This window comes from Paenibacillus sp. S33, from assembly GCF_053615415.1.
This window is the reverse complement of record NZ_JBSIEZ010000001.1, coordinates 644,527-1,105,899: the sequence shown is the minus strand read 5'-3', so window position 1 is coordinate 1,105,899 and position 461,373 is coordinate 644,527. Positions and strand designations below refer to the sequence as shown.

Genomic DNA, 461,373 nt, shown 5'->3' with positions numbered 1-461,373 from the left:
AGCAGCCGCTGGCGCTACCGATGTAGTTGGACGCTGTGCTGGTGCAGACGGAGCTACTGGTGTAGATGGACGCTGTACTGGTGCAGATGGAGCTGCGGGTATAGCGGCTTTGGCAGAACCTGCGGCTGCGGCCGGGGTCGAGGCGGCTGGAACCGACGGCGCTTGCGCCGGGGCTGGCGTCGTAGCCGACGCAGACGCTGCTGGTGCTGGCACCTGGGCTGGGACGGATGCGGCCGGACTGGCCACGCTCGGTTGCGTCGCTTCCGCTGGAGCGGTCACGGCGGGCGCGGCAGCGGCGGCCTGCGCCACGCTCATAAGTGTGGCCGCAATGCATAGTGCGGATAGCTTCGTATTTATTTTCATACTCATATACACCTCCATAATCATATGTCTGCATAAACTGCACACGTCTCTATTATAAGAATTTCACTTCTCGATTGGGTTGCTAAATTGTTTCTTTTTGCCTTTTTTTGTTCATTCTGCACGAAGTTTGTCCGTATTTGCCGGGGACGGTTGTTCTGACTGTTTCAACTGCTTTGCCTCCATCTCTTCCAAGGATAGCGACAGTTGCTTAACAGATCGGTCCAGCTCCTCCAATCTGCGACTCAAAGTGACGAGGATGTATTTTAACAGAATTAGACTTAATGCAGCAGGAAATCCGACATTAGTTACGAGCTCGATCATGCCTTCAGTCGTTAAAGAACTCACAGATTCCGCCTCCTTTTTCATACATATGTTTCACCAATAAGAACTAATGTTCCCATTTTTATGGAAATCATACTATCTCGTGGGCTGTCATGACAAAAAGAGCTCCAATTAGCTTGGAGCCCTCTCTGTTTTTGTTCATTCTACCTGCTTTCAGACCACTACCGAACGACATATCAAGGAGTATATATATTCGGCTGCTGAGGCTTGGACATCCCTTCTCCCAGATAAAACCCGGTGTGCGGCGGCTGATTATAAGCTACGTTCTGCCAGGCAACACTCAGGCGATACACTGGATCATGCATAAGCGTATAGAATCGATGTTCTGACTCGTATGGTGTTGTGTAGATACGCAGCGCCGAATTATCACTTTTGCGCCAAATGACTTCCTCACGCCAGTCACCGAACAGATCGGCCTGCAAGGACGGCGTTCCTTTGGTTCCGTTATTGGAACTCGTTCCTGTTGCCGTAAGCAAGTTGGAAGTAGTCGAGTTCATATAGTTCCACTTGTCTATTTTTCCAGCGCTTGATGAGGTATGATCCAGCAGTTCACGGAGGAGATCCCCATCCCACCAGATACCAAAATTAATGGAAGACGGTAGCGTGTTGGTAATGAGCTGCCCCTTGGCTGAACGCAAACCAATACCCGGTGCCCACTGCTCGTTCCCTTTGGTCCGCGGGTCAATGTCTGCCGACATGCCTCTTCCAGTATCCTTGCCTGTATTTACGCCCCATAAAATATTTCCATTACGCGGGTCGTACATGGCAGCTCCGTAGGTGGCATTTTTGTCCTCGTTCACCTTGAACACTTCATAACCTGAACGGTCGGGGTCCAGATCGCCAACATGAAGTGCATCTCCATGTCCCATCCCCGTGTTAGCCAGCTTCGCTCCGTTATCGTCTACAACCAGTGAGCCATACACGATCTCATCCTTATCATCTCCATCCACATCCGCCACGCTCAAACTGTGGTTCCCCTGTCCAGCCGTTCCAGCATTGGTGGAGCTGTTGCTGTCAAAGGTCCAGCGTCGGCTCAGGTTCCCGTTCCGCCAATCATATGCGACCAGAACGGTGCGGGTGTAATAACCACGTGCCATCACAATGCTGGGTCTCACGCCATCCAGATAAGCAACCCCGGCGAGAAAACGATCTACACGGTTACCATAATTATCTCCCCAGTTCGATACCGTTCCGCGCGGTGGCACATAGTCGATCGTACTAAGAGCCTTGCCTGTATCACCTGAGAACACAGTTAGAAACTCGGGACCTTTCAAAATATATCCACTCGTGTTTCGATGATCAGCCGAAGCGTCACCAATCTTCACACCTGCACCATCTACCGTGCCGTCTGCTGTTTTACATACGATCTCTGCTTTACCATCTCCATCAAAATCGTAGACGAGAAATTGTGTGTAGTGGGCTCCAGCCCGTATGTTACGTCCCAGGTCGATCCGCCATTTGCGTGTTCCATCCAGCTCGTAGCCATCCAAAAATACATTTCCCGTATAACCGGATTGCGAATTATCCTTGGCATTGGAAGGGTCCCATTTTAACACAATCTCATACTCGCCATCTCCATCGAGATCCCCTACGCTGGCATCATTGGCGTGGTACGTGTAGTTCACATTATCCGGGGTTGTGCCTCCCGCGGGCTGCTGGATCGGAACATCCAGATAGTTGTTGTTCCATACCTTCACCGCAGGGAAAGCGGCCTGCTCTGCTCCATTGACCACGGCACGAACGGTATACGAAGATGAGGTCGTACCTGCCTTGTCCAAAAAGTTGGTTCTCGATGTAATCGGCGCATCGTTTACCTTGCTTGTCCCTCTGTACAAATTAAAGCCGACCGAATCCGCTTCCGTGCCCAGCAAGCGCCAGCTCACCAGTACACCCTCAGGCACCTTAACAGCGACGGCTCCACGGTTTAGCTTTTCCATTTGCCTCGTAGAGGCAGCAGAGACCTGGCTATCCATCGGGATGACCACTCCACTCAACATGACACCGAGACAGAGCAACGCAGTATACCGAAACCTTTTGTTCATCTGAATCATTAGCTCCTTTCATGGTTCGTATTTTTAATAAATTTATTTTATGTGACTGATAAGTTATTGTTGTTTAAATTCTATGGTAGCGCTTACATAAATGTAAAGGGACGAATACGTCCTTTTTGTTCAAAAATCTGGGCTAATGCTTTAAAAATCAGAGGTCCATGAATAATCTTTCTTCATCCGCGATGCTCTGGATATCCTCCGAGCTGATGCTGATATACTGATAGCCCTCTGCCTGTTGTTTTTTCAATGCAAGTTCCTTCATAAAACGTGGGCTGCCCTCTCCGGCATCCTCATCGTAAACAAGCAATAAACCGTCTGTTTTACGGAAAAGGAGTTCATCCCGTGCCTTGAGTTGCCATATTCCCTGATAGGGCTGACGACTAACTACTCCCACATAGTCAACTTCGGCACAAATCTGCTGAAAATATTCCTTTTTGTCCTCTTTCCATTTCTCTTCCATATTTTGATAAGCCATCATAATAGAGCATTTCAGGTGGGGATATTGCTGTTTTAGTGCAGTAACGACTTCACAGGCCCACAAATCCACCCCGTATTGACCGGGGGTAATCACCCATTCCAGCCCTTCTTCAATCAGGGGAATAAGCCTGCCTGCAATCGCCTTTTTAATATATGGAATGCCTTCGTGCTTCTGACTGAAAATATTCAGCTCATGGGCACGATAGCCCGAAACGAGCAAGTTTTTCATCTTCTCAACGTCCTTCTCCGATTATCATAAAGGTTATTGTACCACTTCAGAGCAGCCCACTAAACACTTCGTTTTTTGGAGGAACGAATTGAATATAACGCAAAAGACGAACCTCTTCCAATTGGGCTGGATCAGGTTCGTCTTTTGGAGTTTGGTGCTAGTTCTGAATGGATGGTTTACCCATCGCTATTATCCTTTTCCATTCCATATCACTCCTCAGACGATTTTATGCGGACATCTTTAATTCTAATGTTGCTACTAAATATACCGGCATCACTGCTTAGCTTGAATGACGGGTAACTAGGGTCTGCCTCAAGCCGCATTCTGCTATCGAACTGCTGCTCCTGCTGGCGATCTACCCAAAAAGAATAAGGCTCAGACTGAACTACTTTATCAGTTGCATTCGGCGTAGTGACAACCAAGATGACAAGTACGCCATTGCATCCGCAATCCTCGGTGTCATAAAACAACTTGAACATTCCCGGTCGTCCTGAAAGGGCCATTTCTAGCCTTTCAACGGACAAGGAATCCAATTCTAAATGTATGCTCATGAGATGAATTCTCTCCTTTGTAAATGAGATGTTTGGAACCGTCAGCTCCATAAAGACTAAATTTTAACTATGTGTTCATTATAGTCATGTTTTTGTATGTGTCTATGTGACTGCACTCACTGCTATCAATGAACTCTTACCTAAAAAAGGCAACCCGATTACACCGGGTCACCTCCGTCATCGCTCACCCTATCTAAACTAACATTCTAGCCACAACTCTATCCTTTGTAAAAAGGATTATGACCTGTGCCTTTGCCCGATGGCATCGCCCCAGGCACCCCGTCCGCTTCAAGCAGCGGACGGACAATGAGCTTCACCGGCCATTCCCTGCTCTCGAATACCGCTTGGAACAGCTCGGCCCGGTCAGCTTCGGGAAGCGGCACCACCCGTAGCGCTTCCTTCCACGCCTGCTCGGTAATATCCCATAACTTCGCTTCCGGGATAGGATACACCTCGCTTAGCGCTTCCATAATTGCAGCCAGGTTCACCTGCGTGCCCAGCGACTGCACGTAGAAGATCAGCTTGCGGATCGTCTCATTATACAAGCTGTTCGAGTATCCTGGCCGGATATGATAACCTGGATCCGCAATGCCGTGTTTGTCCAGATACGGCTGATGCAAACGTACGGAATCGTGGTCACGGAATAACAGGCCGTTCACCTGTCCGTCCCGCAGGACCACGCAGCAGTTCTGACCGTGAATTTCAGGTACAACGCCTACCTTGAACAGCCGCATCACCACATCATAGAATAACGCCGTCAGATCGGTGTAGAATTCTATAACCTCTTCACTGGTTAACGCTCTGCCCAGCAGGTCGGATAACATATGGCGACCTTCCAGCGTCACCCCAAGCGCAGCCATGGGAATGACCTGCACACCTTCTTCCAGCAACTTTGGCGGATAGATGCGAATCTGGGCGGCCAGATGGCGAGGATGATCATCGAACAATCCCATGGATTCCGGCATGTATCCCCACCAGTTCCGTTCCTCGCAGAGCCACACTTTACCTGTGAGCGATTCATCACAGGCCACCGCCTGTCGTAACATCTTCTCCCCAGCCAGACCATTCAGCAGCTTCACCACCGGGAGATAGCGGGCGGCCCCGAGAGACAACACACTGACCGGAAGCTTGAGCATCTGTGTGGATTCCTCCATCGGAGCCATCGAGCGCAGGGACGATGTCGCCTGCACCTCTCCCAATTCGATATCCAGTACAATGATGGTGCCGTCCGCGATCTCTCCAGTAAAACGCGGCAAGATGATATGCTCCATCTGCCATGGATGTACTGGCATGGGCATGTATTCTTGCAGATTCAGGCCTTTCCGGGCCAATTCTGCTTCCAGCCTGCTCCGCTGTTCTTCATCCAGTACATCCAGTGTGGACAGCCCTTCCTCACATCCCTGTTGTACGGCATCCCAACGCACAGCCACCCATCGCAGCGGGATCTCCTTCCTGAATTCCGCTGCATACCGGGCCACATCCGCTTCTGTGAATCCCACCTTGGCCTTAGAGGTGGGGTGAAATGGACGATCTCGCAGCGCTGCAACCTGCTCTCCCTTGATAAACCAACCGTAGGCATTGAACGGAACTTGTTCTCCCAGCCCTTGCACTTGCTGGAGTCCCAGTGCCAATTGCTCGGTGGCTTTTTCCACGCCTGCCAAGAATTCCGCAACCCCGGGATGCGCGTATGCTTCATCGGAAAGCGTCATCCGAAGCACAGCCTGTCCTACGACTGCTGGAGATTCAAGAAGCTTCCAGCCTCCATCCGGTGTCTCTCCATAGACAGGTGAACCTTGTACCCATTGATATCCCTGCCTTTTTCCTGCTTCCACCAGAAACAAAATCCCTTTCAGATGCAGCATAAGCTGTCCACTACGCCTACCTGTTCCATTCTCATCCTGCTTATCCTTGCCTGCGACATTGCCGTCGAGTCCGTCAGCTATTCCTCGTCCGCTCTGCGGAGGACCTCCATTACCATCCCCCAGAAACATTCGGCGGAACGGTTCTGGTGAAGTAGAGAGTTCAATGAACGGATGCCCTTCCAGCGGAAGCAATTGCTCGGTCAGAAATGCATTGATCAGATCCTCCATAATCCGGCGCTCAGCGTCTTGCAGACTGGCACGCTTCATCACTGTTGACATGGTTGTCGTCCTCCGTCAAATAATGGAATGCCGGGTGCGGATGACCCAGAAAATCATGATGCGAGATGGTCCAGCAATAGGCTCCCGACTTCTCGAACACAATAATATCGCCTACACGTAGCCGCTCTACTTCCGCATCTGAATGCATACGATCCTTGGGTGTGCACAGTTCTCCGACCACGTGAACTTTGTTGTCCCGTACCTCTGGTCTTGCAAACGAATGCCCCCAACGGTCCGTAGACATAATGTGAAATGGATGGTTGTGTCCCCATGATGCGGGCAGACGATTATGATGTGTACCTCCTCTTAACACGGCAAAATGCTGACCATGCGATGTTTTGATATCCGTAACCTCTGCCGCATAATAACCGTGGTCAGCGACAAGCATGCGACCCGGCTCGAAATACAACTGTATGCCGCGTGAAGCAAGGCGCCCTCTAGCTTCACTTCGCTCAATCAGGGATGTGAACAGGGACCAATCGAACCCGGGGCTACCATCATATGTGACACCAAACCCGCCTCCAGCGTTAATTACTTCAAGATGCAGGTCATATGTCTGCTGCCACATCTCCGCCTTTTGCAAATACAGCTCGATCATCTCGGCATGCAGTCTTGCGTCCACATTGTTCGATAACGAGTGAAAATGAAATCCGCATAAACGCACCGAACCCGCACCTTCCTCACGAATGACCCGGACTGCTTCCTCCACGCTCTCCTCATCCATGCCGAATGGACTCGGACCACCGCCCATTACAATCCGGGTCCGTGGCAATGTGCTACTTCTTAGATTGATCCGCAGCAGAACGCGAACTTCCTCTCCTCTCCTTGTAGCAATGGCGATGACACGCCGCAGTTCCAGCAGGCTCTCCACATGAATAAAACGCACCTGATGCTCGATAGCCTGCTTCAACTCATTCTCTTTTTTCCCCGGACCGCCAAACAGGATTGGAACCTCACTACTTACGCTCCTCACCTTAAGCAACTCGCCAATGGAAGCTACCTCGAACCCGTGAACCCAGGGCAGCAAAGCCTCAATAATTCGAGAATCGGGATTGGCCTTTATGGCATAGAACAGCCGTATGCCTCCAGGCAGCGTGTGCAGCATGTGACGGACCTGCTCCTGAATACCAGCCAGATCGTAAACATAAGCACATACCGGGTCTTCACTATCTTTTTGCAGTTCATGGATCATATTCCATACGCTTGATTTCATATCAGTCCACCCGCATTTCCATAGTCATTCCGTTTCTGTTCGTATGCCCAAAAAGCCGTATTCCGGTCATCGCCCAACACGTATATGTATACCCCTCGTTCCGCCCACAGCGCCATGCCTTCCTTGCTTCTGGCCACCGTTGCATACGGTACCTGGCACTGCTTCGCGGCTTCATGTAATGCACCTAGCGAACGTTGCACGTCTGGATGTTCCGTCTGCCACGGTACGCCAAGTGATTGCGACAGGTCTGCCGCCCCCTCCAATACCCAGCTCACCTGGGGATGAGATAGAATGCTCGCACTTTGCCGGACGCCCTCCACACTTTCGATCATCGGTACAACCATCACCTGTTCATTCGCTTCCTGAATATACCCAGTGAGTGGATACTTGCCGAATACCCCCGGTCGCCCACTGTTCAGGCTCCGCATGCCAAGCGGATGATAATACGCATGACGAACCGCTTCCTCCACCTGCTCCCGCTGTTCCACATGAGGTATGACGATGCCTTGTGCGCCGCAATCCAATACCTTTAGAATCTCTACTCGCTCTACCTTTGAGATGCGTACCAGCGGGGTCATCCCTGCCAGTTCCGCAGCACGAACCAGCTCTTCCACCGATTCCATATTCGTTGCGGCATGTTCCAGGTCGATAATTACAAAATCATACTCCGCATGTCCAATCATCTCGATGATGACCGGATGCGGGATAGAGACAAAAAGGCCGAACACCGGCTGTTTACGTTCAATTTTCTCCTTCAGCTTGTTGGTTCTCATCCGAAAATGTCCTTCGCCAACTTCAGCGGGTTGCTGACCTTACGGAAATGCAACTCCCCGTCCCCATACAGGCGGCGCTTGGTCATCTCTTCAATCAGCGCATCCTCAGCAAAAAGATCAAACCACTCGAACCGCTCCTCATACTCTGGATGCTCCCGCTGGTAGTCCATAATCGTAGCCGCGCACAGTTGCCAGAACGCTTCTTCCGTCAGACCGAACTTCTCCAGCGTCAGCGCAATATCCGTCATGCAGATAAAAAAGAACGCATCATACGTATAGTCCCGGACTTCCGACACATCACTTGCGTAGATAAAGGAATACCGATTGAACTTGTGATGGGTCTCCGGTTCGGGGTGCAGCTTCGGGGCTCTTTCTGGGTTCAGCAACTTCTCGGGTACATAGCGGACACCATCGTGAAGATCCTTGATGATAATCCGTTTCGGCAGATCATTTTCCAGCACCAGAATGATGTTCTGGGCATGCGATTCCAGCGCAATGCCGTGTGCATAGAGCAGATGAATAATGGGCAGCGATACCGTTCGAACGAGGGCTTCACTCCACTTCTGAATGCCATGACGCTCAACTGCACCCTGGATAAACGGTACCCCGTTCGACTGTACTAGCATAAGTGCATTTAAGGGCCAAGCTGTCTCGCCTTCTTGCAGATGAACAGATACATTTTCACGCCAGATCGCCCCGATTGTGCCATACGCTCGTCCATACTGGATTGCAGGCAAGTTCTCGTACCGGAGCGAGAGTCCCATGATTTCTTTCAGAATGGCAAACTGTTCCCGTTGCAGCAACTCATCCTCCCGAATGAGTGCTTCCAGCCAGTCGCTGATCAGCGGTGCGTTCTGGGTTGTGTGTTGTGCGAGAATACGTGTACTGGACGTATTGGTAATACTCAGTGCCAGCTTGAGATAAGGCGCTTCTGGATTCATTCGGTTCGACAGGGAACGAATGGACTGCTGAGCGCGATAAGCTGATGCCGAAGGGCCGAGAAAAACGATATCTTTGTTCATTCGTTGCCGGGCAAACACCGATTCCAGTTGGTGTTCCCATTGCCATGGATGAACAGGAATGAATATATAGCGATTCCCCTCAGTGTCTTCCGACTGAAGCACCCGATCAAATCGGCTGATATCCGCCTCTGTGAGATGTTGCCTCACCAACTGTTCTGACGTGTAGCCTGTGGAGAGAGCCGTTTGCACAAGTCCTTCTTTCACGGCAATCCAGTATACGGTCACATCCGAGTTAAACTCTGGACCGTAAGCAAGATTGTCTTTTAGGGTGAAGCCAAGCCTCGACTTGTAGCTTGGATGGTAGAGATGACCGTCGCTCATATGGCTTTCGAGGGCATCATAGTGTCGGTCTTTATCCGGAATCTTCTCAGGCAGCAAAGCCCGGCACTGACTGTCCTTCGCCATCGTCTCCAGCAATTCCTGAATGAAGGCCGTCACATTCGCACCCTCCAGAAGGTTCAGTACCATTTCCTCCAGAAACAGATCCAGATCGGTGCAGGGCACGCCCTCTCTTCGAATCGAGCCCTTCACCACCTTCACTCGGCCAAATGAAAATTTCTGCTCCGCCTCACAGCTGTATGTCACAGCCTGCCCTGACGTGTTCCGCCCCACAGTGCGCCATTCGTTCCCATCCACCTTACAGTCAAGGACACCCTCGAACCACATGGCTTCCAGCGTCTGCCGCATGATCCGTTCCTGTACATCCGTGTATACTGCCGTCTTGTGACCTTTCTCAGCCCTGTACCCTATGAACCCCACGCCACTTCACTCCCTATTCGGTTCATTATATTGCTCACCGGCACATACGCCGGGGTCTGACTGATCCCCCTGAGACAGCTCACCAGATTTTGTTTCGCCAGAAAACTGTCCGCGGTCAGCAAATGCTGCACATATACGTTTCCAGTTCGGTCTAGTTCCTTCACCAGCACTTCGCGGACCTTTGCCCAGAAATGTCCCTCCGGTATGTTCACATCCCTTGCCATCGCATGAATGAGGGAACCCAAATGATTGATAATAAAGTAATAGGATGTCCTCGCCCAAGCCTTGTCCCGTGGATAAAACAACAATCTGGAGGGATCGGTATCCACCTCATGCATCAGCTCCTCATCGACACTGACTCCTTCCAAGTCACGCACGATAAATGCCTCAGGCATTCCGTCTCTTAGCGTCACGAGAGTATTTTGCAAATGAGCTTCAAAGTGAATGCCTCGCTCTCCGGCCGCTCGTACAATGGGCAGCAAAGACAAGGTCAGATAACGTGCAAACCAGCGCTCGGCTTCAGCACGTACGCCACCCAGCATCGTCATGAGTCGTGATTGCATTCCCGGCAAGGGAGCTTCTACCAGACTCGACAGGACATAAGTACATTCCGGGTCAAACTCAATCGGTCTGTATGCGACAGTAAACAAACTCGTTAATTCTTCCTCCTGAAAATCACAAGTGGCTACACCTGTCTCATAGGCAATCTGCGTATGCTGATCTGCACCGAAGCAATTTTGCTGCCTCACGTACCTGGAGGCGTCCAGCGTCCTTCGCATCTGCTCCGCACTATTGGTGCGAATCATGTTGGTAATCTGTATGTTCAGCGACAGCTTGATATTGCAATTTAGCTCTGGGATATAGACGGTGCGTACCGAGGAGGTCGGGTAGGCCTTCGGTCCACAGCTGCCTATCGGAATGAGTTTCTTGTCCAGAATATACTGCTGGACCTCGGACAAGCTCAACACGTACGTATACTGCCAGGGATGGACAGGCAGCAGTTCATACTCATCCCCATGCTCACCGCACTCCGCTTCCCAAGCTTGTTCCACATGCCCGTGCAGGCTGGCATGCAGATTGATCCTGGTGGGATCATCTACCCATTCCTGCCTATATACGTCCTTCCTCACAGCAACGTAACAGAGTTGGAACGAGGTACGCAGTTCCGGGCTGTACATCCGTACGTCGTGTTCAGTGAAACCTTTGGAGTTTTTGGGAAACGGGTGAAAGGGATGTCCATACACCAGAGACTGTTCGGAAGTACAGTAATCATACATGCCAAGTCCAACAGCCTGCTCGATATACAGCGCAAGATTATTCACGCTGTTATCTACCTTTTCCGCAAAATCACGTACAGCAGCCGCATGGGTCAACCCACCTTGCTTATGCCGACTGTTTCCATACGCCGTGTCTTCACTCAGCTCCCGGGTGATCCAGCGAACCAGGTCCTGATAATGCACCGCTTGCCCGTGAAGCTGTTGTATGCTTCGGTACTCATGCTCACCCATAGCCGAGTAATACGCGAATTGTCCGGTTATCGTCACCCCGCTGGCCTGAAAAGCAACTGCGTACGTCATCGCATCTGGATTAATCCGAATGTCGCCCTCCTTCTCCACCGCAAGCTCCCGGATATAACAATTGAGCAGCAGCTTACAAGAGTGTACATTCGCCTGCTGCTCTGCTTCAGACCTGAGCCTGTTTTCCATCTCGAACAATGTTGCCAACCTTCTTTCGGGTTATAAATAAAACGAGGGACAAGGCCAACAGGATGGCACAGCCGAGAGCCTACTAACCTCTTTCAGTGCCGCCCATCAGGCCATATTCGCTGGTGTTCCGACCCCGGCAAGTCTTTAGCAGACCTATCATCCAGAGACCTGCACTGGTGACCAGCAGCAGAATGCTGGATGGATGCCACCGCTTGCGGCGGGTGGGCACACACATTCGAATGTACCGACCACACCATAGGAGCGAGAACAAAGTAAGCGGGACATTGAGCCATAACAGGCAATGAATTGCCCTTATTCTGCAATCGACTTTTCGAAATGATGTTCCATTTGAAAAAGATATTCCAGGTACAATCGGACGACATCACGTGTGGTCCCCCCAAAGGGAAAGACATGGTGCGTCAGGTCCGGCAATGCGTTGACTTCCAGAATGCCTCCCTGATCTGCTGTCAGCGGCTGGCGGATATCCTCACAACGGATATCAATGCCAGCCACATCAATCTGGAGAGCTTCTGCGGCTTTAATTGCCATTTGTGCATTATCAGGAAAAATCGCTTCCGTACAGTCCACATAAAACTCACTGATGTTTCCGGCGGCCGAATTGCGAAGATCATATAGCTCGATCTCTCTTCCTGCCGCAGGTACCTCCTCCAGCCTGCTTCCCTGTCCAAGCAGAACCTTTCGCAAAGGCTCTGCGTCTTCATCAATCTTGGGAAAGGTCTCGAACTTCCCTATACTGGTCTGCTGGATTCGCTGCTGATTCAACATTCGAATCAACGCCCGGATGGTTGAGGTGCCGTCCCCTTCTACAAAGACAGGCCGATACTCATTTACTGCTGCCACTTCCCCGTTAATGATCAGTACCCTATAATCCAAACCCGTTATGAATTGCTGTAGCATGATGCTGTTACTATGGGTACCCGCCCGGGCAATAGCCGCTTCCAGTTCCTCGTTTGTTCGAACGTCCAGTGTCACACCTGCACTGCCGCTTGCGTCCAGCGGCTTCACTACAACGGAACGATGCAGTTTCAGAAACTGCGCTGCCTTGTCACCCATTGCCTTGATAACGATAAACGGCGGCACAGGCATTCCCCGCTCATGCAGTAGCATATTACATACCTGCTTGTTCTTAGCGAGCAGTCCAGCGATCAAGGGTAGACGATGCGATCTGGTTTTATTAATGACTCTGCGCTTGTCCCCATAGGACAATTCTAGAAAATCTTCACATTCTGCGAGAAGTGGCTCGCAGGTTATTCCCATTTCTCTTGCTTTGCTTATGATGAGTCGGTTTTGCAGATTATGAATTCCTTTCGGAAACAATGAAAATCCTCCCCGACCGAATGAAGGCGTTCGCTCCTGGTTGTGCTTTCATCGGATTGATTTGATGGAAACTATATTGATAATGATTATCAGTTTCAAACAAAATCTATTTTATGGCAATTTCATTCACCTTGTCAATAATAAGCTTTTTAGGAAAAAAAAGATGTTTTTGTAGGGAGAGAATCCCCAAATGAAGGAATGTTCATGGAACAATGGGCACAATGTGGGTTATAACATCAATTGAGACTAATTAAATTATCGAATGAGACAGCTTATAACATCCAAATGAGACAACGCAAATGCCCGTAAAGCGAGTAAAGACGGGAATAAAATGAAAAAAGATATTTTAACAAGATGAGTATCGACTTGTAGTATTACACCGTCGGCAGAATTTTGTTCTTTTTCAATATACTTACGGGCCTATTTTAGGGAATTTACATTTTTATTATACTAATGGCGGCTTTCCTGAAATAAGGAGAGCTTTTTTTATTCAATAAACGGTTAGTTGAAAAAAAGCATTGCAATAAATACTTGACTCTCCCCATTAGAGGAGACATTAAACTCAATTTGTAAGCTAATCAATTAAAAGGAGGAAGTCAAAATGAACTTAGATATTAGAGACATTAGAAAAGAGGATATAGAACCTATTAAAGCAATTATTGCAGATACTTGGAACGCAAAAGATTTTATCGAGGATGAGAGCATCATAAATGCAGCAGTTACAATGATGTTCATAAGTCCAATATTAAACAGAAGTACTTTTGGAAGAGTAGCTACATTAGATGGAGAAGTCATTGGTGTAATTTTTGGTTCAAGAGTTGGTGAAGCAACATCTTATAGATTGCTACAAGAAGATTATACAAGTGAATTGCTACAACTCTTAAATCTAAATGACATAGAACGAAAAGTATTTGTTGAACTCACCTCCATGACTAATGAGGCAAACAGCAAGTTAATTAGAGGAAAAGAAAATGAGTTTCAGGGTTGCTTAGAATTCTTTGCTGTTTCTGAAGAAGCTAGAGGAAAAAAGGTAGGAAAAAAATTATTTAATGAGCTCATCTCTTACTTAAGAGATACAAAAGCAAATAAAATTTATCTGTATACAGACACAATGTGTAACTATGGATTCTATGACCATAATGGGTTTGTCCGTCTTGATGAAAAAGCAACTGTATTTAATCTACCTATCGGTAAACTCGAAAATACAAATTTTATTTATGAATACAAACTTTAAGCTAAAAGTCAGTCCACTTCATTTATGGGGTGGGCTTTAGACTTATTTGAAATTGGGAGAAGTGATTATATTGATTAAAAACATCTGTCACTAAATAAAACATATAAACCTTATTACACGTCAAACTGTTTTTCTTCAAATATTCTTTTACTAATTGAAATGTTTCAATTTCAGTATCTCTCGTACAATTAACAGTTAAATATTCCCCCTTGGGTAATTCAGGTACATTAGAGGTATCTTTAAGTAATCTATAATCATCTGATGTTATTAGACGAAATACATCACTGATTTCCCAATTATCATAGTGACATGAAAAAATTAATCCATACTGAAACGTATGGGCTGCAAATTCGCCTAATTTTTCATCTAATTTATCGAATGACTTTATCTTATTAAGTTCTCCACCTTGTGTAGGTAAACTTAAAAAGTATCTGTCTTCAAATGTCTGAATATTAAATCCATTGTTCATAAGTTCATCTTCAGATGAATGAATAGCTGCCCTTAATAGTTCTATTCGTTTATTAAGTTGTTCTAATTTCTTTATTTCTTTATGAATTTCTTCTTTTTTCTGTTCTAAGTAAAGTTTAAGGTAATTAGTATCGGCTTTAGCAAATAAGGCTTTAATTTCTTTAACACTTACATTACTTTGCTTACAAATTTTTATAATATCCAGATAGATGAATTGATCAATTGTATAATAGCGATAACCGTTATTGGAATTAATGTATGCAGGTATCAACAAGCCAATATTATGATAATAACGTAAGGCTTTTATCGTAACATTTTTTAATCTAGAAACTTCCCCAATTGAAAAGCACCTTTTATTATCCATAAATTCCTCCGATAAGTCTTATGTGCGAAAGTCGTTGTGCTGATGCATCAATTCCTGTCCTCCTAATAAAATCACAAATTGTACTCTTATTCAACTAACAGGGAAGTTAGTAAAATAGGAATTAAACGGTTACTATCAAAAAGAAGTTCAACATTTGCTAATAAACTTACCGAAACGTGAGAGAGGACCACACGTCCATAAAAACATAAATACATTACTAGCTAAATATCTAAAAGACTGTGAAAAACAAAATAGATTGTGTTCTATGGAAGATTTCTTTGTTCAGAGTGGTATTTCTCCTGAAACACTACATGATTCTGGTTTAAATCATTTGATTGCTGCTTCAAGAAAGTCTTTTCAAGAGAAAGATGACGAGGCTCAAATATCTAAGTGTTGGAAAGCTGCTGAGCAATTTGAGTCACAATAGAGAACAAAGAAAAACTCAAAAAAGCAATCGAATATTTGAAAAATCATGATATAGCTATTTCGAAATCTTCCGTTATGAGAATTTCGGGTATTCCAGCTCATAAATTAATGGGAGTAAATGGAATATCCGACTACTATAGTGAGTTATTGGAGAGAAAATAAGAGTCCTAAAAAGTTTTTTTATATTTCAAACTAGGCTGTGTCCTCAAACTGCTCAACGAGGAATAAATAGGTTAAAAAAATTAGATGAATACATGATACGAAATCCAAGATGTTTCCACCTGAAAGAAAACCACAAATAGGACATACCTCCGTGGACAATCGACACATACTAAATGCTATGCTTTGGGCGGCTCAATTGGTGCTCCATGGCGAAATCTACCAGATACCTTAAGCAGCATGTCCTTAGACAATCCGCCCAAATGGCGGATTGGGCATATCCTTACAAGACGGCTCCTATTCATAATTTTGATGAACAAAGCCCCAACACATTTGTGCGGCTACTTTACTTAAACCCAGAAACAGTTGAAAACACCTCCAAAAATAAGATTAAACAAGTAATCATAATGTCTCACTGCATCTTATAGAAAAAATACGTTTATCCTACTAGATGTTATAAATATCTTTGATTAATGTTATAAAAACAGCTATTCTAGGCATGGTTTAGTCTCAATTGATGATATAACCCCCACACAACAAATAAGGCAAGCTCTGAATTTCGTTATGTCATAAGCTTGCCTGTGCTATTCGCTGTATGAGATGCAATGAAGTATAGGCTGGGGATGTGGATGATAATCATCGGTATTAATGCTTTAATTTGGGGCAGGTGGGGCAGTAATCTTCTGGATCATCTGCGGCGAGATAATAGTAACAACAAGTTTTGCGTACACGAATAGGTGTATCTGAGACAGCTGTTGCCCGTTTGGGTGTATTAAACTGCTTGAGCGGGTTACGGGATTCACCAAAGAGATGCGCAGGTGCATCACAAATTAGATAATGGAAGTCCTCTTCGACACGCTGCTTTTCTTCAGGCGTGGCTCCTTCGGCAAACTTGTTCTCATAGAGCCAGTATACGTAAATGGCCGTGTTCTCCCACAGGACTGAACGGGAAATCCGGGTTGCCTTGGACAGCGATTGCCATACCTTGGCCAGATTGCCGGCGAACATCTGTTCAATCACCTGATCTCTCCATACGTCACGCTGATCCGCCTCTGGTGAGGTCGTCTGCCAATCGGTCAGCCGAGCCTTGGGAAGCCATGCCTCTCCCTGATAACTGGATTCAATCGTGCCGTTGGCAATCTCATAATTCAGGCCTTTGTTGAAGCGTGACATGGCATAGAGACCCGAAGCTGTGATCAAGTAAGCATATCGTTTAGCAAAGAGCGATACAGTAGCCGTTTCGGAGTCCGTCTCAAAGATGCCTCTCACCCCTTGCAAATAGTTCAGGCTTTTGAACGGGTCCAGCAAGTCCGTAAATGGCATCGAAAATGTACGATCTGTCGAAGGCTCCCAGGTCAGTCGGTATTCGGCAGCCAAGGCCTGCATCTCTTGATCATCAAGCCAAGTGGCTGTAGCGTGTGGTTTCATTTAACTTCCTTCCCTTCCCGTGCGGAATGCACATGGGTGTGCCAAACAGCGGATCAACCGCAATGTCGCACTCCATCTGGAAGACCGCGCGGACCATGTCCTGCGTAACAATGTCTTCCGGTTTTCCTTCCGCGTAGATGGACTTGTTGTGGACAGCCACAATATGGTGAGCATAGCGACACGCAAGATTCAGATCATGAAGCACCATCACTATGGTGCGCCCCTCCTGTTCATTCAAATCGAACAGCAGATCCAGAATATCAATCTGATGGGTCATATCCAGATAAGTCGTTGGTTCATCCAGCAGCAGGGTTTCTGTTCCCTGTGCGAGTGTCATCGCAATCCAGGCGCGCTGGCGTTGTCCGCCAGATAATGCGTCCACGGGCCGATCAGCCAGAGCAGTCAGATGTGTGGATTCCAGCGCAAGCCTGACCATGCGTTCGTCCTCACAGGACCACTGTTTCAGCCATGTCTGGTGTGGGTACCGCCCTTGCCGAACCAGTTGGTTTACCGTCAGTCCCTCTGGAGCAGAAGGACCTTGTGGCAGAATGGACATGCGTCTTGAAATTTCCTTGGTAGGCAACTTCGCAATCTCCTCGCCATCCAGCAGTACCGAGCCTGAACTGGACTTCAGCAGTCGCGCCATCGTTCGCAGCAAGGTGGACTTCCCGCAACCGTTGCTGCCAATCAGGACAGTAGTTTTCCCCTTGGGAATAGTCAGGTTCAAATTCTCAATAATAGGCTCTGCGCCATAGGCGATCGTAAGGTCCTTGGCTTCCAGAATACTCACAGCATTCTCCTCCTCAAAACTGATTTCGATTCTTGAACAACAGATACAAGAAAAACGGTGCTCCTACCCCGGCGGTAAATACCCCTGCCGGAACATCGAGCGGTAGAAATACCGTACGGGCAATCAGATCAGCAGCAAACACAAGCAGGGCACCGACCAGTCCCGAAACGATGAGCATGCTGCCAAACATGCGCCCTACCAGCTTCCGGGCAATATGCGGCGCAATCAGACCGACAAAACCAATCGTCCCCGCGACAGCTACAGCAGCCCCGGCCAGCAGTACACTGCACAGTAGCAGCGCTGAACGATGACGCTGTACAGTGACCCCCAGCCCGGTGGCCAGATCATCCCCGAATTCCTGTGCGTTCAGACTGCGGGCAAACCAGATCGCCACCGGAAGCACGATTACAATCACCGGGATGATCGTTCTAACATCGGTCCACGATGCGCCATACACACTCCCCGTCAGCCAGATATACGCCTGACCAGCCGTATAGAATGGACTAAGGATCAGCATGAAGGTCGTCCCGGCCCCCGTAATGGCTGACACTCCGATTCCAATCAACACCAGCCGAATCGGGCTAACTCCTTTTTTCCAGGCAAGAAGATAGATGATGATTGCGGTAATCATCGCCCCCATAATGGCAAACAACGGCAACAGCTTGATACTGATGGTTCCACCCAGCAGGGTGACAAAACCTACAGCGGCAACGGCAGCTCCTCCCGTTATCCCGATCACATCCGGTGAAGCGAGCGGATTACGGATAATCCCCTGCAAGAGGGCACCGGACATGCCTAGTGCTGCACCCACAAGCAACGATAACAGCACACGCGGCAGCCTTAGCGTCAACACGACAAAGTCATGATCACCTGCGCCCAGACCGAAAATCGTCTGCAGCACATTCAGCGGAGATATGAAATCATTACCCACACTGGTTCCTGCAATGGATGCAATCAATATCAAAACCATACAGATTCCGATGATGAGCAGCGATTTGCGCTCCATTTGCAAGGATAACGTATCTTTTTTATTGCGAAAAGTAATCATCTTCCTCATATCTTCGTCCCCCCTTTGCGGGCAATATAGACGAAGAAGGGACCACCAATGAGCGCTGTCATAACGCCAAGCGGAACTTCCTGCGGCATGATGATCAGCCGTGCAACCACATCCGCCGCCAATAACAAAATGGCGCCGCCCAGAATACAGTAGGGAACAAGCCAGCGGTAGTCGTTGCCTACAAACGCCCGCATGATATGCGGTACGACTAATCCTACCAGACCAATCGAACCGGCCACCGCAACAGAACCACCGGCCAGCAATACTGTAACGGCTCCCATAAGTACCTTAACCATTAGCACGTTCTGTCCCATGCCCTTGGCGATATCATCACCGGTCAAAAGCAGATTGATCGTCCGGCCCATAAACAGGGATATCACAGCGGCAACCGTCATATATGGCAGTACAGGATACAGCATGTCAAGTGTTCGACCGCTCACTGAACCTGCAAGCCAGAACAACACGTCCTGTAATCCCGTTCCATCCAGCACCAGGATTGCCTGTGTGAACGAAGCAAAAAGTGCAGAGATAGCGGTACCCGCCAGCACAATCTTGATGGGAGTCAGACCATCACGACCGATGGACCCAAGCGCGTACACAATCACTGTTGCGATGGTTGCCCCGGCAAAACCAAACCACATCATCGTACTAAGCGAGGACACCGACAGCACCACGATGGCAATAACGATAAAAAAGATGGCACCCGCATTGATCCCAAACACACTTGGTGAAGCGAGCGGATTACGAGTTAGCGCTTGCATGAGTCCCCCCGCCACCGCCAAACTTGCACCAACAACAGCGGCAATAATTGTGCGTGGTAAACGTTCCGTCAGAAGTACGACGTGCTCCACTGAGCTTTCGTCATAGTGTTGTAGTGCATTCACTGCTATTTGAAATGTTATGTGTGTACGTCCCAGTATCATGCTGGCTACACAGGCGAGTAATAACAAAATGAATAAGCCGGATAGTCCATAAATTTTCGTACTTGCCTTCGTAAAAAGGGGAAACATATTCTCACTCTTTCATCCGTGAAATGCAAAAAGACCTGCCTGCCCATACGCTTCGTATACGAATGTCCTGGTACATGGCAGGTCTTGCTCCCATTAGTTCAGATTGAACTGCTTGTATAAGTCGTCCAGCATCATGTTGGCCGATGTGTATCCGCCCCCCATGTTCCAGGCCACCTCATCAACCTGTACTAGCTTATTATTCTTCACTGCATCGAGATTTTTCCAGAGCGGACTGCTGGTCCAATCCTTATAGTTTTTCTCAATAGCTTCTGTTTCCGTGCCTGAATTGAAGTTGAAGATCATATCTGCGTTCATATCCGGGATGTTCTCTTTCGAAGTCAACTCCACCCCCCAGGTGTCTTCATCATGTCCAGGCGGTCTGGTAAATCCAAGCTCTTTCAATATTTTTCCGGCGTATCCCATATAGAAAATGCGAACCTGATCGGCTCTAAAATTCGTTATAGTCGCTTCAATGGGAAGACGGTCACCCATTTTGCCTTTAAAATCCGCTACCCTTGCATCCCAATCAGCAAGCAACTTGTCCGACTGTTCCTTCATATTCATCGCTTCACCAGCCGTCTTTACCGTCTCTTTCCAGTCAAACAAAGTCTCGGTAACTACTGTTGGAGCAATCTGGGACAGCTGATCATAGATATCCTCATGTCTTGTTTTGGTGGCAATGATTAGATCCGGCTTCAATTTGTTGATCTCTTCCAGGTTCGGCTGTGATTCCTGACCTACTTGCGTCACACCATCCAGATCATCTCTCAAATATTTATATACGGGTTGCTGAACCCAGGATTCCACAACACCCGTTGGCTTAACACCAAGTGCAACAACAACATCATTGGCACCCTGGAACAAGGTTACAATCCTCTTCGGAGTTCCCTTAACTGTCGTTTCACCCATGGCATGTTTGATAACTCTGGTCTGCTCGTCCGCACCACTGCCTGCTGCATTGCTCTCATTACCACTTGCAGACTTACTTGAAGGGTCTGTTGTCCCTGTAGTTCCACCCGAGGCACAACCAGCCAGCACCGATATCAACAGAATAAGTGCTGTATAAATATGTAGCTTTTTGGTCAATCCAAACATGTAGTCCAACTCCCCCTTTTCATTCTAATTGATATTAAAAATCATTATCAATTGTATTGTAATTCAGTTGGGTACATTGTTCAAGCATATTGATACTGCTGCGGAAGAACTCCCCATGCCCCTGGTTTCATGTTGAAAATCTCCTTGTACAGTAAAGGCTTGGATGAATACAAAATGCTCAGTATACAAAAAGGCGTAACCCACGATAGTTGATGGGTTACACCTTTATAAGAATTTATGGCCTGTCTTCAAAAGACAGCGAGCTCAGACAAACACATCGATTAAGGTGTATGCCTGCCTACATATTGATAAGTACCTTTCGGGTATAGTTTCATGATATTTGAGTACATATGCGACCGTATTAAATTCGCTTGGGTTATAAAAATGACCCTCTTGATTAAAATAGGCAACATTCGTCACATCCATGAAATCGTAAAAGGAGCTATTTATGATCAGATACGGTATTACTGGATTAACCGGATATAGTGCTATGCTGGATACGTTCATACGGTTCGCGTTTTTCATGAATTGGTGAACCTCCAGCTCATATCCTTCTAATTTATGAGAGAAGTCACATTCTCGGTTGTAAAACAATTGCAGCACGATGCGACCGTCTCCACCATCGACATATTGTGAAAAAAACAAAAGAAATGCCTCCTTTGGTTCTTGATGAACCTGAAATATAGTCGCTCTGCCAGCAACTCCTACGACCTACTTAAGCTGGACTCTTAAAAAAGTCAAATAATGGGGTCCCCATGCCATACCTGCCAGCAACGTCACCATCAGCACTTTTTTCCATTCTTTATTCGTTTCTTGATTCATCAGACTATCCCCCGTAAACGGTTCATTCTTGTTATTAGTGAAAAGATCTTATCATCCGCCTCTGAACAATTCTGAACAATATTAAATTTTTTTCGCAGTCTGGATTTTGTAGCAAATGAAAAAAGAACGCTCAGCCAGATGGGCTAAGCGCTCTAAAACGTTGATGTACAGGCCGTGTCAGGAAGCCGTAGGATTCCATTGAAAGGTAGCCGCGGACTTGGATGGAAGGGTAGATTTGAAAACCTTATTTCCATGCCGAACCTTAAATGTCTTTGTGTTCTCTCCCGTATTGGCGGCAATCAGGACAAGCGTACCGTCGGGGTTGCGATAGGCGACCGTTTCAATACTCCCACTATAATGTGTAGAATCAATACGTACCGCACCTGGAAGGACGAATTTGCTGGCGTGCCCAATCGCATAGTACTCCACATTTTTCGTAACTGCACCGCTTAACGGGTCGATGGTTACTACACCTCTACAGTTGGCGCAACCCCCATTGGTCGGACCCCCGGACGGGTCAAGTGCGATATTCCAAAAGAGGACATTTTGCGACCAGTTTCGGGGTGCACCAATGATCAGCTTGGACATATCCCAGCTCAAATTATCTCCAAAGCCCGGACTCCACGCTCCTCCACTACATTCTGTCATATATACAGGCTTATCAGGGAATGCATTATGCACATCTGTCATCGCTGTGGGCTCTCCTTTGTAGCAATGAAAGGCCGTTCCGTGCGTATAGTTTCGAGCCTGCTCATCTCCCAACACGGTCTTGGCATATTCGCTCCCTGTATCCCAGTTATGGTCAAAGGCAATAATGTGAGTAGATAAATGGTTTCGATTTAGGGTGGGACCCAGATATTGTTTAATAAAATTCGCCTGTTCTGCTGCTCCCATACTCATGCTGGGATACTTGGGCGTCGTGAATTCTGGCTCATTTTGAATGGAAATCGCCTGAATCGGAATTCCCTCGTTCGCATAAGCCTGTAGATAACGAACAAAATAGTCAGCATACGCCTGATAGACGCGCGGATCGGTATAGTCCAAATACCAGCCGTTATAAATCTGCTCCCCATATTTCATCCAGGGCGGAGCTGTCCATGGGGTTCCCATAATCTTTAAATCCTGGTTTCTTCTCAGGATTTGCTTCAACACATCGATCACATCCCGATCCTTGGCGATGGAGAAATGATTCAGCTCATAGTCCTTGCCTGTTGCCACATCGTCATAGGTATAGCTACCAGGCTGTCCCTGTTCATCTACGGAATAATCTGAGGCTCCAATGGTATGGCGAATATAACTTAGTTGAATGCCACTAGCTGTAAACAAATCATTTAGCAGCTGATCACGCTGATTGGCAGACATGCCATGATTCATCAGGTATGCGGACGAACCGGACACCGCTGCGCCAAATCCCTCCATCGTCTGATAATGAATATCTGGCTTAATCTCAATCGTCAGTGTATCCGCATTCGCTGCATTTTCTTTACTGTTATCCTTATCCCAACGGATCGGGGTTTGTTGGGTTAGGCGATTTGCCGGGTCGGGTGTTGTTAGCCACATGTTGACGTTATTTTCTGCTTTCGGCCCCGGAACATTCCGTATAGCCATATTGGCCAGGACCGCACAGATCAAAATGGCTACTGCAGCTATAAGCAGCCAGATGTCAGTACGTCGTTGCTTTTGGAGTTTTTTCATCTATATCCTCCTCTCCCCATCATTATCCCGTCCCCATCCTCCCTACTATTTCAGCTTTCACTTGGGTTTCCCTTTGCATACCTGTTGGACGTTTACATACCGATAGCAAAAAGAGAGCCGGTGCTTGTGCCCGTGCTCTCTTGAATATAACCATTTTAAAACAAATGTAACGGGATTACTTTTTTGCTTTTTCTGTAGAGGTTGCCGGAATCGTAACACTTCCTGTCAGTCGTAAATCCTGTGAGGAGCTGCCCACATAAATGGGCACTTCACCCGCTGGCATAACCCATGCTTTGGACTTTTCATCCCAATAAGAGAAAGCTTTCGGGTCGAGCTCTATGCGTACCTTCTTCTCTTGACCCGGCTTTAACTCTACCTTGGACCAGCCTGCCAGTTGACGGGATGGAGTCTCTACGTTTGTCGGAAGCTTACCGCTGTACACCTGTACAACCTCAGCTCCGGCTGTTTTGCCAGTGTTCTTCAATTTTAGCGAAACTTCGACGGAACTCGTACGATCGGATTTTTTTCCACTCGCATGCTGTTTTGTTTTCAGATCACTATATCCGAATGTCGTATAGGATAAACCGTGTCCAAAGGAGAACGCTGGTTGAATACCCGATTTCTCATACCCACGATAGCCTACAAAAATACCATCTGAATAGTCACCTATACCGTTCACGCCTGGAAACTTCTCTGGTGAGGACACGGGTGTAGACTGCTCGTTAACCGGGAAAGTTACCGGCAATTTACCAGAAGGATTCACATCCCCGAATAAGACGCGTGCTATAGCATTTCCTTGCTCTTGTCCAGCAAACCATGCTTGTACGATGGAAGGGACTTTGTCCTGCCATGTATCCATTTGCACGGCTCTGCCGCTCATTTGTACGACAATGGTTTTCGGATTTGCAGCCGCAACCGCACGGATCAGCCGATCCTGATTGTTCGGCAGTTCCATATCGGAACGCTCAACATATCCTTCGCTCTCATACGTACGCGTAACAACAATCGCAACATCCGATTTTTTCGCCAATTTCACAGCGTTATCAATCAACTTATCTGACGTATCTGCTGGAGGTTCCCAGCCCAGACGAACCATACCACCGGAATCACGACCATTTGTCGGATAATCAGCGCGGTATTCAATACGTATCTTGTGCTTTTCACCCGCTTTAAGGGAGATGTTTTTCTTCGTAGTGCCCAGCTTTTCACCTTGATTATCCACGAATAGCTTATCGTCGAGATACAGCTTGCTTGATCCCAAACTGGTTAATGACAATGCATAGTCACCATCCTTGGGAGCTGCAATTGCCCCTGTCCAGCGTGCAGATATCAAGCCGTTCAGTGTCGTTGGTGTATTGGGAACTTTAGGGGACTTCGCATTGAAGCCCTGATAATTATAAAATCCAAGGTTCATATTGACTTGGTCATCATTGCGTACAAGAATCGGATTGCCTTCCATCTTGTTATTCTTCCAGTATTCGCCTCGAAGCCCCTGTTCGCCATCTCCATAAGTCGCATATCCAACACTGATATCCTCTTTCTGATCAGATGTAGTCAACAGTGAAGACGGAACAGCAGATGGCCCTGGCATAATGTCTCCTGCAGAGATCGGGTCTGTACCCGGTGCATATTGGACGGTAACTCCTTTGCCGACACGATTGCGGATGCCCTCTAACGGGCTCACGGTATACGTCGGGTTCACCAACGAACTGCCTCCGCCTGCCACAGTGCCGTTATCTGCATCGGGGCCAATCACAGCAATGGACTTGAGTTTATCTTTAGACAACGGTAATGCATTGTTTTTATTTTGAAGCAGTACCATACTTTCCTCAGCCAATTGACGGGCTGTCTTGCCATGGTCACGGGCATCAATTTGATTATTTTGAGCCGGGCGATCGAATAAACCTTTGCTGAACATTTGCACCAGAATGCGTCCAGCCTTATCATCAATCGTTTTTTCACTTACCTTGCCATTCTTAACAGCCGCCAGCAGCTGATCTCCCCATTTACCATATGGTGTCCCCGGTGTTTCCAGGTCCAATCCGCTATTTGCTGATTCGACTGTACTCAGGTTCGCACCGTAATCACTCATCACGAAGCCCTTGAATTGCAGCTCCTTCTTCAAGAGGTCTGTCAAAAGAGTTTTGTTCTCACAAGCAGACTCGCCGTTGACCTTGTTAAAGGAGCACATGGCCCCTCCCAAATCTGCCTTTGCGATGACTTCTTGGAACGGGCGTATGTAAATCTCATGCAACGCACGGTCACTGACTTTGACATTCGTCGTGAAGCGCTCCGTTTCCTGATTATTCATAAGGTAATGTTTCGCAGTCGCCAAAACAGGGTGGCTTTGTATACCTTTGACATAAGCGGTCGCCATTTGCGATTGCAGCAGCGGGTCCTCACCCATAGATTCAAAGTTTCGCGATCCCCATGGAATACGGGCAATATCCATCCCCGGTCCAAGCGCAACATTATGAGTTGTATTAAAAGCCTCGTCTCCGATCAAATCACCATACTGTTTGGCAGCTTGGGTATCCCACGTTGCAGCCAACGCAATTGGAGCAGGCAACGCAGTAGATTGCTTGTCCTGCACATCTGGATTGGCGATGCGCACACCCGCAGGTCCATCTGCCATCGTCAGCGCCGGAATACCCAACCGCTCCATCGAATTATTATAAAATCCATAGTAATTGTTGACCTTACCAGTCACCAAATCTATTTTTTCTTCCAGCGTCATTTCTTGCAGCAGCAACGCTGTCCGTTTCTCAGCCGACAGGGCCGTGTTCATCCAAGGCCGATCTGTCTGGCTTCCTGCCGCTCCTGCAATATTCATAGGTCCGATCACAACAGCCGCGATAACTGTCATCATCACCATACGGAACAACCATGTTGATTTCACTTTCACGTTTGTAACTCCTCCTTGATGTTAGGTCATGAGGTGAATGTCTATTCAACTCTCACAGGCTTGCAAAGGCTCTCGATCCTGCGAGCTCCGACAAGAATCCAGAGCCACGGGATAAGCAAGCAAGTCAGCAAAAGCCGCAATGGCTCAAGTGACACGTTTACCACCCTACCGTACATTTTCGAAAATTTCATTGAAAGTTTTTGGAAGTACAGCACTAGGACCTTCATTCTTCTCCATAAAAAGAGAGCGCTCACAATTCACTTAACTGATAATAAAATTACACTTTTGTAACTTTTTAATGACGGTTTTTTAACTAATTTAAATCACAAAAAATGATTCATATGTCCCACTCTTGATTGACTCATATGGCGTTACCTATCGTGCGACCAAAGTCGCTATTTGGGAATTGGAAATACTTATGTATGAGGATTTTGCAAAATCCTGGTATAAAAAAACGCCCACAAACAAAAAATTCCAGAGAACCTGAAAGGTCCCTGGAATTAATATGATTATTCAAACGGATACCGAAGCCCCCACTGTGAACGAATCTGATCCATCAGTTTCATAATTCCTAATGATTCATCCAAAGAAATAGTAGAACTTTCGAGCAAACCTTCGTTCAAGCAACGCCCGACTTCTTCTGCTTCAAAGGCATAGCCTGTAGAGGATCGGTCATCCTGAAAGTTTTGTGCATCTTCACCGTCCACAACTAAAGTAGCCGATGTGCTGTTCAGGAATGACGGAATGTGGATATAGCCCTTTGTTCCATGGATGTATGCCTCATTCGTCAATCCGAGACGGACTGCCCCGTTAAGCATAGCCGTGCGTCCTTTTCCATAATCCAGCAAGATCGAAAATGTCTCGTCAACGCCTGTCTCCCCGATATGAGCAGTGCTCCATACATGCTCAGGTTCAGGGCCGAAGACCATTGAAGCAAAAGAAACCGGATAAATCCCTGCATCTAATAGAGCACCTCCGCCCAGCTCAGGGTTCAAAAGCCGCCCCTCCGGGTTCCAATCTACCCGAAAACCAAATTCCGCCTTAACCAGCTTTACCTCGCCAATGAGACCCGCATGTATCCACTCTCGCACTTGGCGAATCGGAGGCAAAAAACGTGTCCACATTGCTTCCATCAGGAATAGCTTACGCTCACGTGCAAAGCCGATCATTTCCTCCAACTCTTTGCTATTGACGGTGAAGGGTTTCTCACACAAGACCGCTTTCCCCGCCCGAAGAGCCAGCAGAACATTCTCTTTATGAAAAGGATGAGGAGTCCCTAAGTAAATAGCATCTATCTCGGGATCTTGTGCTAATTCCTCATAGCTCCCGTAAGCCCTTGATATTTGATGCTTAGCTGCAAATTCGGTAGCGCTTTCAATAGTGCGTGATCCAACAGCATACCCTTCTCCATTCGTAACATGCGCCAAATCCGCCACAAATTGATCTGAGATCCAGCCTGTGCCGACAATTCCCCATTTAATCTTTTTGCTCATACTTGTGTCCCTCCCAGCAATTTGGTTAACGTTGACTTACAACATACCCTTTTATTCTAGCAAACGCCTGTCCTAAACAAAAGAAGCATCTGCTAGACGACGGTTTCTTTTGTGGCCTAGCAGCATCTTCATTTATACCCATTATTGAATGACGTATCTGTAAAACTTTTTATCCACTTTCATGACTGGAAAACCAATCGGCAATTCTCGAGGAGCTATACTAACAAAGCCGTTCTTCTCATAAAAACGATGAGCTGCTACGAATTGTGGTGTTGTTCCAAGATAGATTTCTTCAATAGACCTTTCCCTAGCCCATCCTATGGCATGATGCAATAATTGATTCGAAACATTGAATGTTTTACCTCTATAGTTTTGTTTTACAAACATCTTTCTGAGTGCTGTCTTACGGTTCCCAATATCTAACAAAGCTATAGTCCCTACTACGTTTCCTTCACTAAGAGCCACCCAGAAGTTGCCGTTACCACGCTGATAAAAGTTTTCAATATCAAGCAAATCTGGCTGATCTTCTTTGGTTATGGCGATATCATATTCATCTTTTTGAATATGTAAAATTAAATCAACAACTTGTGATTGATACTCGGTTGAGTACTCTTTTAGAAAGATACTTTTAAACATCGTTATGTTCTCCTATGATCATTAATTGTTAAACTGTTAGATTCCTATCAAACCACAGAACCTAAAATATTACCCATATCTCCTTATTCGTGCTCGATAAACGCTCAATATTAAATAACTCAACCTCCGCAACTAAACTAAGTTTCCACCTACACAGTCGAGGATGCGAAATCATTGTTTAGGTGCGAACGTTGAGTTCATTATGAATCTATATATATCAGAATTCTATTCTACGCTTGAAGCTGTGTAAGAATTTGCGGGTCCTTGATCTTCTGATCCTCGGCCAACAACACAACTTTGGATAGAATCTCAGCTGTTCTTGGGTCCTCGTCCAGAAACGGCAGGAAGATGCGTCCACGATGCTGCGAATGCACCGGGATAATATGCAGTGCTCCCTTCGCTTGCTTGTAGACACCCCCGCTTCCCAGATGCACAGCATATTCGCCAAGAGTCCCATCTACACGTGCATAATTCCCATCCAAGCGTACATTGCTAATTTTCAGCAGGCGAAGTGATTCCTGCACAATAACCCTACGCATTTCAATGGTCGTCAGACTGGCCTCTGGATCAACGCCACCTACATGGGCAACACTGACGACCAGATCCACGTCCCGCATAACTTCGGAGAACAGAACAGGAGGAACTTCGTCCAACGGTACGTTCTTATACGTTGTCCGATCAAAGAACTGCACTGTCTCCAGTGTAGGAGCCTCGGTATCCGCTGGTGAGAACCAGTCCGCCATAGCATACAGGTTCGCAATCAGATTCTCAGCATAGTACACCTTCTGAAGTCCGTCCTCATAGCTGACTGTCCATTGGCGACCTTTCAATAGGGATACCGTTTTATTCGGCTGTACCTGGTGTCCTGCATATCGACGGGAAACGGTCGCATTTGCACGTTCATCAGCATTCAGCAAGTACAGCTCACGGAACACCTGCTTAAATGGCTGGCGTATCTGGCGGTCGAATAAGTCCTTCTGGAATTCGCTCCAACGACCACTTTCGAACAAATGAAGGGGATGGGCAATAATCAGCTTGTCCTCTTCTCCTATAGTATGCTGTTCAGCAAAAGGAGCCGTCAATACCAACGTTTCCTCATTAAAATATCCGAGGTGATCATCAGCCTTGAAAACCAGTGTCCGCACCAACGGAGCAAGCACAGGATTACCCAGCAATCCTCTCAATTCCTTCACCATAAAGGTCGTACCAGACTCCATAGAGCGTTCCAATTCTTTGCGAGCTCTGCGGTACTGATCCACTAGATCTCCTTTAAGCTCCTTCAGCGACGTAACATACTCATCCTTCTTGAAACGAGCCGGAATGGATTTCAGCGTCTTGCCTTTGCTGACAATTTCAATATCTGCCGCTCCTTCAGTATCAATGACGAGTTGCACCGTTGTAGCCTCGTCCAAAGCATGTGGCTCAAAATAAGACCGAAGATCATCCAGCTTACGAGCTTCCATATCCCATACGAGACGGGTTACGTCATCATAGCCTGCGTTACGTGCCAAATTCCCGAGCGCAATCCGTGAAACGAGTGCCTCACTGGCCTTACGCTGTGCGCCGAATTTTTTGCTTTGTTCCAGAAACCTCTGGATAAAATCATAACGTTCGCGTATATCTGGTTCAGGCGGCTGAGCAAGTGGAATCAGACTGTAGGTCAGCAAATGGTCTTTGTTTCGCTTGTCCTCCACTGATTTTTCCATTTCACTCCGTTTGAGCTTACCCAGCGTCGCATCTGCAAACAACTGGGATCGACGATGATTGGCTCCAGCCGAAATATACTTGGCACAATCGTACAGCAGGTCAAAACGTTCCTCGCCCAACGTCTCATAGGCCTCATGAAACCAGTGAATATCGAAGGCACCATCATTAAAATCTTGTGGAGCAATCGGCGAGTAATGAGCTACAATCGTTTCCTTCTCGGCCGAAAAACCTTCATTGATATGCGCATGGAAATACCATGCCGCACTGCGCAGCCCTTCCCAACCGAGATAGTCTGCTACAATCTCAATCCACTGCGGTGCATACATAGCCGCCTCCAGCAGACGTTTATCTGTAATTTTAGTGTTCTTCAGCTTTTCCTTGAGCAACGTGGCATCCTCGCCATCACTCGGATAACATGCCTTGAGCAAGTGGCTGAACGATTCCTTTTTGGTAATACGATCACCGTAGCCGTACACATAACCACGCACAAACGTTTCCTTGTCGAGACCCTCCAGAATACGGATGAAATAATCCATACCTTCAAATTGGCTCAAGCCCATAACCTTTGGCGTAGCCTCGGTAGGCAAATCGCCTCGAACCAATTCAATCTCTAGCAGTCGATCAATAACCGTACGACGTATCTCCAAAAATTCTGGTCTGCTAGAAATCCATGTATTGCGGGCATTGGTTAAGGAACTCATATGTCTTCTGCTTTCACTACCAGCCAGCAGCTCCCGATACACTTCACCTACACCAATCAACCCTTTTTCATATGCTTTGAAGTAATCCTCCAGATCCAGCGGAGAATAAAAACGATTTTCCGCTCCTGGCAGTTCTGCGTAGTTCACAAAGGTATGGAAAAAGCGCTTAAAGGACTCATCATCATGGACCTGCCCCTTCTCCAGTGCCACCCACGGTCCAGACAATAGATGGAGCATTCCCATATCCTCTTCAGGTCTGTCCTTAGGCATGCCTTGCATTAGTGAATTTAAAGCAAGGTCAATTACGTCAAATGTTTGGTCACCGGATGTGTCCATAAAATAAGCATTAACTAGTGTGCTTACCTGATCGGAATAGGTCAGCTCTGCCATCCACTTCTGCACCTCGTTAATGCGATCCAAAGGATACATTTGCTCAGCGAAATCTTTACGCCATCCTTCCAGCAGCTTGTGCTTGCTTTGTTCTGAATAGTCCATGTTAAAAGAAAAGTATCGATAATAGCGATCCAGCGTTCGGTCCATAGGCTCTAATCGGTCATAAAAAACAAGCTCCAGCAGTTCACGCGCTTCCATGCCGCTTTCCTGCAAATAACGGTCCCACTCCTCATAGAGAGGATATAAAGACAGTCTGGAATCTACTTCTTCATCGATCTGAACCAGCCGTAGAGGGCGAAGGTTCGTCCCAATAAGCAATGTATCTTTGTAGCCCGAATAATACTCCGCAGTATATTCCACATCACGATGATGATGAACAAGCTCATCCAGTCCACTCAAGAACTGCTTGAGCTTCTCCAATGGACTAACAAAAACATCGGCCAATCGAAAATCACCCAGATCAACTTTCTCTTCCAACCAAGCTTCCTTGACATTCGGATCGTACAGTCCAAAACCGTTAGCCCCTGTATAAGCATCCTCCTGTCCCAGCTTGGACAGCAGTTGCTCCTCTTTGGTTGTAGGTTGCTGAATGATATCCGCCAAAGTCCGCAGGCTTTCATACTGTTCGGCACGATCCGGGTCTGCATATATCTTCGTCAATACTTCCAGTCCACCCAATCGTTGCAGCTCCACCTTAGCACGCAGCAAGCGTTCCAATGAGCCAGCGAGCGGCTCTTCCGATTGTGAGAGCAACACACCAATGACACTTTGGCGCAATGATCCCGTCTTGAGCTTTAATAAGGCTTCCATTTGTTGCATTTCTGGTTCCGACAGCGTCAGCTTACGCGCCTTGGCCACAGCGAACTCACGGATACTCATACTTTTGTCAGACAAACTGGAAAAAATAAAATCACGTTGTACCGCATCCTCAGGTTTTTGCACAAAATGGTTCAACAGTTCGCCACGCAGATTAGGGCTAATCTGTTCCTTTAAGGCTATGATTTCCCCAATCCAGGAAGCATCCATATCATAACCAGCGAGATACAGCATTTTTTGAATAGGTGCATCTGAGCGGTGATACAGATTAACAAAATCCAGCACCTTGGAGGGCTCGGTGGACTCACCCTTTTTCATATGTACAAACAGGTTATGAAGTCGTTCAAAATCCTTACGCCGCTCCTCTTTGCTCTCCAGCAAAGGAGTACGCACCACTTTAACGATCCGATCCGCGACCGTCCCGCCTTCTACCCATTCATAAAAATAATTGCTTGTATAGTTCGTCAGTATCCAATATTGAAGCTCTTGGTCCGTTTCACCCAGATATTCTCTCGCAATTCCGAGGCGCACATCCTTGTTGTCACTGTTAGACAGTACATACAGTGCTACGATCTTCTGGTAAGTTGCTCCTTGTTCCAAGAGTTTTCGAACCTGTCCATACAAATCACGTTCCTCATGTACTGCCGTAGCCCACAAACTCATATAAACTTCATTAGCATTTGAGCTGGTCAGCCATTCCTGGCGCAGTTCACTACGAGTCAATGCTTCATATGCCTGCTCGATCAGTTGGCGAACGACCCGCTGATTGGCGGATTCCAAGCCCATGCCCGTCCATACTGCAAGCGCCCGCACCACCGAACTGTAACGAATGAAGCCTTGGTCGATGATTACCTTCAACAGATATATTAGAGCCACCGGGGTTCCTTCATCCATTTGTTCCACGATACTTTGGCGCAATCCCTCCTGGAGTTTGGCGGCTTCCAAGAGCTCGCCGATCATGCGATAATTCTCCTCCTGATGACTCAGGAGCATGCCTTTAATCATATTGCGCGTAAGTAACGCCGCCTGATTATCTCCATAAATAATAGCTTTTAACGCCTCAAGTACCTGTGAATTACCGTGATCCAGCTCATAAGCAATCCAGTCACCAATCGTTTCCTGAATCCGGTAATCTCTGCCTGGTTCATAATCCTTTTTTGTTAAATAATCCATTACGGAGAACCCCATACAGTCCATTCGGATCAACTGCACCATTTTTTTATAAACCCGGGAAGTATGGGCCGTAATATCCGAAGTGCGAAACGGTTTGCGCGCATACCCTGTGCTGTATGGATATTCAGTCACATGCTCTGTTAGATGCGCGAATACTTCGCCCGCTGTTTGTCCAATTAGAGCATGTAATACCTCTGTCAGTGGCTTAAACAGCGGTTCTCCGCTTTCTGTCGCCCGTTCTTTTAATATTCGCTGACATTCGTTAAATGGCTCCTCGTCCTCCTGTATGTAATGAAGCTTACCCAGTTCCACAACATACTGAGCCAACTCCTGTTGTGGTCCATCCAGTTGCGCCGCGCGCTCCTTCAGTGTGGTAAAATATTCTTGCTCATTGTTCTCTTGATGCATGTTTCATTTCCCCCTCTACCATAGGCCTCCAGCCAGCATTGTGAAGCGTATAAATACAATCTCATTCCCATCCTTAAGTGACAAAGGAGCATCGAGTTCAATAGTTTCCTCGTCACATACAAAAACTCTGTATAAACCATCTTCAAAAGCCTGCATCGCCGTGTTCACGGCATCCTTAATATCCGGGACACCATCATTATATATGGAACCGAATCCTACTTTGCCTATCTCGCCTTGTGCCTGAACTTCTTCTCCCGTAAGGAACGGAATCAGCGCGACACTCTCCTGCTTTTCCCGCAGCTTTTGAACATTCAGAGCAACGGTTGCAGTAATCAAATCTCGCAATGTTTCTGGAGCAGGACTCAGCTCTATTTCCTGTCGTGCGAGTGCAGGCTTGCGCTTTCCCAGACTTTTTACAGTTACAAACAGCTTCATGTCGTTCCCCTTCCTTTTTATTCACGCTTTTGGCCCGTTGTCAGCTGAATTTTTTGACCCATATAAAAACACCGTTAACAAAATCGAAAACGAATGTTTGTTCGTATTTTTATTTTAATATGTTCCTTATCATTACTCCATCGCCCTTTATAACCAATATTCGCAGCGGTGCAACACCCTAAAACCTTAAAAAATAAGACTTTATACCCTGTTTTCGATAATTCCTTTCCATATTAAGGATGAAAAAAAGACCTGCACAAGGGAGACCATCTGCTCTTCACAGACTTCTTTCCATTATACAGGTCGTATTTCATCATAAAACGATGTTTCAACATACTTATTTATTTAAAATGCTGGAACAACGCTGTCTTTGTAATTGTCCTCAAAAAATTTACGTACTTCCGGTCCAGTCATTCGCTTTGCCAGCTTTTGAATAGCATCGGAATCTGCATTATCCTTACGCGCTACCAGATTAATAGCAAAGTGCGTATCGTCTTTTTCGGTAATCAGCGCGTCCTTCTTCGGTGTCAGACCGAGCGGCTTGGCATATGCGGGATACATGGCAGCCATGTCCACATCATCCAGTGACCGCGCCAGCATCAACAAATCCACTTCTTTAAACACAAACTTTTTCTTATTCTCAATAATATCAGCCTGTGTAGCATTATAGCCTACGCCTTCTTTAAGTTTGATCAAACCGTTTTGCTCCATCATTACTAAAGAACGTCCAGTATTGGCCGGGTCATTGGCAATGGCAATAGTCGCACCTTCCGGCAGGTCTTTAACGTTCTTGTATTTTTTGGAGTACGCGCCGTAAATGGCGTTGTAAATAGGTTTTATCGCCACCAAATCAGACTTGTTGCTTTCATTATATTGTTGCATAAAAGGAGCATGCTGAAAGAAGTTAGCATCTACTTCCCGGCTTGCCAATGCGTTGTTCGGTTGGATATTGTCTGAAAGCACGACGATTTCCAGATTGACTCCGTCCTGTTTAAGCAGCGGCTTCACGATATCCAGCACATCTGTCATCGGTGGGATTAGCGTTGCTACTTTCAAGGTCACTTCTTTTTGGGAATTTGCTTCTTTAGACTGTGTTTCTGGAGCAGCCTGCTTTTGACCACCGCATCCGGCAACCAGTAGCATAACGACAGCAAATAGTGTAAGTAATTTCAAGTTCGTTTTCATGTTGTTTTTCCGACTCATTTGATGAGGAACCTCCAAGTAAATTGTGATTAGGAAGATAAAAAATGAGTTACAGTGGGAGCCGCAGCCGCTTCACGTGCAGATTGTTCTTCTGATCGCTGTTGAAATGGAATTCTCTCTGATTTGTAACACAATTTATAGGTTAGAATCCCATTTCAAAGGCGAACACTGACGCTTCTCCAGAACAATTCTGCCCGCTCCGCTTTTGAGGTACTGTAAAGTCATTTTTATTTCCCATAGTGAGTTGTGCAATTGTTAATGAAGAGATTCATTAACCTCTTACCGCTTGTCGATCCGGCGGGATATGGTGCTTCCGGTGAACTGGATCGTTTGTACGAAAATAATCATGACAACGATGGTGAACGCCATCAAGCCTGTTTCAAAACGCTGGTAACCGTAGCGGATGGCAAAATCGCCTACCCCGCCGCCGCCCACAATGCCCATCACCGTGGAGTAGGAGATGAAGCTAATGGTGGACGTGGTCAAACCCAGTACAAGCCCGGAACGAGCCTCCACGTACAGAAATTTAAAAATAAGCTGGAGGGTGGATGCCCCCATAGAAGTAGCGGCTTCAATTACACCCTTGGGCACCTCGAGCAATGATTGCTCCACCAGCCTCGAATAATAGGCGATGGCCACCACTGACAAGGGAACCGTTGCAGCCATCGTGCCCAGCGCCGTCCCTACGACCAGACGTGTAAATGGAATCATAAACACGACGAGCAGCAAAAACGGGAATGAGCGGATAACATTGACCACACTGTTCAATAGGGTGAACAGCAGTCGATTTTCATATTTTTGCCCTTTACCACACAAATACAAAATCGTTCCTACCGGAAGCCCTAACAGTACAGCTGCTGCGATAGAAATCCCCACCATGATAAACGTCTCTCCGATGGCTTTCCATATCTCAGACTGATATTGCGCAATGATGCTCAGCATTTCATTCATCAGCTTCACCTGCTCCCGCTGTTGAACCTACCGCGGTGTCAGCTACACGCTGCGTTGAAAGTAGCTGCCCATCTCGCATTTCTGATACACGGGTACAAATATTGCGTACCACATCCATATCGTGCGTTACGATTACAATGGTAACTCCCAGTTCACGGTTGATCTCCCGTAACACGCCCAAAATATCCGCGGTCGTCTGCGGATCAAGCGCCGAGGTTGGCTCATCACACAGCAGCACCGCAGGTCGATTCGCCAGCGCTCTGGCTATCGCCACACGTTGCTTTTGGCCTCCGCTCAGTTGTGCCGGATACTGTTCTGCTTTATCAGCTAAACCGACGAATTGCAGGCATTCGCGCACACGTTCCGCTCTCTCTTTTTTCGCGACACCTGCCAGTTCTAACGGCATTGCCACATTTCCACTGACCGTCCGATTGTGAACAAGATGATAATGCTGAAAAATCATCCCTATGGATCGCCGCGCTTCTCGGAGACGTTTTTCCGGCATGCGGGTCAGATCTTCCCCGTTTACAACCACGTTTCCCTCATCCGGCCTTTCCAATACATTCATCAACCGGAGCAACGTAGACTTGCCGGCACCGCTGGCACCTATGATACCGTGAATTTCCCCCTCCTCCACTTGAAGGGACACGGATTGAACCGCATGAAATTGGCCGCTTGAGGTGGTATAATGCTTGCTTACCTGATGCAGCGTAATCATGAAACTTGGCCTCCTGATGATCCATTTCTGCGGGAAAATGTAATAAGCCCGCCAGCCCGGGCGGGTCTGTACGAGCCGTCAATTCCCATTGCATTAATATACCACAGAGCAGAAAACGGGCAAAGCATTTTGACAACAATTAACGTACATCCCATACCCCTACATAAGGAAAGCGGATACCGAGTCCCCAAGCCAGCGTAAGCATCACCACAAAATAGAAAATAAATAAAATATCTACAGCCGAATAGCCAATCGCATAATAATACGTGCGCTTGGTTTCATTAGCAAAACCCTTGGCTTCCATAGCAATAGCAATGCGCTGCGCACGCCGGATACTTTGAGCGAGCAGCGGAATCGCATATCTGCGGAGTGTGGCATACATATTCCATTTGGACACATGCTGATGTAAACCTCGAATGCGATGAGCTTGTCTCAATGCCTGGAATTCCTCCACCACCATGGGCATCAACCGCATGGCTGCCAAAAAGCTATACGCATACTTCGGAGGGAGCCTCCATTGCTGCATCAGTGAATAAAAAAGGTCCACCGGACGAGTCGTTAAACCAAACAGCAACCCTACCGCAGCCATACTCAGCGCACGAAAGCCCAGATGCATGCCTCGGTAAAAGCTTTCCTGCGTCACATGGATCAAGCCCCATGACCACCAGGTCGTCACCCCTTTGCCGAACATCATCATGCCCGTTGAAGTTGAAATAAACACCAATATAAAGGGAGATCCGTACAGCAGCAGCCGCTTCCATGGATGGCCTGACCAGGCAAGCAGCAGCAGCATAGTACACGCAACATTAAACATGACATTCGGATCATGGATGACTATAACGACCACAAACAGTATGGAAAACATAACGAGCTTTAAGCCCGGATTCACGCGATGCAGCCATGTTTTATGATGGGGAAAGGACAGATTCATACTGTAGTTCCCCTTTCTGAATCCGCCATATATCGGTACAATATCGACGGACAATTTCCGGGTCATGCGTGACCATCACAATGGCCGTGCCTGCCGCTCTCAGCTGCTCCAACATATCCAGCATGACAAAGGTATTACGCGCATCCTGACCAAAAGTCGGCTCATCTAGCAGCAGCACTTCCGGCTCACGGATCATGGCCGTAGCAATACTCAACCGCCTTTTTTGGCCTAACGAAAGCTGATACGGATGACGCTCGTCCAGCCGCTCCAATCCGAACTGTACGAGCATCCGATCCACCCGCTCCCGGCACTGTTCAGCACTAAACAAGCTCTTCGGTAACGAATACTCTAGTTCCTTTCGTACGGTATGTGCTACGAATTGCAGCTCGGGATTTTGAAATGCGAACCCGATACGCTCTGCCAGTTGTTCTGTACTGCCTGCCTCAATTCCGCGCACGCTATAACGTCCCTGTGTGCGAAGTAAGCGCATCATGGAGAGCAGCAGCGAGCTTTTGCCAGCCCCGTTTTCACCGACCACGCCAATCCAGTCGCCAGGCTTCACCTGCGCATGCTCCACATAAATCACTGAACTTAAACCGCGGAGACCGCTAAAATGTTCCAGCTCCAGCAAATCAATCCCCGCACCGTTCTGTTGTGTCACTGATTCACTCCAACGTGGCGAAGACGATTCATTCCATACTCCCGGGTACCACACGCCGTACTCAGACAATGCCTGCCGATGCACATGAAATACTTCTTCTGCCCTTCCGTCCGCAATGATCTCCCCTTGAGCAGAAAGCACCACAATCCGATCCACATCATGGACGATTTCATTAATTTTATGCTCTACGATCACCAGCGTTTGGTCTACCGAAATGTTGCGAATGGTGTCCCACACCTGTGTAGTGCCTTCCTCGTCCAACAAAGCCGTGGGCTCATCCAGAAAAAGCACTTCTGGCTCCATAGCCAGCACAGACGCAATCGCCAGACGCTGCTTCATTCCCTGTGACATGTTGCCAATGGGCATGTGTATATCATCCGTCGATAGACCAACCTGTATCAGCAGCTCGCGAATACGGGATTGCATCTGTTCCCGGGGAATCTGATTATTTTCCAACACAAAAGCCAGTTCCTCGTCTGCATATGACATACAGAACTGCGTATCAGGATCTTGAAATACAATACCTGAGACACTTGGGATTACAGCAGCATCGCATTTCATGGGCACTTCTATCGTGCGTGGAATCAGACCGCTTAACACTTGGAGCAGTGTTGATTTACCGCATCCACTCGGTCCCAGTAGCAGCAGCTTTTCCCCCTTGTGGACAGACAAAGACATATTGTGAAAAAGCAGCTCTTGCTCACCGGGGAATTTCAACCGTAGACGGGTGATCGAAGCCACCACATCTTCGGTTGCCCGGCTCATCAATCCAGCCCCTTATAATCTTGTTCCGTTGCAGGTCTCAAACTTCGTGTAACTCCGGTTACCTCCAATGCCTTAGCCAGATAGAACGCGAATACCCCGGCAATCACAATACTGCCAATCATCCGAAATCCAATATACAAAACATAGTTCCAGGTCGATAGCTGATCAATATACCCGTAACTGAAGTCTAAAATCAGAGAAGTGACAGCCGCCCCAGCCGCAGCTAGCGAAGCAACCCATAGGTTTGCGTTCCGATACAGAAAAGCCGCAAAAAACAGCTCCGCTCCCAGGCCTTGCAGCAGACCATAGTACAAGGTGGACATGCCCCATTCGCTTCCCAAAAAAGCGCTGACCGTTGCCGCTGCCACCTCTGCCAAAATCGCAACACCCGGCTTGCGAATGATGAGATAAGCAAACGTGCCTGCCATAAACCACATGCCATACATCAGTTGCTCGGCGTGTAGACCAAATGGTTTCATCAAATCATAGGCAGGTCCCCATATTTTGTAGACCAACCCGAACACAACAGATATCACAATCGTGACCAAAATATCAGTCAGCTTCAACCCTTTGGACGCTCTTACAGCAGTATTCATTATTGCGTGCTCCCCTTTTTCCTTATAATTGGCCTCTTGGCCATAAAAAAAGCTTGTCTGGAGCTGAATCTCCAGGCAAGCTTTATGCGCAGTAAAAGGTGAAGCACCATACAAAACATCATTCGTCGATATGCCTTATATAACCAGTAGTCTAAGCTACTACACTGATACCAAGCCAAAGTCAGGGTCAAGGTAAAATGCTAGGACATACATTGAATCTATCGACAACCGCAAAACAAGCGGCATTCCTGTATAGTGTTCTTGGTTTCTCTACGCTGGCATTACCCAGATCAGATTTCACGGTCAGTGGCAAGGGCCACCCTCTCAGCCTGACTTTCTCAAGCTCCCGACAATGCTCTTTTAATTCACTATAATATATACCACATCTATGGCTTTGACAATCCTATAATCCGAAGAAACGTTTGGCTGTCTCCGTCGTCGCGATTTCGATCTCCATCATGCTTCGACCTGTACATTCGGCAACCGTAGCAGCAATATGAGCGAGATACACGGGCTCATTACGCCCTTCTTTGGGCTTCACGGGCAAATTACGTGGGGTCAAAAATGGAGCATCCGTTTCAATCATCAGACGGTCCAAGGGAATATCTCTGACCAGTTCACGCAGATGTTTGCCACGCCGTTCGTCGCAAATCCAGCCGGTGATCCCGATATACAGTCCCATTTCTACATACGTATGCAATTCCTGTTCAGTGCCAGTAAAACAATGCACTACCGCTTTATCGACAAGCCCTTGATACTCCCGAAGCATAGCGACAAAGTCCTCATGTGCATCTCGTTCATGCAGAAATAACGGCATATTCAGCTCACCCGCCAGTTGGATTTGCTCCCCAAACCATCGACGCTGCACATCACGTGGCGAAAAATCACGGTTATAGTCCAATCCGCATTCCCCTATGGATACGACCTGCGGCTGACCCGCCAGCTGACGGAGCTGCTGAATCGTGTCTGCGTTGCAGTCTTTGGCATCATGGGGATGCACGCCAGCTGTCGCATACAGCTTGCCCGGATAACATGCTGCATACTGAGAAGCCTCCCGACTGCTACGGACACTGGTCCCGGTAATAATCAGCGGTGAAATCCCTACAGCCGCGGCTCTCTCTACCACCTGTTCCCGATCTGCATGAAACGAACGGTGCATCAAGTTCACACCAATATCAATTAACGGTGTACCCCTTTCCATCTCAATCCCTCCTTCGCAAACTACAATCTCGGATCAATCGGCTCCGATTCCAGAGATAGCGCGGCAAGGACGCATTCATGAATACGATCTACCGTATCCTTGCGGACAAAACGTTCCACGCCTTCCATACCAAGCGCTCCTTCCATCAGGGCATGACGCTCCTTTTTGTTCGTTCGACGCTGCTTCAGACGCTTTAAATTCTCAGGTGCAAGATAATCCATACCGTAAATGATGTGCAAATACTTGCGGCCTCTCACCTTGATTGCAGGCTGAATCATCTTGTCCCGATTTTTCATCAAAAAGCGTTCCGGTTTGATCACAATCCCCTCATGACCATCCTCTGTCATCTCGTTCCACCAGCGAATGACCTCTTCCTCGCTTGCTTCGTCCGTAATCACGCGATACTCTGTCTCCATAAACAGGGAAGACAGCCCAGCCAGCTCCCGGTTTTGCTCCATATGCCAAATATGAGAATGGTCGAAAAAAGTCTTTCCGCTGTGTGCCAGCGTATGGAACGGTGCGATACGAATTTTATCCAGACCGTCCACATCCCAGCAATATTTTTGAAAAGCCTCTTGAAACGTTACAGCATTCGCGTACTTTTGTTCCATTTCCTCCAACCAGTCTCCAACCTCTCGGCCTGCAACCTCTGCCTGCTTCAGCTTGTCTACCAGCTTACTGCGATCCAGCAGAGCTGCTTCCCCCACATGCGCATACTGTGCAGCAATCAGTTCCCGAGCCTTGAGATTCCACGGTACAATTTCCGCATCCAGCAACACAAAATCCGTCTGGTTCCGATCAAAATATCCAGCCGTCTGTAGATCCACATTCAGCTTTTCCAGCACCTGCTTCCCAAGGCTTTGTTCAAAGAAAGCTCTCCCGCTCCGACTATAGATCGTGCCCAATGTCGGGTAGCCTACATATTGAACAGCGGCCTGTTCGTTTTTGAATAATAGCAAAACAGCCCGGCTACCCATATGTTTTTTCTCGGCCACCATCGTTTGTACTCCTTGCCCACGATAATAAGCCAGCGCCTCACGTGGATGCTCCAGATATCCTGCCTCTGCAGACACCGCTGGAGCAGGACTCATCGTCGGTGGAATATACACCAGCTCCTCCATGGGTACAGTCACATGTGACACGGTATCTATAGCGGATTTAATCCATTCTCCTTGTACGCGCACTTCGCCATACGATTCCGTCAGTACACTGTAACCAGCGATGAGCTTGCGTAAATTCGGCGGGGAAAACCGTTTTCTCTGCCACCGGACAAGTGGGCTATCGGGATCATTCGCATAGTTCTCATGTGCCGGAACGCTGACAAATTCCTTTTCCGGATAACGATAAGCGGTCAGCATACCGCCAAACACCACACCCTGATCAATATTCACCGTCTGATTCACAAGGGTAGGTTGTGGTCTCGGATCATGTCCCCATACTACTATTTCTCCCGATTCATGGTCTACGAACCAATCCTTGCGGATCGGTTTTCCGTTCGCATCCTGCCCCTCCGTATCTCCATAGCGGCAATAATCAGAAATACGTGCCGACTGTTTGCCAATAAAATGATCCTTAATCCCGGCATGAGCCACGACCACGTGTCGCAATCCATTTCTGCCAAAAATAAGATGAGAGGGTGCATGTAGCAGAAAATCCCTCAACTCGCTTCTAAGCTGTTCCGCCGCTACCTTGCCCGCTTTTTGTTCATACTGGGCCAGTTCCTCTGCAAATCGTTCATCCCCATGACTGAGAGTTACCTTTCTTCCATCGAGATAACGGCCGATTTTCCAGCCATGATTACTGTCAATCATATACGCTAGTCCGGCATCCACGTGCTTTTTCCAGAACTGCACCGCTTGTAACGATTCTGGGCCACGGCTCATCACATCCCCGACAGATACCAGTCTTCTGCCATCTGGATGATGGTATAGTCCTTCCGTATCTTCCGTATATCCTAGCTGCTCTATCACTTCCAGCATCTCACGGTAGCACCCATGGATATCACCAATGATATCAATACCTGAGCCAATCTCATGAAACAGTGGCTGCGCACGGCGAACAAAATTCATTTCTTCTACATCCTTAAGGATATAGCAAGCGTTAAAGCCTTCCTCACGGATACCACGCAGGTTCTGCTTTAACAGCTGTGCCTGCTGCTTGACCCGTTGGCGGCCACGCGGATGCTCCCTGCCTAAATCCCGTTCCAGCAGCACAGCTTCGGGTACATCCAGTACCCAGGCCATAACAGGAACATGCGCCTTGGCTGCCAGCTGTACATATTTTTGACGATCCTCAGCATACAAATGGGTGGCATCCACAACCGTCAGCTTATTCAAGCGACAGCGCATAGCCAAAATCGTATCCATCGCCTCAAATGCCTTGGCTGACATCTGCTGATACTCATAGAGCAGTACGTCCGATTCCAGCCTTGGAAGTCCACTCCAGTCTATAAATTCCGTATCTCCGACCAGCTTGCGAAAATGATCCGAGGATACCACTTCTGTCTCCAGTAGAATCCCTTCGCTCACCAGCCTGTCCAATAATGTGGTTTTGCCACTGTTGGAGGCCCCAACCAACACAACCAGTCCAGCATGCGGTAAATGAATCGTACGTTTGGATGAATTGCTCATGCTTCCTTCTGCTCCTTTCTGCGCGTAAATATAGCCATTTGGGTCGGTTGTCCAAAGCCTTCGACCTCTTCTCCGATCCCCTTCAGCGCTACCGAATAAGGAGCTTCCGCAATCCACTGCTCACATCGTTCCTGAAACTCGCTTCTACTCCATTCAAAACGGTGATCGCCATGCCGTAGCTCTTGCTGATTCATACGATACACTTCATTATATTCACGATTGGGAGTCGTCACGATCAGCACGCCCGGCTGATACTCCGTCACAATCGTCTTCATCACCCGGTTTAGACGATGCTCATCTACGTGCTCAATGACCTCACATAGAATCATCACATCTTTGCCCCGCAATTGTTCATCATAATAAAAGAGAGAGCCCATCATTGGTGTAGGGCTGATCGCGTCGGCATGCCTTTCCAGCTTGGCAAAACGCTCCATGGCTCTCACCTGTGCATACGCAGACGGCTCGACAGCCCAAATCTCTTCAATGCCTGTCATTCGGGTCATCCGAGCCGATAGCTTCCCTTCCCCTGAACCAAAATCTACGATTTTCTGTCTTCGAGGCAGCTTGCGAATCACGTCCATAATGGCTTGATATCGCAGTTCATTCAGCCGTACAGTAGGCTGTTGCTTCCCTTCCTCCTGTGGCTGTTCTTGCTGTTGAACCTGTTCGTGCTTATCCTTTTGAGCTTGGACAGTATCCTTTTCAATGTATTTTTTTGTACCTGTTGTTTCAGCAGAATCAGATTGCTCAAATTGCTCAATCAGATTGGTAAAACGCAGCGTGCGTCGAATGATCAGCTCGCGTAGTGGATGCTCTGGCAGCCAGCCTTCTCCGTAACGTCTCAGCTTGTCAAACTCTTCTTCACTAATATAGTAGTGCTTATAATTATCCAACACCGGAATCAACAGCAATAACTGACGAAGCGCATACTGCACCGTCTGATGACCACTTAACGTGACATATCTGACGGTGCTTCGATTTTTTAGCTGAAAAGAATAGTCCGCTTCCCCTCGTTCTATGGCCACTTGATAGCCCAGCGGAGCAAATAGTCCCTCCACCACAGAATCCGGCAAATCCGAAGCAACGGGCCCAAACGATAACTCCAGCGCAAAAGGGTGCGTCACCCATCCTACATAGTCTTCCTTGGGTTTGCCGTTCAGGGCCGTGCCAAGCGAGCCACGAATATAAGTGCAAAATAAGCTGCTGGTTACAAACTCCCGGTCATTAATATATTGTGTAATGTCATAGCTGTCTGGACTGTTTTTGACCAAATCAATCGAATCTGGCGAGGCCTGAATGACGATCTCAGCCTCTTCCTCGGTAAAAACGGTGTACACCATGCGTACACGTGCGCCTTTTTCTGTGCGATCATACGTATTGTAAGGATTCTTAGCAAGCAAATGCGAAATCATCCCTGCATGGGTTCCGGTTGCTTTTAGCGTGATGTGCATACTCCACTTCTCCTTCCCAGCTTATGCTTTCCATACTTCATTCACCGCAGCGCGGAACAAATCATCCAACTGCTGATCCCGTCCACTCTCCACATGCTGAAGCAAGGGCGCCTTTTGTTCAAAATAAGCAATTTGCTGCTGGATAAAATCATTCACCACCGAAAGCTGTGGCTCAATATCCAGTTCCTCGCCCGCTTTTTTACGTTGCAGCAAATGCCCGATCACCTGATAAAGTTCTGTATCTGACGGAATTAATTCCTCTAGCAAGTCTCCAAATTCAATCGGAGGCATGCTGTTGTAACGTTCAATCCAGCCACAGGCCAGCAGGGGGCGCAGCACGTAAAAATACTTTTTAATCTTCACCTGCTCTCCTTGCAAATAATCCCGATAGTTTCCTCGCGCCATATTCAGATAATGGAACATACAGGACTTCGGAGAGAAGGTTAACGGCGATATCGCACGAATCTGGTCAGCCACTGAATACTGCTCCAGATAGGGAATCGGAGATTGCAGCCATTCCAGCAAAGGCGGATTGGATTTGCGAAACAAATGGAGTGCCTTTTTCAAATCCCAGCCGTTCATATCCAGCAAATTGCTGATTGGCCGCTCAATCACATCCCGCTTATCAAAAATAGACAAATACCATTCTATGGGTCTTACATAGATAAATCGTACATCATAGTCACTGTCCTGTGAAGGAAACCCCCATGCCCGACTGCCTGATTCACAGGCGTATATAATACGTATTTGCTCCTCCTGCTCCAACGCGCGCAGCTCACGCAAAATCGTTTCGCGCATTTCTGGTTGAATGAAACCCTGCCCATGCTTCACATCTGTCATGTTGTTCCCTCCCTTATCATTAAAGTATTTCCCGAATCTGTTCTCTAATCGACTCATCCGTTTCATCTATTAATAAGCGGCGAAGACGCATAGCCGTTTCCTCTCCCGTCCAAACATGCTGCATCACCCTTCTGTTATGTATTGCTTCTTATTTCATCGTGCTATCTTATATCCCTATGATGCTTTATTTTGGAAGTCGTGAACATGGTGAAAGTATTACAAAGATGAACAAATTCCCTTTTTCCTGTATCCCTTCCCTGTTAGAATAAAGGGATACTTGCTTTCGGAGAACGGCAACAGAAACGGGGAATGCATCATGGCGAGAGAGAGTTTTGATAAAGAAATTCAATTCCTGCGCATGCTCACACTGACCAGCGGCGCTTATAATCGGCAGCAATTTGCAGACAGACTGGGCATTTCAGTGCATACCTTTGATAAAACAATCCGGCGTCTCAAGGAAATCGTCCAATCCGTACAACAACAGTTGCCTGAGGACCAGGGACATGATTTTAATGGGATGCTGCGCTTTAATTATTACGAATCCGCTGATCCATTACTACTATTCCTGTTTCGGGCCAAATCGCTCAAGGAATCAGAAAGCGTCCGCTTATCTCTTCTGCTGACAGCGCTACAGTCACAGCCTCTGACCACTATGGAATTGCTGGATGCTTGCTGCAACGGGCTGCCTTCCGACAGTTCGCTGCCAGATGAAAAAACGATTCGTTCCGATCTGAAATATCTGGTCGAAGTGGGCGTGGTTCGCAAGGAGCCCGGCGGCAGACCTTACCGCTATGCTGTCCGCAACGATCTGGTGACAGGACTGACGGACGAGGAATTACTGGACTTATATGATTTTGTAGACATTATGGCCAACACCCAGCTTCCCTCTGTTCAGGGATATCTGTTGCGAGATCATCTAAAAAAAGCTATGCGCCGTCAAGCCGGAGATCGGGATATGATTGAACCTTTTTTATATAAATACCACTATTATTCACGCATTCTGGACGAAGCCCATATTCATCCGCTTCTGCATGCCATTCGGCAACGTCGCTGTGTAACTTTTTTATATTTTTCGACATCCAAACGAAGCATGTACGGGTCACAGAACACAAACCCGCTGTTTGAAAAAGAGACGGAGGGCCGTGAACATACCATTCTGCCCCTGCAAGTCATCTATGATCATCAATATGGACGTTGGTATGTTCTTGGTCATGTAGGCGGTAAAGGAATCATGAAGTTTCGTATGGAGGGCATGACTCAATTGGTGGAGGGCAAGCCTGTACCAGAGCAGTTTCATGCCGATCTGCTAGCGGTGTTGGAAGAAAAAATGCGGTACAGCTGGCTTGTTGATACCGGTCGTCCTGTGAAGGTACGGGTACGTTTTTTTAATCCTGAGGGCGCGAAGCGCAACTTTATTCGGGAACGTGTGCTGTCACAGGGACAGTGGGGTACGATTGCAGAGGAAGAAAGTGAATCCTTTATCTATGAAATCACAGTGAATGGAATCACCGAGATTAAGCCGTGGATTCGCAGCTTCGGATCAAGCTGTGAGGTATTGGAGCCCCAGCGGCTGCGTAAGGAATTCAGACAGGAATGGAAGGAGCTGCAAGCCTATTATGAGCCTGTTCGAGAAAATATTTAACTATCAGATCGTCTCTCGGCTGGATGAATCGGGCGCTTTTGCTACCACATCACAGGAAAGAGTCTGGCTCCAATCTATGCTGACAGACTCGGCAGCAATAGAGGCTTTCACCCCGTCTACGCTTGATAAGCTTCGGCAGATGCTCACAGACGACGAGCCGCTGGAGGCCGATGGAAGTTTGCGGGAAAAAGCAGGTATCCCTGCTGTCTCGGTATATCATCCACTCCTGCGTGAATTGCGTCCCATTCTGCGGTCCCGTTCAGGCGTCTGTATGACCTACAAACTGCGCAACGGACGCATGCATGAGCAAATGTCCGGTTTTCCATATAAGCTGGAGTTCTCCATGGTCAAAAAAGAATGGAGCCTGCTGTGGTATAACCGCAGACACCGCGCGCTCATGTCTACCAAGCTGTCTAATATCGTGAACATCACGGAAGATGAGCTTCTACCCGAAGAGGCCGAAAAATTCACCCAACGTATACTCGGTATACTGGAGTCGCGCAAAGAGCAAGGCATCATCGAAATTATTCCCATATACAACGGTGAAATGTCCCGTATTTTATATGCTTTTTCCTGCTTTGAAAAAGAGGTCGAATATGTTCAGGAAACAGATACCTATCGTATTACGCTCACCTTCCAGGCAGACGAATGTGAATACGTGCTATCCAAAATCCGTTTCCTTGGCAAGCGTGTCAAGGTCGTCCAAGGCTCCCGGCTGATCTCACGAATGAAGGAAACAACGTCCAAGGCCCTTGCACGCTACGAAGAGGAATAGCTACTGAGGCAATATGAGATGCATCCATGTAAATAGGCCCTCCCTCCGTCTGTTAATGAGACGAAGGGAGGGCCTTATTAAACAGTTCGTATAAACAAGGTCATACACTTACATCCACATACGCCTGCTGTAACAAACGGGTCCGAAGTACGAGTTTATGGCAAGGCTTGTCCGCGCGCACTGACATACAATTCATACCATTCCTCACGGGTCATCAGCTCGCTCTGGCGTTCCGCATCCTGACATGCCTTGATTCGTTCAGGATTGGCGCTGCCAATGACAGGCTGAATCCGTGCCGGATGTTTCATAAGCCAGCCAAGGACGATCGCTTCACGTGTCGTTCCCTTTTCAGAAGCTAGCTTTTGCACCAGCTCTGCCGTCTTAACGATATGTTCAGGCGCCCCTTCCAAAGAACCTCCGCTAAAACGTCCCTGCGCCAGCGGTCCCCAGGCTTGGAGTTGAATATCCTCGGTTTGGCAATATTCCATCAAACCTTCGCCAAAATGTACATTTGTCCCTGCCTGCTGGTTCACATGTACTGTCTGATCTACAAAATGCAGATGGGCCAGGCTCATTTCCAGCTGATTAGCGATCAGCGGCTCCGTTAGGCTCCGTTCCAGAAACCGAATTTGGCTTACATTCATATTGGAAACGCCAAAATGCCGTACTTTGCCAGATGTCTTAAGCTCGCTGAACGCCTTCGCTACTTCTTCCGGCTCTACCAGCGGATCAGGGCGATGCAGCAGCAGGATGTCCAAATATTCGGTACCCAGACGCTTCAGGATACCATCCACGGACTCCATAATATGAGCATATGAGAAATCAAAGCGGCCCGGGAGCGTACCATCTGGCAGAAAAATGCCGCATTTGGACTGAATTACGATTTGTTCACGCAAGCCCGGCTGTCCCTTTAAAATCCGGCCGAAAATCTCTTCCGCTTTCCCCATACGATAGATATCCGCATGATCGAACATCGTAATCCCAATGGATTGTGCAGCTTCTACAGCTCTTTCCGCTTCAACGACATGCTCCTGCGTAAACGGTGCATGGCTCCATTCTCCACCAAAAGGCATACAACCGAGCGCCAGCCGACTATCGGAGATTCCACGTTTCTGTAAAGGCATAATCTTCATGCTGCTCCTCCTTCAACCCTCAAAATATTCTCTGCTTCATCCACATATGAATAGTTTGTGGAACCGCTATCACACACCTATTTTACCACTTACTTACGGTCGTGTTCCACTTTGGTCTCCATCCACATCTTTTATCCGAATATCCCCATGCTCAGATAACGTTCTCCGGTATCCGGGGCAATGCAAAGTACCCGTTTGCCTGCTCCCAAACGCCGCGCTTCCTGAATCGCCGTCCATATCGTAGCTCCGCTAGAGGGACCAACCAGAATCCCTTCCTGGGCAGCAATCGCCCGTGTCATTGCAATCGCATCCTCATCGGAAACCTGCACGATTTCGTCATACACTTCCGTATTCAGCACGGTGGGAACAAAGCCTGGACTGGTGCCAACCAGCTTATGTGGACCGGGTTTTCCTCCAGATAGCACTGGCGAACCCTTCGGCTCAACTACAACAATCCGCAGATCCGGCAAATGCTGACGTAGCACTTCACCTGTTCCCGTAATGGTACCGCCCGTTCCCGAAGAAGCGACGAACACATCCAGCTTCCCTTCCGTCTGTTCCAAAATTTCCAGTGCCGTCGTCGTGCGGTGGATATCGGGATTGGCCTCATTTTCAAATTGATGCGGGATAAAGCTCCCTTCAATTTCAGCCCCCAGTTCGAGTGCCTTGCGAATCGCTCCTGGCATCCGTTCTTCCGCTGGTGTCAGTACGACCTCAGCCCCGTAGGCTTTCAAAATATTGATCCGTTCCTTCGTCATATTCGAGGGCATCACCAAAATTGCACGGTAACCTCGGGCTGCCGCATTCATCGCAAGACCAATTCCCGTGTTGCCACTCGTCGGCTCAATAATGGTGCCTCCCGGCTTTAGATGTCCTGCCTTTTCAGCCTCGGCAATCAGGTTGCCCGCCGCCCGATCTTTAACACTGCCGCTTGGATTAAAATACTCCAGCTTCACATACACTTCCGCATCCTGCGGCCCTGTGAGCCGTTGGAGTCTTACACAAGGTGTATCTCCTATTAAATCTGTAATACTATGTACCACTTTAGGTGCCATCGTTGTATCCTCCTTAGATCGTTCCTTACAGCGTTATTTACGATCTTAATATCATACTACCAAAATAACATACTTGGCTCCTTCCTACCTGTCGCTTTTGTAAATTACATAAAACTCATCAACTTAGTATGTAAAATTCTTGCAAAATAGGTCGCCAGATATCGCCTGTAATGATATACTCGCATTACTATTTTTCCAGGAGGATACAAGACACTTATGAGTAATCAACAAAATATGACAGCAAATCGCTTTCCCCCCTCCTTGCTATGGTTGACCCTTGGTGCCTTCGCCATCGGCATGACTGAATTCGTCATTATGGGACTACTGCCCAATGTAGCCCATGATCTTCATGTTACGATTCCGCAAGCCGGGCAGTTAATCACCAGTTATGCGCTTGGTGTAGCCATTGGTGCGCCTGTGCTTACTGTATTAACCCATAAGGTTCCGCAAAAAAAGCTGCTATGCCTACTCATGACCATATTCATTTTAGGCAATCTTTTTTCCGTCATTGCTCCCAATTACGAATTTCTGATTGCGGCCCGTATGGCTACTGCATTATCGCACGGAACCTTTTTGGGAGCCGGTTCCCTAATCGCTGCCCGACTGGTTCGTCCTGACAAGCGCGCGGGTGCCATTTCTATGGTGCTGACCGGTTTGACCGTGGCGAACATTATTGGTGTGCCCTTTGGAACCTTTATCGGACAACAACTCGGCTGGCGTGCTTCCTTTGGAGCTATTGTGGTCATCGGCTTGATTTCTCTCTTTGGTATCATTCGTTACATTCCGGTAATTCACCAGGACAAGCCTTCCAGTCTCAAACAAGAAGTCAAAAGCCTGTTTAATCCAAAAGTGCTGCTGATGCTGCTCACAGGTGCAGTCGGTTGTGGTAGTCTGTTCACTGTCTTTACGTACATTACGCCTTTGCTTACGGACATTAGTGGCTTTGCCGAACATAGCATTACCTGGATTCTCGTCCTGTTTGGCCTAGGGGTAACGATTGGCAATATCGTTGGCGGCAAGCTTGCGGATTGGAGACTACTTCCATCTCTGATCGCAAACTATGCTGTACTGGCTATTATTTTGGCCATTCTGACATTTACGCTTCAAAGCAAGGTATTGGCCGTCATTACCGTCTTTATCTGGGGCATTGCTGCGTTCGGCATCATGCCGGGTATTCAGGTTCGCATCATGAATCTGGCCTATGAGGCTCCTTTGCTTGCTTCTACCTCCAGTCATTCCGCATTGAATCTGGGTAACGCAGGCGGCGCTTTTATCGGGGGAGTCGTTATTAATCAAATGGGGCTAGTCGCTATTCCATGGGTTGCATCGCTAATCACTGTCGGCGGTCTGCTACTCATGATAGTTAGCTACATTGTGGATCGTAAGACGGCTCATACTGAAGCAACAGCGGAGATACAGTCATAGAATCGTTCTGTTTGTTGGACAGTGTACAGCTATCAACCGGAGAACAATAAATGGCGGCATATCTCTAAAAACAGCAAGTTGGACGTAAACGATTGGTTCATTTTTCATAGATTGAGAGATATTGTCCACTCTCTTCTTCTAAATTCCTCATAGTATGCATTGCAATACCAATTTATGAGGAAAGAAGTGTGTATGATGAGCCTTTTTTTTACAAACAACACGAGTAACACGATCTATGCTGCCTATGCTTATCCTGATTCCGACTGTCATCCCATGAATTATTCTAAAATGGGCTGGTATCGGCTAGAGCCTGGTGATACGAGAGAAATATGGAGCGGGTCTGTAGGGGGAACCACATTCTATTATTATGCTGAAGATCACTCCAGAAATACATGGCGTGGCACGTACCGCACACGGCTTCCGAGAAATACTAGCCATGATTTTCATTGGTGTTGGAACGATAGCAGAGGATCATCCAGACGAGTGGGGATGCGCCGACTTGCCATTGATTCATCTGTAGACAATTACACTGTTGAGTTTAGCAGAACCAACCAAAGCTTACTGTCAACAAAGACAACTCGTAGAGCGTTACCTTCCAAATCGGAGGACTCCGGCATTAACAGAATTCCGAGAAGACCGACTCGATTTAAAAAAGGAACCCCAGTTCCAGTAAAGTCCAAACGATAAGTCAAAGAATTCGCCAATAAAAGGCGCAACCTGGTTGCAAACACTACAAAGCCATTTTGAAAAAACACAATGAACCGTAACCCGCAAGATGGACATTTTTTTAAAAAAGTGACCCCCTTGCGGGTTATTTTTATTTCACTCTGGACATTCAGACGCTTGTTGCAACCATAGTATTTTGCCTCGCCGTTCAGCTTAACCAATGATCAAAAAAGTCCCGATAGCCCTGCTTCATCACCTGACTTGAAAACTGTTCCATGGCGTATGCCTGATTTTCTGTAGAAACCCGACGCGGTGAGGCGGCAGCCATATTGACCAGCTCGAACCAGTTTTTCTCATTCCCTGAAAAAGAATGCGTAGAGCTGATATGTCCATAGCAAGGATGCTCTGGCTTCACGACGATTTTCCCCATAGCGAGCGCTTCGGTCAGCGGCATTGCGAATGTATCGAATTTAGAGCAGCTCCAATACACCTTCGCCGTGTTCATCAGTGCAAATACCTCATCTTGCGTCAACGCAAATTGAAGTTTAACATTGTCCGGGATATCGTACTTCTTCATACTTTCCTTGTAGCGTTCACCGCCAAATACCATATAGACATCCTTGTCAGGATTATGCCTCGCATACTCCAGCACCAAATCCGGACGTCGGTTCTCCTCATCTCTACCAATCCACATCACCCGGTTCTCTACCACTTGCGAGGGATCAAAATGCTTTTCCACCAGCCGCTCATTAAATCCGATCGGGATGACTGTCACATCGGTTACGCCAAACTTCGAAGCCATCTCCTGCTTGAGAAAGGCAGTCTGTACAATAGCCTTGTCCACGATCTGATAAAAAGGCTTCATCATCTCATAGCCTGTAAGCGCCGGATCAGGAAAACTATGCGGAAAAAGCACGCTGTTTTTAAAAAACATATTCAAATAGGTAAAGCCAGATACCGTATAAATAACGTGCTCAATCTGCTGCTCATGGAGTTGGTCCAGTACGACGTCATAGTTGACCAGGTCGCCCTTTTCGTGCTCATAGCCCGGAAGCCAGTCATGGCTACTCACATGGCGCTCCGGTGAGACAAATACGATGTCCACCCCCAATTCCAACCCAATTTGCTTCAGACGCTCTGCAAAAATACGTGGACCCTGTGCTTCAGCAAATTGTATTTTTCTCATGACTAAACCGACTTTTTTCATGGATATATTCCCTACTTTCTTTGGCTTACTAAACACAGTCTATGTCTTAAGCTACTATCTACATTGTTGGGCTTGTCCCCAATCCATCATTGCTGCACATTGGTTCAAACAGGCTAACGTTTCATCCAACTGGGACTCTAATTGCTCTTTTGACCAATTGTCGGCGTTTCTATGCAGGTTCGTTCCAATCCTTTGCAAATCACTTGTGATTAACAACAGCATCCAGAGCGAAAATACCACCGCAAACATGCCATATTCCAGCATAAATGCCGTTCGATCCACTCTTTTCCCTAACAGCTCCAGCTGCTCCACGTATGTGTCCAGCATACGAATACGCAATTCGGACGTCATGCGTCGGGGAAACAACGGATGGGACATGTCGATCAGGTGATATACATCCCACAGCGGTGTGTTCAGATGAGCATGCTCCCAATCCAGTACCATAAGCCGTTCCCCGCTCAGCGCATAGTTCCCCGGATGAAGATCACCATGAGACAGTACAAGCTGCTGTGAAAAAGATACATGCTCTAGCTGTACATATATACGCAGCATCTGTTGCTTAGATAAACCCAGTGAGCTGCAAAGCTTTAACACATCCGGCTTGCGCGTGTATAGCTCGGAAACCATCTCCTGAATAAGTGGCTTTGGTCCCCGTAACGGCATCCCAGCAAAACGATCCGTCGGCAAAGCATGCCACCATGCAACAAGTCCAACAGCTCGCAATAAAGTTTCGTCTGCGTGTAGATGATGTAACGAACCAAGGTCCTCAAAAACCATCCATTCTCCTCCGCCATCCGCACCTGCATCAGACCAGGCTAGCAATCGAGGATAGATCGGTGATAACGCAGGAAGCACATGCTCATATACCCATCTCTCACGCCCCTCCTGACCATCGTTGGTTAGCGGTTTAAATATATAACTTTCAGAGGAGGAAACGTAAAAACGTTCCACATGCCGGCCATTCGTACCTGTATATAAAACCTCACGATTCCGCACCAGCGTATCATTTAAGGTGCCGTCAACATTCACATATTGATGAAAAGGATTCATAGCCACCCAACTTTTTTGTATAAAATGTAATAGCACGATCATATCATAGTCCTCGTTCCGAACGAAGCCCAGATCATCTTGGGGGAACTCGCTGTACCCAAAAAGGGGCTTGCCCAAGCAGATCACGCGACCTGTTGGCAGCCCCTTATCACATCCATACTCCTATCCTTACTCTATTCTATACCGATTAATATTGAGTATTGCCGGACTCGCTCGTATTACCAGACTTAAAGCCTTTGAACAATTGTTTCACATTGTGATAACGAGTGTTCGTAATTTTAGCTTTGCTGTTAGGACCATCCGATCTCAGGATCGAGTCCTTTACATTGGAAATATCCGAGTTATCCAAAGTCATATTCACTCTGAATGTAGAGCCCCCAAGTTGGCGAACCAGCTTTCCGATATCATCGGCTCTAAAGTTTTTAATGTTAATCGTGCCTTCGGCATTAATTTGGAATACTTTATCGTACGCATGGAACGCTCCACCGCCCGTAATGTTTACCGTGCCTGGTTCTTTAAGCGTCAAGGCATCTTCACCTACATCCTCCCACGTTACGTTGGAAATAGTTCCGTTGCCATATACATGCACACCATCCGCAGCAGGGGCAGCGATGGTCACATTTTTCAGAGTTGCATTATTTTCAAGCTTGAAAATAGGCTTTTGAGCCTCTTTCTGGCTTCCGTCTCCCAAGGTATCGGGATCAGCCACTACAGTCTTGCCTTTACCATCGTATACTTCTCCAGCTTTAACAAGTATGGTCTTATGAACGACTTCTGGTGCTGCATGTGCAGAATAATTGCCGACAAATAAAGCGACCAACATTCCTGATAAAGCGATACTGATTCCCTTTTTCAATACTTTAGCTGTGTTTGTTTTCATTTCAATTCATCCCTCTCGTAGATACTTTTTTATTGTTCCAATTCTTCGTTGACTAGAACGCGTAGACCGTATCACCACCTTCGTACAATGAACCCATTGACCGATACATGTCTATAAAGCATTATTATACTATTTGCATATGTATACTTGGTTTTTGGTTCAAAGTAACTACATTCTATAAATTCAGGTACACACAAATTGTAAATAGAGCGATTACATTTACAATTTGTATAATTCTATTATAATCCTACTTCCAGTAATTTCAATATATTTTTCGGCAAAATACATGCTTTTTTTCAATTAAGTACACAATTTTGCCTTTTTTATACTTGTACAAAGTTGCCTTTCAGCAATTTACGCATTACAAGACTTGAATATCTAGTCTCGTTGACTTACTCTAGATCACTATAATGGTATTCACAAGCTCTTTTCCGTCCTATACCTTATTTTTGATGTGATCTATACTATTGAATGACACGTTGGATGAACGTATAATGTATTTAGTGCTTTGAAGCGTTACATCTCAACATTACTGGTGAGAAAAGAGTGGTTATCGTGCAAAACAATAGTGAGATTCCATTAAAAGAACAAAATATTGTGCTCATCGGCTTTATGGGTGTAGGTAAAACAACAATCGGTTCCCATCTAGCGCGCAAGCTGTATCGCGATTTCGTGGATATTGACCAGGAGATTGAACAAGAGTACAACATGCCAACAACCGAGATTTTCAAAACTTATGGAGAGAAACGTTTCCGTGAGATTGAAAAAGAGCATATTTTGAAGTTGTGCAGCAACACACGCCTTAAAATCATTTCCGTTGGCGGTGGTGCATTTTTACAGGAAGAGGTGAAGCAAGCTTGTTTGGCTTCATCGATTGTTTTCTTCTTGGATTTGAATTGGGATTCCTGGAAAGATCGGCTTAAGATGCTGATTGACACCCGCCCCAATCTACAAAACAAGACTTTAGGGGAAATTGAGGATCTTTTCCGTTCCAGACAGGACATTTACGCGGTGAATCACTCCAAGATCGATACGGATCAGTTGGATGCGGAAGAAGTCGCAGACTATATTATTCAAACGCTGAATCTAGGTTGGGAGTTATATGAACCTACTCGGGGATTGAATTAAGAGTTACACCAAAAAGGAGGGCTCCAGCATGCTTACCGCATGGGGCCCTCCTTTTTGGTTCACTACGAATATATTACTGACTGGCGAGTAATGCTATCCATCTTTTAAGAATGGCTATGCAGTACCGTCAATATCTCTCTCAGTTCAGTGACAGGAATCTGCCCCGGAGCGGAAGCTTTCTTAGCAGCACCAAAGGTCAGAGCCGAACCAAACAGTTCTCCGGTCAGGCGGCTCACGACACCTTTCCCCGCCATCGACATCGTAATAATCGGCCGATCTGCATGCTCTTCTGCCATGGTACGTGTGGCATCCAGCAAAGTGAGAACATCGGCTGTATTGGTCGGCATCACTGCTATCTTAGGCAGATCGCCTCCTAATTCCTGCGCCTTGCGTAACCGGGACACAATCTCCTCCTTCGACGGCGTCTTATGAAAATCATGATTAGATATAATCACATATACGTTATGCTTATGTGCTGCTTCTACCAGCGTCTTCACATCAGCTTCCTCATTAAAAAGCTCTACATCAATAAGTTCAACTTGTCCCGTTTCGGCTACTGTACGGTTCAATTCCACATAACTCGCCGCACTGATTTCCTTTTCTCCGCCTTCCCGAGCGCTACGGAACGTAAATACGAGCGGAATATTTGCTAAAATAGACCGAATTTCATGTAAGGCAGCTTTCACCTTTTTCAAATCCTCCACATGCTCGAAAAAATCGACTCTCCACTCCACGATATCCAGGTCGAGCGTACGCAAATAAGTGGCCTCTTCCTTCAACTGCTCCAACGTTTCTCCCACCATGGGCACACAAATTTTTGGCGCTCCTTCACCGATCAGAACATCTCTCACCTTTACGATTTTAGCCATCTCTATCTCACTCCCAAATTACAGTTTCAAGTCGAACATGTACAATAATTCATAGTATAACGCATTCTGAATAAGCATGCAGATGATTAGGTCCTGTCGTCATTTATTTGGTATCCAGTACGATTTTAGGGGACAATTTGCGACTTGCTGGAAAAACTAAACTGTACCGAAAATTAACAAACACCGCCAGTACGATCCCTAGCACATTCACAATAATAGCTAGCATAAAAACACTCGATATCTGAGAATGTTTCAAAAGAAAGCCTGTAAACACAGGAATGATCGTGTATGACAGCGAGGTTGCTGTATAAACAAACCCAGTAATCTGTCCTTTTCGTTGACTAAAAAATTCACTCATTACAGTTAACGTCAGCTGGAGTACACCCGATATTGAAAACCCAATGACACTCGCACAAATAATGGCCGCCGCCCCTGACTTGAAAAGAAGAAGCGCTCCAAAAGCCAACAAGGAAATACATGGATAAATAAGAATAATGTGAACAGGTTTAACCCATTTTCTTAACACAATTACCAATACAAACACGGAAATCAGCGAACCGACATTGTAATAAACTAATAATCTGAGAGACTCTGATTCGGTCATACCGATAAACTGTTGTCCAAAAGTAGGCAACCATAATTGCACAATATAAAGCAAGGTAGGTCCCGTAAATCCGAGCAAGATAAGACATAGCCCCTCCTGCCAAAACCGCGGCTTACTTCGGTCATTTGTCTCCAATTTTCCCGTTTGCTCAACGCTTGATACAGAAGTATCACCAACTGGCTTCTTGGGTGACTGAACCCGCATGTCTGGGAACTTCATCTTGAACAAGTAAATTGCATTTAAAGCAAATATGAGGGCTGGTAAAAAGAAAGAGAACCCGTAGAAAATGTCGTGATTCATAAAAAAGATAATCATTAACGGCAAAAATGCCGCCCCGACGGATATAAAACCTCTCACTAACACTGTAGCCGAACCAGAGGATTGGGGGAAAGCTTCGATCAGCGCTGGATAAGTACCTGAATCAAGAAAAGAATTCGCTACACCTGCCAGCACTGCCAGTACGATCGCCATCTCAAAGCTGGGACTCAGCGGTATACCGACCAAGAATACAGCCATCAGTAGCCCTGCTGCCACAATAAACGGCTTACGACCATAACGGTCGGAGAGCACGCCGGATATGTACAGCGTAAACAGCCTGCCAAATCCCATCGCAGAAACCAAGAGACTGATGCCCGCCTGATCTGTATGCAAATGCTCTGTTAAAAAAGACATGTGGGACGCTAGCATAATATTAAACATGCCGAACAAAAGATAGTTTACATAAAGGCCTGTCGCCACTGGAAAAGAAGAACGTTTCATCATGAATTCACCTGCTTTTGTAAGTAAGTCTTGTAGTATTAAAAATGTGAATCATTTCACATTACCTGTGTCGATGATGAAGTATAGAACACATTTTAAGATTTATCAAGTTTAAATATTGCGGGAGCTCGACCTAGACGCGCTGATGCGTTTTCAGATAGAACTCCTTGCCGTAACTTAGTGCAAAGTTCCGAAAGTCCACTACTGCCGGGGATAAATATCTATTTTTGATGCTGGCTAGGTAGATAAAACGCTCGTATTCTGGATTTATAATAGGTAATGTTTTGACGTTAAAATAATCTAACGATGAAATGCGAGGCATAACCCCAATTCCGTAATTGACAGACACCAGTCCTGCCATTGCTGTATCCTCTTCAATCTCGCAAATAATCTGTGGCGTAACACCCGCTTTGGCGAACAAATTTTCAATAATGGGCCGGACCCCACTCTTTTTGTTAAAGAAGATCACCGGATAATCGGCTGTATCCTTGAGATCAATTTGGTCTAGAGACGCCAGTGGATGATCAGGCGAAACAATGACAACCAGTTCCTGCTGAGCCAACGGAATAAACTCCACATCCGGTTCATTTTCCATGTGAGAGCAGAACGCCACATCATAATATTCCTGCTTTAGCCCCTGGATAATATCGTTCGTATTCCCTTGGTGAAAAGAAAAGGAGATATCTTTATGGGCATCCAGAGCTGAAAAGGCTTGAATGATCGCTGGAATGAAGTGTGAGCCTAACGTGTAAATGAACGCCAAATCTATATTTCCATGGCTTGGACTCACTAACTCTCGTAAATTATGCTCTCCCTTTTCTAATTCATCCATCGCGTGCTCCACATACTTTAGGAAAAATCGTCCGTATTTGTTTAACCGAATATTTCTCCCCTGCTTCTCGAACAGATGAACTCCCAAATCTTTTTCTAATTCTGAAATCGCATGACTTAAACTGGGTTGAGTAATACATAGCCGCACAGCTGCCTGGGTAAAATGCTCCATCTCCGCAAGTACACGAAAATATTGTAAGTGCTTCAGGTTCATAATTATGTACTCTCCTTCTTTAATTCATATTTTAAATTATAGACCCAAACTATGAAAAACGATAAAAATATGCATTGGATTTATAATAACACTCCTTATATAATAATGACATAGAAAGAATGTGAATAATTTCACTTGTATGTAGGCGTAATGTAATACAGCTGGACGATGCCTACCTAGGCCATTGATCTAAAATTTAAGTTGGGAGTTACACTTATGAAAAATCCTTATATCAGAATGGCAGCAGGGCTTTACATCAACTATTTTCTTCTGGGTATGATCAATGTTATTCTATCGTCGAATATGAGCTTCCTGACCGTTCAATTGAACACGGATAAAGCAGCCATCGGCTATCTGGTGTCCGCGATTGGGATCGGTAAGCTGCTCGCTCTCGGGGTAGCCGGAAAAATGTCAGACAAATACGGAAGAAAACCACTCATTGTTATTGCATCATTTGCTTATTTAATCTTCCTGATCGGCATTCCGCTTGCGCCTAACTATACGTTGGCATTCGTGTTTGCTATTATCGCAGGGCTTTGCAACTCTATGATGGATGCAGGAACGTATCCTGCACTAATTGAAGGTTTCGGAAAAAAAGCCGGGTCTGCAACGGTACTGGTCAAAGCATCCATCTCGATCGGTGCTATTGTGATTCCATTCATGATTGCTTTCTTTATTAATCACGACATGTTCTATGGATATTCCTTCTTTATTCCAGCAGGGATTTATCTGCTGAACGGTATCTTCTTGTCGATGACAGCTTTCCCCAATCACAAAGCAGAGGAACAAAAGGCTTCAAACGAGGCTGCCCAATCCACAGATACTTTCCGCAGCGAGCCTAAGTTTTGGCAAGAAGGTTTATCTCTGATTATTATCGGTTTTACTTCTACTGTATTGTTCATGATCGTGCAGCTATGGCTTCCTACCTTTGGACAAGAGGCCCTGGCCATGGACAAAGCCAGTGCCATTAAACTGCTGAGCTACTATAGTATAGGTTCATTGGTTTCCGTTATCTTGTTAGCTGTGGTACTTGGTAGATTCATTAAACCGATTACTGTCATGATTGTATATCCGCTTATTGCCCTGCTTTCTTTGCTGGCTTTAATTACATGGCACAATCCTGTCGCTACTTTGATCAGTTCATTCCTGATCGGCTTGTCTACCGCAGGCATATTCCAAATTGCCCTCACGGTTATGACGGAATTTTTCCGCAAGAACAAAGGCACTACGACTTCTCTCGTGAACATAGCAGCCAGTCTTTCGTTCATCCTGATGCCTTTGGCTACCGGGGGCATGTCCAAAAGTTTGGGAATTACATCGGTATTCATTCTGGATATTGCGATTGCTGTAATCAGTATTTTGCTGGCCGTGTTTGTTGCTTATCGATATAAAAAAGTATTTCATTAAACCACACAGATTACTTGGAGGCTTATATTATGAAAAATGCTGGACGTATTGACGGAAGAACACAATTAATCGGACTGCTTGCTACACCAATCGGACACTCTTTGTCCCCGGCTATGCATAATTTTGCGTTTGAAAAGCTGGGTCTAAATAACGCGTATATGGCTTTTGAAGTAGGAAATGAACAACTTGAAGAAGTGGTACGGGGGATGCGCGCTCTGAACATACGCGGTTATAACGTGTCCATGCCTAACAAAACAGCTATATTACAGTACCTTGACGAGCTGGACGACAGCGCTAAATTTACAGGTGCCGTCAACACCGTCGTGAACACAGATGGTAAACTGAAAGGCTACAGTACAGATGGATCTGGTTATGTTCGCAACTTGCGTGAACACGGCATTGACCTGAAAGGTAAGAAAATGACACTTGTCGGCTCTGGCGGCGCAGCTACACCGATTGCTATTGAAGCGGCTCAAGCAGGTCTGGCTGAAATTTCAATCTTTGCCCGTAACGATCAGTTCTTTGCTCGTGCAGAAGAGAATGTCCGTATTATTAATGAAGATATGAAACACACCCAAGTCAAGGCGAACATCTATCCATTGGAAAATCAAGAACAGCTACGTGAAGAGATCCGCACAAGTCATATTCTCGCTAACGGTACAGGTGTTGGTATGAAACCGCTGGAAGGCAAAAGTGTGATTGAAGATGTGTCCATGCTTCGTTCCAACCTGATCGTAACCGATGTAGTGTACAGCCCAGCTAAATCCAAGCTGATGGAGCAAGCCGAATCCGTAGGTGCAACCGCCATTAATGGTCTGGGCATGATGCTGTGGCAGGGCGCATTAGCCTTCGAACTGTGGACAGGCCAAGAGATGCCAGTCGCTTATATTAAAGAACAGCTTTTTGCTGATCAGCTGTAGACATAGAGCTGCTAACAAGTGCACTAAGCAATGAATTCCTTCTATTATATACTCATGCATGTACTAAAAAGACTATGCTCGGCGAATGAACACTTCTGCCGGGCATAGTCTTTTGATTAATCCTTATAAGGGTCAAATTCATTGGCCCCAGCCATGCATACCCCAATAGGCTTCAGTTCATGCATAACTTCCACGGTCTCGGAATGAGCATCCAGTACCTCGCGTAGTTTACGGTAGACGAACGGGCTTTCATCTGTACCGGCTCCGCGCAGCTCGACACCATACTTCCGAACGGCCTCCTTCATCTGTACGTCCGTGATTTGTCCACCACTCCGTGTACGGGTTTTCCAATTCATTTTACCGGCTGCCTGGGTACGACTCATAATACGACCTGCGCCATGGACTGTACTATAGTAGGAATCCCGATTTTCTACCGTATCTCTTCCACGCACAATCACCGAAATATCGCCCATGCTTCCTCCAATAAAGCCCATCTGGCCAGGTGCCGAGGGAGTGGCGCCTTTGCGGACCACAATGGTGTCACGCCCATCATGCTGTTCTTTCCATGCGTAATTATGGTGATTATGCACAGTAAAGTCTGCTTCGGTTCCCATAATACCAAGCACTTGTTCTATCACATAGTCACGTCCCGCATACGCATAGCGTCCGGCAAGACGCATCGCACGATAGTACATGTCCCCCAACTCACTGTTCATATCCAGCAGCACAGGCGGTTGATCCATATGCTCTCCCGGCGCCTTTCCGAGAAACTCTCGTCCAGCGGCCAAGTTTAGAAACCCACTTGCTGTCTTGTGTCCAAAGCCCCGGCTGCCGAAATGATTGGCAATCCAGACCTGCCCTGTCGCTTCCTCCACGAATATATCAACAAAATGATTACCACTCCCTACTGTACCCAGCTGTTCTCTCGCCAAGGACTTCAGTTTGTCATGTTCTTGTTTCCCAATCGCCGCATATACTGCCCAATCCGGGTCATCGAACAGCTCATGGTCTACCTGAATCGCATTCACACGACCTACGCCAAACGAAATATGACGTGCAATCTCATCCATCACAACTGAAATACGCGGCATAATATCTGCTGCAAATAGCTTGGTTCTTACCGCCTTATTCCCGCAACCAATATCATACCCGACACCTGAAGGCGAAATTTGTCCGTCATACACCATCACACCGCCAATCGGCTGACTGTAGCCTTTATGATGATCTGCCATCAGCAGCGCCTGAATCACATTGCCGTTTTCGGCACATGTACGGGCTTGAGATAATGCCCCTGGATCAGGTGCTCCCCATACTCGTACTCCATTGATTTCTTGATAAGCCATCGTCGTTTCATCCTCCTGTAAGTCACTCCATGATTACACTTATAAAGTCGTTAATTGCATTATGTACGTTTTACCAGCTTCCGAACAGGGCGTAAGTATTACAAGTACAATAGTAGATATCCCCTAAGAAAATGAAAAAGGATACCCATGCAGCCAACCAGACTGTAGGATATCCTTTTATAATCATTTAGAAACTATGAAATCAATTATACCAATCTTTTTTGATGATTCCGAATTGATCCACAATAAAAGGTTTGGCATCATTTTTGTTTTGATCAATTTCATACGTTACGGCTGTAAGTTTGTTTCCGTCTATGGTGATGCCAACAAAATTCTGTACCTGTCCTCGTGTAGGTCTACGATTGTCACTCGGATCTGGGCCATATACTGCCGCATGATTCTCTTCAGCTAGTTCAAAGAGATTATAGTACTTATCTCCAAGTTTTTCGCTTGGGTTCTTGTAGTAAACTTTGGGGCCAGCGGTTGCTGGGATTACATAGATACTTCCGTCTGGATTCACACTATATTCAATCGTCTTTTCATTTAATGTATCTTTTACTTTTGTTGGCGTTGTTGCTTTACCCTCTTGATTGATTGGTTTCGTACGAGCGTAAATATGATCGTGCCCTTGCACAACAAAGTCGATATCCAGCTCAGCCATTAAAGGTGCAATCTGGTTACGAACTCCGTTACTATCTATGATGTCAGAGTCTGTTGCATGATTAGAGGTGGTATAGGGACCTTTATGAATGTTAACAATGATCCACTTTGCACCTGCCCTTTTGGCTGCCGCAGCATCTTTCTTTAACCATTCAACTTGATCTTCAGAAAAATTGGCATATTTCTCTGAGTCCTCATTGGAGTTCAGTACGATAAAGTGAGCATTGCTGTAATCAAAGGAGTAGTACGCTCCTGTTTTAGTAGCAGAACCAGCTGGTTCATTAATATTAAAGTGATCATAAAAAGCGTAGTTCTCATCCTCGTGATTACCTGCTGAAGGAACAATGGTTGTATTCAAAAGGCTTTTTTGTGAATGTCCCAACAACCAGTCCCACTGCTCTTCTTTGGTACCGGTGTCTACGATATCTCCGTTGTGGACTACAAACTGAGCATTACCTACAGTTTGAAGTGCTTTTTCGAGCGTCTGTGAAGACAATATGGCTTCATCTTCGCTTTTTGCTTGTGTATCAGCTAAATCAATGAAGGTAAATTCACCGCTCTTAGGAGCCGTTTGAAACGTACCTGTTTCGCTCCATATCCCGCGCGCTGCATCACCCACACGATAATAATAAGCTGTGTCCGCTTGAAGACCTGTAGCTACGGCTTTATGGACAAGCTCTTCTGCAGAATTGGTCGATGGAGAGGAAGTGCCTACGAATACGATAGCTTTCGTAAAATCAGCTTCTGAATCCGTTTTCTTTATTACTTGAACAGTGCTGTTCGTGAGAAGTTTTGAAGTATACCAGGTAAATCCTTTGGAGCCTTTAGTGTCTCCATAAAATGTAGCTGTAACTTTACTAATACCATCTGTGATCCCTGGTGATTCAGCATAGACAGGCAAAGCAGACGGACCAGTAATCAAACCTAGCATAAGAGCAATAGACATAGATGTTGCTGACCATTTTTGAAACTTCTTAAACATGTGTACACTCCTCTTTGCGGTTAAATATGTAAAAGTTATAATTATGATCATAACAATCAATTGTTAATACGTTGTTTTTGGAAATATAGTACTTTGTAAAAATGAGGTTATGAGTGACCTAGCCATTGAGGAGCAAGGATAGCAGCTTATAAGAAAATGAAAAAAGGATATCCATGCAGCCAACCAGACTGAAGGATATCCTCTTCAACTATAACGCTCATATTAGACAGCTCTCTATGCCCTGTGTGGATTTGGCTTACTGTGCCACTGAATGCGTACGCTTAAAATCTTCCTTCACCGCAACCAGTAGTGTTTCATTCACCAGTAGCTCCAAGCCTGACAAGGCTAACGCTTTGGCTCCAGTCACTAAGGCTTCCTCACCCTTCTCAGAGCCAGCCGCTTCCCTGAATTCCACCGTATGAGCGATGAGATCATCTGGACCGATTTTAATGTAAGCATGTGCAGTCGGGATAACATGGCTCACATTCCCCGCATCCGTCGAACCCAGTCCGGCACGAGGGCCACGATCCAGCTGTTCTCCCAGCGCTTCCAGTTCACGACCTACTACCTCGTCCAGCGTATCGTTCAGAATGAAATCACGCACTTCATTTTGAAAACGTTCGATTTTCACAGTGGCTCCTGTTGCCAAAGCAGCAGCATCTGCGATATGGCGAACTTTCGTGGAAACCTCCTCTGTGCGCTGCCAAGTACTTGCCCGAATGAAAAAGCGTGCCGACGCATAGTCCGGAATGATATTGGGCGCGTCTCCTCCATGCGTAATGATGCCATGAATACGCACATCGGTCGGCAGTTGCTGACGCAAAGCATTGATACCGCTGAACAACTGTAGCACCGCATCGAGCGCATTGATTCCCTGCTCTGGTGATCCTGCGGCATGAGCCGCTTTGCCGTAAAAATGAAAATCTAGCGGATCAACTGCCAGACTTGGTGAGGTCAGCCGGGTCACACCGGATGGATGAACCATCAGTGCAGCATCAATCCCTTCGAACAGCCCGTGCTTCACGAAGCTGCCTTTTGCACTACCATTAGGACCGCCTTCTTCCGCTGGTGTACCGAACACATACACCTCACCTCCCGTTTCGTCGATCACCTGCGCCAAGGCGATGGCTGCTGCCGTGCTTGCGGTTCCGATAATATTGTGGCCACAAGCATGGCCCAGACCGGGCAATGCATCATATTCAGCCAAGTATCCGATTTTCGGACCTGGCCTAGCAGAAGCCTTACGTGCAACAAATCCGGTTTCGTGTCCCGCTACATTACGAGTTACCTCAAACCCCGCTTGCTCTAAAATACCCGTCAGTGCCTGGGAAGCTTGAAATTCTTGATTGCCGATTTCGGGATTAGCATGAATAAACCGGCTCGTTTCCGTGTAAAGCTGACGAGACTCCTCAATTTTCTCAATAATCCGCTGTCTATGTGTATCGACCGTATTCGTTGTACTCATCGCAATCTCTCCTCGTTTCGAAAATAGATTAGTATGCTTCCAACCCTACTTCTGTTCAACATTCTTATTTCTTTTGTGCTTTAACATCTGCTACCAGCTTATCCAATGTGGCCTGTAGCTCTTCGGCAGACTGGTCTACCACGACGTTAGCTCCTTTGGAATCCTGTTTTACCGCCTCGGCTACATCAGCATCATGGTACAAATCCACGATCGTTTTGTAAGTCGCATTATCCTTATCCTCCGCACGGGCAGCAAACACGTTCACATATGGCTTCGCTTCTTCGCTGCTTGCATCATCCTTGTAGATGGCTCCGTCCAGCTTGAGCCCAGCATCCGTAGCAACACCGCTGTTCACAGCTGAGGCGGCTACATCAGACAAGACGCGCGGCGTCTGCTGGGCAACAACTGGGACAATCTCCAGCTTTTTAGGGTTACCTTCTATTTCATCCGTGGTTGGATACAGGCCCGCATCCTGCTTCAACTTAATCAGCCCTGCAGACTGGAGCAGTTTTAAAGCCCGTCCCTGATTGGAGGGATCATCCGGTATAGCAATTTTTGAGCCGTCAGGAATATCCGATACGTTTTTGAATTTTTCAGAGTATAGTGCCATCGGAGCGATAATCGTTGCACCAATAGGGACGATATTCACATCATTTTCTACATTAAACTGACTGAGAAAGGCCAAATGTTGAAAGGAATTCAAATCTACCTCTTTATTGGCGAGCGCCTTATTGGGTAATGTATAATCCGAGAAACTGATCAGCTCAATTTCAATGTTTTTGGCCTCTGCTTTCTTCTTGAGCACATCCCAATACGTGTCCTCAGATCCTGAAACCCCGATTTTAACATGTACTTTTTCATTTGCATTTGAGCCCGAACCGTTAGCCGAGCAAGCAGATAGAACCGCTACACTAAGAATAGCTAGTAAACCCAAGCGAAATATTTTTTTCATTTTCATTTCCCCTTTAATCGTTATGTATAATACTCTGTTTCCATTAGCGCCGTAGAAATTTACGAGACAAGTAGTTCCCCGCATATTGGGCGACCTGTACAAAAATAATCAGCAAAACAATCGTGACAATCATGACCGAGGTATCGAATCGTTGATAACCATAGGTCATTGCCAGATTCCCAAGGCCTCCTCCGCCCACCGTACCAGCCATGGCAGAGAAATCAATCAAGGCCACGGTAATAAACGTCAACCCAAGAATCAAAGGTCCCAGCGCTTCCCGAATCAACACACCCGTGATGATCTGAAATGGAGTCGCACCCAGTGCCTTGGCAGCTTCTATCATGCCCGGATCTATGGAGACCAGATTATTTTCCACAATTCTCGCTACAGCAAAGGCCGCTACAATAGTCATTGGGAAAATAGCCGCCGAGGTTCCAATCGTGGTTCCCATGATTAAACGCGTAAACGGGCTAATCGCCACTAAAAAAATGATAAACGGAATCGGGCGAATGATATTAATCAGCAAATTCAGAAACATAAACACAAATTTGTTTTCAAACAAGCTCCCTTTACGTGTCACATACAGTACTAAACCAATCATAAGCCCCAGAATACTGGCAAAAATCAGCGTGACAACAACCATCAAAAGCGTTTCCCCTGTAGCCTCCACTACCTTGAGCCAAAATGTATCCCAATTAACTCTCATGATCGACGACCTCCCTGACTTCCACCGTCGTTCGTAGTTCCTCCACGACCTTGTTAACTTCATCGTCTGCACCGATTAACTCGACAATTAAACTTCCGAACAGCGCTCCCTGTAGCTCATTAATACTTCCATATACAATGTTGTAATCCAGATTATGCTTCCGTGTCGCTCTAGAAAGCACCGGTTCACTGGTCGCCCCACCCCGAAAAACAAGTCTGTACAATCGGCCAGCATGATGCTCCCGAATCTTGCTCAGCAGTTTGGGTGAAAGCTGATCATTCAGTACAGAGCGAATAAAATTTTTCGTCGTCTTCGTCTGTGGATTGGCAAATACATCGAACACACTGCCCTGCTCAATCACCCTACCATTCTCCATCACCGCCACACGGTCACAAATACTGCGAATCACATTCATTTCATGGGTAATGAGCAAGATCGTAATCTGGTACTCTTCATTTACTTTTTTCAGCAGCCTCAATATATCTTCTGTCGTTTCCGGGTCGAGGGCCGAGGTCGCTTCATCACAGATGAGAATATCGGGCGAATTCGCCAGTGCTCTGGCAATGCCGACCCGTTGCTTTTGCCCGCCAGATAACTGCTCAGGATAGGAATCCGCTTTGTCCTCCAATCCAACAAATTGCAGCAGCTCCTTAACACGAGCATCTATCTGTGTCTTGGACAGTTTAGCCAGTTTTAGAGGATAAGCCAGATTCCCATATACAGTACGAGAGTTAAACAAATTAAAGGTTTGGAATACCATCCCGATCCGTCTTCTTAAATTCCTTAGTTCCTTAGGACGTATCTGAGTAACATCCTGATCATTAACGACAATTCGTCCCTCTGAGGGGCGTTCCAGTAAATTGACAAGCCGCAGCAGCGTACTTTTACCTGCACCGCTAAAACCAATCACGCCGAAAATTTCTCCTTTTTCAACCGATAACGAAACCTTTTCGAGAGCATTTACCTTACGATTGGGTAAGGTAAATATTTTGCTAACTTGTTCAAACTTTATCAAACTGCTTCCTCCTTACGTCTACAATGTATGTATTCCTCCATCCCATTTTAGTAATCCGGTGGATTTAATCGGATTTATACCCTAAAAAAAACTCCCTAATCTTCGTTTGACCGAAAGTGGGATTATTTAACTGTATATTGCATTGTTAACACCTTAAGACAAGAAGGAGAATCTGTCAATAAAAAATGAATATAGCCTTCTGACTCCTGTCATCACAATTGCTTACACTTTTAGGGCTACAAAGCCAAATAAGGCTAACCGTATATTTGCAAAGTTTGCAAACCGGCAGCCCTTTGTGCATTGCAATCTCGATCATTCCACAGACTAATGTGCAGAAGTATTTTTTAAGTCTGCTTCATAACGAAGGCCGAATTGTTGTCTTGCCTCCTCCATCACTTCAGCGACTGTAAGTGAACACTCCAAGGAGTTAATGGAACTGTTGCGTTCACCACTCTTGATCAAATCAATAAATTCCTGAATTTCATAATACATTGGCTCACGCGTCTGAGCTTTGGTCAGATCCTCAACCGTGCCGTCCCGATAATGAATTTTCACCTCATAGGGCTGGCTGATTTTGTCGATCACCATCGTTCCATTCTCACCCTGAATTTCAGCAGGCAGATAGGAATCTGTAATTTTGGAATACATGACGATAGCATCCATATCAGGATACTTCATCACGATACTGCCCTCGCCATCGACACCAGAGGATAAAAGTACACCAACCGCCCGAACCTCCTCAGGTTTGCCGAACAAAGTCACCATAGGATACAAACAATACACTCCAAGGTCCATCAAGGAACCATTGGAAAAGGCCGGATTAAACGCATTCAATACCTTACCTTGCTTAAAAGCATCAAAGCGTGAGGAGTATTGACAATAGCTTGCAAAATAACGCCGAACCCGGCCTATTTTATACATATGATCCTTTATTATTTTAAAGTTAGGCATCAGTGTGGATTTAACGGCCTCCATCAGCAGAACATCGTTGTTGCGCGCGGCTTCGATCATGCTCTTCACCTCTGCTGCATTAGACGCAAAGGGTTTCTCACACAACACGTGCTTTCCGTGATTCATACATAAGATCGCCTGCTCCGCATGTAAGGAATTGGGGCTGGCAATATATACGGCATCGACCTGATCACTTGCGGCCATTTGCGCCAGGTCTGTAAAAACCTCCGGCTGGCTGTTATATTTGTCAGCAAAAGCTTTACCCTTATCCTCTGTGCGTGAGTATACCGCCGTCAGAGAAAATTCGTCCGTCTCCATCGCAGCTTGAATAAACCTCTCTGTTATCCAGTTGGTTCCAACAATACCAAAACGCATCACAGTATCCCATCCTTCCCGTGAGTCATTACAATTCATATGTACCTATTCTCGCATTCCAGCCTAAACTTGTCCACTATACCGATATTCATATCTCATGCCTCAACATGTTCATTCGACAAAAAAAGACTGTAGCCTATCAGCATAATTTATACTGATTGTACCACAGTCCCTGTCATTTATTTGGGGTTATATCTCTATTTTTTTGATATCACTTTTCCTACTTCTTCCAAAATGGCATCCATGGAAGCTGGGTCGTGTACATCATACTCATCAATGTTCAGACGCAGTACAGGACAGGCATCAAATTCGTTGATCCAATTGGAATATCTGCGATGCATTTGCTCCCAATAGGATCGCTCGGTCTGGATCTCCATCTCGCGACCACGCTCCTCAATCCGACTCAGTATGGAAGGCAAGCTGCCTTCCAAATAGATCAACACATCAGGGTGTGGGAAAAACGGTGTCATCACCATCGCCTCAAACAGGCTAGTATACGTTTCATAATCGGTAGGGTTCATCGTTCCCTGATCGGCATGCATTTTCGCAAAAATGCCTGTGTCCTCATAAATAGAACGATCCTGTACAAAACCTCCACCAGACAAGAAAATATTCTTTTGTTCCTTGAAGCGTTCCGCGAGAAAATAAATTTGCAAATGAAAGCTCCATCTTTCGAAATCGTGGTAAAATTTCTCCAGATAGGGATTATGATCAACCTGCTCCAAAGAGGTTTTAAAACCAAGACGTCCGGCCAAAGCACCAGTCAGCGTAGATTTGCCTACACCCACTGTGCCCGCTACCGTAATCAGGGCACTCGCAGGAATGTTGTAATTATTCACTATATAAGCTCCTTTACATCGGAAACAATTTGTTTAAATTGTGCCTGATTTTCTACAAAATCAATTTCATTCCCGTTCACGGTCAATATACGAGGGGAAGGGGACTGTTCAGCGAGAAACTGCATGCCTTTATCATAATCTATGATCAATTGCTCCAGATAGGCGGGGTCCATCTCCTGTTCAAAAGAGCGTGCACGCTTGCGAATTCTCCCCAGCAAGGTATCCAAATCTGCTCTAATATAAATGATAATGTCCGGCTTAGGCATATCATCTGTGAGCAAATGATAGATTTGACGATATTTTTCGAGCTTCACACCCTTAAGCGTACGTTCGGCAAAAATTAAATTCTTGTAGATATGGTAATCAGAAATAACGGGCTGAGCTTTCTCGATATATTGCAAACCAGTATCCTCCAGCTGCTTGTACCGATTGCAGAGAAAGAACATTTCCAGCTGAAAACTCCACTCATCTATATTTTGATAAAATTTATCGAGAAATGGGTTCTCCTCGACAATCTCTTTGATCATCGGCAAATGTAGCTCGGTTGAAAGCATCGAAGCTAACGTCGTTTTACCTGCTCCGATTGGCCCTTCAACGGCTATAAATGGGGCTTGTTTCATGGGGTTCTGCTCCTCCTTGTACTCCAGTCCATCCTGTGGACAACTATCCTATTGTATCACAAGGTAGTACGCTAAAGGCATACCAAATCTATGGATAAAACAAAAAAAACAGAGCGCTACATTTTGCTTCATAGCGTCCCTGTTTCTCATTTAAACCAACCTTTTTCGTTAAAACGTGTAATTGCCTCAATCCGGTTACTGACACCCAGCTTATCGAGAATGACTGAAATATAATTGCGCACCGTCCCTGTCGTTAAATACAGTTCACCAGCAATCTCTTTTGTGTTCTTTCCGTCAGCGATGAGCGCTAAAACGGTCTTTTCACGCTCTGTTAGCGGGTTGACTTCGGCATAAGCATCATCGACCAGTTCCGGGGCATAGATACGCCGACCTGCCATAATACTTCGAATAGAGGAAGCCAGCTCTTCACTGGGACTGTCCTTGAGCAGATAACCGTGTGTCCCCGCCTTGATCGCTCGTTCAAAATACCCGGGGCGAGCAAACGTAGTTAAAATCAGCACCTTGCAGTTCAAGCCTTTGAGTTCCTCAGCCGCATCCAATCCGCTCTTGATCGGCATTTCGATGTCCATAATGCATATATCGGGCTGATGCAGCTTCACCAGCTCTAAAGCTTCTTCCCCGTTGCTTGCTTTTCCGACTACTTTCATGTCCTCTTCCAAGTCCAGCAGGGAGGCTAGAGCACCCAGCAGCATACGCTGGTCCTCCGCGATGACAATTCGAATCATGGCCCCACCTCCTCATTCGGCTTTTCAGTGATATTGGGCACTTTAATGACCAAGGTCGTTCCCTGATCTGAACGCAGCTCCATACATCCGTTCACGAATTCGAGCCTTTCTTTCATACCTTTCAGGCCGTTTCCACGAAAGGTTCCATTTTCTCTCGTAATACCGACTCCATTATCCTGAATCCGAAGGGTTAATTCCTTACGAGACGGCTCAATGGTGATGGAACAAGCGGTGGCTCCACTGTGCTTAACCACATTTGTCACTGCTTCCTTCATACACATACTAAGGACATTTTCATTCATTAATGATGTATGCTCCAGCTTCGGGTCGCCCTCTAGAGTCAATTCAATGTGAGCAGCCTTTAAAATCTGCCGAATACGTAGCAGTTCATCCTCTAGTCGCATACCGCGCATTTGAGTAACCATTTCCCGCACCTCTTTTAGTGCGCTTCTCGCCGTGAGACGAACATCGTTAATTTCAGCATGAGCCCGCTCCGGGTACTGATCCATCAGTTTGCCCGCCAAATCGCTCTTCAGCCCAATGAGTGACAGCTTCTGACCTAAGGTATCGTGCAGATCACGCGCAATTCTTTGCCGTTCCTCCAGCTTAATCAATTCCGATATTTTCTTATTGGCATCTTCTAATTGGACTTGGAGCCGATCGCTTTTGTTGCGATTAAAATTCGTAATTGGAAGGAGAATCACACCGATCAGATTGAGCAGGATAAAAGGAATCTGTTTAATAAAAACGGGATTCTGAGAAACAAAACCGTAATTGATCAATCCAATCGTAATAACCATTAAAATAATATACAGCGTCGTAAATGCAGCCTTACTTTTAATATTACCGATCAGATAGGCGATAAATATGGAAAAATACATATAGCTAAACAGCAGTGTCATGGTAATCGATATGGCAATTTGTACACTGGTCCAAAAGTATATGAGCCAGCCTTTCGAGACAAAAGCCAATACATAACATGCAAAAAACACCAAAATAATAGCAGTACCCAGAATAATATGACTTGTAGATGAAGAGCTAAAGTAGTAAAAGGGCAGGATATAAAAGACGACCCACACATAAGGGCTAAGTCCAGTATTTCTTTGAAAAATCTGATACCATTTTTGCATCCTGCCACCCTCTTCTACTTCACTTGACTTATATCTCTTATCATATCATACCAAGTTTTGTACAACGTTATTTTCTTTCTGTGCTTACAACAGGTGTAGGGATGGGTTTCGTGACTGCAACACGTTTGCTGAGGAGCGGCTTCACTTGTTTAAAGGTCAAAAAGGTTTTCGTATTTTCATCCCAAAGGCGGAACTTCAAAGATTGCAGACTGCTACTCACTGTGATCGTGGTTGCTTTTTGAAGTAACGGTGTCGCTTCATGCGCTTTTTCCAAATTATAATTTGGCACTTTGGGACTCAAGTGATGAACGTGGTGAAATCCGATATTCCCCGTAATCCATTGCAATACTTTAGGAAGCTTGTAGTAAGAACTGCCTTCTACGGCTGCATTAATATAACTCCACTCTTCATCGTGCTCAAAATACGAATCCTCAAATTGATGTTGTACATAGAACAACCAGATGCCCAACATACCGGATACAAAAAAGATAGGTGCCTGTACGAGAAGGAAGGCCTGCCATCCAATAGCCCAGCACAACAGTGCATACAATGCAACGATGGATATATTCGTCACATGAGTGTTCATTTTTTCCTTGCGTTTGGCTGTCTTGATATTAAAGCGATAGGAAATCAAAAAAGTATAGATCGGACCTAGTCCGAACATAACCCAAGGATTTCGATATATGCGATAGGCCAGCCGTGTCCATGTGGAAGCCTCTGTGTACTCTTCTACCGTGAGCACCCACATGTCACCTGTGCCTCTTTTATCCAGATTACTGCTGGTTGCATGGTGGATCGCATGACTATTTTTCCATTGATGATAAGGACAGAGCGTAATAATACCTGTAATCGTTCCCACAATGTCGTTCAGCTTGCGGCTTTTGAAGAAGGATTGATGACCACAATCATGAAAAATAATAAACGTCCGTACCACAAACCCCGATGCAACAATGGCAATGGGAAGCGTCAGCCAGTACGAAACCGACAGGCTAAGATAAGCAGCATACCACAATAGGATCAGTGGACCCAAAGTATTGATGAGTTGCAGAACGCTGGATTTCGTGTTTATTTTCTCGTAGGGAGCCATATTTTTTTTCAATTGGGCTAATGGGAGTTGTGTCATACTCATTATGATCCTCCTTTAAAATGGCGCCTATACCTTGATCCTGTTAGGCGTACATGTTGATCTAATCTCAGTATAAGGTAAAGCCTCTAGGCGCTGTAGTCATAAACGTCAGCTCGGGTATATGACATTTGTCATATAGACAAGTAACACAACCCGTTTTCCAAATGTTCGCGGGTTTCTTTTCTGAGGATTATTTGTTAAAATATAAGACATAATAACGCTGTATGTGACTGGCGAAGTCAGTGGAATGAACCACGAGGGAGCATACAAAAAAAGCGTACCGTTCGCCTGGGAGAAGTATTTGCAGAGGATTCGTCTGTCTTGACGACCTTGTGCAAATACTTTTTTTCGTTTACAAGACCATGACACCCTGTTGATAAATCATGTGATAAATTCAGAGGAGGCTCGGACTATGGCTATTATCATGAAATCCAAAGAAGCAGCTGAGCAAGTGTATGCAACGATCCGTTCACAGGTAGAAGAAATGAAGCAGCAAGGACACCGTCCCCATCTGGCGACCCTATTGGTAGAAGGTGATCCGGCATCTGCCTACTATGCCCGGACCAAGCAAAAAATAGCGGAGAAGCTGGGTATCTCATTTCATCTCCATACTTTTGATCGTCATGTTAGCGAAACCGAGCTACTGCACCTGATCGGCAGTCTGAACGATGCATCCCATGTACATGGTATTATGCTGGAACTGCCGCTTCCCCAACATCTTTCCGCCTCCGTTATTAAACAATCCATCGCCCCCTACAAGGATATTGATGGGATTACACCTGATAACAAGCTGGCTACCGTAACAGGTGACGCCGGACTATATCCCGCAACACCTCAAGCCTGTATCGAGCTGCTCAAGCATTACGGTCACACATTGGCAGGCAAAAATGTCACTCTCGTGGGCATCGGACAGACAGTGGGACTTCCCCTTTTCCACATGTTGCAAAGAGAAAATGCCACCGTTACCGCCTGTCATGCAGGAACACGTGATATTGCAGAGCATCTGAGCCATGCAGACATTGCCTTCGTCGCAGTCGGATGCCCTGATGTGATTACACAGGATATGGTTCATCCCGGTCTGATTTTGGTAGATGCGGGAATTAATGAGACGCTAGAGGGAAAAATAGTGGGGGATGCCGCTTTAGACGTTGGGGAAAAGGTCCATGCCATTTCTCCGGTTCCCGGCGGTGTTGGCACCTTAACAACTGCGATTTTATACAAAAATCTGCTCAAAGCAATACATCTGCAACACTACTCCAGAGAGGTGGTCTATTCATGAGTGAACTGTCGTGGAATCATTCCATCGGGCATTTTCTAAAAGAGGCTGCAAGTGCAGCGCCTACCCCCGGTGGAGGAAGTGTATCCGCACTGGCTGCGGCACTAGGTGCGGCTATGACCTCCATGACCGCCAACCTTTCACAAGGAGAAAAATATGCGCATATCCATGAACAAATCACGGACGTCATTAACAGCATGGAAAGATTGTCTACACATTGTGAGGAACTAATGGTCGCAGACATCCAATCCTTTGAACAGTACATGACCGCGCTGCGTTTGCCCAAGGAAACGGACGAAGAAAAGCGCTATCGTACCCATTCCTTACAGACAGCGGTGATCGCTGCCATTGAGGTACCCATGCGCCTGCTGGAAGTATGCCGGGACGGATTGTCGCAAGCCTACAACATTGTGGAAATGTCCAATAAAAATGTGATTTCGGATCTTGGCATCGGCGCGATCCTGTTCGAAGCCGCCGCTCAATCTGCCCTGCTTACCGTCGACATTAACCTTGCTTCGCTGAAAGACTTGGATGTCAAATACTCCTATGAGACCAAGACAGCCGCACTCATCCGTGAAATCGGACAAATCAAAGAACAAACCTTGTTGATGGTGCGCAGTCGAATAGCGAATTAGTCTGCTCATAACCGTGTTTAACCTGTTCCAAAACATTTCTTCAAAAAAATAGCTGATTGGATACAAAAAGAAGATACTATTGAAATTACGACAAAATAGTAAATTAAAAACCAGTCCAAACATGATTCATGTTGGACTGGTTTTTAATGCTATATACTGCGTATAACATGCGAATTCCTATCTGTTTTGAGTAATTCATTACAACGCAGAATCTCACATCTATTGTTTAGCTTTATTCTCTTTTTCTCTTTCGACCAGCATATCCACGATCATATCAATTTGCCCGGTAATAGCGATTGGATCATAGCGATAATACGTATCAAAATCGTTAAAGAACACTCTATTGTTCTTCACCGCTGGAAGATTCCCCCACACAGCGGACGACTTTAGTTGTTTGAGCGCGTCACCCTTTTTCTCGGGGTCATACGTAGTCAGGAACATATAATCTGCGTCATACTGTGGCAATACCTCCATCGAAAGCTGCACCGTTTGTTCCTTGGAGTTCACTGTTTTCTTTGGCATATTCAGTTTAAGCGCATTGTATACAGCTTGGCCGCCGCGACCCGCATTGTCGCCAAAGATCCAAAGTGCGTGCTTGTCCGTCAGCTCATACAGACCGAAAGTTGCCTTTTCGTCAATCACACCTTCAAGACGTGCGCGACCTTCAGCGGCCTTTTTATCAAATGCAGCAATAAATTGCTCGGCCTTCTCCTTTTCCCCAGTGATATCACCGAACAGCTTGACCGTATCATAGATATTAGTCGTCGTACCATACGGAATGTACAGGGTAGGTGCGATTTTAGAAAGAGCCTCATAATTCGTATCCTTCATAACCACGATCAGATCGGGCTTGAGTTCCAGCGTCTTTTCCAAATTGGTCGGATCACCCACCTCTTTGGTTCCTTTTTCCTTCAGCAAATCGGTCAGAAAAGGATTTTGAAATGCAGTCGGCTCCACACCCACCACGTTAGCACCCACGGACAGCAATTCCCCGCCGTAAAAATCCGTTACAATGCGCTGTGGCTTAGCAGGAATTTGAATATCCCCTTTAACCGTTTTAAAGCTTCTAGTCTCTCCAGTAGTAGCCGACTCTTGCTTATCTTCGGAAGATGAAGCCGGATTACTTCCATTATTATTTCCGCCGCAAGCGCTGATGAATACAGACAATACAAGTAACATAGCTGTCATCATAAAATACGATTTTCTTTTCAACTGATTAGCCCCCTATATATTGTGGAGATGATCTCCAATACAGATGATAATGATTATCAATATCGTAAGAAATATATCAAGCGTTGTCCTTGCTGTCAACTAAAAAACGAACTTTGCATCATTTCACTTTAAAAAAAACAAAAGACCTGCCAAAAAATGATGGCCAGGTCTTGTTTCGTGGAGCCGTCTCAAAAACCTACACATTGGGGCTAGGCTGCTGAAGGCTGCTTTCTGATGATCGCTGTTTTGTTTTATATTCTTCTCCCCAATCCTTCATCAGGTTAATAATCGGGATCAGCGTTTTTCCAAATTCAGTTAGAGAGTATTCGACCTTAGGAGGAACCTGTTGGTAGACTTCACGGTGAACGACTCCGTCCTCTTCCAGCTCGCGCAATTGGAGTGTCAGCATACGCTGAGTAATTCCCGGACAGATCCGCCGAAAATCACTAAATCGCTTAGTCCCATACATGAGATGATATAGAATAATCCCTTTCCATTTGCCCCCAATCACGTCCAGCGTGAACTCAACTGGACACGCCTGATCATTTCCAGCGGTACATTCCCCAAAGCCGCCTTTCCGATTGCGCATAGGCTTTTCTCCTCCTTGGTATCATTTTATATACTACAGCACATTAATGTGCGTACTTCAAAAACGATCATGTATATTCTAATATTAAGCATGTCACTTGGTAAGCGTCAATTTTAATCACATCCATAAGGAGTGGAATAACGATGGAAACCTTAACTACTACTAAAGATCAAATCTTATCTGCATACGAGTTCAGACATGCAACGAAGGAATTTGATAGTCATAAGAAAATTAGCGATTCCGATTTTGATTTTATTCTTGAAACCGGTCGTTTATCTCCAAGCTCATTTGGCTTTGAACCTTGGAAATTTGTTGTCGTTCAGAGTAAAGCTATGCGTGAGAAGCTGCTGCCTTACTCTTGGGGGGCGCAAAAACAACTGCCAACAGCCAGCCATTTTGTACTCATCCTCTCTAGACTTCCTGAAGATATGGTAGCCTCCTCCGATTATATCAAGAGTATGATGGAGAACGTACAGCAATTACCCGCTGAAGTGATTCAAGGCAGAGAGAAAGTGTATGATGCCTTTCTAAAATCTGATTTTGGGCTGGAGGAAAATAAAAGAGCCTTGTTCGAGTGGGGCTGCCGACAAACCTACATCGCACTGGGTAACATGATGACTGCCGCAGCTCAAATCGGCATTGATTCCTGTCCTATCGAAGGTTTTAATAAACAGGAAATCGAACGCATCCTCTCCGAAGAAGGCATCATGGATGCCGAGCATTTCGGTATTTCCTGTATGGTGGCATTTGGATACCGTCTGAACGAGCCGCGCGGCAAAACCCGGCGATCTGTAGATCAGGTTATTGAATGGGTGTAAAACCTTTACTCTAAAACAAAGAGGCGTCCCACAGCCATTTCCATGGCTATGGGCGCCCCTTTTTCATAAAATCTCAAGTCTTATAAAAAATCTGTCATTCAAAATCCTTACTGGTAGTTTACTTCTTCTGCAAAGTAAATCTCCTTCAAACGATCCTTTACGCGCTGAATTTCATCTGCTGTTAACGGAGCTGTAGGATGCAGCTTGAAGTTCCTTCCAGTGACATAGCTTACATCCGTGTTCTTATCCAGATTATATGCCATCTTCGGAACCGGACTTCGGGTATAGTCAGTAAAGTCAATAATGGACCATGCTGCATCTCCATCCTCCTTGGATAAAATAATCCGCTGTGAGGCGTTTTCAGTCCACAAGTAACGCAGATTGGCTGGTGAATTATTGGAGTCCATAACTGCCTTAAAGCCTGAGCCTCTAAACATGAGCGAAAACTCCGTATGATCATTACTCAATCCAGCTACCGATTCATAAATCTGTTTCAGCCCGTCCACGCCCACAATCTCAACCTCACGGTCAACAGGGAAGTGATTCACAAAGTTCTCCCATATTTGAGACATGTTATGGTTTTTGGCAAGCCAGTTGACATCCAAAATAATGGACATGTAGTTTACTGTATTCAAACGTTGATACGGGTTATCTAAATACTGCTGCGCTATATACAGTTGTGGTGCCGCATCCGTTTCGGTCACATATGGATCGCCCGGATGGAGAGTCCAGCGTGAGGAATCTTTGGTATAACGTGATCCAATCGGATCAATCGTAATCGAGTTCATAAATACGATACCGCTATTATTTGTAAGCCCCTGTGCCGGAACAATCGGATTATCCTTATGGGACCAGTAAGGCATCAAAGGTGAACCCTCACCATACATGTTGTTCACATTATACTGTGTAGCCGACCAACCCATCGCTGAGGTGATCTTAAAATGATCCTTAAGCCATTGGGCCTGCTCAGGATTCACCGTAAAGCCAGTCAATGATTTAGGCAGATACTTCCGATATTGGTCTGTATCCATGCTTTCAAACACCGAAGGTGACCCTAACGAACCAGATTGGTGCAGCTCATTGAGTGCATTATAACGGTACATATACAACCACTCGTTCATCTGTGCTTCCCATTCAGGGAGACCAAACAGATTATTCGGATACCCATCCAAAATCCCGACTTCATCGCCATACTGATCCACATATTCCAAAACCTTTTTAAGCTGCGGACGATTTGATTCCACAAAAATAAATCTATTTTCCATGGCCCACGTCACTTTTACGTTGGGACCAAAGTGATCCATCAGCAATTGACGTGACTGCTCAATTTGCTCTATCGTGGTCGTACTGCCCGCATCTTTTCCCTGCAGCATCATAGAGATAGCAAAATATTGCTTTTTGCGTGCTCCTGGTACTACAGTTAACTCGGCATCGGATATGAAGTGAATTCCCTGAGAGGGTGACTCAACCTCAATCTTGAATGGAATGACAGAGTTCAATGCAGGTATCAGATGCAGATTGGCAATATGTCCATCCTCGTCAAATATCCCTCTGGAATCTTCAATCCGAAGCTTCAAGTCTGACGGCAATAGACCGGACGGTATGACCTCTCCCTTTGCATTTTGAAATACATAGGGCATGCTCCAGGCATTAGGGTCTAGAGTCGCCCCCTGTGAAATGGAGTACGTCGCCAAGTATACGGACCTGATTACACTCGGTTCCTCTACCGGAGGAGTCTTCCCTTTCACGATCAGCTTGGTCTGTGCTTTAAGCACCTGATGGGGTTTAGCAATGATGACTTCCATCTCTACAGGAATGTAATCATCAGCAGCAGGTATATTTTCGGAATGCGCAATTTTCCCATGTTCATCAAATACACCTAATGTATCACTAAATGTGTAAGTAACACTTGTGACGCTAACATCGGGAATGCTTACCAAGTGCCCTCTATTGTAGAGATCAAAGGACAGCTGATACGAAGGATACGTTTCTGGTTGATTTACCAACTCGGGCGCCTTGATTACGACCTCATCCACTAGAAAATCCGAAGAATGGTCCGGTGGTTCTGACGGAGTCACAGGTGGTGTCACTGGCGATATCACTGGTGGTTTGAGCCCAGGATCTGGTCGTACAACTGGCGGTTCCGGGTTCGGCTCAGTAGGTGTTACCGGAGATACCGGTGGATCGGGCCTTGGACTGTGGCTTTTAGGCTCTTCGATTTCCGGATTCGCACGCTGGTGACTAATTTCTGGCGCCAGGTCGACCACGATCTTCTTCGATTCCGGGTTACTGGCTGGCTGATTCGTCGCTGCAGTTCCATTTCCTAATGACTCCAGCAAACGCTTGGCACGTTCTCTTAGACCGTCGCCACCTAGCCATATCCGATACGCTACCAGTGTAGCATCCTGCCGTCTCACAGACTCTTTGGGATGGAAATAATGGTTCGTGTCCCCCTCGATCAGCTCCAAACGTTCCATCAGCCATACGCTCGTTTGTGCATAGTCTGATACATCAGACTGATCCACAAAACTGGATTTATTGGAAGCACGGGTATCTTCAGTGACACCGAAATACCTGGCATACCACACTGCCATATCCTGACGAGTCATATTGTGTTTTGCACCGAATAACTGATCACTAATTCCTTTGGTAATGTTCTCTGCTTGCAAGGTCTGCACATAGGGTAGAGCCCATGGTGACACATCACTAAAAGGAGCAACGCTTTTGTTAACCGAAGTTCGCTTTAACGTTTTAGCGAAAATACTCGCCCACTCCTGACGCGAAATAAAATGTACAGGTCGAAAACTACCATCCTGATAACCCGTAACATACCCTTGAGCAGCCATGGCTTCAATTGCATCGGCTGCATATGAATGTTCAATATCGTTAAAGGCCCTGTTTGCAAAAACAGGCACAGTATGTATACAGAACAACCAAACAGCCAGTATAGCAGTGATGTACTGCCTAATTTGTTTTAACTTTTTTTCATATTTCATATTATTTTGGATTCTTGCACCTCCTTTACAATATAGCATCAGGTTACTTGCACCTGGACTTCTGTGTGAATTTTGAAAATTATTTCTTTTGTTTTCAAACGAATTTCATTTCAATTAACACCAAACTGTATATACTTGAATTATCGGAATAATATCCCTAGGATTGAATAAAGACAGCAAAAAAAGTAGTTTTAGATTACAGTTCCATCCGTAAAATTGTCATTATTTTAAAGGCATATATCCCGATCTTTTAAAATGGTTTTCATTGGGAATTAACATTTACAGCATTTTTTCAATATTTAATTTCCTAATGCAAGCATCACAATAAAAAAGATAACATCATGTATAAAGCACCCTACACAATGTTATCTCTTCTTTTGTTTTTATTGGCTATCTCCATCATCAGTTGATTCTTTGTTCCCAGTACCCTTAAAAACATAATAATAACCTTCTGAAATCCCATCTTGCGGATAAGCTGTAGGATCTTCGCTGGTTACTTGACCTACAAGCTCCCGATTGTTAAACGTGTGAGGACCTTCCTCTATTAACGCTTCAGCAGACATCCCACTGATAAGTCTTACGGTACTGGACCAGAATGTAACTAAATATATATCGTTAGCATTAAATTGAAAGCGTCCTTCACTGGGTGTCCCCTCATAAAACAGCTCAGACAAAGAAGCCGCTTCTGACCCTCTCATAAAAATTTGAATATCACTAGTTCCATTCCATCTATGAGGAATTCCGCCTCTAGGATTTATATACTCTACAACCTCAGGCTCTTGATCGCGAAGAAAATCAGTAACTGTAAATTTGTACACATCATCCGTTATACTCTCGATTACAACTCCAGTTGTTTTGCCCGTTTTATAGCCGCTGAAATCTCCATACACATTTGGGGTTTGGCTTAAAGCTGCAAAAAACCTTTCCTGATCCATATATTCGACTCTTCCAGGTACTGTAGTCAATCTATATGTCTTGACCTCAGTCCCCTTGTACTTATCCCAAGTATATTCTGTAGCTGCATAAGATACTCCACCGTTCCAGCCCACAGATGCCACCATGAGAATACCTATCATCAATAATAATGGCCATTTTTTCAACAACATACCCTCAACCTCTTTCTCCAAATACACTCAAATCATTATTAGCATTATAGCTTTTCAATAATTCTATTAACAGTTAAATATTAGAAAAATATAAATTCAAATATAAACACTTGGACATGAAACGTATGCGCCTTCTCTCTTGTGGCTTGGTCTGCAGTATTGCTCACAGTAGCATCATACTGGCCTGTCTCGTATTCCGGTTGCAGATTCACCTTCACTTTGCTTCTTGAAGTCACCGCATGCGCTCTTTACCTATTAGCGCCTCACTTTAATATTTGCTGTAGTTGTTATGATCTCTTCCTTTTTATCACTCGCATACCCAGACACCTACGAGGACTTATACAAAGTCTCACAATTTTTTCTAGGGTTTATATTTTTATTTTCTGGAATTGCAGAGCTTAAGGCTAACCGAAAGAGTATAGCAATAATCAACTTCTCCATTTTCGTTCTCACTTTTTTTGTATTTGTATTTACACTTGTAGTGCGAACAGGATAACCACACGGTTCTATACCTCAGTAACAACCCTTCCGTAGCCCCTCCCTCGTCATGTAAAAGAAAAGCCGAGCGAACTCAGGATCATCTGAATTGCGCTCGGCAAGTGTTACGTATTTAGCAATCTTTTAGTTTTCCTCTAATTCTTCAATTCTCTGCCGCTTTCCTATACCAAAGACAAAATATCCAACAACGACGATCGCCATGAATGTTGCTCCGACAATCAACGACAAGCGTGTGTCTGGATTAAACCACATTCCAACGATCACAAGCAACAAAAAGACAATGGTGATGTAATTACTGATCGGAAAAAAACGAGACTTAAAGGTGTGATCCTTCATTTCGTCCTTCCACTTTTTCCTGAATTTAAATTGACTGATGGCTAATGCAAACCACGGTACCATGCCTGGAAGAACACTGGCGCTGTAAATATACAGAAACAGTTTGGAATCAGGCATTAAATAGTTAAATAACACCCCTACCAGCAGCAAGGAAATGGTCGTTATTATACTATTTCTAGGGACGCCGCTTGGAGAAACTTTCCCAAAGAACTTAGGAGCTTGTCCGTTCTTAGCCAGTGTATATAACATTCTGCCCGCACTGTAAATACCACTGTTACATCCAGACATCGCAGCTGTAAGTACAACAAAGTTAATGATACCCGCGGCAGCCACAATTCCTACCTTGGCAAAAGTCAGAACAAATGGGCTGCCGATCTCGCCTATTTGGTTCCAAGGATAAATCGTAACAATGACAAAGATTGCACCCACGTAGAAAATCAAAATACGCCAGATGATGTTTTTAATGGCTTTTCGCAGTGTCATCTTCGGATTTTCAGCTTCACCTGCCGTAATACCTACCATCTCTATCCCTTGGTAAGCCGCTGTTACAATGCAGAGTGCAAATAGAAACCCTTTCAAACCACCTGCAAAGAAGCCTCCCTGGCTGTACAGATTGGATAGACCTATCGGTTGTCCACCATTACCGAGTCCAAAGAAGATCATCCCTGTACCCACTACTAGCATGAAGATAATGGCGACAATTTTAATCATCGCAAACCAAAACTCAAATTCCCCATAAAATTTCACAGCCGCCAAATTGGCCAATGCAATAATAATTACACCTGCCAAAGCCGGCAACCATTGCGGGATATCTGGGAACCAGTAGCCCACATATACCCCAATCGCAGTGACTTCTGCCATCCCTACGGTAACCCATAAAAACCAATAGCTCCAGGCGGTCAAGAAACCGGCTAAAGGGCTGATATATTTATGAGCAAATGTAGCGAATGAGCCTGTCACCGGTTCAAGAATCAGCATTTCCCCCATGATCCGCATGACAAAAAACATAATAATCCCAGCTAAGAGATAAGCCAACAGCACTGAGGGACCTGCCCATTTTATCGTACTTGCTGACCCCATAAACAAACCGACGCCAATCGTACCTCCAAGCGCAATCAACTCAACGTGCCGTGGCTTTAGCCCTCTCGTTAATTGTTTCGATTCCAAAAGAACGCTCCCCTTCGTATATGTTCATCATCAAACGCTAATGATCCGGAAAACTGTCCTCAAACATTATTAATTTTTCAGACTGACGTGGTCGTGAGTGAACGACTACAAAGTAGTTCCACGATTCGTAAATATACAAGGAAACCACGTCCTATTTACCGTCCAAACCTTACTGTTTCTAAGACCGAGTCCGTAGCATTAGATGCATTGTATGACAAAAAACGCCTAAATACAACTGCTAATTAGCAGACATTTTTAGGCATGAAATGGAAAGGAAGGCTATTCATATTTTCTGAACAATGGTCAATTTAATGCAATGCATTAGAGTGCTAAACATACATATTTTTTCAATGATAAATATCACGATATTAAGCCTATTTGAAATCTGTATTCAAATACAGTGGAAAACATGAAATCCGAATGAAAGAGCAACATTTCAAACATTGCCTTGTGATATAACTAGGCATGAATTCCAAACAAGGAGATGAAGATCAGAGTTTTGAACCCACTTATTCAATGATGAATGAATATGTATTTATTTGAGATTTTTTATAAAATTTTTTTGATCCTTGGTAAACATATAGCCACGTCGTTCGTAGAACCTGTGAGCCTGTATCCGACTTGGATGAGATAACAGTTTGATCCCGGAAAATCCATGGGACTTCCCCCACTGTTCAAATTTCCTAAACATTTTTTTCTTTCACTTTTAAAATGCCTCCTTTTTTCATCATACGATGCTTGATGTTGAATCATTAATCCTCGCAATCATACCCGTTAAAACACTTCAGCATCTCGATGAACGCTTCAAGTTTAGAATCCTCCCATGTTGAAATTCGTTGATAAAACTCTTTTTCTTTTTCTTTTAAAGCTTCCAAGGCTTTTTCACGACCATTGGCTGTCAGGGATATCAACACTCCCCGACGATCCTCAGGATGAGTTTCACTTTTTACATAATCCAAGTGTTTAAGCTGAGTAACAAGCCGACTAACAGAGCTTCGATCCATAGCGGTGGATTCCGCCAAAAATGTAGCGCTTGCCGGACCGTATGACAGGAGACAACGTACAATCAGAAAAGCTGCAGGTTGTAATGATGGATCGAAAAGTGCCGCAGTTTTTACATTGAGTGCATGCGATGCGCTTATAAGTGCATTAAGTTGTTCACCCAGATTCAGTTCTAATTGCTCTCTTGTAGAATCTGGATGTTGAGTTTTATTATCCATATGTCTCCACCTTATTTGAATGAGTTCGAATATATATTTGACATATATCAATCAAAATACATATACTTGATATATATCAATCATATTTTCAACTTTGGTAAGTGTCAAGCAGAAGATCTACATTATAAAGCATCCACAACCGTAAAGCGTAGACATGAATATGGATGTAATTGGATCGAGAATTTGGAGGATGATCTATATGTCGACATACCCGATTATTGTAATCACTGGTGCTACTAACGGTCTTGGACAATGGGTAGCAATTGAATTAGCCAAACGTGGGGCACATCTAGTCTTAACAGCCAGAAATGAAAAACGTGCTGAAATGACTAAAAATGTTTTAAAAGATCTGGCGCCAAGTACAAAGGTAGACTTTTTTTTCGGGGACCTGTCTCTTATGAAAGATGTCAAACGTATGGGAGATGAAATTAAAGCTAATTATCCAAAGATTGATGTATTAGTGAACAATGCTGGATTACATGGATTTGAACAGCGAATAACCTCAGAGGGTTTGGCAGAAATGATAGCCGTAAACTATCTTGCCCCATGGCTGTTAACGCATACACTACTCAAGTCACTCATGGAATCCACAAATGCTAGGATCGTCAATGTGGCTTCTGAAGCATCACGCAACCATGGTGAATTAAAATTACCGGAGGATTTAACAGATACATCTGCATTTACCGCAAGAGGTTCATCTAAGATATACGGAAAGACCAAGCTTCTTAATATCATGTTTACAGAAGAACTTGGACGTCAACTGGATGGAACTGGAATCGTAGTTAACGCACTTAATCCAGGCTTTAACGTTACCGGCCTTGGCCGTGAGTTAGGATTTTCTTCGATACTTGCAAAAATATTGAACGCTTTGCATATCGGAGACCCACGGAAAGGAGCAGACATCATTATTCGTTTAGCAACAGAATCCCAATATCAAGAAGTGACAGGCGGATATTTTAATGTTGGTACTGGTAAGCCGATTGTGCCGACATATCCTGGTGGGGATATCAAGATGCAACGCCTACTTTGGAGTACTACAACCGAATTATTACGGCAAAAAGGCGTTATGGAATGAAATAGAATCTAATATCGAACAATGCTCCTCCAACTACGAATGGTTCATTTTGTAAACTAAATCTCTCTTTTAACCGATAAATACATATGTTGGTTCTGTACTTAAATATCTCCTCTCATCTTTACATATTCAAGTACAAACGCGTATTTTTCCTAAAAGGGGGCTTTCTATGAACTATCTAGACGAGCATATACTTAGCCTCAAAGCTAAAATGGTGGATCAGAAGACAGCTAATAACGATAATGTGAAATCCATCCCAGCTCAAACTCAGAAATCGGAACAGGACGGTTCCATGTTTGAAGAAACAAAGCTACTTCATGTTGAAAATGATTATCTCACGTTGGAGCCCATTACAATACTACACGGAGAGATTGGTTTCTACATCCCCAAGTCCTTTACTCCTATGCCAATGGAGCAAGCTATAATCAAATATCCTTCAGAGCATCGACCAAAGGTCATTTATACCTCATCTGAGGAGACCATCAATATCACTTTTAATCCTACAGATACCGCTCTGGAAGCGGAAGAACTGCCCGATTTTGTAGAGCAAATGGCGGATATTCTACGGTCTGTACAACCGATTCGCAACTGGTTAGGTACCGAAATGGTCACCAACTGTTCCGGACTTTCAGTTGGACAGATTCGTTTTGTGGCGGCGGGGATCGACGGTAATCTATACAACGAAATGCTGCTCTTTATCCACAATGGACGAGTTGTCATAGGTTCCTTTAGCTGTCTGGAGGCAGATCTCGAAGTCTGGTTACCTGTAGCAGAATACTGGGTTCAATCCCTTTCTGTCCTTCCACCCTCCGCCTATTCTACAAATGAGAAAGGAATGACTACACCATGAGTCTGGGATACGATCAAATTCAAATTCACCCTTATGAACAAATTGATCTAGAAGAGCTCACCTTAACGAAAAAAGTTAACGAGCATACTCGGCTTTATTTTACAGGTGTTATCCCCGAAGACTTGCAAGACAGTTACGTGGAAACGACAGAAAAAAATACCATCATTGAAGTCAGCCAACAAGATGAATCTGGCGCAAGCAAGCCGCTATTTAGTGGGATTGCCCTCTCGGTCGAGGTAAAAGTCGTGCGAGGTGTGTACTATCTGGAGGTGGAGGCTATTTCCCATACGTACCGGATGGACATAAAGCAGCGTACTCGTTCTTTTCAATATACGAAAATGACGATTCCCCAAATGCTGGAGCACATTGGTAAGGACTATGAAGGACTGGATGTGATCGACGGAGCTACTGGAGGAGAAGCCATCGGGCGGCTTGCCATTCAGTATCAGGAGACAGACTGGGCATTTTTAAGACGCATAGCTTCACGTTATCATACGAGTCTGATGCCTGTAGCCCGTTTTGACAGTCCCAAATTTTATTTTGGTATTGAGGACAGCCCTGCACAGGCGATACTGGATCATACCCGTTATACCGTACGTAAGCAATTGCTTCCTTTTCGTTATTTTCAGGAGAATGAACAGACCAAACTCAGTGAACATGATTTTATTTTTTATGAGGTAGAAACGGATGAGGTACTCGACTTGGGCGCTCAGTTGAATTTTCAGGGGCATAACCTGTATGTGATGGAAGCCTACACCGCCATGAGCCAAGGACTGCTGCGGCATCAGTATGTGTTAGGTTCTTACCAGGGATTTCGGCAAAAAAGCTACTACCAGGATAAGCTGGCAGGAGCTTCATTAAGCGGTATTGTGCTGGACGTACGTCAGGATCAATTGCGCATTCATCTGGATTGTGATGAACAACAGGACACTAACCAAGCACACTGGTTCAACTATTCTACCGTGTACAGTGGCGGTGGTCATACCGGTTGGTACGTCATGCCAGAAAAAGGCGATTCAGTTTCCCTCTATTTCCCCGGTAGTCGGGAAGAAGACGGCGTAGCAGGTAGTGCCGTGAGACGGGCAGATCGCAAGAGTACGCATAACCATTTTTCCAATCCGCAAATGAAAATATGGCGTACCCCGCATGGCAAGGAAATTCGGCTAGGACCGGATGAACTGGTCGTTACAGGTAAGGACGGCGCCATTTATATCAAACTGGACGATAAAGAAGGTATTCATATTGCGAGCAGCAAACAGGTGAATATTACGGCGGGAGGCAATCTCAGCCTATCTGCGGGGAAGACAATGAGCCTGTCCGCAGGTAGTCAGCTCCGTATGGATTGTAATGGCAGTCATATCGAATTAAGTGGGTCGGCAGACATGAAAGGCAGCGAAGTGAAGTCAAATTAAGGATGATTTGAAATGGAAAAGCAAACAGATGTGTTAGATCAGCAACAAGCGGCTCTTCATCAAGCTTGGTCTTTCATCCGCAAAGAATGGGCATTGAAATGTAAATCAACACAAACACAAAGATTACAGCATATAGTAGAACATTTTCGCGCCTTTTGTGAGCTGGTTCGGCAAAAACAACTCACCGGTCGTAAAGGTCATATTGGTTACATCACCTACTCTATGCTGCGCACCACATGGCTTGAACAGAAGCCCGTTTATCTTGTTGAAGCTACGGATGCCTTATGGATGCTTGATGCTGAGCCCGTTCAGTTGGAGTACGATGCAAGTTGGATTTTTCTCTATTGGACTCAATTACGTGAACAGCTTGGGGCTGAAACCTTGAAGCAGCAAGTCTTCCTTTCCGAACTTGAATTGGAACAGATCATGCTGAAAGCAGCGGGATATCTTCATACGATGATCGTTAGTCTGGTTCGTCAGGCTATGAAGCAAGCAGTCGACCTACCAGAGTTTAAGGCGTTGGATCGTGAAGAAGCTTTTGAGATTCGCGTCGGAGAGTATATGGATCATAGTGTCTCCGTGTATCGGGAAGATCGGAGACCCATGGATGCAAACATAATAAAGTCTTGGCTGGAGGAAAAAGAAGAATCGGCCTACAGCTACCAAACACTGTCTCAAGTTCAACTATCGGATGGAGATTACAGCTCCTTGGATTTTCGCTATACAGTCTTTCGCCAGATCGGGATGCAACAAAGTCGATTGCATCACTGTATCCTCGTAGGCACGGTATGGCAAGAAGCTCAGCTAGATGGAACCGACTTTTCGCACAGCCTGCTTCACGGAGCCGATTTCAGTGGCTGTTCCCTGCAAGAGGCTGTACTGGACGAAGTTATAAGCAATAGTGAATATGGATCGGATGCTTGGCTGGATTGGGAACCGTTAGGATTGGATGGAGTGAATTTTACAAGAGCTAATTTACAGGGAGCTAGTTTTCAACATGCACAGCTTCAAGGAGCTGCTTTCCAAGATGCCGCGCTGCAAAGAGCTTTATTTAACGGCGCGGATCTAACAGGTGCCTGCTTTGTAGGAGCTGATGTTACTGACGCTTCTTTTATAGGTGCATGTTTAGTAAAAGCTAATTTTACAGGAGCAAAACTACACCGGGCAATCTTTACAGATGAACAACTAAGCCAAGCTATTGGCCTTTCTGTTGTAGAAACGCCACTGGCTACACAGGTAACAGATGCAGTGAGTAAAGGGGAGTGGATGTCATGAGGTATTACCGACTCATGGTGGACGAGCGCGTAAAGCATCGGGTGGAGACTGCGCCCCTAGCTCCCTTGCAGGTGGAAGATATCCTTTCGGGTCATACCATTCAGACAGAGGACACTCCCCTATTTTTAGCAGTACATACAGATCCACGAACCGTATATCCGGATTTTCTGGAGTTCCCTTTGCCGCTGGTTTCAGACTCCATGAAAGCCCTGTTGGAAAAATACATGCCAGAGCTGGAATGGAAGGCCGCTATACTTACCGATTTTCAGAAAGCCAGGCAGGATGTGTACTGGGTACTGCGTCCACCTGTGGTGGATTGTCTTTCCTCACAAACCGAGTGGTATCCCGACCATACCTTGAAGCAACTGGTACTTAAGTACGGGAAAATCGAACCGTCTATATTTCGGATCGCCGGCTTGTTGGAAGCACATGTCTATATCAATCTCGCGGTAGCGGAAAGTCTGCTGCGTCGTCCATTTACAGGTGTTCGTGTGCAAAAAGTGGAGATGGCCACAAAGGAGGAATAATCCGTATGGAAGAAGCAAGTGTGCAGCCTGGAACAGGTGCGAAAAAAAGCTACGTCGTGGCAGGTGCGATTTTAAGCTGTAGTTACGGTACACAGCCTACGCGTTTGAAGCGCCCTTTTAGCCATGGGGTGTATGTTAAAAATAAAGCACAAATGAATATTGGAGATTATGTACCTGGAGTGAACATAAAATCTTTTGGGAATTGCTCCAGTCCGCTGAATCCGGCTGTGCAAGCCAGTGAGATGGTTGATATTTATGGAGTGAAAAAGGCTCCGTGTATTCCTGTCCTTACGATGCCTTGGTTGAACGGAAAAAGCGACATGCGCATCGAAGGCCAGCCTGCTCTTACGCAGAACTGTACGCATCAATGTCTTTATTGCGGGCACATACAGATCGAAAATGACGGTCAGGAGCTGGATTAATCAGTTGCAACCTACCTCTAAAAAAACAAAATGCGCTGGTGAGAGAATGGCCATCTTCTCCACCAACGCATGATATAGATTATCTTCAAATCGTTCGCTCTGCATCAGGTACCACAAAAGGTTCGGTAAGGACAGGTGGATTCCTCAGGCAATGTAGAGTACATTTCCTGTTCGGTAGAGTAGGCATAAGGGTTCGAAAGAACTTCAAGAAGCTGTTCCATCACACGGTAGTCTTCTCGTTCCACCGCAGCTTCTAGTGCTTCTTCTACCCGGTGGTTGCGCGGGATGATTGCAGGATTACTGCTACCCATCAGCTGACGCGAGGAGGCTTGTGATTCCTGCTGTCTGCCTAGCCTCGCCTGCCACTGCTCTTGCCACTGGGTGAATTCCGCAGTGCTGAACAGAACCGTATCCTCCAGCTTGTTCAAAGTTAGGGCACGGAAGGTATTGGTGTAGTCGGCACGATGCTTCTGCATGATACTCAGAAGCTCCTCAATAAGAGATTCATCCTCCTGCTCTTCGTTAAAGATCCCCAGCTTCGCCCGCATTCCTGCAAGCCAATGATGGTGAAACATTTTTACAAAATCTGAAATTGCATCCTCAGCCAGTGTGACAGCCTGCTCCCTGTTGTCATGCAGCAGTGGCAAGAGCGTCTCAGCAAATCTCGCGAGATTCCACGCAGCAATATGCGGCTGATTGGCATAAGCATAGCGTCCCTGCCTGTCGATGGAACTGAACACCGTCTCAGGATCATAGGTATCCATGAAGGCGCAAGGACCATAATCAATGGTTTCTCCGCTAAGGGTCATATTGTCGGTGTTCATCACCCCATGAATAAAACCAACTAGCTGCCATTTGGCAATCAGCTCGGCTTGACGCTTAATCACTTCCTGAAGCAGTGAAAGGTAACGGTTTTCGTCATTGGCAACTTCCGGGTAGTGTCTTTCCAAGGTATAATCAGCCAGAGCACGGAGATCTTGGGACGTGCCCCATGCTGAGACGTATTGAAAGGTTCCGACGCGAAGATGACTGGCAGCCACACGGGTCAGAATGGCTCCGGGCTGCTCGGTTTCCCGGATGATCGACTCACCCGTGGATACCACCGCCAAGCTGCGGGTGGTAGCAATATCCAGCGCATGCATCGCCTCACTGATGATGTATTCGCGAAGCATCGGACCAAGTGCCGCACGGCCGTCACCACCACGGGAGTATGGCGTTCTGCCTGAGCCCTTGAGCTGAATATCAACCCGTTCACCCAAGGGAGTGATCTGTTCGCCAAGCAGCAGAGCACGACCGTCTCCTAACATGTTAAAATGCCCGAATTGATGCCCTGCGTAAGCTTGAGCAAGAGGTGCGGCTCCTTCTGGAACCTGGTTACCGGCCAGCTCCGCTACGCCATCATTGCTTTGCAGCGCCGTACCGTTCAACCCCAGTGATGCTGCCAACGGATGATTAAGTATAATCAGCTTGGGTGAGCGGACAGGAGTCAGTTTAAGCTTTGTAAACAATGATTCCGGCAAACGAGAATAACTGTTGTCGAAGTTCCACCCTATTTGATCTGCTATTTCTTTTTTCTCCGTCATAGTGTCTCCTTTTCTGCTGCGTATCTTAGGTTTTCCCATTTTAGTTTTTACTTCTGTCCATTTATTATCCAATTATGAAACATGGAACATGCTTTTTTTATTATAATCGATTATCAAACATTAATTGTATTTGAATACCGAACGGGTCTTCAATAATACCGTAGGCTTGGCTAAACACATTATTAGATAAATGCACAATAATTTTCACACGATCATCTGTAATTAAGCTATTATAAAAACGTTTAATTTCTTCTAGGTCAGCACTTTGAATACATAATGAAGTATTATTCCCTACTGTATATTCTTCACTGGGATTCATTGTATCTTCTGCTATCATTACCTTTGTTTTTCCGATTGCTAAGACTGAATGAGAAATATAATTTTTATTTTCATCAGTAAGCTGTATGGAGCTGTCACGTTGGGCCATGTCTTGATAGGTAACAAGAAACAATTCCTCTGCGTTGAAGTGTTTTTTGTAGAAATGTATAGCTTCTTTTGCCTTTCCGTTCATGGATAAGAAAATAGCTACTTCTAATGTTGTACTCATGGTATCAATCTCCTTTTATATGTGTAGATATCTTATGAATTTGATATATTCCCTTGAACTTATTATCATATAAAAAGGTATCAAAATATGACACCTTTATAAGGAGATTTAGATGAAGAAATCAGAAAGATTAAATGATATGATCAGATACTTAAACAGTCGAGAATTTTTTAATTTAAATGACCTAATGGATAAATACCATATCTCAAAAAGTACAGCTCTACGTGATATTAGTTCATTGGAACAATTAGGTATGCCTATTTTTTCGGAACATGGCAGACATGGACGATATGGTATCCTAAAAAATAGATTGTTATCCCCCATTATTTTTACGATGGATGAAGTGTATGCTCTGTACTTTGCAATGTTGACGTTAGAAGCTTATCAATCAACCCCCTTTCACTTAAGTGTTAATCAACTCAATGAAAAGTTTGAACACTGTCTTTCTAAAATACAAATAAACCAGATTCATAAAATGAAAAAGGTTCTACAATTTGAAATATATCAGCATAATCATGTTAGTCGCTATTTAGATAAAATTCTAACAAGCATTCTTAATGAGAGTACGTGTAAAGTTAAATATGTAAAAAATAATCAGAACAAAAGTTACTATGTTCAATTTTTCAAAATTTCCGCTAAGTTTGGTCAATGGTATGCTACTGGAATAGAGTTACATACGAATAAATATAGAGTTTTCAGATGTGATCGAATCACCTTTGTAGAAGAAGAGGAGAACAATTCTCGCTTTTCTATAGATGAACTCCTTAATCGTTCATTGGAAATGTATCAAACTGAGAAGAGCATTGACTTTGAAGTAGAGATTGTAGAACAAGCCAAGGATATTTTTTATAAAGAACATTATCCTTCTATGAAAATAGAAAATGGTGATAAGACAGTCATTAAGGGATTTTATAATCCTGGAGAAGAGGAGTTTATCGCTCATTATTTTATGAGATATGGTCATTATGTACGATCAGTGAAGCCAGAATCTTTAAAACAGATTATTAAAGATAGAGTTGAGCACCTATTAAACCACTATCAAAAATTATAAGATCATCGAAGGTTTGTTCAACATTTCCTCTACATTTTAGCAAGGAAAAAAAGGCTCAAGCTCCTTTTCCTTGCTAACGATGACATTTGAATTATGGCTTCCGTTTGGCGATAACAGCATAGGATACCGTTCTTGTGAATCCAGTTGGATTCCATGCAGTAAATACCCATCTGTCTTCGGCCGCGGAATAATTATTGAGAAGAAACCCTTGTTCATTTCCAGAGAAAGTCCATGCACCGCTAATCAGATTGTAGGCGTTACCGTTAATCGTAGTGCTTCTAAAGCTATTAGGAGAAATAGTGATCGGAGCGAAAGTGAAGCGTGCGAATCCATCTCCAAGTTGAGTTACACGAATGGCTTTTTTAAGATTCATAACCACGTGACTTCTTTTCTTTAGCTTTCTTCCCAACTTTGCTTCCGCATTTTTAATTTTCATTAAGGTTGCCTTTCTCAAAGAAATCATCTCCTTAATTGTTCTACTTATAGTTAATGATGGGGTAGATACTTTTGAATGGACAAAATCCCCGGTAAATTAGCTTGATTTTCTGGAGGTGCTGAAACAAAAAGCCCTTCCTTAAAATAAAGGAGGGCTTGATACCGCTACTTCTCATTATTTTCCGTTCCTATACCGATTTTGTTAAGCCGATATGGGTGATCATGGTGTCATACGGATCTAATTCCATGGTTTGTTTGCCGTATTCCGTTTCAATCGTCGTTCTTTGAAGTTGATCGCTATTGTTAATAACAACCAATATTTTACTTTCTGGATAATAAACACACTCTGTATATAGGTTATCTGTAATGTACTTCGTTTCATGTAACTCATTGCCTGCAAACCGAATTATATTCAGCAGCATCCTTGTGTTTTCCCAGCTGAATTCGAAAGAAGGAAGGTAGATCCCCTTTCCTTTACCAAAGGCATGAGTAGACAATGCTATCATACCACTCGTTTCCTCCGCTACCGCAGCTGACCCATCAGTAAGATAAATGCTATTCTTTGGCGTTATACTGGTTCCTTCAGGCACCAAACCATGCTCATCCCTAACCTCATACGTCCATTTTCCATGACCTACTCTGGAGCCTGTATCCTCATCCAGTCCAAGAACATGTGCCATTCTAAAAAAGCTGTCGTGGCCTTCGACCGCAGAAGGCTGGTTGATGCCAATAAAGGTACCACCCTCATAAACCCATTTCGTCAGTAAGTCCACACACTTGTTGTCATTCCAGTGCTCCCCACCACTCCATGCTGAACCAGCAGAGCCGGCATTGATCACTACATCACAATCCTGTAGAATTCCCTGACGGATATCTTCAAAATCAATGAATTGCACTTCAATCGGCAATCCGGATAAAGCTTCATTGACATGAATCAAATCATGCATATACGTTTCATGGAAATGGCCGGACAATGTCCACGATCTCAATTTTCCCCAGCTATGCAGAATAGCTACCTTCGTCTTGATGTGATAGGGTTTGCCTTCATGGTGCAGTTCTTTAATTTCTCTGAACTCATTGGCAATCTTTTCGATGTAATCGCAAAAATCCGGGTAAGGCTCTACAAGGTGCAAATATCCGCCCAATCCAATCCGGTCAATAGGCTCCCGCAGCAAGGCGCGCCGGATATTAATCCAATACTTTTTGGCGTCCAGCGTGGGGTTTCCCCCTTCCATAAAGGTAGGAAGCCCGCCTAAGCCAACTGGAAATAAGTAAGGATGCAGCCGAATCTCATGCGTATTCACTTTTACACCTGAACAGAGTCTCGCCTCGTAACCTGAGAATACACATTTAATCAACCCGTCAAATCCAAACTCTTGAAAACGGTCATTGTAAGGCTCCATGCCAACCCAACTGTCATCATAGAAAACATAGGCCAGCTTGTCGTGCCTATGCACAATGTCAATTAATTTCTTGCCAAATTCGATTACAAAATCATTGATAAATGCCATCCAATCCAGCTTGCGCTGCTCAGCCGGGATATGACTGACGCGGTATTTCCCGCCATTCACAAAATCCTCGGCAGTCATCGAATACCCGTATTTCTTGGCAAACAGATCAAGCGCTCTTGAACTTACCGTAAAATCGTATGAACCCCAGTCAGAGAACAGATGGCGATTGCGCTCATTACTGCCCCAGATCCAGGCGAAATTATAAAATAAGGAGGTAAACCGAACAACCGTGGTTTCCTTATGATGGAGACACCAATCTTCCATCCAATCCAGCAGATATTTTTGCGTTTCTGCATAGATGGGATCAATCTGCATCAAATGCTCTTTGTCCCAATGATTCGTTGTGTGATTGTACATGGAAATCTCTTCCCAGATCCGGTAGGCCATAAAGCTTACCGTGTATTTATGCCAAGGAACAATTCCGGTAATGACCACATTTCCGGATTCCCTTTCATAATTCCACTGTTCTCTTGGAACTTCCTCTCCGGTCGTTCTGTCAAAAACCTGCCAATAATTAAACGCCTCTTTGGAATCATTAACTTTGAATTGTTCAGCAAAAAAATCCTCCATCAGATAGATGGATACATAATCTTGTACAGCTACCTTCGGATTTGTAATTAAAAAACACTGCTGCAGCTTATCCAGATGGTGGGACGCCCACTCATTATGATCTCTGATGATACAGATTGTCGAATATATGCCGTACCCAGCGTTAATAATCTCATCGGACAATTGCGTGCCGTCACTATCACGGATGATATCGGCACCCCACCGTTCAGCTAATTTCAGGGTCAGCGCCTCATAACCGGATTCTCCCGGTAGTGTGAAGGCCCCCGTGGTTTGTTTGGACAACTTGGTTCCCTCCTAATTCAACATATCAGACAGAAAGGCCAATGCCAGGCCTTGACCCCAGCCCTGAATCCAGTCTTTTGGAATATTGCGATACCCATCCCGATCTTTCATAACCGCTGTGCCGCCCGACACACCTAGTACCCGTCCGTCCTCGCTAATATGGTTCAAGATGCCCTCCAATGCCTTTTGCACGTATTTGGTATGCAGCGGATTGCCATTATTGATCATGGCCGCCGCGATTCCGCAAGATGCAGACACTTCTTCGTAGGAATCCTCGTCATCCAGTACCGTCCGCCACAGGCCGTTCTCCGTTTGAACCCCCTTCAGTGCCGCCAGTTGATCCCGAAGCGAACACTCCACGTCCATGCACTGCGGATATAAATACCAGTCTTTCAAATGAATTTTAACTTGCGACATGGTATATGCTCCCCAAGCATTCGCTCTCCCCCAGAAAAATCCGGACATATGGTCTTGCTTGACATTATTGTAGCCATGGTACCAGAAACCGCTACTAGGGTCTTGCAGGTATTTGATATGCCAGTAATATTGGTTTAAGGCGTCCTGGATCATTTCCTCATCCTTTAATTTGGTTCCTACACGGAGCAGAAAAAATGCCGCCATAAACAACGTGTCCGCCCATGCCTGTTCTGGAAAATCATTAGCAACGGATACCGTATGCTGCAAAACATGGTCTCCAAACCTGAGAGCATGGTTCCGAATATAATCCACCTTGCTCATCACAATATCCCAATATTTCTGGTCCCCTGTTTCTTCATACAATGTGATCAGCATATGGCCCATAGCACATGTGTTTACCGTCCAGTGCGGCAGGCCCAGCTCGATATATTCATCCGCCCACTGCTTAAGCATATTCAAATAGTCTTTATTACCTGTTTTTGTATAGGCCGTGGATACACCATAATAAGCCACACCGCAAGGCCAGTCCCACGTCAAATCCATCGCCATTGTTTTTCTGATGACTTTGTCGATAACTTTTACTATCTCTTCCTTGTCACAAATCAATTGAAGCATCTTTATTCCCCTCTCCTAGCGCACACGCCCCCAAAGGCGCTTGAGAGCTGTTTGTCGCCGTTTTGAAAACGCTTTACTTAATCCATTGTACGCAGTAAAATAGTCTCCATCTAAGCATTTTCGCAACAAAACTGCGCAATTCCAATCATTTATGTATATCTGCTGGTTAAAATCAAAGTCATGGGGGTATTGAATATGCCCAGAAAAAAGAAGCCCGTTATAGAATATCGGCACTACAGCTTGCCTATAAATTTCCCTGTCTTGCTATTAAGCGGTGAGCGTTGGAAGATTTCAGATATTAAAAGTGAGCATCTCCATTTCCATAACCATTTGGAGATTGGTATATGCTATTCAGATAGCGGCATCATGGAGATCAAAGGAGAATCTGTACCCTTCAAAGCGGGCGATGTGACCTTCATCCCCAGGTATCTTCCTCATACCACGTATAGTTCGCCAAATACAGCCAGTCTTTGGTCTTATATCTTTTTTTCGCCAGAGGACCTCTTTCAACATTCATTTAAAAGTGCTTACAGCAACTTCGAACCGAATTTGTGGGTGGTGAAGGGAATGAACTGTATATTGAATAAGGAGCAACATCCCAAGGTTTATACACTTGCGACTTCAATCGTAGAGGAATTAAAGCAGCAGAATCCTTACTATCAGGAAAGTGCCTACGGCTTATTGCTATCCCTTTATATAGAACTCCTTAGAATTCATTCCAGGAATGAACTGTTGGCAGATCAGGAAACAGAGCATAGCCTGAAAAGCGATTTTGTCATTTCTCCAGTTCTGGAGTACATCACTAAAAACTATATGAACCCCATTACTATGGATTTTTTGGCCGATCTGTGCCATTTAAGTACAACTCATTTCCGAAGAAAATTCCATGAAATTATGGGGACGTCGCCTCTCGATTTCCTAAACAGCACCCGAATCGAAGAGGCTTGCAAGCAGTTAAAAAGCACGGAGGATTCAATTCTTTCGATCTCCGAACAAGTCGGTTTTCACTCCATTTCCAGCTTTAACCGCTGCTTCTCTAGGCTTATGGGAAAGCCGCCAAAAGAATGGCGTAAAGGGGCACAATCCGAAGCGCAATCTGCGAAAGCGTCTATACTGGAGTTTACGGGGTGGGTTTAGCATAACAGCAGAAATAAACTCGATAAAACGAATTCAATATTCTGGATATCAAACTAGCCATTTTCTGCTTTATATGATTAATCACATTTTGCAATGGATCTAGAAAAAGCATAAAATTCAAATCTTTTAACAACTCCATTCCAGCAAGCCCCGTTGTATAGCCATCTTCGACCTTGAAAATTAATTTATGTAATAGCAAAGTGCCTAAAAATAAACGTAATGATGAAATCGGTGAATCTCACAATATGACAACAGATGTTATATTATACTTTGGTTGAAGTTAAACAAAGGAGATGGAGATGCTTATGATGAATCAAGAACCAAATCAGCAATTAGGCGAGATTATTGAGCAGTTCATACATTCATTAATAGCAGAAAATAATAACATTCGATCTCAAAAAGTAATCAACATTGCAGATGAGGATACGATAGCTCATTTAAGGGGAATTGGTTTTCCGAAAAAAGGAAGACCGATACAAGAGGTCGTCGATGAAATGAGGAAAAACGTCTATCCTCACCAAACCTTCATGCAACACCCTCGCTTTTTCGCATTGGTTCCTGGTCCAATGTCTCTTTACTCGTGGTTAGGAGATATCATGACCAGCGCCTATAATACCCATGCCGGAAGCTGGATGCTGAGTTCGAGCGCAAGCCTTTTAGAGGGGGAAGTGATCCGGTGGATGTGTGACCAAGCAGGATATCCCAATACTGCTGGAGGCTTATTTCTGTCGGGCGGATCGCTGTCGAATTTGACCGCTTTAGCAGCTGCACGCAATGCAAAGTTATCCGAGCAGGAATATGCCATTGGAACTGCTTATGTTTCAGATCAAACTCATTCATCGGTCGTCAAAGGGTTACGCATCCTCGGATTCCGCAGTGATCAAATCAGGAAGGTTCCAAGTGATACAAATTTTCGTATGGATGTTTCAGCCTTAGAAAAAAAATTAATGGATGATCAAGCGACTGGGATGAAGCCTTTTGCAATCATTGCCACGGCAGGCACAACCAATACGGGAAGCATTGACCCATTAAACGAAATTGCTGACCTATGTGAAAAACATAATATTTGGTTACACGTGGATGGAGCTTACGGTGCGTCAATTTTGGCTTCTTCGAAATATAAGTCTCTTTTGAGCGGGATATCGCGTTCAGATAGTATCACCTGGGATGCACACAAATGGCTAATGCAGACCTATTCCTGTAGTGTGGTTTTAGCCAAAGAAAAGCAACACCTCGAAAATTGCTTCAGCACACATCCAGAGTATTTGAAAGATGCCGAGACTGATGAAGAACATATGAATTATTGGGATCTGGGTCCTGAGTTAACCCGGCCTGCTCGAAGTTTGAAACTATGGGTGACACTGCAAGCTTTAGGAACGAATGCTGTCAGTGAAGTTATAGAGCATGGAGTTCAACTCGCAGAATGGGCTGAAGATGAAATCAAAAAACATAATCATTGGGAGATTGTATGCCCCGCACAGTTAGCGATTGTTAATTTTCGATATGCGCCAACTGGATTATCTGAGCAAGAATTAGATTCACTCAACAAAAGGATCTCCCAAGAAATGGTGGCGAATGGATATGCCGCTGTGCTTACGACACAACTCAATGGAAAAACTGTCCTCCGAATCTGTGCAATTCACCCAGACACTACGGAACATGAGATAAGAAATACAATTCAGCTTTTATCGAATATAGCAAGATCATTAAATGAGAAAAAAGTTTTTTTGCGATGAAAAATTTTGAAACTATTTGCTACGATTTCTGTAAATAAACGAAAATTATCAGCATCACACAATTAAGAGGGGCACGCCGCCCCTTTTTACTGTTTCTCCCATACATTTTTCAAATTGCAGTGAGGACAACCCTGACACGACGTGCCCACATCAATGGAAGTTATTTATTTTCATAATGTACTACGTCGTAGTTCATAAAAATACTGCACAATGGGATGCTTTAACTTCATCTTCTCGGTCATGTTTAATATTCGCTTTTTTCCAACTCGTCTGTCCACTAAAGCTAGAATATTCAATAAGATATCATTACTCTCTAAGCTGTCCTCTATAGAAGTAGTTAAAAACTTATTAGCTACAACATTAAAATTAGACTTGCTTAATGAGGCCTGTGCTGACAAAAGCTCCTTTGCATGCTCTGATATTTTTCTACCTCTTGCAATTACTTGTAGACGATCCTCCGGAACATTCCCATTAGTATCTTTTCTGACCGCTTCAATTTCTTCATTGCTGATAGGAATTTGGATATTGGGATCATTCTTAATTTCCAACTCCGTCTGATACCATTTGATTGGACTAGTGATATCATTCATATTGAGTATGTTCTTCTTATCTACAGTTATATAACAAATTCCAGATTTATCAGGTAAATAACGGTAACTGGTCGCTCGGTATTCTACCCTTCCGTCTAACGCAGGACAGAGGAAACTCTCCAGTTGTTGCTTCAATTTACTCCAAGACATATATCCTCCTATGTTTTCAATGTCTACTAACAGCCATCTCCCAACTTGGCAATTTAATTTCCACGTTCCTCTATCTCATCATGATCCTTGCTTCCAAACTCATCAAGCAATGTACGCACTTCACTTGTTGATTTGGCGTTCATTAAGCTGTTTCTGAGTTCACTTGCCCCTCGGAATCCACGGACATATATTTTGAAGAAGCGGGCGAGAGGGCTGAACGAACGTGGCTCCTGCGCTGAATAATGATCATGGAGATCTAGATGAAGCCGCAGCAGTTCAAGCAATTCCTCACTGCTGTGTTCCTTCGGCTCCTTCTCAAACGCAAATGGATTCTGGAAAATACCACGCCCAATCATAATGCCATCCACACCATATTGCTCAGCGAGCTTCAAGCCTGTCTGACGGTCCGGAATATCTCCGTTAATGGTCAGCAGTGTATCTGGTGCCACCTCATCACGAAGTTTCTTAATCTCCGGAATCAGTTCCCAGTGAGCGTCTACTTTGCTCATTTCCTCTCTTGTCCGCAGATGAATGGACAAATTCACAATGTCTTGTTTCAAAATATGGGTCAACCAGTCGCGCCATTCGTCTACGGTAGTGAAACCGAGCCTTGTTTTTACACTGACGGGCAGTCCCCCGGCTTTGGCGGCCTGAATGATATCCGCTGCGATTTCGGGACGGCAGATTAGGCCGCTTCCCTTCCCATTCTCGGCTACATTCGCTACAGGACAACCCATATTAATATCGATGCCTTTGAAGCCTTCTTTCGCCATACCGATGCTCATTTCACGAAAATATTCCGGCTTATCTCCCCAGATATGGGCCACCATGGGCTGTTCATCCGCTGTAAAAGTCAAACGCCCGCGTACACTTTTGTTCCCCTCCGGGTGACAATAACTCTCTGTATTCGCAAACTCCGTAAAAAACACATCCGGTCTGGCTGCTTCACTTATGACATGGCGAAACACAACATCCGTCACATCTTCCATCGGTGCCAGTATAAAAAAGGGTCGTGGCAAATCACGCCAAAAATTATTCGTCATATCAAAAACTCCTCTATAAATACCAGGACAAATCTTTGGTCCCAAAATGGTAAAGCTAACCTGTTCATGTCCTTGCTTCTTCTTCACATATAACATGTTTAAGCAACGTAGTTCAAACGGCAGTATATGTTAAGCATAGACATCTAAATGAGTATATCATACTCAATAGAGGAGCATACTCCCCAAAAGACTCGTAAAAAAAGGAAGAGCGCCGCTCCTCCTTGCCATCTTCTATAACGTACTGCGCCGCAGTTCATAGAAATACTGCACGGCATAACTTCCCCCAGTCTACGCCGTTCCCAAGCGAATGGCTTAAAAAAAGAGCCGAGGAACATATCCTTGACCCTTTTCTTCAATTTCTACACATGAATACCCAAAATTTTCAGCTGGTCATTGATTTTGGCTTCAAGTTCAGCGATTTCTTGTTTATCTTGTTCTAAAAGCTTACTCACTTCAACAAGGTCAATGACTTGCTCTTCTTCAAACGTATCCACGTAGCGAGGAATATTTAAGTTAAACTCGTTTTCTTTGATTTCTTCAAGTGATGCAACGTGAGCATATTTATCAACATCCACACGATTTCGGTACGTTTCGATAATCTTATTGATGTTTTTATCAGTAAATTTGTTTTGATTTTTACCTTTTTCAAACGCCAATACACCTCAACTATTAGTCTTTCCTGACCAACAGTGAACAGCACTCCACATGTGTCGAGACAGTCAAAGGGATATATTTCTTTTTATTATATATATTACCTATAATATCAAAAGCCACTCCTTCTCACAACACCCCCTTTTTCCAGATGATACCCATTTTCTCTTCACTTCTATCGATCCCACTAGTTCCATATGAGCCTGTATTTAATTTACCCGAAACCTTAATCACAATTAAATTAGCCCCGTTCCTGACTTTGGAAGGCAATTGCTCAAAATTACTGTCAGCTTTCTCTCTTCCCATACCTCTCCCTTCCAAAAATACACATAGTAAATACACCAACCAATGGGTCATTCTGTAAACTAAATCTCTCTTTTAACCGATAAATACATATGCTGGACTGTTATTTAAATATCACATCGTAACTTTATACCCAACAAACTCAGTGATACATATGGGTCTTGACTCAAAGTTGTATTCATCCATTTCTTCTATTATTCAGACTCGAATTAAAAATGCTGCACTTTACTTTTGTAATCAGCCATCAAATCTAGAAAGGAGTTATGAACTCACTTGAGCGTATTATCAGATGGGATAGGATATGAAAGCCTACGCTTTTATGGTCCCTTTCAGCCACTACATATCGAACAACTTCAAATAACACGTACCATTAATGATCATGCCTTTTTACATATCAGTGGCATGCTCTCCGAAGAACAAGGAGCTGTATGCATCGGACAGGATATGGAGCAAGAGCCCATTGTGATTCGTCAGTTAAATGATCAGGGACAATCGTTGAGAAGGTTGTTCCATGGGATTGTTACACGTATGTCCGTACACTGCGTGCGAGGCGTGTATACGTTTGAACTAGAGGCCGCTTCCCATTCGCACCAGATGGATATTAAGCGTAAAAGGCGCTCCTATCAAGATATTCACCGTACCTATGATGATCTGGTCACTGCAATGGTTCGAAAATATCAGTACGGAGATGCCATTGATACGGTAAGCCACTATGCCAAACTGGAGACATTTGTTTTACAATATGAGGAGACCGATTGGGCGTTTTTAAAACGTCTCGCTTCTCGCTTTGGCTCCGTACTCGTGCCAGAGGTAACCGCAGCCTCGCCCAAGGTTTTCTTCGGGATGCCAGAAGGCAAGCAGCATAAGGTAGAGCGGGACGTATTTTATCGTGTACGTAAAACGTTTCATGAGTTGGATGCAGAAAAGCCCGGAGAGCGTGCTGGCTCGTATGTCACCTATATGATCGAAAGCCTACAATACTATGCGCTGGGCGACCTCATCACGTTACCTATCGGGCAAGCAAAAGAACTGGTCGTGGTTCGTGCCGTGACTACACTAACGGATGGCTTACTGCGCACCCGTTATGATCTTCAAGCCGAACAGGATATCCGCTATGCTCGGTATGAAAACGACCAGGCCACCGGGATTTCACTGACAGGAACGGTGCTCAAGGTACAACAGGATTTTGTACAGCTTCAACTAGAGATTGACCCGAAGCAAGATCCTGCCAAAGCCTGCTGGTTTCCCATAGCCACCCGTTATGTCGCCGAAGAACATAGTGGCTGGTACGATATGCCTGAGATCGGGGAACAGGTGGAATTGTATCTACCTACCCACTGTGAACAGGATGCCTATGTAACGGATTCACTGCGACAACAACGCCACACAAATGGTCAGCCGAATGTGAAGGTATGGCAACATGTGCAAGGTAGCGGCGTAGAAATGTCTGAGCATGAACTGACCCTATCCACCTCCGGTGAATTTTCCATTACACTGCATGAAAGTAACGGCATTACGATCGACAGTCCAGGGAACGTGCAGATTCAGGGTGGCCATGTGAAGCTCAATGCTGGCGAGGAACTTTCGCTCGAAGCTGGAACGGCGCTGTATTTAAAAGGCGGATCCAGCAGCATGGTACTGGATGGTGAGACGGATACCAAAGCTCCGGTGATTTATCAAGAAGGTACGGTGAAAGCTCCTATTTTCGTAGCTGACCTCTCTCCTGTACCTGAGCCGCCACTCATGAGCATAAAAGCATTTGAAGCAGCTCAATCAGCAGCCAAGGATTCAGCTAGCAGCCAAGCCTCTACCCCTAAAGCAAAAGTCACCAGTCCAGCAGAGCTTCAACAGGCGAATGCCTTGATGGGTACGGTGTCTAAGCTTTTAGGCTCCATTCCGGTGATGGGAAAAGTGGCTGGTGCTGTTATAGGAGCACTAAGTGGGCCTGCGGCGGGTGTCATTCTGAAAGCAACTGCAGCCATTCCTGTTCGAAGTAAAGGAACACCTACGGTTGGGGGAGGCGGTAAGGGAACCAGAATTCATCCATTAAAATACTTGGCTGGTTTAACAATGCAGGGACTGGTCAGTCAATACGAGTATGAGCGAGCTCAGGAAGCCTATTATAACAAGTGGATTTTGGGGAAAGTGTATACAAGTGCTCGTCATGTGGCTCATTCCGGTGGAACATTAGAGCTGGTTCAAAACTTGCTGAAAGAGTCTAAGATGATGGTTCATGCGTATCAGCAGGTTCCTAAAAGTGTTCGTGAAAAATGGATTAGGGATTATATGAAGCAACAACCTCCTCCTAAGCCGCTTTCCCCAGAAGAAGAAAAATTACAGAGAGCAAGAAAGTATGCGCAAAGTATTCGTGACTGGGAAGCTAATCGTCCCGAACCCCCTAAAAAAAGCTTTGGCGAGGAAACCACACTCTTTTTCCAGGGCATGGAGGAAACAGTTCAAGCGAACGTTGAAGGCTTGAAACAGTTAAAAGATGCTCTTATCGAGCATCCTGTGGATACTATAAGTACTATAGTGTCGGGCCAATATGAAGAGGCAAAGGGAGATTTGGTATTTGCTAAAAATTATGTTTTGGATCAGGAAAATGCCAGAGATGAGTATCTCAAAGGTTTAAAAGAAGACGATAAACGGATGTTAGAGAAGGGCCAAAGTTACATGGAGGGTGAGACATTAGCTGGGATGCTAATTAGCTCTCTTCTGGGTAAGGGAAAAATAAAAGGTGGAAAAGGGACACATCATAATTCCAAAGATGTTCCAGAACCAAAACCCTTGAAGCCAACGAATGAGCCGAAATCGAGTCTAACTAAAACTGAGGGGACGGGTAAAGCTAATCTAAAAAATATTCCGCGAATCTCTGAAGTTGAAGTCAATTTCAAAAGGAATCCAAAGCATGATAAAGTAGAATTTGAAAGACAGCTAAAGGCTCAAGAGGAAGGACTTAATTCCTTAACCGTTGATGAGTTTATCAAAAATAGAGATAGATATTTAAAAGAAGGACGAGCACCCGAAGGTGATACTGCGCAAAAAGCTGCGAGAGAAAAAGCATACTTGGATAAGATTACTGAGTTAAGAAAAGAAGGAGTGGATAAAGAAGAAGCAAAAAAACAAGCTAGTAAATGGCTAGATGGTCAGGCGGCATTACATAATCCTGATCAAATTGCTGGAGGTATACCGGAACATGTCAGTGGAGTGGGGGATAGAAGGGTTAACTCTTCTCTTGGCTCCCAATGGAAAAAAAGGGCGGGTAAAATAGATGAACATGTAAGATCAGCTGCGGAATCTATGACCGAGGCAGAAAGAAAGTCAACTCATTTAAATATTAAACTAACAAATTAACAGAGGGAGATCAGGATGGATATTGGAATTTTTAATGATTTTGAGCTACATGAAAAGGCTTCTGAAAAACTGATTAATAAATTTGAAGGTAAAGTACCTGAGCAATTAATAGAAGTTTGGAAGCAGTATGGCTTTGGTAGTATCCTAAATGGATATTTAAAAATAGTAAACCCAGATGAATTTCATTCTTTGCTAGAAGAGGTGTATGTAAGAAGCAAAGAGGCTCTGGTTTTATTTACTACTTCCATGGGAGATCTACTTATTTGGGAAGATAATAAATATTTACTTTTACTTAATTTTAGAAGAGGAAAGATGCAAGGCATATCATCTGGGTTTGAATTTTTTTTCTCTGACCTAGAGGATGATTCATCCCTACAAACCGATCTAGATTGGCTACCATATCCTGATGCCATTGAAAAATACGGAAAACCAGCATTTGATGAATGCTTTGGTTATGTTCCACTTCTAGGATTAGGCGGTTCCGAAAAGATAGAAAATCTAGAAAAGTTCAAACTAATTGAGCACATATATTTGATTACCCAATTCACGGGTCTTGTTGAGTAAGAAAATTGCTTTCAAAATTATTATACTCCTAAAGGCTCATTCCAACTTGATTTATAAGGTGGATAAGTCTTCTATCTGTTCAAGATCAATAATAAAATAATGTAGCCAGCCAATCCCCCATAAATAAACAAAACTTGCCATCCCTCCCCATGAGAGTTAACATACACACACTCAAACCACGGGAGGGGAAGTACACAATGTCAAATTGGCCAGATTGGTTTCAAGAAGCATTACGCCAACGATTTTATCAATTAGAACTTGCCAGTGAACAACAGGCTTCTTTTTCATCAGAAGATGAGCATCTATTCACTCAAATGGATCATTTCAAAATGAATCAAAACGAGGATATCCAACGTCTGCTATCCGAATGGGAAGAAGCAATAGGCTACCAGTTAAGCCAGGACAAGCAATCCATGTATATGGAAGGAGTTAAAGACGGGATTCGATTGATTCTTCCCGTCATACAACCCACAGTTACTCGTTAGCCTATTTATCGCATTACCCTATGATTCAATTAGTCCAATATTTCATCTATGTCCATTCCACTTTTCAAGGTAAAAACAAAATGCGCTGGTGAGAGAATGGTTATCTTCTCCACCAACGCATTAAATAGGTTATCATCAAATTGTTCCAGTATATCTTCCCGTAAGCTTAGTACTTGGATAATTTCATCGACACGTTCCTTAATATTCGCTTTCTGCTCCTCTTCCTTATCCAGTGTCAGTTTCTGTTGTCGTAGCTCGTTGAGTTCATTGGAAAGTCTGTTCGTTTCTTCATCATATACCGTTTCATCAATTTGATTCCGTAGCTTGAGATTCACTAATTCCTTCAAGTCGGATTTCAATTGTTGCATCTGTCCTTCGATGTCTAATAACGATTTTTGCTCTACTCTGCTGGAAAGTACCGATTCAATATTGGCTTTCAACGTCTTCATGAATCTTTCCTTGTTCTCATACATCCGGTTGAACAATCGTACAAACGCGGAATGTAAAACTTGTTCATCAACCGATTTGGCATCACAGGCTACTTTACCTTCATTAACATACGTTTTGCATTGCCATACTACTTTTTTGGATGGATTATTGCTGTTCCAGGTTCGGCGTTTAAAAATGGCTCCACAGCATCCACAATATACTTTACTGCTCAGTGCATATTTGCTGGAGTATCTTTTACTCTCCCCCATCACACTCCCTTTCAGCTTGGCTCTCCGTTTCTTCTCTTTTTGCACCGCTTCAAATATTTCTTTGGATACAATCGGTTCGTGGTTATCCTCTATAAAATATTGCTGCTCTTGTCCCTTATTCTTGATCCGTTTATGGGTTAGAAAATCAACGGTTACCGTCTTTTGCTGAAGCAAGGCTCCATAATATTTCTCATTGGTCAGAATTAAGGTAATGGAGGAATCCCACCACGTATCGCCACCCGTGACTGTTTTAATGTGATCTCGCATCAAGCCTCTGGCTATCGCCTGATAGCTTTTCCCGTCTAGATATTCCTCATATATGCGCCGCACAATCTCTGCTTCTGGCTCGTTAATCACCAATTCACCATGTTCATCCTTATCATAGCCGAGGAAGCGAGTGGTGTTGCAGAAGACTTTGCCGTTTTGGAAGCCTCGTAATATGCCCCATCGACTATTTTCAGAAATGTTTCGACTCTCGTCTTGGGCAAGAGAACTCAGAATGGTCAGTAATACTTCACCTGTTGTATCCAGTGTATTAATGTTCTCTCGTTCAAAGAATACAGCCACTCCGAGACTTTTAAGTTCCCGTACATATTTCAATAAATCCAGTGTATTCCTAGCAAACCTCGAAATCGACTTGACCAGTATAAGATCCAGTTTACCGTTTCGGGCATCCTGTATCATGCGATTAAAGTGCGTTCTATTTTTAGTGCTGGTTCCGGTGATGCCTTCATCTGCGTAAATATCAGCCAATTCCCATTCCAAGTTGTTTTGAATGTACTTTGTATAATGATTGACCTGATTGGTATAGCTCTCCTTTTGCTCCTCGGAATCTGTACTGACCCGGCAATAGGCAGCGACTTTCTTCTTTTGAATAGATTGGATTCCCTCTACGATGTCCATCGTTTTAATGGGAACAACGACGACTTTTTTTGCGGTTGCGGCTTGGGCCATAGGTGTTTCTCCCTTCGATATCTTCTTTATACGGTCACATGTTATAATGCGTGCGGTACATCATCAAGTCCATTTCTTCCCATGTGATAGCTACTTGAAAGACTTTTTATTAAGCTCATCAATCGCTATAAATTCTTCTTCTGTAATGACATTTTGTGATCTCAATTGCTTCAATAGACTCAGACTGAGCAAGTAGTCGATGGATTTTCGTTGCATATGTATGTGCTCCTTTAAAATAAAAGTGGCTCACCACAAAGGCAAGCCGATAGATACAAAACTTAGAATAAATTCTTAAGGCTAATGGTCTTTTCTGTAGTAATACTAGGATCACTTACTAAGGTTGCAGTCAGCGCAAGGGCTTTATTGTTCGCCCCGCTACTGCTTCCTGCTTTTATGGTAACACTATTTCCTGTGCTGGCTGTTATGCTTCCCATTATCGGAGTTGAATCATCTTGATTTCGTAGGCTCCACTCCACAGACTGGTCAAACACCTCTGTTCCATGATCATAGATATGACTGACGTATGAGGCACTCTGGCCTGTTTTAAGCGTAGGACTGCCGGTTATGGTTATCGAATAGATATGCGTTCCTGTTTCGACGACTCTCATTTCAATGCTACTTTGTACTGCTGGGTGATACGTTAATTTCGCAGTGATTCTTGCTTGTCCCAAAGCGATACCCATAACCTGACCTTGCTGATCTACACTAACCACACTTGGGTCACTAGATATATAGGTAATCGCCGGATTCGCTATCTCATTTCCATTATCCGTAGTAGTCACATTCAACTGTATTGTTTTGTTGAGCACCACATGAGCTATCGTCCCCTGATTGATTTGTAATGCGTATGTATGAGCAATCTCGTACTTCCATCTGTCTGCAATATTATTTTCCACGTCATCATAAGCTGTATTTATGCTATCTAATGTGCAGCTTAACTGGATGATGCCATTTAGGATACGATCCATTCCAACTATTTTAAACGGCTGATGAGTCATATAAAATCGTTGACTTAATCTAATACCCCTCGTATCTGCGTTGTCCTGTACAGTAACCATAATGTTTCCATCTGGCATGGAGATAACTTTACCTGTTTCCGTTGAAAACGTTCTGGCTTCTACCACAGCATCAAACCATTTCACTTGTCCATCCCAGTTTAAAGCTAGCCGTTGATTACACTTTTTCATACTGCCTCGACAAGACTGTTCATTTCGATCCACCTGACTAGTAATTAAATAACGTTCATAACGATAATCCACGATATCACCTGTATGTAATGGTGTTGCTGCACGAATAATTTTTTCATCAGTCATTTGAATGGTATCTGTCGCATCCCGGATCAGAGCAAGCTGCTTTACACTGTTGATATGCACAAGTTCGCCTTTCTCTCGTAGGAAGAAATCAAGCATCGGCTCTAAGCTCCGTGTCATTTCTCTACCTCCAATGCAAAATCTGCCTTACAGCGATACAGGTACAACTCCATATAATCGCTCCATTTCTTCATGTCCAAAATAATAAAAACATCCTTGCCAATACGAATATAGCAGTTCGACAGCAATAAAGATTCCAATGGACAGAAAGCGCGATATGTCGTCTCTAGTATGTAACCATCTTCAAATGAAAAACTTTTGCGATAAGGTTGTACATCTGCCATTACTGACAGAACAGAGTTGAAATGAGTAACATCTAAAATTTCCAGCTTCGTATCATAGAACATTAATCTGTCCCTACCTTGATTTTAGGTAGAGGAAGAGCCAATCGAATACTTGTCGGAATGCCTGTTTCATAGGTGACTGATCGTTCACCTTCCTGCTTATTTGTTAAGCCAACCGAATCCCGATTCTTATAGAGATATACGGCATAATCGACCATAACGTCATCATATTCCACAGGCAGTGTCGCCACATTACAATAGCCCAGAATATTACTTCTCGCTTTATTCAAATAGTGGATCAGGATATCATCCTTGGATATGTCTGTTGGTTCCATGCCTAATAATCGTTTCATCAAATCCATTAGCTCACTCATGTGCTGTCTCCTGTACCTCCTTTACCTGTTCCTTCCCGGTACGCTTCATGCTCTTGGTAGCTTGAACTTTCGTTTGGGGTACATCTTGCTTAGTCTCATCTGGTTGCGGTTCCTCTACTTGCTCATAATGTCTACTGGCCTGTAACCGCAGTATTAACTCCTGATCTGTGACTTCCCATGTGCAGCCTGTTTCCTGATTCAAAAACCACATCTTATCACCCTCCAAAATTAAAAATAAGGGCATCCAAAACGGATACCCAAACGTGTTTCTTCTATTATAATGTGTTTTCATATGATCCCATTTTCAATTAAGACTTATTGGCTGTGAGTACAGCGAGAGCTTCCGGCTTGATACATTTGGCTCCAAACACTTGCAACCCTTTCACTGCATCCGAGAATTGCTTCTCTGGTCTGAAGGCTTCAACCGAATCTACTTGACCTGCAAACGAAATCGCACTCTTATGACCTGCGATGATTTTATACTTGGCTCCTGTGGTATTCGGCACATTGTTGGATTTATAAACGGTCATGCCATCAATATCTCCCACATAGCCTGTACGGATAATGTTCGGGTCTTTGGTGAAACGTGCATCTTTCAAGAGTAAGCCATAATACCATGCAGGAACTACTACAAAACGCTCGCTTTCCGGCACATTATTCTCATCCAATAGTACGCCTAAATCAATCAGCAAATCATAGGCTGTATCTTTGGTTGGAATTATAGGCGTTGTATCGTTACCAATTGTATTCTCAGCTTTAACCTCTGTGTAGAATCCAGCAAGATACTGATCGACCACATTGGCCAGTCCATACGAAGCTTCCACGATTCCACCATCCAGTAGATTTACATTCGCTTGGGCAGCATCTACATCATCCACTTGAAAATTGAAATACTTGGCCTGGTCAATCACCAACGTCTTTTGTGTAGCATCTAACTCCTGCGGATTACCGATTCCTGCCACCTTATCATAGTTGCCAATGGTTACTGCTCCAATCGAATTGATTTTTACTGTGGAACCTTGGTCTTTAATTTCACCTTCATAATCAGTGTTGACCACGTTCCCATACACCAGATTCTTCTTCAAACTCTCATTTAAACGTGCACTCCAAATTGTAGGAATAAAATTCTGTACTGACATATCTATTCACCCTATCCTTTTCGTTTATTATTATTTGTTTTGTAATGCTTGTTTGACTTGATCCCAATGCTGATTAATCTCGTTTGGGGACATCCCTTTAATCGAATCCAATGTAAATGTGCTACCTGTTGAACTAGCCGGAGGGGTATATCCATCCCCTTTGAGTCGTTGCTCGACTTGCTGTTGGATAGCCGATTGCAACGATTGTTCCAACATAGCCAAATTCGCTGTCGTCGCTTCTTCATCTGCACCAATAAAAAAATCCACTAACGGGAGTGGAAGTTTCTTTTCAGATGCAATTTTAATTGCTTGGCTGGTTAACCGTTCACGGTGTTTCTCCAGCTTCATATGCTCCACTTCAGCTCGTAGCTTCTCAACTTCGATTTCTTTCTCATCCTTAGCCGGGAATCGCTTCTTGATCTCAGCATCCACTGCACTTTCCAAATGATTGGTTTTCCATGTTTCCAGCGATTTAGCTGATCGTTTGTCCACGGTGCTATCGAACCAACTTTTTGCTTCCTTATTGGATTGAATGAATTGCTCCATCCCTTCTACGCTATACGGATTCAAAACCTGAAGATATGACCGCCATTCCTCGTTTGTTTGATTTTCCTCAATCAACTGCTTCACTTGTTCTAATTTCATTTTCGTTAATCTCCTTTATTGCCCATTCGACTCACAGAACCGAACACGCTTATGTATGTATTGAATTGAGCCGTTTAATGTCATGCTCAGGACAGCAATGTAACGCATTAGAAATCACAAAAACGAGGAAAAGGTACAAACATACCCACTCCCCACTTTTACCTATTTTTCATCCTTTGTTTATATAGCTTTTTGACAGCCTAAAGCGTTTCATCCACCCTCTTGCTTGCCTAAACTTCAGAAACGTATATGTATGCTGAAACTGTATCATATTGAATATCATGTTCAAGACAATCATGTAACGCATTAGAAAACGCAAAAGTGACGAAAAGGTACAAGCACACCAACTCCTCATTTTCGCCTATTTTCAACCCTTTGTTTATAGGGACTTTTCCACCTCTAAAGCGTTACATCGAGCCGTCTTTTTGTCTGAACTTCCGAACACGTATCCTAATATTTTCTTTTCTCGCCTTACCTCTACACTTTCCACAATATTTCTGTCGATTCGAATTTGCCGAAAATGTTTCTCCGCAACGTGTACAGTTCACCCTCGGCTTCGCTGTCTTAAACTCAGTCCCTGTATTCCGATCAGACTTATATTCTCGCTCCAGCTTCTCGTCTATTGGAAGCACTCCATTTTCAAAGTATGTACAACGGGGCAGACCACCACCTTGAGCGAAAAATACACATGGGCCATCTTTTAAGCAGCAATAGTTTGGGATACCATGCTTCGCTCCGAGATAGCATGCACAATTATCTTTAACCAGCCGCTTGAACCTATTTTTATTCTGCATTTGATACCTCCTTATCCGTACCAACTAATCGTTGTTGTTCTGCATGAAATTTATTGAATTCCAGCTTGGGATTCTCTACGAATGGAAGCAACGTGAGCAATGTTTCCTGTGAGACCACTTGCTGCAATTTTACAATCACATCAGCCATCCCCACCAAATCTGTCGGCAAGTTGCGAGTAAACTTCACCGCGATATCCCGGTAATCATATTGCACGCCTTCTTTAATGTGCAGGAACGTGAAGAAATTACGTAGACGCTGCTTGATCGCTTTTTCCATTAAAGCTTCACGCATCGCCACTCGATTCTCCAAATTCAGCAACTTATTTCGCAACGCTAAGGAGGAGGTATTACTGGCCCAGTTTTCATTGAAGTTGACCTGATCCATCATATCGAAGATTTTGCGTTCAATGTTATCCAACTCATTCTTTACAAAAGAATCGTTAATCTCCTTCGTAAGCCAACTTACCTTTCCTCCAGCCGGAACCTGAATAATGCCCATCTTCTTCATATTCAACAAGTCTTCCGCTTCCAGTTTGGCATTCTCAATTACGAGATAGGCGTTGCGATGATCTGCAATTTCATTGACCAAGTCGGAATTCAATGCGTTATAGGCATCAAATAAAGAAATCACATCCTGGAAGCCACTTTTTCTCTCCGTATTGGCTGGACAGGAGATAAGTGGGACTCTTCCAAAGATGTGATTATGTTTGCCGATATATTTTAATTCAGGTGCTTGGTTTTGCTTACTCTGATTGTGTCTATCATCGTTGCCGATTGTATAGTGTAGAATTTCATGGTCGGAATACACGTCTAAATACACTTGCTTATCAAATCGACGGGTAAATTTATGTAAGCCTAGTAATACATTTCGTTCTGCTGTTCCATCTTCCAGTACATAGGCATTCAAGGGAGATAGCACCGTGGCTGAAAACTGGCCATCCGAGTCAATATAATTCAATTCAAAGCTCTCGCCAAAGATTTCGGATTGTTTCCGAAGCTGTAGATTATGCTCTTTGTCCCAATGACTCATATGCACATCTATGTTATGTATGGCTTCATCCTGATCCGACTTGGACACATAATTTACTGGCTTGCCGAGCAGATAGCCCACTTCGTTATCTACAAACTTACGAGGGAAATTAAAAATAAGCTTTTGATTGCTTCGGCTTTCTTGCATGGCATAGTTCTTGAGAATAGCATGCTGACCATTGTAGTAACCTGCATATTTCTGTTTGGCTATTGCAATCGAATGGAGTTCATTTAGACATTCTAATATGATTTGTTCGGTTATTTGCAAATTGATTCTTCCTCTCAAAATGGACTGTGTAATTGTTGCTTATTCATTTTTGCTTAAATAAAGAAAAAAACCACCTTTACTAAGGTAGTTCCTAGTTAAACTAAAGTTTTCCATTAGCTCAATTATGCTAATTTAAGAATAATATTAAGCTATCTCAAAAAGTCTGGATTTGTAATCAGCGCAGGATCGTATTCCATTAATATTCAAATGCTTCATCTCAGATCTCTTTATGCCCAAATGATCGGATTACCTGTCTGTAAGGAAGCCTCAAACAGGCTTCTTAGTACTCGCGCGGGTCGAGAATCAGATCCCTTTAGGTTTCTCTTTACGACCTGAAGAGATTTTGGATAATACAGCTCATCGATTCCCCATGTCTTTCGGCTTAGCGGATAAGAAGATTCAAAAATTCGTCCCATCTCCAAATCATGAAATCTTGCATGCTTATGCTTCCATCCTTCTTTTTCATCACTCAGTACTTCCTGGGCGAACGCTACTGAATGAAAAAGCTCACAATGATCTCTGTCTAGAATACAGAATCCTCGGTCATTTAACTGATAAATGTGCTCGCCTCCAGATGATAAGAACCACTTATCCTCTCCAGGAAGAGATCTCCCATATTCATCATAAGATACAGTATCTACGAGGAAAATCCCTTGTAGCTTGCTTGCTCCTGATTCAAAAATATCCAGTTCCTTTAAAGCTTTTTCGGCCTGATCAGCGGAGAGTAACTTCTCCCCAATTGAAATTAATAATGGGAATTTGTCCTGCCCCAACCGATCAATGATTCCATAAAAGAAATTTCCTCCTGCGACATTAAAAACCCGGTCTTGATAATAGTAAAAGTCTTCATGCTCGCAAGCGTTCTCCCGCCACTGCTGATAAAGCTCATAGATTTCGTCATTTACAGATTCCAGTATGTCGATCCCTTCGTCCGTAATTTCCAGCAAGCTTATATCAAAAGGGGGAGGCTTAACTTTTCCTTCCTTCACACAATTGCATACTACGTAAGCATCCAGGCCCATATTCCCGCTCCTTTTCAAGTCCACTGAGTAATTTTTATATCTTCCATTGATCGTTATAAGATTAAAAGAATAAGCTCCGATTAACTAAGCATAATATCCACCCTTTGTAGGATATTCGTGATGTTTAAGATAATGTTTATATATCTTTCCAAATACTTTGATGGCCTTAGCTTGAGATTGGTTGTCATTCAGTAGTTTCACTATTTCACCAATTGGTGCTTGCATCGATATTTCCCCATTTATCAACTTGGGTAGATCAATCTCAAAAATTCCATCCAATTCCTCCAAGCAGCTTCCAAATTTATACACAGCAACAGTTCCTCTTATCTCAACTAACTCGTAGTCCAAACAAATGGCCATTTGTATCCCCTTTCCTTGCAACAATACAAACAACTAATTGGGTAACTGGTTAAGTTATCCTGCCCATTAGCTTAACAAAATTGGATCAAAATAATGAATGAGTACCTAGCGAAAGTCTCAAAATAATAAGCCTCGATCATAAAACTTTAAACTCTTGACCGACTGAATCAATTGAACAGCTCCATATAAACTATCTGGCGCGTCATCATATGTACAATTTCGATTGTAGTCCTTCACCTGATGATTATATCTGAGGTTATCCGAATTGAACAGAATATGACCCTTCTTCACTTCCGGCTCCAAGCTAATAATACGTTCATGCTTCTGCCCCTTGGAATGCACACTTTCTACGGGTGTATGTATCTTCGCCTTCCATAACTCTTCTTCAAACTTTTGCTTCATATAACTCTGTGCCTGATTAACCTCAAAACCAAGCTTATCTACAGGATAAAGCTTTATTTTTTCAATAGCCACTTGAAATAAATCATCCGGCAGCAATTTATAAATATTACCGTCAATCACATACATTTGCTTCGTCCTTCGGTGCTGACCAATAATTGAAATAGCCGAATAGTCATTTTTCTTCCCGGCTTTGATGGCTGGATCAATGTACATGGCAAGTTCCATTTCCTCAAACTCAGGCAACCTGTCCCAATACATGAGATTCTGAAATATGTATTCGTCTGTTGAACGCGGATCGTTTTGTAACTCTTTAAAAAATGATTTTTCACCCATAGCTTGCTTCTTGCACATCAAATAATAATAGTCCAAATACTCGCTCCACAGGATTTTCGTACCCTCTAGCATTTCTTCTTCGTGGGCCATAAAGAAAGACAAAGCCGTATTGATTCTGTCCTCGTCTTGCAAGTTATTATATTGTCGTTCCCACTCTGACCACAGATCATCCCGTTCTGAAAATTGAAGCACGGCTGCTTTACGGACACTTCGCACACCAGGGATTTTACCTTTGAGCAGATCGGCCATAATATCTTCTTCGTTCAAAATCGTTCCACAGATTAGAATATTCGTATCCCTTGTGCCAATAGGCAGAATGACATCCGTAAACGTATTTTTAATTTGTTCTCGCTTGGCTTCGGATCGTGCTGTATCTTCCTTGAGCAAATCATCCATTAAAACTAGCGTAGGACGATGATGCTTATAGTGAATACCTCTTAAGCTACCATCTATGCCACGAATCATAATGCAGGAATCCAGTCCACCTTTACTCTTCAGCCATATTTCATTGTTGTTCCAGCGGCTCCCTTTACGAATCCCAAAATCCTCAATCAGCATCTGATTGGTTTCCAACTCATCTTTGATCATATCGAGGAAGGGCAATGCAATCTGCTCTGTTGCTGATATGATTAATGTAAACTGTGATTTATCATATAAAGTCGCATACAACGGAAATAAAAAGGAACTGATCGTGCTTTTACCATGCTCCCTAGGGAGGCCGAAAGCCGTAATCAGTCCTCTATTTGCAAGCATATGTTTTAACTCAGTAAACAGCTCTTTGTGAAACTGTCCAAATGCTCGATCAAAATATTTAGGGAAATAGGCTAAGGCGAAAAACTCAATATCCATCTCACCAATAAGCTTTCGTAGTTCGGAGAAAGAGAACGTTTCGATTAATTGTTTCATTTTCGGTGGTTTAAAATGCTTCTCCATATACTGCTTCAGCAACTCAGCTTGACGCTGCTCTTCTTGCTTTATTGTTTCAATGGTTATAGCTCCTTTCTCATATGTACCGTAAAATTATCACAAAAATTTCTGCACCCTTTGCTGGCGGCTCTGTCTATCTACATAGAAGAACCCCTCCCTCCACGACAAAAAGAGTGGCTGCTTACCACTCGATATTTGCCAAGGCTTCAGCCATATCCTGCTGTGTTGTTAGGGTATAAATATTGGTTGTTGCTACGTGATCATGTCCAAGGATTTGTTGGATGGTCGTCAATGGAGTCGTTTTAACCAACTTATAGCCAAGCGTATGTCTGAGCATATGGGGTGTAACCTTTACGTTGATCCGATCTCCATATTTGTTCAGGATCAGGTTGACCGCATTTCGTTCCAATGCTCCACGCTGCCCGATGCATAGATATTCTGAATCAACCTGTGGTCTGACTTCAAGATACCGAGTAATGGCTTTTCGCACATCCTTATTTAATGGAATGGTGCGGAAGGCGTTTCCTTTACCGAATACCTTCAACAATCCTTTGCGTTCACTTATTTCAATATCCTTCAATTGGATACCAACCAATTCGCTTACTCTTATTCCCGTTCCGAGCAACAGTTCAATCATACAGATATGCATTCGATTGCCCATACGGTGAATTTCATTCCGCAGCTTCCACAAATCCTTTTCCGCTAACCCTTTGTATTGCCGAACAACCTTATTCCTGACCGCTTCGATATGTATTTCTTCCTTAATATATCCATGCTGGTGCATCCACTGTGCAAAAACGTTGACGCTGGCGATCTTGCGGTTGATGGTGAGTATCGCTTGATTGGTGCTTTGCAGATATTTCTTGTATTCTACGCCATCCAGTTCAATCCACCTATCCAGCCCATATTCCGTCTTGTCCCGATACCAAGCTATGAACTGTAATACGTCCCGAATATAACACGAAACCGTATTTTCACTCCGATCCTTGCTCCGTAAATGGGCTTCAAACCCTTGAATATACTTCATTTCTTCCCCACCCTTCGCTCGTGTGTCACATCATAGCGTTGATTCGGGGGAAAGTCCACTCCATACATAACTTATCTTATGCACTGATTTTGGCTTCTTTTGGGGCAAATTCCGGGCTGAAACTGGCGTTTATCTATACAAATACTGACGGCATAATGTTATGACTGTGAATCATCTGGCTCTATGTATCCTTCCTCAATATCCACTGATTCCTCAATAGCTTCATAGTCGGCATCCACTACATCGGCTTCAATCATATCCAAAAATAGCTGCTTGCGCTCCTGTTCCAGTGCCTTTGTATTGACCAGCAATTCACGTCGATCATTCCATTCGTTAGGTGCACGGTTCTTTAAGTAGAAGATCATCGCTGTTGGATTCGGAGGCTGATATCGTTTCACTTTCTCAATGCGCGTCTTCTTTTTTCCATTTTTGTCCTCTTCAATGATCGTTTTTATTTCTTCATATTCATACCCTGTTGCAGCTTTCAAAAGTGAATTTTCTACGTGGGATATAGGGACAGATTTGCTCCATTTGACTAGTTCAGCCAGCATCGGATGTTTATCAATATATTCGTACCAAGTCGTTTTACCTATATCGAGTTTCCTGATGATGTCCTCTGCGTTCATACCTTCTTCGAACCATGTCTGAATCTCCGCTAACCGAGGATATACATGTGTTTCCCACTTGGTTGGACGTTCCAATGCTTTAGCAAATTTAGGATGTTTCCTGCGATAATCGCCTAATGTCCAGATATGAATGTTCAATCGTTTGGCAATCTCCTCATCTGTTGCTCCTTCACGTACCCAAACGGGAATATCCCTGAGTCTTGGCACAACAAATTGATCATATTTGGTCAGTATCTTAGGCTTGTTTCTTTTGGGATTGTTATTATTTTTGCTCATCTTCTGCTCACCTCCATCAACGAAAAAAGCCTATGCGAATGTGCATAGACCTTTGTTTTTAAAGTTGTGTTCCATTTACAGATTGCATCTCAGGGAATTTCCGTTGATATGTTTTGAATAGTACATACTTTTGTAAACCTTTGGATTGATGCAAGGCTTGTTGTGCCAGTTTTAATGCTGCTGCATAATGATTTGATTTCAACTCCAATTCGGAAAGAATCGCATTTTTCATCCAAGGCGTTGGAATGTCGTGAATGATTTTGTGAGCTTCCGCATTATTTCCTTCTTCCATACATACGATAGCTCGATAGTAATTTTTATATGCCAGTGGTTTGATCAATTCGATTTCTTCTTTAACCGTCAGAATTTCTTTTTTATAGAAAGCAAAAACGGTTTTATATAACGCTTGTTTGTGAATTCCCTTATACTTTTGGAGCAATAGTCGGATTGAGTCTTCTACTTCTTCATCGATTTCATGGGCTAGAGCATAAAATAGATGGTATTCTGGCTTACTCTTTCGCGACATTAAAAACTTTTCAATTCTCTTCAAATTAGAATCCCATAATACAGTAAAAAGAATAGGCACATATAGTATCAAAAACATCAGGATGAAAATGATTATAAAAGCTAACGCATTATTGATGTGTAAACGATCCACAATCATCCACATGACAATGACAAATACAAATGTGACAAGATTTCTTATATTCCAGATCATCTAGCTTCCCCTTCTCATGCTGTTGAACATGTTGATTTATCTTATCAGAGTTAATTCAACAAATTTGAATGTAATTCCTTCTTTTCCCTATAAGTAGTAGCTATTAGACCAACACGAAAAAAGGGAACAGGCTATAATAGCCCATTCCCCATATGTATCAGCTTATTCTAACAACAATCCACACTCCTCTATACGAGCTTTTAATATAGGTGTACAAGGACATCCTCTGGCTACCCTCGTTATAATAATATGAATATCCTTTACCAATCCACTTGTTTATAATCCTTTAAAAATACACCCGTGAGTGGTCTTTCTGCGTCTTTTCCTTCATAGATTGGATCGCAAATTCTCGCAGCAGCATCATTAAAATCCAATGGTAGATTTATCTCTCGACTAGCCTTTACCTGTTCTGGAAACTGATTCGATACCCAGCCAGGATCTACGCTAGTTACAAATATTCGATGCTTTTTATACTCTTTAGACAAGGTTAGGGTCATCATATTAAGCGAGGCTTTTGCCATGTTGGTGTGGACATGATATCCACCTTTTCTCTTCATCTGAAAGCGGCCTTCTGCCGCAGATACGTTAACAATAAATCGATTTTGATTAGGACTCCTCATCATAGTATCCTTCAACTTTGTATTGAGCAAAAATGGAGCGGTCACGTTGATTAGCTGAACTTCGAGCATTTCAACCATGGAAATTTGATGGGATTGAGCTGTCCATGAATTTTGAAGCGAATGATTGTGACTTATTACTCCCATTTCTTGATTAAAAAGCTGTAAATTTTGAATATCTTTTGTTTCATTCGCAGATTTATCAAAGTAAGAGATAGTCGTGCTGTTAGCGAGTAAATGTTGGTTGTCCATTATTTGTTTTTGGAGTTCCACTTCATTTAATTTTAATTCTTTATAATCCTCTTGCGACATTCTTACCGTCTGAGCAGCATTATTTATAATGATGTCGATGTAGGGAAACTCTTTATCTATGAAGTGGGCAAACATTTCTACCCTTTCAATTTGGCGAAAATCTAATTCGTAGATATGGATGCGATCTTTCCAATTTTCAAAATCAGGCTCTTGAATATAACGCTGTAGTGCATCATATGGAAAACGGGTTGTCAGAATGACTCGTGAACCGTCTCGTAATAGGCGTAATGCTGTATGATATCCTATTTTTGTTCGTCCACCTGTAATCAATGCGATGTAAGATTCTAAATGATGCTTGGCTAGACGTTTTTTTTCATTGTATTCACCACATGATTGGCACAGCTTTACATAATGTTCATGAGCTACAATATTTGATTCTTTACAAACATAGCATCTATACTGTCTGCCTTTATCGTTTATTTTTTCATATTTTCTCATTTTATCACCTTAATTTTTATTTACACATATAATAACATATGGTACAATTTTCTTACACAGTAGCTTAATTAAAGTGCCCGCCTTTCACGCGGGAGAATGAAGGTCTCAATCCTTTCTGTGTATGGTGATAGTTTAAATGAAAACACCTTCCCGTCAAGAAGGAGATGGAGGTCTAACTCCTCCTCACCTTTAAAATTAAAGTAGGATGGTCCTTAATTCTCGCTTTCTTGAGGGTTAGGGGCTTTTTTGTTCTCATTGAAATAAGCTTAATTTTAACTTATCGTAGCAAATTGATATAAAACATATGGCTTGACCTAATAAAGTCGGCTTATATCAATTAAAACTGCCATGTTCTTTCAAACTATAAAATCTACACTTAGTAATTTCGGTATTTCCTTGTTTATAATTTTTGTGATGCTATACACCTTATAAACTCATTATATGCTCACTAATTTTGGATTTAGCCACTACTTCTTGATAGCTATGTTGCTTATCTTCCCGAATCAGATATACGCCGCTATTATCGCCAATATGAGCAATATATCGACTTACAATCACATCTACATATTTGGGATCAAGCTCACTCGTATAACAAAGCCGATCTGTTTCCTCGCAAGCAATCAACGTTGAACCAGAACCACCAAATGGATCAAATACAATATCACCAAGTTTACTTGAGTTTTTAATCGGGTAGCTAATTAAGGGAATCGGCTTCATCGTGGGATGATACTCATTGCGAAAGGGGCGATCAAATTGCCATAATGTTGTTTGCTTACGATCACTATTCCAATAGTGCCCACCTGTCGGCTTCCAACCATATAATACGGGTTCATGCATCCAGTGATAATCGGCATGTCCCATTACCATCGCTTGCTTTGCCCATATGCAGCATTGTGCCAGTTTGAATCCAGCTTCAATAAATGCCCTTCTAAAATTCAAACCTTCACTATCCGCATGGAACACATAAATACTTGCCCCGTCATCTGTTACTTCAAACATTCGGGTATAAGCTGCAAATAGGAAATTATAAAACTGGTGATTGTCCATTTTATCGTTCTCTATTTTCAATGCATCCTTCGTCTTGCCCGTATAATCCACATTATAAGGTGGGTCAGTTACAATAAGCCGAGCCTTCTTACCATCCATCAATAATGTAATATCCTGCTGATTAGTTGAATCTCCGCATATGAGCCTATGCTTCCCAAGTAACCAGATGTCACCTTTTCGAGTTATTGGATGTTCAGGTAATGCTTCTTCCACATTAAAATCATTCTCATCATCGGCTGTATCTTCATGTAATGTATCCAGCAATTTCTCACACTCGCTCATATCAAATCCAGTTAGAGAAAGATCATAATCAGCCAGTTTTAATTCTTCCATTTCCTGCGCCAACAATTCAAAATTCCAATCTGCATACTCAGCCGTTTTGTTATCAGCGATTCTGAAGGCTTTGACCTGTTCAGGAGTTAAATCATCCACCAGTATCGTTGGAACTTGCTTTAATCCAAGCTTCTTGGCTGCTAACAAGCGTGTATGTCCTGCTATGATTTCATGATTGCTGTCTATTAGAATGGGATTTTTAAAGCCATAACTTTGAATACTCGTTACTACATAATCTACAGCTTTCTCATTATTTCTAGCGTTTTTTATGTACGGATTTAACGTTTCTACGTTTACGAATTTGATTTCCAATCCACTTGATCCCCTTTTCTAAACTCGCTTTTAAAAAGGCTGCAATCCACATCCAAGTGAAAAACACACCAACTACAGTAATAAATCGTGATATTTCTACGATTATTGCTTGCAACATTAATAGCATTCTTGTTACTCCTCTCTAAATGAAAAAGGAACCCTAGCTCATAGCCAGAGTTCCCGTGTTATGATTCTATAATTGTAAATCTACTCATTGTGTCACGTGACACATCTCAAACTATGGAGGTTCAAGTCCTCAATTCGTGTAGTTTGAAATTTTGCAAATAATAGTCTAATTCAGCAAGATTAATTTCAACCTGTAAATCCAAAATCTTAAAACGATATTCCTAGCCAGTTAATAATATGACTTGATTACGTGTATGAATGCTGCTGAATGTATGTATGGTCTATACGTGGGATAGGGGAAGCTCAAAACCGCGATAAAACCACTTCGCTACGCTTCGTAAACGGTAGTATCGCCTGCCGGCGTTTCCCCTCCCACATCCAACCCCATTTCGGCTAATTAAGTTCACTTTCTCAACTCCAATCATCCCTTTACTCTAAAATTCATGGCTAAGCATATGTATTCATATCCAATCACAGCCTCTCTACGGGCTGACAAGCCCATCATATACAAACATGTTTCCTATTCTCCATCAGCTTGTTTCCAATTTTATAATGCCGAATTCCTATCTTCACTTCAATTTCTCCAGTATAATAGCTGATTTTTAAAAGCTGTTTCCATGTTTCCAGTTTTGAACACTCCTGATAACATATACACTCCTCACCAGCACATAATATTCGATCCAATATTTTTATATGTATTTCTCTTAAGAGTTAAAAAAACAGGAAACATGGAAACAAACTCATAATTCTCTATGTAAACAAACTATTTTTCTGTTTCCAATTGTATGCAAAACAGAAAACGAACAGGAAGCAGATGCTGCAAACAGGAAACATTATATTTTGATACCAAACCAAAAGGGAACTGAGCTGCCACTTATTGTTTTCGCCTTCTTCCGGTAAATCTTATCCTTAAGTTTTGCATCGAGATGCTTATTAAATTTAGTCGTCGTTTCAGGTTTAAATCCACCTTGTTTACACCATGCAGCATACTTGGCATATAACCTTTTGCATTCGATTCGGCTTTCATGTTGTTTTGAAGCTTCACTTTCGATTTGACATTCTTCATCTATGAACAGCATAATGACATCCGATTCCATTTGATACGTTTTAACTTGATCCTTAATCGTTTGTGAATACGAAAATCCACCTTGTTGTTCGAGTCGTCTTAAGCCCTCAAGTGCATAATTTAATAGTGTCGATAAAGCGGATGGAGTCGTCAGTTTATGAATTAGTTTCGTATCCTTTTGTTGATCTGTAAATTTACGAGTAAAAGGAAACACCGTCAGCCTTCTAAAAAATCCGTCACTGTTATCACTACTCTTCGGCAATTCATTGGCGCTGAACAACAATTTACAAAACGGCTCAAAGTTAAAGGGATCTTTCCCCTTTTTTTCTGCGTTTAATCCTTCACCACTGGCAAGCACCTTGAGGTTCCCTGTTGAGTTCAATGCATCCGCAGGGATATCTGTAAAGCAATTCAGCACTTTTCCATACAACTCAGCAATTTTAAACCGTGATCTGTCTCCTTCTAAATCCTGAATTTTAACTTTGGATATATTCGCCTTGCCTATCATCGCTTCAATCGTCTTAATCAATACAGATTTCCCGTTGCTTCCCGTACCTGTGAATAAAAATATTTTCTCATATTCCAAGGTAGGAATCAGAAAATAGCCGATCATTTCAAACAATGTTGCATGCGTATCCTGTTCCAGTACAGATTCGATAAACTGAAGCATGTCAGGGTCATTGGCCATAGGATCATATAGGACAGGAAATTGAATGGTACTCCGTCTATCAGGCGTATGTTCCCTTAAATCTCCCGTTTTCCAATTCAACAAACCGTTTTTAACATTAATATAATCATCCAACAGATTCATTTGGGTTCCTGCAATATAACTTTGGGCTTCTATGTAATAACGTGCTTCCTTAATCCGACTATGGCGAAACTCATTGTCCAGCAGGGTAACGGATAATTGCTCCAGGTGACGCTCACCATCATTGACATATACCCCCTGATCATACCGATACAAAAACGTACCATCAAAAAAACACTTCATATGCTGATCTATAATATCTTTACTATACCAGATAGGCTGAAACTTCTTATGCGTTCCGTGAATCTCAAAGTATTCCATGTAATTAGGCTTAATTGAATTGGGAGAATTCTCTCCTGCTGACTCATCATCGGGTTTGAACACATCTGGAATATCAACATGAGATGTAAGTTTAGAATTGCTTTGACTCAGGTAATACTCTTCCTCGTGAGCTAACCATTCTTCATATTGTTCAGCAAGCCACTCTTGATATTCAGGATCATTCGCTTTCCGTTCTTCCTCTTCAATACGTTGTTCAAGTTCCCAATTCTCAAAAAACGCGATCTCCTTCTTGAAATACGCTCGTTCCGAATCGGTCATATATTTTTCGTCCGTGTATGTCCACCACGTTTTGCCACCATTATACGAAAACTCTAACTCATAGGGAGAATATTCAAACTGTATCCGATACTGCTTATCCACATCTTCCTTGGTAATCGGCTTCCACATACCATCTATCCATGCTTCTACTTGCTTGCTATTCCTATTTTTCCGTACATCCACCCGTTTTCCGTTAATGGTGAATTGGTCGGTATAATACTTGTGTTTATAATCGTGCTTCTCTAAAGCTATTGTCATATTGTTATGATCCCCCTTATTAATAGATATTATCGACTACCTGTTTAAATTCGTTATATTGTTCCATGGCTTTCCTTAACGGAGGCGAATCCTTGAATATAAATACTTTCCGATTCGAATCCTTTAAATCTACTTTTTCATCCATTTTATGAAATCGATTAAACATCAACCATCCAGCCATCCGAGACTGGGTAATGACAATTGTATGGCTTTCCATATCTGACCTCCTCATATATAAGTGATTAGGAAGGTGAAGATTAATTTCTTCCACATCCCTCTCTACCGGCTGACAAGCCGCATAGTTAAGCTCGCACCCTTTTATCCGGTGTCACCCAAGCGCCAGTGTTAACAGGCGCCTATCATGACAGACCTATGAATCAATTTATTCGATATGGACTATAGCCTTGAAGCTCGATTTCGTTACTTTTTCAATCCTGATAAATTCAATTGTCGCTCCGTCAAAATCCAGTAAGGATAACCCCTCATCTCGACGAATGGCCTGATCTCTCGGAATGATACATTTCCTTTCTCCATGCTCATTTACAACATGCACATAGTTATGCTCGACCACCTGAATTTGCAGTTTCTTACCCAGTACCTGGTCAGCTATCAACTGCGATTCTTCCTGAGACTTTTTCAATGTGCTGAAACCAAGCGGATAATTTCTCAATGTTCGCCTTGTACTTTTCCCATCCAGCAAAGAAGGCGTATAACTGGTTTGTACTACGGTTTCCCTCTCAGCTTCATGCCCAATAAAGAATTGTCCCATAATTTCAAATAATGAATACACACCATCCGGCACATGGAATGGAAACTCCAGATCATCTATTGTAGCGATGCCAGCTTGAACGGTAAGCTTCTTGCCTTCTACATTCCGATTCGTGAGCCGGTTCACCTTTCGTACTTCCCTCTTCAAAATATTTTCATGCTGCTTTAGATTTTCTAATAGCCCATTTACAAATAGCCATGCAAAGGAGTAGGTTCTGTAAGATTGATATGCGATCTCGACAGCAACACTGGCAAGTACCGAAGGATAAGGACAGATCTCTTCACACTGAGTTTTGTATTCCTCTCTTAACCTGGCGTATTCTGCGCTAATTGCTTTCCGGGTATCATTATCCCTTTCCCATTTTTTTAGTTCATTAAATTGCTTTCGACGATAATCAATTGGTTTTTTCTTCTCGTTGTATTCTTTATACACTGGCTCAATGCGAGCTAGATAGCTCAGAAACTTGGGCTGACTAACTTTACTTATATCCTGTATCAGTTGTCTCGTACTTTCGACACTGAAAATAGACTGATCCAGTTTGCCATCTTCCATCTGGAACTTGTCATCTATGTACTTCTCTGCCTTGACGCAAAATTGGTTAAACGGCGATTTCGTCGAGTGCTGATAATCCTTTGCTTTGCCACCCTTCGCAAAACGAAAGAAATACGGCATTTGGATAGCCAGACGATCCAGCACATATGGAATCTCAACTTCCAGTCCATTTTTGGTTGCATCAATGATTTGACCTTGGAGAAATTTTAAGACTGAGTTTTCCAAAACGCGTCCTTGAAGGCTCCCTTCCTCCAAAGCCAGATTCTGAAAATACGTATTCACATTCGTACATCTACCCGTCAGGTTATGTAGACTTTTTAGCTCCATTTTGACGATACTATCTATATTATTCGGTACAGGAGCAGCTACTTTTTTATCGTCTTCATTGATGATCGTAGGCGCGTCGGTCACTGCGGAGAGTATGGTCGGATCATTCGTACAGAGAGCTGTGTCCCCATCCACGTCACCGAGTCCAAGTCTTGCCAGTGTTAAATCACAACAGTTCAGAACAATCACATTATCTAAATGACGTATATATCGGTTATGTACTTGTACAAAATCTAGCTTACCGACTTCATTAAATATCGTTAACGGTGAACGGAATAGAGCATACATTCCCTGTTTCCGATTCATAAAAGCCTGGCTCTTCTTCAGCACACCTGTTACTGGATATCCGCTGGCGTGCTCCATGAATGCAATCGGGTCATTGGTCAGATAAAAGTAGTTACCACGAATCGGAATGCGACCTTTCAACATATCCTGTACTTTCAGCATGGCTTGCTTCACGATAAATTTACGGACATTACCGTCATACAGCATCAATTCATTCAAATCGATAGCTTGGATAATTTCATTAATAAATTGTTTCTTCTGACCCCGTTCTATTTCATCTTCCTGTTCGTCGGATTCCTCGTCTACATCTTTAGCTTCATCGTCTTCTTGGACTAACATATGTAGGAACGCTTTCGTGTACGCAATATCTCGAATCCACTTTCCATAGGTGTCATTCTTTTGCCCATACAGTACACGTTTGATGACATCCATTAGAGGCGTAGCTAATTGATATAAATCGTTCAGCGTGAGATTCAGCGCATGAATATATTGATATGTCAGTGGTGTGTAGGCGTTCATCTGATATGCTGGCTTCGCATAATTGGCTACCCAAAAGTGATTATGGTTATGTACTTTCAGTAATGCTTCATATTCTGTTATATTTTCAAACAAACATCTAGGCTTAGCTTGTCCTTCACTGTATTGATGCCATGCTTTGAAGCAGGATTTGGTGAGGATGAGATCAATAGGACGACCCTGTTTGTCAATGATCGGCTGTGATTCACCGAAAACATCCTTTATCTCTGTCACGTTATGTTCCTTAAACCATTTCAATAGATCAAAACGGATAAAGTTACCTTTAATAAATGGAAGTCTTCCCTGAACTGCATTAGGGGAATAGGATAGGTTCAGATGTTGTCCAATACGCTCTGCAAACTGGAAGCTCATTAAACCTTGACCATCGAAAAACTGAACATTCTTATTTTTATAACTTGGATACTCTATTCGCTTAAATCCGATGGACTCTTCATTGATAGCGATGATTGGGATTTCTTCTGTTTGCTCGATGGAATAGCAAGGGTATAGTTCGTCATCATACATAACTGAACGAGCAGGAAAAGGAATCTCATCTAGCTTCACACGACGATTCTGTTTATTCCATCCGTTGAAAGTTTTATATTCATTTTGATCAGGAACAGACTTTGTGCGGCCATTCCACGAGATCGTTTTATTCGGTATACGTTCTAACTTATGTAATTGTTCCTTAGATGGTTTCAATTCTTTCTTTGCTTTGAAATATTCACGTTGCTTCATCTTTTCATCGAATATCAACTTCTGTTGCCCCAAATCTTCAGCACACTTTTCCACTTTCCATACATCCTCAATGATCGTATCTTTTTCATAATCGGGAATGACGACAATACGAGGGATATAAGGCACTCGCTGTGCTGCCGAACGACTCACGCCCAATGCTGCTTCCCATTTGTGGATGTTAGTGAGTGGTGGCATTTTGCCAAGTGTAATATGTCGATACAGATCAGCAACATATTTTTCTTGGATAAATTCTGTTCGCTGTGTACGTCCCATGGCAGGTGATTTGATCGAACGGACATATTTCTTTCCATTATAGTAGATGCCCTCTCGTAGCATACGTTCAAACAAAGCAAGTTGCGATGGATCATTTTCGTCAATTTGATCAGCTTTGAGTATAAAGATTACCTCGGTAACATCGGTGGAAGGATCATGCTCTGCTACGACTCGTTTGAGTTGGTCGAGATAGATACTGTTGGATACAGTGATGGTACGAGTACTAGATTGCGGCGCACAAAGTTGGTCGCCTACATGAGTGATCTCCTTAAAGTGGAACAGTTTGATTTGGTATTGATTTCGTTTTGGATTACTGGACAAGTTTTAGCCTCCTATTTGTTGGTTTAACTAATAATTTTTAATTGTAATATAAAGAACATGAAATCTGGCATTACTTCTTCCTGTACAAAAAAGGAATGAATGTTATACTACTCATTTTATCGAATATATGTTCCCATTTCAAGAGTTAATTTCTGAGAGTCGTTTATAAAGGAGTAATGCTTTTCTGAGGTAAAAAAGAAACAAAAGGTCGAATGAAATACCTCTAAAACACTATATTCGTTTAAATATTTCTGTTTTTTTCCTTACGACATTTTTCGCTAAAAAATACATTGCATTTTTTCCCGATAAAAGAAATAACTTATTAAAACTGGGGAGCTGCTGAACATGGATTATGAAATTTTACACTTAGGACTGAAACAGAAAATAAATAGCACTCAGGATTTTATTTTGTTCGATGAAGTACTGGGTTGTTTAAAAGGACATTCCTTTAGAGCTGCATATATTATTAATTGGATATGCATCGCTGAATCTATTAAAAATAAGTTTAAGGATATGGCAAAAAGAGATGGGGAAATTAACAAAAATGTAGTGGGAGTAGTTGAGCATAAAGAAGAGAACAAACAGCAAACAGATAGATTTTTACTAGATAAGGCTGAAGAATATGGTATTATCGATCAGGAAGAATTTATGAAACTAGAACATATGTGTAATATGCGAGGAATGTACGCTCATCCCATTGGAAACTCACCAACACAGGATGAAGTAATTACAGCGATCAAAATTGGTGTGGATGCTGTATTATCAAAAACCCCTCTTTTCAAACATGGATATGCTCAAAAAATAGTAATAAGCCTGTATGAAGATTTACACTATATTGATAATGAATTAAATACTATACTTGATTTCAGTTATAAAACCTTCACTCATTTGCACAGTACAATTTATTTTTATTTAGTTGATCAATCTTTTAAAAGACTAGATCCTATCATTTTTGATCCTGCAGATGCATTTTGGTATAGAGGAATTAATTTTACTAATCATTTTGTAAGCCTAGTAAGCGAGAAAATCGATCTAAATACCACCTGGGATTTAAGAACTTTAATTACTAAATATCCAAAAGCAAGTTGTGCAGTATTTCTTAATTCTGTGCTGTGGCCAAAGTTCGAGAATGATATCCAGGACCTTATTATTAGTCATTCTTTAGAGCCGCTTAATGAAAGTAAAGATGTAGTTGCTCCTTCAAAATTCAGTGTAGAAAATGTGTATAATCTAATAGCTACTGGGAGTATCTCTAAGGAACGACATTTGCAAAAATATAGGGAGGTTATCAGTAAAATAAATTATTCTGTAAAAAAGGATTATAATATCCCTTTGGAGCTTTACATTGATGAAATTATTGAAGATCTTAAGATTCATGATTGGTACTTACAGAATCCTGCTGTTAGAACTATCTATAGTATACACATTAATAAACTATCAGAACTTCCTTACGAGAAACAAACAGTATTAGGACGCAATATTATGCAATCTGCTGAGGGCAATGCAAATGTTGCTAAAGAATATATTAATGATCTGCACAATAGCCTTATTACCGCCCCTCCTTATGTTATTAAAGGTATAGTAGAAGAGACATTTTATAATGAAGATGGAAAAATAAGATTTAAAACTAGGCAGTTAAGAGAATCACTGTTGACACTAAAAGCAGTCGAAAAAGAATTTGCACTTAGTTTTTTAACGGATATCAGAGACATACTTCAAAGAAAAGAATATAAATATCCGTGGGTACATGAGAGTGAAGAAGTTCTTCGCATAATTGATAGAATAATTAAAGAAAGAATATTTCCAGAAGAAGCTACTGAAAAATTAAGTGAAGTCGTTGAGTCAGTGAACTTAATTTTTCAAGATATGAATGACAAATTTTCCTAAAACGATAGTATTTGCTATAATTCCTCGTTTAATATTGGAGAGCCTAGTCATTAATAAATCGTGAGTGGTACTTCATCAAATACTCTACAATATAACTCGTTACATTTTGTACTATGGAAATTCAAGTAAAGACACTAACACGAGGAATAAATACTTCTGTTACTCAGGTCGGCTGACACGCCGTCCTTTTTGTTGTGGTAAAAAAGTTTCGCGATTGTTATAGAATCATAAGTTCAAGGGATCTGATGGTATGTATGAGAGGGTTGAATTTGACTACATACAGGGTTATTCAAATACAGGTGACAATAAAGGATAACCAGAATGCTTTAAACTGACTAAATCTACTCCTCTACACTAATTTTTTAATATCTCTAACAAGATCTCACAACTCTATTAAAGAGTAGTAAGATCTTTCCATTCAAAGTCCGTATATCAATTTTTCTGGATGGCTTTCCACTTCAAAGTCATAATGATTAAACAATTACCAGCAATATCATTGGTATTGATCTGTGCGGCAAGAAAGACGCAATAGTAAGACTGGAGAAAACGAGACGTCTAAACTGGATTGAACTTCTTAAAAAATCTCAAAATAATTGAATGCTATCGCTGTTTATGAGTTTACACAAAACTCTTATAAAACACTTTACGATGTTTCTTAAAACAACCCTATTTTTAATCACTAGACTCGTTTTATATAATACCACTATATAGTCTTAAAAAAATTTTCATTTTAAGATAAAAAGTATCGGAAACGTGTTGTGATACTGGAATTCCATTAATTAAACAGATTATATGATGGACTATCTAATATCCTTCACTATTTAATGTAGTTTATTGCCTCAAGCTACGTAAAGAAACAACAGCTTGGCTACGCACAGACGATTCGTCATCTTTAAGAGCTCTTTTCAATAATAATTCAGCTTCCTCTCTACTTAACCAATTACAATTTTTCACTTCTTCAATTAATCTTCTCCTTATATCTGCTTTTTTACTACTATATAATGATTGTAATTCTCCGCTAACTTGTTGTAATACTTTTACATTAGTATTAAAAACAGCCTCAAGTAGATATGATGATATCGTTTCTTCGTGAATATCAATAATAATTCTGCTCAATTGCTTTTTATTAAATGATAGATAATGAGACAACCCACTCAGTCCTGCTTTTCGAACGTCGCTCCGTTCATGACTTGAGAAGTGCAACCATTCTTCAAATGAAAGATAATGAAGTTTTAACATTACAACTAATAAATCCGACAAAGGACTCGGAGGTACAATGCGGCATTTAGGACAGCAATCTCCAAGAACTTTTATACCATGAGTGTCGCAAATAACACCATTCTGGTCCCAATAGTTAATAGCGTTTCGTAAAGAAATCTCTCCAAACGATTCAGATAATTCAACTATAGCTTTGGCTGCCTCTTTTACAATAAGTGGATACTTGTCCTCTATGGCCCGAATTAACACCTTACGTATTCTTTTATCGTTATGCACATCAGGTAAACTAACAAGTAGAGCATAAAGATATCGAAATCCAAGCTTACGTTCTCCCTCCAAATGCTCCAATACGATTTCTTTAGTTTGCTCCTCAAATAGATCAGGAGCAATTCTAGAAAAATAATAATATACTCGACTATTCCCTTTATTTAAAATCTTAAAAATTGATGATTTGGCTAATTCACCCCCAGCACCAGCTACCAGTAATTTTGCAGCACTCCAAGCAATCGCTTCAAAAGGATGGCCGAGTGCTTGAACTAATAATTCATGATTGAGTTCAAGTGCTGGTGGCAGTTCCCAATTTAAGTCTTCTAATGGAACATCTCGTAAATCCCAAAATAAATAATCTTTATTAGTTCTATCTAAAGCCCATCGTGCCTCTTCAACAAGCATTTCTTCATCAATTTTTAAAACAAAAATCATACCCCGTAAAACTTCTTCCACAACTTCTAAGTTAGTACCTTTTACTAATTCGTCGAATTCTCTAAATGAGCAATTTCCAATATCTAACCCATTATAAAGTTTAGCCATTTCAATAAGAGACTCTACCCGCTGATACTTAAATCTTTTTTCCATGTTAGGAAATATCCCTAACACAATTCTACATAATGCGTCCATTCCTAAAAGCAATGAAGCATCAATTTTTCTAAAATCAAACTTCCTCATCCCATCGTTAAAGTTGCGATTTAATATCTCCGTTAAATTTGTATAATTTGCGTTTGTAAACATAGCCGAAATTTGTATTAATGTATGCACACTAAGGCTGGATTTACTTAAAATTTCAGCGACATGTTCTAATTCACTTTGAAATATACCTTCCTTCATTATTTGACCGACACCTAATACAACTATCTCATTCCATAATAATCGTGCTGAAGGGGCTTTTAACAATTTTGACGATTTTTCTTGAGGGGGACTAGATAGCCAAGAAAGTAATCTACTCACATCAAAAACAGAAGTCCCTGTAGTTAGCTCCAACTTAGTGGAAATTATTTTTGTCCACTCATACTCGGAATTTAAGAGTTCCTTTGTTAGTAGCATGACCCATTGAGGTTCCTGATCTGCCAATCCTTCCAGTGCTTTACCTGCTTCATATGCTAAAAGCGGTATAGGCGAACATATTGTTTTTACTAGTCGCTCTATTACCTTTTTACTTAAATCTGTTATTGGGGTAGTTTCAGCAAGAACAGCAGCTGCAAACACCATATCATTGTATAAATCATCATGATCAGTCCCCATTGCTAGTAGCGTCTCTACTATTAAACGAGCAGAACCAAGCCCTCCCGTCAATAGCCACGTTTCTCTCCATGACGGCATGTGATACGTTTTTAACAATAACTCTTTCTTTGAAGCGTCTGGCATAACAGAAATATAACGGGCTGTTGCAAATTCCCCAAACGTTAAGTGGATAAAGGTGAGTGCATCTTCATATCCAAGATGTAAATGTTCAAGCAACCCTTTCTCTACCCAATATTTTATGCAGAAAGAGGAAATTTCTTGAGCTTTAAGACGTGGAACTTGAAGCTCGTCTTCAAGAACAGAGGACAATGCATCTAACACTTCCCTCTTCGATTTCCCTTTTCCATTGGCACTAGTGCTTTGTATTATCCATCCAATTAACTCAATTGCTCGAAAAGCTGTCTGAGACTGGAGTTCTAGCATTTCACCACGAGTACTTTTCCTTGTCCATTCTTCAATAATTTTTGCGTATAGTTCTGCACGATACGTCCCAAACGTTTTCCCTGAAATCAGTAGCTGGATTATAAAATTAAGTAACAAAGGACTTCGGGCTGCTATGCTTGCGGTTCGATTCGCTTCCAACTGTCGTTTTAATTTATTATGCATTTCTGAAACAAGTTTCTGATCCTCAATGAGTATTCCTAGTAGTTTGAACGCATAGCGGTCAATGTCATTTTCTTCAAGTGGCAAAATTTCAACATGATGATAACTATAGTATTGTGCAGAACTATGCCCTATCGGTCGAGTTGTTACAACAACACGCGTCTCAGGCCTACCGAGTACCCAACTGTGAAGCGCCTCACTTATACTTGTACGCTGGGGTCCACATTCATCAAGTCCATCTGCCACTAAAGCATTAGGATGTTCCAATAAAGTTCTTATTAAATTTTTATCTCCCCCAAACCCGTCAGTTGCTGCTGACCATAAAGCATCTTCAAATGATTTACCTTGTGCCATTTCTTTGGAGACATTGGGGAGACGAACAAATAATGTTTTTTGCCTACGAACAACAAGACGATGTACAGTACGACGTGCTAGTGTACTTTTCCCAGAACCAGGCCCTCCAAAAAGAACAATTCGCTTTCCCAACTCAGTTACATCCTGTGCATTTCGTTTAGTTCCTTTTCTTGAAAGGCGTTCCCACTCATGATAATTTACAAGAGCAATATCTAAAGATTCACTTGCAGAATCAGTTGGTTCTTCCATTACATATAATCCTGCCCAAGCATCCTCAATTGATAATGGCACATCAATTCCGGGAACTAGAAATATTTCAGTTCTTGCTTCTAACCATTTAAAATAATCTTCTAACTTAGCTTCAGTAGCTCTCACAATCTTGTCTTGTTCATTAAAATCATTGAAAAACTGATTCATCAATAGATAAACAGTACTTTGCCTATCAATTTTACAAATACTACGATGATTTTCCTCAACAGGGTCTGCATCAAAAATATATGGAGGATTCGGAGATATAACTCCCACAGTCCTGTCGGATTGGCCATAAATGTTTTTTTGCCTAATATTCGATAATTGCTCAGCAGTATAACGAACCCATTTTGCTGCTAAGTTGGATAATTCTTTACTAAAGATACGTAGTGATCTTACTTGAATAGACACAATATATTCGCCAATGAATGGGGGGACAATCGCATAAGCTGCCGAGGCAAAGGATGCTACAGTTGAACCAGCAAATGGAACAGCCAAATAAACAATCCCTTTAATCCGATTTGTAAAAGTACTATTATCCCTTTCAACCTGTTCAATCAACATACTCTGGACAATAACTCCACCCATACTATGAGCAACAAAATAGATTTCCTCATGTGGTATTCTGGTCTTCAATTCGGTAAATAGCAGATTTGAAACCTCTTTAAAATGATGTCTCTTTAACAAGAAGCCCGTTCTATAACCAAAGGTAAACAAATCATAACGATTAAAAGATTTATCTTCCTCGAAGAGTAGGGGTAACGATATGCAACCTTTTTTCGTCCATGTTTTGTAAGGATCTCCTTGTAAACCATGCACGAAAATAATTGCAGCTTTATTTTCATTATGGCGGATTGTATGTAAACCTTCTTTTTTTGCTATTCTACTTACGCTTAAAGACTTCATATTCTGCTCCACCTTATAATTTTACAATTTATCAATAGCCTAGATTACATATAACTTTATCTACTTCAGAACGGTCCCCTTTACCCCCAAATTTGTGCCCTTATGGGTATAGCAACAGAAATAGTAAGCCCTATTCTCCTGCATAAAAAATGTACTGTTATTGAATACTTAAAGCCCTTTTCTATTTTATGATTAGAGTTTACTCGAATGTGTATTTTGTAGCATTGATGTGCGCTTGATTTCTCTTTGCTACGTACTACACTAGAGAAAGAACGAGCACTAGAAATATAGTTGTTTCTTACTACCATAGATACACACTTTCTTGCAATAAGGTATGTAGTATGAGCATTGATGTTAAATACTAGTTTGATATAAGGAGAAAAGCTCTCTTATATGATTATACCTTGTCACAATAGGAAGTGTTATATCCTTGAGTTAAAAAAAGTAGCCATACTATCGATTTTTCCGCTAAAATATAATCTTTTACGACATTTAATTATCTCTTAATGGCTTAAAATACTTCATCCTCTTTACTTTGTTGTTATTCTAAGGCTTTTGATATTATATGAGTAGGCCTTAAATACTTAAACTTTTGCTTGAATTTTACCAATTAAGGAAGGGGAGACATTTAATCATTTTTTGGCCATATTATTATAGTAAATTTCATTTGAAATCTCTGATTGAAAATAGAACAATTCACATACTCTTGAGAATAAAGCAATACAAAAATCTCCATAGTTAAATATGAGCATTCGTTAAATAATGTAACTGTGTTCGTTTTGTAGGGCTCCTCCTTAAAGAATTTCCTTTTGCTGATTATCCATTAAACCTTTCCAATATTTCCTTCAGTATATTACTACCATCTTCTTCACGTATGCCTTATGTATGTAAATAAAATATGTTCCCGCACTCCACCCTAAAGCGTTTTTTTGAATGCAGGAACATATTCAAGTTGCTCTTAATTCCCCGTACATCAATGCTTCTTATCTCGATATATTACTACCACGCACTCCACATGCACCGTATGCGGAAACATATCTACAGGTTGTACTTCCACAGTACTATACCCGCCATCCTCCAATATCCTTAAATCCCGAGCCAGTGTGCTTGGATTACAGGATACATACACCACGCGCTCTGGCTTCATCTCCAGAATGGTGTCGAGCAGGCGTGGATCGCAGCCCTTACGGGGTGGATCGACGACGATAACGTCGGCGGTGATGCCTAGCTCTTTCCATGTAGGAATGACGTCCTCGGACGCGCCTACCTCAAATTTCACATTGCGCATTTCGTTCAACAGCGCATTACTCCGTGCATCATCGATGGCTTCTTTGACGATCTCCACCCCATACACCTTGTCCGCATGCTGAGCGAGAAACAAAGAGATCGTGCCGATGCCGCAATACGCATCAATTACCGTTTCTTTGCCCGTGAGCCCGGCATATTCGACGGTTTTGCTATACAGCACTTCTGTTTGTACGGGATTCACCTGATAAAAGGATCGTGCGGAAATCGCAAACTGGACGTTTCCAATGTAGTCGTAGATCACGTCACGACCCCACAGTACGCGAGTTTCGTCGCCAAAAATAACGTTCGTTCGCTTCGTATTCACGTTCTGGCATATGCTTGCCACGTGTGGAATATGCTCACGAATACTGCCGATCCACGCATCTGCTTGCGGAATATCTCGCCCATTCGTGACGAGGACCAGCATCATTTCACCTGTGCGAAAAGCGGTCTTCACAACGACATGGCGCAACAGCCCGCGTCCAGTTTCTTCATTATATGCGCTGATGCCCAGCATTCGGCCAATCTCTTTCACACGTGCGACAACTTCGTCATTACGCTCATCCTGAATGAGACAGGTGTTCATATCCACGATACGATGGCTGCCACGTGCATAAAAACCGCCCACAAGCCCGCCCTCGGTGACACCAATTGGCACCTGGGCTTTGTTGCGGTATCGCCAAGGCTCACTCATACCGAGTGTAGGATGCACGACTACGCCATGTACACGCGACATGCTGTCGGCATTTCCATCCGCATTCATGGCCGAATCAGAAGTCGAGACTGTATCGGCCTCACCATCTGTATCCGCAGAAGTAGCCAAAACCTGTGCAGTATGCTCACTGGACTCTGTAGCCACACTCAGCTTCCCGATACGCTCCAGCACATCCACGACATGCTGGCGTTTCCAGCTAAGTTGCGCTTCGTAGCTCATATGCTGAATCTGGCAGCCACCGCATTGATCGTAGATGGCGCATGGAGCTGCAATCCGGTCAGGGCTAGCCTGCGCGATATCCAGCAGCTTGGCATAGCCATACTGCTTTTTCGTTTTTAACACCTTTACTCGAACCTTTTCACCCGGTAATGCACCTGGAACGAACAGCGTAAAACCCTCGACACGTCCTACACCCTCGCCATCGTGGTTCATGCCGATGATGTCTATCACGGCCTCATCATTCTTTTGCACAGGCAGATCGGCACGCTCTACACTAGATCGGTTACGATTGGAAGCTTCCTGACTTCGTCCACCGTTGGAAGAACGACGAGTATCTCGTCCATTTTCCCTTTTCTTCTGAGCCACTTCATTCATATTTCCATTTTTATGTTTGATTTCGGCTTGAAGTATCCCATTTCCAGCTCTAACTTGAGACTGTTCCGGTTCTCTCTCTCTTGTCGCCTTCATAGTCTTTTTGTGCTGATTTCCTTGAACAGGAGTTGCTGTTGCTGCATTCCGGCGGCTTTTTCCACGTCCGCTACGGTTATTCGTCATGATTGTCACTTCTTTCTGATCTTCTTTTTATGCGGTATTTTCCTTCGGACGTCTAATTTGAACGGTTATCTAAACATACAAACATCAACTCGAAAATGCCGTTACTCCCCACGGAGAACGGCAAAAACCAATATGTTCACAAAAACAACTACCTACTCTGCATTCCATATACTATATTGCGTTGCCGCCCGGAAGCAGAAGTATTTCCTCATCATTCCTCACCGGAAAACATTCAAATGATGCGGTAAATTCCGGAAGGTCGCTGGCAAAGTGCCCCCCAGTTCGCCATCCAGATTAAGCTGGACATAGCCGGGTGAGGTCACTTCCATGTAATCTGTTTTAAAATAAACAATCTTCTTGTCCTGCAAATGCTCACCACGCAGCGCAAGTGTTACCAATCGGATCATTTCCGCCAGATTGCATTTCCGCACAGCAATAACGTCAAGCAGCCCATCATCTATTGTCGCCCCGGGAGCAAGCTTTTCAAACCCGCCCACCGAATTCGTATTCGCAATCAGGAAGAGCATAAATTCGTCGTGAATCACTTCCTGACCCGATGCCTTGATGATCAGCTCCTGTGGGGCAAGGCTGACCATCTTCTCCATACCTTTAAAATAATACGCCAACTGGCCAATCATCGTTTTTAGCTTGCTCGGAACTTCATACGTAAGCTCGGTTAAAGTTCCCCCGCCTGCAATGTTGATAAAGTAGCGGTCGTTCGCTTTTCCGATATCCAGCGGCTTCGGATTTTGACGAATAACTAGGTCGCAATAATCCTCCCAGTGCTTGGGGATGCCCAGTGCTCTGGCGAAATCATTCGTCGTCCCCAGAGGAAACACACCTAGGGGCGGGCGGTTTTCTCTTTCAGCCATCCCGTTAATGACCTCATACAATGTACCGTCGCCACCAGCGGCGATAATCATGTCATACCCACGCTCAATGGCCTCTATTGCGGCACGCGTTGCGTCCCCTTCACCCGTAGTTGCATGGCAAGAGGCTTCAATACCCCCTTCATCTAGACGCTGCAAAACATCCGCAAGACGACGCTTCATTTCCTCACGCCCAGAGGTCGGATTATAGATTAATCTAGCTCTTTTCATTCCGTTACGCCACCCGTATATTTAATGATATTTATATTCACATAGCAGTTCATCACATTCAGTCTGTACAAAATATCATCATACTGGAAAAAGACCTCTTTTACAATAAAAGAAGCCAGACTTTGCCCAAATAAGGAAATTTAAGGCTGAAATGACGCTATAGCCGAACCAGACTACCTATGATTTGACCTTGCTTGCTTCTGCACACTTTGCAATAATTCACGAATTTGTCTATCCATCCAGCTTGTGAGCAAAGGATGTGGTAATAAAGGGTCTCCTGAATAACGATATTCAAGTCCCTGCAAGCGTTTAGGAATCATACGACTTGTAAAATATCCCGAACTCAAAAATAGCGGTGCCACAATAACATCATGACCCCGCTCCTGATTCCAATACGCTGCCTTGTCGTACACACTCTCGGGATTTAGCAAAGCGTGGTCCGTGATGATACCGCTCACACTTTGCACCGTACGGGCCAACGAAGAAACCCCCTGCTCCCAGCGCTGAAAAAAGCCGTTGTGCACACTGCCGTGACCTACGAGTAAAATAACCTCTCTCGCAGGTTCGGCTGATAGCGGGCGAACCTTGTCCCACACCATGCGGGCAACATCTTCTCCGTCATCCAACGGACTGCCAAAATGCACTTGCGCCTTCAGTCGAAACGGCTCCAAATCTGTTTCTTTGTCCGGCGCATCTTTGACACCCAGCGCATAGCTAATCTCATCTACATGCGTACTGCCTGATGACACAAACAAAGGTATAACCAATATATCTGTTACACCCAAGGCTTCCAGACGGTCAATACCATTTTGAATCAGTCTTCCTTTAACCGTTTCCAAAAATGAAACCTCTATCGGCATTTCTTCCGACAAATGAAGCTTCGCAACTGCCTGATCCACCTGTTCCACCCAATATGGCTCCCTAGAGCCATGGCTGATTACCAGTATCCCAGGGCTCCGCATTAGCGTCCCAGACGTTCCAGAGTCATTTTGTACCCGTCATTACCATAGTTCAGACAACGTTTAACACGTGAAATGGTAGCTGTACTGGCCCCCGTCTCTGCTTCAATCTGATTATATGTGCTGCCTTTGCCTAGCATACGGGCAACCTCTAGACGTTGGGAGAGGGATTGAATTTCATTAATCGTGCACAGATCATCAAAAAATACATAGCACTCTTCCAAATTTTTAAGAGTTAAAATAGCTTCGAACAATTGATCAATACTTTTATCATTAAGCTTTTTAAGCTGCATGGATTATCATCTCCCAAGGTTACGATCTCTCCTCATTGTACCCGAGGAATAGTCGGTTTTTCAAGCATTAACGGTTTCACGCATTACAGAACAACATTACATGACCATAGAGACGTACCGTACGAATGCCCAAATCCGCTTTTATACCTGATTTCGGGACACGCGCCTAAACCCACTGTGCGTTTGTAACATACAGTAGAGTATCAACCTGCAAAGGAATGTGATCTCATGCCTGGACACTACTATCATCGGAGGCCGCTACAGCGTTCCCTTTCCGATCCGTATAGTTCATCTCCTTATCCCGGACTCGATCCATACAACGAGGTTCCGCAAGCCGGTTCTTCCGGGCTGGTTCCTTACGAGGCGCCAGCGAGTATTACGGATTCTGCCGTGGTCACACCAGACCCGGTTCCAGCCAAAGGAGGACTGCTTGGGGGTCTTGGCAACCTCGGTAATCTCAACGAAATCAAAGGCTTCATTGACCGTATGGGTGGCATTGATGGAATTGTTGCTACGGTCGGCAAGGTGCAAAAGGTTATGTCTAGTGTGCAGCAATTTGCTCCAATGGCGAAGCTGATTATGGGCTCGCTCCCAGCATTCGGCAAATCCGCGAGCAAAAATTCTGCCACAGATATCACCGAGGAATTGGATGAATACACACCACCACGCCCACGTCGAAAAAAGACGCAGCGCAAAAGCACCACTACCCCGCGCAGACGTCCGCGCAAGCGCAAAAGAAAGTAGATTATACTATTTGAACCAGCCTCGGCGCATAAACCAGACCACCATTGCAACACTCAACAAAAACATGAAGAACAGTACGCCAAAATATCCATATTTCCAGCCCAACTCGGGCATATTCGAAAAATTCATACCATAAATTCCTGCAATCAGCGTCAAGGGCATAAAGACGGTCGTAATTACGGTCAGCGTCTTCATAATTGAATTCATGCGATTGGAATTGAGCGATATATAACTGTCCCTCAGGTCGGCTGTCATCTCGCGGTCGGCCTCCAGCATGTCTGTCAGCTTTAATAAATGATCATATATATCGGTAAAATAAGCCATATGATCTCCTTGGCCCTGCACATGCTGCGAATTCAAAACTCGGTACATCAGATCACGCATGGGTACGATGGTACGGCGTAGCTTGAGCAGCCTGCCACGCAGGTCAAACACCTGCTTCATTAATTCCTCTACGGATTCGCGACCGCCCAAGCCCTCCAGCTCGGCCAATTCATCCTCAATCATAAAAAGGCTCGGAAAATAGTTATCTACCAGCTTGTCCATCACCGTGTAGGCTGCAGACAGCGGCCCTCGCGACCATATTTTACGTTCATTCGCATGCTGGACAATCCGCTCCCAGGCTTGATCCAGCTCCTCTAACTCATGATGGTGATATGTAACCAAAAAACGACTGCTAATAAACATATCCACTTCTTCCGCAGCTAACGTATCTACATCAAGCGCATGCACGACCAGAAACTGCACATCCTCGTAATAATCCAATTTGGGACGTTGCAGAACATGCATACAATCCTCCACAGCCAATGGATGAAAATGAAAATAACTCGTCAGCAGCTCCGTCTCTCGATCTGTAGGCTCGCTAAAATCTACCCACATCCATATGTAATCCTCCATGACGATCTGATCCAATGGTTTTCCCACTGTTACCTGATGATCATGACCTATAGTCAATGTACGTATCACCGTACGTCCCCCTCGCTTACACTTCGCGTCTGTTATGTTATTTATATTTTATATAAGCCAATTAACATTATACCAATCTCAAGTCCTGTATTCCTTTAATAAAGAAAAGGATATCTCCGGGCCAACATGCCTCCCAAGATATCCTTATAAAATAATCAATTCATTATAAATTAAATCTTTTTTACAAATCCTGTGCTTGTCGCTTCATATCCTAATCGGCGATAAAAATGATGAGCATCCTGTCGCTCACTTCGATTACCACTGTTCAAAGCAATGGCAACCAACCCGTTCTCTTTAGCCCAAGCTTCCGCTTCCTCATTTAACGCCTTCCCGATGCCTTTATTACGATGTTTTGAATCCATCACAAAAACGACGATACGCGCGTAATCTTCATTTCTTTCATAAAAGATGTCAGCATGTAGTCCAACCATCCCAACGACTTCCCCTTCATCTTCAGCCACCAGAGTATGATAGTTAGGGTCAGAAGCGATACGATCATATCTCATCTTCATATCTTCTACAGTCGTAGGATAACCAAGCTCCTCCATTAGATAAGCCAAAGCCGGAATATCCTCATGATGAGCAGTCCTTATCTTCAAAAGCAAGCCCTCCACTTATGAAAATAAACATCAAAAATGAAAAATCACTCGCGCTCTATAGAGATGTACACAAGCGCCATTACGCAGTCATATGTTGCTTGTCTCGCTATTTCCCTCGGCGCAGCAATCAAAGCGATGTGCTAATTCCTCCTCCTGCTCCCCCCTAATGAATGGGACAGACTTTTGTAAGAACAAGAAGGAGCGGGTTTAGCGGCAGTAGCGTAGCGGTCCATTTGAATCTGTAGAAGCGGCAGCGTTCGCCTTTGCCTCTGAATTTTCACCTTATAAGGTCCTATACAATCCAAAAATTCAGGGGCAACAGCGATCGAAAGATCAAATGGATCGCGGAGCGTCTTACAACGAGATCCCCACCTACAAACACAAACCCTGCCTCACTTTTAATCCTCTTACAATACTTTTTCCAAGAAACTAATAGTCCGCTCGTTTTTCGGATTACCAAATACCTCTTGTGGCGTTCCTTCTTCTACGATGTAACCACCGTCCATAAACACAACACGGTCGCTTACTTCGCGTGCAAAACCCATCTCATGCGTTACGATCATCATCGTCATGCCTTCACGCGCCAGATCTTTCATTACGCCCAGCACTTCGCCTACCATTTCAGGATCGAGCGCCGAGGTCGGCTCGTCGAACAGCATAATGTCTGGATTCATTGCCAGCGCACGTGCAATCGCCACACGCTGCTTCTGACCGCCGGAAAGCTGTCCTGGCAGTGCATCTGCCTTATCGGCCAAACCTACACGATCCAGCAGCTTCATAGCCGTTTCCCGGGCCTCTGCCTTGGACTGTTTCCCCAGTTCAGTCGGCGCGAACATAATGTTCTTGAGCACGGTCATATGCGGAAACAAATTAAAGTGTTGAAATACCATACCTATATTTTCACGGACTTTGTTAATGTCCACGTTTTTGTCACTTAAGTTGTAGTCATCGACAATGACCTCACCTGCGGTAATTTCTTCAAGCATGTTCATACAACGCAAAAACGTACTTTTCCCCGAACCAGAGGGGCCAATGACACATACAACCTCGCCTTCACGTACTTGCATGTCGATGCCCTTTAGTACTTGATTACTACCATAGCTTTTTTTCAGGTTTTTAACGATAATTTTACCCACGGCGAACTCTCCCTTCAAGACGGTTGGAAATTTTGGTCAGGACTGTAATGACGATAAGATACATCACCGCTACTACCAGCCAAATATCAAAGGATTGGAATGTCCGCGCAATAATGATCTTACCCGATTGGGTCAACTCGACCAGACCGATAACAGACAAAATGGACGTATCCTTCAACGTAATAACCAACTGATTGATAAACGACGGGATCATGATTTTCACAGCTTGTGGCAAAATGATTTTAAGCATAGCCGTCCGATAGGGTAGACCAAGCGAACGAGCTGCTTCCATTTGTCCCGGATCAATGGACTGAATACCACCACGGATAATCTCAGTTACATACGCACCCGCATTCAGGGATAATGTCAGTACAGCCGCAACAAAAAGCGGCATTTTGAAATCCAGTGCCTGTGGAATACCAAAGTAAATAAAGAAAGCAAGCACGATCAGCGGAATACCGCGGAATATATCGACGAATACAGTTGCAATACCACGGAACACCTTGTTATGGCTTACTTTCATAAAGCCAAACACCAACCCTAGGATAAAGGCTACGAGTAAAGATACAAGTGTGTACAGCAACGTATTTCCCATGCCCTTAATCAGCGAAGGCAGCGAAGCGGAAATCAGTCCCCAGCGGCTGGTCTCTACAGGCGCCACACCTTTGCCCGATTTGCCAAGGTATTTAGCCAAAATTTTATCGTATTCCCCGCTATTGCGCAGATTAACAAGCCCTGCATTAAATTTCTCCAGCAACTCCTGGTTCTTGCCTTGGTTAACAGCAAACCCGTAAGAAGCACCTTTTTCCTTATCTGTTACCAGCTTAAGGCCGTTATTCTGGTTTACACCGTATGCCAGTACCGGATAGTCATCAAAGCAGGCAACCGAATTACCTGTTTTGACTTCATCATACATTTGAGAAGAATCATCGAACGGAACTGTAGTAAAGCCGTATTTGGCCTTAATCGATTCTGCGAATGTGTAACCTTCCGTTCCTGTTTTGACAGCGACACGCTGTCCTTTCAAGTCCTCATAGCGTTTAACCGTATCATTATCCTTGCGGACCGCCATGACGACGCCTGAATCAAAATAAGGCTCGGAAAAATCAAATTTCCGCTTACGTTCATCGGTAATACTCATACCGGCAATGACACCATCCACTTGATTCGTTTCAAGGGCCTGCACTGCCGCGTTAAAGCCAAGAGGCTTAATCGTATATTCAAAATTCTGATCCTTGGCAATAGCTGCCAGCAAATCCATGTCGATTCCGACAAATTTACCATCTACATCTTCAAACTCAAAAGGCGCGAACGTTGTATCCGTGCCGATATCATACTTTGTTTTATTTTCAGCATGTGCCACTACACCGAAATTACCGGACAGGGCAACCACAAAAAACAAACAAATCATGAGTGCTATTAGTTTTCTAGATTTTTGCATAATTTCCTCCAGTCAGTTGAACGGTTCAAAGTTTTCTGTTTATTCTACAGGAGTTATTAAAAATTGACTACTTTGATGTCAGGTATTTTTGAAAAACGTTTCATGGAACTATCTGGATGTGTAAACTTTAAAGAAGCCGTTTTGCCCCAGAATGCCAATAAGCCCCTGCCGCAAAAAGCGGACGGAAGCTTATTGTGTATTCTATAGTGTGTACCTATTTTTCAAGAAATAATAATGAACTAGAAAAGAATTTTGAAAATCAATCCAGATAACAGCGCAGCAATTGGTATCGTTATAACCCAAGTAATAATAATTCGACCGGCCAGCGACCAACGCACAGCGGAAAAACGCTTCGCAGAACCCACACCCAAAATAGCCGAAGTAATGGCATGAGTGGTACTTACGGGCAAATGAAGCAATGTAGCTGTGAAAATAACAGAGGCTCCCGAAATGTCGGCTGCGAATCCGTTAATTGGCTCGATTTTAAAAATCTTGGTTCCCATCGTCTTGATGATTTTCCAGCCCCCGATAGATGTACCCAGCGCCATGGCTGTTGCGGCTGAAATTTTCACCCACATGGGTACTTCCAAATGGTCCTGATACCCCGCCGAAACGAGTGCGAATGTAATAATCCCCATCGCCTTTTGAGCATCATTCGTACCATGCGTGAACGACTGAAGCGCTGCCGTAATGACCTGCATTGTACGAAACCCTTTGTTTACCGTATGCGGACTACGACGAGCGAAGATGTATTTTAAAATTATCATCACGATGTAACCGACAACAAAAGCAATCAACGGGGAGAAAATAAGTCCTTCGACAATCCCGATGAAGCCGCTCCAGTTTAATTTATCCGATCCCGCACCTACATACACCGCTCCAGCCAATGCACCAATTAGTGCATGAGAAGAGGATGAAGGAATACCGAACCACCAGGTTAAGAGGTTCCAGATAATCGCAGCGATCAGCGTCGCAATGACGATATCAATTCCATTCGTAAGCTTGGTTGGATCAGCGACACTTCCACCAATGGTCTTCGCAACGCCTGTAAACAATATTGCCCCGAGAAAGTTCATGACCGCAGCCATAATAATCGCACGTCGCGGGGTCAATGCACGGGTCGATACCGAAGTTGCAATCGCGTTCGCCGTATCATGAAAACCATTAATAAAATCAAATGCCAGAGCAAGAAAAATAACAATACCCAATACCAGTAAACTTGTATCCATGTAAAAGGACTCCCTTACGAGTTACGCATAATGATGGATTCCAGCATATTTGCAACATCCTCGCATGAATCCGTTGTCGTTTCAAGGCGTTCGTACAATTCTTTGCGTTTAATCAGTTCAATAGGGTCAGTTACAGTTGCAAACAGGTTTTTGATGCAAATACGCAATAATTCATCCCCCTGATTTTCCAAATCATTCAGGCGAATCGTGTATTCACGAATGGCCAGCAATTTTTTCTGCGAAAGCAAATGTACAGCTTTCTGAATTTCGTAAGCTGATTGACGCAGAATATCAGCGAACTGCACAATATACTCGTCCGGCTCCGTAATGTTGTACATATAAAAACGAGAAGCCGTCGCTTCAAGACCGTCCAACACATCATCCATGGTTGTTGTCAGTTCCATGATGTCGTCGCGTTCCAACGGCGTAATGAAGGTCTTGTTCAGCTCAGTAATAATCGTGTGTGTGTAATCATCACACTTATTTTCATACTTCTTCATTTCATTTGTAAACAAAGTCACATCCTGAAGATTTGAAGTATGTTGGGCAAAATAATCGGCTGCTTGCACGATCGTATCTGCCATATTTTCCAACGTCTCGAAGAATATATCCTTTTTCTTCAATCTCATAACGATTACCCCTTTACGAAAATATCCGCAACCTGTTTCGACTGCAATAGACAACCTTTGCTATCTTATCACACTCATCAATGTTTTTGTAATGTTTGTAAAAGCAAATTTCATGACATACGTATACAGTGCCCGACATGGAAGGTCATTATCCGACAATTTTTTCCTAAAAAGGTGTATTTCGTTTTCTAATTTGCTGCTATGGTTACATGTTCCTTTAGTGAAGTATCTGCAGGTACCACATGTATATAGGATGTACCTGGCGTTAACGGGATTTCAACCCCATTTTTCATAAAACGAATCGCATCGCCTGGTGTATGCTGCCACTCAGCCTGTATTAACTGTCCTTGTTGAAACACCATGGCCTCTCCACTGCCGTCCAGCTCAACACCTAATCTGCCCACATCATCCAACGTTCGATGTCTAGCGCTCATTACAATAACATTGGCTGCTGAGAGCTGTTGGTTATTATTTTGATCCACATGTGACTTTTCGTTCACAAAACGCTTATATTGTTGATTCGCTGGATCATAGGTATAAGATACTCGATAGCTTTTAAGCAAAAACCGAATTTGCAAAGATGCTGCTGTCTCGTCCACCATAACTGGGGTTTCACCGGATTTAAGGTAAGAATATACTGGAACGTCCGTATGCTTGGCATACCCTTTACTATCGCTTCCTTTGCGCAGTCTGTTCACGTCTGTGTATAAATTATGTGGAGGACGACGATCTTTGCTTCGCCAGAAGTAAGCCCCTCCATTTGAAATCTCATCCAGATGTTCCTTCCGTTGCTGCTGTAAAATCGCATAGGCATCTGTGCTTCCCCCTGCGTGTATAGGCAACGCACCATAGGTTTCGCCCAGCTCAATCAAATACGGTCGAATGCTACGGACCGGTCCGATCTTTACATCTCCACCATGACTTTGGAAAAAAGCGACCAGACGGGTAATCCCGCCTTCTGCAAGAACTTCATATACCATGTCTGCCTGGCTAAGCCCTGCCTGTGGACGTGCAGCCGGAGCATTGTTAATCATGACAGCGAGCGGCCGCTCCAAAATAGGCTGCTCCACCGGAAGACCGGTAAGCGGAGCTGTAAATGCCGGAATAGACTGCTCCTTCGGCGGTTCAAGTGCCTCCTTCTCTGTTACTTGCTTGGTCGGTTGGGGAACGGAATCAGATTCACCCGTATTGGACATAGCAGTACAAGACATCAGCGTCATGCATAACAGAGCTGAGGCCATCACACGCAACCAATGATTTCGTTGGGAAATGGGCCCGGACAAGTTCATCCCTCCACTTAGTTATTTTTCTCATTATAAGCTTTATTTCCTGTTTTTGTCTTGATTGAAGCGTAACCATTCTATAGAATACTTATCTAAAGACATTAAAATTTAAAAAATATTCAGACTTTGTGATTTTTATCACAAATAACTGTAACTGAACCTACTACAATAAAGGTGTAGCAAAGATGATCATCCCCAACAAAATGAAATACAACCAACATTATAGATTAAGAAAGAGGAGTGGTTTGAATGTTTAACAGCTGGTTACGTGAAAACAAAGTCGCAATGTGGTTGCTGACTGTAGTACGGGTTTATCTAGGTTATGAATGGATGACCCACGGACTTGAAAAGCTGACAGGTGGATTCGATGCAGGCGGATTTATCTCGGGGGCCATTGCTAAAACAGGTGGAGACCATCCCGCTGTACAAGGCTGGTGGGGATCGTTCCTGGAAGCCTTTGCCCTGCCGAATGTAGGTTTGTTCAACGTCCTGATCCCATTGGGTGAGTTCTTGGTCGGGGTTGGCCTGCTTCTCGGTACATTGACTACACTGGCTGCTTTGATGGCTATGGTTATGAACTTCTCGTTCCTGTTCTCGGGTACAGTAAGCACCAATGCAATCTACCTGCTGTTTGAAATCTTCCTTGTAGTTGCTGGTGCAAATGCCGGAAGAATTGGCTTTGACCGTTGGGTATTGCCCTTCCTGCGTGGACTGTTTCGTAAAAATAAAGATACCTTTCCAGCGGACCCTAGTCGAAAAATAGCTTAACCATCCCAAAATAACCGTTATCCTCCGGGATAATGGTTATTTTTTTTGCGCTGTTATGCTCACGATACACGTGCCTTCTAATTAATCGAAGACGCAAAATACACAAAAGAACTTCCATTCCCACACACCATGTGGATTCGGAAGTTCTTTTTTTACATTTACGTATCACTTTCTTGACCAAAAGCCCAACAATTGAGACTTAACGAGCCAAGGACATACGATTGAAAAAGCTTACGCGCGGAGCGCTCAAGATCCGCAGCCCCCATCGCATAAAACAAAGGTGAAAAATGCTCTATTCCATAAGAAGGTACCGCCTGTTTAGCATATGGAGCCTTCTTGTCATATTGGAATAGGTGACGCAAATTCCAGTCTTGAAGCTGCTGTGCAATCCAGTCATCATATTGAACGGCCCAATCGGCTGGCTCACTCGTCTGCTTGAGTGTCCGCAAGTTGTGGACCAATCCACCGCTACCGATAATCAAAATCCCTTGTTCTCGCAACGGCGCCAGCATCCGCCCAATCTCGTATTGCTCCTGGGGAGCGCGCCGAGAATCAATGGATAAGGGTACGACCGGTATGTCTGCATCAGGATATATATGCCGTAAAACCACCCATGCTCCATGATCCAGTCCTCGGTTCCGAACCGGCTGGTGGAACAGGTTATGCTGACTGAACAGATGCTTTATCTCCTCATACAGCTTTGGATCGCCTGGTGCAGGGTAATCAATTGAGTACATTTCTTCGGGAAAGCCATAGAAATCGTGCAACGCTGCATGCTGATCATCCGCGCCAATACATTGATCGGGGCTATCCCAATGCGCGGAAAAAATGACAATTCCTTTGGGTCGGGGCAGGCTCGCGCCCAGCTTTGCAAGAAAGCTGGTATATGCGTTATTTTCTACAGCCAGTGTCGGTGAACCATGCGCAACAAAAATTGAGGGTAATGTCATCGCTGCCAACCTCCACACGCCAGTATAGTGTTACTCTTCCATTTTACTCCGGCGGAGGCGCAATTTCCAATACAATCCGTTACACACTGAAATCAGATCATCCAGTGCTGCCAATCCCGTTGAATATTTTCCTGTTCATCCAGCCATTCAAGTGTTCGATCAATCAGCCGTTGCCGCTCTTTACCTGACGAGAAAGTGTGATCTCCCTGGAAAATAATCTCTTTATCACAGCGCCCCTCTGGACGCATCCAGAATATCTTTTGAAACAGAAATGCATAATCCACAGGAATAATATCATCCGAGGTGCCATGAACAACGAGCACATCTCCGTTAAATTTAACGGCCTCCTGGAACGGCTGAAATTGAGCTAACGACTCAAAATAAGCAGGCGTAAACTTATAGCCCAAATAGTCGGCATGACCGGTTTTAACAGACTCATCGTACACGCTTCGCTCCGTAATTTTGACGATGTCGTTGAACGGATAGCCCACTGCGGACCAAAGAACCAGATTTTGTACTCTCTTGTCCCGTACGGCTGTGAGAAGGGCTACCGCCCCCCCCAGACTGTGACCAATCAGCGTCACCTTGGTCGGGTCAATGTCCGCGCAATTGACGGCGTAATCCAACACGGTACGTGTCTGATTAATCATGGACTCTAACCCCTGCTTGCCATATTCACCTGTGCTTTCCCCACAACCGGCAAAATCAAAGCGCAGGACAAAGTATCCCCCTTCGGCCAGTTCACGCGCAGTCTTGACGAATAATCGATCTACTCCGATACGATTGCCTACAAAACCGTGACATATAACAACGAGAGGAACCCTTTTCTGACGCTCTCCCTCATTTGTACGGTTTGGATAATGAATTGTTGCTGCCAGTTCTTCATGTTCAAAGCGAATTCCAATTTGCCGTTCCATCCTGATTCCCCCTGTTTCAAGCTTCACTACACATTTATGAATTCAAACTCATATCGTAACGTGGAATATCCATCCAGGATATTCATTCACTTTAATTCCGATAAGATTAATAAGATTTTATAATAAAGTCAGTCTATCATCGCCCTGCTTCCTTGTCAACCTGTCAGTTCACATCGTAAAAAAAGTAAACAAATAGCGCTCCCCGATGCGATTCCGGAGAACGCTATACTACATTTATTAGAGTGACATTAAAGTAGACATTCGTTATTCGTAGCTGTTCCTAAACATTTGGTGGGTCTCCGTTCGTCCCTCCCACTCCAGCTTACAAGAGGCGCCGTTATGTTCATCCTCATGCCACAGGCTGCGGTAGTTCTGTGCACCTAGTTCACCCGCAAATTCTGTATCCTCAGCCACTTCGATATCGTCCAGTATACGGTACGTTGGAGATGATCCTTGAACGCTCCGGTGACTCACATTTGTAGACGAGGCCACCCCGCTATTCCCGTTCGAAGCGTTTGCCAGTCGTTTTTGGACTGAATAATCTGCCTGGTTCTCCAGTTTCATGATGCCACACCCCTTAACGTTTATATTCAGGTTGCTCTATGTGCTCACCCTGTATCCAGTTTGAGGAGAATGCAGCGGTAATATACATTTTATAGATAAAGTCTTTTGCCATCCGACGCTTCCTCACGTATACTGTCTTTGTTACGAAATGGCGGTTCCATCAGCCCGGGATACGCTCATAAAGCAGGAGGAAGAAATGAATAAAGCAAAAAATTATACGCTTATTGCATGGATTGCCTTGTCTATGTTTTTCTTGACACAGGCAATTATCGGATGGTTTGTCACCTTTACAGGTGGGGATATCAAACCCTTTGAAAAAATCAGCCTATCCACCCTTATCATCATCGCCGCAGGAGCCATTCTACTCGTTGAAGCTCTGATGAATTTTATGGACCGTCCCGAAGAAGGCGAGGAGACACAACAGCCAGACCATGCCCCTGCAAAGCCCCAGATGAATCTTAAATCCATCTTGATGTATGTTGTGTTAGTTGTCGTGATTCTTGTCGCCGGACTGGCGCTGCGCAGTGTACTGCCAGTATTCAGAATCTCACCTTGGGTGAATTTAATTCTCGCCGCCATTGGATTTATTGGACTCAAACCGATTTTTCTGCGTAAAAAACGTTCATAACCCGCAATTCTCATTATATGGAGCTGCCTCATTTTGGATCGCAGCAGCTCCTTTTCATTTCGATCAGGCAACCGACTTACAGCTGGGGTGTGCGCCAAAAAGCCGTATTCCTGGCCTGCAAGAAGCTGCACGGGGGAATACGGCTTGATATACTTTAGAACTTATTTGGAAAATAGTTGTTCTGCATTATCCAGAGCAATTTTATGTCCCATCGCGGAATAGTCCAGCCAAGGTTGTCCGTCCAACATGTAGACATGCCCTTGCTTCACCGCCTTGAGACCTTGCCATACTGTATTTCCTTCCAGCTGCTTGTATACCTTTTGGGCATCCGCGCCTTTACTAATGATAACAAGGATCGCATCAGCATCATAATCCGGTAAAACCTCTTGGGAAACAACCTGATAAGCCTTGTTGATCTTTTCTACACCTTTGGCTGGCTTCAAGCCCAAGTCCTGATACAACAGCGGCCCTACCGGACGCTTCATCCCCATAACACGGACCTCTTTCGCCGTCACACGTACAGCCATAACCGTTCCGTCCCCAATTTTTGAATGAATCAGCTTTTCGACTCGTTCCTTCTGTGTATCATAATCTTTTAGAAATGCGTCTGCCTGTGCTTCATGTTTGACCATAACGGCTATTTTTTTTAATTGATCCTTCCATGTGCCTTCATCCAGATCAAAAACTTCGGTTGGCGCAATTTTTTCAAATTTGGCCACATCGGTTCCCGAATATTTTTTATCCAAGAAAATATGATCAGGTTGAAGCTCCAGTACCGCTTCCATATCCGGGTCTGTGACAACACCTAGCTTACGGGTATTTTGAAGACGATCTTTTACATGGGGCAGAAAATCCTTCACATCTCCACCAATGACCGAACCAGCCGGAGTAATGCCCAATGCCAGCAGGTTGTTCGTCAAATGAATAGACATCGAAGCAATACGCGAATCCGCACTAATGGTTGTCTGCGCACTGCCAGCCGCTTTCGTATCGGTAGCCTGTTTGTCGGCTGCTTGTCCGCAAGCGGACAGCATGATCATGCATACAACAAGAGTTGTGACTACCCATGAACGTTTAAAACCTGAACCCTCAAATTTGTGCTTTCTCATGATTACTCTCTCCTATGCCACAGAAACTCTACATTATAATGATCAATATAGAAGGCTTCTACTTAGTTATTAATTTCAGCGGGTTGTATCATTTACACCATATGATTTCATATGTACCTAATTCCTTCTGTCATTTTGTTCGGGACAGCAGGAATAAAAAATACGGAGCTCCTACCACAGCAACCACCACACCTGCGGGAATCGCATTCGGCTGAAACACCGAACGCCCAATCGTGTCTGCGGTGACCAGAATGACGACCCCGACCAAACAAGCTACTGGCAGCAAATGCTGGTACATCGGCCCAACCAGACGGCGAGCCAGATGAGGTGCAATCAGCCCAATAAAACCGATGCCTCCGACCATGGATACGCTGGCACTGGATAGAGCCACGGCTGCGCCCAGCAGTAATAGGCGCTGGCGCTTCACACTTGTGCCGATTCCAGCTGCGGTCTCGTCGCCCAACGACAGGTTGTTCAGACTACGCGTCTGCGACAGAACGTAGGGTAAAACAATGACTATCCAAGGCAGCAAAGCCGCTGCATGTATCCAGTCCCGGCCCCAAACGCTGCCAGCCAACCAACGTGCAGTAAATGCGTACGTATCCTCATCCAACCGCAACGACCAATACAGCGTTATGGCGCTAAGACCCGAGGCTACACCGATGCCGGACAAAATCAGACGCACGGGCACGATTCCTCTGCTGCGGCTATAGGACAACAAAACAATCAGCACGGCCGCAATGACACCTCCTGCAAAGGTAAACAAGGGGATCAGAACGGCGGCTGATCCGTCCAGATCGCGAAAAAAGCTAACGAACATTACCAGCCCCAACGCCGCCCCTGCGTGAAGTCCCAGAACTCCGGGATCAGCGAGTGCGTTCCGTGACAAGCCTTGCATGACCGCCCCGGCTGCACCTAGTCCCGCTCCAGCCAGCACTGTTACAACGATACGAGGCAAACGATACTCGAACAGAACGATATGATCACGTCCACTGCCACCGCCAAACAACGTATCCAGCACGCGTAGCGGTGGAATACGAATCGTTCCGGTATTCAAACCCAAAACAAGGACGGCAAAGCTGATCACCGCCAATACCAAACAAACGAGCCAAGCCTTTGTCGTCCTTGTATCCCCGGTCCCTAAAGAGCGTCTCACTATAAATCCCTCCTTTCCTTACGGGCGAGAAAGAGGAAAAAGGGTACTCCGATAAAAGACACCATAATTCCGATAGCTAGCTCCTCTGGTGGATTTGCCATTCTCGCTCCCAAATCTGCCAGCACCAGTAGCACGGCTCCCAATAACGCAGACAGCGGCACGATCTGGCGATAATCCACACCGATTAGCTTGCGAGCGATATGTGGGATAACCAAACCTACAAAGCCGATGGCTCCGGCAGCCGATACAGAGAGTCCAGCCAGTACTACTACAGTCAGCAGACCCAAAAGCCGGATACGCCTGAGATTCAACCCAAGGTTTAACGCCACCTCATCGCCCATCGAAATCAGCGAAATGGAACGTGCCAGCCCCATAGACCAGGCGATCACCATAAGTAAAATCGGTGCAAGAATCTCAAGCTGCGACCATTTAATCCCGGCTACACCACCCGCATACCAGAAGGCTAAATCCTGACTTAGATCAAAATAAATCGCAATCCCCGAAGTCATGGAACCTAACAAGGCAGCCGTCACAGCTCCAGACACCGTCAATCTCATCGGTGTCAATCCTCCCGGTGCAGATGCTCCCAGACCAAATACTAGTAAGGTACTCATCAGCGCCCCCAGGAACGACAATACAATTAACGTCCCATAAGGTAGATTGGGGAAAAAGGCAAAACTCACAGCAACTACAAACATCGCTCCTGCGTTAATGCCCAGCACACCTGTATCTCCCAGCGGGTTGCGTGTAATACCCTGAATCAGAGAGCCTGCCACCGCCAGCGCAGCTCCAATAACAGCTGCACCCAGTACACGCGGTAATCTCAGCTCGTGAATGATCTGATGTGTCATTAGCGAACGATCATAGTGAAATACTGCCGACCACACGGTGCTTACGGTCAAGTCCTTGGCTCCGAGAGAAATGGCGGCGAATATGGCCAAAGCCAACAATACTGCCGAAGCTGTGAACAACAACGCCTGCCGAATCCTACCCGCTCGAAGAACTGGAGGTGCTGTTATGACTACTTTAGGAACTTCCCTCTCTGTCAGAGCTGTATGTTTGTCCATGCTGTCTTTAGACTGCATTTGGTGAGGTCACTCCCTCCGTACCTGAAAATCATCACATCTTTCATAACGATAATGATAATTATTATCAACTTGATACATAATAGCATGTTTCTATGACATTGCAAGCCAAAAACTGTTCCCCTTAGAAGGAACAGTTTTTGAATATATCTATATGATTTTACTACACAGGTGACTCCAAACGGTACTCTCTTTAGTACGTAGGCCAGCCTGCCGAATCCCATTTCAAATCACTAATCAGAAGCTTTGGATTTCCACCATCAGTGGCATCATAGGCATGACGTGCAATCACACTGTTGTTATAGACAGATTGTCCACCCGGTCCCCTCCAACGGTCATTCCCCGCATCCAGTATCGTTCCACCGCCATCCATCAAGCTTTTTCCGCTCTTGTCCACATACGGTCCGGTAATACTAGTAGAGCGACCGTAAATAATCTTATAATTACTGTCTACGCCTTTGCAGCAGTTATCAATGGAAGCAAATAGATAATAATAGCCGTCGCGGTATGTAACATGTGGCGCTTCCAAACCACCAGCCGTACGCTTGGCGATAGAATAGATCTGGCCCGTAGGCTTCATCGTATTTTTATCCAGTCGAGTCACTTTCAAGCCTGAATTCCATGAACCAAAGGAAAGCCACGGGTTACCGGAAGCGTCAATGACGAGATTCGGGTCAATGGCATTGTAATCGTTAGCATCCGTCGTACGCATCACTAGTCCATCATCTCTCCAGCTCCCCGCGCCAATACTCGTTGCGGAGGCTAGTCCGATAGCCGAGGTCCGGGCACCAAAAGTAGAAATGGAATAGTACAGCCATACCCGTCCATTATACTTTTGAGCATCCGGTGCCCATACATCGTTAGGCTTTTGCTTAGGTACATACGATTTCCACCATGATGGCGGCGACAGGAATATTTGCGGCAATCTGTAAAAATTGCGTCCGTCGTCCGATCTTTGAACCTGTATCCCCTGCCCTGTGGAGAAAATATACCATGCGTTGCCTTCCTTCGTAATGGACGGATCATGCACTGCCACATCGCCAGTTAACGCCCAATGCTCTGCGGATGCAGATGGCATCACTGACAGCATTAGAGCAGCCGAGGTTACGGCAGCAAACGCCGTTCGGGTCAATTTACTCTGTACTGATTTTTTCCATGCTTTCAACATTCCTTCGCACCTCCGAATGAGTATCTTATAATGAAATTCAGGTGACACACCTATTACATTAGTGTTTATACTTATGAAGTTACCCATATATTAACCTATCACATTCAATTTTGTAAACGCTTTATTTCAAATAAAAAGAAATTTATAAACTATGCATTATACATAAAAAGGAGCCCGTAGGCTCCTTTTCAAATTAACATATTAAATAGATTTTCGTTTTTGTTCAGTTCCGTATATTTAAGCCCCTTGCGGTTCATTCGTTCAATTAAAGGAAGATAGTCTTCCTTGTGGAACAGCTCAATGCCGACCAGAGCTGGTCCATTTTCCTTATCATTCTTTTTCGTATATTCAAACCTAGTAATATCGTCGTCCGGTCCAAGCACATCCTGTAGAAACTCACGCAGTGCCCCGGCTCTTTGCGGGAAATTCACCATAAAATAATGCTTCAGTCCTTCGTAAATTAGGGACCGTTCCTTAATCTCCTGCATACGATCTATATCGTTGTTACCACCGCTGACGATACAGACAACCGTTTTGCCTTGAATTTGCTCGCGATACAGATCAAGTGCTGCCACAGGCAGTGAACCCGCAGGCTCCACAACAATCGCATTTTCATTATACAACTCCAGAATCGCGGTACATGCTTTACCTTCTGGTACCTTCACAATATCGTCCAAGGTATGTTTACAAATATCGAATGTCAGCTGACCCACACGCTTCACCGCAGCTCCGTCAACAAACTTGTCTATTTGATCCAGTGTAACCACCTTGTGCAAACGCATCGCTTCCGTCATCGACGCCGCGCCGAGGGGCTCCACGCCAATTACCTTGGTGGACGGACTCACGGTTTTAACATACGTACCTACGCCTGCCGCCAAACCGCCGCCGCCAATCGTTACGAACACATAGTCCATAGGTGTATCTAGGCTCTCCATCACTTCCATCGCAATCGTACCATTGCCCGCAATAATTTTCGGCTGATCGAACGGATGGATGAAGGTCATTGCCTGCTCGCTGCACACCTTCATGGCCTCATCATAAGCATCGTCAAACGTGTCTCCGGTCAGAATGACCTCTACACTGTTACCGCCAAAGCGACGAACCTGCTTCACCTTCTGATTAGGCGTTGTACTCGGCATAAATATTTTACCGTGGATACCAAGTGCATTACATGAAAAAGCCACACCTTGCGCATGATTCCCTGCACTCGCACACACGATGCCTTTTTCCATTTGCTCAGGGGTCAAACTGCGGATCATGTTGTAAGCTCCACGGATTTTAAAGGACCGCACGACTTGGAGATCCTCTCTTTTCAGATACACATTACAGTTATATTTGGCCGATAGGACGGCATCCCTCTGTAAAGGTGTACGTACAATCACCTCACGCAGCATATGATGCGCTCGTACAATATCCTCCATGCCAACGGCTGACGTCATGGCCGGGTCAGTTTTCTGGGTTTCTGTTGGTTCCATAGGTTCTCCACGCTCCGCCTGAATATTTCTGTATTTGAAATCTTTCAAATATCATACCACGTTTACCCATAGCTTGTGCAGATGATAGTCATGAAAATGAGAATGAAAATCAATCGAATCTAAAAAAAGGCAGACCGGGACAATGCCCGATCAGCCTTTTCTGACGTTGCATATTTCTTGTACTCCGTTGCTCTATTTAATACCTTTCCGATTATCCTTTTACTCCGCCTGCCGTCATCCCTTCAATAAAGTAACGCTGGAAGAACAGGAACACGACGAGAATCGGTAAAATAGCCAAAACGGACCCCGCGATCAGCACATCATAATTGTTGCCATATGGCGTCAGCAGACTGGACAGTCCAATTGGCAGTGTCAGCATGTCGTTGGTACGCAATACAATCATCGGCCAGAGGAAGTTATTCCAACTGTTCATCGCCTGCAAAATAGCCATTGCCGCAAATGCAGGCGCCATCAGAGGCATCATAATCCGTACGAAAATGCCATATTCTGAACAGCCGTCAACCCGCGCAGCATCCATGAAGTCCTTGGGAACACCACTCAAATATTGACGGAAGAAAAAGATCGGGATCGGCGCAACGACAAATGGTAGAATTACACCCCATACCGTATTGATCAGCTTCATGCCGATCATTAGCTTGTAGAGCGGCAGCATGATAATTTCTACCGGGATCATCATCACAACCAGCACCAGTGTGAAAATCACATTTTTCAATCTAAAACGGTACATCTCCAGACCATAACCTACCATCGCGGACAATATCAGACATAACACCGTAAACAAGACGGTAATGACAATACTGTTCCAGTACCATTGAAAATAATCCGTCGTCCCCTGAAAGATGAACGCATAGTTTTTCAGGGACATGATGTCCCACTCCAGCTTAAGATTCAATCCGTAGCGCAATAGCTCCGTCGATGGCTTGAACGAGGCAAGCGTCACAGCAAATAGCGGAAACAGGGCAAACCCGGCAAACAGAATGAATAGGACAACGAGCAATGCGGATAACGAGCCTTTTTGTTTCTGAGCCATCGCTTAATCCTCCTTCCGGAACATGCCGAAAAATTTGAGCTGGATCAGGTTCAGCACTAGTGTAAATACGAGCAATACAATGCCCACTGCAGCTCCGAAGCCCATACTGTTCTGCTCCAGACCTTGGCGATAGAGATAGCCAACAATTGTTAAACCAATATCGTTCGGGGAGTTATTTCCGTTCCACAACATGTAGCTCTCCGTGAACATGGACAACCCCGCATAAATGCTAATCGTAAATACGTAGATCGTTACTGGTTTCAGCATAGGAATCGTAATCCGCCAAAATGAATCGAAACGACTGGCTCCATCAATCTGCGCAGCCTCATACAACTCAGGAGGAATGTTCTGGAGTCCCGACATGTAGTACAACATATTTACGCCCAACCATCTCCACAAGGCCAGCACAATCAACGCTAAAAAGCCGGTGTTCGCATTCATTAGCCATTTGTAAGGCTCCAGACCGAATACCCCCAACAGGGAGTTCATCAGCGAACCATCCAATTCCCCGAACATGAGGCGGAAGATCGTTCCTGCTACCACCACCGAGGTTAGTGCAGGTATAAACATCACGGAGCGAAACAACCCTCTGCCCGGCATTTTAGGCGAATTCAGCAATACTGCCAATACCAGCGGCAGAGGAATCAGCACGACTAGTGTAAGCAGCGTATACAGTACGCTGTTCAATATCGCCTTTCCAAACGTAGGATTGATTAAGTCCTTATAATTTTCCAGTCCAACATAAGTTGTTATCCCTGGCAGGACTTCCTGAAAGCTCATAATGACCGTCGAGATGACTGGATAGGCAAAAAATAGCGCAAAGGACAGTGAAAATGGAAGGACAAACACATACGGTGCCGTACGGCTGGAATGAATAAAGCGACTCCATCGGCTTCTGGTCGGACGCTGAGGTTGTGGCGGCTGACCTGTCGGTACATTAGCGTTCGTATGAACGGGCGTTGCCATGAATCTCACTCCCTTTCCTGTTGGGGTCTATCTCAGTTCATCTGCCAGCTCATGTAGCACCGTGGCTGGATCTTCGCCATTCTGTAGTGTCCGATAAAGTATTTTATTGCGCACAGCACTGGCAATATCAGGTGTTTTCGGTCCGATATGCACCGCATTGATTTCATCTTTGACTTCGATGAGCGTGTCAAAAATATTCGTTCCGAAATACTCCGTAAATTTATTCTTGGCTTTGGCTTCCGGCATGGTCCACACTTCACTGCGGATGGGATCAAAACCAAGCTGCTTCCAGATCTCCACATTCCCTTGCTTGGATAGCTTGGCAAAGGCTAGAAAGCGCATCGCCAGATCTTGGTGCTCTGATTGGTTCGTGACTACTGTTCCGGTTCCGCCCATACCCGCTGAGCGAAAACCGCCTTTTTCCCACGCTGGCATGGGTCTGATGATGATTTTCCCTTTCAGGTCAGGCATGTAATCCGTAAAACGTCCCATATACCACATCGGCATCCATACCGAAGCGGCCCCACCTTTGTTCATAAACCCGTAGTATTCCTCCATGTGGTGCCCGCCGCCTGGTGCGGGAATAGCGATTTTGTCTTTTACCATCTGCTGAAGAAACTCGAGTGTTTTAATATTCGTTTCGTTATCCAGCGTTAACTCGCCCTTGTCATCCAGAAAATCCGAATTCTGCTGGGAGATCATCGGCCAATAGTTCCACAGGTCATTCGTTTCCAGGGTCGCCATCGGCTTGCCTGTTTTCGCCAGCACTTGCTTGCCTGCAGCAGCATAGTCTGCCCAGGTGACGATGGAATCCGGGTCTACCCCCGCCTGATCCAAAATTTCTTTATTGTAATACATCACTTCGGCCCCGACATGGAAATCAATACCGTAATACTTCCCGTCTTTACCGTAAATCTGTACTCTGGAAGGCACAATGTTTTTGATCTCTGGGTCAATTACCGGATTGAGTGGGACCAGTTGCGGTATCCCTTTGAGGAAATTACCGATCTTGTTCACCTCGATATCCGCGATATCCGGCGCTCCCACCCCTGATTGCAGCGCAATCGACAGCTTGCTGTGGTGGTTGTCATAGGGGAATGTATTCGCTTTCAAATTAATCAGTTCATCAGGGTGCTGTTGGTTCCATTGGTCAGCCATTTGCAGAAAAAACTTCTCATGCAGTTCATTGAACGTCCATAATACAAGTTCTGTTCCCGGCCCATCCTTTTCATCGGTCTTGAAAGAACAGCCTTGCAGCAGTCCAGCCATCAAAACCACCGCCATAAGCATCAAAGCCATGCTTTTTCTTCGCAGCAGCATATCCTTCCCCCTTCGCATGATGAAATCCTAATTCATAAATGATTGCGCTTTCTTTTATTATTTAACATCAATACAAATTAGTTTACAACAACATTATTTATAAAATATTTATTTTCAATGCAGATTAGCGTCCCCCTTGCATTATAGGGGGAAAATGAATTGTATGAGGCTATGATGATTTTTGCATAAAAAAACGACCCAATTCCAATTGAAACTCGGAATTGGGTCGCGCTTTTTAAATTATTCTTGCGAATGTGCTGCTTCGTCCTTCACTTCTTCCCGAAATGATCTAATACTTTCTTTACGACGATTATTTTTTTCTTCGATCTGCTTACGCTCCTCGTTGCTGATTTCAGAGGAAAATTCGTTTAGATATCCTTCAGCTTCATGCAGGTTCTGCTGTGTGTTCTGAATACTTTGTTGCAAATGTTCAACATTGTCGGCTCGATTATCTGGTTTTGCCATTCGTTTGTCGCCTCCTAATAATGGGGTCGCTCAGTAGAGCGCTAATCCGTAGCTTGATCGCTATCGGATCATTTTATGCATTAAAATGCTCCCCAAACCACTTTCCTGCGGCTTCGGCTTCAGTCCGCGTCAATTGATGACCATTGCGTTCCCAATATGCTTCCACCTGCGCTCCGGCCCCTTCCAATAATGCTTGCAGCTCCTGAGATTCCGAAATCGGAACAATGGGATCATTCTCACCGGAAGATAAAAATACAGGGATACCATTCAAAGCGGGCAAATCCAGCCCACGCAACGGCACCATTGCATGGTGTAAAATAGCTCCACGTAACGCTTTTGCATCGTGAAAGAGCATGCTGGCGGCTATGTTTGCACCATTGGAATAGCCAAGAGCCACCACGTTATTACGATCAAAATCGTATTGCTCTGCAGCTGTATCCACAAATTCGCTCAATTCTTTGGTGCGAAATACGAGATCCTCAATGTCGAACACTCCTTCTGCCAAACGGCGAAAGAAACGCGGCATCCCATTTTCCAGCACATTTCCTCTCACGCCTAATACAGAAGCTCCCGGTGCTACCATCTCAGCCAAAGGTATCAGGTCTTGTTCGTTCCCGCCTGTACCATGCAACAGCAAAATAACTGGGGCTTGCGGATGAGTTCCTTTACGAAATACGTGTTTCATTTATATTTCCTCCTCAATTTTCTTTAAATTAAGATTCTTATTTTTATTATAAATTAATTATAGCCAACTTCGCTGCCTTTTACAAACCTAATGAGTCTGATCTAAATCTTTTTTCTAAAATGATGACTTGTTCCATTGACATGTAGTATAGCTCTATTTTACTATGATGTTAGATATTTAGAATATTATCTAAATATCTAAAGGAGGAAATGTATTTTGAACGATGCCTTCAAAGCTTTGGCTGATCCGACCCGGCGTACAATCTTACAGCTTTTAAAGGAGAAAAGTATGAGCGCAGGCGAAGTGGCTGAACATTTTCAAATTAGTAAGCCCAGTATCTCCCACCATCTCAATATCCTGAAGCAGGCTGGGCTGGTGCTGGATGAACGACAGGGGCAAAACATTATCTACACCCTGCATACAACGGTTGTGGCGGATGTCATCGGTTGGATGTTCAGTATCGCCCACTCTGATACCCCTGCCAAGAAAAATGTGAATCATATTAAAGATGCGGAGGAATCTGAATGAAATTGCGAACACGTTGGAGCTTGACGGATGTTTTGACAACTTTGATTGCCTTATCACCCGCCATAGGCGCTATACTGCTGTACGACCGACTTCCCAATGTTCTAGCCTCGCATATTAACTTTAACAATACAGCAGACGGGTATACGAGCAAAAGTGGTTCTATTATCATGCTCGTGTTGTTGGGCCTAGTCCCGCTGGTCATTCGATTGGCTCGCCACATGGACCCCAACAGAGCTAATTATGAGAAATTTTCAAAAGCCTATGAAGTTACGCGTGCAGGTGTTTCTGTAGTTCTCGCTGTAGCTGGATGGGGAATGCTGCTGTATAACCTGAATATACGACTGCAAATGAATGCTATAATTTTAGGGTTAATAGGCCTGATGCTGATGGCGATGGGGAATTATATGACTCAGGTACAGCCGAACTATACGTTCGGTATCCGCACGCCGTGGACTCTGTCTAATCCCGAGGTATGGCGTAAAACGCACCGTTTCGGTGGGCCTATGATGATGCTTGGCGGTGCTTCAGCGTTGGTGGCGGCATGGGTCGGTGGAATGGCGGGAGTAGTCATTTTCCTTACCGTGCTGATCATATCCGTTATCTCTCCTGTACTCTATTCTTACTTGTTGTATCGTAAGCTAAACAAGTAATTAAACAAAGCTACACCTGAACCTAAAAAAGAACCTCCCAAACCGCGATAAACGCAGAATGGGAGGTTCTTTTTACAAGTGAATATTTATTTAAAACAGCAGCTTATCGGGATGCGTGCCTACACGCTCATCAAGATGAAGACCATTGATTCGTTCAATATCCTCAGCCGTCAATTCAAAGTCGAATAAATCAGCATTTTCGCGAATACGATGCGGGGTTACAGATTTGGGAATCGTCACAATCCCCCGATCCAGATGCCAACGCAAAATAACCTGCGAAGAGGTTTTACCGTATTTGGCAGCAATCTCAACGATGTCCGCTTGCTCGGTTAATTTCCCCTTCATCAGTGGACTCCACGATTCAAGCTGAATCTGGTGCTCCCGGCAGTATTGATGCAGTTCTTGTTGAGTCAGACGAGGGTGAAGCTCCACTTGGTTGATGACAGGAACCATGTTGCTGTCTTTGAGGAGGTCTTCGAGATGGTGAACTTGGAAGTTACTAACTCCGATAGCGCGTACGCTTCCTTCTTCATACAGTCGTTCGAATGCCTTCCAGGTTTCCTTGTACTTATCCTTGCCAGGCCAATGAATGAGATACAGATCAATGATATCCAGACCCAGCCGCTTACGGCTTTCCTCAAAGGCACGCAGTGTTGAATCGTAGCCCTGATCCTGATTCCATAGCTTGGTGGTTACAAACAGATTTTCTCTAGACGTCCCACTATCACGAATGGCTTGTCCAACCAGTTCCTCGTTACCGTAGATCGCCGCTGTATCAATGTGACGGTAACCGACCTCAATAGCTGTTTTGACCGCTTCGTAGACCTCATTGCCTTCCGCCTTGTAAGTACCAAAACCGAGCCAAGGCATCTGAACTCCGTTATTCAGTACAGTTGTATCCGCAATGTTCCCCATGTCTATTCCTCCTGTTCCTGATTATGAATGATCCAACGGGATGATTACAGTTTAGTTGCATCCTGAAAAGCATTCACTTGAAGCGGAGCAGCCAACAATTCTTTAGCCGCGGCAACAAATGCCTGGAAATGGGCAGAATTATTATGGAAATCTACAGCAGCAGCATCTTTCCACTCTTCAACCATCGTAAATGCGTTGGGATCATTCAGATCCTGCATTAACGTGTAGCGTACATTGCCTTCTTCAGCTTGGGATGCGCTGATCAGCCCTTCGGTTTGTTGCAAAAAAGCCTCTCTTTTTTCAGGTAAAACTTTCATATCGGCATGAATAATAATCATTTTATGTTCCTCCTCGTATTATGTAACTATTTCTATTATAGACCATTCTTTCGAAAGAATAAAAGTGCGGGCGTTTCTGTAATACAGTAAAATAGATCGTATGGGGGAGAAGATCGGCAGATCCGTTCCTCCTATATTTTGTTTAACGGCGGTGAAGGCATATGCGTTTTCAGACAAAACTAATGGTATTTATATCCCTTTTAGTACTGGTAGTTACCGGGCTGTTGGGATTATCCTTTCGATATATGATCACCTCCGCTCTATATGATGAAATCGGAGAAAGGGCGCTCACCGTCGCCAATACCCTCGCCGTAGATGCGCAGGTCAGAGACGCTCTGGAGCAGACTGAGACGACGCAATTGCGTTCGCGTATCAACGAGGTCATAAAACCTGTCCAAGCCAGCAGCGGCGCTGATTTTATTACTATTGCTGATCGTCATCTCATCCGGCAGTGGCATGTAAACCCAGAGCGCATCGGCACGCCTATGATAGACCCCATGAATGATAAGGTACTGCAAGGGCAGTCCTTTATCACTGAATCGACGGGCTCTCTCGGACCGTCAATACGCGCCAAAACAGCCGTTTATGATACGCAAGGTAAGGCCATCGGGCTCGTCTCTGTAGGTTTTTTAATGACAGATGTGCAGCAAAATATTCGTACATACACATATGCATGGCTCTGGTTTATGGTGGGCGCGCTGATGATCGGCATATTGGGAAGCCTGGTTATAGCGCAACGGGTACGCCGCGCACTGCATGGACTGGAGCCAGTGGAAATCGGACGGCTGTACCAGGAAAAGCAAGCTATTATTGAGTCCATCGGCGAAGGAATTATCGCGGTGAATAGTAACGGACAAATCACACTTGCCAATCCACAGGCAGCTCGCTTGATCGGACTCCCCGCGGAAACCTCTATCTACGGATGCGACCTTCGCCACTTGACAGGTGTTCCAGATGTACTGGTTGATATGCTTGTTGCCGATTACACAGTAGAGCATTCAACGATGGGGCAAGATCAGGGACAGGACATATGGAATAAGGAAATTGAGGTCCAGCAGCGAATTGTAGTCGTCAGCCGTGTGCCGATCCAGGATCGTTCCGGTCGCATCATGGGCACGGTTGCCAGTCTGCGTGACAAGACCGAACTGCTCCACATGACACAACAGTTGACAGAGGTCAAAGATTACGCAAAAGTACTGCGATCACAAACACACGAATACGCCAATCGGCTGTATCTCATATCCGGCCTGATTCAGTTGGAGTGTTATGACGAAGCGGTGGACTTTATCACCCAGGAATCAGAGGAATATCGTGTACACAGGCCGATTGGCACAGCTCTCCTAACCGATTCAATCATCGCCAGCCTACTGATCGGTAAGAAGAAACAGGCGCTGGAAAAAGGGGTTTTACTCCATTCTGATATTAAAGGAGCATTCTCAACCCAGTCCCCTACGTTGGAGTGGTCCTTTCTCGCTTCCATAGCCGGAAACCTGCTGGACAATGCCATGGAAGCTGTTGCGATGTCCTCCATCTCTGACGGACAGGTCTGGTTCCGGCTTGAAGAAACGACTGAAGCCATCATCGTCGAAGTTGCGGATAACGGATCGGGAATTTCGGACGATATCCAAGAAAAGTTGTTTGTCAGAGGAGCTTCGACCAAAGCAGAAGCAGGACATGGATATGGCCTTGCTCTCGTGCTGGAGTACACTGAACGAATGGGCGGCTCTATAGAAGTGCACAAGCGTCCTGGTGGAGGAAGTATTTTTGAGGTATACATTCCTTTAATTAGGACAGATACGAGTAATGATGCAAAAGGAGGTTATGCCCATGAATGAGCGGGTTGTATCGGACATTGAGGTTCTTATTATTGAAGATGATCCGCGAATTGCGGAGATTAACCGCCGATTTATTGAAAAGGTGGACGGGTTCACCGTATGTGCAATCGCGACGAACGAATTTGAGGCAAAACTTCAACTGGACGTGCTCCGTCCTCCTCTAGTCGTGCTGGATGTTTATTTTCCTGACACGGATGGTCTAACCCTGCTATCGTTCATCAAGCAACACTATCCGGGTACAGATGTTATTATGCTGACTGCCGCCAAAGAAGCTGAAACAGTGGTACAAGCCGTTCGAGCAGGCGTGTTTGATTTTATCGTAAAGCCGCTTATATTCGAGAGATTGCGTGCGACCTTGGAGGAATATGCCCGATTTCGGCGACAAATCACAACATGGCAAGAGGAACAATCCACAGTCGAACAATCTGAAATTGACAGTTTGCTTCAAAGCGCGGGCACCGGTCGGATGGCGGGGAACGGAGTTGGAGAACTATGGGCCAAAGGCATTGATAAAGTAACTTGCGACAAAGTGCTAGATCTCCTGAATCGACGGGGTGAGGTGACTACGGGTACAGTGGGAATTGAGCTGGGTATGAGCCGTTCTACAGCCAGAAGGTATCTGGAGTATTTAGTGGAAAGTGGCGACGCGCACCACGATCAGGTGTACGGAACCGTCGGCAGACCGGAGCGTATCTATCGCCGACAGCGGAGGGATGCATAAACCGTCCAACTCTGATGTCCTGGTACTTCCCCCTCCTCCTATTCATAATTTTATTGAATTTAATTCACTTAATCGATCAAAACGGTTTAAATAACCACATTATTTACGTCCTCCTTCCCGATTGCTAGAATGATCAACAGTTAGTTGATTGATAATGATTATCAGTTTCTCTGATAATCATACTGGAACGGGGGATAACATATGGCAACACCGAAACAACCACTGCGCACAGGTATGCTGCTTGCAGCGGTCCTGGCACTACTGACGGTCATTATGGCGGGATGTGGAAGCCAGTCACAAGATAACAGCGCAGTAGCACCTCAAGCAACAGGCGACACTCGAATGATTAAACATGAGATGGGAGAAACCAAAGTTACAGGTACACCCAAAAGAATCGTAACCCTGGAATTCTCTTTTGTCGATGCCACAACCCAACTGGGCGTAACTCCTGTCGGTATAGCTCAGGAAAATGACGATGATATTGATGGGCTGCTCGGCAAGAAAATCGACTTCACACCAGTAGGCACACGCAAACAGCCAAACCTGGAAACGATCAGCTCCTTGAAGCCGGATTTGATTATTGCTGATCTGAATCGTCATAAAAGCATATACAAAGAACTTAGTGAGATTGCTCCGACCATTGTTCTAAAGAGCCGCAACTCCTCCTATGAACAAAACTTGGCATCCTTCGGTGTCATCGCCGACGCGTTGGGTGAGAAGGAAAAAGGCGAGCAAATTCTCGCTACGCATAAAGCTACAATGGAAAAGTTGAAAGAAGGCATCAAAGCTGGGGAGCCACGCAGCGTATTGCTAGGGGTATTCCGTTCTGATTCACTATCGGCTCACGGCGCTTCATCCTTTGATGGACAACTACTGGAGCAAGCGGGTATCCACAATGCCCTTCAAAATACAAGCGAGCCTACCGTCAAGCTGACGCTGGAACAAATTTCACAAGCGGATCCTGATGTGATCTTTTTGGTAGAAGCCGATGAGAAGCTGATTGCGGAATGGAAGCAAAACCCGCTTTGGCAAAACATTACGGCCGTCAAAAAAGGGGAAGTTTACGAAGTAAACCGGGCACTGTGGACCCGGTACCGTGGACTCGGCTCAGCCGAGAAAATACTGGAGCAAGCCATTTCGCTTCTGTATCCCGCGCAAAGTAAAGGAGACGGCTCCCGTTGATCGGACAAGCCTCACGCGACCGGCTGAATAAGCCGGTCTTCTTTGCACTTATCGCTGCGTTGCTGGCTGGACTGCTGCTCAGCGTGGCGATTGGCCCGGTCAGAATGGACATCCCCACCATGCTGACAGCGCTGTTCACCGAGCATCCGTCCAAGGATCAGCTCATTGTCTTGACGGTACGCCTACCGCGTGCCGTTATTGGCCTAATCGTCGGGGCCGGGCTTGCCGTGGCTGGAGCCCTGATGCAGGCCATCACACGCAACCCGCTGGCTTCGCCGCAGGTATTCGGGGTCAGCTCAGGCGCTTCGCTGGCTGTCGTGCTGTCCGTCGTGCTGCTGCCGAATATCGGATCGTCCGGCAGCATTTATTTTGCTTTTGCCGGGGCCATCGCAGGCGGCTCCTTCGTATACGCGCTGGCCGGAACGGCGGGCATGACGCCGGTCAAGCTGGCCCTTGCCGGGATGGCCGTGCATCTGCTGCTGGCCTCCATCACCCAGGGACTGCTCGTGTTCAACGAGCAAATATCTGATGTGCTGTATTGGCTCGCCGGAGCCATCGACGGGTCCACTTGGGCCGACACGCGTCTGGTGCTGCCATGGTTCGCCGTGGGTATGATTCTTGCGCTGGCGCTGGCCCCCTCGCTATCTGTGCTGAGCCTCGGGACGGAGGTTGCACAGGGATTGGGACAAAACGTACGTCTTGTCCGCCTACTAGCCTCGGCCTCAGTGATTATGCTGGCAGGCTCTGCCATAGCGGTAGCCGGGTCCATCGGCTTTGTGGGCCTGATGGTACCGAATATCATCAAGATGTTTACAGGCGACAATTACAAACGGGTCATTCCCCTGTCTGCAATCTGCGGAGCTCTGCTGCTGACATATGCAGACGTGCTTGGACGATTTATTGCATTTCCTTATGAATCACCCGTTGGCATTGTAACCGCGCTGGTGGGTGCGCCCTTCTTTTTATATCTTGCGCATAAGAACGGGAGGGCTTCACGATGAAAAAACTGTGGATTTTACTCGCGCTCATGCTGGGTGTTGCTTTTATAGCTATAGGCGTGGGCAGCACCTACATTACGCACTCTGAGCTGATCAAGGCTCTGACGGATCGGAATGCCTCTTCCTGGTTCATCGTTCACCATTATCGGCTGCCACGCGGTCTGCTGGCCATCATGGCCGGAGCTGGGCTGGCAGTAGCCGGTGTTCTGCTGCAAGGCATGATCCGCAACCCACTAGCCTCGCCAGATGTGGTAGGTGTATCCAAGGGGGCCGGCTTTGCGGCGGTTCTCGTCATCGTGCTGCTGCCCTCATCCCCAGTGGCACTGCTGCCTGTAGCCGCCTTTGTCGGGGCTGGGCTAGCTGCACTGTTGCTCGTACAGCTTTCGATGAAGGGAGGCATGCGTCCCAATATGCTAGCCTTGACCGGACTGGCGGTGGGCGCTATTTTTCAGGCTGCGACCGATTATATACTGGTCAAGTATCCACTCGAAGCCAGCGACACGCTCACTTGGCTAGCTGGAAGTCTGTGGGGCAAAGGCTGGGACGAAGTGTATGGGCTACTGCCGTGGTTAATCGTGTTGCTGCCTCTCGCCTATACACTACAGCGCAAGCTGGACATTATGAGCCTAGATGAGGAAAGCTCTGCTGGGCTGGGACTTAGCGTGAAGCGTGTGCGTACAGGACTGCTAGCCGTGTCAGTCGCCTTGGCTGCCTCCTGTGTCGCTGCCATCGGCTCCATCGGATTTATTGGACTGCTGGCACCGCATCTGGCACGGCGGTTATTTGGCAATCGCCACCGCTATCTATTGCCCGGTTCGGCGATGATCGGCGCTCTGATTCTCGTCCTCGCTGACGCGCTGGGACGAGGTCTGAAGCCGCCGCTCGAAATTCCCGCTGGCATCGTGACAGCCGTCATTGGCGCGCCATATTTTCTGTATCTATTGCTGCGGGAACGCAAACAAAAAGACAGCGGATAGGCTGAGGATAAGAAGTTGCGCAGCGCAGCTAAACGCAGTACTATACCCTAGCGTTTAGCTGTGCTACCTCTCCACCTGTACACCGATACGCCGATTAACTTCTTTTCTAAACGATTCATCATGCAGTAACCTCTTTTTAAAATCATTTATCATTTCGGGAAAGCTGGCATTTGTGCTTGGGTCCAAATCGTTAAAAAAGACAGCTAGCTCTGTCGAATGCCCTTCCTTATCTGTCGCATACATGGCCAGTGTCAAAACATAAGCTGTAGAGCCACCTTTTTGCCCAGTATGTTTCAGGGATTGCTGGTTTTCAGGAAGAACCATAAATGGTTCCTCCAACACCTCGGACAATAACTTTTGCTCAGCTTTTGTGAACCCTTGACGACGATTTAGCTTACTCATTAAAGAGGCATAATCGGCTGTCGTTGAAGCTATAAAGCGATCCGTATTGATACGATCATAATCCTGATCATACCAAGTCGTAATATCTGCGTTTCTCTTGTAAGAACCACTCACATCACGGCGCAGCTTGTTATGAATTACGCGGGCATATCGGCGAAATTCCGTATCAGACATCGCCTGAATGGCTTCTTTGGCAGAAATATTATTCTTTGTATTATTCCAATTCTCACCTTGTCTTTCCTTCATCCATTCGTAGGGAATCAAAATGGAGGATACAAACGGATAAATGGGATCATGATTTTGCAGCCCCATTTTGGCTCTCGTCCGATTGATCGCATCCACCCCCAGTTTGTCCATTAAATACTCCGCATTGGCGTTGGAACTGAATTGAATCATCCCCTTGGCGACGTCTCGTACAGATACAGTTTCATTCTGTATCCGCCCTTTAGCCTCCATATTCTGTAGCCACGCCGTATGAGCACCCCCATCCAAACCCGGCAAATAAAACCTTTCCAGCGAAATCAGCTTCACTCTCCTGTCCGGGTTAATCTTACCCACCATCGCTTGCTTGGCATATTCGATCGCAATGATTGTTTTGACGGTGCTCGCCAAAGGCATCATCCGATTTTCTTCTTGGCCTGCCAACTTTTTTCCATCTCTCAGAATCGTAATCGAAACTTTTTCTGCATTCGCTTCCACAAAATGAAGTAAACGGCGGGCAGCATCCTGTTCCTTCGTTTCTTCCTTAACGTCAGCTGCAATCGCAGTTGTGGGCCGGACGGTATTCGAGGGATTAGCCACTTGATTCTGCATGAAAGATAGTAAGCCTGCCGCTATACCCATAACAATGAGCACTGTAGCCAAACTAGTTGCTACCACAATAAGGCGCTTTCGTTTCACTATTACCTCCCCCCGTATGCACTTCACACACAGGTTTATTTTCCCATTTTTATATTTCAATTTCTATTTTAAACGAAAACACAGTACAAAAAGTTTCATTACGTGTCATATTTTCAAATAACATAAAAAAGAGAGCCTCCTGTATATAACACAGGCTGACTCTCTTTCACTATCCTTCGACACTTATGCTGGATAGGGTACTTCGGTTCCATTCAATATGAGGTGCATCCGAATTTCCGCTTTTAAGGAATCGGATACTGCACAATATTTTTCCTTCCCCATCTGAATCGCTTTCCATACGCGGTAATCCGGAATATCTCCATCTACGTGGAATGTCAGATCAATCGCTGTAAAGCCTGTCGGCATTTCTTCCTTGCGCGTACCTTCTGCGTCAATATCAATGCGAGTAATGTCCGACAAGAAACGATCCAAAATCATTGTGATATCGATACCCATACATCCTGCCAGACCTGCCAACAGCAGTTCCATGGGTGTCATCCCTTTACCATCACCGCCATAAGCCGCCGTAGCATCCATCCCTACAGAATAACCGGATGGTCCCTCCGAAGTAAACGCGCGTTTGCCGTGCCAAGTTGTAGATACTTTCATGTTCAAAGGCCTTCTTTCCATCTTAATAATCTATTATTTATCCTCCATCTTACTTTAAAATTCACTGATTTGGCGTAAAAATTTCTGTGTTCTCTCATGCTGGGGAGTGTCAAAAAACGCCTGTGGCGCTGCCTCCTCCAAAATGATACCATCTGCCATAAATACGACCTTGTCCGCCACCTCGCGAGCAAATTTCATCTCATGAGTAACGACGACCATCGTCATTCCGTCTTGAGCCAGCTCTCGCATAACACCCAGCACTTCCCCTACCAGCTCGGGATCAAGCGCCGATGTCGGCTCGTCGAACAGCATAATCGCCGGGTCCATCGCCAGCGCACGCGCAATGGCGACTCGTTGCTGTTGTCCACCGGACAGACGTGAAGGATGTACATCCTGCTTGTCCGACAACCCCACCCGCTCCAATAACCGTTGTCCGATGGACATAGCCTTGTCGCGCGGCATTTTTTTTACTGTCAGCAGTCCTTCAATGACATTGCCGATTGCGGTTTTGTGCGGATACAGATTGAATTGCTGGAACACCATCCCTGTCTGTTTGCGAATCTCACGAACGGCTGCTTGGCGGACACGAACGGGAGCCGTAGCATCGACCTCAATCCCATTCACCTCAAACTTGCCGGAAGACAGCTCTTCTAGACCGTTCAGGCAGCGCAGCAAGGTACTTTTACCTGAACCGCTCGGGCCGAGTAATACGACGATTTCACGAGCGGCAACCTGAAAATCAATGCTTTTCAGAACCTCTACCTGTCCGAATCGTTTACCTAATCCGTTAGTTGTTATCATCATCTATCATCTCCACCTTAATAAGCTCGAGCCAGACGCTTTTCCACCCGCTCCAGTATAGCGGAGAATCCAATGCTCATAATCCAGTACATCAGGCCAATTTCGAGCAAAAACGGCATGTAAAGCAAATACTGCGCCTGTAAAAGCTGTGCCTGCCGCATCAATTCACTGACCCCGATAAACGACACCAGCGACGTTTCTTTAAGCATACCTACAAATGTATTCCCCATCGGTGCAATTGCGATCCGTACCGCCTGAGGAAGAATAATACGCCACATCGTTTGACCGGGCGACATTCCCGTTGCATAAGCTGCCTCGGTCTGTCCCTGGGGTACGGCTAAAATAGCTCCACGGAACGTCTCCGATAAGTACGCCCCTGTATTAATGCTAAGTGCCAGACAAGCAGCTGTCAGCGATCCGAATGATATTCCATAATCATCCAGTCCATAATAAATGACCGCAATCTGCACCAAAACCGGCGTCCCCCGAATGATCGATACATACATGCGCGCCAGCCATCGAACAGGTCGATTCCCCTTCAACCGGGCCACAGCAACAATCAAACCAATGATTAGGCCAAAAAACATAGAGACAATCGTAATATATAGCGTATAATAAGCACCCTTTAATAAAAAAGGGACGTTCTCCCACATTAATTCAAGCATTGGTTATATTCCCTTCTTTCAGACGAGTGGCCCCATGTCAGCATGAAAGCCAAGACTGGAGCCAGACGCCTCTAACAGGCTTACGTTATTCTTTTGGCTCCTCGCCAAACCATTTTTTGAAAATTGTTTTATAAGTGCCGTCTTCCTTCATTTCCTTCAAAGCCTTGTTCAAGGCTTCTTTGAGCTCAGGAGTTTTCTGGTTAATGGCTACACCCGCTTGATCCGATTTAATCGGCTCGCCTACGGCTTTAATTTGGAACCCGTTTTTATCGATAATAGGCTTGAGAGCATACAGATTGTTGATTGTTGCGTCAATACGACCAGAGTTTAGATCCTTTAAGGAAGTAATGACATCATCATACGTTTTAATCTCAAAATCGCCTATCTTCGGCAGTACTTCATTCCGCAGATAAGATTCATCATTCGTTCCCAAGCCGACACCAATGGTTTTGCCTTTAAAGTCCTCCAGCTTGGTAATATCATTTGTTTTGCTGTTTACGATAATGTTTACATTGTTTGTGATATAAGGCTCTGTGAAGTCAATAGCCTTCTTACGATCCTCTGTAATCGTCACCTGACTAATCACTGCATCGAATTTTTTCTTTTGCAAACTTGGAACCAGTCCCGAGAATTCTTGTGCCGTGAACTCCGGTTTCACTCCAATCCGCTTCGCCAATTCTTTGGCGATATCCACATCAAATCCGTCCAATTCCTTGTTATCGTTCAAGAAATTGTACGGCGGATAGGTGCCCATCATGCCTACCTTAATTACACCAGCCTTCTTGATTGCTTCGAGCTGGTTACTCGCTGCCACATTACTGCTACCCGCTCCATTGCTAGTATTAGAAGCTTCTGGCTTAGTACCGCAAGCGCTCAGCACAAGGCTGAACAATGCCACAGCCATGAGTGTAGTTACCAAGAACCCTTTTTTACGTGTTTTCATGTATCCTTCTCTCCTATCTGGATGTAAATGATTGAGTTCATATATGTGATTTGGCTATATTATTTGTTCCAACTACCCATTCATGCGATGTTGACCCTCTAGCTTTGACCTAATAGTCCATAAAACTCAAAATTAGCCGCCTCTGCTGCCAATCTTTTAGCAGTTATCTGCGTGATATGGTCATATGTTCCCTCTGAACCGAATAGCCAGCGTGTAATGACCCCTTCGATCATACTCATGAGTAGTGCCGCCCTTAATTCGACATCCAATTCAGCAGGCAACATGTTTAGCTCGATCGCTCTTTCCATATTGCGCCGAAATGCCAGCTCCATCGCGGCCCTTGTCTCTCGGATACTCTGGCGCACCGGTTCATCGACACCACTGCCGATCAGCAGCAAACCCATCAGATAGCGGTTCTCCAATGCAAAATCAAATAACCGAACAAACAGCGCCTCCGATGCCTTAACCATATCAGCCAGCGTTCCCGCATCACGGCGATATCCCTGTCCAATCGCTGACAGTAGTTGTTCACGACCGGTAGCGATAATCTCCAGCGCCAGTGCCTCTTTGCTTTTAAAATGCCAATAAAACGTGCCTTGGGCTACTCCAGCCTCTACCACGATATCTGAAATCTTTGTTTGATGGTAACCCTGCTCGGCGAACCGCTTCAATGCAATGTGAAGAAGCTGTGTTCTGCGGTCTGTTTCTTCCCCCGTGTGCTCAGCAGGTTGGTCATTTGAGACGGTCTCGGACTGCTTCGCCTTTCGTGGCTGCATGGGTTCCCTCCTCCCGATTGATCAGTCAGTCAGTTTTGTATTTTTAATCCTATAGGATAAGTATACTTTTGTCAAAGAAAAAACTGTCAGAAGAAAATAAAGTTTTGCTGCTCCATGCTACGAAGCGTGAATGTGGTGTTATGCCAAGGCACCTTTCGAGCGTATTTCCAAAATTCATATATCCTCTCCTTAGAAGGTTACTATCACTTTTCCTTCGGAGTGGCCAGTAGAAACTTTATTTAAAGCCATGTTAATGTCATCAAAATTATAAACTGAATCTATAGCGGGCTTAATATCTTCATCCTCAACTAGTTTCGTCAGTTTTTGTAATTGCCTGCCATTAGCGGACACGAATAAGAAGCGATATTCTTTATTCTGTTTAACTGCTAATCGATCTAAACGAGCACCTACTAAACCAAATAATAGCTTTTTCCATATTGGAAAGTTATTTTCAGCAGCAAAGCGGTAATTGGGTAAAGCCTTCAATGATACCAATTTCCCTTGGGGTTTGAGAATAGCAAGTTCCGTTTTAATTTCTTTTGCCCCCAATGTATCGATAACATAATCGATATTAGATAGCAAATCAAAATAATTTTCCTCTTTATAGTTAATGAATTGATCAGCGCCGATGGACAGTGTTCGTGATCTCCCTCTTTCACTGCCGCTCGTAATCACATATAACCCCATCGATTTGGCAATCGGGATAGCCATTGTACCAAAGCCGCCGGTTCCTCCAGAAATAAATAGTTTTTTATCGGGTTGAACATGAAGTACATCATGCAAGGCTTGATATGCAGTCAAAGCCGTGAGGGGTACCGCGGCGGCCTCAATAAAAGAAAGATTTTTAGGCATAACGGAAATCGCATCCTCATGGACTGCCGCATACTCAGCAAAAGCTCCGATTTTATTTATTGGCAGCCTCGTATAAACGGGATCTCCAACCTTGAATTTCACAACATCTTTTCCAACAGCCTCAATAACGCCGGATAGTTCGTTTCCTAAAGTTAAAGGGAAGTCATAATCGGCAATCATGCGAATACTACCATTTAAAATAAGAATGTCTAAGGGATTTACACCTGCAGCTTTTACTTTGATAAGAACCTCATGGTTATTGATTTCCGGTATTTTTATATTGTTTATTTCCAATTGGATTTGTTTTGAATATTTTTGCATTTGCGCAGCTTTCAATTCTTCATCTTCTCCTTTTCTCATTTATCTTAATTCCACATTCGTTTATTGGAAAAATTGATGGCGTACTTTAACTTGTACGCCATCATAAAGCAATATCCATGTTATTCTTTACTGATGTTGAGATTGAAGTTCTTTCATCGTAGGGTAATCTGTGTAACCCTCGCTTCCGTTACCAGAGTACAATGTTTTACGATCTGCTTCATTCAAAGGAAAGCCTTCTTTAAGACGTTCAACTAAGTCCGGATTAGCTAATGACCATACCCCGACTGGCGCCATATCAGCAAGGCCATTATCAATATCTACACTAAGATCTTCTAGAGCCCGTTCAGCTCTATTGACTAATAATGGATTTGGCCAGATGTTGCGAATTTCACGAAGCAGTGTTTCGTTCCCTAAATGCATAACATGGAGGTAAGCTAAATTATATTGAGCTAATTCTTTTACAAGGTGAAGATAAACTTCAAGACCGTGTTCGCCCTCATCAATTCCGTTAAGAGGTGTTCCCGGCGAAATACGGAAGCCTGTTCGTTCTGCTCCAATTTCTTCAACGATTGCTTTCGTTACTTCAATTGCAAAGCGAGCACGGTTCTCTATCGATCCACCGTATTTATCCGATCGTATATTAGAATTCTCCCCAATAAATTGATTAATCAGATAACCATTTGCTCCATGAATTTCAACGCCGTCGGCTCCTGCTTTAATAGCTGCCGCTGCTGCTTTCCGGAAGTCTGCAATTGTCGTCTGGATATTTTCTTCACTTAACTCTCTTGGAACGGGTATTTCCTGCATCCCTTTAGCCGTAAACATTTCTACACCGGGTGCGATCGCAGATGGTGCAACGGGTTGACGATGATGTGGTGTATTGTCGGGGTGCGAAACACGACCGACATGCATTAATTGGATAAATATAAATCCACCTTCTTCATGTACCGCATCCGTAACCTTTTTCCAACCTTCAATATGCTTTTCCGTATAGATGCCCGGTGACCTTAAGTAACCTTGACCATCATCAGAAGGTTGTGTGCCTTCAGTAATAATTAAACCCATCGATGCTCTTTGAGCATAATAATGGGAAGTTAGCTCTCCCGGCGTACCATCCTCTTGCGCTCTACTACGTGTCATTGGTGCCATCGCTAACCGATGAGGTAATTCCAGGTTGCCAATTTTCGTTTTGCTCCACAGTTTTTCCATTTTAAAACCCCCTCTTTGAATTGAGTTTATTAACTCCAATGTCTTTCGATTATCGCTCCACTTTAGCCTGTGCAGATCTGACCGCATTTGTCATGAGCTTGCGAGGCAGCAACCGCGGCAAGAACGCCATGAACTTGTTGCGCCCCCCTGTTATGATTAAAGTCTTGCCCCGCAAGAATTCGCGATATCCTATGTCAGCCACCTGCCCAACCTCCATGACGCCGCTTCTAATGTTCAGTTACATTAAAGTTGGTACCTTTACGTTATAGTTAGTACTTTGACATTATAGTTGGTGTCTTAGCATTATAGTTGGTTCCTGATTTTTAAAACCGGTTGTCCTAGTTTAGGATGACCGGTTTTTTAGGTACTTGAATTTACCTGTTGTAAGGAGAAAATAAAGTTCTAGACTGAAAAATAAAGTACTAGACTCAGCAAATAAAGTTGTAGACTGAGAAAATAAAGTATTAGACTGACGATGCTTCATTAAGCTAACGGGTAGGAGGTTTAAGATCAATCTCGGTGAACCGTATCATAAGTAAGCACAAAGTCGTCCTTAATTGAAGCGTCGAAGAACAATTCAATGTCCTTGACGCTTCTCTGGTCGGGAGTATCTCCAACGTTTACGGTAATCTTGCTTATTATGGAATGAAGCAAGTCCTTTTGCTTAAATGGTTCAACCTTGGTTATGACGGTGGAGAAGCCTTTTAAGACTTGGTGAACCTGCTCAAAAGAAACCTCTTTTATGGTTGGTCTGTTGAGTTCATACTCTGTATCCTTCTCCTGTTCAGATAGCTTTTTCTTTTAGTTCTATGTCCAATCATTCCGTGTCCGCATATTGGACAACGTAATAAGGTTGTAAGCGGTGCTTTTGAAATGTAATACCTATTGATAGGACAAGCGAAGCGGGGCTAGGTCGGCTTCACTTGTTCGGTAAGAAGGGGGTTAGGATGGCTTAGAAGCGATTCTGAGCGGTCTATGAGGTGGTAAGTAGTCGGGGGATGGTTAACATCATTCTTATCATTCTTGGGGATGAACAGGGGGTATGCACATCCGACGCCCGACTATGTGAATGATTTGGACGATACGAATGAAGTAACAAGGCTATTTTAGGAATCACGCTATGGCTTTTGTGTTAATCTTACGTCCAAATAGTGGTATAATGAAATAATGAAGTAAGGATACGTTTGGGGGATGAGGGGTGCTACATAAATGAGTAATATTATTGCAAATGATATGTTATTTGTAAATGATGAAGAAGTCATTGGGAAATGGGAGCATTTTGATATTATCAGCTCAATAGAAGAATTTGATTGCAATAAACCTAATAACAGTATATCCAGTAAAGCGTTTAGAGAAATATATTTTCTGCCTAACGGAGAAAAGTATTGGATATTTGAAGGGTGGACAAAAGGGTATTTGCTCATCCATTATGGCGGAGATGAACCGATTCTAAGCTATAAATACACTCTTAAAAAAATAGAAAATAAAACATATATGTTTCTTGTGATTATTGAAGATGAAAAATCATACATCAATGTCCTAAAAAAAGTTTCGAGCAAAAAGTTTATCATAAATGAGATTGGTCGCAGAGATAATATAGATTTACCTTTTATTCTAGATGAAAAAATTTTAGGACAGTGGAAATCTATCGGGTTTGTGAATAATATTGATGATTTTACTGGACCAGTTTTTTCACATGAAGACCTATGGTTAAAATCAATATGTTTTTATGAAGATGGAAAAGCAGATAGACTTTATAGTGATGAAACGTGGTCTGACATGTGGACAAAGGGATTTTTACTTGATAGAAAAAAATCTACCGCTTCTGCGTATGAAATTAGGATTATAAACGGTACTGAATATTTATTTATCCAATGGAAAATGGGCAACTATGTTTATGGTGGAGTAGACCCAAGTTATTATGTTTTTATAAGAGTGTGTTCCGAATACACAAAATGAACACAACCCAAGCATGTTGAAGTGCACCCCTTAGAATAGACATTGGAATAAACCCCTGGTTTATCCGATGAATTTCTAGGGGTGCATTTTTTATGCCAGCGAAAAAAGGACAGAAGTTTAAAGAATATACGTTTGAAACCAAAGTAGAGGCCATACGGCTTCATATCAAAGAAGGTTGGACATATCGTAAACTCATGGAGAAGTTCGGGATTGCAGATCGACATCGGTTGAAAGAATGGATGCGGAAGTACAAGGAACTCGGTGAATTCGGACTTATGGACCAACGAGGACGACGGAAGGAATATATGGACCAGGACAGGTACGTCCAAAAGTTAAAACGGGAAAATGATATGCTAAAAAAGTGTTTGGAAATCTGGATGCAGGAGCGAATCGCTTATTTCGTCGCACCGAGTACGCGTATTTATTATTGACGATTCCGTGCTCAGCCGAAACCGGAGCAAAAAAGCGGAACTTTTGGCACGTGTATTTGACCACTCCACAGGCAAATTTACCAAAGGCTACACGATGCTAACGCTAGGTTGGTCAGACGGCTTTAGCTTTGCTCCACTTGACTTTGTCATGCTGTCTTCAGCCAAATTAGCCAACCGTCTGTGCGAAATGGCTTCGAATCTCTCCAAACGCAGTAACGGCTACAAGCGCCGGATGGAGGCCTTTTCTCGGAAGCCGGATGCAGTCGAAGCCTTGTTGGAACGAACCTTACGTGCAGGATTCACCGCCGATTACGTGCTTATGGATAGCTGGTTTACGCAAGCTCCACTGCTCCGTGAGCTCGCCGCCAAAGGGCTTCCCGTCATTGGTATGGTGAAAGAAATGAAGCAACGCTACCTGGTTCAAGGTAAGCGAATGACACTCCGCGAGGTGTTTCAAAGCCTTCCCGCATCGAATGCCAAAGACATTAAAGGCTCGGTCATCGTGCACACCGCCTGCGGTCGGCCCGTGAAGCTTGTGTTTGTCCGCAACCGGAATAAAAAACGGGAGTGGCTGGCCATTTTAAGTACCGATGTGACGCTGGATGCAGCTGAAATCGTACGAATCTATGGCATGCGCTGGAGCATAGAGGACCTTTTTCAAAGTCACCAAAAGCTATTTGAAACTGGGAACTGAATTTCAGGGCCGTTCCTTTGACGGGCTGATTAGCCATACGACGATTGTCTTCAGCCGATATTTGGCAATGGAATACGAACGGCGTCAATCGAGTGATGACCGAACACTGGGAGGACTCTTCTTTCTCTTTGCCGACGAGGTCCGCGATCTGGACTACCAGACCGCGCTCCAGCAGCTCATGAGTTTATTTCTCGAAATGTCCCAGGCGAAAACCAAGAAGAACAAAACAGCTGTTTTTTGTCAACTACAGGAATGGATCTCCGGTTTACCCAGCTATATCAAAGCTTTGTTTGGAGATTTGAGCTGCGAAAGTTGAGTTAGTTAGAAAATCATTCAAATATACCTTTTTCTTAGTTTCTATGCTGTAAAATTCAATCTTATTTTGCAATACTATCTTATATGCTTCCATTGCTAAACTCTTATTGTTCTCAGGTTTACTTTCAGAAGGAGTAATAGGGGCAGAAGAAGTAATTGTTGGAACACTGGTGTCAGAAATTTTATTACTACTTGAGCTACTGTTATTATTTTGGTTTAAACTGCTTTTATTGGTGGAACACGCCGGTATCCGCTTTGCCTGCGCCCGCAGCATGTCTTCATCCGTGGAGCTTGAGATCAAGCTCCCGTTGTTGATTCCGAAATGCTCTACACTGCGGAAGCCGTGTTGGGCAACCTCTTTTAAATCCATATCGGACAGCACATGCCCCACAAGCGGCATATTCAATCTGTTCGTTTCCGACTGAATGGCCTTGAACACATCGGGCGTAACACCGCCCACTTTGATTAAATCGGCCCCTGCCTGTTTTTGCAGCCGGACAATATCGGCGGCAATCCCGGGCGTCGGCGCGTTGATCGGTGTCAGAACATCGCCAAGCATGGTGAGGAGCGCCGGCCGGTCTGCCGAATGGTAAAAGCGCCGGAATGCCATTCTTTCAATAGCTCGTACGACCGTTAGCCAAGAGACTCTCCATCGTCTCGTCTGTGTGCTTGTCCCCAATGACGTGCATATGCATATTCAGATATCCGGGAACGGCGTATTTTCCCGCAGCATCTATGACCTTGGTATTTTCACCAGCTTGGAGCGTGCCCGTTGGCGCAATGGCTTTGATTTTCCCGTCGGCGCACAGAATGCTCATGTTGGAAGCTAAGCCGCCGGTACGCGTATCCACAATGGTGACGTTATTCAACAGGAGCTGATAGGGCACGCTGGGCTGCTCCAGATTTTGTCTGGTGTAGGTTTCGATAACGGGTGATGGCTGCCCTGCAAACAAACCGGCCCAAGCCACGGCCAGAGCGATGACCCAACAGAGCGGGACGCGCCACCCGTGCCAGAATATTGATCTTCTCACAAACACCAGCGCTCCGATGCAGGCTGCCAGTATCAGATACGCAAACCTGCGTTCTCCGCTGCTGATCATCAGCACGAGCACAAGACCAAACAGAAGCACGGACAGCAGTGTAAATCCACTCGTCTTCAGAAAGCTTCTACTTATATGATTCTTCATGATGTAACCTTCCTTGATCCATTTTATTATTGGGCTAAATTATGATACAAATATATCATAAGTCTGAATACGATCAATGGAAGATCAAGAAGTGGAACAGGAGCGGCGGTAATGTATCGTATTGGCAATGATAAACGGAAAACACAATCGGCAAAACTGGTTTGTAAGGGCCTGGAGGAATTAATGCGGACGCTTGATTATAATGACATCACCGTAACCAGCATCGTCAACACCTCCGGTGTGGGCAGAGCGACCTTTTATCGGTTGTTTGACGACAAGTCGGATGTTGTCCTGTACCAGATGGAATCAGTCTTCACTGAATTACTAAGGAGTGTGGGACCTTATTCGGATTCCAACGCGATGGTTGAGGCTTTATTTGGGATCTGCTTTGGTCAAAAAGAGTTCTTTCTATCGCTCATAAAAGCAAATCTATACGGAGAGTTTCAAACCCGGCTCGCCAATATCCTCAGCCAAAAACTGAGCTTCGTTAAAGAAAGGATCGGTTTGGATGACAGGAGCTGGCAGTACTTTATACAAGTCCGCACGGCAATGCTTTTGTCCGCTCTGAGCGTTGCGATTACTCAGTTTAACGAAGACAATCCGCCGGATGTACTGGAGACACTAAACAAGCTTTTCGGCAAACAGCCGGCGTTATTCAATTAAGCGGGGATATCCGTGTGCTTTCGATTCGTCTTAGGTTCTCAGTGTCCCGGGCTGGAGATGAACCGAAGAAGCGGGAGTACTCTCGATTGAACTGTGAGGGACTTTGATAGCCAACATGATATGCGGCACTTGCTACTGGATAGCCCTCAAATGCAATGAGGTTCCTAGCCTCCAAAAGCCTTAATTGCTTTTGAAATTGAATAGGACTTAAACCCGTTGCCCTTTTAAACTGACGGTGAAAGGTATTTATAGCCATACCAGATTTTGATGCTATCTCGCCAATGTCTATTGGCTTCATAAAATTACCGCGAAGCCATTTTACAATTTCGGAAATTTTGGATAAATTGCTTTCCCGCAGACCAAATTGCCTCAGATACCATCCTTGTGGTCCCATCAGAACGCGATAAAGGATTTCGCGTTCATAAGCTGGTGCAAGAGCTGGAATATCTCTTGATGTTTTCGACAATCGCAATAAGCGCAGCCATGCCTCCATAAATTCAATATCCATTTCACAGGCTGCGAAATGCTCGGAAGCAGTCGGTAATAGATTTTCAGGAAGATCTCTAAGTAAACTCTGAAGAACGTTCTGATTCAACTTGAGACCAAGTGACATGTAAGGACGGCCATAACGGTCTGGATGTACACTCGCCGTTGCAGGAACATGCACCGGTAACACGTAATATGATGGCCCTTCCAGGTCAGTACTATGCTCCCCGATTGAAAGAATCTTTGTTCCTTGAACTGTAAAACCAATCATCGGCTCGTAGAGCGCTGCGAGTTGATGAGCGGGGATATCTCCCTTTATCATACTTAGCCCCGGTACTCCGGTTTCAATCTGTCGAGTGCCTGCGCCTTTCATCAGATCAATTATTTCATCAAGGACATTATTCATGCACTTAGTTTATCACACGACTTTCTTATCCCTCAACTCAGCGTTATATACATAGGCATTTTTGGGCTACTAATATGTCAGATATAAAGGGTAATTCGGGTAAATTGGAAAGTAACGTGGTGTTTTTAGGCAATCAAAAGGCATTTTCAGGTCTATTTTATTGCCACAGATGCGACTAAAATTAAAGCCAGATCGAACACAAAACAAGGAGGATCTTATGAAAATTGCGATTGTTACAGGTGGAAGTAATGGCATTGGAAAAGCGACGGCGCTTGAGCTTGGCAAACGCGGAATTAGCGTTATTCTCACATACAATTCCTATAAGGACCGGGCAGAAGGTGTCGTAAAGGAAATTGAGAAGAATAAAGGCGTTCGGGCATTCGCACTGAAGCTGGATCTGACTCGAATATCAACATTCGAAGACTTTATTCTAGAAGTGAAAAAGAGCCTCCAGGACATTTGGAACAGAACAACTTTTGATTACTTAGTTAATAATGGCGGTGTCGGTGGGCCCATGATGTTCACTGAGATGAGCGAAGAATACTTCGACAAGATTCTTAATACGAACTTCAAAGGACCGACTTTTTTAACACAACAACTTGTCGGATTCATGGAGAATGCTGGAGCTATTGTAAATACCACGAGCTCATCTAAAAACCAATCATTTCCGGGCTACTCCATCTACGGCTCGTTAAAAGCAGCATTCTCAACTTGGACTCGCTACATTGCCAAAGAACTTGCACCCCGCCAAATTCGGGTCAACGCAGTTTCGCCCGGTCCTACGCACAGCAATTTTGGCGACGGAGTGTTCGATAAACATCCTGAATTCATTAAGCCGCTGGCTGAGCAATCTGCATTTGGCAGAATCGGCCAACCCGTAGATATGGCGAAGGTCATTGTGAGCTTATTGTCCGATGATTTCGGCTGGGTTACAGCCCAGGACATTGAAGTGTCTGGCGGACATTTGCTTTAAGAAAGCTATGTTCCCCATGTAATGTACGATTCGGAAGAAGAATTAATGCGTGGACTGCTTTTTAGCCCGGGTTAAAAGGGGTGTCCCATCGTCATTATCATGACTTATGGGACACCCCTCATTTTGCGGCATTCTCGGAATCACCTATCCGTTGCGAACCATCAAAATGACCGACTCCACATGTGTTGAGTAGACAGTGTGAACAAGTGTGAACAAATGAATATGATGTGCCCTTCGATAAAGCGTTCAATTAAGATTCTAAAATCACTGATATACCCTTGGCTAATAAATCGTATTCTGTTCTATCTTGTTTGAGAAGAATTCTACAGCTCGAGTGAATCTATCGATCAAAAGCAGGTTTAACGCCTTGTCCGATTTCTTAGCAAATACAGGCGTATCTCCAGGTTTACCAGTTCTCCATAATTTCGTCCTAAGTCATGTTACACTGCAGCCAAGTTTAGAAAGAGAGACGCGACAAAGTAAATTAACAGTGCTTATTTGAAGTATGAAGGGATTACAAACACACTTTCTCTATAGGTTGATACCAACTATAATGTAAATCACAGGTGCTAACTTTAATGTAATCGTGTTATGGGTTCCCTATTTGCAAGTACCAACTTTAATGTAATTTAGTGAAGAGGCAAGAAACATCAAAAAGCTTGATATTACTGGGTTTTTCAGTTACCAACTATAATGTCACTAAACACTAAACAGCTTTGAGGTGGCTAGCCCAGCACGATCGACAAAGCCAGTCGCTGTCGCTCCCGGACAGAGTGCGGACACAGTCACGCCTGTGCCGCGCAGCTCATTCTCCAAAGCCTCAGTGAACGATAGTACGTACGCTTTTGTCGCATAGTAAACTGCCATCAGTGGTCCAGGAAAAAAAGCCACCAACGAAGCCACATTCAGCACGCCCCCTTGCTGCCTTTTGACCATATCCGGTAAGAACACCTTAGTCATTACAGTCAGAGCCTTGATATTAATGTCGATCATATTCATCTCTTGCTCCAACTGTGTCTCCAAGAATTCCCCGTACAAGCCGAAGCCCGCATTATTAACAAGAAAGTCGACGGTGATCCCTTTTTCTTTAAGCTCCCTGTAGATTTCCTCTGCCACGCCAGGTAATGCAACATCTTTGGCGATGTATGTCGTTTGGACACGGTACTTTTTCCGATATTCCCTCGCGAGATCCACGAGCTTGTCCTCGCTGCGTGCGACCAGCACCAAATCGTATCCGTCTTTGGCGAAACGATCCGCCAGCTCTTTTCCAATTCCGCCCGACGCTCCGGTAATTAGTACAGTTTTGCTCATCATTTAAGCTGTGGGTAAATAGCAGCTACACCGCCAGCGAGAGCACGCTGGAGTTGACGGCTCGGTTCATCAGCAAGAATTTCAAAGCTATCGGACTCTATTCCATCAATTGCAATTTTTGCAATATCAGCAGGGTTGGACTTCGGAGCTTCAACGCCTGACGTCATGTCTGTATCCATAAAGCCCACATGCAAACCAGCTACTCTCACATTTTGAGGATACAGATTTAAGCGCAACTCGTTCGTCATTGCCCACGCAGCCGCCTTTGCAGCCGAATAAGCGCCTTCACTCCCCCCACTACTGAACCATGATAATGCGGAAAGGATATTCAGTATGGATCCCCCACCATTATTAATAAGAATAGGTGCGAAATTGCGAATCATGGATAATGTGCCAAAGAAGTGCGTATTAAATTCCAACTGTATTTGATCGAGATCACCGTCAAGCAAAGTAGCTCCTGTAGCCGAGCCTGCATTGTTGATCAGAAGCGTAACATCTTGAGCGGCCATAGCAGCTGCCGCTACCTCTTGAGGGTTCGTAATATCAAGCTTTACAGGAATTGCACCGGGAATGTCAATGGACTGCGGATTTCTTGCTCCGGCATACACCTTAGCCCCTCTGGATAGAAGTTCAAGGGCAAGATGGCGACCAAAACCTCGGTTCGCGCCAGTGACAAATGCAACTTGTTGAGAAATATTCATTTTCATGTGCTCCTTTTATTGTATTTTGTTTATGAAATTGTTTTCTTGAAGCTATTTGGTCTGCGTTTTGATACGTAGTAATTACGGTAAGCGAGTTTTACTCGATACTTGTTTTCTAACGAGAACGGTCACTCTCAAAATCGTTAAAAAAAATGCTGAGTGCCTTACTCTGTTGTTTTTATGTGTTGTGTTGTTTGTTGTTTTAACTGCGCTGTTAAACTTCATTGTAAACTATGCTTTAGAGCTTCTTTCGGCGTTTTTAGAATGTTCATTCTAAATTAGGCGTAAGATAACTCGATCGCAAAGAGCATGGATTAGCAGAAGGGACACTTCACATCTGAACTGATTACCACAATTACCCTTATTCTTCCAGGAGCTTCATCGAAATATGAGTAATTCGGTGAAGCTTTTCTCTGGAAGCCGAGGTTCTTGCCATTACCCTTAACCCAATCCATACATTATGCAGGTATTCCGCCAATTCCTCAGCATTGTATGTGGAGGTGAATTCACCGTCACGTTGTCCCCAAAGAATAATCTCCCTGAGCAATTGCTCTGCTGTCGTGAATGCTTTCGTGGACTTGTTGTCCACCTCGACGTCACGCGCCGCCAATTCTACGGCCGAATTCACCATTAAGCAGCCGGCTGGCGAGTCCTCATCCCCGTCGATCATGAAGCTAAAAATAAACTGTAATGCCTCCGATGCGGTCTTGGACCGTTTAACCCCTCCTGCAAGCGCGGCGATGATTTTGTCGTCAAACCGATCCATCGCTTTCAGGAACAGACTATGCTTATCTCCAAAAGTATCATACAAGCTTCTTCGATGAATACCCATATGCTCAACCAACTTGGTCATGGACGTTTTCTCGTACCCCTGCTCCCAAAAGAGCCGCATCGCCTTATCCAAGACTTCTTTCTCTTCAAACTCCTTGCTTCTCGCCATTCCCATCTCCCTCCCTCAATTAATATAACATATTGAGAACGATCAGTAAAGAATCGTTATGCTCTTTTCGAATGACATAATATTTCCATCGAGTTGGTTATCCTACAATTCTACATATTGTAACTCCCCTGCCCGTTAGCTTAAACAAGTACCGGCAGTCTAAGGTAGTGCTTATGAAAAGTAAATAAGCCCATAACCGTATTTGGAAGCAAATTAATTTTCCAATTTATAAGGGTATGGGCTCTCTTTGATCCTAAATAAGGCAGTGTAGGTTCTTATCACTTATAAAATATCATCGTCTGCTAATATACATTAGCATATTGTTCTTATATGGTAAAAGCAATTTGTTGAGCTATCATACCGTCGTTCAATGTCAATCCCATTCCGAGTAATGGTGATTATTAGGCTCTGAGCCTCGCGAACGTGATGTAATCGATTTGGACAGGCTCTGCCGATTCGATCCGAAGCGCCCGGTTGATCTGTCCCCGGTGATATTGCCCATGTAAGAGGACCTGCGACAGGATGTCCCGGACGGACGTTCGGAACGGAACCCCGCTCTGGTTCGCATAGTCGATCATCTCGTCCAACTCGGATTCCTCGCGCCCTTCGATATAGACGCGATATTGCTCGGCGTTTTCTTCGAACATCGTCCGGATCGCCGTCAGGTCTTCTGCTTCCTCCCACAATGAATATTGCGCGCTGCCCTTGCCCTGCAAACGGGACAGCCAGACTCGTTCCGCGACCGCGACGTGCCGAACCAGCTTCAGAAGGTCCTTGTTCTTCGTCTCACTCTCCTCGAGCGCGTCCAAGATGCGTCCGTCCGCCCAGTACAGGTGGTCCATCATGCACTTGATCGTCTTCATTTCGGTTTCCCCCTCTTCGTCTCATCGATTACTTGAACCTACTATTAACCGTTAGTTTAATCATTTGAATGAACTAAAACAACCTTTTTCGGGTGAAGTCCTTGTTGCTGTAATCTAAGCACTAAGAAAACGCTTTATTTTCTCAGTCTACAACTTTATTTCCTTTGAACAAAAAGAGAACCTCCACAGAGGCTCTCTTTTTCCTTTATATCGCTGCTACAGCAATGCTTTTGTCGCAATGTCCGTACGGTTTTGTTTACCTTCAAAGGTAATACGATCCGCCTGTTCGTAAGCTTTGTTCCGTGCCCCGGCAATATCACGTCCCAAGCCGACCACACCTAATACACGTCCGCCGTTCGTTACCCATTCACCCTGTTCGTTGATGCCCGTTCCAGCATGGAACACGATAGCTTCGTCTACCTGTTCCAATCCGTGGATAGGTACACCTTTGGCGTAAGCTCCAGGATAACCTCCAGATGCCAGCACCACACATACCGCCGCTTCATCCTTCCACTCGATCTCCACCTGATCCAGCGTGCCATTTACAGCAGCAAGAAAAATATCGAGCAGATCGGATTTTAAACGAGGCAGAACCACTTGAGTTTCCGGATCACCGAAACGTGCATTAAACTCAATGGTCTTCGGCTTGCCGTCCGGCGAAATCATCAATCCGGCAAATAATACACCTCGGAACGGGCGCCCTTCAGCAACCATGGCCTTGGCCGTCGGCTTAATAATCGTCTCAATAGCTTCCTCAATAATAGAATTGGCTATGTGAGGCAACGGAGAATACGTACCCATGCCACCTGTATTCGGCCCTTTGTCACCATCAAAAATGGGCTTGTGGTCTTGGGCCGCGGCCATCGGACGAACCGTTTCACCGTCGACAAAGGAGAGAATCGACATTTCCTGACCAGCCAGAAACTCCTCAATCACGACCTGTGCCCCGGCTTCACCAAACACCTTGGTCACCATAATGTCGGAGAGAGCCTTTTCCGCTTCCTCCATCGAGTAAGCGACCGTTACCCCTTTACCTGCCGCGAGTCCGTCTGCCTTAATGACAACCGGAATCGGTTGTTCCTTCAAGTATGCATGTGCTTCCTCATAAGTATAAAACTTGCGATAGGTTGCTGTCGGAATATGATATTTATGGAGCAAATCCTTCATGAAGATTTTGCTGCCTTCAATTTCCGCTGCATTTTTACGCGGTCCGAATACTGGAATGCCTTTCGCTTCAAAAGCATCCACAATACCATCTGCCAGCGGATCATCGGGACCAACCACGACAAGTCCTACCCTTTTGGATTCCGCCAGCTCTGTCAGCGCGTCAAAATCACTCACCGGAATCGGCACGCACTCCGCTAACTGTCCGATACCAGCATTGCCTGGTGCGCAATAGATTTGCCCGGCCTTGGGGCTTTTCTTCAGCGCCCACACAATTGCATGTTCGCGGCCGCCCCCTCCGATAACCAAAATATCCATTCAGGTGTTTCCTCCCGCTCCCATTAAGATGTTCAGGTGAAAATGCTGCTGCATCCTCAACTCATACAAGTTAGTGCTTGAAATGACGTACGCCTGTAAAGACCATGGCAATGCCGTATTCGTTAGCAACCTTGATGGATTCTTCGTCCTTGATGGAGCCGCCCGGCTGAATAACTGCCGTAATGCCTGCTTTAGCTGCCAGCTCCAGCGTATCGCCCATCGGGAAGTATGCATCGGATGCCAGGACCGCACCCTTTGCTTTTTCTCCAGCCTGTTCAATGGCAATCTTGGCCGCTCCGACACGGTTCATTTGTCCTGCGCCTACGCCAATGGTCATATTATCTGCCGCCAGTACGATGGCGTTGGATTTCACATGCTTAACCACTTTCCAGCTAAACAAAAGCTGTTTCAGTTCTTCCGCGGACGGCGCACGCTCGGTTACAACTGTAAGTGCATCCGGGTCTAAAGCATGAATGTCATTTTGCTGAACGACCATGCCACCTTCAATAGAAGTCACAACGAAACGGCTCTCCGGCTGTTCAGACGGGGACATCTCACCCATATCAAGCAAACGGATATTTTTCTTTTTGGTTAAAATCTCCAATGCTTCTTTCGTAAAGCCCGGTGCCAGTACAATTTCCAAAAAGATCTCACTCAGCTTATTCGCTGTATCACCATCAATAATCCGGTTAGCCGCTACGATGCCACCGAAAATCGAGGTTGGGTCAGCTGCATACGCCTTGCTGTACGCTTCATAAATACTTCCGCCAATTCCCACACCACAAGGATTCATATGCTTAACTGCTACTACGGTAGGTTCGCTGAATTCTTTGACGATTTGCAAAGCGGCATTAGCATCATTGATGTTATTGTAAGACAGCTCTTTGCCGTGTAGTTGTTTCGCTGTTGTCAGTGTACCCTTTGCCGCCAATGGCTCACGGTAAAATGCCGCCTGCTGATGTGGATTTTCCCCATAACGCAAATCCTGAATTTTTTCATAGGTTACAGTGTAACGCTCAGGCAACGGCTCGCCTGTCACATTCGACAAATAATCGGATATCAAAGCGTCGTATGACGCCGTATGACGGAAAACTTTTGCGGCCAAACGCTTACGAGTATTCAGTTCCGTATCGCCATCCTTACGGATTTCCTCCAACACTGTGCTATAGTCATCAGCATCGACTACCACACTTACAAAAGCATGATTTTTTGCCGCAGAACGAAGCATCGTTGGACCGCCGATGTCGATATTTTCAATCGCGTCCTCATAAGTTACACCGGGTTTGGCGATCGTTTCCGCAAAAGGATACAGATTCACAACGACCAGATCAATATAACTCAATCCAAGTTCTTTCATCTGACGCTGATGCTCTTCATTATCCCGAACAGCCAGCAAGCCGCTGTGTACCGCAGGGTGGAGTGTTTTAACACGTCCATCCATAATTTCAGGAAAACCCGTTACCTCTGAAATGCCGATGACTGGAATGCCCTCCTTCGACAACAAGCTGCTCGTTCCCCCTGTCGAAACGATCTCCACACCCAATTTGGACAACTCGCGGCAAAATTCCACGATCCCCCGCTTATCCGATACGCTGACGAGCGCTCTTTTAATACTCACCCTGTCTCCTCCTTTAGCTCTTTCAGAATTTTGCAAAATTCTCTTTTATCATTTTATTTCCCGAGAAATATCGGAAAATGCCTGTACAACATCCTTGATATGACAATGATATGACAAATTACAATCATTCTTAGAGAAGTGAAATCACTTTGCGACCATTTAATTGAATTTTACCTTGGGCCAATTTGCCAACTACCTCTGGATATAGCTGACGTTCCACGGATTGAATGGCTGCGGATAAGGATTCCGCTGTATCATGGTCGTCAACTTCCACGACACGCTGGGCAATAATGGCTCCCGTGTCCATGCCCCCGTCCACAAAATGAACGGTAACACCACTTACCTTGACCCCATAGGTCAATGCCTGTCCTACAGCATCTTTCCCTGGAAATGCCGGAAGTAGTGACGGATGAATATTAATAATTTTTCCTGCGTAGGCATCGACCATGACGCTGGATAGCAAACGCATGTAGCCAGCTAACACGATGAGATCAATCGATTTCTGCTCCAGTAAAGCCACCAATTCACGCTCATAGTCTTCTCGAGAAGGATATTCCTTGGGTCGAAAAGTATGGCACGCAATTCCAGCTTTCTGGGCTCTAGCTACGGCAGGAGCCGCAGGCTTGTCACAGATGAGCAATTCTACCGAGGCGCCGCCCAGTTCTCCTCGCGCAGCCGCATCCACCAATGACTGAAAATTCGTCCCTTCACCTGATGCAAAAACAGCAATCCGGTACTCGTTCATTACACCTCTGCTCCCGTAAAGGTCACGATAGAACTGCCTTCCGTTACTTTTCCGATCACATATGCGGCTTCGCCCTGTTCCTTCAGAACTTCCAGTGCAGTCTGTGCATGCTCTTCGCCTACAACGATTACCATCCCAATTCCCATATTAAAGGTTGTGAACATGTCTTTGTTGGAGATTGCGCCTTTTTCCTGCATGAGCTGGAAGATTGGCAAAATCGGCCAAGTGCCGTATTCTATATCCACATTGACGTGATCCGGTAACACTCTAGGGATATTTTCAATAAAACCGCCACCTGTGATATGCGCCATGCCTTTTACTTTTACCTTGTCCAGCAATGCCAAAACGGATTTCACGTAAATTTTCGTCGGCTCCAGCAGTACATCGCCCAGTTTGCCGTTCAAGCCTTCGATTTCATCATGCAAATCATAGCCCTGCTGTTCCAATAACAGCTTGCGCACCAGGGAGAAGCCGTTACTGTGAACTCCACTGGAGGCCAGTCCGATCACTGTATCTCCGGGAGCAATGGAGCTACCGTTGATAATTTTGCTTTTATCTACAATCCCTACCGTGAATCCGGCAATATCATATTCACCCTCGCTATACATCCCTGGCATTTCTGCGGTTTCACCGCCGACCAGCGCACAGCCCGATTGGTGACAGCCCTCGGCAATACCGGCTACAATCGCTTCAATTTTCTCAGGCACAACCTTGTCACAGGCGAGGTAATCGAGAAAAAAGAGTGGCTCCGCGCCTCCGACGACAATGTCGTTTACACACATCGCAACCGCGTCAATACCAATGGTGTCATGACGATCCATTGCGAAAGCAAGCTTCAGCTTCGTGCCGACACCATCGGTACCGGAAACGAGTACAGGCTCCTCGTACTTATCCTTATTCAGGCCGAACAACGCACCGAATCCGCCCAAGTCCGTCAGCACTTCGGGACGGAAGGTACGTTTAACGTGCTTTTTCATCCGTTCTACTGCTTCATTACCGGCAGCGATATCTACCCCTGCGTTTTTGTATGCTTCGGACATTCATGAACACTCCTTCAAATGATTGACCCTCCTAAGTCCTCCCTAATAGGGAGGATTCCATGGGGCTGCTCCCCCTGGACCCCTCAAGAATCGGTCAGATGTGTAGGGTTGGGTGCTACTTGGTGGTTGGTTCGTGCTGTGAGTCGCGTGTTGTCCTTGTGAATTGCGGGTCATTCCCGCAATTCACAAGGACACGCTTTGGTGCGTGGCCGCCTTCACGGCGGCGGGCACGTCCCGGGCTGTTTGCTTCGCAAAGGCGGGGACGTGCCGGGCAAAGAAGTAACAGCGCCTACGAGCGGCTCACTTCTTTGCCCTTTGAGGCAGGCAGCTTCGCCTTGCCTGCTGGTGAGCTTCGCTTCGCTGGCTCAACCTTATAAGAGCAGGGTGACTTTTTATGAGTCACCGCTCCGTTAAAAACTCATGGCATGAAATAGTTATGCCATGAGTTTTTAACGACCTTACCTATCCTCTTCCCCATAGGGAACAGAAGAGAGACAGGTACTGCTGCAAAATGGTGTACATCTGAAGAACGGAGCGGGTGGAAGGATTCTGGAGAAGCGAAGCGTTCGCCTTTGCCGCTGGATTCCAACCCTCTAAGGGGTTATTCCAATTCGGGAATCCAGCGGCAACAGCGATCGGAAGAACCTTCCACACGAGGAGTGGCCCCCTCAGAACCGCTTCACCTGCACCATGCGCCTGTATCTCTTTTGTTCCCTTTTCTCAACAACTACATCCGAACTTTTCTTCACCTTTGAAATCTACCTGAGTCGGGTAATCATTATCAAAACAAGCTAGGCACAAGCCGCCTTTGTAATCCTGTTCGTTATATCCACCTACAGCGGCAATCAAACCCTCGGCGCTCATAAAGTAAAGCGAATCGGCGTTAATTTCCTCACGAATTTCCTCGACGGTTTTGGATGAAGCAATCAGCTCCCGGCGATCCGGCGTGTCGATGCCATAGAAGCACGGGTTTTTGAAAGGCGGCGAGGTAATACGTACATGTACCTCCAACGCGCCCGCATCACGCAGCATATTCACGATTCGGCGGGATGTAGTGCCCCGAACGATAGAATCGTCGATCATAATGACTCGTTTACCTTCAACAACACGTCGTACAGCGCTCAGCTTCATTTTCACACCCTGCTCGCGTAGCTCCTGACTCGGCTGAATGAAGGTACGTCCAGTGTATTTATTTTTAATCATACCCAGCTCATAAGGAATACCTGTCTGCTCAGCATAACCAATCGCAGCCGAAATACTGGAATCCGGCACTCCTGTCACCAGATCCGCATCGACAAAAGCTTCCAGCGCCATCTGGCTACCCATTCTTTTGCGCGCAGCATGAAGATTGGAACCATTCAAATCACTGTCAGGACGGGCAAAATAAATATATTCCATCGCGCACAGTGCTTTACGATGCTTACCTTCACTGTAACGGTCTTCGTGCAGACCATTTTTGTCCAACACCAACAGTTCACCCGGCTCGATATCGCGCAACAGCTCTGCCCCAATCGTTTCCAAAGCACAGGTTTCAGAAGCAAACAAATATGCATCACCTAATCTGCCCATCGTCAACGGACGCAAGCCATTGGGATCAGAGGCGACCAGCAATTTATCGTTGGTCATAATCAGAAAGGCAAATCCGCCGACAATACGCTTCAATGCATCTTTCGCGGCCTCCACTAAATCCTTGGATGATCGTGCGATCAAATGCGCCACTACTTCTGTATCGCTGGTCGTTTGAAAAATAGACCCGCCCTGCTCCAGCTCATGCCGGATTTGCAAAGCATTCACAATATTCCCGTTCGTAGCTACCGCTAGATCGCCATCACGATACTTGAACACCAAAGGCTGTGCATTCGTTAGCTTACTGTCTCCACTTGTCGAGTAGCGCACATGTCCTATGGCAATATCGCCTGTCAGCGAAGCCATCAAATCTTTATTGAATACTTCTTTTACAAGCCCCATTCCACGATGATAATGAAACTCGTCGCCACTGCTCACACAGATGCCTGCACTTTCCTCTCCGCGATGCTGGAGTGCATGCAATCCGTAATATGCTAGGGAAGCGGCATCGGAGTGCCTATACACTCCAAACACGCCGCATTCCTCTTTTAATTTATCAAACAGCCCCTCTTTACCAGAGCCTTCATTATAATAATCTCCAGTCCACAACGTCCGTGCTGTTATTTCATCAGACATGGAATGACATCCTCCCAGATTTGCTTCAAACTGGCGACTGCCTCATTCAAAGCGGGTTGTCCGTTCACCTCAACTGTCAATTGTGATCCTTCAACTTTTCCTAATACAGTAACTGGCACTTCCAAACTACGCAGATGTGCTTCCAGAGCTGACGCTTTATCCGGCGATGCAGATAACAAAATACGGGATTGGCTTTCGCTAAACAAAGCATGGTCAGGACGCAAAGTCGTTTCTACGTTGACCTGTGCTCCCAATCCGCTGCTAATCCCAGATTCCGCAAGCGCTACAGCCAATCCGCCCTCTGCCAAATCATGCGCAGATTGTACCAATCCGCCCTGAATCGCTCCCAGTACCGCAGTCAGCAGTCTTTTCTCTACGTTCAAATCCAGCTCAGGAGGGCGTCCCTCGGATACACCGTGTACGACAGCTTGGAACTCACTGCCTCCTAGCTCAGCCTTCGTTTCCCCCACCAGAAAAATCACATCGCCTTCGGCTTTGAAGCCTTGTGTCGTAATATGATCTGTATCATGTACCAAACCTACCATACCGACAACAGGCGTCGGATAGATGGATCCTTTAGCATTTTCATTGTACAAGCTGACATTGCCCCCGATGACAGGTGTATCCAGTATACGGCAAGCTTCTGCCATACCGTCCACGGCTTTTTCCATTTGCCAGAAAATATCTGGCTTTTCAGGGTTACCGAAGTTCAGGTTATCCGTAATTGCCAACGGCTCGCCGCCGGAGCATACAATGTTACGCGCTGCTTCGCTAACTGCAATCCGTCCGCCTACCTCTGGATCAAGGTATACATAACGTCCGTTACAGTCTGTCGTCATGGCGAGTCCCTTACGAGTTCCGCGCACAGTCACAACAGCTGCATCCGATCCCGGACGAACGGCTGTACTCGTGCGTACCATGTAGTCATACTGCTCGTATACCCATTTCTTACTGGCTACACTTGGTGATGACAGTACCTTTTTCAACGCACCGTTCAAATCCGTCACTTCTGCATAACGAAGTGTGTCAATAGCAGCATTTTGCTCATAATAAGCAGGGACTTCGGAAGGCTTGTCATAAATCGGACACTCGTCAACCAGCGCCGTCACTGGCATATCTCCGACCACTTCATTGTGATGGAACAAACGCAAACGACCGTCATCCGTCACTTTACCGACCTTGGCACAAATAACACCCCAGCGCTCGAAAATTTCCAGTGCCTGTGCTTCATCCTTAGGCTCTACTACGAACAGCATCCGTTCCTGTGATTCAGACAGCATCATTTCATAAGGTGTCATGCCCTCTTCACGCTGCGGTACCTGATCCAGATACAGCTCCAGACCGTTGCCAGCCTTACTCGCCATCTCCGCGCTGGAGCAGGTAAGTCCCGCGGCACCCATATCCTGAATACCTAGCACAATACCGCTGTCGATCAATTCCAGACATGATTCCATAACCAGCTTCTCCATAAAAGGATCGCCTACTTGAACCGCAGTCCGGTTCGCTTCAGATTCCTCTGTCAGCTCAACCGATGCGAATGTCGCTCCGTGAATCCCATCACGACCTGTCGGCGGTCCCACGTAGAACACCGGGTTACCGACCCCTTTAGCAACACCACGCTGGATTTTATCATGGTCAATCAGTCCGACACACATTGCATTAACGAGCGGATTGCCTTCGTAGCTTTCATCAAATACAACCTCGCCACCTACAGTCGGAATACCGATACAGTTCCCGTATCCCGCAATACCAGATACCACATGCTCGAACAAATATTTCACACGGTCGCTCTCCAGCTTGCCAAAACGCAGAGAGTTCAACACCGCAACTGGTCTTGCACCCATGGAGAAAATATCACGAATGATACCGCCTACCCCAGTCGCTGCCCCTTGAAAAGGCTCCACAGCCGACGGATGGTTATGGCTTTCGATTTTAAATACAACCGCTTGGTTGTCACCGATATCTACAATGCCTGCGCCCTCGCCGGGTCCCATCAGAACTCGTGGACCGCTCGTTGGAAAACGACGCAACAACGGCTTGGAGTTTTTGTAAGCACAATGCTCTGACCACATGACACTGAACACGCCTATCTCCGTATAATTGGGCTGACGTCCCATGAATTCACAGATCAACGCATATTCACTGTCCGATACACCCATCTGCTGATACAGTTTATGTTCGGCAACCTGCTCTGCCGTCGGTTCCTTAGCGGACACTTGCTGCGCCATGTCGATCCCTCCAAGCGTTCAAAATAGATGTAAACATACGTTTGCCATCATCCGTCCCGAGCAATGCGTCCACCGCGCGTTCCGGGTGGGGCATCATGCCCAGCACATTACCTTGCTCATTACAAATCCCTGCAATATCCGTCACGGAACCATTAGGATTATCTTTATACTTAAATACAATCTGATTGTTCGCCTGCAAACGAGCCAGCGTCTCATCATCACAGTAATAGTTGCCTTCGCCGTGGGCGATCGGAATAATGATCTCTTCACCAGCAGCATAGTCTCTTGTAAAAGGTGTTTGGTTATTCGCAACCTGCAACACCGTATCCCGGCATAGGAATTTCATCGACAGATTACGGCGTAAAGCCCCTGGCAACAACCCGGCTTCGGTCAGAATTTGAAATCCGTTGCAAATCCCTAAAATATATTTGCCCTCGGCAGCCGCTTTGGCAACTTCCTTCATCACCGGAGCAAACCGGGAAATCGCACCGCAACGCAGGTAATCCCCGTAGGAGAAGCCTCCTGGAACAAGAATACAATCATAAGGCGACAAATCCGTCGCAGTATGCCAAACATAATCGACAGGTTCACCGACCGTGTCCTCTACCGCCTTATAGCAGTCAATATCACAGTTGGAGCCCGGAAAAACCAGAACTGCAAATTTCATGGAATCAGCCCTCCAGTTCGTAGCGGTAGTCTTCAATGACCGTGTTGGCCAATAGCTTTTCGCACATCTCAATGATGCGCTTTTCAGCACTCTCGCGGTCTGTTGTATCCAGATTCAATTCCATATACTTACCAATTCTGACGCTGTCCACTTCTCCGAAACCCATAGAATGTAGTGCGCCTTGCACCGCAACCCCCTGCGGGTCCAAAACGCTTTGCTTAATCGTGACATAGACTGTTGCTTTCATCATGTTCCTTCAGTTCCTCCTCCGAATGAGTGAATCCTATTGGTTGAATTATGATTACTATTTACTGTGCCGTCAGACGCCGCCAAATATCCGTATATCTTGCAGTTGTTTCTTCTACGACCTCAGCAGGCAATGGATCGGGCTTGCTATTCTTGTCCCAACCGGATGATGCCAAATAGCTTCGTACCGGCTCCTTGTCCATGCTGTCAATCTCAACATCCAGCTCATACTTTTCCTGCGCCCAAAAACGGGATGAATCTGGAGTGAAAATTTCGTCAATCAAAATCACCTTACCGTTAACAAGACCAAACTCAAACTTGCAATCGGCTAAAATAATCCCCCGCTTCTCGCAGAAAGCACGTGCAAATTCGTACAACGCCAAGCTCTTTTCCTCAAGCTCACCTGTTAGTTCAACCCCGACCAGTTCTTTCATTTGGTGAAGGGAAATGTCCTCGTCGTGTCCAACATCATTTTTTGCAGCTGGTGTAAATAATGGCTTGGGAAAACGCTCGTTTTTACGCAGCCCCTCTGGCAATGGAATGCCGTTCACCTCACCGTTCTGCTCATACTGACGCCAGCCGCCTCCGGTAATATATCCGCGCACCACACACTCAATGTCGATGCGTTCAGCCTTCAGCGTGACCATGATCCGGTCCTTCAGCAACTCTTTATTCTGTTCGTCGATCACATGCCCGAGCTTGTTCACATCAGTGTGCACGACATGGTTTTCCAACAAGTCTTTCGTCTGCTCAAACCAGAAAGCGCTGAGCTTATTCAGCACATTCCCCTTTTCGGGCACGGGTGGCTCTAACACATAATCAAAAGCCGAAATTCGGTCTGTCACCACAATCAGAAAATGCTCTCCGAGATCATACAGTTCACGCACCTTGCCTTTATACAAGAGCGGCGCATGGATCAGACCTTCGGCAGTAGACAATGACATTTCATTACACCTCTTTCAAAAGAGTATTCCCCCTCCTAAATCCTCCCCTCGGGGAGGACCCCCAGGGCTGCTGCCCTCGGGACTCCCGCAAGGGTTGGCTTGGTGAGCGGGATGGGGGCGTTTATTATGTGGCTAGAGTGATGTGAGCGCGTTTCGCTTGATGAAGGCTTGTTCGCACAAGCTTTCATCAAGCAACGCTTTTACGTTGGTACAAAACAACGTTTTTACGCGCATGTCGCCGCAATACCATTCGGCCCGTGGCCGTAGCACGGCATGCCGTGCAGCGAGCATTGGGCTTCGCCCTGTTGTGCGCATGTGCTACGCTGCGCACGGATACGGTGGCTCAAGGCTTCGCTTCTTGAGCCTGCGCGTTCTCGGGAGGGCAGCGGCCTGTTTGCTGCGCAAATTCGGCAGCCCTCACGAGAACGTGGCCTGCGATAGAAAGCAGTGGAACACGCTTTTCCATCGCCTTTGGGGAGGTGCGGCATCTTATGTGCCGCACCTTCCCTAGTTCTGCTCCCACACGAGGGTTGGTGCTGGGTGCAGCGGAGCGGACGGAATCGTTCTGGAGAAGCGTCAGCGCTTGCCTTTGCCTCTGGATTCCAACCAATATCTGGTCTTATACAATCACAGGAATCCAGAGGCAACAGCAATCGGAAGAATGATCCGTTCGCGCAGCGGCCTCACCACGCAGCAACCTTCCCTCCTACTCCCCTAATCCCAGCTTTTTGAAGATCGTATCCACGTTCTTCAGATGCCAGGCTGGGTTGAACGCATCCTCGATTTCGTCTGTGCTGAGCACGGCAGTAATTTCCGGGGTCGCCTCGACGATTTCGCGGAACTGGCGTTGTTCTTCCCACGCCTGCATAGCACGCGGCTGCACGGTATCGTAGGCTTTTTCACGACTAAAGCCTTTGTCGATCAGCTTCGTCATAATACGGCCGGAGAATGGTACACCATACGTACGTGCCATATTGCGCTTCATATTTTCAGGGAAGACCGTCAGATTTTTCACGATATTGCCAAAACGGTTCAGCATGTAGTTCAACAGCATGGTTGCATCCGGCAGGATAATACGTTCCACAGAAGAATGCGAGATGTCGCGTTCATGCCACAGGGTTACGTTCTCATACGCAGATACCATATGCCCACGAATCACACGCGCCAGACCGGAGATGTTTTCACTGCCGATCGGATTGCGTTTATGCGGCATCGCGGAAGAACCTTTTTGACCTTTGGCAAAAGCTTCTTCCACCTCACGGAACTCACTCTTTTGCAGAGCACGGACTTCTGTAGCAAATTTGTCCAACGATGTGGCGATCAACGCTAATGTTGCCATGTATTCGGCATGACGGTCGCGCTGAAGCGTCTGTGTAGAAATGGGTGCAGGCTTGGTGCCCAGCTTGCGGCATACAAATTCTTCTACAGCCGGGTCAATGTTGGCATATGTCCCAACTGCACCGGACATTTTACCGTATTGTACTTGGTCAGCCGCAAAACGAAAGCGTTCCAGATTGCGCTTCATTTCCTCGTACCACAATCCCATCTTCAGTCCAAACGTAGTTGGCTCAGCATGTACTCCGTGTGTACGTCCCATCATCGGTGTGTGCTTGTAAGCCAATGCCTTTTCCTTCAAAATTTCAATAAAATTCAAGATATCGCGCTCCAGGATTTCATTCGCCTGCTTTAACAGGTAGCCCAGTGCCGTATCAACTACATCTGTGGAGGTCAGACCGTAATGTACCCATTTGCGCTCGTCTCCAAGACTTTCGGATACCGTGCGGGTAAATGCAATGACATCATGTCTTGTCTCCTGCTCAATTTCATAGATCCGTTCAATATCAAAACTTGCATTCTTACGCAGAGCCACGGTATCCTCTTTTGGAATAACCCCTAATTCCGCCCAAGCTTCACAGGCACACAGTTCTACTTCCAGCCATGCTTTAAATTTATTTTCTTCCGTCCAAATCGCTCTCATTTCCGGTCTGCTATAGCGTTCGATCATGACTATTTATTCCCCCAAATATTGGTTTGTTCAATCCATTCCAGCGCTTGTTCCGCATCCTGGCACAATAGATTAATATGTCCCATCTTTCGGCCTGGCTTGGCTTCACTTTTTCCATACAAATGCAGCTTGGGTACAACATCCAATCTTTCAGCTTCAACATCCGCTTGCGCAAACCGCCGAACCACATCCTCCAAATGCTCACCTAGCACATTGACCATCACGACGGAAGTCAGCAGCTTCGTGCTGCCCAAGGGTAAACCGCAAATCGCACGTATGTGCTGCTCGAATTGCGACGTCGCGCACCCCTCCATCGTGTAATGACCGGAGTTATGCGGTCGTGGTGCTAACTCATTAACGTACAATTGTCCGTCTTCGGTGACAAACATCTCTACAGCGAGCAGTCCCACCGCACCCAGCGACTCTGCCACAGCCAGCGCCAACTTGCGTGCTTCCTCCTGGACAGGTTCTGGCACACGTGCAGGCACAATCGACGTATGCAAAATATTGTTCACGTGAATGTTTTCGGCAGGTGGAAAGGCTTTGGCTTCACCGTTCGTACTGCGAGCTACAATCACCGAGATTTCGCAGCGAAAACGGATGAACTGTTCCAATACCAGTTCCGCACCGCCTCCTGCCAGTTGTTCGTAGGCAGCCGTGGCTTGCTCCGGTTGGCGAATGACCACTTGTCCCTTGCCATCATAACCACCGACTGCTGTCTTAAGCACACACGGTACACCCAGTTCAGCTACCGCTTGCACCATATCCGCAAGACTGCTGATTTCACGATACGGAGCGACAGGGACACCAGCAGCTTCAATAGAACGCTTTTCTCTCAGACGGTGCTGTGTTGTGTACAAAAGACTGCTGCCTTGCGGCACGCTGGATTCCTGTTCCAAAAGTGCAGCCACACCTGCGTCCACATTTTCAAACTCATACGTGATCACATCGCACCGCTCAGCCAGCTCTCTGGCCGCATGCTCATCATCATAGGCAGCGCGGATTTGTTCTGACACCTGTCCACAAGGGCTATCCGGTGCAGGGTCCAGTGTCACAAAGCGATATCCTAGATTGGTTCCAGCCAGTACAAGCATTCTTCCTAATTGCCCGCCTCCTAAAAGTCCAATCGTTGTACCAGGAGGTCGGATACGGCCTGCGGATTCACATGCCCCATTCATAGCGAGTCACTGCCTTCCAGCACCTCATCACGAATACGGTCGCGTCTCGCCAAAACCCGCTGGCTTATCTTTTCGTCAAAAGCGCCTAATATTTGTGCTGCCAGCAGCCCTGCATTTGTAGCGCCTGCCTTACCAATTGCCACAGTGGCAACCGGAATACCACCCGGCATCTGCACAATGGAGAGCAGGGAGTCCAGACCGTTCAGAGCCTTCGACTGAACAGGCACACCAATGACCGGCAATGCTGTCTTCGCAGCCACCATTCCTGGCAGATGCGCAGCCCCACCCGCTCCAGCAATAATGACCTTTAGTCCACGCCCAGCGGCCTCTTCTGCAAAACGAAACATTAAATCCGGTGTACGATGGGCTGAAACTACTTTTTTCTCATATCCGATTTCAAGCTCGTCCAGCACAGCACATGCATGCTGCATGGTGTCCCAGTCTGATGTGCTGCCCATAATGACAGCGACCTGCACTGACATGTCCTTCACTCCCTGTTTATCAATAAGCGCCAAAAATCCGGCACTCGAAAATAACGTTATTTTCAAGACACCGGACTACGAAAAAACAAACGACAGAGCTTCTTAAAGGCATGCCAAAAGCAAGCCTCTTCCACCGCATCCAATGCGGCTTCAGCCGTATGTCTCCCGTAGTCCGGAAATTTAAGGTTTCCAGGTAGAAACTTCCGGGCCATATCCCCGGCATTATACGAGTTAGCATTGTGCCTATTCCATCCCAATCGATATTCTTTACAAGTATGATCGTGGTTTGTTTCGGCTCAAACATGTGTACCTTATTAAATTGTACCTTAAGTTCATTTTTTATCGACAATACACTTCCTAGTTTAACAATTCCCTACACCTTATGTCAACTTGAAAACGAACATTAGAATAATCATACAATAGAATGTTCGTGTTTAGTGAAATCAGTACCCTTATATACCCACAGGTCAGGACTATTGTATTATATTTAGCTATCGCTCCCCTCCCCTGATAACAGCGACCGCAACGCATCCCTCTGAAAAAAAATAAAAGTCGGCACTCCCTATACAGGCAGTAAACCGACTTTTACTTTTTTATTCAGTTATTTTACGACCAGCACAGGAATACGCGCATGCTGCACCACATTGTGACTTACGCTACCCAATACAAATTCACGGATACCACCTAAACCTCGGCTACCGATCACGATCGCATCGAAGCCATTCTCATTGGCATAATCCAAAATGACTTCGGCTGGAGAACCTTGAATCAGTTCCACCTTGGCATCTACACCCTGCTCAGCAAGTCGTTTTTTAACTTCATCCGTAGTTTGTTCGGCCAAATCGTAATATTCTTTATTTATTGAAGCCGGAATTGGAGCCAAACCTTCGCCCATAAAGATCCGAGGAAAATCGAATGCCGTTACCACCTCAAGCTTCGAGGACGGTGATGCCTTGACCAATTCAGCCGCCTTTAACAAAGCCTTGTTGGATGCATCCGAACCGTCATAAGCAAGCAATACTTTTGAAAATATCATAATATGCACCTCTTCCTCATTCAGTTTATTGATTCAAAGCCTGAAATATGTATTCCTGTTGTTGTTCATTCCATGACATCACTGGATGGCTGGAATAGTCTTCTCACTCATCATTAAACTTCCCTATGAGAACCTAAACTCCTCCCCTTTACCGTAAAAAATACCCATACAGCAATGCGTTCATGAATAGCAACGCAGGAATACCTAGTCTGAAGCTCATATGCCGTGTTTTATGGCGTTTACGGTACATGGCAATTAGAACGCCTAATGCTCCCCCGATCAGGGCCAGGAAAAACAACGTCCGCTCAGGTACACGATCGCGATGTTTACGTGCTCTCTTTTTATCCTCCGACATTACCAGATAGCCTACTGCATTGATAAACAGCAGCCATACCAACAAGCCTGTCTGCAATGTCTCTCCTCCTTTTGCACACCGTACTAAGTTCAGGTATTAGGCCTTATATAGCGCTCTCCCCCTCATTATAACCCCACCCCTTTTACAGAAACAACGCCTCTTCTGACTTGGATAGCGCTTTTGCGGAAATAGTAAGGTGGCATAAGGGCGATCCCCGAGTGCATCTATTTCGTCTTAAAGGAGGAACTGCGATGGAAAGCACCCATGAATACGTTGAAAAGCTGCGAGAAAATGCAAAAAAGGCAGAACGCAACCGTAAACGAGGAAAAGGAACTCCCAGCGCCAGCTTGCCGACAAAACAGCATTCCAACAATCCTTGATCAACGAATCTGCATTAAGCTGTATAGCCGCGTTATTAACCTAAAGTATCAACTTAACCCTGCAGCCTTTTATGCGAATTGATTACGGGGTAAACTCTATTGTTTAGCTTCCACAATAACAGCAAGCAGACTCCTTATGAGATATCTGCTTGTTGTTTTGTTTTGCAAATGTCTTTTTTGAAATCGATTACATTTATAATAAATAAGTTCTAAAGTCATATTTCCTAACATAAGTGTTGACTAAAAGTAATTTTACACCCTATAATTCGTGATATTAACGTAATTCGACAAAATATTTGTCAGTTAATCTATCATTTATATTTGAGGTTTAAGATTGGAGAGGAGCTTTATATGACTAACATGAAAAAAATGACGATGATTCCCCTGTTGGCTAGCTTTATTCTCGGTAGTACCTTATGGAGTGGTGGATTTACCGCCAACGCTGCGGCTGCGGCAGCAGCTACAACCAGCACAACTGCACCTGCTTCTACCACTACAACGTCGGACAAATCCGAAAATCCTCAAACCAATCATTTACCCAATATTAAAATACTTGCCACAGGAGGGACCATCGCAGGATCATCTTCCGTCAATACGGATACAACCGGCTACAAAGCAGGCGCGTTGGGTGTGGAAACTCTGATCAATGCCGTTCCTGAGATGAAAAGTATTGCAAATGTCAGTGGTGAGCAAGTTGTTAATGTAGGTAGCCCCGACGTTAATAATGAGATCCTCTTAAAACTTGCCAAACGCACCAATGAACTGCTTGTCAGAGACGATGTAGATGGCATTGTCATTACACATGGTACAGATACATTAGAAGAAACAGCTTATTTCCTCAATCTTGTTATCAAAAGCGATAAGCCAGTAGTTGTCGTTGGCTCTATGCGTCCAGCTACTGCCATCAGTGCTGATGGTCCCTTCAACCTTTATAATGCAGTGAAAGTCGCCGGGGCTTCGGCCTCTAAAGGTCAGGGTGTACTCGTCCTGTTGAACGACCGTATCGGTGCAGCAAGATACATCACCAAAACGAACACAACAGCAGTCGATACGTTCAAGTCTGTGGAGCAGGGATACCTTGGAGCTGTTGTGGGCGATCAAGTGTACTACTACAACAAATCCACACACAAGCATACGACTTCTTCTGTATTCGACATCTCTAACCTGACTCAACTGCCACAAGTAGATATTTTATACGAATATCAAAACAATGGTCGCTATCTGTATGATGCAGCCGTAGCAGCTGGTGCCAAGGGTATTGTCGTAGCTGGTTCCGGTAATGGCTCCTTGTCCAAGACCTCCTCAGAAGGCGCAGAGGCCGCTGGTAAAAAAGGAGTGATCATTGCCCGCTCCAGCCGCGTGGGAAGTGGAGTGGTGTCCCCGTCAACAAAAGACGCGGCATCGAACTTTGTATCGACCGATTCGCTTAATCCGCAAAAAGCACGGATTTTGCTCATGCTTGCTTTGACCCAATCACACGATGTTAACCAAATTCAATCTTTTTTTAATGAATACTAAAAGTAGTTATCTCAAATCAAATAAATCAACATTCTATTATGAAAAAGAAGCAGCGATTACGGTTAACCACCGTAACTGCTGCTTCTTTTTTTTGCGAGACAGGTCTAGCATAGTAACTACTTCATCTGACGTCCAATCGTCTTGGTTCTATACAGTAATTCGTTGTCCCTCCCACGCAGCATCAAGACTGCTGTTTGGGAATCCCATTCAAGCTTGGAGGATATTTCGCTTGCTTCTCTGGATGAGCTGCAATTTCCTCCTCCAGTATGCTTGATTTATTTTGCTGATTATTGATTTTAAGCGGTTTATGTTTGGGCATAAATACTCACCTCCTCGGCTTACCATGCCAAGGAGTGATCGTTTTTATACCGACATATACCTACTGATTATGTGACTGCGGCACTTTTGGTCATCCGTTATTTGCCCTGCTATTTGCCCTGCTTTTGTTCCATCGCTGCTTTAAGCAAATCACCCAAACTGGAGCCAAAAGATTCCTGTTTTTCAAATTGTCTTACTAGCTTTTGCTGTTCCCGTTTGTTTACCCGTTGCTTGTCCTTATCCAACGTCTCGGTAATGCCACAGGGCAGGCATCTTACATACAATCCTGCTTTGCCCTCTTTCATTTCCATTTTCTTATGACACTGCGGGCAACGTCGATTGGACAAACGTTTTTCCCCTGAACGACGGTAACCGCAATCCGCACTTGGACATACAAGGAACTTGCCTTTCTTACCCTTCTTCTCCAATAGCTTTGTACCACAATCTGGACAATGACTATTCGTCACATTATGGGGCTTGTACTCCGCATTGCTATTTTTCACAGTGGAAACCAGCTCTTTCGCCATAGCACGAATAGAATTCAAAAACGGTTCCGGTTGTCCTTGACCACGAGCAATCCGTTCTAGCTCCGCTTCCCAACGTGCCGTCAATTCGGGCGTTCGAAGCTGTGGAGCCGCCAGTTCAATCAATTGCTTACCTTTCCCGGTTGGATGCATCACGTTCCCCTGACGCTCAATCGTATCCGAGCTGACAAGCTTCTCAATTAGATCTGCACGGGTAGCAGGAGTACCCAGTCCATGCTTTTCCATCTGAGCGAGCAGGGCTGCTTCTGTATACCGCTTCGGCGGCATCGTTCGCCCAGCTCGTACAAGGCAACGCTGTAATCGGACGAAATCTCCTTTTTGCAGCTCAGGTAAAATAACGCCTCGTCCATTGTTTTCCCGATCCTCTGCTTCTTCATCATCCATATCATAATGGTTCGCGTCATATACAGCACGCCATCCGCTATCTTTTACCGTTGTGCCTTTTACCTGAAACGTCTCCTGCTCCACCGTTACTGATACGGCTACAGCATCATAACGTGCAGGTGGATAGAATAGACTGATAAAACGTCGTGCAATCAGATCATACAGCTTCCGTTCCTCAGGGCTCAACTGATTAAGCAATAATGTCTGCTCAGTAGGAATAATCGCATGATGATCCGTGACTTTACTGTCATCCACAATTCGCTTTGTGATTGGTAGGTTGTTACGCAATAGCGGACGTGCCAAGGAAGCATACGGACCTACTGCTACACTACTGAGCCTTTCCTTAAGTGTGTCCACCATATCGGATGTCAGATAACGACTGTCTGTACGTGGATACGTCACCAGCTTATGCTGCTCATACAGACGCTGAAGCAGATTAGAAGTCTGTTTAGCCGAAAAGCCATAGCGCTGATTAGCATCTCTTTGCAGTTCCGTTAAATCATACGCTAGCGGGTGAGGCTCGTTCTTTTCGCTCTTTTTAACACTGGCAACTGTGCCTTTGGCCCCCTCAAGTCTACGGCGCAAAGCCTCTGCTTGAGTGCGGTCAAACATGCGTGAATCCCCGTTTTCTGCCCGCCAAGTTGCCTGAAAATCGCCAAAATCCGCCGTCAGAGTATCATATTCCTGAGAACGGAATTCGGTAATTTCCTTCTCACGCTCCATAATCATCCCCAGCGTTGGTGTCTGCACTCTTCCAGCCGAAAGTTGGGCGTTATAACGACAAGTCAACGCGCGAGTTACATTGAGACCAATCATCCAGTCTGCTTCAGCTCTACAGCGAGCCGATTCATATAAACGATCAAACTGCTGACCAGGCAATAGCTTTGCGAAACCTGCCTTAATCGCCTTGTCCGTCTGCGAGGAGATCCATAAGCGCCGGAAGGGCTTTTTCCAGTTTGCCATTTGGATGATCCAGCGTGCCAACAATTCTCCTTCACGGGCAGCATCGGTTGCCACAATAAGCTCTCCAATGTCCTGCCGCTTCATGAGCTGCTGCACAGCTTTGAACTGATGATTACTTTCGCGCAGCACCTTTAACTTTGAACTCTTCGGAAGAATAGGCAGGTCCTCCAAATTCCAGGTCGAATACTTAGAATCGTAATCCTCTGGCTCTGCTAAGCCGACCAAATGTCCCAGTGCCCACGTCACCACGTACTGGGGTCCTTCTATATAACTTTTATGCTTCTCGCGGCTACCCATCACACGTGCAATCTCTCTGGCCACGGACGGTTTTTCTGCCAATACCAGTACCTTCATGTTACGCTCCTTTCTCTCATAGTGTTAATTATACCATCCTGCTAACTTACGATAAATTCTAATGCCAACGGCTCTTATTAACATGATCGTACATACTAGTTCTATTGCTTCTACATGGGTTAGGATAACTTACAAATCAGGCACACTCCATTTTAATAGCAGACCCGCATAGGTGAGGCCTCCCCCAAATCCATATAACAATACATGTTGTCCATACCGTAAACGTCCATCATCCAAACCACACTGCAAAGCCAACGGGATGGATGCCGCCGATGTATTACCATACAATTCTACGCTTGTCAGCGTTTTTTCCAAAGGTACTGTACTTCTTTCACATATGGACTCGATCATTCTCAAATTAGCGCTATGAGGTACAAACCAATCAAGATCCGCCTTCTTCATATTTGCCTTATCCAATAATCGTTCGATTCCCGTTGGAACAGAGCGAACAGCCCATTTATAAACCTCTCGTCCATTTTGAGCAATAAATCCATGGTCTTGCAGCTTCTCTCCATCCAAATGATCAGATAATCCCACACGGTAAAGATGTGCTCCCCCTTGCCCATAGGTACCTATATCTGAAGTTAAAAATGATCCTTCATCCTCGTCATATTCTACAAGTGCAACCCCTGCACCATCTCCAAAAAGTATGCACGTCGTCCGATCCGTATAATCTGTAATTTTGGACAACGTTTCGGCTCCTACTACCAGCACCTTACGATGCAGACCACTCGTAATAAGGCCATTTGCCAAATGAAGTCCATAGGAAAAACCTGCACATGCTGCACTAACATCTATTGACCCTGTGTTTGGAATATCAAAATGAGCCTGAATACGTGAAGCCGTGCTTGGAAAATAGTAATCAGGTGTGCTCGTCGCTACAATGATCATCTCAACATCGTTTATATTTACGTCATACAGGTTAATCATACGAGTAATAGCTTGTATACATAAATCAGATACATATTGATCTTCAGCCGCAATGCGTCTTTCATGCATACCCGTTCTCTGTACAATCCACTCGTTACTCGTATCCACAAGCTTCTCCAAGTCAGCGTTCGTCAAAATCCGTTCAGGTACATAAGTGCCAAAGGCCGTAAGCTTAGCTTTTGAATTCAACAATCTGATCACTCTCCTTTGTAATCCTTATTCATATTATAACACCAGATACTAATACCTGGTACTAAATTATTTTAAAACCGTCTTCTTATTTATTAGTTAATATCCACTTATCCAGTTGAACTTATAACAAACTCACTTTAAATAAAATTCCACTGTCTTTTAACGCAAAAAAAGAGACCAAGATCTTCAGAAGATCATGGTCTCTCTTGCTTGTTGCTTGGCGACGTCCTACTCTCCCAGGACCCTGCGGTCCAAGTACCATCGGCGCTGGAGGGCTTAACGGTCGTGTTCGGGATGGGTACGTGTGGAACCCCTCCGCTATCGCCACCAAACATGAATTTACATCGTAAATTCTTCCGTATGGTTATTCGGTTCATCACTTATCGTGTGAATGAATAGCCATGCGCTTGTTGTATGTATTTCTACATACATTCAAGGTTACACCCTGAAAACTGGATCCGAAACTTATTTGCGTTTTATTCTTTAGGATAAGCCCTCGACCGATTAGTATTGGTCAGCTCCATGCATTACTGCACTTCCACCCCCAACCTATCTACCTCGTCGTCTTCAAGGGGTCTTACTAATTGGGAAATCTCATCTTGAGGGGGGCTTCACGCTTAGATGCTTTCAGCGCTTATCCCTTCCGTACATAGCTACCCAGCGGTGCTCCTGGCGGAACAACTGGTACACCAGCGGTACGTCCATCCCGGTCCTCTCGTACTAAGGACAGCTCCTCTCAAATTTCCTACGCCCACGACAGATAGGGACCGAACTGTCTCACGACGTTCTGAACCCAGCTCGCGTACCGCTTTAATGGGCGAACAGCCCAACCCTTGGGACCTACTTCAGCCCCAGGATGCGATGAGCCGACATCGAGGTGCCAAACCTCCCCGTCGATGTGGACTCTTGGGGGAGATAAGCCTGTTATCCCCAGGGTAGCTTTTATCCGTTGAGCGATGGCCCTTCCATGCGGTACCACCGGATCACTAAGCCCGACTTTCGTCCCTGCTCGACTTGTAGGTCTCGCAGTCAAGCTCCCTTCTGCCTTTGCACTCTTCGAATGATTTCCAACCATTCTGAGGGAACCTTGGGGCGCCTCCGTTACTCTTTAGGAGGCGACCGCCCCAGTCAAACTGCCCACCTGACACTGTCCTCGCACCGGGTTACGGTACCAAGTTAGAACCTAGATACGATCAGGGTGGTATCCCAAGGATGCCTCCTCTCAAGCTGGCGCTCAAGATTCTATGGCTCCCACCTATCCTGTACAGATCGTACCCAAATTCAATATCAAGCTGCAGTAAAGCTCCATGGGGTCTTTCCGTCTTGTCGCGGGTAACCTGCATCTTCACAGGTATTAAAATTTCACCGGATCTCTCGTTGAGACAGCGCCCAAGTCGTTACGCCATTCGTGCGGGTCAGAATTTACCTGACAAGGAATTTCGCTACCTTAGGACCGTTATAGTTACGGCCGCCGTTTACTGGGGCTTCGGTTCATAGCTTCGCCCCGAAGGGCTTACCACTCCCCTTAACCTTCCAGCACCGGGCAGGCGTCAGCCCGTATACTTCGCCTTGCGGCTTCGCACAGACCTGTGTTTTTGCTAAACAGTCGCTTGGGCCTTTTCACTGCGGCCCCCTCGGGCTATTCACCCTACCGAGGCACCCCTTCTCCCGAAGTTACGGGGTCATTTTGCCGAGTTCCTTAACGAGAGTTCTTCCGCGCGCCTTAGAATTCTCTTCTCGCCTACCTGTGTCGGTTTGCGGTACGGGCACCTTCTCCTGGCTAGAGGCTTTTCTTGGCAGTCTGAGATCATGACCTTCGCTACTACAATTTTCGCTCCCCATCACAGCCCAGCCTTAACGATGTGCGGATTTGCCTACACATCAGCCTCACTGCTTAGACGGACATCCATCAGTCCGCGTCACTACCCTACTGCGTCACCCCATCGCTCATAACGGATTACGGTGGTACAGGAATTTCGACCTGTTGTCCTTCGACTACGCCTATCGGCCTCGCCTTAGGTCCCGACTTACCCTGAGCGGACGAACCTTCCTCAGGAACCCTTAGGCTTTCGGCGGATCTGATTCTCACAGATCTTTTCGTTACTCATACCGGCATTCTCACTTGAATGCAGTCCAGCGCTCCTTACGGTACACCTTCAACCCGCATTCAACGCTCCCCTACCCCTGGTGCAATGCATCAAGCCATAGCTTCGGTGGTGTGTTTAGCCCCGTTACATTTTCGGCGCAGAGTCACTCGACCAGTGAGCTATTACGCACTCTTTCAATGGTGGCTGCTTCTAAGCCAACATCCTGGTTGTCTGTGCAACTCCACATCCTTTCCCACTTAACACACACTTGGGGACCTTAGCTGATGGTCTGGGCTGTTTCCCTTTCGACAATGGATCTTAGCACTCACTGTCTGACTCCCGGAACTAAATCGATGGCATTCGGAGTTTGACTGAGCTTGGTAACCCTTGCGGGCCCCGCACCCAATCAGTGCTCTACCTCCACGATTCTTCTTTCCGAGGCTAGCCCTAAAGCTATTTCGGGGAGAACCAGCTATCTCCGGGTTCGATTGGAATTTCTCCGCTACCCCCACCTCATCCCCGCATTTTTCAACATGCGTGGGTTCGGGCCTCCAGTGCGTGTTACCGCACCTTCACCCTGGACAGGGGTAGATCACCCGGTTTCGGGTCTACGTCCACGTACTCATTCGCCCTATTCAGACTCGCTTTCGCTGCGGCTTCAGCTCTTCACCTTAACCTTGCACGGGAACGTAACTCGCCGGTTCATTCTACAAAAGGCACGCCATCACCCATAGATCGGGCTCTGACTTCTTGTAAGCACACGGTTTCAGGATCTATTTCACTCCCCTTCCGGGGTGCTTTTCACCTTTCCCTCACGGTACTGCTTCACTATCGGTCGCCAGGGAGTATTTAGCCTTGGCAGATGGTCCTGCCGGATTCATACGGGGTTTCACGTGCCCCGCACTACTCGGGATCCGTCTCGGAGAGAACAAGTTTTGAACTACAGGGCTTTTACCTTCTCTGGCGGGCCTTTCCAGACCTCTTCATCTAACCGGTTCCTTTGTAACTCCATGTGAGACGTCCCACAACCCCAAGGAGCAAGCTCCTTGGTTTGGGCTAATCCGCGTTCGCTCGCCGCTACTGACGGAATCACTATTGTTTTCTCTTCCTCAGGGTACTTAGATGTTTCAGTTCCCCTGGTCTGCCTCTATTCTGCCTATGTATTCAGCAGAAAGTGACTGTCGATGAAGACAGCCGGGTTTCCCCATTCGGACATCCCCGGATCAAAGCTTGCTTACAGCTCCCCGAGGCCTTATCGTTGTTCGCCACGTCCTTCGTCGGCTCCTGGCGCCTAGGCATCCTCCGTGTGCTCTTTGTAGCTTAACCTAGTATTTACATCGTAAATACGATTTGCTTTGAATTTCGGTTCAACACGAATGTGTGAATGAAATTCAAAGCTGCTACCTTTATTTCACTTGTTTACACAAGATCAGCTTAAAGGAATATTCTAAAACGCAATTTCGTTTCGGTATCCAGTTTTCAAGGTGCAAAGCTGTAAACAAACAGCTTTTTTGAGAGTTTGAGCTCTCAAAACTGAGCAACGAGTGAGTAGTTTTTTGAAGCTAATGCTTCATATTTGAATGTTTCCGTTGCAGGAAACGATTCTCCATAGAAAGGAGGTGATCCAGCCGCACCTTCCGATACGGCTACCTTGTTACGACTTCACCCCAATCATCTACCCCACCTTCGGCGGCTGGCTCCCTTGCGGGTTACCCCACCGACTTCGGGTGTTGTAAACTCTCGTGGTGTGACGGGCGGTGTGTACAAGACCCGGGAACGTATTCACCGCGGCATGCTGATCCGCGATTACTAGCAATTCCGACTTCATGTAGGCGAGTTGCAGCCTACAATCCGAACTGAGACCGGCTTTTCTAGGATTGGCTCCACCTCGCGATTTCGCTTCCCGTTGTACCGGCCATTGTAGTACGTGTGTAGCCCAGGTCATAAGGGGCATGATGATTTGACGTCATCCCCACCTTCCTCCGGTTTGTCACCGGCAGTCTGCTTAGAGTGCCCAGCTTGACCTGCTGGCAACTAAGCATAAGGGTTGCGCTCGTTGCGGGACTTAACCCAACATCTCACGACACGAGCTGACGACAACCATGCACCACCTGTCTCCTCTGTCCCGAAGGAAAGGTCTATCTCTAGACCGGTCAGAGGGATGTCAAGACCTGGTAAGGTTCTTCGCGTTGCTTCGAATTAAACCACATACTCCACTGCTTGTGCGGGTCCCCGTCAATTCCTTTGAGTTTCAGTCTTGCGACCGTACTCCCCAGGCGGAATGCTTAATGTGTTAACTTCGGCACCAAGGGTATCGAAACCCCTAACACCTAGCATTCATCGTTTACGGCGTGGACTACCAGGGTATCTAATCCTGTTTGCTCCCCACGCTTTCGCGCCTCAGCGTCAGTTACAGCCCAGAGAGTCGCCTTCGCCACTGGTGTTCCTCCACATCTCTACGCATTTCACCGCTACACGTGGAATTCCACTCTCCTCTTCTGCACTCAAGCTCTCCAGTTTCCAGTGCGACCCGAAGTTGAGCCTCGGGATTAAACACCAGACTTAAAGAGCCGCCTGCGCGCGCTTTACGCCCAATAATTCCGGACAACGCTTGCCCCCTACGTATTACCGCGGCTGCTGGCACGTAGTTAGCCGGGGCTTTCTTCTCAGGTACCGTCACTCTTGTAGCAGTTACTCTACAAGACGTTCTTCCCTGGCAACAGAGCTTTACGATCCGAAAACCTTCATCACTCACGCGGCGTTGCTCCGTCAGGCTTTCGCCCATTGCGGAAGATTCCCTACTGCTGCCTCCCGTAGGAGTCTGGGCCGTGTCTCAGTCCCAGTGTGGCCGATCACCCTCTCAGGTCGGCTACGCATCGTCGCCTTGGTAGGCCTTTACCCCACCAACTAGCTAATGCGCCGCAGGCCCATCCGCAAGTGACAGATTGCTCCGTCTTTCCTCCTTCTCCCATGCAGGAAAAGGATGTATCGGGTATTAGCTACCGTTTCCGGTAGTTATCCCTGTCTTGTGGGCAGGTTGCCTACGTGTTACTCACCCGTCCGCCGCTAGGTTATGTAGAAGCAAGCTTCTACATAACCCCGCTCGACTTGCATGTATTAGGCACGCCGCCAGCGTTCGTCCTGAGCCAGGATCAAACTCTCCATTAAAGACCAACCGAAGTTGGTTTATAGAAAGAGCGATAAGCTCATGTTGAAACTGACGAGATAATAATATCTCTTGTTTGATTTTGCGAACAAAATCGTTTTACTCACTCGTTGTTCAGTTTTCAAAGATCAAATATTCTTATCTTATTGATTCAGCTCGTCGCCTCATCAACTCTTATATCATATCATGTCCGAACCAACTTTGCAAGCATTTTTTGAAATCTTTTTTTTGTAACACTCGCTCACAATATTGTATTTCTTGGCCGGAATTAGAATATACCATATACATATCCCTTTTGCAAGCATTTATTAGATAAGATGTCACAATGCTTTATTATTATTCGTTTTCCTTCTATATAATAGCTCCTTTGTATCTATCTGCATCTAACTACAAAAAAAGAACCTCTTCCCTTAAGCAACAGGAAAGAGGTTCTGTGTTCTATATCGTACTGATTATTCGGAGCCCATAAAGGCAAAGCGGATCACTACAATAATAGCAAGCACCCACATGAGCCAGTGAATTTTAACTTTATTGCTGGTAAATAGGTTACTAAACACAGCCAGCACAACGTAAGACAGAATACCAGCAGAGATACCATTCGCGATTCCACCTGTGAAAGGCATCAGCACGATGGTCAAAAATGCAGGAAACGCCAACAGGAAGTTATCCCAGTCGATATTGCGAACCTGACTCATCATTAGGACCCCAACGATAATCAGAGCTGGAGCAGTAGCGGCAGAAGGCACAACCAGAGCCAACGGTGCAATAAACAGGGCCAACAAGAACAGAACACCTGTCGTTACAGCAGTCAGTCCGGTACGTCCGCCTTCTTCTACCCCTGCGGAGCTTTCTACGAATGCTGTAATCGTACTTGTACCCAATACTGCACCAGTACTTACCCCAACTGCATCAACCAGCATTGCTTTACCGATAATTTTCTCGCCTTTTTTCTTATCTTTCATTATACCCGCGCGTGTAGCCGTACCTACCAAGGTACCGAACGTATCAAACAACTCTACAAATGTGAAAATGAAAATGATATCAAACAGACCGATATGCAAAGCTGCTTTCAAGTCTAACTGACCTACAGCCAAATTACTGAAATCAGGAATCCAGTTGCCTGTTGTCAAGCTACTCAGATTTGTTACTCCCATCGGAATACCGATTAATGTAGTAGCTACGATCCCAATCAGCAATGCACCTTTGACCCGAACGACCATCAGTGCTGCGATAATAAGCAATCCGATTAGCGCCAGCAGTGCATCCTTTTGATGTACCAGACTTCCCAGAATCAAATTAAAAGCATGACCCGGAACCGGTTGACCAACATCTGTCCCTGGAACGATGCTCACCATAACCAGATTACAAAGCTTGAAGCCGACAATCGTAATAAACAAACCGATACCCACTGTAATGGCTGTCTTTAAATTTTCCGGAACTGCAACAAGCAGCATCTGTCTTACTCGTGTCACTGTTAAAATCAGAAAGACGATACCGGATATAAATACAGCGCCAAGTGCCGCTTGCCAAGTAATCATGCCATTGGAACTCAGGACTACAGTCATAAAATAAGCATTCAAGCCCATACCCGGCGCCATGCCGATCGGCACATTAACGAATAGCCCCATCAGTATGGTAACCAAACCTGCACCTACCGCCGTCGCAAAAAAGACAGCTTCACTGGGCATACCTGCTCCAGTCGGACCTAAAAAGGTATTGTTGACCACCAGAATATAAGCCATGGTCATAAAAGTAGTAATCCCCGCAATAATCTCTGTGCGGACGTTCGTGCCATGTTCCTTTAATTTAAAGAAACGCTCCATGAGTCGTAATTCCTCCTACGCAAAGCATACTCGTATTGTTGTCGTTCGTTTGAAGTAATATTCGCATTCATATGCGTTATATTATTACATTCGTTATTTTAGGCTCTCACTTACTGCTTGTCAACAGAAAAAGCGAATGTTACAAATTGAACACATATATATTGTTCGGAAAACAGAAAACCCGCAAGCTATTATGCAGCTGACGGGTTATCATTTAGAGGAATCAGATATTTTTGTACTTATCAAAGGCATTCGCTGATTCCGGTATATTTTCCAGATAAACGATAGATCATAGTAGTGAAAATAATCTTCTAAAATCTTCATCGTGCAATTCCTTTCATGCTGTATATGTGTATGCGTCCTTATGAGAAGGTTATTGCAATTTTACCAACAGCGGTGGGTTTCGCTTAAAGCGTGTGCGTCATACAAACCTTTTTGTGAAAAAGGAAACGTAGCTCCTACTACCGATCTTACTTTCTTTTGCTCCAACAGATCGGCAATTTCCTGTAGTTGCTGTCCGTTGGGCTCCAGCCATATATTTTGGGCTGTTACGTTGTACTCCTTCACCAACTCTTCGTCAAAATTGCTGACAATGGATATGATCCGTCCGGTATCCTTTTTCACTACCTTAAAGCTGTTTTTCTGAACATCCCCACCCATCGTATCGAACACCACGTCCACATCAGATAAAAATTCCTCAAAACGGGTTGTACGATAGTCAATGATTTGGTCGGCTCCCAATGAAGCAAGCAATTCATGATTACGCTCACTGGCTGTAGTAATGACATAGGCTCCGGCTTGTTTGGCAAACTGGATACCAAACATACCTACGCCACCTGCACCTGCGTGGATTAATACTTTTTCCCCTTTGGTCAGTTGACCATGTATAAAGAGCGCCTGCCAAGCAGTCAACCCCGCCAAAGGTACAGAAGCGGCTTCCTCCCAAGAAATTGAGGCGGGTTTACGTGCCAGCAGATGATCATCCACCAAGGTATACTCGGCATAAGTACCGAATCGGGTGGTGTCCGGGCGTGCAAACACTTCATCTCCCACTTTCCAATCGGTGACCTCGCTGCCTACTTCCGAAATAGTACCGGCTACATCCCAGCCTAAAATAATCGGGAACTCCCAATCCATCATTTGTTTTAAGTAACCTTCACGCAGCTTCCAGTCAATTGGATTGATGGAGGTAGCCGCCACTTTGACTACAACCTGGTGAGCCTGTGGTGTAGGAGTAGGCACTTCTCTTTCTTTCAATTCATCCTTGCTTCCATACTGATCTATAACGATGGCTTTCATATCCATTTCCTCCTCGCACATTTACATATTCTTTACATTGCTAGACATACGTTGTAGCACATCTGTCAAAACCACAATTTCCTCATCTGTAAACTTACATAGCAGCTTTTCCTGAAAGGCTTGTCTTTGCTCTGACAAAACTTGCAGCTCTTGAACCCCTAATTCGGTCAAACGTATATAGGTCACACGCTTATCCTGCTCTTTTTTACTACGAAAAATCAGACCTTCCTCTTCCAGCCTTCTCAGATGTCGGGTCACTGCTGCACCATCCAGAACGAGCAGATGTTGGAGCTCCAGCTGACTTAGTTCCTGACGATGATCAATATGATACAAAATTTCGACCTTGGTAAAACTAGTTTTTAATTGTGCTTCAAAAGCGTTATTCATTTCTTTACACAGAAGATGCATGCGATAAAACAACTGGCTTCTTTCAGAGCAATGTTCGATGACAAACCCTCCTTCTAATGCTTGACCCATCAATTGACATATCAAGTATTATACACCCTCACTAAAAATAAACAAGTCTGAGACAAGTATATACAAATCCTACATTCACAAAAAAAAGCTCAAGCTAAACAAATAGCCTGAGCATTCTAGAACTTGTAGTTAGTAGGGTCATTCAATAAAACGATGAAATGGTCCAAATTACAGTGTATTCATAAATCCGATAATACGGGCCGCCATCCGCTCGTGGCCTGCCTGATTCGGGTGCAGGCCGTCAGGAACACCATTTTCCCCTGTAAAGTACATTTGTTTATGTACAGGCAATAGTGGTTGAATTCCGGTGATATTCCACAGATCGCAGCACGGGAAAGAATAAAGTGAGGCCACTTCTCTCACAGCCTGTGCATACGCGCTATAGACTTGACCAGTAATGGCATTAGGCAGATGCTCAGGAACCGTATCACTTGATCCGTGAGGCGGAGTCAAAAAGACGATCAGCTTGTCCGGATAACGGTTAATTAATCCTTCGGCAATATGCTTGAGCGCACCATAAAACGTACGCGTTTCTGTCGATGGCGTATCCAAGCTACCGAACGGTATTTCTCCCATCGAAAAATCGTTTCTTCCCCCCATAAAAAAGATTACGTCCGCGTGAGGGTTCATTTTCTCATAACGCTCACACATCGGTTCAAAACCGCCGCTGGCTACACTGCTGCCGGATATGCCGTGATTCTCAAAGGTTAGGAATCCCAGTGCGCCGCTCACAAGGTGGGGGTAAGGCTTTTCTCCATCACGCAATTCATATCCAAACGTAATGCTATCGCCCAGAAATACAGCATGGCTGCCTTGGTATTTGCCTTGATTGATTGTCATTCGATGTCTCTCCTATCTATTAGATCGTATTGTTGATTTCGATAAATTTATGTTCAATCGCTGTCATTTCGTGATTTGGCCGGGTTATTAAATATGTATCCATGTAGCCGAAGGTTGGGGGAGCGGGCAAATAGGATGTTACTTTGAATTGCCGCGCAAGCCTTTTAGACATAAGGGTGATTCCCATTCCCATCAAGGAAAATTCCACCATCGTATCAAACACACCGACCTCCACCACCTCGCCATGGGTCAATTGCATGTCCTGATACATCTTCTTTAAATGCGATAGGTACAGGCAGCCATCCGACAATATGATAATAGAAGCTCCTTGCAGCACCTGTTTGAGATCCGAGCCTTCATGTATACCTTTCCCCACCAGCACCAGCTCTTCACGGCATATTTTTTGATAATGAATATACGGGTTGGTGGGATACCCTGTGACAAAAGCAATATCGAGCTCGCCGTCGAGGATCAATCGCTCCATTTCCGTAGTGGTTCCGGTTTTTAATGTAACCGAGGCTTGCGGGTACAGCTCGTATACCTTCGTAAGCGCCCTTGTTGTTTCCCCCGCAACAATGGACTGCATCGTACCGATGCGCAGCTTTTCCTCCTGCGGTCTCATTTTCATCTCCGTGTCTTGCCACAGCAACAACATTTGCTTGAACTGAGCATATAGGATTTCTCCTGCAGGTGTCAGCTCCATACCACGGGGCTTTCGGTAAAATAACGCTGTGCCGTAATGAGCCTCCAGCTTCTTTATTTTGGCCGTCATATTCGATTGCAGGTGATTCAACTTTTGAGCTGCTTCTGTCAGGCTTCTCAACTCTGCCACCGAAACAAATGCCTGCATATTTTCAATATCCATCTCTTCACCTCCCATCAAATAAAATGATATCTATATCATAAACAAGCATTATTATTTATGAGTTAAATGTATTATATTGGCCTTGGATGCTATTTTCCACCCTCATTTTAAAAACTCAGGAGGTATGGCAACATGATCAAAAAGAAGATTCGTGTAGGTATCGTAGGAGGTTCGATGAATAATAAATGGGCCAGTCAAACCCATATTCCGGCTTTGCTCAAGCACTTGAACCTGGATATCACTGCCGTCGGTACCTCTCGTATGGAGAGTGCGCGACAAAGCGCAGAAGAAGTAGGCGCGGCACTGGCTTTTGATGATGCCAAAAAGCTCGCAGCTTCCGAGGATGTGGATATGGTCGTGGTGAGCATAAAAGTTCCCCATCATTACGAGGCGGTGATGGCGGCAATTCAAGAGAGAAAGCATATTTTTTGTGAATGGCCCTTGGGGGCAAACACTGCGGAAGCTGCTAAAATGGCCAAGGCGGCGGAATTGGCAGGCATTCATCATACCGTCGGCTTGCAGGCACGACAGGATCTTGAAGTGCAAACGATGAAAAAGCTCGTAGAGGGCGGAGAGATTGGTGAAATTATATCCTGTCATATGCAAGTAGCTACTCCCGGCAAAGGAGGACAAGTAAATCAGGACACTGCTTATTTGCTGAATAGAGCCAATGGGGCTAATCTGCTCACGATTAATGGCGGGCATTCCCTGGATGCGCTGCAATACATCGTTGGCGAATTCCGCGAGCTATCGGCCATCACATCATCCCGCTATAACGAAGCCACTATTCAGGAAACGGGTGAAGTCATTTCCAAGGATACAGCCGATCAGATTCTGATTCACGGGCTGTTGGAAAAAGGAGTACCGGTATCCGTTCACATTCAAGGTGGAGTAAATTCTAAGTTTGAGATAGAGATTCAGGGGAAAAAGGGCATTTTGCGTTTGACACAGAATCCTTCGCTTGGGCATGTTCAATTTGGGAATCTAACGCTCGAAAAACTTGTGTACGATCCAAGCAATACGCAGAGTCATGGTCCTAATGGCGCTTTTGAACAAATAAGTATAACTAGAGAGCCTAATACAAGCCTGGATTTCCCAAAACAAGGGGTAACCCTGAATGTAGCCAAGGCTCATTATGTTTTTGCCGAGGATATTTTGACACGCACCCGTCTCGCCCCCGATTTCAACCATGCCTTAAAGCTGCATCAGCTACTGGACCGCATTGAGGAATCGGCTGCAACTGGGAAAAAGATCGTATGGTAAGGTAGAATTATAAAAAAAGAACCTTTAACACCACGATAGATGTGGAGTTAAAGGTTCTTTATATTGTGCTGCCTTTTTAATGAAGTCATGTGTTCTCCACTTTTATCCTGTCACCTTCAACCAAAATAACTTCCGCGTTGCTGATTGGATATAAATTTAATTGGCTGCCATATTCCTCAATGATGTTCTCCACCGCTTTTTTAAACGGAATGTTCGTATGATGGGGGACTGGATAGAATCCAATGACCCCTAGCGCAGCAAAGGAATCTAATGCAGGGGCCTCCTGAACATCGTCCATAAGTTGAACATATTCGATATTCGGTGATAAAATCAACGAACCGGCAGATTCGCCTATATACAATTTCCCTGCGTTAACTTCTTCAGCAATGATTTTGTCAGCCCCAGTTCTTTTTAACTCTTGAAGTAAATAAAATGTGTTGCCTCCGGTAATATAAATATAGTCATTTCCTCTAATTTTACTCGCTATTTCATCCCAGGTTGCTGTGCTTATTTCGATTTCATCCACGACTAATCCTAAACTCTCTAATGCTTTTTTTCCTGATTCCACATAAAACTTAACTTTCTCTGGAATACTTGCGGTTGGGATGAAGGTGACTTTTTTTCCTTCCAAGTTTTCACCGACGAAATGGACTAACCATGGTGCAACATCCTTAAATGAGGACGACAAAAATAATTTTTTCATCTCTTTATTCTCCTTAGAACAGCGTTTAATGAAACGGGATATGTAACACTTTACTCTAGGTATATTATAAAATATATTAGTATCAAAACATGACACCATTGGAGGATAACATAAAAAAGCTTGAAGCTGATAAAGTCATATAAAAAAAGGAGACATTATTATTGAATAATATCTCCTCTTTTTCAACCTCATATCCGTTGAAAATAACTGGGGTTCCTTGATTTTGACCCATAAAAATACTCTCTTCCCCGCTCTCATTTTGAGTTGGGAGCAGAGGTTCGACCTTGAACCCGTAAAAAAGACTCCTGCCGCACAGCGATATTTCGGCCGATGCGGAGGAGTCCTGATGTTGTATTGGTGAATCTCAAAAGGTTCATGGTTACAGGGCGGGAGTTCCCGCGTTTATTCCCACTCAATCGTTGCTGGTGGTTTGGAGGTGATATCGTACACGATACGATTCACGTTATCCACTTCGTTTACGATACGTACCGAAATTTTCTCCAGCACATCCCAAGGGATACGTGCCCAGTCGGCGGTCATACCGTCGATGGAGGTTACTGCACGAATACCTACAGTGTAAGAATACGTACGAGCATCGCCCATAACGCCAACACTCTTCATATTCGGCAAAGCGGTGAAGTATTGCCAGATTTCCCGGTCCAGACCGGCTTTAGCAATCTCCTCGCGCAAAATGTAATCCGACTCACGAACAATCGTTAGCTTGTCCTCTGTCACTTCACCCAGCACACGAATGGCAAGACCCGGACCTGGGAATGGTTGACGCCATACAATCTCAGCTGGCAATCCACATTCTTCGCCGACTTTACGCACTTCGTCCTTGAACAGGGCATTCAACGGCTCGATCAGCTTGAACTTCATGTTCTCTGGCAAACCACCCACATTATGATGAGATTTAATGGTCTGTGCCGTTGCTGTTCCGCTCTCTACAATATCCGTATACAGCGTACCTTGTGCCAGGAAAGTAAAATCGTCAAATTGAGAAGATTCTTCCTCGAACACATAGATAAACTCGTTACCGATGATTTTACGTTTTTGTTCTGGATCATCGACTCCTGCCAGCTTGGACAAGAAGCGCTCACGTGCGTCAATTTTGACAACTTTCATATCAAATTTACCAACGAACGTTTCCATTACACTTTCGGCTTCACCTTTGCGCAGCAATCCATGGTCAATGAACATACACGTCAGTTGGTCACCGATCGCTTTGTGAATGAGCATCGCTACAACGGAAGAATCCACGCCACCGCTTAAGGCACACAATACTTTCTTGTCGCCTACCTGTTGACGAATCTCACGAATCTGATCTTCAATGAACGATTCCATGGTCCAGTTTCCTTCACAACCGCACACTTCATAAAGGAAGTTGCTGATCATCTCGTTACCTTGAACGGAATGACGTACCTCTGGATGGAATTGCACCGCATACAGATTCCGCTCCAGGTTACTCATCGCGGCAATCGGCGCACTCTCTGTTCCTGCGTCCAGTGTAAAGCCAGTTGGCAGATCTGTAACGTGATCCCCATGGCTCATCCATACGGTTTGACGAGAATCCAATCCTTTAGCCAAGCGGGCATCCTGATTGAATTGCACGTCTGCTTTGCCATACTCACGCTTGCCCGCACGTTCTACCTTACCATCCAGTTGGTGAGCCATCAGCTGCATGCCATAACAAATACCAAAGATAGGGATGCCAAGATCATAAATTGCCCGATCCACCTGAGGAGCATTGTCTGTATATACGCTGGAAGGTCCGCCTGAGAAAACAATCCCTTTTGGCGCCAGCTCTCTCAGCTTCTCCGCAGGCGTATTGTATGGAAGGAGCTCGCTATATACGCCGAGATCCCGAATTCTTCTTGCGATTAACTGGTTGTATTGTCCTCCAAAATCAAGAACTACAACGATTTCATTAGGCTTATTCATTACCGTGCCTCCCTCAATTGTTCGTTTCATTATACGCAACGATAAAACAAGACGTCAAGAAATCAACCGGAGTTGAGTGGGCATGAAAAGATTGTTAAAATGAATTGATTCTAAAATACTCAATCTGTTCGTAGGAGTGTAAATGATGGATGTGCTGAAGTGGATCGCGCAATTGTTCGAAGAATACGGCTACGGCGTCCTTTTTTTTGGCTTGCTGCTTGAGTTTATTGCTTTACCATTTCCCGGGGAAACCACAATGGCTTATGCGGGATATCTCTCCTATGCCGGTACCTTGGATTTCGGTAAACTGGTGCTACTAGCTTTTCTGGGCACAACCCTCGGTATGACTATTACCTACTTTATTGGAAGATGGGCTGGACTCCCCTTTATTCAGAAATACGGTAAATGGGTTTTGTTATCGCCGGACAAGCTTCAGAAAACACAAAAATGGTTCCAACGATATGGATACTGGCTTATCTTCCTTGGATATTTTATCCCCGGTGTCAGGCATTTTACCGGTTATTTTGCCGGGATTATTGCTCTTTCTTTCCGTAAATTTGTCTTGTATGCTTACAGCGGCGCTTTATTCTGGGTCATCCTCTTTCTAAGCATCGGCAAGCTATTTGGTCCCCAATGGGATGCCATTTTCCATTTGGTAGAGCTGTATGCGCTGCGAATTGCGGGAGTCGTCGGGTTCATAATCCTGCTGTATATTATTTACCGGTGGAGAAGCTTCCTGTTTAGCTCGCTACGCAAATCTGAAAAATCGGTGAAAACCAGCAACAAGGATGACTTGAAGTAGTCAAACTCCTGCTGCCTTACGGCTACGAATCCTTGCATAATACATCGAAATCACGATAGATATCACCACAAATCCCGCACCTCCAACCAAACCCAACATACGCGGCTCCATCATTTCAATCGCCACCCCTGCTCCAAACATAGACAGTCCGATGGTACCCTGGCTCCACGCCGTCAGCATGCCCAACAATGGACCCTGTAAATACAATGGGGTCTCCCGCATTAATAATGTATCCAGACAAATGGCCCCTACCCCGCCAGCCAACGAAATTAAGAAGTAAATAGCAACCGCCGCCCATGCGTGATAAATACCGCTTAATCCCATAAGTAAAATCCCCTCCAACAAAAGGCATACCAGTCCTCCCTTCAACAAAGAACCACTGAATAAATGTCCTATTGCATAGCTGGCAACCAGACCCGCGCCCAAAGCGGCGTAAAACAATCCGATTCCGGCATCGCCCAGCCTGAATTCCTGCACTGCATATACACTAATCAGAACATTATCAATGCCATTGAGCATGGGAACCAGCAACTCAAATGCAACAACAACTTGGAGAGGAACGGATGCACGAATACAGTCCAACATTCGCGATCTGCTCCGGTTTGGATGATCCTCCCTGCTTATTTTCTCCTTCATGACAGGTGGAAATGCAATATTGCGAACGATCAAACCTGCGGCAAAAAAACTTGCTGCGTTCAATATAAATGCAGCTTGTGGTCCAAAGAGAGCAGATATGATGCCTCCGGCAGCAGCACCAACGACCAGCACCAGCCCGCTCATCACCTGCTCAAGACTGTTCACCTTCAATAATTTGGAGGGACGAACAAGCAGCGGAATGGATGATTTACGAGCAGGAGCATACAAAGCTTCTCCGCAGGCTAGCAGGGTACTGACTCCATAAATGATCCATATGTCCTCAGGACTATGAACACCTAAAAAGGCAAGGGCTGCCAAGCCTCTGAAAAGATCCGTGGTCATCATAAGCATACGCCGGGATATGCGGGTAATAAGCACGCCCGCCGCAGGTGACAGGACTAAAAAAGGAATCACCCGCAATCCCAGCATGATACCCACACTGAATCCCGAACCGGTAAGCCGATAAATTAAAGCCAACAAAGCGATCTGACAGAACCGGTCTCCCATTCCGTTAATGATACCTGCGGCAAATAACTTCCTGTATTGCCTATCTACCATTTTAAATCAACTCCGATACTTAGGATTCATTTATTATACATAAATCTAATTAGTTATTTATCTAATTTATAAAAATCGCTCTATAATCGTCAAGGCATAAATTCATATATTCAGAGCATACTAAGCCAACAAACTCCAATATCGGAGGATTTTACGTATGCCAAATCAGAATAAAAGTTGTCCACTTACTCATGTGTCCTCTAACTTGAGGGATAATGTAAACCATATTGAAAGCTCCTTTGGAAACAGCGGAGATGTAATCATTAAAGAGCTATTATGGATGCAAAAATGGCCAGCAGCTTTGTTCTATATCGATGGTCTGATTAACACTCAATTGCTCCATGATTCCGTTCTGCGTTCATTAATGCGGGTAAACGAGCATCATGTACCGGAGGGTGCGGAACCGTTCGACTATTTAAAGGATCAAGTTTTGATTGCAGGTAACTCAGGTAGTGTGGACGAAATGGATGCCTTATTCAACCAGATGCTATCTGGCGGTATTATCATTTTGCTGGACGGATACGCAAAGGGCATATGGATTGATGCGGTCGGTTGGGAGGATCGCAGTGTCAGCGAACCCCAATCCCAAAGTGTCGTACGGGGTCCAATGGAGGCTTTTACCGAAAATTTACGTACCAATACCGCCCTAATTCGTAGGCGAATCCGCGATCCGCGTCTCTGGATGGAAACAAGACAGATCGGTCAAGTGACTCATACCAATGTGGCCGTGATGTATGTCAAAGGGATTGCTGACGAAGGAGTTATTCAGGAACTGAGAGAACGTCTGGACCGAATTGATATTGACGGGATTTTGGAAGGGGGTTACATCGAGGAGGAAATTCAGGATGAAACCTTCACCCCGTTTCCCACCATTTATAACAGCGAGCGCCCGGATTCGGTCGCTGCTAGCCTACTGGAGGGCCGAATCGCTATCTTGGTGGACGGGACCCCCTTTGTACTGTTGATACCCGCATTGTTCGTTCAATTTTTCCAGTCGGCGGAGGACTATTACCAGCGTGCTGACATCAGCACTTTGCTGCGTTTGCTGCGTTTCTTTTCCTTTTTTATCGCTTTGCTTGCACCAGCAGTTTATATTGCGGTAACTACCTTTCATCAAGAGATGATTCCTACAAACTTATTGGTCAGTCTCGCAGCACAAAGGGAAGGCGTACCGTTTCCAGCCTTTATCGAGGCGATGCTCATGGAAATTACTTATGAAATTTTGCGTGAAGCAGGAGTCAGAATTCCGAGGACAGTCGGACAGGCTGTATCTATTGTAGGGACACTGGTTATTGGGCAAGCAGCCGTGGATGCGGGGGTTGTCTCGGCGGCTATGGTCATTATCGTGTCAATCACCGCCATCTCCAGCTATGTTATTCCAGAAAACGGCCTGTCGATAGCGGTTCGTATTATACGCTTCGCCTTAATGATGCTAGCCGCAGCCTTCGGGCTTCTTGGAATATTGATGGGTTTAATCGTGCTTTTACTGCACTTAACCAGTCTGCGATCGTTTGGAGTATCTTATATGAGCCCGTTTGGTCCCTATGTGGAAAGCGATATGAAAGATACGCTGTTTCGCCTACCTTGGCCTCGCATGACGACACGGCCTCAATCCATTTCTATCCAAAATACGATCCGCCAAAAAACGAAAAAAAGACGGATTGGCAATAAATCAAAAACCAGAAGGGATCAACCATGAAGCAGACCATACATTTGCTCATCGTCTGGGGGCTGATTGCTTTACTATTGGGTGGATGCTGGGATCGCAAAGAATTAAACGAGCTGGGCATCGCTATTGGGATCGGAGTGGATATGGAAGGTGACCAGTATCAGGTGACGGCTCAGGTGGTTATTCCTTCGGCAGTAGCTTCCAAATCTTCACCAAGTGCAGGCTCGCCCGTCGTTACTTATGAGGCCACTGCGCCCACAATTCAAGAGGCTATTCAAAAAATGACGGATACAAGCCCGCGAATCATCTATTTATCTCATATTCGTATGCTGATTTTAGGTGAAGAGTATGCGAGAAGAGGAATTTCTGATGCGATTGAAGCCTTGATGCGAGAGCCTTTTACTAGAAGTGACTTTTATATTGCGATAGCCAAAGATAACAAGGCTTCCACGATGCTAAAGATCCCCACTCCACTTGAAAAGTTACCGGCCAATAAAATGTTTGCTTCATTGGATACGTTAACCAAAACATGGGCTCCTGCCACCAAAGTAACCATGGATCAACTGCTGAGCGACTTGGCTAATCCTGACATCCAGTCCACTCTGCCCGCTTTGGAAGCTTTGGGAGATATAGAATCGTCTAATGAAAAAGGTATAGATGACACCAAAAGCATATCTCCTGGAACCATACTGAGGTTCTCCGGTATCGGTGTCTTAAAAAAAGACCGCTTGCTGGGCTGGATCAATGAACAAGACAGCAAAGGGTTTAATTACATTCGGAATACAGTGGAATCAACTACAGGACACGTCGACTGTCAGGGAGGGGGGAATATCGCCTTATTAACCTTGAACAGCGAAACCCAAAAAAAAGTGATCATTCGCGATGGAGAACCTGTTATCTCCATATCCGTTACCAACGACAGCACTGTACGAGAGGTCAATTGTAAGCATATGAAGTTAAGCAGTATGGCTGATATTAAAGAAATTGAGGCCGCAAGCAATGAAAAAATCGTTGAAATTTTGAAGCATTCCGTAGAGACTGTTCGTCGTGAGTTTAAATCAGACATTTTCGGCTTTGGTCAGCTGATCCACCAGTCCAAACCAGAGCTTTGGAAAAGACTAAAAGAAGAAAAAGAAAATCCATTTATGGACTTACAGATTGAATATAAGGCAAAGACTACGATCAAAAAAATTGGTTCTTTGTTTGAATCGTTCCAAAAAGAAATGAAGGAGTGAGCTGGGTGGAGGAGAAAGGGCGTATCAGCATTACAAATATAGCCGTACTCGTATTTTTGAGTATTATCGGAGACTGCGTATTGGTGTATCCCTCCCTCATTACTAGCATATCCATGCAGGATGCCTGGATTAGCTCATTCCTAAGTATCCCTGCAGGATTAGCTTTACTACTGCTACTCCTGCGGGTGCATAAGCTATATCCAGATTTCACCTTTATTCAACTCTGCCAGCAAATTTTGGGCCCGTGGCTAGGCGCCCTTATCTCGGTATGGTATTTGTTCCATTTATTGATGAATTCAGCGATTTATCTAAGAGAAGTCGGAGATTTTATGAACAGCCAGACCTATGTGATGACACCTCTTCCCGTTATCAATTTACTCTTAATTCTTGTGCTGATGTGGGGGATGTATATGGGATTGGAGCCTATTGCCCGTACGGCTCAAATCTTATTTCCATTGTGCTTGGCTTTCGCTTTGTTTTTAATCCTGTGCTTGCTTCCCCAATGTGAAAGTCAGCAGCTTAAGCCTATTATGGAGCAAGGTATTCCTAAGATTATGGAAGGCAGCCTATTTGCGCTCTCCTACCCCTTCGGAGAATTAGCTTTTTTACTCATGATTTTCCCCTATGTAAGCAAAAAACCGGGTCTAAAAAAATCGGTTTTACTAGCCGGCCTTACTGCCAGCGTTCTGTTAAGCGTACTACTCCTGGTTTCTCTCATGGTTCTGGGCCCTTTTGTAACCGAACACAGCGTGTATACCTCTTATATGCTATCTAAAAAAATTAACATAGGGAATTTCTTACAGAGGGTTGAATCCCTGATGAGCACAGCGTGGATTATCACTACTTTTGTTAAAACCATCTTACACTTTTATGCCTTTACCTTAGGAATGACTCAGCTACTGCGTTTAGACAATGTACGGACTTTTCTGGGCCCTAGCTTCATGATCCTGTTTGGTCTGATTATCGTGTCGGCACCCAACATTACTTATTATCTGGATACGATCGTTCACGCCTGGATTTATTGGGATTTGACTGATTCCGTGGTCCTTCCCTTGCTGCTGCTTGTCGTATACAAGTTTAGATCGAAAGGCCGTCACAGCCTGGGACCTGGTTGACCCTCACTCTTAACGGAAGGAGCCTTAACATGCTGATCACCATTGTCATTATCTGTATCGGTCTAGCCATTGCTGCCAAAGATTTACCAGGCTTGTACCGAAAGCATCGCTTTAAGGATATGTTCGTGTATATCATTATGCTCGGATTAGGCACATGGCTTAGTATTCTTGCTGCAAAATTAGAGGTTACGCCAAGCCCGCTGATTCTGATTGAAACCATCTATAACCCTGTTAACGCTTTTGTGTCAAATATATTTGGTTTTTAGAAAGGAGGCAGCCACATGTTAAAAAAAGCACGTATTAGCGTTCGGCAAGTGACTGTCCTGATGTTCCTGAGTTTAATCGGGGATATGCTCTTAATCTATCCGACTATCATTACACATATTGCTCAGCAGGATGCCTGGATCAGCTCTATATTATCTATCCCGTTGGGCTTAGTTATCATTTATGTACTTATTCGCGTTCATGAGCTCTACCCGAATCTTTCGCTTATTGAAGCCATCCGCAAAATTTTGGGACCTGTGTTCGGATCTATTGTTTCCTGCTGGTATCTGTTTTATTTTTTTATGGGTACCGCCCTTAATGCGAGAGAGGTAGGAGATTTTCTGAGTACACAATTATTTGAAGAAACCCCTTTGAGCGTTCTACTGGCGATGGAAGTTTCACTACTGGTGCTTACTGCGCTAGCGGGAATTGAAGCCTTTAGTCGGGTTAGCGAGATTTTGCTACCTGTGTATGTACTCATCTTCTGTGGTCTGATCTTGGCACTCCTGCCACAAATTCAGCTTTCTAATGTACGGCCTGTTTTGGAAAACGGGCTCGCTCCTGTTGCTAAAGGGATGGTTCCAGGCGCGGGAATGCCTTTTGCCAGCATGTCTATCATGCTCATGGTATTTCCTTTTGTAAACAAAAGAGGCCACTTTAAAAGAGATATGCTGCTGGCATCGCTCATAGGCGGAGTGCTGATTACCCTCTTTTTACTGCTCTCCCTCCTTATCATTGGGCCCTTTGTGACCAACTACAGTCCATACATTTCTTCTGCACTTACAACAAAAATCAATGAACTGAATTATATTACACGCGTTGAGTCGCTTGTCTCATTAACCTGGGCACTGGCCGCTTTTTTCAAGGGAGTCGTTTTCTTTTACGCGTTTACCTTCGGAACAACCCAACTATTCCGAATTTCTAATATCCGTCCCTTTGTCATTCCCGCAGGAGGGCTTGTGTTTGGCATGACCATTTCGATAACCCCAAATGTGTTTTATTATGTAAGAACTCTGGTTTATCCCATGTCTACTTGGCATTATACCAACGGCTTGATCATTCCGCTTGTTTTATGGGGTGTTTATCTCTGCAAGCAAAAGTGGAAGCATCGACAAAACGCATCTAAAAATTAACAAAAACCTTTTGAAACCGATGCTTAAAAAAGCATAATCCGATTCCAAAAGGTTTTCTTTGTTCTTCACTTACGCCATATCCTGAATGTAAGCCAGCGCAGCATCGATATGCCCTTTCACTCTTAAACCACGCCATTCATGAACTAAAATGCCATTTTCATCAATAAGGAACGTAGACCGAACAATACCCGTGTACTGCTTGCCGTACATCTGTTTTTGCTGCCATACACCATACGTCTCAGCGACCTGATGCTCTTCATCAGATAACAACTGAAAAGGGAGTCCGTACTTTGCAATAAACTTGTCATGCTGCTTGAGTGGATCTGGGCTTATCCCCAAAATCACCGTGTTCAAGCCTTCAAACTCCGTATGTTTATCCCGAAAATCACAAGCCTGGGTCGAGCAGCTAGAGGTCAAATCCTTGGGATAGAAATACAGCAACACCCTATTGCCTCGATAATCAGACAGCTTGACACGCTTTCCTTCACTCCCAGGCAATTCAAAATCCGGTGCCTCTTGCCCAATAACGGTAAATATCGTGGACATCTCATCATCTCCTATCTTGTGGGGGCTTATGTGATCTGACCTACGAGCCTGCCCCTCTGTAGCGGCGAATTCCCCAGTTCCATGCCAGTAAGCCCAAGGTCAGAAAGACAATCCCCATCACAGGAGTTAAGAGAGCCATATGGCGCATGTCCTCTCGGTGGAGGAATAGGGAGGCTGGATATACACCAACAAAAGCAAAAGGTAGTATCCAAGTCAGCACAACCTGAATGGCACGGTTATAGATGGTCACCGGATAACGTCCGTAGCCCTGAATATTGTACATGAGCGGAATAATTCCAGTGGGCGCATCCGAAAAGAATGAAAGAGAAGTCAATATGGTGTAAATGCCCGTATAGATTGCCACGGCACTTAGGCTCAAAACGATCAGCGCTGGTACGAACCACCACTCCATAGCCAAGTCCATCTGTGCCCCGCTGATCCCCATAATAATCAGACCGATCACTGAGCCCACCAGCGCGGGCGGGTCCACATTTTCAAGGAAAATCTGGAACAGATTATATGCAGGACGAGTCATTACCCGATCGAGCTCACCTTTCACAATATAACGTTCGCTAAAGTTCCAAAGGTTGACGAAACAGCTGAATAGTCCGTAAGGAACCATGAAAAATCCATAAACGAACACGACTTCATTTTCACTCCAGCCTCCCAAACTGTCTGTATGCATAAAAATAACCAGGATAAAAATAAGATTCGTGGCCTGAAACAGCAGGTCTGAAATCACTTCTACCCAAAAGTCAGCCCGATAGGTGAGCCGTGACTTCATGTAATTTTTCAAATATTCGCTAATGAGACCCAAATAGTACATCATCGGCTTACCCTCCCTGCACGAACAGACGTCTGCGCGCCAGTCGCCAAATGATGATCATCGGCACGAGCAGAACGACCAGCCAAATGATTTGGATACCCAGTACATTCCAGATGCCAACGCCTTTTACACGTCCCGTAAATACAGAACCCGGCAAATAGGTAATCGCCTGAAACGGCATCCATTGGGCGATCGTCGCCAGCCAGCCTGGAAACAAACTGATTGGCAAAATCAACCCAGAAAACAGATCTACAACTACGCGCTTCATACGCATCATGCCCTCATTATTTTCGATAAAAAAGGCCGTTAATCCCGTAATAATATTAATCTGAGTGTTGATCATAAAGCTAAAAAACAGCATGACCAGAAAACCAACCCAGGCTACCGGATCCGTGGGAAGCTTTACCGGAAATAACAGCATCGCAATCGCCATGCCTGGAATCATAAACAGCAGAAAACGGAACATACCCTCGCCGAGTCCTTGCATAAATTTAACAAGTACATAGTTATAAGGTCGAATCATCTGAATGGCAATGCTTCCATCACGTATATCCGTCGAGATCTCACGATCCAGATTGTTAAAATAAAAAGCTCTCGCCATCCACGATACTGCTACATACGTCGTCATCTGAGCAGCGGTAAAGCCTCCAATGCTACCCGCATCGCCATATATCGCTTTGTATGTGAAATAATACACGCCAATATTCATGCAATAAATAAGGATTCCTGAATAATAGTTCACACGATACGCAAGCATCGTGAGAAATCGGATACGAATAAAATCGGTGTATACGCTAAGCATGAACTTTGGCCTCCACTATCGGATTGCCCTGGCGTTCAGCCGAACCAGACTGATAGATACTGCGGACGATATCATCCGTGTTGGTTTCAATGATTTTGATATCCGTAATGTCCGTGCGACCGACTACGCAAGCGAGCACATCCGATACATTAATATGAAGAGGAATCCAAACTTTGGCAGCCAAATCATTATCCATCGTCCAAGCCAGTGGCATATCAGCAGTCCATGCCTGTAATTGCTCCAATTGGGTCGATGTGCCAAACTGGAACCGTACTTCTCGACCTGTCCCCCAACGCGCCTTCAGATCCTCCAGACCACCATCATAAATGATATTTCCATCATCCAGCATAATGACGCGCGAGCACAGCGCTTCAATATCCTGCAAATCATGGGTCGTCAGCAAAATAGTCGTACCGTGATCCCGGTTCATGTCCTTCAGAAACTCACGAATTTCGGATTTCACCATAATATCAAGCCCAATGGTCGGCTCGTCCAGAAAAACAATAGACGGATTGTGCAGCAAGGCAGCTACCAGTTCACAGCGCATCCTTTGCCCGAGACTAAGCTTGCGTACCGGGCGGCTTAGCAGATCCTGCAATTGCAGCCTCTCTACCAGCTCATCCAGCCTACGTTTGAAGTCCGTAGCCGGAACCTGATATACTTTCCGCAGTAGTTGAAAAGACTCGATCACACCGATGTCCCACCAAAGCTGACTGCGCTGACCGAAAACAACGCCAATGTTGCCTACAAATTTCTCGCGTTCCTCATAGGGGACATAACCGCCCACCTTGAGATGTCCCGATGTCGGCACGAGAATGCCTGTCAGCATCTTAATCGTGGTGGACTTTCCGGCGCCGTTCTCACCGATATAACCGCATATTTCTCCTTGCGGAATACGGAAAGATATATCTTTGACCGCGGCTACCTCGTTGTATTCGCGGGCGAATAAATCAAGGAAGGCACCCTTTAAGCCCTCGCGATTTTTTTGAACCTTAAATGTTTTGCGCAGATCCTGCACATCAATTGCCAGCATGTTATACCTCTCAATCAGGATTTGTAAAATCCATAGTTAAATTGATTGTGCTCCAAAAAGAAATTATAATGTAATGAACTGAAAAGCGAAAGGGAGAGCATCCATGACAAGCAGAACCAAAAGGACGATATGGTCGGTTCTAGCCGTGGTAATCGTCGCGATTGTCGGCTTTGCCGTGTACTATTTTACATCCATTTATGATCAGCTGGATAATCTGCATAAAGAGGGCGCTAACTCCCCCTTCAAAAATGTAAAGCAGGTCGATCAGGTTCGTACGCCAGAACCGCCCAAGTGGGAAGGTACCGATATGGTTAACATTTTACTGATGGGTGTCGATGGGCGCGGTATCCAGAAAGGGGAAGTCCCCCGATCAGACAGCATGATGGTTGTATCACTGGACCCCGTTAAGAAAAAAATCCACCTGTTCTCTATTTTGCGTGATACGTACGTGGATATTCCCGGCTACGGAAAAAATCGAATTAACACTGCCATTACTCACGGACCCAACACGGCCATGAAGACGGCTGGCGATCTGTTAGGCATCCCGGTGCAATATTATGTGTACACGGATTTCCAGGGCTTTATCAAACTGGTGGATGCCGTAGGCGGGATTGATTTTGAAGTGGAAAAGGATATGCATTATACAAGTAATGCGGATAAACATCAGTACGATATTGATTTGAAAAAGGGCATGCAGCATCTAGATGGCAACACGGCGCTTCAATATGTGCGGTTCCGCCACGATGCAATGTCCGACTTCTCCCGATCAGGACGACAACGGGCATTCTTGGAAGCCGTAGCCCAGAAAATGCAAACCACGACTTCCATCGCTAACTTGCCGAATATTTTAGAGCAGGTTAACCCGTACATCGACACGAATCTCAGTGTTAACGATATGTGGAAGCTGGCAAATGTGGGGTACCAAAGCAACTTTGCAGGCAGCGAGCAGGTTCCACCGATGAAGATGCTCGGAGAAGAGAACGTGGGCGGCGCGGCAGTTCTTACTGTCCGCGATCCGGAAGAACTGAAAACGTATGTGCAGGATATATTTAATAATCCACCCGCACAAACACAGGAACAAAACAAGGATCAGAACGAAACGAAACAGCCAGACAGTGCATCGTCTACCAAGAAGGATAAAGCTTCTTTTACAGGGGGCAGTAAAACCAGTAATGAGGATGCTTCCACACAATCAACAACAAAGACAGGTCAAAAAGAGCTATAATGATGTATGCAGGGGCAGCCGTGAACGCTGCCCTTTGGCGTGTGTATACCCTATTTTAATGAACGGAAAGGAAGTTTTGATGATGAAACGGGAAAACTCCGAAGCACTATATAAAGAAGCCCTGGAGCATATTGTCGGGGGCGTTAACAGCCCTTCACGCTCCTTTAAAGCTGTGGGCGGCGGCGCTCCAGTATTCATGAAACGCGCCCAAGGCGCTCATTTCTGGGATGCGGATGATAATCGATATATCGACTATTTGGCGGCCTACGGCCCAATTATTACCGGACATGCTCACCCCCATATTACTAAGGCCATCAGCGAAGCGGCCGCGAACGGCGTATTATACGGAACCTCAACGGTATTGGAAATCAAACTGGCGAAGATGCTGAAGGAAGCAATTCCTTCTATGGACAAGGTCCGGTTTGTGAATTCTGGCACAGAAGCGGTTATGACGACGATTCGTGTGGCACGGGCCTATACTGGGCGGAACAAGATCATCAAATTCGCCGGGTGCTACCACGGTCACTCGGATCTGGTACTTGTAGCCGCAGGCTCAGGCCCTTCTACGCTGGGCATACCTGACAGCGCAGGCATTACGACCAACATTGCGAGCGAGGTTATTACCGTGCCATTCAATGATCTCGACGCGTTGCGCCAAGCCTTGGAGCGTTGGAGCGACGATGTGGCGGCAGTCATGGTCGAGCCGATTGTCGGTAATTTCGGCATGGTTATGCCGCAGCCCGGTTATTTGGAAGGGTTGTGCTCCATGGCGCGTGCGAACGGCTCGCTCGTCATTTATGACGAGGTCATTACCGCATTCCGATTCCACTTCGGTTCCACCCAAACGTATGCAGGTTTGGACAACCATGATGCGATTCAGCCAGATTTGACCGCTCTGGGCAAAATCATGGGTGGTGGTCTGCCGATTGGTGCCTACGGCGGCAGCAAGCACATCATGGAGCAGGTTGCCCCACTCGGCCCGGCTTATCAGGCGGGTACGATGGCCGGCAACCCGGCTTCCATCTCGTCAGGCATCGCCTGCCTTGAAGTCCTTCAAGGGGAAGGCGTGTACGAAGAGATGGAACGTCTGGCCGTGAGACTGACGGACGGTATTCAGTCCTCTGCTGAACGCTACGGCGTGCCATTGACGATCAACCGTATTCGTGGAGCGTTCTCGACGCATTTCTGTGATCATCCGATCACGAATTACGCACAGGCGCAGGATACGGATAGCGAAGCATTCGCATCCTTCTTCCGTCACATGCTGGATCGCGGTATTCATCTGGCACCATCCAAGTACGAAGCCTGGTTCCTTACAACAGCGCATACCGACGAAGATGTGGATGCTACGCTGGAAGCGGCGGATGATTCGTTCCGGGCGATGTCACAAGGTAAGTAAACCCAGCAGTAAGTGATAGAATATGAATTTTGATAAGAGCTGGAAGTAGTCTTAGGGATGGGTATCCGACCTCTGGGACTTCGTTCCGGCTTTTTTTATTTTACAACTGTACCCGTACAGTTGCAGATTTTATGGATTGTATCAGGTTGTGCCATCCGAGTATATTGAGAGAACAACAGGTTAAGGTCATGATTACGGAGGTTTATTATGCACAGTCGTTCCAGAAATGGAGCCGCCTATCTGGCAGCTCTCAGCTATGCAGCTATACTTGGATTTTCATTTTTATTTGTAAAATTGACAGTCACAGAGGCAAGCCCGCTGGATGTGATTGCCCATCGCTTTGCGCTGTCATTTATCGCTTTGACCATTCCAGTGCTGCTCGGTTGGATTAAGCTCAACATCAAGTTACGTGACATTTTGCGCATTTTACCACTAGCACTGCTCTCCCCTTTAGTGTATTTTCCACTACAAGCCTTCGGGCTGATGAGCACTTCTTCATCGGAAGGTGGAATTATTCAAGCAACCGTTCCTATTTTTACGTTGCTGTTAGCTTCCTATTTTATTAAAGAGCGTACAACGGTAGTCCAAAAAATTTCCTTACTGCTCTCTGTCTTTGGCGTGGTTTTTATATTTGTGATGAAAAGCGGAGCACCGCTAGCATCCAATAGCTATGGCGGTATTCTTCTGCTCGTGCTTTCTGCGATATGCCTATCCGGCTATAATGTGCTGGCACGACCATTAACACAAAAGTACAACCCCATGGAATTGACCTACGTTACCTCTATTTTGGGATGTATCGTTTTTAACGTGGTGGCACTGGGATATCATGCTATAGACGGCTCCATGAGCGCCTATATCGCTCCACTGGTGAAGCCTGGTTATTGGATGGCACTGATTTATCTGGGCATTCTGTCTACCCTCGTCACCTCGCTGTTATCGAGCTTTGCCTTGAAGTGGATCGAAGCCTCCAAAATGAGTGTGATCGGCAATTTATCCACCCTCATTTCCATGATTGCCGGTGCTTACATTTTGAAGGAGCAGCTCGCCTACTATCACATTGTTGGGGCTGTGATGATCATTATCGGCGTGCTGGGTACCAATTTCGGAGGGCGAAAAAACTTCACGCCGATCAAAACAACTTCGGCAAAATCACAAAAAACGGGCTAAAAATAAACACTACATTGCCTGCAAAAAAAGAAATCTCCCAGCTGCGCAATTCCAGCCGAGAGATTTCTTTTTTCATTTCTTAGTCTTCGTCGGATTAAATCGGGTACGCCATGACACTCATTAACGCCAATTCCGGCTGTGTCGTGTCCAATCTGCTATATTGTACGATGATGGGCACATCGCTGGTGACCGTAATTGCGTAAGGAATGCCTGTCGGAATCCGTTCGCCGGATTTCTCCAACGAGGCTGTTCGGATATGACGGGTTCGTCTTCCTTCCACCACCTCGATCAATCCCTCCAATGGCTCGCGGTCTTCAAAATAGATGTCTATACTTAGATTTGCCACACGGCTCCCACAATTCAGCACGCATATACTCTCATGACTGAGCAGCTCTCCCCGGCTTTCCGGTGGAATATACCCATCGGGGATGACCCAGAATAGGCTGCCTCGTGGCTGATTAGCCACCTTTTCCTGAGAACGTTCAGCATTTCCCATACTATTGGACTCCTTTACCCATAAGACTTTTTTGGCGCTTATGCCCCTTCTTCTAGCCGTACGGATTCTCCTTGGTACGCAACAGTTGAGCCAGAAAAGCAAGCGCCAATCCCTGCCCCCAGCCCTGAAGGCGTTTGTACGGAACGTTTCGATAGCCGTCAATATCGTTCATCACAGCAGTTCCAGCGGATACCCCCGTTACTGTGCCGTCGTCCTTAATGCGGCAAAGAATACCGTCGATCGCCTTTTGGGTGTATTTGTTAAACAATCTTCCTTGCATAAGCAAGGCAGTCGCAATTCCTGCCGAGCCCGAGGTTTCCAGATAAGAGGTATCATCGTTCAGCACCGTATGCCACAGCCCTTCCGGGGATTGCAGCCGCACCAGCGCATTGAGCTGGTCACGCAGCGAGCCGTCGATGATCATATAAGATGGATGCTGCACCTCCACCAATTTCAGCGCTTTTGCCATCGTGAGGGCTGCCCATGAATTGCCGCGCGCCCAATATATTCCTGACATCCGGCTTTGATTCGCATGATCCCATCCGTGATAATACAGATTCGTATCCGGGTCCTGCAAAAATTCTTCATGCCCGTGATATTGACGAACCCCATCCTCCCAATACTCCTTGTTGCCCAACAGATGACCGATACGAAGCAAATAATAACCGGCCATAAACATCGTATCCACCCATGCTTGCTGCGGAAATACATCATGAAGTGAATTCACCGTATGCTGGAAAATGCCGTCGGCAAACCGCTCCGCTTTTTGGGCCAAAAATTCTGCCATCTCGATGGCAATATCAAGGTATTTTTGCTCACCTGTGGCCTGATAAAGCGTCAACAAACAGTGCCCGACAGAAACGCCGTTCACCGAGAGAGATGGAAGTCCATCCTCGATATTTTCGTCAACCCATTCTTTCAGCTTGGTCAGATACTTTTCGTTTCCTGTCGCTTCATACGCTTCGCATACTCCGTAAAAGGCGACTCCACCCGGCCAATCCCAGCTGTAGTGCATTTGAAAGGTGCGTTCTACGACCCGGTCGATCACCTGCTTAACTTGTTCTTCATCAAAAATCAATGCAGGCATTTCCACGTCTCCCCCTTTGGTAAGTTTCACGTGAGTTACCTCCTTGACGCCCGTACATGAAAAGGTCGTCCTTCAACGTAAATACATGCGCAGCGGTTGCAAATCCAGTTCCTTCACAGCATCCACCACCATGTCTGCAATACGAACCGCGCCATTCTCATGAAAATGTGTGTTATCCTCTAAGCCGCCGGAAAAGTTCATGTATTCACCAGGCAGCAGCCACATAAAAAGCTCTTTACTCTCTTCGGGACCCAGCTGCTCATATAACTCCTGCGTGCGAGCAGACAAATCAATCAGCGGTACATTCGCTTCTTCCGCCAGCTCACGAACCGCTATTACATAGTCACCATGTGTGTCAGATAGCGTACCATCTGCGTTAAAATAGCGACGATGTACGGGCGTGACCAGTACCGGGGTGGCCCCATGGCTTTTCGCTCCGTCGATGTAGAGGCGCAGATTCTCCTTGTAGGTTGTAAAAGGCTCCGTAGCCCGCTCTGGATCAGGCTTCTGATCATTATGGCCGAATTGAATGAACAGGAAGTCTCCTGCCTTTATTTCGCCCAAAATAGCGTCCAGCCGTCCCTCGTCCACGAAGCTTTTGGAGCTTCGTCCCGATACGGCATGATTATCCACGCAGACATCATGCTTGAACAGGGCGGGCAAAGCCTGGCCCCAGCCAGTATACGGATAGCCGGATGCGTCCTGATCCGTAACCGTGGAATCTCCGGCTAGGAATAGCCGGAGGGTCTGTGGCGCTGGCGCAATCTCCAGCGCATTGAGCCGTGGCGCGGTGCCTGATACGGTGAGGCGTAGTTTGCCACCCCGGACAGGCACCGTAAATAGGGCTTCAGTGAACTGGCCCGGCAGCGTGTGTACTGGAGGCAGCATATGCTTACCTTCACCAGCCTTGAATCGCGTGAGCGTTTCCGCCTGCGAATCGCCGACCAGTATAGTGACGAGATATATCCCGTCTGGCACATCTGCAACAAATGCAGCGTTCAGTGGAATACAAAAGCTGCTTCGTAGCCGCGTGCGTGCATCCTTGGCTGCACTCTGCCTTTTTCGACCGTACACATGCTCCGTAGCCTCGAAGCCATAGCCCTGTTCAGTTGTATATAAGCAATCCGGAGACACTCCCTTGTAGCCATCCGCAGGCTCTCCCGGACCAAAATCAAACTTCCACAATGTACTCACCTCTCAGCCATCGCCCTCAAATCCCGTCCATTCAATCGTACAAACCCGGATGCCTTCCATTTCCACTCGTAAGCTTCATATCCTCACGTTATGGATTTTGGATCTTACCCCTTCAAACCACTCGTACTCATTCCTTCTACAATTTGCTTCTGGAATGCGAAGAATACAGCGATAACTGGAAGCAGGCTTAGGATAGACATCGCGAACATTCCTCCCCAGTTGGAAGCCGACTCGCTGTCGAGGAACATCTTGAGTGCAATAGATACGGTATATTTCTCCGGCGAATTCAGATACAGTACCGGACCAAGCAAATCCTCCCACTTCCAGTAGAAAGAGAAGATTGCCGCTGTAGCCAACGACGATTTGAGTAAGGGTAAAATAATTCTGAAATACAGCCGGAACTTGCCGCATCCGTCAATCGTCGCCGCTTCATCCAACTCTGCTGGAATCGTCCGTATAAACTGCACCATCAGGAAGATGAAGAACGGCATCCCGAAAAAGGAGGGTACCACCAACGGTAAGATCGTATTGATCCAACCGAGCTTGGTGAAAATAATATATTGCGGTACCAGTACCACATCCCCTGGTAGCATAAGTGTCACCATCATCAAAGCAAACCACAAGTTACGCCCTTTGAATTTCAAGCGTGCAAAGCCAAATGCGATCAAAGAGGAGGAAAGCACAGCTCCAATCGTTGAAATTACCACGATCGTGAGCGAGTTTAGAATGTACGTGCCAAAGTTGTAGCCAGTTGTCCCTTTCCAGCCTGTTACATAGTTTTGCCAGATCCATTCAGTAGGGAAAAGCGAGGATGCCGTGACGAATATCGTCCGACTTTCTTTAAACGAGCTGAACAGCATCCAAAAAACGGGATACAGCATCAGGAGCGCCAGTGCAGCAACCAGTATGTGATAAATTGGCCATTTGACCGTTTTCCATGCCATCGGTATCAGCGCCCCTTTTCCGTTTCATAAAATACCCAGTATCTGGAGGTTATAAATAAAATCGCTGTCAGTATCCCAATCATAATGAGCATGACCCAAGCCATGGCTGCCGCATATCCCATGTTGCTGAACATAAACGCCTGCCGGAACAGATACAGTGAATGCAGCATCGTTCCATCCATCGGGCCTCCTTCACCCTTAGAAATAACATAAGCCGGGACGAAGGTCATAAAAGCGCTGATCGTCTGCATAATCAGATTAAATAGAATAATAGGGCTAAGCAACGGTAGCGTAATACTGAAAAATTTTCGTACTGGCTTAGCGCCATCTACACTGGACGCCTCGTACAATTCAACAGGAATGTTCTTTAAACCTGCCAGAAAAATCAGCATGGAGGAGCCAAATTGCCATACGGACAGGGTGATTAGCATTGTAAGCGAAGCATCCGGATCACCAAACCATTTCACCGGAGTCGCCCCTAAGGTCGAAAGCAGGCTGTTCACTATGCCGTTATTACTGAAAATGTTCCGCCACATAATGGATACCGCAACGCTACCTCCGATAATCGACGGCAGATAGTACATTGTCCGATAGGTGCCGACCATGCGCGATTTGGTATTCAAAATCATAGCCACAAACAACGCGAAAATCAGTCGCAACGGTACACCGACCAGCACATACGTAAACGTGACCCTGATCGAATTCCAGTATTTCGGGTCGCCTGTGAACATTTTTTCGAAGTTACCCAGACCAATCCATTTGGGCGGGGTGAACAGGTTGTAGGTGGTAAAGGACAGATACAGCGAAATAAACATTGGAATTAACGTAAACGCCAGAAAGCCCACAATAAACGGGCTGATAAACGCATATCCGGTCATATTGGCTTTCAAGCTCTGATGATTTCGCAAGCTCATCAAGCCTCCCTTCTGTTGCATTTAAAGAAATAGAAAAACTTTATGTTGTTAATAATTCGTTGTTATATGAATATTATTGTGATGTCTGCAAAGGGTGCTTATGCAGTTGGTTCGTCGAATCAACCGTGCGCAATCATGCTTTGGACTACGCACGGTTAACTTAACGAAACGTTCCTTCGATCTTGTCGTTCTTATGCTAAAACGATGTCAGATACCCTAAAGGTCTCATTGCGCTCATTATTGCTTGTTATTCGCAAGGATAGTATTCGCATCAGCCCGGAACTTGGCCGCTGCGTCTTCAGCCGTCATCTGTCCGAAATTGACCTGCTCAATATAATCGGTCAGAGTCGCAATCACTTCCGGCGATCCGACTGGTGGCGGCGGGCTCATTGGAGAAGCCTTCGGCTCCATGGAAGCTACAAATTCAAACACCTGCTTCGTAGGCTCGCTTAACTCTGGCGCAACAGCCTCCTTGATTTTGGAGGAAATCGGCACGCCCCGTTCGCCTTTAATCAATTTATTCGCTTCTACATCATTCATCCAGAAATCAATAAACTTTGCGGCCTCATCCTTCACCTGTGAACGGGAAGCAACCGTCCAGTACATCGTAGGCTGCATGTATACGCCTTTTTCCATATTCGGCCCAAACATTGGAGCCAGTGCCATTGGGCGGTTAACAACCTGCTGTAAGCCCACATACTGATTGGACCACTGCCAAATACCGATGCCTGTTCCTTTTACAATATCGGATTCCTCAAGAATCCCCTTGGTCTGGTTCATAATTTCAGGAGGCGGGGTCGCTCCCTTTTTAATCAGATCAGCCAATCCGCTGAAGAAGTCAACAAACAGCTTATCATCGTCATACCCCAATCCTGTTCCTTCCGCATTGTAGAGAGTCTTTCCTTGCGTACGCAAATAGTAGTGGAAGAAAATATCAGCCGCCATCGAGCTGTCAAAGTATACTTTGTTGGAACCCGCTTTTAAAGCCAGTTCTTTGTATTGATCCCATGTCCAGTTGTCAGGGATTTTGTCTATACCCGCTTTTTTGAGCAACGCCGGGTCATACTGGAAACCCAGAACATTGACACCGGTTGGAATACCATATTGCTTTCCAGCAATTACGCCGGTTTTGAGTACATTTTCGGTCACATCAGCGACCTGAATTTTTTGATTCAAGTAAGGCGCGAGATCCTCCAGTTGACCATTTTTCGCATATTGGCTAATATACGAAATGTCCATTTGCACGATATCAGGCAACTGATTAGCCGCAGCCTGCGGGGCGAGCTTTTTCCAATAGTCATCAAAAGAGGCATATTCCACATCAATCGTTACATTTGGATTTTTCTGCTTATACAAATCAACGACCTTTTGCGTGTATTCATGACGCGTATCCGATCCCCACCAAGCGATCCGTAATTTTACTTTCCCGTCTGCACTTGTGCCCGAATTGCTGCCGCCGTCCGCTCCGCTACATGCCGTCGTCAAAACGAGCAGCATCGCTATGATCAGAAACCATCCCTTTTTGCCCACCTATCTCTCCCCTTTTCGCTGTTCTAGAAAGGAGCCAAATCACGAGTGACAACGCATTTACGCAATTTTGATAGCGTTTACATTAGCTCCTGTTGTTATTTTCCCAAAAGCAGAGAAACATTGGAATACACAAATCAGGTTTCCTGGGTTTAAAAAACAGTGGGGGCCATCAGCTCATCCCCGTTCATGTGATTTAATATACTCGGAAGGCGTCATACCTGCCCATTTTTTGAACACCTGGCTAAAATATTGCGCGTTCCCACCGAAGCCGAACCATTCGGCCAGCTCAAACACCTTCACGTCTCCGGTCTCTCGAATATGCTCAGCCGCACGTTCGATCCGATAACGATTGACGTAGTGTGAAAAGTTTTCGCCTGTCACTTTTTTGAAAATTTTTCCTAAGTAGTCGGAGTTCATATACAGCATTTGACCTGCCACTCCGTTCAGCGACAGATCGGATTTTCTGTAGTTTTGCTCAATAATAGTGATCATTTTATCAACGGTGGAAGATTGGCGATACACATTACTTTTATAATAGATTGCGGTCATTCGTTCGGCAGCTTCCTGTACAAAAGATTTGAGACATGCCAGCGTTTTTTGCTCTGCCAGCACCACCATTCGGCTCGTAAACGCCGCACGCTCTTCTTCAGGGCATATACGGATCATAGCGGCATAGAGCTGAAGCACATAGGAGCGGGTCACGGAGATTTCCAGCTTCATCCGGGACAGAATACCGAACAACCGATCCACTTCCTGTGCAACCTCCACCGTATTTCCAGCCTTGATTAGCAGACCGAACTTCTCCTCGTCCAGCTCCAAATCTGCCATCTCCCGGGTATCCTCAGCCGCTAAATCCTCCTTCGTAATCAAACTGCCCTCCCCGGTGTAAAAACGGTGATTCATACAATGCAGTGTCTCCCGGTACATCCCCCGTGAATGCTGCATACTATCCGACTCACTAACTGCGATTGTTACCTCCAGCTTGTAAAAGCGATGAAATGTCGCACGTACCGCTTCAATCTGTTTCATAAACCGTGACGTGTCATCCTCACTTTCCAGCACGATGAGCAATTGCCCCTGCATGGTCGTACTGAGCAAGACATCATCCATTAAATCTGCCGCTATATTTTGCAATGCAAACAAATGCTCCGGCTCATGGGATTCCTCCACCCGCAGCAGCAGCATTCGAACCTGCTTATCTTGCAATTCAATTCCGAATAACCGCTCATAAAATGCGATATCACGACTACCGTAAGTTTTATAGGAAATAAACTCCTTCAAAAAGTGTTCCTTCACATGAGGCAGCATACGCTGAAAATCTAGCTTCATCCGGTTTACAAACTGCTTGCGTTCTTCCTGCTCCTCCCGCTCCTGCCCCAACTCGGTCAGAGCCTCATGAATTTGCCGTTCATTGCATGGCTTCAACAAGTAGTGCTTCACCCCGTATTGCATGGCCCGACAGGCATAATCAAAATCTTTGTAACCAGACAACAGAATGAAACGGACGTCTGGAAAATGCTCCGTCGTTTTGGCAACCAGTCCGATGCCGTCCAATCCAGGCATAGAGATGTCGCTAATCACAAAATCAGGCGGGCTGGCCTGAATCTGATCATAAGCCTCAATCCCGTTACGTGCCGTACCAACCAATCTCGTTCCCGCTTTCCCCCAATCAACCACCTGTGATATGCCTTCCAAAATCATACGCTCATCATCAACCAGTAGCACCTTGTACACGACCCTGATCCCCTTTCACATATGGAATACAGACATGAATCGACGTTCCTGTTCCTGACTCGCTATGCAGCTCTATCCCCCAAGGTGTACCAAATGTCAGGTTAATCCGTTCCTGAATATTCGTAAGTCCAATGCCCTGCCCACGAGTCATGACCTGCCCGCTCCGCAGCTTTTCCAAGAAATCCGGCGTCATTCCGGGTCCGTCATCTTCAACTCGCAGAAATAAAGCCCCCTCGCTTTCTCTCGCAATAATAGCAATCCGACAGGGTTCAATTCGCGGCTCCAACGCATAATGAATGGCATTCTCCACCAAGGGCTGAAGCGTTAGCTTCGGAATTTGTGCATCCATCAGTTCTTCCGGGACATCCAGATGGAAGACGAGACGTTCATCAAAACGTGTTTTTTGAATCGTTACGTAGCTCCTTACAATATCCAGTTCTTTTCGAAGCGGAATCAGCTGCTCTTCAAAACTGACCGCACTACGCAATAGAAAAGCAAGTGCTTCCACCATCTCTGAAATCCGATCCTGCTTATTGGCCTTGGCGAGCCAGTTCACGGATTCCAGCGTGTTGTATAAAAAGTGTGGATTAATCTGTGCCTGTAGTGCCTTTAGCTCTGTTTCCCGCAGTAATAGCTGTTTGGCAACATTCTCATTAATGAGCTCACGAATGCGGCGAATCATTTTCTTATATGTCCGATGTAACAAGCCTACCTCATCCTGTGTGGAAAGGGGGACCGCGCCAAGTGCTTCTTCTTCCAAACGGTCGAGATCGCCTTTTTCTATTTTACGCATGTTCTGAATTAATTGAACAATCGGTTTGGTAATGCTCCCTGACAACCTAGCCCCCAGTGCCAATGCGATAAGAAGCATAATTACAAAAATAGCGCTTACAACTTCTTTAATGATCGTAATACTGCGAAACATATCATCGAAGGGGGTCATATGCAAATACGTCCACCCCGTATAAGAGGATTTGATTTGAGCAGCGAAAAAGGTCCCTCCTGAGTAGGTCGCAATCCCGTAAGGCTGCTTTCGACCAAGCTCCGCCTGGATATCACTCTCACTCAAAAGTGGTGTTTCGGGATAAATCATCCGCCTTCCATCTGTAATCATTAGTTGTCCGTCACGGCCGGAGGTCTGCACACGATCCGCTACAATCCGGTCAATTCGCACACGAATCGCAAGCGTTCCGAGCCCATTCAGCGTAAAATTAGAATCGGTAAAGGATTTGAACTGCCGAGCGGCCAGCAAGGAGGAATGACCTGCCGCATACCATGCATTGGAACCGTCATGTTCGTCTGCCAGCTCCGACAGGGTGGATCGAAGCTCCTGGGGAATACCTTCGCGGTTGCCCGCACTCATGACCTGTCCCTCTTTATCGATCACTATCATAGAATAGACATAGGTTTCAGAGCCGGCAAAGGCGACGAGCCTATTCGTTATTTTTTTACGCAGCACCATTTTGGTATAAGGTGACGTTTCCTTTTCCAATTGCAGCAAATAACGTTGAAGCTGCTCGTCCGTTGTTACCTTGAAAGTAACTTTTTCCACATCCTTCAGCTCATTTTCTATGCCGATTGAAGAAATATTGAGTACTTCGGATGTTTTTTTGTACATTTGATTATCATAAATATGAAATACGTACTTAAGTATGACTGCAACAACTGCAAAATTAACCAGCATAAGCACCGTAATCAGCAGTACCATTTTATGATGGATTCCAGCATTTTTGTAAGCGTTTTTAAAGTAGGTAATCAGTGAATGTCGCCTCCTTCGCTCATCCTGCCCGGTCCAGCCCAAAATGGAGAAAACTCTATATATCATACAAAATACCCCATGCCTTGGTCATTCGGCAAGAGGTATTTGTATTTGCTTAGCGTTGATCGGTTGGTTTCGATTTGTCCGCCTTGCTCATATATTCGTCGTATCGGTCATCAAGTTCCCGTGCCATACTCCGGTATTTACGCGTCTCCTCAACAATGGGATCGATATGAGTCTGAACCCGCACCTCATATTTAGGACTGAGTCTTTCCCGCTTCTGGGCCTCATTCTCACGAATTTCGCCTTCCGTCAGCAGTTCACTGAGCTGGCGTTCCAATTCTTCGGATTGGCTCATCGCGATTTCCTCCTTCAGGATGATGTTCTACGTAGAATTATAACCCGGTTGCGTCTGCTTCTTTCAGCACTTGAATAAGTTGAGAATGAATAGCTGTATTCGTCGCTGCAATATGCCGTACACTCAGGTCATAAGGTCTGCCCAATGTATCGGTAATGGTGCCGCCTGATTCCTGTACCAGCAAAGCGCCCGCTGCCACATCCCACGCATTCAAACCAATTTCGCAATAGGCCGACAGCCGTCCTGATGCTACATAAGCCAGATGCAATGCTGCCGAGCCCAGCGCCCGAATGCCGCGTACCTGAGGTGTAAGAACCTGCGTAATTTTCATATTTAGCGGTTGTGCATAGGTACGATCCGGCGGGAAGCCGACGCACACCAGACTATCTCCCAGTGTTTCTTCTCTCGATGCTTGCATGCGATTGCCATGTACATAAGCGCCTTTTCCTTTTTCCGCTACAAACATTTCATCACGGGACGGATCATAAATAACCCCGACAATCACCTCTCCGCGATGGGCCAATGCAATAGACACACTGTAATACGGCAGACTGTGTACAAAATTGGTAGTCCCATCTACCGGATCAATAATCCATAGATATTCCTCTTCACGGGCAGCCTCTAATGCGCGGGCCGAAGCTTCGGCTCCCGGCTCTACACTCTCTTCACCCAAAATAGCATGATCGGGAAAATGGGTCAGAATCAGTCTGCGAATCATTTGCTCTGCACCTTTATCTACCTCGGTCACTAGATCCGTAGGAGACTGTTTGGTATTCAAATGTTCAACAGTTCCCAGCCTGCTTTTAATCCATTCCCCGGCTTTGGATGCCGCGTTAATAGCCACGGCAGTATAGCTTTTTCCTGATACGATATAGGGAACCTTTTCGTTTTCATTTTCGTTCAACGTGTTCACTCTACTTTCTATATCATTGTTACGTGGTTTACGAAGCTGCTCTACAACACAGTCTCTTAACCATCTCTGTTTCAGTACAAGTTTGCTAGTTTACACATTCTAGTATACACAATAAGCTGCATAAAGTTTCTCTAAATGGGAGCTTTATCCGCAAAATGCTACTTTCTAAGGCATAATTTCTACGGAAGCTCCATCCAGCACTTTAACCCCATTAGCTTCCTGAAGGCGCAGTTCATTCATCAACCCGAATAACGCTTCATCCTTAAGTTTGGCTTCAAGCATGACATCAATCCGATCCGTATATCCGGCAATATTGCGCAAAAAGGTAAGCAACGGCTCCACTAGAACACCGTCCGCATGGCCCCGAGGATCTTTTTCACTTTTGGGGCTGGACGCATGGATTTTGGGCGGCAATGGATGATCCACAGAAGATCCGGCTTGGGCCAATTCCCCTTTCCAGGTATCCAAAATATCCGGCCATAGCTCCCACGGCTTCTCCCCCTCATTATTCACCCATTGATGATGAATATCGAGAACCATCGGCAACCCCGTCAATTTGCAAGCCTCCAGCGTTTCCACCGCATTGAACGTTTTATCATCATTTTCCAGCGTTAACCGTTCTCTTAACGAAAGATCCAGAGCACTAACCTGCTCTACAAAACGCTGGCCTGAGGTCACCTTATCTCCGTATGCACCACCAATATGAATGTTGTTCTTGGCTTCGGCACCCAGTCCCATGGCCTCCAGCATCGCTTTGTGGTACTTCAGATCATTAATGGAGCTCTGCAACACCTCAGGACGGGGAGTGCTTAACACTGTAAAATGATCGGGGTGAAACGATACCCTCATCCTATTCGCCCTGACATAGTTCCCAACCTCTGCAAAGTCAGCAGCAAGCGCCTGAAAAGGATCCCAATCCCGCAGATCCTGATGGGTCGCGAGCGGAATCAGCTTGGATGAGAAACGATAGACCTGGATATCACTCGCGCGATTATGGCGCAGCAGCCTCAAAGTATTATGGAGATTTTCGGCTGCTATCCGTTCTAGCTTGCGGATTGCAGCTTCTCGGTCTCCAATCTTGTTAAAGCTGCTCAATGTCATGGTTTTAGAGGGGGATGCATTTTGAACGGTAACCGACATGGCTACATAACCGAACCTTACGATCATAGAGTGTCTTCCTTTCAGCAGTCGCAGTAGATGGTAAGGCCGCTTTCGTTCTGTGACCTAAACCCCTTTTCTACTGATCATACCCGGAAATGCACCTGCTGATTCGGTGTTATCGCACAAATTGCAAGAAGAAAACAGCTAGGATTGCTGCTGTGCTCCAAAAAACATTTCATCCGCCAATGCGGTCTGAATTCTTGATTCCTCTTCATTCAGCTTACGAATGAGGATCATTTCAACTTCGGTCACTTCATCGCCCTGGAAATTAATTTCGGCGATACAACCCACAATCTGCACGATGGCTACTGCCACGTTGTCCACGCTGTAAGCGATGACCTTCTGGCCTGTCGGAAACACGCGCAGCCCGGATTTAACCATTTTGCCACGTCCGTATTCCAGCAGTTCGTAAAGTTCTTGCTCGCTCTTGAATTTGCACACTGAGTTAAATTCAGTTTGAAAGCCCATGTGTAGCCGCCACCTTTCATCATTAAGGGTTTAGTGCAGTGCTCAAAGATATGCCATATATATGAACAAAAAGGAGAGTGATCAGCTCCCCTTTGTTTCGTTTATGAGTTCTCGTAGTGCAGTGCCGACCTGCGCTCATAACGCTCCAATGCAAGAGCAATCATGCGATCCAGCAGACTTGCATAGGATACGCCAGTTTCTCTCCACAGCAATGGATACATACTGAACGGTGTAAAGCCAGGCATCGTATTCACTTCATTAATAAGGATATGTCCGTCCGAGCGTCTGACGAAGAAATCGGCACGGGAAATCCCGCAGCCTTCCAGAGCACGGAATGCTTGCAATGCGGCTTCACGAATACGATCTGCCACTTCCTCATCCAACGGTGCCGGAATGAGCATTTCCGATTGGCCATCCGTATATTTGGCAGCGTAATCGTAATAATCACTCGACGATACAATTTCACCCGGTACCGAGGCAATCGGCTCATCATTGCCAAGTACGCTGACCTCAATCTCACGGGCATCGACGTACTCCTCGACAATCACCTTTAGGTCAAATTGCAAAGCCAGATCTACAGCCTTTTCCAGCTCTTCTCGGTTACTGGCTTTGGAAATACCGACACTTGATCCCAGATTGGCCGGTTTGACAAAGCAAGGATAACCTAGCTCGGTTTCCATGTTACGTACCAGATCATGACTGGTTTGGGCCCACTGTGTACTATTAAAATAACAGTATTTCACTTGCGGCAATCCTGCATGCTCAAACAGCTTCTTCATGACGCCTTTATCCATACCTGCTGCCGAAGCCAGCACTCCTGCACCGACATAAGGCATATCCGCCATTTCGAACAGACCCTGAATCGTTCCGTCCTCGCCAAAGGTACCGTGCAGCAACGGAAACAGTACATCCAGCGTCTGCTCTCCGTACAGCTTGCCGAACAATGTATCTAATGCCGCCTTGGTGCCGCCCTCTGCGCGTTCCAGCTTCAATTGCTCTACAGAAGCCAGAGGAGCGCTTAATAGCGCCCCTCTACGCCAATCGCCAGCCTTCGTAATATAAAAAGGAATAATCTCGTATTTCTCATAGTTAAAAGCGTTCATTACCGCATACGCCGTTTGCAGCGAAACCTCATGTTCGCCCGATTTGCCACCGTACACTAGCCCTACGGTCAATTTTTGATTTGCCATGCCTATCCTCCGCTTTCCTGCTTTCGTCATTGTGACTGATTTGCATCACTGTACCTGTTATCCACCATCTCATTTAAAAATAGTCGGCGATGTGATAAAAGCGATATACCGTGTTGTCCGTCCACGCATACGAATTTTTATAGTCCCAATAACGATGTCTGGAGCTTACCGTATGTGCATTGACTAGCGGCATGCCGCCCGCATCAAAGGCCGTGACCACCGTGCTGTGCTGGAAGGTTCCGTCACCATCCCAATCGTAAAAAATGACGTCCCCCAACATGAGCTCCTCTGGACGACTCACCTGCTCAGCAGTCAACCCCCATGAGCTGGAGCCCAAATACCGCTCCAGACTGTTGGATACTGCCCAACTGTAGCTCCACAGCTCATTTCCGGCGACCCGTCCTTTATACCACCAGCCCGATTCTCTTTTACCAGTATAGTGGATCGGTGCTCCCCCTGCAAAGAGGCATTGCGAGATATAATTGGTGCAATCCACATCAAAACCTTCAAACTCCGGATTGAAGCTATCCCACCACTGATCTGCATAGGCCGCTGCTTCTTCGCGGCGATATCGGCTGGGACGTGCTGATGAGCCGAAGCCCAGCACACCGCGATTCAGCAGCGGCAGATTTCCTCCTTGATTAAACGAAGCCTGTTCAAAAGGAACCTCTCCCCCCGCTGGCTTCCTTTCTGCCGGATCGCGCTCAATTCTCGCTACCTGCCAGGCTTCACCCTCGCGTGTGAACGTCAGACGCTCCCGTTCGATCCGATCCTCCCGGTGAGTCATCCCACCCTTCTCATAAAAGAGTCGGACATGCAGTTGTACATCTACCACTGCCTCATCCGGGGTATCCTGCACCATTCGTAGCGGCTTGGCGCGTGTCTCGCTGCGTAGGGGAACAGCATCCCGTTCGTTGTACCACTGCTCCAATCTGGCCGCACGTGCTGCTCGTTCCATCCGCTGACCCACCTCCAGATACTCATCCGGCTGCGGTACACCATTCACTTCACTGCGATTGTATTGATTCACGTAAGCAAAAAGGGCCTGTTTCCATTCCCGCTCCCCCATCCCAATCCCTCCATATTCGTCCCGCTATCCTTTTCCGGGGATAACCGGAATGATGTATAACTTCCTTTCTTGCCTCTCTGGTCTGAAATGCTCTCTATCTATAAGTATGAATCTCTAAAGCTTGGTATGAACATCGAAACGCGAGGGAGCGGAACGTTTTATTTTCCAATCTGCAACGCATCATTTAGGCCAAAAAAACTTTACGGAACCGTCTGAAAACGGTATACTTAATCCAAAAGCAATCATTTTGAAATCATGTTTCATCTAATGAAACAAATTACATTCATCTCAACCTCTAACACGTAATGAAACACTGAAGATGTAATTGAGAACGCAACCAATTTAAACCAACTGTGCAAGACGTCGAAAAAACGACATCCCTATTTTCCCCCAAGCATCCACTTCAAGGAGGTAATACTTATGTCAGGAAAAGATCAATTCTCCATTGCTCGTAGTCTCGAAGTTAACGGTAAGCCTTATCGCTACTACAGTCTTAAGGCACTGGAGGAACAAGGAAAGAGCGGTATTGCCAAGCTGCCTTTCTCCATTAAAGTGTTGTTGGAAGCTGCGGTTCGCCAATTTGACGGACGCGCCATCACTGAAGAACATGTACAGCAGCTGACAGGCTGGGCTGAGGATCGGGACACCAACAAGGAGATTCCATTCATTCCTGCACGCATCGTGCTTCAGGATTTTACTGGCGTCCCGGTAGTTGTCGATTTGGCTGCCATGCGTGATACGGTGAAAAAAGCGGGCGGTGATCCGAAACAAATCAATCCACTCGTTCCTGTCGATCTCGTTATCGACCACTCGGTCATGGTCGATGCTTTTGGTACCAGTGACGCGCTGGACTACAATATTAATGTAGAGTTTGAACGCAACGAGGAGCGGTACCGTTTTCTGCGTTGGGCGCAAACGGCGTTCAACAACTTCCGCGCCGTTCCGCCATCCACCGGTATCGTCCATCAGGTCAATCTGGAGTATCTCGCCTCCGTGGCCGCCACCAAAACCATTGACGGCGAAACGGTCGTCTTTCCAGATTCCCTCGTAGGAACAGACTCCCATACCACGATGATTAACGGGCTGGGTGTTGTAGGCTGGGGTGTCGGCGGGATTGAAGCAGAGGCGGGTATGCTGGGGCAGCCGCTGTATTTTGTCACTCCCGATGTGATCGGCTTCAAACTGACAGGCAGCCTGTCGGAAGGCTCTACTGCCACCGATCTGGCGCTCACTGTTACGCAAATGCTGCGTAAAAAAGGCGTAGTCGGCAAATTCGTGGAATTTTACGGGCCTGGTCTGGCAAACATCAGCTTGGCTGACCGTGCGACGGTTGCCAACATGGCACCGGAATACGGCGCAACGATTGGCTTCTTCCCGGTCGATGCGGAAACGCTAGCCTACCTGCGCAGCACCGGACGTTCCGATGAGCAAGTAAGCCTCGTAGAGGAATATTACAAAGCCCAAGGCATGTTCCGCACATCCGATACACCGGACCCTGTGTTCAGCGATACGATTGAGCTTGATCTGGCATCGGTAGTACCGAGTCTCGCCGGACCCAAACGTCCGCAGGACCGTGTTGAGCTTAGTCGCATGAAGGAAACGTTTGAAGGCATTATCCGTACCCCGGTGGACAAGGGCGGCTATGGACTGAGCGATGAAAAAATCGCACAGAAAATTCCGCTGACCCATCCGGACGGCTCCACCAGCGAGTTGGGTACAGGAGCAGTCGTTATTGCGGCGATCACAAGCTGCACGAATACCTCCAATCCAAGCGTTATGCTCGGTGCAGGCTTGCTGGCCAAAAAAGCAGTACAGCGCGGGCTCAAAAAGCCAGGCTATGTTAAAACAAGCTTGACACCAGGCTCCCTCGTCGTGACGGAATACCTGCAAAAAGCCGGATTAATCGGACCGCTCGAAGCCCTCGGTTTCCATGTAGCTGGCTACGGCTGCGCAACCTGTATTGGTAACTCCGGCCCACTTCCTGACGAAGTGAGTCAAGCCATCACAGACCATGATTTGACGGTTGGCGCAGTTATTTCCGGCAACCGGAACTTTGAAGGCCGTGTGCACGCGCAGGTCAAAGCCAACTATCTCGGCTCACCGCCACTGGTTGTCGCTTATGCGCTGGCAGGCACAGTGAACATTGATTTGGTGAATGATCCTCTCGGTTACGATCAGGACAATCAACCAGTCTACCTGAAAGACATCTGGCCTACTTCCGAGGAAATCAAGGAAGCCATCAGCCTGTCTCTCAGCCCGGATATGTTCCGTCGCAAATACGAAAATGTATTTACTGCCAACGAAAAATGGAATTCCATTCCGGTTCCTGAAGGCGAACTGTATGAATGGGATGAAAACTCAACTTATATTCAAAATCCGCCGTTCTTTGAAGGACTTCAGGATGGCGTACAAGATATCAAGGAAATCCGTAATGCCCGTGTGCTTGCCCTGTTGAATGATTCGGTCACGACGGACCATATCTCACCAGCAGGCAACATTGCCCCTGCCAGCCCGGCAGGACTGTATTTGAAGGAGCATGGCGTGGAACGCAAGGACTTCAACTCCTACGGCTCACGTCGCGGTAACCACGAGGTCATGATGCGCGGTACATTCGCCAACATCCGTATCCGCAACAATGTGGCTCCAGGCACCGAGGGCGGCGTGACCAAATACTTGCCAACGGATGAGGAAATGTCCATCTATGATGCATCCATGAAATATCAGGCAGCCGATCAGAACCTGATCGTCATTGCTGGTAAGGAATACGGCACAGGCAGCTCTCGTGACTGGGCGGCCAAAGGTACGCTACTGCTGGGCGTTAAGGCTGTCATTGCCGAAAGCTTCGAGCGGATTCACCGCAGTAACCTAGTCGGCATGGGTGTACTGCCTCTGCAATTCCAGGAGGGCTATGGCTGGTCTAGCCTGGGTCTGAACGGTCGTGAAACGTTTGACATTCTTGGCATCGACAATGACGTGAAGCCTGGTCAAGAGCTTACAGTGGTGGCTAAACGCGAGGATGGCACAAAGTTCGAATTCCCGGTAATTGCCCGTCTAGACAGCACCGTCGATATCGACTACTACCACAACGGTGGTATTCTGCAAACCGTATTGCGTCAGATGATTCAAGAGTAGAGAGCGTATAAATAACGAAATCCCCTCCAAATGCAGTGGAAACTGCGAATTGAGAGGGGATTTTTTATATGCTTTAAGCTTTTAAAAGGAAACATATGCCGAGAACTGAGAACACTAGGGTTATAAGGAGTGTGAAGAGACCAGGCAGGCTTTCCATGATTACAGAGCCTTCTTCGCTCTTGAACTGACGACTGAGATAGGGTTGAAGCATTAGCATAATTATAAAAGATATGAGACTAATTCCACACAACAACCATACCTCAGGGGAGGATTTGTCAACAAAACGGTCAGCCACATCATTGAAATTGTAGTGGATTGCTACATTCCTAGGCATTCTCGGATACATGAAAAAGTAGATGACGAAAGGCAAAACAGAAATAAGAAAAGACAATACATTAGAAAAATTTAATTTACTTCTCATGGAAATCCCCCTAATATGCTAAATCGATCTGCATTATACAGATATCAGCAGTCTATATTTTTATACCTATGGCTTAGAAAGAGAGAAGTAATAAAACTAATCATCGTCGGCAAACAAGAAACGAGCACCATATACACATTAACTTCTTGTCCTAATCCTATAGCGATCCCGATTAAGCCAAAGGCTATCCAAATATAAGCAGAGATACGATGCGTTTTCTTCCAAGCGCTTTCATTCGAAAGCAGCCAAGGAAACTTACGTCATAATTACCCTTATTTTTCATCCCGCCAAACCCTCCGTATAACAGGAATTGAGTGATTCCTCTTTATTATGCATATTTTCCAATACCAAAAATGAAATAAACATCACAACAGCAAAAAAGCCGATCCTCTCAGGATCGACTTCCAACTGTGTTCTCCTATAAACTTACCTTCGCACGCGAGTTATTTCGAAATATCCAGGAAACCCTCTCCGAACACGTCTCGCACGTCATGAATGGTGATAAACGCTGCTGTGTCGATGGCTTTCACTATCTTTTTAAGCGCTGACACCTCTTGTTTACTAATGACGATATACAGCACTTCTTTTGGATTTTTAGTGTAATATCCGTGGCCTGACAGCACGGTAACTCCACGATCCATTTTCGTAATGACCATCTCGGCAATTTTATCTTGGTGCTCCGAAATGATCATGACTGCTTTTTTCGGGTTCAGTCCTTCGATCATGAAGTCCATCACCTTCGTACCAACGTACAAAATAACGATAGTTAGCATCAATTTTTCTGGACCAATAATAAAATAAGAAGAGAACGCGACAATCAAATCAAAAAACAGCAGGCCATAGCTGATATTCCAATCCAGATACTTGTTGGCAATCCGGGCTAAAATGACCGTTCCTGCCGTTGTGCCACCTACCCGTACGATTAAGCCAATGCCGACCCCCACCAAAACTCCGGCAAATACAGCATTAATCGTCGGTTCATGCGAATCAATCCGCCAGTTGACCGTTAAATGTAAAAACAGCGAGTTAAAAGCGACCGCAATTATAGTGTACAGGGTCGTTCTCTTGTCCAAAAATTTATATCCGACAATCAGCAGCAAACCATTAATCACCAGATTGACGATCGAGGGAGACCACTGAAACAGGTAGTACAGGATGATCGTGACCCCTGTAACGCCCCCCTCGCCAAATTCATTCGGGATCACAAACAGATTAACAGCTAGCGCGAAAAAAAACGCACCCAGAATAATAAATGCAATGTCTGCAATACTTTTTTTCATATATGCTCTAATCCTCCCTCTAACATTTCAAAGGATGAATCGCCAGATGGATTGGCTGACTCTTGTTGTCAAAATACGCTGACAACCAGTTCATGGTATCTACTACCAAACATAAAGTCAATACAACTTTGACACTTTAATTCGCCACCAGACTGCCTCAATCCTGACTTGGATTCCGCAAAATTGTCCTTTTACAAGGTTATTCGACAAAATAACACAATCCCGACTGCTAAACTAAGAAAACGGGCCTCTAGCCCTTGTTTTAGACCTAGGCACATTTTCCTCTAAAACGACCATCCTCCTAATCAACATTTTGGACACATATGACCATCTTCCTGTTTTATGTCAAAAGCGTTTTACTTTGAAAAAATGTGGGTATAATGATTGAAACATTACCAAGCAACCTACATAGCATTACGACATCAAGTACATACAAATAGTCCTATACAGACGTCCTAAGCAACTCAATCTGAATTTGACAATATGGAATTGGAGGAATGACCTACATGAATACAATGAACTTAACCGTCCACACCCTGATGCCCTTTCACCACCAATACCAACGTGCCAACGCGGTGAGTATGCAGAAGAAAGAAGATAGCTCGGAAAAGAAGCTCAGCTTTCAGGATATTTTAAATGAAAAAATGGGTAAAAAATAAGGCGCCGTTTATCCGGTTGCATGATCCGCTTTACATATGCTAAAAAGCCGTAGTTTCCTACATCGACTGTAGAGAACCACGGCTTTTTTAATTCATTTGTCCCTAAACTCCCACGTTCGTTTTACTGACCTCCATCCCGATACTGCTCTGCCTTCTCGCGCATCCCCGCGGCTACTGCTTCTTGAGTGTCCAGCCCCTTATCCGCTGCATAGGCGCGAATGTCCTGAGTGATACGCATACTACAAAATTTAGGGCCGCACATTGAGCAAAAATGTGCTTCCTTGGCGCCCTCTGCCGGTAGCGTTTCATCATGGTAGGATAAGGCACGCTCGGGATCAAGCGACAGATTGAACTGATCCCGCCAGCGGAACTCAAAGCGCGCCTTGGACAAAGCATCATCCCGCTGCTGCGCCCGTGGATGCCCCTTGGCCAGATCGGCAGCATGTGCCGCAATTTTGTAGGTAATGACACCCTCACGGACATCATCCTTGTTGGGCAGACCCAAATGCTCCTTAGGCGTAACATAACACAGCATGGACGTCCCGAACCAACCGATCATCGCCGCCCCGATGGCTGAGGTAATATGATCATATCCAGGGGCAATATCCGTCGTGAGCGGTCCCAAGGTATAGAAAGGAGCTTCCTTACAAATCTCCATTTGTAAATCCACATTCTCTTTGATTTTATGCATAGGGACATGTCCCGGCCCTTCAATCATGACCTGAACATCATGCTTCCATGCGATTTGCGTTAGCTCGCCCAACGTTTCCAGCTCTGCAAACTGTGCTTCATCATTCGCATCATAGATACTACCCGGACGTAGACCATCCCCGAGAGAAAAGGCCACATCATAGGCTTTCATAATTTCGCAAATTTCTTCAAAATGTGTATACAAAAAATTCTCCTGATGGTGCGCAAGGCACCAGGCTGCCATGATTGACCCACCCCGGGACACAATTCCCGTCATTCTATTCGCCGTCATCGGAATATACCGCAGCAATACACCCGCATGAATTGTAAAATAGTCCACTCCCTGCTCCGCCTGCTCAATCAGCGTATCGCGATACAACTCCCACGTCAGCGCCTCTGCTTCACCGTTCACCTTTTCAAGTGCCTGATACAGCGGCACAGTCCCAATCGGTACAGGAGAATTCCGAATGATCCATTCACGTGTTGTATGGATATTATGGCCTGTGGACAGGTCCATAACCGTATCCGAGCCCCAACGCACAGCCCAAGTCATTTTCTCCACTTCCTCCTCGATGGAGGAGGTAACCGCAGAATTACCAATGTTCGCATTGATCTTCACGTGAAAATGACGCCCAATGACCATTGGCTCACTTTCCGGGTGATTGATATTCGAAGGCAAAATGGCTCGTCCAGCCGCCAATTCCTGCCGTACAAACTCAGGCTCCACCCCTTCACGGATCGCCGCAAATTCCATTTCGGGCGTAATAATCCCTTGCCGCGCATAATGCATTTGCGTCACTGTACGCCCTTGCGAAGCACGAAGCGGACGATTGGTCACGCCGGGAAATTCCACTGTCTCCCGTTTGGAGCCAGGTTTCAGTCCATTATCCTCCGGCTGGACGGCGCGTCCCTCGTAAGCCTCCACATCGCCCCGTTCCAGGGCCCAAGCTCGCCGTAATGGAGGCAGGCCCTGACGGATATCGACCTGATAGGCTTCGTCGGTCATGGGACCGCTTGTATCATATACACGCAATGGCTCATGATGCTCCGTGCCCTGCGGCGTATGTGTAGGATGAAGAGCAATTTCGCGCTCTGGCACGGCAATGTCCGGCCGCGAGCCTTGAATATATACCTTACGGCTTCCTGGAAAGGGCGTTACCCCACTGGCTTGCTCCCCGCTTGTCTTCTCTACCTCAACTTTTTTTGTTCCTTCTGCTTCTGTCGACTTCATTGTCCATTCCTCCCGTTTCGATGAAATGACACACCGATCCGGAACCATTCCCAGGGTGGCGCTGATCTATGCAAAAAAGCCGGTTCCCCAGGGAACCGGCTAATCTAACGAGGCAGCTATTCAGACAATGCGCATATGGAATAATCCATTCCAATGCGCCACTGAAGACAGCAGCCGCGTATACATTTCAATGGCCGATTACTTCCCTACGCTGGTATGATCCAGATCAGGTGCAAAGGGTCCGGAATCTTGCACGATTCCATCTCAGCCCGGCATTACAGGCTCCCCCAGTAACTGTGATACTTTATTCACATGAGGCGGATATAACAAACATACCGCCTTCCTTACCAGACTACTTCAAATTTATGGCTTTGGCAACCCTTTTAGGTTCCCTTTACCAAGGAGACGTTCCCCATCAAATCACTCTGCTTGCTTCAACTGTGTTCATTCTTGTTACGGGAGCATAAGCCCCATTTCCTTCGCCGCTTCGATCAAAATCGGAGCAAAGTCATGTAGCGTCTCGGGTGCAAGTCGACTGACCGGGCCGGATACAGATAAAGCCGCAGTGACCTGTCCCTTCCGGTTCACAATTGGCGCTGCCACAGCAGCAGCCCCTGGCTCCCGTTCTTCATAGCTGGTCGCATAGCCCTTCTCGCGAATGTCCTGCAGCTGGGCTTTATAGACCTCCGGGTCTACTGAGGGCGGCCATTCATCCCCGCTTAGCAGGGCTTCCAGCTCCTGCGGCGGCATAAAGGCCGCCAGCACCTTGCTGGAGGCCCCTACAGCCAGCGGCATACGCGCACCTACAGGCGCGACCCTGCGGATCGCCTGATTGCTCTGCACGGCTTGTATGCGAATACGCATGCTGCCGTCCCGTAAGTACAAGCTGACCGTCTCCCCCAGACGGTCACGTAGTCCTTCCATTGCAGGTTGTAACAGCACCGCCGGCTCGTCACTTTGGGACAAATGCGTGGATAGCTCCCAAATGCGGAAGCCAAGTCGATATTTTTCCGTTTCGGCATTCCGAACGACAAAGCCCCGATCCTCCAACGTAGTCAGCAGCCGATGAACCGTGCTTTTATGTAGACCAATTTTGGAGGCAATCTCCGTCAGGCCAAGATCCGAATTTGCAGTAAAACACAGCAGTATATCAAGTGCACGCTCTACAGCGCGAACGGTTAATTTACGGTCTTCCATCGTGAACCGCTCCTCTTGTATCCATATTCGTTTCACACTATGAAACATGGTTACATAAATTATATAGAATAGTCGCGGCTACTGTAAACCGATGTTTTTGTGACAACCATATTACAGAACGAGAACAAACATCGACAATTCTTTGCATCATTTTTACTTTTCCGGTTCAGGCGTTGACTTTGGATAATCCCCATCATACGATAATAGGTATCTATACGGATCTACACTACTATTTTCAAGTGGAATTATACCTAAATTCTATGAAACGAAGATCAATTTTATATAAGGAGGCTCTTACATGATTTCGACATCCCAGCGCAACGCTCAGCTACAGACCGCTGTTCAGGAGCCGTCCACCCCACTCTTTAATCCCCGTCTGCTGCGGTTCAAGCACGTTGTGATTGCTCTGCTGCTGTCGGTCGTTTTTTTTCTGTTGTTTTGTTTTATTGCCTTGCATGCTTACATCGCATGGGTACTTACGAATCCCACCGTTGCACCACTGTACTCTAATCCGATGCAGGCCAAAAGCATGCCTTATGAGGAAGTCAGCTTCCCTGCCAAGGATGGTAGCCGCATGGTACAAGGCTGGTATATCCCGGCGGATCAATCGCGGAAAACGATTATTTTCAGCCATGGTTATGGGGCTAACCGCGAAGAAAGCTGGATTCCCATGTATGATCTGGCGCATTATGCCCACAGTTTGAACTTTAATGTGGTCATGTTCGATTATGGATTTGCGTCACAAAACAGCAAAGCAGTCGCAACCGGAGGCAAAGCAGAATCCCAACAGCTCCTCGGAGCAATTCAGCTTGCGAAGCAACGCGGCTCGTCGGAAATTATCGTATGGGGCTTCTCCATGGGAGCAGGCACCGCTCTTCAGGCGGGTTTGCAAACCAAGGATGTGGACGCAATGATTTTGGACAGCACCTTCCTGCTGGAACCGGATACGCTGTACCATAACATTCACAATCAAATTAATCTGCCAAGGCATCCGTCTTTGGAAATTCTGGAGTTGTTGTTTCCAGTTTTGAACGGTACCAGCTTGCACCAGATTCCATATCAGGAGGTTAAAAAGGAAAACTACCCGTTCCCAATCATGTTTGTGCATGGTACACAGGATGAAAAAGCTCCTTATCCTATTGCAGAAAAGCTCGCTGCCAATCAAACCAACCCGCTTTCCAGTGTATGGATTGTTAAAAACGGGATACATGAGCTTATTTTCAGAGAGCACCCTCGTGAATATTTGCGACGGGTATCGACGTTTCTAAGCAGTGTACAGGAGCTGGAGGACAAGAAAACCACCGCTGATGCCCACAAACAAACGAATATGAAGTAAAAAATTATTTTTCGAAGAACTATATTCTATTCTTCCCCTTGAAGAAGCCTGTCTATGGACACTTAACCCGTGCCGTAGCTGGGCTTCTTTTTCGTGTTCCATGGGTATTCATTGTTTTACCTAACAGATGTGACCGGATTAAGGGAGTTCATAGACATATTCCTGATGGGACAGCGAATATACTGGGTACGTATGCATCCAGGGCAGATCTACCAGATCGGCCGGATAGCCATAGTGGGATACGGGAGGTAAAAAACGATGCTGAGTACTTATGGGTCTTTCCTGCCCTTACGTGTGCTGGAGGAAATTCGGCATTGGAAGCAGCAGGAAAGTTGGCATGTGGAAGTGATTAAATCCGCTACCGAGGGACTGGAGCCTACTTATGTACGGCTGCTGGATGATTGGCGGACTGTATTCGAACAGACGGAACGCACCGCCATAGAGTTGCTTGAAGAGCAACGGAGCGCACTCGATCCGGCAGATCAGGCGTGGCATCAGGAATGGAAACAGATGTCAGCTGCTCCACAAGCACATACACACGAATTCACTGAACATTCTAAACAGTCAAGGGGATTAGACACATCATCATCTGTAAAAATGCCATTGTCAGAGTCAGCCTCAAACTCTCAGCTTGACTCACAAGAATTAAATCGTCGACTGGACGATTTGCTGCAAACCGCAAACCGTCAGTCACAGGAGTATGTACGGCAGCTCGGGCTGCTAAGCGAGCACAGTCATGCATTGCGTCAGCAACCAAAATCCGCCGGAGTTGTATTACACGCGGCACATGAAAGCCAATATTTCCTGATCTCGACAACCCCCTTTCAGGAACCTGGCTCCATCGCAAGGGCTGCTAGGTTGTATCATGTAGCTACAGAGGGTGAGAATTACCCAGAGGAAGAACTTCGAGAACGGCAGGCAGACATAAGGGGAGAAGGCGCATGGACGACTAAAGGCGTCAAGTCCAGCCAGGCGCAACCTTCGGCAACGGAAAAAACCACAATCGGCCGGTCGGTTCCTATTGGGGGACATCGGCTACCGCCGCTCCCTTACCCCTATAATGCGCTTGAACCGTATATTGATGAGAAAACAATGCGTATTCACCATAACAAGCATCATTTGAGCTATGTGAATGACCTGAATAAAGCGGAAAAGAAGCTGGAAGAAGCTCGAAAAACAGGTGATTTTGACCTCGTAAAGCATTGGGAACGGGAACTGGCATTCAACGGCGCAGGCCATTATCTGCATACTCTTTTTTGGACGATCATGAGTCCACAAGGTGGTGGAAACCCAAGCGGACCGCTGGCTGAACAGATTAAAAAGGATTTTGGCAGCTACGATGCATTCAAAAAGCAATTCAGTTCAGCAGCCGAAAAGGTCGAGGGTGGCGGCTGGGCTATCCTGGTATGGAGTCCACGCGCGGGACGACTTGAAATTTTGCAGGCCGAAAAGCACCAGAATCTGACTCAATGGGAGTCCATTCCGCTGCTAGCGCTAGATGTATGGGAACATGCATATTACTTAAAGCATCAGGCCGAACGCAACAAATACATTGAAGATTGGTGGCATGTCGTTAACTGGCCAGAGGTTGCAGAGCGCTATACCCAAGCCTCCAAACTGAGATGGCAACCCTTCTAAGCTTCTAAGCTAAAGAAAAACTACACCTGCAAATCGTATCGCTCTCTGAGTGCTGCCATTTGTTCGGTCAATCCTTCCGGTTGTACCAGCCAGCCAGCGGCAGGTAAAACGGCTGTCCGGCTCTCAACGACACGGCGCAGAGATGCCGTGTACGCCTCAACAGACGGCACTCCAGCCAGCTCTGCCAGGCTACCCATCGTTGCTGGATTCACCCGGGGGTAATCCTGCTGCTGCACGCCCGCCGGCGTGTCTCCGGCTGCCTCTGTATAAAACTGCTGCACCGCCTGTGCACGCTCTACACCACTGCCCTCAATCATCACGAAGGCTGTGATGATATACGCCTTGGCTTGGCGCCGCTGTGCAATGCCGCAAAACTTGCGGCCTCGGACGCTGACATCGTAATCCCCGGGACAGAAGGACCCGGGGATTTCTCCGGTCTTCGCCTCGCCAGACCACGGAACCAGCGCATCGGCAATTAGCGCTGCCATGAGCCGAAAATCCTCATGCAGGCTGATGGCCCGCTGTGGATTCGGCAGGATCAAGGACAGGTTCAGCACCCCCCTGTCCAGCATGACGGCTGCTCCACCCGAGGGGCGTACGCATACCGAGGTTCCCGCACTGCGCACTCGCTCCATCGCCTGTGGGGCGTAGGGAAGCCTGCGGTCCCGGTGACCGATCACAAGCGCTGACGGATGCCGCCATAGATGCAAAATGGGTGCAGCTCCTTTCCCTACTTGCCGACAGGCCAGCTCCTCCCAAGCCAGCGGAGACAAAACGTCCTCCTGAGTGGCCGCGAGTGGCGCTTCAAACCACTGTAACTCAGGCAAAGCTGTTGTTTTTTCTGTTGATCTATGTACATTCTCCATACGTTATCCCCTATCTATAAAAATAACTGTTATCCATAGGCTATCGTAATTTTAAGGCGGCTATCCCGTCGTCTCTATTTCTGATGTTAACAAAAAAAGGTGGCTACGCCTATGCGTAAACCACCCTTTTTTTGTTCATCACATAAACGTCTTGCGATGTTCGATCAATCCTTGAGCAGCGACAGAAATTCTGCGCGCTGCGCTGCATCATCACGAAACGTACCACGTACCGCAGACGTTACCGTTTTGCTACCAGGCTTTTTGACACCTCTTGCACACATGCACAGGTGCTCGCCTTCCACGACCACCATAACCCCGTGAGCGGAGACTGCTTCATTTAAAATATCAGCGATCTGTGATGTAATACGCTCCTGTACCTGCAATCGGCGGGTCACTGCCTCTACCAGACGTGCAAGCTTGCTCAGTCCTACAATTTTGCCGCTGGGTACATAGCCGATATGCACTTTTCCGAAGAAAGGAGCCATATGGTGCTCACACTGGCTGTAATAAACGATGTCCTTCACGATGACAAGCTCCTCGTGATTCTCGTCAAATGTCACACCCAGCGCATCCCGGGGATCAACCTCATAACCCGCAAATATTTCCTCATACATGCGCGCAACGCGTGCCGGTGTTTCCAACAACCCTTCACGCTTGGGGTCCTCACCGATCAGTTCTAAAATCTGCTCCACATGGTACTCGATTTTATCCCGGTTATCCGCAGCTTTGCGGTTAATATAATCTTTTACGCCAGCCACAGTAATCCTCCTCTATGCAGCAACCTCATGCGGCATCCGTGCTCACGTTGCTCATTATTTCCGACGGCCCTGATTTTTACGCGGACCAGGCTGATTTTTGGAGAACTGTTGGTTCTTCATCATCTGCTGGGCTTTTTGCATTTGTTTCCCATTCAGGTTGTAACCCATCTGTTTGGCCATTTTTTGCAGCGTTTCAGGGTCGTTTTGCATCTTTTCAAGCTGTTTACGAAGATAATAAGCACCGATGAAAAATCCCCCAACCAAACCAGCAATCAGGGTAATAATCGGAATGACAATATTCCACACCACGAAGTCGTCACCTCTGTATATTTATATGAAACATCTTGAATTGCACGAACCTATCATAGCAAAACATGGGACAGCTAGCAAATCACTTTTTGCAAACATATGTCCTTATTGTTTCTCCAAATCCAGCAGCTTCATCTTGACTGGCAAGCCTCCAGCATAACCGACCAAACTTCCGTTTTCACCCGATACCCGATGACATGGAAACAGGATGGGTAACGGATTTTTATTATTTGCTTCCCCAACAGCACGTACCGCCTTGGCTCGGCCGATCGATTCCGCAATATCTTTGTAGGACACACTTTGCCCGTACGGAATATTTTGCAGTGCACACCATACCTGTTCTTGAAAAGGAGTCCCTCTCAAATCATAGGCTATACTAAATTCCCGTCGTTCTCCCGCAAAATATTCACGCAGTTGATCTGCGGCTTCGCGCAGTTTGTCAGGTTCCTGCACATAGACATATTCCCCAATCCATGTCCGGGCCCATTGCTGAAGCAGTGCTTCCCTCGCATGAAAAACGCCATAGTCTATTCGGCACAGCCCCCGATCTGTAGCGCACAGCGTCAACGTGCCCACAGGTGTCTCCATCTCATCATAATAAATGGTGGTTGGACTCTGCGAATCCCCGGCCGTTACTTCTGATTTTGATAATTCAGACGCCTTTTGCTGTTCTGTCTGCTCTTGTTCCTCTAGTTTGGAATGCGCTTGCGCGATCATTTCGCGTACTTGCTCATGTTGTTCCTTCTCTGATGCTTGCTTGATCGCTGTCATAGCGTTTTCCCCTCCTATTCGACTCAAAGCCCACGCCGCCGTGCCTCGCAGCTCGGGACGCGGATCATCCAATAAAACCTCCGTTAATTTGGGCACCGCACTGATATCCTTGAAATTGCCCAGTCCAATGACCGCATTGCGTTGAATGGGCTTCTTCCCCCGCCAAGCCGCCGCACTTTGACCAAATCGGTCTTTGAATTCACGATTGCTCAAATCCAGTAACGGCAGCAGCAACGGCTTCACAATTTCAGGATCGGGTGTAAGCTCGGGATGGTGATCCCAGTTGAGACCCCGATTTTTGGGGCATACCATTTGGCAGGTATCACATCCGTACAGCCGATTCCCTATCTTCCGCATAAACTCCTCATCCAGAAAGCCCTTCGTTTGCGTCAAAAAGGACACACACCGCTGGGCATTCAGCTGCCCAGGACCCACAAGCGCGCCCGTAGGACAGGCATCCAAACATTTGGTACACTCGCCGCAACCATCCGTTACCGGTTCATCTGGCTGGAAAGGAATGTTCGTCAACAGCTCACCTAGATAAATCCATGATCCCAGCGTCGGTGAAATCATCATCGTATTTTTGCCGCTAAAACCAATCCCTGCGCGCTCCGCAACAGCTCGATCCGACAGTTCTCCGGTATCCACCATGTTTTTCAATATGGCATCAGGCACCCGCTCACTTATAAAAGCCTCAAGCTTTTCCATCGCTTCGCGTAGTACCAGATGATAATCTTTCCCCCAGGCTGAACGCGCCAAAATACCACGGTACTTCCCCTTGTCCGACTTCGGCGGGTCCTTCATTTTAGAAGGGTACGCCACCGCAATAGCAATCAGAGATGCAGGCTGTGAGCCATACAGCTCCGGGTAGATCCGCTTATCAATATCTGGCTCCTCAAAGCCGGATTCATAGCCTTTCGCACGATGCTCTTCCAATATAGCTTTTAGAGACAGAAAGGGGTCGGCGGATGCGAACCCGATGGAGTCGATACCCAGCCCTGGAGCTGCCTCAATAATTTCCTGCTTGAGCGCAGCCCAAGTCGAAGCGGTTCCGGCAGCCGCCTGAGTCAATCCGCGTTGCATCCGATACTCACCTCTCTTCCACTTTTTATCATTACAGATATGAGGATTTGCAAAATTCCCATATCTCAAATTTCAACAGAAAATAGCAGCAGATGCTACCGTAAATTTTTAACAGCACTGGTCGCCAGAAAATCACAGCGATTATTCAGTTCGTTGTCACTGTGCCCTTTAACCTTCACATATTCAACCTCATGCTTACCCATCAGTTCCCACAGTTCTTCCCATAGTTCCTTGTTCTCCACTGGCTGATTTTTACTGTTGCGCCAGCCATTACGAAGCCAATTCTTAATCCAGCCCTGTTTAAAGCAATTGACGACATAGGCAGAGTCACTGTGTACTTTCACATGGCAAGGCTCCTTGAGCAGCTTTAGCGCTTCAATCACGGACTTGATCTCCATACGGTTGTTTGTCGTCATTTTCTCGGCACCTGACAGCTCCTTACGATGCTCCCCATACAGCAAAACGATCCCCCAGCCCCCAGGGCCCGGATTTCCCGAACAAGCACCGTCGGTATATACCATCACTTCTTTCATCATCCTCTTCCTTTCCTCATCGGTAACCGCCTGATCCGTCATGGTCCTGATCGGTTTGGACGTGTTCCGCATTGATTTCAGACTATAGTTGCTCTATAGCCATTTCCACTCAGATATCGGCCAAAATATAAATTCTGCACGTCCCAGTAAATCTTGAGATTTAATGCTGCCAAAATAGCGGCTATCCTTGCTTGCTGCAATATGGCGATTATCCCCCATGACAAAAAAGTGCTCCGGCTCCACCGTAAAAGGACCATAATCACCATCCTCCACGTCAGAGTTGGTGTAAGGTTCATTTAGTAGTTCACCGTTCACATACAATTGATTATGTTCAACTCGGATGACATCTCCGGGAATACCTATGACTCTCTTCACTAAAAATCTTGGGCTCGACAGCTTGGAATCGGGATCTTTTAAAATCACAATGTCCCCCCTGCCCGGATCATGAAAATTATAAATCAGCTTGTTAACGAACAAATGCTGGCTTTCCATTAGCGTCGGCTGCATCGAATGTCCTCTGACCGTGGACAAGTTAAATACGAACAGGTTTAGAAGCAGCAAGACGACCATGGCGATCAGCAGAGTGACTAACCAATCGCGTATGTAACCAGAGCGGCCTGCTTGTTTGGACGTTTCCGGCGAGGGAAGCGGGCCTGACGAAGGAGCCAAAGCGTCCATAATTAAACCTCCTCAACCCTGTTATAAATAGAAAAGCATATCCCGTACCCGATTGCAACGGTTACTCAGATATGCTCTAAATGTAAATATTATACTTAATGTTATTCAATTCTCTTTATTTCGATTCCCGATTAATGAGGCGCCAAAATACTCAGCTTCTGAAAAGCCTGTAAAATCTGGCTTGCTCCATAGCCCATCGCTTCGTACAAAGGCATGGCCGCACTGTTATGCTTGTCCCCTGCTACCCAAATACGGCTAACCTTACGTTGCTGAAAACGCTGCTCCATGGACTCCACAAGCGATTTGCCGATTCCCATCCGACGACGATCCGGGTGAATAGCGATACGATAGTAACAACCATCATTCTGATCCATCGTGCCGATCAAAGCACCAACGATCTCTCCCTCTTCTTCTGCAACGATGATCAAACCGGAATCCCACGAAAGCTGACGGGCAAACGCACTCACCGTCTCTTTGTAGCACTCCTCTGACAAGGCAATTTGCATGAGTTCCGTTACTGAGTTCACATCACTTAATTGAAAGGAACGAACGTGCATAAGTAATATCTCCCTTTTCGTAAGCATAATAAAAAAATTGAGACAGCACCGTCATTTTTACATAAATCCTTAAATTTCTTATCATGGTGTTAATCACAAGGCATTATGATAAAAATGCATACGATCTGCTATATATGAAATGAAGAACAGGAAAAGGGTGTATGCCCTCAAGTTCGTCATGTCATAGACATGACAGATTATAGCAGACGACAAAAAAGCCGAAATTTCTGCTTCCTTGACCATTAAACCATACTTTTTGACGGAATACATCCCTTTTTCTCATGTAAGCGCTGTATATAAAGCGTTTACATTTTAAAGTTCACAATTTACCTCTTATTACCTATGTATTGTGTATTCCAATCGGGTTTTTGGACATGCTAGCTACCAGGCCGTATTGCCCAGTTTGCTATTTTACAAACAAAAATGTTGATAAAATAGGCTGAATGCGGTTTAATATAACTATCGAGGGTATTATTACATAGGAACACTTACCCAACCATATAACCAGGAGGGATTTTACTATGGCATTTCAATTACCAGAACTTCCTTACGCAAAAGACGCACTGGAACCGCACATTGATGCACTGACAGTAGAAATTCACCATGATCGTCACCATAACACATATGTAACGAACTTAAACGCAGCTCTGGAGAGCGCTCCTGAACTGCAAAGCAAAAGCCTGGAGGATCTGATCTCCAATCTGGACAGCGTTCCTGAAAGCATCCGCACTGCGGTTCGCAACAACGGTGGTGGACACCACAACCACAGCCTGTTCTGGGAAGTTATCGGTCCTAACGGCGGCGGACAACCGACAGGTGCTATTGCTGAAGCAATCAGCAACGAGCTGGGCGGCTACGACAAATTTAAAGAAGACTTCACTAAAGCAGCTACAACACGTTTTGGTAGCGGTTGGGCTTGGTTGGTTGTCGGCAAAGACGGCAAACTGGCGATCACTAGCACTCCAAATCAGGATAGCCCGCTGTCTGAAGGTCTGACTCCGGTACTTGGACTGGACGTTTGGGAGCATGCTTACTACCTGAAATATCAAAACAAACGCCCAGACTACATTGCAGCATTCTACAATGTAATCAACTGGGATGAAGTAAACAAACGTTACGCGGCTGCAAAGAAATAAGCCAGTAACAACATCTCTATCCTATAATAAAGGGCTGTCTCAAAAGTAGATTTTCTACGAATGAGACAGCCCTTTTGGCATTCCATGGTAAACTGGTGGAGATGATTCTCAAATACAGCTCTGGAGGTTGATGAATGCAGACTTTTTTTCGTTACAACTGGATGATTCGGGAACAATGGTACCGCTGGTGTGAAGAGGTGTCGCAGGAGGAATTACTGAAACAACGCGTCGGGGGAGTCGGCGGCATTCTAAAGACACTCTTTCATATCGTTGATGTAGAGTGGAGCTGGATTCAAACGATTCAGGGCAAACCCGACTTTCAAGAGGACTTCTCTCTCTATGATACGCTCGACAAAGTCCGTGAGCTGGATTCAAAGTTTCGACTCGATGTCGAGCCGTTCGTGCTCGCCTGGCATGATGGTCTGGAACGGAAAAGGTTCGAAGATCACCTCCCGGACGGCAGGATTGTAATTGATGCGTGGGGCGAGGTGATGCGGCATGTCATTGCCCACCAAATCCACCATATTGGGCAGTTGTCCATATGGTCTCGGGAGCTAGGCAAGCCTCCGGTTTCGGCCAATGTAATCGGCAAAGGGCTGATTGAAAGCGATAGTGGAATCGATTAGCTTTAACGAACATACAAATATATTCATGTGACTCAGAGCCGTCCCCGGTCGTTTTTAACGACTGAGAACGGCTCTTTTACTTTTTCATCTATACTCTCTGGTCTATTCCACGAATATTCTCTTCTTTTAACCGTTTTCATAAAAGCTTGATTATAACTGATTAAGTTTTTTCAACCTATCAATATTCTCTTGGTTCAGACTGTTGACCTCTTACTCTTGAAAGCACCGTAAGCCAATGTAAATAATGCTCCACATAACAGGGCAATAAGATGAGCGATCAGATAATTCATATGACCATGGTTCTCTGACGCGGCAATTGCAAAGCCGGGAAGAGCCGTGGTTCCGAATCCTATGGCTGTCAGCTTGCTTAAATATACATATGCTCCCGCAATCATTCCTCCGAGGCATCCAGCAACCAAGGGGAACTTATACTTTAAAGTGACCCCAAAGATTGCTGGTTCCGAGATTCCAAAAAGTACAGACCCGAATGCAGAGTAACCCATTTCTTTAACCTTGGTGTCTTTGCGATTCAAAAGAATATACCCCAAAACGGCGCCCCCTTGAGCCATCAAAGCTACTGATGCCAACGGGTTGATAAAATTTCTGCCTGTATCGGTTAACAGCTGCGCTTCTACCGCACCCATAACATGATGTAAGCCTGTAATAACAATGATCTGCTGAATGCCTGCAAAAAACATAAAACCGAATATCCCAAGGTTTTGCGTCATCCAAAGCAGCGAAACGGTGACCAGACTAGCCAACTCTCGCCCAAGAGGACCGATAATGGTAAACAATAGCAAGGAAGAAACAAAGACCGTCAGCAACGGAGCCAAAAATAGTTTAATCATGTCTGGAATCTTTTTGTTAAAAAACTGATCCAACTTGGCTACCACATATCCCATCATTAGAGCAATAATAATACCACCCTGAAATCCAACCAACTGTACGGGAAGGCCGAAAAGACTGATCGATTCCGGATTTTGGCTCCCTTTAGCTACCTCAAAGGCGTCCGCCAAGGCTGGATGAAGCATAATCGCACCCAGCACAAGCCCCAGAATCGGACGGCCGCCATATCTCTTGGTTGCAGAATAAACAACAAGCAGCGGCAGGATGGTGAAAATACCTGTGGAAACGATTTGAACAAAGCGATTGATCCCTTGGAAAATTGGATACATCTCCACAATCGATTTAGGGCCGAATAGCCCCTTCTGGCCTAATAGACCGGTGATCCCCATTAACAATGCCGCGGCAAGAATTCCCGGCATGATCTCAATGAAGACATCTGACAGCGATTTAATGGCTTTTTGAAAAGGATTTTGCCTTTGTGCGGACTTCGTTTTGACATCACTTAATGACATATCTTCCGTTCCGGTCAGTTTGGAAAATACGGCATAGATATTATTGACCAACCCTGCTCCAAAAATGATCTGTAGTTGATCCCCCGCTATGAAAACGCCTTTAACCAGATCAATATCTTCAATCTTTTTTAATTCCGCTTTTTCATTGTCCTCAAGTACAATTCTTAATCTGGTGGCACAATGGGCCACACCGATAATGTTGTCTTCACCACCCATATATTTTAAAATTTCTTGAGAAATTTGCTTATACTGCTTTTCTTTTGCTTCCATCTAGTAAAACCTCCTCTAGCTGAATCAGATATCTTCTTTGACAAATCTCCAGAACATGCCTAAAAAGTCCTGCTTTACCCTGGCAAGCGTTATACCGACATGCATTAATTCATCACCGCCGAATAGCTCACCGGTTTCTACATTTCTATAAACGTAGTCTGGATTCAAACCTTTGAATTTTAACGTTTTAATCGCGGCTGCGGGTTGGGATAAAACCTTGAAATAGCTGGCCGCCATTTCCGTTTGATCTTCCGATACAAAGTTCCATGCGGCTTCATTTTCATCAAACGGATTAATTATTCTGTAAAACTTCCCAAATTGAATGAGCGATCTAATTTCTTTATATAGAGCTATCTGTTTTTTTACTATTTCTTTTTCCTCAACGGTTAATGTCGTCAGATCCAGCTCATATCCAAAATTACCGGCCATGGCGACATAACCTCTTGTCTCCAAGGGAGTTATTCTACCCACTTGATGGTTGGGTACCGTGGAGACGTGTGCCCCCATAGTAATCGGAGGGTAGACAAGACTTGTTCCCCATTGAATCTTCAGTCGGCAAATGGCATCCGTATTGTCACTCGTCCAGGTCTGAGGCATGTAATAGAGCATGCCGGCATCAAAACGGCCTCCTCCACTAGAACAGCTCTCAAATAAGACATGGGGAAACTTTGATGTAAGCTCTTCCATAATATTATAGAGTCCCAGGATATAACGATGCGCAGTCTCCCTTTGTCTCTCAGGTGGCAAGGCTGCCGAACCCACATCCGTCATGTGACGATTCATGTCCCATTTTACATAAGTAATTGGAACGTCCGATAAAATATCGGAAACCGACTTAATAATGTACTCACACACTTCCTTCCTTGATAAATCCAACATCAGTTGATTTCTTCCCAACGTATACGGACGATCAGGGACATGGATACACCAATCGGGATGCTTTCTGTATAAATCGCTGTCTATGGATACCATTTCAGGTTCAAACCACAAACCAAACTCCATACCCAGATTTCGTATGCGGTTGGCAAGATCCAGCAATCCATCTGGAAGTTTGCGACGATCCACCATCCAATCGCCTAATGAAGTATTGTCATCATCCCGTTTTCCAAACCACCCATCATCCAATACAAACAGTTCCACTCCTACACTTTGAGCTTCCTTCGCCAACTGCTCAATCTTGTCGGCATCAAAGTTAAAGTAAGTGGCTTCCCAGTTATTAATCAGGATCGGCCGCTCTTTGTCACGAAAAGGCTCACGACATAATCTGTTCCTGTATAATTCATGATAAATTCTCGACATGCCGCCCAAGCCATTTTCGGTGTATACCATGACCACTTCAGGCGTTTGGAACGATTCCTCAGGTTCAAGCAGCCATGTAAAATCAAAAGGATTAATCCCCATCGTGACTCTTGTGTTCCGATAGGAATCTACCTGAGTCTGGGCCGTAAAGTTCCCGCTGTACACCAGGTTAAAGGCGTACACTTCACCCTGTTCTTCATCTGTCCCTTCTCTTACAAGTGCCATAAAGGGTGCTTGTTGAGGGCTGCTAGCTCCACGGCAGCTGTCTACCATTTGAATTCCAGGTAAAATTTTTCGCCTTGCTATATTTTTTTCATTATTATGCGCACCGTACAAGGTAATTAGTTCATATTCATCATCACGAAAATCCACACTAGCACTTAACGCTTTAAGCAGTTTTAGCTGCTGCCGACCTTCATTATCGAAACGGACTGAACGGGTAATGACATCCCACTTTTGATATAGGCTATAGGATAGTACAACCTTTACATTAATTAATGGGTCTTCAAGGACGATTTCCAGAGTTTCTACTTCGCTAGCATCTTCTGCATAAGTAGAAGGAAGCCCTTTCAATTTTGGTTTGCCTTGGTAAACCCGATGTTCTTTATAGCGAAAATCTGTCACTGTAGAACCATTCTCCAATTGAAGCTGATACGCAGGAATCCTGAAATCACTATTTCCAAATGACGGATATTCTTGCGGGATAGTATCCAGTGAAAAGGCTCGATCCGAGCCATCGGGATTGGGTGAAAATCCTCTATCCATAAAGATGATTTTATTGCTTCCCCGATAGTTCTGAATTTTCTTTCCCCAATACAGATGGGCTAAATAACCATCTCGTATAACCTGCATGACATAACTCGTATTGCTGCCTTGTAAATGGAATAAAAGCTTCTCTTTATCGATGTATATAGCCATAGTAACCCCCTTGTAGCGCCAATAGTAATATTTTTAAAAAATATAAATTATGTTGTTTCCTTGTTTCTTACACCCTAATAATAATTGAATAGTTTTAATAATTATATGGAATAATGTAGACTCTATATGAAACGGTGTGATAATATGCAGAGATGAATTAAGGGGTGAAACCAAATGAGTTCACACTTTTCCAATCATTCCTATAACAACCTGGATCTCAATTTATACACATGTGGCAAAGAAAGCTGTACCAGCAAGCACTCTTATGGTCCAGCCATTCGAAGCGGGTATATGGTGCATTATATTTTAAAGGGAAAAGGGATCTTTAAAGTCAACGATAAAATCTATCATTTGGAGAAAAACGATGCTTTCTTTATTGAGCCGAAGGTTTTAATTTACTACGAAGCGGATGAAGTCGACCCATGGGAATATGCCTGGATTGGTTTTAATGGGGTGCAAGCAAAAGAATATCTAAGCCGGACCTGTATCAATAGGGACAATCCCATTTTCCGGTTTGAAGCAGAGGGCAGCCTTGCCCGCTGTATGGAGAGTATCGTCGTTTCTTCTACACTGAAATCCAACAAAGACCTGCTGCTTGCATCCAAGCTGTATGAATTTCTGTATCTGATGGTTGAACATTACCCTAATCAGGAAGTCAACCCTGAGGTAAGACAGCAGCGGTATATTAAAGAAGCGCTTCTCTTCATTCAACAAAACTATTCACACTTCATTACCGTAAGCGACATTGCCAAGTACATTTCAATTGACCGTTCGTATTTGCATCGTTTATTTAAACAGCAACTAAATAAGTCACCACAGGAATTTTTATTGCATTTGAGGATTGAAAAATCGTGCTCCCTATTAAGAAATACTTCCCTTAAAATCGGCGATATTGCTCGGTCTGTAGGGTATAAGGATGTACTCCTATTCTCCAAAATGTTCAAAACGGTCAACAAGGTGACTCCATCCGAATACCGAAAAAATCCCCAGGAATAACACGCTTCGTTCGCAACTAAATTAGGCATATTCCTCCAAGAAAACAGAAAAATAGCGGCAGCATGGATCAACCTCATGTCCATACTGCCGCTATTTTATTAACTGCATGTTCTCTTAATTAGTTCTCTTTTTGCTTTGCATAATATTTGGTGATCAGATCGAGGAACACCTTTGGAAACGCCAAGGTGGCCATATCCGCTTCGCTGATCCAGCGGTACCCCGCTGGCAGCGCATTATGCGCGTGCTCCGCCTGCTCAGCCAGCGCAATCAACGCACCCGGCTTCGCTTCGGTGCTGTAGCTGGCCCGCTGTTCGGCAGCCAGCGGATGTCCTCCCGCCTCCCCGGCAGGGACGGCGACCTCTTCACACTGGAACACACGCAGGTTCCAGTGAATGTGGCTGAACGTGTGCTCCGCCTCACGTACAAACCGCACCGGGCGCGCAAGCACGCCCTCTGCCAGCAAATGAGCCGCCAAATGGTCCATGGCGGGCTCATCCGGCACCGGGCCGTTGTAGCCCTCCGGCCCGGCAAGCTCATGCGGCAGCTCCCACATGCGGGCCAACAGGCCCTTGGCCGGGCGCTGCCGTACGAGCAGGCGGCCTGCGTTCGCTCCGCTGCCCTCGATGAGGGCTACGGAACGCGGCTCCAGCCGCGGCGGCTTCGCCTTGGTCTTGACTGGCAACGTCTCCTCACGACCTGCCAACCTGCCCGAGCAATGCTCCATGACCGGGCAGGTCAGACAATGAGGCGACTTCGGCGTGCAGACCAGCGCCCCCAGCTCCATCAGAGCCTGATTAAAATCAGAGGCCCTTCCTTCGGGAATCAGCTCCCGTACCAGACTTTCCATATGCGCCCGCGTGCTGCCCTTCATAATATCCTCTTCAATGAGAAAATAACGCGACAGCACACGCATCACATTTCCGTCCACAGCAGGCTCTGGTCGATTGAAGGCGATACTCATAATCGCCCCCGTCGTATACGGGCCTACTCCTTTCAGTGCAGCGACAGCCTGTGTATCATCCGGCACCTGCCCGCCGTGAAGCTCAACTACTTGTTTTGCCGCCGTTTGTAAATTCCGGGCCCGCGAATAATAACCCAGCCCTTCCCACAGCTTAAGCACATCCTCCTCGGGTGCTTCCGCCAACGCTTCAATTGTAGGAAAACGTGCAATAAAGCGATTAAAATACGGAATGACCGTATCCACACGCGTCTGCTGAAGCATAATTTCCGAGATCCAGATATAAAAAGGATTCCGATGGCGGCGCCACGGCAAATCGCGCTTGTTACGTGTATACCAATTCAACAGTTCAAAGCTGAAATAACGCTTTTGTTCCAATGTATTTGTAGTCATCACATCACATCTCCTTATATTCGACAATCACAAAAGCAGAGGCAATGTTAGGCTGATGTGTAATACTCAAGTGAATGCTGTAATTCGAGTCACCTGTAGACGGCAATCTCAGTCTATCCCATGCGGATGAAGACAAATAAACGGCTGGCTTCCCCCCAGGTTCCGGTAAAATATCCATATCGCCGAACCCGATGATTTGCCCAATTCCGCAACCGAAGGCTTTCGTTATCGCTTCCTTGGCGGCAAAGCGCCCTGCTACGAACTCCGTTAGTCTACCCTTGCGTTCCACAGCAAGCTCACGTTCTGCCGGGGTCAGCACCCGATTCAAAAACGCATCTGCATATTTACCTGCCAAAATATGAGCCATACGGCTTATTTCCAGCACATCATGTCCAATTCCGTAGATCATTTGGGTATTCCCCGTCCTTTTTACTTTACTGGATCTATTGTAACAGTGCGTCCTCACCCTGGCGAGTCACAAAGGCGTAAAAGCGGCACCAAAATATGTTAAAATAAGAAAGGCTATAGGTGAATGTTTTGAACTTCAGCTCATATGCCCATTTAAAAAAATTCCCGTAGAAAGGAAGGATAGGATGTCAAAAACCATTATTATTGAAGCAGGTACCGAAGCAGGAACAGATGCGGTGATCCGGGCTTCCTGGTTTCCCGCTAAAAATACAGCCAAAAGCCTGCTCATCATCGCTCACGGCTACAAAGGATTTAAGGATTGGGGCATGTTCCCCTATATAGCAGAGGCCTTGAGTATGGATAACCATGTTGTGACCTTCAACTTTTCACATAACGGCATAGGTGAGGATCTAGAGAATTTTACCGAGCTGGAAAAGTTCGCACGCAACACCTATAGCCGCGAACAAGAGGATTTGGAACTATTGCTGTCCAATCTGAGAGCACGTCATGAGTTCAGAGAATTGCCGTTGTTTCTGTTAGGACATAGCCGAGGCGCGGGAAGCTGCTTTGTATATGCTCTGGATCATCCCGGCGAGATTGCTGGCGTCATTTCATGGAATGGCGTGACAGATCTTGATTTGTTTACTTTACCGCAAAAAGAAGAAATGCGCGCCAAGGGGCGCAGTTATGTGGAGAACGCTAGAACCGGACAACAGCTTCCGCTGGATGCTGTCATTTTGGATGACCTGGAACAAAATCGCCAGCGTTTTGCCATTGTAGACAGACTTGCCAACAGCCAGCTCCCAGCTGTACTGATCCAGGGAACCGAAGATTCCAAACGTCTACGGGAGGGCTCTGCCCTGCTCACATCCGTTCGTCCCGATATCGAATGGGTACAAATTCAAGGCGGCAATCATACCTTTAATACCGTTCATCCATTCCGGGGAGGTAGCCTTCCACTGGATCAAGCGATTACTGAAACCCGCCGCTTCATTGAGTGGATCACCAATTAAATTATTGCCCCTTCAATACAAACGGCGATCCGCCGGGCGGATCGCCGCATTTATTTACTTCATGATTTTACAATTCCATAATGATTAATGCTTACACTCCTGGGATGCTTGTCCGCTTATGCGCTGTACGTGTAAAGAAGCTTTCCAGCTTTTCGCGTGCCGCCGGGTCAATTTCCTTGCCTTCCAGGTAGTCGCTGTTTGCTTCGTAGGAGATCCCCAGTTCTTTTTCATCCGTCTGGCCTTCCCACAATCCTGCTGTAGGCGCTTTGTCCAAAATGGCCTGCGGAACTCCAAGATAGCTGGCCAACAACCGCACCTGACGTTTGTTAAGCGTGCTAAGTGGCGTAATATCAACCGCACCATCGCCCCATTTGGTATAAAAGCCTGTGATAGCTTCTGAAGCGTGATCTGTGCCAACGACGAGCAGATTCAGCTCATTCGCGAGTGCGTACTGAACCACCATACGTGTTCTTGCCTTTACATTCCCTCTCACTTGCGGAGTAATGGAACGCTCCAGACCGATATCCTTTAACGTATGCTCTACTTCCACGGCAACCTTGTCCACGGCTTCCTTAATGTTCGTTTCCCCAGCATATTTCAGGTCGAACGCTTTGGCTACCGCGTAGCTATGCTCGATATCTTCCTGTTGGCCGTATGGCTGGAATACACCCAGCGTTTTGTATTCGTCCCCTTGTTCCTGCGTCAATTCATCTGTAGCCCGCTTGCACAAAGCGGCTGCTACGGCACTATCAATCCCGCCACTGATGGCGATTAACAGCCCTTTGCTTCCCGTTTTCGTTACATACGACTTGAGGAAATCCACACGTTTACGGACCTCCGCCTCTACATTAATCGTAGGCTGTACTCCCAATTCAGCAATAATCTGTTCCTGCAAACTCATCAGATAAGCACCTCTTTTTTAGGAATTTCCTTCACAAGCCAACATGCAAAAGCCCCGGCAAGTTTCGCAGGCGAAAAATGCGGGGCATAGCTTGAGCAGTCTTACCGGCAAAAACGATCAAATGCACTGGTCAAATCAGCAGCGATCTGATCTGCCGAACGATCCTCCACCTGATGACGCTCGATGAAGTGAACCAGCTCGCCGTCTTTCAACAGCGCGATGGAAGGGGAAGACGGTGGGTAAGGTGCGAAAAATTCGCGAGCCTTTGCCGTTGCTTCCTTGTCCTGTCCGGCAAAAACCGAATACAGATGATCTGGCGTAATATCATGCTTCAACGCTTCAGCCACACCCGGACGGCATTGGCCTGCGGCACAACCACATACCGAGTTCACAACAACCAGCACTGTCCCTTTAGCATTAGGCAGCTTGGCCTCCACATCTTCAGAAGTACGCAGTTCCTGAATCCCAAGATTCGTCAGTTCATCGCGCATTGGCTGAACTGAATCTCTCATATATTGATCGAAAGACATAGACATATTCTTTCACTCCTTTTCCAAAAATCATGTATACTACGTTTTTAATTTCATCCTTTGCCGTAGTAAAGGCATGGACATCTAAACTTCATTATACAATCTTTTTCACGTAATTTGCAAAAATCCGGCTATATATTTGCACGATTATTTCTGTATCGAATTTATGACAGAAGGTTCAGCGTGATCCCGGTAAGTCGGGACGGTTCTGCGCAATCGGACTTTAAACTGCGTGCCCATTCCCTCCACCGAGTCTACGGCAATCGTACCGTGATGACGCTCCACTATACTTTGACATAAGGCCAGCCCCAAACCTGTACCTTTCGTTTTGGTGGTGTAAAAAGGTTGGAACAGCTTTTCAAGCTGTTTTTGCGGAATTCCCGGACCTGTGTCCTTTACTTCGAGTTCCACGAAATCCCCTTCCTCATGAGTCGAAATGGTCAACACCCCCTTTTCTCCCATAGCTTCCATCGCATTACGTGATAAATTAAGCAGCAACTGCTTCATTTCCTTAGGGTTCAAATGCAGCATCGTCACATGCTCCTCCAGCTTTAGCTCAATCGTCTGCCCCCTCAGATTCGCATCTGCCCACAATAAAGGCGTCAGTTCGCGAATAATATCATGCAGATGACATTGCTCCTTCTCGACAATCCGATTCTGGGCCAGTGAAAGGAAATCGTTAATAATTCCGTTCGCCCGGTCAAGTTCCTCCATCACAATACGGTAGTAATGGTTGAGAGATTCTGGACTTTTCTCACGCATAAGCTGTAAAAAACCACGCACAACCGCCATCGGATTACGTATTTCATGAGTAATGCCCGCTGCCATCTGTCCGACCAGACTGAGCCTCTCGAAATTGCCTAGCTCACTGCGCAGCGTCTCCAGCTCTGTAATATCTTGCAAGGCGATAATGACGCCTGTCGTTTGGTTTACGTGTTTATCCCGAATAGGAAGGAAACTTGAGAAGAATACTTTGGGAGTAACATTTATAAAATCAGCACCCGCCTCTCCTTGCAACGCTTTTGCAACTCGTTCGTTAACCACAGGCAAAGCGCTAAAACCATATAACGAGGTCAATGGACGGCCTACTACCTCAGGCAGTGTAATGTAGGGATCGAAGTCCTGGTAGAGTTCCAGCATCGTTTTGTTCATATGTATAACTCGTTCTTCGCTGTCCAGAGTAACAAGAGATAACGGCATCAAATCCATAACTTGACGCAGCTTATCCACTTCAATTAAGTATTTGCTCGTAAATTCAGTCACATCACGCCGCAGCGCCAGCTTCTCAAAGGCATTATGCATCAGACTCACGACCGTAAAACTTGCCAGCACCCCTGCACCAATATTCCAGAACGTTGTAAGTAAGTCAGGAACGTATACCGCAATATCCTGTTTGCCCCACAGTAGCGGAAATATCGCCTTAAACAGCATATCAGCCACAACATATGCGGAGATTAGGAGTTTTTTGTCCACCAAGGTTCCTCTTTGAAAAAACTTGACATGCAGCAGCATAAAAGGAAAAAGAATAAAACCCGTACCCACATACATCGGGGACATTTCTGTCGACTGGGCTATAATCAGGACACCCATCAGTGCGGAAGCGGCGAGCACGAAGGCAGTGCGACGTCTACCGTACATGATGCCAACAGCAAGGGGAATAATACCGAGATTGGAAGGTAGACCATACGGAGACTGATATTGAAAGAGTGTACATAGCAATATGGCTGGCAAGCAACACAGATACAGTATTCCTTGATTGGGTCCAGGAAGCAGATTGCCGCCCCAAACCTTTTTCTTATCCCCATAATCCGTTAATATAGAGAAAAAACCCGCCGATATAACGGCAAGGAGAACTTGGAGCACACTTTCCTTCAACGCAATTAACAAGGACTTCTCCCCCTCATCATCTTTCCTTGACGCCGTTAGTTGAATTAAAGCACAGGCTACAATATATTACAATATATGTGTTAAAATCCCGGTGTAGAACGACAAAATCTGCTAAATACTAGATGTATATAACAGGAACGTTTTTACGCGTTTTAAATTCCTGCAAATTGAAATATATACGTGTTTACTGTGCTCTAAGGCTATCCGAAGCGACGGTATTACGATATGATGAAAAATCGGTTACACCATTCTGAATTTTTTGAAAATTTGTCGACGAAAAGGAAGAGGTTTATGACTTACGACGTTATTGTGATCGGAGGCGGCTCAGCCGGATTAATGGCTGCTGCCGCTGCCAGCGGTGAGGGCGCCAAGGTGCTTTTGCTTGAAAAAGGAAATAAGCTCGGGCGAAAGCTGGGGATCTCTGGTGGAGGCCGTTGCAATGTCACGAATGCCAAAGAGCTGGACGAACTCATTCGGCACATTCCCGGCAATGGCCGTTTTCTGCACAGTGCACTGGCGGCTTTCGGCAATCGGGATATCATCGCCTTTTTTGAACAGCTGGGTATAGCCTTAAAGGAAGAAGACAATGGGCGTATGTTTCCAGTGACGGACAAAGCCAAAACAGTTGTCGATGCTTTGATCAACAAGGTACGCTCTCAAGGAGTCGAGATTCGGACAAGCTGTCCTGTTCAAGAGGTTATTTACAATGAAGGTCATACGGCTGGGGTGCGGCTGCGTTCCGGTGAAATCCTACATAGCCGTAATGTCATTGTAGCCGTTGGCGGCAAATCCGTCCCGCATACAGGCTCGGAAGGTGACGGCTATGCATGGGCAGAACAAGCAGGGCATACGATTACGGAACTGTACCCAACAGAGGTGCCGTTGACCTCAGGCGAGACGTTCATCCAGACGAAAGAGCTTCAGGGACTATCCTTACGCGATATCAGTCTGACCGTATGGAATGCGAAGCAAAAAAAAGTTGTCGTCCATGAAGGAGATATGATTTTTACACATTTCGGTCTATCTGGCCCAACTGCTTTGCGGTGCAGTCAGTTTGTCGTCAAGGGAATGAAAAAGGATAAGGTAAACACGGTGTTGTTGACTCTGGATTTACAGCCTCACAAACATGCCGATGAAGTCTACCGTGAGACGCTGGAATTGGCATCGGTCGATGCTAAAAAAGCGATCAAAAATGTGCTTAAGCCTTATTTACCGGAACGCTTGATTCCATTGTTGCTCCAGCAAGCCGAACTGCGTGAGGACTTGACCTATGATCATATTCCCAAGCAGCAATGGCAAGAACTTGCTCATCGCATTAAGGCGTTTCCAATCCGTGTGAACGGTACGCTCTCTCTGAAGGAAGCATTTGTTACCGGGGGCGGTGTGAATTTGAAGGAAATTAATCCGAAAACGATGGAGTCCAAGCTGATGCCTGGATTGTTCTTCTGCGGTGAGATTCTCGATATTCACGGTTACACAGGTGGTTATAATATTACAGCGGCGTTTACGACAGGGCATACAGCAGGAACGCAAGCGGCTTTAAACGTGATGCTGTAGGAGTGGGAGACACTACGCGTAGGCTTTGATCTTACGATCGCTGTTGCCACGGGATTCTTTTTGGATTTTAAAAAATTTGAAGGTTAGAATCCCGTGGCAAAGGCGAACGCTTCGCTTCTCCAGATTCAAATCCTCCGCTTCGCTAGAAACCGCCATTACAACCGCATTTTTAGGGAAAATAGGAAATCAAAAAGACTTAAATCAGTTGTATTGCTGATTTAAGTCTTTTTTTGAGTAATCGCGTATTGAACAAGCTCTATCTTGTTTTGACATTTGTCGCTATTCTATACCTCAATAATGATAGGTAAAATCATGGGTCTTCTCTTCGTCTGACTGTAAATAAAGCGGCCAACATCATCTTTTAACATCTGCTTAATCAGTCCCCACTGACTCATTTCGATTTCGGTTAACTCGTTCACTGTGGACATAATCGTGTCGTGGATCTGACTCATGAGCTCTTCGGAATCCTTAACATATACAAAGCCTCTTGAAATGACCTCTGGCGTTGCGAGCATTTGCTTCTCGTTTTTGCTCAACGTCATCACAATAATCAGCATTCCGTCTGAAGAAAGCTTTTTACGGTCTCGTAGTACAATATTACCTACGTCCCCTGTTACCAACCCGTCTACCAAGCTATTACCGGCTGATACTTTGGGCCCCAGGGATGCTCTTCCCTCTTCGATTTGAACAGTGTCACCGTTATGGACGATAAATACATTCTCCATCGGAATCCCCACTGACTCCGCTAGCTGACGATGCTGATACAACATCCTGAATTCACCGTGTATGGGAATCAAATACTCAGGTTTCATCAGGGTCATCATTAATTTTAATTCTTCCTGGCTGCCATGACCGGATACGTGCATTCCCGTGGAGCTGCCTGATCCATAAATAACCTGGGCACCCAGCACATACAAATTATCAATGACCTGGGAAAGGTTTCGCTCATTCCCCGGTATGGCTCCCGCAGCAATGATGACCGTATCACCAGGCAAAATTTCGATTTTGGGATGCAGGGAATTGGCTAAACGTGACAATGCGGCCATCGGCTCTCCCTGACTTCCGGTACATAAAACTGCAATTTCTTCTGCGGGGAACCGCTCTGTTTCCCCCGGCTCAATCAACAAATCCTCAGGCATATGCAAGAAGCCCAGCTCCTTCGCCACCGAAACCACATTTACCATACTGCGTCCGAGTAAAACCAGTTTGCGACCTGTTTCCACAGCCGCGTCAATGACTTGTTGAACACGGTTCACATTAGAAGCGAACGTGGAGATAAATACCTGCTGCTTGGCTCTGGCAAATGCATCTAGAATATGCCCGCCAACCAAACGTTCTGAAGGGGTAAATCCCGGTCTTTCCGCATTTGTACTTTCGGAGAGCAGCACTTTTACCCCCTTCTTTCCTATTTCAGCCATTCGATGAAGATCGGGAAAAGGTCCGCTTACGGGAGACATATCGAATTTGAAATCCCCGGTATGGACCACATTTCCTTCCGGTGTCTGAAAAAAGACACCCAGGCAATCCGGGATACTGTGGACCGTGGTGAAAAAAGAGGCCTGAATCGTTCCCGCTTGAACGGTTGAATCTGCATCTATAAGATGAAGCTCAGCATCACGTAAAAGATTGTGCTCCCTTAACTTAATCTTAATTAATTCGATGGTGAGCTTTGTGCCAAAAACGGGCATATTAATCTGTTTCAGCAGATAGGGAATACCTCCGATGTGATCCTCATGCCCATGAGTCACAATGAGCGCTCTGACTTTATCCTGATTTTCCAGCAGATAGGTGACATCGGGCACAATAAGGTCAATACCAGGCAGGTTCTCATCAGGAAACTTGGAGCCACAATCGATAACGACAATATCCTGATCGTATTGGATGAAATACATGTTTTTCCCGATTTCATTAACACCGCCTAGAGCAGCAACGAGTAATCTATTATCAGCATGCATCAATTTTATTTCCTCCTTAGGAAAATGCTATCCATATTATTCATTTTTCACGTAAACTTATGCACAAAAAGAAACCCTTGTCTCTAAAAGACAGGGGCTCTCACTTGATTTATTAGATACCCACTGCAGCCGAAATCGCAGCAAAAATAGCAGCAACTAACCACAGAATGGGGAATAGCTTGAAGATTACCTTCAGCCACTGTCCAAAGCTGATCCGGGCAATGGCCAATCCAGCCAACAGTACTCCGCCTGTCGGTGAAATGAGATTGGTTAACCCGTTACCGAATTGGTACGCTGTGACTACTGCTTCACGATTGATACCTACAAGATCGCCAAGCGGTGCAAGTACAGGCATTGTTAGTGCTGCTTCCCCCGAAGAAGATGGGACCAGGAAAGTAATAATATTGTGTGCAACCAACATAATAGTAGTGAACAAGTAACTTGGCAATCCTTCCAGAATGCTTGCGAGTGCATTCAATACGGTATCGATGATCATACCCTGCTCGGCGATAATCAGAATTCCGCGGGCGAGACCTATGATCACTGCAGCGTAGATGAATTCTCCACACCCTTTTACAAAATTCTCAGCTATTTCCTTCTGGCTCATTTTAGTAACTACCCCGACAAAAAGACCGAGTGCGAAGAAAAGGGCGCCGATTTCAGTCATATACCAGCCTTTGGCCAAAATTCCCCAGACAATTGCTCCAAGCGTTACAATAAATCCACCTATAATTAATTTGTCCCGAAACGTGAAGACGACGTCCTCACCTGTATTTTCTTTTATAAACTGCTCGCGATTTATAATATCACTCTGAAAAACAATGGATTTCTCCGGATTTCTCTTAACCCGGTGCGCATACCACATCGTAAAGGCAATAGAAATCATAGTAAATACAAGCCATTCTATAAATCTCAGCCAGAGCTGAGGATTCCCCTCCACTCCTGCGATCCCCTGGGCAATCAATACTGAAAATGGATTAACAGTCGAACCAACATAGCCAATTTGCGTTCCCAGAAATAGAATGAGAATAGCAGTCATAGAATCGAAGCCTAGGGCAAACATTAATGGAATAAAAATCGCATAAAGCGGAATAATTTCTTCGCTCATCCCAAAGGTAGAGCCTCCGAGACTGAATATAACCATGGCTATTGGAATAAGCAGAATCCCCTTATTCTTCAGCCGTCTGGCAAGAGCTGTCAGGGCACGGTCAATGGCTCCCGTCTGCAGTATAATCCCGAAGGAGCCGCCCACAATAAGGACAAAAGAGACCACATCGGCGGCATTGATAATCCCCTCAATAGGAGCGCTTAGGATTTGGGGGAGTCCTTGTCTTAAATCACCGTTCTCACCCGTTTTGGGTACAGTGTGATAGGTGCCCGAAACGATCGCAGTTTTGGTCACACCGTTCACTGTCACTTCATGCCGGTCAAATTGTCCGCTGGGTACAATCCATGTCAATGCGGCGACTGTAATAATAATCAAAAATATTAAGGTATAGCTATGGGGCAAGGTTAATTTCCATTTCTTTTTCTCGATGTTCATGTCTATCCCTCATTCCAAGAATGGTTATAAGTAACCTTCCCTCCCATAATGGTCAGTATCACTTGGGCATCCCTGATATCACCAGCGGATGCATTAAGAAGGTTGCGGTCAAAAACGGCGATGTCAGCATATTTTCCAGCCTCCAGCGTGCCTGTGACCTCTTCCATATAACAATGTCTGGCTCCATTAATGGTCCATGCTTTTAAAACTTCGAATGGCGGCATCCCACGATCGGGATACCAGCCTCCAGTAGGTGATCCGTCCGGAAATAACCGATGAGAAGCTGAGTACAGTGAATCAGGAACACTTGTGATAAATAAAGGCAGATCAGTCCCAATGGTTATTGGCACGTTAGCCTCCAGCATAGATTTATAATTATAAAATCGGTTTTCATTACCTTTGCCTACCACAACAGGCATATAGGCCTCTTCATAGGTTGGATTCAGTAGCAGGATTTGGGCGTAGACTTCGGCAAAAATTTCGTTTTCGCCCATTCTGATCAAATCATCTGGATGAGGATACTCTAGATCACTGATAGAATGTCTGATAAGGTTATTACCTTGTTGTTCGCGGCATTTTTCAATCATGGATACCGCTTGGCGAATCGCAGCATCACCTTCTGCAGTTAGGCAGCATTTGATACCTTGGCTGTCCGCTTCCAGCACAGAGGCTTCAATTTTTTCGTAATCAACCGTCCTCAAATTCGTGACTTCAGGCATATCTGCGTACGGTTCCAGCATGTCCCCCGTATGATCTGCTACGACGCCGTCAAGCATCAGCTTGTATCCTTGGAAACGAATAAGGTCCCCATTATAAAGTGCTTTATACTTCATACCGGTGCCAATATCCAACGGTTCAACAACGGGTTCAAGTGAGAAATGGAATCGGAGCGGCAGTTCTCCTGTTTCTTTCAATTCTTCTAGAATCGGCAGCAGCTCGCTATGCCGGTCAAAGCCAATATCTTTTATGGAGGTAACTCCTCGTGCAGCTAGTATGCGGCAAAACTCCATAAACTCTTGTTTGACAAGGCTGTGATCCTGCATCATAGCTTGGAGCAGCAAAGCGCGTGCCTCAGCACTGCATTGATCCGGCAAAAATTGATATTTCTCCTGTGCCAGTCGGTTCATCCAGCAGTAGCTTTTATTTAGGTTAATAGCAATTACCGCCCGATCAGGGAACAACTCGTCTAACAAGCTTTGCTCAGGCAGCTTGCCCCAACCTTCCTCGCTCCAGCCGTAAGCGGTTACATCTTTCCCTGGCGGAAGGTTGTTTGCTGCTTGTAGCATGGATTCCATTGCTTCTTCAATCGAGGCTGCATGAGTCAAATCCACGCCCCGATGCATCGACATATATCCGGTAAAAAATACATGGTTGTCATGAACTCCTGGCATGATAAAAGCATCGCCCAAATCACAGACAACCGTTCCCGCTCCTATCCAAGCTTGTGCCTCCTCGGGGCGCCCCACTGCTGCAATACATTCTCCTCGCAGTGCAATAAACCCCGGCGAGGCTTCATTTTCTAAGCCATTAAAAATAGCATTTGACAGTAAAACTTTGTCCGCTAATGTATCATTCTTCCCTTGCACAATTTCACCCCCTCATTATTCATCCGCCTCACTACATAACGTAATATAACGTTATAATATAGCTTCTGCTTCTCTTATAGAGTGGAAGCAGAAGCTGCGCCGTACCTGAATACATTTACATAACAGGCAACGGATTTATATTGAGAATTGATAACGATCTCCAATGATGTACTGTTTACCTACATGAACGGGGCCTCCATGCTGATCATAAATAATCGTGTGCATGTAGAACAACGCCTGTCCGATGGCCGTCTCCAGCAGCTTTGCCTGGTATTCATCCGCCAAAGCGATTTGTAATATCGTCTCTCCCGGTTGGTTAGGATCAATGCTGTATTTATGACGTAACAGTTCGTATACAGAGTCCACCAACTGCTCTTCCATTAGAAAAGAAAATCGGTCATAAGGATAAAAATTATTCTCCAGCATTAGCGGTCGATCACCGGCGTATCTTTTGCGCTGAATATATAACACCTTTTCTCCTTGTTGCAGCTGCAACTGATGTGCAATTTCCTCATCTGCTTCTATGATTTCACGTTCTGTGACCACACTGTGTGAAGATAGGCCGTTGGATTTGCAGGCAGCCGTAAAGCTGATGACATGTTCAATCTTCCGCCCAATTTTGGGTACATTGACAAAGGTACCTTTTCCTTGACGTTTGGTCAGATAACCTTCATGAACCAATTCGGCAATGGCTTTTCTTACGGTAATTCGACTTACATTGTAGGTCTCGCTTAGCTCAGTTTCGGTCGGTATACGGCTTCCCTGCGTAAATGTTCCATTATGAATAGCCGTTTTGACCGCTTTTTGTAATTGAATATATAATGGCTCTGCTTGGTCCGAATTCAACATAATGTGCCCTCACTTGTCATATAACGTTATATTACTCCCACTTAGAGTATCAAATGTTACATATTCTTACAAGTGAAGATATTTGAACATAATTTTTTAGTAGCGGACGCCGTATCCGAAAGAACCTTCTACCAGACAGCTCTGGGCGGCAACCCTCGTGCCTTCTGCCATAGCGTCCTGAATGTTGCCATTTTTCAAAAAGCTCAGTAAAAAGGCGGTTATATAAGAGTCTCCTGCCCCCATCGTATCCACAGCGTCCACGGAATCAGGCATTTGAAAATAGAACTTAGTACCATCATAGGCGATAGATCTATCTCCGCCGCGTGTGGCTACCAGAATTTGCCCCTCTTTTTTTCGATTGGAGCGGATATAGTTCTGCGTCTCTTCATCCGTCATATGGCTGCAAGAGAAGAAAGCGAAATCGGCGTACGCAATATATTTCTCCACCTGTGCATCTATGAAATCATCCGAAAAGTCAAAAGAAAGAGGGATTCCCAGCATCTTCAATTCAGGCAGCAAGTGCCCTGTATGACTGTACAAGCCGGTGTGAATAAGGTCGAACCCGCCAACATAGGCCTTGTCATCTTCACTCAGCTTCAGCGGATGGAGACGTGTAACTCCTCCCTCATTGCTGCCCAGAAATACTCTGTCTCCGTCTTCCAGGGTTACACGTGCGCAGCCGTTCTCACCGCTGTGATATCTGCACCGTGAAATGTCGATTTCCAGCTCACGGAGAATGTGTTCTACATGCTGTGCTTCGTTATCATCTCCGAATACTCCGATAAAGGCTGCATCTACTCCCGCTTTTTTGGCAAACACACTGAAATTAAGCGCATTGCCGCCAGGATACATCATGCGCAGATGAACATATTTATCTACCACATTATCGCCAATGCCTAGAACTTTCATGATGGTTTCCTCCTGTTGGTAAGTGCGCTTAGTAAGCTACTTTGCCCATATAACGGCGAGTTTCCAGTGGGTGATTGCGTACATCTGCGAGTGCTTCACGATAAACACATACAATGCTGTAAAATAAAACCGGGTTAAAAAACTCGACGACCTCGTCGGCAATAGTTCCGATTCCAAGCTCCTTTGCATCAATCACTTCCACTTTCTCGGCATATTGATTTAGGAAAGTCTGTGCCCGCTCATCCAATGCCCGTGTGCGTCCTTCGTTGATCATCAGGATAAATGGAGTTTCTTTATCCGTTACTTCAAACGGTCCGTGGAAAAATTCACCCGAATGGATTGAAGCCGCATGAAGCCATTGCATTTCCATTAGAGAGCAGATAGCAAATCCGTACGCATGTCCATAAGAAGCTCCGCTGGTCAGGATATAGAAGAGGTCTTCATTGCGATATTTGTCAGCGAATACACCGGCACGCGGTTCAACTTGTATTTTTGCCCGGTTAATAATTCCATTGATTGCTCCCAAGCCGTTCTGGAAAGCTTGATAATGCACATAGCCTTCAGCGATTTGAAGCAACTCAACAACAAGCTCCAAAATAATAGCCATCGGGTTATTTTTGACATCGCTCTCATCTCCCCACTCGTAAAGGAATGAATAATCAGAATAATTGAGCAGTGTCGCTTCACTATTGTGGGTTAAGCCGATGGTGTAAGCGCCTTTCTCTTTGGCTGATTTAGCAGCCGCAACCGACTCCGGCGTGTTTCCTCCATGAGAACAAACGATGACTACAGCGTTTTTACCTAATCGTTTTGGCAGCGCGTGCACAAATTCATTCGCCGTATACATCCCTGCTACCAGCTTCTTTGCTTCACTATCCAGAAAATATTTTGAGGGATACATATCAACTAATGAGCCCCCGCAGGCTACTAAATATACCTCGGAAATCTCTCCACTTGCTTGTTCATAAATCGTCTGAACCGTCTGTTGTACATTCATTTTTATCTCTCCTTTTTACATAACGTTATATAACGTATTGTTTACGAGATAAATATAAGCGCTTTCAATAAAAGTGTCAACCCCAATTATTCGATCAAATAAACTTTTTTTATAACCTGTCATTAAAAAAGCTCTAATCCTTGTGTGAACGGAATTAGAGCTCCTTTTTTAGATTTAATTCATTGATAGGTTGGTTGGCAATAACGAGGCTACTCCTACAATATACGCACAAAAAATATGGTCTTATAAATGGGTTTGTCCGAATAAACTTAAATAGACAAAATACATAACATCCAATAAAAAACAAGGAGGGAGTCACCATTAATACTTTTATCAGTTATATTTTTCTTGGTCTGTCACTTTCGGCCCCTATTGGACCGATTAATGCCGCACAGTTGGATCGGGGTATCAAGAATGGTTTTTGGCACGCCTGGTTTATTGGGCTTGGTGCAATAACCGCAGACATTATCTATATGCTGCTTGTTTATTTGGGAATGATTCACCTTCTTAATGCTCCGTTTGTCAAAGCTTTTTTATGGCTGTTTGGTTTTTTCGTACTTGTGTATACAGGTATTGAAAGCATCAAAAATGCAGGTGTGATTTCAGAATCCGAATTAAGGGGAAATGGTAATACATTAAGTAACTCATTTATGTCCGGTTTTCTAATGTCATTATTTAATCCTCTCTCCATCCTTTTTTGGCTTGGCATTTACGGATCCATACTCGCAAACGTCGCTAATTCATATCCAGTACAACAGCTAATGATCTATAGCGGAGCGATTGTATTAGGCGTGTTACTCTGGGATGTGACCATGGCAGCCGCTTCAAGTATTTTCCGGCGGTTCTTAAAAACCGGATTGCTTAAAACCATCTCTTGGATGTCCGGATTATCTCTTATCGGTTTTGGCTTTTATTTTGGCGTACAAGCATTTCAATTACTTTTTTTACACTAACGCTTAACTCACTGACAACGTTAACGAGATTCCTTGGCGTGCTTTCGGCGAACCCATTGTACAATGAGGTCACATATTGCAATTAACAAGACAAGCAGTAAGCTGATGTACACTCCCGGGCGGCTAAGTTTATGAAAAAATGATCCGACCACGGCCAAAGCTATCAACAATAATCCAATCCAACGTTTAATATTGTTTGATCTGCTCGATTCCAGTAGCTTACCTGAAGACAGCAAAATAAAGCACCAATTATACAACAGCATTAAACCCGCTGCTGTAGTGATATATTCATATACTTTTCCCGGTAGCAGCAACGACATTACGATGGCTGATATTAATCCAACGGAGATCAAACTAAGTGCAAAAAGAGGATATTTGCCCTTCCACTTCCGTGAAAATAATTTGGGCGCATCTCCTTCCTGTGCAAGCGTAAGCATCATAGATGTCTCTGCATATAGAGATGCTGTCATTGTGGAGAACCCTGCAATAATAAGCACTCCATTAAATAAATGAGGCACAAAAACCAGATGATCGCTGCTAAGCGCAAGCACAAAAGGACTTTCTTTCGGGTTAAAGGCACTTAATGGTACCATAGACACAGCCAGACCAATCGAAAGCACATACACAGCAACCAGTGTAATCAGCATTACCTTGCCTGCTTTAGGTGCATCCTCCGGTTTTTGAAGCCGATTAGACATAATTCCGAGCACTTCAATACCTCCGTATGCATAAAAAGCAAAAATAAAAGATGACCACAATCCTATGCCCCCAGTCGGAAAAAATTCTTTGTAACTGATGGGGAACTTCGGATTATATTTTCCTCCTCCAATCCAGCCTGCCAAAAGAGCAACGGCCAAAACCAGAAACATAACAATAGCTGCCATCTTAATGATGGCCAGTACATTTTCAACTCGATCAAAACCCTTATTGCCAAAAAAAACAATCACAAGCCCTAAAAGCCCGAAGCCTGCCGCAAAGATCCACATCGGTACCTGAGGAAACCAAAAGCGTGAGAATATAGATAGCGCGGTTAGTTGGCTCCCATTGATAAGCAATTCTGAGAACCAATACACCCATCCACTGCCGAATCCTGCCCAACTTCCAAATGCTTTTTGGGCATAGGAACGGAAAGAACCCTGTTCAGGATGATCTGCCGTCATGCGCGAAAGGGCATCAAACACCACATATGTTCCCACTGCTGCAAAAAAGTATGCAATCAGCACGGCTGGACCACCTATGGAGATCGCTAAGCCAGACCCGAGGAAATATCCTGTACCAATGGTACCTGCAACGCCTAATAAACTAAGTTGCCACCATTTTAGTTTTTGATCTTTTTGCTTAACAGCTGAAGACTTGCCCATAATGAAAATCACCCTATTCCTGATATTGAGACCTAGTTCTCCGATATTATGATTGCCTTCTTCACCATATTTCATGTGGACAGCAATTCATTTCGTTATTTGTGATTTCTGGATTAGAAGTGTGACTATTTATGTAATAAAAAAGCACCAGCAAACTCGTTTAAGGTTTGCTGATGCTTTTTCTACATAAAACCAGAGACTTAGTTGGGACTAAATAGATCTTTTGTTGCGTTAATTATTAATTATCAAAATTTAGACATAGAAAGTGCCTTGTCCGCATTTTGAATATCCATTTGTATTTGCTGATCCGGCTCATAAGCGTTATAGTAACCATTGTTCTTCATATAATTAAAAATTTGTTCATGAAGATTAACAGCTTTGCTCAATTGGTCGCAAAGAACATTGCGAACTTCCGAGCTGGTTGACTCTGTCAGGGCAATTGCATAGCTTTTAATTCCACTTTTAGCCGAAATCAACAGGTCTGAAGCGATCACCTGATCCGTCATTCCGCCCATTCCAGTCATGTTCTGAACAATAGAATTCACGTTAATCCTCCTTTAAATTACACGAGCAGATTTTTAAGTTGTTGAATATCTTGTGTACCACCGTTTACATCCTGCTGCAAAATGTTTTTTAAATTTGTGTCTGATACTAAAGGAATCATGGTTTGGGCTTTTGTCAGGCAAGTTGTTTTAAACGTAAGTAGCTCATGTAATTCCAATTTTTCGTGAACTCCTAATTTTTGCAAGGTCAAGACCTCCTTTCTGAAATTGTTATTCCCTGCTGCCGTTGCTATTTATGCATATCCTACAGAATTTCAATTCTGGTGAAAGCTCTAACTGAGTTTTTCCCACACAAAAAAAGCTCCTTCAAAGCCACAATAATTAATGGTCTTATAGGAGCTTTATCCTAATATGAGCTGAACAGTGAAGACTCAAATTCTAATCATGACTTTTAGGACAAAATCAGATATGGATGCTTCCAGAAAATCCATCCACTTCGTCTTCAGGTTGTTGATCAGAGCTGACGTTGTGCTCCTCCATCGTATTAGTGTACGTTTGAGAGGAGCCATTTTTATAAGCTTCGCTCCAGTCTTCGTTGATCGTGTGTGCCGGGATAATCCAATCTTCCGGGCTATAACCTGGATTATGTACACCTATATTTCCTTGCAAACCGGGATATTGATCCGGTTTAGAGAAAAGAGTCCCTACCTCAATCATGCTCCCTTCATAGGCTTGGCAAATTTCCAATGCAGACAGCACATCCTGGTTCTCAATATGAACACTGAGACCTGTGTCACCATTTGTGCTGGCGGAGTATCCAATTTCCTTTAATGTTTCACAGGCTTGGACGGCTTGCTGCGGATCACGAAATTGAAAACGGAAAGAACCTGTATCCATGTGTTTCATCTCCTCTGAAGTAGCTTATTTGGTTAATTGGGGTTCATCAAGCTAGGTATGTTATTTTTAATATAACCAACCGGAACAGTATTTTTACATTCAAAACCTTTATTTTTCAAAAATTTACTTTAAAGCTTTGAAATTAAATAGTTAAAAAAGCAGCTACTGTGACAAATCGCATGTTTTCGCTACGTAAATCCCTTTATGCTAGTAACAAGGGTATGGTTGCCCGGTCATCCGAGCCGAGCGGTCAAAGGATGCCCAAATCCATACATAAAGGCGGAATGAAGATGATAGATTACCGAACATTGGTGACACAGCAATCCATGCATTTGTATAGCGTGTTTGCCAAGTCATTCAAAAGTGTAAACGAACATGCGGTTGCTGGCATCAAAACGGTGGGCTTCAACCCAACGGCCTTCGCCGTGATGGAAGTTTTATATCACAAGGGCGCGCAGCCAATCCAACAAATTGGAGCAAAGCTGCTTCTGCAAAGCGGAAATGTCACTTATGTTATCGACAAACTGGAAAGCCGCGGTTATTTGCACCGTCACCCGTGCGACCAAGATCGTCGGATTATATATGCAGAATTGACGGACGAAGGACAACGTGTCATGGACGAAATTTATCCTGATTATACACGTCAGATTGAACGTGCCTTTAGCGGAATCAGTGAAACCGAAAGAGATCAACTCATCGGCTTGCTCAAAAAATTGGGCCGTAGCGCTGATAACTTGTCACCTTATCACAAATAGAATGAATAGTAATTTTAGCAACTAATCGTTTGTGAATAAACGAACAATCTTATAGCTGTGCTAAAACGAAAATTTAGATTTACACAGAAAAGTCCACCCTTATATTCATGGGTGGACTTTTTATATACCAGAATAGAGCGAAATATGCCCAAGCTTACGAACAGCATAAGTACCTGCTATCGGCTAAAATGCTTGATCACTACATTGTTAAACACAGCCGGACCGCCATCGGAAAAAAGAGTAATTTTCTGATCCTCTAACCGTGGAAATATTAAAGAGGAATAAGCTACTTCTCCACCATCTACAAACACTTCAATGCTGGTTTTATCGACGAGAATGTTCAGGTGGACCTTTTTCTTATTAGCATCAAAAGGCGCCTTGCTCTCTACATATTTTCCACTCTGATCCGGCTGCCCGGTGTTGGCTCTATTTACGTAGGAGTATTGACCGTCCACTGAGACACCCACATCGACATGACGCTTGCCATCCGTCGACTCTCGAAGCCTCAATCCTACATTTTTAATCGTGGACCAAGATACATCCGCCTCTAACTGATAGGCATCGCCTGCTACCGGAAGCCGGTGAGCACCCTCTACTTTAATCGTTCCTAATGATTTTTTGGATGTTTGGAATCGCTCCAAATGGGGTACCGGCTGTGAAACCAAACGATATCCAACATCTTCCGTATGTTTCAGTCGAATTTGGCGAACAATCGAATCCATTCCATTAAAGCCTTCCTTTAGGGTAGGCGTGTTATTGGCATAATCCCAATTATTCATCCAGGCCAGAGCATAACGGTGGCTATATTTATCTTTATCTTTTCCTTCCTCGAACGTAACTGCACCATACCAGTCAAACCCATAATCCAACCACTCAGGTTCACTGTGATTAGGGAGAAATGCTTCTCCATTAAAATCTCCCGTCCAATAGGCATACGTGTTGGGTCCGCCTGTTGATTTGCTATTGGCGCTCACACCCAGAACCCATTGATAGGTTCCATTATCCGCACGCATCCGGTAAAGGTCAGGACATTCCACAAGCCCAATATTTTCTGTTTGAAAGCCGCTCGTATACCGCCAATTCTTTAAATTATCAGACTCATAAAAGCCAATCTTCGTTCCCTCTGCCATGACCATCACCCATTGATTACGTTGAGGATCTCGGATGATTTTGGGATCTCTGAAGTCCTTTGTACCGGGGTTGGACATCACAGGCTTGTTGCGGTAAGAAGTAAACGTCTTGCCTTTGTCCTTACTGTACCACAAAAATTGTTCCTGCTTTCCGCCATCTGCGGAGGGCTGTGTCACAATGGCTACCAGCGTGCCTTTTCCAAAACCTGCGGTATTATTATCATCGATCACGACCGAACCGGACCAAGGATCTCCATTCGGGTTCGTATATTTTGGAATCGCCACCCCTTCATCTTTCCAATGAACCAGATCGGTGGATGTGGCATGTCGCCATTCTGTACCGTTCTTTTTGGGATAATCACGATTATATAAATAGTAATAATGATATTTTCCATCCATATAAATAGGCCGTTGAGGATCATTCTTCCACTTATCTGGAACGGTAAAATGATAGGCTGACCGGTAGGTCGGTGTTGTTGGCTTACTTTGATTCGCTTGATTTTTTGGAGTTGCAGCAGATTTTGGGGGTTCGGCTGTATCCTGTTGGTACATACTCCAACCCATAGCTATAAATATAGTTAAGCCTGTGATGATTACAACGGATCGTATCCAAATATTCTTGGGAGCTTTTTTTCTCATTATGACGATCCTCCTTACCTCTCATTGCATCGTTATGTATCGTCCGATGGACGACAGATCGGGTTGCTACCAAGCCGCCGCCTTCGGACATACTGCTTATACCTACTTATTTCTTCCCATACTCATTTGGAGATTCTTTTTTGTCATTCGTTGGATCAACCGTGATTTGCCCTTGCTCCAAAATACCGTCTTTCACAACAGACGTTTTCGAGCCTTTAATATTCAGCAGGAAGCTTGGCGCGAAAGTAGATTTGTGATCCGGGAAAAGCCCACGATTGGTCATATAACTCGACACGACTACGTTATTGCCTTTGCCTTGCGGGATAGCAAAATGGGCATACGTCCAGGTAACATCATCACGATCCAGATCCTGATGAAGAACGAGACCGGTTCCATTCAGCGGTTTATAAGGCCCTGTCAAGGAAGTAGAAACATAACCCAGCATGTAAATATCATCGTCACCGATCGCATCTACAGTCACCTTGGAACCTCTTGTACTCGTAAATAAATACCACAAACCGTTCATTTTGAACACATTCGCCCGTTCAATTTCATCTGTTACCAGATTGGATGCAATCAAAGGAGGCATTACATTTTTCAACGTATAATCATCATTCAATTCAACGATACCCAGTGCGCCGTTCGCCAGCTCAGCTCCCTTTTTCTTAGGACTTTGCAACAGGTTTTGTTGCTCTTCCGTGAAGAATTTCTTATTGCCGCCATAATAAGCTGGGTTTTGAATCGAATCTTCGCCCTGATAGCCTGTTTCTGTCCCTGTGTTGGCTTCAAATATAATATATTTGTGGCCTTGATCCTCGACATAGTGAGGGTCTCGAAGGGTATGATTATCCATTTCCACTCCGACGCTTTGCTGTACATTTTGATAGATTTTCCCATCTCCACCGTCATAGATCGATTTCAAATCCTCGACTCCATCTACTTTCAGTGTCTTATCATCAGGCTGAGAGACATTAATTTGAGCCGTGCTCAAGGTTTGCTTGCCGTATAAATTGTTATTCGGATCATATGGCTGTCTGCTGGTATAGAATAAACGTACTTGTCCATCAGAGGTTAAGGTAGCTGAACCTGACCATTCTTCTGACTGATTTTTTAGAATCGGATCGTTGGCAAGCAGTTTATCATTGTCTTTAAATACTCTGCCAGCGTTTTTCCAGCCGCTTAGTGAAGTATTGCCCGCTTTTTGATAGAACAGGTATATGAATGTATCCTCGCCTCTTTTAGGATCGCCTGCCAGTCCAAAAACGATATTGTACCCCTTGTAATTGGCTACTGTGCCATCGGCATTTTGTAACGGCCAAGAGTCCCAGACATCGAAATCAATCAGCTTGCCTGAGCTGTCGCGACCCATAGCAGAAGGAATATTTTTAATTGTAGACGCATCGAAGGACGGAACCTCATATTTCTCTTTGCCTTGCTGTTTGAAAATATTCAGCATGTCATTACGCGTAATTTGCGTAAATGCACTGTCTGTTTTGAGATCAGATGCATCATTTTCCTCGGCAAAAGCCTGAACGCCGCCTCCTAACAGCAAGGTAGTTGCTACTGTTGCAGTGGCTGCTTTACTGAACCATTTGTTAAACTTCAAGTACTCCATCTCCCTTAATCTAATTATGCTTCTAGACTTGAAACCCAACTTTTTGGTTGGTAGGGCCATTTTATATGGTATGTCAAACGATTGATATAGACTGAAAAGCCCTATTATGTGAGGTAAGAAAACAGGTTCCTCTATGAATTTCATCCTCATATTTTCCTAGTAATTTTCTGAAAATTCCTTTTTTTTCATTCCTATTACATTCAGAAATATTTGCTACTTGATTTTTTTCCGTGTCCCATTTTGCTAGGTTGGTTGCTTCATTTACATGCAAAATCGTTCTAAAATAATCATACAAAGCCTCATTTGTAAGCGGGTTCAAAAAAATGGTTCCTTAGTACCCTACAGCTCAATTCAGAAACATATTTTTTGTTACAATTCCTTAAGACTTTTTTACCATTTTGTAACCTATACCTATGAATATATAGCAACTCTAGGGGGTTTTTATCTCCTTTTTGTATACCGGGGAATTTATCGGTCCTATACGAGGTGGCTATTTTGCTGATCAGTAGGAGGAGAGACCATTGCATAAAGAGACAGCCCGGACCCTTATTTGGTGTACCGGACTGTCTCTTTATCATGAAAGATTTATATTATTTTTTATGCGTGTTCTCTTTGTGGTGTCTTTACGCGCTGATCTGCCTCTTCTTCCGTACCCGGCGGACGGTTCCGCAGTCCGAGGACGACAAACCAGCTAATAACTGCAATAACGACCATGATAACGAACAGGGAATGCAGACTGTTTTCCAGTACAGAACGAAGTAATCCGGCAACCTTATCACTTAGACTCTGTGAAGCATGCGGGGCCAGCAGACCGTTAATATCCTCCTGCGTAACCCCTTGCTGAGTTAGCTGTCCATCGGCTGTCTGGGCAGCGATGCGATAGTTCAGCCATGAACCGAAGGCTGCAACCCCAATCGTTTGCCCCAACGTGCGCAGGAATGTATTCAAAGCTGTAGACGCGCCACGCAACTGGAACCCGACCGAGGACTGGGCAATAATCGTGAACACAGTTATCGAAAAGCCAAATCCCAGTCCATACAACAATGTAGACAGGAACAGCAGCCAGATCGGAGCCGTTTGGCCCATCAAGGTCATGACGAAGGCACCCAATACAATTAGGGTCAGCCCGATCAAAGAGGTTCGACGCGAGCCCAGCGTCAGCAAAATGCGTCCTCCGATCATGGAGCCAAATAGCCAACCTACGGACATTGGAGCCAAGGCGAGACCAGATGAAGCGGCATCTCCACCGTGTATACCTTGAATCCATAGTGGAAGATAGCTAGTCAGTCCGATCAATAGAGTGCTGACTAACAGGGCTGCGGCACAGGAAAAAGCAATATCCCGTATCCGAAATAGCTTTAGTGGCACCATCGGTTCCTGAGCGCGTTTTTCAATAACCAAAAACAGAATCAGGAACAAAATGGCTACGGCAGCCAAGGCCAGCAATTCAGGAGAAGCCCAGCCGATATACTGCCCACCCAGTGCCAATACGAGCAAGAGGGCCGTCATCCCGATGGTAAAGGTAACCGCTCCCGGCACGTCAATACGTGCGGTACGCTTGCTAACCTGTTCACGCAAGTAACGGGCGATGAAGAACATAGCCAGCAATCCAAAGGGGACGTTAAAGCCGAAAATCCACTCCCAGCCAAAATAGGTAACCACATAACCGCCCAAGAGAGGCCCGATCAGGGAAGAAATACCCCATACGGAGCTGATCATGCCTTGGACTTTGCCGCGTTCCTCCATTTTGTATATATCACCGATGATGGTAAAGGTAACGGGAATGACACCACCCGCACCAATCCCTTGTATAGCCCGGTAGATAATAAGCTGCTCCATACTACCAGCCATCATACAAAGCAACGAGCCAAGTACAAACAACGAACAGCCGATTAAAAAAATGGGTTTTCGGCCAAACAAATCGCTAAGCTTGCCGAAAATGGGCGTGGTCACAGCCATCGTCAGCAAATATGCCGTGAAAATCCAACTGAGCAAATTCACGCTACCCAGCTCGCTAACAATCGTCGGTCCCGCTGGACCGATAACCGTTCCTTCAATTGCGGCCAGAAAAGTGGCCAATAGAACACCTGTCAGCACGAGTCCGCGCTTCATGGGTTTATCGTTTCCCAAGCAAATCACAAATCCTTCCCTTATAAAAACTGTGTTGTATCTGTGCGGTTTGCCTTTCCAGAATGGATTATTACCCGCACCGCATAATCGTAAACAGGCGGCCTATATAGGCCGCCTGTTTTGTACGATGTATATATATTATTGTCTACATATCGTTAATTTTTGTCAACTATAATCGTATGATAAATCCTACTATTTTCCATTTTATAGAGATGTCCCTCTTCCATGCACAGAACATCGCTGGCAAAGCTTTCAGCTACCTGCATATCGTGGGTGATGACCAGAAAAGCCGCACCTTCGGCAGACTGCTCTGTGCACATACGGAGCAGAATATTCGCTCCTTCGTAATCCGTTCCTGCGGTAGGCTCATCCAAAATGTATAGCTTTTTGGGCAAGATGAACTGTGCCGCAACGCTCAAGAGCCTTTTTTCGCCTCCACTTAGCAGGTACGGGGAGGCATCCAGTCTGTGCTCCAGCCTGGCGGCGGCCAGTAAGCGCTGCGCCCGCTCCACATATGCGGCGGGTACCGGCTCCCCGGTCCGTAAACCAAGCTTGGCGCGCACGCTGTACAAGCACTCCTCCCACACCGTTGCAGCTGCAAACTGATGCTCTGGCTGCTGGAACACATAGCCGATTCCGGCAGCCAGCTGGTGAATTGGCAGCTTCGCCATATCCTGCCCCTCCCACCGCATGCACCCCTTCGGTGCAGGGAGTAGGCCCATGAGCAACTTACCGAGCGTGGTTTTACCCGAGCCGTTCTCACCCAGCAGCACGGCTCGTTCACCAGGCGCAAGAGCTAGGCTCACGCCCTTTAGCGCTGCCCGCTGGCTGCCAGGATAGGTGAAGGTCAATCCCTTCACCTCCAACAACGGCTGCCCAGCGCGGTCCGCTGCTGAGCCGGGATTCACCCCCGGCTCACGCCGCATGTCTCCCCTCCCTGCGGAAGAGGGGAGCAGCCCCAAGGCGGCCAGCTGCGCACCATGCTCACGCAGCAGCGTTTCTGGCGGACCCTGCATCTGCACGGTCCCGCCCTTCAAGACGATGACGCGCTGTGCTGCCCGCGCGCCATCGTCTATGCGGCCGGACGCGGTAACCACCGTCCGGCCTTCGGCATGGAGCCGCCGACATAGCAGGGCGAAGTCGCGTACAGCCGGCGGGTCCAACTGCGCAGCTGCGTCGTCGAACACGACCAGCGGCGCTTCCAACGCCAGTACCGCAGCAATCGCGGTGCGTTGGCGCTGGCCTCCCGAGAGGCGCCGCACGAAGGAGTCGCGCTCGGGAGCTAGGCCGACGGCCTCCAGCGCAGCGGCAATGCGCTGCGCTATTTCTGCCGGAGGCACGCACAGGTTCTCCGGCCCAAAAGCAATCTCATCTTCGACGATTCCCTGCACCAGCTGGGCATCCGGGTCCTGTAGCACCACGCCGACAGTGGTGGCGACAGTAGCCAAATCAGCGGTATCGGGGTCCATCCCGTACACGGTCAGCTCCCCCGTCCGTTCGCCTTCCCCGGAACGGGACAACCCGCCATGAAGCAGTTGACATAGCGTAGACTTTCCACTTCCGCTGGCTCCGACAATGGCTACATGCTCGCCCACCGCAATGTCCAGTGTCAGACCATGTAAAGCTGGCTCCACCTGGTCATCATACCGATAGCCAAAATTCTTCAAGGATACGGCTATTTTACTGCTAGACTTATAATCGCTATGTTCATTCATAATTGAAATATCCTCGATCCCCATTGTTGAAGATATAACCACATGTATAGCCACGGCTATGCACGTGAAGCGCGTCCCAGTTCAAAACGTTTTAACAGTCCCGTACGATTTAAGGCATCGCCCAGCACTTTCGTTAGCAGACCGCACAGGACAATGCCGCTCAGGATACGAACGACCAGTGCAATCGTCAGCACCTTCCACCCCCAATGCATATAACCAAACATATTGGCTGCGACAATAAACCACAGCGGAACCATAGCCCCACCCACTAGCATCAGCGAAACTGCGTTCCAGCGTCGATACCGCAACAAGGCAAATACCAACTCAGCCGCAATCATATAACAGACAGCCGCCGCGATAATAGAAGCAATTCCATAGGCAGAGCCCATAAAGGATTGCACCACCGCGCCAAATGCATAAGCAATAACCGCCGTACCCGGCTTACGAATAATATAATAAGCCAACAAGCCGTATATCATGTACAGCCCGACAATAGAGGAAGTAGCGATAGGCCCTCCCAGACTGTTTAATGTTTTGTTAATGAGCGACAAATACACGGTCATGACACCGTTCAACGTGGCCAGCATCGCCATGAGTACGATATCCAGCGTTGTAAACTTTGCAAACATACGAGATTCCTTCATATGTATTTCTTGACTCCTCTCCCTATCTAATCTATAAGATTACAGCTCTGATCCTTGTACAAGCTGTTACTGTATAAATGTATTCATCTGCGGCCTTATTGTCAACCTAATTATATTTAACAGGTTGACAATAAGGCCAAAAATAAGAGGCTTCACTTTATAAGCTCCACCATAAAACAGCCGTAGTTAATACAGCAGTCACCGCACATAAGTTGCCTAAACGCCCATTGTTCAGTGTACGAAGATATGTCCGTTCTGCATAAGCACCGAAACCTTTGCCCTCCATAGCCAGCGCCGTCTGCTGAACCCGTCTTACAGCATTCACCAACACGGCAGCCGCATACCCGCTCCACCATGATAACCGATTGCTCCACCCTCGTGGTGGTTCCTGTCCACGAACACGCCGTGCTGCCATAATTGTTCTCCCTTCTTCTTCCAATAAGGGGAGAAACGTCAGTGCCACCGAAATACCGAACGCAAACCGATAAGGAACACGCAAGCGCAGATTCAATGCCTGCACAAAATCTCGGGGATCGGTCGTCGAGAGATAGATATAAGATGCCAAAAACAACACAAAAATCCGCAACGTTAACGCCCCTGCGATGTCCAGCCCCTCTGCTGTAATGGCAATGGGTCCCCATGCAGCCACGGTATGTCCTTCTCGAATCGCTAGGATAGACAATATAAAATACGGAATACCTAAACCAATCAGGAACGACATAGCCCGAAGTTGGCGTGCTAAGGGCAAACGTGCGCCCAAGCCAGCCACAGCAATCAGTACAGCCAAGAGTGCTGCTTCCCGCAGCGTCGAATCCCAAGCCATCGACAGGAGGCTAAAGCATCCCACCCATATTAGCTTACTTAACGGCCCTAACCTGTGCAGCGGCGACGAACCGCCGTTATACTGAAACAGCATTTCGTTCTGCCTCCATTCTGAGCCATTCTTCATACAGTAAAGAATACATCAGCATATCCTTAAAGCCTGTAGATGTATGCTGTACCTGCCGCAACAGCCCTTCCTGTGTCCAGCCCATCGAGGACAGCAGGGCTTGCGAGCCTGTATTGCGCGGGTCCACCAGCGCTTCGATCCGATTCAACCGAATCGTGTTATACCCGAATGACAGTACCAAGCGTAGCGCCTCGGTCATGTAACCCTGTCGCCAATAAGGCTTGGCTATTTCATAACCAATCTCGGCTTTATAGGCTCCCTCCGTCTGCCAATAATTAAAACCACAGCTTCCAATCAACTTCCCGTTCTCCTTCAGCTCTATTCCCCAGCGCAGCGCATCCTCCGTCTTCGCCAGCTCATTCAACAGCTCAATCATATCCTCTGCGTCCTCACGTCCTGACATACCAGAAAGGTTCATATAACGGTGAACCTCCGGGTCAGACCAGCAAGCAAACATTGTAGCCGCATCCCCGCTTTCCATCCTTCGCAGCCGAAGACGCGCACTTTCCAGCAGTGGTATATGCCCCTTACATGCATATGCACACATGTTCAATCATCCTTCCAGCATTAAAATGACAATAAATATACGCTACATTTAAGCATACACCTTCAACAAACACAACCTTATTTAAAGCTGCGAAGCTTATATATATAAATAGCCCTCCTGTTCCTAGGATTAGGAATTAGAAGGGCATCTTCTATATTATAAGAGATTAAACTGTGGTGCGAGTCGGTTTCTTCACAACATCCTTGTACAGTACGACCAGCATCGACTGAATTTCCTGTAATTCATCGATCCCTGCGCCGGTAATGCTGAACATATCATCATGCGGTGTCAGAAAGTTTTCCTGCGTCAGGTTTTCAAGCTCCTGCTTGACCTCACGTTCTCCTACACGGTAACCGCGCTCTTCCAACACAGGTTGAATATCTCTTACCGTGAGATCGTTCTGATGTGCATAAGAAAGCATCTGTATACGGATAAACAAGTTCTGAACATCTGCATGCATAATTGTAACTCCTCCCTGGCCTAGGCCACCATGTTACACTGTTTTTACCCATAGAGGATAAGCTGGAAACAGATGAGGACAACCCTCGCTGAATTGCTTTCTATATTGTTTGCCCCGCTAAAACGTATAGCTTTCCCTTCCCAAAATGATTCTGTACAGAGGTTAGAGTACGGAGTGTACGAAAAGGTTACAGAGTGATTTTCCACTTGACTGAATATATACAATCGTTATATCTTGAATTAATTAACCAATGGTAAAAGCGAATTGGATAATTACCTATTTTTTACGATATATACAACACTTAATGTAAAAATTTAATGTTAGGAGCGTGAACCCTACATGTTTCAAGCTATTCCTTACGAAGGCACACGTCATGAACAATTCGAATCGGTTCTCGGACAACTCCGGGCACTTATTCATGATGAATCCAATACCATTGCCAATCTGGCAAATGCTTCAGCATTACTTGGTCATTTCCTTCCTGATATTAATTGGAGCGGTTTCTATCTTTATGATGGCACTGAGCTTGTACTTGGTCCTTTCCAGGGCTTACCTGCATGTATACGGATTCCATTAGGACGTGGCGTATGCGGTACCGCAGCCGCAGAACAACGGACGCTTGTTATAGATGATGTACATGCGTTTCCAGGACATATTGCCTGTGACGCTGCTTCCAATAGTGAAATCGTTATTCCCCTTGTCAAGAATGGGGAACTGATTGGAGTGCTGGACATTGACAGCCCACTCAAAGGCCGCTTTGATCACGAAGATCGTGTATTCCTAGAGGAATTTACGGCTATTCTGGTAGCCAGCCTATAACCAAAAATAGCGCATATATATCGTCTTCCTTCGCCACAATATAGGAGGGTCTGAAACCCAAAACTATCCGGCGAAGGAGATTGATGATTCATGTACAACAACATGGCTCCACAACAACAACTTCATCAATGTGAACAAATCATGCAGCAATTGGTACAACAAACACAGCAAGGAACTGCCATGTATCAGCAGTTGCTGCAACAGGAACAACAAAATGCATCCAGTCTTGAAAGCCTGGTGCAACGTGAACGAAGCGCAGCTCAAATGATCCAAACTGCAATTCAGCATCACCAGCAGGCTATGCAGCAATACCAGCAAGTGATTCAACTGTGTAGTCAGTTGGAAAACTCCATCCGTTCCAGCAACCAAATGACTCAGCCTGGATTTGGCGATAGCTTTGCTTCCCGCAGTATGCAACCAACCTCCTTTAATACAGGTAGCCACATGAATAACAGCTTTCCGCAACATATGGGAACGACTGGACAACATTTCGCAAGCAGTGGCATGCAACATTACGGAAACAGCAGTCAGCAAGGCATGAGAACAGCACAAAGCAGCATGTAAGCTGCTTTACACACAAAAAGGGTGAACAGCAGGCCATCGGAATTGGCTTGTTGTTCACCCCTTTGTTAATTTAATTCCCGTTCGGCTAGAACCTTCATCCCGTCTCGCAAATACTCAGCCAGTCCGGGGCGATAGCCTTCATACATTTTATTGAAATCCTCATGCTCCACATACAAGTCTCCCAGCCCGCTATAAATTTCTGCTGTAGGGGTATAGAATCGGCTTACCCATTGAAGATGACGGCGGATTAGCGCCTGTACCTCTTCACTGTTATGCTTCAATCCTTTATTCATGGCTTCTGCCAGCCGCCGATGAATCTGATCAGCCTCTGCCTGCGAATCCAAATAATCCTCTTTGCTCCAGTTCTTCGTCGCCGTCTTGCTCTCCTGAATTGTTTCCTCAGCCTCTTGACCATAACGGTCTGTCAAATCACGTTCATACATTTCCTGCTTTTCCGGATTAAATCCTTGGTACATGTGCTCTGGTTTCATTGCTTGTTCCCCTTTCAAATGAGCCACCGTTTCGTCGATGGTCTGTAGGAGAGTATGCAAGCGGAAGACTTTGGCCTCAACCTTGGCTCGATGCTCCTGCAAAACCTCGGCCTTTTGTTCCTTGGTTTGCTCCAGCACATTTCCAATTTCAGATAAAGGCAAATCCAGTTCCCTGTACACCATGATTTGCTGAAGCCTCAACAGTTGTTCCTGTTCGTAATAGCGATATCCATTATTTCCAATATGATGCGGTTTCAGCAATCCGATTTCATCATAATAATGCAATGTTCGTACGCTGATTCCCGACAGATTAGATACTTCCTTCACCGTATAAGCCATTCCGCTTCACCTCCCTTGCTTGACAGTCTACAGTCTCACGTGGCGTGAGAGTCAACGCCCCCACTTGCCCACCTTGGTACTACACTTTTACCCTATAAGCGCGTTGTGAACCGCCCATTTGCCAACCATTTTCCATACTTACGACCTAGAATCTGCATCTTTAGAAATCTATGCAAAAAAGCCCTCCAGCACGTATTCTCAAATATGCCGGGGGCTCCATATATTCGATTTGACTTTACCACTATTTACAGATCATACGATACCTAAGAGAGGCTTTTCCCCATAACCACATGATCATAAAAAGCTATCTTTTGAATAATTTTCTCCAAATTGTGCTGCGTTTGTGCCACATGTTCTTCTACTTTCTTTTTGTGGGCTACAAGGAAGTCTCTTCTCTCTTGGATTGTGGCTTCTCCTTTTACATTTAGCTCAAGGTATGCCTTAATTTCTTCAATGGTCATCCCTGTATCTTTCATAGCCATAAGGAACCTAATCCAATCGATTTGTTTTTCGGTATATACCCTTCTTCCACCTTCATCCCGACCCACATCAGGTAATATGCCTTCTTTTTCATAGTAACGAAGAGTAGATGCGGGCAATCCGCTCTTCATTTGAACTTCTTTAATAGAGTACATAGTTATTCCCCTCCTCGTTCTTTTATTTTCTCTTCAAGTCAGCTTTAACGATAAGTATAAGTTTTCATAGTAAAGAGTGCAAAATTAAGATTCCTACTACCTTGCAGCAGCGAGGCAACCTTCTTATTGCCCGTTAGTCCGGATAGAAAATAGAACGTGAGCATTTGTGCCTCATAACGAAAATCGTCGACATGACTGATAATATCGTCCACAATCTGGTCGGTCTGGAGACCTTCACGTGCTAATCGAGTTAATACCCGCACCGCCTTATACTGCGTCCAATCGTACACACCAAACGCCACCTCATACAGCATGGGAATCGATTGCCAACTAGAATAATCTTTATGAATATATATCGGAAATTTTTTATAATCTCCTCAACACGTTTCTCTCAATAACAAAACATATTTTGGAAATTACTTGTATACTTTTCAACAGTTTACTAAATATATGCGATTGCTTCTCTAAGCCTATTCTTTTTTATCATAACTATTTAGTATTATAAGGATATAAAAAAAGGAGGTTATCATTTGAAAAGTACAGGTATGACACGTCCCCTAGATGCGTTAGGCCGCATCGTTATTCCCAAAGAAATGCGAATTTCCATGGATTATAATGTGGGTGATCCTGTTGAGATTTTTGCAGATGAGGAAACTGGTATTCTCGCCTTTCGAAAGTACACTGGGGTGACGTGTAAAATGTGTGGTTCAACAGAACAGTTAACTTATTTTAGAGACAGCTTTATTTGCGGGGAATGTATTGAAAGTTTAAAGAAGGGGATAAATTTTAGCCCTATCCTAAGACCATCCAAATCAGCTTTATCCAACTCACAACGATCTAATAAAGAGTCCAAACGTCTGCGGCGATCGACACAACAGATGATCGAAAGTCTAAAAGAATTAATGCAAAAACACCCCAATGCAGCACAGCACGAATATGCCAAAATACTTGAGGTTTCCCAAGCCCGTATATCCCAGCTCAAAAAAATGCTCTAACTACAGCTTGATACCCTACATAGATATACACCAGAGATTTCATCATGTGTAGCTACTTTTGAACCGTGATACGCAGCATCATAGCTAACCGACAAAACGCATGAACGTCCATGCGAAAATTCCACACTAGGTATAAAGAACCACTGCATGACTTGCAAGCGATAACGCCTATAGCAGAAGGCTGTGCTACATTTAATAATGATTCCTGAATTAAAAAATGACCTTCTTTAATCTGAGAAGGTCATTTCATTTATTTATTCATTTTTCTATGGTAAATCACCCTATACTTCTAATATTATTTTCTCTATGGTTTCCTTGCGATAATCTAAAAATCAGTAAAAGGCGCTCGCCAACCTCCTGTTCACCCTAAAGATGCCACACATGCTGGGACATTTAACAGAACGAAGGTATCGATTTCATCCGTGATTCGACCAAGGGGTCGACATTTAAAGGCCGCCGTCCATAAGGGATGGGCTGCCTTTTTTAATTAACGGGCTGACGGGATCGTTGCAAAAATGCTCCTTTTTGTACTTTTTTGGGACAATGAATTTTTCAAGAAAATATCTTGTAGGAACATTGCCCATTCCAACGAGTACGTTTGCACATATGATGTCACAAAATTCAATCTAAAGGAGAGATATATACCTTGTCTAAACATTCTTCTCATCGTTCGATGGGGTCGTTACAACCACATTTTGCAACCACTACTGAAGTGAGTAATTTTGTTAATCTATGGGGAATATTTACTGTGAATGGTCAACAGATCGTTGCTTTCGTAAAAAGCGTAGATCCCACTAATAAATCAATGTTAGTGCTATATCCTAATGGGACACAGTCTTATATTGATGTTACTCAAATCAGTCAGGCACAAGGCCCTTATCCAAGTATGCCTTCTATTCCAGGACAAAGCGGTGGTCAGGGCGGGAGCCAAGGCGGTGGATCGCAGTGGCCTCCTCATGGTCAAGGCGGCGGTCAAGGCGGTGGATCGCAGTGGCCTCCTCATGGTCAGGGCGGCGGTCAAGGCGGTGGGTCGCAGTGGTGGCCTCAACATGGTCAAGGTGGCAGTCAGGGCGGTGGGTCGCAGTGGTGGCCTCAACATGGTCAGGGCGGCGGATCGCATTGGCCTCCTCATAATCAAGGTGGTGGGGCACAGTGGCCTTCTGGTGGATCTCGTAGCGCCAATCGGAAAAATCGGAAAAACTAATATCCACCCCTTATTGTAGCAATTGCCGCTTGCCATGAGCGAGTGTCGATTGGAACACATTCAATATTGGACCAACCCAAAAGGCATCGCCTGTAGATGCACGCGATGCCTTTTGGGTTAGCCACTGGCAACTTCGATTCCCCTAATGCTTAATCCTCTGGCTCTGAACATAAATATTAGGCTTTGCTGGTCATGTCTGCAATCTGGCGAAGCCACTTCTTACGTGTATTTTCATCAGATTGGGGTACCGACTCGAAAAATAGATGATACATGATATCAAGTCCACAATATTCAAATATGCCTTTGTCAGAAGTCAAGCGAAGGGCTTGATCCATACCATTGCTGGCATATTCCGCATGTGATTTTCCTTGTGTATTGAGGATAATGGCTTTCTTACCCTTGAGTAATCCCATCTGCACTCCATTTACATATTTATAAGCAAATCCGTAAGAGAATACGCGGTCTATATACCCTTTCATAATGGCTGGCATCCCAGTCCACCAAATCGGATAAATAAGGGTGATTACCTCTGCCCATTGCAAAAATTCCTGTTCCCGTACAACATCTTCTCCGATTCCTTCAATGACCTCGCTGCTGCTAATCACAGGTTGAAAGTTGATTGCATATAGATCACGAACAACCACATCATGTCCTTTTTGCTTCAGCCCCTCGACTGCTGTGGTCAAAATTGCATGATTAAAGCTTCCCTCGGATGGATGTGCGTAAATAATAAGATGCTTCATGTTCTCTCCTCCATTTACTTCAAAATAAGTGATTGATCAATTACTTAACTTCGTACTCCTTCAATTAACTGAATATGCTCAATCCATAGTTCCGATAAAGATACGTTCAGTAAACTTGAGCGGTATTCTGCTCATGAATATCACCTCCGTGCTTGTTAATTCAGTTAGTGATTGATCAATTACTAATGATTGGCCTCAGTATAGTTTATTCCTTTTTACTTTGCAAGTGCTTTTTGTTCAACTTTATATAAAAGATTGTAAAAAGATCTGATCCAAAGGCAGTGTTATTATCGCTGTTCAAAGAAAATAAAGTCCCCCAGTTGATCCCATTAGGGTGTGATGTAGAGCAATCACTTAATATGACTTTATAATGTCATGTTATAAGGTGTATGCTACCGAGAGAGGTGAAGCGTATGCCGTTAAGCAGACATTTTGAAATCGTTTATATGTTACTCCATAAGAAAAAAGTGACTGCTGATGAATTGGCAGAGCATTTTGAGGTTTCTACACGAACGATTTATCGGGACATAGATACCTTAAGCGCAGCTGGGATTCCCATCTACAGCAGTAGAGGCAAGGGGGGCGGAATATCATTGATGGAGGGTTATGTCTTTAACACCTCTTTACTGTCCGAGCAGGAACAAGATGATATCTTAATGGCCCTTCAGAGTGTGGCTACAGCTACCATCCCACAGGTAGAAGAAGTGCTAAACAAGTTGAGTAGGCTTTTTAAAAAAGACATGGGAAACTGGATCGAAGTAGATTTTTCGCCATGGGGAAGCCAAAACAGCCAGAGACAGCTATTCACTCTTATACGCAACGCAATAATCACAAACCGTGTTATAAAGTTCCGCTATTATAACGTCGCCGGGGAACAGAGTTATCGTAGCGTCGAACCTGCCAAGCTCTTGTTTAAAGATAAAGCCTGGTATGTGGAAGGTTACTGTTTAAATACCGAAAGTCATCGTGTATTTAAGATTAGCCGAATGAAAGAGATTGCAGTTACCGAAATTAGTTATGAGCCAAGAACAGTCGTAGCATCTACAGATACAAAGATGAACGACTTGCTTCATACCATTGAAGTAACTCTTCACATTTCTGCTCAAGGAGCTTACCGCGTATACGATGAATTTGCCGAGAAAACAATTACTCAGAAGGAAGACGGCTCTTATACCGTCACAGCACAATTTCCTGTAGGCAATTGGCTGGACAGTTATCTGCTGTCCTTTGGTCCCCTCCTTATAGAGGTTAGCCCCGAACAAGTACGTACAAGAATATTGTCTCATTTAGAAACGATGAAAAGAAATTTAAATGATCCTCTATAATATGACACCATGTAGTCATATTATTACTGCTATGATGAGTTTGAAGTTATCGCTCACAACATACTCACCATAGGAGGTTGAAGGATCAATGAATCCACATAGAACCCTGCCACCGGCAGTAGAAACTTATTTTACATCAGCGAACAAATCCCAGCTTGAAGTACTTACTTCCGCTTTCGATAAAGATGCGTTGATCTTGGATAATCATCGCGAAATCAAAGGTATGGAAGCCATAAAATCATGGTGTGAAGCAGAAATATTGAGGCCGAATGTCACCTTTGAGATCGTGGATATGGATGACAGTAATAATACCATCGTCGTAATTGCGAAAGTAGACGGAGACTTTGATAAATCAAATCTTCCCGATCCACTCCTACTTAAACATCAATTTCTAGTAAACAACAATAAAATTAAAGAACTGATTATTACACTTCCATAAAGGAATTAAAAAAATAAGAAAGGGACAACGAATATGCCCGCTTATGTTGTTTTTATACGTGAACAGAGTACCGATCAAACTGAACTCCAACTCTATTCTGAGTTGGCACCAGCAGGTTTGGCGGGACATTCCGTCAACCCCCTAGCAATGTATGGCGCATACCAAGTCCTCGAAGGACCCGCTATTGAAGGGCTGGCCATCTTGGAATTCCCCACTTTTGAGGAAGCACAAGCTTGGTACTTTAGTCCAGCCTATCAAAAAGCCCTAAAGCATCGACTGCGCGGAGGGCGGTACCGGGGTGTCATTGTCGATAGTTTGTAAGGTTCGCAAGACAAGTGAACTCGAAGTGGAGATACCTAGAGGTATTTCTCAACCACATTGTAGAATTTAGGAGGAATTATTTGCATGAGTTTTCAATTAGAAAGCATTTTAAGTGAGTTTAAAGGCAAAAGGGCCTTAGTCACAGGCGGTACCAAAGGAATGGGAGAGGCTATTGCTAAGAGACTTACAGCTGCAGGTGCTACCGTAATAACTACGGCTCGAACTACTCCAGCTAATTTAGAAAATCCAGACCTGTTTATTCCAGCCGATATTAGTACGCCTGAAGGTGTAAATAAAGTAGTAAACAGTGTTCTTGAGCGCCTAGGCGGTGTAGATATTCTTGTCAACAATGTTGGAGGCTCGTCAGCCCCATCCGGGGGAGCTCTTATCTTGACAGACGAGCATTGGCAGCAAACTTTTAACGCCAATCTGTTTGCTGCCGTCCGTTTAGACCGTGGACTGCTGCCGGCTATGGTGGAAAAGGGTTCCGGTGTTATTATTCATATTTCATCTATTCAACGTCGCTTGCCGCTATATGATGCAACATTGGCTTATGCTGCAGCCAAAGCAGCTTTAACTACTTACAGCAAAGGGTTATCCAAGCAGTTTTCGCCTCAAGGCATTCGTATTAATACAGTTGCGCCAGGCTTTATCGAAACGAAGGCAGCACAAAGTTTGATTGATCGGATTGCTGAAACGACAGGTGACCGAGAAAGTGCATTAAAGCAACTGATGGACTCGTTGGGAGGAATTCCAATTGGTCGTCCAGGACTACCAGAAGAAGTCGCTGAGCTTGTTGCTTTTCTGGTATCCGACCGGGCCGCTTCAATTACAGGAAGTGAATATAATATTGACGGTGGAACAGTTCCAACGGTCTAAAACTTTATTTTCATCTGACAATCGCGCAAAAGGTGAAAAAAAAAGCCCATCTAATGAGCAGACATACGCAAAACGTATTATCTATGTCCATCAGATAGGCTTTTATATAACTACTACCGTTTAATAACGATCAGCTTTGTTTCCAGCATTTCTTCCATGGCATACTTTACGCCTTCTCGTCCGGTGCCGCTTTGCTTCACACCACCATACGGCATATGGTCAACACGGAAGCTTGGAATGTCATTGATCATCACGCCGCCCACTTCAAGCTTGTCCGCTGCATCCAGTGCAGTCGTGATATTACGCGTGTAAATTCCCGCCTGCAGGCCATAGATCGAATCATTCACATGGTTTACGGCTTCATCTATAGAGCTAACAGAATGAATCAGCACAAGCGGGGCAAACACTTCACGACAGGACACCTTGGAAGTCGGGTCCACATTAAGCAAAACCGTCGGCTCCAAAATACCTCCCTTGGCTTGGCCACCCAGAGCGATCCTCGCACCTGCTTGAACCGCTTCTTCCAGCCACTCACGGACACGTTCGACATCCTTGGCTGAAATAAGCGCGGATACATCCGTGTCCGGCTCTAGCGGATCTCCAATTTTTAAACGTTGAGTCGCTTCTATAAATCGGGATACAAAGGTATCATACAGTTCATCAACAACGTAAATACGCTGAACCGATATGCACACCTGTCCCTGATTGGCAAAAGCTCCACTCACACAGCGGTCGATGACCGCGTCCACATCGGTATCACGGTCGATAATAACGGCCGCGTTGGAACCCAGCTCCAGCGTGACCCGCTTCAAGCCGGCCTTGGAGCGAATTTCTGTACCAACCGCCGGGCTACCGGTAAAGGTGATATAGCTGACGCGTGAATCAGTGACAAGTACGTCGCCAATGGTTTTACCATCGCCGCTGATCACGTTAAGAGCGCCCGCAGGCAATCCAGCCTGCTCCAGCAGCTCCGCAATCAAGTAAGCCGACAACGGCGTCTGCTCCGCAGGCTTTAATACGACCGTATTGCCTGCTGCCAGCGCGGGACCCACTTTATGGGCGACCAGATTCATCGGGAAGTTAAATGGTGTAATAGCTCCGACTACCCCTACAGGTTCTTTGAGCGTGTAGGCCATACGGCCCTCGCCGCCCGGTGCGGCATCCAGGGGAATGGTTTCCCCGTGAATCCGTTTGGCTTCTTCAGCTGCGAACTTGTAGGTTTGCACCGTCCGATCAACCTCCGCCAGCGCAGCCTTCCATGGTTTGGACGCTTCACGTGAAATGATGCGCGCTGCATCCTCACGCCGCTCTTCCAGCAGGTTAGCCAGCTTCTCCAAAATGGCTGACCGCTGGTGCGCTGGCATGGCCCGCATCTCCGAGCGTGCATCAGAGGCCGCTTGAATAGCAGCCTTGGCATCCTCTGACGTGGCCTCTGCCACCTCAGCAATGATTTCCCCGGAATACGGTGATTTCAACGTCGTGTACGCTGAAGCAGCTTTCCATTCTCCACCAATAAATAAATGCTGCTGCATGCTTTTCCCTCCTTCTCTTGATATCAACGTTCTTTTACCATCTATTTTACCGTCAACACCGGACAAGGTGCATGCTGAATCACCTGATGGCTCACGCTACCCAGTATCATTTCGGAAACAAGTCCTTTGCCCCGCGTCCCCATAATGATCAAATCCGTCTTTTCCTGCTTTGCACTTTCGCAAATGACACTGGCCGGATCACCGTGACCCGCCAGCATACGGTAAGAAATACCCTCGTCCTTCAAATAGTCGGATGCAGGTTCTAAGATATGACGACCTTCCTCTTCGATCCGCTCATCCACATCAACCCCAACCGGCGGCTCATTCATGGATAAAGCCGGGTTTACATGCAATACAGTCAGATGCGGATTCCCCTGAAGCTGCTTAGACAACGTTTTGGCTGTCTCCAACGCCTTCATCGCGTGTTCCGAACCGTCAATCGCGACTAGAATATGTTTGTACTCGCTCATACTCTTTTCCTCCTCAGAAGTCCAATTTTAGTGTGCATCCACTTGAATATCCTGCATATGTCGACGACGTACGATCAGCACAGCTACACCAATCAGTACCATCAATGCTCCAAAATAAAACGGGGTTTCTGCTGAGTACCACTCTGACAGCTTCCCTGCAAGCCACGGCGAAATTGCCCCGCCCAAAAACCGCATGAAGCTGTAGGCCGCAGATGCTGTCGAGCGCTCCACTGGAGCAGCCTGCATAACAGCAGTTGTAATCAATGTATTGTTAATTCCCAGAAAAATACCAGCTACAATGACGGCGACAATGACAGTCGTTGGCGAACCAGCTATCGTCCCAATCGCCATAACACCTAAATCAATGGCAAACAGCGTCAGCATGATACTAATGGAAGATACCACGCTCAAGCGTGCTTGAATCTTCGGTGCTACAAACACCGAGGTAAAGGCCAGCATAATTCCCCAGCCAAAAAACACATAACCTAAACCATGCTCGTCCAGATTCATTACATATGGAGAATACGCCATCAACGTAAAAAATCCAAAGTTATATAACAACGCTACAATACCGAGCGTGAGCAACGCCGGATAACTGAGTGCTTTGAACGGATCGGCAATGGAACCGCGTTTTTTGGGCTTTGGAATCGAAGGCAGCATAAACGTAATGAATAAAAATCCCACTACCATCAGTCCGGCTACACCGAAAAACGGACCACGCCAGGAAATGGAACCTAACTCACCGCCCAGCAACGGACCCACTGAAATCCCAAGGCCCAATGCCGCTTCATACAAAATAATTGCTTTAGCTGTTCCAGAAGTGGACAGACCTACAATCGCAGACAACGCTGTTGCGATAAACAAAGCGTTCCCCAAACCCCAGCCTGCCCGGTAGCCCACAATTCCGCCAACTGTATTGGCTGTGCCGCCCAGTCCGGCAAACACAACAATAAACAAAATCCCGGTTAGTAGTGTCCATTTGACACCCAATCGACTAGATACAACGCCCGTAATCAGCATCGCAACGCCTGTTACCAGATTGTAGCTGGTGAACAGCAATGACACTTGGCTTTTCGTAGCATGAAGCTGATCAGCAATGGCCGGAAGAATCGGATCGACCAATCCCAGACCCATAAATGAAATAACACAAGCAAAGGCGACCGCCCATACCGCTTTCGGTTGAGACAGCAAGCCTGAGCGTTCTTTTAACTCTTCAGGTAATGCATGTTGTGAACTCATATTATGATGTTACCTCCACATCTGAATGTAAATGTTCTTGTTATGACGGGTCGTGATTAAGTTCCTCATCCAGAAGAACCTTGCGTTCACGCACCCTAACCCGTAACTCCTCCAGCTCAGTCTGGAGCATACGGATGCTGTTGATTTTCCCCTCCATTAATTCCAACTGTTCGTTCAGTGTACCTTCCATATCCTCCAACATGGCCCGTCGCTCGTTCGGTTGCAAATGCTCTGTTCGCTCGCGATATTCCTCCCGCTGACCCTTAAGCATTTCCGCTGCGGACATGTAACGCTGAAGCTCTTGCAAGGAGAATCCAAGTACTTCCTTGGCACTCACTATTTTTTTTAGTAAATCCACATCCTCCTGCGTATACAGGCGCATATTCCCTTCACTGCGCTGCGGAGAGGGCAATAAGCCGATTTCCTCATAATAACGAATGGTTCGCTTCGTCAGACCACTTTGCTTGGCGACCTCATCAATTTTGTACGTAACCATGACACCCACCTTATGAAAAAGATTATATATAAATACTACGCCTCTATAACGTTAACGTCAACGTAAACTTTTATATAAAAAAGAAACCGCCTCTATTGGAGACGGTTCCTAGTTTGGCTTGCACGGTCATAGACCCGAGCATCGGTGCTCAAGCCCATGAATATCGCTTTAGATGAAAATGGTACGTGTGATGATAACCAGCAAAATGAAGAGTACCAGAATAACACCAGTGGAAGTAAACATGTTGTAGCCACCACCACCGCAACCTCTTTCTACTTCGCCCATCTTAAGTTCCTCCTCCCTCTGTCGATTACAACAAATCGCCCGAAATCAGATTCATGAGCTACGAATTAGATGACGAATGCTTTGGAAATAATAACGAGCAGAATGAAAAGTACCAGAATCGCTCCTGTAGATGTAAAAGCTCCATAACCAGCGCCTACTCCAGACATGGTGATTCCTCCCTTCATGGTTTACAAGAGCATCTTATGCTTATGCCATCATTCATGATAGGGACAAACGCCGAGTCTGCCGCCCAAATCTAGGTTGGGATTGTATAGTCTTGTTATTCTTCGGACCCGAGCATGCCGTGATACAGGAGGTTTCGTGCCTGCTTGGCAAGCACAGACGGACTTTCACGTCCAGGTAGCAATTTAGTTAACGTCAGCCGTTCAATCAAGCCGATCACGCATTCTGCTGTCAGCTCAGGGTCCAGTTCCTCACGGCAGGAGCCCCATCGTTGCGCCGCCAGCAGATGCTTTTTAATATGCTCGGCCATTTCCGCCTTAATGCGCACCGAGTCTGCCGCCTGGTAAAATCCGACACGAGTGATCGCCGGATTGTTAGACAACACGCGAAAAATAGCTTCCAGAAACACTTGTCCCCGTCTCAAAATTTCAGCCTCGCTTTGGTCTGGGCCAATCTTCATGCTTTGTACCGTATCATTCACCAAAGTACGAAAGCTCTCCACAAGCTCCTCATACATTTGTTCCTTGCTTTCAAAATGAATATAAAAATCCGGCTGCGTCAATCCTGCACGTGCCGCGATCGAACTTACCTTAGTCTGATAAAACCCCGTCTGAGCGAACTCTTCAGCCCCCGCTTCCAGTAACAACCTTCGACTTTCCCGACTTCTGACTCCTGCTCTCATCACGGTCTTGCCCCCTTACGCCACAAATCTATCGTATTATAAAGTTCCTTTGCAGTAAGAACAACGGGCTTGAGGATGATATATACCTGTCCTTCAAAAGTCCTAATACAGAAGGACTGAAAGTTTTGGAAAATCAAGGGCATCTCCCTACAAGGTATAATTAACCAATCTGACGGTGAGCGAGCAGGAATTTATTACGCTCAGTGATGAGGACAATATTTGCGCATCATCTCAATCGTTGTCAGATCATCATCCAGCCCCCGTTGTTGCAAGCCGTCGATAATTTGCTGACGTTCCTGATCTTTGACATTTTGACCGAATTTAAACTTGGCAGTCCATTCCTCTGGTACAATTTTGATCAGAGCGACCCCTTTCAAGCGTGAAGCATACCGAAAATCGCTGGCATCAATCGTGTCATACCCGCCTTCCGGTTGCAGCTTACCCATAAAAATAGAAAAGGCCGATGCTTTTTCTTCCAAATCCACTACATGCTCCGCATGACCACGCACGGTAATACTTTTAAAAAATGATGTCGCAGGACATGCCATATGTTCATCCGTAAAATAAGACGGAATGAGCGCATATTCTTTGGCGGCTGAAAAAGTAACCCGATTATCCTCTTTCATCCGTTCCATCTTTTCTCCAGCACGGCTGCCATGAATATAAAAAACGCCGTTTCCATAAGCGAAATTCAAGGGAACCACACGCGGAAAACCATCCTCGCTGTTCATGCCTAAAAATCCGAAACTGACCTCGCTCAGAAACTGCTCTATTTCCTCTTGTTCTGCCACCGTAAATTCTTTTCTTCTCACAGGGAACTCTCCTTCCATCTATTGACCAATGATACATTTCAGATTATGTTGAAAATGGATTCATAAAAAGATCCAATATGAACGAAAATGAATGGTCCAATCGAAGGAGAAGAGTATGGATATTACGATTGCTTATCAGCGTGCGCTTCAAAAATATCATTTAAAATATTTGGCATTGTATCATGCTCTTCGTGAGGGAATCCTCAATGGTTCCCTTGCCAGTGGTACACGTCTGCCTTCCACTCGTGATCTGGCTGTGATGTATGGAATTTCGCGAGGGAGCGTTAAAGAAGCATACGATATGCTGTTGGCAGAAGGATATGTAGATTCGACAGTAGGCAGAGGAACCTTTGTTATGCAACAGACAGCGACGCTGCCCGACAAATCTCTAATCAGCCAGCAGAACCAAAATTCACCTGTCGCAAAACAAAAAGCCCCTGCTCTGTCAGCATGGGGACAACGAATCATGCAGATCGAAAGGGAACGAAACTTACAGTCGCCTCCTGCTTCTGCTACAGATAGAGACAGTGCGCAACCGCCTTTGATTTCTTTCCAGACAGGAGAAGTTGTATTGGAGGGCAATTCACAGATCGCATGGAAAAGCGCAATGACTGCCGCTGGAAAAGATCTGCAAAAGCCCTCGGCTGATACGACGACTGCACCAGTGAACGGTGATGAATGGCTGCGCGAAGCGATTTGCCATCATGTTGGCAGAACACGCGGAATAACGGCTACCCCGGATCAAGTCGTATTATGCAGTGGTTCCATGGAAGTGATCACGTTATTAAGTCAGTTGCTTATTCATGAACAAGATCGAATTGTATTGGAGAATCCCTGTTATTCCGGCATCTATCGTGCAGTTACTGCCTCAGGCGGACAGATACATGCTGCTGAAATGGATCAACAAGGAATTGTCCCACAGGATTGGGATTCCAAATTGCTGTTTGTTACGCCGGGACGACAGTTTCCAACGGGTGCTGTGTTGCCACTAGCACGTCGTCAACATATTTTGCAATGGGCAGTATCCAAAGGTGCGTGGATCATTGAGGACGATTATGACAGTGAATTCCGCTGGGCAGGACGACCCATTGAGCCGTTAAAAGCACTGGATCGCGCGGAATGTGTGATCTATGTCGGTTCCTTTTCCAAAAGCATGTTCAGCAGCCTTCGACTTGGGTTTGCGATTCTGCCCGTTGAATTGGCCCAAGCGCTGACAGCTGCCAAACGACTATATGATCCCCTGCCGCCTGCCCGCTTGGAACAGCGCGCACTGGCACGCTTTATGATGCGCGGCGACTATGTACGCCATGTGCGTCGGATGACTCGAATATACAGATCACGCTACGACGTGTTTCAGCGTGAAATACAGCAGTTAAGTGAACTGTTTCACTGGCATCAGAACGATTGCGGACTACATGCCTATGCCATCTGGAAGCATGAGTCTGCCCAGTATCATCATTTGATGCAGACAGCACGATTTTACGGAGTCGCTTGGCGTGATGCCGCAGATTACCAACTGACACCGGGACCTCCATCAGCCTGCTTTATCTTTGCCCATTTAACGGAGCAACAAATTATTGAAGGGTTTAATCGTCTGCGCCAGGCATGGGACAGTATCAAACATGAGTATCACGGAGCAAAGCTGAGGCTTTAAAGGGGTGCTCCATTCGCACTTTGTATATAGCAAATTAGACTAATGATAAAGAAGACTTACCCTTCCCATTCCCTTACTTTTTCATATGATGCTAGTAATTCAAAAGAATTGGAGTGAGAGAAATGGCAATTAGTCCGCTTTGTAGACAGTTTGCAGCTATATTAAAAGCAACACCTCAAATCATTAACGGAGTTTGTACTGCATCTACAGTCAGAAATAACATCAAGCCGATCATTTTAGGGAAAAAGACCAGATCCTTTCTTGCAATACCCCAAGCTTTTTCTTTCGAAAGTATTGGACGTAACGGAAAAGGATTATGTCTTGGTGAAACCGTGATTTTGACCGCAGAAATTAATCCATTTATTTCTCGACTTCGTAAACATGGTGTCAAAGTAACGGCACTGCACAATCACTGGCTATTCGATAACCCCAATCTCTGGTACATCCACTTCGAAAAAGTAGAAAAGCCGCTTGTTTTCGCCACTGAAGTGCGTGACGCGCTTAATGTCTTGACAACGAAGCCTGTACGGCCGGTTATTAAAAAAAAATAAGCTATCAATAAATGCAAGAGATCCGCTTAGGCGGATCTTTTTTTGTTATGGGCGGAACATAGACCCCTTACGGATAAGCAAACATCATATTAAACGTCTGCGCCAGGCATGGGAGCGTAATAAAAATCAGTGAGGAATCCCTTATTTAATCACTAGCCCCAAAAGGCCCACAAATGATGAAGCCTGATGCGGTGAAATGATGCAGCCATTCAAATCTTCTATATCCACCTGTAACCCATCAAATTCGCAATCGCTCAGATCAATCCCTTTGAGCTTGGACCCGGATAGCACCGCTTGATCCAGATTGCAACGGTTAAAAAAGGTTTTTTGTAGTGTTAAATGATACAGATCGGCACTTATTAAAGAACAATCTTCAAAACCAACTTGCTTAAAATTAGCAAAACGGAACATCGAATAATCCCCTAAGCAATCCGAAAAACGAACGTTTTGGAACCTGCTTCTGGAAAAGTCTGTTCCAAGCAATTTGCAGTTCCTGAACTCTACCCGATGGATAAAGGAACCGGAAAAATGAACATTAGACAGATCGCATTTATCAAAAATGACGTCTGTCCATTCACTTTCCGGCAATGACGATTCCATGATCGTTACATTTTTAAAAGTCATCTTCTCTAATGAAACCTTAACCGCTTCCACATTATCCAAAATCATATCTTCTACAGACCCCATACGATATTCGCCTTTGGATCGTAAGGAATACATTTCTTCATTTAATACGGGCAAGTCGACAGGAATCTTCGGCAACTCCATTTTAATTTTCATAATACCTCTACCTCCACGATTGAGCGCCCTCTAGGACATTTATATGAATCTATTTTCTATCAATTCTCATACATAGGGTAGCAAAAGTATTTCTCACACATATATTAACGTAGTGAGCACGCTCACGAACCTTTGTTAGGAGGTTGATAGCATGGCAGTACAACTATCTAATCAAGTGTTCTCCATCTCTGTCGGAGATTACGGCGATCTCTCTTCCTTACGGCTGGTAGGGGACACTTTTAATACCAACTATGTCATGAACAGCTCCAACGCACCTAAACAGAATACGTCGGATCATCAGTGGCTGGGTGAACTCATGTTCACCTATCGTCTCGGCAACGGAGCGTGGACTCGGGCATGGACAAGTAATTCTGCTGATGCGCGCCAGATCACCTCTTCTGGAAACAGTGTCCAGGTAACCTATCAGAATTCATCAAACAATCAGGGAATACGTAATTTCATTTTACATGAAACTTATTCGTTGGTTAACGATTATTTGCATTGGCAAATGAAAGTAACAAACACCTCTAATCAAACGCTGGAGATCGGAGATTGGGGACTGCCGCTTCCGTTTAACGAGTACTGGTCCGGTGGCAATAATGAACAAATTTATGAAACCAGAGTACTCTCACACTCCTTTGTTGGCCATAATAGCTCCTTTATTACCACCGGACGACCTAGCGGCATCGGACCGTATGTACTGCTAATCCCTGATGCCTCAACGGGTGCTGGTCTCGAATATCAGGACCATTGGAGAACTGAGGAGCATCCCGGCAGCACTTGGGCTATGGAGCAAGGTGGCTGGTCCGAAGGACTGAATGTGTTCTATATCCACTCCAATGTCATCAAGAGCACCAACCGTGGTTATCTCGGAAGCACCAGTCTGTCGCTGGCTCCTGGTGAAAGCAAAACGTATGCCTTTAAATTTTATAAAGTAGCGGACGAGCAGGCTGTAAAGGACAGGCTGTACAGTGAGGGACATGTGGATGTGACCGTGGTTCCGGGTATGATTTTCCCGACCAATCTCAAGGCCAAATTCGATCTGCATACCAGCAAATCCATTACCTCTGTCACAGCGCAATATCCGTCCGAAACGACCATCAGCTATCTGGAAACAGCCCCTACAAACCATAAAATATATGAACTTACACTGGGACGACTGGGACATAACAATATTACTGTAAACTATGGTAACGGCGAAAAAACCGTTCTCCAGTTCTATGCCATCGAGCCAGTCGAAGCTGCACTTCAGCGTCACTCTACCTTCATGGTCAACAGCACCCAATGGAACGTGCCGGGCGACCTGAGGGACAAGGTCTTTGATGACTGGATGATGCAATACAAGGCCAAACGAAACAGCTTTGCTGGCTACTGGGGCTGGGGTGATGATTGGGGACTAACTCACGGCCAGTTTCTGGCGGAGAAAAACGTTCAGAAGCCCGTAGCATCTGAAATCAAGGCAGTCGATGATTATTTGGAGGTGGCCATCTGGACGAATTTGATGGAAGGCCATCATACCGATTATCTGGTTCCTGATTTCCTGATGCCGCAGCCTAATACGACACCAACGTACCGGGGCTATGCCTATCCGCACATTTATAATACATTTTTTAGCATGTATAAACTTGCCAAGCTGTATCCCAAGCTGATCAGCTATCGCAATAGCAAAAACACATATTTGCTACGTGCTTATCGTATTTTTAAAGCGTTGTATGAAGGCCCTGTTGCTTATAATTGGAACACGGGACTCATGGGTGAGCTAACTACACCTGATATGATTAAAGCGCTTCAGGAAGAAGGCTTGACCACCGAGGCTAACGACCTGATTGCCAAAATGGCTACCAAGTATAACAATTTCAAAAACACCACCTATCCTTATGGCTCTGAGTATAACTATGACAATACAGGTGAAGAAGCCGTATATACACTCGCCAAAATGAATAACAACACGACCATGATGAGCAAAATCAACGCCAAAACGCGTGCTGCACGCGGTCATATGCCTGTCTGGTACTATTACGCCGATCCGGTCACCATCACCGGAGAGAATTGGTGGAACTTCCAGTACACCACTTCACTGGCCGGCTACGCGATGGATGACTGGACACGTCGGCATTCGTCCAAGCCCGAAGTGGATCAGCGTCTGTCCTATGCCGCCAAGCTGGCGAACATCGGGGCGATTAACTCGGGACAGATCAGCCCTGATCCTGCCAATATCGGGGCGGTATCGTGGACATATCAGGCGGGCAAGGGCAATTATGGCGCACTCGGTCTGGACGGCGGCCCCCTCTTTAACGGATGGCGCGGGATGTCCGGGGAAGCCGACCTGGGGCTATTTGGAGCCATTAAAATCCTAAGCTCGGATGTTGCTGTAGATCCAATATTCGGCTTGTTCGGCTATGGCTGTGACGTTACAGAAAGCAGTAACAGCTACGCGATCACTCCAAAAGACGGTGTATTCCAGCGACTGCATCTGATCACCCAAAAGCTGAGTTTGGAGCTGAATCGGGACCAATATAGCTTGGCCATCGTGTCTAAGTCCAAGAACAGCATCCGCCTGACGCTGAAAAACACGACTCCAGGCACGACTCACACCACCATTATGAGCTTGACCGGACTTGCGGCAGGTACGTATGACGTGCTCGTAGACGGCACAAAAAACGGATCAGTCACGGCTGCTAACAGCTCTACGACCACGGTCAGACTGAATATCGGTACGGCAGCCAACTATGATATCCGTATCCAGTCGAGTACAGACAACCCGTCTCCCGCCGGAGACATTGTAGCCCGTTATGAATTTGACGAAACGGCCGGATCTACCGCAGCCGATTCGTCAGGTTATGGACAGCAGGCCAGTGTAAATGGAGGTGCGTGGGGAGCCGGACGGAAAGGCAATGCCCTGCACTTTAACGGTACAGACGCCTATGCTAGCCTGCCCGGTGGTATCGTTAGCAGCCTAAATGACTTTACGATTGCCGCGTGGGTACGGGTGAACACGCATAACGGCTGGGCACGCCTGTTTGATTTTGGAGCAGGCACGAATCGGTATATGTTTTTGACACCCAAAGCCGAGGGAACCGGTATGCGCTTTGCTATCACCGTCTCGGGGAACGGAGAGGAACAACAGTTGAATGCGCCAGAGCTGGCAACAGGGGTTTGGAAGCATGTCGCCGTGACTTTGTCAGGCAATACTGGAATGATGTATCTGGACGGTGTAGAGGCGACGCGTAACACGAACATGACGCTCAAGCCTTCCAGCCTTGGACTAACAGACCGGAACTACATTGGGAAATCCCAGTTTGATGATCCCTACCTGAACGGTGCAGTGGATGAACTGATTATTTACAACAGAGCCCTAACCGCTCAGGAAATCCGGGGCTTGGCCTCGGCAAGCAGCACCATTACAGCCCATGATGTGGGAGCCCATTCATATGCTGAAGGAGCAGATTAGAATGTATTCATTCATGCCGTTAACGTTTTAGATTATGAATGATTTGTACCGTGAATGATTTGCGTCGTGAATCATTATCGTCGTAAATGATTGGTATCGTGAATGATTCTTCCTATATTAGCTCACCCCCGGATTACTTAAGTTAAGTCTATAATCAGGGGAGAAATCCGGGGAGATGATGCTTCCGAAGCAAGCAGTCCTTCGGAAAGCTTTTAAAGCGACCGCTTTATTGGGACGATCAGCGGCAGCTTTTCCATCTGTAGGGCGTTTAGCTCCGTCTAATGCGTGTCGTTCTTGGTCTTAAGCGAACCAGTTCCTCACTGGTGAGCTGCCTAGTATAGGAGCGAGGGGAAGATCCTGTATCTACCCTGAGCACCCTGCCTGCCCCGTTGGGGCGGGCTACCCGTGTGTTGAATACCTGCATCGCCCACTGCACCGGAAAGGCTATAGATAAGCGACCATCTGCCGTGCCTGCATAGTTGACCGCAGCTGCATAATTATCTGACTGTCTGAGCCATACAGAGCCAGAATCCCCAGGTAGTGATACGGGAGTCGTACCTCTAATAACCGTCTGATCTTCGAAGGTCAGCAGGCCCAACTCTCCGCCATAATTGATTTGCAGGTCCGTATAGACGGACTCTACCGTGCCATTGACCCGTCCGGTCGTACGCCCAACCTTCTTCAATCTTTCTCCTATGCGATATGCGGTAACATGACCTGGAATCGCTCCTACCGTAGCGTAACGCGGATTGAGTAGGTTGTTACGGGTCGGAAGCGAAAGCGCCGCATCAATCAGGTTTGTACCGGTGGGATTCAAGCGTACGTAACGATACAGCCTTCCTATACGATCCTGAGTAACCGTCCCCCCATCGGCTCCGCCTGGCTGTATTGTAGCCTCCCGATTGTCTGTATTGGAGGGATTGAGGACATGGTTATTGCTAAAAAGATAACGCGTCGCCGGCGCTCCAGTTGGGGCAACGATGAGTCCGGTTGAACCGGAGCCTTCAATCGTCCCGACACTGTAGCCGGCGATGACCGGGCGTATGCGCACTTTGTAGTCCGTGGCATTGGCTCTGATCTTTCCAGTTTTTACAATTCGGACTGGAACGTTCGTTTTCTTTCCTAAGGCGGTGGCCGACAGGAGTCCAGTAGAGGCCGACGCTAGACGGTCCGTATACACAATGACAGCGGCTCCCTTTTTGGGATGGGCAGGGTCCCTGTATCCTACGCCAATGCCGTGGACACCGGACATTTTTAAGACTCGCTTGGCCATCCGCTTTTTCACTTGAAGCGCGGCCGAGAAGGTAGCCAACATAATCATCTCCTTTTACATTCAGATGAAATATTGTATGGCTAAGGCCGCTTCGCGTTCCTTTTGATCATACGATCGCTGTATTGAAAGACATATGAAAACATTCCAAAAAATGGTATACTCATTTCCGAAATTGACATCTTATCATTTGATTCTAATGTTTAAGGAGGTACTTTATGTTTTCAATCATGTTGACATACAGCATACAAGCAATTGTAATTTTACTAATTATCTTTGAATGGTTGAGAAACAACAGAAAAAAAATAGGTTGGGGATCACTTTCACTGCTTTTATCTCTTCTTGGTATGGCTGTTTCTTTCGAATTTGGCAATTACATATTGGGAGACCAGTTGCTTTCCTTTTTGGGATTGCCCGCCTGGTCTAACAGTGTTGATAATACTAGGTCTCACTACACCATTTTTCTATCCAGTATTTTTTTTATTCCCAGTTTAGTCATTGGATATAAAAATCCTAAAGAGTTTGGAGCTACGATCGGAAAACGGGTTTCCAGTATATATCTAACTTTGATCATCATTTCGCTTTTATTTTTTATTATAAGTATTTTCTCGAAGTAACGTTGGATGTGCGTCGTTCCAAAACAAAAGCCTTCCTCAGCGGGGGGTTTCTGTTTTATCACATTAATTCCGAACAATCCTGGGTGGGTAATTAGATCAAGGAGCTGATATTATCTATAATTCATTTACCTCCATATTTTTTGCTGCGTTAACTGCAATCTCCCTCATAACGTTGCCAAAATTAGAAGCTAGGGTGAGTAAGAGAACAATGTTGAAAGTGAGAATTTTCATAATAACAACAGTTCTGCTGATCGGAGTCGTGTTGTATATCATTGACCCTCAGTGGTGGATCATTGTAGCCTTTGCAATTTTGTTTGTAACCCTTCCCATCTTTTTATTGAAACGTTGGCGAGAAAAAAACTGAATCACAAAAAACCTTCCTTATTCATAGGAAGGTTTTCGTGTTAGCGTTGGGGATATTTATGTCATGAGGGCGATGGGAAGTACCATCTGACTGCCCGCCGTCTCCAGTTATCCCTTAACCGCTCCCTCTGCGATGCCCTCCATAATGAATTTCTGAAAGAATGCATAGATCAGGATAACCGGGATGGAGGTCAGCACAAGTGCGGCCAGAATAAGCGACCAATCCTTGTTGTACTCTCCAAACAGCATATTGGTCGAGAGAATCAGGGTGTAATGGTTCACATCCGTCAGCATTAACAATGGAAGCAAAAAGTCGTTCCAAATCCACAGAAAATCCAAAATCGCGATGGTAACTGTGATCGGCAGCAGCAAAGGAAATATAATGCGAAAGAACGTTTGGAACTCATTACAGCCGTCCATTTGTGCGGATTCTTCCAGCTCACGCGGGATGGATTTGACGAATCCATGATACAAAAAGATCGCCATATTCACACCCAAGCCGATATAGATCAAGGCCAAGCCGTACGTACTGCCTTGAACGGACAAATCTTTTGCCATTCGTGTAAGCGGTATCATAATAGAGTGAAACGGCACCAGCATCGATGCGACAAACAGGAAGAAAATCGCACTGCTCAGTTTCCCCTGTGTACGAGACAGCTTGTAGCCTGCCAGTGCCGAACAGATCACAATGCCACCAATGCCGATAAAAGAAATAATCGTGGAATTAAGGGCGCTGTTCAGCAAATGAGTCTGATGAAAAGCCTGACTGTAATTTTCAAAGTGAAGCTTCGTCGGCAGCGCCGTAAAGGATGCAAACATCTCACCCTGTGTTTTAAACGAGTTAATTACCGCCATGTAGATTGGGAAGAAGGACACGACAGCGCCCACGCACAGAATCAGCGTAATCAGTAAGGAATTGGCTTTCTTCAGCCTCATGCCTCCACCTCCCTCTTCTTCATGACGCGCAACTGAATCAGGGTAAAAATGAGAACGATTGCGAACAAAATAACGGATTTAGCGCTCGCATAACCATAACGGAAGTTGTTGGAGAACGCCTCCTCATAAATGTTCATCGTAATCACCTGTGTACTGCGCCCTGGCCCTCCGCCAGTTAGTCCGTATACGACCTCATACACCTTGAAGGCACCATTCAGCGTCAGGAAGAAACAGATCGTAATCGCATGAGTAATCATCGGCATCGTCACACTTCGCAATGTCTGAAATGCGTTCGCCCCGTCAATAATAGCAGCCTCCTTCAAGCTTTGTGGTACACCTTGAAGCGCAGCCAGATAGATGATCATCATATAGCCGACACCATTCCAGAGCGACACAATAATGATAGAGAAGAAAGATACCTTCGGATCGCCCAGCCACGATTGGCCCAAAAAGGCGATAGCCGTCTTTTCGGCGATCTGTGGCAGCACGGAAGAAAAAACGAAGGTCCACATAAATGCGCTAATAATGGTACTGATCATATTGGGCATGAAAAATATTGTCCGGAAAAATCCTTTGGTACGTGTACGCGACTCAATCAACACTGCCAATGCCAGTGCCAGTACATTTTGCAGCACAATCATCACTAATACGTATTTAAGAGTAAACCAAAGGGAATTGAGAAAATCGGGGTCTTCCTTCAACGATTCCACAAAGTTCCCCAAGCCGATAAAGCTGTAATTGGGATTCAAGCCGTTCCAGTTTGTAAAGCTGTAGTACATGCCGCTGATCGTTGGAATGAGCAGGAAGATAGCGTAAAAGATCAGCGCCGGGGCTGTAAACGCCAGTAGCATGACGTATTTTTTATAGATTTTAAAAGGCATGGAGTCTCTCCCTCCTGGTGTAATCTATAGGTTACCGTTACTTGTTCACTTTGTTATACGATTTCCATGCCTTATCCAGCGCCTTAATGACGTCATCCTGCGAGAGCTGACCAGCATAATAGGATTGTAGCGATTTGCCTGCCTCGTCCTTAACCGCTTGCGGGATAGATGGATCTTGGTACGACTTGCCTGCTTTCACGTATTCGGTAGCGTCATTAACCCAAGGATAGCTTTTAAACGTATGCACTTTGGAGATCGGATTAAATTTCAATGCTTCATAGAACGCGCTAGAATCCTTGTCATCCAGCACATAGTTAACAAAATCGAGCGCAACCTCCTTGTTCTTGCTTGTGGAGGATACAGCCAGCGAAGTCGAAGTGGACAAATTGATCAATGTCGCATTGGGATCGTCATTGATCGGCAGCGCTGCTACCCCAAAATCCATCTTCGGATCAGATTTTAAAATCGTTTCCGCAAACCACGGTCCTTGAATCCACATCGCCGCTTTACCCGAGGCAAACGCAGCCGATCCATCATCCCCGCCGATTTCCAGCGCCTTGTCAGTACCGTTGCTATTCACCAGATCAATAATATCGAACATGCTCTTCATTTCGGAAAAGGAGCCTTGGTCCTGATTCATCCGTTCGATAAAATCTTTATTCTGTGTGTTCATCATCGCACCTGCTGTCAGAGGCACGAACAGCTGTGGAATCCAGGATTCCTTGTAAGACAACAGGAACGGTTTCACATTATTCGCTTTCAGCTTCTCCACCACAGCTTTCATTTCGGTCAACGTTCCCGGCGGCTGCAAATCCAAATCCTTAAATATCTTTTTATTGTACAAATAGCCCCATGAGATCGTTTCTAAAGGAACCGCTACGACCTTTCCGTCTTTGGTTGTCACCGAAGGCTTCACACTATCCATCAATTTGTTAACAAAAGGCTGACCGGACAAATCCTCCAAATAGCCCGCTTTATAAAACGGAGGAATTTCATTCACCGCGTGCAATGCAAATACGTCCGGCGCATCGTTGGATGCGAGTCTTGTCTTCAAAATTTGTGCGGCGTTGTCAGCAGGCGGCATCTCCAGTTGCACCGTAACGTCGATATTTTTATCTTTCTTTTCTTTCGCTACGAAAGCATTAATGTATTTATCGTAGTGCTCCTTCAAACGGGGCTGAGCAATAAACATTTTGAGATTCACCGTTTTGCCGTCTCCACCGGAACCGCTGCTGTCACTGCCTGAAGAATTCGCTCCACACCCGGCCAATAACGTGCCAACCAGCATCGTGCTCAATACACATTTCCACATTTTCATGAAAAATGACCTCCCCTATTTTGAAAATAACCGTTGCCCATCGGCAAATCAGTTGTTATTCAAAGCAGCTATGCCGCCGGTCTTCAACCTCTATTCAGCTCTGTGCGAACTTCATAAAGGCCAAATTCCTTTGTACTGCTCGTTTTGTATACGCTTTCATTATAGAATGAGAGATCACTTCTGCCATTGGACGCCCTTAGCTTATTTGATTGGACTTTTTTAAACTTCCTTCCTCATTTCACCGGGTGCCATGCCAAAATGCTTTTTAAATACCCGATAGAAATAAGACACATCCTCATATCCTGCCATCTCCGCGACTGCTTTGATTGAAATCTGTTTATTGACCAGCCATTCCCGCGCGTTTTCCATTCTTCGCTCTACGATGTAGTCCGTTACATTTTGACCATACTCCTGCTTAAATACCTTACTCATATACTCTTTGCTCACAAAAAAGTTTTTTGCCAACTGCTCCAGTGTAATCGGCCCAGCAAAGTGACTGTCGATATATCGTCGTACTTCTTCTAAATTCAGTTTGTTTTTGTATTTCCGCTGCCGAATGAGCTGATCCAGTTCCTGAACATAGCACGACGATACGAATTCCAGCGCATGTTCTACAGAGGATACGGCATCCTGCGACAGTGGGAATCCTGCCTTTGCCGTAGAAGTATCTAGCCCGTTATCCGCTGTGAGCTCTTTTAGCAGGGAAAGAAGCTCCTGTACCAGCCTGCCCAGCATATGTGGACTTGGTGCTCCATAACTCTCCAGCTCCTGCATAACCTGCCTACAAGTTATGTTCACCCCGTCACGGTTCAACTCATTAAAATAAAGACGCAGCAGTTGCTTATACCGGGTCAGCTTGTGAAAAAAACCATAATCCAGCTCCGTCGCTTCTTGCTGCTGTTCAGCAGCCTTGACCTCCAGATCGTTTTTGCATTTGAGCAACACTGTATTCAGCTCTGTAGGATTGACTGGCTTTAACAAATAATCGACGGCCTTGTAACGGATGGCATGTTTGGCATACGCAAAGTCATCATATCCGCTCACTACAATGATTTTTACATCAGGACAATGGTTATTTAGCGCTTGCAGCAGCTCCACTCCGTCCGCACCCGGCATGTGCATATCAGTAATCACAATATGGGGAGCTAACTCCCCGACCAGCCTGAACGCCTCGTCTCCGTCTTCAGCCTCACCCACTACCAACATTCCAAGTTTTTCCCATGTGCCAAATGTCTTTAGAATATCGCGGTTCCACGGCTCATCGTCCACAATTAATACTCTGATCATACTTTTCCCTCCTCTGCTGAGGTAAATGGAATGCGGATAGTGACACGTGTACCGACTCCCTGCTCACTATCTATCCTCACTCCGTAGCGCACTCCAAAATTCATCCGTATGCGTGAAGACACATTGCTCAATCCGATATGACTACCCTGCGCCCAGATCGGTTCCTCCGACGCGTTTTCCAGCTTTGCCCGTACTTTTTCCAGCTTGTCCGGGGCCATGCCGTTTCCATTATCGCAAACCGTAATACACACATCTTCTTTCATAATCTCCACCCGAATCCCCATTCTCCATGCCCCCGCCTTTCGGTCAAGACCGTGCTGAAACGCGTTTTCCAACAATGGCTGAAGCGATAGCTTAGGCAGTCGAATATCCATCGCCTGTTCTTCCGTCTCCACCTGAAACACCAATCTTTGTGGAAATCGCCGTTGCTGGATGCGCATATAGTGTCCCACATGGTCGAGCTCTGCGCGTAAAGAGGCCAAATCCTGAGGTTCCCGTACCACGTAACGGAACATCTCACTCAGCGACCGAATGACTTCATAGGTGTCCTCCGGCTTTTGCGAAAACACCATACTTCCGATCATTTGCAGCGTATTTTGCAGAAAATGTGGATGAATCTGCGCTTGGAGCGCTTTTAATTCAGCCGTCTTTTTTTGCAAATTTATACTGTATTCCGCCTGAATATGCTCGCGAATTCGGCCTGCCATCCCATGCAGACTTCTTTCCAGCAGCCCTATCTCATCCGGGCGTGTACTTGGCTGTCCAATCGGTCCTTTGATCATATCCAGCTCCTGTACGGAACGCGCCAAATGAACAATCGGACGTGCAGTCCGCCATGCGATGAAAACGGCAATGCAGATGGAAACCAGGATTGAAATCACGCCGACGATAATACCATACAGCATCGTTGAAAAAGCGCTGTGGTTAATGGAGGAAGTGGGTACGATTTTGACCAGCTTCAGCCCAACTACATCCAGATCATTATAGAACACATAATGTTCAGCAGTTTGAATCATCCCGGGGCCCGGCTTAACGTCACGAAGAACTGACAGCACACTTGCAGGAGGAGGCGACTGCCGAGCCTGTGCTGGATACATAACCCCGCCATCTGCATCTGTAATAAGCACCTGATGCTGATCCCCTCGTCCCAGCAGGCCCAGCGTCTGATCGAATTGCGACCACAATACATCCAAAGAAATAGCCCCCGTCTGCTTTTGGTCTTCAAAACGCCGAATACTGCGCGTCAAAATAAAGCGTTCCGGGTCAGCAGAGCTTGGACGAATCGAATAATCCTTATTCGCTTGCCACATCTCGCCATACTGTGGGGGAATACCGCTCACTGTCGTAATTTCATTTTGCATACTATTGAAGGTAAACAAGGTTTGCGATTGCTTCAAATAAAGCTGGATGCCGATCACATGACTTCCGGCCGAATAATACACATTCGCCATCGTATTCAACATTTTTCGCTGGGCATTAAATTGGCTTGAAAGATTGTCAGGCTCGCGCTCATTCAAATAATCGCTCAGATCAGGGCTGATCTGAATGCTGTAAATCAGATGATTCAGACGATCTAGCTGGTCGCTGATATAGATCCCCGTCCATTTCATATTGGACATGTTCGTCTCTACTACTTCAGCTTCCATGGAAGCTCTACTTTTTTCCGCAGCCAGCACCGTGACAGCAATGACCGGCAGCACAGATAGAACAATCATCGTCAAGATCAGCTTGAGCTGAATGCTGCGTCGATACGGGGCTGTCAGCGCCCGGAACCAGCGGACTGCTCGGGTTGTCATAGCGATGCACTCCTCTATTCAGCCATATGCGAAAACGCCCCGCAATTCGCAGGGGCGCTTCATGTACCGGATACTTCCGGGGAATACCTATATGATATTATTCGTGAGTCAGTTGTGGCTCACTATTCATCATTTACGCTTCTTCGATAATTATAACACCCCAAGGCTCTAATGTAAGCGTTTGTCCTTTGGTAACCGCATGCTCCCCAATCAGCTCCTTGCCGTCTCCATGCAGATATACCACCGAGCCTGCTTGTTCGGAATAGTTAAAATAGTACCGGATTGTCCGTCCCAGCTCATTCGTGCCGGATTTAACAATGATCGGATAAGACGCTTCCTGATCCAGTCCCCATACTCCTGCCTTTTTGGCTACAGAGCTAAATAGTTCACGGATGACCGCCGGACTGACGACACAGCCGATGTAGGTCGCTGTTCCCTGACCATAGCGGTTTTGCGTAATCGCGGCATATTTTCCCCAATGCGGATGATCGTAATAGGCCAATACTTCAGCAGTCGTCGGGGTAATCAGCTCCATCCACGTATCTACCTGATTGTCCTCTGCTGCCACCTCAAAAGGATTATTCTTAAGCGTCACCTTCTTCGGCTCCACGAACAAGCTGTAATGAATGCCGCAGGCTTCGCTAATCACGCCCGGCTGTCGGGACGTTCTCACCTGCACATGCTCGTCGGTAAATCCGCTTCGGAATGTGTATACCACATGACCACCTTTCTCCACATATCGGTTCAGCTTCTCCAGTAGTGCATCTGGGGCAGAATAGAGAACCGGGACGATCAAGAGATCATAGTCGTCAAACGATTCTGTACCTGGATGAACGATATCCGTCCCGATATTCAGTTTATACAACTCGTCATACAAACGACGTACGATATCATTGTAATTTAACGGGCTACTCATATTAAATTTAAACCAGTCAATCGACGTCAATGCTTCGTTACTGACCAGAATCGCCGTTTTATTTTTCTTTTTCAAGTTGACCAGATGCGGAGACAATCTTGCAAAATCCTTCCCTATGGTCTGTGCTTCCTCATACACTGGGTTCGGCTCAAAATCATGGCTCAGCAGACCCTTCCAGTAGGTTTCGAAGGAATTATGGATGGAATGCCAGTGCCAGTATGCCACCATATTGGCCCCGGAAGCCAGATGGCTGAACGCTTGCAGACGCAATTGCCCCGGATAGGGAACCCAGTGGGTAAAGGCCTGCGCTTCCGTTTCCAGCACTAGATAATTGTTATTTTTCGTCGAACGTGCCACATCGCCACCGAAGGAAATTTCAATACCAGTCAGGTCATCCTGTGATGGATGGTAAATATCCACCCCAGTCACATCAAAGGCTTGCGATGCCGCAAAGTGATCCACGTCTGGCTGAACACCAAAGGAATGACCTCTCCACGCAAAATCAAAGTTTTGCGTAACAAATTGGTCCTCCCGCTTATATTCCTTCACCAGCGCGACCTGCCATGCCAGAAAGTCCGTCACCAGCTTGCGCTGGAATTGGGAAAAGGCTGCGCCCAAACTTCCATTAATCGTTCCGACCACCGAAGGAAAGTCCTCCCAGCTATTGATGCGATTACTCCAGTAATCCAGACCAAATTTGCGGTTAAGCTCCTCCAGTGATCCAAACTGCTCCCGCAGATACTTTACAAATTGCAATTGCACATTGGGCCCGCTTGTGTTGTAATGCTTCGTCTCGTTATCCGTCTGAAAGCCAATAACCGCCGGATGCTGACTCACCCGCCCAATCAGCTTGCGTATGATTCGCTCGGCATGGAACAGGTACACCGGGTTCGTAATGTCCATAATCTGGCGAGCTCCATATTTGCCCGGACCTTGAGGCGTTGTCGCCAATACATCGGGATGCTCCTTCACCAGCCATGTGGGTACGGCATAGGTGGGCGTCCCCACAATGACTTCAATGCCCGCCTTATGCATGGCGTCCAGCACCCGATCCACAGAAGTAAAATCAAACACGCCGTTTTGCGGTTCATGCGTACTCCAAGTGGATTCGGCAATCCGCACCACATTGATGCCCGCATCCTTCATCATTTGAATATCTTGGTCCAAACGGTCATATGGCATATATTCATCATAATAAGCAACACCGTATAGTAGCTTTTTCATCAAGTCGTCCTCCAATTAGGTTCGTTAGGATTTTGCAAAATTCGATTCCAGTCGCTTCGAAGTGCAAGATATAGACGAACCAAGCCGCCCTTTAGATTGGCCCGGTCAATGATCACGCCGAAGATTGGAGCGCTAAGTGCATCCCATATACGGGCTAGTACGAATAAAGTACCGATAATAGAAACAGATATGCCAACATAATCCGTATAAATATCAGAGCAAGCGCTTTCTTTTATATATAAAAGCTTATACTATAGCATTTGTAAACGCTCTTTTATTATAGTTAAATGTTAGATACAATGAGATTGTCTAAGCGGTGTAAAATTTGCCCTAATCGAAGGTGATCTGATGATATTAAATCCTGATGTTGATCCAGCTCTATTTCATGATTGCCAATGGCTGCCCATTATTGACTGGAATGTGAAATTTTTTGGCGCCCATATTCACCGGGTCCAAGCGGATTGGTGCATGCCGGAGGAGTCTCATATCGGTTTTGAAATTGCACTCATTTTAGAAGGTCGTCAGGAAACGATTATGGAAAATAACGTATATTCGGTTGGGGAAGGTGATATTTTAATTATTCCGCCGGGTTTCAAGCATGTGAGTCAATGTGTTTCCCCAAACGGCATGTACTATTTTAGCTCTCATTTTAATGTCGATGATCCATTATTCCGTCAGGAAATGATTAAGAGCAATCAGCTCTTTTTTCCAGCGGGTACTGAAACGAATACCAAGCTGCAAAAGGTCGTCCATAGCTGGATTGGCATGGTGCAGGAAAGCGGAGAATATACGACAGCAGACCGTTTTCGTATGCAAATTGCCTTATTTGAGCTATTCGGGATATTCTCGCAAATGATATCTACCGGTTTGGAGCCCAGAATTGCGCCTTCATCCGTTCAATATGCCAAGGCCATCATGGAAGCCATTCAATCAAGGTTTAAGCCTTATCGGGAAGATGAATCTGGCGAGCAAGCGTTCCGTCTTGAAGATGTGGCGGCTTCCCTTGGGATTAGTCCCGGCTATGCCCAGGAAGTGTTCCGCAAGGTATACGGTTATTCTCCACGTCATTATCTATCGGAGACCAAGCTGCATGAGGCTAAGGTGCTGATCCAGCAGCCCAATCTGCCACTCAACAAGGTAGCTTCCCTGCTCGGATACTCCAGTCTGGCTCATTTCAGCAGACAGTTCAAGCGCTGGACAGGCACCAGCCCACTTAAATACCGCCAGACATTAAAACCGATTACTGATGAACAAAGGATTAAGATATAAGGACGGATAGCAAAAGCTCCACCGTGTTATTCAACCAAAAAAAGAGCGTGACACCGAATATCGCGGTTGTCGCGCTCTTTTGTCTCTATTTTCTATAAGCTGTACCGTTGCCTTAATGATCTAAAATCTTGACCAAGCACTCATTATTCAGATCACAGCCTAATGTCCCCTATATGCTGGTGCACCACATACATCATCCCCATCAGGAATACAGCCAAAGCTAAGTAACTGATGCCAAATTTCCAGCGCGATGATGCGGGCACTTCGTAATATTTATCATTTTCAAACGGAATGTAATCAATCCCACACAGCAATCTGAGCTGGTACGCATCCGGCGTCGGTATATGTTCCACACCGTTCAGCCATACATGCTGGACAAGACACTGCTGCGGCAGCTTAAGTGTCTGCTCCACATCCAAACTTTCCATATACACCGTCACATATTGCTGCCCCTCCAAATCCGAGTAGGTATTAAAGGATAATCTGCGTGTGTGCTCCGGTCCGGGCAGTGGATATCCTTGCTCATACAGATGCTGTACGTTCACCAGCGGCTTTTGCAAAAAGGATTGGATCTTGACCTCTCCTTTATTGCGTTTAACATATTTTTTGTACAAATCGTAGGCAAAGAACGCCCATATGAAGAAAAATAAAAAGGATTTTAAATATACTACGACTACAATTCCACCCAATAAGCCCACCAGCCACAGCCAACGCGTCACTGCCGTGGAAATTCGTCCTCCGTCGAGCGGATGAATCGGCAGCAGGTTGATCAGGTTCAGGAAAAAACCGACATACGAGAGCGCATACAACAGGGGACTGTCTGTTGCATAGGCTCCTGCGTATACCGCCATAGCCCCAACCGTCCCCAGTAACGGGCCGCCCATGGCTACATAAGCCTCTGTCTGCGCATCCAAAGGTTGCCGTTTCATTGTGATCAGCGCACCGAGAAAAGGAATAAATAACGGTGCTGACACGGGAAGCCCCTTGCGCTTGGCAGCCCATACATGTCCTAGCTCATGCACAAACAACAGCAACACGAATCCGACCGCAAATCCCCACGGGTAAATGATCGCATATGTGCTAATCGTTATCGCCATAGATATCAGCGCACCGCCAAATTTACTGAATTTTAAAAGGGCAAGTAACGACTTGCCTTTCAGAAGAAGCAATGCTGCTGCACTACCAAGGTACCATTTGGATGAGCCGGATTTGGAATCGGTCTTTTTCTCTTCATTTTGCAAAGGTATCCGTCTCCTTTCTTTAACACTTCCATTGTATCCTGCTATGTGCAGCTTGTAAAAACTTCTCTAACCCACAGATAAGCACCCAAGTGTCCATCCTCCTATCTGTTCTGTTATCATGTAAGAAAACGGAATAACCCAGGAAAGGATTACGAATCATGAGTTTTGAACTTACCCGGCGAGCCATCAGACAATTATGCAGTCAAGCCGCTTATGACGACGGGGATGCCTATTACCGGGCCAAAAGAGTGGCCTTTACACAAATAGATCATGATGAAGGTGTGTACGAAGCTACGGTCAAAGGAAGCAGCTTTTATGCTGTTGCGGCGATGATCCGATCCAATGGAAGTATCCGAGCAGAATGCACCTGTAGCACATTTCAGAACACCGGACGATATTGTAATCATATCGCAGCTGTTCTCCTTAACGCCCATGATATACGCCGTGGAAAAAGTCTGTCTGTGCGCTCCTATGCCTCCAGACTTCATCCCGGTACTGCCCCAGATACAGCAGGAAGCATGGATTCAGACGGGATGTACACATCTACAGATGCTCCATATGATCACACTGCTAGAACGGCACGATCCTCTGACATCACACGAGGCGATCTCCAGCTGACCGACAGTATGTTAAAACTATTTGACCGCAAGCGACCGCTTCGCAGCACACCAACCCTGCTGGATACTCGCGCGGTCTTGGATTTTCAGTTCATCATCCGGCCTTTTGCCTACGGTTACCAAAAATATATGTTTGGTGTGGAAATGAAGGCTGGGCCCAAACGATTATATATCGTCCAGAAAATTCGTCCGTTTCTGGATAGTATTGACCGTGGGGATAGCTACATGTTCACGAAAAGCTTCTCGTACGAGCCTGAGTTGTACCGCTTCCGTCCTGAACATGACGCTATTCTCCAGCAATTATCCCAGGTGTGCCACCATGAGCGTATGATTCGGGAAACCTCAGGCACGTATTCATCCTCCAGTAGTCATATGAGCGGCGAGCGAATGCTCCTCATCCCGCCTGCGGCTTGGGAAAAGCTGCTCCCCTTGCTGACAGCAGCACAGGGCGTCTACTTTGAAATTCACGGAAACATGAGCGACGGTATTCCCCAGTCCGACCTGATGCTTCCGCTGCAATTTGAATTTGATGAGGCCGAAATCGAAGGCTACCAGCTAAGCATTCAAGGATTAGATGACTTGACCATCATGGAAGACTATGGTGTCGTCATTGCCGATGGCAAGCTTGTCAAACAGAAAGCCGATCCCTTACGGCGTTTGTCCGAGCTAAAACGGATGGTAGAAGTACACCACAGGCGAAAAGTTCAGATTGCGCCAGAGCAGATGGAATCTTTTATGGACAAGGTTGTACCCGGGTTAATGAAGCTCGGACGTGTTCATATGACTCGGTCCGTCTCAAATCGGGTCACACAGCAGCCATTGAAGGCAAAGCTATATCTGGACCGGGTAAGAGACAAGCTGCTGGCAGGGCTGGAGTTCCAATATGGGGATATCATCATCAACCCGCTGGAAACAGATGCACGAACGCCTGGTATCGACCGAATTCTGATACGTGATGGGGAACAGGAGCAGCGGATTTTGGAGCTGATGGAGCATAGCTCCTTTGCCAGAACAGATAGCGGATATTTTATGGAAGATGAAGATGCAGAGTATGATTTTTTGTATCATACTGTTCCGCAACTGGAAAAGCTGCTGGACGTCTATGCCACAGGTGCAGTCAAAGCAAAAATAAACAATACTCTGCCTACCCCAAGGATACGCGCGGAGTGGGATGAACGTACAGATTGGCTTGAATTTAAATTTGATATGGAGGGCATACCGGAACCGGAAATTCGCAAACTGCTCAAATCGTTAGAGGAAAAACAGAAATATCACCGTCTTCCAAATGGTGCCTTGCTGCCGCTCGAAACAGAGGAGTACAAGGAATTGATTCGGTTCATGAATGAAACAGGTATCCGCAAAAGCGATCTGGATGCAGCGCAAATTCGTGTTCCCGTCACGCAAGGACTGTACTTAATTGATCCTCACGATCATGGGAAAAACCTAACTTTGGGTAAAACCTTTCGCCAACTGTTGGAAAATATACGTAACCCTGACCATCTCGACTTTCCAGTTCCAGACATGCTTGCCCCAATCTTGAGAGATTATCAGGTTTACGGCTTTCAATGGCTTAAGACATTGGCGCATTACCGTTTTGGGGGCATTTTGGCAGATGATATGGGGCTGGGTAAAACGCTGCAAAGTATCGCCTTTCTCGTCTCAGTATTGCCGGAGATCCGCAGCCAGCAGCTTCCAGCCATGATCGTGTCCCCTGCATCACTGGTGTACAACTGGCGGAATGAGCTGGAGAAATTTGCTCCACACGTCCGCGTCACTATCGCAGATGGCAGCCCGGAAGAACGCGGCCGAATCATACGGGATGCCGCCAGTTATGACGTCGTCATTACGTCCTATCCGCTGCTACGGCGCGATGCAGATGTGTACAGCAAGCCATCGTTTCATACGCTCATTCTGGACGAGGCGCAGGCATTCAAGAACCATGCTACCCAGACGGCGCAGGCTGTTAAGGATGTAAAAGCTCATTACCGGTTTGCCCTGACAGGAACGCCCGTAGAAAATACGTTGGAAGAGTTGTGGTCCATCTTTGACGTTGTATTTCCTGCGCTATTTCCCGGCGGGAAAAGAGCGTTTCACAACCTGCCTCGAAATGTGATCGCCAAGCGGGTTCGTCCGTTTTTGCTGCGCCGTCTTAAGAGTGATGTCCTCAAGGAGCTGCCGGAGAAAATCGAATCCGTGCAGGTATCCCGGCTTCTGCCAGATCAAAAAAAGCTGTACACCGCCTATCTGGCCAAGCTTCAGCATGAAACGTTGAAGCATCTCAACGAGGAAGGATTTCAGAAAAATCGAATCAAAATTCTCGCCGGTCTGACCCGACTTCGTCAGCTCTGCTGTCATCCGGGCTTGTTCATCGAAGGATATACGGGTAGCTCTGCCAAATTTGAACAGCTGTTGGAGATCATTACGGAATGTCTCAGCTCCGGGAAACGGATGCTCATTTTTTCACAGTTCACCACAATGCTTCAAATGATCGGACGCGAGCTTGCTCGAGAAGGGGTGTCCTACTTTTACCTGGATGGGCAGACTCCCGCTCTGGAACGAGTCGAGCTGTGCAGTCGCTTCAACGAAGGAGAACGCGAGCTGTTCCTGATTTCCCTAAAAGCAGGAGGCACTGGCCTGAACCTCACTGGTGCAGATACAGTCATTTTGTATGACCTGTGGTGGAATCCCGCTGTAGAGGAGCAGGCTACCAACCGAGCACACCGAATGGGCCAGAAAAAAGTCGTGCAGGTTATTCGTCTCGTCGCCCAAGGTACGGTAGAGGACAAAATGTATGAGCTGCAACAAAAAAAGAAAAACATGATCGACCAGGTCATTCAGCCGGGGCAAGAAACCCTTTCGGCACTGACCGAGCTGGAGATTCGCGAACTGCTCATGATCTAGCCAACTCTCCACGCTTATTTTTACGTTAGTATGACAATTCCACATGCAAAAAAGGTCCAATTGACGGTAGAAATTTTCCCGCATTGGACCTTTTTCGTTCTAATATGATTGTTTGGATCGAGCAGATTAATCCTGTTTTAATACTCTAGGTTCAATGGGAACTAGGTTAGACTCAATCTGGGTACGCTGAGGCTCATACCATTCAGGCAGCATCAGCTTATGTCCCAACTCATTCAATTCCTCATCCACGGTAAATCCGGGTGGATCGGTTGCGATCTCGAATAAAATACCGCCCCGCTCGCGGAAGTATACGGCATTGAAGTATTGGCGATCTACAATACCACTGGTTCCAAAACCATGCTGATGAACCCATTCGTTCCACGCCTGATGCTCCGTATCATCCTGCGCGCGCCAGGCAATATGGTGAACCGTACCGGCGCCGCCATTCCCCCACGGGACATCTTTGACCGGAATGTCGATCAGGTTGCCCAAATCACCTGTCGTCTGATAGCGGATGTAGCCTGCATTTGCGTCTTCTCCGATAAGAGTCATCCCCAGGACGTTCTCCAACACCCCTTGCGTATGTTTGGAATCCGCACTGTACAGTACCGCCCCGCCAAAGCCCTTGATAGCTTTATCCGTAGGCACACCCCCGGCTGTCCACGTGTTCAACGGGCCATCTTCCCGTTCCACCAACTCCAGATGTAAACCCTCGTTGTCTCGGAACTGGATGAATGACTCGCCAAAACGAGTGGCCTTCGTGAAAGATACCTTCAAGCTGTGCAGACGGTTTTCCCAGTATTCCAAAGCACCGGACGGCACGACATACGTCGTAATCCCGACCTGTCCGCCTCCAATCTTACCCTTGCGTGTACCCGGAGCTGGAAAAAAAGTAATGATCGTGCCCGGGCTGCCCTCTTCATTACCAAAGTACAAATGGTATACTTCTGGAGCATCAAAGTTGATCGTCTTTTTAATCAATCGCAAACCAAGTACGCCTGCGTAAAAATCAACGTTGCCCTGCGGATCGCCTGCAAAGGACGTGATATGGTGAATTCCAGCGGTTTTCAATGACATCTTTATCACTCCTTCATTAACATGTTGATTTATTTACACAAATGATTTACAAATTTCAAAATCCATTGTAGCTGACAAATTGTCCAACCGGCTTGCGGTATCCCCGTGCCCGCTGACCCGATTCGTCCTCTTTACCCAAGGTAATCATCATTACCGGTACAAATTGCTCTGGAATATTTAGTACTTCCTGCACCTTCGCCGGATCAAAACCGATCATCGGGCACGTATCCCAGCCTTTGTCCTTGGCAATCAACATAAATTGCATAGCCGACAGGCTGGCATTACGGATCGCTTCTTCTCTCTGGAAGACAGGTCCCCGCTCGCGATAAAACTGAGTTACCGATTCCACTGTACTATCATATTCCTGCTTGCTCAGGACACCTAAATTCAGGAATCCTTCGTTGAGGTCAGCTACCTTGGTATAAGCTTCTGTATCCCCCAGCACTACAATGGTCGCCGAAGCCGTTAATATTTTATACTGCTTACTTGCCTCATCATGCAGTCTTTGTTTGGTATCAGCATCCTGCACTACGATATAACGCGCATGCTGTAAATTAAAAGCCGATGGAGCAAACTTCACCAGCTGAAATATTTCTTCTAGTTCTTTTGCATCTATAGTAACATCAGGAATAAATTTAGAAGCTGATCTTCTCTCTTGAATAATATTCACCAGTTCGCTCATGTTAAGTTCCACTCCTTGATATTATTTTCAAATGAATTATCTTTAAATTAAGAATATATCCATTCGTGATTTCTGTCAAGTAAAACTATAATAATGTTAGTAAGTATTTTTGGATACAACTTAAGGGCTTATACCAGCCCTTTACAGATCCGTTGCCCGTATTCTCATCGTAATCGCTTCGCGTTGCGCTTTGGTTAAGCTCTTGAAGACCAGCTCATACGAATGGTCGATCATGCTGTACAAATCCTCCAGTGGGAAGGTAGCATCAACCTCAATCGTATTCCAATGCTTTTTATTCAAATGATAGCCTGGCTTAATCGCCTTGTTTTGTTCACGCAGATTTACCGCAATGACTGGATCACATTTCAAGGATACGTGGCAAATGTCATCCTTTTCAGTTAGAAGTGCAAACATCTTGCCCCCTACTTTTAGTACCAGGGGATCAGCACCAAATGGATAATCCTTAACAGCCTCTTTTTGGCTCAGACCATATGCTACAATTTGCTCAAACACCAGCCTTCTCTCCTCTGCTCCAAGTTGTCGAACTATGAACCTATTTGCGCCCTATTATATCACCTCCGTGCACTCCGAATACACCGGGTCCGTGCTACAATTAGGGGAACTGTGCTAAAAGGAGAGTCATTATGGATACCCTCACACACACATTGTTTGGCTTGGCCTTATACGGCGCAGTCAAAAGCCAGATATGGCGCGCAAGCAAAAAGGCGTTTCTACCGGAAGGGTCAATCCTTTCTATATGAATTTATCGACCGTCCATGACTTCATACACGTCCTAAAGATTTAGCGATATTTTACATACTGTATCTGCAAGCTGACAGCCCCTCACTTCCGAATAGGAAGTTAGAGGGGCTTGTTTTGTTCATATAGTAGAGAATGTTATACAACAGCCCTATATTTTGGTATACTTCCGTGAGAGGCTGTATCGATACATTCGAACGGTACTCTAGTTAGTGTAATTCAATATGTAGATGTGTGAGCCTATGGAGGTGAACTCGTTGGATTTTGCTCTGATCCGCAAGGACCGAGACAAAAGAACGGTCGCAAATTGACTCTTTTTTTGCCTTTCGGACCTTTTCAGCCTTGTGCTGAAAGGTTTTTTTGTGATCTAAAATAAAGGTAGGAAAGGATTTGAATGCAACCATGGCAACCTCAAAAGCACTTAATATTTTGCAATTGAAGAAAATGAAACAAGAAGGTTCACCCATAAGTATGATTACGGCGTATGACTATCCATCTGCTCGTTTGGCTGAGGAAGCCGGGATCGATATCATCCTTGTCGGTGATTCCGTAGGTAATGTGTTATCTAATTATAACTCCACACTGCCCGTCACTATGGATGATATGGTCTATCATACACGGTCTGTCGTGCGCGGTGCGGAACATACTTTTATTGTCGCGGATATGCCATTTATGACGTACCATGGGAGTAGTCAAGAAGCCCTTACTAATGTGCGCAGGCTCATGCAAGAGGGACATGCCCATGCCGTAAAACTAGAAGGGGGCATGGAAATTTGCGACACCGTGAAGCGAATTGTTCAATCCGGCGTTCCCCTGCTGGGACATATCGGACTTACACCCCAGTCTGTGCATCAAATCGGCGGATACTTCATTCAAGGTAAAAACTCACAGGCCGCTGAGCGCCTTCTAAATGATGCCCGGGCCCTGGAGCAAGCGGGAGCTTTTGCCATCGTGCTGGAACTGGTGACAGAGGAAGTGGCGAAGAACATCACCCAGGAGATATCTATTCCGGTCATTGGCATCGGTGCGGGGAGATACTGTGATGGTCAGGTTTTGGTGTATCATGACATGTTACAATACTCAGCACCTTACCGGGAGAAAAAGTTCGTTAAAACCTATTCGGATATAGGTGCTTTGATTCGTAACAGCATCGGGCAATATGTCGAAGACGTGAAGAATCGTTCTTTTCCAGGCGAGGAGCATGTTTTTAAGGCAGATGAGAACGTTGTAGAAGGATTATACGGGAATGCAAAAGTAAAGGCAGGGACCCTATAATGCGATTTCTGGTTGTAGGTGCAGGGGCGATTGGAGGCTATTTCGGGGGACTTCTTGTTCAAAAAGGAGAAGACGTGACCTTCTTCGTACGCCCTTCAAAAAAATCTCAGTTGGCAAAAGACGGTCTGATTGTTAGAAGTGTTCATGGAGATTTCCAGACGCCAATCCGTGCTATTACAAATGGTGAAGACGCCGATCCGTTCGACTGTATTATCATTTCGGTCAAAGCGTATCATCTTCCCCAATTGCAATTCGATCTTGAGCCTTATGTCGGTGATCATACCATGATTCTTCCGTTACTTAATGGTTACGAACATTTTGACTTTTTGCGCAAACAATTCGGTTCTGAAAAAGTGCTGGGCGGACTTTGTTATATTGAAACTACGTTGGATCATGATGGTTCTATTGTTCAGACAAGTCCGTTCCACCGTATCGTCTTCGGTGAATGGAACGGAGTGCAATCAGAGCGTACACAACTGCTGCTGAATCATCTTGATCATGCAGGCTTCACAGTGGCACGAAGTCACGATATTCAGCGTGAAGTTTGGCAGAAATATATATTCGTTGCCAGCTTGAGTGCAATTACAACACTGATGGATGCCTCGGTTGGGACTATACTTGCCACGGCAGAGTCACGTGCTATATACGAAAAGCTGCTGCATGAGATTGTCACACTTGCTCGCAACGCAGGGATGCCGATTGATTCGGAGATGGAAGCTCATACACTGAAAACGATGGAATCCTTACGACCAGAGATGATGTCATCCATGCAACGCGATATGCATAAAAAGCTTCCGATTGAAGCCAGTCATCTACATGGTTCACTGCTTGCATTGGCTTCAACCAGTAATACTGTTTACCCCATACTCGAAACGGTATATGCCCGATTAAAGGTATACGAGAACTTATTGGACACCGTCTAACATTCAAACTTTAAAATTAATTAAAAGAGGAAGCGGCAGCTTCGAAGGTGATAATGAAATCTTAGACTGCCGCTGCTTTTCATTTATTAAACTTCAAAAATCTAAAGAGTTCCTGTGCTTAAGCAAGCTTGCTCAAGCCCTTGAAGTAATGCTTCTAGCTCCTGCCTAGTTTCAGCGTTTGTAATATCACCTTCCTGATTTAGCTTCAAGGTGATATGCGGAATAATGACTTTTCCATTCTCCACAATCTCTGCATTGATCATTTGCAATGTGAGCAGCAGCGAGGCATGCGCCAGATGGCCGCCCATAGGAGACGGTGACGCGCTGATGACCGCTGTAGGTTTATTTACAAATTCACCTGAAGATACGAGCCAATCCAACGCATTTTTCAAAGCACCCGGCACCCCATTTCCATATTCCGGTGTACAGATCAGCACTCCATCCACTTGTTTCAATTGTTCCCGTAGCTCTCTTACGAAAGCTGGCCCCTCATCTACATCCAAGTCAGGGTTAAAATGCGGAAGATCCCCCAATCCATCATAGACTGTGAACATCATATTTTCAGAAGCCAGCCCCATAGCAGCCTTCATAAGTGCTGTATTGGAGGACTTTTGACGAAGGCTACCCGATATAGCCAATACCTTAATTTTCTGTTCCATCCGATCATCTCATTTCTTTTATCTTGATCTAATCTTGCATATCTAGTGTACTATAGCTAACAAGAGAATTAAAAAGTGGATGAGCGTCAACGATTCTTCCTATGAACAAACGGGCAATAAAAAAATGCCTGCGGCTTCGCAGGCATTCGTAATGAATCAATAGTCACTATACTAGGGTGGAATCTGTAGTGCTGAATCAAGTATCCTTCTCTTGCTTGCGTTTTATCCCAATCAGATCCAAGAAGAAAACAAACAACGGAATACCTACAATCAAGCCCCAAATTCCAATCAGATGCTCAGAGAAAATAAGTACGACAAAGGTAAAGAAGATCGGTAAATTCGTTTTGGATGACATCAGCTTCGGATTTAAGAAATAGGCCTCAATCGCATGAATCACCACGATCAGAATAACCAGATAAACCACATATTGAATGCCGCCGACACTGAAAGCGATCAGGCCGAGCGGTGCCAGTGAGATAAACACACCTGCCACCGGAACCAATCCCAGTACGAAAATGATGAGCGCAAGACCGAGCAGATTAGGGAAGCCCATAATCCAGAGCGCAATCGTGGTCAATATACAATTAATAAGTGAAATCAGCAGTTGAGCCTCCAATACCTTCCCGAACGTACCCAGAAACATACGGCCAAAATGACCCACTTCCTTGAAAAACCAACCCAGCTTGCTATCTACAAACGTAGCTGTAAAACGTGTAATATAGGATTTTTCCATCAGGAAGAACAAGCTCAAAATAATCGACACCAGAAGCTGTGTTCCCAATTGACTGACCTTCATCACTGCACTCAGGCCAGGCTCAAATAGCCGCTGAGCATTCAGCGTGTCCATAAATTCGATAATCGTTTCGTTCCATTGATTGCGATCAGGATACATATACGCTTGCTGAATCATGAGATACACCTGCTTGACCTGTACAACGATTAGCGGCACCATTCGGTAAACGCCCCACACCATAATCAGAATTAGCAAACCATACACCAGTAGTAGCACGATCATTGACGGCACATTGACGAACCGCTTGACCAGCTTATTCACTCCGTTATATATACTGCCAATCAAGATCGTAAGCAGCAGTGTTAACAACATAATATTCATCATGCTTCTTAACATAAACAACAGCAAAACGATTATCGCAAGGACGGCTATCCGCCTGACGCCCGCATGATTCATCCAGTTTCTTACCATTCGTCTTTATTCCCTCTCTCCCACTTGACTGTCAACTTTGCAATCTTCCTGAGCATCAACTTTCTCTTTTTAACAATTTACTGTTAGCGATCAATAGAGAACCTACCATGACTAGAATAGCAATAGACCACCAGAATGTATTTTTAGCATCATCATGATCTACAATAATGAGCCTGATGACAGCCGTGATCCCAATATAGATAAAATAACGTAATGGAAAATGAAAATTGGTTTTAAAGTACTTAACTATTAATGCTATGAATTCAAAGTACAAGAAAAACACAAGCAACTCTTCCGTGAATTCATAGTAATTTTTGTCGGTCTCTGCGTACAAAAAAACATAAGAAAAAATGGACCATGTTTCTTTTAGCAGTAAGAAGCTTAAAATCAGCCCGACCAGAAACAGCGAGATATTCAAGATCATTTGCAGAAAACTCGGTAACTTCTCAATATACTTCATTAGTACATTCAATACAGATCCCCTCACTGGTTGTACAGTATCTTTATTTATATTATCGGTGGTATACGTGAAAAATGCTACATTACTTTTGGGGTCACCTTAATGAAAGTTTATATTCGCCCCTGCAATATAACCAATGGAGATAAAGATAAGCGTCCATATCAGAGAACCTGCGCTTGCCACCAGCATATATTTTCGGACAGGCATCGCACTAATGCCCGACAAATAGCTTGTCGCATGTCTGACTCCTGGGATAAAATAACCGAACAAAATGGTCCACAACCCAAAGCGTGCAAACCACCCCTTAACTCTTGCAAATCGCTTCGGTGTCAATCCAACCCACTTGCCGTGCTTATCCACCAAGGGCTGACCCAGCTTTTTGCCTAGCGTGTAGCTGATCATCATCCCTGTCATTGCACCAATGAAGCTGACTAATATAGACACTGAATAATTCAGTACCATAATAGAAGATAAATAGCCGACAAACACCATAATAATTTCATCTGGAACCGGTAGGCCGATAATCCCAAGAGCAAGAAGAGCAAAAATAGCGATATATCCGTATTGTGTAATCATGCTGATGACCCATTCCATAGGGGAGCCACCTCCTGACCGATTATTTTTTGAAGGACGGAAAGGGAATACGGCTAACCATCAGGAACGACAGCACTACCATTAATGCAAGCAACAACCCCGGCTTCAAATGCTCACTCCATAAAAACATAAAGGACAAAATCACACCCGCCGCCGTAATCGGCATACCTACAAAGCCTTTGCTAAAAGCCATTAGGTTGAATCTTGCCAATCTTACCGCACCGCATATGACAAACAAAACAGCCACAAGCGGTCCTATCCAATGGGTATCTCCCAGCTTGTATAACAAGATCAAGAAAGCAGGGGCAACCCCAAATGAGACAACATCCGCCAGCGAATCGAGCTGTTTGCCAAAATCACTGGAACAATGCAACAGCCTTGCCAGCAAACCGTCTAATACATCCCATAAAGCAGCCACCACCACGAGAATAAAAGCGGTCATGTATTGCTCATGAATCGTGAAATACAGGGATAACACCCCTGCCCCCAGGTTTGCAATCGTGCATAGTGAGGGCAACCAATTCCATTTCATACTCTTAACTCCTTTGCCATAGCTTAGCCTCCGAATATAACAACAAAACGGACGCCGTCCTTGGTATTCTCCACCTTATAGCGGAATTCGTGCAAATCTAAAATTCGTTTGACGATCGACAACCCGAGCCCTGTCCCACCTGTCTGGCGGCTTCGGGACAGCTCGGCCCGGTAAAAGCGATCCCATATCTGCTCCAGTTGATCGTCAGGAATGGTCTCACCTTTATTTTCAATGGAAAAAAAACTGATTTCCCCAGCACCTTCGATACGAATCGTGATTGAGCTTCCTTCCTCAGCATGTCGTATGGCATTGACAACAAAGTTGATAATCACCTGTTCCAGCCATCCTACATCGGCATGGATCGGCATCTCATTGGCGGGGATAATGACCACTTCCAGCTTTTTCTCCTTCAACAAATGGAATAACTTGTCCACGACCTCCTCCACCAGCTCACTCAAGATAAAGGTCGTCTTGCGAAGCTTGAGGGTACCCGATTCCAATTTGGCGAGGTCCAGCATATCTTTGACCAATCGCTCCATTTTGTCCGCTTCCTCTACAATGACTTTCATATAATGATCCTGCTTCCCGGCGCTAACCCCATCTTGTAATCCTTCTGCGAAGCCTTTAATGATACTCAGCGGGGTTTTCAGTTCATGAGAAGCGTTGGCAAAAAAGTCTTGTTGCACAGCCTCCATCCTCTGCTTCTGTTCCATGTCCTCCACCAATTGCTGATTGGCCTCCTGAAGCTCGCGCAAAGCTGTGTCCAGGTTCTGGGACAGGGTATACATGCTGTAGGACAGGCTGCCCAGTTCATCATTCTGCCGGATTGGTGTATGGGCTGTAAAATCGAGCTTAGCCATCCGCTTGGCGGTATTATTCAAAGCAATGAGCGGACGGGTCACCATCCGGGAATAGAACAGGGACAAAATCAGAATGAGTGCAAATCCCCCGATCCCTAGGTACAGATAAAACCAGCGCAGAGCTTCATTCGTCTCACTAATTTCCTGCAACGATGTCACTGTGAACAGGAGGTCGATCTCGCCTGTGTCCTGACGAACAGGATGGACTATGACTGCATTGCGTACCCCTGTCCAAGGTTCCGTCCACTCTTCCTCCAACACTTCGAAATTCTTAAGTTTCTCCAGATGCGCCTGTGATAAAGGGAACCATTCCTCCAGCGCACTAAACAGTAAGCCTTGTCGCTGACTCCATGTTTTCAGATCCGGCAGTACAATCTCTGTCACCGTACCGGAAAATCTTACACGGCCATCTGTGCTTGCCTCTTCCGAAGTCGATCCTATATTTTTGAAACCAAGTTTCTGTATGCCGGTTGGATAAATTAAATTGGCGGTAGAGATGCCGTCCGTTCCCAATCCCTCACCTTCAACCGTTACCGTATCACCGGGCTGAATCCGAGCAGCTCTCAGTTCATCTCCGTACTCGCTCATAAACAGAGACAGCGATATTTTAACGATTTTACCATCCGCTTTTCTTAGATTGATATGAAACGCATCATCCAGCTTTACTTTGCCGTCCAGCGTTACAATCGCCAGCTGGTTTTTATTCTGAAGCATAAAGCGAGCTGCCTCACGGGAAACCCTGCCCGATCCCCAAGCCTCCTGGACATAACTTTGACCGAAGCTTTGCAAGCGGCTTTCCACACGACCAATCTTCTGTTCCTGATAAAAATTTTCAAAAAACAGCAATTGACTTAAAATCACCATACCGTAAAAACACAGGAAAAACACAACCGTCATAATGAACAACTTAAAGGTAACTCCCCGTTTGTTCATTCTTCCTCCTCAAACCTATAACCTGTACCAAAAACCGTACGGATATGGCGTGATTCACGGCCTAACTTACTTCTCAGCTTTTTGATATGCGTATCGACAACTCGTGTATCTCCTTCAAAGTCGATGCCCCACACCCGGTTCAGTATCGCATCCCGTGAAATAACTATGCCTTTATTATGTATAAGCAGCCGCAGCAGCTCATACTCCTTGGGCGTCAGCTCGACTTCCGCCTGATCCACCTCAAGCCGATGAGCCATCGTGTTGAGAATGGCACTACCGAACCGCAAAATATGCGACTCCGGCTGTACATGTCCCTCCACCCGTTTCATCAGCGCGTTGGCGCGGGCGATCAGCACCTTGGGGCTGAAAGGTTTGGTCACGTAATCATCGGCTCCCAGTTCAAAGCCTAATATTTTATCATCATCACCGGATTTGGCTGTCAACAAAATGATCGGCACACCTGAGCGGCTACGCACCTGGCGACACACTTCCCAACCATCCAGTTCCGGCATCATAATATCGAGTATAATCAGGTCCGGCTGCACCGAATCAAACCAGATCAGTGCATCTTTTCCATTGCCTGCTTCATAGACTTCCCAATTATTCTGTTTAAAATAGTCAGCAATCACTTCACGAATACGTATCTCATCCTCCACGAGAAGAACTCTTTTCTTCAATCGACTTCCCTCTTTCGGTCATTCTAGGACACCAGCATATCAAAGACATGTGTACTTTATGTGTTCTTGACACTTCTTATCAGCAGAAGTTCTCATCCGCAAATTCAACCTTGGATTAGGGCAAATTTGTCTTGGCTCAGACCATCTCATCTCCTATGATCCTACCCTATAATAAGAAGAGATACAAAAAGCTTGAACAGGAGGGTAATACATGAGTAATCAAACCATTCAGTGGTTTTCCACTTCCAAAGCTAAAGCTTGGCAATCCCATGCTCATCATTTGACCGATACTCAAGAGAGTGCCAATCTAATCTTTACGGGAGAAACGCATCAGCTTGTCGAAGGATTTGGTGGCTGTTTTAATGAATTAGGTTATGTGGCCCTGAACCATTTGGAAAAAGACGAACGAGATCGGGTGCTTCATTCTCTCTTTCATCCAGCGGGCGAGCACAAATTTGCGATTTGCCGACTTCCTATTGGAGCGAGTGACTACGCGCTGGAGTGGTACAGCCACAATGAAACAGACGGTGACGTGGAGATGAAGCACTTTTCCATTGAGCGTGATCAGCAATATCTCATTCCTTTTATTCGGGAAGCGTTACAACTCAATCCGGACTTGAAGTTGTTCGCTTCACCCTGGAGCCCGCCGACATGGATGAAATCACCGAAAGCCTACAATTACGGCATGCTGCGCTGGGAAAAGGATATTTTGAAAGCGTATGCACTATACTTTGTCAAATTTGTTCAGGCTTATCGAGAGGCAGGTATTACAATTCATCAGATTCATGTTCAAAATGAAGTCATTGCCGATCAGAAGTTCCCTTCCTGTGTATGGACCGGAGAGCAGCTGCGTGAATTTATTCGCGACTATTTGGGTCCTGCTTTTGAGGAACACGGACTGGATACGGAAATTTGGCTGGGCACCATTAACGCACCCGATCCGTGGGAGGAATTAATGAAAAAGACTTCGACCGGATTCGATGAGTATGCCCACACCGTGTTGAGTGACCCCCAGGCCTACAAATATATTAAAGGCGTAGGCTACCAGTGGGCAGGCAAAAATGCCATTCAGCGCACCGTTGCCAGTTATCCTGAGCTTCGTTACATGCAAACAGAAAATGAATGCGGGAACGGAGAAAACTCATGGGACTACGCCAAATATGTATATAATCTGTACCAGCACTACTTCACCAATGGCGTAAATGCTTATATTTACTGGAATATGGTTTTGGAACCGAAAGGCAAGAGTACATGGGGCTGGGAGCAAAATTCGATGATCACCGTTGATCCGGCGGATCGAAAACCTGTCTTGAATCCGGAATATTACGTCATGAAGCACTTTTCTCATTTTGTATTACCGGGTGCCCGACGCATAGGACTTCGTGGCTCATGGACTGGAAATGCAGTTGCTTTTCAAAATACAGACGGGCAAAGGGTAGTAGTCATCGCCAATCCGTTCAAGGAATCGCGTGTGCTGAATCTGTCTCTCGGAGAAACAACACACCGCTTGGAGATGGAGCCGGAGTCCTTTAATACTATTGTGATTCCTTCTTAACACCGCAGATTTCTGGACTCTTCCAGTCTTGCACACATCATTAGGTACCCCTGTCCAGTCTATAAGTGCCCAAGCATATGCATAGTTTCCAAAATGGATGTATATCCTTTTGCGTATAGTAGCTATAGATAGTATACTTGGAATAACTACGGACAGGAGGTCGATGAATATCACTACTGTAAAAGACCGGATTGATTTGAAGCTGATTAATTGTGATAAGGAATTGACTCTCGCGGTCATCGGTGGAAAATGGAAGCTGATTATTTTGTGGCATCTCGGTATGGAAGGCACCAAGCGGTTTGGTGAATTGAAGAAGCTAATCCCCCACATTACGCAAAAAATGCTGACCAACCAATTGCGCGAACTAGAGGAAGATAAGCTCATTCTGCGTAAAGTCTATCCTGTCGTCCCTCCGCATGTGGAATATTCACTGACAGAGCATGGCGAAAGCCTGATTCCGGTACTGAGAGCAATGTACGATTGGGGATCAAACTATCGCGAGAACGTGATCTGGAAAGAAGAAGAGATTCAGGACATCACACCCGTGTGATCAGCAAAACAAGCATTTTGCGAAATGCTGAACTATATTTTTAGTAGAGACGACCCTGGGGAGATCTGGGGTTGTTTTTTTATGATATAAAGACATTCCCCAAGATAATAAAAGAAATGGATGCAAGTATCCGTTTCCATTGGCATTAAAGCTCGTTTTTTGCCATATATCCTCATTTTACACTTGTATCCGTGATTTACATTACATCCTCTGTGACGTATGATTCTTCCATCCCTATTTACAGTGAATCCAAGAAGGAGGCCGTTCTAGCATGAGCATGACGCTTGCCCAGCCCACAACGTCCCAAGCGACCCAATTACGCATTGGTTCCATGGAAATGATTCAATACGACTATCGTCAATTTCCTGACTCAAAACCTTATCAACACCATTGCTGTGGCTTGCTTACTATGTCGTGTAACGGCGCTCAAGGCCTGGCGGAATATGAGCTGCCTGAAATTAAAGGCGCTTTTGACCTCGTCCGCTGGGCTTCCGTGTTTACCTCGCTCAAGGGTCTGTCCTTAACCGAGGCTGAGCAATATATTCAGCACCACGCTGATCACTGGGGACCTGATAAAACAGAGCTGGCTCTATCTGCCTTATCCGATCTGACTGCCCATGCGAACCTGCACATTCTCTCCCCAACAGCGACCATCCTCCCCTCTCGGATTAGTCGTTCTTATCTCATCGTGCATGGCCTGGTCTACTATTCATTCTAGATATCGTCCACAACTCCATTGTCAATCCACTTTCCAGTTCACGTAAAAAAGCCTGAGACTGTTTATCACAGGCCAGGCTTTTACACTTTCAGCACAGAGTTGACTACACTTGCAATTTACCTGCACGAATATCGTCTGTCATTCCTGCGTAAGGTGCTTGGGAAATTAATTGTTCGTTGTTCACACCCGCATTTTCGATGAATGTAATATCTGCAAATTCAGGAACCACATACTTCGGATACGTTTCATACTTTTCACGCGATTCCTCCATCAGCGGAATAAAATCGTTTTGATAGCGCACAGTGATTTCCGGATGCTCATGAACCCATTTAGGGAAGAAAATAATGCCATGCATACGTTTTTCCTCAGGCATAAAGTTCAGAGAAACGTCAGTGCCTGTCGGTTCGGTCCACGATACTTTATACACATTTTCCACCAGCTTCACCAGATTGACCTTCTGATCACGTACCCAGCGGCCGCCTACCATACCACTATGAATGCGATAATCGATCGTATCTTCATTTTTAATATATATTTCGTACTCCCAACCATTCTCATAAGTGTAGATCATGTGGCTGCCGATAAACTTGTCCATCTTGCATCCTTCTTTCCTAAATTATAAGTTTTTATGAATTGAATAGGAGACCAAAGATAATAAATATTCAATTCAAAACATGTAATATTAAACATGTTTTTAAATACATATAAATTGTAGCACTATGGTATACTAGTGTCAAATACCGTTTGACAAGGAGAGCTACGTTGAAACGCACATTAAAATACGCCATTTTGGGCCTGGTTCATAAAGAGGAAATGAGCGGCTACGATATTACGAGTCAATTCAAGAAGGAAATCGGACAATTTTGGAGCGCCAAACACAGTCAGATTTATCCCGAGCTCAAAAGGCTGACCGAAGAGGGGCTTATTGAATATCGCACCTCCATTACAGGAGCCAAGCTGGAAAAGAAGCTGTACTGCATTACCCCCAAAGGAACCCAAGAACTGACCGAATGGCTTCTGAGTCCCAAAGAGTTACCAGAAACGGAAAAGGATGAGTTTATGCTCATGCTGTATTTCTCAGCAGCCATCCCCAAGGAAGAGAACAAGCGATTGTTCGAGGACCAGATAACCAAACGTAAAGAAAAGCTGGAGTATCTGTACGAAAGTAAGAAATCCCTCCAACGGCTGGACGAGAAACTTCAAGCCCCCGGTTCTAATCAATTCGGGCATTATCTGGTGCTGAGCCGTGCCATTAATCGGGAAGAAAGCTATATTGCGTGGCTGGAAGATACACTATCCCTGTTTGAATAGCCTAAAAAACCTTCAACGCCACGTAGATTCGTGGTATTGAAGGTTTTTCTAAAATACATACAAACTAGTCTGCCGTCGTAATCGAAGAGCCGTAATCTTCAATATGGATATCTGTGCTAAAACGTACGGGAATGGTACTAAAAGTGGTATCCCAATCCTCTTTGACCTTACGCCAAACTTTAGGATGCTGAATCCTCAAGGCTTCTCCGAAACCTCCGACATCAGCCTGCAGCTTTTGCATTTTGGCTACAGTTTGTTCAGCTAATGAATTCACTTTCTCCTGAAAGATACTTTCTTCTTGTCCGAGCACAGCGTTGCTGCGCAAATTTTCTTTCTTGTTAAAAACCTCGGAAACGCGCCCCTCTGAGGTCATTTTTACTTGGAAGGAAATGTCGTCCCCCTGAACGATGGCCTTGATCCTGCTTTTCACTGCTTTGATCTCATAGGCTATATTTTTACCGGTTTGAGGATCGTTACCTTTCAACACGCCTCCAACCAATTGGCCCTTGATCCACATAAGACCCTCGACCTCTGATTCATTCAGAAAACCACCGTATGTTTGCGTCTTTCCCTTGATGATCCCTGCACCTGCGATCTTGATTTCATTCTCCGTCGAAATGACATTGGGTAATATAAAGCTTGTTTTACCCTTCATGGGCCCGACCACTTTAACCAAAGCCACGGGCTTTATCAACCGTGCATTCCGTTTACGATTTTGAAAAATATCCTTTAAGATATAGGCAGGAATTTGACCAGGATTTTTCTCCTGAAGCGCATTGCTCGCCTTGTCTGTACTAATCAGTAGCTGGACGCTGAGCCGAATGTCATTATCCCCCAAGAAAAAGTCCAGCAGCTCGTACAACGGGATCTTGCGAAGCAGACTGGAGCTGATAATAACCGTTTTCAAATGTTGCCCAATGGGCGGTCGGTTGGTTCGCAATGAAATTTCTCTTAACATCTCAAAAACGGAATCCCCTGTTTCTGTAATATTAAAAAATTTTTTAGCTTGCGGTGAGGAGCTATTGGAACCGCCGCTTTCCTCTGGGATGATAAATTGAAAGGTTCCCGTAATTAACTCTTTTTTCGGATAATCTCCTCCTTTTTGATTAATTTGCTCTTCTTGTGAAGATTCTGTCGCTATATCCATAGCAATGCCTGTCTCCAGATTTAGATCCTCCACGGGAGAGCTGCTCCAGCAACCTGAAAGTGTACTGCATATTAGAAGAACCGCTATTCCGAGTATTCCTGAACGGAACTTCATCATGACCCCACACCCCTCCAGCGAGAAATAAGCAGCAGTGGCAGTGGAAGTAGAGCAAATAAAACGAATGCTGCATTCCCGATGATCGTTCCAAAAGAAAATAACTCATTCAAATTTTTGGGTATTTGGGACAGGACGTAGATGATCGGGAGCAAAATAAACAACACCTTGGAATAAGAGCTATTCAAAATTTGAGAAACTCCGAGCGAAGCGCAATAAAAAGCTATGCTGAATGTAGCAAAAATTTGCATGATCCAAATGGTCAACAATAAGGATTCGAACCGTTCCAATAACAGATACTCCACTTCAAAACTGCGGGCCAAATCTAAAAAAGGCCAGGTTCTGCTCATAACCCCTTCCACCGAAAAGGCACCAATGCATAAGATCAGTGTAGCTATATAAAAAACGGTCGAGATCCCGATCGCCAGTCCGATTGCCCTGGTTGCTCTCTTTGGTTTTTCCATCCGACAAAGAATAAACAGCAAGCACTCTGTCCCTGTTAAGGTTAGGGTTGTAGTCTTGAGAGCTTTAAGCACTGGCATCACCCCCTCGGACAAAACAGGACGCAAATTATTCAATTCGAAAATATTCAAACTCAGCAAGCATATTAACAAAAAGATAGACGCCGTAATCGGGAATATAAATTGGCATATTTTCCCCAACGTGCCTATCCCCCCCAAGCAAAGATACAGAGATATCCACATAAAAGGTGCTGAAATAGCCCACGCTGGAGTTCCTTCAAGCAAAAAGAACGACGTTACTTCCTCCACAGATCGGATTTCATATGCAGCTATACAAATAAAATAGATGACGAACAACATGCCCATCACCTTGCCGATGGCTTTGCCGGTTATCCGCTGAACATACTGGTAAAAGGTGCTTTCTGGAAAACGTGAACTTAGTTTGACTATAATCCATCCGAACAGGAAAGTGGCAGCCCCTGCTAAAATGACAGACATCCATACATCCGGTGTTTTTGCAGTTTCAACGGCTACTCTGGGAAGAGTAAGCAGCCCGGCTGCCAGCATAAAGCAAAGCACAATTGCCGTCGTCTGTAGCGTTGTAATTTTATCCATTTTTTTCCCACGGGCCATCTTGCTCCCTCCTGTGTTGTTGAACTCATCCTTGTCGCTTAGGGTCCTTATGCTTCAATAGAATGGGTCTGTTTTTCATAAATTGTAGCGGTGCTCGCAAGAAGTAGTCTTTCCAGTCCTTCAATGAACGGGGGGTCGTTAAACTAAGATATGGCACGCCGAAGCTGTGTAATTTAGCCATATGAATGCTCAACATCAGGAAAAACATGATCACTCCATATAATCCAAAGATAGACGCCGTGAACATGGCCCCAAAACGAAGAATACGCATAGAGATCCCTGCGCTGTATACAGGGGAGGCAAAGGAAGAAATCGCCGTGACTGCTACCACAATAACAAGAATCGGACTTACAATCCCGGCGTCAACAGCGGCCTGTCCAATGATCAGACCGCCGACGATGCCCATCGCTGGACCGATGGGTTTGGGCAGCCGTAGTCCTGCCTCGCGTAAAATTTCGATGGAAATTTCCATAATTAGGGCCTCAATCAGCGTCGAAAACGGAACCCCCTGTCTCGCACTGATAATGGAAATGACCAGCTTGGTTGGAATCAGTCCGGGATGAAACGAGATAAAGGAGATATAGAGCGCCGGGGCGAACAGAGATATTGTAGTTGCCATAAAACGAAGAAATCGAATAAGCGACCCCGGTATCCATCGTTCATAGTAATCTTCGGGAGACTGAAGCATCATCCCGTACGTCACAGGCATAAGGAGCGCAAAAGGTGTACCATCCAGCAGAATCGCCACACGTCCCTCCAGCAATGCAGCCATGACCCGATCCGGTCTCTCCGTATTTTGAATTTGCAGAAAGGGACTAAGAAAATTATCCTCAATAAGCTGTTCCACATAGCCCGACTCCAACACCTCATCCATATCAATGGTTTTGACCCGCCGCTTCACCTCGTCCACAAGCTCCGGGTCGGCAATGTCTCTGAAATACACCACCATCAGCTGTTTTTCCACTCTTTTGCCCACTTTGAAGGACGACATGGCCAGTTCTGTACTTTCTCCATGCCTGCGCAGCATTGCCGTATTGTCGCTAAGGGTCTCGGTAAAACCAACTCGCGGTCCCCGCAGCACCGATTCCGATATGGGGTCTTCCACCCCTCGTGTGCTCCCTTTGGGTGTGCCCAGCACAAAAGCACCCGGTATGCCCTGAATCATGAGTATGACTGAACCGAACAGCACCTTTTGCAAGGAGAACTGCACCTCTAACGTATACTGAGTCTCCGATACCAGCATGACCTGACGAATAAACATATCCCGAAGCTCTTTTCCTCTCGGAAGATCCTCCCCGCCTTGTCCGGAGCTGCCCCAATCCATCAGCGGCTTTAGTATGTTCTGATCCATGCCAACCTTGTCTGTTAATCCATCCACAAAAAAAAGTGTACCTACAGCGTTCAATTTTTCCAGAAAAATGGATCGTTCGTTCACGTCCGACATATCCGTGACGGCTTGTCTGATTTTTGCTATATTGGCTTCGTAATCTTCGGTAAAGGTTCCCTCTTCCTTCTCAGCCTCACTTACAGACGGATTATGATCTGCATGCTGCGAACGGTCTTCTTCTTCTAAAAGCTTTAATCGTTCCATACGTCTGCTCTCTCGACCATCCATCGCTCTGATTTGTCGTACCGTCAGAAAAATAATCAAAGGGATGATGGATAAAAAGAAGGCTTCCATCCACACGTTCCATTTGGGCATATGAGTTCCGATGACCTGCCACACACTCTTTCCTCCTTCACTTCCAGATGATTTGTATATAGATTTACCTGGATTAGAAAAAAGATGCATGGACAATGGAATAAATTTCTTTACTCACAAAAGGAATAAAAAGGTGAATTTGATAGATGAACTGTAGTGCCAAAAGTGGAATTCCATGATAATATCTATTCATTCTATGACTAATGTCACAAATTTGTTGAATTCGTGGGGCCATTATTCGAATCTAAAAAGGAGTTGTAGGTATGAAGAAGCATTTTTGGAAGAAAGCCGCTGTATTGAGTTTGTTAGCGGTCATTTTGTTAGGGGGAACGGCGATCAGTCCCAAACAGGCTCAAGCATCGACCGAACCTTATCTTGGGGAAATTACGATGTATCCTTACACGTTCGCTCCCAATGGATGGCTAAAGTGTGAAGGTCAGCTCTTATCTATTTCGCAAAATACAGCACTGTTCAGTCTATTGGGTAATAATTTCGGGGGGAATGGAACAACCACATTTGCATTGCCTGATTTGCGTGGAGCCTCTCCAATGCCGAATGTAGATTACTACATTGCAACCGTAGGAGGATTCCCGTCCCGTCCATAATGAAATGTTCAATGGTGTGCTACTTAATGAAGAAGAGGTGATGGCGTGCTCGAAGGCAATAACTTCACACGCAACAATTTTAAACCGTATCGCTTGCTGGTTCCATTGCTGCCATTTATCGGCGGTACGTTCCTGCTCATAGGGACGAATGAGGTTCACGCTGCCAGTTGGGAAAATGTGGTACTTAACAAACCAGCCACATCCAGTGGCTATAGCCAGCCCTATGATCCCTCCAGAGCTGTGGATGGGTCAATCGGACCGACAAGCCGCTGGTATCAAGCCAGCAACGGTGAGAAATGGATTCAGGTAGATCTGAGAGACTGGTATATCGTAGATCGATACGTTGTTACAGGTATGGGTGTCCATTATGGGTGGCATGATCAACGTGATCCATACAGTTTCCGATTGCAAACAAGCAGCAACGGAAGTAATTGGGTGACTGTGGATACCGTCCAGAATAATGGGAGCTCTAATGTTGAAAAGAACATTACTCCTGTAACTACACGATACTTGCGATTATATATTGATCAAGGAAATGCGAGAAACAATCAATGGGCTTCCATCATGGAATTCGCAGCTTATGGCGAGCGATTGCCCGTTCCGCAGGCTCCGGGTCATTTTACAGGAACCAAAAATGGAAATACAGTGGAGTTAAGCTGGGATGCTGTTCCTTATGCAACTTCATACAAAGTCATACGAGATAGTGTAACGCTTTATTCAGGTAACTTAACTCAATTCATAGACACTTCAGCATTGCCGCCAGGTGAAGCAATTTACACGGTTCAGGCTGTGAATGCTAAGGGGGAGAGCACTCCCTCAGAGGTTAAAGTGAACATACTTACCGATGCCGAGAGAGTTGCACAGGCAAAAGCTGCTCTTGCATTAGGCTTCGCACCTGGAGATACAGCTGATTCGGTATCCCAAAAGCTGACGCTGCCACTCGCTGGGTTGAATGATACGACGGTGAGCTGGAGTTCGGATACTCCTGACATCATTACGAACGAGGGGGCTGTCACACGCCCGCAGTATGATCTGGGTGACCGAAAAGTAAAACTGACAGCAACGATTGCGAAGGGAAGCGCCTCAGATACCCAAACTTTTGAGGTTACCGTAGCGAAGATCACTGCTCAAGATACATTGAATCAAGCAGCAGACACCCTCTCGCTTGGCGATTTGTCTGCGCTAACAAAAAATATTTCTCTCCCTTTATCCGGTTATGGCGGAGCGCAGATCGAATGGTCCTCGTCCAAACCTCTTGTCATTGCAGCAGATGGAACACTCACCAGACCCTCCTATAACAGTGGAGATACGGATGTTACCCTAACGGCTACCCTGCAACTTGCAGGCTTAACGAAAACAAAGGATTTTACTGTACACGTACTCCGTCTGCCGATGAGCGACACTGAAGCCGTAGACGCAGCATACAAAGCACTTGAACTGCCGATAACGACAGTAACGGGAGACGTATATTTGCCAAAAGATGCTCTGAATGGTGTTCAGGTGTCATGGTCATCGAATCAACCCCAGTTCTTGGATCATACTGGGCATGTAACCTTCCCAACCTATGTACAGGGCGATCAGACCATCACGCTGGAAGCAGTTGTATCACGAGGCGCGGTTGAGCTACGAAAAACATTTAGCCTGCTCGTGCCCGCACTGCCTGTAAGCGCTGATGAAGCCGTAAATTTGGCAGCAAATACACTGAATCTGGATTATCCGCAAGGGATTAAGGATTCCATCGCTCTGCCTCGTACAGGAGCATTTGACACCCAGATCGACTGGTCTTCGGATCAACCAGATATCCTCAGCAACAGCGGTCAGGTGAATCGGCCTAAATATACAGATGGTGATGTGAATGTACAATTAATGGCCATTATTTCTAAAGGTGCAGCTTCTGTACAAAGAACATTCACGATCACCGTGCTGAAGGCATTACCGAATACACCTTACGTACGACTAAACGGTAGTAATCCAATTGTTCTGGAAACCGGCGATAGCTTCACTGATCCAGGAGCCAGTGTACTGGACAGCGTATACGGCAATATCCTGATCCCTGAGCTTTCAGGTAGCGGGAATGTCGATACAAATGTACCTGGCGTATACGTATTGAACTATGCTTATAGCGACAATGGGGGCTGGACGGCAGAACCGGCAGAACGCCGTATAAACGTGCTGCCTCGTGCTGTTACAGCTTCAGCAGGCAATGAGGATATAGCCTCAGTAATCGTTACAGGCGCGTTGCCGAGCGCAAGGCTTGAGTTGTACAATGCCCAGCAGGAGCTTATAGCGGAAGGAATTGCTTCGGGAGAGGGAAGGTATACATTTACACCTGTTCCTGAAGGAGCCAGCTACTATGTGCTGCAGAACGTAAATGGCATGAAGAGTGCTCCGTCAGGGCTAGTGTATCCGCAAGGGTTAACCGCGCAGCGCGTTGCAGATTCCATCACAAGCATAGCAGCTCCTACTACAAGTGATACACTGCTCAGGTTGCCTGTTGTACCTGATGGTTTCCGTGTGACCATCAGCAGCAGTAGCCAGACAGACATCGTGCGTACAGACGGAACTATTATTCAAGCAGATACTCCTTCCGTTGTAACTATCATGCTGGATGTTATGAGGGTAAGCGATGGTTCTCATGCTTTGACGCAAGCCATAGAAGTCACGGTCCCTGCCAAGGTAATTGCGAACACAGGCAAATCTAACAAAGATAAGAATGAGGATGTATCTGCTTTCGTACCACAGATCGGATTTTCCGAACAAGGGAAAGAGTTCTCCCTCTTTGTTCCTTCGCCGGCATTTCTGGATGAGCAGATACACCAAGCACTTCGCGAAGGCAAAGCATACGCAGATATTCGTTTGGAGCAGGAAAAGCAACTGAGTCGTGTTATCCTTTCTCATTCTTTACTGAATAAATGGGATAAGATTGGTGCATCGGTAATATCCCGATATGGAACACTGTTGATATCCAGTGACACCTTAAGCAGTATGGCCTCAGGCCAGCAGGACGTTACATTGTCATTCCAGCAGGCAGATGTACAACGTGCACAGCAGATCCGTGACTGGGCCGAGCAACAATCCAGCCTGACGCTGATGGGTCCGGTTACAGACATCAAAGCCAATGTGACTGGGACCTCGTCGATCATTCTACCGCTGGATAACGAATCCTTAGGTGAGTTACACAATACAGAGCCCCAGTTCTCCATTCTTGTTATTCATGAGAATGGTGAGCGTGAGATTCTAAAAGGGACTGCTGTAATGAACTCAAAAGGAATTTTGTCGGGTGTGAGTCTGAATACGACCGGGTTAGGTACCTTTGCCGTCGCCACAGACGCAAAGACTCAAACCAATAATGCCAGTGTGCAAAATGACCCAAGCAATTCGTCAGATTCGCAAGGGCTGGCTCAGGTATGGCCGGATGTACAAGACCATTGGGCAGCGAATTCCCTGCAATCTCTTGCAGACAAAGGCTGGATACAAGGCTATAAAGACGGCAACATACGCCCTGATCGCGCTGTAAGCCGTGCAGAATTTGTAACCATACTGACCAGAGCATTGGGAACTGCTGGAGATGAGAGCCCTTCTACCTCATTTACAGATATGCAGGGACACTGGGCTGGATCAGCCGTGGATTTTGCTCACCGTCAGGGATGGATTCAAGGGCTAACCGCTCAAACTTTCGCACCTGATGAGAGTCTTACCCGTGAACAGGCGATGGTGATCCTGTCACACGCGATGCAGAATCAGACATCCATTTCCAGCACTGCTGCACTGCAATCCTACAAGGATGAGCAGCAGATTGCAGCATGGGCCTCCGCAGCATTCCAGAATGCAGTATCCTCCGGTTGGATCAGCGGTTATCCAGATGGAACACTCAAGCCAAAAGCGGCTATCAGCAGAGGTGAGATGGCTGAACTGCTGGTACGTATTCTTAAATAAGACGTTTTAAGCTTCATAGATCAGATGAGTATACGCACATACAACGCGGCCTCCATGCTTTTTGGGGGCCGTATTTTTTTATGTATATTTTATGTACAAGCCTTTAACAATCATTTTTGCTTGTATATTCACCCTTTTCGCTTCAGTAAATATATTATGAATATCTGCGAAGCGGGGCGATGAACCACCTGTCACCTCTACAGTAGGAAGAATGAGGAGGAGATATTTGAGCATGAAACATAAAAAACCGTTCAGGTTCAGTGGTGCTTCAAAAAAAGACGAAGACTGTAAACCAACAAGAGTAAATAGAAGTATCGAAGATCTTCTCAGACTGATTAATGAATTGACCGCGATCATCCCCATCGTATTCGCAAACCCCTCTGCGGCTAATGTATCTTCCTTGCAACAGATTTTAAGACGTTTGTTGTCTCTGGCGAAAAGCTTAAGACTTAGAGGCGGGGTTAAGGCAGACCTACTGGCAGCGCTGGAGCTTGCTATTGTTGCGTTAGAAGCTACACCCTTCTCTCCGATCGGCGTAGGTACTGCACTGCAACAATTGCTGGATGCCCTATTGTCCATCGTTTTACAAGAATCCCTCGATCCTGCTCTTAAAGATAGCTTAATCAGCGCGATCAGAATCGCTGGAAGGACAGTTAGCAACGTATTAGGTGAAACATACTTGTCAGGGGAGCCCGGTGCACAAGGACCTCCTGGACCTGCGGGACCCGGCGGTGCGCCTGGACCAGTAGGTGGACCAGGCCCACAAGGGCCTCCCGGACCTATCGGGGCCGCTGGACCTATCGGTGCGGCTGGACCAGTCGGCCCTGCCGGGCCTGCGGGGCCTGCCGGACCAGTTGGAGCAGCTGGACCTATTGGCGCCGCAGGGCCTATCGGGGCCGCTGGACCAGAAGGCCCTGCCGGACCTGTCGGCGCTACAGGTGCTGCGGGACCTGCCGGGGGTGTGACAGGTGCCACGGGCGCTACGGGCGCGGATGGATTGATCGGGCCAGCCGGGGTCACAGGACCGACCGGGGCTGATGGGTTGCCGGGCGCGGTTGGCGCAGTTGGACCTGCTGGGGTCACAGGGCCGACCGGAGCTGATGGGCTGCCGGGTGCGGCTGGTGCTACCGGAGCCACGGGCACGGCTGGTGTTACTGGAGCGACCGGTTCGGGAGCCATCATTCCGTTTGCTTCGGGCGGACCTGCTATCCTGACAACCGTTCTTGGCGGGGTGGTAGGAACCACCAGTTTGATCGGCTTTGGAAGCTCAGCAACAGGGATTAGCCTTGTAGGCGGGGCCATTGACCTGACAGGTACACTTGTAGGACCTCTGATCAACTTTGCTTTTTCCGTACCACGGGATGGCGTAATTACATCTATTGCTGGTTACTTCAGTACAACAGCTGCGTTAACTCTCGTGGGTTCAACTGCGACGATTACTGCCCAGTTGTTTAGTTCCCCAACACCTAATAATACCTTCACAGCAGTTCCCGGAGCTATCGTTACATTGGCCCCTCCACTGGCTGGCATTATTGCTTTGGGAACGATCTCTAGTGGTATTACTACTGGGTTGGCTATACCGGTAACCGCACAGACTCGTCTGCTCCTTGTCTTCTCTGCAACAGCTACGGGACTTTCCCTCGTAAACACTATCGTAGGTTATGCAAGTGCAGGAGTTACCATTACCTGATCCAAAACGAAAAAAGGGCCCAACAGGATTGTTCCTGTCAAGCCCTTTTTTATTTGTATTCCATCAGACGAACTAAACCGTTTCGAGTGATACTTTTACTTCTTCTCCCTCTTCACAAACGGCGAATGTTTTAACTTGTCCGTGATCAGGCTCTTGAACGATGCCTGTCTGCAGATCAATTTTCCAGTCATATAAAGGATCATAAATATAATGACCAGATACTATCGCCTCTGTAAGAGGGCCTCTTTTGGGATGAGGATTGATATTTTCAACGGCATAAAGCTCATTCTCCGAAGTGCGGAAAACAGCAATTTCAGCACCTTTGATATGGATGGTACGCCCTATTCTGATCGGAAAATCCTTACTGTGACCGACGACAAGCCATTCGGCATTTTTGATCATTTGCTTGATCGCTCCCTTCCTCAGGCATTTTAGATACAATTACACAATAGACGGAGTGACAACCTCAAATAGATTTTTGCGTGTATCCTCATCATTGATGATCTTTTTCCACGGGTCTTCCACCTGTTGTAGTGCAAATTCGATGCGTTCTACTAAAGCTTGTCGATGATCTGTATCCTGAACGACAGCCTTCTGAATCTCTTCCAGACCGATCCGTTCCACCCACTCCGACGTGCGCTCCAGGTATTGTCCTGTTTCCCGGTAGAGTTGCATTACGCTACCTACAATATCAATCAACTCGGCATCGGTTTTCACTTTACAGAGTGAATCAGCCAACCGTGCTTTAATACCGCCATTACCACCGATAAAGATCTCCCAGCCCCCATCATTACCTACGATTCCGATATCTTTAGTACATGATTCCGCACAGTTGCGTGGACATCCATTAACTGCTAATTTGAATTTTGCTGGGAAATCCAGTCGTTCGAATTTTCGTTCCAACACTTCTCCCATTCCCATCGAGTCCTGTGTGCCAAACCGGCAAAATTGCGATCCAACACAGGTTTTAACCGTACGAAGTGACTTCGCGTAGGCATATCCCGACGGCATATCGAGTTCTTCCCATACTTTAGGCAGATCCTCTTTACGGACACCAATCAAATCCAACCGCTGTCCTCCTGTTACTTTAACGACCTTAACGTTGTATTTAAGAGAAACATCTGCTATCTTCTTCAAATCTTCTGGGGTCGTTACACCGCCGTACATTCTAGGAACAACTGTAAACGTTCCATCCTTTTGAATGTTTGCGTGCAATCGCTCATTTACAAAACGGGAATCTCCCTCATTTTCATAGGTATCCGGGTTAATCATTCCCAAATAGTAATTCAGCGCCGGGCGGCATTTGGAGCATCCTTCATCATTATGCCAACCCAGTACATTCATAACTTCACGCGTTGTTGTCAGCCCTTTGGTTTTGATCGCTTCCACAATCTCGTCCCGACTCAATGATGTGCAACCACATATTCCTTGCTTGGCTGACGTCTTGAAGCTGTCTCCAAGAACATATTGTAAAATTTGCTCAACGACAGGCTTACATCCTCCACAGGAACGCGTTGCTCCGGTGCATGCCTTAATTTCATCGACTGTGGTCAGTCCATTATCATTAATTGCATCCACAATCGCCTTTTTAGTCACACCGTTACAGCCGCAGACAATTTCATCATCCGCCATCGTTTCAGCGGATAATGTTTTCGCCCCGTGATTGCTACATCCAGTACCCATGATCTGTCCATATATCTCATCTGTCATCTGCGTTTGCTGACGTACATATTTTTGAAGACTAGCAGATTCGCTCACATCACCAAACAGTACAGTTCCAACAATCTTATTTTCACGAAGCAGCACTTTTTTGTATGTGCGCTTCCACTCATCCTTTGCAACAATCACCGTATGTTCAGGCTGAGTTATGAATTCGCCAGCTGAGAAAACATCCACCCCTGAAATTTTGAGCTTGGTAGAAACCACCGATCCCATATAACCTTCAGTTTCCGCGCCTGCCAAATGTTTGGCAATGACACTTCCCTGCTCAAACAGCGGAGCTACCAGACCGTAACAGATTCCGCGGTGTTCAACACATTCCCCTACGGCGTATACATCCGGTACGGAGGTTCTCATCAAATCATCGACTACGATACCACGGTTCGTTTCCATACCACTTTGCACAGCCACCTGAATATTAGGCTTGATCCCGACGGCCATAACGACCAAATCCGCTTCTAGCTCGCTTCCGTCTGAAAACCGCAGCCCTTGTACCCGATCTTGACCATACACTTCCGCAGTTTGCATTTGCATAGCAAACTTGATTCCTTGGCGTTCTAGTTCTGCTTTCAGCATCGCAGAGGCTTCCCGGTCCAGCTGGCGTTCCATCAAATCCTCCATTAAATGAACGACCGTAACATCCATTCCCAGGTTGACCAAGCCTTTAGCTGCTTCCAGCCCTAACAGACCTCCACCAATGACAGCTGCCTTTTTAAAGGTCTTCGCTGCCTCAAGCATTGCCGAGCAATCGGCGATATCTCGGAAACCGATAACACCCGGTAATTCCTTACCCGGAATAGGCAGAATAAATGATTGTGAGCCAGTAGCTACCAAAGCTACATCGTAATCAATTTCCAGTCCGTCTTCGGTGTGAATCTTCTTGTTCTCACCGTCGATGCTTTTCACCATTTTTCCTGTATACAAAGTAATCCCTTGATCCGCATACCATTGCAAATCGTTCAGTATGATATCATCAATCGTTTTACTGCCTTCCAGTACATAAGAGAGCATGATCCTGTTATAGTTCGGATGCGGCTCATTTCCCAGGACCGTAATTTCATACTTATCTGTTAATTTTAAAATTTGTTCGACCGTATTGATACCAGCCATCCCGTTCCCTATAACCACAAGTTTCTGTTTACTGTTTATCATATACCGGTTCCTCCATTCATTCGACGATACTCCCTATCCGACGACATATCCTACGTTCCTATGAATATTGCTTATGCTTCTATTCTAGTACAGCAGACAGAGCTATATGTGATCACAGTCACAATGTAGTTCAAATTAAGAATATTTAGGGATTTCCCTATTCCGTTTCAAGGGATAAAGGTAAGGCCAGAAATCAAACTTCATAAATACTAAATACATCACTTGCTCAATTCATCGAACGAATCTTTCCATTTCATGTGTAATTACAACCTTTATAAGGAATACTTTAGGAACAACTTGTATCTTAAGGAAACATGAATTGAATCGTATGGAGGTGATCATCATGTGGTCTAAAATAATTTCTTATATTCCAAGCTGGATTACACTCTTTCAAGCAGGCCTCGCGTTGGTTATTCCTTTAGGAATTTATTATATAAACACATCGATTTATTCGTTTGTCGGCAGTAAGGGGGCAAAATCCAAACATTCTTCTGATCGTCCGCTTTCCGACGAACATAACGAAGGCGATGCTGATCAGCAGCATGAACCAAGCTCCAAAATTACAGGGAATTATGATTCCGACTTAAAGTTGATCCGAGAGGCTATAGGCGAAAATAGTGATGTGCATTTTCGTGAGTTTGTAGTAAAGAAATATCATGCTCGGTCCGTGTTAGTCTTCATAGAAGGTATGCAGGATGAAAAACTTATGAGCAAGCAGGTATTGGAGGTCTTGATGTACGAGGGCCAGCAGGACCCACAGGAACAGCAAGAAAGTATAAGTAACTCCTTTATAAAAGAAAACTTGATGCCACTTACGCAAATTAGTGAAGTTGCTAATATGGAGGACCTGCAGGAGTCTATACTTTTAGGCCATACTGCCTTATTAATTGATGGAATGAAGGGAGCACTGCTGGTGGGCTCGCCCAATGGCGCCATTCGCTCCGTCAATGAACCAACCTCTGAAGCATTACTTCGGGGTCCCCGCATTGGTTTTACGGAGGTATTAAGTGAAAATACTTCGATGCTTCGACGCCAAGGCTTAAACAAAAGTCTGGAAATGAAGAAATTTCAAGTGGGAAGCCGAATCAAAAAAGATCTGGTTGTCGCGTATATAAAGGATATTGTGAATCCAGATCTCCTCGAAGAAGTAACCCGCAGAATTTCAAAGATAGACATGGATTTTCTGGCTGAATCCGGTTATGTGGAACAACTTATTGAAGACAATTATTTAAGTCCGTTCCAGCAGGCTCACAATACAGAGCGCCCCGACCGTGTCATTAATGCTTTGTTGGAAGGAAGAATAGCCATTTTGCTGGATGGGACTCCCTTTGCGCTTATTGTTCCAGTGACCTTCAGTATGCTGCTTCAATCACCTGAAGACTATTATGAGCGCTGGATTCCAGGAACACTTTTACGGCTGTTGCGTTTTAGCGGGGCTTTTATAGCGCTTATGGGGCCTGCTTTGTACATCTCTTTTATATCGTTTCATCCCGGTTTGATTCCGACCAAGCTGGTCATTAGCATCATCGAAACCCGTCAAGGCGTCCCCTTCCCATCCGTCATTGAGGTTATGATTTTAGAAATCTCTATCGAAATCCTACGGGAAGCCGGCATTCGCTTGCCCAAACCCATTGGTCCTGCGATGGGTATTGTGGGAGGCTTGGTCATCGGCGACGCTGCTGTAAATGCAGGCATCGTTAGCCCCTTCCTGGTAATTGTGGTTGCGGTTACTGCCATTTCTTCGTTTTCGATACCGACATACAGTGCGGGCATTACCTTGCGTCTTTTGCGTTTCGCCGGCATGCTCTTTGCAGCCATCCTGGGCATGTTCGGAACTATATTGTTCTTTCTGTTAATTTGTATCCATCTGACGAAATTAAAAAGCTTTGGCGTACCGTATGTAACGCCCTTTTCCCCTATGCGCCTAAGCGATTGGAAGGATATGTATATTAGAGCTCCTATATCTATGATGAAAAAAAGACCTCTTATGATGAAAACTCAGCAAACCAAACGTAGGCCATGATGCCAAGACGAAGGAGGAGCTATGGTGTTTAGACGCTCTGATGATAAGATCACAACCAAGCAGGCGGCTGTGTTCCTGACCAATACTGTATTGGGCGCAGGGATTTTGACACTGCCGAGAGGTGTAACTGAAAAGGTACAGACTCCTGATGCATGGCTTTCTGTCCTTCTCGGTGGATGTATTGTCATATTGGTCGTCTGGCTCATGGTGAAATTAAGTCAACAGTTTCCTGAAAACACCGTGTATCAATATTCCAGAAGAATCGTGGGCACAATTCCGGGTGGATTTTTAAGTGTGTTATTGATTATATATTTTTTAATCATCGCCGGCTTTGAGATTCGGGTTTTAGCTGAAGTGACCATGTTTTTTCTGCTGGAAGGCACTCCGATCTGGGCGATTGTGATTCCATTCATCTGGGTAGGAAGCTATTTGGTTTTTGGCGGCATTAATCCCATCGCTCGGCTATACCAGATTGTACTTCCAATTAGTCTTTTTTTTCTGCTGCTCTGTTTTGTCTTTAGCTTAAGGATTTTTGAGATTGATCATCTTCGTCCTGTACTGAGTGAGGGGATTTTACCTGTCATCAAGGGTCTGAAATCGACTATTCTTGTTTTCTCTGGATGTGAAGTCGTCATGACACTGGTCGCTTTTTTACAATACCCTGAGAAAGCATTAAAGGCCATGGTAGTGGGGATCAGTATCCCCTTAATTTTGTACTTTTTGACCGTAGTTATGGTGATCGGCGGGTTATCGATGGACTCCACTGTGACAAGTACTTGGCCTACCATCAATTTGATGCGCAGTTTTGAAATCCCCGGTTTTCTTTTTGAGCGGCTTGAGTTTCCTCTGCTAGTGATCTGGATGATGCAAATGTTTTGTAATTTCTGCAGTTTCTTCTTCAATGCTTCCCTAGGGGTCACACAGGTGTTCGGTCTTAGTTATCGTTATGCGATTTTTGGCTTAATCCCAATTATTTTTATCTCTACAATGACTCCTGTTCGTATGATGGAAGTGTTTAGTCTAGGCGATGCGATCGGATACATGGGAATCGTTATATTTTTTCTGGTTCCGGTACTTCTCTCCATCGTGTTCATAATCAGGAAGAAGGGAATGAAGCAAAATGTGTAGACGCCCTATGCTATCCTTGCTGCTTGCTTTCATTCTACTTATAACTCAAGTCGGCTGCTGGAGCAGCAAAGAAGTAGAGGAACTCAGCATATATACAGGACTGGCTCTGGATAAGGGGGAGCTCACTCCATTAGAACAGAATCTGGAAAAGAAAGGAAGTCGTTATTTCAAGAAAAATAAAATTACCGCCAGTTTACAAATCGTCCCCAAAAAATCATCTGGAAGCACAGAGCAGCAAGGCGGTGGTGGACAAGGACCAAACTATATCAATATAGCAGCCACCGGGGATTCTTTGCTCGAAATCTTCCGACAACTCTCTCTCCGTTTGGATCGCCCGGTTATTGGTCACCATCTAAAGGTCATGGTGGTTGCCACCGATTTGGCGAAAGAACAGACGATGCAGCAATTAATGGATTTTGTGCTACGTGATAATGATATTCGCCCGAGTTGTTTGGTCTTCTTAAGCAAGGATCGAGCAGCTAACACTTTGGTTACCAAATATGAGGACGAGGTCCCATCCATTCATATTCTGTATATGCTTCGTAACCATTTCAGAACCAGCAAGGTAATGAGGGGAGTCAATTTGTCTGAATTGGATGGCTTGATGCATTCCAAAAAAAGCTATATCCTGCAAAACATTATTGAATCCGGAGGAGAATTAGAATTTTCAGGTGCCGGGGTTATTAAAGGAGATACCGGTCACTGGATAGGTACTTTGGGACAACAAGACGTGGAGAGTATTGGATGGATTACCGGTGATGTTAAAGGTGGAGCTGTCAAAACGTATGACAAGCGGAATGAAGCCATAACTTACGAAATCAAATCGGTAAAAAGCAAAATAACAACGAAGGTGACCGAGGGCAACGATATCTCGTTCCACGTAAAAATTGAATCTAAAGGACGTCTAATCGAAAACTGGGATGATAAAGCGGACCCGACTGAGACACAAAACATGAAGGAGGCTGAGAAAGAGTTTGAAGAACAAGTAACTCGCAGGATTAAGTCTGTTATGCACAAATTACAGTCAGAATATAAAGTCGATGTTGCCGGTTTTGGTGATCATTTGCATATCGAGAAACCTCAGGTGTGGAAAAAGGTAAAGGATGATTGGGATTACAAATTCAGCAAAATACCCGTAACCTTCGATATAAAATTATCTATTACGGATTTAGGCTCATCTGCTGAATGAAAAAGTCGAATTGGCCTTATATAAAGGCCAATTCGACTTAAAATTCGCGGTTATCTACTTAACCTTCCAACGCTGCAACGGTCGTTCCTGAATTTTCAGAAGCGGCTACACGCTTAATTCAAATTGATTTTAAATACATCCCCTGCATTGCCACCCAAAACGATCAAGCCACCTTTGGGCAGTACAACCGAATTGTTATTGCTAGCAGTTGAAAATTGTACAACCGCTCCGTTTTCATCATAGACAGCGAACCCTCCGCTTGTTGGAAAATCAACGGTCATCGTTTTATCGGCTGAGTTTTTATCTATTTTATACCATGTGGCTTGGCCATTAGATGGTATGGTGTACACTGACTTTCCTCCCAAGATAGGTTTAACAGCATCTTCACTGATATAGGATTGTCCATCTATGGTTAAATACTCCGAACCATCCTTGGTATAAAAATTCAGATCAAATGCATCTCTTCCACTCATAACAGGAATCTCAACGGCATTTACTGCTTTATTCTCATCCACAATTTTAGTACCACTTGCGTATCCATCATGATCAACGGATATTTTTTTCGTTATAAATGAGGGGGCCAGATAAAATATGGAGGATATCTTTTCATCCAAAGCATAATAATTTTTCCCGTTTCTGTTTTCCCATGCCTTTTTAACTATGGGATTTACAGGATTGGCATCTAGCTTTTGATATTCATAAGTCACCATAACCATTTGACCTAATCCCGGAAAGTTTAAATATAGGTTAGCCTTAATATACGTTTTCCCGTTTTTTTGTTTGTCAAAGCTTATGGCTACACTGCCATCACTGCTTTTGAATTGTCCATTGCCTGTATACACATATTTTTGCGCCGGGACGAATCCATCCAAGAAAGCAGGTAAATCAAACTCACCGTTTTTAATCTCTACATTGATAGTTGTACCCACAGAACCGTATAATCCCGAATAAGAAAGTAAATCAGATGGCATTTCCACTTTTACAGGAGGCTCAAATGTTTTCTCCGGTATGATGTCTTTAATGATGCCCTTATCTTTTAAAACTTCCAATAAAATGTTAGAAGCAAAAATACTATCTAAGATGGAAGACCCTCCAGATGAAAGCACAGCCATAGAAATATGATGCTCTGGTATGGTGATCAAAGTAGAGTGATACAAAACAGTATCCCCACCCTTGGATAACGCAGTTATTCCGTAATCACTAAACGGTGCCAACTGAACCGCATCCCAACCAAGTCCATAATTAAAGCTGTTTGTCTCTTCAGGTACCCATATTCCATTTCGATATTCATGACTTTTCATGGACTTCGCCGATTGTGCAGATAGAATATCGGGTCTGTTCCCCGTTAATACTTCTGAAAACATAGCCACCTCTTCTGCGGTGGAGTATAAGCCCCCTGTCCCGATGACATTGGCATTTTCAACCGGTAAAGCCCCCTCAACCGCAGGAAAATAAGTTTTGGACAGCTTTTGTCTATCAAATTGATCGAGAGGTGTTTTGGTAGATTTCAAACCTAAAGGTGTACTAATATGCTTTGCCAGGAAATCGGTGTAACTTAGACCGCTCACCCGCTCAACCAATATTTCAAGCAATTGAAATCCATCATTGGTATATACGGAATATTCGCCAGGGTTTGATTTTAAAGTTTCTGATTGCAACCTTAGCAAGAGCTCATCATGATTTTCTGTATCATTGTCATTAAATAACATACTATTTTTATAGTGAGCACCGTAAAGACCTGACGAATGATTTAACAGCATACGGGGTGTAATTTGTTTGTATCTTTCATCAGACATTTTAAAGTCCTTAATGTATGTTGTTAGCGGCTGATCAATATCTACCTTATGGGCATCGACCAGCATCATCGTTGCAGCAGATACATACATTTTGCTTGTAGAGCCTATACCGAACATCGTATCTTTGGTGATCGGCTCGTTGGTTGCTTTATTCTTTACACCCACGCTATCCGATAATACAATGTTTCCTTGGTCCATAATGGCATACTGCACACCGCTAGCACCGTATTTGGATACCAGCTCCGAGGCTAGACTGCGAGCCTTTTCCTTGATGGGTTCAGCAGTGCCTTGAGCAAAAGTATTCGTCATCGGCAGTACAAAAAGCATAGCAGAAACGAACACAGCTATTATTTTCTTCATTCCATATTTCCTCCTCTTATAGCTTCACCAGGCTTTATTACTGACCTGATCATACAATGAACGAGGATTCTATATAAAAAAACATTCTTAAATGTAAAAAACAATCCCTAAACAACATAATGTCTAAAGAATATCTTTATAAAATGGCAATAAAACCATATTATTGAATACTTTGTTTTTCGTTTCAATGGTCATATTCCCACCATATTTGTCACATATTCTAGATATATTGGTTAAGCCAATGCCATGAACATCCGGATTTGATTTTTGACTATGCAAATGAGCCACTTCATTCTCCACATGATTAAGGATGTGAATGAAAAGCGCAGACTCATTGGAATGTATTTTAATAAGAATGTACCTGTCATCGGCAATCTTGATCTTTTTGGATGCTTCTATGGCATTATCCAGCATATTCCCTAGAACTACACATAAATCATAACGTTCAATATTTACTTTCTGTGAATATAAGTTAAGTTGGGTATCTATCTTTATGCCATTGGCTTGCCCAATATTAAGACTATTCGTGACAAGGGCATCTATAACCAGATTACCGGTATTAACCCTTTGATATGCTCCTTCGATTTTATTTAAGGTAACCTTAATATGTTCACTCGCCTCTGCCAATTCATTTCTCTTGATACATTCTTCAATATACAAAAATTGTTGGTGTGTATCATGAATGATTCTTTTTATATTTTTGAAGCTGTGAACCGTTTTTTCGTAGTTAGCATCTTGGTAGTCCATCTGATGTTGTAATTGAGCATTTTCATGCATTAATTGAAATTTTTCAATGACATTATCAAAAATATATATGATAAAAACATTTAAGGAAATAAAGCCAATAATAGAACCAAAATAATACATATTCTTTTCACTATAAACAGATAAAACATTGACCTGGTATAAACTTATGATGGGAACGATTAGAAATAAAATATAGTAACGATGCTGCAAAGGGAAGGTTCTGCGTTTGGCAAATAGCCGTATAATCTGAATGACAGCAAACATGATAATGCAGCTGAGTAACATAATCTTAGAGAATATCAAGTGATCTTGTCCACTCAAATGGCTAAAGTTGCTAATTTTAACGGAGCCTACAGTATATAAAATATAAAGAGATATAAAATTAACGATGGTTATCAATACAGCATAAAGAATAGAAAAAATGATCTTTGTCTTTATTTCCACTGTATACGATTGCGCTAAACTAAATATGACAAGTAATGCTAAAATCGAAGATACCGTAGGAGTCAAATAAACACTTAAATATAAGGAATCCAGCAACCCAAAAACAATGAAGTACACGAATCTGTTCGGCTTTCGATTGGACTTATCAAAAACCGAGTTAAAGTAAAAATTCACTTGGAAGCACATAACAAGGACAACGCAAAGATTAAGAAGCAGGGAGTTATATTCCATCATATTAATGCATCTTCATGATCATAAATTTGGTATATAGATCTTTAACTTCTTTTACTTTAGAACGCCCAATAGGTAACTTCACATCATTTGACATCAAAACATCACCGCCAGCAAATTTTTTCACATGAATTAAGTTTATAATAATCGAACGATGAATTTGTAGAAAATTATGTTCTTTTAATGCTGAAGCATAGTCCGAAAGAATCCCTTTGCTATCATAGGTTTGAGTAGAGGTTACAAAATGCAGTTTGTTTTTTATGGTTAAGCTTTTGACCACTTCAATACTAATGATATCATCATATTTTAAAAGCACTTCCTCATAAGCTGACTTGATGATAACGAATTTTTTATCGAGAGATTGAAAATATTGACACAGCTTTATCATTTTTTCCTCAAAGATATGGGGAGCAATCGGTTTTATTAAATACTGAAATGTGACTACGTCAAAACTTTCCACCATATATTCAGGGTAGCTCGTTAAAAAAACAATCTGTTCATCCAGGTGATTTAAACTCCTTATTTTTTGGGCGGTTTGAATTCCGTTCATGCCATTCATTTCAACATCCAATATTAAGATATGGAATGGAGACTCATGGTTTTGATAATGAGATACCAGCTGTTCTCCGGAGTCGAATAATTCAACTTTAAATTCTATACTGGTCTTTATCGACAAAGTAATCAGCATATTTTTAACAAGTTCTCTCTGCTTGTGCTCATCATCGCAGATCGCCACTCTATACATAAATAACATACACCTCGTTCCCATTGCATTGATCATAGAATTGTATTCTAAACAGTATATAACCTTTTAATATTCAATAAACAGCTTTTGGATAAAACGCAAATTCAAATCCCTCAAATGCCAGTATACAAGCTGCTCAGCAGTTGCATCCAAGTAAAAAAGAAACCCTCGTCTTAAAAGACGGGGTTTCTTAACTATTTTATTGATCGTTATTTTAAAAAATCTGCTCCCTTGTCTTCACCGTGGGAACGTCTGGCAAAGTCGATAAATTGGAATTTGTCTAGCCGATGCCTTGACTCGGTATACTGGAACAACGTGGTGTCCTCCAGATAAACATAGTTACGTACTACGACCACATGAGTGTAGTTCTGAAGGTCCATCAGCCTATGATCTTCTTCGTCTGCATTTTCTACAGAAACCACTTTTTTGGCATAACTAATTTGAAGATGGAGCTCTCCCTCCAAATATTCGTAGATGGACCCACGACTAATTTCCTCGGTAAGCACAGGTACAATGTCTGATCGAAAGTAATCTTTATCCAGTATGACGCATTCACCTTCAATCTCACGCGCACGAATAACTTTCCAGACCAAATACTTGTCTTTGTCAATCTCAAGATGATTGGCTATGTCATCTGGAACTGGAATTAGCTGATTTTCATGTACAATGGTTCGTGATGTACGCCCAATTCGTTCAGACATTTCCTTGAAACTGACCAGTCCTCCTATAGGAAAATCCATCCGTCCAATATCCAGAACAAAAGATCCTTTAGCTTTTATTTTATGGATATACCCATTTTGTGCAAGCAAGTGAAGTGCTTTACGTACGGTTTCACGAGAAGTGTTATACTCTCGGGCCAGTTCATTTTCAGATGGCATTTTCGTGCCTGGAGCCAATTCGCCTGTCTGGATCTGTCCCGAGTACTCCTGATAAATTTGCAAAAATATATTCTTTGTCAATTTTCATCACCACGTTCATTGTAGCATTCTTTCACTTCCCTGTTCACTATAATAGACTGTGCGAATTGAATCTGAATTAATTCCTATGACCTGATGAAGAATTCAAATGAATTCTCATTAAGGTATACTGCAAATCGTCTGCCTCACCTGGCAGTTCCTCAACCGATTCAATCATACTCTGACCATCCGGGACAATGACTGGTGTAATGACGGGATATCCGGATTTCTGAATCAGATCACGGTCAAATTCCATCAGTAGTTGTCCTTGCTCCACGGTTTGATTGGTCTCCACATGCATGGTGAATCCCTCACCCTTCAGTGACACCGTATTGATCCCCACATGTACCAGAATCTGTACACCTGTCGAATGCTCCAAAATCAAGGCATGCTTGCTTTTCATCATGATATGAATAACTTTTCCCCTGAATGGGGCAAGAATCTTGCCATCCTTCGGTTCCACTGCAATACCTTGCCCCATCTGCCGTTCGGCAAAAGCCGGGTCAGGAACTTGTTCCAGCGGTACAACACGTCCTCGTACGGGAGTCCTCACTTCAAGCACATCTATTGCGGTATTTTGCGGAAGCGAGTCTTTTTGTACGGAATCATTGGCTGGTGCAGCCTGACGGCGCTTAGTTAACAACTTGCCATACATTAAAGTTAAAGCAAATGGCACAATTAACACGATCGCCATCCCGATGAAGAATACACCCCAGTTGTTTGGGAAAATAGACAAGAAGCCTGGAATCCCGCCCACACCAATGGAAGAAGCCATCACATGATTTACGGTGAGCAGTATACCCGCAATACCGGAACCGATCATTGCGAATACAAACGGATATTTATATCGGATATTCACCCCGAATATGGCAGGCTCGGTTACACCCAGAAATGCAGACACTGAAGAGGTAAGAGCCAATCCTTTTCCCTTTTGCTCCTTCAATACCAGCATCATTGCCAGTGCTCCGGCACCCTGAGCGATATTGGACAGCGCCAGCATCGGCCAAAGGAATGTTCCACCCTGCGTACCAATTAATTGCACGTCCACCGCCAAGAAAGTATGGTGCATTCCCGTAATCACGAGCAAGGAATACAAGCCTCCATAAATCAGGCCTCCCAGCGCAGGAGCCAAATCGAAAACGTATACAAGACCAGACGTAATAGCATTACCAATCATAAAAGTAACCGGACCGATCACTGTAAAAGCCAGAAATCCCGTTATTAATAATGTAATCGGTGCTACAAGTAACAGTTTAAATGAATCCGCTATCTTCTTATTTAGGAATTTCTCAATGTGCGCGAGCACGTAAGCGGATACTAAAACGGGTAAAACCTGTCCTTGATAACCAATCTTGTTCACTTCCCACCCAAACAAATTCCAAACCGGGACGGTTCCTTTGGTAACGGCATCTGCATAACCGTATGCACTTAGCAGATCTGGATGAACCAGAATCAAACCCAGTACGATCCCGAGTAAAGGACTGCCGCCAAACCGGACAACAGCCGACCATCCAATTAAGGCAGGTAGAAATGTAAAGGCGGTGCTGGCAATGGTATTAATGATAGCAGCAAAGTCGGTCCATTGAGGATAGACTTGAACCAGAGCCATACCTTCGAAGAAGATTCCCTTGCCAGTCAAAATATTATTTATTCCAAGCAATAAGCCTGCAGTCACGATTGCGGGCAAGATGGGGATAAAAATATCTGCCAGCGTCTTGATGGCACGCTGAATTGGATTTTGTTTTTTGCTTGCCGCATTTTTGACATCATCTTTAGAAGCCCGACTACCTCCTGTAATGGAGATCATTTCGTCATATACTTTATCCACCAGACCTGGGCCAATCACGACCTGATATTGTCCTTGTGAAGAAAATTGACCTTTAACCAGATCATTTTGTTCAAGTGCATCTTTATTAACCAGCTTATCATCATAAAGGGCAAATCGCAGACGAGTTACGCAATGCGTAGAGGCCTCTATGTTGTCTTTGCCACCAACGGCTTTTATAATGTCTTCTACCTGTGATCTTTCAATCGCCATTTAGCCCACTCCCTTAACGTTTGCTCATTTTAAAGTAGCAACCCCGGTTATCAAAATAACGTGCCCGGGGTGCTACTAGATGTCTCCATACTATTCACTAAGTCTACGAACAATCCACATATATGAAGCATATGGGGTTAAAGAGATCACTTGTTTTAGCTCTGGGGCGTGCTGGGTATTACCAATTAAGAGCTCAGCCGCATCCAACGCTTGATTTATTAACCGTGAATAAAATGAATCCGGTATACGGAATTGCGCATCCTGTCCGCTAAAATTAGAGATGACGATCAAAGTCTCCTCTTCATTGCTGCGTTGATAGGCGTAGACCTGAGGATGAGCTTCGTCCAAGCGTTGATAATTCCCATCGGTAATGACTTGCACCGTCTTACGCAGATGAATTAGCTTACGATAATGGTGATAGATAGAGTTCGGGTCCTCTAACTGAGCCTGAACATTAATCTGTGGATATCGTTCATCTACTTTAATCCAAGGAGTGCCTGTAGTGAAGCCCGCATTGCGAGTGCCATCCCACTGCATCGGTGTTCTCGAATTATCACGAGACCGCTCTCGAATGATATTCAATGCTTCTTCTGCACTTTTGCCTTGCTCCTGTAAAATACGATACATATTCAGAGATTCAACATCCCGAAACTCTTCAATGTCTGCCCACTGCGGGTTGGCCATCCCAATTTCTTCACCTTGAAATATATAAGGTGTACCTTGAAGACCATGTAGCGTGGTTGCCAGCAGCTTGGCGCTTTCCGCATGGTATTGGCCATCATCCAAAAAGCGAGAGATTGCCCTTGGCTGATCATGATTATTAAAAAACAATGCACTCCAGCCGCCACCCTGTTGCATGCCCGTTTGCCAATCCGAGAATAGCTTTTTCAGCATTTCAAAATCATATGGCATGAGTTCCCACTTCTGTCCATTTGGGTAATCCACCTTCAAATGATGAAAATTAAAGGTCATGGACAATTCTTTTCTCTCTGGATTGGAATAACGGATGCAGTGCTCTAGGGAGGTAGAGGACATCTCACCCACAGTGACGCTATTTTGTTTGGCAAATACTTTCTCATGTAACTCATGAATGTATTCATGCACATGTGGACCGTCCGTATAATATTTACGTCCGTCGCCAGGAACCGTGCTCCCATCATCATTCGAGAATTGTTGATCTTTGGAGATCAAGTTAATGACATCGAGCCGGAAACCACTGACTCCCTTCTCAGCCCAAAATTCCAGCAGATTGACAACTTCCTGACGGACTTTGGGATTTTCCCAGTTTAGATCCGCCTGAGTCTTATCAAATAGTGTCAGGAAATATTGGCCTGTTGCCTCGTCATATTGCCAAGCAGGTCCACCAAATTTGGAAACCCAATTGTTTGGTGGTCCACCATCGGGTGCTGGATCACGCCAGATATAGTAGTCCCTATACTCACTATCCTTAGAAAGCCGTGCCTCCTGAAACCAGGCATGTTCTGTGGAAGAATGGTTAACCACGATGTCGATCATTAAGTACATCCCACGTGCACGGATCCCCTCGCTCAATTCTTCAAAATCCTGCATTGTTCCATAATCAGGATTAATCTGGCAATAATCAGCCACATCATACCCGTTATCACGTTGTGGTGAGACATATACAGGCTGCAACCAGACAATATCAACACCCAGTTTTTTTAAATAATCCAGCTTTTGCGTCAGTCCTCTTATATCACCGGTTCCTTTGCCCGTCGTATCGTTAAAACTTTTGGGATAAACCTGATAGACTACTGATTTACGCCACCAATCTTTATCTTGAGGAATTAAAGTCTTGTTCATTGCTTCCATTCATGCTCATTCCTTTCTTGCGAAATGAAGTAGCGTAAAAATAATATAACGCTTTCAACATCTTGTATATACAAGATTAAGTCATGTATATACAAGTTGTCAACAGCTTTATCTATTAAGGTAATACCCGTTTTGCAGCTAAATGATCAGGAGACTCATCCATCCTGTTCGATTGTATGTTATGACTCGTAGAATAAGCTCAATTCACACGAAAAAAAGGCTCCTGCCTATAGTCAGGAACCCTTCTTTTCTATGATGAATAAGGTGCTCATTTACATCCATATCGATAGTGCACTATAAAGGAGCAATAAGGACATTATGATATTGAAGGAACGCTCATGCTTATTCAAGAAACGTTGAAACACAGCGCCAAAAATCGCCCAGCATACTACAGCTACAAAACCAATACAGGTCAGGAGTAATGAAATCGTAATAAGCTCTATATACGATACATCATAAGGCATTACAAACGTTGAAATGACCGTAATACCATACAAAATGATTTTTAAATTGATAAATTGCAGCAGCAGTCCTGATTTGAAGGAATATCCCTCATTGTGATCATTATCGTCCGTAGAGGATTTGCTCCTTGCAATTTTCACCGCCAGATAGAGCATGTACAGACTGCCGAGGACATTCATCCAGATCTTAACTCGTGGCAAAAAATGATACAAAGCAAGATTAAAATAGCAGGCTAACAGCATAATAGCGAAACAGCCTGCTGTTACTCCCAGCAAGAATGGGAATGCTTTTTTCAAACCCAACCGTCTGGCACTGTCTAAAGACATAATATTGTTGGGACCTGGCGTAAAGCTGGTAACAAGTACATAAGAAAGGAACGGAATAAATGGCATGCAACAATCAACTCCAGTATGTTATAATTGAATGAAATGTACGTTGAAACGCACATTTGTACTTTATGATTGTACAATATGTTCTTTATAAAGCACAATAGGAGCGAAGAATTATGGAGAATATTAATCTGATTTTAAGTAAAAATTTGAAATATCTAAGAAATGAAAGAAAATTAAGTCTAGATAAATTAGCTGATCTGACGGGGATCAGTAAAACGATGCTCGGTCAGATTGAGCGGGGAGAATCTAATCCCTCGATTACAACCGTATGGAAAATTGCGAACGGCTTGAAAATCTCTTTCACTGCTCTGATTAATGAACCACCTGCAGATGCGGTAGTCGTTCCTAAAAGCAAAGTACAAGTGCTTGAAGAAAATAATCACTATCGGTTGTATCCGTTTTTCCCCTATGAAGGAAGTAGAAATTTTGAGGTTTACACCGTAGAGATTGAAGCAGGCGGGGAACTGAGTTCAGCGCCGCACCGTGAAGGTACAGAAGAATTTATTACGGTATTTGAGGGTGAGATGGTGGTAAAAATCAGCGAAGAAATGTACACGGTTAAAGCTGGAGATTCGATCCGCTTTAAAGCAGACCGGCCACACATTTACTATAATCTAGGAGAAACACTGGTTCGGATGAATATGATTATTTATTACTCTGTATAGTAGTTCAATCTTGAAGACTATAAGTGTTCAAGTCTTTAAATTCAAATGATCCTATTAAAATAAGAAGCCCTTTTAATAGGATCATCGGTACAAAATATTAAACGATTTACTTGTATGCTGTTTAGGAGATTTTAATTTGCTTAATTATTCGTGCCGGATTTCCAGCTACAACCGTATTGTCTGGAACATCCTTGGTTACTACAGCTCCTGATGCCACGACGACATTATTACCTATCGTAACACCAGGATTGATCACTGCTCTCCCGCCGATCCATACATTGTTGCCAATCTTAACAGGCTTTCCATACTCTGGGCCAGCGATTCGTTCAAACGGATCTATGGGGTGAGTTGCTGTGTAAATATGGACTCCTGGAGCCAGGAAACAATTATCTCCAATGCGCACTTCGCAAACATCCAAAATGGTACAGTCAAAGTTGGCGTAGAAATTTTCCCCAACATGGATATTGTATCCGTAGTCACAGCGTATGTTGGGTTCCATGCCTATATTTTCACCAGTTGATCCGAAAAGCTCCTTAAGTAACTTTTCACGATACTCACGATCCGTCTCTGCCGTCTGATTAAAAAGACGTACACATCTTCTCGCATACTCTCTTTCTTGCGTTAATTGAGGATCAGCAGCTACATACAGTTCCCCATCCATCATCTTTTGTTTTTCCGTTTTCATAGTCATGCGACAATCCCCTTTATATTTTAATTTGATTTCTTTTCTTTCATCTCAATGGGTTGGGCAGCACCGGATATCCAACCAGCAACAATAACGCCAATGAGCACTACAACTAAGGCATGCAGGAGACCCACATGTTCACCTAAAAACCCTAATCCCGGAGGACCCACTAAAGAAGCAATATAACCGATCGTGGCTACGGCTCCTACCCGGATAGCTGCACCACGAGGATCATCTCCGGCAGCAGATAAGCCCACAGGAAAACCAAGTGAGGCTCCAAGCCCCCATAATACGACGCCCAATCCGGCTATGAAATAATGCTGCCCCCAGATCACTAGAATGATACCAACAGCAGCCAGGACAGCACTTCCTTTCAACACAGTAACGCGGCCGTATTTATCCAGTATGAATCCTCCGGTGAAACGTCCAATGGTCATCGCTGCCACAAATAGACCATACATATAGGAACCTGTTAAGGAATCTACGCCATAACCATCTACCATCGTTAGCGGTAGCCAGTCATTCGCTGCCCCTTCTGCAAATGCCATACCTAACACGATGATACCAATCAGTAGAATTCGTCTTTCTTTCCAGACAGCAAGCTGAAGCTTGATATTAGATCCAACCTTTTGTGTAGAAACATCCTTTTCTTTACCTGTATCGCGGGGCAAATAACGATACAGGTAGAAAGTTACTGCGGCAATCATGACAGCCAGTACTCCAAAATGGACCACAACAGGAATATGTAGTGCCGTCGCTCCAGAACCGATGACAACTCCTACAAGTGTCCCCATACTAAATGAACCGTGAAAAGCCGGCAAAAGCGTTTTTTGCAATTGATTTTCTACCGCAGAACCTTCGACATTCAGAGCTACTTCTGCTGTCCCATAACCACCTCCAAAGATGACTAAACCAGCAAACACGATGCTCGTGAGCGAAATTGCAGTTCCCAACCCTACAATGACAAAACCGCTTACAATCAAAATCGCACTTCCCAGAATGACCGCCCGTCCACCTATACGGGAAATAATATTGCCCGCACTAAGTAGTCCCAATAAAGAACCTGCGGCTAATCCAAAAATAATGATTCCCATTTCGGCAGTCGAGACATGCAAAATATCCCGTATAATAGGCGTTCGAGACACCCAGGAAGCAAAAGCTACACCTGGTAAAGCGAATAATAAGAACAAAATATTACGAATTACCCGAGGATTCATGGATGGTTCTACTGGCATTTACTTATCTCCTTATCACCACTTTTTATTAATCTTTTAATAAGTTATATTATAATTAGTCATTTTATTCGTATCCAAACTATTTGTCAAAAGAGAATTATAGTACCGTCAGTTGTAAACATATAAAAAAGGCCTGAGCAGGTAAAGCATGAGCACTCATCACCTATTCAGACCTTTTAATTAAACTATACGAGCTTTATACTGAATCAACCTTGAATTATCATTTGCGTTCTTGTTCTATTTTCAGTCTGGTTTCTCCCAGCAACCCTCCATCTGCTGACGCTTGAAGCAACAACTCACCAGCCACATAACCGGACTGTACAACAACGAGACACCTTCCTCTGTGTGTTCGTCTCTCATTCCCCTTGAAGGATTCATCGCTGGTGAGATCACCATTGTCTATTCCAAGGATACGACCATCACCCTGTAGTTTAAAGGCTACATCAAAATTCTGGTTAGGTACAATGATCCCGTTTTGGTCTATGACGGTTACTTCTACATGAGATATCTCATGCCCATCAGCAGGTAGGATTACCCGATCAGCCTCCAACTTTAGAGCATAAGGAAGTCCGGCAGTGGTTAATTCATGCTCACAAACCTTATTGTTTCCATTACGACCCACAGCCCGGATTTCGCCCGGTGTATAGGGAAGCTCCCATACGATCAAATGATTAGGATAATCCACTAACTTCCTCTCACCGTATGATTCATCATTCACGATCAATTCCACGCTCTCACAATTGGTGAAGGTAACCAACCGTATTAATTTTCCAGCGTATTCAGGAAATGTCCAGTGATCTTCCATGGCCGGAGATCTCCAGTGCATCGTCCATGTCGGATTAAATTCCGATTTCATATGTTCGTTAAATACGGCTATGTGCACAACAGGCTGATTAGACCATAAACTTTGTTGGAGATAAGATACTGGTTTGCGGAATCCGCAAGTATCAATCAGGCCCGAGGACCACCCTTTGGAGGGATAGCTCGTTTCTCCCAAATAGTCAATTCCACTCCAAACAAATTGACCGATCACATAATCATGATTAGCGACATCAAACCAGGGATTCATAGGCAAATAACCTTTAACTCGGTTATCCTTACCCCGATAGTATGGGAAAGTTTCTGTTCCAAGGATTAGCGTATCCGGCATGGCCGCCCTATAGTGCTCATACCACTGCTCCTGATAGTTTAACCCTAGAACATCCACTCGTTGTGCCAGCTGTTTGGTATGCTCCACTTTGGCCTCAATTGAACCCTCACGCAAGCTGATCGGTGTATTATGCGGCTCAAGCGCACATGTAACTGGTCGAGTTGGGTCTTTTTCATGGCAGAAACCTACGAGCTGCTCCAACATTTTGAGCATGGATGGCTGACCTTGATTCTCCACTTCATTCCCAACGCTCCACATGAAAACACTGGGATGGTTCCTGTCCCTGAGCAACATTGCTTCCAGATCTTTTTCCCACCACTCATCATATAAATGCTCATAGAAAAGGGATTTCCATTTGTCAAAAGCCTCATCAACCACCAAGAACCCCATCTGATCACATAAATCTAATAATTCGGGCGCCATCGGGTTATGAGCAAAACGGATCGAGTTACAGCCCATTTCCTTCAGCTTTTGAAGCCTTCTTTTCATGGCTGTATCATGGTAAGCAGCCCCCAGACAGCCTAAATCATGGTGAATGCACACTCCCTTTAGCTTTAAGCTGTCCCCATTCAGAAATAAACCTTTTTGGGTGTCCAGCTTCACTTCTCTTATGCCAAAAGGGGTACAATAACGATCCACCTCTGTATTGTCACAATAAATTGTCGTTTGGGCTTCGTAGAGCACTGGGTTGTCCGGTGACCATAGTTCTGGCTCTAAAACTCGCGTTTTTTGCTCTATTTTCCCCGTTTCACAGCTCAAAAGAGTGACTCGGTTTTCAACTTTTCCTTTGATCTGTCCCTGTGGGTCCAGCATTTCAGTCATAATCGTACACTCTACGGCATGCGCGTGATGATTAGTGACCTGGATTCTGGCAGTTACCTTGGCTTCATCTGGCGAAATTTCAGGTGTGGTAATGTAAGTCCCCCATTCGGTTATATGAATATAATCCGTACAAATCAGCCAAACATTACGATAAATACCGGCCCCGGAATACCATCTGTCAGGTGAAAGAATCGTATTGTCCACTTTGACGGCAATCACATTCTCCTCATCCCACCGAATATATGGAGTCAAATCATATTGAAAGCTAACATATCCATAGGGCCGCTTGCCCACAAAATGTTCATTGATCCAAACCTCACTGTTACTGTGAATGCCATCAAATTGTATGTATACGCGCTGTTTTGGAGAGGAGGGCTTCACATTAAAATGCTTTCTGTACCATCCGACAGACCATCTCGGCAAATAAGCTTGATTGCCACCATACAGCATATGTGGATCAAAGGACTTCTCAATGCTCCAATCATGAGGGACTTGAAGGAGTCGCCAATGCTCATCGTTGTAGTCCATTTTCTCAGCACCTGCGTAATTACCTTCTATAAACTTCCAGCCCGTTTTGAACGGCATATTCACTCTGCTTCCCATCATCTTGCCTCCATTTCATAAAGTGGATGAACGGATATAACAGCAGTGCTGGATGACCATCACAAAAGACGTGTTCTCATTACAATATTTGAAACACCGGGCGATCTTCAATAAAGTGTACGGGGAGCATTGGAAATTGAGCGGAAAGTACATCTGCGAGATACTTCATCCCAGGTGCTTCACTTTCAGCATGTCCCAGCATGATAAGTGCTTTACTTTGACCTTGATAGACAGCATCTTTAACATATTCTGGTGTTTCCCATTCTGGGCCTTCACCGGCAATGACTAAATCTACATTTTCATTTAGAAATAATGGAATGGCTAGATCACCACCTCCCCTGTATCCTACTGAGATTCCCACTCGTTCACATGGCATGGAAACCTCACCAGCCACCCGTACATAACGAATATGTAATTTGGCTTTAATATATTCAGCGATCTCCTGAACTTCCATAACCGGAATAGTCAAAATGGCGGCCGTCGGCTGCTGCTTCACAATGTAGTTGTGCCAGCCAAGCGCCTGAAGTAGCCCAACCATCACTCCATCCGGTTGATAACGGTGTATGGTGTCATGAAACCGATAAATGCCTATACCTGCATCGGCAATGAGGCGAGATTTTTGCAAAAAAACAGGATCATGTAGTAAACATTCATGCATCCTCTGATGACTATAAAAGATGCCTTCATGCGTAATGATAAAATTTGCACCTAGAGAAATAGCTTGTTCTATCACATACTGCGAAGCGGAGAAAGCGGTTACAATTCCGTATACTTCAATATCTATAAATCCTGGTTCCAGCAGATCTACGCTGGTGTTGGGTATGCTTATTCCCTTGGTCAGATGATTCACAACCTGCCCCATAGTCATGGTCATACACGTTCCCTCCTCATGGATAAGGTATATCAATTGTACCATTTTATTTCAATCATAAGTGCTATTCTTTCTAGCAAAACAGCCAGTTCCAAAGGAGCCAGCTGTTTTACGAATGGTTCTATTATTTATACAGAACCCCTAAAATAAAGTCGATTCGTTCTTTTGCCCCTTGCCAGGATGTCATGACGGGGAACTCATATTGCTCTCTTGCTCTCAGATTCCATGGATGAGGAATGCAAAGCACCTTTTTCCCCGCCTCTAGCGCAGGCACTAAATTATGAGGACCATCATCAATCAGGAGATCATAGTTAATCAGGTTTTTTCGTTTACATGGGAAAAAGTTCTCAATCGGTATGAATGGCATATGTCTTTGAAGCCAGTTCCATTTCTCTACGACGGTCTTGGGTTCTGCCGCTGTCACAATAATGACATCAAAAGCATTGCAAAGCTTTTCCATTTCTTCTACAACATACTCGTCAAATAGTTCAAGTTCCTCAAACAAACCCGGTCGTCCATAAAATACATCAAGCGTGCTCTTCGGATGACGTAGATGATCAGTGTTCCAATCTAACATTTCTTCATACCGAAGCGGATGAGTGGGAAATTCACTATTGTTATGGTATATGGCTCGTTTGACGAGATGACAGATGGTATCGTCCATATCGACTGCAATGATTGGTTTTCTCATCAGCTTGCCCCTATTCACTCTGGTAAAATTTTTCATAAGAATATCATACTATAATTTAATATCGTGGTGAAGCTTGGGGATGAGTTGTCCGTCATCAGGATAGGTTTAGGAGGAGTTTTCTCCAAGGCAACCTGACGGATTGGGGAAAAACTGTAGTTAACGGAAGCAACGGGATCAAACAAACATCGAAAAAAGCCGGTATCTACTAAAAACACATTAAGAAAATAAAAAAGACTCATGTATTCACTGGCTGATTACTTTATGTAGATTATTCTGGAAAAGAATCACCATATAACCTTCTGGGTTATATGGTGATTTTGATTTCATATACAGGTACAAGGTTAACCGAACCGATATCTACGATACGTTCCTTTGTCGTCTCTTTCCAGCCCGCCATAGTCGTATTGCTGTTGAGAACCTTACCCTTTCGAATGGAGGAAACATATACGTACAACCCTTGCTCGATGAGCCGATGTTCAAATGCTTTCAAACCTATTTCCCAGGTCGTATGGTTGCAGAAATTATCATTGATCAGTTCGCCATCGATAAAAGCATAACCGATATCTCCAGTATAATCGATACGCAGCAGAGCTTCCTTGATTCCATGAAACGCATCTGTTTCGAAATCAATAGTAAATTTATCTTTATTTACCCTTTTCAAATTGAAATGGATTTCTTTCTTAGGAGCCTTTAAACGATACGTTTTGAATAATTCACTTTCTGTTATTTCAAGCAGTTCTCCACCGGAAATAGATGTGAATGAGGCGTCAAAATCCGGGAATACACTCAGGGTTACCATTTCTTGGTCCGTTGATTCCAGCCTTAGATCGCCTTCAGATACAAGTACATTGGCATTTGTCAGCATCACTCTGTCGCGGCCTTGCATGTTCACCTTCCAAAATGTAAGACTTTGCTCATCAGTCATCGTGTAGATGGCAACTTTTTGGCCACTTTCAGATACCAGATGGATGAGACTATCCTCCTCTTCAGCAACCTTAATGATCGTGTTTCCATCGAATTGCTCTATCGAACCTTTGTCGATTGTGGCACTGATGATATCTTGTGACTCCATTGCATACGTTCCTTTCATGCCCTCTGGTACAAAGAAAAAATAATATACTTCTCCATCTTCTTCTATCCTTGTTATCAGCTGTGCCGTAGCATATTTAAGCATTATTCCATCTAAATTGAAGTTGAATGGCAATATGGCGAAGCTATCATGTCCTAACGTCAGATCACCTTGACTAGGAATTACAATCGTTTCCTCAGGCAGCTCAATGCTCACATTAAAATCGCACAGGTCGTCATTTTCGACATGGTCTTGGAAATTATTTAGAAACAGGTACCCCGATCCGGCACTGGATCGCACTGCATATCGTAACGTTTCCACATCATAAGGGTCCATCTGGGACGTATCCCCTGGCAGAATAGTCTTTGTTAGAGAGAATTGCTTTTGGAACGTTGAAAAGAAGTAATGTTGCAGCTTTGTTCTTTGGTATGACTCCCTTACTTGACCGAATTCGCCGATCATGGCGTTGAAATCATAGGATATTTTAGGGGTGGCTAGATCATTTGTATATGGGTTAACCTGACCTCGAGGATTGGAGCCCCCATGATACATGTAGTATCCGATCAGGTTACAGCCTTCTGCAACCTTCATGACAGTCATCGCTGGAACACTACGGTAGGGAAAGGCGAACCGATATTTATAAAACTGAACCATGCCGCCACCCATTTCACAGCAAGCGTACGGATAGTCTTCAGGGGCATATTGAGGCTCAAAATTGTAGCTCTTTGGAATCTTGTTATTATGCTTGTCTCGGAAAATGTATTCCGGTGTCGCAGGATGCTCTTCCATCCCTTCCAATCGTCCCTCTTCGTAGTAGATCCATGGCCAATAGGCATACCCGCCCCATAATGGCAGCATATCAGGGACAGGAGTTGTTGCTCCTCCCCATCCTGTGCACGTATAGATCGGAGTATCAATCCCCGCTTCCAGAGCTATTTCTTTAAGTTTTAACATATGCGAGTTACCGTCACTTCCGCTGTTTAACCACATATCATTAATTCCTACAGTCAACGCCCACTGGGCAGATGAATGATGATGTTCGTTTTCGATTTGGGTGCCGATAATCGGCCCCCCTTCCTTATATAGCAGCCCTTTAACCTGGGCACCGATTTCGTTATACAATCTTCTCGTATAGAACAGATACCCCTCATCATTAGAACGAACCTTAAATGGTCGACCAAATAACCAATCCGGCATACCACCGTTTCGAATTTCCCCATGATTGAAGGGTCCGATCCGAATGATGGAGTATACGTGATGTTTGCCGCACAACTCGATGAAACGACGAAGATTCTTGTTCCCACTCCAATTAAAAATACCTTCAACTTCTTCATGTAGGTTCCAAAAAATATAAGTGGCAATGATGTTTACGCCGCCCATTTTTATTTTAATGATTTCGTCTTCCCAATAGCGTTCATCATAACGGGCATAATGGAATTCACCACAAATACCGAAAAAGGGCTCTCCGTCCTTCTCCATAAAATAGTTGGTGAATCCGATTTCCTCTCCTTTTGGATTGGTCCCGCCAAGTTTGATATGTCCTTTAACAATATGCTTTTGATCGTCTTTGACTGTAACCCGATAGGTTCTCATGGAGTTCACTCCCCTCACTCGTTAATCTGAATTCAGGATAAATTGATTCCACTTGCGCTGCCAAGCGATATCATTCCAGAATGGATGATGGGGAGCACAGTTAGAGCAGAGGGTCATTCCCCAGAACCCAAGTGCCATTCCTTTTCGCAACACATATTCAGCGATAAATTTACCGACTGGGCCTTCTTCAAATTGGGCATACAGCGGCGTGTAGCCTACATAACCTTCTCCTATGACAATTGGAATGCCGGAATGACGAGTCCATTCATGAATCTCTTCCAATCGGGTGTCGGCCTTCTGCAACATGGCAATTTTATGGTCTCCATACCGATCGTACAAAAATAAATCCCATTGGTCGGGATCTACCCAGTCGTGCAAATAAATAAGCCTCATGCCGACTGGATTGCCTTCCATCCGCCAATTCTCCTCCAGAGGCAAGGTCCACTTTGCAAATGGAGGAGCGTCTTCTCTTAATAGGGATTGCACGAATGGATTGGGGAACGGCGCCAACTCATCATCAAGCCCTGCCTCTTCCATAAGCTCATTGAGTACCCCTTTAATATAAAGATGAAAATGGGCAACCTGCATATTGCGCGCGACGTAAGCTTTAGGGTAGGCTTCATTTAACGTATAACTGGCGGTCATCATGATATCAGGATGACATTGGCGGAGATATCCAACTGCTTCTTCTACGTAGGGCTGCATGGCTTCAATAAGCGCTGGTACATTCGTTTCGGCTATGCCTTCAGACGTTCCGACGGCGTTTAACTGCCCAAATTCCACTTCGTTATGCAGCTCTGTATAGATAATCTGGTTCCTATAGCCTTCTGCTGTGACGAAACGGATCAACTGATCCATTGATTTTGCAATGGCCATAAATCTCTCCTTAGGAGGTATTGCAGCTAATTCATCTCTAAGCTCAGCATGAGCCAGAAAGCTGGGACTCTGCTGATATTCCCAAGAGGATAACATAATGTAACAGTTATGAGCCTTAGCTTGTTTAAACAGTTCAAGCAAATGAGCATGCCCGTCCAGCACTGCGCCGCCATGACAGTTATACCAACGCGTACGCTGGCCTACTTCCCCAAGGTTAGCAAACTCCAAGGGACCGGGGCGTTTGCCATCCGCTGTAAACAACATGAATGGCATAGCACATATTCGGATCGTATTGTACCCTCTTTCGATCGCTTCTTTAAAACGGGCTTCAAGATCGCTGTAGGGCTCACCTTCCTGTGTCATTGTATACCAGGAGAAGTCCCACATGGTGATCGTCAATTTACGCGGTAACTTTCTCACGAGATTATTCATTTGATTTCCCCTCCCAGTCCCAGTCCATATGGTTCAATGCTCCTTGGTGGTTAGCTTCCAGCTTGAGCACGGATTTAAAATGCAAGATAGCTTCGTCCTGTCGCCTTAATCCAAGTAAACCAAGTGCCTTCATATAAGTACAATGAACCTGATTACGAATATTCAGGTCATCTTCAAAGATGAGAAAGTCGGGTAACGAGACCGCGAAATAATCCATTTTCACGGGTTCAAATAAGTGTCTTTCGGCGTAATCAATGAGCTTGTTGAATCGACGCATACCTTCCTTCACATTACCAAGTTCCTGCCAGGCCAATCCTTGGTAAAATATCATATCCGGCTGCTGATCGTTATAATACATGGCGTTAATGGGTTCCCCCAGTCCTTGAGAGGCCGTGGAAAAGGCCTGCCTTGCCTCATCTGTTAATTTCAACAGCTCATACGCGCAGCCCAAATAATAGTAAATATCGTTATCTTGGGAGCCCTCTAGCTTACCTTCGCCAAGATTCTCTGGATACACTAAAGCCTCCCGCAGCCCTTTTACAGCCTGTTCAATCCGTCCAGACCTCAGGTCGGACTTGGCAAGCTCTACCTTGGCAAGCCTATACTGTCCAGTTACCTTCCCCTCTCCGCCTTCCCATGGATGAAATATTCTCCCTGTCAGCAAGGACAACGCTACCTTATGTTGCTTCATCGTATTGTGAACGGTTACATATTCTAAAAACAGATCATCGCGAAGCTTTATGATTCCCGGATAACTCTCCATTAGATTCAATCTGTCGTTGGGCCTGATGTTCAGCTTCTTATACAGCTGGTCAAGCTCATAAAGAACACGCGCGTCTGAAGTATTGCACGCAAAGGCCTGCTCTAACGAATGGCGAGCCTTCTCTACTTGGCCTTGTTTGTTAAAATATCCAAGAGCAAGATTACGGTGAACAACGGGGTAAGTATCGTCAATGGAACGAGACGTTTCCCAGCTGGAAATGGCATCCAGATGCCGTTTCTTATCATAGAGTAAATTACCTAAGTAATAATGCGCCTTTCCATCCCCCGGTCTCGTTCGAATTGCAAATTGTAACACATCCAACTCAAACAGACTGTTAGGAAAGCAGTAGTCGGGTACTGCATCTGCGGCCTGAGCGAGAGCATTGTTCATCTGCTCATGCTTGCCGATTTTAGCATAGCAGAAGGCCTGAACGTAATACAGCATAGGGTATGTTTTCGCCTGCTCTGGAGCTTCTTCCAGCACACATGCTGCATCCTCATAGAGTCCCGCCGCCGCGTAGTCCGATGCTACCGCTATATAATTATGCACATCTCCACGCATCCATTTTTCCAGCTCTTCGAGGACCGTTTTAGCATCATCTCGTAACCCGAGAGCCTCTAAAGATAATGCTTGCTCACGGTAAGCTCCAAAATCGGCGATATCGAGCTTCATCGTTTCCTTGGAGAAGGCTATTGCCGCTTCGTAGCTACCGAGCTTACGAAGAATAGCCGACTTCAGGTTGCGTGCTTTGTAATTGTGAGCATTGCGGATGATTGAACGCTCCACGAGCTCCAATGCTTCTTCATAGTTCCCTTGTTCTGTCGCAATCTGTGCCAGTGAGAAATACCCGCTGTCTTGCCATGCCGCACTCCATACCGATTTATAAAATGCAGCGAACGCCTCATCTATCCGCTCTTGGTGTTTTAGCGACAAGCCAAGCTGGTAGTAGGCCTCACCGTCATAGGGATTAGAGTTACGCCAGGTTACCCGCGAGATGGCTTTACGAAAGCACTCTTCACTCTCTGAATACAACCCTCTACGAAGAAGTAACGTACCATATGCCACATTTATGCGGCTGTCATTTTTATCTCTTTTCAGGCCCTCAAGATAGTACGCCTCGGGTTCAAAGGTAGCATGACGGTATTGCTCCAAATGTTGTCCTGCTAAATACAATTCTTCGTTCGTTCTTAATTTCTCCGGTTCTGGCAGGGGGGCGGCGGCAGCCGGCATCTGTTCAACGTCCTTTTTTTTCGGCTGGTAGCTAATCAGCTCCCTTCCGGTCGCGTCTTTGACGGTTAAGCATAGTTCATAATCCTCATCCTCAGCCAAAATAACTGTCTTCTGTATAAAGGCCTTATTAGGTGTCAGATCTAAGGTTTCTTTAATATAAACTTTCCGCTGACTGCGTAATTCCACAACAGCCTCACGAAATGACGAAGTTACATAGACTCCAATCTGTGCTGTCCCTTCGCTGCGATTTAATTCCAGATTAACGGCTGCGTCAATTGAAGCGTTTTTGACCATACCAATATGTTTGTAAGGCATAAAATACTGCGAGAACGATTTTTCTTCATACGGCTGAAGCCAAGTGAAATCTGGTTGGTTATCGGTATATACCCCCGTCATCAACTCGATGTAGGGACCATCTTCGTCTGTTAGATTCCGGTCCCATGCTTGGCCGAACTCGCCATTTCCCCATGTCCATTGCTTTTTTCCAGGAGAGATGTGATGGTTGGCCACATGCAAAAGCCCGGCTTGTTTCATATGATCGTAACCACCTATGAAATTGTAATCCGATTTATAGGTCATATATGAAGTGGGGACAGGAATATTTTTATATCGGGAGATGTCTACGCCTTCAGAATAATCCATTTTATAATAAGTGCCTGTAGCAATCGGGAACCGGGATACATCTCGCTTTCCATGGTCGAACACGGCTGATACGTCTGGAGGAAAAACAGATTGTGTGTGCTCATGTACCGCTACGGCTGGATTGGCCCACCATAGAAACGTTTGAGGCTCGGCAGTCCGGTTGTATAGCTGGGCCCCAACTTTAAGGTATGCTTTATCCGGTTGAAGTGTAAAACCAGCTGTTACTTTTGTGCCGAACATACGATCAATTTCGCTCACCCATACCGTTGCACTTCCGTCCTCATGTTCTTCAAGCTTGTATTCGACGGGTCCATAAGTGTTGGGACGGTGATGCTGCGGCCAGTTGAACTCAATCCCTCCAGATATCCACGGCCCCAATAAGCCCACAAGTGCTGGTTTGATGACCCTGTTATAATATACAAAATCGTAACCGTTGGTCTTGTCGACCGCACGATAAATGCGGCCTCCCAGCTCTGGCATGATCTCAATGCGCAAATATTTATTTTCCAGAAAAACCATTTGGTAATTTTCAAGTTTCTTCTCATCCTCAATTTTATCAATTACCGGATGCGGATACACTCGACCCGAGCTTCCCTGGTAGACACGTTTCTCCAGAAACATTGGATTTTTGTCGGGTTTGCCAATTCCATACGTAGGGATCTGCACGGTTTCCTCCCACACGCGTGCCTTAGCATCGAAAATGCTCAATTCCATCACTCCCTCATAGTCGCCCTTATATTCAGAGCTTACAAGTAAGCGACATTACAGACAATTGACAATCCACTGTTTATGATGGATTATATACGTATTTCATCATTAGAGCTGCTTACGGCTGGGAGATGGATAGATTATGAATAAGAAAGCTGATGGATTTGAGGGTGAAAAGTTATATGTCCTTCCACCCTATATGCTGGATAAATTAAATATGAATCCGCTTACAAAAAATCTATATATTACGGATATAGGCTGCTTCAGCCATGCCCGCCATCATTTTCGTGAAAGAATGCACGGATGTGACTCTCATATATTCATCTACTGTGCCAGCGGAAAAGGTTGGATACGAACAAAGGATGGCCTAACGATTGACATGGCGGAGCGAAGCTTTGCGTACATTCCTAGGGACATGCCGCATGCTTATGGGGCTGACGATGGAGATCCTTGGACGATTTACTGGTTTCATCTTAAGGGGGACCAAGTTGATGACTTTATGGCATTATTTGAGCCTTTTAAAACGTATGTTTCGATGGCCGCCAGTGATGAAGTCAAACTACTGGAGCTATTTCATCAGTGTTACGACCTTTTACTGAACAAGTCATACTCCATTATACATTTAGTCCAAGTATCGCAAACTGTCCGTTATCTGCTGAGTTTTGTTGTATCCGTTGCATTTCGCAAGGAAGACAGTACGTACCAGAGTCATGTGGATAAAGCAACACGCTATATGAGTGAACAATTGGAATCCACCGTTTCGCTTGAGGAGCTTAGTCGGCATGTTCAGGTATCCAAGCAGCATCTGAACTTGATATTCAAGCAATCCACCGGCTACTCTCCTGTCGATTACTATTTAAGAATGAAGATACAGAGGGCCAGTCAGCTTTTAGATTTGACGAATGCTTCTATTAAAGAAATTAGCATACAACTCGGTTTTAGGGACCCTTACTACTTCTCCAGACTATTCAAAAAAATAATGGGCTGCTCTCCTTTGGAATACCGAAATAATTTGAAGGGTTGATCTATGTTCATCAAGAGCGTTCAAATTTGCTTCTATCGGGCTACCGCAAGGTCACAGATCATTTACGAATCGGGGGTGCAAGGTCTATACTTAAGGTTAAAAAAGGAAGTTTTGTATGCTCCTCACGTTGAATCGCAGACTAAATGCAGCTATGCCGCTAATTACACCAATCAGCATTCTAATTGGCGTCCTAATCGGTACGCCGTTGTCAGAATATACAGAACTCTCTCCCTGGCTGTTTGCATTCATGACCTTCGCGGGCAGCATCAGTATGGGGTTTAAGGATTTTGTCCATGTGATAAAGCATCCTGGTCCACTGATCGCCTGTCTGTTTATTCTTCACCTGGCTATGCCGCTTCTTGCCATGATGCTGGGGCATCTGGCCTTCAATGATGATCCTTATACGATCACTGGACTTATTCTTGGTGCGGCTATCCCTACGGGCATTTCCAGCTTCGTGTGGGTCAACATCTATAAAGGCAACACGGCGCTGACATTGGCGATCATTTTAATTGATACGATTTTGGCCCCATTTGCCGTTCCGGGCATCATGTCCCTGCTGATCGGAGCGGATGTGCAGCTCGATACCTGGGCGATGATGCAGAGCCTATTCTGGATGATTGTCGTTCCTTCGCTAATCGGCATGGTGTTGAACGAATGGACTAAAGGGAAGATCAAGCAGGTATGGGGACCTCGGCTGGGCCCGTTCTCCAAGCTGGCTATGGCTCTTGTCGTAATGATTAACGGATCTGTCATCGCGCCTTATCTGGTCGATTTCAATCTCAAGCTTGTCGGAGTATGCCTATCCATAGTCGTCCTTGCTTCCACTGGATATGCAATCGGCTATCTGATATCAGGACTGATGCGGTGGAATAATGCAGACCGTACGGCGCTTGTCTTTAACGGCGGCATGCGCAATATTAGCGCAGGAGCCGTGCTTGCCATCACCTATTTCCCGGCCCCGGTAGCACTACCTGTTGTGCTCGGGATGATTTTCCAGCAATCCACGGCATCTCTGGTCGGATTTCTGCTGAGTCGTCGCGACCGCGGCAATGCCAAGGAAAAACGCAATACGGCCTCTGTTTCTTAATCAAAGGAGTAGCGACGGTTCCAGATGATAAAACTCCTCCTTATGAGGAGGAGTTTTGGAAGGGCGTTTCTATAAGTACATGGCTGGAAGCCTAACTAAATATGCATGCGCAATCATTTAAATGGTTACTTTCCAATTATAACATTTCTATCAAAGTCTAAAACAGCTTTTGCGTAAGATTTTGAAATTGTGACTTCACTCCATCTTTCTGAAGTTCTGATTGTAACACCTGATTAAAGGTTTGAAGTGCACGCTGGAATTTATTTTCACCTAATTCCGTAATCCGAGTATACACACCTCGTCGATCATCCTCGCATGTATGTCTTTGTAAAGCCCCGCAGTTTTTGGCTTCCATTCTCACTACGAGTCTCGATGTCGCACTTTGACTTAATCCCACCAATTCATGAAGTTGCTGCAGTCGTAATTTTTTTTCTTCGGAATGGGATATAAAACCCAAAACATAAAACTCCTTCAAGGATAAATCATAATTTTGTAGTAGAGCTTGTTCTAACTTATCATTTAAAGTGGAATGGATGTGAGACAAAGACAACCATACATCCAAAAGTTCGTTTTCATGTTGCAAGTTTAGACCACACCATTCTATATTGAAGTATCTCCACTTAGTTTAACCTATTGTATCAAGCTTAAATGGAATGGTCAAAACCCCTACAATATTTTAAATATTACAATCCGTCACCACCGAACCAGTATGCAAATGTACTATGGATGACGGTCCAGAGGAAGCCACTTCGGAACGAATCGAAGCTATTTTTTGACTTGCTGCTTTCGGTAGGGCACCCAATACAGGAATAGACGCAGCTACATCGCATACTTTCTGAGCTAATCCCAATACGCCATCTCATTTTTAAAATGTCGAAAAACCTCTTCACGATTCACGCTCTATCTCCTTTCTAGTCGTCACATTACATAGGCTGCACGTCTCAAGTAGTTGATATGTGAAATCATAATTTTCAAGGGTATATTTAACAGTAAATCATCCTTATGTATGTATCGGACAAATTAGTGATTTTGTTTACAGAAAGAACCATAACTGTGTTCAATGGAAAATGGGTAGGTTCACAATCGAACCCACCCATTCGGTGAAATTAAGTATTAATATTTTTTATTATTTTCATTATTAGTTTCTCTTTTTCAATTCTGTTCAATGATCATCTTATAGCTCTTATCTTTTTTGATCAGGCCGTTTTAATTATAACCCGGCGTTTTCTATGACAATAAATAGAGAGTATCAAGAAGGCTATCTACTTTACTTTTGTGAGCCTGGTTGGGGAGGGCTGAACAATCGGTCAAAGCGGCGCATCAATCCTTCAAGCGGACCAACAGGACGCTGAGCAAACAACAATCCCAGCAACAGTGTTGCAACTGCGATCATTACGTCGCCATACGGGACTCCGTCCAGACTGTGCCCAATCTTTGTTAGATCGAGAACCCATACCACTACAAATTGAATGGCATACATGGTCAGAGACACACGGCCGACTCCTGCGAAAGGCATTAATACAGTGGGAGCCTTTTTCGATACGAGGCACGCAACGCCCAATACCAGGATTGAAATGCCTAATCCTATCATCGTCTGGAATGTCGAAGCGGTGTGCGGAGCCGACTGCAAAAGCATATGCCACATCGGTAATTCCGTATTAAGCGGCCAAATGGCGTATTCATCTGGTGGCTGCATAGGAGCAACCCCTTGCACACTTATCAGCCATTGTTCAAAGTGAACTCTCCAATTCGGAAGTACAAAAGCGGCCAGTGCCTTGCCAATAACAAGCATCACGATACCGCTGCCTGCGAGTGAGAGGGCTGTGCGTAATTTGGTGAGGTCAAAGCGGCCAATCGCCATGCCGGCAACAAATGCAGGCATCAAGGCGAGAGCAGACATCGGACCTCCCGCGATATCACTAAGAAGATAAGCTTTCGAGAAAATGCTTAATCCAAGAATCATTAGCGGCGGGGTTGTGACGAGCAACACTGCTGCTGTTGTAACAATTGTGCGGGGCGAACGGCGAAATAACATGAGGGCCAACACAAACATAGCTGCATAGGCAGGCAAAATGATGCCATATGAAGTGTTCAACATAATTAGCAAATAACCAATAATATCAACAAATACTGCACGGGCCAGCATGCGTGCACGAAAAGCGGTCACCTCTGCTCCCCGATCCATCATACGCTGTCCCATGATCGAATAAGAAATCCCGCCGCACAACACAAATAAGAGGGTGGTCGTTCCGGAAACGAGCGCAGAAACGTTTGGGTTCGATCCGAAGTGCTGCAAGTACATTCCCAGCACCGCCAATCCTCGTACTGCATCAAGTGCAACAAGACGCCCGGTGCCCCGCCTTCTCTTCGACTCTTCTACAGAGCTTCGAGAAGGAATATCGGTGTGTGTATCGTCGTAGGTTGAATTGGATATACCTGCTGTATCTACTGCTTTTTCATCCAATTTATTAGCAACCGTCTTTTCATTTACTTGATTTTCATTCAACTGGCTGTTTACGGAAAAAGCTCGTTTTTTAATCTTTGTCTCTTCCTCATACTCTCTGACGGATCTCCTCATCAGTTTAATACTGCTTAGCAACTTGCATTCCTCCCTGAAAATCCTGAACTCGCATTTTTCATCAACCCGCATGCTCAGGATTGATATTACGCTGTAGTCCAATATAGCCTGCAGATGTCGCTAAAGTTTGATCAAGTTGCAAACAAAATGTCACAACGGACGAAACTGGTTTATCACAAAAAAACAACCTTATTTGCAGTTGATCACTGGAATAAGGTTGTTTTCAATATCATTAAAATTCACTCACGATTTGCCAGGGACGGCATTAAAAATTGAATTGGCCAGCAAACGGAATTGCTGCTGCGAATGAGCGCCATTGGTTAGATAATTGAAAAAAAAGTAAGATTCTTTTTGTTTTCCTTATAAGTGAAGGCCATGATCTTTCCTTTTGCAGCATCGTGACCTGGCCACCAGCCCGCTTTGAAGAAGTTTTCTTTATTACTAATGGTTGCAAGAACTTTTGCGGCTTTAGGTAGTTTCGTAATGTAAGAACCTGTAACGGTGTAGAAGTACTCTTCGTTATCGTAAGGGGCTTAATCGCATTATCCTGTTTGACATTCGCCAGGAAGACCCCTTCGTATCTTTCCCATGTTGGTCCAGCAAAAGCAAATTGAGGAATCCAGTTTTTCACATTAACCATCCCCATATTTCCATAAGCAATGTAAGGCTTCCCTTTCTCGACAAGTTTATCGGAATCGAATGTATTCACAAGCACATCGGCATGCTGCTGATCATCGGTCACTTTAAACCGAGATTTTTGAGCACATAAGCCGGTTCGCCGAGAGCAGCTACCGTAGAAGGTTTAAGAACTTTGCCAACGGGTTTGTTATTGCCGAATGCCATTACATCAAGATCGTATTTTGAGGCCAGCGGGTACAGATCATCATAGGCTACTGCAAAGTCACCCGCTTCATATCCTGTTCCGCTTTTAGATAGCATCGTAACCACTTTGCCGGATTTAAGCAATTCATTAACCGTTTTGATGGCATCATTATTGGTGTTACGGATTAAAACATAGGCAGAATGATTCGGCATTTGTGTGACCGGAATCGATACGGAAGTCACCGGAGAGGTTTTGCCCTCAAACACTCCAGCTTCTCTAATCACATCACATTCAAATCCTCGTAGGACTGGAAAGTCCTGCACAATCTCGCCAGCTACGGAAGCATAATCTGAGACGTTAATACCATCATATAAAACCATGTTTGCAATGCCGTGTTTTGCCTGGTGCATATTTATGATAAATGAACCTGCAGGGTAGGTCTTGCCAGCAGCACTTACAGTTTTTGTCGAGCGTTCAACCTTTACTCCATTGCGGATAAAATATTCAATCATCCGGTAGGCTTCCAGCGGATTTTTTTGAAGACTTTTATCGGTCGGCAAAACGTAATACTCAGGGAAAAAATTCTTATTACCGTGACGCGGGCGGCCAATGACTTGATTTTTGGCATTCATTCCATGCTTATTTTCTTTATATCTGAGCCCTTCGGAAGTTTAAACCTAGCTTTAATTGTTCTTTTCTTCGTCATTGATGCCACATTGCTATCCAATTTCAGTGTCGGGGTATTTTTAACCTGCGTTGAAATTGCTTTTGTTGGTTGACTCTGTTTATCGTTCAACAACGTGCTTTTCGCACGTTGTGCAGCATCAGCCATAACTATGTGCGGAGCAGTGATTTCCAGAAGCATGGCGGTGGATATGGTTAACGCCAAGCAGAACTTTACTATCGGTTTTATACCCATTCTTTTTCCCCCTATTTATAACTGGAAGACCATGTTATGCTCTTCTTTATTCACCAAGAGCATTTACAGCCTATTGTTCGGCAAATTACGATTTTATATATGGTAGTCCTATTCAAAATCTGTTTGTTGCTTTTTTCCGGAAGGATGGTCTGTAATCGAGTTAGAAGCGTCGGAGTTTAGGATCCTTTGCACAAATTGCTTCAAATCCGTTCGACTTTTTACATCCAGAACAGCCGCTCTGCCAACATAAGTTTCTTTTAACAGCTTCATTGGCGGTATTTGTTCATTTCCCTTTAATGTGCTTTCATACCCTACCGAAGCCAAATTCCACATATCAGAGACTGACAAATTGGTATCGATATACGGACTGATTTCCTCTAGAATAGAAGGGAGCCTCATAAGGGAAGTCGTTGTTTTTACCTTCTCGGCTATTGCCGTGATAAATTTCCTCTGTCTCCCTGTTCTGGAATAATCGGACATGGTATCATGGCGAAAACGGACATATTGAAGTGCCGTTTTGCCATCGAAGTGCTGCTGTCCCTGCTTCAAATCAATATCATACTCATGCTGATCGGCTTTACTCTCATAGTGCATATCCTTTTCGACATAAAAATCGAGCCCGCCTACCGCATCGACGAGTTTAATAAACCCTTGGAAGTCTGTATATACATAAAATTGAACTGGCACCCCTAGCAATTCGCTGACAGCTTTCATCGCCGTATCGGGTCCATGCGTAACAGCGGTATTAATTCGATTTTTGCCGTACCCGGGAATATCCGTATAGGTGTCTCGAAGAATCGAAAACACATGGATACGCTTATCAATAGGATTCAACGAAACGACCATCATGCTATCGGACCTGGGTACACTCCCCTTGTTGTTCTCGCGGCTATCCACGCCCATCAGCAAAATATTTACAGGTTCGGTACCCTTCCACTCCGGAACTTCCAGTGCTTCGACTTTATCAGTGCTTGCTTTAACAAATGGGGAGTTGTTCGGGGTTTTGCTAAGTCCTGCTAATCCCTTGTAAATGGAAAAGAAATAATAAAAGATAAAGCTTACAGCAGCGACCACAAGTAATAACGTTATAATCAATATCCTCTTTTTCCTCTGTGTCATGTCATTATTCCTTTCCAAATGATGAATGCACCTGCCTCTTTCCGTATTTAAGATTTTTGCAAGGCTGCTACGAGGAGTGAAGTGTAATATCGGCTACCATCTGGTTTTAAATGGACGCCATCTCTATAAAAGTATTCATCTTTACCTACACTGGATGAATACCAGTCCACCACGCTGACGTTACTGTATTCACCAGCGACCTGTGCAATCGTGTCATTCACCGCATCCTGCCAGCCCTTCGGCACCCGGGTGGTGACCAAGAGTACCTGTCTGGCTTCAGAAAGGGATTGCAGTACGTCCCGCAATTGGTCTTTGCTAAATGGACCGTTGGTGCCGAGTTCGATAATAACCTGTTCTCCCAGTTTGCCTTGAGCGGCTAATTCATTAATGACTTTTACAGCTTGAGACATCTGACGGCCAACCTTGCCGTCCACCGTCATATTCGGAAGCTGCTCTTTTAAATAAGACTCAATTCCGACCGTAACCGAATCTCCAATCATTGTGACGCCCTCACCGGTGAAAGAAACGGATGATTGAGCTTTTTTTCCGTTGGTGTCGGAAGCCCCATGCTTTTGGGCAGCAGCCTGCATCTTATCAAGATTGTATAAAGAAGACTCCTTGCTGCGAGATTCGTTATCAACCGAATTTTGCTTTGCGTGCATATGGAGGCCTATAGCTCCTAAAGCGATAAGGAGAATTGCAAATCCCCCTAATGTGCTTACCATCCATCCATTTTTTTTGTTCATATCTAGTTCATCCTTTCCTTTAACATGCTAGTAGGTTTTATCTTGTTTGATAGCATCAATCACAAACGAGGCATAATACTGAGCGCCTGCTGGTTTCAGATGAACACCATCTTCATAAAATAGATCGTTGCGATTTTCGCTAGCTGAATACCAGTCGATAAGCCGGACATTTTGAAATTCATCAGCTATTTCTCGCAGACTGTCATTTACGGTATTCTGCCATCCTCTCGGTACTCTGGTCGTTATCAGATAAATTTGCTGGGAGTCCGGCAGTGAAGCCAACAACGACTTCAGTTGACTCCGGTTAAAAACGCCGTTGGTGCCGAGTTCAATAATAATTTTATGGCCAAGCTTGCCCTGTATTCGCAAGTTATCAAGTACATCACCAGCCTGTGACATTTGCCGTCCCACCTTTCCATCAATGATCATACCGGGAAGCTGTTTTTCGAGAAACGGGGCGGCATCCAGAATGACAGAATCTCCAATCGCCGTGACCCCCTCTCCTTCTACGGAATGGCCTGTATTTTCATGATTTTCATTGGAACGGTCGAATTGTTGCTTTTCCGTCTGAACGGGTTCCCGGCCTACAGCTGCTGGCACATCAGGTACAGGATCTGATGAATCCGTCTTCCATGAAGTCAGGACCAGAATAATGGCGATAACAATTATGGCAAGGCCTAGTTGGTTGCCAGCGCCTGACCTGCAGAGTGATTTTAGGCTGGTCCAAAAGGTCCCGCGACGGATAGGCTCTTCGATGAAGCTGTAAGAAAGACCCGCCATTATGAAAGTGGCCGTTACCTGCAGAGCAATGCACATATACCTGGCATCTTCGGTATTTACCACGGGACTTGATAAAATAATGATCGGATAATGCCATATATACAGACTGTAAGATCGCTTACCGATCCAGCTTAGAGACCGGCAGCCGAGCAATCGCTCCAGTCGGTTGGCCGGATGAACTAGTACAGCAATGACAATCGCCGTAATTAGTGATAAATAAAGAAAACCGCCGCGATACAGCGAATCATCAAACTCGTTAGTCTGACCGATCAGGATAAACAGCATTACAATGCCCAGCACGCCAGTCATATCCAGCATGGTCCGGGCCGAAGAAGATACATTATCGCTCAGTCTCCAGCTAGGCCAGATTACCGCCAGAGCCGCTCCAATCAAAATGGCAGACGCCCGCGTGTCTGTTCCGTAATACACCCTGCTCGGATCGGTTCCGGGTTCGTATATAATGGCCATTGCTATGGCGGATACGATGGCGCAACCCAGAATGTATAACATCAGTCTGCCTCGTCGCGGTGCAAAGCACAGACCAATCAGCAGAACAAGCGGCCAGATTACATAAAACTGTTCCTCAATGGAAAGCGACCAGAGGTGCCCGATTGGAGAAGGTGGGCCAAAGCTCTCAAAATATGAAACATGATGAAAAATGAGATACCAGTTGTTTACGTAAAAAAGCGAGGATACAAAATGGCCTCCTAATGCCTGTAATCTGAAGAAATCGGTAATTAAAAGCCACAATGCCACTGCAGTCAGCATAAAGATCATTGCCGGCAGTAGCCTCCGTATTCGTCTTATCCAGAAATGCACAATGGAAAAACCGCTGTGCGCCCTCCATTCGAAAAGGATCTGATCCGTAATCAGATATCCTGACAGGACGAAGAAAATCTCCACCCCCAGCAACCCACCCTCTGCCCATCTGAAATGAAGATGATAAGCAATAACAGCAAGCACGGAGATAGCCCTTAGTCCATCCAGACCGGTCATATAACGTTTTTTTGGTTGATTCAGGTGCAGATTTCGGTTTCCATTCACTATGGTCCATTCCTTGTCCTTATAGGCTAATGATCTTGCTTCATTTACTATAGAAAAAAGATGTCGCGAAAGTTTGATCAACATGTAAACAAATTGTCACAACGGTGCAAAAAGAAAAGCCTTATTCCGGCTGAACAACCGAAATAAGGCTTTTGACATATACGAATATGGCGATCATCATCGCTATTTCAATTCAATGATCAATGACTCCTTACTAGGAGAATCCGTTGGCGCAGTCTGCAAGGAATCCAATTGTTTTTGTCCTTGAAGCAGCACCCTTTTATTGTTCGGATTCCAGTATATATGCGTCGGCAAAATTCCGCGATACACCGGCTCGTTGTGCAGTATATTTCTTCCCTGAACCTTGCCCACGTAAGTGACATTTTGATCATACACAGTGTATGCGATATTTTTCCTGTCAGGCGAGAATTCAAAATCAAACACTTTTTCCAGAATGACGGAGAGCTCGCCGTTTCGCTGATCATATTCGTACAATGAACTATCCGTTCCGAGAAACACAAACTGGTCGTTATTCATCCAGGCTACTGAATCTCCGCCAATTTGACGCTCGTATTGAAATTCAATATTCTTCCCGGAAACCTTCCCCATGGTTAGCACCTTTTTCTGACCTTGTTTTACACGAAATAACTGCAGCAGTACGCTGCGGCCATCATTTGAAATGTTAACACTCAAAAGCGTGTCTTCCTTTATGATACCCTTCAACTGATATTTGTCGGAAGTTTGAGACCCCATATCGTAGATATACAGGCTATCAGCTCCGTTATCAAGCGGGTTTTCTACCAGGTAGCTGATATACGAACTGTTGGCCGACCAGGAAAGATATTGTACATAAGACTGGTTCCTAGTATTGATCCTGTCTATTTTCTTTTCCTTGCCATCCTGCAAGGAAATAAGCTTTAAGGTTGTCTCCGAGGAAGAAGGGGAAACTTCGCAAATATATTTCCCATCGGGAGAAAGTATCGTATTGGAAGTTACATTGCCGATTCCGGGTATGGGCTTGCTCTGCTCATACGGATAAGTTAAACGTTCCAACGTACCTCGCTTCAGTATGGTCATGGCCCCGAACGATGCGATGACGGCATCTCCAGACGTCCAGCCCAGCAGCTGTCCCGTATTCGCAAAACGATCCGGAAGGCGATATATTTTTTGGACCTGAAACGGACGAGAGCTTTGATCGGCACTGGAAACTTCATTACTGTCAGCGATGACGACGGTCTCTGTTTTTGGTTCTGAAACGCATGCTGACAGCAGTAATACTACGAGAGATACGACCAGCAGCATTACAAAATATTTATATTTATTGCCCATTATTTATTCTCCGTTCCCCGCGGTTTCCAGAGCATTAAATTCCACCGTAACGATGGTTTCATTATGCTCGTTGGTAATCATGATGGAACCCGCAAATTCTTCAACGATGGATTTCACAATGCTGAGCCCCAATCCTATACTGCCTTCTTCTGCGCTGTCGGAATGAGCCAGATAAAATGGCTGTAACAAGTGTGACAGATGTTCTGCCTCAATCGGATCGCTTGGATTGCTGAAGATCAGGCGGATCTTTTCTTCTGCCTGTACTGCCTGTACTGCTTTTACCGATACTGCCGAAGACGGCAAACTATATTTAATCGCATTATCTATCAAATTGATAAACATCTGTCTAATCCTGTCCCCATCAGCCAACATGAACAATTCCTCATTGATCTCATATTCAATGGTCTTTTTATAGCGCTGTGCTCGGATCATCATCGATTCACACACATCCTGCAGGATTAGCCCAATATCCACCCGAGCAAGCTCCTTGAGCATAATATTATTGCGTGAAACTTCCAGTAGTTTTAACACCATCGCATGCAGGCGCCTGCTCTCCTCGATAATATGATTCATTCCTTTGTCAAAAAAAACACGGTCTTTCTCACCGTTCAGCCTGATCAACTCCGCATATCCCAGAATGGAGGTTAATGGAGTTTTCAGTTCGTGAGTAATATTGTCAAAAAAGCGCTTTTCCTGCTGGTGAAGCTGCTTCAAGTGGTCCCGGTCCTTCTCAATAATATGGATCTGTCTACTGATTTGATCAATCATATCGTTAAAATTCTCAGCCAATCGGCCAATTTCATCCTTGCGTTTAATATGAAGACGGATATCCAGATTTCCATTTTTCACCTCGGTGGATGCTTGCGTCAATCTGGTCAGTGGGATGGTAATATGCCTGGAAAGAATATAGGAAAACAGAAAGGCTGCCGCAAAAATCGCTAGGGCAATATAGAGGGTAATCTCCCGAATCTGTCCGGTTTGTTCGTAGAGTGAGCTGAAATCTTTGTAAAAACGCAGTATGCCTACCTTTGAACCGTCTATAACAACCGGGTAGGAGAAGAGGACTGTCGTCTTATTACGATCATAAGTAATGCTGTACGCTGTATTGCCACCAATCGCCTGCTGCAGATCGCTTTGTATTCGCTGCTGAAATAGTGAGATGTCCGGGGCATAAAGCAATTTGCCTTCCACCGTATACACGCCAATACTGCTGTTCGTGGTATGGTTTAGATCAGTTGCTATCTCCTTGGCAATTTCTCCAAAATACAGCTCATTGCTGCTGAAATGGTTAATCAGAAAAGCCTGGCGCACATACACATTGCTGTTATTTTTCAGTCCGATCAGTTCGGAGCTAACCAGGTTCTGATTGCTTGTCCGGATAAATTCCTTGACGGTCTGATTAAGCACGACAAAAGAAAGCGAAAAAATCAGAAAAAAACCGATCAGAAATTTGATGCTGATTTTGCGTATCATGCTTATTCACCCATTTTTTTGAATTTGTATCCAATTCCGAAGACGGTAGTAATACACTTGGTGTCATCCAGCTTTTTGCGGAGTCTCTGGATATGCGTATCAACTGTACGTGTATCTCCAGCAAAATGATAACCCCATACCAGATCAAGCAGTTCGGAACGTGAAAAAGTTTTGCCCGGATGTTTAACCAGCATCATAAGCAGGTCAAATTCCTTGGGAGTCAACTCAACGGGACGGCCTTCTTTTTGGACAAGCCGTTCTTCTTCAATCACCTCAATGTTTTTAAACCGAATGACGGCTTTCTCTGCTTCCTCCCTGTCGGGGCTGCTCGCCTGCTCCACTCTGCGCAAAATGGTTCGAATGCGTGCAACAACTTCACGCAGATCAAAAGGCTTGGTAATATAATCATCGGCACCGAATTCAAGACCGAGAATTTTATCGGTAATATCCGATTTAGCTGTAATCATACAGATCGGTATGTTATAATCCGTAGTCACCTTTTTGCAAATGTCTAGACCGCTCTGGTCAGGCAGCATCCAGTCCAGCAGCAGCAAATCGGGCTGAAACGACTGCAGTTCATGCATTCCCACTGCTCCGCTGGACGCTGTGCGTGTCTGGAACCCTTCCATAGAAAGCCCGTACGATAGCAAATCGGCAATCGGAGCATCATCTTCAATAATAAGAATCTTTGCTTTATTCATCGTAATCCTCATCTCTATTTTTAATACGACAGGTTTAGGACATCGCCCATTATATTAATCAATCAGGGAAAAACAATCAAATGTATATTGCAAATCCTCATACCCGCTATCAGCGTATAGCCCCACCTTTTCTGTTATAAGAAGCCGTACCATGAGCATTTTTCGATAAAAACTGAAGTAACCATAGTCGAAAAACGAACTAAGGTTGCTTATAGGCAGTTCATCCCAGCTCCCGCTGTTATTGGTGTTCAGTGAAAATAAAGTTGTAGACTAGGAAAATAAAGTATTAGACTGGAGATAAGGAATAAGCTAACGATTTCCGTTAGTTCAGGATTTCAAACAAAGAGCCATCCGACTAGGGATGGCTCTTAAAACTTCCCGTTACAGACAACGCGGTGAACCGGATCACAAGTAATAGCAAGTTTTTGGTGACAATCGATAAGAAACGATAACGGCTGATTTACTTAATCTATATATTGTGCCAGACCGGAGCCAAGTGACCAATTCTCTTTTTTTATCTCAATGAGACTTATGAAGACATCTTCGGGCCGGATTCCCGGTTCCAACTGAAGAAGTTCGGCAATCCGGGAATACAGTGCCTGTTTCTGCTCTGTTGTGCGCGTATCGTTTGCTGTAATTTGAATGATGACCAAGTCGTCGGTACGTTCAATATTCAAGTAACTTTTCCCGTAAACAAAACCGTCGTGTTCATGCTCGTGAATTACCATAAAGTCATTGTCATCCGCTATGTCAAAAACCTCACTCATCGCGGAATACAGACTATTAAGAATCGCCTGCTTGTATTTGGCAGACTTTCCCTTCCGTATAGAAATTCTTGTAAGCGCCATAGTTATACCTCCTGTAATTAATAAGTATTTTAAAGCCATAATTTTAAAACCATAATTAGGTGCTGAATTGATTATACCGTTCTGATATTATTAATAATAATGATTAGAATTGATTGTTATAATCTCTGAAAAAGATGGTGTTGTAAATGGATTTACGCCAATTGACGATATTTCGTGCGGTAGCTGCCAATCTGAGTTTTACCAAGGCGGCATTCAGTCTGAACTATGTCCAATCGAATGTCACAACGCAAATTCATGTTCTGGAGAAAGAACTGGGTGTGCCCTTGTTCGACCGTCTGGGAGGCAAGCAAGTAGTGTTAACGGACGCGGGACGCCAGCTATTGCAATATGCGGAGAAACTGCTGCTGCTTGCGGAAGAGGCCCAAGCAACGGTCTCCATGAGGGGAGAGCCAACGGGAACGCTCCGGATCGGAGCAACGGAAACACTCTGTATTTATCGTCTTCCTTCTCTGCTTCGCGCATTTCGAGCAAGTTATCCGGGAGTGCAAGTCATTTTTCGTCCAAGCCCTGTAGCGGAGCTTAGGCGTCTCGTTCATTCAGGTGATCTTGATGTGGCTTTTGTGTTCGATGAGGCAGAACACAAAGAAGGGCCTGGGGATGAGTTGCTTGGATATGAGCCGGTATGGGTAGTCGCGGCCCCCGATCATCCACTGGCGAACAACCGTACTGTTGTTCCGCTCGATATGTCGAAGATGGATCTGCTCTTAACCGAGGCGGGTTGCTGCTATCGTAGCCATTTTGAACGGATATTAAACCGGGAAGGAGTTTACCCGAAGACGATGCTTGAGTTTAACAGTATTGAAGCAGTCAAGCAATGCGTTATAAATGGACTGGGAGTAACCGTCATGACGGCGGCTTCCGTCTCCACAGAAGTCTCTCGCGGACAACTTGTGCGGCTACCTTGGAGCGGTTTAGATCTCACGGTTAAGACGCATCTGGTCTGGCATAAGGACAAATGGCTGTCTCCTTCTCTTGAAGCTTTCCTGACGCTTGTGCGTGAGATGTTTGTTCAAGTTGGACATGGGACGGCGTAAAGATCAATGTCTTCAATAAATAAAACTTGCAGATCCAGACAGCGCGCTAAACCCTATCATCAATAGAAGTTCTGGTTATTGAATTAACGGATACGATAGCTCAATAAAAGCAGCGGCAGTCTAAGACTTTATTTTCAACCTTAGTTGCCGCTGTTTTGTTTTGGAGTGTCAGTCTAATACTATTTTTGAATGGGCTGACGATTTTTTTATTCAAAGATCCTATAATGACTGGCAGTCCAGTCTAAGACTTTATTTTCTCTGGACAATTGGGCTATTCGAAAGATCAATCATGAATAACGAAATCGTCGCCTGATGTGCAAGTGATGTGTCCGATGTTTTCGATCCATCCCTCTACTGGATAAGATACGGCCTCTTTTCCGTTTGAAAAAAAACCACTCTCTTCCTTTATGCACAACGATGAATAAACCATGCTCATCCCCTATGGGAGCGAAGTTTTCGGATGACTCTCCAAAGTTCGGTATCCCCAGTTCATTTAACTTCTTTACTGCATTTGGAACGTTTTTCGATACGGTACCGACCTCACCCACCCCAATCAAGTCCTTCATCGAAAATGGATAATCCGTTTGGTTTTTCATATTATGCCTCGCAATGAATTCTACGATATTTCCTGACGGATCCTCAAAATAGAATGAATGAGAATTCCAGAAATCAAAAAACACTTCATCCTCGTTATCCTCTTTAATAAGACTGATTTGAGAGGATATCTTTTTTTTCACTTCTGCAAATGTATTCTCTGGAATGTTGATGGCTATATGATAATAAGGCTTACCATACTGAGCTAAGAATCGATCATCCGCCTTTTTGAAGACAACTTGCGTGTAGCCCATATAAACCGTAAATTCATTATCATCCTTATCATCCGCAATTAAATAATCCAATTTGGAGTAAAATCCCTTCATATCTTCGAATTCATTTATCCAAGAACAACCTTGTTAAATTTCATTTTCATTCCCCCTATAGATTAACCTCTTTCTGTGCGTCTGGGATCGTATCAAGGCCAGAGCTTACGATGTTTCCACTGCCCTTCACTCCAGTAATACTGAACCCGGGTGTGCTTTCTATCAGTGCACCATATATCTCAGGGCAGGCCTAAGGTCAAGTCATAAAGGAGAAAAACAGAACTTTTCATCCACATTGGGTAGCCCTACGTTTCGATGAGCTACAGTCGTAGTGTCTTCTCCTCTTTTACCCTCATAGACACTGCTACTACCAGCTGATAAAATAAGTTTACGTTTCCCGTCAACGCAACTCAGATTTGTTATAATAAAAGAACCCATTTTGAGAAAATAATCAAAATGGGTTCTTTGCATATATAAATTCGGCTTTTCATTCACCCGATTATACTTTTTTAAAACATCTATTCAATAATATCATGTGCTTTTAAACCATGCGAATAAACTACACTGCCCGTTAGTTCAATGGATTAATATTCAACTAAAATCCAAACTCTGTTACTCTTTCAAGCCACTCACGTATAAGTGGCTCAAATAATAAAGCCTGTTCAATTTGAAGATTATGGCCTGCTCGGTCTAGAACGGCAAAGGTTGCTCTAGGATAATTGTCTAAAATTTTAAAAGCGTCTATGTAACCAACGACTGCATCTTGTCGCCCAAGAGTAAATACTGTTGGTTTATCAAAAACTAATTCATCTATATTGCTGGAAAATCCATAGTTTCTTTGAATCTTGCTAAGAAAATCGTAGTCAGCGATCTTACAACCTGCCACGATCTCTTCAGAATACCTTTTCCAATTATATTCATCGAGAACGACTTGATTTGCGCTAAAATCACTTATTTGCTCTTCACTTAAGGTGTCCATAAACTCGCGATCACAATGAACAACAAAATGCTCGGGAAGTATTCTTCTTTTGTGTTCAGGAATAATTAATGGACAAATCAGTGCGGCTCCACCAATACGATCTTTATGTCTATTAATTATTCCTCTTGTAATATAACCACCGTAAGATTCGCCTGCTATGAGATAATCTTGGTTTGGGACAAGAGTTTCAATAAAATTTATAACTGCTTCTAGCATTTCATCTGAATTACATATTTGATCGTAATCCTTTGTTTGTCCCATTCCAGGCAAATCAAGATAGATACGACGCCAACCGGGGATATCTTCAAATATCGGTTCCATACACCCACTCATTAACCGATGGTCTGGTGTAAAACCATGGATCATTATAATCGGTTTGCCTGTACCAATTTCCTCGTAATATATATTGGCATTCTTGACTTTACAATATGGCATACAGACTCCTCCAACTGATATATTTGTAATGTGCTTATACTTAAAGGAAAATCTACATTGCTTTATCTAGCACACCAGACCTCCGTTTCCGTTTCGTTTTGATTATATACTCATACATAATATATGCAAAGAACACTTATTCCCCTTTTCTTGTTTTCAGAGTTAAACTTACCTGTCTGTTTTACTATTCATCACCATATAAAGTAGAAAAACCTTGATTCATCAGTGTTTCTGACGAATCAAGGTCCTCACTCTGTCTCAAGCATGTATTGCAAAAAATCTCATTTATTAATTACATTTGTCTCAACTATAATGGTTACTCACACCGCATGTGAGTAATGCTTATAAATGAGACTAACAAAGCACAAAATAGGTTGTTTTTATGGTTACAAATGAGATTAATTATATCGTAACTTGAGACTTTTTGTATTTTATATAATTATAATTGAGACTTTACGTTTTCTATGACTAGCGGTAGATATTTCAATTAACTTAAAACAACTGCATCACCCTTAACAAAAACGTCTACAGACTCGATTGTATTCCATTGAACTAAGGTTGTTTAAGTCTCCTTTTTTTAAGCTGTCAACTCGGCAGGGGTAAGCCCATTTTAGCGACCTTTTTTTGTTATTGATTTCAATGGCCAGTAGATATATCTTTCATAGCATTTCGATCATGTTTATATTTGAAGCCTACGGCAAAAACAATTGCAAGTACGAGTGTGTATGCTCCAAAAATTAACCAGATACTTTGCCAATCCTTCACACCATCTACAGTGAAATAATCCACGACTCTTCCACTTGTGATAGCACCTACATACGCACCTATTCCATTAACCATTGTAAAAAATAGGCCTTGTGCACTCGCACGAATGCGGGGATCTACTTCTTTTTCTACAAAAATGGCCCCAGAAATATTAAAGAAATCAAATGCGCAGCCATACACAATCATGGATAACAGCAGTAAAGTAAATCCTATACCAGATGGGTTACCATAAGCGAAGAAAGCAAAACGCAATGTCCATGCAGCCATACTAATGAGCATGACTTTCTTGATTCCAAAGTTACGCAGGAAAAACGGAATGGCAAGGATAAAAAATACTTCAGACATCTGAGACACGGATAGCAGAATGGATGGATATTTCACGACAAGACTATCTTTGAATTCAGGGTTCAGTGCAAAGTCATGCAGAAATGGATTTCCGAACGTATTCGTTAATTGCAACGCAACACCCAGTAGCGTAGAGAACAGAAAAAAGATGAACATTCTCTTTTGTTTAAACAGCACAAAGGCATCTAATCCCAAAAGACTGATCCACGATTTTTCCTTTTTTTCATTGGATGTTGGACAATCTGGAAGGGTGAGTGAATAAAGGGCCAGCAGTATTGAAGCGCTTGCAGCAATATACAATTGAATGTTACTTAACTCAAATCCGCTGAGACTAACCACCCACATGGCAACAATGAACCCGATGGTTCCAAACACGCGAACCGGTGGGAAATCCTTGACTGTATCGAGTCCTGCTTTCTCCAGAGCAACGTAAGAAATAACATTCGTCAAAGCTGTGGTAGGCATATACACCAATGCGTTAAAAAATATCACCCAGAACATGAGCGTCGGATCTGAAACTTGTGCAGCAATAAATAAACAAATCGCGCCAAGAGTATGGAATATTCCATATAATCTATTGGCTTTAATCCATCGATCCGCAATAATGCCTGCAAGACTAGGCATGATAATCGCGGCTAATCCTTTTGAGCTATAAACAATTCCAACTTGTGCGCCCGTAAAATGCAATGTATTGATCATATACGAGCCTAGTGTAACAAGCCATGATCCCCAAATGAAAAACTGAAAGAAGTTCATTATTCTAAGCCGTGTTTTCATTGCCATTTTTCATGTCCCCTTTTGAGCTTGAATATTCAAGTTGTTGTGTTACTACTCTTCCGTCAATTCTTCTATCGGACACCTTTGGAAATGCTTACATTTTGTTATTCATAGTTTAATAGGCAAAGTAATTAAAGTAAAGAACTAAATATATATTTTAAAAAAAGAAATATTATATTTATAGTTAAATAGCAATTTTATACATATTTCGTTTATACTTTTTCTATAAAATAATAAAAGTTTGTTTTTTTCCAAACCAAATGGCCTTTCTAGGGGCGGAAGTAATTTGGTTTAATTTGTTTAATCCAAGTGCTGCTGGATTAGCGTTTATCTTTTTATCATTAACTCATGCATAAAACTGGTACCATGGTCTGGCAATTTGACCCCAAAGTTGTCAGCAACGGATGCTCCAATGTCTGCAAACGTTTTGCGAAGAGGCAGCTCTCGACCTTCCAGAAACGCTTTGGAGTAGATGAGTAGCGGCACATATTCACGTGTATGATCGGTTCCGTGATGAACCGGGTCATTTCCGTGGTCCGCAGTCAATATAAGCAAATCCTTCTCAGTATGCTTTTCTAGTAGTTCTGGCAACCGAGCATCAAATTCCTCTAGTGCATTGCCATACCCTTGCGGATCTCGGCGGTGACCGAAAAGGGCATCGAAGTCAACTAGGTTTAAAAAGGACAAGCCCGCAAAATCCTTCTGTGCAACTTGAATAAACTTGTCCATTCCATCCATGTTGGATACCGTTCGAATCGCTTCTGTAACGCCTTCCCCATCATAAATATCTGAAATTTTCCCCACAGCGATCACATCCAGACCAGCATCCTTTAATTCATTCATGACCGTCCGGGAAAAAGGTTTCAGTGCATAGTCATGCCGGTTAGCCGTTCGTTTAAACTGTGCCGGCTCCCCTACAAACGGCCTCGCTATGACTCGGCCAACCATATAATCACTGTTTTTGGTCATTTCGCGTGCCATTTCACAGACACGGTATAACTCATCCAGCGGTACAATCTCTTCGTGAGCAGCAATTTGCAGAACGGAGTCTGCTGATGTGTAAACGATCAAAGCCCCCGTTTTCATATGCTCCTCCCCAAGCTCATCTAATATTTCAGTGCCGCTGGCAGGTTTATTTCCGATGATTTTTCTCCCTGATTTTATTTCAAGTTCTTCAACTAAAGCGGCAGGGAAACCATTCGGGAACACTTGAAAGGGGACGTCTATACGTAACCCCATGATCTCCCAATGCCCCGTCATTGTATCCTTCCCGTTAGAGGCTTCCTGCATTTTGGTCCAAAAAGCCGCTGGGCGATTAGCTTTCGGTATTCCTTGAATTTCTTTAATGTTGGACAATCCAAGTGCAGCCATGTTAGGCATATACAGTCCATTCATTTTTTCTGCGATATGCCCCAACGTATCAGCGCCTTCGTCTCCAAAAGTTGCAGCATCCGGTGCTTCTCCAATACCGACGGAGTCAAGAACAATTAAATGAATTCGTTTAAATAAATTTTTCATGAACCAGCGTCTCCTTTTAAACGTACATTTTTATCCAAAGTTCTTAGAAATCTGAGAAAACAACACACATAAAAGAGGACAGCTTCACTATCAAGTGAAGTTGCCCGAAATAGTGCCTGCATAATACATTTTAAATGGTTTTAATTTCCTTTTTTCTTAGCAATCCAGGCAATGATATTCCTATTAATATTAGAATTATCCCTACATAATGTGAAACGCCAATATGCTCTTTCAAGAAGAGGACTGACATTAACACGGCTGTAGGAAGTTCCATGGCGCCCAATATTGACGCTGCCCCAGATCCCACTAATGGAACACCTTTAGAGAACAGCAGTGTTGAAAGAAACGGGCCGAAGAAAGCTAAGGCAAAGCCAAATTTCAGAGCCAATTCTATCAGCAGCTTGCCGTTGGTAAAAAACGTAGGTGGCAAAATGAGCGAACAAACGATGAAACCTCCGGTTATCATAAATGCTGTCTTTAGTATCGGATTGGTTTGAACCGCGACCTTTCCACTGAGGAGAATAAAAATCGAATATGATAATGCTGCCAAAAGTCCAAATAGAAACCCAAGCCAATGAACGGCAGATAGACCTGTCGAATAAATATTGGTTGCGCTAATGGTCCCAACAAGTAAAGGAATTATAGAGAGCAACTTCCCTTTTTCCGGAATTTTTCTATTAATAACTGCCTCAAGCAACACGCCGATCCATGTAAATTGAAACATGAGTACAATGGCTAATGAAGCCGAAATGTATTGAAGTGAGAGATAGTAAAACATTCCTGTAAGTCCTGTTGTAGATCCAACAACCGTTAACAATAGAATTTCTTTTTTATTTGGCTTCACAGACTTTTTTTGTGTCTTACTTTTCATACTTTTGTTAAGAAGTACTCCCCCCCATAACAGCAGCGCCCCTATGAAGAGTTGTATTCCAACAACATCATTAACGATAAACCCGTCTTTATAGGCCAACTTCACAAACGTGGATAGCACGCCATAACTAACGGCCCCTAACAAGACATAAATGTATCCTTTCATAACCCCACCTTTTTCTAAACCTATAGTTATAAAAAATTATTGCACTTTCTCTATGATTCCTTTAACTAATGAAATAAATTTCTCTCTTACCAAAGCAGCTACCTCAATCACCTCATCGTGGCTTAGAGGTTGATCTAGAATTCCACAAGCCATGTTGGTTAAACAGGAGATTCCAAGAACCTTCATATTAGCGTGGACAGCCACAATCGCTTCCGGTACGGTTGACATACCAACGGCATCTGCGCCTAATGTACGAATCATGCGAATTTCAGCCGGTGTTTCATAAGCCGGACCACTCCACCAGGAGTATACGCCTTCGCGTAAAGTTGTATTTTGCGCTTTTGCAACTTCCGTAGCAATTTGTCGCAATTCAGCATTGTACACTTGGGAAAGATCAGGAAAACGAGTACCCAGTTCATTATTATTAGGCCCAATCAATGGGTTTGTGCCTACTAAATTGAGGTGATCCGTAATCAACATTAATTCACCCGGTTTAAAGTCCTCATTAACGGCGCCACAAGCATTGGTGATAAGCAGGTTTTCTACACCCAGGGCCTTCATCAAACGCACCGGAAAAGTCACTTCATCCAAAGAAAATCCTTCATAGTAATGAAAACGTCCTTTCATAGCGACTACAGTTTTCCCCTTTAATTCGCCAATGACCAATTCGTTGGCATGACCCACCGCTTCAGATTTTGCAAAGTGAGGAATTTCGCTATAAGGCATTGTGAAAGGGTTTTCAATTTCATCAGCCAGTGTTCCCAATCCAGACCCCAAAATCATTCCAATCGTTGGACGATACGAAGTTTTGCTCATGATAAAGTCTCTGGTTTCCAAAATATCTTGCATTTTATGCATATTTAACTCCTCCTAAAAAAATTTGCTGTAAGCTATGTGTGACAATCACTTCAAATTGCTGCTCCAACAGCTTTCATTGATCAGTTTAATAGCTTAGCCACCTTTTGTAAATAACTTTTTATCATTTATAGAAAAAGATTGATCAAAGATTAAATTATTCGCCATTATATTCTATTCTTTTTATGCGAATTACAAAAAGTTAATCCATGCTTTCTTCATTAGCTCAAAGCTTTTTATCTAAAACATCCAAAATTGTACAAGTTTAATTAAACAGAGTGGATATATCATTAAAAAAGCCCGATAATAATCGTAATCACTTATTTATGTTTGAAAATAACATCTTGTATTAAAGATCAAGGGGAAGTTATATGTTAAATAAATTTGAAGAGTTATCATCACCCAAAGCAAAAAACTTAAAACTGTTATATAGCTTAGTTCGAAAATTAGGTCCTGTAACCATTAACACGTTAGCTGAACATACTGGTTTTAAACATGTAACATGTGGACGTTTACTTGACGAACTTGTTGAAGAAGATCTTATCTATGATAGTGGTATTGGAAAATCAAGTGGTGGACGTAAACCTTTAGCGTATGTCATCAAACCGGATGCTTACAACTTGATTGGGGTTGAGATTACAAGTTTATATACAACTGTCTTGCTGCTTGATTTGAAGCTAAGTATCATAGGCGTCAAAAAATTAAAGATGACCACTGAATGTACTGGAGTGTACACATTAAATTATGTAGCAAAGTGCGTTGAGGATTTACTGGCTGAAAATAACGTTCCTAGGGGGAAATTGTTGGGCATCGGAATTGGGGTTCTCGATTCGTTTGATCCAGCAATGGGAGTCATTTCACACCCCCAACTTTTTCCTGCAGGTGGATGGGAAATCAATATTATTGATTATTTAAAACATAAAACCAACACTCCTGTATTTCTGGAGAATGGGACCAACTTGGCTGCCCTAGCTGAATATCGTATTAACTTTTGGAAAGAAACGGACAATTTAGTCTTTGTATCCAGTGACATTGGAATTCGATGCGGTACTATTTTTCAAGGCAGATTGGTTAGCAGAAGAAGAGATATGGATGATACCTTTGGGCACATCATCATTGATATTCATGGTCGACGTTGTTCATGTGGCTCATATGGGTGTCTTCAAGCATACAGTAGTTTGCCCGCTATTCGTAATGAAATGATTAGGCTCATGAAACGTGGCAAGCCTTCAATTCTTACCACCGAAGTTAACGATTTCGAAGAGATTAATTTACACCATATTTTATATGCTTTAGAGCAAAACGATGCGCTCTGTTTAGAAGTCGTTGAGGATGCAGCTTATTATTTTGGTGTTGGTCTCAGTAATCTGATTTTTCTGTTACGTCCTGAGATCGTGATTTTCGGAGGAACTCTAGTACCCAAACCGCGTTTTTTTGAGGTAGCAGCTAAAACAGCACAGGACCGTTTAAAATTTTATCCTGATAGTCATGTTCAAATCATTAAGTCCACTGGAGCTTACAATATTGTGGCTCAAGGAGCTGGTTGTATGGTGTTGGATTATTTCACTGAAGAAGTACCTTTTTGAAGAAGAAAAACGTAGGTGTTAGATTACTTAATCTGCATTTAGTCATCGATTCAAGTTCTGATCAACGCCTCAGATGAGAACTTGAATCACTCAAGACAAAAAACGCGTATCATTTCAAAACTATAAAAAAAACGAGCCTATGGTCATACCCCTGTCAAGTAGACAGAACTAAAAAGACATCTTTAAGCAGCAACCGTTTCTCGGTATTCAATCGGGGAACGGTTGTTTAATTTTTTCTGAAATCTATTTTCATTATAAAATGAAATGTACTCCGTACGTGTTGTTCTACCTCCGCTAGGGTTCCGGGTTTCGTTAAATAAATCTTCTCTCTTTTAAGATGTGAAAAGAAGGATTCTATACAGGCATTGTCTAGGCAATTTCCACGCCTTGAATGGCTCCCAAGCATTCCAAGCCGCTTACGCAGATAACCAAAATAGGGGTGAATCCGGTGGATCGACAACATATGCGATTCCAGGAGCTCTTCCTCTTGCTTACGCTGCTGGATTGTTTGCTGAGTCTTTCTCCATTTATAATATCCTGCCCGAGAAACATGGGCTAATTCAAGTAACCATTTCAACGAATATCGTGTACGCATTTCCTCAATAATTTCAAACCTTGCTTCTTTCCTCGTCACTCCTTGTGTAGATTTGGATACTGCTTTTTTAAATATTCAATCTCCGCCCGTAGATACGCCATCTCTTCTTCCATACTGGAAAATTTCGTTTTGGGTCGTCCCTGCCTTGGGGTCGTTGACTGGAGGTTCTCCCCCGCTCGATATTTCATCACCCAGTTTTGCACTTGGGATTTATTACGAATGTCCAATTGTTTGTCACTTCACGAATACTCATATGTTCTTCGTTCACCAACTGGACTGCCTCCATCTTCACATCTAAGGAGTATTGCCGGAATGATTGTCCCTTTTTAGCCATGAAAAATCCCCTCCGTTTAACAAGATTAAGTCCATCTTACCAGATGTCTTTTTTCTCTTGTCTACTAGAAGGGGATAATACCACATAGCAAGGATTTTTCAAAAAATTATCATTGTTGATGTCTCAAACATGTACCGTTAAAAGTCTCATTTATTAATGAAATCTGTCTCAACTATAATGATTACTCACACCGCAATTAAAAAATTTAAATCTTGTAAGCCTTCATAGCTTTTCTTAACTCTTTGAATGAAGGACGTTTGCCATACATTAAGACGCCCGTACGGTAGATCTTGGCGGCCAGCCAACCGAACAACAAAATGGAGGCGACCAGAATACCAAGTGACAGCCAGATTTCCAGCAGGCTTGCCCGCTCCAGACCAATCCGCAACAGCATGACAGTTGGCGAGAAAAATGGGATGTACCCGGCCACCTTTACGAAAATCGTATCCGGTGCGGCGATATTGAAGATACCGATATAAAAGGCTGCCAGTGACAACACGGTAATCGGCATGATCGCCTGTCCCAACTCCTCGGTACGGCTAACAATAGAACCCACCGCAGCGAACAATACTGCGTACAGAAAGTAGCCGAGGATGTAGAATACCAGACCATAGCCCAATACCGCGATATTCAGTTGCGATAGATCCAGCCCGGCTGAGCTAAGGATGACATTATTATGCGGCAGCATAAGGTTGGCACATACAACGGCTGCAAAGACAGCAATTTGCAGCAGGCCGACCAGGAAAATACCGATAATTTTTCCGAACATCTGGGTCAACGGTGAGACGCTTGTGATGAGAATCTCCATGATACGTGAGCTTTTTTCCGATGTCACCTCTGCAGCAATCATATTCCCCGTCATCATGGAGGAGGTGAAGAATAAAATCATCAGTACATAGACCAAACCATAGTTAATCATAGAGGTCTCTTTTTTCTCTGCCCCCACGGCTCCCCCTGCCTCAGACGGACCGTCTACTTCCCTGCTATCCACCAATACAGGTGTGCTAATTTCACGAATTTGATCGCTGGTCAATGCATTGCCGCCCATAATGGCTTTGACCTTAGCTTCCTGAAGTCCCGTCTGCAACAATGTAATTACAGCAGGAGATGGCTCTTTTTCTACAGAGACATACTCCACTTTAGGAAACGCGTCTCCCTTGGCGGCAGGCTCCGTGAACTGCACGTAACCTTGCAGCTCCCCGTTTTTCAAGGCTTGCTGCATGGCCGGCGTTTGTACGTTGTCATAACGCACCCAGATGGCTGCCGGGTTGGATTGCTCCTTGGTGAATTGCTCCAGCTGATTTGCCACTTCTATCCGGCTCCCAGCAATCAGTCCCAAGCGATGATGCTCGGCTGCCGTTGTGCCCGAACCTCCTGCCCCATCTCCTTTAAACAAAGAAATCAAATACGGCAGATTCATACCAATCGTAATGAGCAAGGCCAGTACCAGCGTTGTAATGATAAAAGATTTGGTTCTCGCCTTCTGACGAAACGTAAAACCGATCACCGTACCCAGTCTATTCATGGGAATCACCCACCTCTCTTATGAAAATCTCGTTCAGCGTAGGTTCCTTGATCTCAAAATGCTCTACATCCGTTTGCTCCAACGCCGTTTGTAAAATCAACTTCGCCGCATCCGGCTGCTCAATATGCAGCATCCAGCCGCGATCCATAGGCTCTGCACGGCGCACGCCGGGCAGCTGCTCCAGTCCGTTCACTTCACCTGTAGTAATGAGACGAACTTTTTCACGTGGGTAACGGCCTTTAATCTCCTGCACACTTCCCTGCACAACTGTATTTGAGCGATGCAAGATCGTAATATGGCGGCACAGTTCCTCCACATGCTCCATGCGGTGGGTCGAGAATAAAATCGCAGCCCCATCGTCCCGCAGCTCTTTCACCGTATCCTTAAGCAATTCAACGTTCACCGGATCAAGCCCACTGAAGGCCTCATCCAAAATAAGCAGCGTGGGGCGATGCACAACAGCGGCAATAAAGCCCATTTTCTGCTGATTCCCCTTGGATAGCTCCTCAATCCGCTTGTCGTAGTATTCCGGCACTCCAAAGCGTTCCAGCCAGTAGCGTAGACTTTTGTCCGCCTCCTTGGCCGACATGCCGCGCAGCCTGCCCAAATAGTTAATTTGCTCGCTCACCTTCACCTTGGGGTATAGTCCACGCTCCTCAGGCAAATAGCCCATCGTCCGCTGAAGCTCCTTGCTGTAGGGCTTTCCCTCATATTGAATGCTTCCTCCATCAGGGTAAATCAGGCCGAGCACCATGCGCATCGTTGTCGTTTTGCCTGCTCCATTGCCTCCCAGTAGTCCGTAAATCTCCCCGCCGTTCACATTCAGCGAAATTCCGTTCACCGCCGTGTGGTTCCCATATTGCTTCACGACCTCTTTCAATTGCAGCATGCTCATGATTACTCCGCTCCTTTTTTCTGCGTGTATATCTCCGCATCTTCTGATAGTTGTCCAGCAGACCAATGTATTAAAATATCATCCAGCTCCAAACGCCGCACACGGATAGGGCGAATGCCCGCTTGTTCCAATATGGCGCTGGTCTCTCCGGCTGCCAACGTTACAATTCGCTGCAATCCGCCTTCGCTCTCCGTCTCTACCACTCCCGGAAGCTCCGATGCCTCCTCTGGCGTGCCTTCAAACCACATTTCTTTGCTATTTTCGAGCAAATGGTCTTTTTCCAGCTTGCCGAGCAGCTTGCCATCATGCATCAGGACAATATAATCCGCCAAACGCTTGATCTCGTCTATAATATGAGTAGCAATAATGACCGTCGTTTTGCCGTTCTCCATACAATCCCGCAGTTCCTCCAGCATGATTTTCCAGGCAAAAGGGTCTAAACCCGACGAAGGCTCATCCAGCAGCAACAAACGAGGGTGAGGTGCCAAGGCTGCAGCCAGTTCAAACTTACGACGCTCTCCCTTGGACATGCGCGATAATTTCGTATGCTGAGGGACCTGAAATCGTTCCATCAGACGCTGAAAACGTGTTTCATCCCAGCCGGGATACCACAAGGCTCGAAAAGCCGCTGCTTCTTCTGCCGTGATTCGATCTTCCTCCCGGCTTGGCTGCTCTGACATATACCCAACCCATTGTCGTGTATCTGCCGGCATGCCGTCTGGATACGCTTGACCGAACCAACGGATTTCACCGGAATCCGGGTGGATAAGCTGAGTCAGCAGATGAATCAATGTACTTTTGCCCGATCCGTTATGTCCAGCCAAAGCGACTACATATCCCGGTTCAATGGTTAGATTAATCGGTCCAATTTCCCGGTTACCTCGGGTTTTATAGACTTGGCTCATCTCAATAATGGGTGTTTTTATCTGTATCCCCATAGGAACTTCCACATGATGATTTATATCGTTCTTCACGGGCGTCACTCCTTCACTTGGACTTCATACCTTCTCTTCACCATTTCTGCGAAAAGCTCCAACAATTCCTGTTCTGTCATCTGCACAGCAATGCCTGTGTCAATCGCCGTTTCCAACGCCTCGGTCACTGCTTTAAGGCGATAACCTGAGCGCTTATCGTCCTCGACCAGAGCTACGAAGGTGCCCGTCCCCTGCCGGGTACGAAGCAAGCCTTCATTCTCCAAATCCTGATAGACCCGCCGGACGGTGATGACGCTGCAGCGGAGCGTCCCTGCAAACTCCCGAATGGAGGGAAGCAGCGTTCCCGCTGCAATCTGTCCGGTTACGATGAGTGAACGAAGTTGCTTTTCAATTTGTGCATACAGCGGTTCCGCGCTATTCTCATCAATTTGCACTGGTATATTCACCTGCTTCTCCCCCCTTTTTATCTATCTTTGTACACATACCGCTAAGTTAAGTCCCGTTTCATAAGCCTACGCTGTGTCACCTTATAGGACACCCACATACCCAGAACTCCTGCCAGCAACGCTCCCCACATCACCGGAGACAACAGCTTCCATTCCTTGCTATAAAATGCTGTTAACGATACCAGATTGGCTCCACATACTCGAACTATAATCGTAACTATCCCACAAATGAGCATGATGACAATGGATAGCCAAAAGTAGGATTTTCCTCTTTTAAGAAATTCCAAATGAATATAAATGGCTTGAATCAGCATTCCGTAGCCTATCCAGGTAAGTGCAAACGATACAAAGAAACCTGTACTGGCATATACCCGAAACGTAGCTGACAACGTAAACAATAGAGTGAAAAATATTACACTGTTCACAACAAACGCCAAAAGCGCCTGTTGAATTCGACTCATAATCACCGCATTCATCGGTATAGGCAAAGTGCGGAAAAAGGCTAGCATATGCGTATAGGAATCTTCCTGAAGATATTTAAAAGCACGGCGGTTATAAATGAATCCGAGAAACGGAATCAACACCAGCATGATAAAATCGGCTACTGGACTCAAGTTTCCAAGTTCACCCCATTGCACACTTACAGCAAAACTCATAGTAAATCCCAAATACGCAATAAACAGCAATGTCCACAGCATGACATATGGATTGTTACGAAAATCGTGCCGGTTAATCTTCCATGCCTGCTTGATGATTGTCATTTTCTTATCCTGATCCCTTCTGCACTGCCTGTAATGACGACCTCGTTCTCTCTTCATACGAAGTTATTATTACAGTAATCAGTGTTATTACTGTATATATCCTTATACACAGTATATAAACCATGAATTACAACTGTCAACACCTGAATGTAAATTGTGCGTACAATCACAAAAGCTCGTCAGAACCTATGCTACTCTGTAAATGATAAACGTTCTCAATCAAGGGGATGAATAAATGGATAAGATACTGCACTGGGATGAGCCCATATTTAACCTTGTTAATCGTTATCCCGAAGTGAAGGACATTATGGTAGAGCTGGGTTTTCACGATATCGCCAAGCCTGGCATGTTACAGACCGCAGGTCGTTTTATGACACTGTCCAAAGGTATTGCAATGAAAAAAGTAGCTATGGAAACCGTGGAAAGCACGTTTTTGCAACATGGTTTTACCATTCAAAAATAAAGGAGCTAACAATCATGAGCGAGCTAATTAACAACCGTGAACATACAGCACAGGAATTAACGGAACGCCAACAAACGCTAAAGGAAATTATAAAAGAATTACATGCCGGGAAAAGCGTGGAGGAAGTCAAAGCGCGTTTCGCAGAGGCTGTTGGCGGAGTAAGCGTAGCGGAAATTTCAGCTATGGAGCATGCATTGATGACCGAGGAGGGAATTCCCGTATCGGAAGTGCAGCGTCTTTGTTCCGTGCATACATCGATATTCAAGGGTTCCATTGAAGATATTCACCGTCCTTCAGGACCAGAGGAACAACCGGGACATCCTGTTCATACCTTCAAGCTGGAAAATCGGGAGATCGAACAATTGGTCAACTTCAAGTTGTCATTGCACGCGGACCAATTTCAAAAGGACGACAGCCCCAAAATCATCTACAAGTTACTGGAAGATTTAAGTCTGCTGCTCGATCTCGACAAGCACTATAGCCGCAAAGAAAATCTGGTCTTTCCTTATCTAGAACGCTATGGAATTTTTGGCCCAACCAAAGTCATGTGGGGTGTGGACGACAGCATTCGTGCCGCGATTAAGGAAGCGAAGAGTCTGCTCACCGAATATAACGGAGATCGTGAACAGATTGGGAAGGCACTTGCCCATATCATGAGCGAAGTGAATGAAATGATATTCAAGGAAGAAAATATTTTGCTACCGATGGCACTCAGTAAGCTGACAGAGGATGAGTGGCTGAAAATAGCCCGGGAAAGCGAAGAAATCGGGTTCTGCTTGACCGCTCCCGAACGTGAATGGATACCTGAACGGGCAGAGGAACCGGCAGAAGCCCTTGAGCAAACGGAAGGCACATCTGGAACACCGCAGGGCTTCGTGCGATTCGAGACGGGGATTATATCTGTACAACAATTGGAACTACTGTTGAATCATCTACCCGTTGACCTGACTTTTATTGATGAAAATGATGTTGTTCGCTATTTTTCCCATGGTAAGGAACGAATCTTCGCGCGCACGAAAGCCGTCATTGGTCGTACCGTACAGAATTGCCACCCCCCCCAAAGCGTGCATGTCGTTGAGAAGCTGCTGGAAGATTTTAAGGCAGGTCGCAAGGATGTTGAAGATTTTTGGATTCCAATCAAGGACAAATTTGTCTACATCCGTTATTTTGCCATCCGTGATGCAGAGGGCCGCTATCTGGGAACGTTGGAATTCACGCAAAATATCGCACCGATTCGTGCTTTGGAAGGACAAAAGCGTATTCTATCCGAATAGTATCCAACCGTAAGCCACCATGTTCAGGTTTTTGCCACTCATATTTATAATATGTTGTTCTACTATAAGTTTGGCCCCCAGCCTTTCATAAAAAGTACATGCTGGATTATCTGCTAGCACCCATACGATTACAGAGTGAATATCCATACTATTAAAATGTTGAAGCAGACGTAAAAATAGTCTCTTCCCCAAGCCTAAACTATGGTATTCACTCAAAACGTAAATAGCCGTTATTTCTCCCCCATACGGGGGATATTCACCTGACTTTTCCGGCCCCCCACTCACAAATCCGATGATTTCCCCCTTCTCATTTTCAGCAACATATACCCGATGACCGTCTTCACTGGATAGATTCGCATTCCACAGTTCTGTTCTTTGCTCATAGGAAAGCTGTTCCAGAACCTGGGCAGGCATTATATCTTTGTACGTCGTCTTCCAGCAATCTACGTGCACCTTGGCGATGCCCTCGGCATCTGATATCGTTGCTTCCCTGATGTTCATGTAAGTTCCACTCCTAGTTTCCAATATTATGCACTCTATTATATCGACGATCCAAATCTTGATCTATAATAAGGATATTCATTGTTTAGTGAAGTTGGATAGGATAACCCGTTCACTACACTATTCGTTTACTGGGGGATTCGACTTGAATAAAATTGTTTCATTTTATGTGCCGCTTGGCATTTCGTCATTAATTGCTGCACTAACGCATGTCATCGTCAATGCCGTGCTTGCTCGTTCGGAACATCCTTCGTTTACATTAAGCAGCTATGCGGTCGCCGTCAGCTTGTGCCTACTGTTGGAAACTCCGTTAACCGCTGTACGGCAAATGACCACGAAATTCGGTTATGATCGCAAGTCCGTTCATTCTATCGGTATTTTATGTACGTTCGTGGCTGTGGCTATATTGATCATCGGCTGGAGCATCGGGTTGACGCCCGTAGGCAATCTGGTCTTTCAATATGTATTTGGTGTGTCCCCAGTATTGGTCGAACCCACCAAGAGCGTATTTCAGGTTCTTACTTTACTATACATATTGGTAGCTGTCCGTAACATATATCAGGGACTTATTATTAACAAGCACCGAACGGCATGGATGACATTCAGCTCGTCCATACGTATTATCGTCATGCTAATTGCTTCCTGGTTTTTGATCCGTGCTGGCTGGACGAATGACGGACGAGTCGGTGCCGCCATTTTTATTGCAGGTATTCTCATAGAGCTGGTCGTTACTTTTTTAGAAGGCCGGGTTCTCAAAAGAAAGCTGCCTCCTGACAACGGGGAGCAAACCATCCATCACGCGAAGCATCTCCTACCTTTTTACCTTCCTTTGCTATATTCGGCGCTGGTACTGGTTATTCTGAATCCTTCCATCCAAGCAGCGCTGAACAATACAACTGATCCACTGTTGGCCGTGGCATCCTTTTCTGTAGCACTGCAAATCCTGAATCTATTTGTCTGGTTTTGCAGCTCTTTGCATCAAATTGTGATTCAATTTTATACGACCAAACGCAGGGAAGTGCTGATATGTTTAAGCTTTTTGTCTATCCTGTCGCCAATGCTACTCCTGTTACTCTCCTTCGGATTTGCTGGTGATCCTGTGTTACGGAATGTATTGGGATTGGAAGGAGAACTGTTGCTAGAAACCAGAGGACTGCTTCGCATACTGGCTGTCTATGTTGCATTTTATCCTTGGGTAGAATATTTTATAGGACGGTCGATATTAATCGGTAATACTAAACCTATCTTTATCGGTAGGCTGTTTTCTGTGAGCTTTGCGATTCTCGCGCTTATTCTGTGTATCTGCTTTTTTCCAGGACTGGACGGCAAAGTGGCGGGAATTGTGATGGCTGTTTCCTCGCCTGTCGAGCTGGGAATTTATCTGTTGCTTTATCGTAAAATCTCTACAACCACAATGAATGTGTCATCCTGAAAAAACTTACCTAGAGAGCCTTATGCTAACGACCCGCACATTGACTCCCTATGGCACAACTCTCTTTTACGAGGTCAAAATATAAGGACCGTTCTTTGTAATCGCAATTGTGTGCTCGTATTGAGCTCCCCAACTGCCGTCTGCTGTGCTGATGGTCCAGCCATCGTCCCCCCAGAGCACGGCCCCCTCGGTTCCGAGGGTAAATACCGGCTCAATGGTAATCACCATCCCTTCGCGCAGCGGTAATCCCGTTTTGGGACGACCGTAGTGCAGAACCTCTGGCGGCTCATGCATTTGGCGGCCAATGCCATGCCCGATCAGAGGCTTGACGTTGCCGAACCGCCGCCAGCCTGCCGCTTTTTCCACAGCATGCCCGATATCCCCCAACGTCCTCCCCGGGCGGGCAACCTCGATACCGCGCATCAGTGCCTTATGGGTCTGCCGCAACAGTCGTGCTACCGGGCGGCTAATGTTACCTACCGCATAAGTCCATCCTCGGTCAGCCAGCCAACCGTCCTTGTTAACCACAATGTCGATGGTCACAATATCCCCATCATGAAGCACCCGCTCCGAGGGAAAACCGTGACATACCACCTCGTTGACCGAAGCGCAGGTGGCATAAGGGAAACCTTTATAGCCCTTTTGTTCAGGCGTAGCTCCGCGCTTGCTTAAAAACTGCTCCACCCAAGCATCGATTTCAAGCGTTGTGATTCCCGGAAGAATACGACTTTCCAGCGTACGATGGCAATCTGCCAAAATACGTCCGGCCTCCCTCATGTAGCCGATTTCCTCCGGTGTTCGTATTGCTATCTCTATTGGAATCCGCCTCCTTTGAGCATACAAATTCACTAAACCTATCCCATTGTATGCAAGGCGGACACAAAAAAACCGTCTCCTCTGTGGATAGACGGTTTATAAAAGTCGTATTTCTAGTTTTTCGGGTAATCGAACCCTTTAAGATACTGAAGAATTTATGCGACCGAGTTCGTTTTCCACCACCATGGTCAACTCTTCCTCATACCCTCCTGTAATCCGGTATTTTCGCACATATTCCTTTACAAATTTTTTGGGATCCTTAGGCCGGAAAATTCGAGTCATTTCCCGCAGACTTTCCTTAACTTCATTGTGACCTTTCGTTGCCATGTAACTCCCTCCCAAAACGTTGAAAATAAGTGCTCCGTTGAAGAGAATGCCGAAAAGTATTGATGTCCTTATGCAGTGAAGTAGTATGTCTAATTGCAGCTTAGGTCGGGAACACCTTATACAAGGCATGTACCTGACACTATTATTAACCGAATTTCTTTTGGCTGAATCACTACCCCATTATAACATATTCAGATACAGCTTTCAGCTTTCCAGTAAATTTACATTGATTTTACCTATCTTTTACGCATCATGTCATTTGGGGTACTCAATCAGCTGTTGCACAGGGGGTATACCTTATTTATCGGTTTTTGGAGTGTATGTGTTTGGGGTAAAATAAATAAACATAACAAGGAGGGAAAAGGATGAGCCGCTTTGCTCCGCTGTTCACTGCACCTGTTGCCCGTATGTCTGCCCTGAACATAGGAACTTGTGAAGAGGAGGGCGTCAATGTCTCCCTACTTGATCAGGCAGACCGTGAAATCCAAGCCAAGTTTCCTAAAATGCACAGTTTCCTGCTACTACGCCACGGCAAACTGATCTGGGAACGCTATTATAACGGGCATGAAGTAAGCTCTCTGAACGATTTGCGATCCGCGACCAAAAGCTTCACTTCCACGCTCATCGGCATAGCTATGGCTCGCGGTGATATGCCCGGGCCAGAGACGGCTGTGCATAAGCTGTTGCCTGAGTATTTACCTAGGCGGAAGGAAACACTGCTAGAGCAGATTACGATTCGCCATCTGTTGACCATGACATCCGGCTTGTATTGGCAAACGGGTAAAAAGCTCGGAGAAGCTTTTATCCACCGTTTTCATCGCAGCAAAAGCTGGCCATCCTTTGCTCTACGCTTACCTGTACAGGAGGATCAACTCGGTGTATTCCAATATCGTAGTGTTGATTCGCACCTGTTGTCCGTGCTGCTGACCCATTGTTGTGGGATTGACGCCTATACGTACGCTCTCCAGCATCTGTTCGAACCCTTAGGTTTCGGGAGAAGTGGTTGGGCACAAGATCCAGAGGGCTACACCATGGGACACATCGGGCTATATCTGACATCGCGTGACATGGCTAAATTCGGCGATTGCTGCCTTCATCAAGGCAGCTGGAACGGAAAAGAATTGATTCCGGCCGATTGGCTGCATCAGGCGACACAGCGACAGGTTGAAGGGTATCCAGAATTCGGAGATTACGGATTCCAATGGTGGACAGGACGACTCCATGGCATCAACTACGCGTGTGCGCACGGACATGGAGGACAGCAAATTTATCTTGTGCCAGAAGCGAACGCAGTCGCAGTATTTACAGCAGATAGCAAGGTGAGCCGTTGGAAAAATCCGCGAACACTGCTGGAGCGCTACGTTTTGCCAGCCGTATCCTCCCTCAACTTGGAACGTTCCTGAAATGAGCTTTAATGTGCTTATTGAATATAGGAGGCTAAACAACATGGAAGTCTCAGCACCAAAAATTCTAATATTATACGCCAGTTACGGGGAAGGCCATGTGCAGGCCGCTCGGGCGATTATGGACAGTTTGCGAAGACTTGGACGCTGCGAGGTACAACTTCTCGATCTGATGGCTGAATCTCATCCCTGGTTGAACGGTCTGACCAAATTTGTATATATGCAAAGCTTCAAAACCATTCCTCAGCTTTACGGCTGGGTCTATAATATTACGCGCGGTATGCAGGCAAAATCCGCCTTCGGCCATGTATTGCATTCATTCGGAATGCGTCAACTTACGCTCACACTGAAAAAGGAGTTGCCGGATCTCGTGATACATACGTTCCCGCAGCTCGCGCTCCCGGCGTTACGCCGCAAAATGGGAATGAATTTGCCTATTGTCAACGTGGTTACAGATTTCGATCTGCATGGGCGCTGGCTGCATCCTGATATTGACCGCTACTATGTAGCCACTGAGGATATCCAGCAGGAAGCCGCCCAGCGGGGAATACCTATCGAACGCATTATCGCTACGGGTATTCCGATTCACGCTTCTTTTTATAACATGTCTGCTAACGAAGTTCCTGTTCAGGAACAGGTAATTCCATCACCACAGTCTGAGACTACTACACTACTCATAATGGCAGGCGCCTATGGTGTGCTATCCGGCATACTGGATATCTGTCGGCAATTAAGCCAGCTTCCTCAGTTGCGGCTACTCATCGTCTGCGGACGTAACCAGCAACTGAAAGCAGAATTGGATGCGCTGTATGCAGACCACCCGGACATTTACACCTATGGATTCGTGGACTTTGTTCCAGCACTTATGCGTGCGAGCAATCTGGTGATTACAAAGCCCGGCGGCATTACACTCTCGGAAAGCATTGCATCCGGTTTGCCTATTCTTGTGTTCAAGCCCGTGCCCGGTCAGGAGCTAAATAATGCTCTGTATTTGCAGCAAAAAGGAGCTGCCCGTATTGCGCGCACTACGGAGGAGCTGATTCAGCATTGTCTCGACCTGATTTCCATCCCCTCTCTTGCCGAAGAGATGACGCAGGCGATTGAGTTGCTTCGCAAGCCTCATCCCGCAGACCAGATTGCCGAGGATATTTTGCATCAGCTTGTGGATAAAAGACCTTCCGTACGGACAAATTAACGAAGAATAAGCCAGACGGAGGGGATACCAATGGAACGCGAAGGAAAGGATTTGCTCCCGCTTTCGGGTGAAAAGGTAGAAGTGGATGGTGTTTATATTGATGAGGATGGACATGAACAGCATTTGCACAGAGGTCAGCATTTTCCCTCTGATGTTGTTTTGGGTACTTCCGAGTGGAAAATGACCGAATACGCCTTTGATAATCATCATGAAGGACGTACTGATGAACGACTTATCCCCAAAAAGGATGACAAGAATAAAATGGGGAAAATCACACATCCGCGCCGCCATTTAAAAACTGGCGACCGATAATTACGGAAGTATATCCACAGTTACTCCCAATATGTTGATAGTTTGTGGACAATCTGTGTGCAAAGTGTGAGATATCGTTATATTGTCTACAGTTTGTGCACAAATTGTGCATAAAGCATGCTGTTTTTGTGGATAAATAGTAATGTGCGGTGGATAAAGTGCGTACAAGATGTGCAAAACCTGTGCATAACCGTGTGAATGGCTGAGCGAATCCTTTTCGTTCAGCCTTTTTCGTATTTTTATACACATTCTCTAATTCTTTTTTTACCGAGATCGGGTATGTTCGAACGAGAACATCGCTCCCAGAACGATGAGTTGCCCAAAAAGGACTCTATCCCATTAACGAAGACTAATCGAAATTCGCAAATAGCGCATAGAGGAGTGTAAAATGGAAACGGGGACGAACAGAGTCAAAAGAGGAATTACCGAAATGTAAAAAGGCGTAGTCATCATAGAAATTCTCGCTTCAGGCGGGCGAACATATGCAGGAACGCGGTATATAGAAGCATCTAGCAAAACTCGTTGACCAAAATTTGGAGTAGGGGTGATCCGAATGGCATCTATTAAAATCCTTTCACTTAATGTCGGCATGCCCAAGCAGATCCAGTTTAATCAGAAGGACGTTTCTACGGGGATATTCAAGTCGGCCACAGATGAATATTTGTATTTATCTTATCTAAACTTCGAAGGGGATGGGCAGGGCGATCTAGTTCATCACGGGGGTAAAGAGAAAGCTGTATGCGTCTATCCCTACGAGCACTATCCGTTCTGGGAAAATGAATTGCGGAGACCGCTCGATTACGGCGCGTTCGGGGAAAATTTAACGATAAAGGGTTTGCTAGAATCCGACGTTTGCATTGGAGACGTCTTTAAGCTTGGCAAAGCTATCGTTCAAGTTAGCCAGCCGAGACAGCCTTGCTACAAGTTGTCCATCAAGTACGGCGTACCGGACATGCCCTTGAAGGTACAGCAAACAGGCTACACGGGATTCTACTTCCGCGTTCTGGAAGAGGGAGTTGCCTCTAAAGCCGACGGACTATCCCTCCTTCATCGCCATCCGAAAGCAATTACGGTTTCATTTGCCAATCGAATTATGCATCAAGAGAAGGCTCATATCGAGGGTATTAAACAAATTCTCGAAGTGGAAGAATTGTCCTTAAACTGGAGAAATACGTTTCTAAAACGTTTGGCGGGAACCGAAACGGATTCTCGGGAAAGACTATCAGGCAATTCGTAAGGTGGAAGTGGTTCAATGAATTTGCAAGCTCGACTGGCTGCAGTCGAACATCGAATCTGCGAAGCTTGTGGGCGATGCGACAGAAGCGCAGTCCAAATGGGAGGCCCTTCAACCACGGAACGTGGCACTTTATCGGTCATTTGCAAACCAATAAAGTAAAAAAAAGGGTATCGCCAAATTCGAGTATATCCATTCGCTTGACCGCTTATCCTTTGTGTAGAGCCAATTTTTTTACCGAGATCGGGCATATCCTTCAATCCTGCCCTCATAGCTTGTATAGTACGGAGACTTAGCTTGAATCTTTTATAAAGGAGGATATGCCTGACATGTCAGTCTATAAGTCTTCCACAGGATTGGATGAAAATATAGCAGCTGTCCTGTGCTATTTGTTCGCCTTTATTGGCGCGCTGGCCTTTGTCATGCTGGAAAAGAAAAGCCGATTCGTATTATTTCACGCACTGCAATCCATACTTCTTTTTGTAGCCCTCATGATCGGACATGTGCTGGTCGGATTCATTCCGCTACTCGGTCCTTTCCTCGCTTCCCTGTTAACGCTGGCAGGCCTTGTATTGTGGGTCATCCTGTTAATTCGCGCGGGACAAGGCAAGTGGCTCAAGCTTCCCTGGGTAGGCGATCTGGCTCTTCATCAAGCCCGGCAGTTATGAAAACAGCAAAAAACCTTGATCCTAAGCAAGGAATCAAGGTTTTTGCTGTTTTAATGATTACTTTTTATCGCAAATTCACTTCTTCTGTCCTATATGAATGTATCCCAGCTTATCTGGGTTGACCATTAAATAAAAACTCTGAATATGCTCCCCGTCCGGTGTCAGTCTGAGACATAAGGTTTCTCTCACTTTTCCATCTTCCAGAAACGCCAGCTGGACCTCACCATTAATGACGGTGTGGACCACATCTCTTTCTCGTAAAACAGTTAATACCCGACGAGAGGTCAACAGGGCGAGAACGCCTTTACGTACAACCATCGGTCTCATCACCGTATGCACATTACCTCCGCCATCTGACACGAATACAGGTTGTTCAGCCAGTAGTTCCAGCATAGCAGTCACATCGTAGGCAAGAAAGGCGGTTGTAAAACGTTCTAGTAGTTTTATTCGGGAAGAGTTGTTCACATTGCGACTGGACTGAGCCTCAAGAGCAGATTCTCCCGAAGATAGAATACGACGGGAGCGACTGAACAACTGACGACAGTTGCTCTCAGTCTTCCCTAGCAATTCCGCAATATCTTTGTAATCATATTGAAAAGCTTCCCTCAGCACAAAAACAGCCCGCTCTATCGGCTTTAGCTGCTCCAGCAAAACCAGAAAAGCGTAAGATATCATGTCTTTACGCTCTAACCAATCCGCAGGAAGATCTGCACTTTCACCCAACGGCTCCGGCAGCCACTGTCCTACATATGTCTCTCTTTGCTTGCGTGCAGAGTTCAACAGATTTAGACACCGATTCATCGTCATTTTGGCTACATAGGCTTTGGGATTGTGTAAATCATCCAGGGGCTTATTCTTCAGCTCGACAAAGCAGTCTTGAACTACATCCTCGGCATCTGTAACCGTTCCAAGCATGCGATAAGCAATGGAAAAAGAATATTTACGATATCTTTGATACAGCTCCTCCAGATTTACATCCACCGATTGTTGTTCAATTCTATGTTCTTTGCCAGACAAAGCATAGCCCCCTGTTCATTAAAGAATGCCCGGATACATCCCCGTTGCAATTGCAATCCGGTTCCAACTGTTAATCACGTTAACCGCGGTTATCAAGTCTACGTATTCTTCCTCTGTAAACTGTTCTCTGACCCTATTGTACAAATCCGTAGGTACCCCTTGTTCAGAGATACGGGTGACCGCTTCAGCTAATTCAAGCATAACACGTTCTTTTTCCGTGAACAAAGGAACCTCCCGCCATAAGGCTAGCTGCAAAATGTGGTCAGCATAATCCCCCAGCTTGAGCAAATCCTTCGCATGCATATCCAGACAATAGGAACATCCATTGATTTGGGATACTCTAATTTTCAGTAGTTCATACAATACTTTGTCTGTAAAACGACCGGAAATATATTTTTCCATCTCCATCATTGCCTTGAACGTACTAGGACTCACTGCACTGTAATTAAATCTTAAACTCACGATACATCGCCTCCATTATTGGTTTACATATAGAAGACAAATGAACATGTGATTTTGTGACAAAGTGCAATACATCAATTTGGAATTGCCCTCAATTGGCATAGCATGTATTATAGATAAATGATTTTATGCAAAGAAGGTGAGCACTCACATGAGCGGAAAAGGTATTATAAAAGAATTTAAAGAATTCGCTGTACGGGGTAACGTGATTGACCTCGCGGTCGGTGTTATCATCGGTGGAGCGTTTGGCAAGATTGTCACTTCTGTGGTAAACGATATTATCATGCCTCCGATTGGTAAGCCATGGGGTACATAGGTACAAAGTTTTAACATAAAAAGAGCCCCTAAGGGCTCAAGCAGATTTCTTTGCATTTGCGTTATAATCTTGCACAGCCTTTTCGATGACGGCCCGTATCTCCTGTTCCGTCACATTCAGGCCCATTACACGCAACCTGCCAATCACATAGTCAATGGCCTCCTGCAGCTTCTTATCTCCTTCAAAATCCTTAAACACGGATTCCGCATAGGCTACTGCTTCTACGCCCACCTTATGCAAGAACTCTCTATCCTTGACCGACGTATTGGATACATAGTATTCAGTAGCCTTCTGCTGCGCCTTTTTAAGAGCACTTGTAGCAATCGTAGCCAATAGACCAATCAGCGCTGTTACGATGGTTAATACATACGGTTGAGCTGCTTCTATTAATTGTTCCTTCATTTTAATCGCTCCTTATTATAGTTTAGGGAAAATGTCCACCCGTTTTGGATTTGTCTTGTCCCAAAAGATACGTGCTCCTAGCGCTGTGGTTAGCGCACGAGCTGGCACATGACCGATACCGTTAATGTTGACTGTTTCTACTGCATCGCCATTGATAGTAACCTTGCCGCCTGCATATCCGATCTTACCGCCAAGCATCTCACCGATTGGTCTGGATGGTACAAAAGTTACATTCTTTATGCTATAGCCAACAAAATCTTGTTTGCCTACAATCACCTCAATTTCTGGGTATGTTGCTGGCTTATCGGCTGGTTTAGGTGTAACTGGCGTTGGTGTAGGCTTTGTATCAGGTCCGGTAAATGGCACGCCTACATGAGCGCACAAGCCTTTAGCAATGGCTAGAGCAACATTGTTTTGAAAGTCGTTGTCAAACAGCGTTGCTTCTTCCACCGCGTTGCTGATAAAGCCTACTTCAACCAGGACAGCATCCATTGTTGTGCTGCGTATAACTTGGAAGTTACCATAAGCCACGCCACGGTCTCTTAGCCCTGTAGCTGCTACCATATATTTGTGTACGGTGTTGGCAAGGTTCTTGCTGGTAGGCCGCATATAGTACGTCTCTGTGCCTGTTGCATCGGGGTTACTGCTGCTATTGGCATGGATGGAGACGAAGGCATCCGCACCAGCTTTGTTAGCGATGGATACACGCTCTTTAAGCTCCAGAAATACATCTGTACCGCGTGTGAGGATTACCTTCAGTTCTGGATTGTCCTTTAAGAAAGTTTCCACCTTAATAGCCATAGTCAGGTTAAAATCCTTTTCCTTCTTACCTGTTGGCCCGAGTGCTCCCGGGTCCTTCGCTCCGTGTCCTGCGTCAATTACGATCGTCTTTTTCTCCATCTCGTTGTCCCTCCAGTTGTTGGATTTGTCGGCATCTTGGGCAAAGGTAGACGTCGCCCAGAATAATAAAAAGGGCCGTCTTGGCCCCTTCAGAAAGTTTGGCAAATCTTCGTTTGGCGTGTTCGCATCCCATTCAATCCCGGCCTCCTGCATGATTAAATCTATCTTGGATTCCATTCGCATCATTCGTATATCTTGTTCCTCGGTCAGCAGCCAAGGAAGCCACTTCCGAAGTAGTCTTTTCACTTTCTTTTGCTTTAGGATTAAAAATATTATTCCGGCTGCCGTCGACAGTGAAAGCCCATTCTTGATGATCTGTTCTGCCGCTGAAATTATGAAGTCGTACATTGCTGTCCACCGCCGGGTATAAAAACTTGTCTCGTGCTGTCGGGCCTAGTAACCATAAAACCATATTCAAAAACTCTGGAGATACTGCACACTCTCGGCTATCATCATCCAGTTCTATATATTCCATATCGTTTCCCCCATAAAGAAAAGGACCGCCGATAATCCGGGGTCCTTAATAAGGTGTGTAGTTAGTATTCATTACCACTCGTTTCCAATATAGAAACGGTTATTTAGCAGATAAATTGAATTCTTGCATAATCTGCTTACGTGCTTTTTCACTCGCCTTTTTAAGCGACTTTTCCATTTTATTTGCCTTCTGCTCTGTTGTACCACTAAGTTTCCTGATTCTGCGTGCTGTCTCTTCACCCTGTACTTGAGATAAGCGGCTAAACTGCTCACCTGTGAGTTTATTGCCTTTAAGGGTTTTGCCTGGGACGCGAGGTGCCAATGTTTCGTCCTCTGTCTCAGTAATCAGGTTAACTACCTCCTGAGCTTCAGGTGACAGTGTATACCGAGACGGGAAACCAGGATTCAGGAAAATATTAGCCAAGCTTGGATCCTGATAATGTTTTTGTTCTTGCCCCAAAGTGTCATATTTCTTAGGCAACTTTTGTGCCAGTCCAGGTATCTTAGCCTGTGCTTTGTTAAGAGATTGTTCTATTTTATTGGGCGAGTAAGTTTCACGCTTGTTGTTATCCTGTGTCTGCTTAATTTGATTTAATATAGTAGGAATAAAGGATGAAGGTATATCAGACAGAATGTCGACAATTTTGTCAGTTGCAGTTTGACCAGCGTAGCCAGATGCCGCGTCGGCAAGACCTTTCAAGACTGATTGTTGTTGCAAAGTATTTATACCGCCAGCAAAGCTATTATACCCAGCTGCTAGTGTTCCGAGAACAGGGCTTTCATCTGCCTCTTTCTCATCTTTGACATTCTTATTGATATTAGCACCCATGGATATAGCAATGGATACAGGCTGCATCCAGTCGTAGGTATACAGAAGATCATCTTCTTGTAACTTAACATCAGACTTAAATCCAGATTCCACGAAGCGACGCAATGCGGAAAGATTCACTTGATATTGTCCTTGACCAGCAGATTGTTGTAATGCTCTGATATCTTTATCTTTACTAGCTTCACCTGTAATAATGCCTTTGTCCATCAAGAAATATCCCATGCCCATCATACCGAATGTCCCTATGATTGCACGTGACAAGGATAACATCATCTCTCTAGGATTAGACTCTCCATAACGTAGACCTTTCATCAATATATTAGCGCTGCGCATAAATCCAGCTGGGCTATACTCCAAAGCTCTCATAAGCAATGCACCAGGCGTATTTGGATATTTCAATACCAAGTCTCCAATCCCAAAATCTTGTTGAAAGTTAAGGCCTCTCTTAAATTTTGATAATGCATTTGATATTGCGTTCTTATCTTGGAATGTAACATACTTGCCGTACTGGTCAGCTATCTCCAATATATTTTGGTCGGCACGGTTAATAAAATCTTGTACATATTCACGTGTTGGCTTAATGCCCTTATTCTTAGCATCCAATGTAGCCATTTCACCCAAAGTGTCATTGTACGCTCTCATATATGCTGCATTGTCAAACCCTCTCAATGAGGCCCCAAGGGTCTTTTCGAGATATGTTAAAGGGTTGTATTTGCTTTTAAAAGCCTGCCCTGATAGGTCATATTGTGTCTGTAAACCGTTTATGTTAACACCTTTCCAACCTGCCTTTGCTCCCTCCATCCAACTTCTCCAAAATTGACCCTGGTTATTGGTCTTAAATGTAACATATCTTTCTTTTCCAGTAATTTTAGAATGAACCCAATCAATAGGTGTAGCTATAAGTTTATTTAATCGTTCAACACGATAAAATAATTCATTTCCAAGCACGTTTCTCACCTGAGTCTTTGGATTAAGCAATTGTGCCATAGTTTGAGCGGAACTAACTTTTTTCCAAAAACCAGGTTTGTCCAAGGACTGTAATATTACTTGCAAATCCTGAGAAGCAATACGCTTCGCATCTCCAGATAAACCAGATACTTTACGAGCCAGTACCAACAAGGATTCAGCCTCATTGTCCGTTAAATTTTTCTCACGAATAACCTTTTCCGTTAGCTTCTCAGCTTGGCTAATGGTATTCTGGCTTACCTTCTTAGCAGATAGCTCAAAAGCTTCCTTAGAGCGCGCATATAGACCTTCTAAGCTTGGTCGAATGCCTTCACCGAACTCTTTCACCATTGCCTCTGACCAGTCAGCGAATTTAACAACACCTTTACCCATTTTTGCTGCTCCGATCACTGCGTAATCAGCCCATACATCTAAAGGAGTGGAACTAATTTGAATACCACGTGCACGCAGTCGTTCCTTAGCAGCTGCTTCTTGAGCGTCCAAAAACTTAACTACATTGTCACGTACACGCTGGTCCTTCATAGCAGGAGGTCGACGCGGAGGCGTTGGATTAACCTTCCGTCCTGACTCTTTCACGAACTGTTTGGACTCTTTCACAAACCGGGTAAGCTGCTCCAATTCAGCATCATTCAGCTTTTCGCCAGCCTTAGCACGTTTCAAGATATCTACAACATCATTAGCCAGTCCTTTAACGCCTGTCATGCGCTGTGTAGTTTCGGCTAAACCAGTTATTTTCTCTGCCATATCACCCGTGATTCTTACTTTCTCGGCATTGGTAGGGAGCTTCTCATTAATGTTCTTAGCAAGCTTCTGGGCACGTACAAGAACCCCTTCCGGCGTTAATCGTTCAAACAAGGAAAGTGCTTGGATAGACTGTCCGGCATTGGTTGCTTCTTCTGCTACTTTATTAGCAATATTGACCGCCATTTCATAGTTTTTCTGCTGGTTATAATGGTCAATGAGTCGTTGCGCCGTTGTGGCTTTTTCAGCAGTAAAACGAGAGTCATCCAAAACATAATTCGTTGCTTGCCGAACATCCTCAGTGAGTCTGCGGTTAGCCTGCTGCACCGTCTCGACATTTGTAATAGGTCGATACGTAGAATCAAGACGTTCCGCAAACTCAGCCGGTGTTTTCTCAGACTGCCGCAAAGTGCTTGCGAATCCACGTTCTACTGAGCCGGCTTGGTTGGGTACTGACGCTTGAGGATCAGTAAGACGCGATCCTCCAGGAGCTTCAGTAATATCAGCAACACGATTAATAGGCGGTTCATTAACAGCGTTTAATTTTGCGTTAGCTGCATCTATTCTTGCCTGCCGTACTCGCATGAATTCAGGTACAGCAGGATCGTTTATATTAAAGTTTTGCTGGCGGTTAATAGAAGATCCATTAACCCGTTGAATTGGTTCACGGCTTGATCCTGGAGCTGCTCCCACACGCTGAACAGGAGAGGAAGCTTCCCCAATAAATGTTGAATTACGGCCTGCTGGAAGCCCTAAAGGTTCAGGCTTCCAATCCGTAGGATTAACAATAGCATCGTCTCCACGCACCAAGTTAGAGCGCTGTCCAGCTTGCGCCATGCGTTGATCGCCCCGACCAAGAGGAAGGGCTAATATATCGTCGGCAACCTGATTCCCTTTTATTTTAGAGAGTGCAGTGCTGATTCCTTTTCCTACAGCAACGCCACCAGCACCTAATCCCCCGCCAAGTGCCGCACCAAACGCAATGTTAGCTGGGTCGAATGTTTTATCACGAAAAGCAACGTCTCCCAATTCTTGCGCTGTGGTATCCAATGCACCCGCAGCGGAACCGATAGCAACTGCTCGTGTAAGGTTGCTCGAGTTTTTAAGCAGTGGACTCAAAAGTTTGGCAGTACCTTTGCCGATAGCTGCACCAGGAGGAATATAACCAGCAAACTCACCCACTTTGTACGGCGTACTTTCTGTTGTTTCCTTTAGTATAGGCGCCAGATTTTCCTTTCCACCTGGCGTAAGGTTAACAGCCGCATTTGCAAGCCCTTGTGTGGCACCAAATGTGCCAGTATCATAAGCACCAGCAGTGAACTTAGAAACAGTTCTATCTGCGGACCATAAGGAGTCTAATGCGTTATCAAGTGGTGAGTTTTCAATATTTTCGGCATACCATTTTTCATAGGCATTCATAGGCTGTATTTTTGGTGTTACATTCTGGCCCGTAGTTTGTTTGTATGTTTTGGTAGCGCTAGGATCACCCATAGCGGCCCGAGCAAATGTTGAATTCTCAATAAATCCCGGGCCAATTGTCAGAGATGGAGGTAGTTTAAGACGGTTATTTCCTCTGTTTATAGCATCTTGCTGGACGTTATTAACAATGTTTTTTAATCCATTCCCCATAAAATCTTTTGCTATAGGATTCGTTTCATTTCTTAAAGTATCTGTAATCGTTGAACGTGTATCTGGTATTAATCCCATGTCCATTTTTAATCCGTCATATTTACCCGCGCTCACGGGCTCAGCTGTTTTTATAGGTGCAAGTTTGGCTTCGCGGTACTGTTGAATTTTGCTTTTAGAAGGGTCAGCCGGCGCCAACCCCATTGCTTTTCTTAGTTCATCATACTTGCTCACCCGTTTCACCTCCTATCTAATTGACCTATAGTATCGTGATACGCCATCTATCCAATTGCTGTTTAGATTATTGGGATCATTTGATGCTCCTACAGGAGCATACTTGCGTTGAATTTGCGGAATGGTGGTTAGGCCCTTATCAATATAATTTCGCTTCAGATTGGATGCCATTTTGTCGATCCCATCCTGCAAGCTATTGAATGTCATAAGACCGTTTTTCCCCATCATGCCACCAACATTATTACGGTTCTTTACTGCTTTACTTGTTCCGTTACCAGTCTCATGAATAGCTATGGCTGCTAATAAAGCAGGGTCAACGCCATACTTTTTACCTGATTGGACAAACACATCACCGTAACCCTTTAAAGCTCCACCTAACTGCTTATTTAACACGGCCCCGCTAGCCGAAGCTGCGGGGCTTATCAGTTTCCCGAAGATACACTTTTTTGAAATGTCTTAACATCAGCATCCGTTACCCCATATTGAGCTAAGATCCCATCAATCTGGCTTTCGTTATATCCACTCGCTACAGCAGCGGCAATTACATCATTCTTATTTAATACAACACCTTCATCATCCCTCTTTACAAGCGGATTAATGTAAGATTTGGCGAATGCCTGTGGCGTCATATTTTGTGCCGCTTCCTGCGCTCGTTTAGCCTCGGCATCCACAATACTCTTATCCTGATCCCAACCTAAACGATCCCTATCTAGTGCTAATGAGGCCTGACGGTATGCTTGGTTGTTTGTCTCTTGAAGTTTTTGCAGTGCATAGTTCATACCGAACTGATTAACATCCCGGTCAAACGCTTGCTGCCACTGTTTATCTGTAATCGCATCCCGTGCCACTTGATAAGCAAAGTTTTGATCATATTGACGTACACCTTGGTTATACTGTGCTGTTTGAAGGTTCTGCGTAAATGCTTGACCCTGTGCCGCTAGATCCTGCTGTTGAGCTTGCAGAGTGCGAATACCAGGATTAACTGCACGTGCTGCTGTAGAGTTTACATTAGCTGCATATGCATTAGGATTTACACCCAAAGACAATAACTGTGCGCGTTTGGCGTCTGCCTGTGCGCTCAGTTGCGCCCGTTGTTGGGCCGTTATGCCTTTGGCCTCTGCCTGCTGCTTAAGGCCCAAGATATCGTCTACGATGGCTTGGGCGCCATCCGGCATCCAGTTACCGGTTATACCTGATTGGGTTACCTTATTACCAAAGGCCCGCTGATCCTCACCTTGGTACATCTGTGCCAGTGTGCCCATGTTAGCCAGTTGCTGTTGCTCCTGCGCTTGCTGGTTTTGATAGCGTTGGTAGGCTTGACTGACCAGTGCTGGAACAACTTCTGTTTCCACACGTCCCATTTGATCGGCCGCAATTTCGTCTGAACGATCGGAAGTGATGGTACTATTCAAGATGCCGCGACGGTTCATTTCAGCCATAGTTTGATTGGTACCAGTCTTAATGTTCGCTTGAGCACGTTTAAGCGCTGCCTGATATTCTGGATCGCTATTAACGTCATAGCTGAACGGCGTAGACTGTTTGGTAGCTATCTGCTTCATTAGCCCCATCAGCTCTGACCCTTGCTGCGTGTTGGCGCTTTGTGTGTTAACCGGTTTAAATGGCACTGACGTTGGCTGTGCCTGCGTAGTAGTAGGCGCCTTATATCCCAGGTTTGTAGTCAGGTACTTTTGCTGTGCCGATGTATCCAAGCCTGCCGCCTGTCGTTGCTGTATTACCTGTAAGGCCCGCTGTGTCTCGTTCTGCTTGTATGCAGAGTTATTGGCTATACTAGACTGGTTCTGTGCAATCTGGCGCTTGAGTGTAGCCTCAGCCGTGTTATAGTTGGCACCACCATTACCTATCTTCAATTGTTTTGTGACCGCCATAGTTTCACCCCTTTGGGCATAATAAAAGGACCCCCATATGAGAGTCCTTAGTGATTATTTATTTATAGCTTCAAGCTGTGCGTCTATTTCAGCAATCTTTGCTTTGTATTCAGCTATTTTTTTGTTATTTTCTTCAATCGCCTCTTGGGCCCGGGCTAGAGAATTCTTCCTGTTTTCCTGAGTAATTGGATCATTGCTAGCTGGAAGATTCATTAACTCGTCTATTCTTTTATTGTATTTTACTTGACTATCTTCAGCGCTATTAAGCGAATTTTCCCAAAAAGATTTATAGCTCTTTATAGAAGCTATCCGCGCTTCTATATTTTGAGTATAAATTTGTTTGTTTTCTGAATCCAACTGAGAATTTTGTTTTGTTTCTTTCGTTTCAACAGAAGACTCTGAACTTGTTTGGGTATCTATTTGAATTGTTTTTCCATCCACTTTTATACCAGCCCCCAAAGAATCGGACACAGCACGTAAAGGTACATGTGCTTTTCCATCAACTACAATAGCATTTTCAGTCAGCGAATTACCGTTAACCTTCACGCTGTACTCTCCTGCCACCTTCTGTCCGACCATAGATTTAATCTGATCTGCAAATGCATTTCCAGCCGTAGCGACAACTGCACCAATCAATACTCCACTGAGTATATAAGACCATTTTTTCACGTTTGTATCCCCCGAATAGTAGATTTGCCCTAATTCTACCATTTGACAAAGAGAGAGTAAACGAGATTATTCGGGTGCACTTGCAGGAATAAAAACTGTGGCAACAGTCCTAGTTTCACTATAGAGTTTTAAATGACGAGTACTGTTATCGAAAGTGGCGTTAATTATCATATTATTTAAAATATTTCCATTAATTTCACCCAATTGCTGTTGCAAATCCTGGACATTCCAAATCCGCAGCCCACTTACTTCCGTTGCATTTTCAAAACTAACTGCACCATCCAGATAAGTCTTATCATCAGTAGATTTAATATGAACACTCGCCATATTGCCTACATGGAGTCCCTCTGCATCACCATAGATCGAACCGCGTGGAGAACCGTTATCCATAAATAGTAGCGCCCCGCCGTCGTCGGCTTGACCAAGTGACATGGATTCTCCACCTTGTGGGCCGTATGCCTTGAATCCTTCTGGAGACATTTCCACTTTAGGGAACTGGTCACGGCTGGTTGCAATGTATGATCCGTATATTTCAACCGAATCAATCACTCCGGCCGTTATTGTTCCGAGGTCTGCAGCAATAGCAGACAACTTTTGAACGTTCATTTTAGCCGCTGTAATTGTACCTGTAACAAGGATGTCCCCATCAATCTCATTGATATTCCGGGTATCAAGATTATTGAGCAAATATAACAATTCCTCTGTCTGCTGAACAGCGGCATTATGAAGCTGCTTCACCAGTGAACGTAATTGATCTACATTGGACTGGCTGATATCACCTAAACTTGGGTTAACCGTAGGTAATATAACATTAGCCATTGCGCTTGCTCACCTCTCTTATAATACGATGTATCTTCGCTTTCCCAGTACCGGACAACTTCAATCGGTACCATGTTTCAGGCGTACGAACAATAACCGGGATGCGGATACTTTGGATTGCACCTGTACCATTGCTGGTCGTATATACCTGATTCCACGTACCGCCTTCCGTACCGCCAGTATAGGCAACATTGAGAGTAGAGCCGGACTCTATGTCAGCTACGATAAACAGGCGGTTAATGGTCTTTCTGACCGTCTCATCGTCTTCTGAAAATGGTTTGGTTTCAATGGACCAGTTGATCGCTGATCCTGCAAAGTCATTGCCGCCCACCTTCATGATCTTGCCGTCTGCCGTACCGAAGTACAACGTTTGACCGTCAAGGAAATAAGACGTTGCCACGAAGCTAACAGGCCACCAACGACCACCTTGTATGTCGTATTTCAATGTGACATTAGGCTGTGTTGCCGTGCCAGTCACCAGCGATAGATAAACAAAACGCCCATCTGTGCCAGCCACACAGCGATGGGCGTATGTCATATTTATTTGGGCGATGTAATTTTTTATCGGATCACTGATCTTCGTAGGTGCAGCGCCTCCCATGTAGTCGTAGAAACCGTCAGGGCCAAGCCAGAAAAGAGAATCCCTTGTAGGCACAATAGAACGGTCTGACACGCACCCCACGCCGTAAGGTTGCGTCATATTGAAATTAGTGGAGTCCTCGCCAAATAATTTATGCATAGTGTTGCGCTTGAACAATATGACGTGATTGGAGAAAGCGGTCAGGCCGCTTGGCTTCTCTCCATCGGACGTTTCCACAGTGATCTTCCCCGTGCCCACATACTTATCCGTGCTACTCCAATCGTTAGCATCCCGTAGCCCTGAAAATGATAAAAGGTTATCACCCTTTCCGGCTAAAAAGAACCTATTGGAGTGAGTGGTCATGAATGCACTTCCAGACGGGGCGCCCGAGACTGGGGATAATGTCGTGCCATCATATTGTTGAAGCTGAAGACTACCGTCGAGAAAATAGAGCTTGCTTCCATCAAAAAACATTGATACATCCCACAGACGATCATCGTTAGAGTCGGAATACGAATAGATCGGCGTCCACACCAAGGAGGGGGAAAGCTTGTACAACCCGCGCGAATTACCGCTATACCATTCTCCCTTAAACCTGAAAATTTTATTTATTAATCCTTCATGCTGCAAGTATGAGGTGTACCCATCGACAACCTGTACAGTGGGGTACACCGCTGAATCCATATTTACCACAGACAAACATTGAGAGTCATTGATTTCTATAGGCTCAACGGCTTGGTTTACCCCACCAGCTAGATTAACCACAGCCTGCTTTGTCTTTTGAGGTATGTTAGTCCAAGCTTGCATAATCAACCTCCTTACTTGATGCTTCGGGATGTTTCAACCCATCCAGTACCAGTGCAAAGTAATTCGAGGACTGTGTCTGTTGTAGACTGTAAATTTACAGAACCTTGTAATGATATATTTCCATTTGCAACACTCTTATTTTGTACGATCATAGCCCCCGTGAATATTATGGTAACTCTTTTTCCAAATGGTAGTATATTGCCGTCTAACTTAAGAGAATTCATTGTTGTGTTGCCAGTTATTTTAAATATTTCGACGTGAACAGGTATTTGCATATCATAAGTAGATGATATCGAGATAACATCCGGCGGCGAAGCTCCTGTAACATTACCATCGACACTTATAAGGTTAGATAGGCAATAGATATCTGTTACCGAGCCACTACCCTTACATACATTGCCGGTTATTTTTACGTACTTGCTGTCAGCAGATACATAAACTCCATACTTTTGATTGTTCCCATTCTCAATACGGTTATTTGCAATTACTATATTTTCAGAGAATCCGTCCGCTGTGACAAATGGATCTCCCAAATGGACCATAATACCAGCGGTTACGGTCATTCCATAGTTGGTTTTGTTGTTCAACATTACCGTGTTACCTACAACAGTTGTATGGACAGTAGAATTTATTTCAATTCCTAATAGCCCGCTGAACGTGACCAGGTTATCGGTCACTACACATCTCGCGCAGTTGCCCATGTCTATACCAACACCAGAATTACTAATAACCATGTTACCGTCAATTACTGAATTGAGCGCTTGAACAACAATCCCCTGTTCAGATGATGTCGTACCATTCTCTATGACCTGATTATTAGTGATCATGGTACTTTCTGCACGTACTGTAATGCCGTGAGACACATTATTCCGTACAATATTACCGTCAATAGTAACGTAACGACAGGCATTAACTGTGGTAGAGACGTATTCCAAACGAATACCATCCAGTGTATTTTCGTAAATTTCATTTTCGGAAATAGTAATGTATTCTGATCCGTTCTGTATTGTCCCATAACTACTGATACCGCGTTGACTGTTATTGTGTATGCTGTTTGAAGTTATATCCAACATCTTTGTATCGGAAAACATCATTCCGTTACCATTGTTATTGGCAAACTCATTCATATCAATCTCAATGTTTGTAGAACCTTGAACAGCAACAGCGTGACCGATCACATTTTTTATGGTTACCGCTTGGATAAGCGCTGTTGTGACACTTTGCAACATGATCCCGTTATCGCCAACGGTTTGTTTGCTTTTATTACCTTCAATGGTCAGGTCAGTTATACCGACATTTTGAATGGATGTGCCAGACAGGATATGATCATTACCAGCATCTTTGAATTTCAAAGTGGTTGTTATTTTCCCGCTTCCCATGAGCCGAACGTTATCCCTTAATGTTAAAGGGCCGCACAAGTAAACCCCAGGAGTAAAGTAAACATTTCCTCCACCCAGCAAAGAAGCGCTGTCTATAGCTAATTGAATCGCGGCTGTATCATCAGTTGTTCCGTTACCAACTGCTCCAAATACTTTTACGTAGTAGAACGCATCGCCCCACATACGCTTATTGACCTCAGCATTTCGGTACTGACTCGCAATTAGCTGTGATGCTTGGCTCATGACCACACCCCCATGACATCTTCAATAACAGGGTAATCCGGTGTTTCATCGTTAGCCTTTTCAAACTCGGTAATCAGGCCGTTGTACTTAGCAGTGTAGTTATTTACCATCGCTACATCATTAAAATTCTCGGCAATTTGCACCAGTGCGCCATACACAAGAAGCATGTGGAAGTCTCTATCCAACTCAGGTTCTACGGATGTGTTGCCTGCTGTTAATTGCTGTGGTTCCCGGTTATAAAATATAGTCAAACCACCATCTATGTCCTCAATAGGTGTAGGATATATGCCCAACTCTCCACCATCGGTGAAGTAGTAGAATGGTGTATTAGCGCCTTTCTTCACATCCTGATACATGTACTCCATATCATTCACAAGCACATCAATAACATTAGTTCGAGCGCAGGGTAAAGGATAGGCAAATACATCCTTCAATATGTCCATTTGCCACATCGTATTGATGCGAAATGTTGTACGAAACAGTTCGTTTTGTATCACGTTTATCTTGCGGATTACGCTGTCATTGGACAGGCCATGTGGGTATTTCTCTGCGATTTCGTCCAGCATTTCTTGTAATGTCACGCTGTATCACCCCTCAATAGACAAAAGAGCCCCAATCGGGGCTTTGTTACATACCTTTTATTTCAGTTTTGGTGCTGTTCTCAATACGTTGATTAACCTCACGGGTCATTT

The 461,373-nt window shown here is 45.1% G+C and carries 409 protein-coding genes, 3 rRNA genes, 7 pseudogenes and 3 riboswitches (2 of these 422 cut by a window edge); of the genes and pseudogenes, 106 read left to right on the top strand and 313 right to left on the bottom strand.

Annotated features, from left to right (window positions below; genetic code table 11):
• The 11 genes from ACWGXJ_RS05135 to ACWGXJ_RS05085 form a co-directional block, all read right to left on the bottom strand.
• Window positions 1-363, bottom strand: the 5' portion of a protein-coding gene (locus tag ACWGXJ_RS05135) for a DL-endopeptidase inhibitor IseA family protein (RefSeq protein ID WP_452567867.1). 546 nt of this gene lie to the left of the window's left edge; the window shows 363 of its 909 coding nt (coding positions 1-363); its start codon is at window positions 361-363; its stop codon lies beyond the left edge, outside the window.
• 111 nt (window positions 364-474) lie between these two features.
• Window positions 475-708 (bottom strand): hypothetical protein, encoded by a 234-nt coding sequence (locus tag ACWGXJ_RS05130; protein WP_023987187.1) that lies wholly within the window; start codon window positions 706-708, stop codon window positions 475-477.
• 173 nt (window positions 709-881) lie between these two features.
• The gene (locus ACWGXJ_RS05125; RefSeq protein WP_452566330.1) at window positions 882-2,747 is read right to left on the bottom strand and encodes a rhamnogalacturonan lyase; all 1,866 of its coding nucleotides are present in this window, start codon (window positions 2,745-2,747) and stop codon (window positions 882-884) included.
• A 157-nt stretch (window positions 2,748-2,904) separates the two neighbouring features.
• Window positions 2,905-3,462 carry an SLOG family protein gene (locus ACWGXJ_RS05120; protein WP_039272489.1) on the bottom strand — a complete coding sequence of 186 codons (558 nt, stop codon included), beginning with the start codon at window positions 3,460-3,462 and terminating at the stop codon, window positions 2,905-2,907.
• Window positions 3,463-3,671: 209 nt separating this feature from the next.
• Window positions 3,672-4,013: an iron-sulfur cluster biosynthesis family protein gene (locus ACWGXJ_RS05115; protein WP_069291208.1), complete on the bottom strand. Its 342-nt coding sequence runs from the start codon at window positions 4,011-4,013 to the stop codon at window positions 3,672-3,674.
• Between the two features lie 218 nt (window positions 4,014-4,231).
• Complete coding sequence (locus tag ACWGXJ_RS05110) at window positions 4,232-6,154, bottom strand: IucA/IucC family protein (RefSeq protein ID WP_452566329.1); 1,923 nt, start codon at window positions 6,152-6,154, stop codon at window positions 4,232-4,234.
• Entirely contained in the window at window positions 6,114-7,367 is a 1,254-nt protein-coding gene (locus tag ACWGXJ_RS05105) for a type III PLP-dependent enzyme (protein WP_452566328.1), read from the bottom strand. Before ACWGXJ_RS05105 ends, ACWGXJ_RS05110 begins: the two co-directional genes overlap by 41 nt.
• Window positions 7,364-8,140, bottom strand: coding sequence for an HpcH/HpaI aldolase family protein (locus ACWGXJ_RS05100; RefSeq protein WP_452566327.1), 777 nt, complete (start codon window positions 8,138-8,140; stop codon window positions 7,364-7,366). Before ACWGXJ_RS05100 ends, ACWGXJ_RS05105 begins: the two co-directional genes overlap by 4 nt.
• The gene (locus tag ACWGXJ_RS05095; RefSeq protein WP_452566326.1) at window positions 8,137-9,921 is read right to left on the bottom strand and encodes an IucA/IucC family protein; all 1,785 of its coding nucleotides are present in this window, start codon (window positions 9,919-9,921) and stop codon (window positions 8,137-8,139) included. Before ACWGXJ_RS05095 ends, ACWGXJ_RS05100 begins: the two co-directional genes overlap by 4 nt.
• Window positions 9,909-11,627 carry an IucA/IucC family protein gene (locus tag ACWGXJ_RS05090; RefSeq protein ID WP_452567866.1) on the bottom strand — a complete coding sequence of 573 codons (1,719 nt, stop codon included), beginning with the start codon at window positions 11,625-11,627 and terminating at the stop codon, window positions 9,909-9,911. Before ACWGXJ_RS05090 ends, ACWGXJ_RS05095 begins: the two co-directional genes overlap by 13 nt.
• Before the next feature lie 312 nt (window positions 11,628-11,939).
• Entirely contained in the window at window positions 11,940-12,965 is a 1,026-nt protein-coding gene (locus ACWGXJ_RS05085; protein ID WP_452566325.1) for an ATP-grasp domain-containing protein, read from the bottom strand.
• Window positions 12,966-13,566: 601 nt separating this feature from the next.
• Here ACWGXJ_RS05085 and ACWGXJ_RS05080 point away from each other — a divergent pair.
• Window positions 13,567-14,199 (top strand): GNAT family N-acetyltransferase, encoded by a 633-nt coding sequence (locus tag ACWGXJ_RS05080; protein ID WP_254329656.1) that lies wholly within the window; start codon window positions 13,567-13,569, stop codon window positions 14,197-14,199.
• 22 nt (window positions 14,200-14,221) lie between these two features.
• Here the strand turns inward: ACWGXJ_RS05080 and ACWGXJ_RS05075 are convergent, their stop codons facing one another.
• On the bottom strand, window positions 14,222-15,031 hold the full coding sequence (locus ACWGXJ_RS05075) for a MerR family transcriptional regulator (RefSeq protein ID WP_061830581.1): 810 nt from the start codon (window positions 15,029-15,031) through the stop codon (window positions 14,222-14,224).
• A gap of 154 nt (window positions 15,032-15,185) precedes the next feature.
• Between ACWGXJ_RS05075 and ACWGXJ_RS05070 the strand changes: the two genes are divergently transcribed.
• The gene (locus ACWGXJ_RS05070) at window positions 15,186-15,458 is read left to right on the top strand and encodes a hypothetical protein (RefSeq protein ID WP_061830583.1); all 273 of its coding nucleotides are present in this window, start codon (window positions 15,186-15,188) and stop codon (window positions 15,456-15,458) included.
• 803 nt (window positions 15,459-16,261) lie between these two features.
• Here ACWGXJ_RS05070 and ACWGXJ_RS05065 read toward each other — a convergent pair.
• The 22 genes from ACWGXJ_RS05065 to ACWGXJ_RS04960 all read right to left on the bottom strand — a co-directional run bounded on the left by ACWGXJ_RS05065 (window position 16,262) and on the right by ACWGXJ_RS04960 (window position 46,127).
• The gene (locus ACWGXJ_RS05065) at window positions 16,262-17,044 is read right to left on the bottom strand and encodes an IucA/IucC family C-terminal-domain containing protein (RefSeq protein WP_452566324.1); all 783 of its coding nucleotides are present in this window, start codon (window positions 17,042-17,044) and stop codon (window positions 16,262-16,264) included.
• A complete protein-coding gene (locus tag ACWGXJ_RS05060) occupies window positions 17,013-17,834 on the bottom strand; it encodes an ABC transporter ATP-binding protein (protein WP_025722914.1) in 822 nt (273 codons plus the stop codon). Before ACWGXJ_RS05060 ends, ACWGXJ_RS05065 begins: the two co-directional genes overlap by 32 nt.
• Before the next feature lie 13 nt (window positions 17,835-17,847).
• The gene (locus ACWGXJ_RS05055; protein ID WP_322162487.1) at window positions 17,848-18,891 is read right to left on the bottom strand and encodes a FecCD family ABC transporter permease; all 1,044 of its coding nucleotides are present in this window, start codon (window positions 18,889-18,891) and stop codon (window positions 17,848-17,850) included.
• Complete coding sequence (locus ACWGXJ_RS05050; RefSeq protein ID WP_452566323.1) at window positions 18,888-19,901, bottom strand: FecCD family ABC transporter permease; 1,014 nt, start codon at window positions 19,899-19,901, stop codon at window positions 18,888-18,890. The genes ACWGXJ_RS05055 and ACWGXJ_RS05050 overlap by 4 nt, the downstream gene beginning before the upstream one ends.
• Before the next feature lie 93 nt (window positions 19,902-19,994).
• Window positions 19,995-20,996, bottom strand: a complete 1,002-nt coding sequence (locus ACWGXJ_RS05045) for an ABC transporter substrate-binding protein (protein WP_061830591.1) — start codon at window positions 20,994-20,996, stop codon at window positions 19,995-19,997.
• A 264-nt stretch (window positions 20,997-21,260) separates the two neighbouring features.
• Entirely contained in the window at window positions 21,261-21,641 is a 381-nt protein-coding gene (locus ACWGXJ_RS05040) for a hypothetical protein (RefSeq protein ID WP_452566322.1), read from the bottom strand.
• Window positions 21,642-21,995: 354 nt separating this feature from the next.
• Window positions 21,996-23,513 (bottom strand): glycoside hydrolase family 30 protein, encoded by a 1,518-nt coding sequence (locus tag ACWGXJ_RS05035; RefSeq protein WP_348621651.1) that lies wholly within the window; start codon window positions 23,511-23,513, stop codon window positions 21,996-21,998.
• 175 nt (window positions 23,514-23,688) lie between these two features.
• Window positions 23,689-26,418, bottom strand: a complete 2,730-nt coding sequence (locus tag ACWGXJ_RS05030) for a beta-glucosidase (RefSeq protein WP_250259297.1) — start codon at window positions 26,416-26,418, stop codon at window positions 23,689-23,691.
• A 509-nt stretch (window positions 26,419-26,927) separates the two neighbouring features.
• On the bottom strand, window positions 26,928-27,911 hold the full coding sequence (locus tag ACWGXJ_RS05025) for a Gfo/Idh/MocA family protein (protein ID WP_452566321.1): 984 nt from the start codon (window positions 27,909-27,911) through the stop codon (window positions 26,928-26,930).
• 141 nt (window positions 27,912-28,052) lie between these two features.
• The gene (locus tag ACWGXJ_RS05020; protein WP_452566320.1) at window positions 28,053-28,547 is read right to left on the bottom strand and encodes a GNAT family N-acetyltransferase; all 495 of its coding nucleotides are present in this window, start codon (window positions 28,545-28,547) and stop codon (window positions 28,053-28,055) included.
• Window positions 28,548-28,777: 230 nt separating this feature from the next.
• Window positions 28,778-33,745, bottom strand: coding sequence for a DUF5724 domain-containing protein (locus ACWGXJ_RS05015; protein ID WP_452566319.1), 4,968 nt, complete (start codon window positions 33,743-33,745; stop codon window positions 28,778-28,780).
• A 15-nt stretch (window positions 33,746-33,760) separates the two neighbouring features.
• The gene (locus tag ACWGXJ_RS05010; protein WP_061830603.1) at window positions 33,761-34,180 is read right to left on the bottom strand and encodes a hypothetical protein; all 420 of its coding nucleotides are present in this window, start codon (window positions 34,178-34,180) and stop codon (window positions 33,761-33,763) included.
• 345 nt (window positions 34,181-34,525) lie between these two features.
• Window positions 34,526-35,383 (bottom strand): MetQ/NlpA family ABC transporter substrate-binding protein, encoded by an 858-nt coding sequence (locus ACWGXJ_RS05005; RefSeq protein ID WP_061830605.1) that lies wholly within the window; start codon window positions 35,381-35,383, stop codon window positions 34,526-34,528.
• A 279-nt stretch (window positions 35,384-35,662) separates the two neighbouring features.
• Window positions 35,663-36,334: a methionine ABC transporter permease gene (locus tag ACWGXJ_RS05000; RefSeq protein ID WP_061830607.1), complete on the bottom strand. Its 672-nt coding sequence runs from the start codon at window positions 36,332-36,334 to the stop codon at window positions 35,663-35,665.
• On the bottom strand, window positions 36,327-37,052 hold the full coding sequence (locus ACWGXJ_RS04995; protein WP_013308946.1) for a methionine ABC transporter ATP-binding protein: 726 nt from the start codon (window positions 37,050-37,052) through the stop codon (window positions 36,327-36,329). The genes ACWGXJ_RS05000 and ACWGXJ_RS04995 overlap by 8 nt, the downstream gene beginning before the upstream one ends.
• A gap of 139 nt (window positions 37,053-37,191) precedes the next feature.
• Window positions 37,192-37,983 carry an energy-coupling factor transporter transmembrane component T family protein gene (locus ACWGXJ_RS04990; RefSeq protein ID WP_452566318.1) on the bottom strand — a complete coding sequence of 264 codons (792 nt, stop codon included), beginning with the start codon at window positions 37,981-37,983 and terminating at the stop codon, window positions 37,192-37,194.
• The gene (locus ACWGXJ_RS04985; protein ID WP_452566317.1) at window positions 37,958-39,409 is read right to left on the bottom strand and encodes an ABC transporter ATP-binding protein; all 1,452 of its coding nucleotides are present in this window, start codon (window positions 39,407-39,409) and stop codon (window positions 37,958-37,960) included. The genes ACWGXJ_RS04990 and ACWGXJ_RS04985 overlap by 26 nt, the downstream gene beginning before the upstream one ends.
• Window positions 39,409-40,005, bottom strand: a complete 597-nt coding sequence (locus ACWGXJ_RS04980; protein WP_061830613.1) for an ECF transporter S component — start codon at window positions 40,003-40,005, stop codon at window positions 39,409-39,411. The genes ACWGXJ_RS04985 and ACWGXJ_RS04980 overlap by 1 nt, the downstream gene beginning before the upstream one ends.
• Before the next feature lie 403 nt (window positions 40,006-40,408).
• Window positions 40,409-41,206: a TatD family hydrolase gene (locus ACWGXJ_RS04975; protein ID WP_452566316.1), complete on the bottom strand. Its 798-nt coding sequence runs from the start codon at window positions 41,204-41,206 to the stop codon at window positions 40,409-40,411.
• 20 nt (window positions 41,207-41,226) lie between these two features.
• On the bottom strand, window positions 41,227-43,836 hold the full coding sequence (locus tag ACWGXJ_RS04970; RefSeq protein WP_452566315.1) for a polynucleotide kinase-phosphatase: 2,610 nt from the start codon (window positions 43,834-43,836) through the stop codon (window positions 41,227-41,229).
• Window positions 43,833-45,287 carry a 3' terminal RNA ribose 2'-O-methyltransferase Hen1 gene (locus ACWGXJ_RS04965; RefSeq protein WP_452566314.1) on the bottom strand — a complete coding sequence of 485 codons (1,455 nt, stop codon included), beginning with the start codon at window positions 45,285-45,287 and terminating at the stop codon, window positions 43,833-43,835. The genes ACWGXJ_RS04970 and ACWGXJ_RS04965 overlap by 4 nt, the downstream gene beginning before the upstream one ends.
• Before the next feature lie 21 nt (window positions 45,288-45,308).
• A complete protein-coding gene (locus tag ACWGXJ_RS04960; protein WP_452566313.1) occupies window positions 45,309-46,127 on the bottom strand; it encodes a nucleotidyltransferase domain-containing protein in 819 nt (272 codons plus the stop codon).
• 316 nt (window positions 46,128-46,443) lie between these two features.
• Here ACWGXJ_RS04960 and ACWGXJ_RS04955 point away from each other — a divergent pair, with 316 nt between their 5' ends.
• Both ACWGXJ_RS04955 and ACWGXJ_RS04950 read left to right on the top strand, forming a co-directional pair.
• On the top strand, window positions 46,444-47,769 hold the full coding sequence (locus ACWGXJ_RS04955) for a helix-turn-helix transcriptional regulator (protein WP_336078166.1): 1,326 nt from the start codon (window positions 46,444-46,446) through the stop codon (window positions 47,767-47,769).
• Window positions 47,744-48,544: a WYL domain-containing protein gene (locus ACWGXJ_RS04950; RefSeq protein WP_452566312.1), complete on the top strand. Its 801-nt coding sequence runs from the start codon at window positions 47,744-47,746 to the stop codon at window positions 48,542-48,544. Before ACWGXJ_RS04955 ends, ACWGXJ_RS04950 begins: the two co-directional genes overlap by 26 nt.
• Before the next feature lie 155 nt (window positions 48,545-48,699).
• Here ACWGXJ_RS04950 and ACWGXJ_RS04945 read toward each other — a convergent pair whose 3' ends face one another.
• Together ACWGXJ_RS04945 and cysK are read right to left on the bottom strand one after the other, a co-directional pair.
• Window positions 48,700-49,677, bottom strand: coding sequence for an aldo/keto reductase (locus ACWGXJ_RS04945; protein ID WP_446675684.1), 978 nt, complete (start codon window positions 49,675-49,677; stop codon window positions 48,700-48,702).
• A 131-nt stretch (window positions 49,678-49,808) separates the two neighbouring features.
• Window positions 49,809-50,732 carry a cysteine synthase A gene (gene cysK, locus ACWGXJ_RS04940; RefSeq protein ID WP_028542041.1) on the bottom strand — a complete coding sequence of 308 codons (924 nt, stop codon included), beginning with the start codon at window positions 50,730-50,732 and terminating at the stop codon, window positions 49,809-49,811.
• A 216-nt stretch (window positions 50,733-50,948) separates the two neighbouring features.
• Here cysK and ACWGXJ_RS04935 point away from each other — a divergent pair, with 216 nt between their 5' ends.
• The 3 genes and pseudogenes from ACWGXJ_RS04935 to ACWGXJ_RS04925 all read left to right on the top strand — a co-directional run bounded on the left by ACWGXJ_RS04935 (window position 50,949) and on the right by ACWGXJ_RS04925 (window position 52,677).
• The gene (locus tag ACWGXJ_RS04935; RefSeq protein ID WP_452566311.1) at window positions 50,949-52,157 is read left to right on the top strand and encodes an MFS transporter; all 1,209 of its coding nucleotides are present in this window, start codon (window positions 50,949-50,951) and stop codon (window positions 52,155-52,157) included.
• Window positions 52,158-52,331: 174 nt separating this feature from the next.
• Window positions 52,332-52,505, top strand: a pseudogene (locus tag ACWGXJ_RS04930) (hypothetical protein); the annotation flags it as partial.
• Window positions 52,506-52,524: 19 nt separating this feature from the next.
• Window positions 52,525-52,677: a hypothetical protein gene (locus ACWGXJ_RS04925; protein ID WP_250267512.1), complete on the top strand. Its 153-nt coding sequence runs from the start codon at window positions 52,525-52,527 to the stop codon at window positions 52,675-52,677.
• Between the two features lie 354 nt (window positions 52,678-53,031).
• On the opposite strand, the gene ACWGXJ_RS04920 is transcribed toward ACWGXJ_RS04925, so the two are convergent.
• The 3 genes from ACWGXJ_RS04920 to ACWGXJ_RS04910 all read right to left on the bottom strand — a co-directional run bounded on the left by ACWGXJ_RS04920 (window position 53,032) and on the right by ACWGXJ_RS04910 (window position 55,960).
• Window positions 53,032-54,030, bottom strand: a complete 999-nt coding sequence (locus tag ACWGXJ_RS04920; RefSeq protein ID WP_025721310.1) for a glycosyltransferase — start codon at window positions 54,028-54,030, stop codon at window positions 53,032-53,034.
• Between the two features lie 54 nt (window positions 54,031-54,084).
• Complete coding sequence (locus ACWGXJ_RS04915) at window positions 54,085-55,122, bottom strand: aminoglycoside phosphotransferase family protein (RefSeq protein ID WP_196765462.1); 1,038 nt, start codon at window positions 55,120-55,122, stop codon at window positions 54,085-54,087.
• A gap of 145 nt (window positions 55,123-55,267) precedes the next feature.
• Window positions 55,268-55,960, bottom strand: coding sequence for a pectate lyase (locus ACWGXJ_RS04910; RefSeq protein ID WP_061830632.1), 693 nt, complete (start codon window positions 55,958-55,960; stop codon window positions 55,268-55,270).
• Between the two features lie 555 nt (window positions 55,961-56,515).
• Between ACWGXJ_RS04910 and ACWGXJ_RS04905 the strand changes: the two genes are divergently transcribed.
• On the top strand, window positions 56,516-57,088 hold the full coding sequence (locus tag ACWGXJ_RS04905) for a shikimate kinase (protein WP_029517614.1): 573 nt from the start codon (window positions 56,516-56,518) through the stop codon (window positions 57,086-57,088).
• 104 nt (window positions 57,089-57,192) lie between these two features.
• Here the strand turns inward: ACWGXJ_RS04905 and aroD are convergent, their stop codons facing one another.
• From aroD to ACWGXJ_RS04890, 3 genes are all read right to left on the bottom strand, one after another.
• Window positions 57,193-57,957, bottom strand: a complete 765-nt coding sequence (aroD, locus tag ACWGXJ_RS04900; RefSeq protein WP_069291181.1) for a type I 3-dehydroquinate dehydratase — start codon at window positions 57,955-57,957, stop codon at window positions 57,193-57,195.
• A gap of 103 nt (window positions 57,958-58,060) precedes the next feature.
• On the bottom strand, window positions 58,061-59,323 hold the full coding sequence (locus ACWGXJ_RS04895) for an MFS transporter (RefSeq protein ID WP_081330725.1): 1,263 nt from the start codon (window positions 59,321-59,323) through the stop codon (window positions 58,061-58,063).
• Window positions 59,324-59,453: 130 nt separating this feature from the next.
• Window positions 59,454-60,365: a LysR family transcriptional regulator gene (locus ACWGXJ_RS04890; protein WP_322174327.1), complete on the bottom strand. Its 912-nt coding sequence runs from the start codon at window positions 60,363-60,365 to the stop codon at window positions 59,454-59,456.
• A gap of 216 nt (window positions 60,366-60,581) precedes the next feature.
• Between ACWGXJ_RS04890 and ACWGXJ_RS04885 the strand changes: the two genes are divergently transcribed.
• Window positions 60,582-61,772 carry an MFS transporter gene (locus ACWGXJ_RS04885; RefSeq protein WP_322174329.1) on the top strand — a complete coding sequence of 397 codons (1,191 nt, stop codon included), beginning with the start codon at window positions 60,582-60,584 and terminating at the stop codon, window positions 61,770-61,772.
• Window positions 61,773-61,801: 29 nt separating this feature from the next.
• Complete coding sequence (locus ACWGXJ_RS04880; protein ID WP_452566310.1) at window positions 61,802-62,692, top strand: shikimate dehydrogenase; 891 nt, start codon at window positions 61,802-61,804, stop codon at window positions 62,690-62,692.
• Between the two features lie 116 nt (window positions 62,693-62,808).
• On the opposite strand, the gene ACWGXJ_RS04875 is transcribed toward ACWGXJ_RS04880, so the two are convergent.
• The 12 genes from ACWGXJ_RS04875 to ACWGXJ_RS04820 form a co-directional block, all read right to left on the bottom strand.
• The gene (locus tag ACWGXJ_RS04875; RefSeq protein WP_452566309.1) at window positions 62,809-64,035 is read right to left on the bottom strand and encodes an RtcB family protein; all 1,227 of its coding nucleotides are present in this window, start codon (window positions 64,033-64,035) and stop codon (window positions 62,809-62,811) included.
• A gap of 202 nt (window positions 64,036-64,237) precedes the next feature.
• Window positions 64,238-65,677 carry a metallophosphoesterase gene (locus ACWGXJ_RS04870; protein ID WP_452566308.1) on the bottom strand — a complete coding sequence of 480 codons (1,440 nt, stop codon included), beginning with the start codon at window positions 65,675-65,677 and terminating at the stop codon, window positions 64,238-64,240.
• A 256-nt stretch (window positions 65,678-65,933) separates the two neighbouring features.
• Window positions 65,934-67,142: a M20 family metallopeptidase gene (locus ACWGXJ_RS04865; RefSeq protein WP_254351152.1), complete on the bottom strand. Its 1,209-nt coding sequence runs from the start codon at window positions 67,140-67,142 to the stop codon at window positions 65,934-65,936.
• 64 nt (window positions 67,143-67,206) lie between these two features.
• Window positions 67,207-68,094, bottom strand: a complete 888-nt coding sequence (locus tag ACWGXJ_RS04860; protein WP_023987134.1) for a MetQ/NlpA family ABC transporter substrate-binding protein — start codon at window positions 68,092-68,094, stop codon at window positions 67,207-67,209.
• A 43-nt stretch (window positions 68,095-68,137) separates the two neighbouring features.
• Complete coding sequence (locus ACWGXJ_RS04855) at window positions 68,138-68,800, bottom strand: methionine ABC transporter permease (protein ID WP_069291173.1); 663 nt, start codon at window positions 68,798-68,800, stop codon at window positions 68,138-68,140.
• A complete protein-coding gene (locus ACWGXJ_RS04850; protein ID WP_452566307.1) occupies window positions 68,790-69,815 on the bottom strand; it encodes a methionine ABC transporter ATP-binding protein in 1,026 nt (341 codons plus the stop codon). The genes ACWGXJ_RS04855 and ACWGXJ_RS04850 overlap by 11 nt, the downstream gene beginning before the upstream one ends.
• Window positions 69,816-70,139: 324 nt before the next feature.
• Window positions 70,140-71,141 carry a Gfo/Idh/MocA family protein gene (locus tag ACWGXJ_RS04845; RefSeq protein ID WP_452567865.1) on the bottom strand — a complete coding sequence of 334 codons (1,002 nt, stop codon included), beginning with the start codon at window positions 71,139-71,141 and terminating at the stop codon, window positions 70,140-70,142.
• Between the two features lie 197 nt (window positions 71,142-71,338).
• Window positions 71,339-71,980, bottom strand: a complete 642-nt coding sequence (locus tag ACWGXJ_RS04840; RefSeq protein ID WP_069291171.1) for a deoxynucleoside kinase — start codon at window positions 71,978-71,980, stop codon at window positions 71,339-71,341.
• A complete protein-coding gene (locus ACWGXJ_RS04835) occupies window positions 71,980-72,600 on the bottom strand; it encodes a deoxynucleoside kinase (RefSeq protein WP_061830657.1) in 621 nt (206 codons plus the stop codon). The genes ACWGXJ_RS04840 and ACWGXJ_RS04835 overlap by 1 nt, the downstream gene beginning before the upstream one ends.
• A 146-nt stretch (window positions 72,601-72,746) precedes the next feature.
• Window positions 72,747-73,346, bottom strand: a complete 600-nt coding sequence (locus tag ACWGXJ_RS04830; RefSeq protein ID WP_025683815.1) for a response regulator transcription factor — start codon at window positions 73,344-73,346, stop codon at window positions 72,747-72,749.
• Entirely contained in the window at window positions 73,343-74,476 is a 1,134-nt protein-coding gene (locus ACWGXJ_RS04825; protein ID WP_069291170.1) for a sensor histidine kinase, read from the bottom strand. Before ACWGXJ_RS04825 ends, ACWGXJ_RS04830 begins: the two co-directional genes overlap by 4 nt.
• Window positions 74,477-74,543: 67 nt before the next feature.
• Window positions 74,544-75,605 (bottom strand): fatty acid desaturase, encoded by a 1,062-nt coding sequence (locus ACWGXJ_RS04820; protein WP_013308916.1) that lies wholly within the window; start codon window positions 75,603-75,605, stop codon window positions 74,544-74,546.
• Between the two features lie 213 nt (window positions 75,606-75,818).
• A riboswitch (ZMP/ZTP riboswitch) is annotated at window positions 75,819-75,903 on the top strand.
• Between the two features lie 111 nt (window positions 75,904-76,014).
• Between ACWGXJ_RS04820 and ACWGXJ_RS04815 the strand changes: the two genes are divergently transcribed.
• On the top strand, window positions 76,015-76,881 hold the full coding sequence (locus ACWGXJ_RS04815) for a bifunctional 5,10-methylenetetrahydrofolate dehydrogenase/5,10-methenyltetrahydrofolate cyclohydrolase (protein WP_029517626.1): 867 nt from the start codon (window positions 76,015-76,017) through the stop codon (window positions 76,879-76,881).
• A complete protein-coding gene (locus ACWGXJ_RS04810) occupies window positions 76,878-77,513 on the top strand; it encodes a cyclodeaminase/cyclohydrolase family protein (RefSeq protein ID WP_254327176.1) in 636 nt (211 codons plus the stop codon). The genes ACWGXJ_RS04815 and ACWGXJ_RS04810 overlap by 4 nt, the downstream gene beginning before the upstream one ends.
• A gap of 219 nt (window positions 77,514-77,732) precedes the next feature.
• Here ACWGXJ_RS04810 and ACWGXJ_RS04805 read toward each other — a convergent pair whose 3' ends face one another.
• Both ACWGXJ_RS04805 and ACWGXJ_RS04800 read right to left on the bottom strand, forming a co-directional pair.
• The gene (locus ACWGXJ_RS04805; RefSeq protein WP_322174346.1) at window positions 77,733-78,725 is read right to left on the bottom strand and encodes an ABC transporter substrate-binding protein; all 993 of its coding nucleotides are present in this window, start codon (window positions 78,723-78,725) and stop codon (window positions 77,733-77,735) included.
• Between the two features lie 196 nt (window positions 78,726-78,921).
• Window positions 78,922-79,314 (bottom strand): winged helix-turn-helix transcriptional regulator, encoded by a 393-nt coding sequence (locus tag ACWGXJ_RS04800; RefSeq protein ID WP_165179453.1) that lies wholly within the window; start codon window positions 79,312-79,314, stop codon window positions 78,922-78,924.
• A 143-nt stretch (window positions 79,315-79,457) separates the two neighbouring features.
• Here ACWGXJ_RS04800 and ACWGXJ_RS04795 point away from each other — a divergent pair, with 143 nt between their 5' ends.
• Window positions 79,458-80,132, top strand: a complete 675-nt coding sequence (locus ACWGXJ_RS04795; RefSeq protein WP_061831600.1) for an NAD(P)H-dependent oxidoreductase — start codon at window positions 79,458-79,460, stop codon at window positions 80,130-80,132.
• A 107-nt stretch (window positions 80,133-80,239) separates the two neighbouring features.
• Here the strand turns inward: ACWGXJ_RS04795 and ACWGXJ_RS04790 are convergent, their stop codons facing one another.
• From ACWGXJ_RS04790 to ACWGXJ_RS04765, 6 genes and pseudogenes are all read right to left on the bottom strand, one after another.
• Window positions 80,240-83,128 (bottom strand): S-layer homology domain-containing protein, encoded by a 2,889-nt coding sequence (locus ACWGXJ_RS04790; RefSeq protein WP_452566306.1) that lies wholly within the window; start codon window positions 83,126-83,128, stop codon window positions 80,240-80,242.
• 383 nt (window positions 83,129-83,511) lie between these two features.
• Window positions 83,512-84,234 (bottom strand): hypothetical protein, encoded by a 723-nt coding sequence (locus ACWGXJ_RS04785; RefSeq protein WP_452566305.1) that lies wholly within the window; start codon window positions 84,232-84,234, stop codon window positions 83,512-83,514.
• 80 nt (window positions 84,235-84,314) lie between these two features.
• A complete protein-coding gene (locus tag ACWGXJ_RS04780) occupies window positions 84,315-84,470 on the bottom strand; it encodes a hypothetical protein (protein WP_452566304.1) in 156 nt (51 codons plus the stop codon).
• A gap of 385 nt (window positions 84,471-84,855) precedes the next feature.
• On the bottom strand, window positions 84,856-86,235 hold the full coding sequence (locus ACWGXJ_RS04775) for an amino acid permease (protein WP_235307357.1): 1,380 nt from the start codon (window positions 86,233-86,235) through the stop codon (window positions 84,856-84,858).
• A gap of 535 nt (window positions 86,236-86,770) precedes the next feature.
• A pseudogene (locus ACWGXJ_RS04770) lies at window positions 86,771-86,914 on the bottom strand (GNAT family N-acetyltransferase); the annotation flags it as partial.
• Between the two features lie 73 nt (window positions 86,915-86,987).
• Window positions 86,988-87,455, bottom strand: coding sequence for a MarR family winged helix-turn-helix transcriptional regulator (locus ACWGXJ_RS04765; RefSeq protein ID WP_452566303.1), 468 nt, complete (start codon window positions 87,453-87,455; stop codon window positions 86,988-86,990).
• A gap of 199 nt (window positions 87,456-87,654) precedes the next feature.
• On the opposite strand from ACWGXJ_RS04765, the gene ACWGXJ_RS04760 reads away from it, so the two are divergent.
• From ACWGXJ_RS04760 to ACWGXJ_RS04735, 6 genes are all read left to right on the top strand, one after another.
• Window positions 87,655-88,530 carry an SDR family NAD(P)-dependent oxidoreductase gene (locus tag ACWGXJ_RS04760; protein WP_452566302.1) on the top strand — a complete coding sequence of 292 codons (876 nt, stop codon included), beginning with the start codon at window positions 87,655-87,657 and terminating at the stop codon, window positions 88,528-88,530.
• A gap of 169 nt (window positions 88,531-88,699) precedes the next feature.
• The gene (locus ACWGXJ_RS04755; RefSeq protein ID WP_235307355.1) at window positions 88,700-89,380 is read left to right on the top strand and encodes a hypothetical protein; all 681 of its coding nucleotides are present in this window, start codon (window positions 88,700-88,702) and stop codon (window positions 89,378-89,380) included.
• The gene (locus ACWGXJ_RS04750; protein WP_452566301.1) at window positions 89,377-90,792 is read left to right on the top strand and encodes a phage baseplate assembly protein V; all 1,416 of its coding nucleotides are present in this window, start codon (window positions 89,377-89,379) and stop codon (window positions 90,790-90,792) included. The genes ACWGXJ_RS04755 and ACWGXJ_RS04750 overlap by 4 nt, the downstream gene beginning before the upstream one ends.
• A 12-nt stretch (window positions 90,793-90,804) precedes the next feature.
• On the top strand, window positions 90,805-92,067 hold the full coding sequence (locus tag ACWGXJ_RS04745) for a pentapeptide repeat-containing protein (RefSeq protein WP_452566300.1): 1,263 nt from the start codon (window positions 90,805-90,807) through the stop codon (window positions 92,065-92,067).
• Complete coding sequence (locus tag ACWGXJ_RS04740) at window positions 92,064-92,594, top strand: hypothetical protein (RefSeq protein WP_452566299.1); 531 nt, start codon at window positions 92,064-92,066, stop codon at window positions 92,592-92,594. Before ACWGXJ_RS04745 ends, ACWGXJ_RS04740 begins: the two co-directional genes overlap by 4 nt.
• A 5-nt stretch (window positions 92,595-92,599) precedes the next feature.
• The gene (locus tag ACWGXJ_RS04735) at window positions 92,600-93,016 is read left to right on the top strand and encodes a DUF4280 domain-containing protein (RefSeq protein ID WP_013308879.1); all 417 of its coding nucleotides are present in this window, start codon (window positions 92,600-92,602) and stop codon (window positions 93,014-93,016) included.
• A gap of 104 nt (window positions 93,017-93,120) precedes the next feature.
• Here ACWGXJ_RS04735 and ACWGXJ_RS04730 read toward each other — a convergent pair whose 3' ends face one another.
• A complete protein-coding gene (locus ACWGXJ_RS04730) occupies window positions 93,121-94,599 on the bottom strand; it encodes a protein adenylyltransferase SelO (RefSeq protein ID WP_452566298.1) in 1,479 nt (492 codons plus the stop codon).
• 100 nt (window positions 94,600-94,699) lie between these two features.
• Window positions 94,700-95,146 carry a VOC family protein gene (locus tag ACWGXJ_RS04725; protein WP_452566297.1) on the bottom strand — a complete coding sequence of 149 codons (447 nt, stop codon included), beginning with the start codon at window positions 95,144-95,146 and terminating at the stop codon, window positions 94,700-94,702.
• 112 nt (window positions 95,147-95,258) lie between these two features.
• Between ACWGXJ_RS04725 and ACWGXJ_RS04720 the strand changes: the two genes are divergently transcribed.
• Window positions 95,259-96,197, top strand: coding sequence for a helix-turn-helix transcriptional regulator (locus tag ACWGXJ_RS04720; RefSeq protein ID WP_254351166.1), 939 nt, complete (start codon window positions 95,259-95,261; stop codon window positions 96,195-96,197).
• Between the two features lie 91 nt (window positions 96,198-96,288).
• Here ACWGXJ_RS04720 and ACWGXJ_RS04715 read toward each other — a convergent pair whose 3' ends face one another.
• The 3 genes from ACWGXJ_RS04715 to ACWGXJ_RS04705 form a co-directional block, all read right to left on the bottom strand.
• Window positions 96,289-96,660, bottom strand: a complete 372-nt coding sequence (locus tag ACWGXJ_RS04715; RefSeq protein ID WP_231109497.1) for a hypothetical protein — start codon at window positions 96,658-96,660, stop codon at window positions 96,289-96,291.
• A 160-nt stretch (window positions 96,661-96,820) separates the two neighbouring features.
• Window positions 96,821-98,995 carry a 1,3-beta-galactosyl-N-acetylhexosamine phosphorylase gene (gene gnpA, locus ACWGXJ_RS04710; protein ID WP_452566296.1) on the bottom strand — a complete coding sequence of 725 codons (2,175 nt, stop codon included), beginning with the start codon at window positions 98,993-98,995 and terminating at the stop codon, window positions 96,821-96,823.
• Window positions 98,996-99,007: 12 nt separating this feature from the next.
• Window positions 99,008-100,027: a glycoside hydrolase family 88/105 protein gene (locus ACWGXJ_RS04705; protein ID WP_452566295.1), complete on the bottom strand. Its 1,020-nt coding sequence runs from the start codon at window positions 100,025-100,027 to the stop codon at window positions 99,008-99,010.
• Between the two features lie 180 nt (window positions 100,028-100,207).
• Between ACWGXJ_RS04705 and ACWGXJ_RS04700 the strand changes: the two genes are divergently transcribed.
• A complete protein-coding gene (locus tag ACWGXJ_RS04700; protein ID WP_440723378.1) occupies window positions 100,208-101,164 on the top strand; it encodes an AraC family transcriptional regulator in 957 nt (318 codons plus the stop codon).
• Window positions 101,165-101,469: 305 nt separating this feature from the next.
• Window positions 101,470-102,900, top strand: a complete 1,431-nt coding sequence (locus ACWGXJ_RS04695; RefSeq protein ID WP_452566294.1) for a pyridoxal phosphate-dependent decarboxylase family protein — start codon at window positions 101,470-101,472, stop codon at window positions 102,898-102,900.
• A gap of 170 nt (window positions 102,901-103,070) precedes the next feature.
• On the opposite strand, the gene ACWGXJ_RS04690 is transcribed toward ACWGXJ_RS04695, so the two are convergent.
• The 4 genes from ACWGXJ_RS04690 to ACWGXJ_RS04675 all read right to left on the bottom strand — a co-directional run bounded on the left by ACWGXJ_RS04690 (window position 103,071) and on the right by ACWGXJ_RS04675 (window position 105,640).
• Complete coding sequence (locus ACWGXJ_RS04690; protein ID WP_452566293.1) at window positions 103,071-103,640, bottom strand: SF0329 family protein; 570 nt, start codon at window positions 103,638-103,640, stop codon at window positions 103,071-103,073.
• A gap of 53 nt (window positions 103,641-103,693) precedes the next feature.
• Window positions 103,694-104,683: a tRNA dihydrouridine synthase gene (locus ACWGXJ_RS04685; protein ID WP_452566292.1), complete on the bottom strand. Its 990-nt coding sequence runs from the start codon at window positions 104,681-104,683 to the stop codon at window positions 103,694-103,696.
• 359 nt (window positions 104,684-105,042) lie between these two features.
• Window positions 105,043-105,339: an N-6 DNA methylase gene (locus ACWGXJ_RS04680; RefSeq protein WP_452566291.1), complete on the bottom strand. Its 297-nt coding sequence runs from the start codon at window positions 105,337-105,339 to the stop codon at window positions 105,043-105,045.
• A gap of 124 nt (window positions 105,340-105,463) precedes the next feature.
• Window positions 105,464-105,640, bottom strand: coding sequence for a hypothetical protein (locus tag ACWGXJ_RS04675; protein WP_155729771.1), 177 nt, complete (start codon window positions 105,638-105,640; stop codon window positions 105,464-105,466).
• A 270-nt stretch (window positions 105,641-105,910) separates the two neighbouring features.
• Here ACWGXJ_RS04675 and ACWGXJ_RS04670 point away from each other — a divergent pair, with 270 nt between their 5' ends.
• The 3 genes from ACWGXJ_RS04670 (at window position 105,911) to ACWGXJ_RS04660 (ending at window position 110,040) form a co-directional block, all read left to right on the top strand.
• Window positions 105,911-108,991 carry a polymorphic toxin type 15 domain-containing protein gene (locus ACWGXJ_RS04670; protein WP_231109513.1) on the top strand — a complete coding sequence of 1,027 codons (3,081 nt, stop codon included), beginning with the start codon at window positions 105,911-105,913 and terminating at the stop codon, window positions 108,989-108,991.
• A 15-nt stretch (window positions 108,992-109,006) separates the two neighbouring features.
• Window positions 109,007-109,555: a T6SS immunity protein Tdi1 domain-containing protein gene (locus ACWGXJ_RS04665; RefSeq protein WP_061831849.1), complete on the top strand. Its 549-nt coding sequence runs from the start codon at window positions 109,007-109,009 to the stop codon at window positions 109,553-109,555.
• 197 nt (window positions 109,556-109,752) lie between these two features.
• A complete protein-coding gene (locus ACWGXJ_RS04660; RefSeq protein ID WP_061831850.1) occupies window positions 109,753-110,040 on the top strand; it encodes a hypothetical protein in 288 nt (95 codons plus the stop codon).
• A 29-nt stretch (window positions 110,041-110,069) separates the two neighbouring features.
• Here ACWGXJ_RS04660 and ACWGXJ_RS04655 read toward each other — a convergent pair whose 3' ends face one another.
• The 20 genes from ACWGXJ_RS04655 to ACWGXJ_RS04560 all read right to left on the bottom strand — a co-directional run bounded on the left by ACWGXJ_RS04655 (window position 110,070) and on the right by ACWGXJ_RS04560 (window position 132,924).
• On the bottom strand, window positions 110,070-111,692 hold the full coding sequence (locus tag ACWGXJ_RS04655; protein WP_452566290.1) for a recombinase family protein: 1,623 nt from the start codon (window positions 111,690-111,692) through the stop codon (window positions 110,070-110,072).
• Window positions 111,693-111,782: 90 nt separating this feature from the next.
• The gene (locus ACWGXJ_RS04650; RefSeq protein WP_268794278.1) at window positions 111,783-111,908 is read right to left on the bottom strand and encodes an SHOCT domain-containing protein; all 126 of its coding nucleotides are present in this window, start codon (window positions 111,906-111,908) and stop codon (window positions 111,783-111,785) included.
• 62 nt (window positions 111,909-111,970) lie between these two features.
• Window positions 111,971-113,122 (bottom strand): Ig-like domain-containing protein, encoded by a 1,152-nt coding sequence (locus ACWGXJ_RS04645; RefSeq protein ID WP_061830779.1) that lies wholly within the window; start codon window positions 113,120-113,122, stop codon window positions 111,971-111,973.
• On the bottom strand, window positions 113,119-113,409 hold the full coding sequence (locus tag ACWGXJ_RS04640) for a hypothetical protein (protein WP_061830781.1): 291 nt from the start codon (window positions 113,407-113,409) through the stop codon (window positions 113,119-113,121). Before ACWGXJ_RS04640 ends, ACWGXJ_RS04645 begins: the two co-directional genes overlap by 4 nt.
• Window positions 113,409-113,720 (bottom strand): phage head-tail connector protein, encoded by a 312-nt coding sequence (locus ACWGXJ_RS04635; protein ID WP_452566289.1) that lies wholly within the window; start codon window positions 113,718-113,720, stop codon window positions 113,409-113,411. Before ACWGXJ_RS04635 ends, ACWGXJ_RS04640 begins: the two co-directional genes overlap by 1 nt.
• Window positions 113,713-113,931, bottom strand: coding sequence for a hypothetical protein (locus ACWGXJ_RS04630; protein WP_061830783.1), 219 nt, complete (start codon window positions 113,929-113,931; stop codon window positions 113,713-113,715). Before ACWGXJ_RS04630 ends, ACWGXJ_RS04635 begins: the two co-directional genes overlap by 8 nt.
• Window positions 113,932-114,028: 97 nt before the next feature.
• Window positions 114,029-114,859 (bottom strand): P22 phage major capsid protein family protein, encoded by an 831-nt coding sequence (locus ACWGXJ_RS04625; RefSeq protein WP_061830785.1) that lies wholly within the window; start codon window positions 114,857-114,859, stop codon window positions 114,029-114,031.
• Window positions 114,860-114,889: 30 nt separating this feature from the next.
• A complete protein-coding gene (locus tag ACWGXJ_RS04620; RefSeq protein WP_061830787.1) occupies window positions 114,890-115,504 on the bottom strand; it encodes a DUF4355 domain-containing protein in 615 nt (204 codons plus the stop codon).
• 783 nt (window positions 115,505-116,287) lie between these two features.
• Entirely contained in the window at window positions 116,288-117,595 is a 1,308-nt protein-coding gene (locus ACWGXJ_RS04615; protein WP_061830789.1) for a phage portal protein, read from the bottom strand.
• Window positions 117,596-117,822: 227 nt separating this feature from the next.
• Window positions 117,823-118,617 carry a hypothetical protein gene (locus tag ACWGXJ_RS04610; RefSeq protein ID WP_061830791.1) on the bottom strand — a complete coding sequence of 265 codons (795 nt, stop codon included), beginning with the start codon at window positions 118,615-118,617 and terminating at the stop codon, window positions 117,823-117,825.
• Between the two features lie 84 nt (window positions 118,618-118,701).
• The gene (locus tag ACWGXJ_RS04605; RefSeq protein WP_061830793.1) at window positions 118,702-118,977 is read right to left on the bottom strand and encodes a hypothetical protein; all 276 of its coding nucleotides are present in this window, start codon (window positions 118,975-118,977) and stop codon (window positions 118,702-118,704) included.
• 117 nt (window positions 118,978-119,094) lie between these two features.
• Window positions 119,095-120,660 carry a phage terminase large subunit gene (gene terL / locus ACWGXJ_RS04600; protein WP_231109465.1) on the bottom strand — a complete coding sequence of 522 codons (1,566 nt, stop codon included), beginning with the start codon at window positions 120,658-120,660 and terminating at the stop codon, window positions 119,095-119,097.
• A gap of 160 nt (window positions 120,661-120,820) precedes the next feature.
• On the bottom strand, window positions 120,821-121,666 hold the full coding sequence (locus tag ACWGXJ_RS04595; protein ID WP_061830795.1) for a tyrosine-type recombinase/integrase: 846 nt from the start codon (window positions 121,664-121,666) through the stop codon (window positions 120,821-120,823).
• 158 nt (window positions 121,667-121,824) lie between these two features.
• A complete protein-coding gene (locus tag ACWGXJ_RS04590) occupies window positions 121,825-122,568 on the bottom strand; it encodes a hypothetical protein (protein WP_061830797.1) in 744 nt (247 codons plus the stop codon).
• Window positions 122,569-122,626: 58 nt separating this feature from the next.
• Entirely contained in the window at window positions 122,627-123,286 is a 660-nt protein-coding gene (locus ACWGXJ_RS04585) for a hypothetical protein (RefSeq protein ID WP_061830799.1), read from the bottom strand.
• Between the two features lie 260 nt (window positions 123,287-123,546).
• Complete coding sequence (locus ACWGXJ_RS04580; RefSeq protein ID WP_061830801.1) at window positions 123,547-124,653, bottom strand: SDR family oxidoreductase; 1,107 nt, start codon at window positions 124,651-124,653, stop codon at window positions 123,547-123,549.
• A 426-nt stretch (window positions 124,654-125,079) separates the two neighbouring features.
• Window positions 125,080-126,345 carry a DNA modification methylase gene (locus tag ACWGXJ_RS04575; protein ID WP_452566288.1) on the bottom strand — a complete coding sequence of 422 codons (1,266 nt, stop codon included), beginning with the start codon at window positions 126,343-126,345 and terminating at the stop codon, window positions 125,080-125,082.
• A gap of 959 nt (window positions 126,346-127,304) precedes the next feature.
• The gene (locus ACWGXJ_RS04570; RefSeq protein WP_452566287.1) at window positions 127,305-129,143 is read right to left on the bottom strand and encodes a DNA primase family protein; all 1,839 of its coding nucleotides are present in this window, start codon (window positions 129,141-129,143) and stop codon (window positions 127,305-127,307) included.
• Window positions 129,144-129,162: 19 nt separating this feature from the next.
• Window positions 129,163-129,360, bottom strand: coding sequence for a DUF5659 domain-containing protein (locus ACWGXJ_RS04565; protein WP_025686111.1), 198 nt, complete (start codon window positions 129,358-129,360; stop codon window positions 129,163-129,165).
• A 165-nt stretch (window positions 129,361-129,525) separates the two neighbouring features.
• Window positions 129,526-132,924, bottom strand: coding sequence for an RNA dependent RNA polymerase (locus ACWGXJ_RS04560; protein WP_452566286.1), 3,399 nt, complete (start codon window positions 132,922-132,924; stop codon window positions 129,526-129,528).
• Between the two features lie 345 nt (window positions 132,925-133,269).
• On the opposite strand from ACWGXJ_RS04560, the gene ACWGXJ_RS04555 reads away from it, so the two are divergent.
• The gene (locus tag ACWGXJ_RS04555) at window positions 133,270-134,811 is read left to right on the top strand and encodes a hypothetical protein (protein ID WP_452566285.1); all 1,542 of its coding nucleotides are present in this window, start codon (window positions 133,270-133,272) and stop codon (window positions 134,809-134,811) included.
• Window positions 134,812-135,642: 831 nt separating this feature from the next.
• Here ACWGXJ_RS04555 and ACWGXJ_RS04550 read toward each other — a convergent pair.
• From ACWGXJ_RS04550 to ACWGXJ_RS04530, 5 genes are all read right to left on the bottom strand, one after another.
• Window positions 135,643-139,659 (bottom strand): NACHT domain-containing protein, encoded by a 4,017-nt coding sequence (locus tag ACWGXJ_RS04550; RefSeq protein WP_452566284.1) that lies wholly within the window; start codon window positions 139,657-139,659, stop codon window positions 135,643-135,645.
• Window positions 139,660-140,632: 973 nt separating this feature from the next.
• Entirely contained in the window at window positions 140,633-142,435 is a 1,803-nt protein-coding gene (gene rlmD / locus ACWGXJ_RS04545; RefSeq protein WP_452566283.1) for a 23S rRNA (uracil(1939)-C(5))-methyltransferase RlmD, read from the bottom strand.
• A 218-nt stretch (window positions 142,436-142,653) separates the two neighbouring features.
• Window positions 142,654-143,535 carry a diacylglycerol kinase gene (locus tag ACWGXJ_RS04540; protein WP_013308843.1) on the bottom strand — a complete coding sequence of 294 codons (882 nt, stop codon included), beginning with the start codon at window positions 143,533-143,535 and terminating at the stop codon, window positions 142,654-142,656.
• 173 nt (window positions 143,536-143,708) lie between these two features.
• On the bottom strand, window positions 143,709-144,497 hold the full coding sequence (locus tag ACWGXJ_RS04535) for a sirohydrochlorin chelatase (protein WP_452566282.1): 789 nt from the start codon (window positions 144,495-144,497) through the stop codon (window positions 143,709-143,711).
• Window positions 144,497-144,787 carry a YerC/YecD family TrpR-related protein gene (locus ACWGXJ_RS04530; protein ID WP_007428885.1) on the bottom strand — a complete coding sequence of 97 codons (291 nt, stop codon included), beginning with the start codon at window positions 144,785-144,787 and terminating at the stop codon, window positions 144,497-144,499. The genes ACWGXJ_RS04535 and ACWGXJ_RS04530 overlap by 1 nt, the downstream gene beginning before the upstream one ends.
• A 228-nt stretch (window positions 144,788-145,015) precedes the next feature.
• On the opposite strand from ACWGXJ_RS04530, the gene ACWGXJ_RS04525 reads away from it, so the two are divergent.
• On the top strand, window positions 145,016-145,531 hold the full coding sequence (locus tag ACWGXJ_RS04525; protein WP_061830840.1) for a hypothetical protein: 516 nt from the start codon (window positions 145,016-145,018) through the stop codon (window positions 145,529-145,531).
• Between the two features lie 6 nt (window positions 145,532-145,537).
• Here ACWGXJ_RS04525 and corA read toward each other — a convergent pair whose 3' ends face one another.
• The 4 genes from corA to ACWGXJ_RS04505 form a co-directional block, all read right to left on the bottom strand.
• On the bottom strand, window positions 145,538-146,497 hold the full coding sequence (gene corA, locus ACWGXJ_RS04520) for a magnesium/cobalt transporter CorA (RefSeq protein ID WP_250259358.1): 960 nt from the start codon (window positions 146,495-146,497) through the stop codon (window positions 145,538-145,540).
• 170 nt (window positions 146,498-146,667) lie between these two features.
• Window positions 146,668-147,096, bottom strand: coding sequence for a GNAT family N-acetyltransferase (locus ACWGXJ_RS04515; protein ID WP_235307303.1), 429 nt, complete (start codon window positions 147,094-147,096; stop codon window positions 146,668-146,670).
• Between the two features lie 407 nt (window positions 147,097-147,503).
• Window positions 147,504-148,232 carry an amino acid ABC transporter ATP-binding protein gene (locus tag ACWGXJ_RS04510; protein ID WP_061830844.1) on the bottom strand — a complete coding sequence of 243 codons (729 nt, stop codon included), beginning with the start codon at window positions 148,230-148,232 and terminating at the stop codon, window positions 147,504-147,506.
• Complete coding sequence (locus ACWGXJ_RS04505) at window positions 148,225-149,673, bottom strand: amino acid ABC transporter substrate-binding protein/permease (protein WP_452566281.1); 1,449 nt, start codon at window positions 149,671-149,673, stop codon at window positions 148,225-148,227. The genes ACWGXJ_RS04510 and ACWGXJ_RS04505 overlap by 8 nt, the downstream gene beginning before the upstream one ends.
• 63 nt (window positions 149,674-149,736) lie before the next feature.
• On the opposite strand from ACWGXJ_RS04505, the gene ACWGXJ_RS04500 reads away from it, so the two are divergent.
• On the top strand, window positions 149,737-149,880 hold the full coding sequence (locus ACWGXJ_RS04500) for a hypothetical protein (RefSeq protein ID WP_322174396.1): 144 nt from the start codon (window positions 149,737-149,739) through the stop codon (window positions 149,878-149,880).
• Window positions 149,881-149,912: 32 nt separating this feature from the next.
• On the opposite strand, the gene ACWGXJ_RS04495 is transcribed toward ACWGXJ_RS04500, so the two are convergent.
• The 3 genes from ACWGXJ_RS04495 to ACWGXJ_RS04485 all read right to left on the bottom strand — a co-directional run bounded on the left by ACWGXJ_RS04495 (window position 149,913) and on the right by ACWGXJ_RS04485 (window position 152,814).
• Complete coding sequence (locus ACWGXJ_RS04495; RefSeq protein ID WP_039272398.1) at window positions 149,913-150,902, bottom strand: inorganic phosphate transporter; 990 nt, start codon at window positions 150,900-150,902, stop codon at window positions 149,913-149,915.
• A 14-nt stretch (window positions 150,903-150,916) separates the two neighbouring features.
• A complete protein-coding gene (locus ACWGXJ_RS04490; RefSeq protein ID WP_007428879.1) occupies window positions 150,917-151,531 on the bottom strand; it encodes a DUF47 domain-containing protein in 615 nt (204 codons plus the stop codon).
• 188 nt (window positions 151,532-151,719) lie between these two features.
• Complete coding sequence (locus ACWGXJ_RS04485) at window positions 151,720-152,814, bottom strand: DUF3048 domain-containing protein (protein WP_452566280.1); 1,095 nt, start codon at window positions 152,812-152,814, stop codon at window positions 151,720-151,722.
• Window positions 152,815-153,063: 249 nt separating this feature from the next.
• On the opposite strand from ACWGXJ_RS04485, the gene ACWGXJ_RS04480 reads away from it, so the two are divergent.
• Window positions 153,064-153,582, top strand: a complete 519-nt coding sequence (locus tag ACWGXJ_RS04480) for a DoxX family membrane protein (protein WP_023987083.1) — start codon at window positions 153,064-153,066, stop codon at window positions 153,580-153,582.
• 158 nt (window positions 153,583-153,740) lie between these two features.
• Here ACWGXJ_RS04480 and ACWGXJ_RS04475 read toward each other — a convergent pair whose 3' ends face one another.
• From ACWGXJ_RS04475 to ACWGXJ_RS04465, 3 genes are all read right to left on the bottom strand, one after another.
• A complete protein-coding gene (locus ACWGXJ_RS04475) occupies window positions 153,741-154,532 on the bottom strand; it encodes a dioxygenase family protein (RefSeq protein WP_452566279.1) in 792 nt (263 codons plus the stop codon).
• A 92-nt stretch (window positions 154,533-154,624) separates the two neighbouring features.
• A complete protein-coding gene (locus ACWGXJ_RS04470) occupies window positions 154,625-155,449 on the bottom strand; it encodes an alpha/beta hydrolase (RefSeq protein WP_452566278.1) in 825 nt (274 codons plus the stop codon).
• A gap of 264 nt (window positions 155,450-155,713) precedes the next feature.
• Complete coding sequence (locus tag ACWGXJ_RS04465) at window positions 155,714-156,013, bottom strand: hypothetical protein (protein WP_013308832.1); 300 nt, start codon at window positions 156,011-156,013, stop codon at window positions 155,714-155,716.
• A 196-nt stretch (window positions 156,014-156,209) separates the two neighbouring features.
• On the opposite strand from ACWGXJ_RS04465, the gene ACWGXJ_RS04460 reads away from it, so the two are divergent.
• On the top strand, window positions 156,210-156,641 hold the full coding sequence (locus tag ACWGXJ_RS04460; RefSeq protein WP_322174400.1) for a hypothetical protein: 432 nt from the start codon (window positions 156,210-156,212) through the stop codon (window positions 156,639-156,641).
• 161 nt (window positions 156,642-156,802) lie between these two features.
• Here the strand turns inward: ACWGXJ_RS04460 and ACWGXJ_RS04455 are convergent, their stop codons facing one another.
• From ACWGXJ_RS04455 to ACWGXJ_RS04410, 10 genes are all read right to left on the bottom strand, one after another.
• Window positions 156,803-157,750: an ABC transporter substrate-binding protein gene (locus tag ACWGXJ_RS04455; protein ID WP_254327210.1), complete on the bottom strand. Its 948-nt coding sequence runs from the start codon at window positions 157,748-157,750 to the stop codon at window positions 156,803-156,805.
• A gap of 130 nt (window positions 157,751-157,880) precedes the next feature.
• Window positions 157,881-158,906, bottom strand: coding sequence for a FecCD family ABC transporter permease (locus ACWGXJ_RS04450; RefSeq protein ID WP_452566277.1), 1,026 nt, complete (start codon window positions 158,904-158,906; stop codon window positions 157,881-157,883).
• Window positions 158,906-159,925 (bottom strand): FecCD family ABC transporter permease, encoded by a 1,020-nt coding sequence (locus ACWGXJ_RS04445; RefSeq protein WP_420488441.1) that lies wholly within the window; start codon window positions 159,923-159,925, stop codon window positions 158,906-158,908. The genes ACWGXJ_RS04450 and ACWGXJ_RS04445 overlap by 1 nt, the downstream gene beginning before the upstream one ends.
• A gap of 259 nt (window positions 159,926-160,184) precedes the next feature.
• A complete protein-coding gene (locus ACWGXJ_RS04440; RefSeq protein ID WP_452566276.1) occupies window positions 160,185-161,159 on the bottom strand; it encodes a glycoside hydrolase family 43 protein in 975 nt (324 codons plus the stop codon).
• A 188-nt stretch (window positions 161,160-161,347) separates the two neighbouring features.
• Window positions 161,348-162,634 carry a threonine ammonia-lyase IlvA gene (ilvA, locus tag ACWGXJ_RS04435; protein WP_452566275.1) on the bottom strand — a complete coding sequence of 429 codons (1,287 nt, stop codon included), beginning with the start codon at window positions 162,632-162,634 and terminating at the stop codon, window positions 161,348-161,350.
• Window positions 162,635-162,845: 211 nt separating this feature from the next.
• Window positions 162,846-163,685, bottom strand: coding sequence for a carbohydrate ABC transporter permease (locus tag ACWGXJ_RS04430; protein WP_029517136.1), 840 nt, complete (start codon window positions 163,683-163,685; stop codon window positions 162,846-162,848).
• A gap of 3 nt (window positions 163,686-163,688) precedes the next feature.
• Window positions 163,689-164,651, bottom strand: a complete 963-nt coding sequence (locus ACWGXJ_RS04425) for a carbohydrate ABC transporter permease (protein WP_452566274.1) — start codon at window positions 164,649-164,651, stop codon at window positions 163,689-163,691.
• 27 nt (window positions 164,652-164,678) lie between these two features.
• Complete coding sequence (locus ACWGXJ_RS04420; protein ID WP_235307292.1) at window positions 164,679-165,971, bottom strand: ABC transporter substrate-binding protein; 1,293 nt, start codon at window positions 165,969-165,971, stop codon at window positions 164,679-164,681.
• A gap of 240 nt (window positions 165,972-166,211) precedes the next feature.
• On the bottom strand, window positions 166,212-166,436 hold the full coding sequence (tlp, locus tag ACWGXJ_RS04415) for a small acid-soluble spore protein Tlp (protein WP_013308822.1): 225 nt from the start codon (window positions 166,434-166,436) through the stop codon (window positions 166,212-166,214).
• 73 nt (window positions 166,437-166,509) lie between these two features.
• Entirely contained in the window at window positions 166,510-167,121 is a 612-nt protein-coding gene (locus ACWGXJ_RS04410; protein ID WP_061830865.1) for an alpha/beta hydrolase, read from the bottom strand.
• A 216-nt stretch (window positions 167,122-167,337) separates the two neighbouring features.
• Here ACWGXJ_RS04410 and ACWGXJ_RS04405 point away from each other — a divergent pair, with 216 nt between their 5' ends.
• Window positions 167,338-167,649: an autorepressor SdpR family transcription factor gene (locus ACWGXJ_RS04405; RefSeq protein ID WP_061830867.1), complete on the top strand. Its 312-nt coding sequence runs from the start codon at window positions 167,338-167,340 to the stop codon at window positions 167,647-167,649.
• Window positions 167,646-168,299 carry an SdpI family protein gene (locus ACWGXJ_RS04400; protein WP_452566273.1) on the top strand — a complete coding sequence of 218 codons (654 nt, stop codon included), beginning with the start codon at window positions 167,646-167,648 and terminating at the stop codon, window positions 168,297-168,299. The genes ACWGXJ_RS04405 and ACWGXJ_RS04400 overlap by 4 nt, the downstream gene beginning before the upstream one ends.
• A gap of 90 nt (window positions 168,300-168,389) precedes the next feature.
• On the opposite strand, the gene ACWGXJ_RS04395 is transcribed toward ACWGXJ_RS04400, so the two are convergent.
• Window positions 168,390-169,214: an aldo/keto reductase gene (locus ACWGXJ_RS04395; protein WP_235307288.1), complete on the bottom strand. Its 825-nt coding sequence runs from the start codon at window positions 169,212-169,214 to the stop codon at window positions 168,390-168,392.
• 44 nt (window positions 169,215-169,258) lie between these two features.
• Window positions 169,259-169,552 (bottom strand): putative quinol monooxygenase, encoded by a 294-nt coding sequence (locus tag ACWGXJ_RS04390; RefSeq protein WP_250259376.1) that lies wholly within the window; start codon window positions 169,550-169,552, stop codon window positions 169,259-169,261.
• Window positions 169,553-169,713: 161 nt separating this feature from the next.
• On the opposite strand from ACWGXJ_RS04390, the gene ACWGXJ_RS04385 reads away from it, so the two are divergent.
• From ACWGXJ_RS04385 to ACWGXJ_RS04365, 5 genes are all read left to right on the top strand, one after another.
• The gene (locus ACWGXJ_RS04385) at window positions 169,714-171,387 is read left to right on the top strand and encodes an ATP-binding protein (RefSeq protein WP_452566272.1); all 1,674 of its coding nucleotides are present in this window, start codon (window positions 169,714-169,716) and stop codon (window positions 171,385-171,387) included.
• Entirely contained in the window at window positions 171,380-172,108 is a 729-nt protein-coding gene (locus tag ACWGXJ_RS04380; RefSeq protein ID WP_250259378.1) for a response regulator, read from the top strand. Before ACWGXJ_RS04385 ends, ACWGXJ_RS04380 begins: the two co-directional genes overlap by 8 nt.
• A 201-nt stretch (window positions 172,109-172,309) precedes the next feature.
• On the top strand, window positions 172,310-173,290 hold the full coding sequence (locus ACWGXJ_RS04375) for an ABC transporter substrate-binding protein (RefSeq protein WP_250259379.1): 981 nt from the start codon (window positions 172,310-172,312) through the stop codon (window positions 173,288-173,290).
• Complete coding sequence (locus ACWGXJ_RS04370) at window positions 173,287-174,291, top strand: FecCD family ABC transporter permease (RefSeq protein ID WP_069012865.1); 1,005 nt, start codon at window positions 173,287-173,289, stop codon at window positions 174,289-174,291. The genes ACWGXJ_RS04375 and ACWGXJ_RS04370 overlap by 4 nt, the downstream gene beginning before the upstream one ends.
• The gene (locus ACWGXJ_RS04365) at window positions 174,288-175,265 is read left to right on the top strand and encodes a FecCD family ABC transporter permease (protein ID WP_452566271.1); all 978 of its coding nucleotides are present in this window, start codon (window positions 174,288-174,290) and stop codon (window positions 175,263-175,265) included. Before ACWGXJ_RS04370 ends, ACWGXJ_RS04365 begins: the two co-directional genes overlap by 4 nt.
• A gap of 63 nt (window positions 175,266-175,328) precedes the next feature.
• Here ACWGXJ_RS04365 and ACWGXJ_RS04360 read toward each other — a convergent pair whose 3' ends face one another.
• The 9 genes from ACWGXJ_RS04360 to ACWGXJ_RS04320 form a co-directional block, all read right to left on the bottom strand.
• Complete coding sequence (locus tag ACWGXJ_RS04360) at window positions 175,329-176,567, bottom strand: serine hydrolase (RefSeq protein ID WP_452566270.1); 1,239 nt, start codon at window positions 176,565-176,567, stop codon at window positions 175,329-175,331.
• A 183-nt stretch (window positions 176,568-176,750) separates the two neighbouring features.
• Window positions 176,751-177,176, bottom strand: coding sequence for an OsmC family protein (locus ACWGXJ_RS04355; protein WP_023987060.1), 426 nt, complete (start codon window positions 177,174-177,176; stop codon window positions 176,751-176,753).
• 54 nt (window positions 177,177-177,230) lie between these two features.
• Entirely contained in the window at window positions 177,231-177,980 is a 750-nt protein-coding gene (locus tag ACWGXJ_RS04350) for an amino acid ABC transporter ATP-binding protein (RefSeq protein WP_452566269.1), read from the bottom strand.
• A 14-nt stretch (window positions 177,981-177,994) separates the two neighbouring features.
• The gene (locus tag ACWGXJ_RS04345) at window positions 177,995-178,642 is read right to left on the bottom strand and encodes an amino acid ABC transporter permease (RefSeq protein WP_069291124.1); all 648 of its coding nucleotides are present in this window, start codon (window positions 178,640-178,642) and stop codon (window positions 177,995-177,997) included.
• A gap of 85 nt (window positions 178,643-178,727) precedes the next feature.
• Window positions 178,728-179,585, bottom strand: a complete 858-nt coding sequence (locus ACWGXJ_RS04340) for a substrate-binding periplasmic protein (protein WP_452566268.1) — start codon at window positions 179,583-179,585, stop codon at window positions 178,728-178,730.
• Window positions 179,586-179,683: 98 nt separating this feature from the next.
• A complete protein-coding gene (locus tag ACWGXJ_RS04335; protein WP_452566267.1) occupies window positions 179,684-180,361 on the bottom strand; it encodes a TetR/AcrR family transcriptional regulator in 678 nt (225 codons plus the stop codon).
• Between the two features lie 189 nt (window positions 180,362-180,550).
• Complete coding sequence (locus ACWGXJ_RS04330) at window positions 180,551-181,573, bottom strand: NADP-dependent oxidoreductase (protein WP_250259386.1); 1,023 nt, start codon at window positions 181,571-181,573, stop codon at window positions 180,551-180,553.
• 87 nt (window positions 181,574-181,660) lie between these two features.
• Window positions 181,661-182,743: an alkene reductase gene (locus tag ACWGXJ_RS04325; RefSeq protein ID WP_452566266.1), complete on the bottom strand. Its 1,083-nt coding sequence runs from the start codon at window positions 182,741-182,743 to the stop codon at window positions 181,661-181,663.
• 49 nt (window positions 182,744-182,792) lie between these two features.
• Window positions 182,793-182,945, bottom strand: coding sequence for a hypothetical protein (locus ACWGXJ_RS04320; RefSeq protein WP_452566265.1), 153 nt, complete (start codon window positions 182,943-182,945; stop codon window positions 182,793-182,795).
• Window positions 182,946-183,952: 1,007 nt separating this feature from the next.
• Here ACWGXJ_RS04320 and ACWGXJ_RS04315 point away from each other — a divergent pair.
• The 3 genes and pseudogenes from ACWGXJ_RS04315 to ACWGXJ_RS04305 form a co-directional block, all read left to right on the top strand.
• Window positions 183,953-184,702: a hypothetical protein gene (locus tag ACWGXJ_RS04315; RefSeq protein WP_452566264.1), complete on the top strand. Its 750-nt coding sequence runs from the start codon at window positions 183,953-183,955 to the stop codon at window positions 184,700-184,702.
• 92 nt (window positions 184,703-184,794) lie between these two features.
• On the top strand, window positions 184,795-185,133 hold the full coding sequence (locus ACWGXJ_RS04310) for a transposase (protein ID WP_452566263.1): 339 nt from the start codon (window positions 184,795-184,797) through the stop codon (window positions 185,131-185,133).
• Window positions 185,084-186,143, top strand: a pseudogene (locus ACWGXJ_RS04305) (IS4 family transposase); the annotation flags it as partial. The gene ACWGXJ_RS04310 and the pseudogene ACWGXJ_RS04305, both read left to right, overlap by 50 nt.
• On the opposite strand, the gene ACWGXJ_RS04300 reads toward ACWGXJ_RS04305, so the two are convergent.
• Together ACWGXJ_RS04300 and ACWGXJ_RS04295 are read right to left on the bottom strand one after the other, a co-directional pair.
• Window positions 186,093-186,752: a hypothetical protein gene (locus tag ACWGXJ_RS04300; RefSeq protein ID WP_452566262.1), complete on the bottom strand. Its 660-nt coding sequence runs from the start codon at window positions 186,750-186,752 to the stop codon at window positions 186,093-186,095. The pseudogene ACWGXJ_RS04305 and the gene ACWGXJ_RS04300 overlap by 51 nt on opposite strands.
• 4 nt (window positions 186,753-186,756) lie before the next feature.
• Window positions 186,757-187,329: a hypothetical protein gene (locus tag ACWGXJ_RS04295; protein WP_452566261.1), complete on the bottom strand. Its 573-nt coding sequence runs from the start codon at window positions 187,327-187,329 to the stop codon at window positions 186,757-186,759.
• A 111-nt stretch (window positions 187,330-187,440) separates the two neighbouring features.
• Here ACWGXJ_RS04295 and ACWGXJ_RS04290 point away from each other — a divergent pair, with 111 nt between their 5' ends.
• Window positions 187,441-187,992: a TetR/AcrR family transcriptional regulator gene (locus ACWGXJ_RS04290; RefSeq protein ID WP_452566260.1), complete on the top strand. Its 552-nt coding sequence runs from the start codon at window positions 187,441-187,443 to the stop codon at window positions 187,990-187,992.
• Here ACWGXJ_RS04290 and ACWGXJ_RS04285 read toward each other — a convergent pair.
• The gene (locus ACWGXJ_RS04285; RefSeq protein ID WP_452566259.1) at window positions 187,985-188,884 is read right to left on the bottom strand and encodes an AraC family transcriptional regulator N-terminal domain-containing protein; all 900 of its coding nucleotides are present in this window, start codon (window positions 188,882-188,884) and stop codon (window positions 187,985-187,987) included. The two genes, ACWGXJ_RS04290 and ACWGXJ_RS04285, sit on opposite strands and share 8 nt — an antisense overlap.
• A gap of 217 nt (window positions 188,885-189,101) precedes the next feature.
• On the opposite strand from ACWGXJ_RS04285, the gene ACWGXJ_RS04280 reads away from it, so the two are divergent.
• Entirely contained in the window at window positions 189,102-189,857 is a 756-nt protein-coding gene (locus ACWGXJ_RS04280; protein ID WP_452566258.1) for an SDR family NAD(P)-dependent oxidoreductase, read from the top strand.
• Between the two features lie 708 nt (window positions 189,858-190,565).
• Here the strand turns inward: ACWGXJ_RS04280 and ACWGXJ_RS04275 are convergent.
• The 8 genes and pseudogenes from ACWGXJ_RS04275 to purM form a co-directional block, all read right to left on the bottom strand.
• Window positions 190,566-191,171 (bottom strand): annotated as a pseudogene (locus ACWGXJ_RS04275) (SDR family NAD(P)-dependent oxidoreductase); the annotation flags it as partial.
• Window positions 191,168-191,869 carry an SDR family oxidoreductase gene (locus tag ACWGXJ_RS04270; protein ID WP_025723270.1) on the bottom strand — a complete coding sequence of 234 codons (702 nt, stop codon included), beginning with the start codon at window positions 191,867-191,869 and terminating at the stop codon, window positions 191,168-191,170. The gene ACWGXJ_RS04270 and the pseudogene ACWGXJ_RS04275, both read right to left, overlap by 4 nt.
• 361 nt (window positions 191,870-192,230) lie before the next feature.
• Window positions 192,231-192,809 (bottom strand): TetR/AcrR family transcriptional regulator, encoded by a 579-nt coding sequence (locus ACWGXJ_RS04265; protein WP_452566257.1) that lies wholly within the window; start codon window positions 192,807-192,809, stop codon window positions 192,231-192,233.
• 401 nt (window positions 192,810-193,210) lie between these two features.
• The gene (locus ACWGXJ_RS04260) at window positions 193,211-193,672 is read right to left on the bottom strand and encodes a DinB family protein (protein WP_452566256.1); all 462 of its coding nucleotides are present in this window, start codon (window positions 193,670-193,672) and stop codon (window positions 193,211-193,213) included.
• Between the two features lie 216 nt (window positions 193,673-193,888).
• Window positions 193,889-195,154, bottom strand: coding sequence for a phosphoribosylamine--glycine ligase (gene purD / locus ACWGXJ_RS04255; protein ID WP_452566255.1), 1,266 nt, complete (start codon window positions 195,152-195,154; stop codon window positions 193,889-193,891).
• A 70-nt stretch (window positions 195,155-195,224) separates the two neighbouring features.
• Complete coding sequence (gene purH, locus ACWGXJ_RS04250; RefSeq protein WP_322174437.1) at window positions 195,225-196,772, bottom strand: bifunctional phosphoribosylaminoimidazolecarboxamide formyltransferase/IMP cyclohydrolase; 1,548 nt, start codon at window positions 196,770-196,772, stop codon at window positions 195,225-195,227.
• A gap of 130 nt (window positions 196,773-196,902) precedes the next feature.
• A complete protein-coding gene (purN, locus tag ACWGXJ_RS04245; protein ID WP_069012413.1) occupies window positions 196,903-197,517 on the bottom strand; it encodes a phosphoribosylglycinamide formyltransferase in 615 nt (204 codons plus the stop codon).
• A complete protein-coding gene (gene purM, locus ACWGXJ_RS04240) occupies window positions 197,517-198,557 on the bottom strand; it encodes a phosphoribosylformylglycinamidine cyclo-ligase (protein ID WP_061832069.1) in 1,041 nt (346 codons plus the stop codon). The genes purN and purM overlap by 1 nt, the downstream gene beginning before the upstream one ends.
• A gap of 59 nt (window positions 198,558-198,616) precedes the next feature.
• Here purM and ACWGXJ_RS04235 point away from each other — a divergent pair, with 59 nt between their 5' ends.
• Window positions 198,617-198,934 carry a hypothetical protein gene (locus ACWGXJ_RS04235; protein ID WP_452566254.1) on the top strand — a complete coding sequence of 106 codons (318 nt, stop codon included), beginning with the start codon at window positions 198,617-198,619 and terminating at the stop codon, window positions 198,932-198,934.
• A gap of 85 nt (window positions 198,935-199,019) precedes the next feature.
• Here ACWGXJ_RS04235 and ACWGXJ_RS04230 read toward each other — a convergent pair whose 3' ends face one another.
• The 11 genes from ACWGXJ_RS04230 to ACWGXJ_RS04180 form a co-directional block, all read right to left on the bottom strand.
• Window positions 199,020-199,211 carry a hypothetical protein gene (locus ACWGXJ_RS04230; protein WP_452566253.1) on the bottom strand — a complete coding sequence of 64 codons (192 nt, stop codon included), beginning with the start codon at window positions 199,209-199,211 and terminating at the stop codon, window positions 199,020-199,022.
• A 66-nt stretch (window positions 199,212-199,277) separates the two neighbouring features.
• Entirely contained in the window at window positions 199,278-200,759 is a 1,482-nt protein-coding gene (purF, locus tag ACWGXJ_RS04225) for an amidophosphoribosyltransferase (protein ID WP_023987052.1), read from the bottom strand.
• Window positions 200,744-202,987: a phosphoribosylformylglycinamidine synthase subunit PurL gene (purL, locus tag ACWGXJ_RS04220; RefSeq protein ID WP_452566252.1), complete on the bottom strand. Its 2,244-nt coding sequence runs from the start codon at window positions 202,985-202,987 to the stop codon at window positions 200,744-200,746. Before purL ends, purF begins: the two co-directional genes overlap by 16 nt.
• The gene (purQ, locus tag ACWGXJ_RS04215) at window positions 202,965-203,654 is read right to left on the bottom strand and encodes a phosphoribosylformylglycinamidine synthase subunit PurQ (protein WP_165179506.1); all 690 of its coding nucleotides are present in this window, start codon (window positions 203,652-203,654) and stop codon (window positions 202,965-202,967) included. The genes purL and purQ overlap by 23 nt, the downstream gene beginning before the upstream one ends.
• Before the next feature lie 4 nt (window positions 203,655-203,658).
• Window positions 203,659-203,904, bottom strand: a complete 246-nt coding sequence (gene purS / locus ACWGXJ_RS04210; RefSeq protein ID WP_013308797.1) for a phosphoribosylformylglycinamidine synthase subunit PurS — start codon at window positions 203,902-203,904, stop codon at window positions 203,659-203,661.
• 58 nt (window positions 203,905-203,962) lie between these two features.
• Window positions 203,963-204,844, bottom strand: a complete 882-nt coding sequence (locus ACWGXJ_RS04205) for a phosphoribosylaminoimidazolesuccinocarboxamide synthase (protein ID WP_025719826.1) — start codon at window positions 204,842-204,844, stop codon at window positions 203,963-203,965.
• Between the two features lie 706 nt (window positions 204,845-205,550).
• A complete protein-coding gene (gene purB, locus ACWGXJ_RS04200; RefSeq protein ID WP_452566251.1) occupies window positions 205,551-206,849 on the bottom strand; it encodes an adenylosuccinate lyase in 1,299 nt (432 codons plus the stop codon).
• A gap of 2 nt (window positions 206,850-206,851) precedes the next feature.
• Window positions 206,852-208,027 (bottom strand): 5-(carboxyamino)imidazole ribonucleotide synthase, encoded by a 1,176-nt coding sequence (gene purK / locus ACWGXJ_RS04195; protein ID WP_254351190.1) that lies wholly within the window; start codon window positions 208,025-208,027, stop codon window positions 206,852-206,854.
• On the bottom strand, window positions 208,024-208,509 hold the full coding sequence (gene purE, locus ACWGXJ_RS04190; RefSeq protein ID WP_013308792.1) for a 5-(carboxyamino)imidazole ribonucleotide mutase: 486 nt from the start codon (window positions 208,507-208,509) through the stop codon (window positions 208,024-208,026). The genes purK and purE overlap by 4 nt, the downstream gene beginning before the upstream one ends.
• Before the next feature lie 148 nt (window positions 208,510-208,657).
• Window positions 208,658-208,759, bottom strand: a riboswitch (purine riboswitch).
• A gap of 351 nt (window positions 208,760-209,110) precedes the next feature.
• Window positions 209,111-209,545, bottom strand: a complete 435-nt coding sequence (locus tag ACWGXJ_RS04185; protein ID WP_061832065.1) for a universal stress protein — start codon at window positions 209,543-209,545, stop codon at window positions 209,111-209,113.
• 148 nt (window positions 209,546-209,693) lie between these two features.
• On the bottom strand, window positions 209,694-209,957 hold the full coding sequence (locus tag ACWGXJ_RS04180; RefSeq protein ID WP_025719814.1) for a DUF1294 domain-containing protein: 264 nt from the start codon (window positions 209,955-209,957) through the stop codon (window positions 209,694-209,696).
• A 194-nt stretch (window positions 209,958-210,151) separates the two neighbouring features.
• Between ACWGXJ_RS04180 and ACWGXJ_RS04175 the strand changes: the two genes are divergently transcribed.
• Together ACWGXJ_RS04175 and ACWGXJ_RS04170 are read left to right on the top strand one after the other, a co-directional pair.
• Complete coding sequence (locus ACWGXJ_RS04175; protein ID WP_081112528.1) at window positions 210,152-210,280, top strand: DUF4023 family protein; 129 nt, start codon at window positions 210,152-210,154, stop codon at window positions 210,278-210,280.
• Window positions 210,281-210,631: 351 nt separating this feature from the next.
• Window positions 210,632-211,798: a type II asparaginase gene (locus ACWGXJ_RS04170; RefSeq protein WP_452566250.1), complete on the top strand. Its 1,167-nt coding sequence runs from the start codon at window positions 210,632-210,634 to the stop codon at window positions 211,796-211,798.
• Between the two features lie 181 nt (window positions 211,799-211,979).
• Here ACWGXJ_RS04170 and ACWGXJ_RS04165 read toward each other — a convergent pair whose 3' ends face one another.
• From ACWGXJ_RS04165 to ACWGXJ_RS04115, 11 genes and pseudogenes are all read right to left on the bottom strand, one after another.
• The gene (locus ACWGXJ_RS04165; RefSeq protein WP_016819760.1) at window positions 211,980-212,117 is read right to left on the bottom strand and encodes a hypothetical protein; all 138 of its coding nucleotides are present in this window, start codon (window positions 212,115-212,117) and stop codon (window positions 211,980-211,982) included.
• Window positions 212,118-212,226: 109 nt separating this feature from the next.
• A complete protein-coding gene (locus ACWGXJ_RS04160; RefSeq protein ID WP_452566249.1) occupies window positions 212,227-214,362 on the bottom strand; it encodes a DNA topoisomerase III in 2,136 nt (711 codons plus the stop codon).
• Window positions 214,363-214,491: 129 nt separating this feature from the next.
• Window positions 214,492-215,484, bottom strand: a complete 993-nt coding sequence (locus ACWGXJ_RS04155) for a ketoacyl-ACP synthase III (protein ID WP_235307264.1) — start codon at window positions 215,482-215,484, stop codon at window positions 214,492-214,494.
• A gap of 215 nt (window positions 215,485-215,699) precedes the next feature.
• Window positions 215,700-215,816, bottom strand: a 5S ribosomal RNA gene (rrf, locus tag ACWGXJ_RS04150).
• A gap of 152 nt (window positions 215,817-215,968) precedes the next feature.
• A 23S ribosomal RNA gene (locus tag ACWGXJ_RS04145) occupies window positions 215,969-218,897 on the bottom strand.
• 286 nt (window positions 218,898-219,183) lie between these two features.
• Window positions 219,184-220,739 (bottom strand): 16S ribosomal RNA (locus ACWGXJ_RS04140).
• The 16S, 23S and 5S rRNA genes sit together here, the layout of an rRNA operon.
• Window positions 220,740-221,189: 450 nt before the next feature.
• Window positions 221,190-222,560: an NCS2 family permease gene (locus ACWGXJ_RS04135; protein ID WP_023987039.1), complete on the bottom strand. Its 1,371-nt coding sequence runs from the start codon at window positions 222,558-222,560 to the stop codon at window positions 221,190-221,192.
• A 362-nt stretch (window positions 222,561-222,922) separates the two neighbouring features.
• Window positions 222,923-223,859 (bottom strand): annotated as a pseudogene (locus tag ACWGXJ_RS04130) (NADP-dependent oxidoreductase).
• A 21-nt stretch (window positions 223,860-223,880) separates the two neighbouring features.
• Window positions 223,881-224,351 (bottom strand): MarR family winged helix-turn-helix transcriptional regulator, encoded by a 471-nt coding sequence (locus tag ACWGXJ_RS04125; RefSeq protein WP_322172323.1) that lies wholly within the window; start codon window positions 224,349-224,351, stop codon window positions 223,881-223,883.
• A gap of 153 nt (window positions 224,352-224,504) precedes the next feature.
• A complete protein-coding gene (locus ACWGXJ_RS04120; RefSeq protein WP_250259406.1) occupies window positions 224,505-225,176 on the bottom strand; it encodes an SGNH/GDSL hydrolase family protein in 672 nt (223 codons plus the stop codon).
• Window positions 225,177-225,195: 19 nt separating this feature from the next.
• Window positions 225,196-226,041, bottom strand: coding sequence for a LysR family transcriptional regulator (locus tag ACWGXJ_RS04115; protein ID WP_250259408.1), 846 nt, complete (start codon window positions 226,039-226,041; stop codon window positions 225,196-225,198).
• A gap of 132 nt (window positions 226,042-226,173) precedes the next feature.
• Here ACWGXJ_RS04115 and ACWGXJ_RS04110 point away from each other — a divergent pair, with 132 nt between their 5' ends.
• Window positions 226,174-227,304 (top strand): Gfo/Idh/MocA family protein, encoded by a 1,131-nt coding sequence (locus tag ACWGXJ_RS04110; RefSeq protein ID WP_452566248.1) that lies wholly within the window; start codon window positions 226,174-226,176, stop codon window positions 227,302-227,304.
• An 85-nt stretch (window positions 227,305-227,389) separates the two neighbouring features.
• On the opposite strand, the gene ACWGXJ_RS04105 is transcribed toward ACWGXJ_RS04110, so the two are convergent.
• The gene (locus ACWGXJ_RS04105; protein WP_446674938.1) at window positions 227,390-228,007 is read right to left on the bottom strand and encodes a Type 1 glutamine amidotransferase-like domain-containing protein; all 618 of its coding nucleotides are present in this window, start codon (window positions 228,005-228,007) and stop codon (window positions 227,390-227,392) included.
• A 402-nt stretch (window positions 228,008-228,409) separates the two neighbouring features.
• Window positions 228,410-229,948 (bottom strand): glutamine-hydrolyzing GMP synthase, encoded by a 1,539-nt coding sequence (guaA, locus tag ACWGXJ_RS04100; protein ID WP_013308777.1) that lies wholly within the window; start codon window positions 229,946-229,948, stop codon window positions 228,410-228,412.
• Between the two features lie 145 nt (window positions 229,949-230,093).
• Between guaA and ACWGXJ_RS04095 the strand changes: the two genes are divergently transcribed.
• Window positions 230,094-230,750, top strand: a complete 657-nt coding sequence (locus ACWGXJ_RS04095; RefSeq protein WP_254327387.1) for a DedA family protein — start codon at window positions 230,094-230,096, stop codon at window positions 230,748-230,750.
• On the opposite strand, the gene ACWGXJ_RS04090 is transcribed toward ACWGXJ_RS04095, so the two are convergent.
• Complete coding sequence (locus tag ACWGXJ_RS04090) at window positions 230,751-231,944, bottom strand: MFS transporter (protein ID WP_452566247.1); 1,194 nt, start codon at window positions 231,942-231,944, stop codon at window positions 230,751-230,753.
• Between the two features lie 157 nt (window positions 231,945-232,101).
• Between ACWGXJ_RS04090 and ACWGXJ_RS04085 the strand changes: the two genes are divergently transcribed.
• The 5 genes from ACWGXJ_RS04085 to ACWGXJ_RS04065 are packed head-to-tail and all read left to right on the top strand — an operon-like array spanning window position 232,102 to window position 237,360.
• Window positions 232,102-233,643, top strand: a complete 1,542-nt coding sequence (locus tag ACWGXJ_RS04085; RefSeq protein ID WP_069291113.1) for a spore germination protein — start codon at window positions 232,102-232,104, stop codon at window positions 233,641-233,643.
• The gene (locus tag ACWGXJ_RS04080) at window positions 233,640-234,848 is read left to right on the top strand and encodes a Ger(x)C family spore germination protein (RefSeq protein WP_250267454.1); all 1,209 of its coding nucleotides are present in this window, start codon (window positions 233,640-233,642) and stop codon (window positions 234,846-234,848) included. The genes ACWGXJ_RS04085 and ACWGXJ_RS04080 overlap by 4 nt, the downstream gene beginning before the upstream one ends.
• A gap of 5 nt (window positions 234,849-234,853) precedes the next feature.
• Window positions 234,854-235,963, top strand: a complete 1,110-nt coding sequence (locus ACWGXJ_RS04075; protein WP_250267453.1) for a GerAB/ArcD/ProY family transporter — start codon at window positions 234,854-234,856, stop codon at window positions 235,961-235,963.
• Between the two features lie 29 nt (window positions 235,964-235,992).
• Window positions 235,993-236,229, top strand: coding sequence for a hypothetical protein (locus ACWGXJ_RS04070; protein WP_039270687.1), 237 nt, complete (start codon window positions 235,993-235,995; stop codon window positions 236,227-236,229).
• 15 nt (window positions 236,230-236,244) lie between these two features.
• Window positions 236,245-237,360, top strand: a complete 1,116-nt coding sequence (locus tag ACWGXJ_RS04065; protein ID WP_061831552.1) for a GerAB/ArcD/ProY family transporter — start codon at window positions 236,245-236,247, stop codon at window positions 237,358-237,360.
• A 69-nt stretch (window positions 237,361-237,429) separates the two neighbouring features.
• Here the strand turns inward: ACWGXJ_RS04065 and bcp are convergent, their stop codons facing one another.
• From bcp to ACWGXJ_RS04045, 4 genes are read right to left on the bottom strand one after another with little or no spacing between them, the layout of a single operon-like run.
• Window positions 237,430-237,906 carry a thioredoxin-dependent thiol peroxidase gene (bcp, locus tag ACWGXJ_RS04060; RefSeq protein ID WP_452566246.1) on the bottom strand — a complete coding sequence of 159 codons (477 nt, stop codon included), beginning with the start codon at window positions 237,904-237,906 and terminating at the stop codon, window positions 237,430-237,432.
• Between the two features lie 40 nt (window positions 237,907-237,946).
• Window positions 237,947-238,735, bottom strand: a complete 789-nt coding sequence (locus tag ACWGXJ_RS04055) for an ABC transporter permease (RefSeq protein ID WP_080710685.1) — start codon at window positions 238,733-238,735, stop codon at window positions 237,947-237,949.
• 4 nt (window positions 238,736-238,739) lie between these two features.
• Window positions 238,740-239,534: an ABC transporter permease gene (locus tag ACWGXJ_RS04050; protein WP_053324641.1), complete on the bottom strand. Its 795-nt coding sequence runs from the start codon at window positions 239,532-239,534 to the stop codon at window positions 238,740-238,742.
• The gene (locus ACWGXJ_RS04045; protein ID WP_028540997.1) at window positions 239,527-240,567 is read right to left on the bottom strand and encodes an ABC transporter ATP-binding protein; all 1,041 of its coding nucleotides are present in this window, start codon (window positions 240,565-240,567) and stop codon (window positions 239,527-239,529) included. Before ACWGXJ_RS04045 ends, ACWGXJ_RS04050 begins: the two co-directional genes overlap by 8 nt.
• A gap of 103 nt (window positions 240,568-240,670) precedes the next feature.
• On the opposite strand from ACWGXJ_RS04045, the gene ACWGXJ_RS04040 reads away from it, so the two are divergent.
• The 3 genes from ACWGXJ_RS04040 (at window position 240,671) to ACWGXJ_RS04030 (ending at window position 244,358) form a co-directional block, all read left to right on the top strand.
• Window positions 240,671-241,792: an LCP family protein gene (locus ACWGXJ_RS04040; protein ID WP_452566245.1), complete on the top strand. Its 1,122-nt coding sequence runs from the start codon at window positions 240,671-240,673 to the stop codon at window positions 241,790-241,792.
• A gap of 82 nt (window positions 241,793-241,874) precedes the next feature.
• Window positions 241,875-243,191 carry a glutamate-1-semialdehyde 2,1-aminomutase gene (locus ACWGXJ_RS04035; RefSeq protein ID WP_452567864.1) on the top strand — a complete coding sequence of 439 codons (1,317 nt, stop codon included), beginning with the start codon at window positions 241,875-241,877 and terminating at the stop codon, window positions 243,189-243,191.
• A gap of 207 nt (window positions 243,192-243,398) precedes the next feature.
• Complete coding sequence (locus ACWGXJ_RS04030; RefSeq protein ID WP_061831548.1) at window positions 243,399-244,358, top strand: DMT family transporter; 960 nt, start codon at window positions 243,399-243,401, stop codon at window positions 244,356-244,358.
• 94 nt (window positions 244,359-244,452) lie between these two features.
• Here ACWGXJ_RS04030 and ACWGXJ_RS04025 read toward each other — a convergent pair whose 3' ends face one another.
• The 14 genes from ACWGXJ_RS04025 to ACWGXJ_RS03960 form a co-directional block, all read right to left on the bottom strand.
• On the bottom strand, window positions 244,453-244,854 hold the full coding sequence (locus ACWGXJ_RS04025) for a sensory rhodopsin transducer (RefSeq protein ID WP_061831547.1): 402 nt from the start codon (window positions 244,852-244,854) through the stop codon (window positions 244,453-244,455).
• A gap of 52 nt (window positions 244,855-244,906) precedes the next feature.
• Entirely contained in the window at window positions 244,907-245,941 is a 1,035-nt protein-coding gene (locus ACWGXJ_RS04020) for a glycoside hydrolase family 88/105 protein (protein WP_452567863.1), read from the bottom strand.
• Window positions 245,942-246,013: 72 nt separating this feature from the next.
• Entirely contained in the window at window positions 246,014-247,126 is a 1,113-nt protein-coding gene (locus tag ACWGXJ_RS04015; RefSeq protein ID WP_452567862.1) for a rhamnogalacturonan acetylesterase, read from the bottom strand.
• Between the two features lie 113 nt (window positions 247,127-247,239).
• Entirely contained in the window at window positions 247,240-248,079 is an 840-nt protein-coding gene (locus ACWGXJ_RS04010; RefSeq protein WP_023987016.1) for a carbohydrate ABC transporter permease, read from the bottom strand.
• Window positions 248,080-248,084: 5 nt separating this feature from the next.
• Window positions 248,085-248,993 (bottom strand): carbohydrate ABC transporter permease, encoded by a 909-nt coding sequence (locus tag ACWGXJ_RS04005; RefSeq protein WP_023987015.1) that lies wholly within the window; start codon window positions 248,991-248,993, stop codon window positions 248,085-248,087.
• A 237-nt stretch (window positions 248,994-249,230) separates the two neighbouring features.
• Entirely contained in the window at window positions 249,231-250,523 is a 1,293-nt protein-coding gene (locus ACWGXJ_RS04000) for an ABC transporter substrate-binding protein (protein ID WP_069291103.1), read from the bottom strand.
• A gap of 174 nt (window positions 250,524-250,697) precedes the next feature.
• On the bottom strand, window positions 250,698-252,257 hold the full coding sequence (locus ACWGXJ_RS03995) for a response regulator transcription factor (RefSeq protein ID WP_250259424.1): 1,560 nt from the start codon (window positions 252,255-252,257) through the stop codon (window positions 250,698-250,700).
• Window positions 252,235-253,965 (bottom strand): sensor histidine kinase, encoded by a 1,731-nt coding sequence (locus ACWGXJ_RS03990; RefSeq protein ID WP_250262124.1) that lies wholly within the window; start codon window positions 253,963-253,965, stop codon window positions 252,235-252,237. The genes ACWGXJ_RS03995 and ACWGXJ_RS03990 overlap by 23 nt, the downstream gene beginning before the upstream one ends.
• 166 nt (window positions 253,966-254,131) lie before the next feature.
• The gene (locus tag ACWGXJ_RS03985) at window positions 254,132-254,374 is read right to left on the bottom strand and encodes a hypothetical protein (RefSeq protein ID WP_029515768.1); all 243 of its coding nucleotides are present in this window, start codon (window positions 254,372-254,374) and stop codon (window positions 254,132-254,134) included.
• A gap of 37 nt (window positions 254,375-254,411) precedes the next feature.
• On the bottom strand, window positions 254,412-255,278 hold the full coding sequence (locus tag ACWGXJ_RS03980) for an inositol monophosphatase family protein (protein WP_452566244.1): 867 nt from the start codon (window positions 255,276-255,278) through the stop codon (window positions 254,412-254,414).
• A 174-nt stretch (window positions 255,279-255,452) separates the two neighbouring features.
• On the bottom strand, window positions 255,453-256,454 hold the full coding sequence (uvsE, locus tag ACWGXJ_RS03975) for a UV DNA damage repair endonuclease UvsE (RefSeq protein WP_452566243.1): 1,002 nt from the start codon (window positions 256,452-256,454) through the stop codon (window positions 255,453-255,455).
• Between the two features lie 138 nt (window positions 256,455-256,592).
• Entirely contained in the window at window positions 256,593-256,916 is a 324-nt protein-coding gene (locus ACWGXJ_RS03970; protein ID WP_007428793.1) for a hypothetical protein, read from the bottom strand.
• A 101-nt stretch (window positions 256,917-257,017) separates the two neighbouring features.
• Window positions 257,018-258,106, bottom strand: a complete 1,089-nt coding sequence (locus tag ACWGXJ_RS03965; RefSeq protein WP_039270664.1) for a D-alanine--D-alanine ligase — start codon at window positions 258,104-258,106, stop codon at window positions 257,018-257,020.
• Window positions 258,107-258,179: 73 nt separating this feature from the next.
• Window positions 258,180-259,175: an amidase domain-containing protein gene (locus ACWGXJ_RS03960; protein WP_452566242.1), complete on the bottom strand. Its 996-nt coding sequence runs from the start codon at window positions 259,173-259,175 to the stop codon at window positions 258,180-258,182.
• Window positions 259,176-259,595: 420 nt separating this feature from the next.
• Here ACWGXJ_RS03960 and acnA point away from each other — a divergent pair, with 420 nt between their 5' ends.
• The gene (acnA, locus tag ACWGXJ_RS03955; RefSeq protein WP_452566241.1) at window positions 259,596-262,307 is read left to right on the top strand and encodes an aconitate hydratase AcnA; all 2,712 of its coding nucleotides are present in this window, start codon (window positions 259,596-259,598) and stop codon (window positions 262,305-262,307) included.
• Between the two features lie 73 nt (window positions 262,308-262,380).
• Here acnA and ACWGXJ_RS03950 read toward each other — a convergent pair whose 3' ends face one another.
• From ACWGXJ_RS03950 to ACWGXJ_RS03940, 3 genes are all read right to left on the bottom strand, one after another.
• Window positions 262,381-262,728, bottom strand: a complete 348-nt coding sequence (locus ACWGXJ_RS03950; protein ID WP_452566240.1) for a DUF1648 domain-containing protein — start codon at window positions 262,726-262,728, stop codon at window positions 262,381-262,383.
• A 44-nt stretch (window positions 262,729-262,772) separates the two neighbouring features.
• On the bottom strand, window positions 262,773-262,973 hold the full coding sequence (locus ACWGXJ_RS03945) for an SdpI family protein (protein ID WP_302057438.1): 201 nt from the start codon (window positions 262,971-262,973) through the stop codon (window positions 262,773-262,775).
• Between the two features lie 198 nt (window positions 262,974-263,171).
• Window positions 263,172-264,008 carry a YitT family protein gene (locus ACWGXJ_RS03940; RefSeq protein WP_023987004.1) on the bottom strand — a complete coding sequence of 279 codons (837 nt, stop codon included), beginning with the start codon at window positions 264,006-264,008 and terminating at the stop codon, window positions 263,172-263,174.
• Between the two features lie 506 nt (window positions 264,009-264,514).
• On the opposite strand from ACWGXJ_RS03940, the gene ACWGXJ_RS03935 reads away from it, so the two are divergent.
• Window positions 264,515-264,667, top strand: a complete 153-nt coding sequence (locus ACWGXJ_RS03935) for a hypothetical protein (RefSeq protein WP_010348453.1) — start codon at window positions 264,515-264,517, stop codon at window positions 264,665-264,667.
• Between the two features lie 121 nt (window positions 264,668-264,788).
• Here ACWGXJ_RS03935 and thiC read toward each other — a convergent pair whose 3' ends face one another.
• Together thiC and ACWGXJ_RS03925 are read right to left on the bottom strand one after the other, a co-directional pair.
• Complete coding sequence (gene thiC, locus ACWGXJ_RS03930; RefSeq protein WP_452566239.1) at window positions 264,789-266,588, bottom strand: phosphomethylpyrimidine synthase ThiC; 1,800 nt, start codon at window positions 266,586-266,588, stop codon at window positions 264,789-264,791.
• A 186-nt stretch (window positions 266,589-266,774) separates the two neighbouring features.
• Window positions 266,775-266,887: riboswitch (TPP riboswitch) on the bottom strand.
• 154 nt (window positions 266,888-267,041) lie between these two features.
• A complete protein-coding gene (locus tag ACWGXJ_RS03925; protein WP_061831535.1) occupies window positions 267,042-267,785 on the bottom strand; it encodes an IclR family transcriptional regulator in 744 nt (247 codons plus the stop codon).
• A 298-nt stretch (window positions 267,786-268,083) separates the two neighbouring features.
• Here ACWGXJ_RS03925 and ACWGXJ_RS03920 point away from each other — a divergent pair, with 298 nt between their 5' ends.
• Complete coding sequence (locus ACWGXJ_RS03920; protein ID WP_322162834.1) at window positions 268,084-269,121, top strand: alpha/beta hydrolase; 1,038 nt, start codon at window positions 268,084-268,086, stop codon at window positions 269,119-269,121.
• Window positions 269,122-269,379: 258 nt separating this feature from the next.
• On the top strand, window positions 269,380-270,759 hold the full coding sequence (locus tag ACWGXJ_RS03915; protein ID WP_254351214.1) for a Fe-Mn family superoxide dismutase: 1,380 nt from the start codon (window positions 269,380-269,382) through the stop codon (window positions 270,757-270,759).
• 20 nt (window positions 270,760-270,779) lie between these two features.
• Here the strand turns inward: ACWGXJ_RS03915 and ACWGXJ_RS03910 are convergent, their stop codons facing one another.
• The 7 genes from ACWGXJ_RS03910 to ACWGXJ_RS03880 all read right to left on the bottom strand — a co-directional run bounded on the left by ACWGXJ_RS03910 (window position 270,780) and on the right by ACWGXJ_RS03880 (window position 276,314).
• Complete coding sequence (locus ACWGXJ_RS03910) at window positions 270,780-271,625, bottom strand: lipoate--protein ligase family protein (protein WP_452566238.1); 846 nt, start codon at window positions 271,623-271,625, stop codon at window positions 270,780-270,782.
• A 164-nt stretch (window positions 271,626-271,789) separates the two neighbouring features.
• Window positions 271,790-272,383 (bottom strand): GTP cyclohydrolase I FolE, encoded by a 594-nt coding sequence (gene folE / locus ACWGXJ_RS03905; protein ID WP_250267441.1) that lies wholly within the window; start codon window positions 272,381-272,383, stop codon window positions 271,790-271,792.
• Between the two features lie 54 nt (window positions 272,384-272,437).
• Entirely contained in the window at window positions 272,438-272,692 is a 255-nt protein-coding gene (locus tag ACWGXJ_RS03900) for a YneF family protein (protein ID WP_013308742.1), read from the bottom strand.
• Between the two features lie 105 nt (window positions 272,693-272,797).
• Window positions 272,798-274,546 carry a tRNA epoxyqueuosine(34) reductase QueG gene (queG, locus tag ACWGXJ_RS03895; protein WP_452566237.1) on the bottom strand — a complete coding sequence of 583 codons (1,749 nt, stop codon included), beginning with the start codon at window positions 274,544-274,546 and terminating at the stop codon, window positions 272,798-272,800.
• A gap of 95 nt (window positions 274,547-274,641) precedes the next feature.
• Window positions 274,642-275,079, bottom strand: coding sequence for a ribonuclease HI (gene rnhA, locus ACWGXJ_RS03890; RefSeq protein ID WP_023986996.1), 438 nt, complete (start codon window positions 275,077-275,079; stop codon window positions 274,642-274,644).
• A gap of 93 nt (window positions 275,080-275,172) precedes the next feature.
• Window positions 275,173-275,757 (bottom strand): signal peptidase I, encoded by a 585-nt coding sequence (gene lepB, locus ACWGXJ_RS03885; RefSeq protein WP_452566236.1) that lies wholly within the window; start codon window positions 275,755-275,757, stop codon window positions 275,173-275,175.
• Window positions 275,758-275,888: 131 nt separating this feature from the next.
• Window positions 275,889-276,314, bottom strand: coding sequence for a GNAT family N-acetyltransferase (locus tag ACWGXJ_RS03880; protein ID WP_069291098.1), 426 nt, complete (start codon window positions 276,312-276,314; stop codon window positions 275,889-275,891).
• 521 nt (window positions 276,315-276,835) lie between these two features.
• On the opposite strand from ACWGXJ_RS03880, the gene ACWGXJ_RS03875 reads away from it, so the two are divergent.
• Both ACWGXJ_RS03875 and ACWGXJ_RS03870 read left to right on the top strand, forming a co-directional pair.
• A complete protein-coding gene (locus ACWGXJ_RS03875; RefSeq protein ID WP_023986992.1) occupies window positions 276,836-277,450 on the top strand; it encodes a superoxide dismutase in 615 nt (204 codons plus the stop codon).
• A 134-nt stretch (window positions 277,451-277,584) separates the two neighbouring features.
• On the top strand, window positions 277,585-278,076 hold the full coding sequence (locus ACWGXJ_RS03870) for a DinB family protein (protein ID WP_452566235.1): 492 nt from the start codon (window positions 277,585-277,587) through the stop codon (window positions 278,074-278,076).
• 194 nt (window positions 278,077-278,270) lie between these two features.
• Here the strand turns inward: ACWGXJ_RS03870 and ACWGXJ_RS03865 are convergent, their stop codons facing one another.
• Window positions 278,271-279,704 carry a PTS transporter subunit EIIC gene (locus ACWGXJ_RS03865; protein WP_452566234.1) on the bottom strand — a complete coding sequence of 478 codons (1,434 nt, stop codon included), beginning with the start codon at window positions 279,702-279,704 and terminating at the stop codon, window positions 278,271-278,273.
• Between the two features lie 24 nt (window positions 279,705-279,728).
• Window positions 279,729-281,921 carry an alpha-galactosidase gene (locus ACWGXJ_RS03860; RefSeq protein ID WP_452566233.1) on the bottom strand — a complete coding sequence of 731 codons (2,193 nt, stop codon included), beginning with the start codon at window positions 281,919-281,921 and terminating at the stop codon, window positions 279,729-279,731.
• Between the two features lie 174 nt (window positions 281,922-282,095).
• Between ACWGXJ_RS03860 and ACWGXJ_RS03855 the strand changes: the two genes are divergently transcribed.
• Complete coding sequence (locus tag ACWGXJ_RS03855) at window positions 282,096-282,917, top strand: AraC family transcriptional regulator (RefSeq protein WP_250259437.1); 822 nt, start codon at window positions 282,096-282,098, stop codon at window positions 282,915-282,917.
• A gap of 118 nt (window positions 282,918-283,035) precedes the next feature.
• Here ACWGXJ_RS03855 and mutY read toward each other — a convergent pair whose 3' ends face one another.
• Both mutY and acpS read right to left on the bottom strand, forming a co-directional pair.
• Entirely contained in the window at window positions 283,036-284,268 is a 1,233-nt protein-coding gene (gene mutY, locus ACWGXJ_RS03850) for an A/G-specific adenine glycosylase (RefSeq protein ID WP_452566232.1), read from the bottom strand.
• 4 nt (window positions 284,269-284,272) lie between these two features.
• Window positions 284,273-284,677 carry a holo-ACP synthase gene (gene acpS, locus ACWGXJ_RS03845; RefSeq protein ID WP_069291092.1) on the bottom strand — a complete coding sequence of 135 codons (405 nt, stop codon included), beginning with the start codon at window positions 284,675-284,677 and terminating at the stop codon, window positions 284,273-284,275.
• Window positions 284,678-284,861: 184 nt separating this feature from the next.
• On the opposite strand from acpS, the gene ACWGXJ_RS03840 reads away from it, so the two are divergent.
• Window positions 284,862-285,689, top strand: coding sequence for an alpha/beta hydrolase family protein (locus tag ACWGXJ_RS03840; protein WP_452566231.1), 828 nt, complete (start codon window positions 284,862-284,864; stop codon window positions 285,687-285,689).
• Window positions 285,690-285,780: 91 nt separating this feature from the next.
• Here ACWGXJ_RS03840 and nadE read toward each other — a convergent pair whose 3' ends face one another.
• From nadE to ACWGXJ_RS03825, 3 genes are all read right to left on the bottom strand, one after another.
• On the bottom strand, window positions 285,781-286,590 hold the full coding sequence (gene nadE, locus ACWGXJ_RS03835) for an ammonia-dependent NAD(+) synthetase (protein ID WP_025722646.1): 810 nt from the start codon (window positions 286,588-286,590) through the stop codon (window positions 285,781-285,783).
• A gap of 101 nt (window positions 286,591-286,691) precedes the next feature.
• Window positions 286,692-287,126: a BrxA/BrxB family bacilliredoxin gene (locus ACWGXJ_RS03830; RefSeq protein WP_013308727.1), complete on the bottom strand. Its 435-nt coding sequence runs from the start codon at window positions 287,124-287,126 to the stop codon at window positions 286,692-286,694.
• A 141-nt stretch (window positions 287,127-287,267) separates the two neighbouring features.
• A complete protein-coding gene (locus ACWGXJ_RS03825) occupies window positions 287,268-289,007 on the bottom strand; it encodes a two-component system sensor histidine kinase NtrB (protein WP_452566230.1) in 1,740 nt (579 codons plus the stop codon).
• A 291-nt stretch (window positions 289,008-289,298) separates the two neighbouring features.
• Between ACWGXJ_RS03825 and ACWGXJ_RS03820 the strand changes: the two genes are divergently transcribed.
• Window positions 289,299-290,564, top strand: coding sequence for an NAD(P)/FAD-dependent oxidoreductase (locus tag ACWGXJ_RS03820; RefSeq protein WP_452566229.1), 1,266 nt, complete (start codon window positions 289,299-289,301; stop codon window positions 290,562-290,564).
• Window positions 290,565-290,848: 284 nt separating this feature from the next.
• Here the strand turns inward: ACWGXJ_RS03820 and ACWGXJ_RS03815 are convergent, their stop codons facing one another.
• The 6 genes from ACWGXJ_RS03815 to ACWGXJ_RS03790 all read right to left on the bottom strand — a co-directional run bounded on the left by ACWGXJ_RS03815 (window position 290,849) and on the right by ACWGXJ_RS03790 (window position 298,403).
• Window positions 290,849-292,519, bottom strand: a complete 1,671-nt coding sequence (locus ACWGXJ_RS03815) for a ribonuclease J (protein WP_069291088.1) — start codon at window positions 292,517-292,519, stop codon at window positions 290,849-290,851.
• Between the two features lie 112 nt (window positions 292,520-292,631).
• Window positions 292,632-294,062, bottom strand: coding sequence for a YfcC family protein (locus ACWGXJ_RS03810; protein ID WP_452566228.1), 1,431 nt, complete (start codon window positions 294,060-294,062; stop codon window positions 292,632-292,634).
• 2 nt (window positions 294,063-294,064) lie between these two features.
• Complete coding sequence (locus ACWGXJ_RS03805) at window positions 294,065-295,648, bottom strand: amidohydrolase (protein WP_452566227.1); 1,584 nt, start codon at window positions 295,646-295,648, stop codon at window positions 294,065-294,067.
• Between the two features lie 135 nt (window positions 295,649-295,783).
• The gene (locus tag ACWGXJ_RS03800; protein WP_061831977.1) at window positions 295,784-296,497 is read right to left on the bottom strand and encodes a GntR family transcriptional regulator; all 714 of its coding nucleotides are present in this window, start codon (window positions 296,495-296,497) and stop codon (window positions 295,784-295,786) included.
• A 96-nt stretch (window positions 296,498-296,593) separates the two neighbouring features.
• Window positions 296,594-297,406, bottom strand: coding sequence for a PfkB family carbohydrate kinase (locus ACWGXJ_RS03795; RefSeq protein ID WP_069291085.1), 813 nt, complete (start codon window positions 297,404-297,406; stop codon window positions 296,594-296,596).
• Window positions 297,407-297,434: 28 nt separating this feature from the next.
• Window positions 297,435-298,403, bottom strand: a complete 969-nt coding sequence (locus ACWGXJ_RS03790) for an SIS domain-containing protein (protein ID WP_452566226.1) — start codon at window positions 298,401-298,403, stop codon at window positions 297,435-297,437.
• A 320-nt stretch (window positions 298,404-298,723) separates the two neighbouring features.
• Here ACWGXJ_RS03790 and ACWGXJ_RS03785 point away from each other — a divergent pair, with 320 nt between their 5' ends.
• Window positions 298,724-299,356 (top strand): LysE family transporter, encoded by a 633-nt coding sequence (locus tag ACWGXJ_RS03785; protein WP_452567861.1) that lies wholly within the window; start codon window positions 298,724-298,726, stop codon window positions 299,354-299,356.
• A 20-nt stretch (window positions 299,357-299,376) separates the two neighbouring features.
• Here ACWGXJ_RS03785 and ACWGXJ_RS03780 read toward each other — a convergent pair whose 3' ends face one another.
• The 4 genes from ACWGXJ_RS03780 to ACWGXJ_RS03765 all read right to left on the bottom strand — a co-directional run bounded on the left by ACWGXJ_RS03780 (window position 299,377) and on the right by ACWGXJ_RS03765 (window position 302,117).
• Complete coding sequence (locus ACWGXJ_RS03780; RefSeq protein ID WP_452566225.1) at window positions 299,377-300,717, bottom strand: amino acid permease; 1,341 nt, start codon at window positions 300,715-300,717, stop codon at window positions 299,377-299,379.
• A 245-nt stretch (window positions 300,718-300,962) separates the two neighbouring features.
• Window positions 300,963-301,262 carry a spore coat protein gene (locus tag ACWGXJ_RS03775; protein ID WP_250259444.1) on the bottom strand — a complete coding sequence of 100 codons (300 nt, stop codon included), beginning with the start codon at window positions 301,260-301,262 and terminating at the stop codon, window positions 300,963-300,965.
• Window positions 301,263-301,279: 17 nt separating this feature from the next.
• The gene (locus tag ACWGXJ_RS03770; protein ID WP_061831982.1) at window positions 301,280-301,465 is read right to left on the bottom strand and encodes a hypothetical protein; all 186 of its coding nucleotides are present in this window, start codon (window positions 301,463-301,465) and stop codon (window positions 301,280-301,282) included.
• A gap of 217 nt (window positions 301,466-301,682) precedes the next feature.
• Window positions 301,683-302,117: a hypothetical protein gene (locus ACWGXJ_RS03765; RefSeq protein ID WP_452566224.1), complete on the bottom strand. Its 435-nt coding sequence runs from the start codon at window positions 302,115-302,117 to the stop codon at window positions 301,683-301,685.
• Window positions 302,118-302,407: 290 nt separating this feature from the next.
• Between ACWGXJ_RS03765 and ACWGXJ_RS03760 the strand changes: the two genes are divergently transcribed.
• The gene (locus ACWGXJ_RS03760; protein WP_013369372.1) at window positions 302,408-302,872 is read left to right on the top strand and encodes a MarR family winged helix-turn-helix transcriptional regulator; all 465 of its coding nucleotides are present in this window, start codon (window positions 302,408-302,410) and stop codon (window positions 302,870-302,872) included.
• Between the two features lie 176 nt (window positions 302,873-303,048).
• On the opposite strand, the gene ACWGXJ_RS03755 is transcribed toward ACWGXJ_RS03760, so the two are convergent.
• The 9 genes from ACWGXJ_RS03755 to ACWGXJ_RS03715 all read right to left on the bottom strand — a co-directional run bounded on the left by ACWGXJ_RS03755 (window position 303,049) and on the right by ACWGXJ_RS03715 (window position 312,701).
• Window positions 303,049-304,641 carry a glycoside hydrolase family 32 protein gene (locus tag ACWGXJ_RS03755; protein ID WP_452566223.1) on the bottom strand — a complete coding sequence of 531 codons (1,593 nt, stop codon included), beginning with the start codon at window positions 304,639-304,641 and terminating at the stop codon, window positions 303,049-303,051.
• A 106-nt stretch (window positions 304,642-304,747) separates the two neighbouring features.
• Window positions 304,748-306,247, bottom strand: a complete 1,500-nt coding sequence (locus ACWGXJ_RS03750; RefSeq protein ID WP_452566222.1) for a glycoside hydrolase family 68 protein — start codon at window positions 306,245-306,247, stop codon at window positions 304,748-304,750.
• A gap of 82 nt (window positions 306,248-306,329) precedes the next feature.
• Window positions 306,330-306,575, bottom strand: coding sequence for a hypothetical protein (locus tag ACWGXJ_RS03745; RefSeq protein WP_254351229.1), 246 nt, complete (start codon window positions 306,573-306,575; stop codon window positions 306,330-306,332).
• Between the two features lie 278 nt (window positions 306,576-306,853).
• Window positions 306,854-308,368 (bottom strand): MDR family MFS transporter, encoded by a 1,515-nt coding sequence (locus tag ACWGXJ_RS03740; protein ID WP_322162793.1) that lies wholly within the window; start codon window positions 308,366-308,368, stop codon window positions 306,854-306,856.
• 173 nt (window positions 308,369-308,541) lie between these two features.
• Window positions 308,542-310,101, bottom strand: a complete 1,560-nt coding sequence (locus ACWGXJ_RS03735) for an ABC transporter ATP-binding protein (protein ID WP_452566221.1) — start codon at window positions 310,099-310,101, stop codon at window positions 308,542-308,544.
• A gap of 56 nt (window positions 310,102-310,157) precedes the next feature.
• Window positions 310,158-310,745 (bottom strand): ECF transporter S component, encoded by a 588-nt coding sequence (locus ACWGXJ_RS03730; RefSeq protein WP_235307211.1) that lies wholly within the window; start codon window positions 310,743-310,745, stop codon window positions 310,158-310,160.
• A 157-nt stretch (window positions 310,746-310,902) separates the two neighbouring features.
• A complete protein-coding gene (locus tag ACWGXJ_RS03725) occupies window positions 310,903-311,661 on the bottom strand; it encodes an energy-coupling factor transporter transmembrane component T family protein (protein ID WP_452566220.1) in 759 nt (252 codons plus the stop codon).
• On the bottom strand, window positions 311,645-312,241 hold the full coding sequence (locus ACWGXJ_RS03720) for a GNAT family N-acetyltransferase (RefSeq protein ID WP_452566219.1): 597 nt from the start codon (window positions 312,239-312,241) through the stop codon (window positions 311,645-311,647). The genes ACWGXJ_RS03725 and ACWGXJ_RS03720 overlap by 17 nt, the downstream gene beginning before the upstream one ends.
• A 166-nt stretch (window positions 312,242-312,407) precedes the next feature.
• A complete protein-coding gene (locus ACWGXJ_RS03715) occupies window positions 312,408-312,701 on the bottom strand; it encodes a hypothetical protein (protein WP_452566218.1) in 294 nt (97 codons plus the stop codon).
• Between the two features lie 339 nt (window positions 312,702-313,040).
• On the opposite strand from ACWGXJ_RS03715, the gene ACWGXJ_RS03710 reads away from it, so the two are divergent.
• Both ACWGXJ_RS03710 and ACWGXJ_RS03705 read left to right on the top strand, forming a co-directional pair.
• On the top strand, window positions 313,041-313,520 hold the full coding sequence (locus tag ACWGXJ_RS03710) for a GAF domain-containing protein (protein ID WP_025719270.1): 480 nt from the start codon (window positions 313,041-313,043) through the stop codon (window positions 313,518-313,520).
• 90 nt (window positions 313,521-313,610) lie between these two features.
• Window positions 313,611-314,084, top strand: a complete 474-nt coding sequence (locus ACWGXJ_RS03705) for a hypothetical protein (RefSeq protein WP_069291072.1) — start codon at window positions 313,611-313,613, stop codon at window positions 314,082-314,084.
• 65 nt (window positions 314,085-314,149) lie between these two features.
• Here the strand turns inward: ACWGXJ_RS03705 and ACWGXJ_RS03700 are convergent, their stop codons facing one another.
• From ACWGXJ_RS03700 to ACWGXJ_RS03690, 3 genes are all read right to left on the bottom strand, one after another.
• Window positions 314,150-314,914 (bottom strand): MerR family transcriptional regulator, encoded by a 765-nt coding sequence (locus tag ACWGXJ_RS03700; protein WP_250259453.1) that lies wholly within the window; start codon window positions 314,912-314,914, stop codon window positions 314,150-314,152.
• Window positions 314,915-315,177: 263 nt separating this feature from the next.
• Window positions 315,178-315,549, bottom strand: coding sequence for a MerR family transcriptional regulator (locus ACWGXJ_RS03695; RefSeq protein WP_069291070.1), 372 nt, complete (start codon window positions 315,547-315,549; stop codon window positions 315,178-315,180).
• A 44-nt stretch (window positions 315,550-315,593) separates the two neighbouring features.
• A complete protein-coding gene (locus tag ACWGXJ_RS03690) occupies window positions 315,594-315,839 on the bottom strand; it encodes a hypothetical protein (RefSeq protein WP_452566217.1) in 246 nt (81 codons plus the stop codon).
• 240 nt (window positions 315,840-316,079) lie between these two features.
• Between ACWGXJ_RS03690 and ACWGXJ_RS03685 the strand changes: the two genes are divergently transcribed.
• Window positions 316,080-316,544: an AbrB/MazE/SpoVT family DNA-binding domain-containing protein gene (locus tag ACWGXJ_RS03685; RefSeq protein WP_069291068.1), complete on the top strand. Its 465-nt coding sequence runs from the start codon at window positions 316,080-316,082 to the stop codon at window positions 316,542-316,544.
• Between the two features lie 646 nt (window positions 316,545-317,190).
• Window positions 317,191-317,748: a hypothetical protein gene (locus ACWGXJ_RS03680; protein ID WP_254351233.1), complete on the top strand. Its 558-nt coding sequence runs from the start codon at window positions 317,191-317,193 to the stop codon at window positions 317,746-317,748.
• 176 nt (window positions 317,749-317,924) lie between these two features.
• Here ACWGXJ_RS03680 and ACWGXJ_RS03675 read toward each other — a convergent pair whose 3' ends face one another.
• Window positions 317,925-318,491 (bottom strand): NAD(P)H-dependent oxidoreductase, encoded by a 567-nt coding sequence (locus tag ACWGXJ_RS03675; protein WP_250267421.1) that lies wholly within the window; start codon window positions 318,489-318,491, stop codon window positions 317,925-317,927.
• A 413-nt stretch (window positions 318,492-318,904) separates the two neighbouring features.
• On the opposite strand from ACWGXJ_RS03675, the gene ACWGXJ_RS03670 reads away from it, so the two are divergent.
• The 4 genes from ACWGXJ_RS03670 (at window position 318,905) to ACWGXJ_RS03655 (ending at window position 321,455) form a co-directional block, all read left to right on the top strand.
• Window positions 318,905-319,816: a helix-turn-helix transcriptional regulator gene (locus tag ACWGXJ_RS03670; protein ID WP_250267420.1), complete on the top strand. Its 912-nt coding sequence runs from the start codon at window positions 318,905-318,907 to the stop codon at window positions 319,814-319,816.
• 88 nt (window positions 319,817-319,904) lie between these two features.
• On the top strand, window positions 319,905-320,255 hold the full coding sequence (locus tag ACWGXJ_RS03665) for a nuclear transport factor 2 family protein (RefSeq protein ID WP_069291065.1): 351 nt from the start codon (window positions 319,905-319,907) through the stop codon (window positions 320,253-320,255).
• A 33-nt stretch (window positions 320,256-320,288) separates the two neighbouring features.
• Window positions 320,289-320,576 carry a DUF1330 domain-containing protein gene (locus ACWGXJ_RS03660; RefSeq protein WP_165178959.1) on the top strand — a complete coding sequence of 96 codons (288 nt, stop codon included), beginning with the start codon at window positions 320,289-320,291 and terminating at the stop codon, window positions 320,574-320,576.
• 84 nt (window positions 320,577-320,660) lie between these two features.
• Entirely contained in the window at window positions 320,661-321,455 is a 795-nt protein-coding gene (locus tag ACWGXJ_RS03655; RefSeq protein ID WP_322161479.1) for an SDR family oxidoreductase, read from the top strand.
• A gap of 113 nt (window positions 321,456-321,568) precedes the next feature.
• Here the strand turns inward: ACWGXJ_RS03655 and ACWGXJ_RS03650 are convergent, their stop codons facing one another.
• The 7 genes from ACWGXJ_RS03650 to ACWGXJ_RS03620 all read right to left on the bottom strand — a co-directional run bounded on the left by ACWGXJ_RS03650 (window position 321,569) and on the right by ACWGXJ_RS03620 (window position 327,154).
• On the bottom strand, window positions 321,569-322,987 hold the full coding sequence (locus ACWGXJ_RS03650; protein ID WP_452566216.1) for an aldehyde dehydrogenase family protein: 1,419 nt from the start codon (window positions 322,985-322,987) through the stop codon (window positions 321,569-321,571).
• A 41-nt stretch (window positions 322,988-323,028) separates the two neighbouring features.
• On the bottom strand, window positions 323,029-323,457 hold the full coding sequence (locus ACWGXJ_RS03645) for a universal stress protein (RefSeq protein WP_061831288.1): 429 nt from the start codon (window positions 323,455-323,457) through the stop codon (window positions 323,029-323,031).
• A 27-nt stretch (window positions 323,458-323,484) separates the two neighbouring features.
• Window positions 323,485-324,696, bottom strand: a complete 1,212-nt coding sequence (locus ACWGXJ_RS03640; RefSeq protein WP_452566215.1) for an MFS transporter — start codon at window positions 324,694-324,696, stop codon at window positions 323,485-323,487.
• A gap of 40 nt (window positions 324,697-324,736) precedes the next feature.
• Window positions 324,737-325,192, bottom strand: a complete 456-nt coding sequence (locus ACWGXJ_RS03635; protein ID WP_061831286.1) for a MerR family transcriptional regulator — start codon at window positions 325,190-325,192, stop codon at window positions 324,737-324,739.
• Between the two features lie 350 nt (window positions 325,193-325,542).
• Window positions 325,543-325,644, bottom strand: a complete 102-nt coding sequence (locus ACWGXJ_RS03630; protein WP_014599460.1) for a hypothetical protein — start codon at window positions 325,642-325,644, stop codon at window positions 325,543-325,545.
• 113 nt (window positions 325,645-325,757) lie between these two features.
• A complete protein-coding gene (locus tag ACWGXJ_RS03625; RefSeq protein WP_061831285.1) occupies window positions 325,758-326,342 on the bottom strand; it encodes a TetR/AcrR family transcriptional regulator in 585 nt (194 codons plus the stop codon).
• A 200-nt stretch (window positions 326,343-326,542) separates the two neighbouring features.
• Entirely contained in the window at window positions 326,543-327,154 is a 612-nt protein-coding gene (locus ACWGXJ_RS03620) for a pyridoxamine 5'-phosphate oxidase family protein (RefSeq protein ID WP_452566214.1), read from the bottom strand.
• 115 nt (window positions 327,155-327,269) lie between these two features.
• Between ACWGXJ_RS03620 and pdxR the strand changes: the two genes are divergently transcribed.
• Both pdxR and ACWGXJ_RS03610 read left to right on the top strand, forming a co-directional pair.
• Entirely contained in the window at window positions 327,270-328,808 is a 1,539-nt protein-coding gene (gene pdxR / locus ACWGXJ_RS03615) for a MocR-like pyridoxine biosynthesis transcription factor PdxR (protein ID WP_452566213.1), read from the top strand.
• A gap of 122 nt (window positions 328,809-328,930) precedes the next feature.
• Window positions 328,931-329,359, top strand: a complete 429-nt coding sequence (locus ACWGXJ_RS03610) for a DUF1259 domain-containing protein (protein ID WP_061831282.1) — start codon at window positions 328,931-328,933, stop codon at window positions 329,357-329,359.
• A 141-nt stretch (window positions 329,360-329,500) separates the two neighbouring features.
• On the opposite strand, the gene ACWGXJ_RS03605 is transcribed toward ACWGXJ_RS03610, so the two are convergent.
• Window positions 329,501-330,139 (bottom strand): pentapeptide repeat-containing protein, encoded by a 639-nt coding sequence (locus tag ACWGXJ_RS03605; protein WP_452566212.1) that lies wholly within the window; start codon window positions 330,137-330,139, stop codon window positions 329,501-329,503.
• Between the two features lie 151 nt (window positions 330,140-330,290).
• Between ACWGXJ_RS03605 and ACWGXJ_RS03600 the strand changes: the two genes are divergently transcribed.
• Window positions 330,291-333,590 (top strand): DUF5695 domain-containing protein, encoded by a 3,300-nt coding sequence (locus tag ACWGXJ_RS03600; protein WP_452566211.1) that lies wholly within the window; start codon window positions 330,291-330,293, stop codon window positions 333,588-333,590.
• 268 nt (window positions 333,591-333,858) lie between these two features.
• On the opposite strand, the gene ACWGXJ_RS03595 is transcribed toward ACWGXJ_RS03600, so the two are convergent.
• Window positions 333,859-334,905: a hypothetical protein gene (locus tag ACWGXJ_RS03595; protein ID WP_134904622.1), complete on the bottom strand. Its 1,047-nt coding sequence runs from the start codon at window positions 334,903-334,905 to the stop codon at window positions 333,859-333,861.
• Window positions 334,906-335,078: 173 nt separating this feature from the next.
• Between ACWGXJ_RS03595 and ACWGXJ_RS03590 the strand changes: the two genes are divergently transcribed.
• Window positions 335,079-335,477, top strand: coding sequence for a hypothetical protein (locus ACWGXJ_RS03590; protein WP_452566210.1), 399 nt, complete (start codon window positions 335,079-335,081; stop codon window positions 335,475-335,477).
• 471 nt (window positions 335,478-335,948) lie between these two features.
• Here ACWGXJ_RS03590 and ACWGXJ_RS03585 read toward each other — a convergent pair whose 3' ends face one another.
• The 7 genes from ACWGXJ_RS03585 to ACWGXJ_RS03555 form a co-directional block, all read right to left on the bottom strand.
• On the bottom strand, window positions 335,949-336,776 hold the full coding sequence (locus ACWGXJ_RS03585; protein ID WP_013308681.1) for a carbohydrate ABC transporter permease: 828 nt from the start codon (window positions 336,774-336,776) through the stop codon (window positions 335,949-335,951).
• Window positions 336,773-337,657 (bottom strand): carbohydrate ABC transporter permease, encoded by an 885-nt coding sequence (locus ACWGXJ_RS03580; protein WP_452566209.1) that lies wholly within the window; start codon window positions 337,655-337,657, stop codon window positions 336,773-336,775. The genes ACWGXJ_RS03585 and ACWGXJ_RS03580 overlap by 4 nt, the downstream gene beginning before the upstream one ends.
• 37 nt (window positions 337,658-337,694) lie before the next feature.
• Window positions 337,695-338,975 (bottom strand): ABC transporter substrate-binding protein, encoded by a 1,281-nt coding sequence (locus ACWGXJ_RS03575; RefSeq protein ID WP_069291060.1) that lies wholly within the window; start codon window positions 338,973-338,975, stop codon window positions 337,695-337,697.
• 219 nt (window positions 338,976-339,194) lie between these two features.
• Window positions 339,195-340,262, bottom strand: coding sequence for a response regulator transcription factor (locus ACWGXJ_RS03570; RefSeq protein WP_165178946.1), 1,068 nt, complete (start codon window positions 340,260-340,262; stop codon window positions 339,195-339,197).
• Window positions 340,259-342,058: a sensor histidine kinase gene (locus ACWGXJ_RS03565; RefSeq protein WP_452566208.1), complete on the bottom strand. Its 1,800-nt coding sequence runs from the start codon at window positions 342,056-342,058 to the stop codon at window positions 340,259-340,261. Before ACWGXJ_RS03565 ends, ACWGXJ_RS03570 begins: the two co-directional genes overlap by 4 nt.
• A 133-nt stretch (window positions 342,059-342,191) precedes the next feature.
• On the bottom strand, window positions 342,192-344,198 hold the full coding sequence (locus ACWGXJ_RS03560) for a beta-galactosidase (protein ID WP_452566207.1): 2,007 nt from the start codon (window positions 344,196-344,198) through the stop codon (window positions 342,192-342,194).
• The gene (locus ACWGXJ_RS03555; RefSeq protein WP_452567860.1) at window positions 344,198-344,410 is read right to left on the bottom strand and encodes an MFS transporter; all 213 of its coding nucleotides are present in this window, start codon (window positions 344,408-344,410) and stop codon (window positions 344,198-344,200) included. Before ACWGXJ_RS03555 ends, ACWGXJ_RS03560 begins: the two co-directional genes overlap by 1 nt.
• Before the next feature lie 136 nt (window positions 344,411-344,546).
• Here ACWGXJ_RS03555 and ACWGXJ_RS03550 point away from each other — a divergent pair, with 136 nt between their 5' ends.
• Entirely contained in the window at window positions 344,547-345,467 is a 921-nt protein-coding gene (locus ACWGXJ_RS03550; RefSeq protein ID WP_235307181.1) for an AraC family transcriptional regulator, read from the top strand.
• Window positions 345,468-345,619: 152 nt separating this feature from the next.
• Here ACWGXJ_RS03550 and ACWGXJ_RS03545 read toward each other — a convergent pair whose 3' ends face one another.
• Window positions 345,620-346,708, bottom strand: a complete 1,089-nt coding sequence (locus tag ACWGXJ_RS03545) for a site-2 protease family protein (protein WP_235307180.1) — start codon at window positions 346,706-346,708, stop codon at window positions 345,620-345,622.
• Window positions 346,709-346,866: 158 nt separating this feature from the next.
• Here ACWGXJ_RS03545 and ACWGXJ_RS03540 point away from each other — a divergent pair, with 158 nt between their 5' ends.
• Window positions 346,867-350,226: a DEAD/DEAH box helicase gene (locus tag ACWGXJ_RS03540; protein ID WP_452566206.1), complete on the top strand. Its 3,360-nt coding sequence runs from the start codon at window positions 346,867-346,869 to the stop codon at window positions 350,224-350,226.
• A 126-nt stretch (window positions 350,227-350,352) separates the two neighbouring features.
• On the opposite strand, the gene ACWGXJ_RS03535 is transcribed toward ACWGXJ_RS03540, so the two are convergent.
• The 3 genes from ACWGXJ_RS03535 to ACWGXJ_RS03525 form a co-directional block, all read right to left on the bottom strand.
• Entirely contained in the window at window positions 350,353-351,303 is a 951-nt protein-coding gene (locus ACWGXJ_RS03535; protein ID WP_250259474.1) for a ring-cleaving dioxygenase, read from the bottom strand.
• 55 nt (window positions 351,304-351,358) lie between these two features.
• Window positions 351,359-351,985, bottom strand: coding sequence for a nitroreductase family protein (locus ACWGXJ_RS03530; protein ID WP_029515856.1), 627 nt, complete (start codon window positions 351,983-351,985; stop codon window positions 351,359-351,361).
• A gap of 141 nt (window positions 351,986-352,126) precedes the next feature.
• Window positions 352,127-352,498 carry an MmcQ/YjbR family DNA-binding protein gene (locus ACWGXJ_RS03525; RefSeq protein WP_165178939.1) on the bottom strand — a complete coding sequence of 124 codons (372 nt, stop codon included), beginning with the start codon at window positions 352,496-352,498 and terminating at the stop codon, window positions 352,127-352,129.
• Window positions 352,499-353,146: 648 nt separating this feature from the next.
• Between ACWGXJ_RS03525 and panB the strand changes: the two genes are divergently transcribed.
• Window positions 353,147-354,019 (top strand): 3-methyl-2-oxobutanoate hydroxymethyltransferase, encoded by an 873-nt coding sequence (panB, locus tag ACWGXJ_RS03520; RefSeq protein WP_322172455.1) that lies wholly within the window; start codon window positions 353,147-353,149, stop codon window positions 354,017-354,019.
• Window positions 354,019-354,942 carry a ketopantoate reductase family protein gene (locus tag ACWGXJ_RS03515; RefSeq protein ID WP_452566205.1) on the top strand — a complete coding sequence of 308 codons (924 nt, stop codon included), beginning with the start codon at window positions 354,019-354,021 and terminating at the stop codon, window positions 354,940-354,942. Before panB ends, ACWGXJ_RS03515 begins: the two co-directional genes overlap by 1 nt.
• Window positions 354,943-355,043: 101 nt before the next feature.
• On the opposite strand, the gene ACWGXJ_RS03510 is transcribed toward ACWGXJ_RS03515, so the two are convergent.
• From ACWGXJ_RS03510 to ACWGXJ_RS03480, 7 genes are all read right to left on the bottom strand, one after another.
• Window positions 355,044-355,601: an NADPH-dependent FMN reductase gene (locus tag ACWGXJ_RS03510; protein WP_452566204.1), complete on the bottom strand. Its 558-nt coding sequence runs from the start codon at window positions 355,599-355,601 to the stop codon at window positions 355,044-355,046.
• 196 nt (window positions 355,602-355,797) lie between these two features.
• Complete coding sequence (locus ACWGXJ_RS03505; RefSeq protein WP_069291049.1) at window positions 355,798-356,805, bottom strand: AI-2E family transporter; 1,008 nt, start codon at window positions 356,803-356,805, stop codon at window positions 355,798-355,800.
• A 55-nt stretch (window positions 356,806-356,860) separates the two neighbouring features.
• Window positions 356,861-357,277, bottom strand: coding sequence for a phosphate-starvation-inducible protein PsiE (psiE, locus tag ACWGXJ_RS03500; protein ID WP_081330719.1), 417 nt, complete (start codon window positions 357,275-357,277; stop codon window positions 356,861-356,863).
• 87 nt (window positions 357,278-357,364) lie between these two features.
• Complete coding sequence (locus ACWGXJ_RS03495; RefSeq protein WP_013308662.1) at window positions 357,365-357,859, bottom strand: DedA family protein; 495 nt, start codon at window positions 357,857-357,859, stop codon at window positions 357,365-357,367.
• A 22-nt stretch (window positions 357,860-357,881) separates the two neighbouring features.
• Window positions 357,882-358,391: a CDP-diacylglycerol--serine O-phosphatidyltransferase gene (pssA, locus tag ACWGXJ_RS03490; RefSeq protein ID WP_025677988.1), complete on the bottom strand. Its 510-nt coding sequence runs from the start codon at window positions 358,389-358,391 to the stop codon at window positions 357,882-357,884.
• Window positions 358,392-358,414: 23 nt separating this feature from the next.
• Window positions 358,415-360,184, bottom strand: coding sequence for a sensor histidine kinase (locus tag ACWGXJ_RS03485; protein ID WP_452566203.1), 1,770 nt, complete (start codon window positions 360,182-360,184; stop codon window positions 358,415-358,417).
• Window positions 360,181-360,861 (bottom strand): response regulator transcription factor, encoded by a 681-nt coding sequence (locus ACWGXJ_RS03480; protein ID WP_061831262.1) that lies wholly within the window; start codon window positions 360,859-360,861, stop codon window positions 360,181-360,183. Before ACWGXJ_RS03480 ends, ACWGXJ_RS03485 begins: the two co-directional genes overlap by 4 nt.
• A 211-nt stretch (window positions 360,862-361,072) precedes the next feature.
• On the opposite strand from ACWGXJ_RS03480, the gene ACWGXJ_RS03475 reads away from it, so the two are divergent.
• From ACWGXJ_RS03475 to ACWGXJ_RS03465, 3 genes are all read left to right on the top strand, one after another.
• Window positions 361,073-362,416 carry a glycoside hydrolase family 30 protein gene (locus tag ACWGXJ_RS03475; RefSeq protein ID WP_452566202.1) on the top strand — a complete coding sequence of 448 codons (1,344 nt, stop codon included), beginning with the start codon at window positions 361,073-361,075 and terminating at the stop codon, window positions 362,414-362,416.
• A gap of 163 nt (window positions 362,417-362,579) precedes the next feature.
• The gene (locus tag ACWGXJ_RS03470) at window positions 362,580-362,966 is read left to right on the top strand and encodes a winged helix-turn-helix transcriptional regulator (RefSeq protein WP_452566201.1); all 387 of its coding nucleotides are present in this window, start codon (window positions 362,580-362,582) and stop codon (window positions 362,964-362,966) included.
• A 271-nt stretch (window positions 362,967-363,237) separates the two neighbouring features.
• Window positions 363,238-363,684, top strand: a complete 447-nt coding sequence (locus tag ACWGXJ_RS03465) for a hypothetical protein (RefSeq protein WP_254327323.1) — start codon at window positions 363,238-363,240, stop codon at window positions 363,682-363,684.
• A gap of 103 nt (window positions 363,685-363,787) precedes the next feature.
• Here the strand turns inward: ACWGXJ_RS03465 and ACWGXJ_RS03460 are convergent, their stop codons facing one another.
• Window positions 363,788-364,279, bottom strand: coding sequence for a phenolic acid decarboxylase (locus ACWGXJ_RS03460; RefSeq protein WP_013308656.1), 492 nt, complete (start codon window positions 364,277-364,279; stop codon window positions 363,788-363,790).
• 167 nt (window positions 364,280-364,446) lie between these two features.
• Here ACWGXJ_RS03460 and ACWGXJ_RS03455 point away from each other — a divergent pair, with 167 nt between their 5' ends.
• Window positions 364,447-364,995, top strand: coding sequence for a PadR family transcriptional regulator (locus tag ACWGXJ_RS03455; protein WP_452566200.1), 549 nt, complete (start codon window positions 364,447-364,449; stop codon window positions 364,993-364,995).
• A 64-nt stretch (window positions 364,996-365,059) separates the two neighbouring features.
• Here ACWGXJ_RS03455 and ACWGXJ_RS03450 read toward each other — a convergent pair whose 3' ends face one another.
• From ACWGXJ_RS03450 to ACWGXJ_RS03440, 3 genes are read right to left on the bottom strand one after another with little or no spacing between them, the layout of a single operon-like run.
• Window positions 365,060-366,259, bottom strand: coding sequence for a Ger(x)C family spore germination protein (locus tag ACWGXJ_RS03450; protein WP_250259484.1), 1,200 nt, complete (start codon window positions 366,257-366,259; stop codon window positions 365,060-365,062).
• Window positions 366,256-367,350, bottom strand: coding sequence for a GerAB/ArcD/ProY family transporter (locus ACWGXJ_RS03445; protein WP_452566199.1), 1,095 nt, complete (start codon window positions 367,348-367,350; stop codon window positions 366,256-366,258). Before ACWGXJ_RS03445 ends, ACWGXJ_RS03450 begins: the two co-directional genes overlap by 4 nt.
• 25 nt (window positions 367,351-367,375) lie before the next feature.
• Window positions 367,376-369,076 (bottom strand): spore germination protein, encoded by a 1,701-nt coding sequence (locus ACWGXJ_RS03440; RefSeq protein ID WP_452566198.1) that lies wholly within the window; start codon window positions 369,074-369,076, stop codon window positions 367,376-367,378.
• Window positions 369,077-369,315: 239 nt separating this feature from the next.
• Here ACWGXJ_RS03440 and ACWGXJ_RS03435 point away from each other — a divergent pair, with 239 nt between their 5' ends.
• The 3 genes from ACWGXJ_RS03435 to ACWGXJ_RS03425 all read left to right on the top strand — a co-directional run bounded on the left by ACWGXJ_RS03435 (window position 369,316) and on the right by ACWGXJ_RS03425 (window position 375,283).
• A complete protein-coding gene (locus ACWGXJ_RS03435) occupies window positions 369,316-369,657 on the top strand; it encodes a phage tail protein (protein ID WP_061831253.1) in 342 nt (113 codons plus the stop codon).
• Between the two features lie 45 nt (window positions 369,658-369,702).
• Window positions 369,703-373,593 carry an immunoglobulin-like domain-containing protein gene (locus tag ACWGXJ_RS03430; RefSeq protein ID WP_452566197.1) on the top strand — a complete coding sequence of 1,297 codons (3,891 nt, stop codon included), beginning with the start codon at window positions 369,703-369,705 and terminating at the stop codon, window positions 373,591-373,593.
• Window positions 373,594-373,825: 232 nt separating this feature from the next.
• Complete coding sequence (locus ACWGXJ_RS03425) at window positions 373,826-375,283, top strand: exosporium glycoprotein BclB-related protein (protein ID WP_452566196.1); 1,458 nt, start codon at window positions 373,826-373,828, stop codon at window positions 375,281-375,283.
• Between the two features lie 72 nt (window positions 375,284-375,355).
• On the opposite strand, the gene nirD is transcribed toward ACWGXJ_RS03425, so the two are convergent.
• Together nirD and nirB are read right to left on the bottom strand one after the other, a co-directional pair.
• Window positions 375,356-375,685 (bottom strand): nitrite reductase small subunit NirD, encoded by a 330-nt coding sequence (gene nirD, locus ACWGXJ_RS03420; RefSeq protein ID WP_250267393.1) that lies wholly within the window; start codon window positions 375,683-375,685, stop codon window positions 375,356-375,358.
• Between the two features lie 39 nt (window positions 375,686-375,724).
• On the bottom strand, window positions 375,725-378,154 hold the full coding sequence (gene nirB, locus ACWGXJ_RS03415; protein WP_250267392.1) for a nitrite reductase large subunit NirB: 2,430 nt from the start codon (window positions 378,152-378,154) through the stop codon (window positions 375,725-375,727).
• A 343-nt stretch (window positions 378,155-378,497) separates the two neighbouring features.
• Between nirB and ACWGXJ_RS03410 the strand changes: the two genes are divergently transcribed.
• Genes ACWGXJ_RS03410 through ACWGXJ_RS03400 form a run of 3 tightly spaced genes read left to right on the top strand, consistent with a single transcriptional unit; the run spans window position 378,498 to window position 382,494 of the window.
• A complete protein-coding gene (locus tag ACWGXJ_RS03410; protein WP_452566195.1) occupies window positions 378,498-380,177 on the top strand; it encodes a spore germination protein in 1,680 nt (559 codons plus the stop codon).
• Window positions 380,178-380,201: 24 nt separating this feature from the next.
• Entirely contained in the window at window positions 380,202-381,305 is a 1,104-nt protein-coding gene (locus tag ACWGXJ_RS03405) for a GerAB/ArcD/ProY family transporter (protein ID WP_322172503.1), read from the top strand.
• The gene (locus ACWGXJ_RS03400) at window positions 381,298-382,494 is read left to right on the top strand and encodes a Ger(x)C family spore germination protein (RefSeq protein WP_452566194.1); all 1,197 of its coding nucleotides are present in this window, start codon (window positions 381,298-381,300) and stop codon (window positions 382,492-382,494) included. The genes ACWGXJ_RS03405 and ACWGXJ_RS03400 overlap by 8 nt, the downstream gene beginning before the upstream one ends.
• 113 nt (window positions 382,495-382,607) lie before the next feature.
• Here the strand turns inward: ACWGXJ_RS03400 and ACWGXJ_RS03395 are convergent, their stop codons facing one another.
• The 7 genes from ACWGXJ_RS03395 to ACWGXJ_RS03365 all read right to left on the bottom strand — a co-directional run bounded on the left by ACWGXJ_RS03395 (window position 382,608) and on the right by ACWGXJ_RS03365 (window position 392,495).
• A complete protein-coding gene (locus ACWGXJ_RS03395) occupies window positions 382,608-384,650 on the bottom strand; it encodes a serine hydrolase domain-containing protein (RefSeq protein WP_452566193.1) in 2,043 nt (680 codons plus the stop codon).
• Between the two features lie 123 nt (window positions 384,651-384,773).
• Window positions 384,774-386,075: an ATP-binding protein gene (locus ACWGXJ_RS03390; RefSeq protein WP_250259492.1), complete on the bottom strand. Its 1,302-nt coding sequence runs from the start codon at window positions 386,073-386,075 to the stop codon at window positions 384,774-384,776.
• Window position 386,076: 1 nt separating this feature from the next.
• Entirely contained in the window at window positions 386,077-386,817 is a 741-nt protein-coding gene (locus ACWGXJ_RS03385; RefSeq protein WP_250259493.1) for a LytR/AlgR family response regulator transcription factor, read from the bottom strand.
• A 209-nt stretch (window positions 386,818-387,026) separates the two neighbouring features.
• Window positions 387,027-387,776 (bottom strand): trehalose operon repressor, encoded by a 750-nt coding sequence (treR, locus tag ACWGXJ_RS03380; protein WP_452566192.1) that lies wholly within the window; start codon window positions 387,774-387,776, stop codon window positions 387,027-387,029.
• Between the two features lie 76 nt (window positions 387,777-387,852).
• The gene (gene treP, locus ACWGXJ_RS03375; RefSeq protein ID WP_452566191.1) at window positions 387,853-389,811 is read right to left on the bottom strand and encodes a PTS system trehalose-specific EIIBC component; all 1,959 of its coding nucleotides are present in this window, start codon (window positions 389,809-389,811) and stop codon (window positions 387,853-387,855) included.
• 90 nt (window positions 389,812-389,901) lie between these two features.
• Complete coding sequence (treC, locus tag ACWGXJ_RS03370; RefSeq protein ID WP_069291028.1) at window positions 389,902-391,641, bottom strand: alpha,alpha-phosphotrehalase; 1,740 nt, start codon at window positions 391,639-391,641, stop codon at window positions 389,902-389,904.
• Window positions 391,642-391,913: 272 nt separating this feature from the next.
• Window positions 391,914-392,495: a LysE family transporter gene (locus tag ACWGXJ_RS03365; RefSeq protein ID WP_061831118.1), complete on the bottom strand. Its 582-nt coding sequence runs from the start codon at window positions 392,493-392,495 to the stop codon at window positions 391,914-391,916.
• A 113-nt stretch (window positions 392,496-392,608) separates the two neighbouring features.
• On the opposite strand from ACWGXJ_RS03365, the gene ACWGXJ_RS03360 reads away from it, so the two are divergent.
• Window positions 392,609-393,160: a helix-turn-helix domain-containing protein gene (locus ACWGXJ_RS03360; protein WP_061831117.1), complete on the top strand. Its 552-nt coding sequence runs from the start codon at window positions 392,609-392,611 to the stop codon at window positions 393,158-393,160.
• Between the two features lie 121 nt (window positions 393,161-393,281).
• Here the strand turns inward: ACWGXJ_RS03360 and ACWGXJ_RS03355 are convergent, their stop codons facing one another.
• The 8 genes from ACWGXJ_RS03355 to ACWGXJ_RS03320 all read right to left on the bottom strand — a co-directional run bounded on the left by ACWGXJ_RS03355 (window position 393,282) and on the right by ACWGXJ_RS03320 (window position 406,536).
• A complete protein-coding gene (locus tag ACWGXJ_RS03355; RefSeq protein WP_165178915.1) occupies window positions 393,282-393,851 on the bottom strand; it encodes a sugar O-acetyltransferase in 570 nt (189 codons plus the stop codon).
• Between the two features lie 20 nt (window positions 393,852-393,871).
• Window positions 393,872-395,080, bottom strand: a complete 1,209-nt coding sequence (locus tag ACWGXJ_RS03350; RefSeq protein WP_452566190.1) for an MFS transporter — start codon at window positions 395,078-395,080, stop codon at window positions 393,872-393,874.
• Window positions 395,081-395,300: 220 nt separating this feature from the next.
• Entirely contained in the window at window positions 395,301-397,655 is a 2,355-nt protein-coding gene (locus ACWGXJ_RS03345; RefSeq protein WP_452567859.1) for a glycoside hydrolase family 2 TIM barrel-domain containing protein, read from the bottom strand.
• A gap of 79 nt (window positions 397,656-397,734) precedes the next feature.
• A complete protein-coding gene (locus tag ACWGXJ_RS03340) occupies window positions 397,735-398,529 on the bottom strand; it encodes a Nif3-like dinuclear metal center hexameric protein (RefSeq protein WP_452566189.1) in 795 nt (264 codons plus the stop codon).
• Between the two features lie 121 nt (window positions 398,530-398,650).
• Window positions 398,651-399,217, bottom strand: a complete 567-nt coding sequence (locus ACWGXJ_RS03335) for a 5' nucleotidase, NT5C type (protein WP_452566188.1) — start codon at window positions 399,215-399,217, stop codon at window positions 398,651-398,653.
• A gap of 304 nt (window positions 399,218-399,521) precedes the next feature.
• Window positions 399,522-401,879, bottom strand: coding sequence for a beta-galactosidase (locus ACWGXJ_RS03330; protein ID WP_452566187.1), 2,358 nt, complete (start codon window positions 401,877-401,879; stop codon window positions 399,522-399,524).
• Window positions 401,880-401,900: 21 nt separating this feature from the next.
• Window positions 401,901-403,187, bottom strand: a complete 1,287-nt coding sequence (locus ACWGXJ_RS03325) for a cellulase-like family protein (RefSeq protein ID WP_452566186.1) — start codon at window positions 403,185-403,187, stop codon at window positions 401,901-401,903.
• Window positions 403,180-406,536 (bottom strand): DUF5107 domain-containing protein, encoded by a 3,357-nt coding sequence (locus ACWGXJ_RS03320; protein ID WP_452566185.1) that lies wholly within the window; start codon window positions 406,534-406,536, stop codon window positions 403,180-403,182. Before ACWGXJ_RS03320 ends, ACWGXJ_RS03325 begins: the two co-directional genes overlap by 8 nt.
• A 136-nt stretch (window positions 406,537-406,672) precedes the next feature.
• Here ACWGXJ_RS03320 and ACWGXJ_RS03315 point away from each other — a divergent pair, with 136 nt between their 5' ends.
• Window positions 406,673-407,554 carry a helix-turn-helix domain-containing protein gene (locus ACWGXJ_RS03315; RefSeq protein WP_452566184.1) on the top strand — a complete coding sequence of 294 codons (882 nt, stop codon included), beginning with the start codon at window positions 406,673-406,675 and terminating at the stop codon, window positions 407,552-407,554.
• A gap of 115 nt (window positions 407,555-407,669) precedes the next feature.
• The gene (locus tag ACWGXJ_RS03310; RefSeq protein WP_307352252.1) at window positions 407,670-408,644 is read left to right on the top strand and encodes a bile acid:sodium symporter family protein; all 975 of its coding nucleotides are present in this window, start codon (window positions 407,670-407,672) and stop codon (window positions 408,642-408,644) included.
• Between the two features lie 157 nt (window positions 408,645-408,801).
• Here ACWGXJ_RS03310 and ACWGXJ_RS03305 read toward each other — a convergent pair whose 3' ends face one another.
• From ACWGXJ_RS03305 to ACWGXJ_RS03245, 13 genes are all read right to left on the bottom strand, one after another.
• Window positions 408,802-409,227 carry a MarR family winged helix-turn-helix transcriptional regulator gene (locus tag ACWGXJ_RS03305; protein ID WP_452566183.1) on the bottom strand — a complete coding sequence of 142 codons (426 nt, stop codon included), beginning with the start codon at window positions 409,225-409,227 and terminating at the stop codon, window positions 408,802-408,804.
• A gap of 93 nt (window positions 409,228-409,320) precedes the next feature.
• Window positions 409,321-409,494, bottom strand: a complete 174-nt coding sequence (locus ACWGXJ_RS03300) for a hypothetical protein (protein ID WP_414126274.1) — start codon at window positions 409,492-409,494, stop codon at window positions 409,321-409,323.
• 417 nt (window positions 409,495-409,911) lie between these two features.
• The gene (locus ACWGXJ_RS03295) at window positions 409,912-411,243 is read right to left on the bottom strand and encodes a hypothetical protein (RefSeq protein ID WP_452566182.1); all 1,332 of its coding nucleotides are present in this window, start codon (window positions 411,241-411,243) and stop codon (window positions 409,912-409,914) included.
• A gap of 244 nt (window positions 411,244-411,487) precedes the next feature.
• The gene (locus ACWGXJ_RS03290; RefSeq protein WP_452566181.1) at window positions 411,488-411,964 is read right to left on the bottom strand and encodes a hypothetical protein; all 477 of its coding nucleotides are present in this window, start codon (window positions 411,962-411,964) and stop codon (window positions 411,488-411,490) included.
• Entirely contained in the window at window positions 411,961-412,677 is a 717-nt protein-coding gene (locus ACWGXJ_RS03285; protein ID WP_452566180.1) for a hypothetical protein, read from the bottom strand. The genes ACWGXJ_RS03290 and ACWGXJ_RS03285 overlap by 4 nt, the downstream gene beginning before the upstream one ends.
• Window positions 412,674-412,964 (bottom strand): hypothetical protein, encoded by a 291-nt coding sequence (locus tag ACWGXJ_RS03280; protein ID WP_452566179.1) that lies wholly within the window; start codon window positions 412,962-412,964, stop codon window positions 412,674-412,676. The genes ACWGXJ_RS03285 and ACWGXJ_RS03280 overlap by 4 nt, the downstream gene beginning before the upstream one ends.
• 108 nt (window positions 412,965-413,072) lie before the next feature.
• Entirely contained in the window at window positions 413,073-414,083 is a 1,011-nt protein-coding gene (locus ACWGXJ_RS03275) for an LCP family protein (protein WP_452566178.1), read from the bottom strand.
• A 47-nt stretch (window positions 414,084-414,130) separates the two neighbouring features.
• The gene (locus ACWGXJ_RS03270; RefSeq protein WP_452566177.1) at window positions 414,131-414,829 is read right to left on the bottom strand and encodes an SGNH/GDSL hydrolase family protein; all 699 of its coding nucleotides are present in this window, start codon (window positions 414,827-414,829) and stop codon (window positions 414,131-414,133) included.
• Between the two features lie 27 nt (window positions 414,830-414,856).
• Window positions 414,857-416,653, bottom strand: coding sequence for an acyltransferase family protein (locus ACWGXJ_RS03265; protein WP_452566176.1), 1,797 nt, complete (start codon window positions 416,651-416,653; stop codon window positions 414,857-414,859).
• A 183-nt stretch (window positions 416,654-416,836) separates the two neighbouring features.
• A complete protein-coding gene (locus ACWGXJ_RS03260; protein WP_322161606.1) occupies window positions 416,837-417,982 on the bottom strand; it encodes a WD40 repeat domain-containing protein in 1,146 nt (381 codons plus the stop codon).
• Window positions 417,983-417,985: 3 nt separating this feature from the next.
• Entirely contained in the window at window positions 417,986-419,455 is a 1,470-nt protein-coding gene (locus ACWGXJ_RS03255) for an ATP-binding protein (RefSeq protein ID WP_452566175.1), read from the bottom strand.
• 2 nt (window positions 419,456-419,457) lie between these two features.
• On the bottom strand, window positions 419,458-420,156 hold the full coding sequence (locus ACWGXJ_RS03250; protein ID WP_452566174.1) for a winged helix-turn-helix domain-containing protein: 699 nt from the start codon (window positions 420,154-420,156) through the stop codon (window positions 419,458-419,460).
• Between the two features lie 464 nt (window positions 420,157-420,620).
• Entirely contained in the window at window positions 420,621-421,004 is a 384-nt protein-coding gene (locus ACWGXJ_RS03245; protein WP_452566173.1) for a tautomerase family protein, read from the bottom strand.
• Window positions 421,005-421,150: 146 nt separating this feature from the next.
• Between ACWGXJ_RS03245 and ACWGXJ_RS03240 the strand changes: the two genes are divergently transcribed.
• Window positions 421,151-422,059: a LysR family transcriptional regulator gene (locus ACWGXJ_RS03240; protein ID WP_452566172.1), complete on the top strand. Its 909-nt coding sequence runs from the start codon at window positions 421,151-421,153 to the stop codon at window positions 422,057-422,059.
• Between the two features lie 287 nt (window positions 422,060-422,346).
• Here ACWGXJ_RS03240 and ACWGXJ_RS03235 read toward each other — a convergent pair whose 3' ends face one another.
• From ACWGXJ_RS03235 to ACWGXJ_RS03210, 6 genes are all read right to left on the bottom strand, one after another.
• A complete protein-coding gene (locus tag ACWGXJ_RS03235) occupies window positions 422,347-422,979 on the bottom strand; it encodes a VOC family protein (RefSeq protein ID WP_452566171.1) in 633 nt (210 codons plus the stop codon).
• Between the two features lie 535 nt (window positions 422,980-423,514).
• Complete coding sequence (locus ACWGXJ_RS03230; RefSeq protein WP_452566170.1) at window positions 423,515-424,333, bottom strand: alpha/beta fold hydrolase; 819 nt, start codon at window positions 424,331-424,333, stop codon at window positions 423,515-423,517.
• 636 nt (window positions 424,334-424,969) lie between these two features.
• Complete coding sequence (locus ACWGXJ_RS03225; RefSeq protein WP_452566169.1) at window positions 424,970-426,226, bottom strand: nucleoside permease; 1,257 nt, start codon at window positions 426,224-426,226, stop codon at window positions 424,970-424,972.
• A gap of 321 nt (window positions 426,227-426,547) precedes the next feature.
• Window positions 426,548-427,738: a phosphopentomutase gene (gene deoB, locus ACWGXJ_RS03220; RefSeq protein WP_452566168.1), complete on the bottom strand. Its 1,191-nt coding sequence runs from the start codon at window positions 427,736-427,738 to the stop codon at window positions 426,548-426,550.
• A 130-nt stretch (window positions 427,739-427,868) separates the two neighbouring features.
• Window positions 427,869-428,774 (bottom strand): EamA family transporter, encoded by a 906-nt coding sequence (locus tag ACWGXJ_RS03215; RefSeq protein WP_452566167.1) that lies wholly within the window; start codon window positions 428,772-428,774, stop codon window positions 427,869-427,871.
• A gap of 36 nt (window positions 428,775-428,810) precedes the next feature.
• Window positions 428,811-429,632, bottom strand: a complete 822-nt coding sequence (locus tag ACWGXJ_RS03210) for a purine-nucleoside phosphorylase (protein ID WP_452566166.1) — start codon at window positions 429,630-429,632, stop codon at window positions 428,811-428,813.
• 368 nt (window positions 429,633-430,000) lie between these two features.
• Between ACWGXJ_RS03210 and ACWGXJ_RS03205 the strand changes: the two genes are divergently transcribed.
• Window positions 430,001-431,215 carry an ROK family protein gene (locus ACWGXJ_RS03205; protein ID WP_452566165.1) on the top strand — a complete coding sequence of 405 codons (1,215 nt, stop codon included), beginning with the start codon at window positions 430,001-430,003 and terminating at the stop codon, window positions 431,213-431,215.
• 182 nt (window positions 431,216-431,397) lie between these two features.
• Here the strand turns inward: ACWGXJ_RS03205 and ACWGXJ_RS03200 are convergent.
• The 6 genes and pseudogenes from ACWGXJ_RS03200 to ACWGXJ_RS03175 form a co-directional block, all read right to left on the bottom strand.
• Window positions 431,398-432,144 (bottom strand): annotated as a pseudogene (locus ACWGXJ_RS03200) (IS3 family transposase).
• A gap of 205 nt (window positions 432,145-432,349) precedes the next feature.
• Entirely contained in the window at window positions 432,350-433,669 is a 1,320-nt protein-coding gene (locus tag ACWGXJ_RS03195; protein WP_452566164.1) for an ABC transporter permease, read from the bottom strand.
• Window positions 433,662-434,564: an ABC transporter ATP-binding protein gene (locus ACWGXJ_RS03190; RefSeq protein ID WP_069291013.1), complete on the bottom strand. Its 903-nt coding sequence runs from the start codon at window positions 434,562-434,564 to the stop codon at window positions 433,662-433,664. Before ACWGXJ_RS03190 ends, ACWGXJ_RS03195 begins: the two co-directional genes overlap by 8 nt.
• A 2-nt stretch (window positions 434,565-434,566) precedes the next feature.
• Window positions 434,567-435,526, bottom strand: a complete 960-nt coding sequence (locus ACWGXJ_RS03185) for an ABC transporter ATP-binding protein (RefSeq protein ID WP_250268995.1) — start codon at window positions 435,524-435,526, stop codon at window positions 434,567-434,569.
• Between the two features lie 17 nt (window positions 435,527-435,543).
• A complete protein-coding gene (locus ACWGXJ_RS03180; protein WP_039270421.1) occupies window positions 435,544-435,945 on the bottom strand; it encodes a GntR family transcriptional regulator in 402 nt (133 codons plus the stop codon).
• A gap of 41 nt (window positions 435,946-435,986) precedes the next feature.
• The gene (locus tag ACWGXJ_RS03175; protein WP_069291012.1) at window positions 435,987-436,706 is read right to left on the bottom strand and encodes a hypothetical protein; all 720 of its coding nucleotides are present in this window, start codon (window positions 436,704-436,706) and stop codon (window positions 435,987-435,989) included.
• A gap of 235 nt (window positions 436,707-436,941) precedes the next feature.
• Between ACWGXJ_RS03175 and ACWGXJ_RS03170 the strand changes: the two genes are divergently transcribed.
• Both ACWGXJ_RS03170 and ACWGXJ_RS03165 read left to right on the top strand, forming a co-directional pair.
• Window positions 436,942-437,169, top strand: a complete 228-nt coding sequence (locus tag ACWGXJ_RS03170) for a DUF1858 domain-containing protein (RefSeq protein WP_069291011.1) — start codon at window positions 436,942-436,944, stop codon at window positions 437,167-437,169.
• A 14-nt stretch (window positions 437,170-437,183) separates the two neighbouring features.
• Complete coding sequence (locus ACWGXJ_RS03165; RefSeq protein ID WP_235307133.1) at window positions 437,184-438,443, top strand: DUF438 domain-containing protein; 1,260 nt, start codon at window positions 437,184-437,186, stop codon at window positions 438,441-438,443.
• Here ACWGXJ_RS03165 and ACWGXJ_RS03160 read toward each other — a convergent pair.
• Window positions 438,432-438,944, bottom strand: a complete 513-nt coding sequence (locus tag ACWGXJ_RS03160; RefSeq protein WP_322161617.1) for a GNAT family N-acetyltransferase — start codon at window positions 438,942-438,944, stop codon at window positions 438,432-438,434. The genes ACWGXJ_RS03165 and ACWGXJ_RS03160 overlap by 12 nt on opposite strands.
• 145 nt (window positions 438,945-439,089) lie before the next feature.
• Here ACWGXJ_RS03160 and ACWGXJ_RS03155 point away from each other — a divergent pair, with 145 nt between their 5' ends.
• Window positions 439,090-440,376: a hypothetical protein gene (locus tag ACWGXJ_RS03155; RefSeq protein WP_452566163.1), complete on the top strand. Its 1,287-nt coding sequence runs from the start codon at window positions 439,090-439,092 to the stop codon at window positions 440,374-440,376.
• A 66-nt stretch (window positions 440,377-440,442) separates the two neighbouring features.
• Here ACWGXJ_RS03155 and map read toward each other — a convergent pair whose 3' ends face one another.
• The gene (gene map, locus ACWGXJ_RS03150; protein WP_446675036.1) at window positions 440,443-441,225 is read right to left on the bottom strand and encodes a type I methionyl aminopeptidase; all 783 of its coding nucleotides are present in this window, start codon (window positions 441,223-441,225) and stop codon (window positions 440,443-440,445) included.
• A gap of 105 nt (window positions 441,226-441,330) precedes the next feature.
• Window positions 441,331-441,519, bottom strand: a complete 189-nt coding sequence (locus ACWGXJ_RS03145; RefSeq protein ID WP_007428354.1) for a hypothetical protein — start codon at window positions 441,517-441,519, stop codon at window positions 441,331-441,333.
• A gap of 365 nt (window positions 441,520-441,884) precedes the next feature.
• Here ACWGXJ_RS03145 and ACWGXJ_RS03140 point away from each other — a divergent pair, with 365 nt between their 5' ends.
• From ACWGXJ_RS03140 to ACWGXJ_RS03120, 5 genes are all read left to right on the top strand, one after another.
• Complete coding sequence (locus ACWGXJ_RS03140) at window positions 441,885-442,922, top strand: serine hydrolase domain-containing protein (RefSeq protein WP_235307129.1); 1,038 nt, start codon at window positions 441,885-441,887, stop codon at window positions 442,920-442,922.
• A 43-nt stretch (window positions 442,923-442,965) separates the two neighbouring features.
• Window positions 442,966-444,117, top strand: a complete 1,152-nt coding sequence (locus ACWGXJ_RS03135; protein WP_250259519.1) for an MGDG synthase family glycosyltransferase — start codon at window positions 442,966-442,968, stop codon at window positions 444,115-444,117.
• 30 nt (window positions 444,118-444,147) lie between these two features.
• A complete protein-coding gene (locus ACWGXJ_RS03130; protein WP_061831084.1) occupies window positions 444,148-444,429 on the top strand; it encodes a hypothetical protein in 282 nt (93 codons plus the stop codon).
• A 553-nt stretch (window positions 444,430-444,982) separates the two neighbouring features.
• Window positions 444,983-445,666 (top strand): MOSC domain-containing protein, encoded by a 684-nt coding sequence (locus ACWGXJ_RS03125; RefSeq protein WP_336077933.1) that lies wholly within the window; start codon window positions 444,983-444,985, stop codon window positions 445,664-445,666.
• 326 nt (window positions 445,667-445,992) lie between these two features.
• A complete protein-coding gene (locus ACWGXJ_RS03120; protein WP_254350847.1) occupies window positions 445,993-446,331 on the top strand; it encodes a DUF4870 domain-containing protein in 339 nt (112 codons plus the stop codon).
• Between the two features lie 75 nt (window positions 446,332-446,406).
• Here the strand turns inward: ACWGXJ_RS03120 and ACWGXJ_RS03115 are convergent, their stop codons facing one another.
• The gene (locus ACWGXJ_RS03115) at window positions 446,407-447,348 is read right to left on the bottom strand and encodes a sigma-70 family RNA polymerase sigma factor (RefSeq protein ID WP_452566162.1); all 942 of its coding nucleotides are present in this window, start codon (window positions 447,346-447,348) and stop codon (window positions 446,407-446,409) included.
• 18 nt (window positions 447,349-447,366) lie between these two features.
• A complete protein-coding gene (locus tag ACWGXJ_RS03110) occupies window positions 447,367-447,810 on the bottom strand; it encodes a carboxymuconolactone decarboxylase family protein (protein WP_235307126.1) in 444 nt (147 codons plus the stop codon).
• A 151-nt stretch (window positions 447,811-447,961) separates the two neighbouring features.
• On the opposite strand from ACWGXJ_RS03110, the pseudogene mscL reads away from it, so the two are divergent.
• A pseudogene (gene mscL, locus ACWGXJ_RS03105) lies at window positions 447,962-448,120 on the top strand (large conductance mechanosensitive channel protein MscL); the annotation flags it as partial.
• A gap of 42 nt (window positions 448,121-448,162) precedes the next feature.
• Here the strand turns inward: mscL and ACWGXJ_RS03100 are convergent.
• The 12 genes from ACWGXJ_RS03100 to ACWGXJ_RS03045 form a co-directional block, all read right to left on the bottom strand.
• The gene (locus ACWGXJ_RS03100; RefSeq protein WP_029516299.1) at window positions 448,163-448,528 is read right to left on the bottom strand and encodes a phage holin, LLH family; all 366 of its coding nucleotides are present in this window, start codon (window positions 448,526-448,528) and stop codon (window positions 448,163-448,165) included.
• A 15-nt stretch (window positions 448,529-448,543) separates the two neighbouring features.
• Window positions 448,544-449,614, bottom strand: a complete 1,071-nt coding sequence (locus tag ACWGXJ_RS03095; protein WP_452566161.1) for an N-acetylmuramoyl-L-alanine amidase — start codon at window positions 449,612-449,614, stop codon at window positions 448,544-448,546.
• Complete coding sequence (locus ACWGXJ_RS03090; RefSeq protein WP_452566160.1) at window positions 449,562-449,903, bottom strand: hypothetical protein; 342 nt, start codon at window positions 449,901-449,903, stop codon at window positions 449,562-449,564. Before ACWGXJ_RS03090 ends, ACWGXJ_RS03095 begins: the two co-directional genes overlap by 53 nt.
• 99 nt (window positions 449,904-450,002) lie before the next feature.
• Window positions 450,003-454,298, bottom strand: a complete 4,296-nt coding sequence (locus ACWGXJ_RS03085; protein WP_452566159.1) for a hypothetical protein — start codon at window positions 454,296-454,298, stop codon at window positions 450,003-450,005.
• 12 nt (window positions 454,299-454,310) lie between these two features.
• Window positions 454,311-454,691, bottom strand: coding sequence for a glucosaminidase domain-containing protein (locus ACWGXJ_RS03080; RefSeq protein ID WP_452566158.1), 381 nt, complete (start codon window positions 454,689-454,691; stop codon window positions 454,311-454,313).
• Window positions 454,692-454,720: 29 nt separating this feature from the next.
• Window positions 454,721-456,184 carry a hypothetical protein gene (locus ACWGXJ_RS03075; RefSeq protein WP_452566157.1) on the bottom strand — a complete coding sequence of 488 codons (1,464 nt, stop codon included), beginning with the start codon at window positions 456,182-456,184 and terminating at the stop codon, window positions 454,721-454,723.
• 54 nt (window positions 456,185-456,238) lie between these two features.
• Window positions 456,239-456,853, bottom strand: coding sequence for a 2,' 3'-cyclic nucleotide 2'-phosphodiesterase (locus ACWGXJ_RS03070; RefSeq protein WP_452566156.1), 615 nt, complete (start codon window positions 456,851-456,853; stop codon window positions 456,239-456,241).
• 66 nt (window positions 456,854-456,919) lie between these two features.
• Complete coding sequence (locus ACWGXJ_RS03065; RefSeq protein ID WP_452566155.1) at window positions 456,920-457,672, bottom strand: hypothetical protein; 753 nt, start codon at window positions 457,670-457,672, stop codon at window positions 456,920-456,922.
• Entirely contained in the window at window positions 457,665-459,059 is a 1,395-nt protein-coding gene (locus ACWGXJ_RS03060; protein WP_452566154.1) for a hypothetical protein, read from the bottom strand. The genes ACWGXJ_RS03065 and ACWGXJ_RS03060 overlap by 8 nt, the downstream gene beginning before the upstream one ends.
• Window positions 459,060-459,070: 11 nt before the next feature.
• Complete coding sequence (locus tag ACWGXJ_RS03055; protein WP_452566153.1) at window positions 459,071-460,681, bottom strand: right-handed parallel beta-helix repeat-containing protein; 1,611 nt, start codon at window positions 460,679-460,681, stop codon at window positions 459,071-459,073.
• Window positions 460,678-461,262, bottom strand: coding sequence for a phage adaptor protein (locus ACWGXJ_RS03050; protein ID WP_452566152.1), 585 nt, complete (start codon window positions 461,260-461,262; stop codon window positions 460,678-460,680). Before ACWGXJ_RS03050 ends, ACWGXJ_RS03055 begins: the two co-directional genes overlap by 4 nt.
• A 46-nt stretch (window positions 461,263-461,308) precedes the next feature.
• Window positions 461,309-461,373, bottom strand: the 3' end of a protein-coding gene (locus ACWGXJ_RS03045) for a hypothetical protein (RefSeq protein WP_069010885.1). Its footprint extends 265 nt past the window's final position; only the last 65 of its 330 coding nucleotides appear in the window; the start codon falls outside the window, past its right edge; the stop codon is at window positions 461,309-461,311.

Bases quoted from the DNA above. Each gene is read 5' to 3' on its own strand.
- ACWGXJ_RS05125 (WP_452566330.1), bottom strand. From the start codon at position 2,747: ATGAACAAAAGGTTTCGGTATACTGCGTTGCTCTGTCTCGGTGTCATG.
- ACWGXJ_RS05120 (WP_039272489.1), bottom strand. From the start codon at position 3,462: ATGAAAAACTTGCTCGTTTCGGGCTATCGTGCCCATGAGCTGAATATT.
- ACWGXJ_RS05115 (WP_069291208.1), bottom strand. From the start codon at position 4,013: ATGAGCATACATTTAGAATTGGATTCCTTGTCCGTTGAAAGGCTAGAA.
- ACWGXJ_RS05110 (WP_452566329.1), bottom strand. From the start codon at position 6,154: ATGTCAACAGTGATGAAGCGTGCCAGTCTGCAAGACGCTGAGCGCCGG.
- ACWGXJ_RS05105 (WP_452566328.1), bottom strand. From the start codon at position 7,367: ATGAAATCAAGCGTATGGAATATGATCCATGAACTGCAAAAAGATAGT.
- ACWGXJ_RS05100 (WP_452566327.1), bottom strand. From the start codon at position 8,140: ATGAGAACCAACAAGCTGAAGGAGAAAATTGAACGTAAACAGCCGGTG.
- ACWGXJ_RS05090 (WP_452567866.1), bottom strand. From the start codon at position 11,627: ATGGAAAACAGGCTCAGGTCTGAAGCAGAGCAGCAGGCGAATGTACAC.
- ACWGXJ_RS05080 (WP_254329656.1), top strand. From the start codon at position 13,567: ATGAACTTAGATATTAGAGACATTAGAAAAGAGGATATAGAACCTATT.
- ACWGXJ_RS05075 (WP_061830581.1), bottom strand. From the start codon at position 15,031: ATGGATAATAAAAGGTGCTTTTCAATTGGGGAAGTTTCTAGATTAAAA.
- ACWGXJ_RS05065 (WP_452566324.1), bottom strand. From the start codon at position 17,044: ATGAAACCACACGCTACAGCCACTTGGCTTGATGATCAAGAGATGCAG.
- ACWGXJ_RS05055 (WP_322162487.1), bottom strand. From the start codon at position 18,891: ATGAGGAAGATGATTACTTTTCGCAATAAAAAAGATACGTTATCCTTG.
- ACWGXJ_RS05050 (WP_452566323.1), bottom strand. From the start codon at position 19,901: ATGTTTCCCCTTTTTACGAAGGCAAGTACGAAAATTTATGGACTATCC.
- ACWGXJ_RS05045 (WP_061830591.1), bottom strand. From the start codon at position 20,996: ATGTTTGGATTGACCAAAAAGCTACATATTTATACAGCACTTATTCTG.
- ACWGXJ_RS05035 (WP_348621651.1), bottom strand. From the start codon at position 23,513: ATGAAAAAACTCCAAAAGCAACGACGTACTGACATCTGGCTGCTTATA.
- ACWGXJ_RS05025 (WP_452566321.1), bottom strand. From the start codon at position 27,911: ATGAGCAAAAAGATTAAATGGGGAATTGTCGGCACAGGCTGGATCTCA.
- ACWGXJ_RS05020 (WP_452566320.1), bottom strand. From the start codon at position 28,547: ATGTTTAAAAGTATCTTTCTAAAAGAGTACTCAACCGAGTATCAATCA.
- ACWGXJ_RS05015 (WP_452566319.1), bottom strand. From the start codon at position 33,745: ATGCATCAAGAGAACAATGAGCAAGAATATTTTACCACACTGAAGGAG.
- ACWGXJ_RS05010 (WP_061830603.1), bottom strand. From the start codon at position 34,180: ATGAAGCTGTTTGTAACTGTAAAAAGTCTGGGAAAGCGCAAGCCTGCA.
- ACWGXJ_RS05005 (WP_061830605.1), bottom strand. From the start codon at position 35,383: ATGAGTCGGAAAAACAACATGAAAACGAACTTGAAATTACTTACACTA.
- ACWGXJ_RS05000 (WP_061830607.1), bottom strand. From the start codon at position 36,334: ATGAATGAAATGCTGAGCATCATTGCGCAATATCAGTCTGAGATATGG.
- ACWGXJ_RS04995 (WP_013308946.1), bottom strand. From the start codon at position 37,052: ATGATTACGCTGCATCAGGTAAGCAAGCATTATACCACCTCAAGCGGC.
- ACWGXJ_RS04990 (WP_452566318.1), bottom strand. From the start codon at position 37,983: ATGAATCTGTCCTTTCCCCATCATAAAACATGGCTGCATCGCGTGAAT.
- ACWGXJ_RS04985 (WP_452566317.1), bottom strand. From the start codon at position 39,409: ATGAGCCGGGCAACCGAAGATGTGGTGGCTTCGATCACCCGTCTACGG.
- ACWGXJ_RS04980 (WP_061830613.1), bottom strand. From the start codon at position 40,005: ATGAATACTGCTGTAAGAGCGTCCAAAGGGTTGAAGCTGACTGATATT.
- ACWGXJ_RS04975 (WP_452566316.1), bottom strand. From the start codon at position 41,206: ATGGAAAGGGGTACACCGTTAATTGATATTGGTGTGAACTTGATGCAC.
- ACWGXJ_RS04970 (WP_452566315.1), bottom strand. From the start codon at position 43,836: ATGAGCAATTCATCCAAACGTACGATTCATTTACCGCATGCTGGACTG.
- ACWGXJ_RS04965 (WP_452566314.1), bottom strand. From the start codon at position 45,287: ATGCACATCACGCTAAAAGCAACCGGAACCCATGCAGGGATGATTTCG.
- ACWGXJ_RS04960 (WP_452566313.1), bottom strand. From the start codon at position 46,127: ATGACAGATGTGAAGCATGGGCAGGGTTTCATTCAACCAGAAATGCGC.
- ACWGXJ_RS04955 (WP_336078166.1), top strand. From the start codon at position 46,444: ATGGCGAGAGAGAGTTTTGATAAAGAAATTCAATTCCTGCGCATGCTC.
- ACWGXJ_RS04950 (WP_452566312.1), top strand. From the start codon at position 47,744: ATGAGCCTGTTCGAGAAAATATTTAACTATCAGATCGTCTCTCGGCTG.
- ACWGXJ_RS04945 (WP_446675684.1), bottom strand. From the start codon at position 49,677: ATGAAGATTATGCCTTTACAGAAACGTGGAATCTCCGATAGTCGGCTG.
- cysK (WP_028542041.1), bottom strand. From the start codon at position 50,732: ATGGCACCTAAAGTGGTACATAGTATTACAGATTTAATAGGAGATACA.
- ACWGXJ_RS04935 (WP_452566311.1), top strand. From the start codon at position 50,949: ATGAGTAATCAACAAAATATGACAGCAAATCGCTTTCCCCCCTCCTTG.
- ACWGXJ_RS04925 (WP_250267512.1), top strand. From the start codon at position 52,525: ATGCTGAAGATCACTCCAGAAATACATGGCGTGGCACGTACCGCACAC.
- ACWGXJ_RS04920 (WP_025721310.1), bottom strand. From the start codon at position 54,030: ATGAAAAAAGTCGGTTTAGTCATGAGAAAAATACAATTTGCTGAAGCA.
- ACWGXJ_RS04915 (WP_196765462.1), bottom strand. From the start codon at position 55,122: ATGATCGTGCTATTACATTTTATACAAAAAAGTTGGGTGGCTATGAAT.
- ACWGXJ_RS04910 (WP_061830632.1), bottom strand. From the start codon at position 55,960: ATGAAAACAAACACAGCTAAAGTATTGAAAAAGGGAATCAGTATCGCT.
- aroD (WP_069291181.1), bottom strand. From the start codon at position 57,957: ATGGCTAAAATCGTAAAGGTGAGAGATGTTCTGATCGGTGAAGGAGCG.
- ACWGXJ_RS04895 (WP_081330725.1), bottom strand. From the start codon at position 59,323: ATGATGAAACGTTCTTCTTTTCCAGTGGCGACAGGCCTTTATGTAAAC.
- ACWGXJ_RS04890 (WP_322174327.1), bottom strand. From the start codon at position 60,365: ATGAACCTGAAGCACTTACAATATTTTCGTGTACTTGCGGAGATGGAG.
- ACWGXJ_RS04885 (WP_322174329.1), top strand. From the start codon at position 60,582: ATGAAAAATCCTTATATCAGAATGGCAGCAGGGCTTTACATCAACTAT.
- ACWGXJ_RS04880 (WP_452566310.1), top strand. From the start codon at position 61,802: ATGAAAAATGCTGGACGTATTGACGGAAGAACACAATTAATCGGACTG.
- ACWGXJ_RS04875 (WP_452566309.1), bottom strand. From the start codon at position 64,035: ATGGCTTATCAAGAAATCAATGGAGTACGAGTATGGGGAGCACCTGAT.
- ACWGXJ_RS04870 (WP_452566308.1), bottom strand. From the start codon at position 65,677: ATGTTTAAGAAGTTTCAAAAATGGTCAGCAACATCTATGTCTATTGCT.
- ACWGXJ_RS04865 (WP_254351152.1), bottom strand. From the start codon at position 67,142: ATGAGTACAACGAATACGGTCGATACACATAGACAGCGGATTATTGAG.
- ACWGXJ_RS04860 (WP_023987134.1), bottom strand. From the start codon at position 68,094: ATGAAAAAAATATTTCGCTTGGGTTTACTAGCTATTCTTAGTGTAGCG.
- ACWGXJ_RS04855 (WP_069291173.1), bottom strand. From the start codon at position 68,800: ATGAGAGTTAATTGGGATACATTTTGGCTCAAGGTAGTGGAGGCTACA.
- ACWGXJ_RS04845 (WP_452567865.1), bottom strand. From the start codon at position 71,141: ATGCGTTTTGGTATTGTTGGAACCAACTGGATAACAGAGAGGTTTATT.
- ACWGXJ_RS04835 (WP_061830657.1), bottom strand. From the start codon at position 72,600: ATGAAACAAGCCCCATTTATAGCCGTTGAAGGGCCAATCGGAGCAGGT.
- ACWGXJ_RS04830 (WP_025683815.1), bottom strand. From the start codon at position 73,346: ATGATTCGAATTGTCATCGCGGAGGACCAGCGTATGCTGCTGGGTGCT.
- ACWGXJ_RS04825 (WP_069291170.1), bottom strand. From the start codon at position 74,476: ATGCAAAAATGGTATCAGATTTTTCAAAGAAATACTGGACTTAGCCCT.
- ACWGXJ_RS04820 (WP_013308916.1), bottom strand. From the start codon at position 75,605: ATGAGTATGACACAACTCCCATTAGCCCAATTGAAAAAAAATATGGCT.
- ACWGXJ_RS04815 (WP_029517626.1), top strand. From the start codon at position 76,015: ATGGCTATTATCATGAAATCCAAAGAAGCAGCTGAGCAAGTGTATGCA.
- ACWGXJ_RS04810 (WP_254327176.1), top strand. From the start codon at position 76,878: ATGAGTGAACTGTCGTGGAATCATTCCATCGGGCATTTTCTAAAAGAG.
- ACWGXJ_RS04800 (WP_165179453.1), bottom strand. From the start codon at position 79,314: ATGCGCAATCGGAAAGGCGGCTTTGGGGAATGTACCGCTGGAAATGAT.
- ACWGXJ_RS04795 (WP_061831600.1), top strand. From the start codon at position 79,458: ATGGAAACCTTAACTACTACTAAAGATCAAATCTTATCTGCATACGAG.
- ACWGXJ_RS04790 (WP_452566306.1), bottom strand. From the start codon at position 83,128: ATGAAATATGAAAAAAAGTTAAAACAAATTAGGCAGTACATCACTGCT.
- ACWGXJ_RS04785 (WP_452566305.1), bottom strand. From the start codon at position 84,234: ATGTTGTTGAAAAAATGGCCATTATTATTGATGATAGGTATTCTCATG.
- ACWGXJ_RS04765 (WP_452566303.1), bottom strand. From the start codon at position 87,455: ATGGATAATAAAACTCAACATCCAGATTCTACAAGAGAGCAATTAGAA.
- ACWGXJ_RS04760 (WP_452566302.1), top strand. From the start codon at position 87,655: ATGTCGACATACCCGATTATTGTAATCACTGGTGCTACTAACGGTCTT.
- ACWGXJ_RS04755 (WP_235307355.1), top strand. From the start codon at position 88,700: ATGAACTATCTAGACGAGCATATACTTAGCCTCAAAGCTAAAATGGTG.
- ACWGXJ_RS04750 (WP_452566301.1), top strand. From the start codon at position 89,377: ATGAGTCTGGGATACGATCAAATTCAAATTCACCCTTATGAACAAATT.
- ACWGXJ_RS04745 (WP_452566300.1), top strand. From the start codon at position 90,805: ATGGAAAAGCAAACAGATGTGTTAGATCAGCAACAAGCGGCTCTTCAT.
- ACWGXJ_RS04740 (WP_452566299.1), top strand. From the start codon at position 92,064: ATGAGGTATTACCGACTCATGGTGGACGAGCGCGTAAAGCATCGGGTG.
- ACWGXJ_RS04735 (WP_013308879.1), top strand. From the start codon at position 92,600: ATGGAAGAAGCAAGTGTGCAGCCTGGAACAGGTGCGAAAAAAAGCTAC.
- ACWGXJ_RS04730 (WP_452566298.1), bottom strand. From the start codon at position 94,599: ATGACGGAGAAAAAAGAAATAGCAGATCAAATAGGGTGGAACTTCGAC.
- ACWGXJ_RS04725 (WP_452566297.1), bottom strand. From the start codon at position 95,146: ATGAGTACAACATTAGAAGTAGCTATTTTCTTATCCATGAACGGAAAG.
- ACWGXJ_RS04720 (WP_254351166.1), top strand. From the start codon at position 95,259: ATGAAGAAATCAGAAAGATTAAATGATATGATCAGATACTTAAACAGT.
- ACWGXJ_RS04715 (WP_231109497.1), bottom strand. From the start codon at position 96,660: ATGATTTCTTTGAGAAAGGCAACCTTAATGAAAATTAAAAATGCGGAA.
- ACWGXJ_RS04705 (WP_452566295.1), bottom strand. From the start codon at position 100,027: ATGCTTCAATTGATTTGTGACAAGGAAGAGATAGTAAAAGTTATCGAC.
- ACWGXJ_RS04700 (WP_440723378.1), top strand. From the start codon at position 100,208: ATGGGGGTATTGAATATGCCCAGAAAAAAGAAGCCCGTTATAGAATAT.
- ACWGXJ_RS04695 (WP_452566294.1), top strand. From the start codon at position 101,470: ATGATGAATCAAGAACCAAATCAGCAATTAGGCGAGATTATTGAGCAG.
- ACWGXJ_RS04690 (WP_452566293.1), bottom strand. From the start codon at position 103,640: ATGTCTTGGAGTAAATTGAAGCAACAACTGGAGAGTTTCCTCTGTCCT.
- ACWGXJ_RS04685 (WP_452566292.1), bottom strand. From the start codon at position 104,683: ATGACGAATAATTTTTGGCGTGATTTGCCACGACCCTTTTTTATACTG.
- ACWGXJ_RS04675 (WP_155729771.1), bottom strand. From the start codon at position 105,640: ATGGGAAGAGAGAAAGCTGACAGTAATTTTGAGCAATTGCCTTCCAAA.
- ACWGXJ_RS04665 (WP_061831849.1), top strand. From the start codon at position 109,007: ATGGATATTGGAATTTTTAATGATTTTGAGCTACATGAAAAGGCTTCT.
- ACWGXJ_RS04660 (WP_061831850.1), top strand. From the start codon at position 109,753: ATGTCAAATTGGCCAGATTGGTTTCAAGAAGCATTACGCCAACGATTT.
- ACWGXJ_RS04655 (WP_452566290.1), bottom strand. From the start codon at position 111,692: ATGGCCCAAGCCGCAACCGCAAAAAAAGTCGTCGTTGTTCCCATTAAA.
- ACWGXJ_RS04650 (WP_268794278.1), bottom strand. From the start codon at position 111,908: ATGCAACGAAAATCCATCGACTACTTGCTCAGTCTGAGTCTATTGAAG.
- ACWGXJ_RS04645 (WP_061830779.1), bottom strand. From the start codon at position 113,122: ATGACACGGAGCTTAGAGCCGATGCTTGATTTCTTCCTACGAGAGAAA.
- ACWGXJ_RS04640 (WP_061830781.1), bottom strand. From the start codon at position 113,409: ATGTTCTATGATACGAAGCTGGAAATTTTAGATGTTACTCATTTCAAC.
- ACWGXJ_RS04635 (WP_452566289.1), bottom strand. From the start codon at position 113,720: ATGAGTGAGCTAATGGATTTGATGAAACGATTATTAGGCATGGAACCA.
- ACWGXJ_RS04630 (WP_061830783.1), bottom strand. From the start codon at position 113,931: ATGTGGTTTTTGAATCAGGAAACAGGCTGCACATGGGAAGTCACAGAT.
- ACWGXJ_RS04625 (WP_061830785.1), bottom strand. From the start codon at position 114,859: ATGTCAGTACAGAATTTTATTCCTACAATTTGGAGTGCACGTTTAAAT.
- ACWGXJ_RS04620 (WP_061830787.1), bottom strand. From the start codon at position 115,504: ATGAAATTAGAACAAGTGAAGCAGTTGATTGAGGAAAATCAAACAAAC.
- ACWGXJ_RS04610 (WP_061830791.1), bottom strand. From the start codon at position 118,617: ATGGGCCTGGATGCTTACGTAGTATGCAATTGTGTGAAGGAAGGAAAA.
- ACWGXJ_RS04605 (WP_061830793.1), bottom strand. From the start codon at position 118,977: ATGGCCATTTGTTTGGACTACGAGTTAGTTGAGATAAGAGGAACTGTT.
- ACWGXJ_RS04595 (WP_061830795.1), bottom strand. From the start codon at position 121,666: ATGAAGTATATTCAAGGGTTTGAAGCCCATTTACGGAGCAAGGATCGG.
- ACWGXJ_RS04590 (WP_061830797.1), bottom strand. From the start codon at position 122,568: ATGAGCAAAAATAATAACAATCCCAAAAGAAACAAGCCTAAGATACTG.
- ACWGXJ_RS04585 (WP_061830799.1), bottom strand. From the start codon at position 123,286: ATGATCTGGAATATAAGAAATCTTGTCACATTTGTATTTGTCATTGTC.
- ACWGXJ_RS04580 (WP_061830801.1), bottom strand. From the start codon at position 124,653: ATGAGAAAATATGAAAAAATAAACGATAAAGGCAGACAGTATAGATGC.
- ACWGXJ_RS04570 (WP_452566287.1), bottom strand. From the start codon at position 129,143: ATGACAATAGCTTTAGAGAAGCACGATTATAAACACAAGTATTATACC.
- ACWGXJ_RS04565 (WP_025686111.1), bottom strand. From the start codon at position 129,360: ATGGAAAGCCATACAATTGTCATTACCCAGTCTCGGATGGCTGGATGG.
- ACWGXJ_RS04555 (WP_452566285.1), top strand. From the start codon at position 133,270: ATGGATTATGAAATTTTACACTTAGGACTGAAACAGAAAATAAATAGC.
- ACWGXJ_RS04550 (WP_452566284.1), bottom strand. From the start codon at position 139,659: ATGAAGTCTTTAAGCGTAAGTAGAATAGCAAAAAAAGAAGGTTTACAT.
- rlmD (WP_452566283.1), bottom strand. From the start codon at position 142,435: ATGACGAATAACCGTAGCGGACGTGGAAAAAGCCGCCGGAATGCAGCA.
- ACWGXJ_RS04540 (WP_013308843.1), bottom strand. From the start codon at position 143,535: ATGAAAAGAGCTAGATTAATCTATAATCCGACCTCTGGGCGTGAGGAA.
- ACWGXJ_RS04535 (WP_452566282.1), bottom strand. From the start codon at position 144,497: ATGCGGAGCCCTGGGATACTGGTAATCAGCCATGGCTCTAGGGAGCCA.
- ACWGXJ_RS04530 (WP_007428885.1), bottom strand. From the start codon at position 144,787: ATGCAGCTTAAAAAGCTTAATGATAAAAGTATTGATCAATTGTTCGAA.
- ACWGXJ_RS04525 (WP_061830840.1), top strand. From the start codon at position 145,016: ATGCCTGGACACTACTATCATCGGAGGCCGCTACAGCGTTCCCTTTCC.
- ACWGXJ_RS04505 (WP_452566281.1), bottom strand. From the start codon at position 149,673: ATGCAAAAATCTAGAAAACTAATAGCACTCATGATTTGTTTGTTTTTT.
- ACWGXJ_RS04495 (WP_039272398.1), bottom strand. From the start codon at position 150,902: ATGGATACAAGTTTACTGGTATTGGGTATTGTTATTTTTCTTGCTCTG.
- ACWGXJ_RS04490 (WP_007428879.1), bottom strand. From the start codon at position 151,531: ATGAGATTGAAGAAAAAGGATATATTCTTCGAGACGTTGGAAAATATG.
- ACWGXJ_RS04480 (WP_023987083.1), top strand. From the start codon at position 153,064: ATGTTTAACAGCTGGTTACGTGAAAACAAAGTCGCAATGTGGTTGCTG.
- ACWGXJ_RS04475 (WP_452566279.1), bottom strand. From the start codon at position 154,532: ATGACATTACCCTCAATTTTTGTTGCGCATGGTTCACCGACACTGGCT.
- ACWGXJ_RS04470 (WP_452566278.1), bottom strand. From the start codon at position 155,449: ATGGAACGGCAAATTGGAATTCGCTTTGAACATGAAGAACTGGCAGCA.
- ACWGXJ_RS04465 (WP_013308832.1), bottom strand. From the start codon at position 156,013: ATGAAACTGGAGAACCAGGCAGATTATTCAGTCCAAAAACGACTGGCA.
- ACWGXJ_RS04460 (WP_322174400.1), top strand. From the start codon at position 156,210: ATGAATAAAGCAAAAAATTATACGCTTATTGCATGGATTGCCTTGTCT.
- ACWGXJ_RS04455 (WP_254327210.1), bottom strand. From the start codon at position 157,750: ATGAGAAAGCACAAATTTGAGGGTTCAGGTTTTAAACGTTCATGGGTA.
- ACWGXJ_RS04440 (WP_452566276.1), bottom strand. From the start codon at position 161,159: ATGTTGAAAGCATGGAAAAAATCAGTACAGAGTAAATTGACCCGAACG.
- ilvA (WP_452566275.1), bottom strand. From the start codon at position 162,634: ATGGAACCAACAGAAACCCAGAAAACTGACCCGGCCATGACGTCAGCC.
- ACWGXJ_RS04430 (WP_029517136.1), bottom strand. From the start codon at position 163,685: ATGGCTCAGAAACAAAAAGGCTCGTTATCCGCATTGCTCGTTGTCCTA.
- ACWGXJ_RS04425 (WP_452566274.1), bottom strand. From the start codon at position 164,651: ATGGCAACGCCCGTTCATACGAACGCTAATGTACCGACAGGTCAGCCG.
- ACWGXJ_RS04420 (WP_235307292.1), bottom strand. From the start codon at position 165,971: ATGCTGCTGCGAAGAAAAAGCATGGCTTTGATGCTTATGGCGGTGGTT.
- tlp (WP_013308822.1), bottom strand. From the start codon at position 166,436: ATGGCAAAACCAGATAATCGAGCCGACAATGTTGAACATTTGCAACAA.
- ACWGXJ_RS04410 (WP_061830865.1), bottom strand. From the start codon at position 167,121: ATGAAACACGTATTTCGTAAAGGAACTCATCCGCAAGCCCCAGTTATT.
- ACWGXJ_RS04400 (WP_452566273.1), top strand. From the start codon at position 167,646: ATGAAATTGCGAACACGTTGGAGCTTGACGGATGTTTTGACAACTTTG.
- ACWGXJ_RS04395 (WP_235307288.1), bottom strand. From the start codon at position 169,214: ATGGGGAACATTGCGGATACAACTGTACTGAATAACGGAGTTCAGATG.
- ACWGXJ_RS04390 (WP_250259376.1), bottom strand. From the start codon at position 169,552: ATGATTATTATTCATGCCGATATGAAAGTTTTACCTGAAAAAAGAGAG.
- ACWGXJ_RS04385 (WP_452566272.1), top strand. From the start codon at position 169,714: ATGCGTTTTCAGACAAAACTAATGGTATTTATATCCCTTTTAGTACTG.
- ACWGXJ_RS04380 (WP_250259378.1), top strand. From the start codon at position 171,380: ATGAATGAGCGGGTTGTATCGGACATTGAGGTTCTTATTATTGAAGAT.
- ACWGXJ_RS04375 (WP_250259379.1), top strand. From the start codon at position 172,310: ATGGCAACACCGAAACAACCACTGCGCACAGGTATGCTGCTTGCAGCG.
- ACWGXJ_RS04365 (WP_452566271.1), top strand. From the start codon at position 174,288: ATGAAAAAACTGTGGATTTTACTCGCGCTCATGCTGGGTGTTGCTTTT.
- ACWGXJ_RS04355 (WP_023987060.1), bottom strand. From the start codon at position 177,176: ATGAAAGTATCTACAACTTGGCACGGCAAACGCGCGTTTACTTCGGAG.
- ACWGXJ_RS04350 (WP_452566269.1), bottom strand. From the start codon at position 177,980: ATGATGATAACAACTAACGGATTAGGTAAACGATTCGGACAGGTAGAG.
- ACWGXJ_RS04345 (WP_069291124.1), bottom strand. From the start codon at position 178,642: ATGCTTGAATTAATGTGGGAGAACGTCCCTTTTTTATTAAAGGGTGCT.
- ACWGXJ_RS04340 (WP_452566268.1), bottom strand. From the start codon at position 179,585: ATGAAAACACGTAAAAAAGGGTTCTTGGTAACTACACTCATGGCTGTG.
- ACWGXJ_RS04335 (WP_452566267.1), bottom strand. From the start codon at position 180,361: ATGCAGCCACGAAAGGCGAAGCAGTCCGAGACCGTCTCAAATGACCAA.
- ACWGXJ_RS04330 (WP_250259386.1), bottom strand. From the start codon at position 181,573: ATGAGAAAAGGAGAAGATGAAGAATTGAAAGCTGCGCAAATGCAAAAA.
- ACWGXJ_RS04325 (WP_452566266.1), bottom strand. From the start codon at position 182,743: ATGGAAAAACTGTGGAGCAAAACGAAAATTGGCAACCTGGAATTACCT.
- ACWGXJ_RS04315 (WP_452566264.1), top strand. From the start codon at position 183,953: ATGAGTAATATTATTGCAAATGATATGTTATTTGTAAATGATGAAGAA.
- ACWGXJ_RS04310 (WP_452566263.1), top strand. From the start codon at position 184,795: ATGCCAGCGAAAAAAGGACAGAAGTTTAAAGAATATACGTTTGAAACC.
- ACWGXJ_RS04300 (WP_452566262.1), bottom strand. From the start codon at position 186,752: ATGGCATTCCGGCGCTTTTACCATTCGGCAGACCGGCCGGCGCTCCTC.
- ACWGXJ_RS04295 (WP_452566261.1), bottom strand. From the start codon at position 187,329: ATGAAGAATCATATAAGTAGAAGCTTTCTGAAGACGAGTGGATTTACA.
- ACWGXJ_RS04290 (WP_452566260.1), top strand. From the start codon at position 187,441: ATGTATCGTATTGGCAATGATAAACGGAAAACACAATCGGCAAAACTG.
- ACWGXJ_RS04285 (WP_452566259.1), bottom strand. From the start codon at position 188,884: ATGAATAATGTCCTTGATGAAATAATTGATCTGATGAAAGGCGCAGGC.
- ACWGXJ_RS04280 (WP_452566258.1), top strand. From the start codon at position 189,102: ATGAAAATTGCGATTGTTACAGGTGGAAGTAATGGCATTGGAAAAGCG.
- ACWGXJ_RS04270 (WP_025723270.1), bottom strand. From the start codon at position 191,869: ATGAATATTTCTCAACAAGTTGCATTTGTCACTGGCGCGAACCGAGGT.
- ACWGXJ_RS04265 (WP_452566257.1), bottom strand. From the start codon at position 192,809: ATGGCGAGAAGCAAGGAGTTTGAAGAGAAAGAAGTCTTGGATAAGGCG.
- ACWGXJ_RS04260 (WP_452566256.1), bottom strand. From the start codon at position 193,672: ATGAAGACGATCAAGTGCATGATGGACCACCTGTACTGGGCGGACGGA.
- purD (WP_452566255.1), bottom strand. From the start codon at position 195,154: ATGGATATTTTGGTTATCGGAGGGGGCGGCCGCGAACATGCAATTGTG.
- purN (WP_069012413.1), bottom strand. From the start codon at position 197,517: ATGAACGAGTACCGGATTGCTGTTTTTGCATCAGGTGAAGGGACGAAT.
- purM (WP_061832069.1), bottom strand. From the start codon at position 198,557: ATGTCCGAAGCATACAAAAACGCAGGGGTAGATATCGCTGCCGGTAAT.
- ACWGXJ_RS04235 (WP_452566254.1), top strand. From the start codon at position 198,617: ATGGGGCTGCTCCCCCTGGACCCCTCAAGAATCGGTCAGATGTGTAGG.
- purF (WP_023987052.1), bottom strand. From the start codon at position 200,759: ATGTCTGATGAAATAACAGCACGGACGTTGTGGACTGGAGATTATTAT.
- purL (WP_452566252.1), bottom strand. From the start codon at position 202,987: ATGGCGCAGCAAGTGTCCGCTAAGGAACCGACGGCAGAGCAGGTTGCC.
- purQ (WP_165179506.1), bottom strand. From the start codon at position 203,654: ATGAAATTTGCAGTTCTGGTTTTTCCGGGCTCCAACTGTGATATTGAC.
- purS (WP_013308797.1), bottom strand. From the start codon at position 203,904: ATGATGAAAGCAACAGTCTATGTCACGATTAAGCAAAGCGTTTTGGAC.
- ACWGXJ_RS04205 (WP_025719826.1), bottom strand. From the start codon at position 204,844: ATGTCATTGTCTACTGCCGAAGGTCTGATCCATGCGCCGCTCTTGTAT.
- purB (WP_452566251.1), bottom strand. From the start codon at position 206,849: ATGATCGAACGCTATAGCAGACCGGAAATGAGAGCGATTTGGACGGAA.
- purK (WP_254351190.1), bottom strand. From the start codon at position 208,027: ATGAATGGGGCATGTGAATCCGCAGGCCGTATCCGACCTCCTGGTACA.
- purE (WP_013308792.1), bottom strand. From the start codon at position 208,509: ATGTCAGTGCAGGTCGCTGTCATTATGGGCAGCACATCAGACTGGGAC.
- ACWGXJ_RS04185 (WP_061832065.1), bottom strand. From the start codon at position 209,545: ATGATATTTTCAAAAGTATTGCTTGCTTATGACGGTTCGGATGCATCC.
- ACWGXJ_RS04175 (WP_081112528.1), top strand. From the start codon at position 210,152: ATGGAAAGCACCCATGAATACGTTGAAAAGCTGCGAGAAAATGCAAAA.
- ACWGXJ_RS04170 (WP_452566250.1), top strand. From the start codon at position 210,632: ATGACTAACATGAAAAAAATGACGATGATTCCCCTGTTGGCTAGCTTT.
- ACWGXJ_RS04165 (WP_016819760.1), bottom strand. From the start codon at position 212,117: ATGCCCAAACATAAACCGCTTAAAATCAATAATCAGCAAAATAAATCA.
- ACWGXJ_RS04160 (WP_452566249.1), bottom strand. From the start codon at position 214,362: ATGAAGGTACTGGTATTGGCAGAAAAACCGTCCGTGGCCAGAGAGATT.
- ACWGXJ_RS04135 (WP_023987039.1), bottom strand. From the start codon at position 222,560: ATGGAGCGTTTCTTTAAATTAAAGGAACATGGCACGAACGTCCGCACA.
- ACWGXJ_RS04120 (WP_250259406.1), bottom strand. From the start codon at position 225,176: ATGACAATCAATCAAGGCAAATACCAAGGCAGCCATGCTGTATTTCTG.
- ACWGXJ_RS04115 (WP_250259408.1), bottom strand. From the start codon at position 226,041: ATGGATATTGAAAATATGCAGGCATTTGTTTCGGTGGCAGAGTTGAGA.
- ACWGXJ_RS04110 (WP_452566248.1), top strand. From the start codon at position 226,174: ATGATCAAAAAGAAGATTCGTGTAGGTATCGTAGGAGGTTCGATGAAT.
- ACWGXJ_RS04105 (WP_446674938.1), bottom strand. From the start codon at position 228,007: ATGAAAAAATTATTTTTGTCGTCCTCATTTAAGGATGTTGCACCATGG.
- guaA (WP_013308777.1), bottom strand. From the start codon at position 229,948: ATGAATAAGCCTAATGAAATCGTTGTAGTTCTTGATTTTGGAGGACAA.
- ACWGXJ_RS04095 (WP_254327387.1), top strand. From the start codon at position 230,094: ATGGATGTGCTGAAGTGGATCGCGCAATTGTTCGAAGAATACGGCTAC.
- ACWGXJ_RS04090 (WP_452566247.1), bottom strand. From the start codon at position 231,944: ATGGTAGATAGGCAATACAGGAAGTTATTTGCCGCAGGTATCATTAAC.
- ACWGXJ_RS04085 (WP_069291113.1), top strand. From the start codon at position 232,102: ATGCCAAATCAGAATAAAAGTTGTCCACTTACTCATGTGTCCTCTAAC.
- ACWGXJ_RS04080 (WP_250267454.1), top strand. From the start codon at position 233,640: ATGAAGCAGACCATACATTTGCTCATCGTCTGGGGGCTGATTGCTTTA.
- ACWGXJ_RS04070 (WP_039270687.1), top strand. From the start codon at position 235,993: ATGCTGATCACCATTGTCATTATCTGTATCGGTCTAGCCATTGCTGCC.
- ACWGXJ_RS04065 (WP_061831552.1), top strand. From the start codon at position 236,245: ATGTTAAAAAAAGCACGTATTAGCGTTCGGCAAGTGACTGTCCTGATG.
- bcp (WP_452566246.1), bottom strand. From the start codon at position 237,906: ATGTCCACGATATTTACCGTTATTGGGCAAGAGGCACCGGATTTTGAA.
- ACWGXJ_RS04055 (WP_080710685.1), bottom strand. From the start codon at position 238,735: ATGATGTACTATTTGGGTCTCATTAGCGAATATTTGAAAAATTACATG.
- ACWGXJ_RS04050 (WP_053324641.1), bottom strand. From the start codon at position 239,534: ATGCTTAGCGTATACACCGATTTTATTCGTATCCGATTTCTCACGATG.
- ACWGXJ_RS04045 (WP_028540997.1), bottom strand. From the start codon at position 240,567: ATGCTGGCAATTGATGTGCAGGATCTGCGCAAAACATTTAAGGTTCAA.
- ACWGXJ_RS04040 (WP_452566245.1), top strand. From the start codon at position 240,671: ATGACAAGCAGAACCAAAAGGACGATATGGTCGGTTCTAGCCGTGGTA.
- ACWGXJ_RS04035 (WP_452567864.1), top strand. From the start codon at position 241,875: ATGAAACGGGAAAACTCCGAAGCACTATATAAAGAAGCCCTGGAGCAT.
- ACWGXJ_RS04030 (WP_061831548.1), top strand. From the start codon at position 243,399: ATGCACAGTCGTTCCAGAAATGGAGCCGCCTATCTGGCAGCTCTCAGC.
- ACWGXJ_RS04025 (WP_061831547.1), bottom strand. From the start codon at position 244,854: ATGGGAAATGCTGAACGTTCTCAGGAAAAGGTGGCTAATCAGCCACGA.
- ACWGXJ_RS04020 (WP_452567863.1), bottom strand. From the start codon at position 245,941: ATGCCTGCATTGATTTTTGATGAAGAACAAGTTAAGCAGGTGATCGAC.
- ACWGXJ_RS04010 (WP_023987016.1), bottom strand. From the start codon at position 248,079: ATGGCATGGAAAACGGTCAAATGGCCAATTTATCACATACTGGTTGCT.
- ACWGXJ_RS04005 (WP_023987015.1), bottom strand. From the start codon at position 248,993: ATGAGCTTGCGAAATCATCAGAGCTTGAAAGCCAATATGACCGGATAT.
- ACWGXJ_RS03990 (WP_250262124.1), bottom strand. From the start codon at position 253,965: ATGGTACTGCTGATTACGGTGCTTATGCTGGTTAATTTTGCAGTTGTT.
- ACWGXJ_RS03985 (WP_029515768.1), bottom strand. From the start codon at position 254,374: ATGAGCCAATCCGAAGAATTGGAACGCCAGCTCAGTGAACTGCTGACG.
- uvsE (WP_452566243.1), bottom strand. From the start codon at position 256,454: ATGATCGTAAGGTTCGGTTATGTAGCCATGTCGGTTACCGTTCAAAAT.
- ACWGXJ_RS03970 (WP_007428793.1), bottom strand. From the start codon at position 256,916: ATGGGCTTTCAAACTGAATTTAACTCAGTGTGCAAATTCAAGAGCGAG.
- ACWGXJ_RS03965 (WP_039270664.1), bottom strand. From the start codon at position 258,106: ATGGCAAATCAAAAATTGACCGTAGGGCTAGTGTACGGTGGCAAATCG.
- ACWGXJ_RS03960 (WP_452566242.1), bottom strand. From the start codon at position 259,175: ATGGGGGAGCGGGAATGGAAACAGGCCCTTTTTGCTTACGTGAATCAA.
- acnA (WP_452566241.1), top strand. From the start codon at position 259,596: ATGTCAGGAAAAGATCAATTCTCCATTGCTCGTAGTCTCGAAGTTAAC.
- ACWGXJ_RS03950 (WP_452566240.1), bottom strand. From the start codon at position 262,728: ATGAGAAGTAAATTAAATTTTTCTAATGTATTGTCTTTTCTTATTTCT.
- ACWGXJ_RS03940 (WP_023987004.1), bottom strand. From the start codon at position 264,008: ATGAAAAAAAGTATTGCAGACATTGCATTTATTATTCTGGGTGCGTTT.
- ACWGXJ_RS03935 (WP_010348453.1), top strand. From the start codon at position 264,515: ATGAATACAATGAACTTAACCGTCCACACCCTGATGCCCTTTCACCAC.
- thiC (WP_452566239.1), bottom strand. From the start codon at position 266,588: ATGAAGTCGACAGAAGCAGAAGGAACAAAAAAAGTTGAGGTAGAGAAG.
- ACWGXJ_RS03925 (WP_061831535.1), bottom strand. From the start codon at position 267,785: ATGGAAGACCGTAAATTAACCGTTCGCGCTGTAGAGCGTGCACTTGAT.
- ACWGXJ_RS03920 (WP_322162834.1), top strand. From the start codon at position 268,084: ATGATTTCGACATCCCAGCGCAACGCTCAGCTACAGACCGCTGTTCAG.
- ACWGXJ_RS03915 (WP_254351214.1), top strand. From the start codon at position 269,380: ATGCTGAGTACTTATGGGTCTTTCCTGCCCTTACGTGTGCTGGAGGAA.
- ACWGXJ_RS03910 (WP_452566238.1), bottom strand. From the start codon at position 271,625: ATGGAGAATGTACATAGATCAACAGAAAAAACAACAGCTTTGCCTGAG.
- queG (WP_452566237.1), bottom strand. From the start codon at position 274,546: ATGCAACGCGGATTGACTCAGGCGGCTGCCGGAACCGCTTCGACTTGG.
- rnhA (WP_023986996.1), bottom strand. From the start codon at position 275,079: ATGAAAGAAGTGATGGTATATACCGACGGTGCTTGTTCGGGAAATCCG.
- lepB (WP_452566236.1), bottom strand. From the start codon at position 275,757: ATGGACGCTTTGGCTCCTTCGTCAGGCCCGCTTCCCTCGCCGGAAACG.
- ACWGXJ_RS03880 (WP_069291098.1), bottom strand. From the start codon at position 276,314: ATGCACGTTCGTTCCTTTCAATTAAGTGATGTGAACTCAGTAACGGAA.
- ACWGXJ_RS03875 (WP_023986992.1), top strand. From the start codon at position 276,836: ATGGCATTTCAATTACCAGAACTTCCTTACGCAAAAGACGCACTGGAA.
- ACWGXJ_RS03870 (WP_452566235.1), top strand. From the start codon at position 277,585: ATGCAGACTTTTTTTCGTTACAACTGGATGATTCGGGAACAATGGTAC.
- ACWGXJ_RS03865 (WP_452566234.1), bottom strand. From the start codon at position 279,704: ATGGAAGCAAAAGAAAAGCAGTATAAGCAAATTTCTCAAGAAATTTTA.
- ACWGXJ_RS03860 (WP_452566233.1), bottom strand. From the start codon at position 281,921: ATGGCTATATACATCGATAAAGAGAAGCTTTTATTCCATTTACAAGGC.
- ACWGXJ_RS03855 (WP_250259437.1), top strand. From the start codon at position 282,096: ATGAGTTCACACTTTTCCAATCATTCCTATAACAACCTGGATCTCAAT.
- mutY (WP_452566232.1), bottom strand. From the start codon at position 284,268: ATGACTACAAATACATTGGAACAAAAGCGTTATTTCAGCTTTGAACTG.
- acpS (WP_069291092.1), bottom strand. From the start codon at position 284,677: ATGATCTACGGAATTGGACATGATGTGCTGGAAATAAGCCGTATGGCT.
- ACWGXJ_RS03840 (WP_452566231.1), top strand. From the start codon at position 284,862: ATGTCAAAAACCATTATTATTGAAGCAGGTACCGAAGCAGGAACAGAT.
- nadE (WP_025722646.1), bottom strand. From the start codon at position 286,590: ATGAGTTTGCAGGAACAGATTATTGCTGAATTGGGAGTACAGCCTACG.
- ACWGXJ_RS03830 (WP_013308727.1), bottom strand. From the start codon at position 287,126: ATGTCTATGTCTTTCGATCAATATATGAGAGATTCAGTTCAGCCAATG.
- ACWGXJ_RS03820 (WP_452566229.1), top strand. From the start codon at position 289,299: ATGACTTACGACGTTATTGTGATCGGAGGCGGCTCAGCCGGATTAATG.
- ACWGXJ_RS03815 (WP_069291088.1), bottom strand. From the start codon at position 292,519: ATGCATGCTGATAATAGATTACTCGTTGCTGCTCTAGGCGGTGTTAAT.
- ACWGXJ_RS03810 (WP_452566228.1), bottom strand. From the start codon at position 294,062: ATGAACATCGAGAAAAAGAAATGGAAATTAACCTTGCCCCATAGCTAT.
- ACWGXJ_RS03800 (WP_061831977.1), bottom strand. From the start codon at position 296,497: ATGTTGAATTCGGACCAAGCAGAGCCATTATATATTCAATTACAAAAA.
- ACWGXJ_RS03795 (WP_069291085.1), bottom strand. From the start codon at position 297,406: ATGAAAGTTCTAGGCATTGGCGATAATGTGGTAGATAAATATGTTCAT.
- ACWGXJ_RS03790 (WP_452566226.1), bottom strand. From the start codon at position 298,403: ATGAATGTACAACAGACGGTTCAGACGATTTATGAACAAGCAAGTGGA.
- ACWGXJ_RS03780 (WP_452566225.1), bottom strand. From the start codon at position 300,717: ATGGGCAAGTCTTCAGCTGTTAAGCAAAAAGATCAAAAACTAAAATGG.
- ACWGXJ_RS03765 (WP_452566224.1), bottom strand. From the start codon at position 302,117: ATGGATACAGGTTCTTTCCGTTTTCAATTTCGTGATCCGCAGCAAGCC.
- ACWGXJ_RS03760 (WP_013369372.1), top strand. From the start codon at position 302,408: ATGATAGATTACCGAACATTGGTGACACAGCAATCCATGCATTTGTAT.
- ACWGXJ_RS03755 (WP_452566223.1), bottom strand. From the start codon at position 304,641: ATGAGAAAAAAAGCTCCCAAGAATATTTGGATACGATCCGTTGTAATC.
- ACWGXJ_RS03740 (WP_322162793.1), bottom strand. From the start codon at position 308,368: ATGAAGCGCGGACTCGTGCTGACAGGTGTTCTATTGGCCACTTTTCTG.
- ACWGXJ_RS03735 (WP_452566221.1), bottom strand. From the start codon at position 310,101: ATGAATGAACATAGCGATTATAAGTCTAGCAGTAAAATAGCCGTATCC.
- ACWGXJ_RS03730 (WP_235307211.1), bottom strand. From the start codon at position 310,745: ATGAAGGAATCTCGTATGTTTGCAAAGTTTACAACGCTGGATATCGTA.
- ACWGXJ_RS03725 (WP_452566220.1), bottom strand. From the start codon at position 311,661: ATGCTGTTTCAGTATAACGGCGGTTCGTCGCCGCTGCACAGGTTAGGG.
- ACWGXJ_RS03720 (WP_452566219.1), bottom strand. From the start codon at position 312,241: ATGTGTGCATATGCATGTAAGGGGCATATACCACTGCTGGAAAGTGCG.
- ACWGXJ_RS03715 (WP_452566218.1), bottom strand. From the start codon at position 312,701: ATGCATGCAGATGTTCAGAACTTGTTTATCCGTATACAGATGCTTTCT.
- ACWGXJ_RS03710 (WP_025719270.1), top strand. From the start codon at position 313,041: ATGTTTCAAGCTATTCCTTACGAAGGCACACGTCATGAACAATTCGAA.
- ACWGXJ_RS03705 (WP_069291072.1), top strand. From the start codon at position 313,611: ATGTACAACAACATGGCTCCACAACAACAACTTCATCAATGTGAACAA.
- ACWGXJ_RS03700 (WP_250259453.1), bottom strand. From the start codon at position 314,914: ATGGCTTATACGGTGAAGGAAGTATCTAATCTGTCGGGAATCAGCGTA.
- ACWGXJ_RS03695 (WP_069291070.1), bottom strand. From the start codon at position 315,549: ATGTACTCTATTAAAGAAGTTCAAATGAAGAGCGGATTGCCCGCATCT.
- ACWGXJ_RS03675 (WP_250267421.1), bottom strand. From the start codon at position 318,491: ATGAAGCATCTTATTATTTACGCACATCCATCCGAGGGAAGCTTTAAT.
- ACWGXJ_RS03670 (WP_250267420.1), top strand. From the start codon at position 318,905: ATGCCGTTAAGCAGACATTTTGAAATCGTTTATATGTTACTCCATAAG.
- ACWGXJ_RS03665 (WP_069291065.1), top strand. From the start codon at position 319,905: ATGAATCCACATAGAACCCTGCCACCGGCAGTAGAAACTTATTTTACA.
- ACWGXJ_RS03660 (WP_165178959.1), top strand. From the start codon at position 320,289: ATGCCCGCTTATGTTGTTTTTATACGTGAACAGAGTACCGATCAAACT.
- ACWGXJ_RS03655 (WP_322161479.1), top strand. From the start codon at position 320,661: ATGAGTTTTCAATTAGAAAGCATTTTAAGTGAGTTTAAAGGCAAAAGG.
- ACWGXJ_RS03650 (WP_452566216.1), bottom strand. From the start codon at position 322,987: ATGCAGCAGCATTTATTTATTGGTGGAGAATGGAAAGCTGCTTCAGCG.
- ACWGXJ_RS03645 (WP_061831288.1), bottom strand. From the start codon at position 323,457: ATGAGCGAGTACAAACATATTCTAGTCGCGATTGACGGTTCGGAACAC.
- ACWGXJ_RS03640 (WP_452566215.1), bottom strand. From the start codon at position 324,696: ATGAGTTCACAACATGCATTACCTGAAGAGTTAAAAGAACGCTCAGGC.
- ACWGXJ_RS03635 (WP_061831286.1), bottom strand. From the start codon at position 325,192: ATGGTTACGTACAAAATTGATGAGGTCGCCAAGCAAAGTGGTCTGACG.
- ACWGXJ_RS03630 (WP_014599460.1), bottom strand. From the start codon at position 325,644: ATGTCTGGAGTAGGCGCTGGTTATGGAGCTTTTACATCTACAGGAGCG.
- ACWGXJ_RS03625 (WP_061831285.1), bottom strand. From the start codon at position 326,342: ATGAGAGCAGGAGTCAGAAGTCGGGAAAGTCGAAGGTTGTTACTGGAA.
- pdxR (WP_452566213.1), top strand. From the start codon at position 327,270: ATGGATATTACGATTGCTTATCAGCGTGCGCTTCAAAAATATCATTTA.
- ACWGXJ_RS03610 (WP_061831282.1), top strand. From the start codon at position 328,931: ATGGCAATTAGTCCGCTTTGTAGACAGTTTGCAGCTATATTAAAAGCA.
- ACWGXJ_RS03605 (WP_452566212.1), bottom strand. From the start codon at position 330,139: ATGAAAATTAAAATGGAGTTGCCGAAGATTCCTGTCGACTTGCCCGTA.
- ACWGXJ_RS03600 (WP_452566211.1), top strand. From the start codon at position 330,291: ATGGCAGTACAACTATCTAATCAAGTGTTCTCCATCTCTGTCGGAGAT.
- ACWGXJ_RS03595 (WP_134904622.1), bottom strand. From the start codon at position 334,905: ATGTTGGCTACCTTCTCGGCCGCGCTTCAAGTGAAAAAGCGGATGGCC.
- ACWGXJ_RS03590 (WP_452566210.1), top strand. From the start codon at position 335,079: ATGTTTTCAATCATGTTGACATACAGCATACAAGCAATTGTAATTTTA.
- ACWGXJ_RS03585 (WP_013308681.1), bottom strand. From the start codon at position 336,776: ATGAGGCTGAAGAAAGCCAATTCCTTACTGATTACGCTGATTCTGTGC.
- ACWGXJ_RS03580 (WP_452566209.1), bottom strand. From the start codon at position 337,657: ATGCCTTTTAAAATCTATAAAAAATACGTCATGCTACTGGCGTTTACA.
- ACWGXJ_RS03575 (WP_069291060.1), bottom strand. From the start codon at position 338,975: ATGAAAATGTGGAAATGTGTATTGAGCACGATGCTGGTTGGCACGTTA.
- ACWGXJ_RS03570 (WP_165178946.1), bottom strand. From the start codon at position 340,262: ATGATCAGAGTATTAATTGTGGACGATGAGCCGTGGAACCGCGATATT.
- ACWGXJ_RS03565 (WP_452566208.1), bottom strand. From the start codon at position 342,058: ATGACAACCCGAGCAGTCCGCTGGTTCCGGGCGCTGACAGCCCCGTAT.
- ACWGXJ_RS03560 (WP_452566207.1), bottom strand. From the start codon at position 344,198: ATGAAAAAGCTACTATACGGTGTTGCTTATTATGATGAATATATGCCA.
- ACWGXJ_RS03550 (WP_235307181.1), top strand. From the start codon at position 344,547: ATGATATTAAATCCTGATGTTGATCCAGCTCTATTTCATGATTGCCAA.
- ACWGXJ_RS03540 (WP_452566206.1), top strand. From the start codon at position 346,867: ATGAGTTTTGAACTTACCCGGCGAGCCATCAGACAATTATGCAGTCAA.
- ACWGXJ_RS03535 (WP_250259474.1), bottom strand. From the start codon at position 351,303: ATGTCATTGAAAACCGCTGGAATTCACCATATCACGTCCTTTGCAGGC.
- ACWGXJ_RS03530 (WP_029515856.1), bottom strand. From the start codon at position 351,985: ATGAGCGAACTGGTGAATATTATTCAAGAGAGAAGATCAGCTTCTAAA.
- panB (WP_322172455.1), top strand. From the start codon at position 353,147: ATGGCAACCTCAAAAGCACTTAATATTTTGCAATTGAAGAAAATGAAA.
- ACWGXJ_RS03515 (WP_452566205.1), top strand. From the start codon at position 354,019: ATGCGATTTCTGGTTGTAGGTGCAGGGGCGATTGGAGGCTATTTCGGG.
- ACWGXJ_RS03510 (WP_452566204.1), bottom strand. From the start codon at position 355,601: ATGGAACAGAAAATTAAGGTATTGGCTATATCGGGTAGCCTTCGTCAA.
- ACWGXJ_RS03505 (WP_069291049.1), bottom strand. From the start codon at position 356,805: ATGGTAAGAAACTGGATGAATCATGCGGGCGTCAGGCGGATAGCCGTC.
- ACWGXJ_RS03495 (WP_013308662.1), bottom strand. From the start codon at position 357,859: ATGGAATGGGTCATCAGCATGATTACACAATACGGATATATCGCTATT.
- pssA (WP_025677988.1), bottom strand. From the start codon at position 358,391: ATGAAATGGAATTGGTTGCCCTCACTATGCACGATTGCAAACCTGGGG.
- ACWGXJ_RS03485 (WP_452566203.1), bottom strand. From the start codon at position 360,184: ATGAACAAACGGGGAGTTACCTTTAAGTTGTTCATTATGACGGTTGTG.
- ACWGXJ_RS03475 (WP_452566202.1), top strand. From the start codon at position 361,073: ATGAGTAATCAAACCATTCAGTGGTTTTCCACTTCCAAAGCTAAAGCT.
- ACWGXJ_RS03470 (WP_452566201.1), top strand. From the start codon at position 362,580: ATGAATATCACTACTGTAAAAGACCGGATTGATTTGAAGCTGATTAAT.
- ACWGXJ_RS03465 (WP_254327323.1), top strand. From the start codon at position 363,238: ATGAGCATGACGCTTGCCCAGCCCACAACGTCCCAAGCGACCCAATTA.
- ACWGXJ_RS03460 (WP_013308656.1), bottom strand. From the start codon at position 364,279: ATGGACAAGTTTATCGGCAGCCACATGATCTACACTTATGAGAATGGT.
- ACWGXJ_RS03450 (WP_250259484.1), bottom strand. From the start codon at position 366,259: ATGATGAAGTTCCGTTCAGGAATACTCGGAATAGCGGTTCTTCTAATA.
- ACWGXJ_RS03445 (WP_452566199.1), bottom strand. From the start codon at position 367,350: ATGGCCCGTGGGAAAAAAATGGATAAAATTACAACGCTACAGACGACG.
- ACWGXJ_RS03435 (WP_061831253.1), top strand. From the start codon at position 369,316: ATGAAGAAGCATTTTTGGAAGAAAGCCGCTGTATTGAGTTTGTTAGCG.
- ACWGXJ_RS03425 (WP_452566196.1), top strand. From the start codon at position 373,826: ATGAAACATAAAAAACCGTTCAGGTTCAGTGGTGCTTCAAAAAAAGAC.
- nirD (WP_250267393.1), bottom strand. From the start codon at position 375,685: ATGATCAAAAATGCCGAATGGCTTGTCGTCGGTCACAGTAAGGATTTT.
- nirB (WP_250267392.1), bottom strand. From the start codon at position 378,154: ATGATAAACAGTAAACAGAAACTTGTGGTTATAGGGAACGGGATGGCT.
- ACWGXJ_RS03410 (WP_452566195.1), top strand. From the start codon at position 378,498: ATGTGGTCTAAAATAATTTCTTATATTCCAAGCTGGATTACACTCTTT.
- ACWGXJ_RS03400 (WP_452566194.1), top strand. From the start codon at position 381,298: ATGTGTAGACGCCCTATGCTATCCTTGCTGCTTGCTTTCATTCTACTT.
- ACWGXJ_RS03395 (WP_452566193.1), bottom strand. From the start codon at position 384,650: ATGAAGAAAATAATAGCTGTGTTCGTTTCTGCTATGCTTTTTGTACTG.
- ACWGXJ_RS03390 (WP_250259492.1), bottom strand. From the start codon at position 386,075: ATGATGGAATATAACTCCCTGCTTCTTAATCTTTGCGTTGTCCTTGTT.
- ACWGXJ_RS03385 (WP_250259493.1), bottom strand. From the start codon at position 386,817: ATGTATAGAGTGGCGATCTGCGATGATGAGCACAAGCAGAGAGAACTT.
- treP (WP_452566191.1), bottom strand. From the start codon at position 389,811: ATGGCGATTGAAAGATCACAGGTAGAAGACATTATAAAAGCCGTTGGT.
- treC (WP_069291028.1), bottom strand. From the start codon at position 391,641: ATGGAAGCAATGAACAAGACTTTAATTCCTCAAGATAAAGATTGGTGG.
- ACWGXJ_RS03365 (WP_061831118.1), bottom strand. From the start codon at position 392,495: ATGCCATTTATTCCGTTCCTTTCTTATGTACTTGTTACCAGCTTTACG.
- ACWGXJ_RS03360 (WP_061831117.1), top strand. From the start codon at position 392,609: ATGGAGAATATTAATCTGATTTTAAGTAAAAATTTGAAATATCTAAGA.
- ACWGXJ_RS03355 (WP_165178915.1), bottom strand. From the start codon at position 393,851: ATGACTATGAAAACGGAAAAACAAAAGATGATGGATGGGGAACTGTAT.
- ACWGXJ_RS03350 (WP_452566190.1), bottom strand. From the start codon at position 395,080: ATGCCAGTAGAACCATCCATGAATCCTCGGGTAATTCGTAATATTTTG.
- ACWGXJ_RS03345 (WP_452567859.1), bottom strand. From the start codon at position 397,655: ATGGGAAGCAGAGTGAATATGCCGTTCAAAACGGGCTGGAAGTTTATA.
- ACWGXJ_RS03340 (WP_452566189.1), bottom strand. From the start codon at position 398,529: ATGACCATGACTATGGGGCAGGTTGTGAATCATCTGACCAAGGGAATA.
- ACWGXJ_RS03335 (WP_452566188.1), bottom strand. From the start codon at position 399,217: ATGAGAAAACCAATCATTGCAGTCGATATGGACGATACCATCTGTCAT.
- ACWGXJ_RS03330 (WP_452566187.1), bottom strand. From the start codon at position 401,879: ATGAGAACCTATCGGGTTACAGTCAAAGACGATCAAAAGCATATTGTT.
- ACWGXJ_RS03325 (WP_452566186.1), bottom strand. From the start codon at position 403,187: ATGAATAATCTCGTGAGAAAGTTACCGCGTAAATTGACGATCACCATG.
- ACWGXJ_RS03320 (WP_452566185.1), bottom strand. From the start codon at position 406,536: ATGGAATTGAGCATTTTCGATGCTAAGGCACGCGTGTGGGAGGAAACC.
- ACWGXJ_RS03315 (WP_452566184.1), top strand. From the start codon at position 406,673: ATGAATAAGAAAGCTGATGGATTTGAGGGTGAAAAGTTATATGTCCTT.
- ACWGXJ_RS03310 (WP_307352252.1), top strand. From the start codon at position 407,670: ATGCTCCTCACGTTGAATCGCAGACTAAATGCAGCTATGCCGCTAATT.
- ACWGXJ_RS03285 (WP_452566180.1), bottom strand. From the start codon at position 412,677: ATGAATGCCAAAAATCAAGTCATTGGCCGCCCGCGTCACGGTAATAAG.
- ACWGXJ_RS03280 (WP_452566179.1), bottom strand. From the start codon at position 412,964: ATGGGTATAAAACCGATAGTAAAGTTCTGCTTGGCGTTAACCATATCC.
- ACWGXJ_RS03275 (WP_452566178.1), bottom strand. From the start codon at position 414,083: ATGACACAGAGGAAAAAGAGGATATTGATTATAACGTTATTACTTGTG.
- ACWGXJ_RS03270 (WP_452566177.1), bottom strand. From the start codon at position 414,829: ATGAACAAAAAAAATGGATGGATGGTAAGCACATTAGGGGGATTTGCA.
- ACWGXJ_RS03260 (WP_322161606.1), bottom strand. From the start codon at position 417,982: ATGGGCAATAAATATAAATATTTTGTAATGCTGCTGGTCGTATCTCTC.
- ACWGXJ_RS03255 (WP_452566175.1), bottom strand. From the start codon at position 419,455: ATGATACGCAAAATCAGCATCAAATTTCTGATCGGTTTTTTTCTGATT.
- ACWGXJ_RS03250 (WP_452566174.1), bottom strand. From the start codon at position 420,156: ATGAATAAAGCAAAGATTCTTATTATTGAAGATGATGCTCCGATTGCC.
- ACWGXJ_RS03245 (WP_452566173.1), bottom strand. From the start codon at position 421,004: ATGGCGCTTACAAGAATTTCTATACGGAAGGGAAAGTCTGCCAAATAC.
- ACWGXJ_RS03240 (WP_452566172.1), top strand. From the start codon at position 421,151: ATGGATTTACGCCAATTGACGATATTTCGTGCGGTAGCTGCCAATCTG.
- ACWGXJ_RS03235 (WP_452566171.1), bottom strand. From the start codon at position 422,979: ATGAAGGGATTTTACTCCAAATTGGATTATTTAATTGCGGATGATAAG.
- ACWGXJ_RS03230 (WP_452566170.1), bottom strand. From the start codon at position 424,333: ATGCCATATTGTAAAGTCAAGAATGCCAATATATATTACGAGGAAATT.
- ACWGXJ_RS03225 (WP_452566169.1), bottom strand. From the start codon at position 426,226: ATGGCAATGAAAACACGGCTTAGAATAATGAACTTCTTTCAGTTTTTC.
- deoB (WP_452566168.1), bottom strand. From the start codon at position 427,738: ATGAAAAATTTATTTAAACGAATTCATTTAATTGTTCTTGACTCCGTC.
- ACWGXJ_RS03215 (WP_452566167.1), bottom strand. From the start codon at position 428,774: ATGAAAGGATACATTTATGTCTTGTTAGGGGCCGTTAGTTATGGCGTG.
- ACWGXJ_RS03210 (WP_452566166.1), bottom strand. From the start codon at position 429,632: ATGCATAAAATGCAAGATATTTTGGAAACCAGAGACTTTATCATGAGC.
- ACWGXJ_RS03205 (WP_452566165.1), top strand. From the start codon at position 430,001: ATGTTAAATAAATTTGAAGAGTTATCATCACCCAAAGCAAAAAACTTA.
- ACWGXJ_RS03195 (WP_452566164.1), bottom strand. From the start codon at position 433,669: ATGAATAGACTGGGTACGGTGATCGGTTTTACGTTTCGTCAGAAGGCG.
- ACWGXJ_RS03190 (WP_069291013.1), bottom strand. From the start codon at position 434,564: ATGAGCATGCTGCAATTGAAAGAGGTCGTGAAGCAATATGGGAACCAC.
- ACWGXJ_RS03175 (WP_069291012.1), bottom strand. From the start codon at position 436,706: ATGACAATCATCAAGCAGGCATGGAAGATTAACCGGCACGATTTTCGT.
- ACWGXJ_RS03170 (WP_069291011.1), top strand. From the start codon at position 436,942: ATGGATAAGATACTGCACTGGGATGAGCCCATATTTAACCTTGTTAAT.
- ACWGXJ_RS03165 (WP_235307133.1), top strand. From the start codon at position 437,184: ATGAGCGAGCTAATTAACAACCGTGAACATACAGCACAGGAATTAACG.
- ACWGXJ_RS03160 (WP_322161617.1), bottom strand. From the start codon at position 438,944: ATGAACATCAGGGAAGCAACGATATCAGATGCCGAGGGCATCGCCAAG.
- ACWGXJ_RS03145 (WP_007428354.1), bottom strand. From the start codon at position 441,519: ATGGCAACGAAAGGTCACAATGAAGTTAAGGAAAGTCTGCGGGAAATG.
- ACWGXJ_RS03140 (WP_235307129.1), top strand. From the start codon at position 441,885: ATGAGCCGCTTTGCTCCGCTGTTCACTGCACCTGTTGCCCGTATGTCT.
- ACWGXJ_RS03135 (WP_250259519.1), top strand. From the start codon at position 442,966: ATGGAAGTCTCAGCACCAAAAATTCTAATATTATACGCCAGTTACGGG.
- ACWGXJ_RS03130 (WP_061831084.1), top strand. From the start codon at position 444,148: ATGGAACGCGAAGGAAAGGATTTGCTCCCGCTTTCGGGTGAAAAGGTA.
- ACWGXJ_RS03125 (WP_336077933.1), top strand. From the start codon at position 444,983: ATGGCATCTATTAAAATCCTTTCACTTAATGTCGGCATGCCCAAGCAG.
- ACWGXJ_RS03120 (WP_254350847.1), top strand. From the start codon at position 445,993: ATGTCAGTCTATAAGTCTTCCACAGGATTGGATGAAAATATAGCAGCT.
- ACWGXJ_RS03100 (WP_029516299.1), bottom strand. From the start codon at position 448,528: ATGAAGGAACAATTAATAGAAGCAGCTCAACCGTATGTATTAACCATC.
- ACWGXJ_RS03095 (WP_452566161.1), bottom strand. From the start codon at position 449,614: ATGATGCGAATGGAATCCAAGATAGATTTAATCATGCAGGAGGCCGGG.
- ACWGXJ_RS03090 (WP_452566160.1), bottom strand. From the start codon at position 449,903: ATGGAATATATAGAACTGGATGATGATAGCCGAGAGTGTGCAGTATCT.
- ACWGXJ_RS03075 (WP_452566157.1), bottom strand. From the start codon at position 456,184: ATGGCGGTCACAAAACAATTGAAGATAGGTAATGGTGGTGCCAACTAT.
- ACWGXJ_RS03065 (WP_452566155.1), bottom strand. From the start codon at position 457,672: ATGGCTAATGTTATATTACCTACGGTTAACCCAAGTTTAGGTGATATC.
- ACWGXJ_RS03060 (WP_452566154.1), bottom strand. From the start codon at position 459,059: ATGCAAGCTTGGACTAACATACCTCAAAAGACAAAGCAGGCTGTGGTT.
- ACWGXJ_RS03055 (WP_452566153.1), bottom strand. From the start codon at position 460,681: ATGAGCCAAGCATCACAGCTAATTGCGAGTCAGTACCGAAATGCTGAG.